The sequence below is a fragment of the Allobosea sp. P2_A10 genome (assembly GCF_056405115.1).
Window position 1 is genome coordinate 1 of the sequence record NZ_JBFUCS010000001.1, and the last position, 446,774, is coordinate 446,774.

The 446,774-nt window shown below is 66.3% G+C and carries 436 protein-coding genes, 5 tRNA genes and 2 pseudogenes (1 of these 443 running past the window's edge); 252 read left to right on the forward strand and 191 right to left on the reverse strand.

The window, feature by feature from the left end:
- Positions 1-317 precede the first annotated feature (317 nt).
- From AC1DZY_RS00005 to AC1DZY_RS00055, 11 genes are all read left to right on the forward strand, one after another.
- On the forward strand, positions 318-950 hold the full coding sequence (locus tag AC1DZY_RS00005; protein WP_476817999.1) for a hypothetical protein: 633 nt from the start codon (positions 318-320) through the stop codon (positions 948-950).
- Between the two features lie 11 nt (positions 951-961).
- Positions 962-1,387, forward strand: a complete 426-nt coding sequence (locus tag AC1DZY_RS00010; protein ID WP_476818000.1) for a tyrosine-type recombinase/integrase — start codon at positions 962-964, stop codon at positions 1,385-1,387.
- A gap of 68 nt (positions 1,388-1,455) precedes the next feature.
- A complete protein-coding gene (locus AC1DZY_RS00015) occupies positions 1,456-1,905 on the forward strand; it encodes a VOC family protein (protein ID WP_476818001.1) in 450 nt (149 codons plus the stop codon).
- Positions 1,906-2,139: 234 nt separating this feature from the next.
- The gene (locus AC1DZY_RS00020; protein WP_476818002.1) at positions 2,140-3,192 is read left to right on the forward strand and encodes an aldose epimerase family protein; all 1,053 of its coding nucleotides are present in this window, start codon (positions 2,140-2,142) and stop codon (positions 3,190-3,192) included.
- A 5-nt stretch (positions 3,193-3,197) separates the two neighbouring features.
- Positions 3,198-4,091 (forward strand): PfkB family carbohydrate kinase, encoded by an 894-nt coding sequence (locus tag AC1DZY_RS00025; RefSeq protein ID WP_476818003.1) that lies wholly within the window; start codon positions 3,198-3,200, stop codon positions 4,089-4,091.
- 116 nt (positions 4,092-4,207) lie between these two features.
- The gene (locus AC1DZY_RS00030) at positions 4,208-5,062 is read left to right on the forward strand and encodes an urease accessory protein UreD (RefSeq protein ID WP_476818004.1); all 855 of its coding nucleotides are present in this window, start codon (positions 4,208-4,210) and stop codon (positions 5,060-5,062) included.
- 10 nt (positions 5,063-5,072) lie between these two features.
- Entirely contained in the window at positions 5,073-5,375 is a 303-nt protein-coding gene (locus AC1DZY_RS00035) for a hypothetical protein (protein WP_476818005.1), read from the forward strand.
- Positions 5,372-5,992, forward strand: a complete 621-nt coding sequence (locus AC1DZY_RS00040) for an urease subunit gamma (RefSeq protein WP_476818006.1) — start codon at positions 5,372-5,374, stop codon at positions 5,990-5,992. Before AC1DZY_RS00035 ends, AC1DZY_RS00040 begins: the two co-directional genes overlap by 4 nt.
- Entirely contained in the window at positions 5,989-6,834 is an 846-nt protein-coding gene (locus AC1DZY_RS00045) for a DUF1003 domain-containing protein (RefSeq protein ID WP_476818007.1), read from the forward strand. Before AC1DZY_RS00040 ends, AC1DZY_RS00045 begins: the two co-directional genes overlap by 4 nt.
- Before the next feature lie 44 nt (positions 6,835-6,878).
- Positions 6,879-8,615, forward strand: a complete 1,737-nt coding sequence (gene ureC, locus AC1DZY_RS00050) for an urease subunit alpha (RefSeq protein WP_476818008.1) — start codon at positions 6,879-6,881, stop codon at positions 8,613-8,615.
- 48 nt (positions 8,616-8,663) lie between these two features.
- Entirely contained in the window at positions 8,664-9,641 is a 978-nt protein-coding gene (locus AC1DZY_RS00055) for a GSU2403 family nucleotidyltransferase fold protein (protein WP_476818009.1), read from the forward strand.
- Positions 9,642-9,666: 25 nt separating this feature from the next.
- Here AC1DZY_RS00055 and AC1DZY_RS00060 read toward each other — a convergent pair whose 3' ends face one another.
- A complete protein-coding gene (locus AC1DZY_RS00060; RefSeq protein ID WP_476818010.1) occupies positions 9,667-10,290 on the reverse strand; it encodes an FMN-dependent NADH-azoreductase in 624 nt (207 codons plus the stop codon).
- Between the two features lie 77 nt (positions 10,291-10,367).
- Here AC1DZY_RS00060 and AC1DZY_RS00065 point away from each other — a divergent pair, with 77 nt between their 5' ends.
- The 27 genes from AC1DZY_RS00065 (at position 10,368) to AC1DZY_RS00195 (ending at position 35,695) form a co-directional block, all read left to right on the forward strand.
- Positions 10,368-10,781: a winged helix-turn-helix transcriptional regulator gene (locus AC1DZY_RS00065; protein ID WP_476818011.1), complete on the forward strand. Its 414-nt coding sequence runs from the start codon at positions 10,368-10,370 to the stop codon at positions 10,779-10,781.
- Positions 10,782-10,867: 86 nt separating this feature from the next.
- Positions 10,868-11,323 (forward strand): hypothetical protein, encoded by a 456-nt coding sequence (locus AC1DZY_RS00070; RefSeq protein ID WP_476818012.1) that lies wholly within the window; start codon positions 10,868-10,870, stop codon positions 11,321-11,323.
- An 82-nt stretch (positions 11,324-11,405) separates the two neighbouring features.
- A complete protein-coding gene (locus tag AC1DZY_RS00075) occupies positions 11,406-11,714 on the forward strand; it encodes a putative quinol monooxygenase (protein WP_476818013.1) in 309 nt (102 codons plus the stop codon).
- Between the two features lie 27 nt (positions 11,715-11,741).
- The gene (locus AC1DZY_RS00080) at positions 11,742-12,425 is read left to right on the forward strand and encodes an urease accessory protein UreE (RefSeq protein ID WP_476818014.1); all 684 of its coding nucleotides are present in this window, start codon (positions 11,742-11,744) and stop codon (positions 12,423-12,425) included.
- A 6-nt stretch (positions 12,426-12,431) separates the two neighbouring features.
- Positions 12,432-13,112, forward strand: coding sequence for an urease accessory protein UreF (locus tag AC1DZY_RS00085; RefSeq protein ID WP_476818015.1), 681 nt, complete (start codon positions 12,432-12,434; stop codon positions 13,110-13,112).
- Positions 13,109-13,741 (forward strand): urease accessory protein UreG, encoded by a 633-nt coding sequence (ureG, locus tag AC1DZY_RS00090; RefSeq protein WP_476818016.1) that lies wholly within the window; start codon positions 13,109-13,111, stop codon positions 13,739-13,741. The genes AC1DZY_RS00085 and ureG overlap by 4 nt, the downstream gene beginning before the upstream one ends.
- 25 nt (positions 13,742-13,766) lie before the next feature.
- Entirely contained in the window at positions 13,767-14,348 is a 582-nt protein-coding gene (locus tag AC1DZY_RS00095) for a HupE/UreJ family protein (RefSeq protein ID WP_476818771.1), read from the forward strand.
- A gap of 26 nt (positions 14,349-14,374) precedes the next feature.
- On the forward strand, positions 14,375-14,959 hold the full coding sequence (locus tag AC1DZY_RS00100) for an ANTAR domain-containing response regulator (protein ID WP_476818017.1): 585 nt from the start codon (positions 14,375-14,377) through the stop codon (positions 14,957-14,959).
- The gene (locus AC1DZY_RS00105) at positions 14,956-16,008 is read left to right on the forward strand and encodes a CmpA/NrtA family ABC transporter substrate-binding protein (RefSeq protein ID WP_476818018.1); all 1,053 of its coding nucleotides are present in this window, start codon (positions 14,956-14,958) and stop codon (positions 16,006-16,008) included. Before AC1DZY_RS00100 ends, AC1DZY_RS00105 begins: the two co-directional genes overlap by 4 nt.
- Positions 16,009-16,312: 304 nt before the next feature.
- A complete protein-coding gene (locus tag AC1DZY_RS00110) occupies positions 16,313-17,635 on the forward strand; it encodes a CmpA/NrtA family ABC transporter substrate-binding protein (RefSeq protein WP_476818019.1) in 1,323 nt (440 codons plus the stop codon).
- Positions 17,636-17,638: 3 nt separating this feature from the next.
- On the forward strand, positions 17,639-18,865 hold the full coding sequence (locus AC1DZY_RS00115; RefSeq protein WP_476818020.1) for an NAD(P)/FAD-dependent oxidoreductase: 1,227 nt from the start codon (positions 17,639-17,641) through the stop codon (positions 18,863-18,865).
- Position 18,866: 1 nt separating this feature from the next.
- A complete protein-coding gene (locus tag AC1DZY_RS00120; RefSeq protein WP_476818021.1) occupies positions 18,867-21,575 on the forward strand; it encodes a molybdopterin-dependent oxidoreductase in 2,709 nt (902 codons plus the stop codon).
- Positions 21,576-21,613: 38 nt separating this feature from the next.
- Positions 21,614-22,522, forward strand: coding sequence for a nitrate ABC transporter permease (gene ntrB / locus AC1DZY_RS00125; RefSeq protein ID WP_476818022.1), 909 nt, complete (start codon positions 21,614-21,616; stop codon positions 22,520-22,522).
- 10 nt (positions 22,523-22,532) lie between these two features.
- Positions 22,533-23,324, forward strand: a complete 792-nt coding sequence (locus AC1DZY_RS00130; protein ID WP_476818023.1) for an ABC transporter ATP-binding protein — start codon at positions 22,533-22,535, stop codon at positions 23,322-23,324.
- A 181-nt stretch (positions 23,325-23,505) separates the two neighbouring features.
- On the forward strand, positions 23,506-25,305 hold the full coding sequence (locus AC1DZY_RS00135) for a NirA family protein (RefSeq protein ID WP_476818024.1): 1,800 nt from the start codon (positions 23,506-23,508) through the stop codon (positions 25,303-25,305).
- A gap of 124 nt (positions 25,306-25,429) precedes the next feature.
- Positions 25,430-27,010, forward strand: a complete 1,581-nt coding sequence (locus AC1DZY_RS00140; RefSeq protein WP_476818025.1) for a sulfite reductase subunit alpha — start codon at positions 25,430-25,432, stop codon at positions 27,008-27,010.
- 87 nt (positions 27,011-27,097) lie between these two features.
- Complete coding sequence (locus tag AC1DZY_RS00145; RefSeq protein WP_476818026.1) at positions 27,098-27,634, forward strand: DNA/RNA non-specific endonuclease; 537 nt, start codon at positions 27,098-27,100, stop codon at positions 27,632-27,634.
- Between the two features lie 106 nt (positions 27,635-27,740).
- Complete coding sequence (locus AC1DZY_RS00150) at positions 27,741-28,883, forward strand: alpha-D-ribose 1-methylphosphonate 5-triphosphate diphosphatase (RefSeq protein WP_476818027.1); 1,143 nt, start codon at positions 27,741-27,743, stop codon at positions 28,881-28,883.
- Positions 28,884-29,001: 118 nt separating this feature from the next.
- Positions 29,002-30,027 carry a DNA topoisomerase IB gene (locus AC1DZY_RS00155; protein ID WP_476818028.1) on the forward strand — a complete coding sequence of 342 codons (1,026 nt, stop codon included), beginning with the start codon at positions 29,002-29,004 and terminating at the stop codon, positions 30,025-30,027.
- A 73-nt stretch (positions 30,028-30,100) separates the two neighbouring features.
- Positions 30,101-31,138: a tRNA dihydrouridine(20/20a) synthase DusA gene (gene dusA / locus AC1DZY_RS00160; RefSeq protein WP_476818029.1), complete on the forward strand. Its 1,038-nt coding sequence runs from the start codon at positions 30,101-30,103 to the stop codon at positions 31,136-31,138.
- A gap of 8 nt (positions 31,139-31,146) precedes the next feature.
- A complete protein-coding gene (locus tag AC1DZY_RS00165) occupies positions 31,147-31,608 on the forward strand; it encodes a PaaI family thioesterase (RefSeq protein ID WP_476818030.1) in 462 nt (153 codons plus the stop codon).
- 61 nt (positions 31,609-31,669) lie between these two features.
- The gene (locus tag AC1DZY_RS00170; protein WP_476818031.1) at positions 31,670-32,035 is read left to right on the forward strand and encodes an ArsR/SmtB family transcription factor; all 366 of its coding nucleotides are present in this window, start codon (positions 31,670-31,672) and stop codon (positions 32,033-32,035) included.
- A gap of 30 nt (positions 32,036-32,065) precedes the next feature.
- A complete protein-coding gene (locus tag AC1DZY_RS00175) occupies positions 32,066-32,506 on the forward strand; it encodes an SRPBCC family protein (protein WP_476818032.1) in 441 nt (146 codons plus the stop codon).
- Positions 32,507-32,579: 73 nt separating this feature from the next.
- Positions 32,580-33,332, forward strand: a complete 753-nt coding sequence (locus AC1DZY_RS00180) for a DUF899 domain-containing protein (protein WP_476818033.1) — start codon at positions 32,580-32,582, stop codon at positions 33,330-33,332.
- Positions 33,333-33,422: 90 nt separating this feature from the next.
- Complete coding sequence (locus tag AC1DZY_RS00185; protein ID WP_476818034.1) at positions 33,423-34,133, forward strand: DUF1428 domain-containing protein; 711 nt, start codon at positions 33,423-33,425, stop codon at positions 34,131-34,133.
- 222 nt (positions 34,134-34,355) lie between these two features.
- On the forward strand, positions 34,356-35,189 hold the full coding sequence (locus tag AC1DZY_RS00190; protein WP_476818035.1) for a sulfite exporter TauE/SafE family protein: 834 nt from the start codon (positions 34,356-34,358) through the stop codon (positions 35,187-35,189).
- Positions 35,190-35,209: 20 nt separating this feature from the next.
- Positions 35,210-35,695 carry an N-acetyltransferase family protein gene (locus AC1DZY_RS00195; RefSeq protein WP_476818036.1) on the forward strand — a complete coding sequence of 162 codons (486 nt, stop codon included), beginning with the start codon at positions 35,210-35,212 and terminating at the stop codon, positions 35,693-35,695.
- A 9-nt stretch (positions 35,696-35,704) separates the two neighbouring features.
- Here AC1DZY_RS00195 and AC1DZY_RS00200 read toward each other — a convergent pair whose 3' ends face one another.
- Positions 35,705-35,884 carry a DUF1289 domain-containing protein gene (locus tag AC1DZY_RS00200; RefSeq protein ID WP_476818037.1) on the reverse strand — a complete coding sequence of 60 codons (180 nt, stop codon included), beginning with the start codon at positions 35,882-35,884 and terminating at the stop codon, positions 35,705-35,707.
- On the reverse strand, positions 35,881-36,732 hold the full coding sequence (locus AC1DZY_RS00205; protein ID WP_476818038.1) for an adenosylcobinamide-GDP ribazoletransferase: 852 nt from the start codon (positions 36,730-36,732) through the stop codon (positions 35,881-35,883). The genes AC1DZY_RS00200 and AC1DZY_RS00205 overlap by 4 nt, the downstream gene beginning before the upstream one ends.
- A 115-nt stretch (positions 36,733-36,847) precedes the next feature.
- Here AC1DZY_RS00205 and cobT point away from each other — a divergent pair, with 115 nt between their 5' ends.
- On the forward strand, positions 36,848-37,870 hold the full coding sequence (cobT, locus tag AC1DZY_RS00210; RefSeq protein WP_476818039.1) for a nicotinate-nucleotide--dimethylbenzimidazole phosphoribosyltransferase: 1,023 nt from the start codon (positions 36,848-36,850) through the stop codon (positions 37,868-37,870).
- 8 nt (positions 37,871-37,878) lie between these two features.
- On the opposite strand, the gene AC1DZY_RS00215 is transcribed toward cobT, so the two are convergent.
- A complete protein-coding gene (locus tag AC1DZY_RS00215) occupies positions 37,879-38,265 on the reverse strand; it encodes a hypothetical protein (protein WP_476818040.1) in 387 nt (128 codons plus the stop codon).
- Between the two features lie 72 nt (positions 38,266-38,337).
- On the opposite strand from AC1DZY_RS00215, the gene AC1DZY_RS00220 reads away from it, so the two are divergent.
- From AC1DZY_RS00220 to brnA, 3 genes are all read left to right on the forward strand, one after another.
- Positions 38,338-38,874, forward strand: a complete 537-nt coding sequence (locus tag AC1DZY_RS00220; RefSeq protein WP_476818041.1) for a TetR/AcrR family transcriptional regulator — start codon at positions 38,338-38,340, stop codon at positions 38,872-38,874.
- A 93-nt stretch (positions 38,875-38,967) separates the two neighbouring features.
- Positions 38,968-39,231 carry a BrnT family toxin gene (locus AC1DZY_RS00225; protein ID WP_476818042.1) on the forward strand — a complete coding sequence of 88 codons (264 nt, stop codon included), beginning with the start codon at positions 38,968-38,970 and terminating at the stop codon, positions 39,229-39,231.
- Positions 39,218-39,433, forward strand: a complete 216-nt coding sequence (gene brnA, locus AC1DZY_RS00230) for a type II toxin-antitoxin system BrnA family antitoxin (protein WP_476818043.1) — start codon at positions 39,218-39,220, stop codon at positions 39,431-39,433. Before AC1DZY_RS00225 ends, brnA begins: the two co-directional genes overlap by 14 nt.
- A gap of 74 nt (positions 39,434-39,507) precedes the next feature.
- Here brnA and AC1DZY_RS00235 read toward each other — a convergent pair whose 3' ends face one another.
- The gene (locus AC1DZY_RS00235) at positions 39,508-41,025 is read right to left on the reverse strand and encodes a sensor histidine kinase (protein WP_476818044.1); all 1,518 of its coding nucleotides are present in this window, start codon (positions 41,023-41,025) and stop codon (positions 39,508-39,510) included.
- Positions 41,026-41,112: 87 nt separating this feature from the next.
- On the opposite strand from AC1DZY_RS00235, the gene AC1DZY_RS00240 reads away from it, so the two are divergent.
- The 5 genes from AC1DZY_RS00240 (at position 41,113) to AC1DZY_RS00260 (ending at position 43,966) form a co-directional block, all read left to right on the forward strand.
- A complete protein-coding gene (locus tag AC1DZY_RS00240) occupies positions 41,113-41,664 on the forward strand; it encodes a thermonuclease family protein (protein ID WP_476818045.1) in 552 nt (183 codons plus the stop codon).
- Between the two features lie 106 nt (positions 41,665-41,770).
- On the forward strand, positions 41,771-42,382 hold the full coding sequence (locus tag AC1DZY_RS00245) for a glutathione S-transferase family protein (RefSeq protein ID WP_476818046.1): 612 nt from the start codon (positions 41,771-41,773) through the stop codon (positions 42,380-42,382).
- Positions 42,382-42,852: a hypothetical protein gene (locus tag AC1DZY_RS00250; protein WP_476818047.1), complete on the forward strand. Its 471-nt coding sequence runs from the start codon at positions 42,382-42,384 to the stop codon at positions 42,850-42,852. The genes AC1DZY_RS00245 and AC1DZY_RS00250 overlap by 1 nt, the downstream gene beginning before the upstream one ends.
- Positions 42,852-43,322: a hypothetical protein gene (locus tag AC1DZY_RS00255; RefSeq protein WP_476818048.1), complete on the forward strand. Its 471-nt coding sequence runs from the start codon at positions 42,852-42,854 to the stop codon at positions 43,320-43,322. Before AC1DZY_RS00250 ends, AC1DZY_RS00255 begins: the two co-directional genes overlap by 1 nt.
- Positions 43,319-43,966: a uracil-DNA glycosylase family protein gene (locus tag AC1DZY_RS00260; RefSeq protein WP_476818049.1), complete on the forward strand. Its 648-nt coding sequence runs from the start codon at positions 43,319-43,321 to the stop codon at positions 43,964-43,966. Before AC1DZY_RS00255 ends, AC1DZY_RS00260 begins: the two co-directional genes overlap by 4 nt.
- Here the strand turns inward: AC1DZY_RS00260 and AC1DZY_RS00265 are convergent.
- The 3 genes from AC1DZY_RS00265 to AC1DZY_RS00275 all read right to left on the reverse strand — a co-directional run bounded on the left by AC1DZY_RS00265 (position 43,957) and on the right by AC1DZY_RS00275 (position 46,964).
- Positions 43,957-44,340, reverse strand: a complete 384-nt coding sequence (locus tag AC1DZY_RS00265; RefSeq protein ID WP_476818050.1) for a hypothetical protein — start codon at positions 44,338-44,340, stop codon at positions 43,957-43,959. The two genes, AC1DZY_RS00260 and AC1DZY_RS00265, sit on opposite strands and share 10 nt — an antisense overlap.
- Positions 44,341-44,485: 145 nt before the next feature.
- On the reverse strand, positions 44,486-45,580 hold the full coding sequence (locus tag AC1DZY_RS00270) for a TRAP transporter substrate-binding protein (protein ID WP_476818051.1): 1,095 nt from the start codon (positions 45,578-45,580) through the stop codon (positions 44,486-44,488).
- 298 nt (positions 45,581-45,878) lie between these two features.
- Positions 45,879-46,964 carry a TRAP transporter substrate-binding protein gene (locus AC1DZY_RS00275; protein ID WP_476818052.1) on the reverse strand — a complete coding sequence of 362 codons (1,086 nt, stop codon included), beginning with the start codon at positions 46,962-46,964 and terminating at the stop codon, positions 45,879-45,881.
- Between the two features lie 207 nt (positions 46,965-47,171).
- Here AC1DZY_RS00275 and AC1DZY_RS00280 point away from each other — a divergent pair, with 207 nt between their 5' ends.
- Genes AC1DZY_RS00280 through AC1DZY_RS00290 form a run of 3 tightly spaced genes read left to right on the forward strand, consistent with a single transcriptional unit; the run spans position 47,172 to position 49,273 of the window.
- The gene (locus tag AC1DZY_RS00280; protein ID WP_476818053.1) at positions 47,172-47,687 is read left to right on the forward strand and encodes a GNAT family N-acetyltransferase; all 516 of its coding nucleotides are present in this window, start codon (positions 47,172-47,174) and stop codon (positions 47,685-47,687) included.
- A 33-nt stretch (positions 47,688-47,720) separates the two neighbouring features.
- Positions 47,721-48,791, forward strand: coding sequence for an agmatinase (speB, locus tag AC1DZY_RS00285; RefSeq protein ID WP_476818054.1), 1,071 nt, complete (start codon positions 47,721-47,723; stop codon positions 48,789-48,791).
- Positions 48,788-49,273, forward strand: a complete 486-nt coding sequence (locus tag AC1DZY_RS00290) for an Lrp/AsnC family transcriptional regulator (protein ID WP_476818055.1) — start codon at positions 48,788-48,790, stop codon at positions 49,271-49,273. The genes speB (AC1DZY_RS00285) and AC1DZY_RS00290 overlap by 4 nt, the downstream gene beginning before the upstream one ends.
- Positions 49,274-49,290: 17 nt before the next feature.
- Here AC1DZY_RS00290 and AC1DZY_RS00295 read toward each other — a convergent pair whose 3' ends face one another.
- Positions 49,291-50,049 carry a transglutaminase-like domain-containing protein gene (locus tag AC1DZY_RS00295; protein WP_476818056.1) on the reverse strand — a complete coding sequence of 253 codons (759 nt, stop codon included), beginning with the start codon at positions 50,047-50,049 and terminating at the stop codon, positions 49,291-49,293.
- A gap of 68 nt (positions 50,050-50,117) precedes the next feature.
- Positions 50,118-50,792 (reverse strand): spermidine synthase, encoded by a 675-nt coding sequence (locus AC1DZY_RS00300; protein ID WP_476818057.1) that lies wholly within the window; start codon positions 50,790-50,792, stop codon positions 50,118-50,120.
- 207 nt (positions 50,793-50,999) lie between these two features.
- Here AC1DZY_RS00300 and rocD point away from each other — a divergent pair, with 207 nt between their 5' ends.
- From rocD to AC1DZY_RS00325, 5 genes and pseudogenes are all read left to right on the forward strand, one after another.
- The gene (gene rocD, locus AC1DZY_RS00305) at positions 51,000-52,220 is read left to right on the forward strand and encodes an ornithine--oxo-acid transaminase (RefSeq protein WP_476818058.1); all 1,221 of its coding nucleotides are present in this window, start codon (positions 51,000-51,002) and stop codon (positions 52,218-52,220) included.
- 219 nt (positions 52,221-52,439) lie between these two features.
- Positions 52,440-53,219, forward strand: a complete 780-nt coding sequence (locus AC1DZY_RS00310) for a transporter substrate-binding domain-containing protein (protein WP_476818059.1) — start codon at positions 52,440-52,442, stop codon at positions 53,217-53,219.
- A gap of 191 nt (positions 53,220-53,410) precedes the next feature.
- Positions 53,411-54,139 carry an ABC transporter permease gene (locus tag AC1DZY_RS00315; RefSeq protein ID WP_476818060.1) on the forward strand — a complete coding sequence of 243 codons (729 nt, stop codon included), beginning with the start codon at positions 53,411-53,413 and terminating at the stop codon, positions 54,137-54,139.
- Positions 54,136-54,852: an ABC transporter permease gene (locus AC1DZY_RS00320; RefSeq protein ID WP_476818061.1), complete on the forward strand. Its 717-nt coding sequence runs from the start codon at positions 54,136-54,138 to the stop codon at positions 54,850-54,852. Before AC1DZY_RS00315 ends, AC1DZY_RS00320 begins: the two co-directional genes overlap by 4 nt.
- An 88-nt stretch (positions 54,853-54,940) precedes the next feature.
- Positions 54,941-55,828: pseudogene (locus tag AC1DZY_RS00325) on the forward strand (NAD(P)-dependent oxidoreductase); the annotation flags it as partial.
- A gap of 102 nt (positions 55,829-55,930) precedes the next feature.
- Here AC1DZY_RS00325 and AC1DZY_RS00330 read toward each other — a convergent pair.
- The 5 genes from AC1DZY_RS00330 to solA form a co-directional block, all read right to left on the reverse strand.
- Complete coding sequence (locus tag AC1DZY_RS00330; protein WP_476818772.1) at positions 55,931-57,595, reverse strand: TRAP transporter large permease; 1,665 nt, start codon at positions 57,593-57,595, stop codon at positions 55,931-55,933.
- A gap of 174 nt (positions 57,596-57,769) precedes the next feature.
- Entirely contained in the window at positions 57,770-58,366 is a 597-nt protein-coding gene (locus AC1DZY_RS00335; RefSeq protein ID WP_476818062.1) for a TRAP transporter small permease subunit, read from the reverse strand.
- A gap of 119 nt (positions 58,367-58,485) precedes the next feature.
- Positions 58,486-59,676 carry a multidrug effflux MFS transporter gene (locus tag AC1DZY_RS00340; protein WP_476818063.1) on the reverse strand — a complete coding sequence of 397 codons (1,191 nt, stop codon included), beginning with the start codon at positions 59,674-59,676 and terminating at the stop codon, positions 58,486-58,488.
- The gene (locus AC1DZY_RS00345) at positions 59,673-60,575 is read right to left on the reverse strand and encodes a DMT family transporter (protein WP_476818064.1); all 903 of its coding nucleotides are present in this window, start codon (positions 60,573-60,575) and stop codon (positions 59,673-59,675) included. The genes AC1DZY_RS00340 and AC1DZY_RS00345 overlap by 4 nt, the downstream gene beginning before the upstream one ends.
- A 27-nt stretch (positions 60,576-60,602) precedes the next feature.
- Positions 60,603-61,742, reverse strand: a complete 1,140-nt coding sequence (solA, locus tag AC1DZY_RS00350; protein WP_476818065.1) for an N-methyl-L-tryptophan oxidase — start codon at positions 61,740-61,742, stop codon at positions 60,603-60,605.
- Positions 61,743-61,992: 250 nt separating this feature from the next.
- On the opposite strand from solA, the gene AC1DZY_RS00355 reads away from it, so the two are divergent.
- Complete coding sequence (locus AC1DZY_RS00355; protein WP_476818066.1) at positions 61,993-63,684, forward strand: methyl-accepting chemotaxis protein; 1,692 nt, start codon at positions 61,993-61,995, stop codon at positions 63,682-63,684.
- A 14-nt stretch (positions 63,685-63,698) separates the two neighbouring features.
- Here the strand turns inward: AC1DZY_RS00355 and AC1DZY_RS00360 are convergent, their stop codons facing one another.
- The 6 genes from AC1DZY_RS00360 to moaA all read right to left on the reverse strand — a co-directional run bounded on the left by AC1DZY_RS00360 (position 63,699) and on the right by moaA (position 68,673).
- Positions 63,699-64,217: an RES family NAD+ phosphorylase gene (locus AC1DZY_RS00360; RefSeq protein WP_476818067.1), complete on the reverse strand. Its 519-nt coding sequence runs from the start codon at positions 64,215-64,217 to the stop codon at positions 63,699-63,701.
- Positions 64,210-64,578 (reverse strand): antitoxin Xre/MbcA/ParS toxin-binding domain-containing protein, encoded by a 369-nt coding sequence (locus tag AC1DZY_RS00365; RefSeq protein ID WP_476818068.1) that lies wholly within the window; start codon positions 64,576-64,578, stop codon positions 64,210-64,212. The genes AC1DZY_RS00360 and AC1DZY_RS00365 overlap by 8 nt, the downstream gene beginning before the upstream one ends.
- A 120-nt stretch (positions 64,579-64,698) precedes the next feature.
- Positions 64,699-65,463 carry a hypothetical protein gene (locus AC1DZY_RS00370; RefSeq protein ID WP_476818069.1) on the reverse strand — a complete coding sequence of 255 codons (765 nt, stop codon included), beginning with the start codon at positions 65,461-65,463 and terminating at the stop codon, positions 64,699-64,701.
- Positions 65,464-65,477: 14 nt separating this feature from the next.
- Positions 65,478-66,953 (reverse strand): hypothetical protein, encoded by a 1,476-nt coding sequence (locus AC1DZY_RS00375; RefSeq protein ID WP_476818070.1) that lies wholly within the window; start codon positions 66,951-66,953, stop codon positions 65,478-65,480.
- Positions 66,943-67,533 (reverse strand): hypothetical protein, encoded by a 591-nt coding sequence (locus AC1DZY_RS00380; RefSeq protein ID WP_476818071.1) that lies wholly within the window; start codon positions 67,531-67,533, stop codon positions 66,943-66,945. Before AC1DZY_RS00380 ends, AC1DZY_RS00375 begins: the two co-directional genes overlap by 11 nt.
- 111 nt (positions 67,534-67,644) lie before the next feature.
- Entirely contained in the window at positions 67,645-68,673 is a 1,029-nt protein-coding gene (gene moaA, locus AC1DZY_RS00385; RefSeq protein WP_476818072.1) for a GTP 3',8-cyclase MoaA, read from the reverse strand.
- Positions 68,674-68,821: 148 nt separating this feature from the next.
- Here moaA and AC1DZY_RS00390 point away from each other — a divergent pair, with 148 nt between their 5' ends.
- On the forward strand, positions 68,822-69,190 hold the full coding sequence (locus tag AC1DZY_RS00390; RefSeq protein ID WP_476818073.1) for a gamma-butyrobetaine hydroxylase family protein: 369 nt from the start codon (positions 68,822-68,824) through the stop codon (positions 69,188-69,190).
- 193 nt (positions 69,191-69,383) lie between these two features.
- Here the strand turns inward: AC1DZY_RS00390 and ilvD are convergent, their stop codons facing one another.
- Together ilvD and AC1DZY_RS00400 are read right to left on the reverse strand one after the other, a co-directional pair.
- The gene (gene ilvD / locus AC1DZY_RS00395; protein WP_476818074.1) at positions 69,384-71,225 is read right to left on the reverse strand and encodes a dihydroxy-acid dehydratase; all 1,842 of its coding nucleotides are present in this window, start codon (positions 71,223-71,225) and stop codon (positions 69,384-69,386) included.
- A 179-nt stretch (positions 71,226-71,404) separates the two neighbouring features.
- A complete protein-coding gene (locus AC1DZY_RS00400) occupies positions 71,405-71,830 on the reverse strand; it encodes a MerR family transcriptional regulator (protein ID WP_476818075.1) in 426 nt (141 codons plus the stop codon).
- A 22-nt stretch (positions 71,831-71,852) separates the two neighbouring features.
- Here AC1DZY_RS00400 and AC1DZY_RS00405 point away from each other — a divergent pair, with 22 nt between their 5' ends.
- On the forward strand, positions 71,853-72,770 hold the full coding sequence (locus AC1DZY_RS00405; protein ID WP_476818076.1) for an aldo/keto reductase: 918 nt from the start codon (positions 71,853-71,855) through the stop codon (positions 72,768-72,770).
- A gap of 169 nt (positions 72,771-72,939) precedes the next feature.
- Here AC1DZY_RS00405 and AC1DZY_RS00410 read toward each other — a convergent pair whose 3' ends face one another.
- From AC1DZY_RS00410 to AC1DZY_RS00420, 3 genes are all read right to left on the reverse strand, one after another.
- Entirely contained in the window at positions 72,940-73,521 is a 582-nt protein-coding gene (locus AC1DZY_RS00410) for a L,D-transpeptidase (protein WP_476818077.1), read from the reverse strand.
- A gap of 178 nt (positions 73,522-73,699) precedes the next feature.
- Positions 73,700-74,575 (reverse strand): transglycosylase SLT domain-containing protein, encoded by an 876-nt coding sequence (locus tag AC1DZY_RS00415; RefSeq protein WP_476818078.1) that lies wholly within the window; start codon positions 74,573-74,575, stop codon positions 73,700-73,702.
- A 7-nt stretch (positions 74,576-74,582) separates the two neighbouring features.
- Positions 74,583-74,942 (reverse strand): RidA family protein, encoded by a 360-nt coding sequence (locus tag AC1DZY_RS00420; protein WP_476818079.1) that lies wholly within the window; start codon positions 74,940-74,942, stop codon positions 74,583-74,585.
- A gap of 12 nt (positions 74,943-74,954) precedes the next feature.
- On the opposite strand from AC1DZY_RS00420, the gene AC1DZY_RS00425 reads away from it, so the two are divergent.
- The gene (locus AC1DZY_RS00425) at positions 74,955-75,494 is read left to right on the forward strand and encodes a hypothetical protein (protein WP_476818080.1); all 540 of its coding nucleotides are present in this window, start codon (positions 74,955-74,957) and stop codon (positions 75,492-75,494) included.
- Between the two features lie 63 nt (positions 75,495-75,557).
- Here the strand turns inward: AC1DZY_RS00425 and AC1DZY_RS00430 are convergent.
- A tRNA-Val gene (locus AC1DZY_RS00430) sits at positions 75,558-75,632 on the reverse strand.
- Between the two features lie 75 nt (positions 75,633-75,707).
- Entirely contained in the window at positions 75,708-76,397 is a 690-nt protein-coding gene (gene gph, locus AC1DZY_RS00435; protein WP_476818081.1) for a phosphoglycolate phosphatase, read from the reverse strand.
- A 176-nt stretch (positions 76,398-76,573) separates the two neighbouring features.
- On the opposite strand from gph, the gene AC1DZY_RS00440 reads away from it, so the two are divergent.
- The 4 genes from AC1DZY_RS00440 (at position 76,574) to AC1DZY_RS00455 (ending at position 79,949) form a co-directional block, all read left to right on the forward strand.
- Positions 76,574-76,930, forward strand: a complete 357-nt coding sequence (locus AC1DZY_RS00440; protein ID WP_476818773.1) for a hypothetical protein — start codon at positions 76,574-76,576, stop codon at positions 76,928-76,930.
- 124 nt (positions 76,931-77,054) lie between these two features.
- On the forward strand, positions 77,055-78,506 hold the full coding sequence (locus AC1DZY_RS00445) for an NAD-dependent succinate-semialdehyde dehydrogenase (protein WP_476818082.1): 1,452 nt from the start codon (positions 77,055-77,057) through the stop codon (positions 78,504-78,506).
- Positions 78,503-79,204 carry a ribose-5-phosphate isomerase RpiA gene (gene rpiA / locus AC1DZY_RS00450; RefSeq protein ID WP_476818083.1) on the forward strand — a complete coding sequence of 234 codons (702 nt, stop codon included), beginning with the start codon at positions 78,503-78,505 and terminating at the stop codon, positions 79,202-79,204. The genes AC1DZY_RS00445 and rpiA overlap by 4 nt, the downstream gene beginning before the upstream one ends.
- 238 nt (positions 79,205-79,442) lie before the next feature.
- Entirely contained in the window at positions 79,443-79,949 is a 507-nt protein-coding gene (locus AC1DZY_RS00455) for a DUF2059 domain-containing protein (RefSeq protein WP_476818084.1), read from the forward strand.
- A gap of 262 nt (positions 79,950-80,211) precedes the next feature.
- On the opposite strand, the gene AC1DZY_RS00460 is transcribed toward AC1DZY_RS00455, so the two are convergent.
- The 3 genes from AC1DZY_RS00460 to AC1DZY_RS00470 form a co-directional block, all read right to left on the reverse strand.
- Positions 80,212-81,711, reverse strand: coding sequence for a tripartite tricarboxylate transporter permease (locus AC1DZY_RS00460; RefSeq protein WP_476818085.1), 1,500 nt, complete (start codon positions 81,709-81,711; stop codon positions 80,212-80,214).
- 13 nt (positions 81,712-81,724) lie between these two features.
- Complete coding sequence (locus AC1DZY_RS00465) at positions 81,725-82,201, reverse strand: tripartite tricarboxylate transporter TctB family protein (RefSeq protein ID WP_476818086.1); 477 nt, start codon at positions 82,199-82,201, stop codon at positions 81,725-81,727.
- 122 nt (positions 82,202-82,323) lie between these two features.
- Entirely contained in the window at positions 82,324-83,289 is a 966-nt protein-coding gene (locus AC1DZY_RS00470) for a Bug family tripartite tricarboxylate transporter substrate binding protein (RefSeq protein ID WP_476818087.1), read from the reverse strand.
- 221 nt (positions 83,290-83,510) lie between these two features.
- Here AC1DZY_RS00470 and AC1DZY_RS00475 point away from each other — a divergent pair, with 221 nt between their 5' ends.
- The 5 genes from AC1DZY_RS00475 to AC1DZY_RS00495 all read left to right on the forward strand — a co-directional run bounded on the left by AC1DZY_RS00475 (position 83,511) and on the right by AC1DZY_RS00495 (position 88,570).
- Positions 83,511-84,809, forward strand: coding sequence for an O-antigen ligase family protein (locus AC1DZY_RS00475; RefSeq protein WP_476818088.1), 1,299 nt, complete (start codon positions 83,511-83,513; stop codon positions 84,807-84,809).
- On the forward strand, positions 84,802-86,169 hold the full coding sequence (gene gor / locus AC1DZY_RS00480; protein WP_476818089.1) for a glutathione-disulfide reductase: 1,368 nt from the start codon (positions 84,802-84,804) through the stop codon (positions 86,167-86,169). The genes AC1DZY_RS00475 and gor overlap by 8 nt, the downstream gene beginning before the upstream one ends.
- 77 nt (positions 86,170-86,246) lie before the next feature.
- Positions 86,247-86,495: a type II toxin-antitoxin system VapB family antitoxin gene (locus AC1DZY_RS00485; protein WP_476818090.1), complete on the forward strand. Its 249-nt coding sequence runs from the start codon at positions 86,247-86,249 to the stop codon at positions 86,493-86,495.
- Positions 86,492-86,905 carry a type II toxin-antitoxin system VapC family toxin gene (locus tag AC1DZY_RS00490; RefSeq protein WP_476818091.1) on the forward strand — a complete coding sequence of 138 codons (414 nt, stop codon included), beginning with the start codon at positions 86,492-86,494 and terminating at the stop codon, positions 86,903-86,905. Before AC1DZY_RS00485 ends, AC1DZY_RS00490 begins: the two co-directional genes overlap by 4 nt.
- Before the next feature lie 282 nt (positions 86,906-87,187).
- Positions 87,188-88,570, forward strand: a complete 1,383-nt coding sequence (locus AC1DZY_RS00495; RefSeq protein ID WP_476818092.1) for a class II 3-deoxy-7-phosphoheptulonate synthase — start codon at positions 87,188-87,190, stop codon at positions 88,568-88,570.
- A 78-nt stretch (positions 88,571-88,648) separates the two neighbouring features.
- Here AC1DZY_RS00495 and AC1DZY_RS00500 read toward each other — a convergent pair whose 3' ends face one another.
- Complete coding sequence (locus tag AC1DZY_RS00500) at positions 88,649-89,485, reverse strand: outer membrane protein (RefSeq protein ID WP_476818093.1); 837 nt, start codon at positions 89,483-89,485, stop codon at positions 88,649-88,651.
- 149 nt (positions 89,486-89,634) lie between these two features.
- Between AC1DZY_RS00500 and AC1DZY_RS00505 the strand changes: the two genes are divergently transcribed.
- Complete coding sequence (locus AC1DZY_RS00505; RefSeq protein ID WP_476818094.1) at positions 89,635-91,374, forward strand: NAD+ synthase; 1,740 nt, start codon at positions 89,635-89,637, stop codon at positions 91,372-91,374.
- A gap of 12 nt (positions 91,375-91,386) precedes the next feature.
- Here AC1DZY_RS00505 and AC1DZY_RS00510 read toward each other — a convergent pair whose 3' ends face one another.
- A complete protein-coding gene (locus AC1DZY_RS00510; RefSeq protein ID WP_476818095.1) occupies positions 91,387-92,166 on the reverse strand; it encodes a hypothetical protein in 780 nt (259 codons plus the stop codon).
- A gap of 158 nt (positions 92,167-92,324) precedes the next feature.
- Here AC1DZY_RS00510 and gltX point away from each other — a divergent pair, with 158 nt between their 5' ends.
- Entirely contained in the window at positions 92,325-93,665 is a 1,341-nt protein-coding gene (gene gltX / locus AC1DZY_RS00515) for a glutamate--tRNA ligase (RefSeq protein WP_476818096.1), read from the forward strand.
- A gap of 112 nt (positions 93,666-93,777) precedes the next feature.
- On the opposite strand, the gene AC1DZY_RS00520 is transcribed toward gltX, so the two are convergent.
- On the reverse strand, positions 93,778-95,103 hold the full coding sequence (locus AC1DZY_RS00520; RefSeq protein WP_476818097.1) for an MFS transporter: 1,326 nt from the start codon (positions 95,101-95,103) through the stop codon (positions 93,778-93,780).
- A gap of 192 nt (positions 95,104-95,295) precedes the next feature.
- A complete protein-coding gene (locus AC1DZY_RS00525) occupies positions 95,296-96,447 on the reverse strand; it encodes a DUF2865 domain-containing protein (protein ID WP_476818098.1) in 1,152 nt (383 codons plus the stop codon).
- A 301-nt stretch (positions 96,448-96,748) separates the two neighbouring features.
- Here AC1DZY_RS00525 and AC1DZY_RS00530 point away from each other — a divergent pair, with 301 nt between their 5' ends.
- Entirely contained in the window at positions 96,749-97,699 is a 951-nt protein-coding gene (locus tag AC1DZY_RS00530) for a phosphoribosylaminoimidazolesuccinocarboxamide synthase (protein WP_476818099.1), read from the forward strand.
- A 172-nt stretch (positions 97,700-97,871) separates the two neighbouring features.
- Here AC1DZY_RS00530 and AC1DZY_RS00535 read toward each other — a convergent pair whose 3' ends face one another.
- Complete coding sequence (locus AC1DZY_RS00535; RefSeq protein ID WP_476818100.1) at positions 97,872-98,366, reverse strand: MarR family winged helix-turn-helix transcriptional regulator; 495 nt, start codon at positions 98,364-98,366, stop codon at positions 97,872-97,874.
- Positions 98,367-98,490: 124 nt separating this feature from the next.
- On the opposite strand from AC1DZY_RS00535, the gene hmgA reads away from it, so the two are divergent.
- On the forward strand, positions 98,491-99,849 hold the full coding sequence (gene hmgA, locus AC1DZY_RS00540) for a homogentisate 1,2-dioxygenase (protein ID WP_476818101.1): 1,359 nt from the start codon (positions 98,491-98,493) through the stop codon (positions 99,847-99,849).
- Between the two features lie 146 nt (positions 99,850-99,995).
- On the opposite strand, the gene AC1DZY_RS00545 is transcribed toward hmgA, so the two are convergent.
- Positions 99,996-101,081, reverse strand: a complete 1,086-nt coding sequence (locus AC1DZY_RS00545) for a TRAP transporter substrate-binding protein (protein WP_476818102.1) — start codon at positions 101,079-101,081, stop codon at positions 99,996-99,998.
- Between the two features lie 63 nt (positions 101,082-101,144).
- Here AC1DZY_RS00545 and AC1DZY_RS00550 point away from each other — a divergent pair, with 63 nt between their 5' ends.
- Together AC1DZY_RS00550 and AC1DZY_RS00555 are read left to right on the forward strand one after the other, a co-directional pair.
- Positions 101,145-102,158, forward strand: a complete 1,014-nt coding sequence (locus tag AC1DZY_RS00550) for a fumarylacetoacetate hydrolase family protein (RefSeq protein WP_476818103.1) — start codon at positions 101,145-101,147, stop codon at positions 102,156-102,158.
- Positions 102,148-103,140: an MBL fold metallo-hydrolase gene (locus AC1DZY_RS00555; RefSeq protein ID WP_476818104.1), complete on the forward strand. Its 993-nt coding sequence runs from the start codon at positions 102,148-102,150 to the stop codon at positions 103,138-103,140. The genes AC1DZY_RS00550 and AC1DZY_RS00555 overlap by 11 nt, the downstream gene beginning before the upstream one ends.
- Positions 103,141-103,145: 5 nt before the next feature.
- On the opposite strand, the gene AC1DZY_RS00560 is transcribed toward AC1DZY_RS00555, so the two are convergent.
- Together AC1DZY_RS00560 and AC1DZY_RS00565 are read right to left on the reverse strand one after the other, a co-directional pair.
- Positions 103,146-103,517, reverse strand: a complete 372-nt coding sequence (locus AC1DZY_RS00560) for a PIN domain-containing protein (RefSeq protein WP_476818105.1) — start codon at positions 103,515-103,517, stop codon at positions 103,146-103,148.
- Positions 103,514-103,933: a hypothetical protein gene (locus AC1DZY_RS00565; RefSeq protein ID WP_476818106.1), complete on the reverse strand. Its 420-nt coding sequence runs from the start codon at positions 103,931-103,933 to the stop codon at positions 103,514-103,516. Before AC1DZY_RS00565 ends, AC1DZY_RS00560 begins: the two co-directional genes overlap by 4 nt.
- Here AC1DZY_RS00565 and AC1DZY_RS00570 point away from each other — a divergent pair.
- The 6 genes from AC1DZY_RS00570 to AC1DZY_RS00595 all read left to right on the forward strand — a co-directional run bounded on the left by AC1DZY_RS00570 (position 103,917) and on the right by AC1DZY_RS00595 (position 107,548).
- Positions 103,917-105,524 (forward strand): FAD-dependent oxidoreductase, encoded by a 1,608-nt coding sequence (locus tag AC1DZY_RS00570; protein WP_476818107.1) that lies wholly within the window; start codon positions 103,917-103,919, stop codon positions 105,522-105,524. The genes AC1DZY_RS00565 and AC1DZY_RS00570 overlap by 17 nt on opposite strands.
- Positions 105,521-105,739: a DUF2783 domain-containing protein gene (locus AC1DZY_RS00575; protein ID WP_476818108.1), complete on the forward strand. Its 219-nt coding sequence runs from the start codon at positions 105,521-105,523 to the stop codon at positions 105,737-105,739. The genes AC1DZY_RS00570 and AC1DZY_RS00575 overlap by 4 nt, the downstream gene beginning before the upstream one ends.
- A 40-nt stretch (positions 105,740-105,779) precedes the next feature.
- Positions 105,780-106,313 (forward strand): hypothetical protein, encoded by a 534-nt coding sequence (locus AC1DZY_RS00580; RefSeq protein ID WP_476818109.1) that lies wholly within the window; start codon positions 105,780-105,782, stop codon positions 106,311-106,313.
- Between the two features lie 81 nt (positions 106,314-106,394).
- Positions 106,395-106,913: a CreA family protein gene (locus AC1DZY_RS00585; protein ID WP_476818110.1), complete on the forward strand. Its 519-nt coding sequence runs from the start codon at positions 106,395-106,397 to the stop codon at positions 106,911-106,913.
- A 109-nt stretch (positions 106,914-107,022) separates the two neighbouring features.
- Positions 107,023-107,298: a BrnT family toxin gene (locus AC1DZY_RS00590; protein ID WP_476818111.1), complete on the forward strand. Its 276-nt coding sequence runs from the start codon at positions 107,023-107,025 to the stop codon at positions 107,296-107,298.
- On the forward strand, positions 107,261-107,548 hold the full coding sequence (locus AC1DZY_RS00595) for a BrnA antitoxin family protein (RefSeq protein WP_476818112.1): 288 nt from the start codon (positions 107,261-107,263) through the stop codon (positions 107,546-107,548). Before AC1DZY_RS00590 ends, AC1DZY_RS00595 begins: the two co-directional genes overlap by 38 nt.
- A gap of 28 nt (positions 107,549-107,576) precedes the next feature.
- Here AC1DZY_RS00595 and AC1DZY_RS00600 read toward each other — a convergent pair whose 3' ends face one another.
- On the reverse strand, positions 107,577-107,903 hold the full coding sequence (locus AC1DZY_RS00600) for a hypothetical protein (protein WP_476818113.1): 327 nt from the start codon (positions 107,901-107,903) through the stop codon (positions 107,577-107,579).
- A gap of 307 nt (positions 107,904-108,210) precedes the next feature.
- On the opposite strand from AC1DZY_RS00600, the gene cysS reads away from it, so the two are divergent.
- From cysS to cimA, 4 genes are all read left to right on the forward strand, one after another.
- On the forward strand, positions 108,211-109,719 hold the full coding sequence (cysS, locus tag AC1DZY_RS00605; RefSeq protein ID WP_476818114.1) for a cysteine--tRNA ligase: 1,509 nt from the start codon (positions 108,211-108,213) through the stop codon (positions 109,717-109,719).
- Complete coding sequence (locus AC1DZY_RS00610; RefSeq protein ID WP_476818115.1) at positions 109,716-110,285, forward strand: endonuclease domain-containing protein; 570 nt, start codon at positions 109,716-109,718, stop codon at positions 110,283-110,285. The genes cysS and AC1DZY_RS00610 overlap by 4 nt, the downstream gene beginning before the upstream one ends.
- Positions 110,282-110,899: a hypothetical protein gene (locus AC1DZY_RS00615; protein ID WP_476818116.1), complete on the forward strand. Its 618-nt coding sequence runs from the start codon at positions 110,282-110,284 to the stop codon at positions 110,897-110,899. The genes AC1DZY_RS00610 and AC1DZY_RS00615 overlap by 4 nt, the downstream gene beginning before the upstream one ends.
- A 103-nt stretch (positions 110,900-111,002) precedes the next feature.
- Positions 111,003-112,601 (forward strand): citramalate synthase, encoded by a 1,599-nt coding sequence (cimA, locus tag AC1DZY_RS00620; protein ID WP_476818117.1) that lies wholly within the window; start codon positions 111,003-111,005, stop codon positions 112,599-112,601.
- Positions 112,602-112,781: 180 nt separating this feature from the next.
- Here the strand turns inward: cimA and AC1DZY_RS00625 are convergent, their stop codons facing one another.
- Positions 112,782-113,177: a hypothetical protein gene (locus AC1DZY_RS00625; RefSeq protein ID WP_476818118.1), complete on the reverse strand. Its 396-nt coding sequence runs from the start codon at positions 113,175-113,177 to the stop codon at positions 112,782-112,784.
- Between the two features lie 121 nt (positions 113,178-113,298).
- Here AC1DZY_RS00625 and AC1DZY_RS00630 point away from each other — a divergent pair, with 121 nt between their 5' ends.
- The 4 genes from AC1DZY_RS00630 to AC1DZY_RS00645 all read left to right on the forward strand — a co-directional run bounded on the left by AC1DZY_RS00630 (position 113,299) and on the right by AC1DZY_RS00645 (position 117,567).
- Positions 113,299-115,212: an ABCB family ABC transporter ATP-binding protein/permease gene (locus AC1DZY_RS00630; protein WP_476818119.1), complete on the forward strand. Its 1,914-nt coding sequence runs from the start codon at positions 113,299-113,301 to the stop codon at positions 115,210-115,212.
- A 128-nt stretch (positions 115,213-115,340) separates the two neighbouring features.
- Positions 115,341-115,835, forward strand: a complete 495-nt coding sequence (locus AC1DZY_RS00635) for a hypothetical protein (RefSeq protein ID WP_476818120.1) — start codon at positions 115,341-115,343, stop codon at positions 115,833-115,835.
- Entirely contained in the window at positions 115,835-116,566 is a 732-nt protein-coding gene (gene pxpB / locus AC1DZY_RS00640; protein WP_476818121.1) for a 5-oxoprolinase subunit PxpB, read from the forward strand. The genes AC1DZY_RS00635 and pxpB overlap by 1 nt, the downstream gene beginning before the upstream one ends.
- Positions 116,563-117,567: a 5-oxoprolinase subunit C family protein gene (locus tag AC1DZY_RS00645; RefSeq protein WP_476818122.1), complete on the forward strand. Its 1,005-nt coding sequence runs from the start codon at positions 116,563-116,565 to the stop codon at positions 117,565-117,567. Before pxpB ends, AC1DZY_RS00645 begins: the two co-directional genes overlap by 4 nt.
- 3 nt (positions 117,568-117,570) lie before the next feature.
- Here AC1DZY_RS00645 and AC1DZY_RS00650 read toward each other — a convergent pair whose 3' ends face one another.
- From AC1DZY_RS00650 to AC1DZY_RS00670, 5 genes are all read right to left on the reverse strand, one after another.
- Positions 117,571-118,335, reverse strand: a complete 765-nt coding sequence (locus AC1DZY_RS00650; RefSeq protein WP_476818123.1) for a LamB/YcsF family protein — start codon at positions 118,333-118,335, stop codon at positions 117,571-117,573.
- A 51-nt stretch (positions 118,336-118,386) separates the two neighbouring features.
- Positions 118,387-119,313, reverse strand: coding sequence for a hypothetical protein (locus tag AC1DZY_RS00655; RefSeq protein WP_476818124.1), 927 nt, complete (start codon positions 119,311-119,313; stop codon positions 118,387-118,389).
- The gene (locus AC1DZY_RS00660; protein WP_476818125.1) at positions 119,301-120,308 is read right to left on the reverse strand and encodes an aspartate carbamoyltransferase; all 1,008 of its coding nucleotides are present in this window, start codon (positions 120,306-120,308) and stop codon (positions 119,301-119,303) included. The genes AC1DZY_RS00655 and AC1DZY_RS00660 overlap by 13 nt, the downstream gene beginning before the upstream one ends.
- Before the next feature lie 43 nt (positions 120,309-120,351).
- The gene (locus AC1DZY_RS00665) at positions 120,352-121,704 is read right to left on the reverse strand and encodes a putative bifunctional diguanylate cyclase/phosphodiesterase (protein WP_476818126.1); all 1,353 of its coding nucleotides are present in this window, start codon (positions 121,702-121,704) and stop codon (positions 120,352-120,354) included.
- A gap of 817 nt (positions 121,705-122,521) precedes the next feature.
- Positions 122,522-123,334 carry a GntR family transcriptional regulator gene (locus AC1DZY_RS00670; protein WP_476818127.1) on the reverse strand — a complete coding sequence of 271 codons (813 nt, stop codon included), beginning with the start codon at positions 123,332-123,334 and terminating at the stop codon, positions 122,522-122,524.
- A 162-nt stretch (positions 123,335-123,496) separates the two neighbouring features.
- Here AC1DZY_RS00670 and AC1DZY_RS00675 point away from each other — a divergent pair, with 162 nt between their 5' ends.
- The 21 genes from AC1DZY_RS00675 to AC1DZY_RS00775 all read left to right on the forward strand — a co-directional run bounded on the left by AC1DZY_RS00675 (position 123,497) and on the right by AC1DZY_RS00775 (position 146,225).
- On the forward strand, positions 123,497-124,786 hold the full coding sequence (locus tag AC1DZY_RS00675; protein ID WP_476818128.1) for a M20 family metallopeptidase: 1,290 nt from the start codon (positions 123,497-123,499) through the stop codon (positions 124,784-124,786).
- Positions 124,787-124,797: 11 nt separating this feature from the next.
- Positions 124,798-126,357: an ABC transporter substrate-binding protein gene (locus tag AC1DZY_RS00680; protein WP_476818129.1), complete on the forward strand. Its 1,560-nt coding sequence runs from the start codon at positions 124,798-124,800 to the stop codon at positions 126,355-126,357.
- Between the two features lie 24 nt (positions 126,358-126,381).
- Positions 126,382-127,329 (forward strand): ABC transporter permease, encoded by a 948-nt coding sequence (locus AC1DZY_RS00685; RefSeq protein WP_476818130.1) that lies wholly within the window; start codon positions 126,382-126,384, stop codon positions 127,327-127,329.
- Between the two features lie 8 nt (positions 127,330-127,337).
- Complete coding sequence (locus AC1DZY_RS00690) at positions 127,338-128,162, forward strand: ABC transporter permease (RefSeq protein ID WP_476818131.1); 825 nt, start codon at positions 127,338-127,340, stop codon at positions 128,160-128,162.
- On the forward strand, positions 128,159-129,793 hold the full coding sequence (locus AC1DZY_RS00695; RefSeq protein ID WP_476818132.1) for a dipeptide ABC transporter ATP-binding protein: 1,635 nt from the start codon (positions 128,159-128,161) through the stop codon (positions 129,791-129,793). The genes AC1DZY_RS00690 and AC1DZY_RS00695 overlap by 4 nt, the downstream gene beginning before the upstream one ends.
- A gap of 46 nt (positions 129,794-129,839) precedes the next feature.
- Positions 129,840-131,057: a M20 family metallopeptidase gene (locus AC1DZY_RS00700; RefSeq protein ID WP_476818133.1), complete on the forward strand. Its 1,218-nt coding sequence runs from the start codon at positions 129,840-129,842 to the stop codon at positions 131,055-131,057.
- A gap of 192 nt (positions 131,058-131,249) precedes the next feature.
- Positions 131,250-132,578 carry an NAD(P)/FAD-dependent oxidoreductase gene (locus AC1DZY_RS00705; protein WP_476818134.1) on the forward strand — a complete coding sequence of 443 codons (1,329 nt, stop codon included), beginning with the start codon at positions 131,250-131,252 and terminating at the stop codon, positions 132,576-132,578.
- A 174-nt stretch (positions 132,579-132,752) separates the two neighbouring features.
- Positions 132,753-133,646 carry a LysR family transcriptional regulator gene (locus AC1DZY_RS00710; RefSeq protein WP_476818135.1) on the forward strand — a complete coding sequence of 298 codons (894 nt, stop codon included), beginning with the start codon at positions 132,753-132,755 and terminating at the stop codon, positions 133,644-133,646.
- A 92-nt stretch (positions 133,647-133,738) separates the two neighbouring features.
- Positions 133,739-134,569, forward strand: a complete 831-nt coding sequence (locus AC1DZY_RS00715) for an NAD(P)-dependent oxidoreductase (protein ID WP_476818136.1) — start codon at positions 133,739-133,741, stop codon at positions 134,567-134,569.
- Entirely contained in the window at positions 134,566-135,555 is a 990-nt protein-coding gene (locus AC1DZY_RS00720) for a Bug family tripartite tricarboxylate transporter substrate binding protein (RefSeq protein ID WP_476818137.1), read from the forward strand. Before AC1DZY_RS00715 ends, AC1DZY_RS00720 begins: the two co-directional genes overlap by 4 nt.
- Positions 135,556-135,559: 4 nt before the next feature.
- Positions 135,560-136,678, forward strand: coding sequence for a 4-oxalomesaconate tautomerase (locus AC1DZY_RS00725; RefSeq protein ID WP_476818138.1), 1,119 nt, complete (start codon positions 135,560-135,562; stop codon positions 136,676-136,678).
- 25 nt (positions 136,679-136,703) lie between these two features.
- Positions 136,704-137,429 (forward strand): PIG-L deacetylase family protein, encoded by a 726-nt coding sequence (locus tag AC1DZY_RS00730; RefSeq protein ID WP_476818139.1) that lies wholly within the window; start codon positions 136,704-136,706, stop codon positions 137,427-137,429.
- A complete protein-coding gene (locus AC1DZY_RS00735) occupies positions 137,426-138,109 on the forward strand; it encodes a 4-carboxy-4-hydroxy-2-oxoadipate aldolase/oxaloacetate decarboxylase (protein WP_476818140.1) in 684 nt (227 codons plus the stop codon). Before AC1DZY_RS00730 ends, AC1DZY_RS00735 begins: the two co-directional genes overlap by 4 nt.
- Positions 138,110-138,257: 148 nt before the next feature.
- Positions 138,258-139,430, forward strand: coding sequence for an ABC transporter substrate-binding protein (locus AC1DZY_RS00740; protein WP_476818774.1), 1,173 nt, complete (start codon positions 138,258-138,260; stop codon positions 139,428-139,430).
- 19 nt (positions 139,431-139,449) lie between these two features.
- On the forward strand, positions 139,450-140,307 hold the full coding sequence (locus AC1DZY_RS00745; protein ID WP_476818141.1) for a branched-chain amino acid ABC transporter permease: 858 nt from the start codon (positions 139,450-139,452) through the stop codon (positions 140,305-140,307).
- Positions 140,304-141,311, forward strand: coding sequence for a branched-chain amino acid ABC transporter permease (locus tag AC1DZY_RS00750; protein WP_476818142.1), 1,008 nt, complete (start codon positions 140,304-140,306; stop codon positions 141,309-141,311). Before AC1DZY_RS00745 ends, AC1DZY_RS00750 begins: the two co-directional genes overlap by 4 nt.
- Positions 141,308-142,060 carry an ABC transporter ATP-binding protein gene (locus AC1DZY_RS00755; RefSeq protein ID WP_476818143.1) on the forward strand — a complete coding sequence of 251 codons (753 nt, stop codon included), beginning with the start codon at positions 141,308-141,310 and terminating at the stop codon, positions 142,058-142,060. Before AC1DZY_RS00750 ends, AC1DZY_RS00755 begins: the two co-directional genes overlap by 4 nt.
- 10 nt (positions 142,061-142,070) lie before the next feature.
- On the forward strand, positions 142,071-142,799 hold the full coding sequence (locus AC1DZY_RS00760) for an ABC transporter ATP-binding protein (protein ID WP_476818144.1): 729 nt from the start codon (positions 142,071-142,073) through the stop codon (positions 142,797-142,799).
- Positions 142,800-142,825: 26 nt separating this feature from the next.
- Positions 142,826-143,935, forward strand: a complete 1,110-nt coding sequence (locus tag AC1DZY_RS00765) for a 5-methyltetrahydropteroyltriglutamate--homocysteine S-methyltransferase (protein ID WP_476818145.1) — start codon at positions 142,826-142,828, stop codon at positions 143,933-143,935.
- On the forward strand, positions 143,932-144,900 hold the full coding sequence (locus AC1DZY_RS00770) for a VOC family protein (RefSeq protein WP_476818146.1): 969 nt from the start codon (positions 143,932-143,934) through the stop codon (positions 144,898-144,900). The genes AC1DZY_RS00765 and AC1DZY_RS00770 overlap by 4 nt, the downstream gene beginning before the upstream one ends.
- 545 nt (positions 144,901-145,445) lie before the next feature.
- Entirely contained in the window at positions 145,446-146,225 is a 780-nt protein-coding gene (locus AC1DZY_RS00775) for a DUF3800 domain-containing protein (RefSeq protein WP_476818147.1), read from the forward strand.
- Between the two features lie 3 nt (positions 146,226-146,228).
- On the opposite strand, the gene AC1DZY_RS00780 is transcribed toward AC1DZY_RS00775, so the two are convergent.
- The 10 genes from AC1DZY_RS00780 to AC1DZY_RS00825 all read right to left on the reverse strand — a co-directional run bounded on the left by AC1DZY_RS00780 (position 146,229) and on the right by AC1DZY_RS00825 (position 154,605).
- Complete coding sequence (locus tag AC1DZY_RS00780; protein WP_476818148.1) at positions 146,229-148,682, reverse strand: hypothetical protein; 2,454 nt, start codon at positions 148,680-148,682, stop codon at positions 146,229-146,231.
- 1 nt (position 148,683) lies between these two features.
- The gene (locus AC1DZY_RS00785; protein ID WP_476818149.1) at positions 148,684-149,295 is read right to left on the reverse strand and encodes a hypothetical protein; all 612 of its coding nucleotides are present in this window, start codon (positions 149,293-149,295) and stop codon (positions 148,684-148,686) included.
- Between the two features lie 4 nt (positions 149,296-149,299).
- Entirely contained in the window at positions 149,300-149,938 is a 639-nt protein-coding gene (locus AC1DZY_RS00790) for a hypothetical protein (RefSeq protein ID WP_476818150.1), read from the reverse strand.
- On the reverse strand, positions 149,935-150,417 hold the full coding sequence (locus tag AC1DZY_RS00795) for a hypothetical protein (RefSeq protein ID WP_476818151.1): 483 nt from the start codon (positions 150,415-150,417) through the stop codon (positions 149,935-149,937). The genes AC1DZY_RS00790 and AC1DZY_RS00795 overlap by 4 nt, the downstream gene beginning before the upstream one ends.
- A gap of 141 nt (positions 150,418-150,558) precedes the next feature.
- Positions 150,559-151,929, reverse strand: coding sequence for an AAA family ATPase (locus tag AC1DZY_RS00800; RefSeq protein WP_476818152.1), 1,371 nt, complete (start codon positions 151,927-151,929; stop codon positions 150,559-150,561).
- Positions 151,929-152,168, reverse strand: coding sequence for a hypothetical protein (locus AC1DZY_RS00805; protein WP_476818153.1), 240 nt, complete (start codon positions 152,166-152,168; stop codon positions 151,929-151,931). Before AC1DZY_RS00805 ends, AC1DZY_RS00800 begins: the two co-directional genes overlap by 1 nt.
- A gap of 32 nt (positions 152,169-152,200) precedes the next feature.
- Positions 152,201-152,518, reverse strand: a complete 318-nt coding sequence (locus tag AC1DZY_RS00810; RefSeq protein ID WP_476818154.1) for a helix-turn-helix domain-containing protein — start codon at positions 152,516-152,518, stop codon at positions 152,201-152,203.
- A gap of 78 nt (positions 152,519-152,596) precedes the next feature.
- Positions 152,597-153,115 (reverse strand): hypothetical protein, encoded by a 519-nt coding sequence (locus tag AC1DZY_RS00815; RefSeq protein ID WP_476818155.1) that lies wholly within the window; start codon positions 153,113-153,115, stop codon positions 152,597-152,599.
- Positions 153,112-154,365 (reverse strand): tyrosine-type recombinase/integrase, encoded by a 1,254-nt coding sequence (locus AC1DZY_RS00820; protein WP_476818156.1) that lies wholly within the window; start codon positions 154,363-154,365, stop codon positions 153,112-153,114. The genes AC1DZY_RS00815 and AC1DZY_RS00820 overlap by 4 nt, the downstream gene beginning before the upstream one ends.
- A gap of 149 nt (positions 154,366-154,514) precedes the next feature.
- A tRNA-Ser gene (locus AC1DZY_RS00825) sits at positions 154,515-154,605 on the reverse strand.
- Between the two features lie 212 nt (positions 154,606-154,817).
- Between AC1DZY_RS00825 and AC1DZY_RS00830 the strand changes: the two genes are divergently transcribed.
- Both AC1DZY_RS00830 and AC1DZY_RS00835 read left to right on the forward strand, forming a co-directional pair.
- Positions 154,818-155,102, forward strand: a complete 285-nt coding sequence (locus AC1DZY_RS00830) for a BrnA antitoxin family protein (RefSeq protein ID WP_476818157.1) — start codon at positions 154,818-154,820, stop codon at positions 155,100-155,102.
- A gap of 52 nt (positions 155,103-155,154) precedes the next feature.
- Positions 155,155-155,439, forward strand: coding sequence for a hypothetical protein (locus tag AC1DZY_RS00835; protein ID WP_476818158.1), 285 nt, complete (start codon positions 155,155-155,157; stop codon positions 155,437-155,439).
- A gap of 102 nt (positions 155,440-155,541) precedes the next feature.
- On the opposite strand, the gene AC1DZY_RS00840 is transcribed toward AC1DZY_RS00835, so the two are convergent.
- The 5 genes from AC1DZY_RS00840 to AC1DZY_RS00860 form a co-directional block, all read right to left on the reverse strand.
- Positions 155,542-155,617 (reverse strand) — tRNA-Phe (locus AC1DZY_RS00840).
- A gap of 92 nt (positions 155,618-155,709) precedes the next feature.
- On the reverse strand, positions 155,710-156,612 hold the full coding sequence (locus tag AC1DZY_RS00845) for a DMT family transporter (RefSeq protein ID WP_476818159.1): 903 nt from the start codon (positions 156,610-156,612) through the stop codon (positions 155,710-155,712).
- Complete coding sequence (yacG, locus tag AC1DZY_RS00850) at positions 156,609-156,833, reverse strand: DNA gyrase inhibitor YacG (protein ID WP_476818160.1); 225 nt, start codon at positions 156,831-156,833, stop codon at positions 156,609-156,611. Before yacG ends, AC1DZY_RS00845 begins: the two co-directional genes overlap by 4 nt.
- Entirely contained in the window at positions 156,826-157,647 is an 822-nt protein-coding gene (locus AC1DZY_RS00855) for an SDR family NAD(P)-dependent oxidoreductase (protein ID WP_476818161.1), read from the reverse strand. The genes yacG and AC1DZY_RS00855 overlap by 8 nt, the downstream gene beginning before the upstream one ends.
- Before the next feature lie 64 nt (positions 157,648-157,711).
- Positions 157,712-158,941, reverse strand: a complete 1,230-nt coding sequence (locus AC1DZY_RS00860; protein ID WP_476818162.1) for an amidohydrolase — start codon at positions 158,939-158,941, stop codon at positions 157,712-157,714.
- Positions 158,942-159,123: 182 nt separating this feature from the next.
- Between AC1DZY_RS00860 and AC1DZY_RS00865 the strand changes: the two genes are divergently transcribed.
- The gene (locus AC1DZY_RS00865; protein WP_476818163.1) at positions 159,124-161,214 is read left to right on the forward strand and encodes a spermidine synthase; all 2,091 of its coding nucleotides are present in this window, start codon (positions 159,124-159,126) and stop codon (positions 161,212-161,214) included.
- A 119-nt stretch (positions 161,215-161,333) separates the two neighbouring features.
- Here AC1DZY_RS00865 and AC1DZY_RS00870 read toward each other — a convergent pair whose 3' ends face one another.
- From AC1DZY_RS00870 to AC1DZY_RS00880, 3 genes are all read right to left on the reverse strand, one after another.
- Positions 161,334-162,845, reverse strand: a complete 1,512-nt coding sequence (locus AC1DZY_RS00870; protein WP_476818164.1) for a tripartite tricarboxylate transporter permease — start codon at positions 162,843-162,845, stop codon at positions 161,334-161,336.
- Entirely contained in the window at positions 162,845-163,267 is a 423-nt protein-coding gene (locus AC1DZY_RS00875) for a tripartite tricarboxylate transporter TctB family protein (protein ID WP_476818165.1), read from the reverse strand. Before AC1DZY_RS00875 ends, AC1DZY_RS00870 begins: the two co-directional genes overlap by 1 nt.
- Before the next feature lie 288 nt (positions 163,268-163,555).
- A complete protein-coding gene (locus AC1DZY_RS00880; RefSeq protein WP_476818166.1) occupies positions 163,556-164,164 on the reverse strand; it encodes a Maf-like protein in 609 nt (202 codons plus the stop codon).
- A 333-nt stretch (positions 164,165-164,497) separates the two neighbouring features.
- Here AC1DZY_RS00880 and AC1DZY_RS00885 point away from each other — a divergent pair, with 333 nt between their 5' ends.
- A complete protein-coding gene (locus tag AC1DZY_RS00885) occupies positions 164,498-164,887 on the forward strand; it encodes a hypothetical protein (protein WP_476818167.1) in 390 nt (129 codons plus the stop codon).
- Between the two features lie 163 nt (positions 164,888-165,050).
- Here AC1DZY_RS00885 and AC1DZY_RS00890 read toward each other — a convergent pair whose 3' ends face one another.
- Both AC1DZY_RS00890 and AC1DZY_RS00895 read right to left on the reverse strand, forming a co-directional pair.
- A complete protein-coding gene (locus tag AC1DZY_RS00890; protein WP_476818168.1) occupies positions 165,051-165,905 on the reverse strand; it encodes a CDP-alcohol phosphatidyltransferase family protein in 855 nt (284 codons plus the stop codon).
- A 137-nt stretch (positions 165,906-166,042) separates the two neighbouring features.
- Positions 166,043-166,744: a phosphatidylserine decarboxylase gene (locus tag AC1DZY_RS00895; protein WP_476818169.1), complete on the reverse strand. Its 702-nt coding sequence runs from the start codon at positions 166,742-166,744 to the stop codon at positions 166,043-166,045.
- Between the two features lie 276 nt (positions 166,745-167,020).
- On the opposite strand from AC1DZY_RS00895, the gene tam reads away from it, so the two are divergent.
- Positions 167,021-167,791, forward strand: a complete 771-nt coding sequence (gene tam, locus AC1DZY_RS00900; protein WP_476818170.1) for a trans-aconitate 2-methyltransferase — start codon at positions 167,021-167,023, stop codon at positions 167,789-167,791.
- A 14-nt stretch (positions 167,792-167,805) separates the two neighbouring features.
- Here tam and AC1DZY_RS00905 read toward each other — a convergent pair whose 3' ends face one another.
- From AC1DZY_RS00905 to AC1DZY_RS00915, 3 genes are all read right to left on the reverse strand, one after another.
- A complete protein-coding gene (locus AC1DZY_RS00905) occupies positions 167,806-169,227 on the reverse strand; it encodes a cytochrome P450 (protein ID WP_476818171.1) in 1,422 nt (473 codons plus the stop codon).
- Between the two features lie 99 nt (positions 169,228-169,326).
- Positions 169,327-170,052: an SDR family NAD(P)-dependent oxidoreductase gene (locus AC1DZY_RS00910; RefSeq protein ID WP_476818172.1), complete on the reverse strand. Its 726-nt coding sequence runs from the start codon at positions 170,050-170,052 to the stop codon at positions 169,327-169,329.
- Positions 170,042-170,995 carry an NAD(P)/FAD-dependent oxidoreductase gene (locus AC1DZY_RS00915; RefSeq protein WP_476818173.1) on the reverse strand — a complete coding sequence of 318 codons (954 nt, stop codon included), beginning with the start codon at positions 170,993-170,995 and terminating at the stop codon, positions 170,042-170,044. Before AC1DZY_RS00915 ends, AC1DZY_RS00910 begins: the two co-directional genes overlap by 11 nt.
- 205 nt (positions 170,996-171,200) lie before the next feature.
- Between AC1DZY_RS00915 and tagH the strand changes: the two genes are divergently transcribed.
- The 3 genes from tagH to AC1DZY_RS00930 all read left to right on the forward strand — a co-directional run bounded on the left by tagH (position 171,201) and on the right by AC1DZY_RS00930 (position 174,704).
- Positions 171,201-172,730, forward strand: coding sequence for a type VI secretion system-associated FHA domain protein TagH (gene tagH / locus AC1DZY_RS00920; protein ID WP_476818174.1), 1,530 nt, complete (start codon positions 171,201-171,203; stop codon positions 172,728-172,730).
- Between the two features lie 64 nt (positions 172,731-172,794).
- Positions 172,795-173,319, forward strand: a complete 525-nt coding sequence (locus tag AC1DZY_RS00925) for a PAAR domain-containing protein (protein WP_476818175.1) — start codon at positions 172,795-172,797, stop codon at positions 173,317-173,319.
- A 119-nt stretch (positions 173,320-173,438) separates the two neighbouring features.
- Positions 173,439-174,704 carry a LysM peptidoglycan-binding domain-containing protein gene (locus AC1DZY_RS00930; protein WP_476818176.1) on the forward strand — a complete coding sequence of 422 codons (1,266 nt, stop codon included), beginning with the start codon at positions 173,439-173,441 and terminating at the stop codon, positions 174,702-174,704.
- Positions 174,705-174,726: 22 nt separating this feature from the next.
- Here AC1DZY_RS00930 and AC1DZY_RS00935 read toward each other — a convergent pair whose 3' ends face one another.
- The 9 genes from AC1DZY_RS00935 to AC1DZY_RS00975 form a co-directional block, all read right to left on the reverse strand.
- On the reverse strand, positions 174,727-175,536 hold the full coding sequence (locus tag AC1DZY_RS00935; protein WP_476818177.1) for a hypothetical protein: 810 nt from the start codon (positions 175,534-175,536) through the stop codon (positions 174,727-174,729).
- 72 nt (positions 175,537-175,608) lie between these two features.
- The gene (gene tssH, locus AC1DZY_RS00940; RefSeq protein ID WP_476818178.1) at positions 175,609-178,320 is read right to left on the reverse strand and encodes a type VI secretion system ATPase TssH; all 2,712 of its coding nucleotides are present in this window, start codon (positions 178,318-178,320) and stop codon (positions 175,609-175,611) included.
- Positions 178,317-179,381, reverse strand: coding sequence for a type VI secretion system baseplate subunit TssG (gene tssG / locus AC1DZY_RS00945; RefSeq protein WP_476818179.1), 1,065 nt, complete (start codon positions 179,379-179,381; stop codon positions 178,317-178,319). Before tssG ends, tssH begins: the two co-directional genes overlap by 4 nt.
- Positions 179,378-181,339 (reverse strand): type VI secretion system baseplate subunit TssF, encoded by a 1,962-nt coding sequence (gene tssF, locus AC1DZY_RS00950; protein ID WP_476818180.1) that lies wholly within the window; start codon positions 181,337-181,339, stop codon positions 179,378-179,380. Before tssF ends, tssG begins: the two co-directional genes overlap by 4 nt.
- A 158-nt stretch (positions 181,340-181,497) precedes the next feature.
- Positions 181,498-182,097 (reverse strand): type VI secretion system baseplate subunit TssE, encoded by a 600-nt coding sequence (gene tssE, locus AC1DZY_RS00955; protein WP_476818181.1) that lies wholly within the window; start codon positions 182,095-182,097, stop codon positions 181,498-181,500.
- An 81-nt stretch (positions 182,098-182,178) separates the two neighbouring features.
- Entirely contained in the window at positions 182,179-182,661 is a 483-nt protein-coding gene (locus AC1DZY_RS00960) for an Hcp family type VI secretion system effector (protein WP_476818182.1), read from the reverse strand.
- A 104-nt stretch (positions 182,662-182,765) separates the two neighbouring features.
- Positions 182,766-184,259 (reverse strand): type VI secretion system contractile sheath large subunit, encoded by a 1,494-nt coding sequence (gene tssC / locus AC1DZY_RS00965; RefSeq protein WP_476818183.1) that lies wholly within the window; start codon positions 184,257-184,259, stop codon positions 182,766-182,768.
- A 43-nt stretch (positions 184,260-184,302) separates the two neighbouring features.
- Entirely contained in the window at positions 184,303-184,824 is a 522-nt protein-coding gene (tssB, locus tag AC1DZY_RS00970) for a type VI secretion system contractile sheath small subunit (RefSeq protein WP_476818184.1), read from the reverse strand.
- A gap of 81 nt (positions 184,825-184,905) precedes the next feature.
- Positions 184,906-186,210, reverse strand: coding sequence for a type VI secretion system protein TssA (locus AC1DZY_RS00975; RefSeq protein ID WP_476818185.1), 1,305 nt, complete (start codon positions 186,208-186,210; stop codon positions 184,906-184,908).
- Positions 186,211-186,521: 311 nt separating this feature from the next.
- On the opposite strand from AC1DZY_RS00975, the gene AC1DZY_RS00980 reads away from it, so the two are divergent.
- The 3 genes from AC1DZY_RS00980 to AC1DZY_RS00990 all read left to right on the forward strand — a co-directional run bounded on the left by AC1DZY_RS00980 (position 186,522) and on the right by AC1DZY_RS00990 (position 189,519).
- Positions 186,522-188,408 (forward strand): type VI secretion system Vgr family protein, encoded by a 1,887-nt coding sequence (locus tag AC1DZY_RS00980; protein ID WP_476818186.1) that lies wholly within the window; start codon positions 186,522-186,524, stop codon positions 188,406-188,408.
- Between the two features lie 22 nt (positions 188,409-188,430).
- On the forward strand, positions 188,431-188,994 hold the full coding sequence (locus AC1DZY_RS00985) for a DUF6931 family protein (protein ID WP_476818187.1): 564 nt from the start codon (positions 188,431-188,433) through the stop codon (positions 188,992-188,994).
- A 183-nt stretch (positions 188,995-189,177) separates the two neighbouring features.
- A complete protein-coding gene (locus AC1DZY_RS00990; RefSeq protein ID WP_476818188.1) occupies positions 189,178-189,519 on the forward strand; it encodes a hypothetical protein in 342 nt (113 codons plus the stop codon).
- A 209-nt stretch (positions 189,520-189,728) separates the two neighbouring features.
- On the opposite strand, the gene AC1DZY_RS00995 is transcribed toward AC1DZY_RS00990, so the two are convergent.
- The 7 genes from AC1DZY_RS00995 to AC1DZY_RS01025 form a co-directional block, all read right to left on the reverse strand.
- The gene (locus tag AC1DZY_RS00995) at positions 189,729-192,755 is read right to left on the reverse strand and encodes a serine/threonine-protein kinase (RefSeq protein ID WP_476818189.1); all 3,027 of its coding nucleotides are present in this window, start codon (positions 192,753-192,755) and stop codon (positions 189,729-189,731) included.
- Between the two features lie 106 nt (positions 192,756-192,861).
- Positions 192,862-193,725, reverse strand: coding sequence for a PP2C family protein-serine/threonine phosphatase (locus AC1DZY_RS01000; RefSeq protein ID WP_476818190.1), 864 nt, complete (start codon positions 193,723-193,725; stop codon positions 192,862-192,864).
- Positions 193,725-194,471 (reverse strand): type VI secretion system-associated protein TagF, encoded by a 747-nt coding sequence (gene tagF, locus AC1DZY_RS01005; protein ID WP_476818191.1) that lies wholly within the window; start codon positions 194,469-194,471, stop codon positions 193,725-193,727. The genes AC1DZY_RS01000 and tagF overlap by 1 nt, the downstream gene beginning before the upstream one ends.
- A 6-nt stretch (positions 194,472-194,477) precedes the next feature.
- Positions 194,478-198,101: a type VI secretion system membrane subunit TssM gene (tssM, locus tag AC1DZY_RS01010; RefSeq protein ID WP_476818192.1), complete on the reverse strand. Its 3,624-nt coding sequence runs from the start codon at positions 198,099-198,101 to the stop codon at positions 194,478-194,480.
- Positions 198,102-198,134: 33 nt separating this feature from the next.
- Positions 198,135-199,727 (reverse strand): type VI secretion system protein TssL, long form, encoded by a 1,593-nt coding sequence (gene tssL, locus AC1DZY_RS01015; RefSeq protein ID WP_476818193.1) that lies wholly within the window; start codon positions 199,725-199,727, stop codon positions 198,135-198,137.
- The gene (gene tssK, locus AC1DZY_RS01020) at positions 199,724-201,061 is read right to left on the reverse strand and encodes a type VI secretion system baseplate subunit TssK (RefSeq protein WP_476818194.1); all 1,338 of its coding nucleotides are present in this window, start codon (positions 201,059-201,061) and stop codon (positions 199,724-199,726) included. Before tssK ends, tssL begins: the two co-directional genes overlap by 4 nt.
- A gap of 211 nt (positions 201,062-201,272) precedes the next feature.
- Positions 201,273-201,626 carry a hypothetical protein gene (locus AC1DZY_RS01025; RefSeq protein WP_476818195.1) on the reverse strand — a complete coding sequence of 118 codons (354 nt, stop codon included), beginning with the start codon at positions 201,624-201,626 and terminating at the stop codon, positions 201,273-201,275.
- A 322-nt stretch (positions 201,627-201,948) separates the two neighbouring features.
- Here AC1DZY_RS01025 and AC1DZY_RS01030 point away from each other — a divergent pair, with 322 nt between their 5' ends.
- Positions 201,949-203,394: a M23 family metallopeptidase gene (locus tag AC1DZY_RS01030; RefSeq protein WP_476818196.1), complete on the forward strand. Its 1,446-nt coding sequence runs from the start codon at positions 201,949-201,951 to the stop codon at positions 203,392-203,394.
- 116 nt (positions 203,395-203,510) lie between these two features.
- Positions 203,511-204,068, forward strand: a complete 558-nt coding sequence (locus tag AC1DZY_RS01035) for an invasion associated locus B family protein (protein ID WP_476818197.1) — start codon at positions 203,511-203,513, stop codon at positions 204,066-204,068.
- A gap of 79 nt (positions 204,069-204,147) precedes the next feature.
- Here AC1DZY_RS01035 and AC1DZY_RS01040 read toward each other — a convergent pair whose 3' ends face one another.
- On the reverse strand, positions 204,148-204,630 hold the full coding sequence (locus AC1DZY_RS01040; RefSeq protein ID WP_476818198.1) for a hypothetical protein: 483 nt from the start codon (positions 204,628-204,630) through the stop codon (positions 204,148-204,150).
- Positions 204,631-204,761: 131 nt separating this feature from the next.
- Here AC1DZY_RS01040 and AC1DZY_RS01045 point away from each other — a divergent pair, with 131 nt between their 5' ends.
- On the forward strand, positions 204,762-206,132 hold the full coding sequence (locus AC1DZY_RS01045) for an amidase (RefSeq protein ID WP_476818199.1): 1,371 nt from the start codon (positions 204,762-204,764) through the stop codon (positions 206,130-206,132).
- A 7-nt stretch (positions 206,133-206,139) separates the two neighbouring features.
- On the opposite strand, the gene AC1DZY_RS01050 is transcribed toward AC1DZY_RS01045, so the two are convergent.
- The gene (locus AC1DZY_RS01050; protein WP_476818200.1) at positions 206,140-207,636 is read right to left on the reverse strand and encodes a carboxypeptidase M32; all 1,497 of its coding nucleotides are present in this window, start codon (positions 207,634-207,636) and stop codon (positions 206,140-206,142) included.
- A gap of 181 nt (positions 207,637-207,817) precedes the next feature.
- Between AC1DZY_RS01050 and AC1DZY_RS01055 the strand changes: the two genes are divergently transcribed.
- Complete coding sequence (locus AC1DZY_RS01055) at positions 207,818-207,994, forward strand: hypothetical protein (RefSeq protein WP_476818201.1); 177 nt, start codon at positions 207,818-207,820, stop codon at positions 207,992-207,994.
- Here the strand turns inward: AC1DZY_RS01055 and AC1DZY_RS01060 are convergent, their stop codons facing one another.
- The 8 genes from AC1DZY_RS01060 to AC1DZY_RS01095 all read right to left on the reverse strand — a co-directional run bounded on the left by AC1DZY_RS01060 (position 207,995) and on the right by AC1DZY_RS01095 (position 221,310).
- On the reverse strand, positions 207,995-209,086 hold the full coding sequence (locus AC1DZY_RS01060) for an NADH:flavin oxidoreductase/NADH oxidase (protein WP_476818202.1): 1,092 nt from the start codon (positions 209,084-209,086) through the stop codon (positions 207,995-207,997).
- 141 nt (positions 209,087-209,227) lie between these two features.
- A complete protein-coding gene (locus AC1DZY_RS01065) occupies positions 209,228-212,509 on the reverse strand; it encodes a hybrid sensor histidine kinase/response regulator (RefSeq protein WP_476818203.1) in 3,282 nt (1,093 codons plus the stop codon).
- A gap of 151 nt (positions 212,510-212,660) precedes the next feature.
- The gene (locus tag AC1DZY_RS01070; RefSeq protein ID WP_476818204.1) at positions 212,661-213,995 is read right to left on the reverse strand and encodes a YncE family protein; all 1,335 of its coding nucleotides are present in this window, start codon (positions 213,993-213,995) and stop codon (positions 212,661-212,663) included.
- A gap of 55 nt (positions 213,996-214,050) precedes the next feature.
- Positions 214,051-216,969, reverse strand: a complete 2,919-nt coding sequence (locus AC1DZY_RS01075; RefSeq protein WP_476818205.1) for an FAD-binding and (Fe-S)-binding domain-containing protein — start codon at positions 216,967-216,969, stop codon at positions 214,051-214,053.
- Between the two features lie 163 nt (positions 216,970-217,132).
- Positions 217,133-218,656 (reverse strand): tripartite tricarboxylate transporter permease, encoded by a 1,524-nt coding sequence (locus AC1DZY_RS01080; protein WP_476818206.1) that lies wholly within the window; start codon positions 218,654-218,656, stop codon positions 217,133-217,135.
- Between the two features lie 9 nt (positions 218,657-218,665).
- Positions 218,666-219,163: a tripartite tricarboxylate transporter TctB family protein gene (locus AC1DZY_RS01085; RefSeq protein WP_476818207.1), complete on the reverse strand. Its 498-nt coding sequence runs from the start codon at positions 219,161-219,163 to the stop codon at positions 218,666-218,668.
- 165 nt (positions 219,164-219,328) lie between these two features.
- Complete coding sequence (locus AC1DZY_RS01090; protein ID WP_476818208.1) at positions 219,329-220,327, reverse strand: Bug family tripartite tricarboxylate transporter substrate binding protein; 999 nt, start codon at positions 220,325-220,327, stop codon at positions 219,329-219,331.
- A 257-nt stretch (positions 220,328-220,584) separates the two neighbouring features.
- Complete coding sequence (locus AC1DZY_RS01095; protein ID WP_476818209.1) at positions 220,585-221,310, reverse strand: GntR family transcriptional regulator; 726 nt, start codon at positions 221,308-221,310, stop codon at positions 220,585-220,587.
- Between the two features lie 151 nt (positions 221,311-221,461).
- Here AC1DZY_RS01095 and AC1DZY_RS01100 point away from each other — a divergent pair, with 151 nt between their 5' ends.
- The 3 genes from AC1DZY_RS01100 (at position 221,462) to AC1DZY_RS01110 (ending at position 224,243) form a co-directional block, all read left to right on the forward strand.
- Complete coding sequence (locus tag AC1DZY_RS01100; protein WP_476818210.1) at positions 221,462-222,658, forward strand: pyridoxal-phosphate-dependent aminotransferase family protein; 1,197 nt, start codon at positions 221,462-221,464, stop codon at positions 222,656-222,658.
- 112 nt (positions 222,659-222,770) lie between these two features.
- Positions 222,771-223,562, forward strand: coding sequence for an enoyl-CoA hydratase/isomerase family protein (locus AC1DZY_RS01105; protein WP_476818211.1), 792 nt, complete (start codon positions 222,771-222,773; stop codon positions 223,560-223,562).
- 12 nt (positions 223,563-223,574) lie between these two features.
- Positions 223,575-224,243: a transglutaminase-like domain-containing protein gene (locus AC1DZY_RS01110; protein WP_476818212.1), complete on the forward strand. Its 669-nt coding sequence runs from the start codon at positions 223,575-223,577 to the stop codon at positions 224,241-224,243.
- Here AC1DZY_RS01110 and AC1DZY_RS01115 read toward each other — a convergent pair.
- Together AC1DZY_RS01115 and AC1DZY_RS01120 are read right to left on the reverse strand one after the other, a co-directional pair.
- Positions 224,240-225,325 carry a hypothetical protein gene (locus AC1DZY_RS01115; protein WP_476818213.1) on the reverse strand — a complete coding sequence of 362 codons (1,086 nt, stop codon included), beginning with the start codon at positions 225,323-225,325 and terminating at the stop codon, positions 224,240-224,242. The genes AC1DZY_RS01110 and AC1DZY_RS01115 overlap by 4 nt on opposite strands.
- 125 nt (positions 225,326-225,450) lie before the next feature.
- Positions 225,451-225,867, reverse strand: coding sequence for a thiol-disulfide oxidoreductase DCC family protein (locus tag AC1DZY_RS01120; RefSeq protein ID WP_476818214.1), 417 nt, complete (start codon positions 225,865-225,867; stop codon positions 225,451-225,453).
- Positions 225,868-226,025: 158 nt separating this feature from the next.
- On the opposite strand from AC1DZY_RS01120, the gene AC1DZY_RS01125 reads away from it, so the two are divergent.
- Genes AC1DZY_RS01125 through AC1DZY_RS01135 form a run of 3 tightly spaced genes read left to right on the forward strand, consistent with a single transcriptional unit; the run spans position 226,026 to position 230,907 of the window.
- Positions 226,026-226,511, forward strand: coding sequence for a MarR family winged helix-turn-helix transcriptional regulator (locus AC1DZY_RS01125; protein ID WP_476818215.1), 486 nt, complete (start codon positions 226,026-226,028; stop codon positions 226,509-226,511).
- 59 nt (positions 226,512-226,570) lie between these two features.
- Positions 226,571-227,785 (forward strand): efflux RND transporter periplasmic adaptor subunit, encoded by a 1,215-nt coding sequence (locus tag AC1DZY_RS01130; protein WP_476818216.1) that lies wholly within the window; start codon positions 226,571-226,573, stop codon positions 227,783-227,785.
- Entirely contained in the window at positions 227,782-230,907 is a 3,126-nt protein-coding gene (locus AC1DZY_RS01135) for an efflux RND transporter permease subunit (protein WP_476818217.1), read from the forward strand. Before AC1DZY_RS01130 ends, AC1DZY_RS01135 begins: the two co-directional genes overlap by 4 nt.
- Here AC1DZY_RS01135 and AC1DZY_RS01140 read toward each other — a convergent pair.
- The 8 genes from AC1DZY_RS01140 to AC1DZY_RS01175 all read right to left on the reverse strand — a co-directional run bounded on the left by AC1DZY_RS01140 (position 230,864) and on the right by AC1DZY_RS01175 (position 240,186).
- Positions 230,864-232,579, reverse strand: a complete 1,716-nt coding sequence (locus AC1DZY_RS01140) for a DUF4166 domain-containing protein (protein ID WP_476818218.1) — start codon at positions 232,577-232,579, stop codon at positions 230,864-230,866. The two genes, AC1DZY_RS01135 and AC1DZY_RS01140, sit on opposite strands and share 44 nt — an antisense overlap.
- Before the next feature lie 32 nt (positions 232,580-232,611).
- Positions 232,612-233,886, reverse strand: coding sequence for an acyl-CoA dehydrogenase family protein (locus AC1DZY_RS01145; RefSeq protein ID WP_476818219.1), 1,275 nt, complete (start codon positions 233,884-233,886; stop codon positions 232,612-232,614).
- 181 nt (positions 233,887-234,067) lie between these two features.
- Complete coding sequence (locus tag AC1DZY_RS01150; protein ID WP_476818220.1) at positions 234,068-235,126, reverse strand: phosphotransferase family protein; 1,059 nt, start codon at positions 235,124-235,126, stop codon at positions 234,068-234,070.
- A gap of 52 nt (positions 235,127-235,178) precedes the next feature.
- Entirely contained in the window at positions 235,179-236,558 is a 1,380-nt protein-coding gene (locus AC1DZY_RS01155; protein ID WP_476818221.1) for a methyl-accepting chemotaxis protein, read from the reverse strand.
- 117 nt (positions 236,559-236,675) lie between these two features.
- Positions 236,676-238,235, reverse strand: coding sequence for a GMC family oxidoreductase (locus tag AC1DZY_RS01160; protein WP_476818222.1), 1,560 nt, complete (start codon positions 238,233-238,235; stop codon positions 236,676-236,678).
- Positions 238,236-238,257: 22 nt separating this feature from the next.
- On the reverse strand, positions 238,258-238,665 hold the full coding sequence (locus AC1DZY_RS01165) for a DUF2442 domain-containing protein (RefSeq protein ID WP_476818223.1): 408 nt from the start codon (positions 238,663-238,665) through the stop codon (positions 238,258-238,260).
- Entirely contained in the window at positions 238,658-238,897 is a 240-nt protein-coding gene (locus AC1DZY_RS01170) for a DUF4160 domain-containing protein (protein ID WP_476818224.1), read from the reverse strand. Before AC1DZY_RS01170 ends, AC1DZY_RS01165 begins: the two co-directional genes overlap by 8 nt.
- 50 nt (positions 238,898-238,947) lie before the next feature.
- A complete protein-coding gene (locus tag AC1DZY_RS01175) occupies positions 238,948-240,186 on the reverse strand; it encodes an aspartate kinase (protein ID WP_476818225.1) in 1,239 nt (412 codons plus the stop codon).
- A 155-nt stretch (positions 240,187-240,341) separates the two neighbouring features.
- Here AC1DZY_RS01175 and ubiG point away from each other — a divergent pair, with 155 nt between their 5' ends.
- On the forward strand, positions 240,342-241,097 hold the full coding sequence (ubiG, locus tag AC1DZY_RS01180; protein WP_476818226.1) for a bifunctional 2-polyprenyl-6-hydroxyphenol methylase/3-demethylubiquinol 3-O-methyltransferase UbiG: 756 nt from the start codon (positions 240,342-240,344) through the stop codon (positions 241,095-241,097).
- 18 nt (positions 241,098-241,115) lie between these two features.
- Here the strand turns inward: ubiG and AC1DZY_RS01185 are convergent, their stop codons facing one another.
- Positions 241,116-241,424, reverse strand: a complete 309-nt coding sequence (locus AC1DZY_RS01185) for a hypothetical protein (protein ID WP_476818227.1) — start codon at positions 241,422-241,424, stop codon at positions 241,116-241,118.
- 231 nt (positions 241,425-241,655) lie between these two features.
- Here AC1DZY_RS01185 and ccrA point away from each other — a divergent pair, with 231 nt between their 5' ends.
- From ccrA to AC1DZY_RS01215, 6 genes are all read left to right on the forward strand, one after another.
- On the forward strand, positions 241,656-242,933 hold the full coding sequence (gene ccrA / locus AC1DZY_RS01190) for a crotonyl-CoA carboxylase/reductase (RefSeq protein WP_476818228.1): 1,278 nt from the start codon (positions 241,656-241,658) through the stop codon (positions 242,931-242,933).
- Between the two features lie 139 nt (positions 242,934-243,072).
- Positions 243,073-243,327 carry a GlsB/YeaQ/YmgE family stress response membrane protein gene (locus tag AC1DZY_RS01195; protein ID WP_476818229.1) on the forward strand — a complete coding sequence of 85 codons (255 nt, stop codon included), beginning with the start codon at positions 243,073-243,075 and terminating at the stop codon, positions 243,325-243,327.
- Positions 243,328-243,392: 65 nt separating this feature from the next.
- Positions 243,393-243,812 (forward strand): YidB family protein, encoded by a 420-nt coding sequence (locus AC1DZY_RS01200; protein ID WP_476818230.1) that lies wholly within the window; start codon positions 243,393-243,395, stop codon positions 243,810-243,812.
- Positions 243,813-243,973: 161 nt separating this feature from the next.
- Positions 243,974-244,633 (forward strand): glutathione S-transferase family protein, encoded by a 660-nt coding sequence (locus AC1DZY_RS01205; RefSeq protein ID WP_476818231.1) that lies wholly within the window; start codon positions 243,974-243,976, stop codon positions 244,631-244,633.
- Between the two features lie 96 nt (positions 244,634-244,729).
- On the forward strand, positions 244,730-245,614 hold the full coding sequence (locus AC1DZY_RS01210; protein WP_476818232.1) for a DMT family transporter: 885 nt from the start codon (positions 244,730-244,732) through the stop codon (positions 245,612-245,614).
- Between the two features lie 89 nt (positions 245,615-245,703).
- Positions 245,704-247,380, forward strand: a complete 1,677-nt coding sequence (locus AC1DZY_RS01215) for an acyl-CoA dehydrogenase family protein (protein WP_476818233.1) — start codon at positions 245,704-245,706, stop codon at positions 247,378-247,380.
- Between the two features lie 6 nt (positions 247,381-247,386).
- Here the strand turns inward: AC1DZY_RS01215 and AC1DZY_RS01220 are convergent, their stop codons facing one another.
- The 3 genes from AC1DZY_RS01220 to AC1DZY_RS01230 all read right to left on the reverse strand — a co-directional run bounded on the left by AC1DZY_RS01220 (position 247,387) and on the right by AC1DZY_RS01230 (position 249,132).
- Positions 247,387-247,758 (reverse strand): DUF2019 domain-containing protein, encoded by a 372-nt coding sequence (locus AC1DZY_RS01220; RefSeq protein WP_476818234.1) that lies wholly within the window; start codon positions 247,756-247,758, stop codon positions 247,387-247,389.
- A 217-nt stretch (positions 247,759-247,975) separates the two neighbouring features.
- Positions 247,976-248,347 (reverse strand): DUF2019 domain-containing protein, encoded by a 372-nt coding sequence (locus AC1DZY_RS01225; RefSeq protein ID WP_476818235.1) that lies wholly within the window; start codon positions 248,345-248,347, stop codon positions 247,976-247,978.
- Positions 248,344-249,132, reverse strand: a complete 789-nt coding sequence (locus tag AC1DZY_RS01230; RefSeq protein ID WP_476818236.1) for a hypothetical protein — start codon at positions 249,130-249,132, stop codon at positions 248,344-248,346. The genes AC1DZY_RS01225 and AC1DZY_RS01230 overlap by 4 nt, the downstream gene beginning before the upstream one ends.
- Positions 249,133-249,206: 74 nt before the next feature.
- Between AC1DZY_RS01230 and AC1DZY_RS01235 the strand changes: the two are divergent.
- Positions 249,207-249,377, forward strand: a pseudogene (locus AC1DZY_RS01235) (acyl-CoA dehydrogenase family protein); the annotation flags it as partial.
- Between the two features lies 1 nt (position 249,378).
- Here the strand turns inward: AC1DZY_RS01235 and AC1DZY_RS01240 are convergent.
- Positions 249,379-249,762 (reverse strand): DUF6968 family protein, encoded by a 384-nt coding sequence (locus AC1DZY_RS01240; RefSeq protein WP_476818237.1) that lies wholly within the window; start codon positions 249,760-249,762, stop codon positions 249,379-249,381.
- Positions 249,723-250,310 carry a hypothetical protein gene (locus tag AC1DZY_RS01245; protein WP_476818238.1) on the reverse strand — a complete coding sequence of 196 codons (588 nt, stop codon included), beginning with the start codon at positions 250,308-250,310 and terminating at the stop codon, positions 249,723-249,725. Before AC1DZY_RS01245 ends, AC1DZY_RS01240 begins: the two co-directional genes overlap by 40 nt.
- Before the next feature lie 43 nt (positions 250,311-250,353).
- On the opposite strand from AC1DZY_RS01245, the gene AC1DZY_RS01250 reads away from it, so the two are divergent.
- Together AC1DZY_RS01250 and AC1DZY_RS01255 are read left to right on the forward strand one after the other, a co-directional pair.
- The gene (locus tag AC1DZY_RS01250) at positions 250,354-250,506 is read left to right on the forward strand and encodes a hypothetical protein (protein ID WP_476818804.1); all 153 of its coding nucleotides are present in this window, start codon (positions 250,354-250,356) and stop codon (positions 250,504-250,506) included.
- A 255-nt stretch (positions 250,507-250,761) separates the two neighbouring features.
- The gene (locus tag AC1DZY_RS01255; protein WP_476818239.1) at positions 250,762-251,316 is read left to right on the forward strand and encodes a PAS domain-containing protein; all 555 of its coding nucleotides are present in this window, start codon (positions 250,762-250,764) and stop codon (positions 251,314-251,316) included.
- A gap of 1,068 nt (positions 251,317-252,384) precedes the next feature.
- Here AC1DZY_RS01255 and AC1DZY_RS01260 read toward each other — a convergent pair.
- Entirely contained in the window at positions 252,385-253,716 is a 1,332-nt protein-coding gene (locus AC1DZY_RS01260) for a GDSL-type esterase/lipase family protein (protein WP_476818240.1), read from the reverse strand.
- Here AC1DZY_RS01260 and AC1DZY_RS01265 point away from each other — a divergent pair.
- Complete coding sequence (locus AC1DZY_RS01265; RefSeq protein WP_476818241.1) at positions 253,691-254,281, forward strand: hypothetical protein; 591 nt, start codon at positions 253,691-253,693, stop codon at positions 254,279-254,281. The genes AC1DZY_RS01260 and AC1DZY_RS01265 overlap by 26 nt on opposite strands.
- 42 nt (positions 254,282-254,323) lie before the next feature.
- Here the strand turns inward: AC1DZY_RS01265 and AC1DZY_RS01270 are convergent, their stop codons facing one another.
- Positions 254,324-256,279, reverse strand: coding sequence for a bifunctional 2',3'-cyclic-nucleotide 2'-phosphodiesterase/3'-nucleotidase (locus AC1DZY_RS01270; RefSeq protein ID WP_476818242.1), 1,956 nt, complete (start codon positions 256,277-256,279; stop codon positions 254,324-254,326).
- Positions 256,280-256,359: 80 nt separating this feature from the next.
- On the opposite strand from AC1DZY_RS01270, the gene AC1DZY_RS01275 reads away from it, so the two are divergent.
- Complete coding sequence (locus AC1DZY_RS01275) at positions 256,360-256,986, forward strand: glutathione S-transferase family protein (RefSeq protein ID WP_476818243.1); 627 nt, start codon at positions 256,360-256,362, stop codon at positions 256,984-256,986.
- Between the two features lie 222 nt (positions 256,987-257,208).
- On the opposite strand, the gene AC1DZY_RS01280 is transcribed toward AC1DZY_RS01275, so the two are convergent.
- The 14 genes from AC1DZY_RS01280 to AC1DZY_RS01345 form a co-directional block, all read right to left on the reverse strand.
- Positions 257,209-258,060 (reverse strand): HTD2 family dehydratase, encoded by an 852-nt coding sequence (locus AC1DZY_RS01280; protein WP_476818244.1) that lies wholly within the window; start codon positions 258,058-258,060, stop codon positions 257,209-257,211.
- Positions 258,061-258,276: 216 nt separating this feature from the next.
- Positions 258,277-259,434 (reverse strand): acyl-CoA dehydrogenase family protein, encoded by a 1,158-nt coding sequence (locus AC1DZY_RS01285; protein WP_476818245.1) that lies wholly within the window; start codon positions 259,432-259,434, stop codon positions 258,277-258,279.
- Between the two features lie 127 nt (positions 259,435-259,561).
- The gene (locus AC1DZY_RS01290) at positions 259,562-260,755 is read right to left on the reverse strand and encodes a CaiB/BaiF CoA transferase family protein (protein WP_476818246.1); all 1,194 of its coding nucleotides are present in this window, start codon (positions 260,753-260,755) and stop codon (positions 259,562-259,564) included.
- 127 nt (positions 260,756-260,882) lie between these two features.
- Positions 260,883-262,007, reverse strand: coding sequence for a zinc-dependent alcohol dehydrogenase family protein (locus AC1DZY_RS01295; protein ID WP_476818247.1), 1,125 nt, complete (start codon positions 262,005-262,007; stop codon positions 260,883-260,885).
- 206 nt (positions 262,008-262,213) lie between these two features.
- A complete protein-coding gene (locus tag AC1DZY_RS01300; RefSeq protein WP_476818248.1) occupies positions 262,214-263,173 on the reverse strand; it encodes a LysR family transcriptional regulator in 960 nt (319 codons plus the stop codon).
- Between the two features lie 242 nt (positions 263,174-263,415).
- Positions 263,416-265,293, reverse strand: coding sequence for a bifunctional sugar phosphate isomerase/epimerase/4-hydroxyphenylpyruvate dioxygenase family protein (locus AC1DZY_RS01305; RefSeq protein WP_476818249.1), 1,878 nt, complete (start codon positions 265,291-265,293; stop codon positions 263,416-263,418).
- Positions 265,290-266,351, reverse strand: a complete 1,062-nt coding sequence (locus AC1DZY_RS01310; protein WP_476818250.1) for a Gfo/Idh/MocA family protein — start codon at positions 266,349-266,351, stop codon at positions 265,290-265,292. The genes AC1DZY_RS01305 and AC1DZY_RS01310 overlap by 4 nt, the downstream gene beginning before the upstream one ends.
- Positions 266,352-266,535: 184 nt before the next feature.
- A complete protein-coding gene (locus AC1DZY_RS01315) occupies positions 266,536-267,273 on the reverse strand; it encodes an ABC transporter ATP-binding protein (protein WP_476818251.1) in 738 nt (245 codons plus the stop codon).
- 10 nt (positions 267,274-267,283) lie between these two features.
- Positions 267,284-268,045: an ABC transporter ATP-binding protein gene (locus AC1DZY_RS01320; RefSeq protein WP_476818252.1), complete on the reverse strand. Its 762-nt coding sequence runs from the start codon at positions 268,043-268,045 to the stop codon at positions 267,284-267,286.
- The gene (locus tag AC1DZY_RS01325; RefSeq protein WP_476818775.1) at positions 268,045-269,007 is read right to left on the reverse strand and encodes a branched-chain amino acid ABC transporter permease; all 963 of its coding nucleotides are present in this window, start codon (positions 269,005-269,007) and stop codon (positions 268,045-268,047) included. The genes AC1DZY_RS01320 and AC1DZY_RS01325 overlap by 1 nt, the downstream gene beginning before the upstream one ends.
- Before the next feature lie 56 nt (positions 269,008-269,063).
- The gene (locus AC1DZY_RS01330; RefSeq protein WP_476818253.1) at positions 269,064-269,942 is read right to left on the reverse strand and encodes a branched-chain amino acid ABC transporter permease; all 879 of its coding nucleotides are present in this window, start codon (positions 269,940-269,942) and stop codon (positions 269,064-269,066) included.
- Between the two features lie 177 nt (positions 269,943-270,119).
- Complete coding sequence (locus AC1DZY_RS01335; RefSeq protein WP_476818254.1) at positions 270,120-271,256, reverse strand: ABC transporter substrate-binding protein; 1,137 nt, start codon at positions 271,254-271,256, stop codon at positions 270,120-270,122.
- A 65-nt stretch (positions 271,257-271,321) separates the two neighbouring features.
- On the reverse strand, positions 271,322-272,206 hold the full coding sequence (locus tag AC1DZY_RS01340; RefSeq protein WP_476818255.1) for a shikimate dehydrogenase: 885 nt from the start codon (positions 272,204-272,206) through the stop codon (positions 271,322-271,324).
- A 102-nt stretch (positions 272,207-272,308) separates the two neighbouring features.
- Positions 272,309-273,250: a LysR family transcriptional regulator gene (locus tag AC1DZY_RS01345; RefSeq protein ID WP_476818256.1), complete on the reverse strand. Its 942-nt coding sequence runs from the start codon at positions 273,248-273,250 to the stop codon at positions 272,309-272,311.
- A gap of 103 nt (positions 273,251-273,353) precedes the next feature.
- Here AC1DZY_RS01345 and AC1DZY_RS01350 point away from each other — a divergent pair, with 103 nt between their 5' ends.
- Entirely contained in the window at positions 273,354-273,788 is a 435-nt protein-coding gene (locus tag AC1DZY_RS01350) for a YybH family protein (RefSeq protein ID WP_476818257.1), read from the forward strand.
- A 10-nt stretch (positions 273,789-273,798) separates the two neighbouring features.
- On the opposite strand, the gene AC1DZY_RS01355 is transcribed toward AC1DZY_RS01350, so the two are convergent.
- Together AC1DZY_RS01355 and AC1DZY_RS01360 are read right to left on the reverse strand one after the other, a co-directional pair.
- Positions 273,799-274,464 carry a GntR family transcriptional regulator gene (locus AC1DZY_RS01355; RefSeq protein ID WP_476818258.1) on the reverse strand — a complete coding sequence of 222 codons (666 nt, stop codon included), beginning with the start codon at positions 274,462-274,464 and terminating at the stop codon, positions 273,799-273,801.
- Positions 274,461-275,918: a flagellar biosynthesis protein FlgA gene (locus tag AC1DZY_RS01360; RefSeq protein ID WP_476818259.1), complete on the reverse strand. Its 1,458-nt coding sequence runs from the start codon at positions 275,916-275,918 to the stop codon at positions 274,461-274,463. Before AC1DZY_RS01360 ends, AC1DZY_RS01355 begins: the two co-directional genes overlap by 4 nt.
- Before the next feature lie 159 nt (positions 275,919-276,077).
- On the opposite strand from AC1DZY_RS01360, the gene AC1DZY_RS01365 reads away from it, so the two are divergent.
- From AC1DZY_RS01365 to AC1DZY_RS01395, 7 genes are all read left to right on the forward strand, one after another.
- Positions 276,078-277,115, forward strand: a complete 1,038-nt coding sequence (locus AC1DZY_RS01365; protein ID WP_476818260.1) for a 4-hydroxythreonine-4-phosphate dehydrogenase PdxA — start codon at positions 276,078-276,080, stop codon at positions 277,113-277,115.
- 73 nt (positions 277,116-277,188) lie between these two features.
- A complete protein-coding gene (locus AC1DZY_RS01370; RefSeq protein ID WP_476818261.1) occupies positions 277,189-278,184 on the forward strand; it encodes a Bug family tripartite tricarboxylate transporter substrate binding protein in 996 nt (331 codons plus the stop codon).
- Between the two features lie 163 nt (positions 278,185-278,347).
- Positions 278,348-278,836: a tripartite tricarboxylate transporter TctB family protein gene (locus AC1DZY_RS01375; protein ID WP_476818262.1), complete on the forward strand. Its 489-nt coding sequence runs from the start codon at positions 278,348-278,350 to the stop codon at positions 278,834-278,836.
- Positions 278,837-278,866: 30 nt separating this feature from the next.
- Positions 278,867-280,384, forward strand: coding sequence for a tripartite tricarboxylate transporter permease (locus tag AC1DZY_RS01380; RefSeq protein WP_476818263.1), 1,518 nt, complete (start codon positions 278,867-278,869; stop codon positions 280,382-280,384).
- Between the two features lie 79 nt (positions 280,385-280,463).
- Positions 280,464-280,685, forward strand: coding sequence for an antitoxin MazE-like protein (locus AC1DZY_RS01385; RefSeq protein WP_476818264.1), 222 nt, complete (start codon positions 280,464-280,466; stop codon positions 280,683-280,685).
- On the forward strand, positions 280,679-281,011 hold the full coding sequence (locus tag AC1DZY_RS01390; protein ID WP_476818265.1) for a type II toxin-antitoxin system PemK/MazF family toxin: 333 nt from the start codon (positions 280,679-280,681) through the stop codon (positions 281,009-281,011). Before AC1DZY_RS01385 ends, AC1DZY_RS01390 begins: the two co-directional genes overlap by 7 nt.
- Positions 281,012-281,041: 30 nt before the next feature.
- The gene (locus AC1DZY_RS01395) at positions 281,042-281,959 is read left to right on the forward strand and encodes a dihydrodipicolinate synthase family protein (protein WP_476818266.1); all 918 of its coding nucleotides are present in this window, start codon (positions 281,042-281,044) and stop codon (positions 281,957-281,959) included.
- Between the two features lie 25 nt (positions 281,960-281,984).
- Here the strand turns inward: AC1DZY_RS01395 and AC1DZY_RS01400 are convergent, their stop codons facing one another.
- Both AC1DZY_RS01400 and AC1DZY_RS01405 read right to left on the reverse strand, forming a co-directional pair.
- Positions 281,985-282,119: a hypothetical protein gene (locus AC1DZY_RS01400; RefSeq protein WP_476818267.1), complete on the reverse strand. Its 135-nt coding sequence runs from the start codon at positions 282,117-282,119 to the stop codon at positions 281,985-281,987.
- A 72-nt stretch (positions 282,120-282,191) separates the two neighbouring features.
- Positions 282,192-282,545 (reverse strand): VOC family protein, encoded by a 354-nt coding sequence (locus AC1DZY_RS01405; protein ID WP_476818268.1) that lies wholly within the window; start codon positions 282,543-282,545, stop codon positions 282,192-282,194.
- A gap of 197 nt (positions 282,546-282,742) precedes the next feature.
- Here AC1DZY_RS01405 and AC1DZY_RS01410 point away from each other — a divergent pair, with 197 nt between their 5' ends.
- The 6 genes from AC1DZY_RS01410 (at position 282,743) to AC1DZY_RS01435 (ending at position 295,498) form a co-directional block, all read left to right on the forward strand.
- Positions 282,743-283,498 (forward strand): fumarylacetoacetate hydrolase family protein, encoded by a 756-nt coding sequence (locus tag AC1DZY_RS01410; protein ID WP_476818269.1) that lies wholly within the window; start codon positions 282,743-282,745, stop codon positions 283,496-283,498.
- 116 nt (positions 283,499-283,614) lie between these two features.
- Positions 283,615-285,627, forward strand: a complete 2,013-nt coding sequence (locus tag AC1DZY_RS01415) for an autotransporter assembly complex protein TamA (RefSeq protein WP_476818270.1) — start codon at positions 283,615-283,617, stop codon at positions 285,625-285,627.
- A gap of 191 nt (positions 285,628-285,818) precedes the next feature.
- Positions 285,819-290,102: a translocation/assembly module TamB domain-containing protein gene (locus tag AC1DZY_RS01420; RefSeq protein WP_476818271.1), complete on the forward strand. Its 4,284-nt coding sequence runs from the start codon at positions 285,819-285,821 to the stop codon at positions 290,100-290,102.
- Positions 290,103-290,508: 406 nt separating this feature from the next.
- The gene (locus tag AC1DZY_RS01425; protein WP_476818272.1) at positions 290,509-291,894 is read left to right on the forward strand and encodes a porin; all 1,386 of its coding nucleotides are present in this window, start codon (positions 290,509-290,511) and stop codon (positions 291,892-291,894) included.
- A 178-nt stretch (positions 291,895-292,072) separates the two neighbouring features.
- Complete coding sequence (locus tag AC1DZY_RS01430; protein ID WP_476818273.1) at positions 292,073-294,403, forward strand: OmpA family protein; 2,331 nt, start codon at positions 292,073-292,075, stop codon at positions 294,401-294,403.
- 9 nt (positions 294,404-294,412) lie between these two features.
- The gene (locus tag AC1DZY_RS01435; RefSeq protein WP_476818274.1) at positions 294,413-295,498 is read left to right on the forward strand and encodes a hypothetical protein; all 1,086 of its coding nucleotides are present in this window, start codon (positions 294,413-294,415) and stop codon (positions 295,496-295,498) included.
- A 3-nt stretch (positions 295,499-295,501) separates the two neighbouring features.
- Here the strand turns inward: AC1DZY_RS01435 and AC1DZY_RS01440 are convergent, their stop codons facing one another.
- The 3 genes from AC1DZY_RS01440 to AC1DZY_RS01450 are packed head-to-tail and all read right to left on the reverse strand — an operon-like array spanning position 295,502 to position 298,872.
- Positions 295,502-296,395: an alpha/beta fold hydrolase gene (locus tag AC1DZY_RS01440; protein ID WP_476818275.1), complete on the reverse strand. Its 894-nt coding sequence runs from the start codon at positions 296,393-296,395 to the stop codon at positions 295,502-295,504.
- A 41-nt stretch (positions 296,396-296,436) separates the two neighbouring features.
- Positions 296,437-296,754 carry a hypothetical protein gene (locus AC1DZY_RS01445; protein ID WP_476818276.1) on the reverse strand — a complete coding sequence of 106 codons (318 nt, stop codon included), beginning with the start codon at positions 296,752-296,754 and terminating at the stop codon, positions 296,437-296,439.
- Positions 296,755-296,790: 36 nt separating this feature from the next.
- Positions 296,791-298,872 (reverse strand): lytic transglycosylase domain-containing protein, encoded by a 2,082-nt coding sequence (locus tag AC1DZY_RS01450; protein ID WP_476818277.1) that lies wholly within the window; start codon positions 298,870-298,872, stop codon positions 296,791-296,793.
- Between the two features lie 170 nt (positions 298,873-299,042).
- Here AC1DZY_RS01450 and dapA point away from each other — a divergent pair, with 170 nt between their 5' ends.
- From dapA to smpB, 3 genes are read left to right on the forward strand one after another with little or no spacing between them, the layout of a single operon-like run.
- The gene (gene dapA, locus AC1DZY_RS01455) at positions 299,043-299,936 is read left to right on the forward strand and encodes a 4-hydroxy-tetrahydrodipicolinate synthase (RefSeq protein ID WP_476818278.1); all 894 of its coding nucleotides are present in this window, start codon (positions 299,043-299,045) and stop codon (positions 299,934-299,936) included.
- 49 nt (positions 299,937-299,985) lie between these two features.
- On the forward strand, positions 299,986-300,633 hold the full coding sequence (locus AC1DZY_RS01460) for an FMN-binding negative transcriptional regulator (protein ID WP_476818279.1): 648 nt from the start codon (positions 299,986-299,988) through the stop codon (positions 300,631-300,633).
- Positions 300,630-301,103, forward strand: a complete 474-nt coding sequence (gene smpB, locus AC1DZY_RS01465) for an SsrA-binding protein SmpB (RefSeq protein ID WP_476818280.1) — start codon at positions 300,630-300,632, stop codon at positions 301,101-301,103. Before AC1DZY_RS01460 ends, smpB begins: the two co-directional genes overlap by 4 nt.
- Before the next feature lie 24 nt (positions 301,104-301,127).
- Here the strand turns inward: smpB and AC1DZY_RS01470 are convergent, their stop codons facing one another.
- From AC1DZY_RS01470 to AC1DZY_RS01480, 3 genes are all read right to left on the reverse strand, one after another.
- Positions 301,128-301,757: a LabA-like NYN domain-containing protein gene (locus tag AC1DZY_RS01470; RefSeq protein ID WP_476818281.1), complete on the reverse strand. Its 630-nt coding sequence runs from the start codon at positions 301,755-301,757 to the stop codon at positions 301,128-301,130.
- Positions 301,758-301,902: 145 nt separating this feature from the next.
- Positions 301,903-302,487 (reverse strand): orotate phosphoribosyltransferase, encoded by a 585-nt coding sequence (pyrE, locus tag AC1DZY_RS01475; protein ID WP_476818282.1) that lies wholly within the window; start codon positions 302,485-302,487, stop codon positions 301,903-301,905.
- Positions 302,488-302,624: 137 nt separating this feature from the next.
- Positions 302,625-303,008, reverse strand: coding sequence for a tautomerase family protein (locus tag AC1DZY_RS01480; RefSeq protein WP_476818283.1), 384 nt, complete (start codon positions 303,006-303,008; stop codon positions 302,625-302,627).
- Between the two features lie 110 nt (positions 303,009-303,118).
- Here AC1DZY_RS01480 and AC1DZY_RS01485 point away from each other — a divergent pair, with 110 nt between their 5' ends.
- Positions 303,119-303,973: a LysR family transcriptional regulator gene (locus AC1DZY_RS01485; RefSeq protein ID WP_476818284.1), complete on the forward strand. Its 855-nt coding sequence runs from the start codon at positions 303,119-303,121 to the stop codon at positions 303,971-303,973.
- Positions 303,974-303,980: 7 nt separating this feature from the next.
- Here the strand turns inward: AC1DZY_RS01485 and era are convergent, their stop codons facing one another.
- The 3 genes from era to lepB are packed head-to-tail and all read right to left on the reverse strand — an operon-like array spanning position 303,981 to position 306,380.
- Positions 303,981-304,892, reverse strand: coding sequence for a GTPase Era (gene era, locus AC1DZY_RS01490; protein WP_476818285.1), 912 nt, complete (start codon positions 304,890-304,892; stop codon positions 303,981-303,983).
- Positions 304,885-305,664 carry a ribonuclease III gene (rnc, locus tag AC1DZY_RS01495; protein WP_476818286.1) on the reverse strand — a complete coding sequence of 260 codons (780 nt, stop codon included), beginning with the start codon at positions 305,662-305,664 and terminating at the stop codon, positions 304,885-304,887. The genes era and rnc overlap by 8 nt, the downstream gene beginning before the upstream one ends.
- On the reverse strand, positions 305,616-306,380 hold the full coding sequence (gene lepB, locus AC1DZY_RS01500) for a signal peptidase I (protein ID WP_476818776.1): 765 nt from the start codon (positions 306,378-306,380) through the stop codon (positions 305,616-305,618). Before lepB ends, rnc begins: the two co-directional genes overlap by 49 nt.
- A 382-nt stretch (positions 306,381-306,762) precedes the next feature.
- Here lepB and aqpZ point away from each other — a divergent pair, with 382 nt between their 5' ends.
- Positions 306,763-307,488: an aquaporin Z gene (gene aqpZ / locus AC1DZY_RS01505; RefSeq protein ID WP_476818287.1), complete on the forward strand. Its 726-nt coding sequence runs from the start codon at positions 306,763-306,765 to the stop codon at positions 307,486-307,488.
- A 52-nt stretch (positions 307,489-307,540) separates the two neighbouring features.
- Here the strand turns inward: aqpZ and acpS are convergent, their stop codons facing one another.
- Positions 307,541-307,945 (reverse strand): holo-ACP synthase, encoded by a 405-nt coding sequence (gene acpS, locus AC1DZY_RS01510; RefSeq protein WP_476818288.1) that lies wholly within the window; start codon positions 307,943-307,945, stop codon positions 307,541-307,543.
- 8 nt (positions 307,946-307,953) lie between these two features.
- Positions 307,954-308,706: a pyridoxine 5'-phosphate synthase gene (locus AC1DZY_RS01515; protein ID WP_476818289.1), complete on the reverse strand. Its 753-nt coding sequence runs from the start codon at positions 308,704-308,706 to the stop codon at positions 307,954-307,956.
- Between the two features lie 237 nt (positions 308,707-308,943).
- Here AC1DZY_RS01515 and AC1DZY_RS01520 point away from each other — a divergent pair, with 237 nt between their 5' ends.
- The 3 genes from AC1DZY_RS01520 (at position 308,944) to AC1DZY_RS01530 (ending at position 313,584) form a co-directional block, all read left to right on the forward strand.
- Entirely contained in the window at positions 308,944-310,650 is a 1,707-nt protein-coding gene (locus tag AC1DZY_RS01520) for an ATP-binding protein (RefSeq protein ID WP_476818290.1), read from the forward strand.
- Positions 310,651-310,759: 109 nt separating this feature from the next.
- Positions 310,760-311,152 carry a DNA-directed RNA polymerase subunit omega gene (gene rpoZ / locus AC1DZY_RS01525; protein WP_476818291.1) on the forward strand — a complete coding sequence of 131 codons (393 nt, stop codon included), beginning with the start codon at positions 310,760-310,762 and terminating at the stop codon, positions 311,150-311,152.
- 209 nt (positions 311,153-311,361) lie between these two features.
- On the forward strand, positions 311,362-313,584 hold the full coding sequence (locus AC1DZY_RS01530; RefSeq protein WP_476818292.1) for a RelA/SpoT family protein: 2,223 nt from the start codon (positions 311,362-311,364) through the stop codon (positions 313,582-313,584).
- A gap of 15 nt (positions 313,585-313,599) precedes the next feature.
- Here the strand turns inward: AC1DZY_RS01530 and AC1DZY_RS01535 are convergent, their stop codons facing one another.
- On the reverse strand, positions 313,600-314,358 hold the full coding sequence (locus AC1DZY_RS01535; RefSeq protein ID WP_476818293.1) for an SDR family NAD(P)-dependent oxidoreductase: 759 nt from the start codon (positions 314,356-314,358) through the stop codon (positions 313,600-313,602).
- A 135-nt stretch (positions 314,359-314,493) separates the two neighbouring features.
- Between AC1DZY_RS01535 and recO the strand changes: the two genes are divergently transcribed.
- Together recO and parC are read left to right on the forward strand one after the other, a co-directional pair.
- Positions 314,494-315,222: a DNA repair protein RecO gene (recO, locus tag AC1DZY_RS01540; RefSeq protein WP_476818777.1), complete on the forward strand. Its 729-nt coding sequence runs from the start codon at positions 314,494-314,496 to the stop codon at positions 315,220-315,222.
- Positions 315,223-315,459: 237 nt separating this feature from the next.
- On the forward strand, positions 315,460-317,706 hold the full coding sequence (gene parC, locus AC1DZY_RS01545) for a DNA topoisomerase IV subunit A (RefSeq protein ID WP_476818294.1): 2,247 nt from the start codon (positions 315,460-315,462) through the stop codon (positions 317,704-317,706).
- 110 nt (positions 317,707-317,816) lie between these two features.
- Here parC and AC1DZY_RS01550 read toward each other — a convergent pair whose 3' ends face one another.
- From AC1DZY_RS01550 to hemB, 9 genes are all read right to left on the reverse strand, one after another.
- Positions 317,817-318,422, reverse strand: a complete 606-nt coding sequence (locus tag AC1DZY_RS01550) for an outer membrane protein (RefSeq protein WP_476818295.1) — start codon at positions 318,420-318,422, stop codon at positions 317,817-317,819.
- 104 nt (positions 318,423-318,526) lie between these two features.
- On the reverse strand, positions 318,527-319,552 hold the full coding sequence (locus tag AC1DZY_RS01555) for a DUF2336 domain-containing protein (RefSeq protein ID WP_476818296.1): 1,026 nt from the start codon (positions 319,550-319,552) through the stop codon (positions 318,527-318,529).
- Positions 319,553-319,893: 341 nt separating this feature from the next.
- A complete protein-coding gene (locus tag AC1DZY_RS01560; protein ID WP_476818297.1) occupies positions 319,894-320,640 on the reverse strand; it encodes an arginyltransferase in 747 nt (248 codons plus the stop codon).
- Between the two features lie 93 nt (positions 320,641-320,733).
- On the reverse strand, positions 320,734-322,188 hold the full coding sequence (locus AC1DZY_RS01565) for a TRAP transporter large permease subunit (protein WP_476818298.1): 1,455 nt from the start codon (positions 322,186-322,188) through the stop codon (positions 320,734-320,736).
- Positions 322,185-322,685 (reverse strand): TRAP transporter small permease subunit, encoded by a 501-nt coding sequence (locus tag AC1DZY_RS01570; RefSeq protein WP_476818299.1) that lies wholly within the window; start codon positions 322,683-322,685, stop codon positions 322,185-322,187. Before AC1DZY_RS01570 ends, AC1DZY_RS01565 begins: the two co-directional genes overlap by 4 nt.
- Positions 322,686-322,822: 137 nt before the next feature.
- Positions 322,823-323,296, reverse strand: a complete 474-nt coding sequence (locus AC1DZY_RS01575; protein WP_476818300.1) for an RDD family protein — start codon at positions 323,294-323,296, stop codon at positions 322,823-322,825.
- A gap of 60 nt (positions 323,297-323,356) precedes the next feature.
- Positions 323,357-324,601, reverse strand: a complete 1,245-nt coding sequence (locus AC1DZY_RS01580) for a threonine ammonia-lyase (RefSeq protein ID WP_476818301.1) — start codon at positions 324,599-324,601, stop codon at positions 323,357-323,359.
- 10 nt (positions 324,602-324,611) lie between these two features.
- On the reverse strand, positions 324,612-325,934 hold the full coding sequence (locus tag AC1DZY_RS01585; RefSeq protein ID WP_476818302.1) for a branched-chain amino acid ABC transporter permease: 1,323 nt from the start codon (positions 325,932-325,934) through the stop codon (positions 324,612-324,614).
- Positions 325,935-326,114: 180 nt separating this feature from the next.
- The gene (gene hemB, locus AC1DZY_RS01590) at positions 326,115-327,179 is read right to left on the reverse strand and encodes a porphobilinogen synthase (protein ID WP_476818303.1); all 1,065 of its coding nucleotides are present in this window, start codon (positions 327,177-327,179) and stop codon (positions 326,115-326,117) included.
- 196 nt (positions 327,180-327,375) lie between these two features.
- On the opposite strand from hemB, the gene AC1DZY_RS01595 reads away from it, so the two are divergent.
- From AC1DZY_RS01595 to AC1DZY_RS01615, 5 genes are all read left to right on the forward strand, one after another.
- Positions 327,376-328,437, forward strand: a complete 1,062-nt coding sequence (locus tag AC1DZY_RS01595; RefSeq protein WP_476818304.1) for an enoyl-CoA hydratase/isomerase family protein — start codon at positions 327,376-327,378, stop codon at positions 328,435-328,437.
- The gene (locus tag AC1DZY_RS01600; RefSeq protein ID WP_476818305.1) at positions 328,434-328,892 is read left to right on the forward strand and encodes a DUF6163 family protein; all 459 of its coding nucleotides are present in this window, start codon (positions 328,434-328,436) and stop codon (positions 328,890-328,892) included. The genes AC1DZY_RS01595 and AC1DZY_RS01600 overlap by 4 nt, the downstream gene beginning before the upstream one ends.
- A 207-nt stretch (positions 328,893-329,099) precedes the next feature.
- Entirely contained in the window at positions 329,100-329,612 is a 513-nt protein-coding gene (gene ldtR / locus AC1DZY_RS01605; protein WP_476818306.1) for a transcriptional regulator LdtR, read from the forward strand.
- 317 nt (positions 329,613-329,929) lie between these two features.
- Complete coding sequence (locus tag AC1DZY_RS01610) at positions 329,930-330,640, forward strand: LuxR family transcriptional regulator (RefSeq protein WP_476818307.1); 711 nt, start codon at positions 329,930-329,932, stop codon at positions 330,638-330,640.
- 261 nt (positions 330,641-330,901) lie between these two features.
- Positions 330,902-332,140 carry a L,D-transpeptidase family protein gene (locus tag AC1DZY_RS01615; RefSeq protein ID WP_476818308.1) on the forward strand — a complete coding sequence of 413 codons (1,239 nt, stop codon included), beginning with the start codon at positions 330,902-330,904 and terminating at the stop codon, positions 332,138-332,140.
- Positions 332,141-332,223: 83 nt separating this feature from the next.
- Here the strand turns inward: AC1DZY_RS01615 and AC1DZY_RS01620 are convergent, their stop codons facing one another.
- Positions 332,224-333,429, reverse strand: coding sequence for an MFS transporter (locus tag AC1DZY_RS01620; RefSeq protein WP_476818309.1), 1,206 nt, complete (start codon positions 333,427-333,429; stop codon positions 332,224-332,226).
- A 68-nt stretch (positions 333,430-333,497) separates the two neighbouring features.
- On the opposite strand from AC1DZY_RS01620, the gene AC1DZY_RS01625 reads away from it, so the two are divergent.
- The 16 genes from AC1DZY_RS01625 to AC1DZY_RS01700 all read left to right on the forward strand — a co-directional run bounded on the left by AC1DZY_RS01625 (position 333,498) and on the right by AC1DZY_RS01700 (position 346,759).
- Positions 333,498-333,953, forward strand: coding sequence for a helix-turn-helix domain-containing protein (locus tag AC1DZY_RS01625; RefSeq protein WP_476818310.1), 456 nt, complete (start codon positions 333,498-333,500; stop codon positions 333,951-333,953).
- Between the two features lie 137 nt (positions 333,954-334,090).
- Entirely contained in the window at positions 334,091-335,389 is a 1,299-nt protein-coding gene (glyA, locus tag AC1DZY_RS01630) for a serine hydroxymethyltransferase (RefSeq protein WP_476818311.1), read from the forward strand.
- Between the two features lie 73 nt (positions 335,390-335,462).
- Positions 335,463-335,705: a hypothetical protein gene (locus tag AC1DZY_RS01635; protein WP_476818312.1), complete on the forward strand. Its 243-nt coding sequence runs from the start codon at positions 335,463-335,465 to the stop codon at positions 335,703-335,705.
- On the forward strand, positions 335,705-336,166 hold the full coding sequence (locus AC1DZY_RS01640) for a PIN domain-containing protein (RefSeq protein WP_476818313.1): 462 nt from the start codon (positions 335,705-335,707) through the stop codon (positions 336,164-336,166). The genes AC1DZY_RS01635 and AC1DZY_RS01640 overlap by 1 nt, the downstream gene beginning before the upstream one ends.
- Before the next feature lie 9 nt (positions 336,167-336,175).
- Positions 336,176-336,673 (forward strand): transcriptional regulator NrdR, encoded by a 498-nt coding sequence (nrdR, locus tag AC1DZY_RS01645; RefSeq protein WP_476818314.1) that lies wholly within the window; start codon positions 336,176-336,178, stop codon positions 336,671-336,673.
- Positions 336,666-337,799, forward strand: coding sequence for a bifunctional diaminohydroxyphosphoribosylaminopyrimidine deaminase/5-amino-6-(5-phosphoribosylamino)uracil reductase RibD (gene ribD / locus AC1DZY_RS01650; protein ID WP_476818315.1), 1,134 nt, complete (start codon positions 336,666-336,668; stop codon positions 337,797-337,799). Before nrdR ends, ribD begins: the two co-directional genes overlap by 8 nt.
- Positions 337,799-338,446 (forward strand): riboflavin synthase, encoded by a 648-nt coding sequence (locus tag AC1DZY_RS01655; RefSeq protein ID WP_476818316.1) that lies wholly within the window; start codon positions 337,799-337,801, stop codon positions 338,444-338,446. The genes ribD and AC1DZY_RS01655 overlap by 1 nt, the downstream gene beginning before the upstream one ends.
- 31 nt (positions 338,447-338,477) lie before the next feature.
- The gene (gene ribH / locus AC1DZY_RS01660) at positions 338,478-338,987 is read left to right on the forward strand and encodes a 6,7-dimethyl-8-ribityllumazine synthase (RefSeq protein ID WP_476818317.1); all 510 of its coding nucleotides are present in this window, start codon (positions 338,478-338,480) and stop codon (positions 338,985-338,987) included.
- A gap of 41 nt (positions 338,988-339,028) precedes the next feature.
- Complete coding sequence (gene nusB / locus AC1DZY_RS01665) at positions 339,029-339,481, forward strand: transcription antitermination factor NusB (protein WP_476818778.1); 453 nt, start codon at positions 339,029-339,031, stop codon at positions 339,479-339,481.
- 7 nt (positions 339,482-339,488) lie between these two features.
- Entirely contained in the window at positions 339,489-340,487 is a 999-nt protein-coding gene (gene thiL / locus AC1DZY_RS01670) for a thiamine-phosphate kinase (RefSeq protein WP_476818318.1), read from the forward strand.
- Between the two features lie 44 nt (positions 340,488-340,531).
- Positions 340,532-341,737 (forward strand): MFS transporter, encoded by a 1,206-nt coding sequence (locus tag AC1DZY_RS01675; protein ID WP_476818319.1) that lies wholly within the window; start codon positions 340,532-340,534, stop codon positions 341,735-341,737.
- Positions 341,738-341,810: 73 nt separating this feature from the next.
- Positions 341,811-342,608, forward strand: coding sequence for a (S)-ureidoglycine aminohydrolase (gene allE, locus AC1DZY_RS01680; protein ID WP_476818320.1), 798 nt, complete (start codon positions 341,811-341,813; stop codon positions 342,606-342,608).
- A gap of 243 nt (positions 342,609-342,851) precedes the next feature.
- Complete coding sequence (locus tag AC1DZY_RS01685; protein WP_476818321.1) at positions 342,852-345,008, forward strand: sodium-translocating pyrophosphatase; 2,157 nt, start codon at positions 342,852-342,854, stop codon at positions 345,006-345,008.
- A gap of 204 nt (positions 345,009-345,212) precedes the next feature.
- Positions 345,213-346,142, forward strand: coding sequence for a DMT family transporter (locus AC1DZY_RS01690; RefSeq protein ID WP_476818322.1), 930 nt, complete (start codon positions 345,213-345,215; stop codon positions 346,140-346,142).
- A 52-nt stretch (positions 346,143-346,194) separates the two neighbouring features.
- Positions 346,195-346,488 (forward strand): type II toxin-antitoxin system Phd/YefM family antitoxin, encoded by a 294-nt coding sequence (locus AC1DZY_RS01695; protein WP_476818323.1) that lies wholly within the window; start codon positions 346,195-346,197, stop codon positions 346,486-346,488.
- The gene (locus AC1DZY_RS01700) at positions 346,478-346,759 is read left to right on the forward strand and encodes a type II toxin-antitoxin system RelE family toxin (protein WP_476818324.1); all 282 of its coding nucleotides are present in this window, start codon (positions 346,478-346,480) and stop codon (positions 346,757-346,759) included. The genes AC1DZY_RS01695 and AC1DZY_RS01700 overlap by 11 nt, the downstream gene beginning before the upstream one ends.
- A gap of 18 nt (positions 346,760-346,777) precedes the next feature.
- Here the strand turns inward: AC1DZY_RS01700 and AC1DZY_RS01705 are convergent, their stop codons facing one another.
- Positions 346,778-347,272 carry an outer membrane protein assembly factor BamE gene (locus AC1DZY_RS01705; protein WP_476818325.1) on the reverse strand — a complete coding sequence of 165 codons (495 nt, stop codon included), beginning with the start codon at positions 347,270-347,272 and terminating at the stop codon, positions 346,778-346,780.
- A 144-nt stretch (positions 347,273-347,416) separates the two neighbouring features.
- Between AC1DZY_RS01705 and AC1DZY_RS01710 the strand changes: the two genes are divergently transcribed.
- The 7 genes from AC1DZY_RS01710 to sugE all read left to right on the forward strand — a co-directional run bounded on the left by AC1DZY_RS01710 (position 347,417) and on the right by sugE (position 352,215).
- Positions 347,417-347,959, forward strand: coding sequence for a ubiquinol-cytochrome C chaperone family protein (locus AC1DZY_RS01710; RefSeq protein ID WP_476818326.1), 543 nt, complete (start codon positions 347,417-347,419; stop codon positions 347,957-347,959).
- Complete coding sequence (locus tag AC1DZY_RS01715) at positions 347,949-348,527, forward strand: YceD family protein (RefSeq protein ID WP_476818327.1); 579 nt, start codon at positions 347,949-347,951, stop codon at positions 348,525-348,527. Before AC1DZY_RS01710 ends, AC1DZY_RS01715 begins: the two co-directional genes overlap by 11 nt.
- 115 nt (positions 348,528-348,642) lie before the next feature.
- Complete coding sequence (gene plsX / locus AC1DZY_RS01720; protein WP_476818328.1) at positions 348,643-349,698, forward strand: phosphate acyltransferase PlsX; 1,056 nt, start codon at positions 348,643-348,645, stop codon at positions 349,696-349,698.
- 12 nt (positions 349,699-349,710) lie between these two features.
- Positions 349,711-350,688: a beta-ketoacyl-ACP synthase III gene (locus AC1DZY_RS01725; RefSeq protein WP_476818329.1), complete on the forward strand. Its 978-nt coding sequence runs from the start codon at positions 349,711-349,713 to the stop codon at positions 350,686-350,688.
- A gap of 192 nt (positions 350,689-350,880) precedes the next feature.
- Entirely contained in the window at positions 350,881-351,195 is a 315-nt protein-coding gene (locus AC1DZY_RS01730) for an integration host factor subunit alpha (RefSeq protein WP_476818330.1), read from the forward strand.
- Positions 351,192-351,728 (forward strand): MerR family transcriptional regulator, encoded by a 537-nt coding sequence (locus AC1DZY_RS01735; protein WP_476818331.1) that lies wholly within the window; start codon positions 351,192-351,194, stop codon positions 351,726-351,728. The genes AC1DZY_RS01730 and AC1DZY_RS01735 overlap by 4 nt, the downstream gene beginning before the upstream one ends.
- Positions 351,729-351,900: 172 nt before the next feature.
- Positions 351,901-352,215 carry a quaternary ammonium compound efflux SMR transporter SugE gene (gene sugE, locus AC1DZY_RS01740; protein WP_476818332.1) on the forward strand — a complete coding sequence of 105 codons (315 nt, stop codon included), beginning with the start codon at positions 351,901-351,903 and terminating at the stop codon, positions 352,213-352,215.
- A gap of 3 nt (positions 352,216-352,218) precedes the next feature.
- Here sugE and AC1DZY_RS01745 read toward each other — a convergent pair whose 3' ends face one another.
- Both AC1DZY_RS01745 and AC1DZY_RS01750 read right to left on the reverse strand, forming a co-directional pair.
- Positions 352,219-354,873, reverse strand: coding sequence for a PAS domain-containing protein (locus AC1DZY_RS01745; protein ID WP_476818333.1), 2,655 nt, complete (start codon positions 354,871-354,873; stop codon positions 352,219-352,221).
- 169 nt (positions 354,874-355,042) lie between these two features.
- Entirely contained in the window at positions 355,043-355,213 is a 171-nt protein-coding gene (locus tag AC1DZY_RS01750; RefSeq protein WP_476818334.1) for a hypothetical protein, read from the reverse strand.
- A 149-nt stretch (positions 355,214-355,362) separates the two neighbouring features.
- Here AC1DZY_RS01750 and AC1DZY_RS01755 point away from each other — a divergent pair, with 149 nt between their 5' ends.
- The gene (locus AC1DZY_RS01755; RefSeq protein WP_476818335.1) at positions 355,363-355,866 is read left to right on the forward strand and encodes a YciE/YciF ferroxidase family protein; all 504 of its coding nucleotides are present in this window, start codon (positions 355,363-355,365) and stop codon (positions 355,864-355,866) included.
- A gap of 216 nt (positions 355,867-356,082) precedes the next feature.
- On the opposite strand, the gene AC1DZY_RS01760 is transcribed toward AC1DZY_RS01755, so the two are convergent.
- Together AC1DZY_RS01760 and AC1DZY_RS01765 are read right to left on the reverse strand one after the other, a co-directional pair.
- Positions 356,083-357,042: a LysR family transcriptional regulator gene (locus AC1DZY_RS01760; protein ID WP_476818336.1), complete on the reverse strand. Its 960-nt coding sequence runs from the start codon at positions 357,040-357,042 to the stop codon at positions 356,083-356,085.
- An 80-nt stretch (positions 357,043-357,122) separates the two neighbouring features.
- Positions 357,123-357,548: a DoxX family protein gene (locus AC1DZY_RS01765; RefSeq protein ID WP_476818337.1), complete on the reverse strand. Its 426-nt coding sequence runs from the start codon at positions 357,546-357,548 to the stop codon at positions 357,123-357,125.
- A 202-nt stretch (positions 357,549-357,750) separates the two neighbouring features.
- On the opposite strand from AC1DZY_RS01765, the gene AC1DZY_RS01770 reads away from it, so the two are divergent.
- Together AC1DZY_RS01770 and AC1DZY_RS01775 are read left to right on the forward strand one after the other, a co-directional pair.
- On the forward strand, positions 357,751-358,683 hold the full coding sequence (locus AC1DZY_RS01770; protein ID WP_476818338.1) for a ring-cleaving dioxygenase: 933 nt from the start codon (positions 357,751-357,753) through the stop codon (positions 358,681-358,683).
- A gap of 68 nt (positions 358,684-358,751) precedes the next feature.
- On the forward strand, positions 358,752-359,390 hold the full coding sequence (locus AC1DZY_RS01775; protein WP_476818339.1) for an alpha/beta hydrolase: 639 nt from the start codon (positions 358,752-358,754) through the stop codon (positions 359,388-359,390).
- Between the two features lie 32 nt (positions 359,391-359,422).
- On the opposite strand, the gene AC1DZY_RS01780 is transcribed toward AC1DZY_RS01775, so the two are convergent.
- Positions 359,423-359,650 (reverse strand): hypothetical protein, encoded by a 228-nt coding sequence (locus AC1DZY_RS01780; protein ID WP_476818340.1) that lies wholly within the window; start codon positions 359,648-359,650, stop codon positions 359,423-359,425.
- A 403-nt stretch (positions 359,651-360,053) separates the two neighbouring features.
- On the opposite strand from AC1DZY_RS01780, the gene recJ reads away from it, so the two are divergent.
- From recJ to AC1DZY_RS01795, 3 genes are all read left to right on the forward strand, one after another.
- The gene (gene recJ / locus AC1DZY_RS01785) at positions 360,054-361,847 is read left to right on the forward strand and encodes a single-stranded-DNA-specific exonuclease RecJ (protein ID WP_476818341.1); all 1,794 of its coding nucleotides are present in this window, start codon (positions 360,054-360,056) and stop codon (positions 361,845-361,847) included.
- 143 nt (positions 361,848-361,990) lie between these two features.
- A tRNA-Glu gene (locus tag AC1DZY_RS01790) sits at positions 361,991-362,065 on the forward strand.
- A gap of 89 nt (positions 362,066-362,154) precedes the next feature.
- Entirely contained in the window at positions 362,155-363,657 is a 1,503-nt protein-coding gene (locus AC1DZY_RS01795) for a M81 family metallopeptidase (protein WP_476818342.1), read from the forward strand.
- A gap of 44 nt (positions 363,658-363,701) precedes the next feature.
- Here AC1DZY_RS01795 and AC1DZY_RS01800 read toward each other — a convergent pair whose 3' ends face one another.
- Positions 363,702-364,604, reverse strand: a complete 903-nt coding sequence (locus AC1DZY_RS01800) for a LysR family transcriptional regulator (protein WP_476818343.1) — start codon at positions 364,602-364,604, stop codon at positions 363,702-363,704.
- 121 nt (positions 364,605-364,725) lie between these two features.
- Here AC1DZY_RS01800 and AC1DZY_RS01805 point away from each other — a divergent pair, with 121 nt between their 5' ends.
- Entirely contained in the window at positions 364,726-365,277 is a 552-nt protein-coding gene (locus AC1DZY_RS01805; protein WP_476818344.1) for a carboxymuconolactone decarboxylase family protein, read from the forward strand.
- A gap of 70 nt (positions 365,278-365,347) precedes the next feature.
- Entirely contained in the window at positions 365,348-365,962 is a 615-nt protein-coding gene (locus AC1DZY_RS01810; protein ID WP_476818345.1) for a pyridoxamine 5'-phosphate oxidase family protein, read from the forward strand.
- Positions 365,963-366,013: 51 nt separating this feature from the next.
- On the opposite strand, the gene AC1DZY_RS01815 is transcribed toward AC1DZY_RS01810, so the two are convergent.
- Entirely contained in the window at positions 366,014-366,814 is an 801-nt protein-coding gene (locus AC1DZY_RS01815; RefSeq protein ID WP_476818346.1) for an anti-sigma factor family protein, read from the reverse strand.
- Positions 366,804-367,364: a sigma-70 family RNA polymerase sigma factor gene (locus AC1DZY_RS01820; protein WP_476818347.1), complete on the reverse strand. Its 561-nt coding sequence runs from the start codon at positions 367,362-367,364 to the stop codon at positions 366,804-366,806. Before AC1DZY_RS01820 ends, AC1DZY_RS01815 begins: the two co-directional genes overlap by 11 nt.
- A gap of 198 nt (positions 367,365-367,562) precedes the next feature.
- On the opposite strand from AC1DZY_RS01820, the gene AC1DZY_RS01825 reads away from it, so the two are divergent.
- From AC1DZY_RS01825 to AC1DZY_RS01835, 3 genes are all read left to right on the forward strand, one after another.
- Positions 367,563-368,534 carry an MBL fold metallo-hydrolase gene (locus tag AC1DZY_RS01825; RefSeq protein WP_476818348.1) on the forward strand — a complete coding sequence of 324 codons (972 nt, stop codon included), beginning with the start codon at positions 367,563-367,565 and terminating at the stop codon, positions 368,532-368,534.
- A gap of 66 nt (positions 368,535-368,600) precedes the next feature.
- Complete coding sequence (locus AC1DZY_RS01830) at positions 368,601-369,050, forward strand: tetratricopeptide repeat protein (protein WP_476818349.1); 450 nt, start codon at positions 368,601-368,603, stop codon at positions 369,048-369,050.
- A 93-nt stretch (positions 369,051-369,143) separates the two neighbouring features.
- Positions 369,144-369,569, forward strand: coding sequence for a DoxX family protein (locus AC1DZY_RS01835; protein WP_476818350.1), 426 nt, complete (start codon positions 369,144-369,146; stop codon positions 369,567-369,569).
- Positions 369,570-369,595: 26 nt separating this feature from the next.
- On the opposite strand, the gene AC1DZY_RS01840 is transcribed toward AC1DZY_RS01835, so the two are convergent.
- Positions 369,596-370,591: a quinone oxidoreductase family protein gene (locus AC1DZY_RS01840; protein ID WP_476818351.1), complete on the reverse strand. Its 996-nt coding sequence runs from the start codon at positions 370,589-370,591 to the stop codon at positions 369,596-369,598.
- 77 nt (positions 370,592-370,668) lie between these two features.
- On the opposite strand from AC1DZY_RS01840, the gene AC1DZY_RS01845 reads away from it, so the two are divergent.
- Entirely contained in the window at positions 370,669-371,109 is a 441-nt protein-coding gene (locus AC1DZY_RS01845) for a winged helix-turn-helix transcriptional regulator (RefSeq protein ID WP_476818352.1), read from the forward strand.
- Here the strand turns inward: AC1DZY_RS01845 and AC1DZY_RS01850 are convergent.
- The gene (locus AC1DZY_RS01850) at positions 371,106-371,702 is read right to left on the reverse strand and encodes a CGNR zinc finger domain-containing protein (RefSeq protein WP_476818353.1); all 597 of its coding nucleotides are present in this window, start codon (positions 371,700-371,702) and stop codon (positions 371,106-371,108) included. The genes AC1DZY_RS01845 and AC1DZY_RS01850 overlap by 4 nt on opposite strands.
- 181 nt (positions 371,703-371,883) lie before the next feature.
- Between AC1DZY_RS01850 and AC1DZY_RS01855 the strand changes: the two genes are divergently transcribed.
- The 8 genes from AC1DZY_RS01855 (at position 371,884) to AC1DZY_RS01890 (ending at position 381,635) form a co-directional block, all read left to right on the forward strand.
- The gene (locus tag AC1DZY_RS01855) at positions 371,884-372,792 is read left to right on the forward strand and encodes an alpha/beta fold hydrolase (RefSeq protein ID WP_476818354.1); all 909 of its coding nucleotides are present in this window, start codon (positions 371,884-371,886) and stop codon (positions 372,790-372,792) included.
- An 80-nt stretch (positions 372,793-372,872) separates the two neighbouring features.
- Complete coding sequence (locus AC1DZY_RS01860; protein ID WP_476818355.1) at positions 372,873-373,424, forward strand: GlcG/HbpS family heme-binding protein; 552 nt, start codon at positions 372,873-372,875, stop codon at positions 373,422-373,424.
- Between the two features lie 365 nt (positions 373,425-373,789).
- Positions 373,790-374,521, forward strand: coding sequence for a GntR family transcriptional regulator (locus AC1DZY_RS01865; RefSeq protein WP_476818356.1), 732 nt, complete (start codon positions 373,790-373,792; stop codon positions 374,519-374,521).
- An 88-nt stretch (positions 374,522-374,609) separates the two neighbouring features.
- Positions 374,610-375,590: a sialic acid TRAP transporter substrate-binding protein SiaP gene (locus AC1DZY_RS01870; protein ID WP_476818357.1), complete on the forward strand. Its 981-nt coding sequence runs from the start codon at positions 374,610-374,612 to the stop codon at positions 375,588-375,590.
- Positions 375,591-375,648: 58 nt separating this feature from the next.
- Positions 375,649-376,215 (forward strand): TRAP transporter small permease, encoded by a 567-nt coding sequence (locus AC1DZY_RS01875; RefSeq protein WP_476818358.1) that lies wholly within the window; start codon positions 375,649-375,651, stop codon positions 376,213-376,215.
- A gap of 5 nt (positions 376,216-376,220) precedes the next feature.
- Entirely contained in the window at positions 376,221-377,501 is a 1,281-nt protein-coding gene (locus tag AC1DZY_RS01880; RefSeq protein WP_476818359.1) for a TRAP transporter large permease, read from the forward strand.
- Positions 377,502-377,700: 199 nt separating this feature from the next.
- The gene (locus tag AC1DZY_RS01885; RefSeq protein WP_476818360.1) at positions 377,701-379,275 is read left to right on the forward strand and encodes an ABC transporter substrate-binding protein; all 1,575 of its coding nucleotides are present in this window, start codon (positions 377,701-377,703) and stop codon (positions 379,273-379,275) included.
- Between the two features lie 41 nt (positions 379,276-379,316).
- Positions 379,317-381,635: a penicillin acylase family protein gene (locus AC1DZY_RS01890; protein WP_476818361.1), complete on the forward strand. Its 2,319-nt coding sequence runs from the start codon at positions 379,317-379,319 to the stop codon at positions 381,633-381,635.
- 23 nt (positions 381,636-381,658) lie between these two features.
- Here AC1DZY_RS01890 and AC1DZY_RS01895 read toward each other — a convergent pair whose 3' ends face one another.
- Positions 381,659-382,333: a class II aldolase/adducin family protein gene (locus tag AC1DZY_RS01895; protein WP_476818362.1), complete on the reverse strand. Its 675-nt coding sequence runs from the start codon at positions 382,331-382,333 to the stop codon at positions 381,659-381,661.
- Complete coding sequence (otnK, locus tag AC1DZY_RS01900; RefSeq protein WP_476818363.1) at positions 382,330-383,592, reverse strand: 3-oxo-tetronate kinase; 1,263 nt, start codon at positions 383,590-383,592, stop codon at positions 382,330-382,332. Before otnK ends, AC1DZY_RS01895 begins: the two co-directional genes overlap by 4 nt.
- A 128-nt stretch (positions 383,593-383,720) precedes the next feature.
- On the opposite strand from otnK, the gene AC1DZY_RS01905 reads away from it, so the two are divergent.
- Together AC1DZY_RS01905 and AC1DZY_RS01910 are read left to right on the forward strand one after the other, a co-directional pair.
- A complete protein-coding gene (locus AC1DZY_RS01905; protein WP_476818364.1) occupies positions 383,721-384,578 on the forward strand; it encodes a transketolase in 858 nt (285 codons plus the stop codon).
- Positions 384,575-385,573 carry a transketolase family protein gene (locus AC1DZY_RS01910; protein ID WP_476818365.1) on the forward strand — a complete coding sequence of 333 codons (999 nt, stop codon included), beginning with the start codon at positions 384,575-384,577 and terminating at the stop codon, positions 385,571-385,573. The genes AC1DZY_RS01905 and AC1DZY_RS01910 overlap by 4 nt, the downstream gene beginning before the upstream one ends.
- On the opposite strand, the gene AC1DZY_RS01915 is transcribed toward AC1DZY_RS01910, so the two are convergent.
- Positions 385,565-386,263, reverse strand: coding sequence for a GntR family transcriptional regulator (locus tag AC1DZY_RS01915; protein ID WP_476818779.1), 699 nt, complete (start codon positions 386,261-386,263; stop codon positions 385,565-385,567). The two genes, AC1DZY_RS01910 and AC1DZY_RS01915, sit on opposite strands and share 9 nt — an antisense overlap.
- A gap of 268 nt (positions 386,264-386,531) precedes the next feature.
- Here AC1DZY_RS01915 and AC1DZY_RS01920 point away from each other — a divergent pair, with 268 nt between their 5' ends.
- The 6 genes from AC1DZY_RS01920 (at position 386,532) to AC1DZY_RS01945 (ending at position 393,081) form a co-directional block, all read left to right on the forward strand.
- Positions 386,532-387,593, forward strand: a complete 1,062-nt coding sequence (locus tag AC1DZY_RS01920) for an ABC transporter ATP-binding protein (RefSeq protein ID WP_476818366.1) — start codon at positions 386,532-386,534, stop codon at positions 387,591-387,593.
- Positions 387,590-388,459, forward strand: coding sequence for an ABC transporter permease (locus AC1DZY_RS01925; RefSeq protein ID WP_476818367.1), 870 nt, complete (start codon positions 387,590-387,592; stop codon positions 388,457-388,459). The genes AC1DZY_RS01920 and AC1DZY_RS01925 overlap by 4 nt, the downstream gene beginning before the upstream one ends.
- Entirely contained in the window at positions 388,456-389,283 is an 828-nt protein-coding gene (locus AC1DZY_RS01930; RefSeq protein WP_476818368.1) for an ABC transporter permease, read from the forward strand. Before AC1DZY_RS01925 ends, AC1DZY_RS01930 begins: the two co-directional genes overlap by 4 nt.
- Before the next feature lie 57 nt (positions 389,284-389,340).
- Positions 389,341-390,423 (forward strand): extracellular solute-binding protein, encoded by a 1,083-nt coding sequence (locus AC1DZY_RS01935; RefSeq protein WP_476818369.1) that lies wholly within the window; start codon positions 389,341-389,343, stop codon positions 390,421-390,423.
- Positions 390,424-390,487: 64 nt separating this feature from the next.
- Complete coding sequence (locus AC1DZY_RS01940) at positions 390,488-390,832, forward strand: N,N-dimethylformamidase alpha subunit family protein (protein ID WP_476818370.1); 345 nt, start codon at positions 390,488-390,490, stop codon at positions 390,830-390,832.
- Positions 390,829-393,081, forward strand: coding sequence for a N,N-dimethylformamidase beta subunit family domain-containing protein (locus AC1DZY_RS01945; RefSeq protein WP_476818371.1), 2,253 nt, complete (start codon positions 390,829-390,831; stop codon positions 393,079-393,081). The genes AC1DZY_RS01940 and AC1DZY_RS01945 overlap by 4 nt, the downstream gene beginning before the upstream one ends.
- A 56-nt stretch (positions 393,082-393,137) precedes the next feature.
- On the opposite strand, the gene AC1DZY_RS01950 is transcribed toward AC1DZY_RS01945, so the two are convergent.
- Positions 393,138-394,379 carry an aminotransferase class III-fold pyridoxal phosphate-dependent enzyme gene (locus tag AC1DZY_RS01950; protein ID WP_476818372.1) on the reverse strand — a complete coding sequence of 414 codons (1,242 nt, stop codon included), beginning with the start codon at positions 394,377-394,379 and terminating at the stop codon, positions 393,138-393,140.
- A gap of 134 nt (positions 394,380-394,513) precedes the next feature.
- Between AC1DZY_RS01950 and AC1DZY_RS01955 the strand changes: the two genes are divergently transcribed.
- Entirely contained in the window at positions 394,514-395,275 is a 762-nt protein-coding gene (locus AC1DZY_RS01955; RefSeq protein ID WP_476818373.1) for an SDR family NAD(P)-dependent oxidoreductase, read from the forward strand.
- Positions 395,276-395,323: 48 nt separating this feature from the next.
- Here the strand turns inward: AC1DZY_RS01955 and AC1DZY_RS01960 are convergent, their stop codons facing one another.
- The 5 genes from AC1DZY_RS01960 to AC1DZY_RS01980 all read right to left on the reverse strand — a co-directional run bounded on the left by AC1DZY_RS01960 (position 395,324) and on the right by AC1DZY_RS01980 (position 397,739).
- Positions 395,324-396,601: an FCSD flavin-binding domain-containing protein gene (locus tag AC1DZY_RS01960; RefSeq protein ID WP_476818374.1), complete on the reverse strand. Its 1,278-nt coding sequence runs from the start codon at positions 396,599-396,601 to the stop codon at positions 395,324-395,326.
- A gap of 72 nt (positions 396,602-396,673) precedes the next feature.
- Positions 396,674-397,000, reverse strand: coding sequence for a c-type cytochrome (locus tag AC1DZY_RS01965; protein WP_476818375.1), 327 nt, complete (start codon positions 396,998-397,000; stop codon positions 396,674-396,676).
- Positions 397,000-397,242: a hypothetical protein gene (locus AC1DZY_RS01970; protein WP_476818376.1), complete on the reverse strand. Its 243-nt coding sequence runs from the start codon at positions 397,240-397,242 to the stop codon at positions 397,000-397,002. Before AC1DZY_RS01970 ends, AC1DZY_RS01965 begins: the two co-directional genes overlap by 1 nt.
- Before the next feature lie 60 nt (positions 397,243-397,302).
- Positions 397,303-397,380, reverse strand: a tRNA-Pro gene (locus AC1DZY_RS01975).
- Positions 397,381-397,457: 77 nt separating this feature from the next.
- Positions 397,458-397,739 (reverse strand): hypothetical protein, encoded by a 282-nt coding sequence (locus AC1DZY_RS01980; RefSeq protein ID WP_476818377.1) that lies wholly within the window; start codon positions 397,737-397,739, stop codon positions 397,458-397,460.
- Positions 397,740-398,010: 271 nt separating this feature from the next.
- Here AC1DZY_RS01980 and AC1DZY_RS01985 point away from each other — a divergent pair, with 271 nt between their 5' ends.
- Positions 398,011-398,829, forward strand: a complete 819-nt coding sequence (locus tag AC1DZY_RS01985; protein WP_476818378.1) for a class I SAM-dependent methyltransferase — start codon at positions 398,011-398,013, stop codon at positions 398,827-398,829.
- Positions 398,830-398,834: 5 nt separating this feature from the next.
- Here the strand turns inward: AC1DZY_RS01985 and AC1DZY_RS01990 are convergent, their stop codons facing one another.
- On the reverse strand, positions 398,835-400,082 hold the full coding sequence (locus AC1DZY_RS01990) for an O-antigen ligase family protein (protein WP_476818379.1): 1,248 nt from the start codon (positions 400,080-400,082) through the stop codon (positions 398,835-398,837).
- Positions 400,079-401,632 (reverse strand): undecaprenyl-phosphate glucose phosphotransferase, encoded by a 1,554-nt coding sequence (locus tag AC1DZY_RS01995; protein ID WP_476818380.1) that lies wholly within the window; start codon positions 401,630-401,632, stop codon positions 400,079-400,081. The genes AC1DZY_RS01990 and AC1DZY_RS01995 overlap by 4 nt, the downstream gene beginning before the upstream one ends.
- Before the next feature lie 543 nt (positions 401,633-402,175).
- Here AC1DZY_RS01995 and AC1DZY_RS02000 point away from each other — a divergent pair.
- Together AC1DZY_RS02000 and mdtI are read left to right on the forward strand one after the other, a co-directional pair.
- Positions 402,176-402,559, forward strand: a complete 384-nt coding sequence (locus tag AC1DZY_RS02000) for a DMT family transporter (protein ID WP_476818381.1) — start codon at positions 402,176-402,178, stop codon at positions 402,557-402,559.
- Complete coding sequence (gene mdtI, locus AC1DZY_RS02005; RefSeq protein WP_476818382.1) at positions 402,556-402,894, forward strand: multidrug/spermidine efflux SMR transporter subunit MdtI; 339 nt, start codon at positions 402,556-402,558, stop codon at positions 402,892-402,894. The genes AC1DZY_RS02000 and mdtI overlap by 4 nt, the downstream gene beginning before the upstream one ends.
- A gap of 8 nt (positions 402,895-402,902) precedes the next feature.
- On the opposite strand, the gene AC1DZY_RS02010 is transcribed toward mdtI, so the two are convergent.
- Positions 402,903-404,069 carry a glycosyltransferase gene (locus tag AC1DZY_RS02010; protein WP_476818383.1) on the reverse strand — a complete coding sequence of 389 codons (1,167 nt, stop codon included), beginning with the start codon at positions 404,067-404,069 and terminating at the stop codon, positions 402,903-402,905.
- A 20-nt stretch (positions 404,070-404,089) separates the two neighbouring features.
- Positions 404,090-404,650 carry a polysaccharide biosynthesis/export family protein gene (locus tag AC1DZY_RS02015; RefSeq protein WP_476818384.1) on the reverse strand — a complete coding sequence of 187 codons (561 nt, stop codon included), beginning with the start codon at positions 404,648-404,650 and terminating at the stop codon, positions 404,090-404,092.
- A gap of 217 nt (positions 404,651-404,867) precedes the next feature.
- On the opposite strand from AC1DZY_RS02015, the gene AC1DZY_RS02020 reads away from it, so the two are divergent.
- On the forward strand, positions 404,868-407,027 hold the full coding sequence (locus AC1DZY_RS02020) for a GumC family protein (RefSeq protein WP_476818385.1): 2,160 nt from the start codon (positions 404,868-404,870) through the stop codon (positions 407,025-407,027).
- A 10-nt stretch (positions 407,028-407,037) separates the two neighbouring features.
- Here the strand turns inward: AC1DZY_RS02020 and AC1DZY_RS02025 are convergent, their stop codons facing one another.
- Positions 407,038-408,267: a GNAT family N-acetyltransferase gene (locus AC1DZY_RS02025; protein WP_476818386.1), complete on the reverse strand. Its 1,230-nt coding sequence runs from the start codon at positions 408,265-408,267 to the stop codon at positions 407,038-407,040.
- A gap of 132 nt (positions 408,268-408,399) precedes the next feature.
- Between AC1DZY_RS02025 and AC1DZY_RS02030 the strand changes: the two genes are divergently transcribed.
- Together AC1DZY_RS02030 and AC1DZY_RS02035 are read left to right on the forward strand one after the other, a co-directional pair.
- Positions 408,400-409,452, forward strand: coding sequence for a polysaccharide deacetylase family protein (locus tag AC1DZY_RS02030; protein ID WP_476818387.1), 1,053 nt, complete (start codon positions 408,400-408,402; stop codon positions 409,450-409,452).
- A 137-nt stretch (positions 409,453-409,589) separates the two neighbouring features.
- Positions 409,590-410,513, forward strand: a complete 924-nt coding sequence (locus AC1DZY_RS02035; protein WP_476818388.1) for an IS5 family transposase — start codon at positions 409,590-409,592, stop codon at positions 410,511-410,513.
- A 151-nt stretch (positions 410,514-410,664) separates the two neighbouring features.
- Here the strand turns inward: AC1DZY_RS02035 and AC1DZY_RS02040 are convergent, their stop codons facing one another.
- On the reverse strand, positions 410,665-410,874 hold the full coding sequence (locus AC1DZY_RS02040) for a DUF2842 domain-containing protein (RefSeq protein ID WP_476818389.1): 210 nt from the start codon (positions 410,872-410,874) through the stop codon (positions 410,665-410,667).
- Positions 410,875-410,993: 119 nt separating this feature from the next.
- Here AC1DZY_RS02040 and AC1DZY_RS02045 point away from each other — a divergent pair, with 119 nt between their 5' ends.
- Positions 410,994-412,070: a COX15/CtaA family protein gene (locus AC1DZY_RS02045; RefSeq protein ID WP_476818390.1), complete on the forward strand. Its 1,077-nt coding sequence runs from the start codon at positions 410,994-410,996 to the stop codon at positions 412,068-412,070.
- A gap of 89 nt (positions 412,071-412,159) precedes the next feature.
- Here AC1DZY_RS02045 and AC1DZY_RS02050 read toward each other — a convergent pair whose 3' ends face one another.
- The 4 genes from AC1DZY_RS02050 to AC1DZY_RS02065 all read right to left on the reverse strand — a co-directional run bounded on the left by AC1DZY_RS02050 (position 412,160) and on the right by AC1DZY_RS02065 (position 416,385).
- Positions 412,160-413,437, reverse strand: a complete 1,278-nt coding sequence (locus AC1DZY_RS02050) for an O-acetylhomoserine aminocarboxypropyltransferase (RefSeq protein ID WP_476818391.1) — start codon at positions 413,435-413,437, stop codon at positions 412,160-412,162.
- A gap of 67 nt (positions 413,438-413,504) precedes the next feature.
- On the reverse strand, positions 413,505-414,743 hold the full coding sequence (locus AC1DZY_RS02055) for an FAD-dependent oxidoreductase (protein WP_476818392.1): 1,239 nt from the start codon (positions 414,741-414,743) through the stop codon (positions 413,505-413,507).
- Between the two features lie 191 nt (positions 414,744-414,934).
- Entirely contained in the window at positions 414,935-415,465 is a 531-nt protein-coding gene (locus tag AC1DZY_RS02060) for a CoA-binding protein (RefSeq protein ID WP_476818393.1), read from the reverse strand.
- Positions 415,466-415,572: 107 nt separating this feature from the next.
- Entirely contained in the window at positions 415,573-416,385 is an 813-nt protein-coding gene (locus AC1DZY_RS02065; RefSeq protein WP_476818394.1) for an enoyl-CoA hydratase, read from the reverse strand.
- Positions 416,386-416,488: 103 nt separating this feature from the next.
- Here AC1DZY_RS02065 and AC1DZY_RS02070 point away from each other — a divergent pair, with 103 nt between their 5' ends.
- The gene (locus tag AC1DZY_RS02070; protein ID WP_476818395.1) at positions 416,489-416,905 is read left to right on the forward strand and encodes a PaaI family thioesterase; all 417 of its coding nucleotides are present in this window, start codon (positions 416,489-416,491) and stop codon (positions 416,903-416,905) included.
- A gap of 55 nt (positions 416,906-416,960) precedes the next feature.
- Here the strand turns inward: AC1DZY_RS02070 and AC1DZY_RS02075 are convergent, their stop codons facing one another.
- Positions 416,961-417,749 carry a substrate-binding domain-containing protein gene (locus AC1DZY_RS02075; protein WP_476818396.1) on the reverse strand — a complete coding sequence of 263 codons (789 nt, stop codon included), beginning with the start codon at positions 417,747-417,749 and terminating at the stop codon, positions 416,961-416,963.
- Between the two features lie 244 nt (positions 417,750-417,993).
- On the opposite strand from AC1DZY_RS02075, the gene rplM reads away from it, so the two are divergent.
- From rplM to AC1DZY_RS02115, 8 genes are all read left to right on the forward strand, one after another.
- Entirely contained in the window at positions 417,994-418,455 is a 462-nt protein-coding gene (gene rplM, locus AC1DZY_RS02080) for a 50S ribosomal protein L13 (RefSeq protein WP_476818397.1), read from the forward strand.
- A gap of 2 nt (positions 418,456-418,457) precedes the next feature.
- Positions 418,458-418,937 carry a 30S ribosomal protein S9 gene (gene rpsI / locus AC1DZY_RS02085; protein ID WP_476818398.1) on the forward strand — a complete coding sequence of 160 codons (480 nt, stop codon included), beginning with the start codon at positions 418,458-418,460 and terminating at the stop codon, positions 418,935-418,937.
- Positions 418,938-419,163: 226 nt separating this feature from the next.
- The gene (locus AC1DZY_RS02090) at positions 419,164-419,916 is read left to right on the forward strand and encodes an SDR family NAD(P)-dependent oxidoreductase (RefSeq protein ID WP_476818399.1); all 753 of its coding nucleotides are present in this window, start codon (positions 419,164-419,166) and stop codon (positions 419,914-419,916) included.
- Between the two features lie 103 nt (positions 419,917-420,019).
- On the forward strand, positions 420,020-420,301 hold the full coding sequence (locus AC1DZY_RS02095; RefSeq protein WP_476818400.1) for a hypothetical protein: 282 nt from the start codon (positions 420,020-420,022) through the stop codon (positions 420,299-420,301).
- Between the two features lie 22 nt (positions 420,302-420,323).
- Positions 420,324-421,280 (forward strand): agmatinase, encoded by a 957-nt coding sequence (gene speB, locus AC1DZY_RS02100; protein WP_476818401.1) that lies wholly within the window; start codon positions 420,324-420,326, stop codon positions 421,278-421,280.
- Positions 421,281-421,606: 326 nt separating this feature from the next.
- Positions 421,607-422,539: an N-acetyl-gamma-glutamyl-phosphate reductase gene (argC, locus tag AC1DZY_RS02105; RefSeq protein ID WP_476818780.1), complete on the forward strand. Its 933-nt coding sequence runs from the start codon at positions 421,607-421,609 to the stop codon at positions 422,537-422,539.
- Between the two features lie 125 nt (positions 422,540-422,664).
- On the forward strand, positions 422,665-423,762 hold the full coding sequence (locus AC1DZY_RS02110; protein WP_476818402.1) for a helix-turn-helix transcriptional regulator: 1,098 nt from the start codon (positions 422,665-422,667) through the stop codon (positions 423,760-423,762).
- Positions 423,763-424,217: 455 nt separating this feature from the next.
- On the forward strand, positions 424,218-424,922 hold the full coding sequence (locus AC1DZY_RS02115) for an alpha/beta hydrolase (RefSeq protein WP_476818403.1): 705 nt from the start codon (positions 424,218-424,220) through the stop codon (positions 424,920-424,922).
- 54 nt (positions 424,923-424,976) lie between these two features.
- On the opposite strand, the gene AC1DZY_RS02120 is transcribed toward AC1DZY_RS02115, so the two are convergent.
- Positions 424,977-425,825: a fumarylacetoacetate hydrolase family protein gene (locus AC1DZY_RS02120; protein WP_476818404.1), complete on the reverse strand. Its 849-nt coding sequence runs from the start codon at positions 425,823-425,825 to the stop codon at positions 424,977-424,979.
- A gap of 434 nt (positions 425,826-426,259) precedes the next feature.
- Here AC1DZY_RS02120 and AC1DZY_RS02125 point away from each other — a divergent pair, with 434 nt between their 5' ends.
- Positions 426,260-427,603 carry an OmpP1/FadL family transporter gene (locus tag AC1DZY_RS02125; RefSeq protein WP_476818405.1) on the forward strand — a complete coding sequence of 448 codons (1,344 nt, stop codon included), beginning with the start codon at positions 426,260-426,262 and terminating at the stop codon, positions 427,601-427,603.
- A gap of 295 nt (positions 427,604-427,898) precedes the next feature.
- Here the strand turns inward: AC1DZY_RS02125 and AC1DZY_RS02130 are convergent, their stop codons facing one another.
- Positions 427,899-429,674 (reverse strand): PHA/PHB synthase family protein, encoded by a 1,776-nt coding sequence (locus AC1DZY_RS02130; protein WP_476818781.1) that lies wholly within the window; start codon positions 429,672-429,674, stop codon positions 427,899-427,901.
- A gap of 175 nt (positions 429,675-429,849) precedes the next feature.
- On the opposite strand from AC1DZY_RS02130, the gene AC1DZY_RS02135 reads away from it, so the two are divergent.
- From AC1DZY_RS02135 to AC1DZY_RS02145, 3 genes are all read left to right on the forward strand, one after another.
- Complete coding sequence (locus tag AC1DZY_RS02135; protein WP_476818406.1) at positions 429,850-430,311, forward strand: hypothetical protein; 462 nt, start codon at positions 429,850-429,852, stop codon at positions 430,309-430,311.
- Positions 430,312-430,470: 159 nt separating this feature from the next.
- On the forward strand, positions 430,471-431,691 hold the full coding sequence (locus AC1DZY_RS02140; protein ID WP_476818407.1) for an LL-diaminopimelate aminotransferase: 1,221 nt from the start codon (positions 430,471-430,473) through the stop codon (positions 431,689-431,691).
- Between the two features lie 98 nt (positions 431,692-431,789).
- Complete coding sequence (locus AC1DZY_RS02145) at positions 431,790-432,221, forward strand: hypothetical protein (protein WP_476818408.1); 432 nt, start codon at positions 431,790-431,792, stop codon at positions 432,219-432,221.
- 17 nt (positions 432,222-432,238) lie between these two features.
- Here the strand turns inward: AC1DZY_RS02145 and AC1DZY_RS02150 are convergent, their stop codons facing one another.
- Positions 432,239-432,628 carry a GNAT family N-acetyltransferase gene (locus AC1DZY_RS02150; protein WP_476818409.1) on the reverse strand — a complete coding sequence of 130 codons (390 nt, stop codon included), beginning with the start codon at positions 432,626-432,628 and terminating at the stop codon, positions 432,239-432,241.
- A gap of 185 nt (positions 432,629-432,813) precedes the next feature.
- Here AC1DZY_RS02150 and AC1DZY_RS02155 point away from each other — a divergent pair, with 185 nt between their 5' ends.
- From AC1DZY_RS02155 to AC1DZY_RS02165, 3 genes are all read left to right on the forward strand, one after another.
- Positions 432,814-434,160, forward strand: a complete 1,347-nt coding sequence (locus tag AC1DZY_RS02155) for a homoserine dehydrogenase (RefSeq protein WP_476818410.1) — start codon at positions 432,814-432,816, stop codon at positions 434,158-434,160.
- A gap of 72 nt (positions 434,161-434,232) precedes the next feature.
- The gene (glpX, locus tag AC1DZY_RS02160; protein WP_476818411.1) at positions 434,233-435,231 is read left to right on the forward strand and encodes a class II fructose-bisphosphatase; all 999 of its coding nucleotides are present in this window, start codon (positions 434,233-434,235) and stop codon (positions 435,229-435,231) included.
- A gap of 86 nt (positions 435,232-435,317) precedes the next feature.
- Positions 435,318-436,499, forward strand: coding sequence for a pyridoxal-phosphate-dependent aminotransferase family protein (locus AC1DZY_RS02165; RefSeq protein ID WP_476818412.1), 1,182 nt, complete (start codon positions 435,318-435,320; stop codon positions 436,497-436,499).
- A gap of 13 nt (positions 436,500-436,512) precedes the next feature.
- On the opposite strand, the gene AC1DZY_RS02170 is transcribed toward AC1DZY_RS02165, so the two are convergent.
- The gene (locus AC1DZY_RS02170; protein ID WP_476818413.1) at positions 436,513-437,658 is read right to left on the reverse strand and encodes a Gfo/Idh/MocA family protein; all 1,146 of its coding nucleotides are present in this window, start codon (positions 437,656-437,658) and stop codon (positions 436,513-436,515) included.
- Positions 437,659-437,851: 193 nt separating this feature from the next.
- Between AC1DZY_RS02170 and AC1DZY_RS02175 the strand changes: the two genes are divergently transcribed.
- Entirely contained in the window at positions 437,852-438,613 is a 762-nt protein-coding gene (locus tag AC1DZY_RS02175) for an SDR family oxidoreductase (protein WP_476818414.1), read from the forward strand.
- Positions 438,614-438,695: 82 nt separating this feature from the next.
- On the opposite strand, the gene AC1DZY_RS02180 is transcribed toward AC1DZY_RS02175, so the two are convergent.
- Positions 438,696-439,622: an IS110 family transposase gene (locus AC1DZY_RS02180; RefSeq protein WP_476818415.1), complete on the reverse strand. Its 927-nt coding sequence runs from the start codon at positions 439,620-439,622 to the stop codon at positions 438,696-438,698.
- Positions 439,623-439,875: 253 nt separating this feature from the next.
- Between AC1DZY_RS02180 and AC1DZY_RS02185 the strand changes: the two genes are divergently transcribed.
- A complete protein-coding gene (locus tag AC1DZY_RS02185) occupies positions 439,876-440,514 on the forward strand; it encodes a cation efflux transmembrane domain-containing protein (protein ID WP_476818416.1) in 639 nt (212 codons plus the stop codon).
- Positions 440,515-440,541: 27 nt separating this feature from the next.
- Complete coding sequence (locus AC1DZY_RS02190) at positions 440,542-442,527, forward strand: acetyl/propionyl/methylcrotonyl-CoA carboxylase subunit alpha (RefSeq protein ID WP_476818417.1); 1,986 nt, start codon at positions 440,542-440,544, stop codon at positions 442,525-442,527.
- A gap of 94 nt (positions 442,528-442,621) precedes the next feature.
- Here the strand turns inward: AC1DZY_RS02190 and AC1DZY_RS02195 are convergent, their stop codons facing one another.
- Positions 442,622-443,404 (reverse strand): SDR family NAD(P)-dependent oxidoreductase, encoded by a 783-nt coding sequence (locus AC1DZY_RS02195; protein WP_476818418.1) that lies wholly within the window; start codon positions 443,402-443,404, stop codon positions 442,622-442,624.
- A 216-nt stretch (positions 443,405-443,620) separates the two neighbouring features.
- On the opposite strand from AC1DZY_RS02195, the gene AC1DZY_RS02200 reads away from it, so the two are divergent.
- The gene (locus tag AC1DZY_RS02200; protein ID WP_476818419.1) at positions 443,621-444,058 is read left to right on the forward strand and encodes a DUF1489 family protein; all 438 of its coding nucleotides are present in this window, start codon (positions 443,621-443,623) and stop codon (positions 444,056-444,058) included.
- Positions 444,059-444,522: 464 nt separating this feature from the next.
- Here AC1DZY_RS02200 and panC read toward each other — a convergent pair whose 3' ends face one another.
- Positions 444,523-445,371: a pantoate--beta-alanine ligase gene (gene panC / locus AC1DZY_RS02205; RefSeq protein ID WP_476818420.1), complete on the reverse strand. Its 849-nt coding sequence runs from the start codon at positions 445,369-445,371 to the stop codon at positions 444,523-444,525.
- A gap of 64 nt (positions 445,372-445,435) precedes the next feature.
- Here panC and AC1DZY_RS02210 point away from each other — a divergent pair, with 64 nt between their 5' ends.
- The gene (locus AC1DZY_RS02210) at positions 445,436-446,182 is read left to right on the forward strand and encodes a VWA domain-containing protein (RefSeq protein ID WP_476818421.1); all 747 of its coding nucleotides are present in this window, start codon (positions 445,436-445,438) and stop codon (positions 446,180-446,182) included.
- Positions 446,179-446,774, forward strand: partial view of a DnaJ domain-containing protein gene (locus AC1DZY_RS02215; protein ID WP_476818422.1) — the 5' portion only. The gene runs 118 nt beyond the window's last position; 596 of the gene's 714 nt are visible here — the first part of the coding sequence; it begins with the start codon at positions 446,179-446,181; its stop codon lies off the right edge, out of view. The genes AC1DZY_RS02210 and AC1DZY_RS02215 overlap by 4 nt, the downstream gene beginning before the upstream one ends.

A 446,774-nucleotide genomic window follows, 5' to 3' on the forward strand; every position in this document is an offset into this window, starting at 1 on the left:
CTTGATCCCCTTGCTGTTCTGGAAATGCTCGAAACGGATCCGCGCAATCGTCTCCACACCCGTCATCCCCGGACCCTTCCGAAAAACCGGAAGGATCAGCCAGAGCCAATAACAGGGGGACTAACCTTCAACGCGATAAGCGCCCCTCACAGGGGCAACATTGCAGGCGATCTCACAGCGATGATACGAGGCCGGGATGACCCTCAGGCTGCTGATGGGCCGGACGCTGGCCCGCCGGGCATCTCCCCGGCTGCAGAATAATCACCAGAACGCCCGCCCATTTGGGCGGGCGTTTCGATTCAACCGGAGAAAGGGCGATGGCAGAAAAACGCTTTCAACTCGGGGATTACTGGGTTGCCCAGCGCCCCGGCAGTGCGACGTGGTTTCGGACGTGGTTCGATAATGCCTCCCGGCAGACCAAACGAGCTTCACTCGGCACTGTCGATGCCGACGAGGCAGAGAAGCTGCTGACCGAATGGTACGTGAAAAACGTGGCCCGGCCGGAACAGCTGGCTTCGGAAATGACGCTGTATGAGTGCGTCACGTCCTACTACCTCAACCACGCGGTCACGGTGCGGGCGGGCACGCGCATCAAATACCAGCTCGGGCATATCGAGCCGTTCTTCAAAGGCATGACGGTGGCGGAGGCTTGCAAGCCGCAAACCATCGAGCGGTTCGTGGATGCGTTGAAGGCCAAGGGCCACAAGCCCAGCTATATCAACAACACCATCTTCATCATCAAAGCCGCCGTAAACCGGGCTTGGAAGCGTGGCGAGATAGAGCGGCAGTATCATATCCAAGCCATCAAGGCGGGTAAGGCCGATGTCATGGGTGAGCCGCTGGAGCCGGGGCAGTGGGCTTCCATGCTCGATGTCGCCAGCCCACATATAGCCCGCATGATAATGCTCGGTTTGGGCACCGGGCGCGTCCTGAGGCTGTTTGCGAGCTGACGTGGGATAGGGTGAACCTGAAAGCCGGGCTGATAACTTTAAACCCGAAAGAGAGGGTTCAGACGAGCAAGCACCGGCCCGTGGTTCGTATTCCTCCTGTCCTGCGCGACTGGCTGGCCGGGGAGGCGAGGGATGGCGAGCATGTCGTCCAGTTCCGTGGCAAGCCGACGCATCGCTATCATGACAGCTGGAAACGCACGCGGGCCAAGGCCCTGATTGATGACCGGGTGACGGCTTACAGCATGCGCCACACCGTTGCCCGCTGGTGCCGTGCCGAGGGCGTTCCTGCGTGGCAGGTGTCAGCCCAGCTCGGCCATTCTGCCGGGTCGTCCGTGTCCATCACAGAACGGTACGCCCCTTACTCGCCGGACTATCTGGCGGAGCCGTGCGCTGCTATTGATAGGCTCCTTCAAGCCGTAGCGGCTGCGCGTTCATAGGGCCTGCGTGCTGATTGCGTGCTTTTCGCTTCGGAAAACCGCAATTCTAGCAACAGGATAACCTCACAATGCGATACCTCCACACCATGGTGCGTGTCACCGATCTCGACGCCGCGCTCGATTTCTACGTGACCAAGTTCGGCATGGTCGAAACCCGCCGGATCGAAAGCGAGAAGGGCCGTTTCACGCTGGTCTTCCTGGCCTCGTCCGACGATGTCGAGGCCGTCAAGAAGACCGGCAGCCGTGGCACTCCGACGCTGGAACTGACCTATAACTGGGATCCGGAGGTTTATACCGGCGGCCGCAATTTCGGCCATCTCGCCTATGAGGTCGACGACATCTACGCCACCTGCGACAAACTGATGAAGGCCGGCGTCACGATCAACCGCCCGCCGCGCGACGGCAACATGGCCTTCGTCCGTTCGCCCGACAACATCTCGATCGAGATCCTGCAGAAGGGCGATCCCAAGCCCCCGGCCGAGCCGTGGGCGAGCATGGCCAACACCGGAGTCTGGTGAGCGGGGCGGCGATCTGGCGTGCCTTGCCGGTTTGTGGGACGATCCTTCGATGCAGGTGGATGAACCGATATATGTGGATCGCCCGGTGGTGCTTGCGTCGATCGCGCAACTTGCCGCGAGATCGAACTGCACGGACGAAGAGGCCATCGGGATTGCGGTTTCCTCCGAATTGGCCGAGAGGCGGCGAACGACAAGCGCCAGTGACTCAGCCTTCAAAGACGAGCCTGCTTCCCGATGACCGCGAAAAACCCGCTCGGCACGCTTGCCGATGGCACGCCGATCCACGCCGCGACCCTGCGTTCGCCTTCCGGCCTTGAGGCGCAGATCGTCGAATGGGGCGCGTCGTTGCGCGATCTCGTCGTGCCGCTGTCCGGCGGGCGACGCCAGCGCGTCGTGCTTGGCCTGCAAGATATCGCCGACTACCCTCTGCACGCCTCCCATATGGGCGCGATCGCCGGCCGCTACGCCAACCGCATCGGCGGCGGCCGCTTCACGCTCGACGGCAAGAGCTACCAACTGCCGTTGAACCAGGACGGCCGGCATTCGCTGCATGGCGGCGGGCAGGGTTTCGGCAAGCGGCCCTGGACCATCGTCCACCATGATGCGGCCAGCGTGACGCTGGCGCTGGTCTCGCCCGACGGCGACGCCGGCTATCCCGGCACGCTGAATGTCTGGTGCCGCTACAGCCTGCAGGGTGAGGCGACCCTGCGCATCGAACTCTCTGCCACGAGCGACACTGCGACCATCGTCAACCTGGCGCATCACTCCTATTTCCGGCTCGATGATGGGCCCGACATCCTCGACCACGACCTTGAAATCCGCAGCCATCTGATCACGCCCGTCGATGCCGACCTGATCCCCGACGGCTCGCTGGTCGATGTCGCCGGGACACCGTTCGACTTCCGCAAGCCCCGCCCGATCCGCCATGCCAGCGCGGACGGATCGCGCTTCTGGTACGACCACAACTTCGTCCTGCGCCGCGACCGGTGCGAGCCAAGCGCCGCCGAAGGGCTCGAACTGGCGCATGCCGCGACGCTGCGCTCGCATCGCAGCGGACTGTCGATGCAGCTCTGGACCACCGAGCCGGCGCTGCAGGCCTATGACGGTTTCAAGCTGAACACCCCTGTCCCGGGTCTCGGCGGCGCGCCCTACGGCGCCTGCGCCGGCGTCGCGCTCGAGCCGCAGCATGTCCCGGACTCGCCCAACCTGCCGCATTTTCCCACGACGGTGCTGCGTCCGGGCGAGGTCTACCGGCAGGTCAGCGAATACCGCTTCGCGAACGGCTGAAGCCCATGGCCGGCGTCTTCTGTCTGGGCATCGCGACGCTCGACTATGTCTACAGCGTCGAGACCATGCCGACGCGTGGCGAGAAATACCGCGCGCGCGATCTCGCCGTGGTCGGCGGCGGCTGCGCCGGCAACGCCTCGGTCGCGATCGCCAGGCTCGGCGGGCGCTGCTGGCTGGCGACACGGCTGTCGGACGATCTGACCGGGGACCGCATCGTCGCCGATCTGACGGCCGACGGCGTCGAAACCGGCTTTGCGCTGCGTGCGCCGGGCTTGCGCTCGCCGGTCTCCGCGATCCTGGTCGACGCCGCCGGCGAGCGCATGGTGATCTCCTATTCGGACCCGGCCATGCCGGTCGGGACCGAGTGGCTGCCGGGCCATCTGCCCACCGGAGCGGGCGCGGTGCTGGCCGATACGCGCTGGGGCGAAGGGGCGCTTGCGGCGCTCCGGCTGGCGCGTGCGGCTGGCGTTCCCGGCGTGCTCGACGCCGACCGCAAGCCGCCTCATCCCGATCTTGTCGGCACGGCGAGCCATGTCGCCTTCAGCCAGCAGGCGCTGCGGGAACTGTCGGAGGAGGACGACCCCCGCGCCGGGCTTGCCAAGGTGGCGCGGAACGGCTCGACCTGGCTTGCCGTTACGCTCGGCAAGCAGGGCGTACTTTTCATCGAGAACGGGACGATTGCGCATATGCCGGCCTTCGTTGTTGAGACGGTGGACACACTTGGCGCTGGCGACGTCTGGCACGGCGCCTTCGCGCTGGCGCTTGCGGAGGGGCAAAGCGAGCGCGCGGCGATCCGCTTCGCCTCGGCGGCAGCTGCGATCAAATGCACCCGCTTCGGCGGGCGAGCCGGTGCGCCGAGCCGCGACGAGGTCGAGCGCTTCCTTGCGTCGGCCGGTTGACATCGCAACGACGAAAGAGCTGCCTCAAATTTAGGCGACTTTTGTGGCCCGCCCCCTTGCCCGACAAGGAGCCGCGCGGAACATTGGCGCTGCCATTTCGTCCTCGGGACAACCGAATGCTCGCGCCGCCCTTGCCACTTGCCGGTGATCCGCTGCTGCCGGCCTATGTGCGGGCGGCCGGCGGCGTCCGCCTGCGTTTCGGTAAGGTCGGGGCGCGCACGCATCGGCTTGAATTGGCCGAATCCGGCGGCTATCGCGCCCGCTTCCCGACGACCTTCGACGCGACCAGCGAAGCGGTGCTGATCAACACCGGTGGCGGCATGGCCGGCGGCGACGCAATGCGCGTCGAGGCGGTGCTCGACGCCGGGAGCGACGCGGTCGTTACCACCCAGGCAGCCGAGAAGATCTATCGCAGCCAGGGGCCCGACACCCGTATCGAAACCAGCCTCGCGGTGGCGGAGCGCGCGAGCCTCGCCTGGCTGCCGCAGGAGAGCATCCTTTTCTCGGGCGCGCGGCTTGCGCGCAGCCTGACGATCGATCTTGCGGCCGATGCCCGGCTGGTCGCCTGCGAATCCGTCTTCTTCGGCCGTAGCGCCATGGGCGAGGAGATCGTGCGCGGCAGCCTGCGCGACCGCTGGCGCATCAGGCGCGAAGGCAGGCTCGTCTTCGCCGACGATGTCCGGCTGGAAGGCGGGATCGCCGGACAGCTTGGCCGCCCTGCGATCGGCGCGGGCGCAAGGGCGGCCGCGACCCTCGTCGCGGCGGGGCCTGCCCATCTGCCGCGGCTGGACGATCTGCGCGATCTCATGGCCGGCGACGCCTTCGCCGGGGTCGAGGCCGGCGCGGGTATCGTCTCCGATCTGCTGCTGATCCGTCTTCTCTCGCCCGATGCGCAGGCGCTTCGTCGCGTCCTCGTCACGCTGCTCGGGCAATTGACCGGCCGTGCGCTGCCGCGCACCTGGTCAACTTGAGGAGAGCATCATGCTGGCGATCCAGGGTCTGAAATGCATTTATGACACCGGCGCTCGGGGCTGGGCGATCGAGCTCTCGCTGGCCGGCGGGGGCGACGAGGCCTTGCGCCGTTTCGATGTCGATGGCCCCGACGACGCAGAGATGCTGATCGAGGCCTTCGACGAATCCACCTCCAGCAGCTTCGATCCCGCCACCGGCGAGATCGTCTTCGCCTATGAATACGCCGACCTCGGCGAAGATGAAGCTGACGACGAAGACGAGGACGCCTCGGACGACGCCTCCGCTGACGAAGACGAGAAGGAACACGCATGAATCTGACGCCGCGCGAGAAGGACAAGCTGCTCATCGCCATGGCCGCCATCGTGGCGCGCAGACGGCTCGAGCGCGGCGTCAAGCTGAACTATCCCGAAGCCGTCGCGCTCATCACCGACTTTGTCGTCGAGGGTGCGCGCGATGGCAGGTCCGTCGCCGACCTGATGGAGGCAGGCGCCCATGTCGTCGCCGCCAGTCAGGTCATGGACGGCATCGCCGCGCTGATCCACGACGTGCAGGTCGAGGCGACCTTTCCCGACGGCACCAAGCTCGTGACGGTGCACGAGCCGATCCGTGGCGCGAGCGACGCAATGAAGCCTGGCGAGGTCACGCCGCTTCCCGGCGATCTGGTCATGAACGAGGGGCGCGAGAGCCTGTCGCTGACAGTCGCCAACACCGGTGACCGGCCGATCCAGATCGGCTCGCATTATCATTTCTACGAGGCGAACTCCGCGCTCGCCTTCGAGCGCGACAGGGCGCGTGGTTTCAGACTCGATATTCCCGCCGGTACGGCGGTGCGATTCGAGCCGGGGCAGACCCGTGAGGTCAGGCTCGTTGCCCTCGCGGGCAAGCGCGAAGTTTACGGCTTCCGCCAAGAGGTGATGGGCAAGCTGTGACTGAAGCGACTGAAGCGGCCGACGCGCCGTTGGCGACAAGCGGCCCGGGCAGCAAGAAAAAGGGCGTTTGCGCGATCACCGGCGTGGAGATGGCGCGCAAGAACCTCGTCTTGCTCGACAGCCTGCGGCCGACGCTGGTCGAGCATATCCGCCGCGACTTCCCCGACCTCGAAGACCACAGTCTCGTCAGCGTCAAGGAACTGGCGCGTTATCGGACACGATATGTCGAGGAGATCCTGCGCGAGGAGCACGGCGAATATTCCGACCTCGACCGCGAGGTCGCCGAGAGCATCGCCCGGCAGGAAACCATCGCCGAGAACATCGAGGACGATTTCGCCGAGCATCGCACGCTGGGCGAGCGGCTCTCCGATGGGCTGGCGAGCTTCGGCGGTTCATGGGCCTTCCTGATCAGCTTCTTCTCGATCCTGATCGTCTGGATGGCGATCAACGCGATCATCGGCGCGGCGAACGCCTTCGATCCCTACCCCTTCATCCTGCTCAACCTGGTTCTGTCCTGCCTCGCCGCCATCCAGGCGCCGATCATCATGATGAGCCAGAAGCGGCAGGAGGAGAAAGACCGGCTGCGCTCGTCCAACGACTATCAGGTCAACCTCAAGGCCGAGCTCGAAATCCGCCATCTCCACGAGAAGATGGACCACCTCATCACCAAGCAGTGGCAGCGCCTGGCCGAAATCCAGCAGGTCCAGCTCGAATTGCTGCAGGACCAGCAGGCGATCAGGCCGAGGCGGCCGAAGGTCGTCGTGGTCAAGAAGACGCGCAAGAAGCCGAAGTCGAAGCCGGATGGCTCTCCCGCGCCGCCGGTTGCGCCGCATTCGGTCTGAGTTTTGCTGATCAGCCTTGAGACAACAGGGGTTCGAGACACGCCATGCCCTTCAACTTCCCGCGCAATGCCTATGCCGCGATGTTTGGCCCCACCACCGGCGATACGGTGCGCCTCGGTGACACCGAACTCGTCATCAAGGTCGAGAAGGACTTCACCACCTATGGCGAGGAGGTGAAGTTCGGCGGCGGCAAGGTCATCCGTGACGGCATGGGCCAGTCACAAGTCCGCAACGCCGACGGCGCCGTCGACACCGTCATCACCAATGCGCTGATCCTCGACCATTGGGGTATCGTCAAAGCCGATATCGGCATCGTTGGCGGGCGCATCGTCGCGATCGGCAAGGCCGGTAATCCCGATATCCAGGCCGGATTCGGCAATTTCGATCCGCATGAGACGATCATCGTCGGCCCGGGCACGGAGGTCATCGCCGGCGAGGGCAAGATCGTCACCGCCGGCGGCTTCGACAGCCACATCCACTATATCTGCCCGCAGCAGATCGAGGAGGCCCTGATGAGCGGCCTCACCACCATGCTCGGCGGTGGCACCGGCCCGGCCCATGGCACGCTGGCGACGACCTGCACGCCCGGCCCCTGGCATCTCGGCCAGATGATCAAGGCCGCCGACGCCTTCCCGATGAACCTCGCCTTCGCCGGCAAGGGCAATGCCGCGCTGCCCGGCGCGCTGATCGAGATGGTCGAGGCCGGCGCCTGCGCGCTGAAGCTGCACGAGGACTGGGGCACGACCCCGGCCGCCATCGACAACTGCCTCTCGGTCGCCGACGATTACGACGTGCAGGTGATGATCCACACCGACACGCTCAACGAGAGCGGCTTCGTCGAGGACACGATCGCGGCGTTCAAGGGTCGCACCATCCACGCCTTCCACACGGAAGGGGCGGGCGGCGGCCATGCGCCCGACATCATGAAGGTGGCGGGTCTGCCCAACGTCCTGCCGTCCTCGACCAATCCGACGCGGCCCTTCACGGTCAATACGCTCGACGAGCATTTGGACATGCTGATGGTCTGTCATCACCTGTCGCCGTCGATCCCGGAGGACCTCGCCTTCGCCGAAAGCCGCATCCGCAAGGAGACGATCGCGGCCGAGGACATCCTGCACGATCTCGGCGCGCTCTCGATGATGTCCTCGGACTCGCAGGCGATGGGCCGTATCGGCGAGGTCATCACCCGGACCTGGCAGACCGCCCACAAGATGAAGGTCCAGCGCGGGGCTCTCGCCCAGGATGTCGGCACCGGCGCGGATAATTTCCGGGCAAAACGCTATGTCGCGAAATACACTATCAACCCGGCGATCTCGCACGGCATATCCCGCCATATCGGCTCGGTCGAGATCGGCAAGCTGGCCGACCTCGTGATCTGGTCGCCGGCTTTCTTCGCCACCAAGCCCGACATGGTGATCAAGGGCGGCATGATCGCGGCCGCCCCGATGGGCGATCCCAACGCCTCGATCCCGACGCCGCAGCCAGTGCATTACCGTCCGATGTTCGGCGCTTTCGGCAAGGCAGTCACCTCGACCTCGCTGGTCTTCGTTTCGCAGGCCGCCATCGCCAACGGCCTGCAAAAGCGGCTGGGCACAGACAAGCAGATGGTCGCGGTCGAGAACACCCGCGGCGGCATCTCCAAGAAGAGCATGATCCACAACGACGCCACGCCCGATATCCAGATCGACCCGGAGACCTATGCTGTGGTGGCGGATGGGGAGTTGCTGGTCTGCGAACCGGCGAAGGAACTGCCGCTGGCGCAGAGGTATTTCCTGTTTTGAGCCGAGGAGACTTAGTAGCACAAACTGCAATCTGTGCTACTAAGCCTCATGCAGCGTATCCCGCTCAATATCCAGACGCTCTATGCCGATCTGCAGCAGCAGGTCGAGACTGCTTCGCAGGACGAGGCGACCGTCGTTGCGACCGTGATCGGTGGTGTCCGCTATCTCAGGCTGCAGCGCTGGATCGGCGCGAGCCGAACGATAGAGCATCTCGGCCGCGCCGATGATCCCGAAGTGATTGCGCGGGCGCAAGCCGCAAAGGCCGAGATGATCCGCAGGCAGGAGCGGCGACGGCTGGTCTCGACTCTGCGACGCCTCATCCCAGGCCCCACGGCAACGCTCGGAAAGGTGCTCGATACGGTTGCCCATGCCGGGCTGTTTCGGCGCGGGGCCGTGCTCGTCGGGACGGCTGCCTATCAATGCTACCCGCCGCTTCTCGGCGTGATCCTGCCCTCGGCGACGATCATGACGCAGGATGCTGATCTCGCCACCGCCGATCTCGCGCTCGACGGCGAAATCGAGGGCGACAGCATGCTCGCCATTTTACGGCGAGCCGATCCCAGTTTTGCGGCCCTACCGGCGCTCGATCCAAAAGCACCACCGGCCCGCTTCCGCAACTCGGAAAGCTTTGTCATCGACCTGCTGACGCCGCAGCGTCGGCGTTCCGACCGCAACCCCATGTCGCTCAAGGCGCTGGGCGCCGGTGCGATTCCGCTGCAGCAACTCGACTGGCTGATCGCCGAGCCGGTGGTCGCGGTTGCGCTCCACGGCGCGGGCGTGGCGGTTGCATTGCCGCGCCCGGCGCGCTTTGCCGTCCACAAGCTCATCCTTGCCCAAAAGCGGGGCGCGCATGAGCTTGCCAAGAGCCGCAAGGATCTCGCGCAGGCCGCCGCCTTGTTGGCGGCTTTGCGGGAGGCGGCCCCGTTTGCGCTTGAAGACGCGCTGGATGAAGCGCGCGCCATGGGGAGGGACGGCTGGGCTCGCCCGATCCAGCGCTCTCTCTCACAGATCGAGGCTCTTGGCTGAGCGGCCGCGAACCTCGAACTGCGGCTTACGCTGCCTTCGCCAGCGGCGCCTTCAACACGGCAGCAGCTTCGCGCGCGCCGCTCAGGGCCGCCTTGCGCTGCTCCGGTCCGAAGGCGATGCCTTCCGCCCGGACGAATTCGATATCGGTGACGCCCAGGAAACTGAAGACCGCGCGCAGATAAGGCTCCTGGAAATCGTTCGGGGCCGCCGGCGCGCCGGGCGAATAGATGTTGCCGCGCGATGTTGCGACGATCAGGCGCTTGCCGCCCGCCAGCCCTTCCGGCCCCTTCTCGGTGTAGCGGAAGGTCTTGCCGGCCACCGCGATGCGGTCGATCCAGGCCTTCAACTGCGTCGGGATCGAGAAATTGTACATTGGCGCGCCGATCACGACGACATCGGCGGCGAGGAATTCGTCCATCACGGCCGCGCTCGTCGCGACTTCGGTCTTGATCGTGTCGCTGACCGGCGCGCCGGCCGCCGCAGCGAGGTGAGAGCCGGACAGATGCGGCAGCGGGTCGGCTGCGAGATCGCGATAGGTGACGGCGAGAGCCGGGTTCTTGGCGCGTAGCTGGGAGACGATCGATGCCGAGATCTCGCGGCTGGCGGAGTTGTCGCCAAGGATGCTGGAATCGAGATGAAGCAGTTTCATGAGGGAGCCTCTGTGGTATACGTTTGATACCGAGGCTATGTACGAGCCTGTCTAAATGCCGACAAGGAGGCACATTTTTGGAACAGGGGCACATTCATGTAACCGAGAGCTGCCGCGTCGTCGCGCCGGTTCTCGCCCGTGTCGGCGACAAGTGGAGCATCCAGATCGTGCGCCTGCTCGGCGATGGGCCGCGACGATTCAACGAAATCAAGCGGCTGGTCGACGGCATCTCGCAGCGCATGCTGACGTTGACCGTGCGCGGGCTGGAGCGCGACGGGCTGGTCAATCGTACGGTGTTCCCGACGATCCCGCCGCGCGTCGACTACGAGTTGACCGATCTTGGCCGCTCGCTCTGGCTCCCGGTGCAGGCGCTGGGGCTATGGGCGTTCGAGCATGCCGGCGAAATCGGTAAGGCGCAGGCCGCCTTCGACAAGCGCGCGGGCGCTGGGCAACCGCGCAAGATCGGGCTGACCGGCGTCAGGGCTGGCTGACCTGAGAGACGCTGCGATTGCTGTGCCGCATGTGTCGTGCAAGTCTCCGGGCGCGCGACGTTTCCCAACTCCGAAAGTATCCTTTTATGGCCACCCTCGCTTCGCCGGACGCCGGCATCGCTCCGCGCAGTCTCGCCGCCGGCTTTATCGCAGGCGCGATCGCGGTTGTGATCTTTCATCAGGGCATGTTCCTGATCCTGAACTTGCTGGGCATGCTGCCGGCGAAACCCTGGTCCTTCGCGCCGATCCCGCCCTGGGGGGTTCCTGCCCTGATGAACCAGATGTTCTGGGGCGGGCTCTGGGGCGCGCTGTTTTCGGTGGTCTGGTCGCATCTGCCTGGAAAGGATTTCTGGCTGAAGGGCATCGTCTTCGGCTGGCTGGGGCCGCTGCTGCTCGGCGGCTGGATCCTGTTGCCGCTGATCAAGGGCGGCGTCTATTTCGCCGGGCTCGTCCCGATGCGCATGCTCGTCGGAGCTTTGATCCAGACGGCTTTCGGTGCCGGACTGGGTCTGATCTACGAGCAGTTGCGCACACGGATCTGACGCGCCCGCGCATCCGCGACTTGCCCGGCCCGGTATCGGAGAGGGGCGCTCGGACGCCTCGCGGCAGGGAGGCGTATTCGCAATGTCCGATCCAGTCATCGTCATCGCACGGGCGCAGGTGCGCCTCGACGCCCGTGCGCAATTTATCGCCGCTGCCCGGGATTGCATCGCAGCGACCCGCCGGGAGAGCGGCTGCCTCGCTTACGACATGCATGAAAGCGTCAGTGCCGCCGGGCATTTCGTCTTCGTCGAGAACTGGGAGACGCGCGCCGACATCGACCGCCATATGCTCGAGCCGCATCTGCAGGCCTTCCTCGCAGTGGCGGGGGCTTGCGTCGAAAGCCCTCCGGTGATCGAAGTGGTCGACCCGCGGTCGATCGACCGCCTCTGACCCATCACCGTTACGGGACGTTCCATCATGCTTCGCGCCACCTCCGTCGTTCGCAAGGCCGCGGTCAAGGCCGACAGGGTCATCGAGACGCTGACGCTCGATCATGAGGACCGCAACCGCCGCCGCCTTGCCCTCAAGGGCGATGGCGGGCTCGATATCCTGCTCGATCTCGACAAGCCGACCGCGCTTGGCGACGGCGACGCTGTCAGGCTCGATGATGGCCGCCTCGTCGTCATCAAGGCCGCCGCGCAGAGCCTGCTCGAGGTGCGCGCGGAGAATCCGCTGCGCCTGATGCGCGTCGCCTGGCATATCGGCAACCGCCATACCCCTGCCGAGATCACGGCCGACGCGATCTATATCGAGAACGACCACGTTCTGGCTGAGATGGTGCGCGGCCAGGGCTGCGCCATGAGCGCCGTTATGCGCCCGTTCCAGCCCGAACGCGGCGCTTATGATCACGATCATGCCGGCCACGACCATCACGTCCATGACGCGACGTGCGGGCACGATCACGGTCATGACCATGCGCATGGCCACGATCACGCCCATCACGACCATGGCGTCGCACCCGCGGCGCACGACCATGCCGGGCATGCTCACGCCGCCCATGACGATGGCTGCGGCTGCGGGCACGATCATGGCCACAAGCACGAGCACGGCCACAAGCATGGCGCCGAGCATGGTCACAAGGGCCATAGCCACGACCACTGACGGCCCATGATGTCGTCTGCCCATCTGCCGCTGATGGTCTGGCTGTCGCCGTCCTTCCCGGTCGGCGCATTCGCCTATTCCCACGGGCTGGAATGGGCTTTCGAGACCGGCGACCTGTACGACCACGCCACTTTGAGCGACTGGCTCGATGCGCTGGTCAATCATGGCTCGCTGCGCAACGACCTGATCCTCTTCGCCGCCGCCTGGCGCGCGACGGGTGGCCATGACGACGTCGCCCTGGCGGAGGTCGCCGAGCTTGCGCTGGCTTTGGCCAACTCCTCGGAACGGCGTCTGGAGACGGTGACGCAGGGCAACGCCTTCGTCGCCGCCTTGCGCGCCGCCTGGCCCTGTGAGGCGATCGTGCGACTGCGACAGGTCTGGGCCGGCGATGTCGCCTATCCCATCGCGGTCGGCGTTGCTGCCTCAGGCCATGACCTGCCGTTGCGGCCCGCGCTCGAAGCCTATGGCCTGGCCTTCGTCGCCAATCTCGTCTCGGCCTCGGTCAGGCTCGGCATCGTCGGCCAGACCGACGGGCAGAAGATCACGGCCGGCCTGGTGCCGGCCTTGCATGCGGCAGCCGCGACTGCGGAGAACGCGACGCTCGACGATCTCGGTGGTTGTACGTTCCGGTCCGATCTCGCTTCCCTGCGACACGAAACCCAGTATTCGAGGCTGTTCCGTTCATGACACGCTCTCCCCACGGCCCGCTCCGCGTCGGCATCGGCGGCCCCGTCGGCTCCGGCAAGACCGCCCTGATGGAGGTGCTCTGCAAGCGCATGCGCGATCGCTATGATCTCTGCGCCATCACCAACGATATCTACACCAAGGAGGATGCTCGCCTTCTGACGGTCGCCGGCGCGCTGCCGCAGGAGCGGATCATGGGCGTCGAGACCGGCGGCTGCCCGCACACCGCCATCCGCGAGGACTGCTCGATCAACCTCGCCGCCGTCGAGGAGATGCGCGGCAAGTTCCCGGACCTCGACATCATCCTGATCGAATCCGGCGGCGACAACCTCGCCGCGACCTTCTCGCCCGAACTCGCCGACCTGACGATCTACGTCATCGACGTCGCCGCCGGCGAGAAGATCCCCCGCAAGGGCGGGCCGGGGATCACGCGCTCCGACCTGCTCGTCATCAACAAGACCGATCTCGCCCCCCATGTCGGCGCGGATCTTGCAGTCATGGACCGGGATTCCCGCCTGATGCGCGGCAGGCGCCCCTTCGTCTTCACCAACACCAAGCTCGGCGAGGGTGTCGATGTGGTGGTGGATTTCATCGAGACGGCAGGGGGCCTGCGGGTCGCTTCCGTGGCTTGACCGGCAACATAGGAAGGTGACGACGATGCGGATGGTCTTCGGACGGGCGATGCTGGCTCTGGTTCTGTCGGCGGCTGTCACGCCGGCCCTGGCCCACACCGGAATTGGCCCGGTGCATGGCTTCACGGCCGGCCTGATGCATCCGCTGTTCGGGCTCGATCATGTGATGGCGATGATCGCGGTCGGTCTGTGGGCCGGCCTGGTCGGCGGCAAGGCGCGGTGGGCCTATCCGCTCGCCTTCGTCGGCATGATGGTCGTGGCCGGCTTGTGGGGCATGTCGGGCCTGCCGCTGCCGGGTGTCGAAATCGGCATCGCGGCATCCGTGATCGCGCTTGGCTTCGCCATCGCGTTCGGCCTCGTGCCGCCGTTGGCCGCCGGAACGGCCGCCTGCGCCGTTTTCGCGATCTTCCATGGCCATGCCCATGGCGCCGAACTGCCGGAGGGCGCGAGCAGCACCGGCTATGCGCTCGGCTTTGTCGTGGCGACGGTGGCGCTGCACGGCGCGGGGCTTGGCCTTGCGGCGGCGCTCGCCGCGCGTGCTCCGCTGCTGGCGCGCATTGCGGGCGGCGGCCTCGTGCTCGCGGGCGCGGCGCTGCTGCCGGGCTGACGGAGGCCCGCATTTCGGGCTCCCCCATGAGACCAGCCCTGAAAATCCTGATCGTCGATGCCAATCCGGTGCGCGCGGCCATCATCGACGAGGGTCTGCGCGAGGCGGGTTTCACCGACCTCGTCCGCATCGGCGCGACCAACGGTCTCGTCGCCGCGATCGAGACGCATGATCCCGACGTCGTCGTGATCGATCTCGAAGACCCCAGCCGCGACGCGCTGGCCGACATGTTCCTGGTCAGCCGCAGCGTGAAACGGCCCATCACCATGTTCGTCGACCAGTCCGATTCCGCCTCGATCGAGGCCGCCGTCGAGGCCGGCGTCTCCGCCTATATCGTCGACGGGCTGAAGAAGGAGCGCATGCAGCCGATCCTCCAGACCTGCATCAGCCGTTTCAACGCCTTCCGCAAACTGCGCGAGGAACTCGATGAGGCCCGCTCGCAGCTGGAGGAGCGCAAGCTGATCGACCGGGCCAAGGGCGTCGTCATGCGCCTGAAGGGCCTGGCCGAAGAGGAGGCTTACGCGCTGCTGCGAAAGACCGCGATGAACGAGAAGCGCAAGCTCGTTGACATCGCGCGCTCCATCATCACAGCCGCCGAGGTGCTGAAATGACCCTGCATCTTCGTGTCGGCTTCATGCCGCTGATCGACTGCTCGCTGGTGATTCTGGCGAAGGACGAGGGCTTCGCCGAGGCGCAGGGGCTCAACCTCGAACTCGTACGCGAAATCTCCTGGTCCAATCTGCGCGACAAGCTCAATGTCCGCCTGTTCGACGCCGCCCACATGCTCGGACCGGCGGCGGTGGCCGCGACACTCGGCATCGGCGGCGTCAAGGCGCCGATGGCGGTCCCGATCGCGCTCAATCTCGACGGCAGCGCGATCACCATCTCCGTGCGTCGCTTCGAGGAGATGACGCGCCTCGGCGACGGCGACATGGCCGATCCCGCGGTGTCCGCGAGTGCGCTCGCCGCCATGGTCGCGCGGCGCAAGGCGTCGGGCCTGCCGCCATTGACGTTTGCGGCCGTCTTCGGCTTTTCAAGCCATACCTATCTGCTCTGCGACTGGCTGGCCAAGGGCGGCCTGAAGCTCGGCGAGGATATCCGTTTCGAAGTCGTGCCGCCGCCGCAGACGGTCGAGGCGCTGACCAGCGGGCGGATCGACGGCTTCTGCGCCGGCGCGCCCTGGAATGCCGCAGCCGTCGCCGCGGGGATCGGCGCGATGGTGCTGTGCGGCACCGATTTGCGCTGCGATTGCCCCGACAAGGTGCTGGCCTGGCGCGCCGACGACGCCGAACGCCGAGTCGAGGCCGTCTCGAAACTCAATGCCGCGATCCTGTGTGCGAGCGAGTGGGCCTGCCAGCCCGAAAATCTCGGCCGTCTTGCGCTGCACCTGTCGAAGCCGGATCGCCTGGCGCTGCCGGTCGAAATCCTCGAGCCCGCGCTGAACGGGGAATTGCGCCAGGGCGCTGGGCGGCCACCGCGGCAGGTCGAGCGCTTCATCCGCTTCGACCGCGAGGCGCTGCGGCCCAATCCCGACCACGCCGCCTGGATTCTTGGCGGGATGGAGCAGGCCGGGCAGGTCGTCGCGATCCCTGATCTCCACGAGCAGGCGCGGGCGATCTTCCGGCCTGCTCTCTTTGCAGGCAATCGCTCTCAATCTTGAGGTGCTGCGCGTTTTTTATGCGAATGCAGGCCAATTGTGCACCGCAATACGACGTCTCCGGCGCGCCTTCTCGCTCGGGAATTTTCGCTAACCTATTGTAATTCCAGAGAAACTGAATCTTTCGAGAGTTGGCACGATCTTTGTAATGTTTGGTGCAGCGCGGCCAACGCTGCCCGCGCCATCCCGATCTTGAATGCACAGCAACGCCGCTGTCGAAAAGTGCCCATTGGGTGCGTTTCGCGCGGCGTTTTCGTTTTCGGGCTGGTTGCGGCGGCACGAGACAAACCGGACAAGAGGCTTTTCGATGATCGAGACTGTCGAGACCAAGGGTGGGACGACCACAGCGTCCGGCGCCAGCCGCCGCCAACTGCTGAAGCTTTCGGGCACAGCCGCGCTCCTGAGCGCCGCACGCCTCGCACTTCCTTCGGGCGCCTTCGCCCAGGCCGCGGGGCCCGAGGTCAAGGGAACGCGCCTCGGCTACATCGCGCTGACCGACGCCGCGCCGCTGATCATCGCCAAGGAGAAGGGCATCTACGCCAAATACGGCTTGCCCGACATGGACATCGCCAAGCAGGCCTCCTGGGGCGCGACGCGCGACAACATGGCGCTCGGCTTCAAGGCGAACGGTATCGACGGCGGTCACATCCTGTCGCCAAAGCCGTATCTCTATTCGACCGGCAAGGTGATGCAGAACAGCCAGCCGCTGCCGATGTACACGCTGCTGCGACTGAACGAGGACTGCCAGGGCCTCTCGGTCTCCAACGAATACAAGGATTTGCCGGTCGGCACCGATTCCTCCGCGTTGAAGGAGGCCTTCGCCAAGAAGAAGGCCGCCGGCAAGGAGGTCAAGGCCGCGATGACCTTCCCGGGCGGCACCCATGATCTCTGGATCCGCTACTGGCTCGCCGCCGGCGGCATCGACCCCGACAGCGACGTCTCGACCATCGTCGTGCCGCCCGCGCAGATGGTGGCGAATATGAAGGTCGGCACCATGGACTGTTTCTGCGTCGGCGAGCCCTGGAACGAGCAGCTCGTCAACCAGAACATCGGCTTCACGGCCTGCACCACCGGGGAGGTCTGGTTCAAGCACCCCGAAAAGGTGCTCGGCATGCGCGCTGACTTCGTCGACCAGAACCCGAAGGCCACGATGGCCCTCATGCTGGCGACCATGGAAGCCCAGATGTGGTGCGAAAAGATGGAGAACAAGCAGGAGATGGCCGAGATCATCGGTCGTCGCCAGTGGTTCAATGTCCCGGTGGCCGACATCATCGGCCGCATCAAGGGCGACATCAATTATGGGCGCGGCAAGACGGCGTCGGGCTCCAACCTGCTGATGAAGTTCTGGGGCGAGGGTGGTTCGGTCTCCTATCCCTGGAAGAGCCTCGACAGCTGGTTCGTCACCGAAAATATCCGCTGGGGCAAATTCGACACCAACACCGACGTCAAGGCGCTCGTCGACAAGGTCAACCGCTCCGACCTCTGGCTCGAGGCGGCCAAGACGCTGGGCGTGGCAAATCCGCCGAAGGGCGATTCGCGTGGCGTCGAGACCTTCTTCGACGGCATGAAGTTCGATCCGGCCGCGCCGATGGACTACCTCAAGGCGCTCAAGATCAAGCGGATCGCCTGATCCATGGCCGAGCCGCTGATCATCGTCGGGAAAGGCATGGCCGCGACGCGGCTGGTCGACGAGCTCAGCCAGCGCGCGCTCGGCCGCTATTCCATCGCGGTGATCGGGGCCGAGGCACGGCTCGCCTATAACCGGGTGCTGCTCTCGCCGCTGCTGGCGGGAGAGATCGGCGAGCCCGATATCGAGCTCAAGCCCGCCGCCTGGTGGAAGGCGCGCGGCGTCTCGACGATCTATGGCCGCAGCGTTGAAGCCATCGATCGCGCGGCCAGAACCGTGACGCTCGCCGATGGCCTGAGTCTGCCCTACGGCAAGCTCGTCCTCGCGACGGGCTCGAAGCCGCTGAAGCCGCCCTTTCCCGGCGGCGAGCTGCCGGGCGTCGCGACCTTCCGCGACACGGCCGATGTCGGTCTGATGCGAGCTTATGCCGAGCGCGGCGCGAACATCGTCGTCATCGGCGGCGGCCTGCTCGGTCTGGAAGCCGCTTACGGCCTCGCGAAAGCCGGTGGCAAGGTTACGCTGCTGCATCTCGTCGACCGGCTGATGGAACGCCAGCTCGATGCCGAGGGTGCGGCGCTGCTCGCCGCGGCCATGGGCGAGCGTGGCATCACGGTCCGGCTCAACAGCGCCACCAAAGGCTTCGTCGGGGTCGACAAGGTCGAGGGCGTCGAACTGCAGGACGGCACGGTCATTCCCGCCGATCTCGTCGTCATCGCCATCGGCGTCCGGCCCAACACCGATCTCGCCAGGGCCGCCGGGCTGAACGTCAAGCGCGGCGTCGTCGTTGATGATCGCCTGGCGAGCGACGACCCCGCGATCTTCGCCATCGGCGAATGCGCCGAGCATCGCGGCAGCGTCTACGGGCTGGTCGAGCCGGCCTATGAGCAGGCGCGCGTGCTCGCGACATGCCTTGCCGGCAGGGCTGCCGCCTATGCCGGCTCGCTGCTCTCGACCAATCTCAAGGTCAGCGGCGTCGGCGTGTTCTCGGCGGGAGAGTTCGAGGCTGGCGCCGGGGCCGAGACGCTGGTGCTGCGCGATGGCGCCGCCGGCATCTACCGCAAATTCGTGCTGCGCGAAGGCCGGCTTTCCGGCTGCGTTCTCGTCGGCGACACCAAGGGCGCGCTGTTCTATCTCGGCCTGATCCGCTCCGGGCAGGACATCTCGGCGATCCGGGCCGATCTGCCCTTCGGAGAACCCTACTGCGCAAATATTCGCATCCCGGAGGCCGCCTGACATGCGTGTCGACGACGCCATGCCCGGTCCCGGCGTTCCCGATGGCGCGGTTCGCACGACCTGCCCCTATTGCGGCGTCGGTTGCGGCGTGCTCGCGACACCCGATGGCAAGGGCGGTGCGGCAATCGCGGGCGACTTAGACCATCCCGCCAATCTCGGCCGGCTCTGCTCGAAGGGCTCGGCGCTCGGCGAGACACTGGGGCTCGGCAAGCGCGTCCTGCATCCGATGAAGCGCAACGCGGCCGGCGGCTACGACCGCGTCACCTGGGATCTCGCGCTCGATGCGGTGGCGGAGGGCCTGCGCTCGATCATCCGTCGGGACGGGCCCGAGGCGGTCGCCTTCTATCTTTCGGGGCAACTGCTGACCGAGGACTATTACGTCGCCAACAAGCTGATGAAGGGCTTCATCGGCTCAGCCCATGTCGACACCAATTCGCGGCTCTGCATGTCGTCGACGGTCGCCGGCCACAAGCGGGTGCTCGGCTCCGACACCGTGCCGGGGAACTACGAGGATCTCGACTGCGCCGATCTCATCGTGCTCGTCGGCTCCAACACCGCCTGGTGCCACCCGGTGCTGTTTCGCCGCATGCAGCAGAACCGCAGCCAGCGTGGCGCCAAAATAGTGGTCATCGATCCTCGCGTCACCGCGACCGCCGAAGACGCCGACATGGTGCTGCCGCTGCGGCCGGGCTCCGACAGCGTCCTCTTCGCCGGGCTGCTGGTCCATCTCGATTCAAACAGGCTTACCGACCAGACCTATCTCGCCCGCCATGTCGCAGACTTCGAGGCGACGCTGGAGAACGCTCGCGCGATCGCTCCGAGCATCGCCGTCGTGGCGGCGCGGACCGGACTGAGCCCGGCCGAGATCTCGGCCTTCTACGCGCTCTGGGCCGGCACGCCCAACGTCGTCACGGCCTGGAGCCAGGGCGTCAACCAGTCGGCGCAGGGCACCGACAAGGTCGCCTCGATCCTGCACTGCCATCTCGCCACCGGCCGCATCGGCCGCCCGGGTGGCGGGCCGTTCTCGCTGACCGGCCAGCCCAACGCCATGGGCGGGCGCGAGGTCGGCGGCCTCGCCAACATGCTGGCCGCCCATATGGGCTATTCGGCGGTTGAGATCGACCGTGTCCGCCGCTTCTGGAATGCGCCTAACATGGCGCAGTCCGAGGGGCTGAAGGCCGTGGCGATGCTCGACGCTGTCGCCGACAAGCGCATCAAGGCGGTCTGGGTGATAGCGACCAACCCGGCCGTCTCGCTGCCGCGCGCCGACCACGTCAAGGCGGCGCTCGCGGGGCTCGATCTCTTCGTCGTCTCCGAGAACGTCATCTCCAACGATACGCTGGCTGCCGGCGCGCATTTCATTCTGCCTGCCGCCGCCTGGGGCGAGAAGGACGGCACGGTCACCAATTCCGAGCGGCGCATCTCGCGCCAGCGCGCCTTCCTGCCCCTGCCGGGAGAGGTCAGGCCGGATTGGTGGATCATCTGCGAGGTCGCCCGGCGTCTCGGCTTCACGCAAGGGTTCGGCTACACGCAGGTCTCGCAGATCTATGCCGAGCACGCTGCGCTCTCGGCCTTCGAGAACGACGGCAGCCGCGATTTCGACATCGGCGCTCATGCCGGGCTGCCGAACCGCGCTTATGACGCGCTGAGGCCGGTGCAGTGGCCGGTCACGGTCGGCCGCCCGCTCGGTACGGCGCGCCTCTTCGCCGATGGCGGGTTCTTCGGACCCGATCGCAAGGCGCAGATGCGGCCGCTGGCCGCACCCGCTCTCGCCGCGCAGACCAGCGAGGCGCTGCCGCTTCTGCTCAACACCGGCCGTGTCCGCGACCACTGGCACACGATGACGCGCACGGGCCTGAGCGCGCGCCTTTCCGCGCATGTCAGCGAGCCCGGCGTCTTCGTGCATCCCGCCGACGCCGCCCGCTTTGGCCTCGTCGATGCAGGATTTGCCCGCATCGCGAACACGCACGGCGCGGTCGTTCTCAAGGTCATCATCGATCCTGGCGCACAGAAAAACGTGCTCTTCGCGCCGATCCACTGGTCGGGCGAGACGGCCTCCGACGGGCGCATCGGCGCCGCCGTGCATCCGGCCGTCGATCCCTATTCCGGCCAGCCCGAGTTGAAGGCGACTCCGGTCTCGATCGAACCTGTCGCTTACGCCGCACAGGGCTTCGTCCTCTCTCGCGACAGCTTCGTCCTGCCGGCCGGCAGCTGGTGGGCGCGGCTCGCCGTCGAGGGCGGCGAAGGCCGGCTCTTTGCCAGCGACGCAAGCGTGGACGAGCTGATGGCGCATATGCGCGCGGCCTTCGACGACGACAGCCTGACCGAGATGATCGATCGCGAAGGCGGTGTCTATCGTTGCGCCGTGACCCGCGAAGGCAGGCTGGAGGCTGCGCTTTTCGTTGCTCCCGCCGGTCGCGCGCCGCTCTGGGACACGGTCAAACTCGCCTTCGCCGATCCGTCTGCCGTGCCCGAGAACCGGCTCGCGCTGCTTGCCGGCCGCCGGCTCGACGGCGCCGCCGATCCCGGCCCGACCGTCTGCGCGTGCTTCGGCGTCGGCCTGAACACCATCCGCGCCGCCTTCGCTAGCGGCGGCGCACTGACGCCCGAGGATATCGGCCGCCAGCTCAAGGCTGGCACGAATTGTGGTTCGTGCCAGCCGGAAATCCGGCGCATCGGCGCGCAATCGCGCGAGACGGTGGCGGCATGAGCAGCGCTTTCGAACGGATCAACCAGAGGAGTCCCGGCATGGGTCAGGCTGTCTTGAAGAACGCGACGGCAGGGGCGAAAGTCGTCGCGCTGCCGGGTATGAAGGCCGAGGTCGTGGCGCTGCCCGTCGTCGCGAGCAAACCGCTGCTGGAGCGGCTGGCGCCCTGGTTCACGGCCGTTGTCGTCAACGTCGTGCCGCCGCTGATCACGGTCGCGCTGATCCTGCTGTTCTGGCAGCTTGCGGCGCATGGCCCGCAATCCTCGCTGCCGACGCCGACCAAGATCTGGAGCGAGGCGAAGGACCTGATCACCGAACCGTTCTTCTGGAACGGATCGCAGGATATCGGGCTGGGCTGGCGCATCCTGGTATCGCTCCAGCGCGTCGCCATCGGCTTCAGCCTCGCGGCGATCGTGGGCGTGCTGCTGGGAGCGCTCGTCGGCCAGTCGGTCTGGGCGATGCGCGGTCTCGATCCGGTTTTCCAGGTGCTGCGCACCGTGCCGCCGCTGGCCTGGCTGCCGCTCTCGCTCGCCGCCTTCCGCGACAGCCAGCCCTCGGCCATCTTCGTGATCTTCATCACCGCGATCTGGCCGGTGATCATCAACACGGCGGTCGGCATCCGCAACATCCCGCAGGATTACCGCAACGTCGCGAAGGTGCTGCGGCTGAACCAGGTCGAGTTCTTCTTCAAGATCATGGTGCCCTCGGCCGCGCCCTACATCTTCACCGGTCTTCGCATCGGCGTCGGCCTGTCCTGGCTCGCGATCGTCGCAGCCGAAATGCTGACCGGCGGCGTCGGCATCGGCTTCTTCATCTGGGATGCGTGGAACTCGTCGCGCCTGTCCGACATCATCGTGGCGCTGGTCTACATCGGCGTGGTCGGCTTCGTGCTCGACCGCCTCGTCGCCTTCGTCGGCTCGATCGTCACCCGCGGCACCCTGACCCAATAAGGAGGCGAAGATGAGCTATCTCAAGATCGATCACGTCGACAAGCGCTTCCAGCACGGCAGCGCCACCACCGAAGTGCTGAAGGACGTCAACCTCGTCATCGACAAGGGCGAATACGTCTCGGTCATCGGCCATTCCGGCTGCGGCAAGTCGACCCTGCTCAACATCATCGCGGGCCTGACGCCGGTCTCGACGGGCGCGGTCCTGCTCGAGGGCAAGGAGGTCAACGCGCCCGGTCCAGAACGCGCCGTGGTTTTCCAGAACCACTCGCTGCTGCCCTGGCTCACTGTCTACGACAACGTCGCGCTCGCCGTGAACAAGGTCTTCGGCTCGACCAGGAGCAGGGCGCAGCGGCATGACTGGATCATGCACAATCTCGACCTTGTCCAGATGGGCCACGCGAAGGACAAGCGCCCCGCCGAGATCTCGGGCGGCATGAAGCAGCGCGTCGGCATCGCGCGCGGGCTGGCGATGGAGCCCAAGATCCTGCTGCTCGACGAGCCTTTCGGCGCGCTCGACGCGCTGACGCGGGCGCATCTGCAGGATTCGATCATGCAGATCCATGCGACGCTGGGAAACACGATGATCATGATCACCCATGACGTCGACGAGGCCGTGCTGCTCTCGGACCGCATCGTGATGATGACGAACGGTCCCTCCGCCCGCATCGGCGAGGTGCTCGACGTGCATCTGGAACGGCCTCGCAAGCGTCTCGAACTGGTCTCCGACCGCACCTACATCGCAGCCCGCGAAGCGGTGCTGAAGTTCCTCTACGAGCGCCACCGCTTCGTCGAGGCGGCGTGATGCTGGGTTTGGTGCAGGGAGCGTCGCTGCGCGTATCCTTCTCCCCTCGGGGGAGAAGGTGGCAGCGCGAAGCGCTGACGGATGAGGGAAGGACGACTGTCCGCTCACCCGGTCTTCCCTCATCCGACCCGGCTGCGCCAGGCCACCTTCTCCCCCGAGGGGAGAAGGGAAAGCGGCAACCATGAGCGACGATTTCACCCCCGAGCAGAAGCGCTATCTCGAAGGCTTCACGAGCGGCATGCAGTCGGCCCGCACGGCGCGGGGCTTAGGTCCGCTTGGCGGTGCTCCGGGCGCTGGCGGCAAGGCCGCGCCGGCAGGCCCCGACCGGGAGCATCAGGAGGCCCAGGCGAAGACCGTCGCGGCCGGCGGCAAGCTCGTCGATCAGGAGAAGTGGAAGGCTGCCGAGCACCCGTTCGACGCCTATTCCCGCTTCAAGACACAGGCCGAAGCCGGCACCTATCCCAAGCCGGAAGACAATTTCCGCTGGCGTTATCACGGCCTGTTCTACGTCGCGCCGGCCCAGAACAGCTATATGTGCCGCCTGCGCATCCCCAATGGCATCCTCAAAGCCTGGCAGTTCGCCGGCGTCGCCGATCTCGCCGAGCGGCTCTGCGGTCCCTACAGCCACGTCACCACCCGCGCCAATCTTCAGGTCCGCGAGATCAGCGCCGAGAACGCACCGCTCCTGATCGAAGGCCTCGCCGATCTTGGCCTGACGGCAAAAGGCTCCGGCGCCGACAACATCCGCAACGTCACCGGCTCCGCGACTGCAGGCGTCGATCCGCTCGAACTGCTCGATACTCGCCCCCATGCCCGCGCCTGGCATCACCACATCCTGAACGACCGCTCGCTTTACGGCCTGCCGCGCAAGTTCAACGTCGCCTTCGACGGCGCCGGCTCGATCGCGACGCTTGAAGACACCAACGACATCGGCTTTCAGGCGATCGAGGTCGGGGAGGGCGCGTCTTTCGACGGCCAGCCGGTCGCGTCCGGCATCTGGTATCGTCTCGCGCTGGGCGGCATCACTGGCCACCACGATCTCGCCCGCGATACCGGCGTCGTCGTCGCACCCTCGGATGCTGTCGCGGTTGCCGATGCGGTTGTGCGCGTCTTCATCGCCAACGGCGACCGCACCGATCGCAACAGGTCGCGGCTGAAATACGTCCTCGATGCCTGGGGCTTCGACAAATTCCTGGCCGCCGTCGAGGAGAAGCTCGGTCGCAGGCTGGTCCGCCTCGACGCCGCCTTCGTCAAGCCGCGCCCGGTCTATGACCGGCTCGCCCATATCGGCGTTCACAAGCAGAGCCAGCCGGGGCTGAACTGGATCGGCGTCGCGCTGCCTGTCGGCAAGCTGACCGTCGCTCAGATGCGCACCATCGCTGCGATCTCGCAAAGCACCGGCGACGGCGATATCCGCCTGACCGTCTGGCAAAACCTGCTGATCTCCGGCGTGCCCGATGCCAAGGTCGACGACGTCGTCGCAAACCTCCAGGCCATCGGCCTCTCCGCCGAGACTTCGATCCTGCGCGCGGGGCTGATCGCCTGCACGGGTGCGACCGGCTGTAAATTCGCCGCAGCCCACACCAAGGAGGACGCACTCGCCATCGCCGCCCATTGCGAGCCGCGCATCGCGCTGGATGCCCCGGTCAACATCCATCTGACCGGCTGCCACCATTCCTGCGCCCAGCATTACATCGGCGATATCGGCCTGATCGGCGCGAAGGTGCCCGTCAACGAGGATGGCGACACCGTGCCGGGTTACGACCTGCTCGTCGGCGGCGGCTACGGCGTCGATGGCGGCATGGCGCGGCCCTTCCGCGAGCAGGTGAAGGCGCAGGACGCGCCCGCTCTGGTCGAGGCGATCCTGCGGACCTGGGCGACGCATCGCGCTGCGCCCGACGAGAGCTTCGTCGCCTTCGCCCGGCGCCACGAGATCGAGGCGCTGCAGGCGCTGGTCGCCCAGACCGGAGAGGCGGCATGAGCGCTGAACCGCATAGCCGTCATGGTCGGCCTTGTGCCGACCATCCACGTCTTCCGTCGTCGCGCTCTACGATCAAGACGTGGATGCTCGCCACAAGGGCGAGCATGACGGAAGGGGTGTCTCGATGACCGTCCAGTCCCCATCCCCCATCGTTCAGGTTTTGCCCGAGACCGCGCCGTTCAGCGAGGAACAGCGTTCCTGGCTGAACGGCTTCTTCGCCGGCCTGCTCTCGCTCGACAATGCCGGCGTCACCGCGCTGTCGCCGGCTGAGAACGCCGCCGTGATGGGCGAGGTCGATGACGGCGCGCCCTGGCACGATCCGGCGATGGAGATGGCGCAGCGCATGGCGCTGGCCGAGGGGAAGCCCTTGCCGCGCAAGCTTTTCGCCGCGATGGCGCAGCAGGATTGCGGCCAGTGCGGCTATGTCTGCGAGACCTATTCGGCCGCGATCGCGCAGGGCAAGGAGCCGCGCCTCAACCTCTGCGCGCCCGGCGGCAAGGACACGCTGCGGATGCTCAAGACGCTGACGGACGAAGCCGGCTCCGCGCCGGCGCCCGCCGCTGAAGCCATGCCGGCCGCTCCCGCCGGTCCGCTCGGCCGTTGCCGCGAGAACCCGGCGCTCGCCACTTTCCTGTCGCGCCGCAAGCTCAATGGCGAGGGCTCCGAAAAGGAGACCTGGCATGTCGAGTTCGATCTCTCGGAATGCGGGCTCGACTACATCGTCGGCGACGCCTTCGGCATCGTCGCGCAAAACGATCCGCGCCTTGCCGACGCCGTCATCGCGCTGCTCGGCGCCCGGCCCGATGCCGATATCGGCGGCAAGAGCCTGCGCGATATCCTCATCGCGGAGCGCGCGCTCGGCCCCGCGCCCGACGCCCTGTTCCAGCTTATCTCCTATGTCACCGGCGGCGAAACCCGCGCCAAGGCAAAGCGGCTGGCGGCGGGCGAGGATCCCGATGGCGATCTCGACCGGCTTGACGTGTTCGGTACGCTGCACAAGTTCTCGCAGGCGAGGCTCTCGGCCGAGGCCTTCGTCGAGGCGCTCGATCCGCTGCAGCCACGGCTCTACTCGATCTCGTCCTCGCATGTCGCGACGCCCGGCAGGATCACGCTGACGGTGGATACGGTGCGTTACAAGATCGGCACGCGTCCGCGCTGGGGCGTCGCCTCTACCTTCCTCGGCGAACGCGTCCAGCCCGGCGAGAAGGTGCCGGCCTATGTCCAGCGCGCCCACGGCTTCGGCCTGCCGGAAAATCCCGAGACGCCGGTCATCATGTGCGGCCCCGGCACCGGCATCGCGCCGTTCCGCGCCTTCCTGCACGACCGCAGGGCGACCAAGGCGCCGGGCAGGAACTGGCTCTTCTTCGGCCACCAGCGCGCAGCGAGCGACTTCTTTTACGAAGACGAGCTCAAGGCGATGAAGGAGGAGGGCGTGCTCGCCAACCTCACTTTGGCCTGGTCGCGCGACGGCAGTGGAAAGATCTACGTCCAGGACCGCATGCGCGAGCGCGGGGCTGAGCTTTTCGCCTGGCTCGAGCAGGGCGCTCACTTCTACGTCTGCGGCGACGCCAAGCGCATGGCCAAGGATGTCGAGCGCGCCATGGTCGATGTCGTCGCCGAGCACGGCAAGCGCTCGCCCGACGAGGCGGTTGCTTATGTAGCGGCGCTAAAAAAGAGCGGGCGCTATCAGGCGGATGTTTACTGAGGGCGTAGCGCGGACGCCAGCTTCGCTTGCCGCAACGCGGGGTGGTCGCTAGCCTGACGGCTGGTCGATCACGAGGGTCTTCTCGCCATGGCGGACTATGCTGGGCTTGCCGCGAAGGCGCACCTCGTCAATCCCTTGCATTCCGACGTCATGTTCGAGCGTTTCGTCGTGCCTTTTCTGGTCGAGCGCTGGACGGATGCCTATTGCGACGGCTCGGTCAGGACCGATCTCGTCGTCGTTGCAGTCGAGGCCTTTTCCTACCTGTTCGACATCGATACGCAGCGGCTCGTCTCGGCCTGGGGCGTGAGCGCCGGTCGTCATGGCGGGGCGCGCGACAAGTCGCGCATGGCCGGCCATCCGCTGAGCGCCGGCCAGCTTTATCACCGTGGCCACGCCATTCCCCATACGCTCGGCGGCCAGACCGACATCAATCTCGTCCCCCAGCTCGGCAGCATCAATATCGGGCCGTTCCGCCCGTTGGAGAAGAAGGCCGTGGCGACACCTGGCGCGTTCTACTTCACGCATTGGGCCTATGGCCCGACCGCGTCGCAGACACCCATTGGGGTCGACCAGGGCCTGCTGGTGCCGGGTTTTCCACCTGAGATTACGGTGCATAGCAATTGATGCCGGCACTCCCGGCCGCCGCATGTCGGCCTTCGTCATGCCGTTGTCACAACCCTGCGCCATCCGGCCTTACGCCGCGCTTCCGCGTCACGGCAGGGAGAATGACGTGACGATCAGGATCAGCGGCGGCCGCGCGCTGCTCGACGATTTCGAGCCTTGCGACATCGTGCTCGACGGTCCGGTGATCGCGGCTCTCGATGCCGCCGCGCCTGCCGATGGGCTGCATCTCGACGCGACCGGCCTGCTCGTCCTGCCCGGCATCGTCGACATCCATGGCGACGCCTTCGAGCGCCACATCATGCCGCGCCCCGGCGTCTCCTTCGATATCGATCTCGCCTTGCGCGATGCCGACCGGGCGATGCTCGCCTGCGGCATCACCACCGCCTTCCATGGCGTGACCTGGTCATGGGAGCCCGGCCTGCGCGGGGCGGACAATGCGCGCGCGCTGGTCGCCGCGATCGTGCGCCTGCAGCCGGAACTCGGGGCCGACACCCGCTTCCATCTGCGCCACGAAATCTTCAACCTCGCGGCAGAGACCGAGATCGCCGACTGGCTCGCTACGGGCCGCATCGGCGCGCTCGCCTTCAACGACCACACGCCGGGCATCTTCAAGGACGCCGTGAGGCCGGGCAAGATCGCCAAGATGGTCGAGCGCACCGGTTTGTCCGAAGCAGCCTTCATGACGCTGGCCCATGATGTCTTCGGCCGCGAGAGCGAGGTGCCGGCCTCGGTCGCGCGCCTTGCGGAGGCAGCGCGCGCCGCCGGCGTGCCGATGCTGTCCCATGACGACATGTCGCCGGTGATGCGCCGCGATTATCGCGCGCTTGGCGTCGGCGTCGCCGAATTCCCGCTCGACGTCGAGACCGCGCGCGAGGCAGGCGACCATGGCGAGGCGATCGTCTTCGGCGCGCCCAATGTCGTGCGCGGCGGCTCGCATCTGGGTTGCCCCGGGGCGGAGGAGATGGTTCGCGCCGGGCTCTGCACCATTCTGGCTTCGGACTACTACTATCCCGCGCTGCCGCTCGCGCCCTTCATCCTGGCGCGCAACGGCTCCGCGAAACTGGCGGACGCATGGCGTCTGGTGTCGCAGTCTCCGGCGCGGGCGTTCGGTCTCGATGACCGGGGCGCCATTGCCGAGGGAAAGCGCGCCGATCTCGTGCTGGTCGAGGATGGCGCGCAGCCGCGTATCGTCGCGACCATCGCAGGTGGCCGGCTGGTGCACCTCGCCGACCAGCGCATTCTGGGCTGACGACATCCTGGCCTGACGACATCCTGGCCTGACGAAAAGTCGCAGCCGGGAACCATGCGCGACCTTGCGGGATTACCGAACCGGAGCAGCCGTCGCCGCTCCGGTTCGGGAGTTGCGCATGTCCAGCACAGTCGTCGCGTCCGCAACGTCCCGGCCGGCACCCCGGCTCAAACGGACCTCCGCCGCATCGCTGACGATCACGCGCCGGCGCAGCGGCAAGGGTTTTTCCTATCGCGACGCCGACGACAAGCCGGTCAGGGACGCCGGGACGCTCGCCCGCATCCGCGCGCTCGCCATTCCGCCGGCCTATCGCGATGTCCGGATCGCGGACGATCCGCGCGCCCATCTGCAGGCCGTCGGCCATGACGAGGCCGGCCGCATCCAGCATCGCTATCATCCCGATTGGGACAGGGTCCGCGAGCGCCGCAAGCTCAAGCGGCTGCAGCGTCTGGTCGAGGCGCTCCCGAAACTGCGTGCGGCCATCGCCCGCGATCTGAAGGATCGCCAGCCGTCGCGCGACAAGGCGCTGGCCTGCGCCGCCGCCATCATCGACCGCTGCCATATCCGCGTCGGCAACGAGACCTATGCGAAGGAGAACGGCAGCCACGGCGCCTCGACGCTGCTGAAGCGCCATGTCGCGATCAAGGGCAGGCGGATCGAACTCGCCTTTCGCGGCAAGAGCGGCAAGGACATCGCCTGCGTCACGGAGGACCCGGTTCTGGCGCGAGCGCTGGCCAGGGTCATGGCACTGCCGGGACGTCGGCTGCTGCACTACCGGCGCGAGGACGGCACGGTCGCGGAGGTCCGCGCCGGCGAGATCAACGCCTATCTCAAGCGCGTCTGCGGTCTGCCGGTCTCGAGCAAGGATCTGCGCATGCTCGCGGCCAACGCCGCCGCCGCCGAATTGCTGCTGGCGGGCGATGTCGTCGCCAGCGAGAGCGGTCGCAAGCGCCAGCTCGCCGACATCATGCGCGCCATCTCCGAACGCCTGGTCAACACGCCGGCCGTGGTCCGCAAAAGCTATGTCCACGCGATCGTGGTAAGTTCCTACGCCTCGGGCAAGCTCCGGCGCTGCTACGAAAAAGCCCGCGCGAAGGCCGGCTGCTCGCGCATCGAGCGCGCGCTCGGCGCGCTGACGGCCTGAAGCAACCAAGGGTCGCAACCAAGGGTCGCAACGGAGGGTCGCGCGCCAGCCGTTTTTGCGCTAGGTGGCGCTGATGAGCCTTCTGTCGCCCCAGGACCAGCGCTTCAGCGTCGCGCCGATGATGGACTGGACCGACCGGCATTGCCGCGTCGTCCATCGCCTGATGTCGCGCCGCGCGCGGCTCTACACCGAAATGGTGACGGCGCAGGCCGTGATCCGGGGCGATCGCGCGCGCCTGATCGGGTTCGATGCCTTCGAGCATTCCGTCGCGCTTCAACTCGGCGGCAACGATCCGGTCAAGCTGGCGGAAGCCGCGCGCATCGGCGCGGATTTCGGCTATGACGAGATCAACCTGAATTGCGGCTGCCCGTCAGACCGGGTTCAGGGCGGCGCTTTTGGCGCCTGCCTGATGCGAGAGCCAAAACTGGTCGGCGACTGCGTCGCGGCGATGAAGGCGGCGGTGTCCATCCCCGTCACGGTGAAATGCCGTATTGGCGTCGACGAGCAGGACCCGGAAGAGGCGCTCGATGCGCTCACAGCGGCGGTGCGCGCGGCCGGCGTCGATGCGCTGATCGTCCATGCGCGAAAAGCCTGGCTCCAGGGCCTCTCGCCCAAGGAGAACCGCGAGGTCCCACCGCTCGACTATGAGCGCGCTTACCGGCTCAAGGACGCCAATCCCGATCTTGTCGTCGCGATCAATGGCGGCATCAAGGCTTCCGCCGAATGGGCCGGCCATCTCGCCCGGCTCGACGGCGTCATGATTGGCCGCGAGGCCTATCAGAATCCGGAAATCCTGCTCCAGGTCGATCCGCTGCTGTTTGGGCAGGACGCGCCTGTTGCGGACGCCTTCGCCATGCTGGAGGCGCTCGAGCCGCATATCGCCGCCCATCTCGAGGGCGGCGGCAGGCTGCACGCCTTCACGCGCCATCTCGTCGGGCTGTTTCCGGGCCGGCGCGGCGCAAGGCAGTTTCGCCGCCATCTCGCCGAGCACTGCGTCGGGCCCGATGCGGGGCTTGCGGATTTGCGGGCGGCGGTCGCTCATGTCGCGCGCCAAGAAGACGCGCGCCAAGAAGACGCGTGCTATGAAGGTCTGCCGCTCGCCGCCGAATAGGATCTCAGATGCCTGAAGCCAGTCTTGCGCCGACGCCGGCCGAGATCACCGCGCGCATCGAGGCGAGCTTTTCCAAACAGGCCTTCATGGCGACGCTCGGCGCAAAGCTGACCCGCGTCTCTCCCGGCGAGGTCGAGATCGAGATGCCGGTTAGCGCGCATCTCACCCAGCAGCACGGTTTCGTCCATGCCGGCGCGGTCGCAACCATTGCCGACTCCGCCTGCGGCTATGCCGCCCTGACGACGATGCCGATGGGCGCGGGCATCCTCACCGCCGAGTTCAAGATCAACCTGCTCGCGCCCGCCGCCGGCGAAAGGCTCGTTGCACGGGGCAGGGTTGTGAAGGCCGGGCGCACCCTCACGCTCGCCATGGCCGAGGTCTTCGCGGTGACGGGCGGCAGCGAGAAGCTCTGCGCCATGATGACCGCGACCTGCATGAGCATCGCCGGTCGCAAGGGCGTCTCCGACTAGGTGCGGGCGGATATCGTCGCGGGGCTTGACGTCGCCTCGCCGGGCGCTTACACTTAACTTAATGGTTAAGTTTCAAGAGACACAGCTCGATCGCACCTTCTCCGCCTTGTCCGACCCGACGAGGCGGGCTTTGCTCGCACGGCTGGAAGGGCAGGACGGCCTGTCGGTCAGCGAGCTGGCGCAGCCCTTCCCGGTCTCGCTGCCGGCGATCATGAAGCATCTCGACGTCCTTTCGGATGCCGGGCTGATCACGCGCTCCAAAGTCGGCCGGACCGTGTCCTGCCGGCTCAGCGCCGAACCGATGGAGGAGGCGATGGCCTGGCTCGCGCGCTATCAGCGGTTCTGGACGGAGCGGCTCGACGCGCTGGAGGCGATGCTGAACGAAAGCCGCGCGAACAGCGCAGGCCGTGACCCGGAGCGGCGCTGAGCGCCTCTCGCCTTCGAGGACGAAGACACCATGAATGCGACGACCCCGGTCAATCCGAGCCTGACGATGAAGCGTCGGCTGAACGCGACGCCGGCCGAAGTATACCGGGCCTGGACCGACCCGACGCTGCTGACGCGCTGGTTTGGCCCCGAGAATGTCGAGACCATCGAGGCCGAGCTCGATCCGCGCGTCGGCGGCGTCTACCGCATCGTCATGCTGGAGAACACCGGCCAGCGCCACCAGATCTCAGGGGCTTACCAGGAGGTTGTCGAGAACGAGCGGCTGGTCTTCAGCTGGTCCTGGATCACGACGCCCGAGCGCGTCTCGCGCGTCACGGTCACACTGAAGCCCGATGGCGACGTCACCATCCTGACGCTGCTGCACGAGCAGCTCTTCGATGAAAAGGCCGTTGTCGGACACACCCATGGCTGGACCGGCTCGATGGTCAAGCTGGAGGCATTTTTCGCCTGACGATGTCGGGCGGAAGACGGGCTGGGGAACAGCCGGGCCAGAAAAAGGTCCGGCTCAACTGGGAGACAGGACGATGCAGCATCAGATCGTATCCCGGCAGGACTGGCTTGCCGCCCGCAAGGCTCATCTTGCCGCCGAAAAGGATTTTACCCGCGCCCGCGACCGGCTGTCCGCCGAACGCCGGGCTCTGCCCTGGGTCAGGATCGACAAGGATTACATCTTCGAGGGACCCGAGGGCCGCCTGACGCTGTCCGAGCTGTTCGGCGCCAACAGCCAGCTCGTGATCTACCACTTCATGTTTGCGCCCGGCTGGGAGGAGGGCTGCCCCGGCTGCTCCTTCCTCTCCGACCATTTCGACGGCGCAAACCTCCACTTGAAGCATCACGACGTCAGCCTCGTCGCGGTCTCGCGCGCGCCCCTCGCCGAGTTCCAGGCGTTCAGGAAGCGCATGGGCTGGGCGTTCGACTGGGTCTCCTCGGCCGGAAGCGACTTCAACCACGACTTCCACGTCTCGCCGAGCCCAGCCGAGCAGGAGGCCGGTCGCTACGAATACAACTACGAGACCCATGACGGGCAGGGCGGCGAGATGCCGGGCCTCTCGGTGTTTTATCGCAACGACGAGGGCGAGATCTTCCACACCTACTCGTCCTATGCCCGCGGCGGCGACCTGCTGATCGGGGCCAACAACTTTCTCGATATGACGCCCAAGGGCCGAAACGAGACGGAGATCATGGACTGGATGCGTCACCATGATCGCTACGACGAGAAGCCCATCGCCAAGGCCGGTGCAGAGCCGGCCATGGCTGGCGCCTGCGGCTGCAGCTGAATCCACCTGTCGTTCCGGCGTCGCATCCATAGCGATCTGGCGTTGGCCTGCCGGTTCCATGTCCGGCCTCAAACGCATGAGAGTGAAGCCATGACCTATGTGCAAGGATTCGTCGTCGCCGTGCCGGCAGCGAACAAGGAAGCCTATCGCAAGCACGCCGCTGACGCGGCTCCGATCTTCAGGGAGTTCGGCGCAACCCGCATCGTCGAGACCTGGGGCGACGATATCCCGGACGGCAAGCTCACCGACTTCAAGGGCGCGGTGAAGGCGACGCCAGACGAGGTCGTCGTGTTCTCCTGGCTCGAATTTCCCGACAAGGCCACCGCGGAGGCCGCCAACACCAGGATGATGAGCGATCCGCGCATGAAGGATATGGGCTCGGCCACGCACTTCGACGGCAAGCGCATGATCTATGGCGGTTTCGCCGCGTTGGTGGACGAGGGTTCGGGCGGGGAGGCGGGTTATATCGACGGCATGGTGGCGGCCGTGCCGACCGGCAACAAGGACGCCTACCGGGATTTCGTCACCCTTCACGGCGCGGTTCTGCGCGAGTGCGGCGCATCGCGCGTCGTCGACGCATGGGCCGAGGATGTCCCCGATGGCAAGGTCACCGACTTCAAGCGCGCGGTTCAGGCGTCGGGCGACGAGAAGGTCGTCTATTCCTGGGTCGAGTGGCCCTCGAAGCAAGCGCGCGACGCGGGCTGGCGGAAGGTCATGTCCGACCCGCGGATGCGGCGCGAGATGCCGTTCGACGGCAAGCGCCTGATCCATGGCGGCTTCAGGCCGATTCTCGACGCGTAGTCCTTGCTTGCCTGATCGGGCGACACGGCGTCATCCCGGACCTTCGCCTCGCGGGCTTGGAATGACGCCGTTCGCGCCAGCGTCGGCCTGGCGGTGGCGGTTGGCGGGCCATTGCGTCCGCGAGGCCTGCTCCCGGCATGCCAGCCCTGCCGCGTGCGGCTTGCCGCCGGCATCGAAATCGCTCACAGCGTGCGGGCCTGCCCGTCACCCGGACGTTTCGCCATGTTTGCTGGAATACCTTTGGGCGATCTCGCCTTCCTCGCGGTTTCGCTGATTGCGGCCGGTGCTTTGACCGGCGTGATGGCGGGGCTGTTCGGCGTCGGCGGCGGCGCGGTCATCGTGCCGATCCTGTACGAAGTGTTTCGCGTCATCGGCGTAGCCGATGAAGTCCGCGCGCCGCTCTGCGTCGGCACCTCGCTCGCCATCATCATCCCGACCTCGATCCGCTCCTTCAACGCCCATCGCGCCAAGGGACTGGTCGATCTCGATATCCTCAAGGTCTGGGCCGTTCCGGTCGTGCTCGGCGTCGTCGGCGGCAGCTTCATTGCGCGCTTCGCCCCGCCCGACCTGTTCAAGATCGTCTTCGTCGTCGTCGCGGTGGCGAGCGCGCTGCGCCTGCTCTTCGCATCCGACAAATGGCAACTCGGGACCGAGATGCCCGGCAAGGGCCTGATGACGGTCTATGGCGGCATCATCGGGGTGCTCTCGGCGCTGATGGGCATCGGCGGCGGCCAGCTCTCCAGCCTGTTCATGACCTTCTATGGCCGGCCGATCCATCAGGCAGTCGCGACCTCTTCTGGGCTGGGCGTGCTGATCTCGATCCCCGGCGCGCTCGGCTTCATCTATGCCGGCTGGCCGAAGATGGACATCCTGCCGCCGCTCTCGCTCGGCTATGTCTCCTTCATCGGCTTCCTGCTCTTCATCCCGACGTCGATCTGGACGGCCCCGATCGGAGCGCGGTTGGCGCACAAGCTTTCCAAGCGCCGGCTCGAAGTGGCGTTCGGGCTTTTTCTGCTGGTGGTGGCCGGCCGTTTCATCTGGTCGCTGATCTTCTGAAGGACAGGGGCGCGTCGACCATGGTGGCGAGTGCGGAACAGCTCGAAATCCGGGCTCTTCTGCCATCGGACCATGACGCGCTCGCGGCCCTGATGCAGGAGATGCAGGCGCATTACGCCGTGCCCTGTCCGCCCTTCGCGGAGATCGTGGCCGGGCTCGCGGCAAGGCCCGCCAATGCCGAACTGCTGGTTGCGGAACGAGACGGCGCGCTGATCGGCTTCGTCGCCTTTGCCGCGATCTATCCAGGCCCCGGCCTGAAGCCCGGTATCTTCATGAAGGAAATCTATGTCGCCGCCGCCGCGCGCGACTCGGGCGCGGGCCGCGCGCTGATGGCAGCGCTTGCCAGACAGGCCAAAGCCCGGGGACTGTCCCGGGTCGACTGGACGGCCGATGCCGACGACCACCGGCTTTGCGCGTTCTACGAGGCGCTGGGCGGCAAGCCGCAGCCGAAGAAGCTGTTCTTCCGTCTGACGGGCGAGGCGCTCGACAAACTCGGCTCCAGCTGACCTGGCAGATCAGCGCCCGGTGTCGAGCTGTTTCAGCCTCTCGCCGAGCGTCGCCATCACCGCCAGCCGCTCCGCCTCGCTCATGCCGGCCCATTGCGCGATCTCGCGCAGCGTCCGTCCGCAGCCTTCGCAGAGGTTGCTGACCGGGTCGATGACGCAGATTTTGATGCAGGGGCTCGACGCGGTCATGGCCGGCCCAGCCCGAGCGCGATCGAAAAACCGAGATAGACGCAGATTTCGCAGAGTTGCTGCGCCGCGCCGATGATGTCGCCGGTCTGGCCGCCGATCAGTCGGCGCGCCTGCCGCGTGACGATCTCGATGGCGCCGGCCGAGAGCGCCAGCCCGGCAAACAGCCCCCAGAGCGGCAACTCGGCCGCAAGCGTCAGCGCGGCCGCAAGGCTGATCGAACCCGCAAGCCCGATCGCGAGGCTGCGCGGGGCCGGGCGTCCGACGCTGGCCGCCCGGCCCTCAGCGCGCGCAGGCGGCAGCGCGGCGAGAATCCGGATGCTCTCGTTGCGGGACCAGATCGCCGCGACCAGCAGCACGGCGCCTGTGGCCCAGACCCCGGCAACCGCCAGGATGCCAGCCAGCGCCGTCACGCGCAGCAGCAGCGACAGGCCAAGCGCCATCGCGCCGTAGGAGCCGATGCGGCTGTCGCGCATGATCTCGAGCCGCCGCTCGGGCGTGCTCCCACCAAACAGCCCGTCCGCCGTGTCGGCGAGGCCGTCCTCATGCAATGCGCCGGTCGTCAGCGCCAGCGCCGCGACCGCCATAGTGGCCGCGAGCGGGCCGGACAGGCCGGCCAGTCCCGCCAGCACGATGACGATGGCGGCGGGCGCGGAGATGACCAGCGCCGCCAGCGGCATCGCGCCCAGCACGAGCCTGAAATCCGGCAACCCATGGATATCGCTTTCGCCGGGCATGCGCGGGGCCGGCAGACGCGAGAAGAAGCGCACGCAGATCGCGGTCGCGACGAGCAGGCCCGGCCATCGCGGCTCTGGCGGGCTCCCGGGTGCGCTCTGCTGCTGCTCGACCATGCCGCGATTTTCGTCCTCGATTGTCTTTGTCGGCCTGAGCCTATAGCAGCACGCGCAAGGCGGTTGCCATCGCGAAGCGTCGGGCAAGCCGCTGTCCAGCTGCAAGAGACGCCCCATGCCTGCCTCCGGTCTGCCCTTTGATGATATCCGCGGCCTCATCGCCAGCATGCCGGGCGCCGACATGGCGGCAGCCAACGCCGTGCGCGCCCGCGACAAGGAACTGACCAAGCCCGCAGGCAGTCTCGGCCGCATGGAGGAGATCGCCGAATGGCTCGCCGCCTGGCAGGCAAAGGCGAAACCCGCCGTCGCCCGGCCGCTGGTCTGCGTTTTTGCCGGCAATCACGGTGTGGTGGCGCAGGGCGTCTCGGCTTATCCCCAGGAGGTGACGCGCCAGATGCTGGAGAATTTCGCCGCCGGCGGCGCGGCGATCAACCAGATCTGCGCGGCTTTCGATCTCGGCTTCAAGGTCTTCGATCTCGCGCTCGATCTGCCGACCGGCGACTTCACCAAGGAAGATGCGCTCGATGAGCGCGCCTGCGTCGCCACCATGGCCTTCGGCATGGAGGCGCTGGCTGGTGGAGCGGACCTGCTCTGCCTCGGCGAGATGGGCATCGGCAACACGACTTCGGCCGCCGCGATCTATGCAGCGCTCTATGGCGGCGGCGCGGCAATGTGGTGCGGTCGCGGCACCGGCGTCGACGATGACGGCCTGAAGCGCAAGATCGCCGCCGTCGAGGCCGGCCTTGCCCATCATGGCGCGCATCTGTCCGATCCGCTCGAAGTGCTGCGCCGCTTCGGCGGGCGCGAGATGGCGGCGATCTGTGGCGCGATCATCGCGGCGCGCCTCCAGCGCATCCCGGTGATCCTCGACGGCTATGTCGTCTGCGCGGCGGCGGCCGTCCTGCACGCGCTCGAACCTTCCGCGATCGACCATTGCCTGGCCGGCCACCTCTCGGCCGAGGGCGCGCATGCGCAGGTGCTGGCGCGGCTCGGAAAGCAGCCGCTGCTGGCGCTCGACATGCGGCTCGGCGAGGGCTCAGGCGCTGCGCTCGCGACCAGCCTCGTCAAGGCTGCAGCCGCGATTCACTCCGGCATGGCGACGTTTGCGCAGGCGGGCGTGGCGGGTAAGGGCGAGTGACTGTCAGCTCAGCCGCTGGCCGGCCGTAGTCCAAACGCGATCAGCGCGAGCGCGACTGACATCAGTATCCAGCCGGGATGCAGACCGCGCGTTCCCCACAGATTGCCAAGCGCGCCATAGAGGTAAAGGCCGCCGACGATCAGGCCGGTCGTCAGTCTGGCGTCCCGCCCGAACCCGTTCGCCGCCGCGATCAGGGCGAGCCCGCCGAGAAACCAGGCCGCCGTGCTGAAATGCAGCAGCAGCGGGACGAGCCGCCGGATCGGCGCGCTTGTCCGCTCATCGGCAAACGCTTCGAACGGCGTCACCATCAGCCTCTGGACCAGGACGCCGTGCACCACGGCGACGGCGCTTCCGATGACGCCGGCCGAGGACAGTGCAACATTTTGCCAGTTCATGTCCATACACCTCTGTATGGACTATGTTCCCGGCGCTGGCGGGAGTCAATACAGTTGTGTATGGTCGCGGCCATGAGGGATCGGCTGACGGCATCCGACTGGATCAGGCATGGCCTGCGGACGCTCGGCGACGAGGGGCAAAACGCCCTGAAGGTCGGCCCGATGGCGACGAAGCTGAATGTCTCGCGCGGCAGCTTCTACTGGCATTTCCGCGACATCGCCGATTTCGAGAATCAGATCCTCCAGAGCTGGCAGGAGCACACGACCGAACAGGTCATCCGGGAACTGGAAGCCGGAAAAGCCGCGCCGGAGCGCCTGACGCATTTGATGCGGCGGGCCTTCGGCGGAACCCGCAATCTCGACCGCGCGATCAGGGCCTGGGCCGCCAGCGACGATGCCGTCGCTGCAGTCGTGGCGTCGGTCGATGCGCGCAGGGTCGACTATATCGCCGATTTGCTGGTTGCGGCCGGCGTCGCGCCCGGCCGGGCCTCGTCCCGGGCCGCGTTCATGTACTGGGCCTATCTCGGGCAGGCGATGGTGATGGAGCCGCGTCATGCTGCAATTCCGGCGGCCGACATGGACGATATCAGCGGCCTGTTCGAAAGCTGATGAGTCTCGACAGGGTCCGTGGGCTGCGTGAGCGTCGCACGGTCGGTGCGGAAAAAGGATTGAAAATATACCGTTTCCATACTAAATCAGCGCATGGAGTTTGAGTTCGATCCTGACAAGAGCGCTCTTAATCGCGTCAAGCACGGGATCGATTTCGAACAGGCGCAGAGCCTCTGGGACGACGCCCGCCTTCTGATCGCGGAGGCTCGCACAAGCGACGAGTCGCGTTTCATGACGGTCGGCATGTTGGGGCACCGTTATTGGTCGGCGATCTTCACGGTGAGATCACGGCGCATACGCCTGATTTCGGTGAGACGCGCCCGAGATGAGGAGATTGATCGCTATGAAGGCGCATGAGTTCGACGAGGCGTTTGATCGTGGCGACAGCGTCGCCGATCAGATCGACTGGAGCCGTGCGCGCCGGCCGAATGTCGAGATGAAACGGGTCAACGTCGATTTTCCGGCTTGGGTGGTCGAAGGGCTCGATCGCCAGGCCGAACGACTCGGTGTTACCCGCCAGGCGCTGATCAAGCTCTGGATCGCCGAGCGACTGGGGTAGCGTCAGCCGCACGGCGGATCAGGATGATCGGGCAATCCGGAGGAAGAAGCGGCGGACTGTGTCGCAGTCTGTTCTCACGCCGCCCGTTCAGCCGGCTGCGGCACCGCTGCCAGCGTATCCATCACCCGCTCGGCCGGCAGCGTGATCGTCACTTCCGTACCAGCGCGCGGCTTGGACTTGAGGTGGAAGCCGCCGCCATGCAGGTCGATCAGGCCCTTGACGATCGGCAGGCCGAGGCCTGAGCCCTGCTCGGCCGTCTTGATCGCCAGCGAGCCGCGCCCGAAGGTCTGCAGCACGATCGGGATCTCGTCTTCCGGGATGCCGGGACCGGTGTCGGTGATAGAAACGTACTGCCCGCCATTGGCGGTCCAGCCGACCTTGATCGAGATGTCGCCGCCCTGCGGCGTGAACTTGATCGCGTTGGAGAGGATGTTCAGCACGACCTGCCGGACGGCGCGCTCATCGGCCCAGATCTTCGGCAGATCGGGCTCGATTGCATCGCGGATCGTCTGGCCCTTGGCCTTGGCGCGCAGGTTCAGCATGTGGCTGCAGTCGTCGACGATGGCGGCGAGCGAGAGCGCCTCCTCGTTCAGCTCGTATTTGCCGGCCTCGATCCGCGAGAGGTCGAGAATTTCGTTGATCAGGTTGAGCAGATGCTGGCCCGAGCCGTGGATGTCGGCGGAGTATTCCTTGTAGGCGGCGTTGGCGTGGCCGCCGAAGACCTCGTTCTTCATCACTTCGGAGAAGCCCAGGATCGCGTTCAGCGGTGTCCGCAGTTCGTGGCTCATCGTCGCGAGGAAACGCGATTTGGCGAGGTTGGCCTCCTCCGCCTTGCGCCGGGCCTCGTCGGAATTGGCGGTCGCGGTTTCGAGCTCGGCGATCAGCGCGTCCTTCTCGGCGCGGAACTCGATGGTCGAGAGCGAGCTGTAATAGAGCCGGTTGGCAAGGAAGATGAAGAAGAGCTGGGCCGCCGCCGCCATCAGCGCCATCGTGACGCTGTCGATATCGGAACGGCCCCAGAAGAACAGCCCGATGCCAAGTGTGATCGGCAGGAAGCCGGAATAGACGGCGATCGGGATCGACGCCGACAGCATCACGGTCAGCGCGCTGACGATCAGCAGCGTCGTGGTGACGAAGACCTTGGCGCCCGGCGCATCGACCGAGGCGAAAAGCAGCAGCAGCAGCGACCAGGAAAAGCCGTGAAACCCTTCCGCCAGGGTGAACAGCCGCCGCCACAGGCTTATCCGGACGTCGCCCGTCGCCTGCGCGAGGAAGCGACGGCACAGGATGACGATGATCCCGGAGCTGAGGATCACGGCGCTGAGCCAGGGCGTGACCTTGTAGACCGGCACCCAAAGGCAGGCCGCCGCCGCGACGCAGATCGCCAGGACCAGCGTCCCGACCGAACCGTTCATGCGATACTGGGCGAACTGCCGCAGCAGTTCATAGTCGAACGCGCGCACCAGACCGCTCGACGAGGTCAGCCTTTCGCGCACGGATTTGACCTCGCGCGTGACGACCTTGCGGCGCGCCAGGGCGTAGGGGTCGGGTCCGCGCCCGCGCTGCACCTGTTCGGCCGTCACTTCCGCCATGATCGGGACGTGTTTCCTTGAACGCCGGCGACGCGGAGTGCGCGACCGGCTCGCCATCATGGTCGGCAAATCGTTAAGCTCTTGCTGATGGCGCTCTTCGGATTCGGACGATCAGGGAACGGACCTTTCGGCTGGCGGCGCGTCGGCCGGCCGGTCGACCTCGTCGTGGCGCTTGGAATCGTCGGGTTGCTGGCGATTGCTGGCGCCGTCCTGCAGTATCGCCTCGGCCCGGCGCGGACATTGACCGGGGCGGTGCAGGTGATCGACGGCGACTCGCTGCGGCTGAATGGCGAAGAGCTGCGTCTCGAAGGCATCGACGCGCCGGAGTATCGGCAAAGCTGCACAGACAAGGCCGGCAGGAGCGTCGATTGCGGCCGCAATGCGCGCCGGGCGCTGCAGGCTCTGGTCGAACGCGGCCTCGTGACCTGCGACATCGGCAAGATCGACCGCTATGGCCGTGGCCTCGCGCGCTGCCGGCAGGGCGAGACCGACATCAACGCGGTGCTGGTCCAGCAGGGCCATGCCGTCGCCTATGGCGGTTACCGCAGCGAGGAGGCTGAAGCGAAGGCGGCCGGCCGTGGCCTTTGGGCGCTGACCTTCGAGCGGCCCGAGACATGGCGGCGACAGCATCCGCGTTGAAGCGGGCGACCGGCCGCCAAACAACGATCATGAAGTTGCGTCAGAGAGTTGACCGGCAAGGCCTCGTCATGGTCGGGTCGGCCCGCGACAGGGGAGAGGTTTTTTCATGAAGCTCTATGATGGTGGGCGGGCGCCCAATCCGCGGCGGGTGCGGATCTTCTTTGCCGAGAAAGGCATCGCCCTGCCGGAGCTCGTCGCAATCGACATCGCGAAGAAGGAGCATAAATCGGAGGCGTTCACCCGCATCAACCCGCTGCAACGCCTGCCTGTGCTCGAACTCGACGATGGCACCGCGCTGGCCGAGACCATCGCGATCTGCCGTTATCTGGAGAGCCTGCATCCGCATCCCCCGCTGTTTGGCGTCGATGCCAGGGAGCAGGCGCTGACGGAAATGTGGAACCGCCGCGTCGAGCTCGGCCTCTTCGCCAGCGTCGCCGCGGTGTTCCGCCATGGCCATCCCTCCATGGCCGAGCTCGAGGAGCAGGTGCCGGAATGGGCCGAGGCCAATCGCGAGCAGATCGATGACCATCTCTGGATTCTCGAACTTCAGCTTGCCGGAAACCGCTACGTCTGCGGCGAGACCCTGACCGTCGCCGACATCACGGCCGGTATCGCGATCGACTTCATGAAGCCGTCGCGCATTCCGCTGCCGGAGGATTTCGTCCATATCCGGCGCTGGCACGGCGATCTCTCGGCGCGGCCGAGCTGGAAGGCCTGATGCGGTCTGTCGCCTTCGTCCTGCTGGCGCTGATGCTGTCGGCCGCGTCGGCCTCTGCCGCCGAGCGCCTGAACGGCGAGGCGATCAAGCGCGATTTCGAGGGCAACACCGTGAGCGGCCGCTACACCAATGGCGGCTTCTTCACCGAGTTCCACGATGCCGACGGCCGTGCGCTCGGCCACAATGGCTGGCAGGCCAATCGCGACGCCTGCTGGATCACCAAGGAGGATCAGGTCTGCTATTATTACGGCCCGCCGGCCGACCGCACGGTGCATTGCTTCACGGTCGAGATCGCCGACAAACTCTATGTCCTGCGCAACACCTCGAACGGCCAGATCAACGCGCTGGCGAGCATCGAGCCGGGCAATCCACGCAACCACGGCGATGGTGGCAAGCCCTGGTATTGCGACGGCCTGATCTCCAAAGCGCCGGAACCGCCGATGTCGAAGCGCAGGCTGGCGTCGCGCTGATGCGTGTCCCGGCCGCGACCTGTCTGGCTCTGTTTCTCGCGGCTTCGGCGGCGACCGCAGGTCACGCCGCCGAGCGCCTCAGCGGCGAGACGATCCGGCGCGCCTTCGAGAACAACACGGTCAGCGGCCGCTATTCCGGCAACAACCTGCCCTTCAGCGAATTCCATCATTCGGACGGGCGCGCCAGCGGCCATAACCGTGACGTTCCCAACAAGGACGCGTGCTGGATCACGACGGAAGACGCCGTCTGCTATTATTACGGTCCGCCCGAAACGCGCCGGACATATTGCTTCACGGTCGAACTCAGCGGCAGGCTCTATGTGCTGCGCAGCCGGCCGAGCGGCCGCATCAACGGTGTCGCCACGGTCGAGCCCGGCGATCCGCACGGCTTCTCCGAGAGCGCTGCGGCCTGGACCTGCGATGGCCTGATTTCGCGGGCGCCGGGCAAGACCGATCTGGCGCGGCGATGACACCCGGCGAGCCGCTCGATGCGGTGCTGGCGAAACTGCGCGCCTGCCGCATCTGCCGCGATGCGCCGCTCTATCCGCCGGCGCTGCCGCATGAACCGCGCCCGGTCATTCAGGCTGGCGAGAATGCACGTCTCTGCATCGCAGGCCAGGCGCCGGGCACCCGTGTCCATGCCAGCGGCAGGCCGTTCACCGATCCGTCGGGCGTGCGGCTGCGCGGCTGGCTTGGGCTCGACGAGGCGGCCTTCTACGATGAGGACAAGGTCGCGATCGTGCCGATGGGCCATTGTTTCCCCGGCCTCGACGCGCAGGGTGGCGACAGGCCTCCGCGCCGCGAATGCGCGCCGACATGGCGCTCGCGCGTCTTTTCGGCGCTGCCTCGCGTCGAACTCGTGCTGGCGATCGGGCTTTATGCGCAGGCTTGGCATCTCGGGCAGGCGCGGGCTGCCTCGCTGTCGCAGACCGTGGCGAACTGGCGCGCCATTCTGGATGCGCCGCGCTATCCGCGCGTGCTGCCGCTGCCACACCCGTCCTGGCGCAACAACGCCTGGCTCAGGCGCAATATCTGGTTTGAGGAAGAGCTGCTGCCGGTGCTGCGCGATGAGGTGGCGCGGCTGGTTCCAACAGGTGAGGTCGCTCAGCGATAGCCGTAGGGCGAGCTCTCGAGACCGCGATCGATCCGCCCGCGTGCCTGAACCACAGTTCGCAGCGGGCCGAAGCTTGTCTCATCGCGGGTTTCGAGCCTGACCGCGCCAGACGCGGCTGAGCCGGTGCGGCCACGCGAGCCCACGCCATATTCGACCGCGACCGAGCCACCGACGCGCACGCAGGCGGTGCCGCTTTGCAGGCGCACGAAGCCGGGGCCGTATTCCGGGCAGGGCCGGGACGACGAGCCGGCATTCCACGGCTTCGCTCTGGCCTTGGCGGTGCTTTGCCCGGGAATCGGCTCGCCGATGACCTGCGCGGCGGCAGGCAAGGCGGCGAAGGCGAGCGGCAGGATGACGAGGGTTTTGATCAGCACGAGCAGGATTCTCGCAAAAAGCAGGATTTGATCATATCCGCGGAATTCCGGCGAAGCCATGGCGGGAAACCAAGGAAAAACCCCGGCCTCGCGACCGGGGTTCGACAGGCATCGAGTTGGCCGAAAAATCGGCCGGTCGCCCTTTTCAGAGCTGGTTGGCCGCGCGCGCGCGGATCATGAAATTGTCGTAGGAATATTCGGCGATCTGGAACCAGAGATATTCGTCGTTCCGGAACGCCGCCATCGAGTCGTAGACCTTCTTGAAATCGGCGTTCTTGGCGGAGGTCTCGGCATAGACCTCCTTGGACGCCTTCAGGCAGGCTTCCATGATCTCCTGCGAGAACGGCCGCAGCTGCGCGCCCGCCCCGACCAGACGCTTCAGCGCGGCTGGATTGCGGGCATCGTATTTCGCCATCATGTCGACGGTGGTGTAGCCGCAGGCTGTCGTCAGGATCGACTTGTAGGCTTTCGGCAGCGAATCCCATTTGGCGTTGTTGATGAAGAGATGCAGGCCCGCCGAACCTTCCCACCAGCCGGGGTAGTAGTAGAACGGCGCAACCTTGTTGAAGCCGAGCTTCTCGTCGTCATAAGGGCCGACCCATTCGGCCGCGTCGACCGTTCCCTTTTCCAGCGCCGGATAGATGTCGCCGCCGGCGATCTGCTGCGGCACGACGCCGAGCTTGGCCATGACCTGTCCGGCGAAGCCGCCGATGCGCATCTTGACGCCCTGTAGATCGGCTACAGTCTTGATTTCCTTGCGGAACCAGCCACCCATCTGGCAGTTCGTGTTGCCGGCCGGGATCGCGTAGATGTTGAACTTCTTGTAGAAGTCGTTCATCAGCTCGTTGCCGCCGCCATACATGAACCAGGCGTTCTGCTGGCGCGCGTTGAACCCGAACGGGACCGCCGTGCCGAAGGCGAAGGTCGGATCCTTGCCGACATAGTAATACGACGCGGTGTGGCACATCTCGACGGTGCCGTTGGTCACGGCGTCGGAAGCCTGCAGGCCGGGCACGATCTCGCCGGCGGCGAAGGGCTGGATCTGGAATTTCCCGTCGGTCGCCTCGGAGACCACCTTCGACAGGACCTCGGACGCCCCATAGAGCGTATCGAGCGATTTCGGGAATGACGAGGTGATGCGCCATTTGAGCTCGGGCATCGCTTGGGCGATCGCGGGACTGGCGATCGCGCCGGCTGCGACTCCGACGCTGGCGGTCTTCAGGAATTGACGGCGCTTCATCTGGACTTGTCCTCCCTCAAGGATATGTGCCGCGCGCCGTTTTTCCGGTCGTCGCATTCCACAAACAAAACAGGTCTTTTCGTCAGTGCAAGAGAAAAAGCATGCCGCCCATGCAAAAATCACATGGAATTGCGACAATTTGCCACCATAGCGCGAGGTGCCCCGCATCCGCGCCGATAATGCTGATTTGTTGGGCGGCTCCGGCATCCGCTCAGGTCCGGCCGAAACGAAAAGAGCCCGGCCAGAGGCCGGGCTCTCAGAGACATGATACCCAGGGCCGCTGCCGCGGCCCGATGGGTCAGCGCGAGCGCGTGCGCACCTGGAAGACGTCGAAGGTCAGTTCCGCGACCTGCCACCAGAGATAGTGATCGCCGCGGAAGGCGGTCATCGACTCGATCGCCTTCTTGAAGTCGGGGTTCTTGGCCGAGATCTCGGTGTAGAGCTCGTTCGACGCCTTCAGGCAGGCTTCGAGGATTTCCTGCGAGAACGGGCGCAGCTGCGTGCCGGCGCCGACGAGGCGCTTCAGCGCCGGCGGGTTCACCACGTCGTACTTCGCCGCCATCCAGTTGTTGGCGTAGGTGCAGGCGGCGGTCAGCGCGGCCTGATAGGCCTTGGGCAGCGCGTTCCACTTCTCCAGATTGACGAAGGCGTGAACCGTCGGTCCACCTTCCCAGAAGCCCGGATAGTAATAGAACGGCGCGACCTTGGCGAAGCCGAGCTTCTCGTCGTCATAGGGGCCGACCCACTCGGCACCGTCGATGGTGCCCTTTTCCAGCGCCGGATAGATGTCGCCGCCGCCGATCTGCTGCGGCACGACGCCGAGCTTCGCCAGCACCTGCCCGGCGATGCCGCCGATGCGCATCTTCACGCCCTGCAGGTCGGCTACGGTCTTGATTTCCTTGCGGAACCAGCCGCCCATCTGGGCGCCGGTGTTGCCGCAGGGCAGGCCGTAGATGTTGAATTTCTTGTAGAATTCGTTGAACAGCTCGTTGCCGCCGCCCTGGAAGAGCCAGGCATTCTGCCCGCGTGCGTTGAGGCCGAACGGCACCGAGGCCGAGATCGCGAAGGTCGGATCCTTGCCGACATAGTAGTACGACACCGTGTGGCACATCTCGACGGTGTTGTTGGTCACGGCGTCGGCCGCCTGCAGCGCGGGGACGATTTCGCCGGCCGCGAAAACCTGGATCTGGAACTTGCCGTCGGTCAGGTCGGAGACCATCTTCGCCATGATCTCGGCACCGCCATAGATCGTGTCGAGCGACTTCGGGAAGCTCGACGCCAGGCGCCATTTCACTTCCGGATTGGACTGGGCGACGGCCGGAGCGGCGACCGCGGCGGCGGCTGCGCCAACGGCGGCGGTCTGGATGAATTGACGACGCTTCATAGGGACATCTCCTCGGATGGGTCTCGGATTTTCGAGCGTTTTGAAAGGCGGGTGGCGGCTTAACCGCACTTGTCTCGCGTTCTAGATGAAGGCTGCACGAATCGCGAGTGCTTTCAGCGAGGAGGCCTTCGACTTTCGACTGAGGCCGAAGATGCGAGCCGGCAGCCTTGGCTTTGTGCGCGCTTTCCGACGAGGCTATATGCAGCCATGATCGAAACCGACCGCCTCCTGCTGCGCCCGCCCACCCTGGAAGATGCCGACGCCGTCTACCGGATGCGCTCCGACCCCGAACTGATGCGGTTTATCGGAGGCAAGGCGCTGTCGCGCGAGGAGGCCTGGCAGCGTCTGCTGCGCAGCGCCGGCCACTGGTCGTTGCTGGGCTACGGGTTTTTCATGGTGGTCGAGCGCGCCGGCGGGCATGTGATCGGCGAAGCCGGCCTGATGGAATCGCGCCGCGGGCTTGGAGAGCTGTTCGATCCGTTTCCGGAAGCCGGCTGGGTCTTCGCCGGCGAGGCGACGGGGCGCGGCTATGCGACGGAAGCCGCGCGCGCGGCGCATGACTGGTTCTCGAGCCGCTCGCCGGCGAGGCGAACCGTCTGCATCATCGATCCCGCAAACGCAGCCTCGCTTCATGTCGCAGCCAAGCTCGGCTACCAGAGTTTCGGCACAGTGAGTTATCGAAAATCGACCATCACGATGCTGGAGCGCCTTGCCGGCGAATGACCCGGCTCGGATGAGCGGAAGAGGGGACCGACCATGGATCAGGACAAACTCGCCAGCCTGCGGGCGCGCTATGCCGGCGCGAGCGGGGCCGACATCCATGATCCGGCTTTCGCCAAGGTCGCAGCCGACCAGTTCAAGGGCGACAAGCGCAAATGGCCCTTCTCCGACGTCGCGACCTTCATCAGCGCGCCCTATCGTCCCGACGCGCTCGGCCTGCCCGATCTCGGCGGGTTGGACGTCGCGATCATCGGCCTGCCGATGGACCTCGGCGTCACCAACCGCGCCGGCACCCGTCTCGGGCCCCGCGCCGTGCGCGCTGTCGAACGGATGGGGCCGATGGACCATGTGCTGGGCACCGCGCCCTTCGGGATGCTGAAGGTCGCCGATATCGGCGACGTACCGTTCCGCTCGCGCTATTCGCTGGAAAGCTGCCATCAGGATATCGAGGCGACCTTCAAAACCATCGTCGCGGCCGGCGTCTCGCCGCTGGCGGTCGGCGGCGATCATTCGATCACCTACCCGATCATGCGCGCCGTCGGCGAGAAGCGCCCGGTCGGCATGGTCCATATCGACGCGCATTGCGACACGTCGGGGCCCTATGAGGGCTCGAAATTCCACCATGGCGGGCCGTTCCGGCAGGCGGTGCTCGACGGCGTGCTCGATCCGCAACGCGTCATCCAGATCGGCATCAGGGGCGGCGCCGAATATCTCTGGGAGTTCTCCTATGAGAGCGGCATGACCGTGATCCACGCCAACGAGGTCGACGATCTCGGCATCGAGGCTGTGATCGCGAAGGCGCTGGCCGTGATCGGCGACGGGCCGACTTATGTCTCCTTCGACGTCGATTCGCTCGATCCCGCCTTTGCGCCCGGCACCGGTACGCCCGAAGTTGGTGGCCTGACGCCGCGCGAGGCGCTCGCCATCCTGCGCGGGCTGAAGGGCGCCAACATCGTGGCAGCCGACGTGGTCGAGGTCGCGCCGCAATATGACGCGACCAGTAACACCGCCCAATGCGCGGCGCAGGTGCTGTTCACCGAACTCTGCCTGATCGCCGAGGCCCGCGCGGCAGGCAAAGGCCGCGTCGCGGATATGGGCCGTCCGTGAAGCGCAAACCCGTCGCGCTCGATGCGATCGACCGCAGGATCGTCGCGATCCTGCGCGACGACGGGCGCATTACCAATCAGGCGCTGTCGGAACAGGTCGGCCTGTCGGCGCGGCCCTGTCTGGAGCGCGTGCGCAAGCTCGAAAGCTCCGGCCTCATCCAGGGCTACGGGGCCCGACTCGCGCCGGAGCTTGCCGGCCATGCCATCGTCGCCTTCGCCCAGGTTTCGCTACGCGATCATTCGGTGGGCCGGCGCGAGCGCGTCGAGAAGGTTCTGAAGGCCTGCCCCGACGTGGTCGAGGTTCAGGTCGTCAGCGGCGAGGCGGACTATCTCGTCCGCATCGTCGCGGGCTCGCTCGCTGATTACGAGGAACTCACCGGGGCCTGGCTTGCCGACGCCCAACTCGGCGTGGCCAGGATCGCGACGACCTTCGCGCTGAAGGCGTTGAAGGAGTTCGGCGGCTATCCGCTGGCGGAGGGGTAACTGCCGCAGACGCGCGTTCAACCCGTCTCCGCGCGCAGGCGGTCGAGGGCGCGGTTGGCGAGGAGCGCCGCCACCGGGAATACGAGGCGCATCGGCGCCGTCAGCCGGTTCCACGCGTCGGGACGCGCCGCATAGAAGGCCGCGACATCGGCATGGACGCCGAAGTGGCGCGTACTCAGCGTCCCGCTGCCGTCGTCGACGAACTGCACGAAGGTGTTGCGGCGCCCGTCCCAGTCAGGGCGTCCGTCCGCATGCACGCCGTATCCCATGATGCGCGCCTCGCGCCGCAGCCGTCGGATCGCCGCGCGATAAAGCGCTGGATCGACGATGTAGGCGTCGGTCGCGACCCAGCGGCCGGCGAGCCAGACCTCGACATAGCTGTGGTCGACGAAGGGCGTGCCGGGGGATGTCACGCCGTGCAGGATATCGGCCTTGATGTCGACGAAGACGATCCGCGCTATCACCCCGGCGGCGTGCAGCAATGCGGCAAACAGCGTCGACTGGTTGTTGCAGAACCCACGCCTTGCGGCGAGCACCTCCGACGCCTTCATGTCGTAGAAGCGGCCGGTGAAGCCGAAGCGGATCTCGTCACGGACGAAGTCGAAGATGGCCTTGGCCCGCTCTGTATCCGAGCGGAGCCCCAGGATAAGCCGCTGCGCCGTCTCGCGGATCGAGACGTCGTGGCTGTCGATCAATGTCGTCTGCGGGTTGGCGGTCGCGTCGCTGGGCGACAACGTCACCGCGGCCAGCGCACCGATCAGTCTGCGGCGGTCCATCTGCTGCTTCCCGTCTTCGTCGCCGTCTTCTACGCAGCGCGACGCGACCGGATGACTGTGCCCAGGATTCAGGAAGGCCGCTTCGCCAGCCAGATCACATGGCGCTTGCCGCGTCCGCCGCGACCGGCCCGCGCCACGATCTCCTCGACTGAAAACCCCGCCTGCTTCAACCGCTGTGTGAAGCTTCGGTCGGGTCCCTGCGACCAGACGGCGAGAATGCCGCCGGGCGTCAGGGCCGACCGTGACGCCGCCAGGCCTGCCGCGTCGTAGAGCGCGTCGTTGGCCGCGACCGTCAGCCCGTCGGGCCCGTTGTCGACATCGAGCAGGATGGCGTCGAAGCGGGCCGGCGTCGCCGCGATGCTCTGGCCGACATCGTCGGTCGTGACCGTGACGCGCGGATCGTCGAGACAGCCTGCAAAGACATCCGCCATCGGCCCGCGCGCCCAGGCGACGACCTCGGGCACGAGTTCGGCGACCTCGATCCGCGCATCGGCCGGCAGGGTCGCCAGCGCCGCGCGCAGCGTGAAACCCATGCCGAGCCCACCGATGAGGAGATGAGGCCTGGGCCGCCCGACCAAGCGCGCGCAGGCGAGTGTCGCCAGCGCCTCCTCGGAACCGCGCAGCCGGCTGTTCATCAGTTCGTTCGCGCCCAGCATGATCGAGAATTCGCCGCCGCGCCGCTTCAGGCGCAGGCTTTCGCCGTCGGGCAGGATGGCGGTGTCGAGCAGGGACCATGGGATCACAAGCGTGGGTCTCTAGCGGGCAGGTCGGTGGCCGGACACGCGCATATAACCCCTGCGCCCAAACCTTGCGAGCCCGGAAGCCTTGCGAGCCCGGCTTGCCCGAATCTGTCGCGCGAACGACAGATTCGGCTGCCTGGAGCTTGCGCCTCGGCCCGCTCCGGCTGTGGTCGAATGCCTATCCTCGGCTTCAGCCAGGGAGAGACGCATATGAACGCCATCATCCGCGAGCAGGCCGTCTGCGCCCGAAACTATGCGCCGCTGCCGATCATGCTCTCCCACGGCGAAGGCGTCTGGCTCACCGATGTCGATGGCGTCAGGCGGCTCGACATGATGAGCGGCTATTCCGCCGTCAGTCTGGGCCATGGCCATCCGCGCATCCTGAAGGTGCTGTCGGATCAGGCGGCGAAGCTCGCCGTCACCAGCCGCGCCTTTCATACCCAGCCCCTCGGCCCTTTTCTTGAAAAGCTCTGCGAGGTCTCCGGCCAGGAGATGGCGCTGCCGATGAACACCGGCGCGGAAGCCGTCGAGACCGCGATCAAGGCGGCGCGGCGCTGGGGCCATCGCATCAAGCGCATCGAGGACGGCAGGGCGCAGATCATCGTCGCCGCCGGCAATTTCCATGGCCGCACCACCACCATCGTCGGTTTTTCCTCGGAGGAAAGCTATCGTGAGGGTTTCGGGCCCTTCGCGCCGGGTTTCGTAACCGTGCCCTTCGGCGACGCAGGCGCGGTCGAAGCCGCGATCACGCCCGGCACCGCCGCGATCCTGATCGAGCCGATCCAGGGCGAGGCCGGCATCGTCGTGCCGCCGGAAGGCTATCTGCGCCGCCTGCGCGAGATCTGCGACCGCGAGAACGTTCTGCTCATCCTCGACGAGGTCCAGTCCGGCCTTGGCCGTACCGGGCGCTGGTTCGCCCATCAGCATGACGGCATCAGGCCCGACGGTCTGATCGTCGGCAAGGCGCTCGGCGGCGGCGTCTATCCCGTCTCCGCCTTCCTGTCGTCGCGCGCGGTGATGGCGCTGTTCGAGCCCGGCTCGCATGGCTCGACCTTCGGCGGCAATGCGCTGGCCGCCGCGATCGGGCTGGAGGCGCTGACCGTGATCGAGGAGGAGGGGCTGGTCGCGCGCTCGGCGCAGCTTGGCGCGCATATGCAGGCGCGGCTGGAGGCGATGACGCGCGGCCTTGCCCGCGATGTCCGGGGCAGGGGGCTCTGGGTTGGCGTCGAGATCGATCCGCTTGCCGCCTCCGCGAAAGCGCTGGTCGGCGAACTCGCGCAGGCGGGCGTGCTCACCAGGGAGACCCATGAAACCGTGATCCGCTTCGCTCCGCCGCTGACGATCACGCGCGCCGAACTCGATTGGGGGCTCGACCGCTGCGAGGCGATTTTCCACAAGGCTGCGGCGTCCGCCGCGATGGCAGCGGCCTGAATCATCGCCGGGACGCCGTCGTCGAATCGCGTCGCGCAGGGTCGGATCGCAGAAAAATCAATAAAAACAGGTATTTGGGCTGCCGGTTCTTTGGGCGACGCCGCTCAGAAAAGCTGCAAGCCCCCACTTGCGGTCATGGCATCGGATCGCCCAATCTGTGAGCACAAGCTGGACCCGGGAACTCGAAACGCCCGGCCGGTCAAACCTGTGGGAGGTACCATGAAAGGTTTCGTTCGATTCATTGCCGCGGCCGCTCTGACGGTCGTCGGCGCCACCGGCGCCCTGGCGCAGGCCAAGGAGTGGAAGGAGGTCCGGATCGGCACCGAAGGCGCCTATCCGCCCTTCAACAACCTGAACGCCAAGAAGGAGCTCGAGGGCTTCGAGATCGATTACGGCAACATGCTCTGCGAGAAGATGAAGGTGAAATGCACCTGGGTCGTGCAGGACTGGGACGGCATCATCCCGGCGCTGCTCGCCAACAAATACGACATCATCATCGCCGGCATGAACGCCACCGACGAACGCAAGAAACGCGTCGACTTCACCTCGACCTACACCAAAACCCCGATCTGGGTGATCGGACCCAAGACCACGACCTCGACCGACGTGTCGCCGGCCGCCCTCAAGGGCAAGTCGATCGGCGTGCAGGGCTCGACCGTGCACTCCAACTTCGTCGAGAAGATCTACAAGGATTCGACCGCGCGTCCCTATCCGACCCAGGAAGAGGCCAACCTCGATCTGCTCAGCGGCCGCCTCGACTACATCATTGCCGACTCGCTCTCGCTCGAGGATTTTCTCAACGCCAAGGGCAAGGATTGCTGCAAGAAGATCGGCGAGATCACGCGCGATCCCGCGATCCATGGCCCCGGCGTCGGCGGCGCGGTCCGCAAGGAAGACACCGCGCTGAAGGCGATGTTCGACAAGGCGATCGCCGAATCGCTCGCCGACGGCTCGCACAAGAAGATCGCCGACAAGTATTTCAAGATCCCGATTATCTGATCGGTTTGGGCTGAGGAGGAGGCTGCGCGGATTGACCGTTCGGCCTTGACCTCAGCCTTCATCCCGAGGAGCAGCCTTCAGGTTGCGTCTCGAAGGATGCTCCAGAGCGTGCTGGATCCATCCTTCGAGACGCCGCTTCGCGGCTCCTCAGGATGAGGGCTCGATAGAACCGCCGCAATTCCAGGAAGCCGATGTTCGACAAGTTCGCTCTGCTCGGCTTTGGCCCCGGCGGCTGGGGTCTTGCCCTGCTTCAGGGCGCCTTCATCACCATCTCGATCGCGCTGGCGACGCTGCCCTTCGGTCTGCTGCTCGGCTTGATCGTTGCGCTCGGCAAGCGCTCGCGGAATGTCGTCCTGCGCTGGTTGGCGACGGTCTACACCACGGTCTTCCGTGGCGTGCCCGAGTTGCTGACGCTCTACATCATCTATTTCGGCATCCAGATCGTGCTGCAGGAGGTCTGGCGGACGCTGGGCCTGCCCGGCAATTTCTCGATGCCGCCTTTCGTCGCGGGCATGGTCGCGCTCGGTGTCGTGCTCTCGGCGTTTTCCAGCGAGGTCTGGGTCGGCGCGCTGAACTCGATCCAGAAGGGCCAGCGCGAGGCTGCCGCCGCGCTGGGGCTGTCGCGCGCCCAGGCCTTTCGCCTGATCGTATTTCCGCAGTTGATCCGCGTCGCGCTGCCGGGTCTCGGCAACAACTGGATGGTGCTGCTGAAGGAGACCTCCCTGGTCTCGGTCATCACCCTGCCCGACATCATGTTCATCACCACGCGCGCCAATGTCACGACCAAGGAGCCGTTTCTGTTCTTCGGCGCGGCGATGGCGCTCTACCTGCTCTTTTCTCTCGTCTCGGCCTGGGGCGTGGCGAGGCTCGAAGCGCGCAGCAATCGCGGCATGGCCGTCTTCGGGGGCGCGACGCGATGAACTGGTGCGAATATCCCGGCTGGCTCGTCGGCAGCGAGGTCTTCCAGAACTATGGCTGCCGCATGGCCACCGGCCTGTGGATCACCTTCGAGATGGTGGCGATCTCGGTTTCCATCGGCTGCGTGCTGGCATGCGGGCTGGCGATCGCGCGGCTTTACGGGCCGAAATGGGCGCAGGTTTCGATCAGCGGCTACACCACCTTCTTTCGCGGCACGCCGCTGCTCTGCCAGCTCTTCCTGGTCTATTACGGGCTTGGTCAGTTCCGGGTCTTCTGGCAGGACATCGGCCTGTGGTGGTTCTTCCGCGAGCCGTTCTATTGCGCGGTCTTCACCTTCACCATCAACACCGCCGCCTATCAGGCCGAGATTTTGCGCGGCGCGATCCAGTCGATTCCGCGAGGCCAGTTCGAGGGCTCGCTCGCGCTGGGTCTCCATCGCTGGGCGACGCTGCGCCACGTCATCATGCCCCAGGCGCTGATCCTGGGCCTGCGCCCGCTCGGCAACGAACTGATCGTGATGATCAAGTCGAGCGCTGTCGCCTCGCTGGTGACGCTCTACGACCTGATGGGCGCAACCAAGCTCGCCTTCTCGCGCTCCTTCGATCTTTCGATCTATCTCTACGCGGCGCTGATCTACCTCGCTCTTGTCGAGGTGATCCGGCGCGTCTGGGATCTCTGGGAAACGCGGCTGACGCGGCACATGGCGCTGCGTTGACGCCACTCTTGCCGATATGGGCAAGCTGCATCGCGCCACCGCATCTTTCCCGCAATGACGGGACGCGCTAAGCCGCTCCGAAGACAAAACGAACGGCTCGGAGCCAAACATGACCAAAGTCGCCTTCATCGGTCTCGGCGTGATGGGTTACCCCATGGCTGGCCACCTCAAAACCAAGGGCCACGAGGTCACGGTTTACAACCGCAACCCGACGAAGGCGCAGGCCTGGGTCTCGCAGCATGCCGGCGTCTCGGCGGCGACCCCCGCCGATGCCGCCAAGGGCCAGGAGATCGTGTTCTGCTGCGTCGGTAATGACGACGATCTGCGCTCGGTGACGCTGGGCGAGACCGGCGCCTTCGCCGGCATGGAAAAGGGCGCGATCTTCGTCGACCACACCACCGCCTCGGCCGGTGTCGCCCGCGAGCTCGATGCTGCGGCGAAGGCCGGCGGCTTCGGCTTCATCGACGCTCCGGTCTCGGGCGGTCAGGCGGGCGCGGAAAACGGCGTACTGACCGTGATGTGCGGCGGCGAGCAGGGCGTCTATGCCCGCGCCGAGCCGGTGATCGCGAGCTTCGCGCGCATGTGCAAGCTGATGGGCCCGGCCGGCTCCGGCCAGCTCACCAAGATGGTCAACCAGATCTGCATCGCCGGTCTCGTCCAGGGCCTGTCGGAGGGCATCCATTTCGCCAAACGCGCCGGCCTCGACGTCGAGACGATGCTGGAGGTGATCTCGAAGGGCGCGGCCGGCTCCTGGCAGATGGAGAACCGCGGCAAGACCATGAATGCCGACAAGTTCGATTTCGGCTTCGCCGTCGACTGGATGCGCAAGGATCTCGGCATCGTGCTGGAGGAGGCCCGCCGCAACGGCGCGCAGCTTCCGGTCACCGCGCTGGTCGACCAGTTCTATGCCGAGGTCCAGAAGATGGGCGGCAAGCGCTGGGACACATCGAGCCTGATCGCGCGGCTGGAAGGCTGAGCGGGACCCTGCCACAGCCCTCGGATGAAGGCTGTGGAGGTAAGGCAAACAACAAAGAGGCCCCGGATCGCTCCGGGGCCTTTTTCGTTCGAGGCTGCAGCCTCAGTTCAGGTTGAGCTTCGGCGGTGCGTTGAGGTCGAGGCCCGGCAGCCCCCCGCCTCCCCCGAGACCCGGAATCTGGATCGAGTCGAACTGCTTGTCGATCGACTTCTGGTCGAGCTGCACGGCGTTCGCTTTGTAGTGCGTCACCATCTTCGGGAAGGAGATCACGAGGCCGACCATGATGCACTGGATCACCACGAACGGCACAGCGCCCCAATAGATCTGCGCGGTGGTGACCGGTTCCATCATCGTCCCCGTGACCTTGTCGCGATAGCGGTCCTTGGGCGCGACCGAGCGCAGGAAGAAGAGCGCGAAGCCGAAGGGCGGATGCATGAACGAGGTCTGCATGTTGACGCCGAGAATGACGCCGAACCAAATCAGGTCGATGCCGAGCTTGTCCGCCGCAGGCCCCAGCAGCGGCACGATGATGAAGGCGAGCTCGAAGAAGTCGAGGAAGAACGCCAGGAAGAAGACCATGATGTTGACGACGATCAGGAAGCCCGTCGCGCCGCCCGGCAGCCCGACCAGCAGATGCTCGACCCAGACATGGCCGTTGACGCCGTAGAAGGTCAGCGAGAACACGCGCGCGCCGACCAGAATGAACAGCACGAAGGCCGAGAGCTTGGCAGTCGATTCCGTGGCCTGCTTGAGCAGGTCGAAGGTCATGCGCTTCTTGCCGTAGGCGAGCAGGATCGCGCCGGCGGCACCCATCGCGCCGCCTTCGGTCGGGGTCGCCAGACCGATGAAGATCGTGCCGAGCACAAGAAAGATCAGCGCCAGCGGCGGCACCATCACGAAGATGACCTGCTCGGCCATACGCGAGAGCAGGTTGAGCTTCAGGTACTTGTTGACGAGCGCCATCACGAAGGATGCGCCGACCGCGATCGACATCGTCAGCACGACAAAGTCGGCGCCGGCCTTCACCGTCGTGAACAGCTTCATATAGGCGTAGGCGATGGCGAAGGAGATGATGGTGATGACCAGCAGCGAGAGCCGGCGCGTCTGCCCATCGGCGTCGCGCAGCGTCTGCGCTTCGGGCGGCAGGCCGGGTGCGCGCGCCGGATAGACGATCGTGACCAGGAAGATGTAGCCGGCATACATCGACGCCAGCACGAGGCCGGGAATGAAGGCGCCCTCATACATGTCACCGACCGAGCGGCCGAGCTGGTCGGCGAGCACGATCAGCACGAGCGATGGCGGAATGATCTGCGCCAGTGTGCCCGAAGCCGCGATCACGCCCGCGGCGAGCCGCCGGTCATAGCCGTAGCGCAGCATGATCGGCAGCGAGATCAGGCCCATGGAAATGACCGAGGCCGCGACCACGCCGGTCGTCGCCGCCAGCAGCGCGCCGACGAAGACGACGGCATAGGCGAGGCCGCCGCGCACCGGTCCAAACAGTTGGCCGATGGTGTCGAGCAGGTCCTCGGCCATGCCGGAACGCTCGAGGATCAGGCCCATGAAGGTGAAGAACGGGATCGCGAGCAACACGTCGTTGTTCATCGTGCCGTAGATGCGCTCGGGCAGCGCCTGCAGGAAGTTCTCCTGGAACAGGCCGAGCTCGATGCCGACGATGGCGAAGAGCAGGCCGTTTGCCGCAAGCGCGAAAGCGACCGGGTAGCCCAGGAGCAGGAACAGCACGAGAGCTGCAAACATCACCGGCGCCATGTTGACGCGCAGGAAGTCGCCGAGACCGGCGGCATGCGCCTCGCCGGTGTGCAGGGTGAAGAAGGCTGTCACGGTCAGCGCGAGCAGCAGGCCGGCGACGCGCGAAAGGCGGGATGCGGTCATGGGGTATGTCCGGGCGAGTGCGGAAATCGGTGAACTACAGAAGCGACGACGTCAGGCGAGACCGTCGGCCCTGGCCTGGTCGAGCAGGCGCTGCGCCTCGGCCTCGGCTGCCGCTGCATGGCCCTTGAGAGTTTCCTCGTCCTCAAGGCGCCCGGTCATGATCGCGATCTGCTTGATGATCTCGGAAATGCCCTGGAACGTCAGCATCACGAAGCCGATGACCACAAGACCTTTGGCCGGCCATTGCGGCAGGCCACCGGCCGAAAGCGACTGTTCGTTGACCGCGAAGGAGCGCGTGAAGAACGGCCAGGAATGGTAGACCATCAACAGGCAGAACGGCATCAGGAACAGCGTGTGACCGACCATGTCGATCCAGCGCTGCGCAGTCTTGGGCAGCGCGCTGTTCACGATATCGATACGGATGTGCTCTTTCACCTGCAGCGTCCAGGAGGCGCACATCAGGAAGACCGCCCCGAACAGCATCCACTGCAGTTCGAGGAACGAGTTGGACGACCAGTTGAAGACTTTGCGGATGATCGCGTTCACCGCCGCAACGATGACTGCGAGGAGGATCAGCCAGGCGATCTTCTTGCCGATCTGGCTATTGATCGCATCGATGACGCGACTGATCTTCAGCATTCCGTCCACGCCAGGCCTCCCTCGGCATCCCTTGATCGGTCGGATGCGCCCCTTGCATAAGGGTCATGTCGCGCTGTTATACGATGCATCATGGCAGCACAAGATTGTGCGGCGCAATCGCTGGGGGATCAGCGATTGCGCGCTGCGCTGCCGAGGCGCAATGAAAGCAGGCCGACCCCCATCATCGCCCACATCATGGCGACGAGCGCTTGCGGCCAGAGCGTCACCAGCCAGCTGACGAGCATCGTGGCCAGCGCGCCGGAGCCGAGCTGGATCGCGCCCATTAGCCCTGCAGCCGAGCCGGCTAGCTCGGGTCGTGCCGAAAGCGCCTCGGCGGTCGAACCGGGAATGGTCAGGCCGTTGCCGAGCGCGTTGAAGGTTAGAGGCAGAAACAGCGCCAGCGGCGTCCAGTTCGGCATCAAAGACAGCGCCAGCGCCACGCTCATCCCGGCAAACGAGATGATCAGGCCGATCCGTATCAGACGCCGCGTGCCGAAGCGGACGGCCAGCCGCGACATCGCGAAGTTGCCGACCATGTAGCCGAATGCGTTCAGCACGAAATAGGCGCCATAGGCGTCGGGCCCGCGTCCCATGGTCTCCACGACGATGAACGGCGCCGCGGCGATGAAGCCGAAGAACGCCGCCGAGGTCATCGACAGCGCGATCACGTTGGAAACGAAGCCGCGATCGCCGATCAGCAGCGGAAAGGCGCGGAAGACGCCCAGCAGCGAGGTGCGCTGGCCACGGTTGGGCGCGGTTTCGGGCAGCCGCGCCAGCGTCATCGCCAGCACGACGATGCCGACGCAGGTCATGAACCAGAAGATCGCGCGCCAGCCCAGCCAGGTCTCGATCTGCCCACCGAGATAGGGCGCCAGCATCGGCGCCACGACCATGACCATGGTGACGGTGGCGATCTGGCTGGCCGCCTGGTCGCGGCTCGCCGTGTCGCGGATGATCGCGCGCGACAGGGCGAAGGCCGCCCCGGCGCCGGCGCCCTCCAGAACGCGGGCCAGCACCAGCATGGCGGTCGAGGTCGAGAACGCGCCCAGACATGAGCCGACCACGAACAGGACGATCCCGAGATTGACGCAGGGCCTGCGGCCAAAACGGTCCGAGAGCGGGCCGATCACCAGTTGCATCAGCGCGACCGCGACGAGGAACAGCGTCAGCGTCAGCTGGATCGTGGCGTAGCTCGCCTGGAAATGCCGGGCGAGCGTCGGCGTCGAGGGCGCGAGAAGGTTGAGCGCGATCGGCTGCAGCGTCGAGATCGCCACGAGGACGACGAGGCCCGGCTTTGCTGGAACGGGGAGTGCGTTCATGTCGAGGCGTCGGTGGTCAGCTTGAGGTTGGAATCGGGCCGCACGCGCTGCCGGTGCATGGTGTAGAGCCCGCTGCCGACGATGAGTGCGATGCCGGCGAAGGCCCAGAAATCGGGTACGTCGCCCCAGATCAGATAGCCCATCAGCGTGGCGAAGAGGATGACCGAGTAGCGGAAGCCGGTGACGACGCCGACATCGGTGTTGCGGTAGGCGCTGATGATGAAGAAGCTGCCGGTGGAGACCAGCACGGCGGCGACCGCGACATAAAGCGTCTCGCGTCGCCAGATCGGCTCCCAGTTCTCGATGACGCCATAGCCGGTGGCGACGATGCCGACGAGAACCGTCGTCGTCACCGAGATCACGGTCGACGGGATTTCCTTGCCGATGCTGCGGGTCAGCAGATCGCGGAAGCCGACGAGGACCGCGCTGAGCAGCGCGATCACGGCGGCCGGGCTGAAGCCCTCGACCGTCGGCCTGACCACCACGAGCACGCCGAGGAAGCCAACGGTGACGGCGGCGCTGCGCCGCCAGCCGACTTTCTCGATGCCCATCAGCACGGCCAGAACGACGATGATCAGCGGCGAGGCCAGCGTGATCGCGGTGATGTTGGCGAGCGGCAGTCGCCCCAGTGCCCAGATGAAGGTCAGCGCCACGCTCGCCTCGATCAGGCCCCGCAGCAGCACGGCGGGACGCAGCGCCATCGTCAATTTGTCGCCCTCGCGGAAGGCGAAGACGAGGACGAGCCCGGCCATCACCGCAAACACGGTGCGCAGCGCGATTGCCTGCCCGGCCGGATAGATCTCGCGCGCGAGCTTCATCAGCCCGTCATTGCAGGTGAACAGGGCCATCGCCGTCAGCATGGCGATGATGCCGCGTCGATTTTCGGCTGCGCTGGCCAAGGCAGGCTTTCGTTGCGCCGTTTGGGCTCAGGCCGCGAAGCGGTCGAGCGAGAACGGCTTGAGGTCGAAGGCCGCTTGGCCGGTTGTCGAAAGGTCGGCCAGGATTTCGCCGATCGCGCTGGCGAATTTGAAGCCGTGCCCGGAGCAGCAGGAGGCAAACAGCGCCTGCGGTACGCCGGGAACCGTGTCGATGATGAAGTCCTCGTCGGGCGTGACGCTGTAGACGCAGCCCTTGACGGTGAGCGGGTCGCCGGCGGCATCGGGGATATAGCGCCGCAGGCATTCGCGGATCAGCGCGACCTGGCGTGGGCTCGGCGTGCGGTCGTCGTCGCGCGGGTCCATCGGCTCGCGGCCGAAATGGGGCCCGCCGAGCTTGAAGCCGGGATGTTCGTAGAGCGGGAAGCCGTAGAAGGCGCCTTCCTCGACGCTCAGAATGAAGACTGGAAAGACGCCCTGCCGAAACAGCTCCGGCCGCCGCGTTGTGAACCAGCCGATCGCCTGCCGCACGGTCGAGACGTTCTTCGCCAAAGCGGGTACCGCGTCCGCGATCCAGCCGCCCGATGTGATGACCAGCCGCCCGGCGGAATAGGTGCCGCGTTCGGTGCGCACGACGACGCCGCCCTCTGCGGTCGGCGTCCAGTCCAGCATCGGTTCGTTGCAGCGGATGTCGGCGCCGCGCGCCTGCGCCAGTCCGACATGGGCGTAGATCGCCTTCTCGGAAGCGACGAAACCGCCATCGGGCTGCCACAGGCCGATATGATCGGCCGGCAGCTGGAAGGCCGGAAAGCGCCGGGCGATCTCCCTGCCATCAAGTTGCTCGTGGACGAGGCCATGCTCGAGGCACGATTGCAGCGAGGATTCGACCGGGCCGAAACCCTCGGGCGCAAGGTCGATCGAGCCGGTGACATGGAGCAACTGCATGCCGGCCTCGTCGCCGGTCTGCTTCCAGAGTTCATGCGCGCGCCGGACGATCGGCACGTAGTGCGAGCCCTCGAAATAGGCCAGCCGGATGATCCGGTTGAGACCGTGCGAGGAGCCCATCGCGTGGCCGAGGTCAAAGCGCTCCAGCCCGAGCACCCTGAGGCCGCGTTTGGCCAACTGCCAGCAGGCGGCCGACCCCATGGCGCCAACGCCTGCGACGATCACATCATAGCTGCTGCTCGTCATGACGTGGGCTCGGCCGGGCATTGAGATGGGGCCAGAGCATTACAGCCCGTCTTGGCAGGGGTCCATGCCCGAAAGCTCAGGCCGGCCCTGCCGCGCACGACGGTACGGCTTTGTTAAGGATGTCGGCGGATAGTTCGGACTCACCTCGTTTTCCCGGGATTGGCTGATGTTCGGCAGAGTTCGGCGCTTGTTTGGCAGTCGGACCTCCGTAGCAGCCGTGGCTGCGGCCGTGGTGGACGACGCAGCCCCGATGCGCGCGGTCAAAGTCGCGCCGGCAACCGATGCCGGCGACGGCGCGCTGCGTGAGGCGGTCGATACGCTTGAGCAGGATGTCGTCGCCGCGATGCGCCGTCTGACCGGCGGCCTCGACCATGCCGAACAGTTTTCGGCGCGCTCGGAGGCGCGCTCCCGGACGATTCACGAGCGCATCGGCGAGGTCCGCGCCGCGACATTTACGGCCAGCACGAACTCCGCCGCGCTGGCGACGGCCACGCAGCAGGTCTCCGACGCTGCCGAGCAGGTCGGCAGTTCGATGAGCAACGCGCGCGACCGTCTCGACGCCGCCGCGACGCGCGCCGACGAGGCGACGCAGATGATGACGGGCCTCGCGCAGGCGACCATGGAGATCCGCGGTATCGTCGACTCCATCGCCGAGATTGCCCGCCAGACCAATCTCCTCGCGCTGAACGCCACGATCGAGGCTGCCCGCGCCGGCGAGGCCGGGCGCGGCTTCGGCGTGGTGGCCCAGGAGGTCAAGTCGCTGTCGATCGAGGTTCGCGACGCCGTCGATCATATCCGCAGGCGCGTCGACAATCTGACGCAGACCGCGCAGGGCTCGGCGGCCATCGTCAATGACGCCCTGCAGATGGTCCGCGAGGTCAATCCCGTTATCGCCGCGATAGGCAGCGCCTCGCAGGAGCAGGCGGCCGCGGCGGTCGAGTTGTCGCGCAGCGCCGGGGAGACCGCGCGCTTCATCGGCACCGTGCTCGATCGCGTCGAGGAAATCGACAGCGTCGCCCTGTCCGCTGCCGACGAGAGCGCCAACGCCCGTAAGGCCCTCTCCGAGGGCGCACGTCAGGCCGACAGCATGCTGCGGCGCTTTATCCCGACGCTGCGGCACGCCGCCTTCGCCGATCGCCGCCACTATGATCGCTTCCCCGCCGAGCATCGCGCGGAGATCACAGTCCAGGGGTGCAGCTTCGTCAGCCAGACCATCGATATCGGGCTCGGCGGCGCGCTGCTGGGCAATGCCGGTGGCGTACCGTCCACGCGGGGAGCAAAGGGCACGATTGTGATCGCCGATCTGCCGGCGCTCGCCTGCACGCTGGTGGCGGTCAGCGAACTCGGCGTGCACATAGCCTTCGAGCCTGCGGCCATCGCCGGCAACACGGCGCTGCGGGCCATGCTGGCCGAGATCGAACAATCCTACCGCCCGCTCATCGAGCGCGCGCAGGCCTTTGCCGAGGCCGTGTCGGGGCTGATGCTCGCGGCCCTGCGCGAGCGGCGGCTGAGCGAGGCCGACCTCTTCGACATCGACTATCAGCCGCTGCCCGACACCGACCCGCAGCAGTTCGGCAACCGCGCCATGGCGGCGCTCGAAGCGATCCTGCCGCCGTTGCTCGCGCGGACGCTTGCCAGCGACCCGCGTCTCGTCTTTGCTTTGCCGATCGACCGCAACGGCTACATCCCGGTTCATAACGAGGCCTTCGCGCAGCCGCAGCGCTCGGGCGATCGGGTCTGGAACGCGGCTCACAGTCGCAACCGCCGCATCTTCGACGACCGCGCCGGCATCATGGCGGCGCGGTCCGTGCGACCCTTCCTGGTCCAGTCCTATCTGCGCGACATGGGCGGCGGCGTCAGCCATCTCATGCGCGAGGTCGACGCACCGCTGCGGATCAATGGCAGGCACTGGGGCGGCGTCCGCATGGCCTACCGCATGTGAGGCCTCGCTGGGGCTCAAGGCCAGGACTGGGAGCCGCGCGGCAGCCGTCCCTCCGGATCGATCGCCTTGACCTCGGGTCCGCCGGTCTCGTTCCAGCGCCACAATGCGACGCAGGACCCGCCCGGCGACATTACTGATGGGTAGATCACGCCGTCGAACATCGCATCCAGCAGGGTCTTGGCGAGAGCATGCGTCGGCGGCTCGAAGCCCTCATCCATGAGTGCGCGCCAGGTGCAGTTCTGGATGCCTTCGTCGATGCTTAGCGCGCCCCGCACCTCCTGCCGCGTCAGATCGGCCAGCCGCACGCCGCTGACCTCCAGTTGGCAGATCAGCGCCGGGTGCTGAACGAAACCCTGATTGTACTCGGCCCAGGCAGTCGAGAGTTCCCGCGCCGCATAGAGGCAGGGCTGGCCGACGGGGTTCCATCGCCCCCCGTAACGGGCCGCGCCTTCGCCAGACAGCGGCGCATATGACCAGCGGGGAACATAAGCGCGCCAGAGAACGAGATTTGAGGCCGGTTCCGGCTCAGGCATAGACGCCGGCGCGGACGGCTTCCAGGTAATCCAGAACCGTGTCGCTCTTGCCGGCCTGGACCAGATCGAGCGCCGTCTTTCCGCCCCAGCCGGGGATGGGCTGATGCTTGAACCAGATCGCGGCCCGGTCGTCGTCGCCCGCCATCTCGGCAGCCATGGCGATGATGCGCACGAGCGGGCTCAAGGCGCTGTCGACGCGGCGTGCGCCCGATTTGGCGGTCAGCGTCGTTCGCGCCACGCCGATCATGATCGCGAGTTCGGACAGGCTCAATCCCAGCCTTTCCGAGACGCGCCGGGCCGAGAGATAGGGCTGCCCGCTCTCGCGAAACGTCGCGGCCGATAGTTCCAGCATCGCGGCCATGTCATATTTCCTGCAATGTCTGATCAATTCATGATCAATATGCGCCCGATCTGCCGCGCATTCAATCTCCGTCGAATGAGCCTTGGTTGCGTCTCACGTTTCCTGCGAGCCGCTGGCCGGTCAAAGCCGCTCCCACGCAAACGGAATCGCCAGAGCCCGCAAGCCCTGCTGCCAGAGCGTGCTCGCCTGTTCGAGGCGCTGCGGCTCGTAGACGCCCTGGACCTGATGCACCTGCAGGCGCCATGACGCCCCGTCGGCGTCCTGCCAGGTCTTGCCGATCAGGCGGCGCAGCCGCTCGGCATCGCGCGCGCCCGCGCCACTGCCGAAGACGGTGAACTGGCTGGAGTTCTGCAGCATGTCGGAAACCAGCACCAGCGCCCGCTCGCCGGTCGGGACGCGGTTCTCGCGGCGCGCCAGCACGTCGCCGATCGCCTCGACGATCGGCGAGAGATTGCCCTTGGCAGGCTGCGCCAGCACCGCCAGCGCCTCGTCGAGCGGGCGGCCGAACTTTTCGACCCAGCGCAGATAGTCGCGGCGCGGATTGCCGATTATCTCGCTCACCGTGCGTCCCGGATTGCAGAGCGCAATCAGCGGCGGGAAATTCGGTTCGAACACGTCCTTGAAGGCGTAGATCGAGAGCAGGCGCTCGGCCGGCAGGGCGTCGCCGATCTCCTTGACCAACCGTTTCAGCCGCTCCGCCTGCACGCCGCTCCACGGATCGCTCTTGTCGACGAGGATCAGCGTATGGCCGATCGGGCCTGTCTTCAGGCACAGCGTCTCCGACTCGCGCGGCGGGCCGGTCAGCAGCCGGGGCGCGGCGAAGAACCCGGCGAGCGTCAGACCCGCCAGCACGGATGCGACGATGGCCCAGTGCTCGCCTTTCATCGCCCGCGCCCGCCTCAGCGCGGCATGGCGGAGAAATCCGCATGGGCCTGCCGGCGTGAGGCTTGCTCGCGCTCATGGGCCTCGCGCCCGGCCTCGATGGCGCGTGTCTTCAGCCGTTCGATCTCGCCGGCGAGGTCGAGCCCACGCACCAGCGCCAACTGGTCCTTGAGCTTGGCCTCGATCAGCGCGGGCATGTTGGCGAGCTGTCGCTCGACATCGTCGATGAGAGCATGCACGCGCTGATAGTCGGGCAGTTCCGCCGGGTGATCGATCTCGGGCAGGTTGGCCGTTTGCGAGAAATAGGCCGGCGGCAGGTCCGTGCGCACCCTGAGATTGGCTTCGCGATATTGCATCAGCGCTGCGTCCCTCGCCGTCCGCAGTTGCGCAATGCGGGTCAAGTAGACGTCACGCACCTGGTCGGCTGCGGCGCGGGCGAGGTGAAGTCGCGCGCTCTCGCGCTGGCAATCCTCGCGAAAACCGTCGACCTGCGCGCGGATCGCCTCCAGTTCCGGCGTCAACGCCGTGTCGAGCCGGCGGCGCTGAGCCTCGACCTCGTCGCGACGGTCCCGCCAGCGCCGATAGGCGAAGGCCTGGCCGGGATAGCTCCCGAACGCCGCATAGCCCTTGGCGGCGGAGATGAAGGCGATCAGGCCGCCGATGATGACGAGCGCGATCGACTTCAGTTCATGAACGGCAAACAGGCCAGCCAGCATGCGCGGCACGACCTGCTGAGAGGCCCCGTCGGGATTGGCGATCAGCAATTCGCGATAGTGCCCGACCGCGAGATTGAACAGGACGATCAGCACGATCATGCCGGCATAGGCCGGCAGCGCCCAGAACAGATGCGAGGCCTTCGCATGCTGGCAATAGCGCGCCGGCCACAGCCCCATGACGAAGCCGAGCGCGATGTTCAGGGCCGAGATGATGACGGCGGTCGCGGCCCCGCCGACCAGCCCGAAATCGCTGGCATCGGCGAAGAAGCTGCCGTTGAGCAGGCTCTCGATCGCCAGCGGCACCGTCAGGAAGGCCAGCGTGAACTGCCACTTCTCCAGTTTCGGGTCGCTGTCGAGTTTGTTGGTGTAGTTGAAATATTCGTATTCGCGTTTCGCCTTCAGCGCCTCGAAGACCTTCTGCTCGAGGTCTCCGCCATCGCGGGCGAGCAGGGCGCGCATGCCGGATTCGATGCCGCGGATGCGCGCCTCGTAGCGCTCCTCGGTCAGGGTCTCGCGCTTGCCGACGATCTCGGCATGGATGGCGCCAAGCCTAGTCGCCGCCTCCTGCCTGATCCTGCCGAAGATTTCCGTGACGCGAGCGAGCAGCGCGAGTTCGGTCTGGGAGGGCATGGTCGAGAGCGGCGGTGGGCTGTTGCTGACCGCGTCGCGCGCGCCCTGCGCGCCCGCCTGCACCGCTTCGGCGAGGTGATAGGCCGAGATCGGCGGGGCCTGCGTCTCCTGCGCAAGGTCGGTGAAATGCGCGGGATCATCGGCCATGGAGCGGCCTCGCCAGCTGTCGGCGCGCTTCGATCAGATCGGCCCGGAAATCGCGGAAGTCGCGCGCCATCGGATGGCGATAGGTCCGGTCGAACCAGAGCGCGAAGGCAAGGAGAGCCAGCACGGGCAGGAAGAGCGCCGGCAATCCCGCGATCGCAAACCCCCCGGTCACGAAAAGGTCCAGCAGCGCGCCGGCAGCCGCGAGACTGGCGAGCAGCGTCAGAATCGCACCAACCCGGTCGCGACCGGTATCATCAGCCAACTGCAGCAGCGCGCGCAGCATCGCCATGATGCTGGCGGCGCAAAGTTCGGCGACGACGGCAAAAGCCAGAGCCGCCGCGATAGCCGGGCCGATCGGCGATGTCGCCGCCGGCTGCAGCAGCCCAAACAGAATCTGCGCGGAAAGCCAGCCCGCCATCAGGCAGGCCGGCAACTGTGCCGCGAGGATCAGCGCCAGAACCGGAGCCTGCCGCCAGAGGCGCCCGCAAACCAAGGTGAGCCGGGCCAGAAACAGGTTCGGGATCAGGCGAAAAGCGCCGCTGCCGGCCGCTCTGATCCGTGACTGGACACCATTCGCCATGAAACGCCTGCAACCGGAACACAACGAAACGTTAACCCAACCGGGTCGCCCGTCAAGTTGTGTCGCGGTGGCTGCTCGCCAAAATGGACGTATCGCGCGCGCAGGCCAGCCTCAGCCGCCGGTGACGCTCATATGCCGCCCGACCGCAGGCTTGGCGCGGCGGCGGTCGATCACGAAATCATGGCCCTTGGGCTTGCGCGAGATCGCTTCCTCCATCGCGCGGTGGAGCAGGGCGTCGTCGGGCGATGCGCGCAACGGCGCGCGCAGATCGGCGGCGTCCTCCTGACCCAGACACATATAGAGCGTGCCGGTGCAGGTCAGGCGGACGCGGTTGCAGCTTTCGCAGAAATTATGCGTCATCGGCGTGATGAAGCCGACGAGACCGCCGGTCTCCTTGACTCGGACGTAGCGCGCCGGCCCGCCGGTACGGTAGGGATCCTCGACGAGGTTGTATCTGTCCATCAGCCGCGCCCGCACCACCGATAGCGGGAGGAACTGGTCGATCCGGCCGGGCTCGATCTCACCCAGCGGCATCACCTCGATCAGCGTAAGATCCATGCCCAGACCATGCGCCCAGGTCATCAGGCCCTCGATCTCGTCCTCGTTGACGCCCTTGAGCGCGACCGCATTGATCTTGACGCGCAGGCCCGCCTTGCGCGCCGCCTCGATACCGCCAAGCACCTTGTCGAGATCGCCCCAGCGCGTGATCTTGCGAAATTTCTCGGGGTCGAGCGTGTCGAGCGAGACATTGATCCGACGCACGCCGTAATCGGCGAGCTGCTGAGCGTAGCGGTCGAGCAGCGAGCCGTTCGTCGTCAGCGTCAGCTCCTCCAGCGCGCCCGAGGCGAGATGGCGCGAGAGCGTGCCGAACAGGTTCATCACGTCCCGGCGCACCAGCGGCTCGCCGCCGGTCAGGCGCAGCTTGCGCGTGCCGCGAGCGACGAAGGCTGTGGCGAGGCGGTCGATCTCCTCCAGCGTCAGCAGATCGCGCTTGGGCAGGAAGGTCATGTCCTCGGACATGCAATAGACGCAGCGGAAATCGCAGCGATCCGTCACCGAGATCCGCAGATAGGAGATGTCGCGGCCGAAGGGGTCGATCAGCGGCGCACGCGTCAGGGGCTTGATGGTATCGAGAAGCACGCTTTGAGACCGTCACTGAGAAATCGCGAGCTTGCGTCCGGCGGGTCCAGGACAGCGAGCGCATTGCTTTAAGACCGAGACATTGGCATTGCCGCCGTCAAGGTCAAGCGCGGCCATCGTCGCAGAGCCTGCCGGAGTCAACACGACCATGTCATCCTGGCCGATCGAGATCCGCCTCGCCAAGGATCGCCGCACCCTCCATGTCGCCTTCGAGGGCGGTGCGGCCTATGCGCTGCCGGCCGAGCTGTTGCGGGTGGAAAGCCCTTCGGCCGAGGTCCAGGGCCATGGCCCCGCGCAGAAAAAGACCATCCCCGGCAAGCGCGACGTCGAGATCCTCAAGGTCGACCCGGTCGGACACTACGCCGTCAAGCTCACCTTCGACGACATGCACGACACCGGCATTTTCGGCTGGGACTACCTGCGCGACCTCGGCGAGCACGGCGAGGCGAAGATGCAGGCCTATCTGGAAGCTCTGGCGGCGCAGGGCCTGTCGCGCGAGCCCGGCGGCCGGCGTTAGGGCCTCTCTTCTTCAGAATGATCCGATGCCGTCATCCCGGGCGCAGCGAAGCGCAGACCCGGGATCCATTCCGGAACGCTGATCGGCGCGGTTCAGGAATGGATCCCGGATCGGCGCCGCTGCGCGGCTTGTCCGGGATGACCTGTGTCGGGGCGAGCAGAAGGCGAGATAGGCTGACCGGCCGCCCGCGCTATCAATCCACCACGCGCACCGCGCCCCGGGCCGCGCTGGTCGTCGTCGCGGCGTAGGCCCTGAGCGCGGTCGTGACCTTGCGCTTGCGTGGGGCGGCCGGCTTCCAGGCGTCCTTGCCCTTCGCTTCCATAGCGGCACGGCGATGCGCCAGCACCTCGTCCGAAACCTGCAGGGTGATGCTGCGCCCGGGAATGTCGATCTTGATGATGTCGCCGTTTTCGACCAGACCGATCGTGCCGCCCTCGGCGGCTTCCGGCGAGACATGGCCGATCGAGAGGCCCGACGAGCCGCCCGAGAAGCGCCCGTCCGTGATCAAAGCGCAGGCTTTGCCCAGCCCCTTCGATTTCAGGTAGCTCGTCGGATAGAGCATCTCCTGCATGCCCGGCCCGCCGCGCGGCCCCTCATAGCGGATCAGCACGATGTCGCCGGCCTTGACCTTGCGGTTGAGGATGCCGTCGACCGCCGCGTCCTGGCTCTCGAAGATCACGGCGGGGCCTGAGAAGGTCAGGATCGAGGCGTCGACACCCGCCGTCTTCACGATGCAGCCGTCGAGCGCGATGTTGCCCGTCAGCACGGCAAGGCCGCCATCCTGCGAATGCGCGTGCTCCCGCGCGCGGATCACACCGCCTTCGCGGTCGAGATCGAGTTCCTCGAAACGTCGCTCCTGGCTGAAGGCGACCTGGGTGGGCACGCCGCCGGGCGCTGCGCTGTAGAAGGAGCGCACGGCCTCGCTCTGGGTCTGCTTGATGTCCCAGCGGGAAAGCGCCTCGGCCATCGTCGCCGAATGGACCGTTGGCAGCGACGTGTCGATCAGCCCGGCGCGGTCGAGTTCGCCGAGGATCGCCATGATGCCGCCGGCGCGGTGCACGTCCTCCATATGAACGTTGGCGACCGAGGGCGCGACCTTGCACAGCACCGGCACACCACGCGAGAGCCGGTCGATATCGGCCATGGTGAACGGCACCTCGGCCTCATGCGCGGCGGCGAGCAGATGCAGCACGGTGTTGGTCGAGCCGCCCATGGCGATGTCGAGCGTCATCGCGTTCTCGAAGGCCTTGAAGCTCGCGACATTGCGCGGCAGCACGCTCTCATCATCCTGCTCGTAATGCCGGCGCGTGATGTCGACGATCAGGTGCCCGGCCTCAACGAAGAGACGCTTGCGGTCGGCATGCGTCGCCAGCACCGAGCCATTGCCGGGCAGTGCGAGGCCCAGCGCCTCGGTCAGGCAATTCATCGAATTGGCGGTGAACATGCCCGAGCACGAACCGCAGGTCGGGCAGGCCGAGCGTTCGATCACCTCGACCTGCTCGTCGGTGTAGGAACTGTCGGCGGCGGCGACCATCGCATCGACGAGATCGACTTTCTTGAGCACGCCATCGGCGATATATTTGCCGGCCTCCATCGGCCCGCCCGAGACGAAGACGGCCGGAATGTTCAGCCGCATCGCCGCCATCAGCATGCCGGGCGTGATCTTGTCGCAATTGGAGATACAGACCATCGCATCGGCGCAATGGCCGTTGACCATGTATTCGACGCTGTCGGCGATGATTTCGCGTGAGGGCAGGCTGTAGAGCATGCCGTCATGGCCCATGGCGATGCCGTCGTCGATCGCGATGGTATTGAACTCCTTGGCGACGCCGCCGGCCTTCTCGATCTCGCGCGCGACCAACTGGCCAAGATCCTTGAGATGGACATGGCCCGGCACGAACTGGGTGAAGGAGTTCACCACGGCGATGATCGGCTTGCCGAAATCAGAATCCTTCATGCCCGTGGCGCGCCAGAGGCCGCGGGCGCCGGCCATGTTGCGGCCATGGGTGGTGGTGCGGGAGCGATAGGCGGGCATGGGCGTTGTCCTCGGGCTTGTTTTGTCTCCTTCTAACCGCTCCATCGGCCCTGTCATCATCTCCAGCCGCTTGGCGGCGGCGCGGACGACGCAGGGGCTATCGCGGGAGAAGGGCGAGCGCGGTTCGGGCCGCACGCAGAAACAGCGATGACGCAGCCGCGTGGGCTTGAGAGCAATGGTTAGCGGGCTGCTGCGCCACGGGCTTGTCGTACTGTCCCGACGAAGGCCGGTTCGGGCTCCGCGCCCATTTCACCGCCGGCCAGCCAATCGCGCTTCCTCCGGAGATAGTCAGCCATGGCCTGGAGGTCGTTCGCCTTGGCTTCAAGCCTGTCGATCTGGACACTGACGACTTCGATCCTGCGATCGGACGTCATTCGCCCGGCCCGGCGCTCTCCGCCCAATTCCGCGATCTCCTTGAGGGATAGTCCTGCCGCTTGGGACAGACGGATGACATTGGCCGTCCTGACGTCGCCTTCGGTGAAGAGCTGATACGCCCGGCGTCCGCCTTTGGCGCCGACGCCGGGTCGGAGAAGTCCCAGGCGGACGTAAAAACGCACCGTATCGGAGGTCAGTCCGGTTGCCCGCGCGAATTCGGCGATCAGCACAAGAAGTCCTTGACCATGGAGTGTGGTCCACACTTACAGGATATGCATCCGCAGATGCAGCATCGAGCACATGACAAATATGATTTTTCGGATCGGCGGCGATCTGCCGGTGCATCGCATGGGGTTTGGCGCGATGCGCCTGACGGGCCCCGGTGTCTGGGGACCATCGGAGCGCCCTGCGGAGGCGGGGGCCGTCCTTCGTCGCGCCGTCGAACTGGGCATCGATTTTATCGACACGGCCGACGTCTATGGCCCGGGTGACAACGAGAGGCTGATCCGGGACACGCTTGGCCCCTACAAGCCCGGCCTGGTGATCGCCACAAAAGGCGGGATGGTCCGCAGCGGGCCGTCGACGCCGGCCAGTCCCGGCGTGTCCACGGACGGAAGTGCGGCCCATATCCGCCGCGCCGTCGAAGGCAGCCTGCGCGATCTGGGCGTCGAGTGCATCGATCTCTACCAACTGCACCGGATCGATCCGGCGATCCCGATCGAGGACACGATGGCTGTGTTCCTGGCCTTGCGCACCGAGGGAAAGATTCGCCACGTCGGATTGTCGGAAGTCGGAACGGAGCAGATCGAACAGGCGCGATCGGTTGTCGAGGTCGCAACGGTCCAGAACCGCTACAACCTCGTCGACCGCCGGCACAACGACGTCCTGATGTATTGCGAACGGCACGGCATCGGCTTCATTCCGTTCTACCCACTTGGAGCCGGCACGCTGGCCAAGTCGGCAGCGGTGGCGCAGATCGCAACCCGTACGGGCGCAACGCCGGGGCAGATCGCGCTGGCATGGCTGTTGCGGAGATCGCATGCGACGATCTTGATCCCCGGCACCTCGTCCCTGACGCATCTCGAAGAAAACATTGCCGCCCGCGACGTGGTCCTGACGGAGCACGAGATGGCGATCCTCGAGCAGATGGATGCCGCATCTGCAGGATAGGTTAGGGCCGGATCCGCAGCCAGCTCAGGCTGCCTTCGCCCGATGAATGTCTGGTAGGCCGAAGTCGCGGATGTCCGTCCAGGGTCGGAAACGATCTCTCACGTAGGGCTTCTCAAAACAAAAAGGGCCGGCGTTTCCGCCGGCCCTTTGAAATTCTCGATAACGTCGCTCAGCGGGCGACGACGACGCGGGTGCCGACCTTGACGCGCTCGTAGAGGTCGATGACGTCCTCGTTCAGCATGCGGATGCAGCCCGAGGAGACCGCCTGGCCGATCGTCTCCGGCTCGTTGGAGCCATGGATGCGGTAGAGCGACGAGCCCAGATACATGGCGCGCGCGCCCATCGGGTTTTCCGGGCCGCCGGGCATGAAGCGCGGCAGGTCGGGGCGGCGCTTCAGCATCTGCGAAGGCGGGGTCCAGGTCGGCCACTCGGCCTTGCGGGTGATGTTCTGCGAACCGGCCCAGTCGAAGCCGGGGCGGCCGACGCCGACGCCGTAGCGCATGGCCTTGCCATCGGGCATCACCAGATAGAGGCGGCGCTCGCTTGTGTTGATGATGATGGTGCCGGGCTTCTGCTTGCTGTCATAGGAGACGACCTCGCGCGGGATCGCGGTGGCCTGCGCCTTGGCCGGGTCGGCGTTCTGCATCAGCGGCTGGCGCGTCAGCGGGTCGATCTCGTAGGCATGGGCGGACGTCGCGGCGGCGAGCAGACCAAGCCCGGCGAGCATGGCCATACGGAAAGAGCGGTTCATCGGGACCTCGGGCAGACGGCGGGGGGAAAGCGTCGATGAAGTTGGCGAAAATTCGTCAACATCGTCTCAATTTTCTGTCAGAGTCGCGCCGTTTCCGCAATTGCGACGCTATCACATCGGTGCGAGGTGGCAGCTTTCACAAGCCGCGTTGCGCGCCAGCAACATAACGCGAGCCGCCTCAGCTCTTCAGCACGACGCAGGCGCCGCGATTGTCCTGGATGCGGCGGCACAGCGCCGTCGCCTGGGCGCGGTTGGCGGCCGGCAACCTGACCCGATAGAAGGCGCGTGTGCCCCGGCTTCTGAGCCGCGTGCCGATGATCATCGGCGAAAGCTCGCCGATCACCGAACGCTGGCGCGCCGCCGCCCGCTGGAAGGCCGAAAGCGCGCGGCCCTTCGAGAAATTCGCGGCAAGCTGTACGCCCCAGGGCGCAAACGGCGCTTCCGCGATGGCGATCGTGCCGCGACCGGCCCGGATCGCCGCGACCATGACCGCGCAGGATGCGGCGCTGTCCGTCGCCGTCGCCGGCCGGGCAGGGCGGTTTTCGCCGGCATTTGCGGCGCGGGCATCGTCGGCCCAGATCTCGGCGGCCGCGCCGGTGACGGACAGCACATAGTTCTCGGTCTCAAACGGAAGACCGCCGCGCCCCGCGAGCCATGTGGCGACGCGTGTCGGCCCGCCATTATAGGCCGCCGCCGCCAGCCCCCAATTGCCGAAGCGTTGGCGCAGATCGGCCAGCAGATGGGCCGCCTTGGGCACGGCCTGCTCAGGGTCGAACGGGTCGAGCAGGCCGCGCTCGCGCGCCGTGCCGGGCATGAACTGGGCGATGCCCTGCGCGCCGACCGGGCTGGTGACATTCGGCCGGAAACTCGATTCCTGGAAAATCAGCCGCGTCAGGAAGCCGGCCGGCACATTTTGCGCCGCCGCAGCATCGTCGATCATCCGGCAGAGCGCGGCGTCGATGCCAGACGAGGCCGGCTCCTGCGCCAAGCTGGCCTGACCGAACAACAGTCCAAGCAGGATCGCTGCTGCGGCAAGCCCGCCTCGTCGCGCCATGGCGCGCCTATGCCGCACGTTTGGCCGCCACCGCCGTGATCTCGATCGCATAGCCCGGCGAGGCCAGCGCGGCCTGCACGGTCGCGCGCGCCGGCGCATGGCCGGGCGCGACCCAGGCGTCCCAGACGGCATTCATCTCGGCGATCTTGCCGATATCGGTCAGGAAGATCTGGACGCTCATCAGGCGCTCCTTGGCGCTGCCGGCAACCTCCAGCGTTTCCTCCAGCAGCGCCAGCACTTCGCGGGTCTGCTCGGCCAGCGATGCTCCGAGCGTCTTTTCGGCGGTGTGGCCGGCCAGGAAGACGATGCCGTTGAAGGCGGCGGCGTCGCACCAGCGCGCGGTAAGGCCGGTTCGTTCGATGGTCATGGCGGGTCCTGCATGCTGGATTCGGGGCTGGCGGCGGTGGTTGCAGAAGCTGTCGCCTCCGCCACGGGAACGCAACCGCCCGTCTCTGGCCGGCGCGACCCCGCCGCCCTCGACTCCCGCAACGATCCGGCCTTAATGGGAAAAGCGTTCAACGAGGCCGGGATGAGACGTGTTTTTGCCGCCGCGCTGGCCTGCTGCTTCGCGCTTGCTGCCTGCGTTCCAGCCGAAACGCCCGCCGTCCAGATTTCTGCGCCAGTGGCGCTGCCGGCCGCGCCGCCGCTGCCGCCCGAACCGCGCCGAACAGCCGGTTCGCCCATCACCGACGCCCGGTTTGCGCGCGCGATGGACCAGTTCGCCGGCGCCTGCGGCGCGCTCCAGGCCTATGTCATCGGCGCAAAACTGTTCGGATCGGAAAAGCGGCGCGGCCTGATGACCAAGGCAGGGATCGCGCTGGACGCGCTCTGCTCGGACCCGCCGAGGGATATCGAGACGGCCGTCGCCCGCGCGGCGGAGGTTTACGCCGCGATCGGGAGCCCGCGCTTCAGGCGGTGATGTCGATGCGAGGATTTTGGCCGGTGCCGGCTCGCCGAGCCGAAGCCGGTGAGGTGCGAAGGCTGGTGGGCGACACAGGGATCGAACCTGTGACCACTCCCGTGTGAAGGGAGTGCTCTACCGCTGAGCTAGTCGCCCGCACCGGCGCTTCTCCTAGTCGGATGCCCCGGCTGCGTCAAGAATGCGCATGGCGTCGAAAGGAAGGGCCTGGCGTCAGGATTCGATCGGCACGAGACCCAGCACCTGCCGCACCGCATCCGGCAGCGCGTCGAAATGCTGGATCACCAGATCAGGTTCCAGCGTCTCGATCGCGACATCGGTATAGCCGAACGGCACGCAGATGCAGGGTATGCCGGCGGCCTTCGCGGTGGCGATGTCGGTGCGCGAATCGCCGATCATCACGGCGCGCGCCGGATCGGCCCCGGCGGCCTCGATCGTCATGGTGAGGTGGCGCGGATCGGGCTTGTGAAAGGGGAAGCTGTCGCGCCCCGCGATCGAGGCGAAGCGGTCGGTGATGCCGAAATGGTCCAGGATCAGCCGGGTGTGCAGGATCGGCTTGTTGGTGCATACCGCGAGCGCGAACCCCTCGCTCGACAAGGCATCCATCGCCGCGAGCACGCCGTCATAGAGATGGCTGTGCGAGGCAACGTCCTCGGCATAGATCAGCAGGAAATCGTCGAACAGCCGCTCCAGCGTCGCCTCATCGAGCGGCCGGCCCGAGACCTTGAAGCCGCGCTCGATCAGCGCCCGCGCGCCGGCCCCGACCAGTTCGCGCGCCCGCTCCAGCGGCAGCACCGGCAGGCCTTCGCGCTCGAGAATGACGTTGAGCACGCGCATGATGTCGGGTGCGGTCTCGGCCAGCGTGCCGTCGAGATCGAACACGACGATGGGGGGCAATGACATGGGGCAGGCCTCTCCTCGGGTGCGGCGGCGCAGCGCCTCTTAGCCTGCTTAAGGTCGCCTCGGAAAGTCCGCGCGGCCGGTCGACATCGCATGATCGGCAAAACTGCCGCCGATGATGATATCTTCTGCCTCGATTCGCTGGAAGGAACGCTGCGGTGTCGAACTCCCCCAAGAAGCTGCCCCGCCTCCTGCTGGCGTTCGGCCTTTGCGCGGCCATTGCAGGGACGGCCCAGGCCGCGCCCTTCGAGTTCGCGCCCGCGCCGCAGACCGACCTCAACCGCATTTACCGGGTCGACAAGGCCACCGGCGAGGTCGGCGCCTGCCAGTTCCAGCTCAAGGAAGGCGGTGTCGGCATGACCGTCTGCTTTGCGGCGGGCGAAGGCGCGACGCCGCAGGCCCCGAGCGACTATTCGCTCGTGCCCTCGCATCACGAGCGCGAGGGTGGCATTTTCCGGGTCAACATCCGCACCGGCGAGATGAGCATCTGCTACGTCTTCGACGACAAGGTCGTCTGCACGCCCCAGGCGAAATAACGCACCGCATACGAAGGATGGCTGCGCAGAAGATGCCGTCGCCATGCCGGATTCGCTGTCGAAATCCGTGTGGCCGCCGTGCTAGAGCCGCTGGCATCAATCCCGCGCCCAGCCGGAGGCCGCCATGCTGAAGCTCAACGATCCCTCACTCCTGAAGTCGCAGTGCTATGTCGACGGGGCCTGGATCGGGTCCGGGGTCGACGTCGTCGACAATCCCGCGACCGGCGATGTGGTGTCGAAGGTGCCGAATTTCGGCGCAGACGAGACGACGGCTGCCGTCGAGGCCGCTTCGCGCGCCTTCAAGCCCTGGGCCAGGAAGTCGGCCAAGGAGCGTTCGGTCCTGCTGCGCAAATGGTTCGACCTGATCATGGCGAACCAGGAAGACCTCGCCCAGATCATGACGGCCGAGCAGGGCAAGCCGCTGGCGGAAGCGCGCGGGGAGGTGGCCTACGCCGCCTCCTTCGTCGAGTTCTATGCGGAGGAAGCCAAGCGCATCTATGGCGAGACCATTCCCTCGCCCTTCCCGAATTCGCGCATCATCATCCAGAAGCAGCCCGTCGGGGTCTGCGCCGCGATCACGCCGTGGAACTTCCCGGCCGCGATGATCACGCGCAAATGCTCGCCCGGCCTCGCCGCCGGCTGCACCTTCGTGGTCAAGCCCGCCCCCGACACCCCGCTGACCGCGCTGGCGCTGGCCGAACTCGCCGAGCGCGCCGGCTTCCCCAAGGGCGTGCTCAACGTCGTCACCGGCGACGCCAAGGCGATCGGCGGCGTCATGACCTCGCATCCCGCCGTGCGCTTCATCGGCTTCACCGGCTCGACCCCGGTCGGCAAGCTCCTGATGCAGCAGGCTGCCTCGACCGTGAAGAAGGTCGGGCTCGAGCTTGGCGGCAACGCGCCCTTCATCGTCTTCGACGATGCCGATATCGATTCAGCCGTCCAGGGCGCGATCGCGGCCAAGTTCCGCAACATGGGTCAGACCTGCGTCTGCACCAATCGCCTCTTCGTGCAGGACGGCGTCCATGACGAGTTCGTCGCCAAATTCGCCGGCGAGGTCGCCAAGATGAAAGTCGGCAACGGCGTCGAAATCGGCGTCGTTCAGGGCCCGCTGATCAACGAGCGCGCCATCGAGAAGGTCGAGCGCCATGTCGCCGATGCCGTGGCGAACGGGGCGAAAGTCGTTGTCGGCGGGCATCGCCACGCGCTCGGCCGGACCTTCTACGAGCCGACGGTGCTCTCGGGCGTCACCACCAAGATGCTGGTGACCAACGAGGAGACCTTCGGCCCCGTCGCGCCGGTCTACCGCTTCAAGACCGAGGACGAGGTCGTGGCGATGGCCAACGACACGCCCTTCGGGTTGGCCGCGTATTTCTACTCGAAGGATCTCGGCCGCGCCTTCCGCGTCGCCGAGGAACTCGAATACGGCATGGTCGGCATCAATTCGGCGATGCTCGGCACCGAGGTCGCGCCCTTCGGCGGCGTCAAGGAATCCGGCCTTGGGCGCGAGGGCTCGCTCCACGGCATGGATGAGTTCGTCGAGATCAAATACATGCTGATGGGCGGTCTGGGAGCGTGACCGCCGACGATCTCAAGAAGCAGGCTGCCGCGCGCGCGCTCGACCTCGTGACGCCCGGCATGCGGCTCGGCCTCGGCACGGGCTCGACGGCGAAGCACTTCGTCGATCTGCTGGGTGCGCGCGTCGCAGCCGGGCTCGACATCATCTGCGTCACCACTTCGGAGGTGACGCAGGCGCAGGCCTTGGCGTTGTCGATCCCGCTCTCGACACTCGACGAGACGCCCGAACTCGACCTGACGGTCGACGGGGCCGACGAACTCGATCCACAACTCAGGCTGATCAAGGGCGGCGGGGCGGCTCTGCTGCGCGAGAAGATCGTCGCGGCGGCATCCGCCCGCATGATCGTGATCGCCGATGACAGCAAGCTCGTGGAGACGCTCGGCCGCTATCCACTGCCGATCGAGGTCGTGCCCTTCGGGCTGGAGGTGACGCGGCGCGCGGTTGCGGCCGTGCTGCGCGATTGCGATGCCGGCGGTGAACTCGTGCTGCGCAAAGGCCGCGACGGTGCCCCGCTGGTGACCGATGGCGGGCATTTCATCCTCGATGCCCACGCGGGCGCGATCCCGCGTCCGGAGGCGCTGGCGCTGGCGCTCAACCAGGTGCCGGGCGTCGTCGAGCACGGCCTGTTCATCGGGCTCGCCACCGGCGCGATCCTGGCCGGCGAGGACGGTCTGCGCCTGATCGGCGCGATCGGATGATGTCCGACCACGGCAAAGCGCGCGGGAGCCGGATGATTTTCAGATGGAATCACGAAGTGATCCCATCTGAAATCTGAATCCGTCTCTTATCAAAAGGTTGGAGCATGATGCCGCCCGAAAACCGGTTTCCACTTTTCGGCATCATGCTCTAAAGATCGCGCGAAACTTGGACACGACCCAAAGAGGTCGATCGCGAGTCGGGCCTGCCTGCCCGGCCGGATGTTGAAGGACCACGCTTATGATCCGTCCCCACCTCGCCGGCGCGGCGCTCGGTCTAGCCCTGATCCTGTCCGTGCCCGCACTCGCGCAGACGCCGGCGCCGGCGCTGAGCCCGAGCCATCTTCAGGTCGCCCGAGAAGTCGCCGAGCTCACCGGCATCTCGTCCTCGCTGGAATCGATCTATACGGAGTTCAGTGATCGCACGAAGCAGCTTGTCGGCGTCACCCGCCCCGAGCTCAAGAAGGACATGGACGAGGTCATCGTGGCCTTGAAGCCGGACGCCGACGCCAAGCGCGCCGAGATCATGGTCACGGCTGCGCAGATCTTCGCCAGGCGGATCAGCGAGGCCGATCTCAAGGAGGTCGCGGCGTTCTTCAAATCGCCGGTGGGCCAGCGCTACAACACGGCCCGCGTGCAGGCGATCGACGAGGTCTATGCGGTCCTGGAGCCCTGGAGCATCAACACCAGCAATTTCCTCTTCGACCGCTTCACCCAGGAAATGCGCAAGCGCGGCCACCAGATGTGAGCTGCGGCTGAGAACCGTCGTCGATCACGAAAAAACCCGCCGGCGTTCATTCGCCGGCGGGTTTTTCGTCTTCCTTGCAGCTTGCTGATTGAGCTCGGAACCACACCCGTCATCCCGGGCGAGCGAAGCTCGACCCGGGATCCATCGTAGAGCAGAGGCGGCGCCTTACGATGCATCCCGGAGCTGCGCCGCTACGCGGCTTGTCCAGGATGAGGACGCCCGGGTTCCGGGAGACAGCAGCACGCTCGAATCGCCGGCGGCGTCAGTCCTCCGACGCCTTGAACCGGTTCAGCCCCTGCATCACGAAGGGCGCGACGAGGCCGATGAAGGCCAAGGCCAGCAGTGTCGCCGAGATCGGGTTCTCCAGCAGGATCATCGGATCGCCGAGGCTGATCTGCAGCGCACGCCTGAGCTGCGCCTCAGCCATCGGTCCCAGGATCAGCCCGACCACCATCGGCGCGACCGGATAGTCGTAGCGCCGCATCAGGAACCCGAGGAACCCGAAGACGAACAGCATCGAGAGCTCGACGACCGAGGCCTTGACTGCGAGCGTGCCCATCGCCGCGAAGACGAGAATGCCGGCATAGAGCCAGGGCTGCGGGATCGCCAGCAGCCGGACCCAGAGCCCGATCAGCGGCAGGTTGATGACCACCAGCATGGTGTTGGCGATGAACAGCGAGGCGATCAGGCCCCAGACCAGGTCCGGTCGTTCGGCGAAGAGCAGAGGGCCGGGGTTGAGGCCGTATTGCTGGAAGCCCGCCAGCATGATCGCCGCCGTCGCCGAGGTCGGCAGGCCGAGCGTCAGCAGCGGCACCAGCGTGCCCGCAGCCGAGGCGTTGTTGGCCGCTTCGGGCCCTGCCACGCCCTCGATCGCGCCATTGCCGAACTCGCCGGGATATTTGCAGAGCTTGCGCTCGGTCGAATAGCTCAGGAAGGTCGGAACCTCCGCGCCGCCGGCCGGCAGCGCGCCGATCGGGAAGCCGAAGGCGGTGCCGCGCAGCCAAGGCGCCCAGGAGCGCTTCCAGTCCTCCTTGGTCATCCAGAGCGAGCCCTTGATCGGCACGATCTCCTCGGGGTCGCGGAAGCGTTTCGACGCGACATAGAGCGCTTCACCGACAGCAAAGAGCCCGACCGCCAGCGTCGTCACCTCGACGCCGTCGAGCAGTTCGGGCACGCCGAAGGTCAGCCGCGCCTGTCCGGTCAGCTTGTCGATGCCGACGAGCCCGAGCGTCACGCCGATCGCGAGCGAGGTCAGGCCGCGCAAGGGCGAATCGCCGAAGGTCGCGGAGACCGTGACGAAGGCGAGGATCATCAGGCCGAAATAGTCCCACGGCCCGAACTTGACCGCAATCTCGACGAGCCAGGGCGCGAGGAACGCAAGCCCCAGCGTCGCGATCGTGCCGGCGACGAAGGAGCCGATCGCCGAGGTCGCGAGAGCCGGCCCGCCGCGCCCGGCCTTGGCCATCTTCGAGCCTTCGAGCGCGGTTGCCAATGATGCGCTTTCACCAGGCGCATTGATCAGGATCGCGGTCGTCGAGCCGCCATACATGCCGCCATAATAGATGCCGGCGAACATGATCATCGAGCCGGCCGGATCGAGCTTGAAGGTCACCGGCAGCAGCAGCGCGACGGTCAGCGCCGGGCCGATGCCGGGCAAGACGCCGACAGCGGTGCCGAGAAACACGCCGATCAGGCAAAACAGCATCTTCGAGGGTTCGAGCGCGACGGTGAAGCCGTGCATCAGGGAGGCGAAGGTATCCATGTCCGCGACTCCTCTAAAGCAGGTTTTCGAGAGGGCCGGACGGCAGCGTGAGCTGCAGCAGCTTCGAGAACATCAGGAAGATCGCGAGGCCCAGCACCGCGCCGATGGCGAAATCGACGGCAAAAGCTTCGCGCCCGAAGGAACGCGCGGTGCAGGAGAAGATCAGCGCTGTCGCGAGAATGAAGCCGCCGCCGAGCCCGATGCAGGCGATCAGGCCGACGAGCCCGCCGCCGAGCCAGAGAATGGTCTTGATATCGACCGTGTCGGGCTTCGGCAGCCCGTCGCGGAAGGCGATGAAGACGTGGCAGAGGCCGAGTACGCCGAGCACGATGGCGACGACATAGGGCATGGCGGTGGGGCCGATGCCGTAGGTCGACGTGATGGTTTGCGAATGTGCGTCATAGGCGACGAATGCGGCCGCGATCAGGAGCAGCGCTGCGACGACGAGGGCAGGCCGGTCTATCCGGCCTGTGGCGATATCCTGGTTCATTCTGGTCTCGGCGCTCCCCATCGCTTCTAAAGGCATCGCGCCGGTTGCTCCGGCGTTGGTTCGTTCAGGACAGAAAGGGCCGCTTGAGCGGCCCTTTCGTCAAGTCGTTTTGTGGTTTGGCCTCACTTCACCAGGCCGACATCCTTGAGCACCTTGGTGACGCGGGTGTCTTCGTCCTTCAGGAAGGTCTCGAAGGCGGCGCCGCCGAGATAGGCGTCGTCCCAGCCGCGTGCCTTCAGCACCTCGGCCCATTCCTTGGTCTTGACCATCTTCTCGATCGCGTCCGAGAGGACCTTGCGCTGGTCGGGTGTGATGCCGGCAGGCGCCATCACCGAGCGCCAGTTCAGCACTTCGAGATTGACGCCGCCCTCCTTCAGGGTCGGGGCGTCCGGCGCATTGGGGAGACGCGCGCCCGAGCTCACGCCGATCACGCGCAGCTTGCCGGCCTTGATCTGGCCCTCGAACTCGCCATAGCCGGAGATGCCGGCCGTGACGCGCCCGCCGAGCATCGCCGCGAGCGCCTCGCCGCCGCCCGAGAACGGGATGTAGTTGACCTTGGTCGCGTCGGCCCCGACCGCGCCGGCAAACAGCGCCGCCATGATGTGGTCGACGCCGCCAGCCGAACCGCCGGCCCAGGTCACCTTGGCCGGGTCGGCCTTGACGCGATCGGCCAGGTCCTTGGCGGTCTTGATCGGCGAATCGGTCGGGACGACGATAACCTCGGCCTCGGCGGTGATGCGCGCGATCGGCGTGATCTGGCTCAGATTGACCGGCGACTTGTTGAGCAGGATGGCGCCGACCATGACGAAGCCGTTGACCATCAATTGTGAGCCGTCGCCCTTCGAGCCGTTGACGAACTGCGCGAGGCCGATCGTGCCGCCGGCGCCATTGACGTTGTTGACCTGAACGCTCTTGGCGATGCCGGACGCCATCAGCACCTGCTGCATCGAGCGCGCCGTGCCGTCCCAGCCGCCGCCGGGGGCCGCAGGGGCCATGATCTTCAGTTCGAGCTGGGCGAAGGCCGCCGTCGTCAGGCCGGCCAGAGCAACCGCCGTCACGGCGCTGCGCTTCAAGATGGATGCGAGCATGAATAGTCCTCCCGTCGCGGCTTTCCGCGAAAATTATGGCGCACGGGGCAAGCTGTCGCATCGTATCGCCGATCTCGTCAATTGCGCCTGATTGAACAATGTTAAGTCGAGCAGATTCATGGAGCGCGCGCTTGGCCTGCGCCGACGCGTCGGCCCGGCACATGGATGTGAACGCTCGCGCCTCTAGGCGAGTGCGGCCCGATCGCGTAAGCGCATGCCGCATGAACACGGTCCCCGCCATGGGCAAAACCCCTTCGCAAACGGCCACTCCGGCTTTGCTGGAGCGAGTCGGGCGCACGCTCGGCGTCGGGTTCGTTGTCGCTCTGCCGCTCGCGATGTGGATCGCGAACCGCTCGTCGCCGCTCATGCTGGGGCTGGCTGCTGCCGGCCTGCTCGCGGCCGCGCTGCTGGGGGAGGGGCTGCATCCGGTTCTCGCCCGTCTGCGCGGCCTGGTCACGAGTCCGATCGGGCTTGCGCTGACTGTGTTCCTGGTCTGGGCGCTGGTCTCGCTGGCCTGGAGCCACCGCCCGGCGGCCGGCCTGGCGGCGTGGGGCGAACTCGCTTTGCCTTTATTTTGCGGCGTCATCGTCGTGGCGAGCCGCCAGATGCGCCCGGATGCGACGCTGTGGCGGGCGCTGGCGCTGACGCTGGTCGCGGCCTGCTGTCTCATTCTGCTCGAACTCGCGACGGGCTTGTCGCAGCGTCTCGCGCTCGGGCTCGGCAAGGGCATCGAACGCACCGACATCTTCAACCGCCCCGTCCTGACCGGCCTGTTCCTGACGGTGGCCGTATTGCCCAATCTCTGGCCGCGCCGGCCGGGCGCGTTTCTGGACCGGGCGTTGTGCCTGCTGCTGGCGCTGGCCGTCTGCTCCGCGATCTGGTTTTCCGAAAGTGGGGCGGCCAAGCTCGGCCTGCTGGTGCTCGCCGCGATCTGGATAGCGACGCGGTTTGCGCCTCGCCTGATGCTTGCCGCAGTCGCGCTCGGCTTCGCCGCGACGATGCTGCTTGCCCCCGTCTTCGGCGAACTCGTCGACCGGGCGATTCCAGCCTCGGTCCATCAGAAGCTCGCCGATACGCATTCTCGCGACCGGGTCGATATCTGGCTGAGCTTCGGCGAGGCCATTCGCGCGCGCCCGCTGATCGGCTCGGGCTTCGGGGCGACTGCTGCGCTGGAAAACCATCCGGTCGCGGCCGCCGTCTCAGCCGAACGTCGCGCAATGCTGGCGGTCGGCCACCCTCACAGCGCCCCGCTCCAGGCCTGGGCCGAGACCGGGCTCGTCGGCGCTGCGCTTCTGGCTTTCGCAGGCCTGGCCTGTCTGGCCCGGCTGCGCGGATTGCCGGCGCGCGATCTGGCGCCGCGGCTTGCGCTCTTCGCCGCCGCCTTCGCTGTCGCCTCCATCGGCCATGGCGCATGGCAGGGCTGGTGGATCGCGGCGCTCGTGCTCGCCGTCGTGCTGCTGCAACCGCGTCGAACCGGCGCGCGCGGCGCGCCTGACGAAGAAGGACATGGACATGGCTGAATTCGACGTCGACCTTTTCGTCATCGGGGCCGGCTCCGGCGGCACGCGGGCCGCCCGCATCGCATCTGGCCATGGCGCCAAAGTGATGATCGCTGAGGAGGACCGCATCGGCGGCACCTGCGTCATCCGCGGCTGCGTGCCCAAGAAGCTCTTCGTCTACGCCAGCCGCTTCGCCGAGGATTTCGAGGACGCTGCCGGCTTCGGCTGGACGCTTTCAAAGCCCAGCTTCGACTGGCCAATCCTTCGAGACGCAGTCGCCAATGAGGTGACACGCCTCTCCGGCCTCTACCGCAAGGGTCTCGAAGGCGCGAAGGTCGCGATCCGCGAGGAACGGGCGGTCGTCGCCGGACCCAATACAGTCCGGTTGCAGAAGAGCGGCGAGACGATCAGCGCCCGGCACATTCTCGTCGCGACCGGTGGCTGGCCGACATTCGACCCGCCGATTCCCGGCGGCGAACTCGGTATCTCCTCGAACGAAATCTTCCATCTGCCGAGCCTGCCGAAGCGCCTGCTTGTCGTCGGCGGCGGCTATATCGCGCTCGAATTCGCCAGCGTGTTCGTGCGGCTGGGCGTCGACGTCACCGTGCTGCATCGCGGCGACAATGTCCTGCGCGGCTTCGACGAGGACATCCGCACCCGCCTGCACGAGGCGCTGGCCCATGCCGGCATCCGTTTCCGCCTCGGCTGCACGATCGACCGCATCGAACGGCTCGCGGATGGAACCCGCCGCGCCCATTGCGCCAAGGGCGAGCCGATCGACGCCGATGTCGTGCTCGTCGCCACGGGCCGCAAGCCGCATACGTCAGGCCTTGGGCTGGAGCAGGCCGGCGTGAAGCTGGGTCGGGTCGGCGAGATCATCGTCGACGAGAATTCCGCGTCCAGCGTGCCCTCGATCCATGCCGTCGGCGACGTCACCAACCGCATCAACCTGACCCCGGTCGCTATCCGCGAGGGGCACGCTTTCGCCGACTCGACCTTTGGCGGCAAGCCCTGGCGCATGAAGCACAACCTCGTCGCCTCCGCTGTCTTCACCACGCCTGAAGTGGGCACGGTCGGCCTGACCGAGCAGCAGGCCATCGCGGCAGGCCATGAGCTGCGCATCTTCGAATCGGGCTTCCGCCCGATGAAGGCGACGATCTCGGGCCGGCAGGAGCGCATCTACATGAAGCTCGTCGTCGACGCGAAAACCGACAAGGTGCTCGGCGTCCACATCCTCGGCCACGATGCCGGCGAAATCATCCAGGCGGTGGCCATCGCCGTGACGATGGGCGCGACCAAGGCCAATTTCGACGCCACCATCGCGCTGCATCCCAGCGCGGCCGAGGAACTCGTGACGATGCGGACGGCTCGGACGGGGTGAGCAAGACCGTTTGCGAAAGCGACAGGTCGGTGCTATTCTAGAATGCAGTAAATCCTTTCTAGAATAGAGATGCAGCAATGGGTCTAAGCATCAAGAACGAGGCCGTGGAGACGCTGGCGCGCGATTTGGCGCGGCGGCACGGCACGGGTGTGACGGAGATCATCCGGCTGGCGCTGGTAGAGAAGGCAGAGCGCGAAGCTGCCGAACCGACGCTGTGGGAAAAGCTGGCTCCGATTCATGAAGAGTTGAAAAAGGCAGGCAAAACGGGATTGGTGGCTGACCGAGCCTTCTATGACGAAATAAACGGCGAGTCGGAGAGGCTGTGATCGTCGTCGATGCCTCGGCGATCGCCGCCATCCTGGGGCGAGAGAGCGATGGCGAGGCGCTCTCGCAACGCTTGGAACGTTTTCCGCGAGGGCCCGGATCGCGCTACGCCTCGACTGTAACGCTTTGGGAAGCCGCAAGCGCTGTCGCCCGTATTCATCGCGTGACGCGTGACCGCGCATTCGAACTGGCGATGGGATTTTGCAAGCTGACGGCAATCGCACCCATTGCGCCTGACGTCGAGATCACCGCGCTCGCGGTGGCCGCCGCTGAGCGCTACGGCATGGGCGCCGGCCGCCCCGGCATCCTCAATCTCGGCGACTGCTTCTCCTATGCGACGGCCAAGCATCTCAAGGCGTCGCTCCTGTTCAAGGGCGATGATTTCGGCCGGACCGATATCGAGCCGGCCTGAGGGCGCGTAGACGCGCGCCAGTTTCGGATGATTCAAAATCCGAACGCCTTGAATCGCCGGTCGATGATCTTGAATCGCGATCTCAACAACCGGAATCGATACCGCAGCGAATGCCCGCAGCGCCTTGAAATGATTAAGCTTTCGCCAACCATGATGCGTGCCGAGCGCCGCCTCGGGGTCCGCGCTTGGCGGTGGCCATCGCGCCGCCATGGGTGTATAGGCCCGCCTTCGCGCTGAGATGAGGTTAATGGCCGCGCGATTTCGAAGCAGGAGCAAGACGCAATGTCCGAGCGGTGGACGCCCGAGAGCTGGAGGGCAAAGCCTGTCCAGCAGATGCCGGAATATCCGGATCAGGCAGCCTTGAAGGCGGTCGAGCAGCAGCTCGCCGGCTTTCCGCCGCTGGTTTTTGCGGGTGAGGCGCGCAAACTGAAGAAGGCTCTCGCGAAAGTCGCAAGCGGCGAGGCCTTCCTGCTCCAGGGCGGGGACTGTGCCGAAAGCTTCGCCGAGCATTCGGCCGACAACATCCGCGATTTCTTCCGGCTGTTCCTGCAGATGGCGGTGGTGCTGACTTTCGCCGGCGGTTCGCCGGTGGTGAAGGTCGGGCGCATCGCCGGCCAGTTCGCCAAGCCGCGTTCGACGCCCACCGAGACGATCGGTGGCGTCGAGTTGCCGAGCTATCGCGGCGACATCGTCAACGACAACGAGTTCACGGCCGCGTCGCGCATCCCCGATCCGCGCCGGCAGCTCGAAGCCTACAGGCAGTCGGCGGCGACGCTGAACCTGATCCGCGCCTTCGCGACCGGCGGCTACGCCAATCTCGAGAATGCGCATCGCTGGATGCTCGGCTTCGTCAAGGATGCGCCCGCCTCGTCGCGCTACAACGAGGTCGCAGAGCGGATCACCGAGACGCTCGACTTCATGCGTGCCATCGGCCTCGATCCGGAGACGCATCCGGAGATGCGGACCACGGATTTCTACACCAGCCACGAGGCGCTGCTGCTCGGCTACGAGCAGGCGATGACCCGCGTCGATTCGACCAGCGGCGACTGGTACGACACCTCCGGCCACATGGTCTGGATCGGCGACCGCACGCGCCAGCTCGACCACGCCCATGTCGAGTTCTTCCGCGGCATCCGCAATCCGATCGGCCTGAAATGTGGGCCGTCGATGACGGCCGATGGGCTGATGAAGCTGATCGAGGTGCTCGATCCGCAAAACCAGCCCGGTCGCCTGACGCTGATCGCGCGCTTTGGCGCCGACAAGGTCTTCGACAACCTCCCCGCGCTGGTGCGCGCCACCAAGCGGGAAGGCCGCAACGTCGTCTGGTCCTGCGATCCGATGCACGGCAACACGGTCAAGGCCGGCAACTACAAGACCCGGCCCTTCGACCTGATCCTGACCGAGGTGAAGAACTTCTTCGCCGTTCACCAGGCGGAAGGGACGCATGCCGGCGGCCTGCATCTGGAGATGACCGGCAAGAACGTCACCGAATGCACCGGCGGCGCGCGCGGCATGACCGATGCGGATCTCAACGACCGCTACCACACCTTCTGCGACCCGCGCCTCAACGCTGAGCAGGCGCTGGAGCTGGCGTTCCTTGTGGCCGAACTGGTCAAGCGCGAGCGGTCAGGGCGGGCGCGGCCCGAGGTCGAGGCGGCTGAATAGCCTCGCGGCCGCGGATTGAAAACGAAGAAGGCCGGGCTTGCGCCCGGCCTTCTTCATGCTGGCGCGACGTGCGGTCGATCAGAATTTCAGCGCCGCCGCGACACGGGCGGTGTTCACGTTCACCGTGACGCCCTCGACGTTGTTGAAGCGCGTGAAGAGATACTCGCCGCGCAGGACGATGTTGTCGGCCAGAGCAGCTTCGACGCCGCCGCCGATGCTCATGCCATAGCCCCAGACGTCGGTCTTGGGTCCGCCGATCGTCCGCGGATAGCCGAAATAGCTGGTTCGGGTCGTGCCCGCGATGCTGAAATAGTCGGCGCTGGCGGAGATGTTGGTGTCGAAGCGCCCGGCCGCCGCGCCGACCGTGAAATACGGCATGATCCGGCCATAGGCGTAACCGAAGCGCAGCCGCGCATTGACGTAGTCGTTGAGCTTGGCGTTTTGCTGCGACGAAACGATCAGGCCGCCGCCCGACACCGTGCGCCCTTCGATCGTCGACGCAGTGGTCTCCTGATCGATGCGCGAATACTCGCCCTCGATGMCGATGACCGCGTCGCCGAATGCCATATTGTAGCCGAGGAAACCGCCGAAGGTCGTGCCTCTGTCGTCGCGCGGGGAGGTCCGCACGAGTTCGCCCGGAGTCAGCTGATTCAGGATCGCGTTGGCGTTGAACAGTCCGTTGGCGATGTCGATGACGCCCCTGTCCGTCCGGAATCGGGTCTGCGTCTGGCCGGCGAACCCACCGACATAGAACCCGGTCCAGCTGAAGCTGCTTTCGAAATCACGCGGCGGCGGCGCATCCTCGACCTGCGATCCACGCAGGACGGGATAGTCGGCGGCTCGCGCCGGGCCGTCCGCGAGCGGAACGAAGCTGGTCATCGCGACGGCGGCGAGCATGAACGAGCGGATACGCATGAGGTGCCTCCAAGGCGGTCGGTCATCGTCACCGTCCGACACGAGGCTATTCATGCGCGATTAACCCTAACGACTGGTTAAACGCCGCATGGCCAGCGCGCGCTTGACGTGCATTGCTGGCCCCGGCTGCCCGCGCTACAGGCGACGCCATGACCGCGACCTCTCTCTGCCTCGCGCTTGCGCAGCTGAACCCGACACTCGGCGACATCGCCGGCAATGCCGACAGGATCCGCGCGGCGCGCGGATCGGCAGGGCAGGCCGGCGCCGAACTCGTGATGTTTCCTGAACTCGTCCTCTGCGGCTACCCGCCGGAAGATCTGGTGCTGAAGCCGGCGTTCCAGGATGCCTGCCGCAGGGCCTGTGAGGAACTGGCGCGCGAAACCGGCGATGGCGGCCCCGCTTTGCTGATCGGCCTGCCCTGGCGGGAGGGCGAAAAGCTCTACAACGCCTATGCGCTGCTTGATGGCGGCGTCATTCAGTCGGTCCGCTTCAAGGTGGCGCTGCCCGACTATGGCGTCTTCGACGAAGCCCGGGTGTTCTCGCCCGGCCCGTTGCCCGGCCCCGTGGTGTTTCGCGACAAGGTCAGGCTCGGCCTGCCGATCTGCGAGGACATTTGGAGCGAGGAGGTGGCGGAATGCCTGGCCGAGACCGGCGGGGAGCTGCTACTGGTTCCCAATGGCTCGCCGTTTCGCCGTGGCGTCGGCGACGAGCGCATGAATGTCGCCGTTGCCCGCGTGGTCGAGACGGGCCTGCCACTGGTTTATCTCAACCAGATCGGCGGTCAGGACGAACTCGTCTTCGACGGCGCCTCTTTCGTGCTGAACGCCGACCGCACGCTGGGCCTCCAACTGCCGGCCTTTCGCGAAGCGCTCGTCGTCACGCAGTGGCAGCGTGAAGCCGGGCAATGGCGCTGCCGCCCGGGCGAGGCGGCCATGGTCGAGACCGGCGACGAGGCCGACTATGCCGCCATCGTGCTGGGCCTGCGCGACTATGTCGGCAAGACCGGCTTTCCCGGCGTCGTGCTCGGCCTGTCGGGCGGGATCGATTCCGCGCTCTGCGCCGCGATCGCGGTCGATGCGCTCGGTCCGGATCGAGTCACCTGCGTGATGATGCCGTCGCGCTTCACGGCGCAGCAGAGCCTCGACGATGCCGCTGCCTGCGCCCGCGCGCTTGGCGTGCGTTATGAAACGATCCCCATCTCCGGGCCGGTCGATGGCTTCGAGGCGGCGCTGTCTCGGATGTTCGCGGGTGGCAAACCCGGCATCACCGAGGAAAACCTGCAGAGCCGGACACGCGGCACACTGCTGATGGCGCTCTCCAACCGCTTCGGCTGGATGCTGGTCACCACCGGCAACAAGTCCGAGATGTCCTGCGGCTACGCCACGCTCTATGGCGACATGAACGGCGGCTTCAACCCGATCAAGGACCTGTACAAGACTGCCGTCTTCCGCCTTTCGGCCTTGCGCAACCGCTGGAAGCCGGAAGGCGCGCTTGGGCCCGATGGTGTCGTCATCCCCGCGAGTATTCTGGCAAAGCCGCCCAGCGCCGAACTGCGCGAAGGTCAGACCGATCAGGACACGTTGCCGGCCTATGAGGTGCTCGACGATATCCTGACCTGCCTGATCGAGCTGGAATTGCGTGTCGCGGACATCGTCGCGCGCGGGCATGCGCTGGAGACGGTCGTCGCGGTCGAGCGCCTGCTGCATCGCGCCGAATACAAGCGCCGGCAGGCCGCGCCGGGGGTGAAGGTCACCGGGCGCAATCTCGGCCGCGACCGGCGCTACCCGATCGTCAACCGCTTCGGCGACGCAGGCGACCCCGCGCACGAGCCCGACGCGGCTCTGGTCAAGGGCGTGGGCAAGGCCGGCGGCGAAAGCTTCGACTTCTGAGAACCGGCAGCCCTACAACCAAAACCCGCCGATCTGGTTCGATGCCGGATTGGCGAGGCAGGCGGTCATCCGGTCGAGCCAGATGCGCTGGTACATGGCGTTGAGGCCGTGCTGGGTGTCGACGTCGTAGCGGCGCTGGATCAGCTTGACGCGCTTTTTTATGTGCAGGTTGACGAGGCTGTTGAGCTGCGTCACCAGCCCGCCGATCGTCGGCGCACGGGCTATGGTGAGCTGATGCGCCAGGGCCCGGCAGACGACGAAGCCGACATCGTAATGGAATTGCTCATGCGCGAGCAGGGTCGGGGTCAGCGTCACGCCGATCCGCACCTGGGCATTCGGCCAGACTTCGATCTCGTTGGGCACGCCGAAGGCATAGTCGGTCCCGACCATGCGGGCGCCCTTGTCGAATATTTCGTATTCGAAGGCGGTGTAGGCGTCCTGCGCCGTCCCGTCCGCCGGATCCACCACAACCGGCGCCTGCAGGAAGTCACTGGCTTTGAGCGTCACCGGCAGGCGCGTCGCGCTCACCACGACGCCGGCCGGGGCCGGGTTGTTGGCCATATGCTGGAAGGTCTTGCCGCCGGGATCGACCCGGGAATCCGGACTCGGCATGTTCAGGAAGAACTGCTGGTAGCGCTTGATGCCACCTCTGGTCAGCGGCCCGCAATCGCCGTCGACATCGAGCAGGGCGATGCCAAGTGTGGCGGCCTGCGGGTTGATCATCGCCTGGACCAGACGCGTATCGGGAACGGTGTTCTTGCCGCCGAACCCGACTGAAGCCGTGATGCTCATCCTCGCCTCCGCCCGCGGACAGCCCGCCGCCTTCGTCCGCTAACCTTGCGTCAATCTGGGTGCTTGTCGATTCTTTCTTCGGAAAAGCCGGCCCGCGCCGCTCTCCCGGCGGTCGCCGCCCTTGCCCTCGCGCCTGTCCCGCGCCACAAGCGCCGGCCATGGCATCCCCGCTCGTCCGCTTTGCGCCGTCCCCGACCGGCTATCTCCATATCGGCAACGCCCGCTCGGCGCTGTTCAACGCGCTCTTCGCGCGCCGCCATGGCGGGCGCTTCCTGCTGCGCTATGACGACACCGATCTGGCGCGCTCGACGCCGGAATTCGCCCAGGCCATTGCGGAGGATCTGGCATGGCTCGGCATCGTGCCCGATCTCACGGCGCGCCAGTCCGACAGGCTGGCGGTCTATGACGCAGCTGCCGCAGCCCTGCGCGCCTCTGACCGGCTCTATCCCTGCTACGAGACAGCCGACGAACTCGACCGCCGCCGCAAGCGGCAGCTCGCGCGCGGCCTGCCGCCGGTCTATGACCGCGCCGCGTTGAAGCTGACCGCGCAGGACAGGGCGAGGCTCGAAGCCGAGGGCCGCAAGGCCCATTGGCGCTTCCTGCTGGACGCGCGCAGCGTCGGCTGGACCGATCTCGTGCGTGGCGAGGCCCATGTCGATTGCGCCTCTTTGTCGGACCCTGTGTTGGTCCGCGAGGATGGCAGCTATCTCTACACGCTGCCCTCCGTCGTCGACGACGCCGACACCGGCGTGACCCATGTCATCCGCGGCGAGGACCATGTCACCAACACCGCGGTGCAGATTCAGATCTTCGAGGCGCTGGGCGCAGATGTTCCCGTGTTCGGCCACCACAACCTGCTGACCACTGCGAGCGGGGAGGGGCTCTCGAAGCGGCTTGGCCATCTCTCGCTGCGCGGCCTGCGCGAGGCCGGCATCGAGGCATTGGCGGTCGCGGCGCTCGCTGTCCTCGTCGGATCGTCCGATGCGGTTCGGCCGGTCGCGAGCCTCGACGAACTGGCCGGCCTGGTCGAGCTCTCCCACGTCTCGCGCGCGCCGGCGAAGTTCGACGAGCACGAGCTGGAGACGCTGAGCGCTCGCACCCTGCATCATCTGCCCTATGCGGCGGTCGGCGAGCGGCTTTCCGCGCTCGGCATCTCCGTGGACGAGCCGTTCTGGCTGGCGGTGCGCGGCAATCTCGGCAGGTTGGACGACGCCGCCATATGGGCGGGGGTCGTCGAGGGGCCGCTCGAACCCGTCTTGACCGACGCGGCCTTCGCTACGGCTGCGGCCGCCGTCCTGCCGCCGGAGCCCTTCGACGCCACCACCTGGAAAAGCTGGACGCAGGCCGTCGCGGCCGCGACCGGGGCCAAGGGCAAGGCCTTGTTCATGCCGCTGCGCCTTGCGCTGACCGGGCTGGAGCATGGCCCGGAGCTCTCGGCGCTGCTGCCGCTGATCGGGCGCGACAAGGCGCTGAAGCGGCTGGCGGGCGAGGCGGCCTGACGCAGCCCGTCATTCTCGGGCGGCGCGTAGCGACGACCCGAGAATCTCAGGAGAGAAGACACTGGTTTCCGAGATGGTCGGGTCAAGCCCGACCATGACGTGACCGCGCCCCTCAATCGTGCCGGTCCATCGCCGTCGCATGCTTGGTGTCGCGCATCGTCGAATAGACCAGCAGCGACAAGAAGATCACGCCGGCGAGGTAGTAGTAGAACCACTGCTCGTGGCCCTGCTGCTTGAACCAGAGCGCGATCGCCGGCGCGGTGCCGCCGAAGATCGACACCGTGAAGGCGTAGGGGACGGCGATGCCGGTGGCGCGGATCGAGGTCGGGAACAGCTCCGCCTTCACCACGGCGTTGATCGAGGTGTAGGCCGCCACGAACACCCAGGCGCCCGAGATCAGCAGGAACGTGATCCAGGGCGATTTCGTGCCCGCCAGCGTGGTCAGGATCGGCACGGTCAGGAGCGTGCCGGCGACGCCGAAGAAGATCAGCAGCGGCTTGCGGCCGATGCGGTCGGAGATCGCACCATAGATCGGCTGGAGGACCGCCGCGAAGATCAGCGAGCCGGCGATGACATAGGTCGTGGTCAGGTCGGACAGGCCGACGGTCTGCTTCACGAAGGTCTGCATATAGGTGGTGAAGGTGTAGAACGCCGCCGTGCCGCCGGCCGTCAGCCCGACCACGATCGCGACCTCGCGGGGATATTTCAGCAGGCCCCGGATCGAGCTTTCGCGTTTCACCGGGTTCTTGTTGGCCGTGGTGAAGGCATCGGTCTCCTGCATGTGCCGGCGCATGAACATCGCGATGATCGCCAGCGCCGCGCCGATCACGAAGGGGATGCGCCAGCCCCAGGCGACAAGCTGATCATGCGTCAGAAAGACGTTCTGCAGGAGCAGCAGCACGAGGATCGCGGTGAGCTGGCCGCCGATCAGCGTGACGTACTGGAAGCTCGAATAGAAGCCGCGATGCTCGGGGTCGGCGACTTCCGAAAGATAGGTCGCGCTCGCCCCGTATTCGCCGCCCAGGCTCAGCCCCTCGATGACGCGCGCCAGCGCCAGCAGGGCAGGGGCGGCAAAGCCGATCGAGGCATAGGTCGGCGTCACCGCGATGATCAGCGAGCCGAAGCACATCATCACCACCGACACCGTCAGCGACAGCCGCCGGCCGTAGCGGTCAGCCAGATGTCCGAAGAGCCAGCCGCCGAGCGGACGCACGATGAAGCCCGCCGCAAACAGCGTCGCCGCATTGAGCTGCTGCACCACCGGATCGCTGGAGGGGAAGAAGGCCGGCGCGAAATACAGCGCAAACGCCGTGTAGGCGTAGAAATCGTACCACTCGACCAGATTGCCGACCGAGCCGACGAAAATCGCCTTGATCCGGCGCTTGGCGTCGTCGAATTCGATCGGGTGGGGGTGCGCGGGCGCAATCGTCTCTGACATGGCGGCCTCTGGGGCTTGGGGTCGTCAGAGAGATATTCGTCGAGCCGGGCAAACGCGGCAGGCACGATCTTTCGGCGTCCCCGATCGGCGGGATAAGCCTTTATGCGCGCGCCAGTCTCATGCGTCCAGCGACGGCCTGCCCGGTTTTCATGGGGTAGGCATGGCCAGGGCGCATGGAGCGCTCGCCAGGTCTTACGGCCTGAGAATCGACGGCGCGAGGTTGGGCGCGAGATTGGGGGCGACGATCCTGACCGTGCGCTTCTCGCCGGTGACGCTGCGGGTTTCGCGCCGAAGGCCGTCGCCCTTGTCGAGAACCTTCTCGCCGACCGAACTGGGGCCGACACCGGCCGATTCGGTGCCCGAGGTCGGCGAGTTCTCCGAGGGCAGCGGCTTTTCGTCGGGGATATCCGGCACGGCGGCCGGCTGCACCGTGGCGGCCGGAGCGGGCGCGCCGCGACGCTTGGGGTCGACCTTGGCTTCGCGCGGACGAGACAGTTCGGCTGCGCGCTGCTCGCTGACGATGACGTCGCCCTTGCGCTTGTCGAGCAGGTATTCGGCCTCCTTCAGCGCCTGCGACCAGCTCTGGCCCTGGCCCCGGCAGGTGCAGGCGGCGTCGAAGCTGCGCTGGAATTTCCCGGCATTGGGCAGCGACTGATAGGGCTGGCCGGTGCTGCGCGAGACGGCGTTCTGGACATCGCCGCCATTGGTCATGCCGAAGGCGCTGGTTTCCGAGCCTGGGCAAAGCGCCTGGCACATCTCGTCGGCGTTGCCGGCATTGTTGGCGAGCGGGAAGAAGAAGCCGTCGCAGCTGCGCACGCAGACCGTCTGCGGCCCGCCCTGACGCGGCTTTTCCGGCTCCAGCGGCTGCTCGGGCTGGAGTTCGGGCAAGGTGGTGTCGATCTCGCCGCGACGCGGCTCGAGCCCGAAGATGGTCTCGAAGAAGCCGCGCTGCTGCGGCCGGCAGTTGTTCTCGATCGCAGCCTGAAGCTGGGCGCGCCGCTGCGGATCGCCGCCGCCCTGCGCCTGTCGCTGCAGTGCGCCGTATTGCGCCTGCAACTGCCCAATCTGCTGACGCAGGAAGCCGCATTGCGGCGGCGCCCCTTCGCCGAAGAACGAGAAGCCACGCTCGCAGCCCATGCCGCGATACTGGGCGGTGGCCTGGGCGAGCTGGCTGCCGGCGCGCTGCGCGGCCTGCGCCGAACGCGCATCGCCGCCCTGACCCTGCAGGCTGGCAAGCTCGGAGCGCCAGGCGCTGCATGCCGGCGACTGCGCGAACGCCGCGCCGCCAAGGCCGGCCAGCGCGAGCAGCACCGCTGCGAAGCGTCGGGAGAGGGAAGAGATCATCGCGTAACGGGCCACATCACCTGCTTGCCGGATTACGGCGCATCGAATCCGGCTCTTGCCGTATCGAGTGCCGTTCGCCCGTTATATCGCCGACCAAACGCGACGGAACTATGGAGGCCCCTGCAGCAGGGCGACACAGATTCGCGATCACCGCAGTCTCATCCGCATGCCATATTTGCCGAAAGGCGGCAATTGGCCGTTGGCCATGCGGCACGGTGGTGCACGCCTAATCTTGTCGCTAGAACGGCGGATGCGGCCAGCCGCGCCGCGCGCTCCTCCCGTTTTTCATGAAGTGACGTCCATGTCCGATTTTCCAGCCCTCGAAGAGGCCGTCATTCCCGAGCTGCCGAGCTATTATCGCGGCAAGGTCCGCGAGAACTATGATCTGCCCGATGGCCGCCGCATCCTGATCTCGACCGACCGGCTGAGCGCCTTCGATCGCGCCATCGCCGCGATCCCCCTGAAGGGCCAGGTCCTGACGCAGGTCGCGCGCTATTGGTTCGAGCACACCGCCGACATCTGTCCCAATCATGTGCTGGAATATCCCGATCCCAACGTCGTCGTCGGCCGCCTGCTCGACATCCTGCCCGTCGAGATCATCGTGCGCGGTTATCTCGCCGGCACCACCGGCACCTCGATCCTGACCATGTACAAGCAGGGCGCGCGCGAGATGTACGGCCTGCGCTTCCCCGATGGCTTAAGCGACAACGAGGCGCTGCCGCAGGCCGTCATCACCCCGACCAGCAAGGCCTTCGACGGCGGCCATGACGAGCCGCTGACGGCGAAGGGCATCGTCGAGAGCGGTCTGTTGACGCAGGCGCAATGGGACACCGTCTCCGGCTATGCGCTGGCGCTGTTTAAGCGCGGCCAGGCCATGGCGCGTGAGCGCGGGCTCATCCTCGCCGACACGAAATACGAATTCGGCACCGACAAGAACGGCACGATCATGCTGGCCGACGAGATCCATACCCCCGATTCGAGCCGCTACTGGTTCGCCGGCAGTTACGACGAGCGCTTCGCCTCGGGCGGCAAGCCTGAATCCTTCGACAAGGACTTCGTCCGCAACTGGGTTGTCGCCCGCTGCGATCCCTACAACGACGAGCTGCCGCCGATCCCGCCGGAGCTGATCGCGCAGACGTCGGGCGTCTATGTCAGGGCCTTCGAGATGATCACGGGCACGGCCTTCGCGCCGCCGCCGAAGGGCGAACCGCCGCTGGAGCGGATCAGGCGCAATCTGGCGCGGTATTTCTAAAGGCTGTCCTGCCTTTCCCCTCAGCCCTCATCCTGAAGAGCAGCCAGAGGCTGCGTCTCGAAGGATGCTCCAGCTCGTGATGGCGGGGCATTCTGGATCATCCTTCGAGACGCCGCTGCGCGGCTCCTCGGAATGAGGCTGTGGGAGGGTAGGGAAGAGGCAGCCCGTTCCCTCACCCCTCCTCGTCGCGATACCCACCCGCGAGGTGCCGCCCGCGCTCGGTCAGCGTCGAGAGCACGCGCTCGAACACCTTGATCTCGTCGGGCGCGATACCTTCGGTCCAGCGCGCCTCGAACGCGAGCGCCAGCGGCACGATCTCGGCATAGATGCGCCTGCCGGCTGCTGTGAGCGCGACGAAGGATTCGCGCCGGTCCTTGCGGTTGGCGCTGCGCGAGACCAGCCCGCGTCCCTCGAGTTCGGTGACGGCCCGCGAAACCTTGGTCTTGTGCATCTGGGCGAGCTCACCGATGTCGCGCGCCGTCAGCGTGCCGAATTCGCCGAGCTGCGCGATCACCCGCCATTGCGCGATATCGATGCCGAAATGCGCGCCATAGATGCGCCCGAGCGCGCGGCTGGCGAAAAAGCCGACCACGTTCAGCCTATAGGGCAGGAAGCGCTCCAGCCGCAAAGCGGAGTCGGGCTCGGGAGCAGGAGCTTTCGTTGACATTAGTTTCACTTGCAACTAATCGGGAGGCAGGGAAGCGAGACGTCGCACGCGATCATTCCGCAACCGTCGCGCTTGTCAAAGCCGGCTGGCGAACGGGGCAAGCGGGCGAGGCAGGAGAGAGCCGATGAACATCCAGACCAGACCCGCCGAAACGACGACCGAGGCGATGCGGACGAAACCGCGCTACATGTCCGGCTTCGGCAACTCCTTCGAGACCGAGAACCTGCCGGGCGCGCTGCCGGTCGGGCGCAACTCGCCGCAGAAGCCGGCCTACGGGCTCTATGCGGAGCAGTTGTCCGGCTCGCCCTTCACTGCGCCGCGCTCCTCCAACGAACGCTCCTGGCTTTATCGCATCCGCCCCAGCGTCAAGCATGGCGGGCGCTGGACGAAGGTCGACAAGGGTCTGATCCGCACCGCGCCCTGCCGCGACGAGACCGATCCTGCGCTCGGCCAGATGCGCTGGAGCCCCATCCCGCTTCCTGCCGAACCGACGACCTTCCTCAAAGGACTCGCGACCCTGACCACGGCCGGCGATGCCGACACGCAAGGCGGCATGGCCGCGCATATGCTGTTCGTCACCGCCTCGATGCAGCGCGAATACGTCTTCAACGCCGACGGCGAATATCTCGTCGTGGCGCAGGAGGGGCGGCTTCGTTTCTTCACCGAGTTCGGCGTCATAGAGATCGAGCCCGGCGAGATCGCGATCATCCCGCGCGGCGTCGTCTTCCGCTGCGAGCTGATCGACGGCTTGGCCCGCGCCTATGTCTGCGAGAACTATGGCGGCTCGTTCACGCTGCCCGATCGCGGCCCGATCGGCGCCAACTGCCTCGCCAATCCGCGCGATTTCCTCACCCCCGTCGCGGCCTATGAGGACATCGAGGAAGCGTCCACGCTCTACGCCAAATGGGGCGGCGAGATCTTCTCGACGCCGATCGGCCAGTCGCCGCTCGACGTCGTCGCCTGGCACGGCAACTACGCGCCCTACAAATACGATCTGCGGACCTATTCGCCGGTCGGCGCGATCGGCTTCGACCATCCCGATCCGTCGATCTTCACGGTTCTGACCGCGCCGTCCGAGACGCCCGGCACCGCAAATATCGACTTCGTCATCTTCCCCGAGCGCTGGATGGTGGCCGAAAACACGTTCCGGCCGCCCTGGTACCACCGCAACATCATGTCGGAGTTCATGGGGCTGATCTACGGCGTCTACGACGCCAAGCCCGAGGGCTTCACGCCCGGCGGCTTCAGCCTGCACAACATGATGCTGCCGCATGGCCCCGACGCGCAGGCTTACGGTCACGCCGCGACCGTCGAGCTGAAGCCGGTCAAGCTCACCGGCACCATGGCCTTCATGTTCGAGACGCGCTTTCCCCAGCGCGTCACCGGTTACGCCGCCGGCCTGCCGCAGCTCCAGCCCGATTACGCCGCCTGCTGGGACGGGCTGAAAAAGCGCTTCGATCCGACGAAACGCGAAGCTTGGTGAAACCGCCCCAAATCACCGCCTTCATTCCGGGCGCAGCGAAGCAGAGACCCGGAATCCATCGTAGAGGACCGAAACGCCTTACGATGGATTCCGGATCGGCGCCGCTGCGCGGCTTGTCCGGAATGACGTCGAGGGCGAAATTAGGGTCAGCGCGCCTTCAGCCGGTTCATGAACGAGTCGTAGGACAGCTCCGCGACCTGCCACCAGAGCAGGTTCTCGCCGCGGAAGGCGACCATCGACTCATAGCCCTTCTTGAACAGCTCGCTCTTGGCCGAGGTCTCGGCGTAGTACTCTTCCGCCGCCTTCAGCGCCGCTTCCATGACCGGCAGCGGGAAGGCCTTAAGTTGCGCGCCCTGGGCGACGAGCCGGCGCAGGCCGCCCGGGTTCACGAAATCGTACTTCGCCAGCATCCAGTTATTGGCCGCCTCGCAGGCATGGGCGACGATCGCCTGGTAGTGCTTGGGCAGCTTCTTCCACTGGTCCTGGTTGATGACGAGGTGCAGCATCGCGCCGCCCTCCCACCAGCCGGGATAATAGTAGTTGCGCGCGACCTTCACGAAGCCGAGCTTCTCGTCGTCATAGGGGCCGACGAACTCGGCCGCGTCGATCGTGCCGCGCTCCAGCGCCGGGTAGACGTCGCCCGCCGCGATCTGCGTCGGCACCACGCCGAGCTTGGCCAGAACCGCGCCGCCCATGCCGCCGATGCGGAATTTCAGGCCCTTGAGATCATCGAGCGTGTTGATCTCCTTGCGGAAGAACCCGCCCATCTGGCAGCCGGAATTGCCGCAGGGAATCGAGTAGGCGTTGAACTTGGCGAGCGCCTCGTTGACGATCTGCTCGCCGCCGCCGAAGAACCACCAGCTATGCTGCTGCCGGGCGTTCAACCCGAACGGGATGCCTGTGCCCAGCCCCAGCGCCGGCTCCTTGCCGATGTAGAAATAGGTCGGCGTATGCGCGCACTCGACGGTGCCCGACGTCACGGCGTCGAGCGCCTGCAGGCCGGGCACGATCTCGCCTGCCGAAAAGGTCTGGACCTGGAACTTGCCGTCGGTCGCGTCCGACATGAACTTCGCGAAGATCTGGGCGGTGCCGTAGATCGTGTCGAGCTGCTTGGGGAAGCTCGACGTCAGCCGCCACTTCACCTCCGGCATCGACTGCGCGATCGCGGGCATCGCGACCGGGGTCGTGGCGGCGACGAGCGCGCCTGTTTTCAAAAAGTCGCGACGTTTCATAAGGTCACCTCCCAAAAGAATTCTTGCGTCCTTTGTGGCGTGTCGGGGAAGGAATGAAAAGACATGAAACTCGCGTCGCTTATGCATGGTCGCGATGGCCGACTCGTCGTGGTGTCGAGGGACCTGACCCGCGCCACGGACGCCTTTCCCGTGGTGCCGACGCTGCAGGCCGCGCTCGATGACTGGGACCGCCTGGCCCCACGCCTGGCCGATCTCGCGGAGAGCCTGGAGCATGGCGCGGTGCCCTCCTTCCGCTTCCACGAGCATGATTGCGCAGCCCCGCTGCCGCGCGCCTTCCAGTGGCTCGATGCCTCCGCTTACGTGAACCATGTCGATCTCGTCCGGAAGGCGCGGGGCGCGGAGATGCCCGAGAGCTTCTGGACCGACCCGCTGATGTATCAGGGCGGCTCGGATTCGAGTCTCGGCCCGCGTCAGCCGGTGCGCGCCCGCAGCGAGGTCGACGGCATCGATTTCGAGGCCGAGATCGCGGTCGTGACCGGCGATGTTCCGATGGGCGCGACGGCGGCGCAGGGGCTCGGCGCGATCAGGCTGGTGATGCTGGCAAACGACGTGAGCCTGCGGAATCTGATTGCGAGCGAACTGGCGAAAGGCTTTGGATTTGTTCAGTCAAAGCCCCCGACCGCGTTCTCGCCGGTAGCCGTGACGCCCGACGAACTCGGCGCGAGCTGGAGCGGCGGCAAGCTGCACCTGCCGCTGCACACCCAGCTCAACGGCAAGCCCTTTGGCCGGCCCGAGGCCGGGGCCGACATGACTTTCGACTTCGGCACGCTGATCGCCCATGCCGCGAAAACCCGTCCGCTGGGCGCAGGCACCATCATCGGCTCCGGCACGGTCTCCAACCGCGACGCCGGCGGCGGACCCGGCCGTCCGCTGGCGCAAGGCGGGCTCGGCTATGCCTGCATCGCCGAGCAGCGCATGGTCGAGACGATCACAAGCGGTGCGGCGGTGACGCCGTTCCTGCGCTTCGGCGACAGCGTCCGCATCGAGATGAAGGACGCCGCCGGGCACTCCATCTTCGGCGCGATCGAACAGGACATCCTGCCCCATGCCGAATGACAGCCTGCAGAGCGAGACCATGACGACACAAAAGCCCGCCTTCGCCTCCAGCGCCGATCTCGGCGAGAAGACCATTTGCTTCGATGAGATCGGCAAAGGCGTCTACGCCTATACCGCCGAGGGCGACCCCAACACCGGCGTCGTCGTCGGCGACAACAGCGTGCTCGTCTTCGACGCGCAGGCGACGCCGAAGATGGCGCGGACCGTGATCGACCGCGTCCGCGCGGTCACCGACAAGCCGATCAGCCATGTGGTGCTCTCGCACTACCATGCCGTGCGCGTGCTCGGCGCGCCGGCCTATGGCGCAGGCCAGATTGTCTGTTCGCAGGCCGCGCGTGACATGATCGTCGAGCGCGGCGAGCAGGACAAGGCGAGCGAGATCGGCCGCTTTCCACGCCTGTTCCAGGGCGCGGAATCGATTCGGCCAGGCCTGACCTGGCCGACCACGACATTCGCCGGAACGGCGTCGATCTGGCTCGGCTCGCGCGAGGTCAGGCTGATGCAGATCGGGCGGGGCCACACCGCCGGCGACATCGTCGCCTGGATTCCCGATGCCGGCGTCTCCTTCGCCGGCGACCTCGTGGAATATGGCGCGACGCCCTATTGCGGCGATGCCCATTTCACCGATTGGCCGGGCACGCTCGACGCTCTCGGCAAGCTCGGCTCCGTCGCGATGGTGCCGGGCCGCGGCGCGGCGCTGACCAGCGCGGCGATGGTGGCCGATGGCGTCGCCGGCACGCGGGCCTTCCTCAGCGACCTGTTCAACGCCGTGAAGAGCAACGTTTCAGCCGGCCGCTCGCTGCGCGAAACCTTCGAACGCGTCCACGCGGTGCTGAAGCCGTCCTATGGCGACTGGGTCATCTTCGAGCACTGCCTGCCCTTCAACGTCAGCCGCGCCTACGACGAGGCGGGCGGGCTCGACCACCCCCGCATCTGGACCGACGAACGCGATCGGCAGATGTGGGTGGAGCTGCGGGGGTAGAGCTGTCAGTAGGGGCGCTTAAGATCCGGGAACATTGGGAAATGCTTGAGGTTCAGCGTGACGAGTTGGAGGCTGTGATGAACCGCGGTCGCGGCGATCAGCGCGTCGGCCGTCGTCAGGCCATGGCTTTTTCGAAAGCGCTGCATCAGCCCGCCGCTCATTTCGGCGATGTCGCGGGTGACGTCGTACAAGATCGCGGTCGCGAGGAATGCGTCGATCCGTGCAATTTCTGCCGCGCCTTTCTGGCCGTCACGCAATTCGCTGACACTGATGACGGAGATCCGGGGCCGCTGCGCCAAGTTCTTTGCGAAGGCGACAGCGCTATCAGCGCCACGCAGCGCGTCTATGATGATCGACGTATCCAGCAACCTCGTCACTTGGCGCGCCATTGCCTTTGCAGTTCGGCGTCGCGATGCTGGTTCTCCGTCCGCAATTGCGCGCGTCTCTCATCGATGTCGTCGCGATCRGCCCAAAGCCCGACGATGCCGAGCCAGGCTTTCTTCCAATCGTCGCTTTCAGCTTTGGTGTCGGCGGCCTTTTCGGATGGGCTCGTCTTTTCCACGTCCGCGATGGCGAGATCGACGCCATGACGCACGAGTTCGCTCTGGCTGCGGCCCGTGCGGCGGCTGAGCCGCTGCAACGCCGCCTTCTGGTCCTCTCGCAGCAACACCTGCGCCTTGCGCATGGCCTGATCCTCGTGAAAGCCTCGCACGGAATGTATGACGGATCGCGGGTCCAAACCAGCCGCCATCGTTTGGCGTGAGTTCCATAACACGATGACCGTTTCACGCACTTTCGCCTATCGCCGCTCGCCCGATCAGGACGCCGCTATGCCGGCGCAGCGCCCGGTCGCCGTCATCGGCGCCGGCCCGGTCGGCCTGACGCTGGCGCTCGATCTGGCGCGTCGCGGCGTTCCCGTCGTTCTGCTCGACGATTCCGATCGTATCGGCGAGGGCTCGCGGGCGATCTGCTTTTCCAAGCGCACGCTGGAAATCTTCGACAGGCTGGGCTTGGCCGCGCCGATGGTCGCCAAAGGGGTGACCTGGCAGGCCGGCAAGGTCTTCCATGGCGAGGACCTGCTCTACGCCTTCGATCTGCTGCCGCAAGCCGGCCACAAGCAGCCAGCCTTCATCAATCTCCAGCAATATCATGTCGAGGCCGCCCTCGTCGAAGCGGCGCTGGCGGAGCCGCTGATCGACCTGCGCTGGTCGAACCGGGTCTGCGGCCTTCAATCCCGCAATGACGGCGTACTGCTGACCGTCGCGACGCCCGATGGCGACTATCTGCTGGAGGCGGGCTGGGTCGTCGCCTGCGACGGGGCGCGCTCGCAGACGCGCGGGCTGCTGGGTCTCGACTTCGCAGGCGAGGCCTTCGAGGACAAGTTCCTCATCGCCGACGTCAGGATGCAGGCCGATTTCCCGGTCGAGCGCTGGTTCTGGTTCGCGCCGCCGTTTCATTCCGGCCAGTCGGCGCTGCTGCACAAGCAGCCCGACGACATCTGGCGCATCGACCTGCAACTCGGCTCCGATGCCGATCCCGAGCACGAGAAGCGTCCCGAGATCGTGCGCCCGCGCATCGCGCAGATGCTGGGGCATGACAGGTTCGAGCTCGAATGGGTCTCGGTGTACCGCTTCCAGTGCCGCAGGCTGCAGCGCTTCGTCCATGGTCGCGTCGTCTTCGCCGGAGATGCCGCCCATCAGGTCTCGCCCTTCGGCGCGCGCGGAGCCAATTCCGGAATCCAGGACGCCGACAATCTCGGCTGGAAGCTCGCGCTCGTGCTGCAGGGCAAAAGCCCGGTCTCGTTGATCGACAGCTATGACAGCGAGCGTGTCGAGGCCGCCGACGACAACATCCTGAACTCGACCCGCGCCACCGATTTCATCGCGCCGCGTTCGCCCGGCGAGCGCATCCTGCGCGATGCGGCGCTGGCGCTTGCGGCCAAGGCCCCCTTCGCCCGCCGCTTCGTCAATTCCGGCCGGCTCTCGCTGCCGACGCATTATGCCGACTCAAAGCTCTCGACGCCCGATCGCGGCTGGCAGGGCGGGCTTGAGCCCGGATCAGCCTTCCTCGATGCGCCGCTCGAAGCGGGCGAGGGGGCTTCCGCCTGGCTCAGCGAGGCCTTCGCCGCCGGTCGCCCGGTCGTGGTGGCACATGGCGAGGGAGGCGCGGGCCTCGTGCCCGACGGCGCCCATTGGGCGAACCCGCCCTGCGCCCTGTGGGGCGAACCGCCGGAAAGCGCCCGTCTCTACGCCGAGCGCTATCGCAGCGAGCCCGGCGACGCCTATGTGCTGCGGCCGGACGGACATGTCGCCGCCCGCTTCCGGCAGGCCCGCCGCATCGATGTCGAGCAGGCGATCGAGCGCCTGGAGGGCAGGTCGCCATGACGCAAGGCAGCGAGAACGACGCCACGGTGCTCGATTATGAGGCGCGCTTCGCCGACCCCGACGCGGCCTTTGCGCTGATCGCCCGCGCGCATCGAAACCTGAGCGAGTTGGAAAGCGCGGCCCTCAACGCCCGCCTCGTCCTGATCCTCGCCAATCAGGTCGGCGATCTCGCGGTGCTGCGGGAAGCCTTGGCCTTGGCAGGGCAGGCGCGCTAGGTTCAATCCGCAACCGCCGCCGCGAGAACAGACCTTCGCCATGATCGAATCCGTGCCGCTCTACCCCGCCACCATCCCGCTCGCATTCTTCGTCTGGGGGCCGGCACTGGTGATGCTGCTGTTCTGGCTGGTCGGTCTCTGGTCGAGCCGGCAGGGCGTGGGGCGCTTTCTCGAGAACGACTGGAACGGCTACACCGTCGCGGATGTCGAGAAGCTGTTCGTCCATTATGGCGACGATCTGCGTGCGAAATACCGCAGGCGGATCCTGCCGGCCGACGCCGCCTTCGCCTTCTTCTACGCGATCGTCGGCGCGGTCATCGTCGCCGGGCTCTTGATGCGCGGCCAGCCATGGTGGATCGCTGCGCTCTGCGGCGGCGGCTGGCTGCTCGGCGGCCTCTGCGATGTCGCCGAGAACCTCGCCGTGGCGAAACTGCTCGACAATTATCCGAAGATCGAGCCCGGCAACGTCGTCTTCGCCAGTCGTGTCACGCAATTCAAGCTGGTGCTGTTCACGGCCGGCACCGTCGGCGCGCTCGCTGCGGCTTATCTCGCCTTCAAGCCGCTGGCGGCGTGAGCCTTCAGGCTCTGGCGCGGCGGGCCTGTCGGAACCATATGCTGGCCGACGGGTTCAGCCGCGTCGCCGCAGGAGATCGAGATGCCGTTCAAACCCGCTCTTTTCGTAGCCTTTGCCGGGCTTCTCGGCGTGGCTGCGATGTCCGCGCCCGCAGCGGCGCAGGAAGACGTGATCTTCAAGAAGTCGACCGTCTGGAAGTTCCTGACGCCTGACGACAAGCTCGCAGTCTACGGCGTCGACGATCCCGTCGTCGAGGGCGTGGCCTGCCACTATACGGTGCCCGAGAAGGGCGGCATCGCCGGCGCCTTCGGCGTCGCCGAGCAATTATCCGACATTTCGCTCGCCTGCCGGCAGATTGGCCCGATCAAGTTCCGCGAGAAATTCGAGCAGGGCGACGTCGTCTTCCGCGAGCGCCGTTCGCTGATCTGGAAGAAGATGCAGATCGTGCGTGGCTGCGACGCCAAGCGCAACGTACTGATCTACATGGTCTATACCGACAAGCTGATCGACGGTTCGCCGAAGAACTCGACCTCCAGCGTCCCGATCATGCCCTGGGGCGGCGTCGGCGAGCCGGCCAAATGCGGGGAATGGGTGAGGTAGGCGAGGCGGATTTGCACGGCTGAGGTTTTAGTGTACATTTTATGCGTACGCTAATTGCTGCCTGCCGGCTTGATGAGGATGTGCACGGTTTTCGTCGGCGGGACGCTGGATGGAATTCGAATGGGACGAGGCCAAGCGTCAGGAAACGATCGCCAAGCGGGATGTCGATATTATCTACGCGGCGGGCATTTTCGAAGGACACGTACTGACGAGAGTGGACCAGCGCGACTATGGCGGCGAAGTGCGTCTGATCTCGATCGGGCTGGTCGAGGGTGAATGTTTCGTCGTGATTCATACGCAGCGCGAACAAGCGACCCGCCTGATTACGGCATGGCGAGGAGGCCAGGATGAGCGAAGAAAATATCAGGCGAGCGTCGCTGGCTGAGATTCGCGCCATGCGTCTGGCCGGTGAGCTCTACCACAACCCCGACGCTGCCCCCGGCCCCAGCCTTGGTCCCGATTTCTGGGCGAATGCAGTGCTGGTCGAACCGCGGGTCGAGCCCACTTCGGTTCATCTGAAGCTCGATCCGGCCGTGTTCGATTTCTTCAAGCAAGGCGGCAAGGGACATCTGACGCGGATGCAGAACGTCCTGAAGGCCTATGTGCAGGCCCAGAAGGACCGGAAGGCCGGCTGACCGCCGCAAAGAACGGTCACATCGATCGTCAGCCGCCGCAGGTGATCACCAGCGGCTGCTCGGGTGCGGCGGTGGCGATCTTCGACAGCGAGCCGGTGAAATCCTCGCGGGCGGCGATGCCGAAATTCGTCGCCATCTTGAAGCCCTTGGCCTCGCACCAGGCATTGGCGACGATCTTGCCGCATTCAGACTTGCTGGAGATGCAGTCGGCGACGCCGTAGCCGTCGCTGGCCGGGATCAGGAAGGTGCGCTGGTCGTTGGGGGCGGCGACCGTGTCGGAGGTCGGCAGGACCGACAGTGACATCCCCGCGCCGATGATTCCGAACAGGCCGACAAGAGCGATGGCGCGGCGCATCTGAACTTCAATCCTCGTGACCGATCGGGCGCTCAACCCTCGAATCGAGAGGATGGTTCCTGCCGGTTAAATTTGAATGAACCGTGGCCACGATCATGGTGCGGCGCAGCAAGTTGGGGCGCCCTCTTGACGCAAAGCCCGCGCACAGGCAATCAGTTTTTCATGACGCGAGCCGCCACCCTGATTTGTCGGATTTGCCGCTAGCTTTCGCTGGCCGGCTGCTCACGTCCTCGTCTCGGAAAAGACCTGACAAAAGCGCCCCGGCCAGCGGCCGTGATATGCTTTGCCGTTTTCCAGGACGTTTCCGATGTCGCCCACCCTCAGGCTCTACAACACGCTGACCCGGACGAAGGAGGTTTTCACCCCCGTCGATCCGCAGCATGTTCGCATGTATGTCTGCGGCCCGACGGTCTACGACTACGCCCATATCGGCAACGCCCGTCCGGTCATCGTCTTCGACGTGCTCTACCGGCTGCTGCGGCATCTCTACGGTGCCGAACGCGTCACCTATGCGCGCAACCTCACCGACGTCGACGACAAGATCAACGCGCGTGCCGCCCGCGATTTCCCCGGCCTGCCGCTGAACCAGGCGATCGGCGAGGTCACGCGGGCCACGACCGCGCAGTTCCACAAGGACATCGCGGCGCTGGGCAACCTGCCGCCGACGAGTGAGCCGCGCGCCACCGCGCATATCGCGGAGATGCAGGCGATCATCCATCGCCTGATCGCGCGGGGCGTCGCTTACGTCGCCGAGGAGCATGTGCTGTTCCATGTCCCGGCCGCCGCGCATCTGAAAAACGCGCCGGGTTACGGCACGCTGGCCCGCCGCCCGCTCGACGAGATGATAGCCGGCGCGCGCGTCGACGTCGCGCCCTACAAGCGCGACCCGATGGATTTCGTGCTCTGGAAGCCGAGCCGCAATGGCGTCGATCCCGGCTGGCTCTGGCCTGAGGGAGCGCCCGAGGGGATCACGCGGCCCGGCCGCCCCGGCTGGCATATCGAGTGCTCGGCGATGTCGATGGCGACTTTGCTCGCGCCATTCGGCGGCGGGCTCGCCTGCGACGATCCGGAGAAGAACCTCTTCGACATCCATGGCGGCGGCATCGACCTCGTCTTCCCGCATCATGAGAACGAGATCGCCCAGAGCTGCTGCGCGTTTGGCGGCGCGGACGGCTCGGCGCGCATGGCGAACTACTGGATGCACAACGGCTTCCTGCAGGTCGAGGGCGAGAAGATGTCGAAATCGCTCGGCAACTTCGTGACGATCAACGAGCTGCTGGAGACGGAGGTGTTCGGCGGGCGCAAATGGCCAGGCGAAGTGCTGCGCCTTGCCATGCTGAAGACGCATTATCGCCAGCCGATCGATTGGACTGTGAACAGCCTTATCGAGGCAAAAAGGACGCTCGCGTCGTGGGCTCGTTTTTGGGTCGGTGACGCTCCGGCATATTTGAGCGACGGAGCAGTAGCGGCGTTGTCGGATGATCTTAATACGCCGGCATTGATGGCATATCTCCACCAGCTTTACCGGCAGGCAGAGACTGAGGGGCGCGCTGATCTAAAGCGAGAACTCATCAGCAATCTCAACGCGCTTGGGTTCGCTGACATCAATCGGGCGACGAGCGATATATTCGGAACATCTCCCGCTGACGAGGCCCTGATTGAAAGCCTGGTCGCAGCGCGTCTCGACGCTCGGCGCGCGAAGAATTTCGCCGAGTCGGATCGCATTCGTGGACATTTGGCGGGGATGAGTATCACGCTCAAGGATGGCAAGGACGCGAACGGCGAGCCGACCACGACCTGGGAGGTGAAGCGATGAACCGCCGACCTGCCCCCTCTCCCCTTGCGGGAGAGGGTTGGGGTGAGGGGTCGCGCTGCGTCCGAGAGATTTCGGGCAGTCATGACCTGACCGGAAATGGCGGTGCGACCCCTCATCCGTCCGCTGCGCGGCCACCTTCTCCCGCAAGGGGAGAAGAGGAGCCCGTGCCGACGCTTCAGCTGATCTTGAAAGGTCACGCTCGCGCCATGCGCAGGGAGCCGACCGAGGCCGAGCGCAAGCTTTGGTATCTGATGCGAGACCGTCGCTTCAGCGGTTTCAAGTTTCGCCGGCAGGTCGCGATAGGGCGCTATGTCGTCGATTTTGTCTGTCTTGAACGTCGGCTGATCGTCGAGGCCGATGGCGGGCAGCACGCCGAGAACATTTATGACGCGAAGCGCGACGCATGGATCGTTGCGCAAGGCTTTCGTATGCGCCGCTTCTGGAACGCGGACATCCTGCAAAGGCCTGACGAAATCGTTGATACGCTGTGGGCTGATCTGAATTCAGGACTCGTGAAGCGCCCGTTGCGCAACGTCGCGCAGATGCCGGACGACCCCTCGCCATGATGCCCCCCGCCTCCCGCGAACCCATTATCGTCGCCGATGCCGGGCCTATCCTGCGGCTCGCCGCCGCCGGCCTTTTGCCGATGCTGGCCCGGCTCAACCGCCGGATCGTGCTGGTCGATCGTGTCGAGGACGAACTCGTCGGCGACCCGAGCAAGCCTTATGCGGATGAGATTGCACGCTGGATCGCGGCCGAAGGCGAGGCACTGCTGCGCGTCACGACGATCATCGGCGAGGGCATTGCATCGCTTAAGGCGCGCGTCCGCACGCCCGAGGAAGACGCACGCTTGAAATCCGGCCTGCGCAACTCCGGCGAACTGGCGTTGCGCGAGTTCGTCGATCAATGGCGGCCTGACGCGGTGTCATCGGCCGTCGTGCTCTACGAGGACCGCAAGGTCCCGAACCTGTTCCTCGAAGTCGACTACCCGGTGACGCTGATGACGACGCGTGCCTTTGTGCGCGCCATCGCGTCCTGGGGCGTCAACCTCGACGCCCCCGCCGCGCTGGAGGCCGTCGCCGCCATATACGATCTCAAGCCGGCCATGATCGGCGAGATCGACCCTGAAACTCCCGTCGATCTCCGGCGGCTTCCGACCGCGCTGGACGAAAACCCATGACCCCCAAAATCCGCCCCGCCGGTTCGCTCTCCGTCGCCATCAAGCTCATCATGCTGGCCATGGTGATGCCGCGCCTGCTGCGCTTCAAGCTCGGGCGAAAGCCATGACGCCTGCACGCATCCACCTCTTCGACACGACGCTGCGCGACGGCGCGCAGACCACCGGCGTCGATTTCTCGCTCGACGACAAGCGCAGCGTGGCCGCGATGCTGGACGGACTCGGCATCGACTATGTCGAGGGCGGCTATCCCGGCGCGAACCCGCTCGACACGGCTTTTTTTGCGGAGAAGCCGACGAAGCATGCGAAATTCGCCGCTTTCGGCATGACCAAGCGGGCAGGGCGCTCGGCCGCCAACGATCCAGGCCTCGTCGGCCTGCTGGAGGCGAAGGCCGACGCCATCGTCTTCGTCGCCAAGGCCTGGGATTACCACGTCCATGTCGCGCTAGAGATCCCGCTCGAGGACAACATCGCCGGCATCCGCGAGAGCGTCGAGGCGGCGAAGGCCGCCGGCCGCGAGGTCATGCTCGATTGCGAGCACTTCTTCGACGGCTACAAGGCCAATCCCGATTATGCGCTCGCCTGCGCCCGCGCCGCTTATGAGGCTGGCGCGCGTTGGGTCGTGCTCTGCGACACCAATGGCGGCACGCTGCCCGACGAGGTTTCGGCGATCGTCGCCGAGGTCGCCAAGACTATTCCCGGCGAAAGCCTCGGCATCCACGCCCATGACGATTGCGGCTGCGCCGTCGCCAATTCGCTGGCCGCGGTCGAGGCCGGCGTGCGCCAGATCCAGGGCACGCTGAACGGTCTCGGCGAGCGTTGCGGCAACGCCAATCTGGTCACGCTGATCGGCGCACTGAAACTCAAGGACCGCTACAACCGGCGCTTTTCCATCGGCGTCGACGACAAACAGCTTGGCGAGCTCACCCATGTCTCGCGCGCGCTCGACGAGATGCTGAACCGCGCGCCCAATCGCCATGCGCCCTTCGTCGGCGCGTCCGCTTTCGCCACCAAGGCCGGCATCCATGCCTCGGCCGTGCTGAAGGATCCGCGCACTTACGAGCATGTCCCGCCCGAGGCGACGGGCAATCTGCGCAAGGTTCTGATCTCCGATCAGGGCGGCAAGTCCAACCTCGTCGCCGAACTGGAGCGCATCGGCGTGACCGTCGGCCGCGACGACCCGCGCCTCGGGCGCGTGCTGCAGGAGGTCAAGGACAAGGAGGCGCAGGGCTATGCTTTCGAGGGCGCCGACGCCTCGTTCTATCTGCTGGCCAAGCGCATCCTGCATGAGCTGCCGGCCTATTTCGAGGTCGAGCGCTTCACCGCCAATGTCGAGCGCCGCTTCAATGCACTGGGCGAACTCGTCACCTTCTCCGAGGCGATCGTGAAGGTGAAGGTCGGCGAGGAGAGCCTAATCTCGGTTGCCGAAAGCGCGCTCGGCCCGGTCAATGCGCTCGATCTGGCGCTGCGCAAGGATCTCGGCCGCTACCAGTCGCTGATCGAGGGCCTGCGCCTCGTCGACTACAAGGTCCGCGTCTTCCAGGGCGGCACCGACGCGGTGACACGAGTGCTGATCGAATCCGCCGACGAGCGAGGGGCGCGCTGGACCACGGTGGGCGTCAGCGCCAACATCATCGACGCCTCCTTCCAGGCGCTGGTGGATTCGATCACCTACAAGCTGATGCGCGAGGGCGCGACGACGTAGGGCTGTAGCGCTCGATCTCACAAGACGCCCGTCATTCCGGACAAGCGGCGCAAGCCGCGCCGGTCCGTAATCCATCATCGAGCGCTGTCGTCGCCCTACGATGGATTTCGGGTCTCCGCTGCGCTGCGCCCGGAATGACGATGGTGTTGGGTTCACCCCGTATGAAGCGCGACCAGCGCCTCAATCCGTCAGGCGGATCACCTTGTCGCGGCACAGATCCATCCCCTCCGAGTCGGTCTCGACCGCGTCGTCGAAGCGCGCCAGCACGTAGTAGCTGCAGCCCGAGGCCTTGTTCAGCTTCAGCGCGATGCTCTTGCCCGGCGCAAGCGGCTTGGCAAGCTTGGCGACGAGGCGCGGCTGGTCTCCGGTGGTGGCGATTTCGAACGTCGTCAGCGGCGTGGTGCGCATGTTGTGGATGGTGATCTGCGCCGGCGGCTTGGCGCGTTGCGCGGCGGCAGGCCCCGCCGGGAGCAGGGCGCCGGCAAGGATCCCGATCGCGGCGGTGGCGATAACCCGTTGAATGATCATGGCTGTTCCCGTCCCTGTCGATAAGCTGTCGTCGCTTTCAGCTGCCATCTGACACCGGCTCTTGGACAAGAACAAGGCGTCTCTCCGCGTCAGCGGCGGCATCCGCGAACTGCATGCAATCATCCGCGAATGCGCCTATATCAGCGGCCCAACCTGGAATCGTTTCAAGATGTCTCCGCCTGCCGCGCCCGCTCCCGCGCCAATCCTCCCGCCATCCTTCGTGCTGAAGCCCGGTTCCGGCTTCGTCGCGACCTTCCGCGCGCTCTGGCCCTATCTCTGGCCGCGGGACCGCGCCGATCTGCGCAAGCGCGTCGTGCTCGCCTTCGTGCTGCTTGTGATGGGGCGCATCGTGCTGATGGGCGTGCCCTTCACCTTCAAATGGGCGACCGACGCGCTCGCCAACACGCCGTCCAGTCTCGAACGCTGGGTGCCCTGGCTCGTCGGCGCGCCCCTGGTGCTGACGGTGCTGTACGGGCTGGCGCGGATCGGCTCGTCGGCCTTCATCCAGCTTCGCGACGCGCTGTTTGCGCCGGTCTTCATGCATGCCGTGCGGACGCTGGCGCTGCAGACCTTCGGCCATCTGCATCACCTTTCGTTGCGCTTCCATCTCGAACGCAAGACCGGCGGCCTGACCCGCGTACTCGAACGCGGCCGCAGCGGCATCGAGGAGATGGTGCGTCTCGGCCTCAACCAGCTCGTGCCCGTCATCGTCGAGGTCGCGCTGATCATCGGCGTGCTGCTGGCGATGTTCGACTGGCTTTATGTCGTCGTACTCGTCGCCATGGTCGTCATCTACATGACCTACACCATCCAGGCGACGGAGTGGCGCATCGCCATTCGCGGCGCGATGAACGAGAGCGACACCGACGCCAACTCGAAGGCGATCGACTCGCTGCTGAACTACGAGACGGTGAAATATTTCGGCGCCGAGACCCGCGAGACCGCGCGCTACGACGTCTCGATGGCGCGCTATGAGCGCAACTCGGTGAAGGCCTACACCTCGCTGGCATGGCTGAACTTCGGGCAGGCGGCGATCTTCGCTGCTGGCCTGACCATCTCGATGGTGATGGCGGTGCGCGGCTTTCGCGCCGGCACCCACACGGTCGGCGATTTCGTGCTGATCAACGCCATGCTGATCCAGCTCTACCAGCCGCTGAATTTCATGGGCACCGTCTATCGCGAGATCAAGCAGGCGACGCTCGACATCGGGCAGATGTTCGAGCTGATCGGCCGCGACCCCGAAATCCAGGACAAGCCGGGTGCGCTACCCCTGCAGGTCCATGCCGGCGAGGTCGTCTTCGAGAACGTCCACTTCGCCTACATCCCTGAACGGCCGATCCTGAAGGGCATCTCCTTCACCGTGCCGCCGGGCAGGACCATCGCCATCGTCGGCCCGTCAGGCGCCGGCAAGTCGACGATCTCGCGGCTGCTGTTTCGCTTCTACGAGCCCAATGCCGGCCGCATCCTGATCGATGGGCAGCCGATCGCCGATATCCAGCAGGTCAGCCTGCGCGCCGCGATCGGCATGGTTCCTCAGGACACGGTGCTGTTCAACGACACCATCGAATACAATATCCGCTATGGCCGGCCCGAGGCGTCGGAGGCCGAGGTCGAGGAGGCGGCGCGGCTCGCCCAGATCGACCGCTTCATCAAATCGCTGCCGGAAGGCTACGCCACCTCCGTCGGCGAGCGCGGGCTGAAGCTCTCCGGCGGCGAGAAGCAGCGCGTCGCCATCGCGCGCACCATCCTGAAAGGCCCGCCGGTGCTGGTGCTGGACGAGGCGACCTCGGCGCTCGACTCCTTCACCGAGAAGGAAATCCAGGACGCGCTCGACCGGGTCAGCGAGGGCCGCACCACGCTGGTCATCGCCCACCGGCTCTCGACCGTGATCAACGCCGACGAGATCATCGTGCTCGACAAGGGTCTGATCGTCGAACGCGGCAACCATCCGCAACTGCTCGCCGCCGATGGCGTCTACGCGGCGCTGTGGAACCGCCAGCGCCAGGTCGACGAGGCCAAGGCGACGCTGCAACGCGCCACCGAGGAGGAAGCGCCGAGCGTCAGGGTGAGTCTGACGCGGTAGAGCGGTCCCTTCTCCCGCAAGGGGAGAAGGGAGGCTTTGGCCCTGAAATCGCTCGCGATGATGGCCGGCTTCCTGCATTCTGCGGCACGACGATGCGCGAGGCATCAGACAGAAGCGGGGGCTTCCAAATGTTCGATCCGACAAGCTTTGTGGGTTTCCACACCTGGCTCAGCATCATCGCCATCATTGCGGGCTTTCCGGTCGCGTCGGGATTGCTCAGGGGCCACACCTCGCCGCGCTGGACCGGGGTCTATCTCGCCACCGCCTTCGCCACGAGCGCGACCGGGTTCGGCTTCCCGGTCAGCGGCGTGCTGCCCTCGCATATCGTCGGCGCGATCTCGCTCCTGCTGCTGGTCGTGGCGGGCTTTGCGCTATACGGCCGGGGCCTCGCGGGGATCTGGCGGCGCAGCTACGCGATCGCGGCGATGCTGGCGCTCTATCTTCTCGTCTTCGTCGCGGTGGCCCAGGCCTTCATGAAGGTGCCGGCCCTGCGCGCCATGGCGCCGACGCAGGCCGAGCCGCCCTTCGCCATCGCGCAGGGCATTTTGCTGGCGTTGTTCGTCGTGTTGACCGTGCTGGCTGCCCGCCGTTTCGCCAGCAACCGGCCACTGCATCTGGTGTGATGCAGCACGCCTTCGCCCGTCCCCGCCTGCTGCGCTGCGGCGATGCGGCGCTCTCGGTCGAGTTCGGAGCCGTCATCGACGCGGCCTCCAGCGCCCGCGTTCTGGCGCTGGACGCAGCGCTGGCCGCTAATCCGCCGACGGGACTGGTCGAGACGGTGCCGACCTATCGCTCCCTGCTCGTCCATCTCGATCCGCTCGGCGTCGATCTGCCGGCGCTGGAGGCGCGGATCTTCTCGCTTTGCGAGCAGCCGGTCGCGGCGCAGGGCATGGCCCGGCGCTGGCGCGTGCCGATCGTCTATGGTGGCGAGTTCGGCATGGATCTCGACGATCTCGCGGCCCGGCACGGCATCAGCGCGGAGGCGCTCGTCACGCGCCACGCGGCCGCGATTTATGTCGTGGCGATGATCGGGTTCATGCCGGGCTTTGCCTATCTCAGCGGCCTCGACCCAGCGCTCGCGACGCCGCGCCGCCCGGAGCCGCGCGCGCTGGTGCCGGCACAGTCGGTCTCGATCGGCGGCGGCCAGAGCGCGATTTCCAGCGTGGCGGGGCCGAGCGGCTGGCATATGGTCGGCCGCACGCCGGCGCGCGGCTTCATGCCCGGCCGCGAGCCGGTCTTCACCTATGCGCCGGGCGACGAGATCAGCTTCGAGCGTATCGGGGCTGGAGAATGGGCCGGGCTCGATGCGCTGGCGGCGGAAGGCGCGCCCGTCGCCCGGCTCGAAGCGCGATGAGCGCGCTCGTCATCAGGGCCTGCGGACCGGCGACCTCGATCCAGGATCGCGGACGGCTCGGCTGGCAGCGCTTCGGCGTTTCGCCGGCGGGCGCGATGGACCCGCTGTTTCTGGCCGCCGCCAATCTGCTGGTCGGCGCGGCGGGCGATGCAGCGGCGCTCGAACTCGGCATTGGGACGGCCCGCCTCGTCGCCGAGGGCGAGATCACGATCGCGCTCGCCGGCCCTGCCTGCAGCCTGGAGGTCGACGGCCGCAAGGTCGCGCCGTTCACGGCGGTGCGCGTTCCCGATGGCGGCGTGATCGTCGCGAGGCTGACGGCGGGCGGCGCCTACGCCTATCTCGGCGTCGAGGGCGGCGTCGCGACCTTGCCCGACATGGGCAGCCGCTCGATGCATCGCCGCTCCGGCATCGGTGGCCCGCCGCTGGCTGCGGGCTCTCGCTTGCCGGCGGCCGGCACGGGTCATGAAGGCCTGTTCTGCCTGCCCGAACCTCCCCGGCATGAGGAGGGGCCGATCCGCATCCTGCCCGGCCCGCAGGACGATCATTTCCCGACCGAAGCCTTCACGATCCTGACCGGGCAGGGCTATCGCCTCAGCGCCCAGGCTGATCGCATGGGCGTCAGGCTGGAAGGCCCCACGCTCAGCCATAGCGCCGGCTACAACATCGTCTCGGACGGCATCGTCGACGGTTCGATCCAGGTACCCGGCGACGGCCGGCCGATCGTATTGCTGCGCGATCGTCAGACCACCGGCGGCTACCCCAAGATCGCGACGATCATCAGCGCCGACATCGCCCGCTTCGCCCAGATTCCGCCGGGCGGCCCGGTGCGCTTTTCGGTTGTGACGCTGGATCAGGCGATCGAGGCGGCGCGTCGCGCGCGGGCCGCGATCGAGGCGCTGTCGGGGAGCCTTGCGCCTGTCACGGCGGCGCTGACCAGCGAGCGCCTGCTCTCGCTCAACCTGATCGGCGGAGTCACCAGCGCGACGCCGTCCGTCGGCTGAACCTCATCCGTTGCCGTAGCGCGCCACCTTCGCGCCCGCCGCCTCCAGCCGCGCCCGCAGCGTGCGCGCGAGCGCAACGGCATGGGGGTTGTCGCCATGCAGGCAGATCGAGTCGATGCCGACTTTCAGCACCTTTCCGCTCGTCGAGACGACCGCGCCGGCGTCGAGCATGCGCATCACATGCGCCGTCGCCTGCTCGGGATCGTGGATCACGGCGCCGGGTTTCGCGCGGTCGGTCAGGTTGAACGTGTCGTCATAGGTACGGTCGGCGTAGATCTCGCGAAAATGCCTCAGGCCCAGCTTCTCGGCCGCCCGCTCGGTCGGCATGCCCGGCATGACGAGGTAGAGTGCGTCGGGAGCGGCCGCCTTGATGCCGCGCCCGACGGCGAGCGCCAGCGCCTCGTCGTCATTGCACATGTTGCCGAGCGCGCCATGCGTCTTCACATGCGTCATCCGGTGACCGGCGAGCTCGGCGACGGCCTGGAACGCCCCGACCTGATAGGCGACGAGGTTCTCGACCTCACGTTCGGTCAGGCCCGGCACGCGTCGCCGCCCGAAGCCGATCAGGTCGGCGAAGCCGGGATGAGCTCCCACCGCGACGCCCTTCGACAGCGCGAGCTCGGAGGTCTTGCGCATGATCTCGGGGTCGCCGGCGTGGAAACCGCAGGCGACGTTGGCCGTCGTGACGATGTCGAACATCGCCGCGTCGTTGCCCATGGTCCAGGGGCCGAAGCTTTCGCCGACATCCGCGTTGAGGTCGATCTGCATGGGGCCTCCCGCTCCGGCGGACATGCCGGCATCGCCCGAGGGCCTGTCGTCTCAGACTTCCCGGCGGCGGGCAAGGTCGCGGGGCAGGCTGGCGACGATCGCGCCGGTTACGACGAGCAGGCCCGGTAGCAGCACGCGCCCGTCCAGAACCTCGCCGAAGGCGAGGTAGCCGACCATGGCCAGGAACGGGATCCGCAGCGTATCGGCGGCGCAGAGCTGCAACGGCGTGCTGTGGCGCGAGGCGTTTGCCAGCGCGGTCTGCGTGACGAAACCCGACACCACCAGGACGAGGACCGCCAGCAGCGTGCAAAGGATATCGACCATATGACCTTCGCTGGCGCCCACCCTCGCGGGCGTTCCGAGAAAATCGAGATTGAGCGCGATCAGCATGATGAAGATCGGCAGTTGCACCGAATGCATCACGAAGATGATCAGCGTGATGCTGCGCTTCTCGGCGAGCCGCGCCAGCATCAGGTTCGTGGTTGTCAGCAGGGCGACCGCGCCGACGGGGATGAGCAGGCTCGCATCCTGCGAAAGCCCTTGCGAAAGCAGGAGATAGCTTGCGCCGACCGCGATGAAAGCGAGGCCGATGGAGGCGGTCGGTCCCGGCACGCGGCCGGCCACCGCGACGCCGATCAGCGCTGCGAAAAGCGGCCCGGAGAATTCGACGGTTGCGATGAAGCCGAGCGGCAGGTTGGCCACGCTCCAGATCAGGGCCAGCGAACCGACGAGATGGATCAGGCTGCGCTGGACATGGCTGCCGACCTTCAGGCCGATCATTTCCGGATGGATCGTCTTGTTGCGCCAGATCACCCACATCGCGATGGCCAGCGAGCCGGCGGAGCGGATCGCGGCGATCTCGACGATACGGACGCTGTAGGACAAATATCGGATCGACACCGCGACGGCGACATAGGCCATCAGGTGCAGCGCCATCCAGGCCGCGAATTTCGTGAAGGGCCGGTTCAGCCGGTCCATGGGATACCCAGCAGCATGCGCTCCAGGACAGCCATCCTGACCGGGGTGGAGAGCTTCACCTGCTTGAAATAGCCGGCGTTGGGCAGGCTGTCGCAGGAGACGTCGAGTTCGGAAAAACGCGGCAGCGGGTTGAGGATCAGCGTATCCGAGCGGGCATCGAGGATCTTCTTGGCCGTGATCGTGAAGGGCTCGGTCTCGGCCTCCTTGTCGACGGCCTCGGTGCCGAGCGTCGCGTGGGCGAAGCGGCTCATGTCCTGCATCTGGATGCTCAGGATGTCGTGGTCGAGCGTGTCGCGGACATCGTGGACGATCGAGACCTTGCAGCCCAGGCTCGCCAGCATGGCGATGGCCTCGCGCATCGGCGGGTTGATCGGCACGTCGGGCAGCACGCACAGCGTGAAGCGCTGCGGCGGCGCCAGGCGCAGCATCTTGACGAAGGAGAGCGCGAAACGCGCGCGGGTGTCGCTCGACAGCGCGATCGACTGCTGTGAGACCGGCCCGCGCAGCTTGTGGATCGCAAACAGGTCGATCAATGCCTGGGTCGGATGCTCGTCGGCGCCATTGCCGGCGTTGACCACGGGCAGGTAGCTCAACCGTCCGATCTGGTAGGGCAGGCTCTCCATATGGGACCGCACGACGATGAGGTCGCTATAGGCCTCGATGGTGCGGATATGGTCCTCGATGGATTCGCCCGTCGCGCTGCCCATGCGGCTGCGCTCGGTGTCGTAGACATCGAGCGACTGGTGTCCGAGTTGCAGCGCCGCGGCCTGGAAGCCCAGCCGCGTGCGCGTGCTGCGCTGGTCGAACAGCGTCGCGACCACTTTGGGCCGCCTGCGCGCGATCGACGACAGCGGGACCGTGTCGCCAGCCGAGCCGTCGTCGTTCTCCTCGGCCAGATGACGTTCGGCGCGCGCAAAGATGTCGTCGAGATCGACCCGCGAGACGGAATCGGCGCCAAGCAGGTCTTTGCCGCTGGGGTAGTTCGGCCTCTGCATGCTGCACTCGTCTCCGTTTTCGGTTCGACTACCGTGGAGACGGTCAGGCCACTTTCGGACGTTTTGGAGCAGGAAGCGCCGGCAGTGACGCGCTCTCGCGGCGGGCGGCATCCCTTTCGGAATGAACCCGGTCCTTGATGATCGCGAGCAGGGCGTCGCCCGTCATCGGCCGGGCGAAGATGTAACCCTGGATGCCGTGCAGGCTGAAGCGGCGCATCACCGCAAGCTGCGCCTCGGTCTCGATGCCTTCGACGATGATCAGCAGCTTGAGCTTGTGCGCGAGATCGGTGATCGCCGTCATGAGCGCGTTCGCCTTCGGCGAGAACTCGATTTCGCGGCTGAAGGTCTTGTCGATCTTGATGATGTCGATTGGCAGGTCGGCGAGATAGCTCAGCGAGGAATAGCCCGTACCGAAATCGTCGAGCGCAATCCGCACGCCGAGCGCGCGCAGCCGCTTCAGGCTATCGACGATGGCTGGCGTATCCTCGATCAGGGTCGACTCGGTGATCTCGAGCGTCAGGCGGCGGGGCTGGAGGCCGGAGGTGCGCAGGATCGCCTCGACCACGGCGACGAGGTCGTGGTCGCTCTCGAACTGCCGGGCCGACACATTGACACTGACGCCGACATTGCGAGGCCAGGTCAGGGCCGCCCGTACCGCGGTCTCGATCGTCCATGCACCGAGCACCTTGATCAGGCCGGCGCGTTCCGCGACCGGAATGAAGGTCATCGGGCTGACATGGCCGCGCACCGGATGCTCCCAGCGCAGCAGCGCTTCGACCAGCGTGACGCTGCCGGAGCGCGGATTGTAGATCGGCTGGTAGGCCAGCTTGAACTGGCCGCTGCGGATCGCCTCGCGGACATCGACCTCGAAGGCGAGGTGCTCGTCATGCTCGACGCTGAGTTCGGGCGTGTAGACGACGAAATGGTTGCGACCGTCGGATTTGGCCTTGTAGAGCGCGATGTCGGCGCGCTTGAGCACCTCCTCGACGCTCAGGCAGCCATCGGCGACGACGATCCCGACGCTGACGGTGGCGGCGAGGCTGCGCCCCTTGATCCGGCGCTGCGCGCCGATCTGCGCCAGCAGGCGGGCGGCGAACTCGGCGGATTCGGCGCGTCCGCGCGAGGTCACGATCATGAATTCGTCGCCGCCCATCCGGGCTGCGCTCTCGCCCTGGACCAGACGCGACGCCAGCGTCTCGCTGATGGACAACAGCAGCGCGTCGCCAACGTCATGACCATATGTGTCGTTGATCGCCTTGAAATTATCGACGTCGATCGAAAGTAGCGTCAGAGACTTGTCTTCATTCAGTTTTTTCTCGAGTTTAGCCAGTAGTGAACGGCGGTTGTCGAGATTGGTCAGGGTGTCAAGATTCGCGAGACTTTCCAGTTCACGCATGGAATCATGGCGAGAGACGAACATCTCGTGGATGATCTGTGTACTTGAGAACGTCAGGAGCGTCGTCAGGATAACCGTCAATGCAATCAGTATATAGGCCGGTTCGAGCGTCGCGATAAGTGCGTATATGAAAGGAACTGCCGAGACCAGGACCTGCACTTTGGTAATCAGAGGACGCGATGTATTGCGCCCGGATATTCCGGCAAGGTAACCGATCGTCTGTGCGATCGTCAGGACCGTAACCGGCTCGTAGGGATAATATCGCAGCGAATAGCAGCTGAATGCCGAGATGAGCGCGGCCGTCGCCCAGGCGCCGGCCATGGCCAGCTTCTCGAAATGAGCTGCGTCAAAAATCGAATCGCGGGCGTCTTTTGCCTTTTCATACATCCGATGCGATTCGAGTCTCAGTAAGCCGACGATCGACATCAGGAGAGCGAGAGAAAAGAATACCTGGTCGTTGCCCGTCAGCAGGCCGGCGCCGGTCATCACGGCGGTGACCGTAATTGATCCGATCAGAATAGGTCCACGGGTTGCATACAAAGCCGCAACCAGCTCTGCGGCCATCGCAGTCTGATCTTTCTGAGCCCGCGCGACCTCAACGACATGATTGTCTTTTAGGGGCATAAGACATACTCGATCTGAAAGGTGGATCCGGTCCGCCCTGGATAAATATGGCTCTCGAAAGAGTTATGGCGAGCATCAATCGCTTAGGTTGAATAACTGCTAAGATGCCGGCGTAAAATTCAAAAAGCATAATTGTGATCGTGGCGGCCGCCCGGTCTGCCTCGATGCGCGGGTTCATCGACGACGTCGGGCTTTACCGGACTTCGTTGATATAGGCGTGAGCCTGCGTCGTGGCGCGGTGACGCGCCAGGATGGTAGGCGTGCCGGCCTGATCATAGGCGACCTCGTCGATGGTCAGCACGGCCTCGCGCCCGGACAGGGCGAGCAGCGCGATATCCTCGTCGTCGGCGAGGTCGGCCGTGATCTGCTCGCGCACGGTCGAGATGCGGATGCCGTAGCGCTCCAGCAGATACAGATACAGCAGCGGCGGCAGCGCGGCGGGGTCGCGCGGCAGGCCGGGCAGGCGCTCCTCGGCGAAAACCAGATGGTCATGCATCACCGGCTTGTCGTCGACGAGGCGGATGCGCCGCACCTTGATGACGCCGCCCGATCTGATCTGCAGCAGGGCGGCCTGCTCGGGCGTTGCCGGCACGACATCGACGCCCAGCATCTGGCTGGTCGATCGCACCAGGCTGCCATCGGCCCGGTGCAGCCGGAAATACTGGAAGAAGAAGCGCATGCTGTGATGCGGGCTGCGCCCGGTCACCACGGTGCCGGTCTTGCGCCGGCGCGACAGCAGGCCCTCGGCGACGAGGTCGCTCATGGCCCGCCGGACCGTGCCGACGGCGATGCCGAAACCTTGGGCAAGCGCGGTCTCGTTGGGCAGCACCATTCCCGGCTGCCATTCTCCGACGAGGATCGCCTCCGACATGTGCCGCTTCACTTTTTCGTAAAGCGGCGCGGAATCGCCCCCCGTCAGGTTCGGAATCGTCGATTGGACCGCCGCCTGCGAGGTGAGCGGTTCGAGGGCAGGCACCGTCGTTTTTTTGGCGTTGACAGCCGGCATGCGATCCAGTCCTATTTCTATATAGTTTATAGAAAAGCGAGGTGCTAGCAAATGTCGATGCCGCCCCTGGCCATCCGCCTTCTGCATCGCAGATCGCCGCGGTGCGCGACAAGCGCGACTGTGGAGCGCTGAACGATCGTGGCATCTCCCGCGCCAAAGCCGATGCCCGCCCTCGAGCAGGCCATGGCGCTGATCGCGGCGGAGGCGCAGCGCGCCGTCGACGATCTCGGTGCGATGGTCGCCGTCGACACATCGTTTCCGCCGGGGCGGGGCTATGACGCCTTCGCCACTTTGATGGAGACGATGGTCGCGCCGCTCGGCTTTGCGCATGAGCGCATCGTGGTGCCCGACGAGCTCTGGCATGTGCCCGGCGGTCCGGCTCAGGGACCACGGACGAATCTCATCGCGACGCGGCGCAGCGGCAAGCCGGTGCTGGGGCTCTATTTTCACGTCGACACGGTTCCCGCTGCACCGGGCTGGCAAAGTGACCCCCTGACGTTGCTGCGCGATGGCGAGCGCCTGACCGGGCTTGGAGCGGCCGACATGAAGGGATGCATCGCCGCCGTCCTGCTGGCGCTGCGCGCCGCCGATGCCTGCAATGTCGCGCTCGCCTACGACCCGATGCTGCTGTTCTGCACCGACGAGGAGGGGGGGCTCTATCCCGGCATCCGCTATCTGGCCGAGCAGCGCCGCCTCGAAGGCCATGTCCTGAATTTTAACGGCAGTGCGGACGCCCGGATCTGGGCCGGCTGCTTTGGCCTGTTCAATCTGCTGGTGCGTGTGCGCGGTCAGGCGGTTCATGCCGGCGAAGGCAACCGGACGGGGACGGGCCTCAACGCGATCGAAGCCGCGCTGCCGCTGCTGCAGGCGCTGACCGATCTCAAGCCGAAAATCGCGGCCCGCGTCTCGGCCCTGCCGCCTCCACCCCATGCGAAGGGGCCGCTCGCGCCACAACTCGCCATCGCCGCCGTCCATGGCGGAACCTGCGGCGGGCAGGTGCCGGCCCTGCTCGAGATCACGATCAACCGGCGCTATGCGCCCGAGGAGCATTTCGAGGCGGCGCTGGCGGAGATCGAGGCGGTGATCCGCAATGCAGTCGCGGCAACGCCCGGCCTGTCCGTCGAGATCGATCTGATCGGCCACCTGATCCCGACCGCCGATCCGACAGGGCCGCACTGGCCGCGCTGGCAGCATGCGATGGGGCAGGGCTTCGGCTATGCTCAGGAGGATTTTCGGAAATGGGGCGCCGCGAGTTGCTCCGATTTCGGCTGGGTCCAGCGGACCGGCATGCAGGAAGTCCTGCTCGGCGGCCTTGGCCGTCCGGACCGCAACATCCATGCTCCCGGCGAGTACACCACGACCGCCGACATCGTCGCGCTGGCCCGCAGCGTGCTCGCCTACCTCGCCGCCGATTTCATGCCTGACCTGATCCCGCACTCCCCCCAGATCTGAAGGAGCGATCCATGCATAATCTCGATCGTCGCCGTTTCCTCGCCACCTCGGCCGCGCTGAGCGGTTTCGCCATGACCGGCTTCGACGCCGTGGCCCAAGCGCAAAGCCCCAGCCGGGGCGGCACGCTGCGCGTCAGCGTCGATCAGGCGGTGTCGAAGCTGAACCCGCTCCAGACCCGCGTGAACCCGGAATATCTGGTCTCCGAACTGCTCTATTCGGCCCTGACCCGTCTCAAGGTCGACATGAGCGCCGAGCCGGATCTGGCCGAGTCCTGGTCGAGCTCCAGCGACCTGACCGAGTGGACCTTCCTGCTGCGCAAGGGCGTCAGCTTCCATGACGGCAGCCCGCTCACCTCAGCCGATGTGGTTGCGACCTTCGAGGCGATCCTCGACCCCAAGACCGCCTCGCCGGCGCGCCAGAATGTCGGCCCGATCAGCAAGGTCACGGCTGCAGGCGACCACAGCGTCGTCTTCAAGCTGTCGACGCCCTTCGCCGACCTTCCGGTGACGCTGGCCTACACCAACGCCAAGATCGTGCCCGCCGCGGTGTTGGCATCGGGGCTCGGTCGTCTCGACCGCGAGGCGATCGGAAGCGGCCCGTTCAAGCTGGTCTCCTTCGAGCCTGAGCGGCAGATCGTCGTCACGCGCAACGATGCCTATTACGACAAGGCGAGACCCTATCTCGATCGCGTCGTCGTCGTGGTCTATCCCGACAGCACGGCGGAAGGTTCCGCGCTGATCTCCGGCGATACCGACCTGATCTCGACCGTGCCGCCGACCGAATTCGCGCGCCTGTCGAAGTCTGCCGGCGTCAAGGGCATGCGCGTCGCCTCCGGCCAGTTCTGCAACGTCAATTTCGGCTGCGACACCAAGCCATTCAACGATGTCCGGGTGCGCCAGGCGTTGGCCCTGACGGTCGATCGCGCCGCCATGGTCGATTTCGTCACCGAAGGTCTCGGCACCGCCGGCAACGATACCCCGCTCAACATGGCCTATCGCTTCCATGCCGACCAGGCGCGCAAGCAGCCCGACATCGCCAAAGCCAAGGCCCTGCTCGCGGCGGCCGGCTATCCCAACGGCCTCGACGCCACGCTGATCGCATCGGACCGCCCGTCGCTGCGCACGCAGATGGCGGTCGCCCTGCGGGAGATGGCCAAGCCCGCCGGCTTCCGCATCAATGTCGAGACGATGCCGCACGCGACCTATCTCGACCAGGTCTGGAAGAAGGGCTCGTTTTATGTCGGCTTCTACAACATGCAGGCGACCGCCGACGCCATCTTCGCGCTGCTCTATACCTCCAACGCCGCCTGGAACGAGACGCGCTGGAACAACGCGACCTTCGACAAATTCGTCAACGAAGCCCGCGCCACGGTCGACGACGCCAAGCGCGCCGCGCTTTATGCGCAGGCGCAGAAGCTGATGTATGAGGAGGTGCCCTCGATCATCCCGTGCTTCTTCGACCTGCTCGCCGCCCAGCGCGAGTGGGTCCAGGGCTATCAACTCCACCCGCGCGGCGCGGTCTTCCGGCTCGATCATGTCTCGCTTGGCGCCAACGCGCCCAAGCGCGGCTGACGCGAACGGCAGGGGAGTTCAAAGGTGTCGCCGGCCTATGTCCTGAAGCGGATCGCGCTGGTCGGCTACACGCTGCTCGTCGTGTCGCTGCTCGTCTTCGCGATCACGCAGGTGCTGCCGGCGGATGCGGCCGTGATGATGCTCGGCGAGAACGCGACGCCCGACGCTCTGGCGGCGATCCGCGCCCGGATGGGCCTGAACGAGCCGATCTGGGCGCAGTACCTGCATTGGCTCGGCGGGGTGCTGCACGGCGATTTCGGCGTGTCGATGCGTACCGGCCAGCCGGTCGCTCCGGTGATGCTCGAGGCGCTCGGCCGCTCGCTCCTGCTCGCGCTGTTCTCGATCGTGCTGATGCTGGCGCTCGCCTTGCCGCTGGGCATCATTGCCGCCGTCAGGCGCGGCCGGCTGCCTGATCTCATGGTCAGCATGATCTCCTATGTCGGCGTCTCCTTGCCGGAGTTCGTCACCGCGACGCTGTTCGTGCTGGTGCTGGCCGACTGGCTGCAATGGTTGCCGGCGACGGGCTATGTCCCGCTCACCGAAAACCTGACGCAGGGCCTCCGTCATCTCGTCCTGCCGGTGCTGACCGTCTCGGTTATCCTGATCGCCCATGTCTCGCGCATGGTCCGCTCCGAACTCGTCGATGTCCTGCACAGCGACTACATCCGCGCCGCCCGGCTGAAGGGGCTTTCGGGTCGCGCCGTGCTGTTCAAGCACGCGCTGCGCAACGCGCTCCTGCCGACGATCACGATCGTGGCGCTTGATGTCGGCTATCTGCTCGGCGGCGTCATCGTGGTCGAGGAAATCTTCGCGCTGCCGGGCATCGGCCGCCAGCTCATCGTCGCGATCCAGGCGCGCGACCTGCCCTCGATCCAGGCTGGAGCCTTGATCATGGCGGCGACCTATGCGCTCGCCAATTTTCTCGCCGACATCGCCTATGCCCGGCTCGACCGGAGGATCCAGTATGATTGAGGTCCTCCATGCGTGACGTCTTTCTGCGCACGCTGCGCTCGCCGCAGGGCGCGCTCGGCCTCGTCTTCGTCGCGCTGATCCTGTTCGTGGTCGTGCTCGGGCCGTGGCTTGCGCCCTATAATCCCGAAAGCCTCGCACCCCTGCAGCGCTACAAGCCGCCGAGCGCGCAGTTCTGGCTCGGCACCGACCAGTATGGCCGCGATATCCTGAGCCGCCTGCTGCATGGCGCGCGCGCCACCGTCGTGCTGGCGGTGGCTGCAACCGTGCTCGGCACCAGCGTCGGCGCGCTGATCGGCACGATCTCGGCTTTCCTGGGCGGCCGCGCCGACGAGGCGATCATGCGGACGGTCGACGCGGTCATGTCGATCCCGAGCCTGCTGATGGCGCTGCTGATCGTCAATCTGCTCGGCAAGAGCAGCATCAACGCGCTGCTGGCGATCGCGCTCGCCTTCACGCCCGGCATGGCGCGGGTGACGCGTTCCGTGGCGCTGTCGGTGCGCAAGCAGGACTATGTCAACGCCGCCATCGCGCGCGGCGAAAGCGCCGGTTTCATCGTCTGGCGCGAGATGCTGCCCAATGTCGTCGCTCCGATCATCGTCGAGATGACGATCCGCGTCGCCTTCGCCGTGATGCTGTTTGCGACGCTGAGCTTCCTTGGTCTGGGCGCACAGCCGCCGGCCTCCGAATGGGGGCTGATGGTGGCCGAGGCCCGGCGCTTCATGCATCTCAGCCACTGGATGATCCTGTGGCCGAGCCTTGCGGTGGCCTTCGTCGCGATCGGCTTCAACCTGCTCGGCGACGGCCTGCGCGATGCGCTGAACCCGCGCACATGAGCCAAGTCGTGAGCAAAGTCCTCGACATCGCCGGCTACGGCCTCGATTACGCCACGCCCGCCGGATTCACCCGCGCGCTCGACGACGTGACGCTTCAGGTCGCGCGCGGCGAGGTGCTCGGGCTCGTCGGCGAGTCCGGCTCGGGCAAGACCTCGCTCGCCTGGGCGATCATGCGCCACCTCCCGCACAGCGCCCGCGAGCAGGGCGTGATCCGCCTCGGCGACAAGCCGCTGACCGGCGCGAGCGAGGCCGAAATCGACGCCATTCGCGGCGCGCGCATCGGCATGGTCTTCCAGGACCCGAGCACCTCGCTCAACCCGACCCTGCCGCTGGGCGAGCAACTGGCGGAGGTGCTGGTGCGCCATCGCGGCCTGACGCGCCGGCAGGCCTGGGCGGAAGGGGAGGCGATGCTCGCCCGCGTCGGCCTGAAGATTCCAGCCGAAATGATGCGGCGCTATCCCCATGAGGCGTCGGGCGGCGAGAAGCAGCGCGTCGTCATCGCCACCGCCTTCGCCTGCCAGCCGGAATGCATCATCTTCGACGAGCCGACGACCGCGCTTGATGTCATCACCTCCAGCCAGATCCTCGATCTCTTCGCCGAACTCCAGGCCGAGACCGGCGTCGCCTCGCTCTACATCTCGCATGATCTGGCGCTGGTCTCGCGCGTCGCCAACCGCGTCGCGGTGATTCATCGCGGCCGCATCGTCGAGCAGGGCAGGGTGGGTGAGGTCTTCTCCACCCCCCGCGACGCCTACACGCAAAAGCTGCTCGCAGCCGTCCCCCGGCCCGACCATCGCCTCGTCGGCGTCGGGCCGGGCGTCGAGGCGAAGGCGCTGGTCGAGGTCGACAAGGTCAGCGTGCGCTATGGCCGCAAGCCGTTCCTGGCAGGCCTTCTGGGCCGCGCCAACACGCAGTTCACCGGCAATCGCGAGGTCAGCCTGTCGGTGCGAGAGGGCGAGATCTTGGGCATCGTCGGCGAGTCCGGATCCGGCAAATCGACGCTCGCCCGGGCTCTGACCGGCCTGAACCCTTTCGAGGGACAGATACGCTTTTCCGGTCGGGCGATCGGCGGCCTGAAGGACATGGACCGGGCCTATCGCCGCGATGTCCAGATCATCTTCCAGCACCCCGATTCCTCGCTCAATCCGCGCCATCGCATCCGCGAAATCCTGTCGCGGCCGCTGGCGCTCTATGGGACGGCCGACCAGCGCGCCGATACGGCTGCGATCGGTGCGCTGCTGGAGCAGGTCCGGCTGCCGGCGGCTTACGCCGAGCGCTATCCCCACCAGCTTTCGGGTGGCGAGAAGCAGCGCGTCGCCATTGCGCGCGCCTTCGCGTCTCGACCGAAACTGGTGATCTGCGACGAGATCACCTCGGCGCTCGACGTCTCCGTGCAGGCCTCCGTCGTCGAATTGTTGGTCGATCTCCAGAAGCGCTTCGGCACCGCCTATCTCTTCATCACCCACGACATCAATCTGGTGCGCCAGATCGCCCACCGCATCGCGGTGATGTATCGCGGCGACCTCGTCGACCTCGTCGACGTCGGCGCGCTCGCGGGCGACACCATCCACCCCTACACCCGCTCGCTGATCGAGGCCGTGCCGGCTCCCGCCGCCGCGACCCCTGCCTGACCCCCAAAGCCTGATCCCTAAAAGCCTGACCCCAAGGACTAGAACGATGGACCGCGCCGCCCTCCTGGCTCGTCTCGACGAGAAAGCCGCCCTCGATTTCCTCAGCGCGATGGCGCGCCACAAGAGCTATTCGGAGACGGAAGGAGAACGTGTCCTCGCCGGCTGGATGGCCGACCGCATGCGCGAGATCGGCGTCGAGGCGGAGTTGCAGCCGGTCGTCGGCGAGCGCGTCAACGCGATCGGGCGCTGGAAGGGGCAGGGCGGGGGCAAAAGCCTGCTCTTCAACGGCCATCTCGACACCAACCCGGCGACCGAGGGCTGGACCGTCGATCCCTGGGGCGGCCTCGTCGACGACAGGTTCATCTACGGTATCGGCGTCTCCAACATGAAGGCGGGCGATGCGGCCTATTTCTGCGCGGTCAAGACGCTGATCGAAGCCGGTGTCGTGCTGAAGGGCGATGTCGTGCTGACCTTCGTGGTCGGCGAACTCCAGGGCGGCGTCGGCACGGTCGCGGCGATCCGGCAGGGCGTGAAGGCCGACTACTTCATCAATTCCGAGCCGACCGATCTGCAGGCGATCACCATGCACGCCTGCGCCTTCACCTATGTCATCGAGCTCACCGGCAACACCCGCCACCTCTCCAAGCGCGAGCAGGCGGTCGACGCCATCATGGCGGCCTGCGATCTCGTTCCGCGCCTCAACGCGATGACCTTTTCCGGCGCGCGCAGTGAGGAGCATCGCTCGATCAACCGCGTCCATGTCGGCGTCGTACATGGCGCGCTCGGCAAGGAACTGCACGAATGGCGCGCGCCGCAGGTCTCGGACTTCGCCAGGATCAAGGGCTCGGGCCGCTACGCACCGGGTCAGACCGAGGCCGGCGCCGTCGCCGACATGCGGCTCGAACTCGATGCGCTGGAGGCGCGTTTTCCCGGCCTCAAGGCGACGATCCGTACGGAGAAGGCCGAAGGCCATCGCTCGATGCCGGCCTTCGAGGTCGCCAAGGACGCCCGCATCGTCAAGACGATCAACGCGGCTTATCAGGAGGTGCGCGGCGAGAAGCAGCCGATGGGCGCGATCGCGCCGCCCTGCTTCTTCGGAACCGATGCCGGCCATCTCTATGGGGAGCTCGGCATGGAGGGCATCGTCTGCGGCCCCGGCGGGCGCTACAACACCATGCCCGACGAGCGCGTCGACATCGCCGATTATCTCGACATGATCCGCATCTACATGCTCTGCATTCTCGATATCTGCGAGGTCGCCTGACGGCCGCCAGGCCGGCGTGCCGGCAAGACCATCCGCAGGTGCCGGCGAGGCAGCAGGATCAGGCAGAATCTGCGGTTTCAACGGCCGTCCTTGGCTTCGTTTTCCAGACAGGATCGGCTTTTATCGGGGTGCGCATGCAATCGTCGCCGCGCATGCAAGCCGCCGGTTTCGGCGATTGAGGGATTTCCAGCCATGTCGCCTCCGGTCACGCGCATTCGCAGCGACGAGACACTGCCGAGTTCAGCCGATGTCGTGGTCATCGGCGGCGGTATCGCCGGCATCACCGCCGCCTATCATCTCGCTCGCAAGGGCCATTCGGTCGCTGTGGTCGAGAAGGGTTATGTCGCGGGCGAGCAGTCGAGCCGGAACTGGGGCTGGTGCCGGCAGCAGAATCGCGATCTGCGCGAATTGCCGCTGGCGATGCGTGCCGTCGAGATGTGGAACGGCCTGAACGAGGAACTCGGTGCCGACACCGGCTTCCGCAAGACCGGGCTGATCTACGTCACGACCAGGCAATCGGACCTGGATGCCTGGTCGCGCTGGTGCGAAAGCGCCAGCGAGATGCAGATGCATAGCCGTATCCTGTCGGCCGCCGAGGCGAGGGCGATGACGCCGGGCTCGACCGGGGAGTGGATCGGCGGCGTGCATTCGCCGAGCGACGGCCGCGCCGAGCCGGGCCTTGCCGTTCCAGCCATCGCCGAAGGCGCGCGCAAGCTCGGCGTCACGATCCATCAGGACTGCGCCGCACGCGGACTCGAAACGTCGGCTGGCCGGGTGTCCGCCGTGGTGACGGAGAAGGGTACGATCGCGACCAGCGCGGTTCTGGTGGCCGGCGGCGTCTGGACCTCGATGTTCTGCCGCCATCACGGCATCGACATGCCGCTGGCGGGCGTGCGCTCGACCTCGTTCTTCACCGCGCCCGCGCCCGAGATCACCGATGCCGGCATCTCGACGCCGGACATTACGTTCAGGCGCCGGCTCGACGGCGGCTATACGATCGGCATCAGCGGTCGCGGCCTGCTCGAACTCAGCCCCCAGGGGATGATGTATGCAAAGCCGTTCTGGCGGACCTTCCGGAAGCGCCACAAGCTCCTGACGATCCGCGCCGGCCGCTCGTTCTTCTCCGGGCCGGAGGCGCTGATGCGCTGGAGCAACGACAGCGTATCGCCCTTCGAGAGGATGCGGACCTATGATCCGCCGCCGCAGGAAAAGCTGATCGACTTCGCCATCAAACGGATCGGCGAACTCTATCCGCAACTCGCCGACGTCAAGATCATGCACAAATATGGTGGCCTGATCGATTTCACGCCCGATTGGGTGCCGGTGATCTCGCCCATCGACAAGCTGCCCGGCCTGTATGTCTCGGCCGGCTTCAGCGGACACGGCTTTGGCGTCGGACCGGCGGCCGGCCGTCTCGCCGCGGACCTGATCGCCGGCGACGCCCCCATCGTCGATCCCCATCCTTACCGTTACAGCCGGCTGGTCGACGGCAGCGATCTCGGCGAACCCGGCCTGATGTGACGGCGCGCCGGATATCCAGTGTCGGCTCCAATAGCTCGCGCGCAGCAGCCCCATGTCGCAATAGAGCGCACGGCCTCCCTGTATGCGGCATGGTTGCGCCGATTGCCCTCCCGCTGATCTCGCATTCGGCCCTGCGAGCCGTTATCGTGCGGGATGCGCGCAGACGTCCTCGGCTTGCAAGCCTTTGTCAGCATAGCGGAACGCGGCAGTTTCCGGGCCGCTGCCTCGCATCTCAACCTGTCGCAGACGGCGCTCAGCCATCGTGTCCGCAAGCTCGAGGAATCGCTCGGAACGCCGCTTTTCCTGCGAACGACCCGGCAGGTCTCGCTGACGGCCGCCGGCACGACGCTGTTGCCCCGGGCGCGCCGCATCTTCGAGGACCTTGGATCGGCGATCGACGAGGTCAGGGTCGATGTGCGCGCCGGCGAGGAGCAGGTTTCGGTCGGATGCTTGCCGACGATTGCCGTGCATTGCATGCCGTCGGTGGTCGCGGCCTTCGCGAAGCGTCACCCGGGCGTCGGCGTCCGGATCCATGACAATTCGGCCTCCGAGATCGCCGACAAGGTCCAGTCTGGAGAAGCCGAATTCGGCGTCACCATCGTCGCGGCGAACCGCTGGGATCTCGAGCTCAAGCCGGTCGTCAAGGAGCCCTTCGTGCTGGTCAGCCATCGCGGCATGCCGCTCGCGCAGGCGACCTCTCTGACCTGGGCGCAGTTGCAGGGCGAACCGCTCGTACGGATCAGCGCCGAAACCGGCAACCGCATCCTGATCGACGATGCGCTGGGCGCCCGGCGCGAGGCTTTGACGTGGCGCTATGAGGTTCAGCGCGTGGTCACCGCCGTCAGCCTGGTGCGCTCGCGCATCGGCTACGCCATCGTGCCCCAACTCGCGCTGGATGTCGTCGATGCGGGCGATCTGGTCTGCGTTCCCCTGCGGTCACCCGCGGTTTCGCGCACGCTCGGCATCATTGCCCGCAAGACCGTGCCGCTGCGCCCGGTGGCGCAGGATCTGCTGGCGCTGCTGAGCCAGGCCCTGAAGCGCAGTGTCTCGCCACGGCGAGATGAATGAAACTAATCAATCGCTGCATTCTTATCATTTGATGAGAGAATGAGCCTGCCCCACCCTTGCTGCGGGAAGAAACGCAAAAGGGAGTGGCGACGATGGCTGGTTCAGAACCGGCGACGATCGCATTCATCGGATTCGGCGAGGTCGGTCAGACCTTCTCGCGCGGGCTTCTGGCCAATGGCGCGGCGGGCATCCGCGCCTACGACCTGCTGTTCGGCAGCCATGCGGGGCATGGGCTGGAGGAGGCTGCGCGGCAGATCGGCGTGGATTGCGCTGCGTCGCCGGAAGCGGTCGGCGCGGAGGCGCGGTTCGTGTTCTCCGCCGTCACGGCCGACCGTGCCGAGGCGGTGGCGAGTGAGGCGGCCGCCTGGCTGAAGCCTGGGCAGATCTTCGTCGACGTCAATTCAGCCGCGCCTTCGACGAAGCAGAGAGCCGCAAAAGCGGTCGAGGCGAGCGGCGCCGACTATGTCGAGGCCGCCGTGATGGCGGCTGTCAGGCAGCCCGGCATCAGGGTCTCGATCCTGACCGGCGGTCCGAAGGCGCAAGCGGCGGCAGTCGCGCTGAACGGGCTCGGCATGAACCTGACGCCGGTCTCCGAAATCTTCGGCCGCGCTTCGGCGATGAAGCTCTGCCGCAGCATCGTCATCAAGGGGCTGGAGGCGCTGATGGTCGATTGCGCCGCCGCCTGCGAAGCCTGGGATGTGAAGGACCCGGTCTTCGCCAGTCTCCACGCGACCTTTCCGTCGATCGATTTCCACGCACTCGCCGCCGACATGCGCGAGCGCGTCGCGACCCATGGCGTGCGCCGGGCGGCCGAGATGCGCGAAGCAGCCGAGATGCTCGCCGCGGCCGGCCTCGATGCCGGTCTCGCCACGGCGGTGGCCGACAGCCAGCAACGCGGCGCCCGCCGCCGGGGAGGCGCATGATGGCGCTCGACCGCCGCTCCATTCTCGCCGGTCTCGGACTCGCCGGCCTGTCCGGCCTTGCGCCGGCACGCGCGCAGGCGGGCTGGCCCAGCCAGATCATCCGGATCGTCGTGCCCTTCACCCCAGGCGGCAGCACCGACGTGCTTGCGCGGCTGATCGCCAGCAAGCTGGAGCAGGCGATACCCGGCAAGGGTTTCGTCATCGAGAACGGGCCCGGCGCGGGCGGTATGACGGCGTCGGGCCAGGTCGCGAAAGCGGAGCCCGACGGCCACACGCTGATGATGGGCCATATCGGCACGCTCGCTTTCGCGCCCTCGCTCTATGCCAATGTGCCCTATGATCCGGTCAGGGATTTCCAGCCGGTTGCGCTCGTCGCCATGGTGCCGAACATCCTGGCGATCAATCCGAAGCTGCCGGCCAGAAATCTCGGCGAATTCATCGCCTACGCCAAGGCCAACCCCGGCAAGCTGAACTACAGCTCGGGCGGGCAGGGCAGCGCCGCCCATATCGCCACGGCGTATCTCACCTATCGCGCCGGCATCGAGGCCGTGCATGTGCCCTATCGCGGGACCGCGCCCTCGGTGACCGACCTCGTCGCCGGCAACGTCCAGTTCACGCTGACGGGAGGGCCAGCCGTGCTGCCGCTGGCGGAGGGCGGGCAGCTCAGGGCGCTCGGCGTCGCCAGCCGCGAGCGCGTCGGGTTCGCGCCTGACCTGCCGACCCTGGCCGAGAGCGGCCTGCCGGGTTTCGAGGCGGTGCAGTGGTACGGGATGGTCGCGCCCGCCCGCACGCCGGCGCCGATCGTCGACCGGCTCAACCGCGAGATCAACGCGCTGCTCGGCCAGCCGGATTTCGCAGCGGCGCTCGCCCGCGACGGCGCCATCGCCCGTCCCGAAACGCCCGACGGCTTCGGCAAGCTGATCGCCTCCGAACTGGCGCTCTGGCGCGATGTCATCCACCGCGCCGGCATCAAGGCGGGGGAGTGAGACGATGGCCCAGATCGCCATTCCCTGCATGCTGATCCGCGGCGGCACCTCCAAGGGCGCCTATTTCCTCCGCGACGATCTCCCGGTCGATATCGCCGCGCGCGACGCGCTCCTGCTCGCGGTGATGGGATCGCCGGACAAGCGGCAGGTCGATGGGCTTGGCGGCGCCCATCCCCTGACCAGCAAGGTCGCGATCGTCTCAGTCTCCAGCGAACCCGGCTGCGACATCGACTTCCTGTTCGCGCAGGTCGGCGTCGAGACGGCGAGCGTCGATACGACGCCGAACTGCGGCAACATCCTCGCCGGCATCGGCCCTTTTGCGCTGGCGCGCGGCCTCGTCAGGGCGAATGGCGCTCGCACCACGGTCAGGGTGCGCACCGTCAACACCGGCACCATCGCCGATCTGACGATGGACACGGCCGGCGGCGAGGCGAGCGTCGAGGGCAGCGCGCGGATCGACGGCGTGCCGGGCACCTCCGCCCCGATCGACATCGGCTTTCTCGATGCCGAGGGCTCGGTCTGCGGGGCGCTGCTGCCGACCGGCAATGTCGTCGACATGATCGAGGGCGTGCCCTGCACGCTGATCGACAACGGCATGCCGGTGATCGTGATGCGCGCCGCCGATCTCGGCCGCACCGGCTATGAGTCGCGCGAGCAGCTCGACAAGGACACCGAGCTCAAGGCGCGGATCGAGGCCATTCGTCTGGCTGCGGGGCCGCTGATGAATCTTGGCGATGTCGCGAAGAAGGTCGTGCCGAAGATCGCGCTGGTCGCGCCGCCGCGGGCCGGAGGCGCCATCTGCACCCGCAGCTTCATCCCGCATGAATGCCACGCCTCGATCGGCGTCTTCGCCGCGGTGACGGTGGCGACTGCGGCCGCGCTGCCCGGTTCGTCGGCCGCTTCCGTCGCCATGATGCCTGATGGTCGCGAGCGCACGCTGTCCGTCGAACATCCGACGGGGGAATTCACCGTGACGCTGACGGTCGGCGGAACGGCGGAGCGCCCGATTGTCGAGCGGGCGGGGCTTTTACGCACGGCGCGCATCCTGATGGAGGGCCGAGCCTTCGTGCCGGCCGGCATCATGGCAGCCCATGCCGGCAATCTCCGCCATGCAGCCGAATGACATGACGAGAGGGGACTGAGCGACCATGGCGAACCTGCCGAAGACAGGTCTGGTGATCACGGCGCATCCGGGCGATTTCGTCTGGCGCGCCGGCGGCGCGATCGCGCTCCATGCCAAACGCGGCATGCGCGTCAAGATACTGTGCCTGTCCTATGGCGAGCGCGGCGAGAGCCAGTTCGCCTGGAAGAAGGCCGGCGTCGAAATGGCGGACGTCAAGGCGCAACGCCGCGAGGAGGCTGAAGCCGCAGCCGAGATGCTCGGCGCCGAGATCGAGTTCATGGACGCCGGCGACTATCCGCTGCGCACGACGCCCGAGATGCTCGACCGCGCGATCGACATCTTCCACGAACTGGGTCCGGGCTTCGTGCTGACGCATGCGCTCGAAGACCCCTATAATGTCGACCATCCCGAGGCGGCGCGCTTCGCCCAGGAAGCCCGCATCATCGCCCAGGCTGCCGGTCACAAGCCCGATCCGGACCGCGTCTATGCCGCCCCGCCGGTCTTCCTGTTCGAGCCGCACCAGCCCGAGCAGTGCAACTTCAAGCCCAACGTCATCCTCGACATCGACGAGGTCTGGGAGGTCAAGCGCAAGGCCTTCGAGATCCTCGCAGCGCAGAAGCACCTCTGGGAATACTACACCCGCGTCGCGCTCAACCGCGGCATGCAGGGTGGCCGGAACTCCGGCAAGGCGATGACCTATGGCGAGGCCTATCAGCGCCTCTTCCCGGAAGCACTGGAGGCGCTGGCATGACCCCCGTCGTCATCCGCACGAAGAAGCGAGCTCCGGTCACCGCGATGGCGGCGCTGAACGAATTCGGCGTCTCGACCACGCATGAGGCGATGGGCCGGAGCGGGCTGATGAAGCCCTATATGCGGCCGATCTGGTCTGGCGCACGGATCGCAGGCGGCGCGGTCACGGTGCTCGCCCAGCCCGGCGACAACTGGATGATCCATGTCGCGATCGAGCAGGTGCAGCCGGGCGACGTGCTCGTCGTCGCCTGCACAACCGACAACACCGACGGCATGTTCGGCGACCTGCTCGCGACCTCGCTCAGGGCGCGCGGCGGCGTCGGCCTCGTCATCGACGCCGGCGTGCGCGACGTCCGCATCCTCACCGAAATGGGCTTTCCGGTCTGGTCGCGGGCGATCTCGGCCAAGGGCACGGTCAAGGCGACGCTCGGCTGCGTCAACGTGCCGGTGGTCTGCGCCGGCGCGCTCGTCCATCCAGGCGATGTCATCGTCGCCGATGACGACGGTGTCGTGGTCGTGCCGCGCCTCGACGCCGAGACCGTGGCCGCCGCCGGCTTCAAGCGCGAGGACAACGAGGAGGAGAAGCGCCAGCGCCTCGCCTCTGGTGAACTTGGGCTGGACATGTACGCTATGCGCGAAGGCCTCGCCAAAGCGGGGCTCGTGYATCGCGACGACGACTAGAGCATTTTCGAGCGAAGCGGACACCGGTTCGCGTGAAGAAAATGCGATAAAACAAGAAGATAGAGCAGTTGCGTGTTTCGGAGAAACGCGCGACTGCTCTAGAACCAAAGCTTCAAAAACAAGAACCAATTCAGGGAAGGGAACGATGATGACGATCCGCAGGACTGTTCTGAAAACCATCATGGGCGGCGCACTCGCCGCGACGCTGGCCTCGGCCGCTCAGGCTCAGGAGGCGGTCAAGATCGGTCTGATCCTGCCCATGACCGGGCCCTTCGCCTCGACCGGACGCCAGATCGAGGCGGCCGCCAAACTCTACATGCAGCAGAACGGAGCGACCGTTGGCGGCAAGAAGGTCGAGCTGATCATCAAGGATGACACCGGCACCGCCGACGTCACGAAGCGCATTGCTCAGGAACTGATCGTCAACGACAAGGTCGCGGCGATCGCCGGCTTCGGGCTGACGCCGCTGGCGCTGGCGACCGCGCCGCTCGCGACGCAAGGCAAGACCCCGATGGTGGTGATGGCCGCCGCCACGGGGATCATCACCGAGCGCTCGCCCTTCGTCGTCCGTACCAGCCAGGTCGTGCCGCAGATCGGCGCGCCCTTCGGTACCTGGATCGCCAAGCAGGGCATCAAGCGCGTCATGACCATCGTCTCGGATTACGGGCCGGGGCAGGACGTCGAGACCTCGTTCTCGGAAACCTTCAAGGCGGCCGGCGGCACGGTCGAGAACATCCGTGTACCCTTGCAGAACCCCGATTTCTCGCCGTTTCTGCAACGCGTCGCCGACGCCAAGCCGGAGGCGCTGCTCGTCTTCGTGCCCTCTGGCGTCGGCGCCCAGTTCATGAAGCAGTTCGTCGAGCGCGGTCTCGACAAGAGCGGCGTCAAGCTGATCGGCACCGGCGATCTGACCGATGACGACATCCTCAACGGCCTGGGCGACGTCGCGCTCGGCGTGGTCACGGCCCAGCACTATTCCGCCTCGCACGACAGCCCGGAGAACAAGGCCTTCGTCGAGGGCTTCAAGAAGGCCAATAACGGCCTGCGCCCGAACTTCATGGCGGTCGGCGGCTATGATGGCATGCACCTGCTCTACGAGGGCCTCAAGAAGACCGGCGGGCAGGGCGGCGAGGCCCTTGTCAACGCGATGAAGGGGATGAGCTGGACGAGCCCGCGCGGGCCGATCTCGATCGATCCGGAAACCCGCGACATCATCCAGAACGTCTATATCCGCAAGGTCGAGCGGGTCGGCGGCGAACTCTGGAACCAGGAGTTCGAGACGATCCCGAACGTCAAGGATCCGTCCAAGGCCAAGAAGTAAGCCAAAGGCGGCCCCGCGCGTGCTCACCATCCTGTTCGACGGCGTCGCCTACGGCATGATCCTGTTCGTGCTGGCCTGCGGGCTCTCCGTGACGATGGGGTTGATGAACTTCGTCAACCTCGCTCACGGCGCCTTCGCCATGCTCGGCGGCTATGTCGCCGTGCTGGCGATGCAGCGGCTCGGCATGCCGTTCCTGTGGACGCTGCCGACGGCGTTTCTCGCAGCCATGACTGCCGGGCTGGTGCTTGAGCGCGTGGCCTATCGGCCGATGTACGCAAAATCCCATCTCGACCAGGTCATGTTTTCGATCGGTCTGGTTTTCATGGCGGTCGCGGGCGTCGACTATCTGATGGGCTCGACCCAGCAGTTCGTGCAGTTGCCCGAATGGCTGCGCGGCCGCTTCGACGTGGCCGGGATCGGCATCGGCCGCTATCGCCTCTTCGTGATCTTGCTCTGCGGCGTGCTCGCGGTGGCGATGCACTGGGGCTTCACGCGCACCCGTTTCGGCAGCCGGCTGAGGGCTGCGGTGGACGATGCCCGGGTCGCGCGCGGCCTCGGCATCCCGGTCAACCGGCTCTTCGCCGTAACCTTCGCCATCGGCTCCGGCCTTGCCGGCCTTGGCGGCGCGCTCGGCGTCGAACTGATGGGTCTCGACCCGACCTTTCCGCTGAAGTTCATGATCTACTTCCTGATCGTGGTGACGGTCGGCGGCACCTCGACCATTACGGGCCCGTTCTTCGCGGCCATGCTGCTCGGCGTCGCTGATGTCGGCGGCAAGTATCTGATCCCGCAGGCCGGGGCCTTCATCATCTATGCGCTGATGGTCGTCCTGCTGCTGATCCGGCTGCAGGGACTGTTTTCGAGGGCGCGCGCATGAGCGAAACCACGCTCGAGCAGCGCGTCCGGCAATCCCTGCTGCGCTCGCGCCGCTGGCAGCCGGCGGAGCTCGCTTTCTGGCTCCTGGCCGCGGCGTCCTTTCTGCTGTTTCCAAGGCAGCTGCTGATCCTGAACGAGATTGCCATCCTCGGGCTGTTTGCACTCTCGCTCGACCTGATCCTCGGCTATGCCGGCATCGTCTCGCTCGGCCACGCCGCCTTCCTCGGCATGGGAGCGTATGCCGCCGGGCTGCTCGCCAGGCATGTCACGCCCGATCCGCTCGCCGGTTTGGCCTTCGCCATGGCGGTGTCGGGGCTTCTGGGGCTTTTGACCAGCCCGCTCGTCTTGCGCGGAACGGACCTGACCCGGTTGATGATCACGCTCGGCGTGGCGCTCGTCCTCTACGAAGTCGCGAACTCGCTCTCGCGGCTCACCGGCGGCGCCGACGGGCTGCAGGGCATCACCATGGGGCCCGTGCTGGGCCTGTTCGAGTTCGATATCTTCGGTCAGACCGCCTATCTCTATTCGCTCTGCGTGCTGTTCATCCTGTTCGTCATCGCGCGGCGCCTCGTGCACTCGCCTTTCGGCCTGTCGCTGCGCGGCGTTCGCGACAACCCGCTGCGGGCAGCCGCCTCCGGCGTGCCGCTGTCGCGCCGCCTCGCCATCGTCTACGCGCTGTCGGGGGCCTATGCCGGCGCTGCCGGCGCGCTGATCGCCCAGACCACGCAGTTCGTCTCGCTCGACGTCTTCGCATTCCATCGTTCCGCCGATCTGATGCTCGTCCTCATCATCGGCGGTGCGGGCTATCTCTATGGCGGGCTCGTCGGCGCGATCGTCTTCAAGTTCCTGCAGGACGCGATCGCGACCTTCACGCCGCAATACTGGATGTTCTGGATCGGGCTCTTCCTGGTGCTGTTCGTGCTCGGCGGGCGCGAGCTGATCCATGGCGCCGTCAAGGCCGTCGCAGTGCGCTTCGCCGGGCTCGGCCGGGACGCGCGGCGATGAGCGCGGTGCTGCAGACCTTCGACCTGTTCAAGAGCTTCGGCGGCATCACCGCGACCGACCATGTCGACTTCACCCTGGCGCGTGGCGCGCGCCATGCGCTGATCGGCCCCAATGGAGCGGGCAAGACGACCTTCGTCAACCAGCTCACCGGCGTGCTGCAGCCGACCTCCGGGCGGATCGCACTGATGGGGGAAGACATCACGACGCTGTCGCGCGAGACGCGGGTGAAGCGCGGGCTGGCGCGCACCTTCCAGATCAACCAGCTCTTTGCGACGATGACGCCGCTCGAAATGATCGCGCTCGTCACCTCCGAGCGCCTCGGCCGTGGCGCAAATCCCGTTGCGATGCTCGACCGCGACGACGAACTCGTGGCGCAGACCGCCGTGATCCTGGCGCGCTTCAAGCTCGACGACATCATGGACCGCCGCATCGCGACGCTGCCCTATGGCAAGCAGCGCCAGATCGAGATCGCCGCCGCCTTCGCCGCCAATCCCTCCGTTCTCCTGCTCGACGAGCCGGCGGCGGGTGTCCCGGAGGCCGAACGCCGCGAGTTGATGGAGACGGTCGCCTCGTTGCCCGACGACGTTTCCGTCCTGCTGATCGAGCACGACATGGACCTCGTCTTCCGTTTCGCCACGCGCATCACCGTGCTGGTCAACGGCGCAATCCTGGCGGAGGGGACGCCCGACGACATGGCGCGCGATCCGGTCGTCCGGCAGGCCTATCTCGGCGAGGCCGCCCATGTCTGAAACGGCGTGCATGCCTGAACAGCCACCAGGATCTGAACTGCTGACGATCGAAAAGCTGAGCGCCGGTTATGGCGAGGCGCAGGTGCTGTTCGACATCGACCTGACGCTCGCTGAGGGGCGTTCGCTCGCGCTGCTCGGGCGCAACGGCGTCGGCAAGACGACGCTTGTCAACAGCATCATCGGCGTCACGCGCCGTCGCGGCGGGCGGATCACGCTGGCCGGGCGCGATCTCTCGACCGCCTCTCCGGAGCAGCGGGCGCATGCCGGCATCGGCTGGGTGCCGCAGGAGCGCAACATCTTCAAATCGCTGACGGTTCTGGAGAATTTGACGGCCGTCGCACTGCCGGGGCCGTGGAATGTCGAACGTGTCTTCCGCATGTTTCCGCGCCTCGCGGAGCGGAAGGGCAATCTCGGCAACCAGCTCTCCGGCGGCGAGCAGCAGATGCTGGCGATCGGCCGCGCGCTGATGCTCAATCCCAGGCTCCTGCTTCTCGACGAGCCGACCGAAGGGCTGGCCCCGATCATCGTCGAGGAATTGCTCAGGGCGCTGAAGGCCCTGTTTCGCGACGAAGGTCTCGCCGCCATCGTCATCGAGCAGCACGCCCGCAAGATCCTCGAACTGACCGACGATGCGATCGTGCTCGAACGTGGTCGCGTGTTGCTGGCGGAACGCAGCGCCACGCTGCTCGCGCAGCCCCAGCGGCTCGAACATCATCTCGGCCTCGCAGCCGCAGCCTGACAACCCAAAACCAAGGAGGACAACGCATGACCCAGAGACAGAAGCCGCCGTTCCGGGCCGACATGGTGGGCAGCCTGCTACGCAGCTCAGCCGTGAAGGACGCCCGCGCCAAGGTCGCAGCCGGCGAGATGAGCCAGGCCGAGCTGACCGCGATCGAGGACGAGGAGATCCGCAAGCTCGTCCGCAAGCAGGAGGAGGTCGGTCTCCAGGCCGTCACCGACGGCGAGTTTCGCCGCGCCTTCTGGCATTTCGACTTTCTCGAGAACCTGACCGGCGTGCAGGGCTACGATTCCGATTCAGGCATCCAGTTCAAGGGCGTGACCACCAAGGCGCGCGGCCTGCGCGTCGTCGGCAAGCTCGATTTCCCCGACGATCACCCCCATCTCGCCCATTTCAAGTTCCTGGCCTCGACCACCGGCCGCGTCGCCAAGATGACGATCCCGAGCCCGAGCATGCTGCATTATCGCGGCGGCCGGAAAGCCGTCGATATCTCCGCCTATTTCAGGATGGAGGATTACTACGCCGATCTCGGGAAGGCCTACGCCAAGGCGATCAAGGCCTTCTACGACGCCGGCTGCCGCTATCTGCAGCTCGACGACACCAGCCTGTCCTATTTCTGCGATCCCGAGCAGCGCAAGATGCTCAGCGAGCGCGGCGACGACCCCGACACGCTGATCTTCATCTATCGCGACATCCTGAACACCGCGCTTGCGGCCAAGCCCGCCGACATGGCGATCACCACCCACACCTGCCGCGGCAATTTCAAATCGACCTTCATCGCCTCCGGCGGCTACGAGCCGGTCGCCGATCTCGTCTTCAACCAGATCGATGTCGACGGCTACTTCATGGAATGGGACGACGACCGCTCGGGCGGCTTCGAGCCGCTGCGCTTCCTGCCCAAGGGCGGCAAGCAGGTCGTGCTCGGGCTGGTGACCTCGAAATTCGGCTCGGTCGAGAGCAAGGACAATCTCAAGCGCCGGATCGAGGAAGCCGCGAAGTTCGCGCCGCTCGACCAGCTCTGCCTGTCGCCGCAATGCGGCTTCGCCTCGACCGAGGAAGGCAACGTCCTGGCCGAGGACGAGCAATGGGCCAAGCTTTCGCGCATCATCGATGTCGCGAAGGAGGTCTGGGGATGAGCCAGTATCCGGCGTCGCCCGAGCCCTGCTTCGACATCGCCCATCTCGGCCATGTCGAGCTTTTCACCGACAAACCCGAAGCGAGCCTCGACTTCTTCGTCAACATCTTCGGCCTGACCGAAAGCGGGCGCGAGGGCGACAGCGTTTATCTTCGCGCCTGGGACGATTACGAGTTCCACACGCTGAAACTGACCGCCTCGAACAAAACCGGCGTCGGTCATGTCGGCTATCGCGCCACGAGCGAGGCGGCGCTGATGCGCCGCGTCGCTGCGATCGAGGCGATGGGCGCGGGCATCGGCTGGAGCGAGGGCGATCTCGGCCATGGCCGCGCTTTTCGCTTCCGCGATCCTGACGACCATGTCATCGAGATCTATTTCGACACCACCAAATACGTCGCCCCGGTGCATGAGCGTCCGGCGCTGAAGAACCAGGCCCAGCGCAACCATGGTCGCGGCTGCGCGGTCCGCCGCATCGACCATCTCAACCTGCTGGCGCAGGATGTCGCGGTGATCCGCGACTTCATGCCCAGGGCGCTCGGCAGCCGCGTCACCGAGCAGATCGTGCTCGATTCGGGCGAGGTCGGCGGCTGCTGGTTCACCGTCAACAACAAGAGCTACGACATCGCCTACACGCGCGACCACACGCCGGCGCGCGGCCGTTTCCACCATGTCACCTACGCCGTCGACCAGCGCGAGCACGTCCTGGAGGCAGCCGATCTCTTCCTGGAGCATGGCGTCCACATCGAGACCGGGCCGCACAAGCACGCAGTCCAGCAGACCTTCTTCCTCTATGTCTACGAGCCGGCCGGCAACCGCGTCGAGATCGCCAATGCCGGGGCGCGGCTGATCCTCGATCCGGACTGGCAGACCGTGACCTGGACCGAAACCGAGCGGAAGAAGGGGCAGGCCTGGGGGCTGAAGACGATCGAGAGCTTCCACACGCACGGAACACCGCCGCATGTGTAACTGACGCCGTCGCTTTCCGAGACGGAGTGCCCCATGCGCGCGACGCGATCGCGGGCAGCCGGACTGCCGAAATCATCGATCGAACCGCGTTTGGTGAGTCGGGATATCGACGGCACCGAAAGCGGCGCTGCTGTTCAACGCGCTGCTCGACGGCCGCTGGAGCGGCCACGGCAAGGGTATCGCCTTTTATCTGCCGACCATCTGGCGTACTGCCCGAATGAAGAGTTTCGAACCCCACAAGTCACCTTGCCGTTCAAGGTGTTAGAGAGGTTTCGCAGTGATAAGAAAATGATGGCGGAGACGGAGGGAGCCTAGAAATCCTCCCAACTCATTGATTTTGCTGCGATCAATGGACCTTCGCAGCAAACGACCCCAACACCGCCCCCAACATCGATCGACGCGATGCTCTTTTCGGTTCGGAGAGCCGGGCGATATGTCGCACCGCTACTCCTGCGCCGTGCGGTCCCAATCGACACATTGAGACAGCGTGGATAACGTCGGATCGCCCACGCTTTTCGCGGATCGTCGGCTGAGAATGGTGAGCAATGTTTGTCTGCTATCTCGATGACAGCGGCACCAGCGGCCTCCCTGTAACGACATTGGCAGGGTTCGTCGCCACGCAGGCGCAGTGGACGGTATTGGAGCCGCAGCTTGACGCGATCATGAACGCTTACGGCGTTCCCGTATTTCACGCCAAACAGTTCCACGATACGAAGCCACCCTTCAAGGGATGGAGCAAAGTCAAGAAACTCAGCTTCGCAGAAGAGATTTTCTCGACGACGAGCCGAAGAATTTTCGGCGTGAGCGTTACGATGCGGCGATCCGACTATCTCGACTTTCAACGAAAGTCGGGTGATCTACAGAATATGTCTGTGATGGGCGTGTGCTTCGCGACGATCGTAACCTGCCTTATGACTGATCCGGCGTTTAAGGCGGGCACCTTCCATCACGGCGTCTCCTTTGTCATTGAGGCGGGCAACGCAAATGAAGGCGAGTTGGCCTCCTATTTTCAGAAGATGCAGGTTAATCCGGGGTTTGAAGGGAAGCTGATTTCACTTGATTTCGTCGCTAAAGATCATGGTCGAGCGATACAGCTTGCCGATTACTTTGCCTTCTACAGCCGTCGTTACATGCGCGATCAAGATCGGTTCTCAGGCCGATTAGCGCTTCCAGAACCGCCTTTCCTGAATGTCATCAGGAAACATGGTCCAATGTATCAGTCCGGCCTGCACGGCGAAGTCAGCACGGTCAGCACGGTCGGAAAGGTCGCGGAAGCCGGAGACTTCGACCGCGTCATAGCTTCAATGGCGAAGGACAGGCGTTAGCTGCTACGGCGACGCGCTTCCCGTTGAGGGCGCGCCGGCTTCCGGCATAGACCTGCCCGTTGAGCCGGGGCCGTTGACGGGGGCCAGGTTGCCCGTCGCCGTGATCCGCTGCTCGATCTTGGCGAGGAATTCCGGCGACGGGGAGACGGTGATATTTCCGCTGATCTCCGCCTTGCCCTCGATCTTGGCCGTGACCTCGCTTGGCATGGCGGCTTCGATGCGCGGGCCGGTCGTCGGCGCGCCAAGCTCCCCGGCCTTTCCGAAGACCCGATCGCCCGCATCGTAGAGCGAAAGGCGGTTTCGCATGTCCGCGATCTGACCGCGAAGCGTATCGATCTCGATGTTGAATTCGCCGCGCCGGGAGGGGTGGAGCCGCGACGTGATGCCCTCGATCTTGGCCTGCGCCGCCGCGATCTCGGCGCGCATAGCCTCGGCCTGATCCGCGCTCGGGATGTAGTGCTTGCCTCCTGCGATGCCGCCCGCGCCCTGCACGCCGTCACCGACGATCTTGACCATGAGCGGGGCGGCGACGCCGCCCGCAAGGCCGCCACCCACGCCGCCCGCAAGGGCCGCAGCGCCCCGCAACAGGATGCCGCTGCCCTGACTGGCCAGAAGCGCCGCAAGGCCGCCCCCGAGCCCGCCAAGGGCCGCGCCGGTGCCGGTCGAGGCAGGGTCGGCGCGAGCGATGTCCGCGCCCCCGCTGAGGGCGATGGCGGCCTTGTCGGCGACATACTTGATCGCCCCCATGAACGGATCGGAGACGGCCGAGCCGACCTGCGCCAAGCCGCCCGCGACGCGCTTGCCAGCGAGGTAAGGATCATCCCGCAACGCCTGTTGAGCGCCGGGCAGGCCGAGTGCTTTCTCGACCGTGCCGCGATCCTTTTCGAGCCGGGCCATCTGCGTGACCAAGAGGTTGATCAGGTATTCGGCGTTCCGATCCGAAAAGAGGGTCGAGAGCATCGCGGGCCGGTCCTCGGCCTTGACGCCCTTTTGATCCATCGCCGGGACCAAGACCGTCTTGACCCATTCGAGCGGGTTGGTTTCGAGCAACTTGACGCCCTTGATGCCGGACGCCTTCACGCCCTTCACGTCGTCGTCGTCGGTCTTGATCATGGTCTTGGGATCGATGATGCCGAGTTCGGCAAGGTTCTCGGCGGCCCGTTTCTTCATCTTGCCGCCGACCAGCGCCTGCCTGAGCGTCATCGATGCGGTGCCGAGCCGATCGCCGCCAAGTTCGGGCAACATCGTCGGGAAAATAGACGAGAGATATTCAAACGACGCCGCCGATGCGGCGCTCTTGCCAGACTTGGCAAAGTTGAGGACTTCTTCGCCACGCAGCGCCGAGCCGTGAACCTGCGTCATCTTGGCCATGAAATCGGCGAACTGCTTCAAGCGGGCCGGGTCGGACGAATAGCCCATGATCTCGCCAGCCTTGATCATCGATCCAAGCTGCCGATTGTGCTCTTCGGCCGGGGCGTTCGGGCTCTTCTGCCGCATCGCGGTCAGGACATCGAAGAACGGCTCGATATTGTTGAGCGTGGTCGCCAGATCGCCGCCGAACGTCGGCCGCGCCTCGCGCAAGATGTTGAAGGCCGAACCGGGCGCGACGCCGTAGCGCGACGCCAGAGCGTTGGCGCGTGCTTCTGTCCGCTCGATCTCCGATGCGGTCCAGCCGGCCTGCCGGGCCTGACTGCGTTCCGTATCGACATCAGCGCCAGCGGTAAGCGCGCGGCGGCCGGCCTCGATCATGCCGAGCCCCGCGCCGGCCTCGGCGATGGGCGGGACGCCAGAATACGGGCGCGACGCGGCGGGTGCGCCATGCGCCACAACCGGCACGCCGGGCGGCACGACGCCGCCGGGCGCGACACGCTGGATCAAGGGCACGCCAGAACCGCTACGGCGGCCCGTGGCGGCCCCGCCCCATGGCCCGGCCCCCATAGCCCTACCGGCGGCGACCTGCCGCGTCATGGCCGCCGTGGTGCTATCGAGGGCGCTCCGAAGCCGGGCCTGCGTCGCCGCGATCTGCCTGACCGGGATGCCTGCCTGTTCAAGAGAGGACCGGGCATCGCGCACCGCAGCGCCCTGATTTTTGAACGCCGCCGTGGCGCGCTCAACAGCGAGCGCCGCGCGAGCGTATTCGCCCCGCATCGCCTTGGTCGGCATCTCTGCGGCGTCGATCGCGGCTTTCAGCCGCCCGGCCTCCTGCCGCGCCTTGTTCATCGCGACAGACGCGGCATCGAGGCCGCGCGACATGGTGCGGAAATTGTCGATCGAATTGAGCTTGCCGCTGATCTCGCTGACCCGCTTGGAAAGGTCGGCGCTCGCGCCGGCCATGGCGGTCTTCACCGACGCGCCCGCCTTGCTGACGCTCAGCAGCTTCGCCGCCATCTTGTCGATGCCGGAAAGGTCGCCGGCACGGGCCGAGATGACGGCGCTAGCCTCAATGATTTTCGCCATCTCAGACCTCCAGCCCAAGCATCTGCGCCGTCTGCCGACCCGCTCCCCACCCGGGGCACGCACCGACCGGCCTCAACGATGTCAACGCGCGGACGCTCACGAGGTCGGCAAGATTGCTGCCCGCCCGGAGCGCGCGCGTCTCGATTGCGTCAAGAGCGTCGTCGCGGCCGGCCTCGGCCAACTTCCGGTTCACGGCCTTGACCTGATCTTCGACGCTCGCGAGATCGCCGAGGAGGCTGACCAGCGCGGCGGCGTGTTTCTCATACTCGGGCCGCAACCGGCTCGCCAATTTCGCAGCACGGGCCTCGACCATGGCGCGCTCGGCATCGATCGCCGCCGTCGCCTCGCTGGCCTCGGCCTCGGCAAGACGGCGGCCAAGTTCGGCCCGGGCGGCATACAAGCGATCGAGGCTGATCCGCGCACGGCTGGCGCTGGCCTCGATGCGTTCAACCTCGGCATCGGACCCCATGAGGAGCAACCGGCCCCGTGTCGCTTCGGCCTGCGCCAGCGCATCAGCAGCACCCGGCGTCGCCGCTTCGACCTCGGCAAGCGCCTCGCGGATCGCCGCCGACGTTTCCGGGCCAGCGCGCAGTTTCTTCATCAAGTTCAGCATGTATTTACTCCTCGTTTTCGATAACAAAGCCCGCATCGAAGTGACGCGCGCAGATTTCATGAACATCTTCTCCAATCAAAAAGCCACGTTTCATGAGCGCGTCGGCGATCTCTTCGATCGCAGCCCAAACATCGGGATGCCGAACGATTGCGCCGGCCATGTTTTCGAGGATGCGGAATGCGGACATGACTTCATGGTCATTGCCGTCGCCGTCGTGGCAGAGCGCCCGGAACGCGCTGCATGTGTCGCACGGCCCGCCACAGCCGGCGCGGATCGCCGAAAGATAGGCGGCGGCATCGTCGCCGGATTTGCGTTCAATCCGGCACTGATCTGCCCACGATGTCGCGGCATCGGCCGCGAGCATGACGACCACGCTGGACGCGCGCGAAATCGAGCCGGCGCGCTGCACGAACATGCTCGGCTCGATTTCGATCCGGCGGATGTCGTCGCCAAGCGCACGAGCGACGGCGGCGTGGCTGCCCTCATGAATGGCGATCGGCCGGTTGCGCACCCGCTCCGGCATCGGCTCGGCGATCCGATCGCCGACGCCGTAGCTTGCGATCGGATCGTCGGGCGAAGCGACGAAGACCTGTTTCGAGGCCATGGGGCCGGCCCGGCAGCATGCAAAGGCGACCGTGCTCACGACCGCGCCCCGAACCGGGCCGAGCGCATCTTTTCGGTGACCTCGCGCGCGATCCTGTCGATTGCAGCCTGCGTCCTGAGCGCATCGCCCTCGGCCATGCCGAGGCGGCTGGGCAACTCGCGGATGCGGTCGATCAGGGTGCCGCAAAACCAATGCGTATAGGCCAGCAGTTCGTCGCGCGGGATCAATTGTGCGGCCTCGCGGGCGATCTGCGCCTCGATCTGGCGCAGGCGCGCCATGGCCAACGCCCGATCGGCTTCACGCGCCTGAGGCGCGCGCTGGGGGGCGCTCTTGAGCCAGTCGGCGTAACCCCGCACCGTGTCGGCGACGGCGTAGCGGCCCCCTGTAGGGGCCGGCACGATGCCTTCGCTGGCAAGCTGTTGCAGCCGGCGGGGCGACAGCAGGAGCATGTCCGCCATCTCCCGCGCGCCCATCGTCGCGGGCGTGATCGGGGGGATGTTTTTGGTCTTCATCGTCATGTCGGTCTCCTCGTTATTGGGAAGCGAAATTGAAATGCGGATTGGCCAGTCAGGGTGGAATGCGGCGATTTCCGCATCGTGGCGTGGGGCGATGCGGCAAAGGACCCGCAGCCCCGGGGGGGGTCGGCGGGTCAGGGCCGGTCATGCTGCCGCCTCGCGCCAGTCCCGATCGGGCTCGATATCCGGGCCGGGCCACGCGTCGCGGAAGTCCGTGCCATCATGATCGTCATCAGCGCCCGCACCGGTGGCGGTGGTGGTGGCGGTGTCGGCATCCGGCCGACCGCCGCCAGCGGGCGTGCCGGTGCCGCCACCGCCGGGGGGATTACTAAGGGGGGTGGTGGCGGAAGCGGTGGAGGCCGGTGCGGGTGCGGTGGCGGGCCGGTGGCGGGGGGCGGTGGCGACATCATCATCGGAGGCGGTGGCGGGCGATGGCGGGGCGGTGGCGACAGCGGTGGCGGGGCCTTCGTCGGTGCCCTTTTCGACCAGCCTTTTCCTGTCCTTGCCGTTGTCGCGGCGCGTCTCGATGGCCAGCCGGTCGGCGCGGAACAGCGCCGACATCGCGTCGCGCAGCGCGTCTTTCGAGATGCCTTTCGCCTCGGGTTCGCGGGCGAAGACCACGGGCGCGAAGTTCGTCCCGGTCGCATCGGACACGTTGCGGCCCTCGGCGTTGAAGCGCCGCAAGAGATCAATGAAGACGGCCTCGGCGCGAGCACGGCTGGCCATCGGGTCAGCGCGATCCGTGGCGACGAAGCGGCCCTCGACCATCCTCAAATCGATGCCGGCCGCCTTCCGGCTATAGTTCGACTTGGCATGGATCAGCAGGCGGCGGTCGGGGTCATCCTTGTCGGGAGCCGTCAGGTAGAGCCGGGACCGCACCGCACCGTTCCAAGCCGTCGAGCCGGACAAGCCGGAGCCGGTCGAGAGGCCGGTCAACGACGGGTGCGAGATCAGCACGATCGCCGCGCCGGACTTGGCCGCGAGGTTGGACAGGAGCCGGACGAAAGGCGCGACATCCGCCCGCCGGTTCTCGTCGCCGCCGAAAAGCTCGGCGACGGGGTCCAGGACGATCAGCGCCGGCCGGCTCGTCATGACGATGCGCTCGATCTCGGCGAAGGCGGCGGTCGCACGAATGCCGCCATCGGCGACGTTGGCGAGCATGGCCCCATCAGTCAGGTCATTGAGCGCGACGTATTCGAGGGCGGCCGCAGTGGAGAGATCGATCGCATTCGCCGTCGCGACCGCACGCAAGCGGCGACCGATCTCGTCGGTGTCGTCCTCGGCGAAGACCGCGAAGACCGCGCCCTCGGCGACCGGACGGCCGATCCAGTATGTCCCGGTCGAGACCGCCAGCGCCAGCGCGACCATGATCGCCGACTTGCCGACGCCGCCCTCGCCGGACAGGAGCGTGACCGCCCCAGAGGGGATAAGGCCTTCCACAAGCCAACGACGCGGCGGCGGCGCGACAGTGGCCCAGAACGCGGCCGAGCGGGGATTGAGGCGGGGCGCGGCCATCAGCGCCGCCCCTTCGCAAGGTCGGGATCGTAGTCGCCGAGTTCGGCGGCCACGTCGTTCAACGCGGCATCCAGAACCTCGCGCGCCGCACGGGCAGCGCCGAGCGCCATTTCGAGGTGGAGGTGCCGCCCGCCGCCCGCCGGAATTTTCAGGCGGACGATTGGCCGGCCGCACGGCAAGGTCGTGAACCTCGCCTCAGCGGCCCGGGTTTCGCTCTTATGGGTCTGATAGGTCTTCATGGTGTTTCTCCCCGCTGGGGGCTGCGGGAAGGCTACGCCGCGAGCAGGGCCTCGACCTGCTCGACCGGCACGAGAACGCGCCGGCCGATGCGGACCGGGCGAAGAGCGCCGGAATTGAAAAGCTCATGGAGCTTGGTTTCGCCGCACCGGATGACCTCGCAGGTTTCGGCGCGGGTCAGGTAGCGCGCAGCGACCTGCCGCGCAGCGTCGCTGATCTCGGCCTCGGCCTTCCGCTTGGCCGAGGCCGGCAGCATCGTGCGGATCGCATCGCCCTTGGTCGGGCGGCCATCCTTGCGGGCCGACGTCGCAGCGGCCGGCCCCGCATGGGCAATCTTGGCGTTGTTGATCATTGGACATCTCCGAAGAGCCCGGTCGTCGGGCTTCAGAGACGTTCGGAGAAAACCGCTCGCTACAGGTGGGACAATAAATCAGAGCGCAGAGAATGCGGCGGCGATACGTTCGATCGCCGCCCGGTCGAACCCGAGCCGGATCAGGTTGAAGGCGCAGAAATCAAAGACGGTTTGGTCTTTCGCTTCGATGGCGCGGATTACCCAACGAGCACATTTATCTCGCCAAACATCGGCATTCGGAGTTGCCGCGATCTCGGCAAGGACGCGACGGATCGCGCGGGCCTCGCTCTCGACCTTGATCGATTTGCGGCCGGTCGTTCCCGACACGTTGAAGCGCTTTAGGGGAAGCTGCCGGCCGGTATCCGTGCCAGCGACCGGAACCCACTTGCCTGCAACAATACAGTCCTCGACCCTGCCAAGTGTCCCTTCGGGCGCAAAAACAACGGCCGCGAATAGTGTCGCCTGCCGCTCAGATTTAACCCCGCTCATTATGAGGGCGTGAGCAAATGCGGCGGCAAATCGCCGGGGATTGGCGATCAGCGCTTTCCGAGGCGCACCCCGACCGGGAGCGCCCCTATAGGTGATCTCCGCGATCACCCCGCCTTTGCCTTCTTGATCGGCAGCGGCAAAACGTTGCCCGCGCGGGGCTCGATGAACGCCCCCCATGCCGCGACGATCTCGCGGCGCGCGTCGAGCGCGGTTGACCGGAGATACGCGCGTTCGGTCGCATCGCCGACGATATGCGACAAGCATTGCTCGATGATCTCGCGGCGAAAGCTGGTCTTCTCGTGCGCCCAATCACGGAAGGAGCTTCGGAAGCCGTGGGTGGTCTCCTCGCGGCCCATGCGCCTCAACAGCATATCGAACGCCATTACGCTGAGAGGCCGGCCCTTGCGCTCGCCCTGAAAGATGTAGTCGCCCGGCTCCGTTGAACGGCAGAACGTCCGCGCCCGCTCGATGATCTCGATGCCGCGATCGGTCAACGGAATGTCGAACGCACGCCCGCCCTTGGTCCGCTCGGGAGGAAGTCGTAGGAGCCGCGCGTCGGCATCGTATTCGCCCCATGTCGCGAGGCGGATTTCGCCGCTCCTGCAAGCCGTCAGGATGACGAGTTCAAGCGCCATCGCCGCAATGGCGGTCCGCTGGCGAAGGTCGGCGACGAAGGCAGGAACGTCGGCGAACGGGATCGAGGCGTGATGCCTGACCCGCTTCGGTCCAGAACGCTTCGGCAGGAGGTTTTCAAGGTTGTCTTTCAGGCGAGCGGGATTGAGGCCGTCGAAGCTCCCGGCGGCGATGGCCGCCGAGAACACCTTTTCGAGGCGCTGCCGAACACGCATCCCCGTCTCGGCCTTGGTCAGCCAGATCGGCCCGACGCACGCGACAACGTCCACCGGGCGGATCGAGTTGATCGGCTTGCACCGAAGGGGTGCCGCATAGGTCGCGAGCGTCGATTTCCATTGGGCCGCATGCTTGGCGTTCCGAAGCCCGGCCGTCGCCTGAACCAAAAAGCGGTCCGCGAAAGCGCCGAACGTTTCGGCCTTGGCGGCCTCGATCACCTTGCCCGCGCGATCGTCATTCCGTGCCGTGATCGGATCGACCCCAACAGCGAGGAGCCCCCTCGCCTCCTCGGCAATCTTGCGTGCAGCCGCGAGCGAGACGGCCGGATAAGCGCCCGCGCCCATCTCGCGCAATCTGCCCTGAGAACGAAAAATCATGGCCCAGCGCTTTGCGCCTGTCGGCGACACGATCAGCCAGAGGCCGCCGCCATCGCCGAACTTGCCCGGGATCGTCGCGGAAGCGACCGCTTTTGCGCTGAGTTTGTGGAGTGTCCGCCGTCCGCTCGCCATGATCCGACCCCAACATCGCCCCCAACAATGAAGCCGGATCATAGCGAAGGACGCCGAAGCGCGAAATAGCTGAGCGACGTAAAAGCCCTTATTTCATGGGGCTTTCGCGGCACTTGGCGGGGCTACGCGATGCTGAGAAAAGGGGTAGGTGGCGGAGACGGAGGGATTCGAACCCTCGATACCCTTTTGGGGTATGCTCATTTAGCAAACGAGTGCCTTCAGCCTCTCGGCCACGTCTCCGTTGGAAGCTCTATGCCCGATCGTCGCGCGCTTTGACAAGCCGTAAGCGGACGCGGCGCGCAATCTTCCGGGAAATCTCTCCCAGGACCGCAAACCATCCCGCCGGCGCGTTGTCGCTTTGCGTCGCTGGACGTACATGTGGCTCGCGCAGAGAATAGGCGCAGGTTGCCGCGGCCTTGAGCCGATGCAACGAGCCCATGAGGACATCCCAGATGAGTTCCGACAGACCCCGCCGACCGGTCGATCCCTGGAAGAACGCCCAGGCCCTGTTCAAGCCGGCCGCGCCGAAGCCGGCCGCGCCAAGCGAAAGGCGCACCGTGATCCCCGGCGCCAAGGAGACGGTCTCGCTGCGGATCGACAGCGCGGTGCTCGAATATTTCCAGAGCGGCGGGCCCGGCTGGCAGGATCGCATCAACGAGGCGCTGCGGCAGGCCGCCGGCGTGCCGGCCGATGAAGGTTTGGCGCCGGGCGAACTCAACTCGTCGAACGACGGCTGACGCGGCAGCGGCGCTGCGTGCAGGCTCCGCAACTCCGTGCCATGAGTGGTCGATGAGATACACCGATGAACTCGAGCCGCTGCTCGAGCGCGAGCAGGCGCTGCGCAGGGAGATCGCGCTTCGCATCGCTCTGGAAACCGGTCAGCCGGAGCGCGAATCGCCCTCCGAGGCCGATATGCACGCCGCCGACGAGGCGATCGAGGCCTGGCAGCAGGACGGCGAAGACGATCAGGACATGCGGGCCTTCCGGCCGATCGGCCCGCTGCAGCACCTGCTGATCGAGCATCTCGCCATCTGCGAGCGCATCATGGATATCCGGGACCGCCGGCTGTCATGAGCGCCGGCCGCTTGCTTTGGCACGCCCAATCCGGCTCTGGGATCGGCAATTTAGCCGCTCGGTTCTCGGATGCAGCTGAAAACATGTGGAGTGCGAGAAAAGTGGTGCCCAGAGCTGGAATCGAACCAGCGACACTGCGATTTTCAGTCGCATGCTCTACCAACTGAGCTATCTGGGCATCCTTGCGAAGCGCGGGCGCTTGCGGTTGGTGGAGGCGATATAGAGGCAGCAGCGGGGGCTGTCCAGTCGGTTTGCGCAAGGCCGCGCCCGCTATGCGCGCCTGCGCCGGTCGGCGGCGAGGATCGTCAGCGCGACGCCGCCCAGAATGACGGCGGAGGCCACGACCAGCCGCGGCGTCAGCGCCTCGCCGATGAAGACGACACCGCCCAGCGCGGCGATCGTGGGAACCGTCAGCTGCACGATCGCCGCGCGCGCCCGCGACAAGAGCGGCAGGGCGGCATACCAGATCGCATAGCCAAGCCCCGAGGCGAGCGCGCCCGAAAGCACGGCGCAGCCAAGCCCGAGCGTGGACGCCTTCTGCGACCAGAGTCCCGCGACGGCGAAAGCCAGTGCGATGGGCGCGCAGCGGATGAAATTGCCGGCGGTATCGACGAGCGGCGCCGACGAGCCCCGGCCGATCAGCGAATAGGCTGCCCAGCACAGCCCGGCGACCACCATCAGGCCGGCACCGATGGCGTCGGGCGCAACGAGACCGGGCGAGGTCAGATAGGCGAAGCCGCCCAGCGCCAGCACGAGGCCAAGCCATTCGAGCGGGCCGTGGCGCTCGCCCTTGATCAGCGCCCAGCCGAGCATGCCGATCTGCACGGCGCTGAACAGGATCAGCGCGCCCATACCGGCGCCCAGCCTGAGATAGGCGAAGGAGAACGCCGCCGCATAGCCAAACAGCGCCGCCGCCATGCGCCAGCTCCCGCCAATGTCGCCGCTGGCGGGCCGGAAGCGCTGGTCGCGCAGCAGGGCCAGTGCAAACAGCACGACCGCGCCCGAAAGCAGCCGCACGCCGGTGAAGCCTGCCGCATTGATCTCGCCGGCCGCCAGTGCGAGCCGGGTCAGGATCGAATTGGCGGCAAACGCGATCATCGCCAGTAAGGTCAGCGCCGCGACCCCAGGCAGGCCGGCGTAGGGGGGAGGGGCCTTGCGGCTGGAATCCGTCAATCCTCGTCGTGCTCCATGCCAGGCTTGCCGCTCTCGGCCTCGTCGATGGCCGCGCCTGGAATGACATAGGAGCCCTTGAGCCAGCGCCCGAGATCGATGTCGGCGCAGCGGGCGCAGCAGAACGGCTTGTAGCGCAGCAAAGCGGGCTTGCCGCAGATCGCGCAGGGCTTGCCGGTCGCGGCTGCGGCCAGATCGGGCGTCAGGTTCTCATTGTCAGCCATATTTGAGCGTGATGCCTCCGTCGACGACGAGTTCGAGGCCGGTGACATAGCGCGCTTCGTCGCTGGCGAGAAACAGCGCGGCGTAGGCGACGTCCCAGGCCTCGCCCATATGGCCCATCGGCACCTGCGCGTCGCGGGCGGTCCACATCGCCTCGACGCCACCATCGCCATAGAGCGCGGCGAGCCCGCCCGACAGGGCGACGCGCGGCGTCTTGATCAGACCGGGCAGGACAGCGTTCACCCGGATGTTCTGGCCTGCGAATTCGACGGCGGTGTTGCGGGTAAGCTGGTTCAGTGCCGCCTTGGTCGCCGACAGGCTGGCATAGGGCACGCCGGAATGGCGCAGCGAGATCGTCGAGGAGATGTTGATGATCGAGCCGCCCGCGCCGGTCTCGGCGAACTGGCGCTGCATCACCGGGATGACGTGCTTCATCGCCAGCACCGCGCCCGAGAGATTGACCCGGAAGGCGCGCTCCCAGGCCTCCTCGGACAGGTCGAGCACGCTGCCGATCTCGGCGAGACCGACATTGTTGTCGAGGATGTCGATGCGGCCATAGCGGCCAAGCGTGCGCCCGACGAGATCGGCGACGGCGTCGTTGTTGGTGACGTCGGTCTCGACGGCGAAGGCCTGTCCGCCCTCGTTCTGGATGATGGCGGCGGTTTCCTCGGCCGCGTCGCGGTTGATGTCGGCGCAGATCACCTTCGCGCCTTCGCGGGCGAAGACCGTGGCGGTCGCCTTGCCGTTGCCCCAGCCCGGCCCGACCGAGCCCGCGCCGGCAACGATCGCGACCTTGCCCCTGAGTCGTCCCGGCATGCGTAGTCCTCCTGCTGGCGCGCCTTTTTGAGGCCGGCGCGTTTCGTTGGGACAGGATCGGGGGTTATCGGGCCGTCTGCAAGTGCGCCGGCGACACGCAGGCCACGTCGCCTGGGCTGCCGGCGATTCCGGCCAGCGCGACCCAGTAGGCGATGCCATAGGGGATCGCCGCGTCGTTGAAGTCGAACAGCGGCGTGTGGAGCGGTGCGCGCGTCGCCGCCACCTCGCCGCCATTGCCCATGAACATGAAGGCGCCGGGCTTCTCCAGCATCATGTCGGCGAAATCCTCCGCTCCCATCGTGACCGGGAAATTCGTCTCGACCCCGGCCGTGCCGACGATCTGCCGCGCCGCCGCCACGATGATCTCGGTCTGATCGGCCGGGTTGACCAGCGGTCTCGCCTCCCAGTCGAGCGCGACCTCGACCTCGCAGCCATGCAGCGCGGCGATGTGCTGCCCGAACGCCTCCAGCCGCTGCGTCAGCAGGGTGCAGGTCGCCATGTCGAAGCAGCGTGCGGTGCCGGCCAGATGCATCTCGCTCGGCATCACATTGGGCGCATCGGGGCTGCCGCCGCCGACATGGCCGATGGTGAGGACGATCGCCTGCGTCGGCGGCAGGCCCCGGCGCACCACCGCTTGCAGCCCGATCACGAATTCCGCCTGAGCCATGGTGAGGTCCGCGGCCATGTGGGGTTCGGCCCCGCCATGGCCGCCGGCCCCGCGCATGACGATGCGAAACATGCCGGCCGCCGCCATCATCGGCCCGCTGCAGGTCGAGAACCGGCCGAGAGCCATGCCGGATTCGATGTGGAGGCCATAGATCGCCTCGCAGGGGAAGCGCGCGAACAGGCCATCCTCGATCATGCGCCGCGCGCCGCCATGCTGCTCCTCGGCCGGCTGGAAGATGAAGTGGATGTCCTGCGGAACGTCGCTTCGGCCCGCCAGCGCGCGCGCGGCGCCCAGCAGCATCGCCGTGTGGCCGTCATGCCCGCAGGCATGCATGACACCGGCATGGCGCGAGGCATGGGGCAGGCCGGTGCCCTCCGCGATCGCCAGTGCATCCATGTCGGCGCGGAAGGCGATGGCGCGGTTCGAGGCGCGGCCGCGCAGGGTCCCGACGACGCCCCAGCCGCCGACGCGCTCGGTCACCTCAAGCCCGCAGTCGCGCAGATAGGCGGCGACGACGCCGGCGGTGCGCTCCTCCCGCAGCGACAATTCGGGATGCGCATGCAGATCGCGCCTGATCGCGACGATGCGTTCAAGGTCGGGACCGGCCAGCGGGAGATCGGGTGTCATGGCGGGCTCCGTTCGCGCCGGGCGGGATTCGGCGTTCATGGCGCGCCGGCCTGTCGTCGCATTCCGTATCCTGCGATCGGCGCAGGCCTCGTCACGAGGATCGACGGACGCGAAGCGATCCGTCAAGCTCTGGCACGCCCTTCGCACCGCCCCTCCGACAGTGAAAATCCAGGATCGTCAGCATGGCTTCTAGACGGCGGACGACGGTGCTTTTCGCCGCAACCATGGGGCTTGCCGGCTTCCTGCTCTTTCAGGTGCAGCCGGTCATGGCGAAATACATCCTGCCCTGGTTCGGCGGCAGCGCGACGACATGGATCGTCTGCATGCTGTTCTTCCAGTTCGCGCTGCTCGGGGGCTACGCCTATGCCTACGCCGTGACCCGGCCGCTGCCGATGCGCCTCCAGGCCGTCCTGCAGGTCATCCTGCTGGCGCTCGTGCTGATCCTGCTTCCGATCACGCCGTCGGACGCCTGGAAGCCGGTCGAGGCCGGAGACCCGACCTGGCGGATCATCGCGCTGCTCGCGATCAGCGTCGGCGGGCCCTATCTCGTTCTCGCCACGACCTCGCCGCTGCTGCAGCGCTGGCTGACGCAGGTCGACCCCGCCATCAACGTCTCGCGCCTGTTCGCCGTCTCCAATTTCGGCTCGTTTCTCGGTCTGCTGAGCTATCCCTTCGTCTTCGAGCGCTATATGTCGAGCCTCGAGCAGACGCGGCTCTGGTCGGTCGCCTTTCTTGCTTATGCCGCCCTGTTTGGTCTCTGTGCCGTTCTCGTCTGGCGTCCGCAGGCAACACGGGCGGACGTCGCGGGGGCTGAGGCTCCGGCATCGGGCGAGCGCAAGGGCGGCCCCGGCTCGCTCTGGCTCCTCTATTCGGGGCTCGGCTCGGTGCTGCTGCTGGCGACCACGAACCAGATCACGCAATGGTCGGCGGTTGTGCCCTTCCTCTGGATCGCGCCGCTCAGCCTCTATCTGCTGAGTTTCGTGATCGCCTTCGGCAACCAGCGGCTTTATCGCCGCGTGCCCTTCACCGTCGCCTTCCTGCTCCTCTCGGCTCTGTCATACGCGCTGCCGGCGCCCGAAAACGCGACGACGCTGCTGCTCGGCATCACCCTGCAATGCGCGGTGCTGTTTGCCGGGTGCATGATCTGCCATGCCGAAATGGTCGCGATCCAGCCCGAACCGGCGCGTCTGCCGAGCTTCTATCTCGCCAGTGCGGTTGGCGGCGCATTCGGGGGGCTCGTCGTTGCGCTGCTCGCCCCCATGCTGCTGAACGATTATTGGGAACAGCCCGTCGCCATCGTCATCGTCGCCATGATCGCCATCTATCTGAGCGCGCGGGGCGGCTCTGGCCCGCTGCCGCGCTTGCCGGGCTTCGCGCTGGCCGTAAGCGCCGCAGTCTTCGTGGCCGCGATGGCAGCGCAGCTCGCGCATGAGATCTCGGTATCGGCCGACGTGGTCGAGCGCATCCGCAACTTCTACGGCGTCGTCAAAGTGGTCCGCGAGAACCATGACGATCCCAGCGAATCCTCTCTCGTCATGCAGCAGGCCGGGATCGACCAGGGCTCGCAGTTCGTGTCGCCGGCGCGCCGGCGCGAGCCCGCCTGCGCCTTCACCGCCGGCAGCGGCGTCGGCCATGCGATCTTTCTCAACGCGAAACGTCGCGTCGATCCCGCCGCACCGATCAGGATCGGAATCGTCGGCCTGGGCGCGGGCATGATTGCCGCCCACGGCCGCAAGGGCGACCTCATCCGCTATTACGAGCTCAACCCGGCCGTCGGCGCGCTGGTCGACCGGCATTTCACCTTCGTGAAGGACACGCCGGGCAAGGCAGAGATCGTCTATGGCGACGGCCGCCTCGTGCTGGAGCGGGAGGCGGTGGGCGGTGCGTCGCAGCGCTACGACGTCATAGTAATGAACGCCTTCAGGGGCGCCTCGCCGCCGATGCATCTGATGACGAAGGAGGCCTTCGACGTCTATCTCAGCCATCTCGAACCCGATGGCGTCCTCGCCATCAATTTCGAGCTCGACACCTTCGAGATCGCCCCGCTCCATCGCGGGCTGGCGGCGGCGTCCGGCCTCGATGTGAGATGGGTCGAGACCGCGGGCGACGAGGAATGCGACGACCCGATCAGCTGGGCGCTCTACACGCGCGACAAGCCCTTCTGGGAGACCCCGCAGGTCAAGGCCGCTCTGTCGCCATGGCGCGACCGCTCGGATTCAAAGCTGCTCTGGACCGATCGCAACAGCAACCTGATGAGCATCATCCCGTGGTGACGGCAGCGGTCGTCGCGCCAGATCGAATTCCGGTCAACCCATATCCATCCAGCCGACGCCGATCGGGAAACGCTCTGGTATCGGCCCCTCCGAAAAGCCTCTCTCTATCCCAGGTGCGCTTAGCCGGGTGCGGAGTGAGGTGCTTCGACGGTGGCGCTTCGCCTGGCGCGCACCGCGCTGACGATCTGAAAGACGAAGAACAGGGCGATGATGCTCAGCAGCGTCGCGCTGATCGGATGTTGGAAGAACGCCAGGAAGCTGCCCCGGCTGATGATCATCGAGCGGCGGAAATACTCCTCCAGCATCGGGCCGAGGATGAAACCCAGCATGAGCGGGGCCGGGTCCAGGGACAGGCGCATCAGACAGTATCCGACCAGACCGAACGTTGCCGTCGTGAAGATATCGTCGAGGCTGTTGTTCACGCTGAAGGTGCCGATACAGCAGAAGAACAGGATCGATGGAAACAGCACGTTGTAGGGAATCTTGAAGACCGACAGCCAGAACCGCACCAGCGGCACGTTCAGGATCAGCAGGAAGCAGTTGCCTATCCACATGCTGGCGACAAGGCCCCAGAACAGGTCCGGATGCTTGGCGATCATGTTCGGGCCGGGCTGGACGCCCTTGATGATGAAGGCCGCCATCATCAGCGCCATGACGGCGTTCTCGGGAATGCCGATGCTCATCAGCGGGATGAAGCTGGTGCGGGCGGCCGCTTCGTCGGCCGCCGCCTGGCCTGCGACCCCCTCGATCGCGCCGGAGCCGATCTCGTCTCGGTACTTGCTGACCTTCTTGTCCAGTCCATAGGCCGCAAACTGCGCGATGACCGGGCCACCGCCGGGCAGAATGCCGAGGATGGAGCCAACGACGCTACCACGTAGAGCACTCGGGATGATCCGTTTGAACTCCGGCCAGGTCGGCATCAGGTGGATTTTGCCGTTGAACGGCGTGCGTTCCTCCCGCGAATCGAGGTTCTTGGTGATCTCGGCGATGCCGAAGCAGCCCAGAGCCAGACTCACGAGACTGACACCGTCGGTCAACGAGGGCAGGCCGAAGGTGAAGCGCTCGAACCCCGTCTCCAGATCGGTGCCGATTTGCCCCATCAGAACGCCGAGAAGGCACATCGCCAGCCCGTTCAGCAGGCTGCCGGTGGTGATGAAGCTGACGCAGACGAAGCCGAACAGCATCAATGCGCAGTAGTCCGTGGGACCGAACAGCAGTGCGACCTGACCGAGCGTCGGGGCAAGGGAGGCCAGCACGACGATGGCCACAGTGCCGCCGATGAAGCTGGAGACGCCAGCGGTGAAGAGCGCCAGGCCGGTCTGCCCCTTCAGCGTCATCTGGTAGCCATCGATGCAGGCCACGATGCTGCTCGCATGGGGAATTTTCATGGTGATGGCGCTGACGCTGTCGCCATACTGGGCGCCGTAATAGATGCCCGCGAGCATGATCAGAGCGCCGCCTGCGGGAATCGAATAGGTCAGTGGCAGGAGCAGGCTGATTGTCGCCAATGGGCCCAGGCCCGGCAGCAGGCCGATCAGCGTGCCGACGACGCAGCCGATGGCGCAATAGAGCAGGTTCGCAGGCGTCAGAGCATGCTCGAAGCCGAAGGCCAGATTGTGCAGGATTTCCATCAGAACAGCCTGAGATTGAGGCTGAGAAACCGCTCGAAGGCATAGGCCACGACGATCAGTCCGAGCGCGATCTTGATGTTGCGCACCACGGAGTAAGTCGTCGCCGCGAAGCCCGCGATGAAGACCATCGCGACGATGCCGACGGCTCCGTTGATGAATTTGGACCCGAGCACAAAACTCGTGAGAGCGAGCATGATCAGCGCGATATTGCGGGCGTTGAAGCTCATCGGCACGGGGGCGACGAAGCGCGACTGCACGATCATCAGGAACGCAATGACTAGGAGAGGCGTGCTCACCAGGAGCGGGAAGAGGCCGGGGCCGGCATGCGACAAATTGCCGATCGGATAACGCAGCGCATTGCCCGCGAAAAAAAGCCCAAGCGCCGCCAGCACGACGCCGCGCGCTGAATTCTGATTGGTCACGCCCGCGCCCCTTTATCAATCGTCTATTATTTTATTTAACTGTTTATTTATTCGTCATTGACGTCAAGCGGACGCGGTGGTGCTCAACAGCAATTCGCACAAGCGATTTTCGGCGTGTGGGCGCAGGCGACCGCCCCGTCCCGATCGACGCCGTCAGCGCGATTGATCCATGCGGACCAGCGCTGCTTTCAGACTGTCACGGCAGAAGAAATAACCCACGGGAACGCTGCCCCGGCGTCATCGGCATGGAGTTGCTGGGCGAGGTGTTGAAACCGAGGTTTCCGCCGCTCAACCCACATTCATCCAGCCGAAGCGGATCGGGAAGCCTTCGCCGCCGAGCAGGTTGACCGTTTCGTAGAGCGGCAGGCCGACGACGCCGGTGTAGGAGCCGACGAGCTTGACCACGAAGGAACCGGCGATGCCCTGGATGGCGTAGCCGCCGGCCTTGCCGCGCCATTCGCCCGAGGCGAGATACATTTCGAGGTCTTCGCTGGAGAGCCGCTTGAAGCGCAGCCGCGTCTCCACGATGCGGTCGCGGATCGTGCCCGAGGGCGTCACCACCGCCACCGAGGTATAGACCCTGTGCGCACGGCCAGACAGCAGTCGCAGGCAGGCGGCGGCCTCGTCGACGATCTCGGCCTTGGGCAGGATGCGCCGGCCAACCGCGACCACCGTGTCGGCTGCGACGATGTAGCAGCCTTCGAGATCGGGCCGGGACTTTGCGCCGGCGCGCGCCGCTTCCGCCTTCTCGCGGGCGAGGCGACGCGACAGATCGCGCGGGCGCTCGCCCTTGAGCGGCGTCTCGTCGAGGTCAGCCGGCAGCATCGCGTCGGGCCTGAGGCCGGCCTGCTCCAGCAGCGCCAGCCGGCGCGGCGAGGCCGAGGCCAGCACCAGCATGGGCCGCCAGCCCGGATGTTTGGGTGAGGAGAAGAAACTCAAAGGGGGCGCTCGGCGGGTGTTCGGCGCGCTAAGGACGCGCTGGAGAGACAACGCTCTAGAGCATTTTTCGCAGCGGATAAATCCTCGGCTTTCGTCATGCAAGGAATGCAGGGGGGGGCGACGATTCCTTGGGCGTCATTCGCCATGTGCATAAAATTTGTCGTGCTTATGCGGCATATCGCATTGCACAACGCCCCGTGAAGGCTCACATTCAGCTGGCAGGCGTTGCGGCCGCCATGCAGGATTGCGCTTGAGCGCGACCCTGTCCCTACCATCGGAGCGACCACGCGCATGGCGATATCGAGCAAGGCTCTTCGCTCCGTCACCGGGGCGGGCGTCGAGGCGCAGGCCTTGGCGACCCGGATGCTGACGATGCAGGCCGATGCCGGCCTGACCATCGCGATGCGGATGCCCATGCTGATGAAGGGCGCGCTCGGCGACAGCGGCGGCCAGCGCGAGGCGGCCAAGGCCGTCAGCGAGAAGATGTCTGCCGTCATGGAAAGCGGTTTTGCCGCAGGTCAGGCGGCGGCGATGTTCTGGTGGGGCATGGCGCTCAACCCGCTCGCCCGCGTCGATCTCTCGGAGGCCGCGGCCAAGGTCGCAAACAGCACGCTGGAGCCGTTCTCCAAGCGCACCAGGGCCAATGCGGCCCGGCTGACCGGGCGTAGCCGCAAGGGCTGAGCGAATTCCTTTTTGAACGCGAATTGAAATAGGCCGTCATTCCAGACAAGCCGCGCCAGCGGCGCCGATCCGGAATCTGTCGCAGAGAGCGACAGCGCTCCATGACGGATTCCGGGCCTGCGCTTCGCTGCGCCCGGAATGACGTTGCGCGATTGTCGCGATATTAAGCCGGGTTCGCCGGCTTTTCCGCCTCGACCACGACCACCGCTGGTCCGGCCAGCGCCGCGTCATGCTCGCGTTCGAGCTTGCGGTAGCGCGCCGCGCTGAGCGGGATCAGCGCCAGATAGGTCACCACGACCAACGCCAGCATCTCGAACGGGTAGGCGAAGAGCAGCCCCGCGACGACCACGACGGCGGCGAAGATCGGCAGCACCTTGTCGCGCGGCACCCGCGTGCCCAGCGTCTTGCCGGCATAGCAGGGGATGCGCGAGATCGTCAGGAAAGCGATGAACAGGATATAGATGCCCACGAACGGCGCGCCGTACTCGGCGACCGGCAGCCCGATGAACTGCAGATAGAGCGGCAGCATCGCGGTGATCGCGCCCGCCGGCGCGGGCATGCCGACGAAGAAGTTCTTCTGCCAGTCGGGCCGGTTGGGATCGTCGATCATGACGTTGAAGCGCGCGAGCCTGAGCGCCATCGCGCAGGCCAGCGTCAGCACGATGATCCAGCCGAACGATTTCAGGTCGTGCAGCACGAAGATCCACAGCACATAGCCGGTGGCGACGCCGAAATTGACGAAATCGGAGAGCGAATCGAGCTCGGCCCCGAAGCGCGAGGTGCCCTTCAGCATCCGCGCCAGCCGCCCGTCGACGCCGTCGAGCGCGGCCGCGATCAGGATGCAGATCGTGGCCGTCTCGAGCTTGCCCTCGACCACGAGGCGCATCGCGGTGAGGCCCAGGCACAGCGCCAGCAGCGTCACGAGATTGGGCGCCAGCAGGCGAAACGGGATCGGCTTGAAGCGCTGGCGCTTCGATTCGACGCGCTCGGGCTCGAAGGGTGGGAAAAGATCGCTCATGCAAGCCGGGATACGCGGTTTTGCGGCAGGAGGCTAGGCGGAGGGCAGCACGTCATGCTCGGGCTTGACCCGAGCATCTCCGGCAAGGGATTCTAGGGTCTGCGCTTCGCTTCGCCCGAGAATGACATCCGGCTATCTCAAATCCCGCGATACGCCCGCTGCGCCAGCTCCGTCCCGGCAAAATCCGCCAGCACGGTTTCGCCGGCGATCGCGGTCTGGCCTTCGCCGACGAGCGGGATCACCGAGGTCGGCAGATAGACATCGACGCGCGAGCCGAAGCGGATCAGGCCGAAGCGCTCGCCGGTGGCGAGCACCTCGCCCTCCTTGACGAAGGGCACGATCCGGCGCGCGATCAGGCCGGCGATCTGGACGACGCCGACGATGCCGCCGGGCGTCTCGATCGCCAGCGCGTTGCGCTCGTTGTCGTCGCTCGCCTTGTCGAGTTCGGCGTTGAGGAACAGGCCCGGCGTATAGGCCATCTTGACGATGCGGCCGGGCACGGGCGCGCGGTTCACATGGCAGTCGAACACGTTCATGAAGATCGAGATCCGCATCATCGGCTCGGGCGGCAGGTTCAGTTCCGGCGGGGGCAGGGCGGTGGCGACCTGGCTGACGCGGCCATCGGCCGGGGAGATCACCAGCCCCTCGCGCTGCGGCGTGATCCTGACGGGATCGCGGAAGAAATAGCAGACCCACAGCGTGATGATCGCGCCGATCCAGCCGAACGGCGTCCACAGATGCCCGAGCACCAGCGAGGCGACGAGCGCGATGGCGATGAAGACATAGCCCTCCTTGTGGATGGGCACGATCACCTTGCGGACGGAATCGACGAGCGACATGAAGGGGCTTCCGTTGATCTTGCTGGCGCGGGCAGGCGCGGATGTGACGTCGCTATGCGGCGAGGGTGTGGCCGCAAGCCATGGCGGCTGCTTTAGGAGGTTCGGCGCGCCGGGGGAAGAGGCAAGCCCTTGCCGCTCCGGCGCCCGCAAAGGGTTTCGCTACCCTGGCAGGGCAGGGCTGCGTCATCAGGACTGGAAAAGCCCCATGCCGCAGGGATAGATCGCCTTCGCCGCAACCGATGCAGAGGCGCCGGGACTGGCGGCGAGGAGAGTTCGATGAGCTGGTCGCCCACGCAGTACACCAAGTTCGAGAACGAGCGGAACCGCCCGGTCCACGATCTGCTCGCCCATATCGCGACGCCCGATCCTAAAACGGCCGCCGATATCGGCTGCGGCCCCGGCAACTCGACAGAGTTGCTCCAGGCGCGCTTTCCCCACGCTCGCGTCACGGGCATGGATTCCTCGCAAAACATGATCGACGCCGCCCGCAAGCGCCTGCCCGAGATCGCCTTCGAGGTCGGCGACATCGCAGGCTGGGCGAGCCGCGAGCGCTTCGACGTCATCCTCGCCAATGCCGCCCTGCAATGGGTGCCCGATCACGCCGCCCTGCTGCCGGCGCTCCTCGACCGGCTCGCCGGTGGCGGCAGCCTCGCCGTGCAGATGCCCGACAATCTCGACGAGCCCGCCCATGTCCTGATGCGCGAGACGGCGGCGCAGGGCCCGTGGGCCGCAACGCTGGCAGGGGCCGCGAAGGCCCGCGAGCCGCGCCGCAGCGTCGACTGGTATTATCGCGTGCTGCGCGAAGCCGGTGCGACCGTCGATATCTGGCGCTCGATCTATCACCATCCGCTGGCGGACGGGGCTCCGGCCATCGTCGAATGGTTCAAAGGCACGGGCCTGCGCCCCTTCATCGACCCGCTCGACGAGGCCGATCGCGCCGGATATCTCGAGCGCTATACGTCCGCCGTCGCGAAAGCCTATCCGGCCCAGCCCGATCGCAGCGTGCTGTTGCCATTCCCGAGGCTGTTCTTCGTCGCGACGCGATAGGTCCGCCGCATAGCTCACCCGCGCGGCGTCACCCGCATCGGCATGCCGCCCTGCGGCCGCAGCGTGATCTGGTGGACCGGCACGGGCGGGGCCTCGCCGGCATGCTCGAAGCGCAAGTTGCGCACGAGCGTCGACAGCGTCAGGACGGCCTCGACCATGGCGAATTGCAGGCCGATGCAGATGCGCGGTCCCGCGCCGAAGGGCAGATAGGCGTAGCGATCGATCCTTTCGCGCGCGCCGGGCAGGAAGCGCTCCGGCCGGAACTGCCCAGGCTCGCTCCACAGGCTCTCGTGCCTATGCAGCACATAAGGTGCGACGATGACGAGCGCGCCTTTGGGGATCTCGACGCCGCCGGCCTCGTCGGCGGCGATCGCGGTGCGCGACAGCGAGGGCACCGGCGGATAGAGCCGCATCGCCTCCTCGATCACCGCCCTGGTCATGGCGAGTCGGCCGCCCGAGAGCGCGGCTGCGACGACATCGCCCGCCGCCGCATCGGCCTCCGCCTCGACCGCGCTGCGGATATCGGGCGCAAGCGCCAGCAGATAGAGCGCCCAGGTCAGCGCATTGGCCGTCGTCTCGTGGCCCGCACCGATGAAGGTGATGATGTTGGCGCCGATTTCGGCGTCGCTGAGTCCTGCGCCGGTCTCGGGATCGCGCGCGTCGAGCAGGGCGCAGAGCAGGTCGGGCGGCAGGCCGTTTTCGGTCTCCTCGGCCTGCTGGCGCAGCGCCGTCCGCTCGCTGATGATCGTCTGGACGCTGCTCTCGAAGAAGTCGACCGCCGAGCGCGCCCGAAAGCGGCCGATGCGCGGCAGCCATTTTGGCGCACCGAGAACGTCGAGCGGGTCGATCTTGCCTTGCGTCTCGAAATAGCGCGTCAGCGCTGCTCCGAAGGCCTCGGCCCCGCCGGCGATGCTGTTTGAAAACAGCGTCTCCGCCAGAACGTCATAGGTGATCCGCGTCATATCCTGGCTGATATCGACGATACGGCCCCGGCGGCGCGCCGCCATGCGCGCGACCTGCGCCTCCACCGGCGCGAGCATCCTGTGCGCCAGCGCCTCGACCCGGCGCGGCGTGAACAGCGGCGCGAGCGTGCGCCGCGCCCGCTTCCAGGCCTCGCCCTCGACCGTCAGCAGCCCTTCGCCGAGGCCCGGCGCGAGGATCGCGCGCTGCAGGTCGTCCTTGCGGTAGTTGGCGACATTCTCGACCAGGACATGGCGGATCGCGGCGGGATCGGACACCACGACGCCATAGCCGAGCAGGCTCTTGCCGGCGACGATGGGCTCGCGAAAATGCCGCTGCCGCCAGATCGTCAGCGGGTTGCGGCGCAAACGCAGCAGCAGTTCGAGCTTGCCGAACTCATGCTCGGCCGGGACGGGGGCGGGCGGCAGGCGGCGCCGCGGCAAAAAATCCGGCGCGGATATCGCGATCGTCGTCATGCTGGCCGGTCCCTTCGCGCTGAGGCGGGTTTCCGTGATGCAGCATGATTATGGTGCCGCTATGGGCGAAAGTCGCCGGTCCGCGACGTCGCAGCCGCTTCACCAGGGGATCGACTCGCCGCGATAGCTCAGGAAGGCGCCGTTCTCGGCCGGTCCGACGCCGTCGACCACCGCGAGCAGCCGCGCCGCGCATTCGTCGGGATTTTGGACGTCGAGGCCCGTCCGGGCGAATGGTGCGGAAAGCCCGGTCTCGACCGTGCCGGGATGCAGCGCGACGCAGATCGCGTCTGGCCGGGTGCGCCGGCATTCGATCGCGGCGGTGCGCAGGAGTTGGTTCAGTGCGGCCTTGGAGGCGCGGTAGCTGTACCAGCCGCCGAGCTTGTTGTCGGCAATGCTGCCGACCCTGGCCGAGAGCGTCGCAAACACCGCCTTGCCCGTGCGCGGCAGCAGCGGCAAGGCGTGCTTTATGATCAGGGCCGGGCCGATCGCGTTCAGTGCGAAGGCGCGCGCCATTGCCTGGGCATCGAGTTCGCGCCAGCTCTTCTCCGGCCGCTGATCTTTGTCATGCAGGAAGCCGGTGGCGTCGATCACGAGCCGAATCTCACCCTTGGCAGCCGCGTATTCGACGGCCGCCTTCAGGCTCGGCTCCGAAAGAAGATCGGCCGCCGGTTGGGAGCCGCGGCTGAAGCCGACTACCTCGTCGAAAGCGCCAGCGCCGGTGAGCTTGCGAACCAATGCGCCGCCGATGCCTCCGCTTGCGCCGAAGACGATGGCGACGCCGCCCGGCTTCCAGACGCAGGGTGGGGTAGGGGGCTCAGCCGCCATGACGTCCGTCCTTGCCCAGCACAGCCTGCGCCACCGCCTCGCCGCTGTCGAACGCGGCCTCGATGCGCGGCCCGAGGCACCAGTCGCCGCAGGCTCCAAGCCCGACATCCTCGTGCCAGATGCAGGCTTCGCCCAGCGGCTGCTCGACCAGCGCATAGCGCCAGCGATGGGCCGCGACGAAGCCCGGCTGACGGCTCACGCCGGTGGTCGCCTCGAAGCGCGCCAGCAATGCGGCGGCCGCGATCTCGGGGGGCACCTCGAGATGCGCGCGCGACCATGCCGGTGTCGCATGGACCACCACGGTCTCATGTCCGGCGTCCCGCCCCGGCTTGCTTGCGTTGCGCGCGATCCAGGCGACCGCGTCATCGGAAGGCCGGAGATGCGTGTCCGCCAGAACCGGGCCGTCATAGCCAAGCATCAGCGCCCAGCACGGGGCGTAGCGCACGCGCTCGACGCCCGGCAGCGCGACGCCTGCCGAGGCCGCGAGCGGGATCGCCTGCGGCGCGGGCACGGCCAGGATCACGACGTCGAAACCGTCTGCGTCGGGCGTTGCCACTGAGCCCTCGGCCGCATGGAGCCTCCAGCCCCGCCCGCCGCGCGCCAGCGTGGCGATCTGGCAGCCGGTGACGGTCGCCAGCCCCGCCGCCATCATCCGGGCCGGCGCAGTCATGCCGGGCGTCCCGACGAACGCGCCCTCGAACCACTCCGCCACCTGGCCTTGCGCCAGCCATGTCGCAACCTGCTCGCGAAACCGCGCACCCCTGGCGGTGAAATACTGTGCCCCATGGTCGAAGCGCAGCGCGTCCACGCGCCGCGTCGCCATTCGTCCGCCAAGACCACGGCTTTTGTCGAACAGGGTGACGGAATGGCCGGCCGCCGCCAGCCTTCGAGCGGCGGCGAGCCCCGCCATGCCAGCGCCGATGATCGCGATATGCGTCGTCATAAGGTCGTTCTCCCCGGCGTCGATACGCCGAGGCAGGCGCTCTGGACCAGTCTCCGGCGGCATCGCGCCCTGCGATTGGGCGTTGACGGTTGCGCAACCAAGGACTGCTTTGATCTTTTCCGGGGCCGCACTATGCTTTCCCTGCCGGGTTCGCCGCGAGGTTTCGCGTGTCCCGGCCTCGTCTTGTCCGACCGGGAAACTGCGCGTGCCTTCGTTGACGCTTTCGATCCAGAACATGGACAGGCTGCCTGATGGCGGCCCCCTCCAGATCGCCATCAAGGGTCAGCGCGGGCTCGATATCGGACGCGACCAATATCTCGACTGGACCCTGCCCGATCCCGGCCGGATCGTCTCCAGCCGTCACTGCGAGGTGCGCTTCCGCGACGGCTTCTACTGGCTGCACGACGTTTCCAGCAACGGGACGTTCGTCAATGGCAACGAACAGCGCATCGCCGGACCGCATCGCCTCAACGATGGCGACAGCATCGAGATCGGCCACTACATCATCGGCGCGAAGGTCGAACTCGACGCCGCCGCCCAGCAGGCCCCCGAAGCACCGGCCCAGGGCTTCACGCGGGCCGAGGAGATGTGGGATTCGACCTCGACCGCGCCGCCGATCTCGGCTGCCGAGCTGCGTCCGCCGCGCCCGGCTGCCGAACAGAACGACCTGATGAACTGGTATGTCGACATTCCCGAGGTCGACGCACCGCCGCCGCAGCGCGCCGTGCCGGCCTGGCTGCCTCCGACGCGCCCCACCGATCTGCCACCTGCCGCCGCTACACCGTTGGCGCCGCCTGCCTTCCCGAGCGAGGCGTTCGCTGCCAAGCCCGACCCGTTCGAGGAGCGGCCTGCCGCAGCCCCCACCGCTTTCGAACAGCCGGGTTTCGAGGCGCTGCCGCCGCTGGTCGCGCCGTCGTCGGCGTCAAGCTCCGACTGGTCGATCAATCCGCTTCCCCCGGCTGCGCCGGTGCGTCCGGCAGGCGAGGGGGCGACGAGCCCGCCCGGCGGTTATATGACCGCGCCGCCCGCCGCGATTGCGGCCGAGATGCCGCGCGCTGCGCCGCCGTTCATGCCACCAGAGCCACCGCCGGCACCGGTGGCACCCCCGCCGCCGCCTCCTCAGGCGCAGGCACCGTCGCAGCCGCTCGGCAAAAATCTGGCTGCCCGGATGGCCAAGGGCGCCGGTGTCGGCGAGGAGGTTTTCAGCCACCGTTCGCCGGAGGAACTCGCGGAACTGACCGGTCTGCTGCTCCGCATCACCTGCGACAACGTCAAGCAGATGCTGCAGGCCCGCGCCGAGACCAAGGGGCTGGTGCGCAGCACCAACCAGACCATGATCCAGGCGCTGGAGAACAATCCGCTGAAATTCTCGCCCACGGTCGAGGATGCGCTGCGGACCATGTTCGGCCCGACGACGACGAGCTATCTCGACGCGAGGCGGGCGCTGGAGGAAAGCTTTCGCGACCTCAAGACGCACCAGATGAACACCTATTCCGCCATGCAGCAGGCGCTGAAGATGGTGGTCGAGGATCTCGATCCCAACTCCGTCGAGACGGCGACGGAGAAGGAAGGCGGTCTCGGCGGCCTGATGGGCTCGCGCAAGGCCAAGCTCTGGGACACCTATGTGACGCGCTGGAAGGCCAAGACCGAGCGCCATGACAACGGCCTCGTCGATGCCTTCATGCTGTATTTTTCCGAATGCTACGATCGGCTCGCGAGCCGGCTGCGCTCCTGAGCGGCTTGCGGGTCGATTTGGCTCGATCTAGTCTCGCGTAGCGTCATCTGACCGGGATTGGCCCATGCCGACAGGACCTGCTGCCCGCACCGGAGATCCGGTGCTCCATCCGCTGCCTCCGGTTCTCCAGCCGGGACCGGGCAGCTCCAATGTGCTGATCGGCAGCATGCCGGCCTGGCGCGGTATCGGCGGCGCCGGGGCTGCCGCCCTGCAATCGGCCAAGGCGACATCGGACGCCACGCTGAAGGCTGCCGAGGCTGCCAAGATCGCGGCCGCACCGACACCCGGCGCGGCTGCAGCGGTGACGGCCGAGGAGACGGCAAAGACGGCCGCTTCGACGGCGATGAGCGCGACGATCAACAGCGCTGCGGCCAGCGGCGGCTCGCCGAGCGGCGGCATGGTCGACATCCATATCTGCGCCACGCCGCTGCCGGTGCCGCCGCACGGTCCCGGCGTCGTCGTCGACGGCTCGACCACCGTGATGATCAACGGCCTGCCGGCCTGCCGCATGGGCGACACCATCGTCGAGGCGCTCGGGCCGCCCAACAAGATCGCGGGCGGCTGCACGACCGTCATCATCGGCGGCTGAGCGGCCGGCGCTCGCCGCCACCCTTCAGGACGTCCCTGGAGCGTTGACTGTTCCCGCCTGAACAGCAGCGTCTCCCTGCCGCGCACTACCGTTCTCCCAGCGAACCAGGGGAGAGCGTCATGTCCATCAAATGCGCGGCCGATTTTGCGGACTGGTACGACACCACCGCGCGCAACTACACCGACGAGGTTTTGACGGAATTCGTCGATCGGAACCCCAACCTGATCGGCGTCTGGGCGGCTGCGGGCGCGGCCAACGCCTTCGAGATCGGCTCCATCGTATTCGTCGATCTCGGCCGCTTCGGCAGCGGTTTCGGTTCGGGGACGACCGGCGGCGTGTTCCAGGATCTGTTGCGCGCGCTGAGCGTCATTCCGGTCGGTAAGGTCGCCTCGACGGTCGGAGCGATCGCGCGGCCGGCGCTGGGCCGGTTCCTGAACACGGCGGCGCAGTTCTATTGGGCCGCCAAGCGCGGCAAGCTCTGCGTTCCGATCTCGATCGGCCAGGCGCTGGAGCGCACCGGCCAGTCGCTGGTGATGACGCTGGACGACGTGCTCAAGGCGGCGGGCCGCTCGATCGAATCCTTCGACAGCAAGCTCGGCCGCGGCATGTTGCCGGCGGAGGTGCGCGAGACGCTGGAGGCGATGCAGGCGAAGTTCAGCGAACTGCCTGCCCGTATCGCGACCTCCTGGAGCGACATCGTCGGCTATGCGCAGGGCACGGAGGGTCTGCTCATGGTGTCCATCAAGCGGACGGTGACGAAGGGCGGCAAGCTGGCCGACACCTTCCACACCATCCTTGTCTCGAATTCACCGCAAGGGGTGGTCATCGTCGATCGCTACGGCCTGTTCAAGTCTCTGGAGGAGCTTTCCGTCAGATACGGCTCGCGGGCGCCGTCGGAATTCTACAGGATCAACGTCGACAAGCCGATATTCGCGATCGCCAACTGGGTCATGGACTCGGCTCTCGTCTCACGGCTGAACGCGATGGGGCCGCTCGGCGCGATTGCGGTGCGCGCCGCGATGATGATCGGCTTCAACCCGGCCGTGCCGCGCGCGCAGGTCGACGAGATGTTCACGAAGTTCACCGCCGGAAAATCGCCCGAGGAGCTCTACTCCGCGCCAGTCAGGCCGCCCGAGATGGCGGCGACCATGTTCACCCACGAGATCGGCGCCAGGATCGAGCGCAAGGACTGGCTCTCGGTGATCTCCGAGAAATGGTATGGCGACCTGCTGCTCTGGCCGATCATCTTCGACTTCAACCGGAGCGCCGAGTTCCCCCATCCCAAGCAGATGAAGCCGTATATGCGCATCAAGGTGCCGTTCCTGCCCGAAATGACGAAGGAGCAGCGCATCGCCGTCCGCCAGCGCGGCCTCAACTGGAAGTGAGGGCGGCGCGCCGGGCGAGGCTTCAGGTCACGCGGTGGAACAGGCCATAGGCAGGTTCCGTCGCGACGCCCTTCCCGGCGGTTTTGCGGCCTTTGAGTTCCGTTGCGTAGTAGGCCTCGATGTCCGCCTTGCCGTTCAGCATGCGCCTGCGGCCGTCCGGCAGGAAGGCGTAGACGACCTCGTCGGAATGCGTCGCGTATTTCTCCTGGTCGCCGTGCAGGATCATCGGACGCCCGATCCGGCTGTTGACGTAGTTCTGCACGTCCAGCAGTTCCTTCGAGCGCGCGTGGACCTGACCCTGCCGCGTTTCCTTGACGAAAAGCGTTTCGGTCGGGTTGTCCGCCGGTACGATGGCGTAGAGGTCATAGTCGCCGTGGACATAGCTGGCGGCGGTCGCCAGCGACATCGAGGAAAACATCACGCAGCCATAATGCTTGTGTTCGGGGTCCAGCTGAACGGCGTAGAGGGTGAGGCCGGGAAAATAGAGTGCGAGCCGTTTTCCGGAAGCATCGAACAGGTTCTGCGCCACCAGCCCCCTGAATTTGTCCCATTCTTCCAACGCCTTGCCGTATTTCGCACCGTCATAGGCGGTTGCCCCGACCACGGTCGGGTCCACGACGAGGCCTGCGGTCTGGTACGCCCGGCCATTTAGCGTGACGTTGCGGTCGGCCGTCTTGGCCTTGCAGTCCAGACGCTTGGCCGAATAGTCGGGCAGGCTCATATACGGCAGCGAGGCCGGGTTTGTCGCCCGCACCAGGATGTGGACGCGGTAGTTGACCGCAGCCTTCGAGAAGATGTCCGCGTCGAGCGGGCGGATTCCGGCCTCGAGCATCGTCGGTCTCCTTTTATGTCCAGTTTCTGGCGCGCGTCGCCGGAAGCGCCGCGCGCCATGAGGCCTCGTGCCTCAGAGCACCTCATAGGCGAACTGGCCGTCCTCGATGGAGACCTTGGCGCTCTTCACCTCGGTCTTCTCGATCGCCTTGTTGAGGAAGGCGCGCGAGAGCGACGGCAGCAGCGTGTTGGTGACGATGTTGTCTATCATGCGGCCGCCGGAATCGGGATCGTTGCAGCGCTCCACGATATGGTCGACCACTGCCTGATCGTACAGGAAGGCGGCGTTGTGGTTCTCGCGGATGCGCTTGCCGATGCGGTCGAGCTGCAGCCGGACGATTCCACCGAGCATGTCGGGCGACAGCGGGTAATAGGGAATCGTGACGATGCGGCCGATCAGCGCCGGCGGGAAGACGCTGAGCAGATAGGGCCGCAGCGCCGTCGACAGGGTCTCGGCGTCGGGCCTCGTTTCGGGGTCGCGCGCCATCTCCATGATGACCTCGGTGCCGACATTCGAGGTCAGGATGATCAGCGTATTCTTGAAGTCGATCCGCCGGCCGGTGCCGTCCTCCATCTGGCCCTTGTCGAAGACCTGGAAGAACAGTTCGTGGACGTCGGCATGCGCCTTCTCGACCTCGTCCAGCAGCACCACCGAATAGGGCTTGCGGCGCACGGCCTCGGTCAGGCGGCCGCCTTCGCCATAGCCGACATAGCCGGGAGGCGCGCCTTTCAGCGTCGAGACGGTGTGGGCCTCCTGGAACTCGCTCATGTTGATGGTGATGATGTTCTGTTCGCCGCCATAGAGCGCTTCCGCCAGCGCCAGCGCCGTCTCGGTCTTGCCGACGCCCGATGGGCCGCAAAGCATGAACACGCCGATCGGCTTGTTGGGGTTGTCGAGCTTGGCGCGGTTGGTCTCGATGCGCTTGGCGATCATGGCCAGGCCGTGCTGCTGCCCGACGACGCGCTTGTTCAGCGTTTCCGCGAGGTTGAGGATGGTCTCGATCTCGTCCTTGACCATCCGGCCGACCGGAATGCCGGTCCAGTCGGAGACGATCGCGGCGACCGCCTGCTCGTCGACATGGGCGTAGATCTTGCGCTCGTCGGGATTGAGCGCCTCAAGCGAGGCGTTCCGGTCCTTGAGCGCGCTGAAATCGGCCTCCGCGTCTTCCGGCGGCGTCTCGGTCCCTTCGCCGATCGGAGCGTCGCCGGCGGTGCCGGCCTCGCCTGCGGCAGCCTTCGCCTTTGCGGCGGCGGCCTTGGCGATCTTCTCGCGCAGCGCCTTGATCTCCTCGACGATCGCCTTTTCCGAATCCCACTCGCCTTCGAGCTTGGCGAGTTTCTCCTGCAGCGTCGCGGTTTCGGTGGCGATCTCGGCGAGGCGCTCGCCGGCGTCGGTGCCGATGTCGCGGTCGGTCTCCAGCGCGAGCTTTTCCTTGTCGAGCGCCGTGATGGCGATGCGGGTGTCCTCGATCGAGGCCGGCGTCGTCGTCTGGCTGATCGCGACGCGGGCGCAGGCCGTGTCGAGCAGGCTTACCGCCTTGTCGGGCAACTGCCGGGCGGGGATGTAGCGATGCGACAGGGTCACGGCCGCGACGATCGCCGCATCCGAGATGCGCACGCCGTGATGCTTCTCCATCGGGCCGAGAATGCCGCGCAGCATGGTGCAGCAGCGCGCCACGTCGGGCTCGTCGATCTGCACCGGCTGGAAGCGCCGGGTCAGCGCCGGATCCTTCTCGAAATAGAGCCGGTACTCGGCCCAGGTCGTCGCCGCGATGGTGCGCAGCGTGCCGCGCGCCAGCGCGGGCTTGAGCAGGTTTGCCGCATCGCCGGTCCCTGCCGCGCCGCCTGCGCCGATCAGGGTATGGGCCTCGTCGATGAACAGGATCACCGGCGTCGGCGAGGACTGGACCTCGTCGATGACCGAGCGCAAGCGCTGCTCGAACTCGCCCTTCATCGAAGCGCCGGCCTGCATCAGGCCGATGTCGAGCGAGCAGAGCCGGACATTGCGCAGCGGCGGCGGCACGTCGCCCGATGCGATGCGCTGGGCGAAGCCCTCGACCACGGCCGTCTTGCCGACGCCGGCCTCGCCGGTCAGGATCGGGTTGTTCTGGCGGCGGCGCATCAGCACGTCGATGATCTGGCGGATCTCGTCGTCGCGGCCAGTGATCGGGTCCATCGTGCCCGATGCCGCCTTGGCGGTGAGGTCGATCGAGAAGCGATCGAGCGCGGTCGAGCCCTTGGCGCCGGGCGCGGTCTCGCTGCCGCTGCCGCTGCTGAGGCCGGAGCCGTCCATCGGCTGCAGCGTTTCCTCGTCCGAGTCCGCCCACAGCGTGCGGTGTTCGCTCGCCAGCGCATCGACGGGGATTTTGCCGAATTCCTTGGATGCGTCGAACATCGCACGGCGCAGCTCGACCGACTTCAGCGCGGCGATGAGGAGATGGCCGGAGCGGATCTGCGCTTCGCCGAAGAACAGCGTCGCATAGTGCCAGCCGCGGTCGAGCACGTCGGAAATCTGGTTCGAGACGCCGGGCATCTCGGTCTCGTTGCGCTTGAAGCCGTTCACCACGGCGCCGACTTCGGTCAGCATCCGCGCCCGGTCGAGCTTGTAGTGATCGACCGTGATGGCGAGGTCGGATTTGTCGTTCTGGAGCAACTGCAGCAGCCAGTGCGCCAGTTCGACATTGCGGTTGCCGCTGCGCTTGGCCCCGCGCAGCGCCTGGATGAAAGCGTCATAGCCCAGGCGGTTGAGCTTTCCGGTGATGGCTTCGAGACTGATCTCGCTCATTTTGGCCCCCTGGCTTTGCTTGTTTTAAGTTGTGATTTGGCAGGCTTGCTGCTGGCCTGTCCGGGCTGGAAGCGCGCGTCGCAGCGGATCTCGTCGGCGGCCGCGTCGCTTCTGGGCGCAAGCCAGGAGGTCCAGCCGAGCTGGGCCGAGCGCGCGCGCGTCAGGCTCATCGGCTCGACCTTGCGGGCGGGAATCGCGAGTTCGACATCCCAGGTGATCTCATGGCCGAGCACGAAGAAGATCGCGTCGTTGACAGCCCGGCAGACATCGCCGCTGGGCAGGAACCGGCGATACTCGTCGAGATCGGCCGTATGCAGCCTTACCGTAATCTTGTCCTCGACGCTGAACACGCCCGAACCGACCAGCATGTCGACGCCGAGCCTGGCATGCTTGCCGCCGAGGCTCGAACGGTCGCTCTCCTCGAACTCGATCCGCATGCCGACGAACTCGTCGATCTCGACCTTGAGCTTGAACATGCCCTCGAGGAAGCCGCGCAGGCGCGCCGCCGATTTCGCCTGCGCGCCGAGCAGGCCCGAATAGGCGAGCTTGGCGGCGTCGGGCGTGGCGTCGAGGCCGCGATAGGGCGCGCTGCCGAGCCCGATCCCCGCGCCGACGAAATCGAAAAAGCGGTCCCTCGTCGCGCTGTCATGCTGTGCGATCGGGCGCGCATCGGCCCAACTGCGGAAGAACAGTTGCAGGAAGCGGTTGTGGAACAGATCGAGAAAGCGCGGAAACGAATCGTCCTTGGCGAGAAGCCAGGCATGGGCTTCCTCGGTCGTGGCATAGGGCAGGGCGCCCTGCGGCCCGAGCAGGCCGAGGAACTTGACCAGGATGCGCATGCGCCCGGAGGCGTCGTCATCGGCCTTCGCCAGCGTCGAGGCTGGAAAATCCATGTAGGGGTCCTGCCCCAGCGCGACATATTCCTCGCGGGTGGAGCTGGAATCGCCGATGCGCGGCTTGTCCGGGTTGGCGCGCTCGAACCGGCGCAGCGTTTCGTAGAAGTCGAAGCGCCAGGGCTCCAGCTTCAGATCGTCGCGCAACTGCTCGAGGGAATGGCTCACAGCACCCTCCGCGAACCGGCGCGCGGCGGCCAGCGTGCGATTTCGCCGCGCTCGACCGTGCGGATAACCGTCTGGGTGAAGTGGTTCACGCCGGAATATTCGGCGAAGAAGCGGTCCAGGATCGCGCCGAGCAGAAAAGCGCCCGAACCTTCGAAGGCCTTCTCGTCGAGCAGGACGGTGACCTCGGTGCCGCGCGCCGCGCCCAGCCCCGCCCGGTGGCGCACCCTGCGCACGACCGGCCGGCTCTCGACCGAGCGCGTGCCGCGAATGCGCCGTTCCGTGGCGTTGTCGGCGAGGTCGGCGAACAGCGCCAGCGTCTCGCGCAGCGCCCCGCCATCCTTGCCGCCGCCGCGTTCGAGCAGGCCGAGATGGTTCAGGCTGAGCATGTTGATCAGCCGCCAGGTCACGGTGCCGGTATGGGCGGTCTCGCCGCGGCTACGCAGATAGGAGGCGACGGGCTCGCGCGGCGGCGTCGGCCCGGCCATGCAGACGATGTCGAGCGTCTGGTCCTCGGGCAGCCGGAAATCGGCGCCGCTCGTCCCGACCGGCAACTGCTCGGCGAGATGGCGGTTGCTGCAGAAAGCGCGCACGCTGATCTCGACGACCTTCGAGATCAGGTCCAGGCCCGGCTTTTCGGTCAGCGAGATGAACATGTCGGTGCCGATATAGTCCGACGCCGCGCCGCGCTGTTTCTCCTCGATCGAGCGTCGGCGCGGTAGCCGGCGGATGGTGTAGAACAACCCGGACTCGTCGCTGTTTTCGAGCGAGGCCGAATAGAGCGGCCGGACCGGCACCTTCTCGCGCCCGCCTGCGAAATGCGCGAAGACGTCGACGATCCGGTGCGGCTCGAATTCGAGATAGCGGCTGCGATCAGGTACGATCTGGTGCTCGTGCACATTGGTCTTCAGCGCGACACGGTCGGTGCCCATCTCGAACAGGTTGACCGCGGCGCTGGTGTAGAGCGAGAAGGAATTGCCATCGACGACGCTGCCCAGCCGCGCGCTCGCCTCGTCGAAGACCATGATGATCTCGATATTGCGCGAGGTCAGCGCCTGCCGGATCGCCTTCAGCCCGCCGAGCGTGAATCCAAGAAATTTGCGCGGAAACATGAAGTATTCGCGCAGCAGGTCGAACCCGCTGAAGATGCGCGAATCATGGGGCATCAGCGCGTCCAGCCCCTCCATGCCGATCTGGCTGATGCAGTCCTCGGGCAGCGGAACCGTGACGGGATCGCCGAACGTGTCGAGGAAACGAATATAGACGCCGATGCGGCGCGCGATGATGTGCTCGTAGATCACGTGCGCGTCGGGCTCGGCGCCGGTGAGGTAGAACGGCAGCGTCTCGACCTTGGTGCCGGCAAACCAGCAATCGGGCTTGATCTTGGCTTCGGCGTCGGACGGCTCGTCGTCGCGCTTGGGCGCGGCGCGATGGGTCAGCCCGATGCGCAGGCCAGCCATCGCACGCCGGTCGATCGGGATGCCGAGTCCTTGAAGCGCGGCGGGCGTCGCGAAATAGTCGGCGCCCGTGATCTCGAACGGCCACAAGGTCACGTCGGAGGCAAGACGGTAGCGGCAGGCGACGCGGCGGCCGCGCTGCTGGTAGGTCGCGTCGAGATAGCTGCCGCGCGGGATCGTCTTGCCTTCGCGCATGGCGGTGTCGCCATAGCCGGGGACGAAGCGCGCGAGGATGCAGGACGGCGTCGGCGCCAGATAGTTCGGCACCAGCTGCTCGAGCAGATTGGAGGTGAATTCGGGAAACTCGTGCTTGAGCTTGAGCTGCACCCGCGCGGCCAGGAACGCCTGCCCCTCCAGCAGCCCCGACACCATCGGGTCGATCCGGTCGCGCACGAGCCCGCCGAGCCGGTCGGCGATGCCGGGATACTCGTCGCCGAACTCCTTCGCCTGCTGAAAAAGCAGCTCCAGTTCGCGGTTGTAGAGATCGAGGAATTCGCGATCCATGGCTGCTAGGGCAGAATGCCGGCGCGTGCGGAATGGACGACGGGCGGGTGCATGCTTGCCACCATGAAGCCGATGACGGCGACAGCGCGAGCGTCGGCCGTTCCCATGCGCCGGCGGGGCGCTTCACCATTCCGTTGATCGGGCGCTCGCATCATGGCCTAGATCCGGCTCACGACGACTTTGCCGGAGCCGGCCTGCATCTCGGCGAAGAACTCGACCGGAACATTGACGGGGTCGGCGACCATGTCAGCCCGCACGATGAACCGCACCGCCAGCTCATGCACCTCTATCGACTTGTCGCGCTCGACATGGAGCGATTCTCGGACGAGCCGCGGCTCGTAAAGCAGCAGCGCGTCCCGGATCTCCTGGTCGATATCGGCAATGCCGGACTCGTCGATCGTGCGGTGGGCGATGTCGGGCAGTCCGTAATTGATGATCGACCGACGGGCCGCGTCGTGCGGTCCGAAGTCGAACGATGATTCCAGATTGACGGTGTTCAGCAACAGCGCCAGGTCGCGAGACAATTCGCTGCGCAGGCGATTTTCCGAGATGCCTGCGCGCCCGGTCATGACGCGCCCGGCAACCACGCGCTCTCCGCCGTCGTCGCGCAGATCGACAGTCTTCTTGCCGTCGCGTGCTTCCGCTGCCGAGCGGAAGGCGAACATCAGCGGAAACCGCAGATTGACGGCCTTTTTTCGACTCATCCAGCCTGCCCCGCAACGCAATAACAACCGCCACGCCTTGCGCGAAAACCCCACTGGTCGCGTCTGACATTGTCAGAGCGACCAGCAGCGCAGCGTGGCTTTGGGCCGGCGTGACGCCGGCCCAAAGGCGGGAGCTTACTTGGATTCGGCCTTGGCGATGTCGTACTTGTCCGACTTCTCGACGCCCTTCGCGCCCTTTTCGGTCTGAGCGGCGAACTTGTATTCGTAGCGGGCGAAATTGAGCGAGAAGTTCAGCATCACATCCTCGCCCGAGCCGCTCATGCTGACCGAGGAGACGATGATGTCTTCCATGATGAGCGTGAGGAAATCGAGCGGCTTGTCGCCGGCCTTGCGCTGGATCAGCGTGGCCTTGCCGCCATGCGTGCCCTTGGCGCACCACTGCAGCAGGGTCGCCGAAGCGGTGTCCATCTTCATCGTGCAGGAGAGGTCCTGGAACGACGACTTGCCCTTGCCGCCGCCGGGGCCGTCATGCGTCGTGCCCGACTGGCTCGCGCCCCAGCTCCAGGCGAGGAGGGCGAGTTCCTTCTCGTGACCCTTGACGACGCTGTCGCCTTCGAGGGACGGCGATTCGAACTTGAGGTAGATGTCTTCAGCCATGGTGGTTGCTCCCGTTGGATTGTTTCGACGACTTCATACTGGCCGCTGGCCCTCAGCACCGCTGTTCCACCGGGAACAGCGGTGCAAAATTCGCAGAGGCGCGATCAGGATTTCTGCGGCAGCCGCGACACGAGGCTGAGGCTGACATCCATGCCTTCGAGCTGGTAATGGGGCCGCAACAGGAAACGCGCCGAGTAGTAGCCGGGGTTTTCCTCGTCGGGGCGGATCTGGACGCTCGCTGCCGCCAGCGGCTTGCGAGCCTTGGTCTGTTCGGTCGATGTCGCCGGCGCGCCGTCGACATACTGGTTGATCCACTCCTGCAGCCAGACTGTGAGCTGCTCCTCCTCCATCGTCGAGCCGACCTTGTCGCGGACCATGCATTTCAGGTAGTGCGCGAAACGCGAGACGGCGAACATGTATGGCAGGCGTGAGCGAAGGTTCGACGACGCTGTCGCATCGACGTTGTTGTCGTATTTCTTGGGCTTGTAGAGCGACTGCGCGCCGATGAAGGCCGCCTTGTCCGAATTCTTGCGATGGATCAGCGGGATCAGGCCGGCCTTGGCGAGTTCGGCCTCGCGCCGGTCGCTGATCGCGATCTCCGTCGGGCATTTCAGGTCGACGCCGCCATCGTCGCTCGGGAAGGTGTGCGTCGGCAGATTGACGACCTCGCCGCCGGACTGAACGCCGCGGATGCGCGTGCACCAGCCCCATTCCTTGAAGGCGCGGTTGATGTTCACCGCCATCGCATAGGACGCGTTCATCCAGGCATAGCTCGAGCCGGTGTGGCCGTCGGTCTCCTCCTCGAAGCCGAACTCCTCGACCGGCTCCGACTTCGCGCCATAGGGCAGCCGCGACAGCACGCGTGGCATGCACAGGCCCGCATAGCAGGAATCGTCGGAGTCCCGCAGCGAACGCCAGGCGGCATAGTCGGGCGTGTCGAAGATCTTGCCGAGATCGCGCGGATTGGCGAGCTCGTTCCAGGAGTCCATGCCCATCAGGGTCGGGCCGGCCGCCGCGAAGAAGGGAGCGTGGGCGGATGCCGCGACCTTGCTGATGTCGCGCAGGAGCTGGACGTCCTGCGGCAAGTGGCTGAAATAGTAATCGCCGATCAGGCAGCCATAGGGCTCGCCGCCGAGCTGGCCGAACTCGTGCTCATACACCTTCTTGAACAGCGGGCTCTGGTCCCATTTGGCGCCGGGATAGAGCTTCAGCGTCTTGGACAGCTCGTTCTTCGAGACGTTCATGACGCGAATCTTGAGCTGCGAATCCGTCTCCGAATTCATGATCAGGTAGTTCAGGCCGCGCCAGGCGCTTTCGATCTGCTGGAACTCGGGCGCGTGAATGATCGCGTTGACCTGATCGGACAGTCTCTTGTCGAGCTGGGCGATCATCTCCTCGATCGTGTCGAGGACGTCGTCCTTGACCAGCGACTGATCGGCCAACGCCTGCTTGACCAGGGTCGAGACCGCGTTCTCGACCTCCGTCGCGGCCCGCTCCGTGCGCGGTTTGAAGCTCTGCTTCAGCAGCGAGGCGAACTCGTCGACGTCGCGCGTCTCGGTCTGCCCGGTCTGGTCTTGGGTTTTGAGTTCGGCAGCCATGATCACCATTCCACTATGCAGGGCAACGCTCGCGGAGCGCTCGTCAGGACTTGTCGTCTTCCGCGGCGGGTTTCGAGCGTTCACTCAGCGCCGCCATCAATTTCGGGTCGCTCAGCAATTCCCGCAGCTTGGACTCGGCGCCGGCCTTGCCGTCCATGTAGCTCTTCAGATTGGCGAGCTGCTCGCGGGCCTCGAGCAGCTTGGCCACGGCCGGGACCTGGCGGGCCACGGCGGCGGGGCTGAAATCGGACATCTTGTTGAAGCGCAGGCCGACCTGCAGCTTTTCGCCGGTGGGACCGTCGCCAAGCTTGTTTTCGACGCGGAAAGCGACGCCGGGCTGGATCGCCGACATGCGGTTCTCGAAATTGTCCATGTCGATGTCGAGGAAGCTGCGATCGGCCATGTCCGCCTTTTCGGCGCCGGCAAAGTTGCCCGACAGATCCGACATCACACCCATCACGAACGGAATTTCGATTTTCCGGTTCGCATCATAGGGGTCGTCGTAGCTGATGTGGACGCGCGGCGCCCGGTTCCGCCGGATGAATTTCTGACCGCTATCAGACATCGTCGTCCCCCAAAGGCTGCTTCGCTCCGAGAGGAAGCAACCGCACTACATTTCAAATCCGTCCTTGGGTCAACAGCAAGATCAGTTTTCGTCTAGATTTCGGAAAGCCCGATCCGGCAGCATTTCTCTCAAAAGCGACATGAAATCGCGTTCCGCAAGGGAACGGGCCCTTTCGCACAGCAACGGAATGGCGCTTGACGGCTCGCGTACGCGCAAATGGTTGGCGACTTGCTGGAGAATATCGAGCGCCTCGCGCCGGCTTCCCGGGATCGCCGGCGGTTCTGCATCGGAGCCGTCGCCGTCACCCTCCTCGCCGGGGTCGACGAGCGTCGCCAGCCGTTCGATCGGCAGTTCGAAGGCCATGCGGCCGCCGACATTGATGACTGCGTCGCTGGCGTGGCTGGGCATCAGGAACATCACGGCCTCGGCCAGCCCCTTGCCGACGAGCTGGCGCGCCTGCGCCACCAGCAGCAGGGCGGGGCTGGAGGGCTCGTTGATCTGGAAATAGAGTTCGGCCCTGGTCAATGCGCGGCGGATCTCGGCCAGGGAGCCCAGCGCGGTCGCGGCGGACGGACCCTCGGACTTGCTGGCGACGCTTTCGCCGGCCTCGCCGCCTGCCGAGGCTGGCTGCGAAGCCTGCGCCGCGGTGGGATCGCGCTTGGCGACGAAGCCGTCGAGCACACCCTTCATCTTCCCGAGAACGTCTTTCAGCCGGTCGAGGCTGAGGCTGCCCGCATCGTGCTCCAGCACGCACATCTGCATGTCGGAAAGGGCGGCGCTGGCGGTCGCGATCTGGTCCCGGCTGGCGACGAGGCCGGTCATTTCGGCATCCATGAAGGCGGCGTCGACCGAATGCGTGTCGGGCGTGGGTTCGCCTTCGCGGGCGGTGACCTCGCCATTGGCGATCTGTACCATCCGGTAGTTCACCGCGCCGAGCCGGCGGCTCATCACCAGCGGAGCATGCTGCAGCGGCATGATCACGCTGGTCATGTCGTCGAGCGATTCGACAACGACGATGCGCAGGCCGAAATCGTCGTCTTCGGCGGCCGGATGGACCTGCTCCCAGCGTTCGCGCATCAGCGCCGCCATGGCCGCGAGCGCGTCGCAGAAGCCGGCGAGCTCGCGGTTCAGGATGCGGAACTTGGCGAGCAGCACGAGCAGGCGCAGATCGCGCGTGCGCTTCAGCAGCGCCTCGACGGTGCGGCTCTCCTTGGCCAGATCGTTCTGCGTGCGGTCGAACTGAAAATACGAACCCGCCGGCAGCAGGCCCTCGGAACTGGCGACGAAGAGGCTGTATTCCGGATCATAGGCGAGATCGAGATCGGGACCGCAGGGCGCCTCGTCGTCGATCGGCTCGCACAAGGCGGCGGCGAGGCTCGCTGTCATGGTCATCTTCCCTGCTTACGCCTGGCGCCGTGGCGTTCGCCTGTGGCGCGGCGTTGTCGGCGCTTTGTTTCCCATGCGTCGGGCGATCTGACAACGATCGTCATGGTGACGGGAGTACGGTCGTTGCCGCGGGTCTCGCGCGAAGATCGGCGTCGGCATCGATATCGCTGCGCTTGCTTATCATGCCACGGATCGATTTAAGTGTTTCGGCAGGTTGCTCTTGGTCAGGTTGCCTCTGTGCTGGACCTGGCCGCGGACAGACTATAGTTTTCGTCTGGTCAGCGACCGTCATATTGGGCATATGGGCCGACATGAGCCGTAAACTGAGTCAGGCTAACCGCCCCGGAATCCTGAAAACGCCGTTTGGCGAGGACGAACTCCTGTTCCGTCGGCTCGACGCCAACGAGGGCATGAGCGAGCTGTTCGAGTACCGGATCGAGGCGCTGAGCGAGAAGGACAATCTGAATTTCGACGAGGCGCTCGGCCAACAGTGCCATCTCGAGATCAACGTCACCGAATATGAAAACGCGGTCGTCAAGCGCAGGAAGAAGCGCTATTTCAGCGGCGTCCTGGTCGAGGCGCAGTGGCTCGGCAAGGAAGAGGATCTCTACCTCTACCGGCTTGTCCTGCGGCCCTGGCTCTGGCTGCACGGCCAGGTCGCCAATTGCAAGATTTTCCACAACAAGACGGTCGACAAGATCATCGAGACCGTCTTGCGCGACGGGCAGCTCGGCGATCTCAAGCTCGACATCAAGACCTATCCGAAGCTCGAATTTTGCGTCCAGTATCGCGAGACCAACCTCGCCTTCGTCAGCCGGCTGATGGAGGAATACGGCATCTGCTACTATTTCGAGCATGAGGCGGCGACGCATCGGCTCGTGCTTGCCGATCAGGTTTCGTCCCACAAGCCGATCGCGGGCACCGAAAAGCTGCCTTATCTGCCGCATGAGGCCAGTCACCGGCGCGAGGCCGAGAGTATCGAGCACTGGATGGTCGAGCGGCGGTTCCGCACCGGCAAGATCACGTTTCGCGACTACAACTACGAAAAGCCCGACGCCAACATGCTGGTCGACGACCAGACGTCGGAAAGCTACCAGCATTCCAAGCTCGAGGTTTACGATTATCCCGGGCGCTATCTCGAAAACGGCGACGGCACCCAGCTTGCCAAGGTCAAGCTGCAGTCCGAGCAGGCGCAGGATCGCCGCAGGATCGCCTCGGGCAACGCGGTGACGCTTTATCCCGGCGGTTTGACGACGCTGGAGCGCCATACCGTACCCGCCGAGAACAAGCAGTACCTCGTCGTCAGGGCGACGCATGCGTTCTCGGCGCTGCAATCCTACCGTTCGGGGTCGAGCGCAGCCGGCGAGAGCGACTATCAGGGCCAGTATGAATTCCAGTTGGCCGACCGGCCGTTCAAGCCGCCGCAGCAGACGCCCAAGCCGACGATCTTCGGCCCGCAGACCGCGCGCGTCGTTGGCGAGAAGGGTGAGGAGATCGACGTCGATGACGAGGGCCGGATCCTCGTCAAGTTCCACTGGGACCGCGACAAGGAGCACCTGTACCGGATTCGCGTAGCGCAGGTCTGGGCCGGCGATTCCTGGGGCGGCGCCTTCATTCCGCGCATCGACCAGGAGGTGATCGTCGAGTTCCTCGAAGGCGATATCGACCGTCCGCTCGTCGTCGGCACTGTCTATAACGGCAAGCACAAGATGCCGTTCGGCACCAAGTCGAACAAGAACATCAACGGCATCAAGTCGGACACGACGACCGGGAGCGGCGGCTTCAACCAGTTCACCTTCGACGACACGAAGAAGGCGCAGAAGGTCGAATTCCGCGCCGAGAAATTTCTCGAATCGAAAATTCGCGACACGGAAATCCGCAAGATCGGCGAGGATTTCTCCAGCGAGAAGGGCGAAGCCTCGCGCAATATCGAGCTCGAGAAAGGCGACGACAATCTCAAGGTCTCCACCGGAAACCAGAAGGTCGATGTCGCGAAGGAAATCCACATCAAGGCCGGGAGCAAGATCACGCTGGAGGTCGGTGGCTCGACGATCGTGATGGACGGCAAGAGCATCACCCTGAAATCGGTCAACATCACTGTCGAGGCTTCCGGCGACCTGACTGAATCCGGGACGATGACGACGCTCAAGGGCAGTTCGATCACGACGATCCAGGGTGGCATGGTGAAGATCAATTGATGCCATGCGCCAAGGTTCTCCCATGCGCCAAGATCGGTTTCTGACCGCGCGTGACGTCTTCGAGGCCTTTCCGACTGCCGGAGAGGACATCGAGGCGATCCCAAGCGACATTAAACCTCTCGATTTCCTCGTCGCCCTGATCGACAGCAAGACGCCGGAGGACGCGATTGCCTTCTGCGCCTACCTGCTGCCGAAGCGGGAGGCGGTCTGGTGGGGCTGTTCCTGCGTGCGCGGGCTCGCCGACGAGCACGAGCGCAGGTCAATTGAGCAGAGCCGCGCCTTTGTCGCCGCCGAAACCTGGGTCAAGGACCCACAGCACCAGCGCCGGGTCGAGGCCATGCGGATCGGCCTGTCGACGTCACGCAATGATGCCTCGACCTGGCTGGCGCTGGGCGCGGCGTGGTCGGGCGGCGACATGGCCGACAATCCGCAGGCGCCGGTGCCGGCCCCGCCGCATCTCACCGCGAAAGCGATTCGCGCTGCGGTTTTGATCGCTCTCGCGCGCAATCCGACGCGCGAGCGCCGCGGCAAACTGTCGATCTGCGTCGATCACGGCGTCAAGCTGCTGCAGCGTCAAACGACCTGAGATCGAGCGGTTTCCCCGCCCGAATGGGCGCTGAATCATGGCAACCGCGAATGAGACTTGCCGATAGCCCGGAAACGAAGGGAAAATATTGGCATATTCTTCATCTCTTTCGCGGAACCTTCTCGGCATTGGCGGATTGAGTGGGGTATGGTATCCTCCACGGATCAAGAGCGGAKCAGGGACATGACCCTCGTTACCTCGAATGTACGTCTACTCGTCGTTGGCGCTGCCTTCGGCATGTTTTTTGCGGGCTCGGCGAGCGCGCAGACGGCCATCGTCCCGACGGATTTCGCCGTGGCCGATGTCCAGGCCGAGCCGCAGCCCGTCGTTGCGCCGTTGCCTCCCAGCCGCACCACGCTGACCGCCAYGCCGCGCGCGACCAGGGCTGCTCCTGTCGTGGCTGCCCGTCCGGCTCCTCAGCGCGAGCAGTTGGCCTTTGCCGATCAGCCCCGCCCGCGCCGCACCGAGGTGTCGTGGCCCGTGGCGAACCGGCCCAACTTCATGTGGCTCGGCGTCGTCTACTGACGCAGGCGTCGAACGGCTGAAGCAGCATCGGTTTCGCCGTCGGCGGAGCGCTGGAAAATTGGGAAGGCATCGGCTGTAACCGGTGCCTTTTTTCTTTGTGCGTGCCCGGCTCGATGACGTTGCTTTGCCCGGAACCACTGCGTCATCCGGGGTCGCCGCCTCGCTACGCCCGGGATGACGGCGTCAGGTCAACCTGAGTGCGAAAGGCTCTAGAATCCCAAGCCTAGACCCGGGCTGACGCGCCGCGTCGGAGCGGCTGCCGGAGCAGCAGCGGCTGCGGGTGCCGCGGCGGGCCGTGCCGGCCGGCTTTCCGCCTCGCGCTGACGCGACGGATGCTGCGCGCGCCGCACCGGCTCCTCACGCTGCGGCCTGCGGACGATTGCAGGAGCGGGCTTGCTCGGTGCGACCCTGGAGGGTCCGCACAGGCCATCGGGCCGCTCGCGCAGGTCGAGCAACTGCTCTTTCGAGACCGATGCCGGCTCGGGAGCAAGTTTGACGCGCTGCCTGAACACCTTCAGCGCCTCGCGCGTGGCGGTGTTGAGATTTCCGCTGAGAGGCCCGGCATAACAGCCGATACGCGTCAATTCACCCTGCGTTTCCTTGGTCAGCGCAATGGGATCCGTCGGAACCGGCCGCTGCGGCGGAGGCTCCAATCCCTTCGGCGACTGCAGCAGCGTCGGGTCCAGCAACGCGACCTGTGTGCCTGAATCGGTGGAGCGCGCGTCCAGCCCATCGACCTGGGGGCGCAGCGGCACGACGCCCGCCCGGCGCAGCGCCTCGGCAGCCTCCGTGTCGAAGCGGGCCTGCGCCTGATCCATGGCGAGACGCTGGCGCTCGGTCAGTGTGGATTCGTCTGCCGCAGTGCGGCCTTCGGCCGTCGTGGCGTCGATCTTCCGTTTCGCTTCCTGTTCGGTCTGCAATGCGGCAAAGCGGCTGCGCTGCTCGGCTTCGGCTGCCTGTGCTCTCTGCGTCTCGGCGAACTTGCGCGCCTCCTCGGCCTGAGCCTCGGCCTGCTTGCGAGCGTCGTCCGCGGCCTTGGCGTCGGCGACCTTGCGGGCTTCTTCGGAGGCCTTGGCCTCAGCCGCCAGACGGCGATCGTCCGCGGCCTTGGCGATGGCCTGCTTGCGAGCATCTTCCGCCGCTTTGGCGTCCGCGATCTTGCGGGCTTCCTCGGCGGCTTTGGCCTCAGCCACCAGGCGACGCTCTTCGGCCGCTTTGGCGATGGCCTCCTTGCGCGCATCCTCGGCCGCTTTCGCGTCGGCGATCTTGCGAGCGTCTTCGGCGGCTTTTGCTTCCGCCGCGATCCTGCGATCTTCGGCGGCCTTTGCGGCCAGCGCCTGCTTGCGCGCCTCCTCGGCGGCTTTGGCTTCAGCCAGCTTGCGGGTGTCATCGGCAGCCTTGGCTTCGGCGGCGATGCGGCGCGCCTCTTCCGCCGCGCGCGCTTCCGCGACCTTGCGGGCCTCTTCTGCCGCCTTCGCTTCGGCCGCGACGCGGCGCTCCTCGGTAGCCTTGGCCTCAGCGACCCGACGGGCTTCCTCGGCCGCCCGGGCCTCGGCGGCCTTCCGCGCGTCCTCGATCGCCCTGGCCTCGGCAACCCGTCGTGCGTCCGCTTCCGCCGCGAGTCTGCGGTCTTCGACAAGCTTTGCCTCGTTCAGGCGGCGGATGTCTTCCGCGGTCTTTGCCTCGGCGAGCTGGCGTGCGTCCTCTGCCGCCCTGACCTCGGCTGCGATCCGGCGCTCCTCGGCAGCCTTCGCTTCCGCGACCTTGCGGGCGTCCTCGGCGGCCTTTGCCTCCGCGACCCGGCGCGCATCTTCCGCGGCGCGGGCTTCGGCGACCTTGCGGGCCTCGTCGGCCGCCCTGGCCTCGGCGGCGCGGCGTGCATCTTCGGCCGTTTTCGCTTCCGCGAGCTTGCGCGCGTCTTCGGCCGCCCTGGCGTCGGCGACCCGGCGTGCGTCCTCGGCTGCGCGCCGCTCCGTGGCGAGGCGGGCTTCTTCCTCGGTCCTTGCCTGCGCAGCCTTGCGGCTTTCGTCTTCGACCCGGCGCGCCTCGGCGACACGGCTCGCCTCGTTCTGCGCCGTCTTTTCCTGTGCAGCTTTCTCAACGGCAAGCTGCGCGGCTGCGCGGTCCTGCGCTTGCCGCAAGCGGGCTTCGTCGGCGGCGCGGCGTCCCGCCTGCACCGCAAAGGCCTCCTCTTCGGCCAGGCGCGATTGCGCGGTGCCGGCGCCGGGCGCCGAAGAACCGCCCTTGAACAGGTCGGTGCCGAAAAACAGCCCGCCGCCGATCAGCGCGACGGCTCCGAGCCCGGCCGCGATCGCCATGCCCGACTTGCTGCCGCCGCTGCTGCCTTCGCTCTTCGTTGCCGCCGTCGCCCGCTTCTGCTTGCCGACGGCCGGGAGCCAGGCTGCGACCTCCGCCATCGTCGCCGGGCGATTCTCCGGCAGGGGCTGGAGCATCTTCTCCAGCAGCGGCCGGAAGCGCGGATCGATCTTCGACAGATCGGGTACGACGCGGCGCTTGTCGATGACCTCGACCTGCGAGCCGTTCATGTCGATCGGCCGGCCCAGCAGGCATTCCGCCAGCACGAGGCCGAAGCTGTAGATGTCGGATTTCGGCGTGACGTCGCCGCCGAACAGGCCGAGCTGCTCGGGCGAGACGTAGTTGTACTTGCCGGCAAAACCGCTGCCGATGATGGTCTGCTCGCCGGCGCGCGTCGAACGGGCGATGCCGAAATCGAGAATCTTGGCCAGGGCGACGTCGCCGCCCGGCAGGATGACGTTGTCGGGCGCGACGTCGCGATGGATGATGCTGAGCTTGTGGGCTGCGTGCAGTCCCGCCGCGATCCGCTGCTGCAGCAGCTGCGTATCCTCGAACGACAGCGGCCCGCGCACCAGATGGTCCTTGAGCGAAATCCCGTCGACGAACTCCATCGCCAGATAGGCGCGGTTGAGCTGCGGATCGATCTCGAACAGGTAATAGCGGACGATCGCCTCGTGCTGCAGATCGTCGAGCGAGGAGGCTTCCTTGCGGAAGAGGTTGAGCGCGCTCTCGTTCTCGGCGAGATCCGAGCGGATCATCTTGATCGCGACCGGCTTGCCGGTGCGCACCGCATAGCCCTTGTAAATCTCGCCCATGCCGCCGGCGGCGATCGGATGGTCGATGCGGTAGATGCCGTTCAGCGTCGTCCCGGGCGAAACCCTGGACCGAGGAATGATGACTGTGGCGCCGCCGTCATTCATGGCGTAACGCGCTCATTCGGCCGTGCGGACGGCATGGCCCGGCGCTCACGACGGACGAACCGTCGCGCTTCCAGCCGCCATGCCTTGTCACGCCGCATCGTGTCTCTCAGGCCTCGCGTCGATCCGCATCGGTCATCGCCGGCACCGGAGTCGCGGGGGAATCCGCATCCCGGGGTTCACATGCCACCACGATGACCGTGACATTGTCGCTTGCCCCGCGTGCAAGCGTGAGTTCGACCAGATGGTCACAGGCTGCTTGCGGTGCATGCTCGCAAACCGCGGCGCGGATTTCTGAATCCGCGACGTGGCCGGTCAATCCATCACTGCATAGCACGAAAACGTCACCATTTTCCACCACGCCCTGAACCAGATCGAGGTCGGGAAGCTCGGTGACGCCGATCGCGCGGGTGATGATGTTGCGCCCCGGCCAGCGTTTGGCCTCGTCGGGCGTCAGCTGGCCGGCGTCGACGAGGTCCTGCACCTCGGTATGGTCGCGCGAAATCTGCGACAATTCGCCGTTCCGAACCCGGTAGGTCCTGCTGTCGCCGGCCCATGAGCAGGCGAAGAAACGCTCATAGACCAGCAGCGCCACGATCGTGGTGCCAAAGGTGTCGAGCCCGCGCTCGTAACCAGCCCGGCGCAGCGCGGTGTTGGCCTGCATCACCCGGTCCTGAAAGCGCGCCAGCAGATCGGCCGGTGAGGCGGCCTGGCCGATGGTGCGCAGTCCCTCCACGATGGTCGAGGAGGCGAGTTTTCCGGCCTCGTAGCCGCCCATGCCGTCGGCGACGCACCACAGCCCGGCATCGGGATGCGTGATGAAGCTGTCCTCGTTCTCTTTCCGGACGCGCCCGACATTGGTCGTGGCCCCCGTCTCGAACCGAAAGCTCGCATGCTGCTCCAGAGCAGCCAGTACGGCGAGCGGATCCTTGAACGGGCGGATGCCCGGAGGGGGGAGGGTGCTTCCATCCATCACGGTTCGGCTCCGATGCTGGCCCGTTGCTCGCTCTCGCTGTCTTCGGTCGTGGTCTGCTCGGTCGTCGTTCTGGCCGGGCCCGTCAGCATCAGCGCAAAATCCTGCGCCTCTGGCAGTTTCGCGGCGCGTAGCGCCAGCGCCGGAAAGGTCTCGCCGCCGATGCTCCACCAATACGATCCCGACGACTGTCGCGCCAGCCGGTCGGACTCCTCCAGCCTTTGTAGCAGGGAAGGCACGTCGACGCTTCCCGTATCGTCGCTGACCCCGACGAGCCCGTTATTGGGAGCAACAGCAGTTTCCGCCTTGCGTGCGATGGTTTCGGGCATGGTCAGGCCTTCCAGCGCGCCCAGCGTCAGCTCATAATTGGCGTCGGGCTCCAGCGTGTCGAGAAGGAAGGCTTCCGCGGCGTCAAACCAGGCGCCCTGATCGTTTTCAGTTGGCGCGGCGAAGGCCTGGCCCTCCGGCGCGACGACCATCACCGCGAGCGGGAAATAGCGGCCGACGCCGTCGAGCGATGGCATGAAGGCGCCCATCACCTCGCTGCCGACATGCTCGCGGCCGAGCCAGAATCGCCAGATCGGCGCGCTCAGAAACGCGTCCTTCCATGACGGTCCCAGAGCCTGGATGCTCGCGGCCATGCTGCCCTGCAGCCAGACCTCCCAGAACCGCATCAGGTCTCGCGGCATGTTCACCGCGATGAAGTCGCGCTTGGCCGGCAGCTTTCCGAAGAGGGAACAGGACATCCCGGCTCAGGCTCCCGGACATTTGAATTCGCGGAGCGCCGGCAGTGTCAGCGGGTTCTTCAGCGAGGACACGTTGATCTGGTAGGAGATCGACTGGCCGTTGACCGAGTAGTTGGCGATCAGCGCCTCGCCGCGCTTGGAGACCGAGCCGAGGTCGAGGAAGCGGAAGAAGGCCCAGGGGCCGCGCTTTTCCTGGCCGAACACCGGCGGGCTCGAGGTGACCCCGCCAAACAGTCCGGTGCTCGTCGTCTGGCTCGATATCACCGTCCGGTCGAGCCCGGCGGGACCCGGCCAGACCACCGGCGTCGGCGCGCCGCCGGCCTGCGGCACCACGGCGACGCCGCTGATGTCGAGCTTGATCGTCGGTCCCGAGCCCGTCGTCGTCGCCGGAATCGGCGTGATCGCCATGGTGAAGGACGGCATGTTGCCGCCCGTTCCGAAGAAGGCGTCCTTGATGTCGGCTGCGCGCTGGAACTCCCGGAGCGCCGCGGGCGGCAGTGAGCGGGCGACGCTGATGTTCTGCTTGAAGGCCCAGTCGGCCTTGGATGTATCGACCAGCGCCGCGAGGTTGGTGGTGTAGAACTTGTCCATGATGCCGCCCGTGCCGAAGAGGCGGCCGAAATCGGGCAGCGGTACGTCGCGGTCGCTGCCGCGGGCGAAGGGATAGCGGTTGGTGATGATCAGGTTGCAGGTCGCTGTGACCTGCGAGCGCAGATCCTGTAGCAATTGCGAAACCGAGCTGCCGGTCAGTTCGTTCTCGAAGCTGGTCGCGGCCCCCTGGACCAGCCCGGAGAAGGGCTGCGGGATCAGGTTGGAGCTGTTGCGCAGCGTCTGGATCTGCGCGGGAAGGGTGGCGTTGACCTGCGGCGCCAGCGCCGGATTGGTCGCGAGCAGGCGCAGGTTCTGGTTCACCTCGGAAAAGGCGACCAGCACCTGATCGATCGGCCGGCGGCCGGCCTCGCCCTCGAAGAGCTGGTGGAAAGGCTTGAAGGCGGCCTCGATCGTCGCGCCGGGAGCCTGTTCGCCGCTGGCGGTGTCGGGCTTCTCCATCGCCTTGAGGGCGATATCCATCCGCGACAGCGTCTGCGAAGCGTTGCCGGTCGATGCCCCCAGTTGCTGCAGCGTCGCCTGGGCCCGCTGCGCCTGGCCGAGCGCGCCTGCCGCCTGCTGCCCCGCCGCCGCTGCGGGCGGCGCTGGTCGCTCGCGCGTCAGCCGGGTTTCGTCGCGGATCGATTCGAGCACCTGTTTCAGCGGCGAGGTGACGGCAGAGGCCGCGCTCAAGGCCGGGTACTGCGGCTTGTTGGCGAGAAGCGGCTTGAAGCGCAGCGCAGCCATCGCGTTCTGCCAGGACGCGATGAAATCCTTGGCGTAAAGCGCCAGAAGCGCCTTGGGCAGCGCCTCGTACTGGTCGGAGACGGCGGTCTGGTCGCCCGCTGTGCCGAGCACCCAGCGCTCCTCCTCGATCTGCTTGGCGACATCGCGCAGCCGCCCGATGAAGCCCTCGTGGAAGCCGTTATAGGTGTAGAAGAACGGAACCCGCACCGTTTCGAGTTCGCCGCCGCGCGGACCCTCGAAGACGAGCTTGGCGTCCGCGCCGCCTTTCGTGGCGGCCGTCCAGTCGGGCTTGCCCGGCGTCGCGCGCGCCTGCACCCGCAGCAGCTGATAGGCCCGCTCGGCGAGGCTGAGTCGCGCCAGCGTCTTCTGTGCCTCTTCGATCAGCGGCTCGTTCAGCGTCAATGTGCCCGCCGCGCCGGAATCGGGCAGTCGCAGCATCGCCGTCAGGTGCTCGCCGAGCTGCTCGCGCAGGCGCACATTGGCCGCGCCCTGATAGAGGTTCTCCGACCAGTCGCGCCGCATCCAGAGCAGGATCAGGTCCTCGTCCATCTTCTGGCGGCCGCCCAAAATGAGATAGACCTTGAGCGCCTCGTAGATGAAGTCGGGCCGCGCCCGGTTGGCCTCGATCAGTTCTTCCATCCGGAAGATCAGGCGCGAGCGCAAAAGCCGCTCCAGCCCGGTCTTGTAGACGGCTTCCGAGGACGAGCCGAGCCGGTCCCACTGGCTGAGGCCGAAGGTCGCCTGGATCGGCGGCGAGACGTTGTCCTTCGCGTATCCGGCCGGCAGCGAACGCAGCGCGTCGAGCAGCGGCACGATCTTTTCCAGGTCGCGGTCGCCGACCGTGGGTTCCTGAATGATCGGGGCGGCCGTCGCGACGAAGGTCTTGGTCTGGTCGTTGGTCTCGGCGATCAGCGAGACGTTGCGGCTATAGCTCGTCCACCACGCCGCCGCCCCGCCCAGCGTCACGCAGGCGAGGATGGTATAGGCCGCGGCCTTCAGCGCGAAAGCGCGGCGCACCGCCTTGCGGTCGGTCGAGACCCAGGCGGCCTCGCCGATCACGACCTTGTTGATCAGGTCGGTCAGGAAGAAGCTCTTGCCGGAGCCCGACATCGCCGGCGCGGCCGTCTGGCTCGCGCCGAAATTGCGCGCCATCGCGCCGATCAACTGGTCGATCGGCGTGCCCTGCTGGGTGCCCGAAGTGAAGTAGAAGCCGCGCAGGGTCGCGCGCGAATGATAGCGCGTCGGCTCGAAGATGCGGTTGAGGAACTCGACGACCGGGGCCTTCACCGCCGCCATCTGCGTCGGGAAGCCGAACAGCATGACGCGCGCGTTGGGTGTCGCTTCTTCCTGCATCCGGTCGGGCATCTCGGCGCTGAGGCGTTCCAGCAGCGCGTCGAACTCGTCGGGCACCTCGCTGACCATATTCAGCGTCTTGTCGTCGGTCTGGAAGGTATGGCCCCAGACCGGCCGGCGCGCGGCCTCGTTCAGATGCTGGAAATACTCCATGAACCCGGCGACGAGGTCCATCTTGGTGAACAGCGCATAGACCGGGAAATCGACCTTGAGATTGTCGTGAAGCTCGGTCAGGCGGGCGCGGATCGCATCGGAATGTGCGTTGAGCTCGGCCGGCGAGGCGGTCAGCACGTCCTCGATCGAGATCGCCAGCATGACACCGTTGATCGGCTGGTTCGGCCGGTTCTTCTTCAGCAGGTCGAGGAACGAAAGCCAGCTCTTGCGGTCGGCGGAGGCGTCGGAATCCTGCGTCGTGTAGCGGCCGGCGGTGTCGATCAGCACGGCGTCGTCGGTGAACCACCAGTCGCAATAGCGCGTGCCGCCGACGCCGGCGACCGCCGAGGGCGCGCCGCCCTTGGCGAGCGGAAACTTCAACCCCGAATTGACCAGCGCTGTCGTCTTGCCCGAGCCCGGCGGACCGATCAGCACATACCAGGGCAGTTCATAGAGATAGCTCGCGCTCGATCCCGACGATTTCTTGAGCGTCAGCAGCGCATCGGACATGCGTTCGCCTAGGACGTCGGCGTCGCCTTCGTCGGAGGCGGCTTCCGCCAGCCCCTGCTCCAGCGCCTTGGCCTCGCGCCTGCGCCGGATGATGCCCCAGATCAGCAATCCGAGCACGATGATCGAAACCACCGCGATGATCGCGGCCCGCACCCATTCGGAATCGAACGGATAGGCCCCCGCGATCGAGATCAGCGGGCTGGCGAACCAGACCAGCGCGCCGAAGGCGGCAAGCCCGATCAGGCTGATGATGATGCGCAACCAGATTGCGAGCGTCACGAGCGCCTCCGTCGATCGTCAGCGTTCATGTCATCAGCGCTCATGCGGAATCTGCACGTCGACGCGCCGGTTGCGGGCCCGGCCCTCGACCGTGTCGTTGGACGCCAGCGGCGCGGTGTCGCCACGGCCGTCCGCGAGGATGCGGGTCTTGTCGGTCAGGCTCTCGTTCAACAGCGCGCCGACGGCCTTGGCGCGCTCGACCGAGAGCTCGTGGTTGTTGGCGAAGCGCACGGTCCGGATCGGCGTGTTGTCGGAATGGCCGGTGACGCGAATCTGGCCGGGCTCCTTGTTCAGCGTCTCGGCGATGCGCTTGGCGAGCGGCTTGAACGCCTCGATCACGGTCGCCTTGCCGGGATCGAACGAGACGAAGCTGTTGACGCGCACGACGATGCCGGTCGGCACGCTGTCGACGGCGAGCTTCTGTTCGCCGATTTCGGTCGCGAGCGCGGCGCGGATGCGGTCGAGCTGCGTCGTCTTGATCGGCGGCGGCGGAGCGACCTTCACCGGCTGCACGACGCGCCGCTCGATCGAGACGTCGGTGGTCGGAAAGATCCGGCCGACATCGTCGATCACGGCATCCGAGCCGGCGCTGAGCAGCGAGCGCAGCGTCAGGAACATCGCCAGCAGCAGCACGCCGGCCAGGCACCCCATCGCCCAGAACGGGATGCGCACGGTCGAGACGCGCGACGCCATGTCCTGGCCCTGCCAGCGCGGCGAAAGCTCCGCATCAACACGCTGGCGCACGCGCCGCAGTGTCTCGTAGAGATTGCGCTGGATCGTCTGCAGCGTGGCCGGCCCGCCCGACGAGGTCCGATGCACGCCCTGGAAGCCGATCGCCAGGCAGGCGTGCTGCAGCTCCAGCACGTTATAGTTCAGCAACGGGTCCTGCTTGGCCCGGTCCAGCTCCTCGAAGAAGCGGATGCCGCCGGTGCGCTCGCCGAAGAAGCGGCTCAGCATGCTGTACTGCGTCCAGAGCTGCCGGTCCTGCGCCGGGATGTTCTGGACGATATCGTCGGCGGTGGCGCAGAGCGTGTACTTGGCCTGCCGCGCCTGCTCCTGGCCGACGCCCGCGCCCATCATGTCGGCGTCGAAGCGCTGGATGGCGCCGGCGATCTGGTCCATCAGCTGGCTGAACGAGGCGTAGGCCAGCGCCACGCGCAACCGGCCTAGGATCGACAGAATCGGCGCCGCCGCGCTCATGATCGGGTTGGCGTTAGGGGCCACCGGCATCTCGCGCGGCGCGACCTGCGGCACCGACCCTGGCGGCGGCATGGGAGGCGGTGGCGCGTAGCCCTGGGGCGGAGGCGGCGGCTGATAGGCCGGCATGGGCTGAAAGGCGGGCGGCGGCGCGGGCGCATAGGGTTGTGCGGGGGCATCCGCCCACGCGTCCTGCGCTGCGGCGTTGGGATTGGACTGCGGATAGCTCGGCGGCGGCGTGTAGCCCGAAGCCGGATGATAGGAGGGTGGCGGCGCGGGATAGGCCGAGGGCGTGAACGGCCCAGGCTGTTCGGGCGTGGCTTGCGGCGGCGTCGGCTGCTGCGGGCGGCGGCCGCCCGGATTGGGTCTGATGACAGTGCGTTCGCCGGCCGGATAGGCAGGTTCGAACGGATCCTTGGGATCGCTCATCGCCGGTCTCCCAGAATGGCCCAGAGATCGAGTTGCAGTTCCGGCCAGTCGCCCGAGAAGTGCAGGCCGATCGCATTCGCCGTGCTGAATTCAGGCCAGAGCGGCGAGTTCTTGTCCAGCAGGAAGTAGACATGGTCGGCGACCGCCCTGATCTGCGGTGGCGGCGTCGGGATATGGTTCAGCCCCACGCCCGGCAGGTGGGCGTTGACGATATCGTTCATCTTGGTGTTGGGGCCGATCTTGAAGAGCTGCGGAAACTGCAGCTGGATCTCGATCAGCGGCCGGCGCGCCGCCACCTCCAGCACGAAATTGGCGTTGCGGAACAGGCTGCGGTCGCGGATCGTCGAGACGAAGGCGTTTGGCGCGCGCTCGATCAGTTCCAGCCTGAGCGCGCGGCGGCCGAGCCTGGCGCTGAGGAAATCCTGCAGGTCGCGCAGGATCGGCTCGAAGACCAGTTCGAGATTGTCGTGGTCGTAKCGCGGATAGGTTCGGGCCCGGCGCTCCTGCGTCGCGAAGGTCGCGAGCTCCCCGGTCATCCGCACGAACTCCTCATAGAGCCGTTCGGGGTGGATATAGCGCGACTGCCGGAAATGCTGCAGCACCGGCAAATGCCGGTTCAGCAACTGCAGCACGAAGAAGTCTGAGCTCTGCAGTCCGCCGCCCGCCGTCGGGTCGGCGGCGTAGCGCGCCAGTTCCTCGAGCTTGGCCTCCATCCAGCCGATGGCGCGGTCGATCCAGCCATCGATCGCCGGATAGGCCGAGGCGATCAGCACCGGCGGCACGAATTTCTCGTCGAAGACGATGGTCTTGTCGCGGACCTCGACGATGCGCGCGATCGGCAGGCCGACATAGCCGGGCTTGGCGGTCTTGCGCAGATCGAAGCCGAGACGCGGATAGGCGACCTCGATCTCCTCCTCGACGCGCATGGCGGCTGTCGAATCGATCAGCGTCTCGCTGGCGGTGAGATAGCGGCTGGCGGTCGCGCTCGACGGTTCATCGACTTCGCGGGTATTGGCGGCGGCGACCGGCATGGTCAGCCAGAGCATCTGCTTGGCGGCCGAATCGGGCACGTCGATCGGCGCGGGAAGGGGGCTGTGGGCGGGAATGTCGAAGGGCGTGCCGTCCGGCAGCATGCCGGCGGCGCGGCGCAGGCCGAAGCGGCTCTGCTGGGCGAGATCGCGGTCGATCTCCAGCGTCGAAAAGCCCCACGGGTAAGGCGTTATGAAGCGCGTGCGCGCCTCGACGAGGTTTTCGAGATAGCGGTCCGACTGCTGCAGATGATGCGGCCGCAGAAAAAGGCCTTCGCCCCAGACGACTTTACTATGCCAAGACATCGTCGAGCTTCCAGCACATCGTCACGCTTCCAGACAAGATCGCATCTTCCGGCCGAAGCTTGGGCGCGACACCCCGCTTCGTCACGCCGCGCCTGGATTTTGCCAGGTCGCGACGCTCACGCATCGTAACGTGGCCGGCGCATGGGGAACAAGCACGAAAGCGCTGCGGCGGCATCCATGGACGCGCCGTCGCGCCGGCTTGCGGCCCCGCTCAGGCGGCCGGCGGGGCCGATGGGGCCGGCGGCGGCAGCGGCGCGGTGATCTTGACGCGCCAGGTTCCGGCCTCGTCGGCGAAGGCGGCGTAGGTCAGCCGTTCCCAGCTGCGCTTCTCGCGGCCGAAAAAGGCGACGAGCCTGGCGACCTGGCCGCGAAGCGTCGCCGTGACCGGGACTGTCGCGCCGGCGACGTCGGGATTGACGAGGGTGACGACCTGTCCGCCGCCATCGACCTTGCGGGGCTCGACCGAGAGCAGGAAGGCGTCCCATTCGTCGGGCACGATCTCGAACAGTTCGTCGAGGATTTTCCGGTCGATTTCGGATTGTTCGGGTGGCAGGGTGGAGGTCATCGCGCGCCCTTTGCACTGGCAGTCGGACAACCCTAACAAAGACATCTCCAAAGGTGTATCCCTGTCTTGCCGTGATTGACGACAAAGATTGTCGTTGCTGTTCATGAGGCAGGGCGTAACGACAGGGAGCGATCGGCGGCGCGTCGCGCGCCGCTTTTGTCGCCGCCAAAGCAATCGCGAGATCGTCAATGATGCCGTCCGCCCGCTGCAGGCTCTGCGACACCGAAAGCACCCGATCAATTCTTTCGCGCATTGACTTTCGCCCGGCGCGGCGGAGAATCCGGCGCGCTTCGCTCTCGGGAATGCTTGGAGGAGCCAGGTCTTGAGTTCCGCCCCGCCCAAACCGCAGACGGCTGCGCAGCGCGTCGCGGCGCGCATCAAGGCCGCCAAGGAGGCCGAAGCGCAGGCCGCCGCCGAGGCCAAGAAATCGGCCGCCGCCGAGGCCAGGAAACCCGTCGCCGAGCCGAAGGCGGCGACCACGCCTCCCGGTGCCTTGTCACAGCAGAAAACCCCGACAACCGCGCCGGCTGGCGGCGCGAAATTGGGCAAGCTCGCCGGCCGCGACAAGACGACGATTCGCGGCAAGGCGTCGCGCCAGCGCTGGACGATGACGATCGGCCCGGCGACGATCGTGCTCGTCCTCGTCGCCTTCGCTTTACTCTCTGGTTGGGCGGCAGTCGCCACCAGCGCGTTGATATTCGGCGACAAGCTCTCCGCGCAACTCGTCGCGCAGCAGAGCGACATGCAGTTCGCTTATGAACAGAAGCTTGTCGTCTTCCGCACCCAGCTCGACCGTTTCGCCCGGCAGACGCGGCTGGAGCGCGACGGCGTCGAGGGCCGCATCGCCGATCTGATGCTGCGCCAGGCGGCGCTCGAGGCGCGCTCGGCGATGCTGACGGCGCTGGCCGACCAGACCCGCGCGCCCGACGGCGCAGGACCGGTCAAATTTGGTGAGGCGGGTCCCGGCGCGGGTGGCCCGATCAAACCTGCATCCGTGCAGCGCGCGGGCGCGGAACCGCCTTTCACCATCCTCGATCCGAGCGTGCCCACGCCCGAGCGCGTCGAATATCTCGAACGCGCCATCAACCGCGTCGAGCGAATCCAGCTCGGCTCGCTCGATGGGCTGACCCGGCGCTCGCAGTCGACGCTGCTGCATTTGCGCTCGGCGTTCAGCGAGATCGGTCTCGACGCCGAGAAGCTGGTGCCGGCCGCCGCGCTGGTGCGCGGCCAGGTCGCCAACCTCATCCCGCAAAGTGCCGATTTCGGCGGCGGCCCTTTCGAGAGCAACGTCGCGCAGATAAGGCGGACGCTGTCGGTCCTGGGGCGGCTGCGCACGGCCGCCAATTCCGTGCCCTTCATTCGGCCCATTCCGGCCAGCGGCGGCCTGATGACCAGCTCATACGGAACGCGCTCGGACCCGTTCACGGGAGAAGGGCGCTTCCATGCCGGGATGGATTTCCGCTCGCCGATCGGCGTCCCGATCCATGCGGCGGGCTCGGGCGTGGTCCATTCGGCGGGCGTCGGCGGCGGCTACGGCAATCTCGTCATTGTCGACCATGGCAACGGCCTGATGACGCGCTACGCCCACATGTCGGAGATCAAGGTCGTCGCCGGCCAGCCGGTCGCCACCGGCACCATCCTGGGTCTGGTCGGCTCGACCGGCCGCTCGACGGGGCCGCATCTGCACTACGAGACTCGGGTGAATGGCGAACCCAACGACCCGGCCAAATTCATCCGCGCCGGCGAGCGCATCTACCTGACCCAGTAGACATCCCGGCGGAAGCGGGGCTTGCGTCGGCGGGGCATCTGCCCTCCTGCTGCCGCTCAAGACAAAACGCGACACCAAAACGCGACACCTTGAAACGCGATGGAAGGAACGCCTCGATGATCGCCAGAACCAGCCTGCTGGCCCTGTTTTCTCTTGCTCTGGGCGCTTCGGGCGCGCTGGCGCAGGCTCAGCGGCCCGGCAGCGCGCCTGCAGCCCCCGCGCCGAATCGCGTCGCCCAGCCCGATAACACCACCGCGACATATGGCGACTGGACCCATCGCTGCCAACAGGGCGTCGGCACCCGCATCTGCGAGATCGTGCAGACGCTTCAGGTCCAGGGTCAGCAGGGGCCGGCTGCGCTCGTCGCGCTCGGCCGCCCGGTCAGGACCGAGCCTTACAAGCTCGTGGTGCAGCTTCCGCCGAATGTGACGCTGGCCACCGGCGTGAGGATGGCGCTGGGCGAGAAGGACGAGGGATTGCTCGCGGTCTATCAGCGCTGCGCGCCGGGCGGTTGCTTCGCCGATGTGACGATGACCGACGATGCGATGAAGCGTTGGCGCGCTTCCACGGAATCCGGCCATATCCGCTATCAGGATGCGGCCCGCCGCGACATCGCGCTGCCGTTCTCGCTGAAGGGTTTTCCGGCCGCGACCGAAGCGTTGATGAAGGAATGATGCGACGCGTTCAGGCGTCGCCATATAGCAGGCGAAGAAACGAACCGGCCGGGCAGGGCCCGGCCGGTTCAGACCGTCATCAGGCCTTGAGCTTGGTGTTGCACTGGCTCCAGTAGCCGCCGCCCTTCTCGATCCACTTCAGCGGACCGTTGGAATTCGTCGCCTTGTTGGCGTTGTACTGGTCGGCGCAGGTCTTCAGGCGGGCCTTGCCGGGCGATTCATCGGCATATTTCGGCGCGATCGCCTTTGGGAAGACGGCGGCCTTGACGCGACCGGGCGCTGGCGCGGCGGCGGGCTTCTGGCCGGGAGCGGCAGGCGCGGGAGCTGCGGCAGGAGCCGGTTCGGGCGCGACGGCGCCTGCGGCGTCGTTCTCGGAGGCGTCGTCATCGCCGCATTGCGCCTTGCGGAAATCGTTCCACTTCTGGCCCTTCAGCGTATTCGCCTTCTTGGCGTCCTGGTATTTGGAGCTGCATTCCTTCATCGTCAGCGCCTGTGCCGACGTCATCGAGAAGGAAGCGATCGCGATCGCTGAGGCGGATGCAACAATCAGGGTCCTGAGCATGGTGTTCTCCTTCGCTGGCCCGTTGCCGGTAGCTGATCCAAATCCCATTTCCGCGCAGTTTCAAGTGCTGTTGTCGGCGTAGGCTGCATGGCTTAGCTGTCGATGACGCCGCCGATGGAGCGCAGGGCAGGATGACCAGACGACCGCTTTGGGCCGCAACCGCGAGCGAACTCGCGCAGGCCTTTGCCGAAGGCGCGGCGACGCCCTCGCAGGCGCTCGACGCCGTGCTGGCCCGGCACGACGCCGTCAATCCCCACCTTAACGCCATCATCACGCTCGACCGCGATGGAGCGCGCGCCGCCGCCGCCGCGAGCGATGCGCGCTGGGCGTCGGGGGCGCCGCTCGGCCCGCTCGACGGTATCCCGCTGACGATCAAGGACAGCATTCTCGCGGCAGGCCTGCGCGCCACCTGGGGCAGCGCACTCTTCTCCGGTTTCATGCCCGAGCGTGACGAGACACCCGTGGCGCGGCTGCGCGCGGCCGGGGCGGTCATTCTCGGCAAGACCAATGTACCGGAATTCACCGTGCATGGCCTCACCGACAACGCGCTGTTTGGCCCGACGCGCAATCCCTGGAATCCTGGGCTGACCCCGGGCGGCTCCAGCGGCGGAGCCGTCGCGGCGGTCGCTGCCGGATTGGGACCGCTTGCGCTTTGTACCGATGGCGGCGGCTCGATCCGCCGTCCTTGCGCCCATGCCGGCCTCGTCGGACTTAAGCCTTCGCGCGGCCTCGTGCCGCGCCGCGACGGCTTCCCGGCCATCCTGCATAATTTCGAGGTCGCAGGCCCGATCGGGCGTTGCGTCGCCGACGTCGCCTCGATGCTGGCGGTCATCGCAGGCGAGGGCGCGGTCTCAGCCGCGCGGCCCGGCCGGCTGCGCATCGCCCATATCCCGCGCTTCGCGGACCACCCGGTCGATCCCGAGATTGCGCGAAGCGTCACAGAGGCCGCAGCGACCTTCGCCGGGCTCGGTCATAGCGTCGAGCGACTCGATGATTTCGATCTGGCCGAACCGCTCGGCGCGCTCTGGCCGATCGTCGCCGAGACCGGCGTCGCCTGGCTGCTCGACATGCATCCCGGCAGCGACGCGATCGTCGGAGCGGCGGTTGCCGGCATGGCGCAGAAGGGCCGACTCCATAGCGCGGCTACCTATCTCGGCATGCTGCGGGCGGTCATCGACATGGGCCAGCGTTTCGACGATCTCTTCGCCCGCTTCGACCTGCTGCTGACGCCGACGACGGCGGCCCAGCCCTGGCCGATAGGCCAGAGCCATCCTCCCATGATCGACGGTCGCGAGGTCGGCCCGCGCGGCCATGCCGCTTTCACGCCATTCGCCAACGCGCTCGGACTGCCGGCGCTAAGCCTGCCGGCGCGGCCAGACAGCGCCGGCATGCCGGTCGGCGTCCAGCTCTGCGGCCCGAAGGGCGCCGACGGCGCCTTGCTCGGGCTGGGCGAAGCCTATGAGCGCGCGTTCGGTCGCTTCCCGATGCCCGTGCTGGAGTAAGCTTGGCTTACGCAACCCCGGCGTAGCGTCGCTTGAGATGCGCCTTGAACACGGCTGCGTCGAGCGGCCGGCCGGTCGCGCGCGTCAAAAGCTCGTTGGTCTGGTAGCGGCTGCCCTGGCTGTGGATATGGGTCCGCAGCCAGCCGACCAGCGGGGAGAAATCGCCGCGCCCGATGCCCGGCAGGATGTCGGGTTCGGCCTTGCACGCTGCCTCGAAGATCTGCGCCGCCGTCATCGCGCCCAGCGTATAGGTCGGGAAATAGCCCCAGCCGCCGCTCGGCCAGTGGATGTCCTGCAGGCAGCCGAGCCGGTCGTCGGCGGGCGGGGTCACGCCGAGCAGGTTCTTCATGCCCGCATTCCAGGCCGTCGGGAGTTCGGAGAGCGGCATCGTGTCGGCAATCAGCGCCTTCTCGAGCCGGTAACGCAGGATGACATGGGCGGGGTAGGTGACCTCGTCGGCGTCGACGCGGATGAAGCCGGGCTCAACTTTCGTGTAGCGGGCGAGCAGAGCGTCTTTCTCCCATGCCGGCCCGCTGCCGCCGAAGGCCTCGCGCATCAGCGGCGCTGCGAAGCCGATGAACTGCGCCGAGCGGCAGGCCTGCATCTCGACCAGCAGCGACTGGCTCTCATGCAGGCTCATGCCGCGCGCATGCCCGACTGGCTGGCTCATATAGGCCTGTGGCCGGCCCTGCTCATACAGCGCATGGCCGGTCTCGTGCAGCACGCCCATCAGCGCCTTGGCGAAATCGGCCTCGTCATAGCGCGTGGTGATGCGGACATCATTGTCGGAGCCGCCGCAGAACGGGTGCGTCGAGACGTCGAGCCGCCCGCATTCGAAGTCGAAGCCGAGCGCCGCCATCATCTTGAGGCCGAGCTGGCGCTGGTTCTCGACCGGGAACGGTCCCTGCGGTTCCGGCGTAGCCGGTCGCCTTGCCTGAATCGCCAAAACCTCCTGTGTAAAGCCGGGCAGGAAATCGGCGAGATCGTCGAACAGCACATCGATTTTGGCGGAACTGCCGCCCGGCTCGTAGTCGTTCAGCAGCGCATCGTAAGCGCTCAGGCCGAGCTTCTCGCCCTTGGCGATACCAATCTGGCGCTGCAGGTTAAGGACTTCGCCGAGCGAGGGCAGAAGCCCGGCGAAATCGGCTTCGGCCCGCGCCTGCCGCCAGCGCATCTCGCAGGCCGAGATCGCCTTGCTCGACGCCTCGACGAGATCGGACGGCAGAGCGGTCTCGACCGTCCAGACCCGCCTGATCTCGCGCAGATTGGCGCGTTCCCAGTCGCCGAGGTCATTGTCGGCGTCGGCATTGGCGAGCCAATCGCCGATGCGCGGCTCGACGAACAGGCCGTGCCGCATCACCTCCAGCAGCGCCATGCTCTCGGCCCGCGTCCCGGCTGCGCCCGTCGGCATCATCGCGGCATTGTCCCAGCTCAGGATGCCGATGGCGTTGGAGAGCGCGGAGATGCGGCCAAAATGATGGGCAAGCTCGGAATAGGCGGTCATGGGGTGTCCTTGGCGGCGATTGCGGGTCACGGAGGTCGCGACTAGCGTTACGCATCTTAGGTGCGGGAGAGCGGTCGAGATGGCGGTCAGGGCTTTGGTATGCGCGTGTGTCCTGTTCCTCTGCGCCTGCCAGGGCACGGTTCCAAGCTATGGCTACCAGCCATTGGCGGGACCGCCGGCTGTGTCGTCAAGGGAAGCCGATTCGGCCTGCCTCGCCCGCGCCTCGGCTGCAAAAAGCGCAGCCGCCAGCGACATCTGGGCGCAAGGCGGAGAGCCGGCCTATCACCAGACCTACGCCTCCTGCATGGCGTCCCATGGCTGGAAGCGCGTCGTCGTCAGCTCCCATCGCTATGGCTGATCAGCCGAACAGGCTTTTGAACTGGCGCGGCTGCGAGCGCAGATACTGGTTGGGCGGCTTGACCGTCGCGCCGATCTGGGCCGCGGCATGCCAGGGCCAGCGCGGATCGTAGAGCATGCCGCGCGCCAGCGCGACGAGATCGGCGTCGCCCGTACCCACGATCGCCTCGGCCTGGTCGGCCTCGGTGATGAGCCCGACAGCGATCGTCGGCAGTCCGGTCGCCTGCTTGACGGCGCGCGCCATCGGCACCTGATAACTCGGCCCGAGCGGGATCTTCTGAGCCGCCGAGATGCCGCCGCCGGAAACGTCGATGAAGCTCGCGCCGCGCGCCTTCAGGGCGTTGGCGAAGGCAATGGTCTGTTCCAGATCCCAGCCGCCCTCGACCCAGTCCGTGCCCGAGACCCTGAAGCCGACGGGGATGGCGGCCGGCACCACCGCCCGCACCGCATCATAAATCTCCAGGGGCAGCCGCATGCGGTTCTCCAGCGAGCCGCCATAGGCGTCCTCGCGCCGGTTCGACAGCGGCGACAGGAACTGGTGCAGCAGATAGCCATGGGCGGCGTGGAGCTCGATCGCGGCGAAGCCGAGCCGGACTGCCCGCTCGGCGGAGGCGGCGAAGCTCTTCACCAGCGCGGCGATTTCATCGGTGCTGAGGGGGGACGGCGCGCGGGCATGACCGTCGAAGGGCACGGCCGAGGGCGCGACCGTCTGCCAGCCGCCGGCGTCGATCGCAAGCTGGCCGCCGCCATGCCAGGGCTGGGCGCAGGACGCCTTGCGGCCGGCATGGGCAAGCTGGATGCCGATCGCCATGTCGGACTGGCCGCGTATGGCGATCAGCGTCCGGGCGAGCGCGGCTTCCGTCTCGTCCGACCAGAGGCCGACATCGAAGGGCGTGATCATGCCCCTGGCCTCGACCGCCGTGGCCTCGATGAACATCAGTCCGGCGCCCGACAGTGCGAGATGGCCGAGATGGATCAGGTGCCAGTCGGTGGCGCAGCCGCGCTCGGCCGAATACTGGCACATCGGCGCGATGACGATGCGGTTTGGCAGGGTCAGGCCACCGAGCTGGAAGGGGCTGAAGAGCTGGCTCATGATGCTGGATAGCCTCGTTGCGAACGGCTTGTGCGCTGCGGCGACACTAGCCGCAACGCGTCATGGCTGGCCATGGGCGCGGGCGCACAGGCTGGCCGCTTCCGGCGCAAGGGCCGGCGTGGATATCGCGGCAGCGCCGGTTCAGCCGAGAATCGTGCCGAGGATCTTCTCCAGCGAGTGCAGCCGGTAGGGCTTCTTCAGCAGCGCCGTGCGCGGCGCATTCTCGAAACCTTCGACCTGGTCGCGCCCGGTGGCGAAGACGATGGCGAGGTCGGGCTTCAGCGCGCGCAGACGCTGCGCCAGTTCGCCGCCCGAGATGTCGGGCAGGCCGACATCGGTCAGCAGGATGTCGATCTCGCGGCTGCTGGCGATTTCCAGCGCCTTCAGCCCGTTCTCGGCTTCGATGGCGACATGGCCGAGGTCCTGGACCATGTCGGCGGTATCCATCCGGATGATCGCGTCGTCCTCGCAAACCAGCACGGTCAGGCCAGTCCGGGCTGCGGGCTTGGGCGCAGGCGTTTGCGTCGCGGCGAGCAGCGCCGCCTTGTGTTCGGCGCTGCGCTTCTGTGGCTGCACCGTCTGCAAGGACGGCGTCTTGCCGTCCTGCACCAGAACCTGCCGGATTTTCCGCGCGAGCGCCTCGCGGGTGTAGGGCTTGGACAAAAGGTTGACGCCCTCGTCGAGCCTGCCGCCATGGACGATCGAGTTCTCGGTGTAGCCGGAGGTGAAGAGCACGCTCAGACCCGGCAGCCGCTCCTTGGCCTTGCGCGCCAGCTCCGGGCTTTTCAGCTGGCCTGGCATGACGACATCGGTGAAGAGCAGGTCGATCGGCACGCCGCTTTCGATCACGGCAAGCGCGCTCTGGGCGTCGTGCGATTTCAGGACGCGGTAGCCGAGCTCGCTCAGCAGCGCCAGCACGGTTTCGCGCACCGCCTCGTCATCCTCGACGACGAGGATCGTCTCGCTGCCCCCGGTGACCGGGCCACTGTCCTGCTCGACCAGCATGTCCTCGGCCTGCATCGAACGTGGCAGATAGATCTTCACCGTCGTGCCCTGGCCGGGCTCGCTATAGAGCTTCACATGCCCGCCCGACTGCTTGACGAAGCCGTAGACCATCGACAGGCCCAGGCCGGTGCCCTTGCCCTGCGGCTTGGTCGAGAAGAACGGCTCGAAGACCTGCTCCATCACCTCCCGGCTCATGCCCGAGCCGGTGTCCGTCACCGAGATCTGCACGTATTGGCCCGGCGTGACGTCGCTATGGGCGGCGGCATAGGCGTCGTCGAGGAAGGCGTTCCCGGCCTCGATCGTCAGACGGCCCTGCGTATCCATGGCGTCGCGCGAATTGATCGCGAGATTGAGGATCGCGTTCTCGACATTGGTCGGGTCGGCCAGCGTGTTCCACAGGCCACCGGCCAGGATCGTCTCGACCTCGATCGCCTCGCCGAGCGTGCGCCGCAGCAGGTCGTCCATGCCGCGGATCAGCCGGGCGACATTGACGACCTTGGGCTCGAGCGGCTGGCGTCGCCCGAAGGCCAGCAGCTGCGCGGCCAGCTTGGAGCCGCGCCCGACGCCGGCCATGGCGTTCTCGACGCGCTTTTCGGCCTTCTCGTTGCCGGTGACCTCGCGCGACAGCAGCTGCAGATTGCCGCTGATCACCTGCAGCAGATTGTTGAAGTCGTGGGCGACGCCGCCGGTGAGATTGCCGATGGCCTCCATCTTCTGGCTGTGGCGCAGCGCATCCTGCGCCTTGGCGAGTTCGGCCGTGCGCGTCGCGACGCGCTCCTCCAGCGTGATCGCGAGATCGGCGAGCGCGGCCTCCGCCGTCTTCTGGTCGTCGATGTCGGTGTTGGTGCCGATCCAGCGCACGATCAGGCCGGTGTCGTCGAGGGCCGGCACGGCGCGCGCGATGTGCCAGCGGAAGATTCCGTCACCGCGACGCAGGCGAAATTCGGTCTCGTAGGGGGCGCCGTCGCGCAGGGCGTTTTCCCACGCGGCGCCGGCGCTCGCCAGGTCCTCCGGGTGGACTATCGCAGCCCATCCTTCGCCATCGAGTGTGCCTGACGCCGCGCCGCTATAGGCGTAGACCTGCTCGTTGAACCAGTCGAGCATACCGTCGGGGCGCGCGGTCCAGACGTGATTGGGCATCGACTGCGAAAGCGTCCGAAAGCGGGTTTCGCTCTCCCGAAGCGATGCTTCCGCCTTCTTGCGGCCGGTTATGTCGAGAAACAGCACGGAAAAGCGCTCCGCATCGATCCGCCGGGCCCGCGCCTCGAACCACTTGGATTTCAGCGAGGGCACATTGACTTCGTAGCGCGCCGGCTCGCCGGTCTCGACGACGCGGGCATACGTCGCGAGCAGCTCCGGCGGGAAGCCCGGGATGACCTCGCTGACGAGGCGGCCGAGCGCATCCTCCATGCGGACATCGGTGCGCGCCTCGAAAGCCGGGTTCATCTCGACGAAGCGGAAATCGACCATCGCGCCATCATCGTCGCGCACCGCCTCGGCGATGAAGAAGCCCTCCTGCATCTGCTCGAACAGGTTGCGCCAGCGCGCCTCGCTGGTGCGCAGCGCGGCCTCCGCCGTTTTCCGGGGCGTGATGTCGAAGGCGACGCCGATGAAGCGTTGCTGGCCGCTTTCGGGCGTGGCGACAGCCTCGCCCTGGCGCGCGATCCAGCGAATCTCGCCCGTCTCGGGGTCCAGCCGGCGATATTCGGTGTAGGCCAGCGGGTTGTCCTCGACCATCCGGTTTGGCCCCGACAGGCTGCGGTCGTCGGGATGGAGCAGGCTGACCAGGAGCTTGTCGGTGACCTGGGTTTCGGGCGCTATGCCCCAGATCCGGCGATATTCATCGGAGACGTCGAGCAGGCCGCTTTCCGGATACCATTCGAAGACCCCGACGCCGCCCGCCTCCTGCGCGATCTTGAGGCGCTGCTCGGCGCGGATCCGTTCGGTGATCTCGATCACCACGGCGTAGACGCCTGCCGGCTTCCCCGCTTCGTCGAGGATGGGCATGTAATCGAGGTCGAGCCAGCAATCCTCCATCGTGCCGCGGCGATTGAGCGCGAGGCGCTGCTCGCGCAGCGACAGCACGCCGCCACCGAGGCAGACATCGAGCACGCGGCGGTTGAGGTCGGCGGCCTCGGGCCAGCCCTCCAGCACCTTGGCGCCGAGCAGGGACGGATGGCGCGCGCCGGCAAAGCCGGCATAGGCGTCGTTGTAGAGCAGGATGCCGTCCTCGCCCCACAGCATCACGATCGGCAGCGGGGTCCGCAGCGCCAGCGCCAGCGTCGTGCGCAGCGGCTGCGGCCAGCTTTCCAGCGGCCCGAGCGCGGTCGCCGACCAGTCGAAATCGCGGATCAGCGCGGCCGTTTCGCTTCCGTCGGCAAGGAAACTGAAGGCATCTTTCGCGTGCGCGGCCGGCATGAAATCTCGATGAAAAAGCGTCAAGGGCGATGAGGTTTGACCAATATTGTCGGTCGCCGCAAGCGCAATTGACACTTCCGCATCGGGCCGGGAGCAGTGATCGCGCGTCACGCGCGCCAGGGTCATCGGGCCCGATGCTTTGCGAGCGCTGTCAGGGCCCCTGGAACGCTCCGATCATATAGCTCTCATTGCCGATCTCGGTGACGCGTCCCTTCACCTCATAGCTGGCGAGATCGACGATCCAGACCACGCTGGAGTTCGGCTTGCCCTTTGGCGCGCCGGTGATGGCGGCGTATTTGCCGTCGGGCGTGATCGCGATGCCGCGCGGCCGCGAGGGTTCGCCGCCCGGCGTCTTCAGCTCGATCCGCTTGATCGTCGCAGGTCCGCCCGCGAGCGCCTTCTCGACATCGATGATGTCGATGTTGTTGGAGCGGAAATGCGTCGAGAGGATGCGCTTGCCGTCCGGCAGGAACGCGGCGACGAAGGGCCGCGTCGGCGTCGCCTTGTCGTCAGTTCCAACCAGCACGCGCGCGACCTCACCCTTGCCCGGTTCAGCCAGGGCCTTGGCCACGTCGATGATCGAGACGGTGTTGCCGGCGATGTCGGTCTGGGCGCTCTCGCGCGAGGCATGCGCGACGAGCTTGCCGTCCGGGCTGGTCGAGATGCCGAATCCGCCGGCCTGGACCGGAATGCGCGCCAGCTCTGCTCCCGACTCGCCGGCGATCGCCCTGGCCAGGCTCATCACCGTGATGTCGTCGGTGCCGCCATTGGCGCCGAAGATCGTGCCGCCGCCGAGCGGGCTGATGGTGACGCCGTTAGTGTCGGGGAAGCAGCCGAATTTCGGATCGGGCGCGCGATGCGGCACCGGATCGGGCGGGCAGGGGAAGCCGGGCTTGCCGAAGGCCTGCTCGACCTTACGGACGACTTTGTTCGTCGTCAGGTCGACGATGCTCAGATGCCGGCCGCCATCCTCGTCGCCCTCGCGCTCGGCATGGGCGAGCACGGCGTGCCTGCCGTCGGCTGCGATGGCGAAGCCGGTCGGCCCAAAGCCTCCGGTCTCGATATAGGTTTCGACCGCGCCGAGCGTTTCGTTGTTCTTCGGGTCGAGCGCCCTGCTCAGATCGACCACGGTCACCGTGCCGGCATGGCCGTGCTGAAAGGCGGCGGCGGCCGCCGGCGTCGAGCGCCCGGAATGATTGACCACATAGGCGCGCTTGTTGTCGGGCGAAATCGCAATCGAGATCGGCTGCCCGCTCGAGATCACGGTCTTGCCGTCGACCTGAATGTCGGGCGTCACACGCAGGCGATTCACGACCGCTTTCGGCGTGCCGTCATTGGCCGGATCGATCGCCTTGGCGAGGTCGATCACCAGCACGACATTGTCCCAGCGCCCGCTGGCGAGGAAATAGTCCTTGGCCATGGCCTGCCGTCCGTATCCGAAGGCGGCGAGCATCATCGTCCCGCCGAGAAGCGTCATCCGTAGCATGGGTCGTTCCTCCTGTTTTAATCGCCCGTTTGCCGGGTCGTTGGATCGGTCTGGCTCAGCCCTCCAGCGCGTCGTCGAGCACACGCACGACATGCACGGCCTGCCGGCTCGCCCCGTCATGGATCTGGTGGCGGCAGCTGGTGCCGTCGGCGACGATGAGATCGTCCGCTCCCGCCTTTCGCACGGCCGGAAGCAGCGAAAGCTCGCCCATCGCCAGCGAGACATCGATCGTCGCCGCGCCGTAGCCGAACGCCCCGGACATGCCGCAGCAGCTCGACTCGATCGGCCGGACATCGAGGCCGGGAACAGCGCGCAGCGTCGCCTCGACCGCGCCCATCGCGTCGAAAGCCTTCTGGTGGCAATGGCCATGAAGATGGGCGACGCGGCCGGCCTGATCCCTGAGCGGAAGCGTCGTCGCGCCAGCCTTGATGTCGGCGGCAAGCAACTCCTCCAGCAGGAGCGCGGCCTTCGCCATCGGCTCGACCTCGGCTTTCGGCAGCATCGCCGAAAACTCGTCGCGGAAGGTCATCAGGCAGGACGGCTCCAGCCCGACGATGCGCGCGCCCTTGGCGACGAAGGGGCCGAGCGCATCGAGCGTGCGACGCGCTTCCGCCCGCGCCTCGTCGACAAGCCCGGCCGACAGGAAGGTGCGGCCGCAACACAAGGGCCGGCCGCCATCTCTAGGCTCGATCTTGTGCAGCCTGTAACCGCCTGCCGCCAGCACGCGCTCGGCAGCCTCAAGATTCTCGCGCTCGAAATAGCGGTTGAAGGTATCGCCGAAGAGCACGACGTCGCGGCCGTCGCCGAGCACATCGGCGGGCGTCGCAGGTCTGCCGTTCTGCGCCCATGGTTTGCGCCAGACGGGCAGCGACCGCTTGGCGCTGAAGCCGAGCCAACGTTCGCTCAGCCGCGCCAAAAATGGAATTTTGTCCCGCAGGTTCATCAGCAGCGCGAGCCTGGCTGCGAGCGACGCATAGCGTGGCAGATACGCGATCAGCCGCTCCCTCACGGGCAGACCGTGCCTGGCGTGATAGTGATGCAGGAACTCGATCTTCATCCGCGCCATGTCGACGCCGGTCGGGCAGTCGCGCTTGCAGCCCTTGCAGGAGACGCACAGATCGAGCGTCTCTTTCATCTGCGGCGAGGTGAAGGCGTCTGGGCCGAGCTGCCCGGAGATCGCGAGGCGCAAGCTGTTGGCCCGACCCCGCGTCACATGTGTCTCGTCCTGCGTGGCGCGCCAGGACGGGCACATCGTCCCGCCCGACATCTTCCGGCAGGTGCCGTTGTTGTTGCACATCTCGACCGCGCCGCCGAGCCCGCCCCAGTCGGACCAGTCCAGTACCGTTTCAGCCGGCACCGGCGTCGCATAGCCCGGCGCAAACCGCATCAGCGCGCGGTCGTCCATGTGGTAGGGCCGCACGATCTTGCCGGGATTGAGCACGTTGTCCGGGTCGAACCCGTCCTTGACCTGCTCGAAAGCGCGGGTGAGGGGGTCGCCGAACATCGGTTCGACGAAGTCCGAGCGCGAAATGCCGTCGCCATGCTCGCCCGAGAACGAACCCTTGAAGCTGCGGACGAGTTCGCAGGCCTCTTCCGCGATGCCGCGCATCGCCTTAACGCCCGCCTCGCCCTTCATGTTCAGGATCGGGCGGACATGCAGGCAGCCGACGGAGGCATGGGCATACCAGGTGCCGCGCGTGCCGTGTCGCTCGAACAGCGCGGTGACGGCGTCGGTGTAATCGGCGAGATGTTCGAGCGGGACGGCGCAGTCCTCGATGAAGGAGACCGGTTTCCCGTCGCCCTTCATCGACATCATGATGTTGAGGCAGGCCTCGCGCACCTCCCAGACGGGCTTCTGCCGGGCGGGCTCGATGACTTCGACGACGGCGTCCGAAAAGCCGTGATCGGCCATGCACTGGTCGAGGCGTTTGAGCTCATGCTTCAGCGCGCCGAGATCGTCGCCGGCGAATTCCACCAGCAGCAGGCAGTTCGGCTGGCCCCTCGTGATGTCGGCGAGCGTGCGCACGAAAAGCGGGATGTCGGCGCCCAGCTCCAGCACGTTGCTGTCGACGAGTTCGACCGCGACCGGCCCGAGCGCCACGATATGGCGCGTCGTCTCCATCGCCGAGCGGAAGCTCGGGAAGTGGCAGACGCCCATGACGCGATGTCCGGGCAGTGGCGAGAGCTTGAGCGTCGCTTCCGTGGTGATCGCAAGCGTCCCCTCCGAGCCGACCAAGAGATGCGACAGGTTCGGATTTGCCGGGAGCAATTCGTCGAGATTATAGCCGCCGACGCGGCGCTGCACTTTTGGAAAGATCGCCTCGATCTCGGCGCGTTGGCCGTCGGCGAGCGCCAGCATCCGGGTCATCAGGTCGCGCGCCCGGGTCGACTGGTTGTCACTGAGCGGCCCGTCGCCGAGCGCAAAGGGCTCGCCGTCATGGAACATCGCCTTCATCGCGATGACGTTGTCGACGGTCTTGCCGTAGCGCAGCGAGCGCGCGCCCGACGAGTTGTTGCCGGTCATGCCGCCGATGGTGCAGCGGCTGGCCGTCGAGGGCTCCACGGGGAAGAACAGCCCGTCTTTCTTCACATGTGCGTTCAGCGCCTCCAGCACGAGGCCGGGCGCGACCGAGATCGTTTTCGCCGCCGGGTCGTAGTCGCGGATGGCGCGAAAATGCCGGCTCATGTCGAGGATCAGCGCATCGCCGATCGGCTGGCCGTTCTGCGAGGTGCCCCCACCGCGCGCGATCACCGGCACGCCATGTTCGGCTGCGATCGTCAGGGCGGCTGCGATGTCGGCCTCGCTCTTCGGGAAGACCACGCCCTGCGGGATGATCTGGTAGATCGAGGCGTCGGTGGCGTAGCGCCCGCGCGTAAAGGCGTCGAAACGCACCTCGCCCTCGAGCGCCTGGCCGAGCCGCCGTTCGAGCCCGAGATTGCGGGCGTGGGATTTGGGCAGGGTCGTCTGGTTCATCGTCCTGTCGACCCGCCCCGTATCCGCGCCGTCATCCCGGACAAGCGGCGCAGCCGCGCCGATCCGGGATCCATTCCAGAACGCAACCGATGAAGGTTCAGGAATGGATCCCGGGTCTCCGCTTCGCTCCGCCCGGGATGACGGCGCGTCTTGCCCTGCGAAATCATCGAACCTGACCGGCCGCCGCTGACCGCCTGCGCCCGCGCAGCGCGCCGATCGCGTCCATCACGGGTCCCCATGACAGCAGCAGCAGCGCCAGAACGACCAGCGTCCCGACCAATCCGTTGGCGGCGAAGACCTTGAGCGACCCGCCGGAACCCAGCAGCGCCTGCCGGAACGAATCCTCCGCCCGGTCGCCGAGCACCAGCGCGAGCACCAGCGGCGCCAACGGATAGTCGAGCTTCTTGAAGACGTAGCCGACGAGGCCGAAGCCGAGCATCAGCCAGATGTCGAAGATCGAATTCGAGATCGTGTAGGCGCCGATGGCGCAGACGATCAGGATCACCGGCGCGACATAGGAGAACGGGATCCGCATGATCGCGGCAAACAGCGGCACCGTCGCCAGCACGATGACGAGACCTGCGAGATTGCCGAGATACATCGAGGCGATCAGCCCCCAGACGAATTCCTTCTGCTCGATGAAGAGCAGCGGCCCGGGCTGCAGGCCCCAGACCAGCAGGCCGCCAAGCAGCACGGCCGCCGTCGCGGAGCCGGGAATGCCGAGCGCCAGCATCGGCAGGAGCGCGCTGGTGCCGGCCGCATGCGCCGCGGTCTCCGGCGCAAGCACGCCCTCGATGTTGCCCTTGCCGAAGCTCTCAGGGTTTCGTGAGAAGCGCTTGGCCAGCCCATAGCCCATGAAGGAGGCGGCGATCGCGCCGCCCGGCGTCACGCCCATCCACATGCCGACGATCGAGGAGCGCAGAAGCGTCGCCCAGTAGCGCGGCAGGCCCGCCCAGGTCTTCAGCACCACCTTGAGGTCGATCTTGGCCTGCTTGCCCTTGAAGACCAGGCCTTCCTCGACCGTCAGCAGGATTTCGCTGACGCCGAACAGCCCGATCACCACGACGAGGAAATCGAAGCCGCGCATCAGCTCGGTCGAGCCGAAGGTCATGCGCAGATCGCCCGAGATCGAGTCGAGGCCCACCGCCGCGAGCAGGAAGCCGAGGCACAGCGAGGCCAGGATCTTGGCCCGGTTCTCCCGGCCCATGCCGATGAAGGAGCAGAAGGTCAAAAGGAACACGGCGAAGAACTCGGCCGGCCCGAATCTGAGCGCAAACGACGCGACCAGCGGGGCCACAAACGTGATCAGGATCACGCCCGAGAGCGCTCCGATGAAGGAGGCGGTGAATGCGGCCGTGAGCGCTTCCGCTGCCTTGCCCTGCACCGCCATCGGATAGCCGTCGAAGGTGGTCGCGACTGACCAGGCTTCGCCTGGAATGTTGAACAGGATCGAGGTGATAGCCCCGCCAAACAGCGCCCCCCAGTAGATCGAGGAGAGCAGGATGATCGCCGAGGTCGGGTCCATGCCGAAGGTCAGCGGCAGCAGGATCGCGACGCCGTTGGGGCCGCCAAGGCCCGGCAGCACGCCGACGATGATGCCGAGGATAACCCCGATCATCATGAAGCCGACATTGTGCCAGGACAGAGCGAGCTGGAAGCCCGCCATCAGGGAGGAGAAGTCTTCCATCACTTCACCTCAGTAGCCGAGCATGGTTTCGAGTGGACCCTTGGGCAAAGGCACGCGGAACTGCAGTTCGAAGATCCAGAAACAGGCGATCGGCACGAGCACGGCTGTCAGCAGGATCGCGTACCAGCGCGAGGTCGCGACCACGCCCATGAAGACGATGATGAAGATGCCGGCGGCGACATAGAGCCCGAGCGGCTGGACCAGCGCCACGAACAGCACCAGCGGCCCGAACACCCGGGCGACCTGGCCAAGCTGCTCATAGGTCACGAACACGCTGTTTTCGGCGCGGAAGGACTGCCAGAGGATGAAGAGCGAGGCGGCAAGGAAGATCCAGCCGACGCGCGCCGGGAAGAAGCCGTTCTGCGGACCGTTGTCCCAGCCCGCGCCGCGCCCGTAGGAATCGTAGAGCACCAGCAGGCCAAGCCCGATCAGGAGCAGCGCGGTGACGATCTCGACCGGGCGGCGAGAGAGGCCGCGCGGCGGCGGAGCGTCTTCAGCACTCGACATCTGGCATCCCCGGTATCGTCACTCCGGACAAGCGGCGCAGCCGCGCCGATCCGGAACCCATCATCGAGCTCGACAGCGCCTTACGATGGATTCCGGGTCTCCGCTGCGCTGCGCCCGGAATGACGTGGCGTGTCTGGCGAATGGAGCAGAGCATGCGCCGCCCGCTCACTTCGCCATGAAGCCGGCGTCGCTCATCAGCTTTTCGTGCTTGGCTTCGTCCGCTTTGAGGAAGGTCACGAAGGCCTCGCCATCGCGGTAGTCGGGCACCAGCGCGTTGCGGGCGAGGTACTCCTTCCACTCCGCCGTCTCGGAGACCTTCTTGAAGAGCGAGACGTAGAAGGCCTGTTGGTCCTTGGTGACCTTGCCGGGCATGAACATGCCGCGCAGCATCTGGTAGCTGACCGGCAGCCCCTGCGAGGCGCAGGTCGGGATGTCGGCCCAGGACATGCCGTCGGCGACCTTCTCGGTATAGGCCATGTTCTTGTCGGCGAAGACGCAGAGCGGGCGCGTCGCGCCGCCGCGCCAGTTGGCCAGATCCTCGGCCGGGTTGTTGGTGTTGGCGTCGACATGGTTGCCCGAGAGCTGGGTCGAAGCCTGGCCGCCGGAGGTGTAGGGGATGTAGGCGAATTTGGTGCTGCCCTGCTTCTCCATCGCGTAGACGAGCAGATTGTCCTCGCGCTTCGACGAGGTGCCGCCGACCTTGAGCGGGGCGCTCGCGGCCTTGGCCGCGTCCATGAAGTCCTTGGCCGTCTTGTAGGGCGCCTTGGCGTTGACCCAGAGCAGGAAGGAATCCTGCGCCATCATCGCGACCGGCGTGTACTCGGTCCAGTTCAGCGGCAGCTTCGTCGCCATCGGCGTCATGAAGATGCCCGATGAGGTGGTGATCAGCTTGTGCGGATCGCCCGCCGCCTTCTGGATGTCGAGCATGCCCTCGGCTCCGCCGGCGGCGGGCTTGTTGACGACGATGATCGGCTGCGTCGTGAACTGGTTCTTCTGGATGATGCCCTGGATGGTGCGCGCCATCTGGTCTGACGCGCCGCCCGCCGAGAACGGCACGACGATCTCGATCGCCTTGGTGGGCTCCCAGGCGAAGGCCGGCGCGACGCCGGCGAGCAGGGCGGATGCGGCAAGCCAGTGCTGTTTCGTGATCCTCGGCTGTTTCATGATCCTCGATCTCCCTGAAGTCGCGCTCTGACGGCGTCGTGGGGAGAGCGTAGAATCAAAAAATTTTGCATTCAATCTGAAATTTAACCTGGACGAAGATGAGCGCGATATTGGGCAAAGAACCTCCGCGTCATCCCGGACAAGCGGCGAAGCCGCGCCGATCCGGGATCCATCATAGGGCGCCGTCCTGTCTTATGATGGATCCCGGGTCTGCGCTTCGCTGCCCGGGATGACGATGGCGGTTCGGTCAGGAGCCTTCACACGTCGGCGGCGACCTGCGACTGCGCCGCCTTGCGCTTGTTGCGCAGGTGCAGGAACAGGATGTCGCTGAGCTCGCTGCCGGCGCGCCGGCGCAGCGCGTCGAGGATCGCCTCGTGCTCGCGCATCGCCTCGCCCCAGCGGTCGCGATCCTTGGCGAGATTGGCCGAATAGCGCACGCGACGGATGCGGCCGGCGAAGCTGGCATAGGTTGCGCTCAGCGCCGCATTGCCGGCGGCTTCCACGATCATGCGGTGGATCGCCTGATTGCACTGGAAATAGCCGTGCATCTCCCGCCGAAGGTAGAATCGATACATCTCGTGATGCATCTGCTCGATTTCGGCGACCTCGGCATCGGAAATCCGCTCGCAGGCGAGCCGGCCGGCAAGAGCCTCGAGCCCGCCCATGACGTCGAACAGCTCGTGCAGATCCGCCGGGCTGAGTTCGCGGACGCGGGCGCCCCGGTTCGGCAGCAGGTCGATCAGGCCTTCGGCAGCCAGCACCTTCAGCGCCTCGCGCAGCGGCGTGCGTGAGATGCCGAAGCGCTCGCACAGAGCCCGCTCGGGCACGCGTGCGCCGTCGGCGAGATTGCCCTCGACGATATAGTCGCGCAACGCCGCCAGCAGCCCGTCATGCAACGATGCGGCCGGACGCAGCGGCTCGCCACTGCTGCCGGCCTCGGTCGCGTCATCTGCCGTCTGGACGTCGAAAGCCATGCTTGCCATGCTCAATCGCTAAGCCTCCAATATCCGCCTGTCGAGCGATCGCATCGTATAATTGCACTCTATCATGATATTGCATTCCCAAAAAATGAATGCAAAAAAGCGAATTCGGAAGCGCGCGCCTGAAACTGCGTCGCTCTAGGGAGGACTAGCCATGGCAGCGCAACAGGGCCGTCATTTTCTGCATATCCCCGGCCCGAGCCCGATTCCGGACCGCATCCTGCGCGCCATCGCGATGCCGATCATCGACCATCGCAGCGCCGAATTCGCGGTGCTCGGCAGGGAGGTGCTGGAAGGCTGCAAGACCGTTTTCAAGACGAAGCAGCCGGTGGTGATCTATCCGGCTTCCGGCACCGGCGCGTGGGAGGCGGCGATCGTCAACACGCTCTCGCCCGGCGACACCGTGCTGATGGCCGAGACCGGCCATTTCGCCACGCTGTGGAAGCAGATCGCCACCCGCTTCGGCATAGAGGTCGAGTTCATCCCCGGCGACTGGCGGCGCGGCGCCGACCCCGCCGCAATCGAGGCCAGGCTCGCCGACGACAAAGCGCGCAGGATCAGGGCGGTGATGGTCGTCCATAACGAGACTTCGACGGGGTCGACCAGCCGCATCGCCGAAATCCGCAAGGCGATCGACGCCGCCGGTCATCCCGCCCTGTTCATGGTCGACACGATCTCCTCGCTCGCCTCGGTCGACTACCGCCATGACGAATGGCAGGTCGACGTCACCGTGTCGGGCTCGCAGAAGGGCCTGATGCTGCCGCCCGGCCTGAGCTTCAACGCCATTTCCGAGAAGGCGATGGCGGCCTCGAAAGCCAACACGCTGCCGCGCTCCTATTGGGACTGGCAGGAGATGGTGAAGATCAATGCCGGCGGCTTCTTCCCCTACACGCCGGCGACGAACCTGCTCTACGGGCTGAAGGAGGCCATCGCGATGCTGCAGGAGGAGGGGCTGGACGCCGTCTTCGCCCGTCACCAGCGCCTCGCCGCCGCCTGCCGCGCCGCCGTCAAGGCGTGGGGGCTGGAGGTGCTTTGCGAGAACCCGGCCGAGCAGTCGCCGGTGCTGACGGCCGTGATGATGCCGCCGAGCCACAGCGCCGACCGCTACCGCAGGATCGCACTGGAGAAATACAACATCTCGCTAGGTTCCGGCCTCGGCAAGGTCGCCGACAAGGTCTTCCGCATCGGCCATCTCGGCGAGTGCAATGAGCTGATGCTGCTCGGCGCATTGTCGGGCGTCGAGATGGGGCTGGCGGCGGCTGGCGTGCCCCATCGCAGCGGCGGCGTCGCGGCGGCGATGGCGGCTTTCGAGCAGCCCGACCAGGGCAACAGGGCGCCGGTCGCAGCCTGAACGGTCGTGTGGCCGCGCCCATCGGGCTCGCCATCGCATGCCGTCGCAAGGTTGCCGCGACTGGTGCTAGAACGGCTCCAGCCCCGCAACCGGGGCTGATCCGGAGCGCGTGATGTTCACCTCGTCAGACCCGATCCTGCTGGACATCGCCGCCGGCGTCGCGACGGTGACGCTCAACCGGCCAAGCGTGCTCAACGCCCTGGACGTGCCGATGGCGCAGGCGTTTCTGGCTGCGATCGAGCGGATCTCTGTCCGTGACGATGTCCGCTCCATCCTGATCAAGGGAGCGGGCAGGGGCTTTTGCGCCGGTGGCGATGTCTCGCAATTCAGCGCCGGTGGCGATTCGGGAGCTGCCATCGATGCCATCATCCAGCCCTTTCACGCCGGGCTTCGGCTGCTCGACAGTCTGAAACAGCCGAGCGTCGCCTGCCTCCATGGCGCTGTCGCCGGTGGCGGCTTCAGTCTCGGTATCGCGTGCGACATGGTCATCGCCGCCGAGAACGCGAAGTTCACCCTCGCCTATACCCGGATCGGCGCGACGCCCGACGGCTCGGCAAGCTATCACCTGCCGCGCATCGTCGGCGCCCGAAAGGCGCTGGAGATCGCCCTGCTGGCGGAGACGCTGGACGCCGGCGAGGCGCTGCGTCTGGGGTTGGTCAACCGCGTTGTGCCCAATGATCGTGTCGAGGCCGAATCCATGGCGCTGGCGGCGCGTCTCGCCGCGGGACCAACGCAGTCCTATGGCGCGATCAAGCAAATGCTGAAAGCATCGGGTGGCAACACGCTGGCGCGGCAGCTCGAGGTCGAGCGCGAAGCCTTTGGCGCTTCGACCCGGACGGAGGACTTCCGCGAGGGCGTAACGGCGTTCCTCGAAAAGCGCGCCCCGCRCTTCAGCGGACGCTGAAAGACGCAAGCCATGCAGGACAGCCACCGCACGCTTTTCACCAGCCCGGCCGAATACGTCGACAGCGACCTTCCCATCGTCGCGGCCGAAGCACGCCTTCTGACCGACGGCATCGCCGATCCCGTCGAGAAGGCGTCGATCCTCTATGAGGCCGTTCGCGACGGCATCCGCTACGATCCCTATCGCGATTTCACCGATCCCGACACGTTTCGTGCCAGCGCTGTGCTGGCGGCAGGGACGGGCTTTTGCGTCGGCAAGGCCGCGCTCTACGCCGCCTTTTGCCGGGTCGTCGGCATTCCAGCCCGGGTCGGGCTCGCCGACGTCAAGAATCACCTCGCCACGCCGCGCCTGATCGAGGCGATCGGGACCAACGTGTTCCACTATCATGGCTTCACCGAGGTCTATCTGGGCGGGCGCTGGCTCAAGGCTTCACCGACCTTCAATGCGACGTTGTGTGAAAAGCTCGGCGTCGCGCCCTTGCCGTTCGATGGCCGGCATGACGCATTGCTGCAGAGCTTCGACGGGCAGGGCCGCGAGTTCATGGCTTACCTTGCCGAGCATGGCGCGTTCTTCGATGTCCCGACCAAGTTCCTGATCGCGGAGATGGCGCGGATCTATCCCAGGCTCTGTGTGCCCGGCGGCCTCCATGGCGCGACGATGGAGCAGGAGGCGAGGAGCTAGCCAAGCAGAGTCGCGACGACGGTGCTGGCCTGAGGGTGCCATGCGAAGGTCACGATCGAGTTGGGCCAGTCGCTGACACGCAGTGCGTTGCGCGAGCGGATCAGCCCCTCCGCCAGCTCGTCGCCGGCGATGTAGAAGCCCATCAGGAACTTGCCCTTCGGAAACGCCTGATAGGCGCGCTTGAGTACGGAGAGACCGAGATACGAGGCTGCGCCGTCTTCATCCGCCTTGGCGGAACCCTCCAGATAGTAGGTAACATCGCGGTTTTCGACGAGCCGCATCGTCGCGGCGACCTGATCGCGGCCGCGCACGCTGGCGATGACACCTTGCGCCGGGCACAGGACGAGGTTTGCAAGGTGCCCGACGATCGCGCCCAGTGCGTTGAAGGCCATGCCCTTGCGCGCGTACATCTCGCCGCGAATCTTCACCAGCGTGAAGATGTCGAGAATGGAAGCAAGTCTGCTGCGCCTGACGACGGGGGCATCGGCAAACCGCGCGGTGAACTTCTTGACGTTGCGTTTGGTGTTCTGGCTGATCTTCGCCCGATAGAGATCCCATGTCGGCCAGCGCGCGAAATCGATGCCCTGAACGACGGCGTTGATCGTCGTTTCGACGGCGACGCCAGGCAGGGCCCGCAGATCGTCCTCGCGCGACGCTTCCAGGCTCCAGTTCCAGCCATAGCGATAGGTTCCTGGTCCACACGCGGTCAGCGCCGCTGTCATCGCGGCGGGCCATCGTTCGGCGTGGCCGGGGTCGAGCAGGATTCCGTCGTAGAATTCGCGCACGTCGCGCCGGAAACGGATGGTGAAATAGCCGATCGGCTTCGGCGTCCCGGGCAGTATCACGGCGAAGATGAGCGGACGGCGCCAGGGCTGCTTGAAGGACAGGGCGCGCAAGTGTCCAAAGGCCGAGCGCATCGAGCCGCCGACCTGCGCCATGGCGGCGTCCCATTCGGCCGCGCCGATGTCCCCCAGCGCGACTTCCCGAACGGTCAATGCAGGCTCGGCGATCGTCGCCGATGCGTCGGCAGGCGCCCACGCCAGCGCGACGTTTTGCCGGTCAAGAGATGGAACGATGCTCACGTCTGCCCCGGCTCGCTAGCGAGTCCTTGTTTAGAACGGCTATAGCTAGCAAACGCTGAAAATGCACTGCAACATGCGCGCGATATCTGTCGGTATCCTAAAGATTTGCGAGTGTCGCCAGTCCGTCACGGCCCGCCCGGCAGAGTGAAGCGGTGGCGCTGGCCCGGGTCGGGCAAATCGCAGGACGCCTTCTGGCCAAACAGGCGATAGCGGTTGCGCGCCACGCGGTCGTAGAGCCAGTCTCGCAGCTGGCGCGGCAGCATGCGACCGCCCAGCAGCAGCCGCGCTGGCCCGTCGAGATGCGCGATCAGGGCAAGGACACCGTCCGATTTCGTCAGCGCCCGGCCGCCTTCGATGAACAGGAAGCTGTCGGGCTCGTCGGGATCGATGCCATGCGCCAGCGCAAGCTGGCGCCCTTCCGGCGACTGGATCGCGACGAAACGCATCTTGTCGTCGCGCTCGCGGCGGAGCGTGTAGCGGACGCCGCCTGAGCAGAGGACGCAAACGCCGTCGTAAAGCCAGATCGGCGTGTCCGTGCTCATCTCGCCTCCCGCGATCCGGCCAATGCCATGTCGCGCGGACGGCGTCGCGTGGCAAGCCCCGACGGCGCTCGCGATCTGGTGATTGTGCACCTGCGAAGACGATCCCGAAATCGCCGCAATCGCACGCCATCTCCTAAGTAGGCTTATCATATGGAGGCATGGCAAATATGCGCCCGCTCAAGCGCGAACTGGTGTTCCAGCTCGTCGAGACCGCAAGGCTGTTGCGCACCCATGTCGACCAGCGTGCGCGCCAGCATGGCACGACGCGGGCGCAATGGGGCGTGCTGGCCCGGCTGCGCCGGCAGGAGGGCTTGAACCAGGCCGCGCTGGCCGAGCAGCTCGAGCTTCAGCCGATCTCGCTGGCGCGGTTGATCGACAGGCTGGAGCAGCAGGGTTTCGTCGAGCGCAGGCCAGACCCGGGCGACCGCCGGGCCCATCTGCTGCACCTCACGGCGGGTGGCCGCGCATTGGTCGATGATCTCGATGCGGTCCGCAGCGAGATCGCCGATGAACTGCTCGATCGCGTCGAGTGGACGGCGATCGAGACATCGCTTGCAACGCTGAGCGCCATTCGCGATCGCATCAGACCGGCGCGCGCGGAGCGCGTCGCTGGCCACGCCCGTACCGCGGACACCGCCGCCTGACCGCGAAGCCGGGCCAAGCCACGACACGACCAGAGCCACGACACGAGCAGAGCCGAGACATGAACCGAAGCACCATCCTGATCAGCGCCATCATCGCGACAGCCGCCATCGCCACGGGAGCCTGGCTGACCACCTCGCGTGGAGCGGTCGATACGGGTGACGCCGCGCGCTCGGCGCGCGCCGGCCGCAATGGCGAGGGCTCGGCCGTCGCGGTGGTCACGGCAGCGGCCGTTCAGGGCGACATGCCCGTGCGCAAGCGCGCCATCGGCTTCGTCGAGACGCCGGCCAGCGTCGTGGTGAAGTCGCGGCTTGATAGCCAGATCATGACGCAGGACATCAGGGACGGTCAGTTCGTCAATGCTGGCGACCTGCTCTTCACCCTCGACGATCGCGACATCAAGGCGCAGATCGCCAAGGATGAAGCGGCGATCGCTCGCGACGAAGCGGTGCACAAGCGCACTGAAGCGGACCTCGCGCGCTATCAGCAACTGCTCCTGAAGAACGCCGGCACGCAGCAATCGGTCGATCAGGCGACGGCCGACGAGCGCTCGGCGGCTGCGACCATCCTCTCCGACAAGGCGACGCTCGACGCCGACAAGCTGAAACTGAGCTACACCCGCATTCTCGCGCCGATCGCCGGCCGCATCGGCGCCGTCCTGGTGACGCCGGGCAATCTGATCGGCGCCAACAGCACCGGCACGGGTCTGCTGACCATCACGCAGATGAAGCCGCTGCGCGTCACCTTCACCTTGCCTGAGCGCGACCTGCCGGTTCTGCAGGGTGCGCTCGGCCGGGGGACGCCGGTGCCGGTGACGGCCAGCGTGCCCGACACCGGCAAGCCGGCGGCGCAGGGCGTGCTCAATTTCGTCGATTCCAGCGTCGACATGACCTCTGGCACGATCACGGCCAAGGCCGCCTTCGCCAATGACGACCTCGCTCTGTGGCCGGGGCAATATGTCGATGTCGAGATCGCCGCCGACACGCTGCTCGGCACGACGATCGTCCCGACGGTCGCCGTCCAGACCGGCCAGAAGGGGCCCTATGTCTACGTCGCGAAGGCCGACCAGACGGTCGAGTTGCGCCAGGTCAAGCTCGCGCTCAGCGACGGCGATCGCACCGCCCTGTCGGAGGGCGTCGCGGCCGGAGAGCGCGTCGTCACCGATGGTCAGATGCGGCTGAAGACGGGAACGAAGGTGCGCGAGCGCGACGACAAGGGCGCGGCCCCGCCAGCAAAGCCGGAGGGAACGCCGGTCGCCGAGGGAGCGAAGTCATGAACCTGTCGGGTTTCTGCATACGCCACCCGGTCGCGACCATCCTGATGTCGCTCTCGCTCGTGCTGGCGGGCCTGTTCGCCTATCGCTTCCTGCCCGTCGCGGCGCTGCCGCGCGCCGAATTTCCGGTCGTCAACGTCTCCGCGCAGCTTCCCGGCGCGTCGCCCGATACGATGGCGACCTCGGTCGCGACGCCGCTGGTCAAGCAGTTCGCCACCATCGCCGGCATCGACTCGATCGCGACGACGAACGCGCAGGGCTCGACCTCGATCGCAATCCAGTTCGTGCTCAGCCGCAACATCGACGCCGCCGCGGCCGATGTGCAGGCCGCCATCGCCCGCGCGCAAAAGCAGCTCCCGCTGGAGATGACGACGCCGCCGAGCTACCGGAAGGTCAATCCGGCCGATGCGCCGATCATCCTGCTGGCGCTCAAGAGCGATGTCGTGCCGCTTTCGCAGCTCGACGCCTTCGCCCAGCAGGTCATCTCGCCCGCCCTCTCGACGGTGGACGGCGTCGCGCAGGTGCTGATCTTCGGCAGCCAGAAATACGCGGTCCGCATCCAGATCGACCCGGTCGCGCTCGCCGCGCGCGGCATCGGGGTCGACGAGTTGCAGACCGCCATCACCGCGACCAACGCCAACACCCCGGTCGGCACGCTGCAGAACACCAGCCAGCAGCTGACCATCCAGGCCCGCACCCAGATCGCCAACGCCGCCCAGTTCGCCAACGTCATCATCGCGACGCGCAACGGCCGCCCGGTGCGGCTCGGCGACATCGCCAAGGTGATCGATTCCGTCGAGAACGCGCAGACCGCGAGCGCCTATGACGGCATGCCCGCCGTGGTGCTGGCCGTGCAGCGCCAGCCCGACGCCAACACCGTCGAGGTCGTCGACCGGGTCAAGGCGATGCTGCCGGCCTTCTCCGAGCAGCTGCCGGCCGCGGCCTCGCTCGCGCTCCTGAACGATCGCTCGCGCTCGATCCGCATGGCGGTCGACGACGTCCAGTTCACGTTGATGCTGACGGTCGTGCTCGTCGTCATGGTGATCTTCGTCTTCCTGCGCCGGTTCGCCGCGACCTTCATCCCGGCGGTCGCGGTGCCGATTTCGATCGTCGCGACGCTTGCCGCGATGTACGCCTTCGGCTTCTCGATCGACAACATCTCGCTGCTCGGCCTCACCCTCTCGGTCGGCCTCGTCGTCGACGACGCCATCGTCATGCTGGAGAACATCGTCCGCCATATGGAGGAGGACGGTCTCTCGGCCTATGACGCGGCGCTGAAAGGCTCGGGCGAGATCGGCTTCACCATCATCTCGATCTCGCTGTCGCTGGTCGCGGTCTTCATCCCCGTTTTGCTGATGGGCGGCGTCATCGGCCGCATCTTCAACGAGTTCGCGGTGGTGGTGACGGTCGCGATCCTGGCCTCGGCCTTCGTCTCGCTGACGCTGACGCCGATGCTGTGCTCGCGGCTGCTGAGCGGTTACGGCCATGAGCACAAGGAGAACGCCTTCGGCCGTGTGCTGGAAGCCGGTTTCGACGCCATCCTGCGCGGCTACGACCGCGCGCTCGGCTGGGTCCTGCGCTTCAAGCCGCTCATGCTGCTGACCTTCTTCGGCACGCTGGCGCTGAGCGTCTGGTTGCTCCAGAGCGCCCCCAAGGGCTTCTTCCCGCAGGAGGACATCGGTCAGCTCCAGGTTTCGACCGAGGCGCGGCAGGACATCTCCTTCCCGGCGATGAAGGAACTGCAGGCCAAGGTGGCCGAGGTCTTCCGCAAATCGCCTTACGTCGCCCATGTCGCCTCGACGGTCGGAGGCAGCGCCGGCAGCGCCGGCGCGCTCAACGCCGGCAGGCTCTTCGTCGAGCTGAAGCCGCAGGCCGAGCGCCCGGCCTTGCAGGTCGTGCTGGCGGGGTTGCGCCGCGATCTCGCGCAGATCGCCGGCATCAACGCCTACATGACCCCCGTGCAGAACCTCAACATCGGCGCGCGCGCCTCCAAGAGCCAGTACCAGCTCGTCGTGCAGGGGCTCGATCAGGCCGTGATGAACGACTGGGCGGTGAAGCTAGCCGACGCCATGACGGCTAACCGCGCGACCTTCGCCGACGTGACCACGGACCTCCAGAACAGCGCCGCCGAGGCGACGCTCGTGGTCGATCGCGACAAGGCAAACCAGTTGAAGATCGGCGCGGATGTGCTTCGTTCGACTCTGTATTCCGGTTTCGGCGTGCGCCAGGTTTCGACCATCTACACCACCGGCGACAGCTATCAGGTCGTGGTCGAATTCGACCCGAAGGGCGGCTGGTCGGCCGACAAGCTCGACCAGATCCGCATTCGCGCCGGCAATGGCGTGCTGATCCCGCTCAGCGCGTTTGCCCATGTCGAGCGCACGGCGGGCCAGCTCACCGTCAACCAGCTCGGCCAGCTCCCCGCGGTGACGATCTCCTACAATTTGCCGGCGGGCGTCGCGCTCGGCGCGAGCGTCAACCGGATCGAGGCGCTGAAAGCCGAGATCAACCTGCCGAAATCGCTCTCGACCACGCTGGCGGGCACCGCCAAGACCTTCCAGGATTCGCTCGCCAATCAGGGCCTGCTGATCATGGGCGCGATCCTGACGATCTACATCGTGCTCGGCATCCTCTATGAGAGCTTCATCCACCCCCTGACGATCCTGACCGGGCTGCCTTCGGCCGCGATCGGGGCGCTCGGCGCGCTCAGGCTGTTCAATCTCGACCTGTCGGTCATCGCCATCATCGGCCTTCTGATGCTGATCGGCATCGTCAAGAAGAACGCGATCATGATGATCGACGTGGCGCTGGTGCTGAAGCGCGAGGGCAAGAGCCCGCGGGACGCGATCCATCAGGCCTGCGTGCTGCGCTTCAGGCCGATCCTGATGACGACGCTGGCGGCGCTGATGGGCACGCTGCCGATCGCGCTGGGGGCCGGCTCCAGCGCCGAGCTGCGCCAGCCGCTCGGCATCGCGGTGGTCGGCGGGCTGATGATCTCGCAGGTGCTGACCCTGTTCATCACGCCGGTGCTGTTTCTCTACATGGAGAAGCTCGAGGCCCTGTTCACGCGCAAGCCCGCTCCTATCGCGGGAGCGTTGGAGCCTCATCCGGCTCCGGCGGAGTGAGAGCTTCGCCGGCCGGCACGAGCCAGCCCCTGTAATGCGTCAACAGGCTCACGAGCGGCAGAGTCAGCTTCACGTCGAACCGGAAGCGGCCCTCGTCATCGACAAACTCCCGCGATTCCGAGCGCGGCCATAGCGCTCGCGGCAGGGGCAGGCCGAGACAGCGCAGGCCCGTGACCGGCAGCGCCAGCCCGCCATCGGCCGGTGTGAGCCCGAGCTTGAAGGACAGCGGGCCGAAACGTTCAGTCAGCGCACCGTCCGGACTGGTCGAGAGCCGCGATGCAAAGCGTCGTCCGCCGAAATTCCGTGTCCAGATTTCCACCGGGCCGGTCGTCGCATCGATCCGGTCGATCGTGACGGCGAGCGGGATGTCGCGGCTCGCGGGCGGCAGGCCGATGATATGGTGCAGCAGCCGCGCTGCCAGACTGCCGCCGACCGCGACTTCGGCGAACCCATGCCAGACCGGTGGTCCGTCGAGCCCGTGCAACAGGCGCAGCGGCGCGGGCAGGGCAGCGTATGCGACCTCGCCCAGCGCGGCCTTGAACACGCAATCGCGGTGCGCTCCTGCGTCGGTTTGGGTGCTGATGGCATAAGGCGCCATCTCCGCTTCGATCGCGCCGAGCGACAAGGCCCCAGCGGCGGAGCGTGCGCCGGGCGCGAGCGCGCCGTCGAGCAGTGCTCTCGTCGCGGCGGCCGCCGGCAGCGTCGGAACATGGGGGCCGTCGCCGCGCGCCGCCAACAGTGACCAGCGCGCCGTGCGCAAGCGGCCTTCGCCGTCGAGCCCGGTCGCCTCGACCAGCATGCCGCCGCGATCTGAGGTCGGCAGCCGCGTCAGCCTCCGCGCCGCGAGCAGCCACGGGATGAGCGGTGCGAGGCCGTCGATCGAGCCGGCGCGCCGCAGCCTGGCCAGCAGCGCGACGCCCGCCTGTTCGATCCACGATTCCAGCCCGGCATGAAAGGCGACGCGGGACGTTACGCGCAAGCGAGGCCCCAGCGACTGCGCATCGGCGGTCTCGACCACGGCGACGCGGCGCGATCCCAGGCCCGGGATCGCAATCCTCCTGCCGTCGATCCAGCCATCGGCCTCCTGCAACTCGCCTTCACGCCAGACCGGGACCGGGCGGCCGGCATAGCTCAGGATCGCGGCGATGACCGCTTCGCCGACCTCGCTGCGGCCGCCGGGCGTGATCGCGATGTCAATGGCGTCGATCCGTCGCCAGCCCCGGGTCAGTTCGGCCACGACCGCGGCTGACAGCGCCGGCGTCGAACTCGCTCCCGCCAACGCACAAAGCCCGCGCGTCTTCGCCAGATCGTCCAGCGCCGCGCCATAGCCTGTAATGTATTCGCGCGCATCAGCAAGATCGACGACATGCGCGCCGGCCGAGAGCGCCGCGCGCGGCAGGTCGTAGCCAGCGCCCTGGAACGGGCCGGACGCGTCGATCACCAGCCAGGGCGCGAGTTCCGCGAGCCGTCCGAGATCGCGGCGATGATCGAAGCCCATTCCCGAGACGGATGTGCCGTCCACCGGTGCGAGTTGCCCGGCCAGCGCCAGCGCCTTCGCGGCATTGCGAGAGGTCAAAACGAGGTCGAGCCCGGCGATGCCAGCCAGATGCATCGCCAGCCGCCGCCCGAAAACACCGGTCGCACCGACGAGCAGCACGCGTTTTGCGGTCACGGTTCTCTGTCTCGCCGGAACCCTCGCCGCGCCTAATGCGCCGCCGGCTTGATGTAGGGCCGCAATACGCCCTGCTCGGCGAAAGTCGAGCGGTTGCTTTCGCGGTGCTTCTTCACCTCGGCGCGCGCGACGGTGCGTAAGTGCACCTCGTCGGGTCCGTCGATGAAGCGCAGCGCCCGGCCCCATGAATAGATGAAGGCCAGCGGCGTGTCGTTTGAGAGCCCGCCGGCGCCAAAAACCTGCATGGCGCGATCGGCGATCTTGGTCTGCAGCCGCGTCGCCACGACCTTGATCGCCGAGACCTCGGTGCGCGCGGCCTTGTTGCCGTGCTTGTCCATCATCCAGGCGGCGCGCAGGCAAAGCAGCCGCGCCTGGTCGATCTCCATGCGGCCCTCGGCGATCCAGTCCTGGATGTTGGCGTAGTCGGCGAGGTTGCGGCCGAAGGCTTTTCGCTCCAGCGCTCGCTCGACCATCAGTTCGAGCGCGACCTCGCATTGGCCGATCGAGCGCATGCAGTGATGGATGCGACCGGGCCCGAGCCGCGCCTGCGCCAGCGCGAAACCGGCGCCTTCCTCGCCGAGGATATTGGCGGCGGGAACGCGGACCCCGGCGAAATCGGTCTCGGTATGGCCTTCCGGCGAATGGTGGTTCAGCAGCGGCAGATTGCGCATCACCGTCAGACCGGGGGAATCCATCGGCACGATCACCATGGAATGGCGCTTGTGCGGATCGGCGTCGGGGCGTGTGTCCGACAGCCCCATCACGATGCAGAACTTGACGTTGGGGTGCAGCGCCCCGGTCGTCCACCATTTGCGGCCGGTGACGACGTAGTCGTCGCCGTCGCGGATGATCGTGGTCTGGAGATTGGTCGGGTCCGAGGAGGCGACGCCGGGTTCGGTGATGCCGACGCAGGACCGGATCTCGCCGTTCATCAGCGGCACGAGCCAGCGCTGCCGCTGCTCGGGCGTGGCGAACATGTGCAGAATTTCCATGTTGCCGGTGTCGGGCGCGTTGCAGTTGAACACCTCCGAGGACCAGTAGAGCCGGCCCATGATCTCGGCGAGCGGGGCGTATTCGAGATTGCTCAGCCGCGTGCCGGGCTCGTCGGGCTTCAACGCGGGAATGAACAGGTTCCACAGGCCCTGCGCCTTGGCCCGCGCTTTAAGCCCGTCGATCAGCGCGATCGGATAACGCCCGGCTTCGGTCTCGGCTTTGTAGGTCGCGTCGGCCGGCTGGACATGGGCGTCCATGAAGTCCTGCAGCTTGGCCCGCAGGGCCTCGACCTTGTCGGAATAGGCGAAATCCATGGCGTTCCTCGTTCAGTCTTACTTGTATTCGTCGTAACGCGCCGTCATTCCGGGCGCAGCGCAGCGGAGACCCGGAATCCATCTTAGAGCAACGACAGCGCCTTACGATGGATTCCGGATCTGCGCCGCTGCGCGGCTTGTCCGGAATGACGCGATGTCTAGTCTTGGCGTCATCGATCCCTCACTCCGCTCCCTCGATCACCGCCTGCGCCCGCAGCGCAAAACTCTCCGCCATCGCGCCGACCGCGACCGCGTTCTCGGCGGCTGCGTTGCCGGATTTCGCCCGCGCCGCGATGCCGTCGAGGATGACCGCGAAACGAAACAGCGAGAAGGCGAGATGGAATCGCCCCGGTCCTTCGCTGCGACCGGCAGCGGCGATATAGCGGTCGAGATACTCGCCTTGCGTCGGGATGCCGAGCGCCTCGCGGTCGAGCCCGACGATGCCGGCATACATCGCCGGCGTCGAGTGCCAAGGCAGGCAGGAGAAGGCGACGTCGGACAAAGGATGGCCGAGCGTGGAGAGCTCCCAGTCGAGCACCGCGACGATGCGCGGCTTCCCCGGTGCAAACATCAAATTGCCCAGCCGGAAATCGCCATGGACGATGGCGGTCTCCGCGCTTTCGTCGAGGTTCTCCGTCAGCCAGGCGATGGCGCGATCCACGGCGGGAATCTCGCGCGTCTTCGTCTCCTGCCATTGGCCGCCCCAGCGGCGGAGCTGCCTTGCGTAGTAGTTGCCGGGCTTGCCGAAATCGGAAAGCCCGGCCGCCTGCCAGTCGAAGCCGTGTAACGCGGCCAGCGTCTGCGCCATCGCGAAATACATCGCCCGCCGCTCGTCCGGCGTCACGCCGGGTAGCGCCGTGTCGTGGAAGACGCGTCCGTCCAGCCGCTCCATCAGGTAGAACGGCGTGCCGACGACATCGTCCTGCTCATGCAGCAGCAAGACGGGCGGCACCGGCACGGGCGAGCCGCCGAGCGCTTTCAGGATGCGGTATTCGCGCTCGACTGCATGCGCCGAGGGCAGCAGAGGGCCGGGCGGCTTCTTGCGCAGGACGAGCCGGGTGCCGGCGTCGGGATAGGACAAAAAGAAGGTCGGATTGGATTGCCCGCCACTGATCCGCTCCAGCGTCATCGCGCCCGCCGCACGGCGCGGCAGGGCCCCGCGCATGAAGGCGTCGAGCCGGGTGGCGTCGAATTCGGGAGCGGAGGCTGGTTCTGGTGGGGAGGCGGCGCCGGCTGACATCGCCGGCATCATCGTGATTGCGGGCGACGCGGTCAACGCGTGAGGAGGCGCGTCAGGCTGCCCGCAGGGTCGAGAGGAAATGCGCGACGAGATCGCTGATCATCCCCGACGAGGCCTCGACCTGAACGGCCGCGATGTCGAGTTCTGCCGACATCCGCGTCACGTCGGCGATCGATTCGCGCGCTGCCTGCGCCGCCGACAGGCCTTCCTGCGTGCGCGTCGCGGCCTCCTGCGTGCCGGCGACCATGGCGCGGGTCGCAACCGATTGCTGTTCCACGGTCTGGTCGATCAGCGCGGCCGACTGTTCGAGCCGCGCGATCGTGCCGCCGATCGAACCGACATGGCTGACGCAGGATTGCGTCGCGGCCTGGACCTGCGCGATCTGCATCGAGATCTCGTCGGTCGCCTTCGCCGTCTGGTGCGCCAGCGACTTCACCTCGCCGGCGACGACCGCAAAGCCCTTTCCGGCCTCGCCGGCGCGGGCGGCCTCGATCGTGGCATTGAGTGCGAGCAGGTTGGTCTTGGTCGCGATCTGCTGGATCAGCGTGACGATCGAGCCGATCCGCCCCGTCGCCTCGGCGAGGATGCCGATCGCGGCCGTGACCTCGCGGGTGTCGGAGACCGCCTGGCCGGTGATCGAGAAGGTCTGCTGCGCCTCTCCGCTGACATGGTCGAGCGCCAGCACCAGTCCTTGCGTCGCAGAGACCGCGTCGCCGATACGCTTCGTGCAGTCGCGGGCGGCGTCCTCGGCGTAGGTCGCCTGCCGGTCGGCCTGTTCGCTGCCGGCCAGGCTGTTGGCGGCGTATTGGCGAAGCGTGCCGGCCGCGACCTTCAGGCTGCCCGACAGCGACGCGACATCGGCCTGGAACGCCGAGGACGCGGCGCGCAGATCGTTCTCGCGCTGGGTCAGCCCGATCCGGCTGGCGCGCTGATGGCACGAGGTCGCCGCCAGCACGTCGCACAGCAGCAGCTTGGTCAGCGCGGCGCATTCGGCGACCGCCTTCTTGCTGCTGAACCGGCGGCGGCGCTGGATTTCCGCAAAGAGCGGCTCGATCATGCGTATCGTCGTGCCCAGCCGGGTGCGCACGCCCATCGCATCGCCGAATTCGCTCTGGGCGGCGTCCGTCAGCGAGGCGACGTAGTCTTCGCCGAATTCAGCCGCGAACAGGATGCGGAAATGGTTCTCTTCGGTCGCGACGATCTTTTCGCGATGAAGCGCGACATGCGCCTTCATGTCGGCGACCGAGCGGTCGAGATGATCGCAATAGGCGTTGCTGGCGGTGGTGATGTGCGCGGTCGCGACCGGCAACAGGGCGCGTGCCACCGCTTTCGATGGCGCGGCGACGCCCGATGCCTGCAGCAGCTTTTCGACCGCCGCAGCGGTGATCGATACCGGCCTGGGCCCGGCTGCGCTTTGGAGTTTCTTGGTCACAAGGGCAAAATCACCTGGATTCTGCCGCAAACGCTTGCACGAATATGTTAACGATTTTCGATGCCCTATCTTTGGGCAGAGTTCCTGCCGTTGCATATTCGCGGTGAGGTCGCCGGATCAGCCCCGCGCGATCTCGGCGGCAAGCTTCTCGGCGATCATCACCGTCGTCAGATGTGTGTTGGCGCGCACCACTTCGGGCATGATCGAGGCGTCGATGACGCGCAAGGCGGTGCAGCCGATGACCCGGCCGGATGGATCGACGACTGAGCGGGGATCGTCAGCTGCGCCCATGCGGCAGGTGCCGGTGGCGTGCTGGGCGTCCGAGCACTCGTCGAAGAGCCAGTCGTCGAGTTCGGCATCGTCGAGCCGCTGCGTGATCGGCCGGCCCGACATGCCGTATTCGATCTGCGATGCGATCGCCTGGAAAGCCTCGGTCGCCGCTAGCGCCTCCAGCCGGCGCACGCCGTCGCGCATACGGACGAGATCGCTTTCGTCAGACAGCATGCACTCGTCGACGCGCGGATCGACCGCCGGATCACGCGTGGTGATCGCGACGCGGCCCTGGCTGAAGGCCTGGTAGACCGAGACGGCGAGGCGGCCGATGGTCAGATCGCCTTTGCCGAGCGCGGTCAGGTTGCCGGCGATCACGATCATGTCGTTCTCGCCGGCACCAGCCAGTCCCGAGCCGTAGCGTAGGCAGCAATTGGTGTGACGGTGCATCGGCGTGTCGACGACGGCATTCTCGCGCAGCCGCAGGACGAACGACATGATCGGATGGTCGAGCAGATTCTCGCCGACCGGAAGCGCGGCCACGGCGGGGATGCCAAGCGCGGCCAGCAGCGCGGCCGGGCCGATGCCGGAGCGTTGCAGGATCGCGGGTGAATGGATCGCACCCGCGCTGACGATGACCTCGCGCGTCGCGCGCGGCGAAAAGCTTTTGCCCCCGGCCATGACCTCGACGCCGTTGGCGTGGGGCCGGTTGCCCTCGAAGGTCAGCCTCGAGACCAGCGCGTTGCCGACGATAGTCAGGTTCGCCCGCCCGCGCGCCGGCTCAAGATAGCCGTCATTGGTCGAGACGCGCACGCCGGCCGCGCTGTTGATCGCATAGGGCGAGGCGCCGGTGCCGGTCGGAGCATTGTGGTCGGCGCACCAGCCATAGCCGAGCGCGAGCGCCGCATCTTTCAGCGCGAGATCGACCCGGCCCCAATCGGCTTCCGGTGCGCGGTAGACCGGGATCGGCCCGTCGACGCCATGCCACGGCTCGTGGCCGAAATTCACGTCGGTTTCGAGCCGGTTGAAGAAGGGCCGGACGTCGTCGAATCCCCAGCCGATGCAGCCCAGCGACTTCCAGCGCTCGAAATCATCCGGCACGCCCCGGATCGCGATCTGCCCGTTGATGGTGGAAGAGCCGCCGACCGCGCGCCCGCGCCAGAGCAGCTTCGGCTCCTGCCTCTCGGTGCGGCGCGCCAGCAGCTTCGGCCAGCGATAATCGTCGTCGCCGATCGCCCGCATCGGGTTGGGAATCTTGATGTGCTCGGGCGTCTCTGCCGAACGGAAATCGCGGCCGGCCTCGAGCAGCAGCACGCGGATGGCCGGGTTCTCGCTCAGGCGGGCGGCAAGCACCGCGCCGGCCGAACCCGCGCCGATGATGATGTAATCGTAGTCGGGTGCGAGCATGGCGGGTCTGGATGAGGAGGATTCAGCGTATCGCGGATTTGCGCGGTCGTCCGCCTTTGGCGCCATTCTCGCGTGCGGCTGCAGCCTTGGCCGCCGAAGTGACCTGTCCGGCGTGTCGCGCCATATGCGCTCGTGTTCCGAAAAGCCCGGCCAGCAATCCCGGCAGGGAAAGGTCGACGTCCTGTGCATCCCAGCGCAGCCCGTAGCCAGAGCCCAATACTTCGACCGTGGCGAGTTCCTCGTCGGTTGCGCTCTCCAGTCCCTGTGCCAGCCGTGGCGGGAAAGCGAAGGTGCAACCATTGGTCAGATCGACAATGACGCGGCCGATATGCCTGTCATAGCGGGCCGATGCCGCACGTGGTTCCGTACTCTGGGCCAGTGCGCCGCGCCGGAGCGCGGCATCGATCTCGGCATCGCTCAAGTCAGCCATGGATGTCTCTCCACCGGGCCAGGAAGTCATCGCGCCGCTCGACAGCAAGCCGCATCGCGCGTCTCACCTCTGTCCGCGTCATGCCGGCGGCCCATACCAGTTCTGGCTCGCCGTCAGGGCCGGTCAAGTTGATTTTGGCCTGCCCGTCTCCGAAAATATGGACGTGAGCAGGTTCGTGATCGTCGACGAAGATAACGACGCGCAGGCCATGCTCGCGATGGATCACGACCATAGGAAAATAACCTATCCGGATGGGTTATTCAAGAAGGCCTGGCGCTGCCGCTACGCCGCATCCAGCCCATAAAGCGAGTGCAGCGTCCGCACCGCCAGCTCCGTATAGGCCGCGTCGATCAGCACCGAGAACTTGATTTCCGACGTCGTGATCGCGCGGATGTTGATGCCTTTCTCGGCCAGCGCCCGGAAAGCGCGCGCCGCGACGCCCGCATGCGAGCGCATGCCGACGCCGATGGCCGAGACCTTCACCACATCGGTCGCGCCCTGCAGCGCCTGATAGGAGATTTCGTTGTGGCGCTCCTCCAGCAGCTTGCGGGCGCGCTCGTAGTCGGCGGTCGGCACGGTGAAGGTGATGTCGGTCGTCGCCTGATCGTCCGACACGACCTGGATGATCATGTCGACATTGATGTTGGCGTCGGCGAGCGGGCCGAAGATGGCGGCGGCCACGCCCGGCTTGTCGGCGACGCGCCGGAGCGTGATCTGGGCTTCGTCGCGCGAAAACGCGATGCCGGTGACGATCTGCTGTTCCACGATGTCGTCCTCGTCGCAGATGAGAGTGCCGGATTTGGGATTGTCGGGGTCGTCGAAGGAGGAGCGCACATAGGTCGGCACGCGCTGGGTCATCGCGATCTCGACCGAGCGCACCTGCAGCACCTTGGAGCCGAGTGAGGCCATCTCCAGCATCTCCTCGAAGGAGACCCGGTCCATGCGGCGCGCCTTCTGCACCACGCGCGGATCGGTGGTGTAGACGCCGTCGATATCGGTGTAGATATCGCAGCGATCGGCCTTGAGGCCGGCGGCCAGCGCGACCGCGCTGGTGTCTGAGCCGCCGCGCCCGAGCGTGACGATGCGGTTGCTCTCGCGGTGTACGCCCTGGAAGCCGGAGCAGACCGCGATCTCGCGATTTTTCGCAAAGCCGGCGATGATCGCCGTGCCGTCGACATCCTCGATGCGCGAGGAACCATGCGCGTCCGAGCCGTAGAGCGGGATCTGCCACCCCTGCCAGGAGCGCGCCGGCAGGCCGGCCTCCTGCAGCGCGATCGCCATCAGGCCCGACGTCACCTGTTCGCCTGACGCAACGACCACGTCGTATTCGGCGCGGTCATAAAGGGGGGAGGCCTCCTTGGCCCAGGCCACCAGCTCGTTGGTCTTGCCCGACATGGCCGAGACCACCACCGCGACCTCGTGGCCGGCATCGAACTCGCGCTTGACGTGGCGGGCGGCGTTCTTGATGCGCTCGACGGTTGCGACGGAGGTTCCGCCGAATTTCATCACCAGACGGGCCATGACAGTCCAGAGGCTTTCTGCGATCGCAAATCCCGGCGCGGAGGCCGGGACGAAAGGTCACCCTCGCGCTGGTCGAAGGGCCGGTGTAGATGACGGGCGAAGGCGCGACTGTCAATGCGATCAGCGCCGGCGGCGTATCAACGGGAAATCGAACCATGGCGGCGACGGCCCAGAGCGAGAGCGCCACGATCGACCCCGCCGAGGTCGCCCGCTTCGATGCGATCGCCGCGACCTGGTGGGACCAGAAAGGACCGATGGCGGTCCTGCACAAGTTTAACCCCGTGCGCCTGTCTTTCATCCGCGATCTCGCCTGCGACCTTTTCAGGCGCGATGCCCGAACGCTCGGCTGTCTTGAGGGGCTGACGCTGGTCGATATCGGCTGCGGCGGCGGTGTGCTGTCGGAACCGTTGGCGCGGCTGGGCTGCGAGGTCACGGGGCTCGATCCCGCGCCGACTAATATCGCCGTCGCGCGCGCCCATGCCGAAGGCGGCGGCCTCGCCATCGACTACCGGCAGGAGACGATCGAGGCGCTGGTGGCGGAAGGGCGAACCTTCGACATCGTGCTGGCGATGGAGGTGGTCGAGCATGTCGCCGATGTCGACGCCTTCGTCGCGGCCTGCTGTGCGGCGGTGAAGCCCGGCGGCCTGCTTGTGATGGCTACGCTGAACCGCACGCTGAAATCCTATGCGCTGGCCATCGTCGGCGCGGAATATGTCCTGCGCTGGCTGCCGCGCGGCACCCACGACTGGAACAAATTCGTGACGCCCGACGAACTCTGGCAGGCGATCGAGGCTTGCGGCCTCGAAACCGGCGAGAGCACCGGCGTCGTCTACAATCCGCTTTCGGGGCGCTGGTCGCAGTCGCGCGACATGGACGTCAACTACATGCTGGCKGCGTATCGGCCTGCCTGACTTTGGCTTGACCGGCCGTCAGATCCAGCGTCGCAGCACGCCGCAAACCAGCAGCATCATCACGCCCGATCCGGTCGCGACTAGCGCCTTCATTGCCTGGACGTTCATCCTGACGGCGAAGCCGAACTTGCGCCAGAGCAGCAGGCCGATGATCGCGCCGACCAGCAGCCACAAGGTGTTGAGCATGACGCCGAAGGCGCCGTCGCCGAGGATCAGGTCCGCGATCCAGCCGATCGCGGCTGCCGCGACGACGGCTATGGCCACGATGACCCACAGGTAGTCCATCGACATGTCCGGCAAGCCGAGCATCAGCAGCGCGTTGCGCATCGGACAGGACCCCCGTTTCCCTGATTCTGGTGATAGCATGGACGCAGGGCCCGGTGGCGATCCTCTTTCCGGCCCCGTCGTCGCGCAGGCGCATGATTGTTTTGCGCTGCGGTATAATTCCTTAGGGGGATAGCGCAGCGCAGCATGAGGCTGCATCATCGGAACTGAACGGGACTGAAGGCCGCAGAGCGCGCGACAAGCCGCCGGCGGAAACGAGCAGGGGAGACGACGATGTCCAAGGCCGCGAACTCCGAGGCGAAGCAGCCGCTCAAGGATCTCTACGAGCTGAACGAACTCCCTCCGCTCGGCCATGTGCCGGCGACGATGTACGCATGGGCGATCCGGCGCGAGCGCCACGGCCCGCCGATGGAGAGTTTCAAGGTCGAAATCGTGCCGACCTGGTCGATCGGCGAGGAGGAGGTACTGCTGCTCGTGATGGCCGGCGGCGTCAACTACAACGGCATCTGGGCCGGGCTGGGCCAACCGATCTCGCCCTTCGACGTCCACAAGGGCGCGCTGCATGTCGCGGGCTCCGACTGCTCGGGCATCGTCTGGGCGGTCGGCTCCAAGGTGAAGCGCTGGAAGGTCGGCGACGAGGTCATCGTCCACTGCAACCAGGACGATGGCGACGACGAGGAGTGCAATGGCGGCGACCCGATGTTCTCGTCCTCCCAGCGCATCTGGGGCTACGAGACGGGGGACGGCTCCTTCGCGCAGTTCTGCCGCGTCCAGTCGCGCCAGCTCATGCCCAAGCCGAAGCATCTGACCTGGGAGGAGGCCGCCTGCTACACGCTGACACTGGCAACCGCCTACCGCATGCTGTTTGGCCATAGCCCCCACACCATCAAGCCCGGCGACAACGTTCTGATCTGGGGCGCTTCGGGCGGCCTTGGCGTCTTCGGCGTCCAGCTCTGCGCGGCTTCGGGCGCCAACGCGATCGGCGTGATCTCCGACGAGAGCAAGCGCGACTACGTGCTGGGCCTGGGCGCCAAGGGCGTGATCAACCGCAAGGACTTCAACTGCTGGGGCCAGATGCCCACGGTCAATTCGCCGGAATACAACGACTGGACCAAGGAGGCCCGCAAGTTCGGCAAGGCGATCTGGGACATCACGGGCAAGAAGGATGTCGACATCGTCTTCGAGCATCCAGGCGAGGCGACCTTCCCGGTCTCCTGCCTCGTCGCCAAGCGCGGCGGCATGGTCGTGTTCTGCGCCGGAACCTCCGGCTTCAACATCACCTTCGACGCTCGCTATGTCTGGATGCGGCAGAAGCGCGTCCAGGGCTCGCACTTCGCCCATCTCAAGCAGGCGAGCGCCGCCAACCAGTTCGTCATCGACCGGCGCGTCGACCCTTGCATGTCGGAGGTCTTCCCCTGGGACAAGATCCCGCTCGCCCACCACAAGATGTGGAAGAACGAGCACGCGCCGGGCAACATGTCGGTGCTGGTCTACGCCCCGCGCACGGGCCTGCGGAATTACGAGGATGTCGCCGAGGCATTAGGGGGCTAGGCATCAGGCTTGTCGTTCCGGCATTGGCGTCGGGTCGTCGAGACAGAGAGGGAACTTTCCGGTTTCGTCCCGGTTCGAAGTCTGAGCAGCATGGGGCAGGCCGTTCGGCCGCCGGCTGCTCGACATCGAGGGGGCGGATATGGGTATCATCGGTACGATCGTGATCGGTTTTCTGGCGGGTATCGTCGCGAAGTTTTTGCATCCCGGTCCCAACGAGCCATCCGGGTTCATCCTGACGACGATCCTGGGCATCATCGGCGCGGTCGTGGCCACCTATCTCGGTCAGGCGATGGGCTGGTATGGCCCCGGCCAGGGCGCTGGCTTCATCGGCGCCGTTGTCGGCGCGGTCATAGTCCTCATCGCCTGGTCGATGCTGAGCCGCCGCAACGCCTGAGCCAACCGCAAAATGCTGGCATTCGGAAGGAATTTTCGATGAGCGAAAACAGTGGATTTCCGTCCATGACGGCGCTTCTCGGCCTGTTGGCCGTGGCCGGATACCAGAACCGCGACAAGCTCGCGGAGTGGTTCTCCGGCTCTCAGGGGCAGGCGCAGCCGCAAAGCGCGCCCTGGGGATCTGCGCCGCCACCAGCGCAGAATACCGGCGCGGGCGGCGTCGGAGGTTTTCTCGGCAGCGGCCTGCAGGAGTTGATCGATCGCTTCCGCCAGGGTGGAAAGAGCGAGGCGGCCGATTCCTGGGTCGGGCCCGGCGCCAATCAAGCGATCTCGCCACCGGATCTCGAACATGCCCTGGGGCCGGATGTCCTGATCGAGCTCGAAAAGAAGACGGGTCTCTCGCGCGCCGAACTGCTCGCGCGGCTGTCGCGCGAACTTCCCGACGCCGTCGATCGCTACACGCCGGAAGGGCGCATCGCCGGCTGATTGGCGATCGCAGACCGAAAAAGACCGGCGGAGAGCTGCAGCGATTAACGTCGCTGCGGCTCTCTTGCGTTTGACGCGCGCTGTGCCGACGGGCGCGCGGGGTTGCATTCGCGATGGCTAACACTTAAACAATCGGTAAAGTAACAACTGCCGAGGCGACCATGCCGCTGGTTCTCTACGCCCACCCGTTCTCGTCCTACTGCCAGAAGGTTCTGATCGCGCTCTACGAGAACGGCACGCCCTTCACCTATCGCGCGCTGGGGCCGGACGACCCCAAGGCCGGCGAGGAACTCGCGGCGCTGTGGCCGCTGAAGAAATTCCCTGTCCTCGTCGACGACGGCGCGACCGTCGTCGAATCCAGCGTCGTCATCGAGCATCTCGGCCTGTACCATCCCGGGCCGGTCGCGCTGGTCCCAGCCGATCCGAAGGCGGCGCTCTCGGTGCGGACCATGGACCGCTTCTTCGACAATTACGTCATGACGCCGATGCAGGCGATCGTGTTCGACCATATGCGGCCCCCCGAGGAGCGGGATCGCAATGGCGTCGCCAAGGCGCGCGAAAATCTGGACGACGCCTATCGTTGGCTCGATGGCGTGATGGCGGATCGCGAATGGGCCTGCGGCCCCGACTTCACCCTGGCCGATTGCGCCGCCGCGCCGTCCCTGTTCTACGCCGACTGGGTGCACGAGATCGACACGGCCTTTCCGCATGCGCGCGCCTATCGGGCGCGGCTGCTGGCGCGGCCGTCATTCGCCCGCGCGGTCGACGAGGCGCGGCCCTATCGGCACTTCTTCCCGCCGGGCGCGCCCGACCGCGATTGACGGCCGATACAGGTCTGGCGGACATGGCGGCAGGGCGTTGCCGCTCTGTCGGCACGGTCCATAGGTGGGTAAAGCATCGCCTCCCACAGGCGAACCATGTTCGATTCTCCGCTCTTCCTGCGCGCCACGCCGCTGATCTTCACCTTCCTCTGGTCGACCGGCTGGATCGTGGCGGGCTATTCGGCGCGCTATGCCGACCCGCTGACCTTCCTGCTGGTGCGCTATGCCTCCGCCGGCGTGCTGATCGCGGGGATCGCGATCGCGCTGCGTGCGCCCTGGCCCAAAGGCCGGCGCGCCATCCTCGACTGCGTCGTCACCGGCATCCTGCTCCACGCGGCCTATCTCGGCGGCGTCTGGTGGGCGGTGCGCCATGGCCTGCCGGCGGGTATCTCCGGCCTGATCGCCGGCCTGCAGCCGATCCTGACCGCGCTGTTTGCGCCGATGCTGGTGGGCGAGCGTATTTCGCCGGTGCGCTGGGCCGGCATCCTCTGCGGCTTTCTCGGCATCGCGCTGGTGCTCGAGCCCAAGATCGTCGGCGTCGACCCGGCCGCGCTCTGGGCCGTGCTGCTGCCGGTCGCGATCAATGTCGTCGGCATGTTCGCGGTGACCTTCGGCTCGTTCTACCAGAAGGCGCGCATCGTCTCCGGCGACCTGCGCACGGTGACCGCCGTGCAATACGCCGCGGCCTTCCTGGTGACGCTGCCCTTCGYCTGGGCGCTCGAACCGATGCGGATCGAGTGGAACCTGACCATGGCGCTGGTCCTGGCCTGGTCGGTGCTGGCGCTGTCGCTGGGCGGCATCGGGCTTTATCTGCTGATGATCCGGCGCGGCGAGGTCTCGCGCACCGCGACCTTCCTCTATCTCGTCCCGGCGACCGTGGCGGTCGAGGCCTGGATCCTGTTCGGCGAGGCGCTGAGCCCCGTTCAGATCGCGGGCATGCTGGTGGTCGTCATCGGCGTCGTGCTGGCGAGCCGGAAATAGCGCCGCGGCGGCGGCCCATGCGCCGAAAGAGGCATTTCTGATTTCCGAAAACTCGCCCTATGCTGCGTCGCAACACGGGGAGAGAAATCATGAGCGCGAACGCCGCCCTGAAGTCGCAGACGCCGCCGACGGCCATCGAGCTGATCGGCGCGGCGCTGCCGGGTTTCGAGACACTGCTGGAGCAGGCCATCGCGGCCGTCCGGCACAAGGTCACCGTCGACGGCAAGATCTCCTCGCAGAAGCTCGAAGCCGAGCAGCACGCCGCCCACGGCCTGTCCTGGCTTGCGACCTATGTCATGGCGCTGCGCGAGATGAAGGCCTATGGCGAGCGCCTGCAGGCTGAGGATCGCTATGGCGCGACCGAGGACTACGCCATCCGGATCGGCGCCGGCGAATACGCCGCCCAGATCTTCGGCGGCATCCCGATGAGCCAGGGCGAGATGGTCCGGCTGGGCGCGCTCGGCCTGCCCGCGAAAGCGATCGCCGCCGCCTGCTCGGATGCGGCCGACACGCTGATCGCGCAGGGCAATACGCCCGAGAACCGCGCCCGCCTCGTCTCGCTCTTCAGCCAGGACCACGGCCTTATCAGCGTCGGCGATCCCGGCCTCGACGAGACGCTGGAAGCGATCCGTTCGGAAATGGCTCGCTTCTGCGCCGCCGAAGTGACGCCCCACGCCCATGAATGGCACCTCAAGAACGACTACATCCCAATGCCCGTCGTCGAGAAGATGGCCGAGCTCGGCGTCTTCGGCCTGACCATCCCCGAGGAATTCGGCGGCATGGGCCTGAGCAAGGTCTCGATGTGCGTCGTCTCCGAGGAACTCTCGCGCGGCTATATCGGCGTCGGCTCGCTCGGCACGCGCTCCGAGATCGCAGCCGAACTGATCCTCTGCGGCGGCACCGACGAACAGAAGGCGAAATGGCTGCCGAAACTCGCCGCCGGCGAGGTGCTGCCGACCGCCGTCTTCACCGAGCCCAACACCGGCTCCGACCTCGCATCCTTGCGCACGAAGGCGGTCAGGGATGGTGATGTCTGGAAAATCTCCGGCAACAAGACCTGGATCACCCATCCCGTCCGCGCCGACATCATGACGCTGCTGGTCCGCACCGATCCCGACGCGGCCGGTTATCGCGGCCTCTCGATGATGATCGCCGAGAAGCCGCGCGGCACCGACGAGGACCCGTTCCCGGTCGAAGGCCTCACCGGCGGCGAAATCGAGGTGCTCGGCTATCGCGGCATGAAGGAATACGAGCTCGCCTTCGACGGTTTCGAGGTCAAGGCCGAGAACCTGCTCGGCGGCGTCGAGGGCCAGGGCTTCAAGCAGCTGATGCAGACCTTCGAGGCCGCCCGCATCCAGACGGCGGCGCGGGCCGTGGGCGTCGCGCAATCGGCCTTCGACCTCGGCCTGCAATACGCCCGCGACCGCATCCAGTTCGGCAAGCCGCTGATCGCCTTCCCGCGCGTCGCCGACAAGCTCGCCATGATGGCGGTCGAAATCTTGATCGCCCGCCAGCTCACTTACTTTGCCGCCCGCGAAAAGGACGCCGAACGCCGCTGCGATCTCGAAGCCGGTATGGCGAAGCTGCTGGGCGCCCGCGTCGCCTGGGCGGCGGCCGACAACGCGCTCCAGATCCATGGCGGCAACGGCTTCGCGCTGGAATACAAGATCAGCCGCGTCCTCTGCGACGCGCGGATTTTGAACATTTTTGAAGGCGCTGCGGAGATTCAGGCGCAGGTGATTGCGCGGAGGTTGGTGGAGGGGTGAGGAGCGTTAAGTTGGACGGTAAATGCCACGGTCAAGATTGATCAGGCTCATGCCAGCGTCGCCCGCTTGCGGTTGCCATTTCGATTCAGCGATCAGCTCCATCTCGCGGCGGGCTTCCTTGTAGTCAACCGCGAGCACTGCATGAGCTGCTGTCAGGCGAACCTGAAAATTGCCTTGGCCGAAGAATTTCTTGAGCATGCGGCGGCGATCGCCACTGCGCGATTTGAGTTCGTCCGTGATTGCCTGGATAACTTTGTATCTGCGGCTACACGCGGCGATTTCTTCCCTCTCCAGCGCTACATACTGGGAAAGACACAAGCGCTCGAATTCGTTGATAAGCTCAAGATCGGTCATTTCTTGGAACTGTGCAGCGGTCATGGCTTTAAAATCCCGAATTGTCTTAGCGCGCTTTGACCGACCCGGGCATGCCGCGAGTGTGATCAGCGACACGCATCACGTCGGCGGCAACGGGTTCGCGTTGAATATCCGATCAGCCGGGTCGTCTGCGACGCATGGATTTTTAAACATCTTCGAGAGGGTTGCGGAGATTCAGGCGCAGGTGATTGCGCGGCGGTTGGTGGAGGGGTGAGTGGCGTCAGGTAGGCCGATAGATGCCACGATCCAAGCTGTCGAGCGCCATGCCGGCAGCACCTGCCTGTGGGTTCCATTTGGACGATGCGACCAACTCAAGCTCGCGTCGAGCTTCCATATAGTTGACTGCGAGCGTTGCGTGGGCTGCAGTTAGCCGAAGCTGTAGATTGCCGTGCCCAAAGAACTTCTTGAGCAGGTGCCGGCGATCACCATCACGCGCTTTAAGCTCGTTCTCGATAGCTTTGATGATTTTATATCGACGATTGTAGACGGAAATCTCTTCGCGCTCGAGTGCGACATATTGATCCAGACACAACTGTTCGAATTTGTCGACGAGCTCCGAATCAGTCATTTTTTTATAGTGCGTCGTGTTCATGGCTTTAAAACTCCGAAGCGTCTCAGCGCGCTTTGGCCGACCCGGGCACGTTCGGACCAGTCTTTGCCGCGAAGATACTCGCGTGGCGAGAGGCCGCCGAGTTCAGGGGTTACTGTTTGATACCAAGCTGAAATCTCCCGGTGCTTATAAATCGGCACGCTGACGACATTGTCCACGCCGTCGATCATCGAGCGCGGGAAGCCGTCCCGTTGCGCTGGAGTCTGCTCGACGATGTGATGGCGATGATAGCCTGATCTCGCCTCCCGCGCCCCGCCGATCAACTCGTCCATCGGCTTGGGTGAATCGAGATTCGATCGGATCGACGGCCATTCCGTCCGCAGCCAGTCGGCGGCTTCGATCGCCGCCAGCGCGACCGCAACTTGCGGAACGCGCCGCGCGCCAAACAGCGCAAGCCACTTCGCGACTTCCTTGGCCTGTTGCAGCCTGGACTTCGGATCGCCAGGATCCTGCTTCGGAATCTGTCGCGGCTCGTCGAGCGATGGACCTTTGTTGTGCCCAATGCCGGGCGAGTTGGCTAAGATGATCGACCGCTCGGACTCACGCTCCCGCGCATAGCCCTCGACATAGATCCATTGGCCGGCGCCGGGCCCTGGTCCTGGCGCTCGCGGCTGGGCGGGATTGAAGTTCGCCTTCGCGATCAGCGCGCCCAGCCGGTCGAGCGCGGCGATCATCCGGTCGCCGGCAAGCTTGCATGTGAGGGCGTTGTAGCGCTGCCGGTAGGCGCGCCGGTTTTCGATCAGTCTTTGATGTGTGAGATGTTGCATCCGGCGCTTGGTCTCCGCGACGGATACGGAGATTAAGCGCGAAAACGACACCGGGGATAAGTCGAGGCGCGACCCGCCTTGCGTCGCGGTTCGCCGACAACGCCCTGCAGATCCATGGCGGCAACGGCTTCGCGCTGGAATACAAGATCAGCCGCGTCCTCTGCGACGCGCGGATTTTGAACATTTTCGAGGGCGCGGCGGAGATTCAGGCGCAGGTGATCGCGCGGCGGCTGGTGGAGGGGTAGATCATCCGAATACGAACGCATCGTCTCCGACAAGGAGATGTTTTATCGTTCTCGGCACGGGATAGCCGTAACCCTTGCCCGAGATCTCCCAGCGCAGCCGTCCGGAGAGATGATAGTCGCTGGTGTAGATGTCGGTTCCTATTGCCTGCATCGTCAAGAGCATGGCTTGCGTCGAATCAATGCCGTAGCCGAATCCACGTCTCGGATGGTCCGGCCACCCAATTTCATACGCGCAACTCCAATCCCGTTCACCCTGAATAGGCTCGGAGACAACAATCGCTATCTCGACATCGCCGGACAGCGTCGCGTAAGTGAGTGAACGTCTTATGATTTCCATAAAAAATCTCAATAGTTGAACGGCGGTATCGGCTGCTTCGCCAAGCACGATGCATAACGCTGGTAGGCTTGATCGTAACAAGACCTCATCCCAACCATTCGACATTGGAAGATGTCGCGTTCGAGTTGTGCTTCGCACGCGTTGCGCAGGGCGCGTCCTCCACTGGATGCAATCGATCCGATCGGCAAATCCCCTAGAAGGCTGCCGTTTTGGCTTGCCCATTGACCACCGTCCGGGCTGCCGGCAGGGACTCGCGGCTGATCGGCGTTGTATCCCGCGTGGGCGCCGACGGACACCTCTGGCTGATCAGCGTCGTCGCTCTTCTCGCCTAGTATCTCGCCCAATCGGTCCAGCGCGGCGATCATCCGATCGCCTGCAAGCTTGGTCAGCAACGCGTTGCGGCGCGCTCGGACAGCGTAAAATTCATCCGCGATATGGAGGTATGAGGGGTGCATCCGGCGCTGATCTCCTACGGCGGATACGGAGATTAAGCGCGAATTCGCGACCCGGGGATAAGTCGAGCCGCTCAGGCGGGTATAAAGCGGCAGGCTGCTGACAAGCGCGCCGGCGACCACCAGTGACACTGGCAGCAGCATCGTCTGCAACGGCGCCTGGCCGAGTACCAGGCACGCCGCGATCGTGATCAGCGACGGGCATCACGTCGGCGACAACAGGTTCGCGCTGGAATATCCGATCGGCCGCGTGTTGTGTACGCATGGATTTTTAAACATCTTCGAGAGGGTTGCGGAGATTCAGGCGCAGGTGATTGCGCGGCGGCTGGTGGAGGGGTGAGAGGGGGGCGTCTGAGATATTAGACGATGATTGCTGGCCACAGGCGCGCGAGCCAGGATCAGTTCTGCTGACGACATATAGCCAGGAGTGTGCCGGCCAGATTAGGACCCCTCAAAAGTGCAGGCGCGTCATGTCCGATTGGCGCTTCCATTGTGCAATGCAGCATGGTTAACGGGGCGCGCTTGAGATCGCGCCATGAGTGGCCGAGTGCCTGCCGCCTAGCAACCATTTCTGAAGAAAGTAAAGCACGTCGTCATGGGCATGAAGCTCCCGCATGCAGTTCAGAGTCCAAATATGGGCATGTGGACGTTCGATGTAAAAGAGGATTTGGTCTATGGCGACCCTGTTCTCGCGCTTTATTTCGGAGTTGCTGTGGAGGAAGCTTCGAAAGGATTGCCTTTGGATGTATTCTTTGATGCGGTACACCCAGACGATCTTGCGCGAGTTCAGGACGAAATTGCGAGAACATGCGCTGGGCAAAGCGCATTTCGTTCTGAGTACCGAGTTTTCGGGAGCGACCGGAAATGGCGCAGAATTCTTGCGACTGGGCGCTGCTTTTACCAGAACGGCGAGCCTATTCGGTATCCTGGCTTCGTCACCGAGATCGAGCCCGTTTCTGCAAAAACCAAAGAGCCTCTTGACGAGTTGTCAGATTTAACAATAGCCGCAAAGAATTCTGCCGTTGCCGATAAGCGAAATTTTATCGCATATTTATTGGATATGGTTTTGCTTGAGATCGGCAGAGCACTAGCTTCCAGACAAGTCAGCCGATTGATGCCGGACAATATTCAAAAAGACCGCCTCGCTTAGTCTAGGGGCGGTCTTTAGTAGCGCAGCATGTCAGGAATGACGGCTCCAACTTTGTTCAGCTAGTCATTATTTCGATCTGTGCAGTTAATGTCACCAGCCAACGTCCTCACAAAATCCATTACTTTTGTTCGATCTGGTGTAGACAAAGCTAAAAATAATCTGACCAGATCCAAACTCTCGTTTGGGTCTGCATAAACTGCCGCTTGATGCGGGTTGTCGCACTTGGGTTGATGCTGCATATCGCTCATGACAACTGGCTCGAAATACACACTAAGGACACGAGTCATACGCGCGCCACGCCGTTTGGTTTCGCGCTGCACCATAAATAAGGCTTTTGAGTTCTGGTATGATGCTGGAGCGTGGCTGCCTGCATGATATGGCATTAAGACTGAGGCTTTTAGCGTCGCTAATGCTGATTTCCACGCCAGTGAACGTTTGCGGAGAGGCGACGTTTTGGCGGCCGTGGCCGCAGACCCGGCACTGGGAAGGTCAGCGATGAGGGCCAGCCGCTGATCGTCAAGGGCGCGACGAAGCCGTAGAGCCTTGCACGGAGACGGCAGGCGCTCATCCGGCGCTCCGCGCCACCTTCTCCCATCCGGGAGAAGGGAAGAGGACGGCGGCGCCCCCACACAAAACTTATCCCCGGCCCCTCCGCCCCATGCCTATTCTCCCCCCGTTCCACCCGACCAAGGGGGCTGTCGCGAGGCGTCGTGCGGCCGGGTGGGATTGCGGTGTTCATGGCTCTCGGCCGTCGCTGGCTCGGGCCATGAAGGGGTCGATCGTCGTCCGGACCGAGGCGGGTCCGGTCTCGTGCCGAGACATCAAAGCACGGCGGGGACACCGAAAGACAACCGCGCGCGGGGCGGGGTGGCGGCTTTTGGCGCTGCTTCGACAGACATCTCGACATCGACATCGGCACGCAGCCGTCGACTGCGACGCCACCTCTCCCCGCGCATCCCCTTTTGGATACGCAATCGGAAGACCCGAAAACCTCGCGGCGCAAGCCGGCCGAGGTTTTCGGTGCGATCCACGTCGCGGACCGGCGGCGCGCGCCTCGCCGGCGCAAACCTACCGCTTCAGCCCCGGCACCACGGCCGCCGGATCGACCGCATACCCCATTGCCTGATAGCCGGTGCGGTTGGGGTGGAGCTTGTCGCCCGCGCCGCCCGTGGTCGATTCCGGCACGAACTCGGCCTTGAGCCCGCCGGTCGAAGCGTCGAGCGTCGCCGCGTCGAAATCCACCACTGCGTCAAAACTGCCGGGGCTGCGGATGAAGGCGTTCAGCGCCTTGCGCTTCCCGTCCTGCTCTGGCGAGCCATGGGCAGCGCTCGAACTGCCCAGCGCGGTCGCGACCGTTGCGCCGACCGCGCGGATGCCGCGCGCCCGCAATCTGGCGACGCCGTCGCGCATCGCGGCTTGGGCTGCCTCGACGCTGGCGTTGCCGTTCTTGCTGAAATCGTTGATGCCTTCCAGCCAGACCAGGCTGGTGACGCCCGAAAGCGAGAGCACGTCGCGCTCCAGCCTCTGGCCCGAGGCCGGCCCGCCGGGAAAGGGCTTTGCCGGCGAATACTCGGCAGGCCCCGCAATCTGGTTGCCGCCGATCCCGGCATTGACCACGGCGACGCGGTTGACGCCGAAGGCCTGCGCGAGCCTGCGCGCCAGCACGTCGGGCCAGCGGTCGTCGCCATTCATCACCGAGGCCGTACCGTCCGTGATCGAATCGCCGAAGGCGACGACGACGGGTGTCTCAGTGGGAGCCTGCATGTCCACCGCATCGAGGAAGAACCAGGAGGCGGTCGCGTGGGGGAAGGCGGCCTCGGTCTCCTCGGCTCCCTTGGCGCCGGCGCGCGGGGCGCTGACATAGGAGGTCTGCAGCGCCTTGGCGTGCCAGGTCATCGGCCCGCTCTCGCCCGCGACATGGAAGGAGACCGCGAGCTTGCGGCCCTGCAGCAAAGGCGAAGCGGGATCGCCGGCGAAGGGCAGCTCGACCGGGTCGCTCCACGCCGATGCTCCCGGCTCCAGCGTCAGCGAGGCCTTGCCGGCGAAGCTGACGGGCCTGTTGCTGCCAGGCATGAGCGCGGCCGAGCCGAGCTGCAGCCCGACATGGACGCCGTCGAACGTCACCGGCTTTGTCCCGAACGCGTTGCTCAGGCGCATGCGCGCCTGCCGGCCCCACAGGCTCGGACGCAGGATCAGCCGAAAGCTCTGGTCGACGGCCCCGGCCGCTGGCTCGGGAAAGGCGAAGCGCTGGTCCGGCTGGGCCGAAGGGTTTCCGACGGGGTAGGGGCCCTGCGCCGAGGCGGCCCAACTCGTTTTCCAGGCGAGGCTGCCCGATTGCGCAAAAGCCTCGCCCGTCATTCCAGAGAATAGCGTCATGATGACCAGGATCGTCCGCAGCATTCTGTCCTCCCGTTTTTTTGCCGAGGATGGCCACCGGCGCAGCCGCTTGCAAGCCGAAATCGGCCTCTTGACATCAAACGATGCCAGAACAAAAAATGAACATGCAAGCGTTGAGTGGAGGTTGCCGATGTCGATGGAGCTTTGGGTCGCGCTGCCTGTCGGGGAGGTAGTGACGGCCGCGGCTGTCGTCGCCGAAGCGCGCCATCTGGGTTTCGATCTCGCTCTGCCCGACGCCATGGTGTTCGATGAGCTCGCCGGCTTCCAGCCCGGCAGCCTGGACGGCGAGACGGCAGGCGTCGAAGTCGAGGTTTTCGATCGCTACGACGTCGCCGACATGGCGGAAGCCTTTGGCGAAAGAGCCTCGACGATGGGGCGCATCGCGGCCTTTCGCTGGAGTGGCAGCTTCATCGAAGGCGCGTTCGCCTATGTTTTCGCCGCGGCTTTGGTCGCGGCCAACGACGCGGTCTGCTTCGATCCGGAAGAGGACGCGCTTTTGCCCGTCGAACGGATCGTCGAGGTAGCGCGCAGCCTTCTGACGGAAGCGAACAGGGCGTCGGCCGGCTAGGGACGGCTGAGTTGATGGGTAACGACGCGCTGCGTCAGCCTGTCAGCCTGTCAGCCGATACTTCGCAAAGCCTTCGCCGCCATCGCCGGCCGGTTCGGCTTTCAGCCCCTCCGGCAGCTTGCCGGCTGCCGCGGGCGAGGTCACGAAGGTCGCGTTCACGCCTGCCGGCAATGGCTTGAGCGCCCAGTTGCCGTCGGCCTTGGGCTCGATCGTCCCCTTCGCGAGAATGTAGCGCACCACGACATCGCGGTTGAGATCGGGCGCTTCCAATACGATCGTCGTCTTCGTGCCCGGGAAATTGCCGCCGCCCGAGGCGCGGTAATTGTTGGTCACGACGAGGAACTGGGCGCTCTCGCCGATCGGCTTGCCCTCGAAGGCGAGATCGACGATGCGATGGGCGTCCGGCGCGACGAGCTTGCCGTCGCCATCGTAGCGCGAGGCCTGCGTGACATCGATCCGGTAGCTGACACCGTCGATCACATCGAAATTGAACGGCGGAAAGCCCTGATTGATCAGCGGCTGCTCCTCCGTTTTGCCTGCGTCGATGCGGTTGAAGATGCCCGCCGAGCGTTCCAGCCACTCTCGCACCTGCGCGCCGGTCACTTTCACGATCTGCACGGTGTTGGGGTAGAGATAGATGTCGGCGACGTTCTTCAGCGCCAGCGGCCCGGCCGGGATATCGGTGTAGAAGGACGGCCCCGCGCGCCCACCGGATTTGAACGGCGCCGCCGCCGACAGGATAGGCAGGCCCTTCAGCGGCGTCTGCGCCATCAGCGTTCTGGCGTAGGCGGTCTGCGCCTCGTTGACGATCTGGATCGACGGGTCGTCGGCGACGAGCGCGAAGAAGCTGTTGATCGGCGAGGCCGTCGCGCCGACCGGCTCGCGCATATAGGCCAGCGTCGCCTCGTGGTCGGCCTTCACCGTGGCAAGCACGGAGGCCTCGACAGCCGCCCTGGGCACGATCTTGCGGTCGGGCGTGCGTTCGTAGATCGGCCTGGGCTCGACCATGAAGCCCGCGACGCGCCAGCTCTCGCCGAGCTTCTCCAGGTCGAGATCGACGATCCCGAGATGCGAACCCCAGAAGCCGGGCTGGCAGGCGGGCTTGCCATGCAACGAGCCCTTGACGTTGTCGACGCCGGCAATGCCGTCGAAGGCCTTCCCGCCGGGGAAGACGAGATGCTGGTGCCCGGTCAGGATCACGTCGATGCCGTCGAGCTTGGCCAGATGCAGCGCCGCATTCTCTTCCATGCCCTTGCGCTCGCCGCCCGCGATGCCGGAATGGCAGAGCGCGATGACGATGTCGGGCGTGGCCTTGAGCAGTTCGGGCAGGTGCTTGAGCGCCGCGTTGACGATGTCGCCGGCGACGATCCTGCCGTCGAGATTGCCCTTGTCCCATTGCATGATCTGCGGCGGCACGAAGCCGATGACGCCGATCTTGATGATCTGCTGGCCGCCGGCCTCGTCCTCGAAGCTCTGCTCGAACAGACGCCACGGATCGACCAGCGGATAGCCGCCGATCTTCTCGACATTGGCGCAGACGAGCGGAAACTCGGCCTTGGCCAGACCATTGTCGAGAAAGTCGAGGCCGTAGTTGAACTCGTGGTTGCCGAGCGTGCCGCAGGCATAGGGCAGGGCGTTCATCGCGGCCAGCATCGGGTGCGTGTCGCCGGCCTTGAGCCCTTTCTTGTAGGCGATGTAGTCGCCCAGCGACGAGCCCTGCAGGAAGTCGCCATTGTCGAACAGCATGCTGTTCTTGACCTCGGCCTGGGCTGCCTTGATCAGGCTCGCTGTCCTGGCGAGCCCCACCGTGTCGTCGGCGGCGTCGCGGAAATAGTCGTAAGGCACGACATTGACGTGGAGATCGGCGGTCTCTAGCAGGCGCAGTTTCAGCCGCGCCGGCGTCTGCGCGGCGGCAATCGAGGGCAGGGCGGCGACAGCCGCGATGGCGCTGCCGGCCTTCAGCGTGTCACGGCGGTTGAACTGGATTTCGCCTGACATGGCCGGCTCCTGATCGCTTCTGCGGCGAAGGGAAGCTAGCATTGCGGCGGCGGCGTGACACGCCGAAGCTGGGGGCTTCGATGATCCTGATCGGGCAGTATGATTCACCCTTCGTGCGCCGTGTCGCGATCGCGTTGCGGCTTTATGGGCTGGCCTTCGAGCACCGGCCCTGGTCGGTCTTCGGCGACGCAGACAAGGTCCGCGCCGTGAACCCGCTGACGCGCGTGCCGACGCTGGTGCTCGACGATGGCGAAGTGCTGGTCGACAGCGCCAGCATGATCGACTTCATCGACAGCCTCGTGCCGCCGGAGCGCGCCATGTTCCCGCGCGAGGAACCGGCGCGGCGGCGCGCCGTGAGGATCGCCGCGCTGGCGACGGGGCTCGCCGACAAGGCGGTCAGCCTGTTCTACGAGCAGCGGCTGCACAGCGAGATCTCCGATGTCTGGGCCGGTCGCTGCCGCGACCAGATCCTCGCCACGCTCGCCGTGCTGGAGACCGATCGTGCCGGACGGCCGGGCGGATACTGGTTCGGCGGCGGCATCGGCCATGCCGACATCGCGGTGGCCGTCGCGCTGCGCTTTCTCAGTGAGGCGCATCCGGGGCTGGTGGCCTGGGCGGACTATCCCGCACTCGCCGCCCATGCCGCAAGGCTGGAGGCGACGCCGGCCTTCGTCGAGATCGCCCAGCCCTTCGTCGCGCCGGCGTAGACCATCTCGCGGGCAGATTGACCTCACGCCGTCATCCCGGGCGCAGCGAAGCGGAGACCCGGGATCCATTCCGGAACGGTGGTCTTGAGAGGTTCAGGTTTTGTGGGACTTTACTTTTGCAAGGGTCAGGAATGGATCCCGGATCGGCGCCGCTGCGCGGCTTGTCCGGGATGACCCGCGCAGCGATTCCAGCGGAACATGAGGTGATGCAGTGGCTCGCCGTCATTCCGGCCGGCTGACGCCTTCCATCCGCACGCGCCCGTCCGCGCCCTCGGTCCAGGCCCGGATCGCGCCATCGGGCAGGCGGCGGGCCTTCACCGAGAAGGCTGCGCCGGCGATCAGCGGTTCGAGCCCGCGATAGGACAGCCGGATCGGCTCGCCGGGAGCCAGTGTCGCGATCAGGTTCAGCATCAGCGTCGCCTGGATCGGTCCGTGCACGACGAGGCCGGCATAGCCTTCGACCTGCGTGACATAGGGCAGGTCGTAATGGATGCGATGGCTGTTGAAGGTGATCGCCGAATAGCGGAACAGCAGCACCGGATCGGCCTCGACCTGCCAGGCGATATCGGCCGCCTGCGGCTCGACGGCAGCGGGCACAGGGTTTGCCGGCGCGCCCGGCGCGGCTGCGTCGCGATAGACGATGTCGTGGCGCTCGCGCAGGGCGACGCCGCGCGGGCTGACAATGTCATGGTGGACCGCAACGAAGCACAGCGCGCCGCTGCGCCCCTCCTTGGCCGAGACATCGCCGATGCGGGAGCCGCGTGTCACGGTGTCGCCTGTGCGCAAGGGCGCGACGGTTTCGATCAGGCCGCCAGCCCACATCCGGCGCGGCAGCGGCACCGGCGGCAGGAAATCGCCCTTGGCCGGGTGCCCGTCCACGCCGATCGCATTCATCGCGGCGATGCGCGGCGACAGGCACCAGTGCAGCGCGAGCGGCGCGTCGCCGGCCGGGCAGGGCGCGAGATGCGGCGCGAAGGTGGCGTGAAAGCTCTCGACCAGTCGAGGCGTGACGATGTCGGAGGCCTCTTCGGTGCGTCCGATCCAGGTTTTGAGGTGATCGATGTCGAGCAGCATTTGAATTCCCCACGCTTTGAATGAAGGGCGCGAGGAACCCCTCTCCCGGAGGGAGAGGGGCAGGGGTGAGGGGAAGGACGTTCTCCGCATCGAGCGCGACCTGACCGAAGCATCGGGCAGCATCGATGCTCGACTGGTCTGCGGGCCGCCACCTCACCCCTGCCCCTCTCCTTACAGGAGAGGGGTTCCTCGCGCTCGATTCTGAAAAACCGGCGTCTAATAGGATCTGGGCATGCCCAGCACATGCTCGGCCAGATACGACAGGATCAGATTCGTCGAGATCGGCGCGACCTGGTAGAGCCGCGTCTCCCTGAACTTGCGCTCGATGTCGTATTCCTCGGCGAAGCCGAAGCCGCCATGGGTCTGGATGCAGGCGTTGCCGGCCTCGAACGACGCATCCGCCGCGAGCATCTTGGCCATGTTGGCTTCGGCGCCGGGGTTCTCGCCCGCCTCGTAGAGCGCGATCGCCTCGCGCACCATCAGCTCGGCGGCGCGCATGTTGGCGTAAGACTTGGCGATCGGGAACTGGATGCCCTGGTTCTGGCCGATCGGCCGGCCGAAGACGTTGCGCTCCTTCGCGTAGGCGGAGGCCTTGTCGATGAACCATTTCGCGTCGCCGACGCATTCGGCCGCGATCAGGATGCGTTCGGCGTTCATGCCCGACAGAATGTAGCGAAAGCCCTTGCCCTCCTCGCCGACCAGGTTTTCCGCCGGCACCCGGACATTGTCGAAGAACACCTCGGTGGTGGCGTGGTTCATCATCGTGCGGATCGGCCGGATGGTGAGCCCGGCCTTTAGCGCCTCGCGCATGTCGAGGATGAAGACGGACAGCCCGTCGGTGCGCTTGGCGGTCTCCTCGCGCGGCGTGGTCCGGGCGAGCAGCAGCATCAGGTCCGACTGCGCCGCCCGGCTCGTCCAGATCTTCTGGCCGTTGACGACGTAATGGTCGCCGTCGCGCCTTGCGGTTGTCCTGAGCGCGGTCGTATCGGTGCCGCTGGTCGGCTCGGTGACGCCGAAGGCCTGCAGCCGCAATTCGCCCGAGGCGATCTTCGGCAGGTATTGCTGCTTCTGCGCAGGCGAGCCGTGCCGCAGCAGCGTGCCCATGATGTACATCTGCGCATGGCAGGCTGCGCCATTGCAGCCCTGGCGCTGGATTTCCTCCATGATCGCCGCCGCCGCCGAGAGCGTCAGGCCTGCGCCGCCAAATTCCTCCGGAATCAGCGCCGAAAGAAAGCCGCTCTCAGTCAGCGCGCCGACGAACTCGGCCGGATAGGCCATCTCGCGGTCGAGCTTGCGCCAGTACTCGCCGGGAAAGCCGGCGCAGAGTTTGGCGACGGCGTCGCGGATGTCGGCATGGTCAGAAGCGTGCATCATGACTCGTCTTGGCTTTCCGGCACTGAATAAAAGCTGTTCGTTCAAGCAAAACGCACTCATCTCCACCGTCGTCATCCCGGGCAAGCGAAGCGCAGACCCGGGATCCATCGTAGGGCGCCGTGGTGCTTTATGATGGATCCCGGATCGGCGCGGTAAAGCCGCTTGTCCGGGATGACGGAGAGGGTGATCGAACGGCCTTGCGGCCGAATTCGGCGCGCAAGGCCGCGTCGTGCTGGCCCAGAGCCGGCACCGGCCGCATCCGCGCGCGCTTGCCGTCGACGATCGCGGGCGGCGCCAGCATCTCGACATCGCCCGCCGGCGTCGCGACGGGCAGGACCGTCGCCGCCGGATGGCTCATCAGGTCGCTGATGCTGGAGACCGTGCCATAGGCGATGCCGTGGCGGTCGAGCGCCGCGGCGACCTCGGCGAAGGAGCGCGTGCCCAGGATCGCCTGAATTTCCGCATCGAGCGCCTCGCGCTCGCGGACGCGCAGCATGTTGGTGGCGTAGCGCGCATCGCTGGCGAGTGCCTCGCTGCCCAGCACGTCACGAGCGAGAATCTGCCATTCGCGCTCGCTCTGGATCGAGATCAGGACGTTGCCGTCAGCGGTGGCGAAGACGCCATAGGGCGCGATCGAGGGATGGGCCAGGCCGACGCGCGGCGGCTCGATGCCGCCATAACGGCGCATGAGATATGGCACGTTCATCATGTCACCGAGGGTGTCGAACAGCGAGAGCTGGATCGCCGAGCCCTCGCTGGTCCTGGCGCGCCGAAGCAGCGCCTCGAGGATCGCGGCATAGGCAGCCTGCCCGGTTGCGATATCGGCGATCGAGATGCCGATCCGGGACGGACCCGATTCCCTGGTGCCGGTAATGCCCGCGAGACCGGATTCGGCCTGGACCAGAAGATCATAGGATTTGCGCGTGTATTGCGGCGTGCCGGGCGCATAGCCCGAAATGTCGCAGGTGATCAGGCGCGGATAGCGCGCGCGCAATTCGGCCGCGCCCATGCCGAGCCTCGCGGTCGCGCTTGGAGCGAGGTTCTGGATGAAGACATCAGCCTGCGACAGCATCGTCTCCACCATGGCGCGGTCGCCGGCGTCCTTGAGATCGACCCGGCAGGATTCCTTGCCGCGGTTGAGCCAGACGAAATAGGACGACTGCCCCCGGGCGTAGCCGTCGTAGCCGCGCGCGAAATCACCCTCGGCCCGCTCCAGCTTGATGACGCGCGCGCCGGCGTCGGCCAGTTTGCAACTCGCAGTCGGCGCAGCGACGGCCTGCTCAAGCGCCACCACCAGAATTCCGTCAAGAGCATTCGTCATCGCCACGCCGTGCCAGCCTTGCAGTCGGCGCAGAACAGGCGTCCGCGACCAGCCGAGGTCAAATAGTCTTTTGCGATGGGCGCCATAGCGAAAACCGCGCGCCGGTCCAGCGGCTTCCCGGCGGCGATCACATCACCAGCACATGCCGGATCGTGCGGCCTTCGTTCAGGGCGTCGAACCCCTCATTGATCCCTTCGAGGCCGCTCGAACTGGTCCAGAGCTTGTCGACCGGCAGCTTGCCGCGCTGGTAGAGATCGACGAAGCGCGGAATGTCGCGCACCGGGATGCAGGAGCCGACATAAGACCCCTTCAGCGTGCGTTCCTCGCCGACCAGCCTKACCGGCGCGAGCGAGAGCGTATGCGCGGGGTTGGCGAGGCCCGCCGTCGTGGTCGTGCCGCCGCGCCGCGTGATCTGGTAGGCGAGGTCGAGCGCCTTGACCGAGCCCGCCATCTCCAGCCCGTGATCGACACCGCCTTTCGTCGCGGCGCGGATTGCCTCGACCACATCAGCGTCGCCGGCGTTGAACGTGTCGGTTGCGCCAAGCGTCCGCGCGACTGCGAGCTTGTCGTCGGAGAGATCGACCGCAATGACGCGCGCGGCTCCACACGCCGCCGCGCCCATCAAAGCGCTGAGGCCCACTCCGCCGAGGCCGACGACGGCAACCGTCTCGCCGGCGCGCACCTTGGCGGTGTTCACAGCCGCGCCGACCCCGGTCAGCACCGCGCAACCAAACAGCGCCGCGATCTCATGGGGAATGTCGGCTTCGATCTTCACCAGCGAATGGCGCGAGATCACCGCGTATTCGGCGAAGGCTGAGACCCCGACATGGTGATGCACCGGCTTGCCGTTGATCGACAGCCTGCGTCCGCCGCCAATCAGTTCGCCGACGCCGTTGGCCGCATTGCCCGGCTCGCACAACGCCGGGCGGCCTTCGCTGCAGGGCGAGCAATGCCCGCAGGACGGTACGAACACCATGATGACGCGGTCGCCCGCCTTGAGGTCGTGGACGCCTGCGCCCGTCTCGACGACCTCGCCGGCGGCCTCGTGGCCCAGCACCATCGGGACGGGGCGGGGGCGGTTGCCGTCGATCACTGACAGGTCGGAGTGGCACAGGCCCGCCGCGCGTACGCGCACCAGCACTTCGCCGGGGCCGGGAGGAGCCAGTTCGATCTCCTCGATCGACATCGGGCGGCTCACGGCATAGGGCGCGGAGACGGGGCTGGCGTTCAGGACGGCGGCGCGGATTTTCAAAGGCGTTCCTCGATTTTTTAGGAGTCTATCTCACAGCCCTCATCCTGAGGAGCGCCTGCAAGGCGCGTCTCGAAGGATGCTCCAGTCCGCACTGTCTGGAGCATCCTTCGAGACGCAAGCTTCGCTTGCTCCTCAGGATGAGGGCTGAGGATATAGCCTTTGAAAGGTCCGACGCTCGCGGCTCCCTGTCAAAGCCCAAACCGCGATCAGCGATACAAGGCCGGCGGATCACCGTCTTCCCCCAGCGTCGCGGTCCAGGTCTCGTCGATCACCAGCCCGCGCAGGATGTCCCAGGAGAGCTGGCCGACGGCGCGCGCCGCGGTCGGGATCGGGCGTTCCTTGGAATAGGCGAGATAGACCTTGCGGTAGAGCGCCGGCTTCTCGATCCTCCAGGTGTTGAACAGGCCGGCTTTTTCCTGCGCGCTGACCGCCATGCGCGGCAGGATGCCGTAGCCGAGCCCGCGTTCGACCAGGCGCTTGATCTGGCCGTAGGATTCGATCTCGATCGCCGGCTGGATCGTGGTCTGCACGCCTGCCGCCTCGTCGATCTGGTCGCGCAGGCCGTGGCCGGGACCGGGCAGGATCAGGTCGAGCGCGGCGGCCTGCGTCAGCCCGATCCTGCCGCCGGGCGGGATCGTGACGGCGTCGAGCGTCGGCGCGCCGAACAGGCAGAGTTCCTCGGTCAGGACATGATGGATGCTCAGGCCCTTGGGATCGGAGGTCGAATAGATCACCGCGAGATCGACCTCTCCGCGCCGCAGCCAATCCAGCACGAAGCCGCTCATCGCTTCGGCGATCCGGATGCGGATCGCCGGATAGCGCTCGCGCGCGGCCTGGATCAGCGCCACGCTGAACTGCTCGCTGACGGTGCCGGGAAGCCCGATGCGGACCTCGCCGCCGGGCGGCGCCGTCTCGCCGCGCACGCCGTCGCGGAGTTCCGCGAATTCGGCGAGGATCGCGCGGGCGCGCATCAGCAGGCGCTCGCCGGCTTCCGTCGGCTGCACGCCGCGCGCGCCGCGATGCAGCAGCGTGACGCCGAGCTCGTCCTCCATATGGCGCAGATGCTGGCTTAGCGCCGGCTGCGCTACGCGCAGCTTCGTTGCGGCTTTCGAGAACGAGCCCTGTTCGACGATCGCGGTGAAATAGCGGAGCTGGCGCAGATCCATCGCGGTTCAAGGCCTCCGGTCGAGCGTCTCGATCCCATCACCGGCGGTAACGCCAGGGGTCCGGGAAGGCCAGCGGCCGGGTAACAGAATGCGTGAAAGCCAGACGTTGCGCCAGCCGAGCGAAACGATCGAGAAATCCGATGTACGGCAGTGCTTTGCGCCGGCGGCTTGAATCGTTTTCTCCGACGATGTCGGGCGCAGCAACTCCAGTTCTCGTTGATCCCAGACGGCGCGAAGGGACTTCAGCCGTCTCTGAGCGGACGCGGCACCGTCACGGGCCGCGCCTCGCGCGCCTGTGCCGCGAGCCTGACCGGCGCGTTCACCGCCCCGAAGCCGGCATAGCCGCCGCGCCGCTCGATGATCTCGAAGAAGAAGCGCTGCGCGAAGACATGGGTGTAGACCTGCAGGAACTCGGTCTCGCCGTCGCGGTCGTAGAGGATGTGGTGCTCGCGCAGCGCGTCGATCAGCTCCGGATCGAGCCCGTGGCGCGCTTCCAGATCCTCATAATAATTCTCGGGGATGTCGAGGAAGGAGAGACCGGCCTCGCGCATCGCCTTGACGGCCGCGAAGATGTCGGGCGCTGCAAACGCGATATGCTGCACGCCCGAGCCGAAATGCTCCGAGACGAAGCGCGAGGACAGTGTGCGCTGCGCCTGCGAGCCGTTCAGCACGAAGCGCAGGCGTCCGTCGGCGCTGACGATCGGCCGGCTCTCGACCAGCCCGCCGGGGTCGGCGACGGCCGTCTGCGGAATCCGCTCGAGATGGAAGAGCGAGGTGTAGAACAGCAGCCAGGACAGCATCTCCTCATAGTCCATCGACTGGGAGATATGGTCGACGCTCTGGAGGAGTGGCGCGGCAGGCGCGGCCCCGGCGCTGCTGGCGATGAACTCGCGCTCCCAGACATGGCCGAATTCGCCCTGGTCCTGCGTGAAGTAGATCAGCGAGCCGCCGACGCCGCGAATGGCGGGGATATGCATCTCGCCCGGCGCCACAGGCTGCTCGAAGGCGGGGATTTTCAGCGCCCGCGCCCGCTCCATCGCCTGCGCGACGTCGCCGACCTTGAGCCCGATCGCGCAGACGCCGGGCCCGTGCATGATCGCATGAGACTGGGCAAAGCCGTCCTTCTCGGTGTTGAGCACGAGGTTGATCGCGCCCTGACTCCAGCGCGTCACCGATTTGCTGAGATGGGCCCCGGTCTGGCGGAAACCCAGCGCCGAAAACAGCGCGGCGAGATCGGCCGCCGTATCTTCGTCGAGCGCGAACTCGATGAACTCGACGCCCTGCACATCGGCGCGTGGCGGCAGTGTCGGCTTCGTCTGGTCCGCGAGCGCGATCAGCGAGCGCATGCCGTCGGTTGCGAGCCGGCGCGCCGAACCCGCCCGGAACTGGTCGTTGAAGATCTCGTGCGAAAGCGGGCCGGAATAGCCGGTGGCCTCGACCGCCCTGACGAAATCGGCGACCGCCAGATCGCCCTGGCCGGGGAAGCAGCGGAAATGCCGGCTCCAGCTCAGCACATCCATGTCGAGCTTGGGCGCATCGGCGAGCTGGACCAGGAAAATGCGGTCGCCGGGGATCGACGCGATCGGCTCCAGCGGTGATTTTCGCGCCAGCGTGTGGAAGGAATCGAGGATCAGGCCGATCCGCTCATCCCCGGCCCGGCGCACGATCTCCCAGGCGTCGCGATAGTCGTTGACGTGTCGTCCCCAGGCCAGCGCCTCATAGCCGACGCGCACGCCGAAACGGGCGGCCAGTTCGCCGAGTTCGCGCAGATCGGCCGCCGCCCGGTCGATGCCGCCGAGCGATTGCGGCGAAACGTTCGAGCAGATCAGCATCAACTCGGCGCCGAGCTCGTTCATGATCGCGAATTTGCGCTCGGCCCGGGCGAAGGTCCGCGAGCGCAGCGGCTCCGGCATGCCCTCGAAATCGCGGAAAGGCTGGAAGGCGCAGATCGTCAGGCCGAGATCGGCGATCATCCTGCCGACATCGCGCGGACTGCCGTCGAAAGTCAGGAAATCGTTCTCGAAGACTTCGACCGCGTCGTAGCCGGCGGCCGCGATCGCCTGCAGCTTCTCCGAGAGGTCGCCGCTGAGCGAGACGGTCGCAATCGAGGTTTGATTCATGCGGCTCTGGCCCTTGCCTCGGGATCGACGGATACGAGGCCGCCATGCCGCGCAGCTTCGGCTACGGCTTCGACAACGGCAAGGGTGCGGGTCGCATCGGCGGCGCTGGTGATCGGCGTCTCGTCGCCGAGGATCACCGCGCAGAAATGGCGCAGCTGTTCGGCCAGCGGTTCGACTGGTGTCACGTCCAAGGTTTCCCGCAGCAGCGGCTCCCACCAGCCCGGTCGTCCCTCGTAGCGCCAGAGTTCCAGCTTCGGCAGCGACAGCGAGCCTTCGCTGCCGGCGATCAGGTAGCAATCACTCTGCTGCGGTGGGTACGCCTTGTTTTCACCGGAAGACAGCTCCCAGCTCCAGGGCGCGGGCGTCGCATCGGAGACGGTCGCGGTGCCGAGCGCGCCATTGGCGAAGCGGAAGGTCAGCGCCGCCGTGTCCTCGACGGGAAAGCCGCGCGTCGCATTCGACATCATCGCCTGCACGCTCTCGATCTCGCCGCAGATGAAGCGAAGATTGTCGATGTCGTGGATCAGGTTGATCAGCACCGGGCCGCCCCCAGTCTCGCGCCGCCAGGCCACGTCGAAATAATCGTCCGGCTTGCGGATCAGGAACAGCGAGTTGACCGCGACGAGCCGGCCGATGCCGCCTTCCTGCACGAGCTTGCGGGCCGCCTTGACGATCGGGTTGTGGCGGCGGTGGTGGCCTGCCAGCACGGCCAGACCGGTGCGCGCCTGCGCTTCGATCAGGCTTTGCGCCGCGGCGACGCTTTCGGCCAGCGGCTTCTCGACCAGCACGGGAACGCCGGCATCGAGGCAGTCGATCGCATTGGGCACATGCAGCGCATTGGGTGTCGCGATGATCGCGCCATCGGGCTTCAGCGCCGCCAGCATCTCGCGCGGCGAAGCGAACCAGGGCAGGTTCCGCTCGGCCGCGAGCGCCTTTGCGACCTCGGTCGGGTCGCAGATCGCGGCGCAATCGCACTCGGCCGAAGCGTCCAGGCGGTCGAGATGGGCGCGCCCGATCAGACCTGCGCCGACGAGGGCTATTTTCAGGGCCGCACTCACGTCGAGAAGCTTGGGCTGGAAGCGCGACGCACCCCCTCTCCCCTTGCGGGAGAGGGCTGGGGTGAGGGGTCGGGCTGCGCTTTCCGACAACAGCGGAGAGGGCGGCGCGACCCCTCATCCGTCACGGCTTCGCCGTGCCACCTTCTCCCGCAAGGGGGGAAGGGAAGAGGCGTCGCGCCACTCATCACGCCGCCTCCGTCAGCGCGCCGCCCAAAAAGAGCTGCGCAACGCGCGGGTCGTTGAGGATGGTCGCCGCCGGGCCCTGCATCCGGGTCTGTCCGAGTTCGAGCACGAGGCCCTCGTCGGAAATCTCCAGCGCCGAGCGCGCGTTCTGCTCGATCATCAGGATCGTCACGCCCTTCGAACGAAGCTCCATCAATATGCCGAACGTCTCCTGCACCAGCATCGGCGACAGGCCGATCGAGGGCTCGTCGATCAGCACGAGCTTGGGGTCGAGCAGCAGCCCGCGCACGATTTCGAGCTGCTTCTGCTGGCCGCCCGAGAGCGTGGACGCCTGCACATCGGCCTTCGCCCGCAGCGCCGGAAAACGGTCGAGCGCCGCCTCCAGCCGCCTGGGCATGTCGGTGATGTGGCTTCCTGCCGCGACCGCTCCGAGCTCGATGTTGTGGCGCACCGAGAGCTCGGGGAAGATGTTGCGGCCCTGCGGCACATAGCAGATGCCGGCCTCCAGCAGCTTGCGCTGCGACCAGTTGGTGATGTCCTGGCCTTCGAGCCGGATATGGCCCTCTCGGACCTTGAGCAGGCCGAAGATCGCCTTGAAGACCGTCGATTTGCCCGCGCCGTTGGGGCCGATGACGGTCGTGATCGCGGCGCGCGGCACTTTGAACGTGGTGCCGTTCAGGATGGTCATGGCGCCGTAGCCGCCGACCACGCCGTCGAGTTCGAGGATGGGGGTTGTCATCGCCGGCTCCTCAATGCCCCAGATAAGCTTCGATCACGGCCGGGTTGGCCCTGACTTCTGCAGGCGTGCCCTGCGCCAGCACCTTGCCTTCGGCGAGCACCACGACCCGCGAGCACAGGCTCATCACGAAATCCATGTTATGCTCGATCACGACGAAGGTCGCGCCCTGTTCGGCGTTGATGGCGCGAAGCCGCTCCTTCAGGTCGCCGAGCATGGTCAGGTTCACTCCGCCGGCCGGCTCGTCGAGCAGAACGAGGCGTGGCCCGGCCATGAAGGCCATCGCGGCATCGAGCAGCTTCTGCTGGCCGTAGGAGAGGCCGCCCGCCTTGGCCTCGATCAGATGGCCGAGCTTGAAGAAGGCGATCATCTGGTCGGCCTTCTCCGACAGGCCGGCATCGCGCGCACCGAAGAAGCGCGACAGCATCGTCCCCTCGTGCTCCTGGCCCGCGAGGATCAGGTTCTCGCGCACGGTCAGCTCCGGGAAGACCTGCAGGAGCTGGAAGGTACGGCTGACGCCGCGCCGGTTGAGCTCGGACGGGCGCAGGTTCGTGACATCCTGCCCGTCTAGCTTGACCGAGCCCTCGGTCGGTTCGAGCTGGCCTAGGATGCAGTTGAACAGGGTGGACTTGCCGCAGCCATTGGGGCCGATGATGCCCAAAATCTCGCCCTCGTTGACCGAGAAGGAGACGCCGTTCACGGCCTTGATGCCCCCAAAAGCCTTATGGAGATTGGTGACTTCCAGAACCTTGCCGCCTTGCGAGGGATTGCCCATCAGCGCGAGACCTTCTTCCCGGTGAGCCTGGCGTAAGCCCGCTCCAGAAGCCCGCTCACCCCCTGCGGACAGGCGATCAGCAGCAGCATGACGATCGCGGCGAAGATGATCAGGTAGAGCGAGCCGGCAAAGCGCAGCCATTCCGGCAGCACGACGCCGAGCAGCGCGCCGACAAAGGGGCCGAGCAGGTAGCCCGAGCCGCCCGCCACCACCATCAGCAGCAGGAAGAAGCTCTGCGACAGCGAGAAGGGGGAGGGGTCGATGAACTCGACCAGCGGCGCGTAGAGAGCGCCGGCAAAGCCTGCATAGGCCGAGCCGATCGCGAAGGCCAGCAGCGTGTACATCCGCGTGTCGATGCCGAGACTCGCGGCCCGGATCGGGTTTTCGCGCAACGCCGTGAAGGCGCGGCCCCATGGGCTACGGATCATCCACCACAGGATGACGGCGAGGATGAAGGTGATGACGACGACGAAGCGATGGAATTCGAGCGCGCCGAACAGCTTGATGCCGAGGAAATCCGGCCGGTTGATGTTGGAGATGCCGAAGACGCCACCCGTCAGCCATTGCTCGTTGCGGAAGATCAGCCAGATCAGGGTCGAGAAGGCGAGCGTCACGAAGGCGAGGTAATGCGCCTTCACACGCAGCGCCGGGAAGCCGAGCACGAGCCCGACCGCGAAGGCCAGAAGCCCCGACAGCGCAAAGGCGGCATACCAGGAGACGCCGTATTTCGTCGTCAGGATCGCGGTCGTGTAGGCGCCGATCCCCATGAAGGCGGCCTGGGCCAGCGACTTCAGCCCGGCATAGCCCAGCGTCAGGTTCAGCCCCATCACGGCGACGCTCATGACGAGCCAGAGCGAGAGCACATAGGTGCCGTAGCGGCCCATGCCAGCCGGCGCGAACCAGAGGATGACGGCGCCGAGCACGAGTGTGACAAGGATGCCGTCGACGGTGCCCCCGAGCATGGGCAGCTTCGCGAGGCGTGCCTGCTCGGGCAGCGAGCCGCGGGTTGCTGGCGCGGTCATACGCGGCGCTCCTCTTTGCGGCCCATCAGGCCCTCGGGCTTGACGAGGATGATGATGACAAGCAGCACCAGCGGCACCGCCAGCCGGTATTGCGACGAGATGTAGGCAGCGGCCATGCTGTCGACGATGCCGACGACCAGCCCGCCGACGAGCGCGCCGCGAACCTGATTGAAGCCGCCGACGATCGCCGCGATGAAGGCGAACAGGCCGATGACTTCGCCATTCGAGAACTTCGCCAGATAGATCGGCGAGATCAGCACGGACGCGACGATGGCCAGCCCCGCGTTGATGACGAAGGTCAGCAGCACCATGCGTTCGACCGGGATGCCGAGAATCCGCGCGACCGTCGGGTTCTGCGCCGTCGCCTGCATCTGACGGCCGAGGCGGGTGCCGCCGACGAACCATTGCAGCAGGAAGATCACCGCAAACGCGACCGCGATGATCGCCAGATGCTGCAGCGAGACCGAGGCGCCGAAGACGGAGATCGTCTGCGACGGCACGAAGGACGGGAAATTCTGCGCCTCGGCCGAGAAGCCGTCCTTGGCGCCTTCCTTCATGATGATCGACAGCGCCATGGTGGCGATGGCGAGCGGCAGGACGCCGTGCCGGATCATCGGATCGACCACGGCCAGCTTGAAGCCGACGCCGAAGATCAGGATGAAGGCGGCGATGCCGACGAGCGCTCCCAGCCAGATCGGCGCGCCCAGCAGCTTGATCGCGAGCAGGACGAGCACGGCCGGCAGCATCACGAACTCGCCCTGGGCGAAGTTGATCGTCTGCGAGGTCTGCCAGACCAGCGTGAAGCCGATGGCGGCGACCGCATAGATCGCGCCCGTGGCGATGCCGGCGATGAGATAGGCGACGAATTCGGCCATGGCTTTGTCTCGCTCGGTTGGAGAGCGCCGTTGTCAATTTTGCCGTGTCATCCCGGCCGTAGCGGCCTTTGGCCGCGCAGAGCCGGGATCCATTCCGGAACAGTTCAGGAATGGATCCCGGGTCTCCCTTCGGTCGCCCGGGATGACGGCGCTTCCTTTTGTCGAAAGCCTAGAAACCTACGGCTTGATCTTCGGCAGGGTCGCGGTGATCACCTGCTTGCCGTCCTTGACCTCGGCCAGAAAGCTCTCGCGGTCGAGGTCGCCGTTCTGCTCGATCGTGGTGTCCATCAGGATCCCCGGCTCGTCGGAGACCTTGATCGTCGCGCCGCGCAGCGTGTCGGCGAGGCCCTTCTTGTCGAACTTCTTCTGCTTCTCGGTCGCCCACTTCACCATATAGACGGCCATGTAGCCCTTCAGGCCGTTATGGTCGGACGCGTAGTTGAACTTCGCCTGGAACTTCTTGCCGAACTCCTGGAAGGCCGGGATCGGCGCGTCGATCGACAGGCCGACATGGCCCTTGACTCCGTTGGCGGCGTCGCCCGCGAGCGAGATCACCTTGGCGCCGAGCAGCGTCGTCTCGCCGACCATCGGCTTGGTGACGCCCTGCTGCTTGGCTGCGGTCAGGAAGCGCGCGCTCTCCTCCTCGTTCAGATAGACGAAGACGGCGTCTGCATTGGCGTTCTTGACCTTGATCGCGTCTGCCGCGAAATCGGCCTGGCCCTGCTCGGTTGCGACATCGGCGACGACCTTGATGCCGGCCTTCTGCAGTTCGGGCAGGATCGCGTCGCGGCCGCCCTTGCCGAAGTCGTTGTTGACCCAGACGACCGCGACCGAGCCGGCCTTGACGGTGTCCTTGAGGTATTTCGCGATCTTGGGCATCGCCGCCGTCTGGCTGAGCGAGGTGCGGAAGATGTAGTTGTTGCCCTGCAGGGTGAAGCCGGCCGCCTCGCCGCCGACGATCTGGGCGATCTCGGCGCGCTGGGCGATCTGCATCGAAGCCGCGATCGGGCCGGAGAAGACCGGGCCGAGCACGGCATAGGTGCCCTCGTCGATGGCGCGCTGCACTGCGGCGCGGGTGTTTCCCGGGTTGGTCTGCGTGTCGTAGTGGACGATCTCGATCTGCTTGCCGAGAATGCCGCCCTTGGCGTTGATGTCGGCGACGGCGAGGTCGATGCCGTTCTTGAAGTTGGTGCCGGCGGTCGCGCCCGCGCCCGACAACTCGACGACGTCGATGAGCTTGACCTTGTCCTGCGCCAGTGCGGGCAGGCTGAAGGCCGCCGTGACGGCGGCTGCGATGATCCATTGGGTCTTCATGATGTCGTCTCCTCCAGAGAGCGGGTTTCTGTTTTGTGGTGCGCCCGGTTTCGCCGGGTCGTTGGTCAGGCGGCTCGGTGGCTATGCTCCTGCGCCGCCAGAGTCTGGTCGAAGGCCTCCGCGATCGCGCTGTGCGACGGCGCAACGCCGGTGAAAAGCGCAAAGGCGTCGATGGCCTGGTGGATCGAAAGTTCGCGCCCGGTCATCACGGTCGCGCCGGCCTTCTGCGCGTCTTTCAGCAGCGGTGTCCAGAGCGGGTGATAGACGGCGTCGGCGACCCATTGCGACGCCCTGATCAGGCCGGCGGGAACAGGCGTGTCGCGGTTGGGCAGCATGCCGACCGGGCTGCCGTTGACGATGCCGGCGACGTCCGCGACCGCTGCCGCCACTGTTGTGGCGATCTCGACCGTGGCGCGGTCTCGAAGCTGGGCCGCCAGGGCCTCGCATCTCGCCCTGTCAGGGTCGAACAGCCTGAGTTTGGTCACGCCGCAGGAGGCGAGCGCAAAGCCGATCGCCTTGCCGACGCCGCCCGCGCCGATGATCGCGACCGGCGCATCGCCATCGGTGCGTTTGAGCGCGCGGTAGGCGGTGGCGAAGCCGGTCGCATCGGTGTTGTGGCCGGTGAGGACGCCGTCGCGCACGACCACGGTGTTGACCGCGCCCATCGCGGCCGCATCGGGCGACAGCGCGTCGAGCAGCGCGACGACGGCTTCCTTGTAGGGAAAGGTGACGTTGACGCCGGAAAACCCGAGCCGGCGGATGCCGTCGAGCATCGCGGCGAGGTCGTCGCGCCTGGCGCTCGCGATCTCGATCAGATGGTAATGGAGAGCAAGGCCGGCAGCCCGTGCCGCCGCCTCATGCATCGCCGGGGCTGCGGAATGGGCGATCGGCGAGCCGATCAGGCCCAGCAGCACCCGTTTCGTCCGGTTGGCTATGGCAAAAGCCGGCATATCCATCCCCGTTTCGGCTCGCCTGTCATGTCAGCAGGCGTTGCCGGGCGTCACCTAAGCCGATTTGGCGGCCTAACGCGATAACCAATCTGTCGTGATTACCTAACCTGATGTTATTTTCTGGCGCAGCCTTGCGGCCGCCGTCGCGCGCGGCGTCACCACCGCATGCATCTCCTCGCGCAGCAGGCCGACAAAGGCTTCGGCATAAAGCGAGAGCGCTTTGTCGTTCTTGATCGCGACATAGGTCTGGAACTGCGTCGGCTCGGCGATCGGGATCGCGACGATGCCCTGCATCGAGCCATGCGCCACGGTGAACTGGTCGATGATCGCAATACCGAGATTGGCGCGCACCAGCGAGCACACTGTGGTGCCGAAGCGCGCCTTGATGATCAGATCGTAGCCCAGCTTCTGCTGGCTGAAGATCTCGGCCATGACCCGGCCATAAGGGTCGTTGGGGTCGATCCCGATCAGCGGGTGGCGCACGATCTCGGCTGCCGAGATCCTCTGCCGGCTCGCGAGCTCATGCCCTTCCGGCACGATGCAGAGCAGTTCTCCCATGCATAGCGGCAGGAAATCGATGCCCGGATGGTCGAGCTTGTAGCTCATCGCGGCGATCTCCCCCTTGCCGAGCAGGAGATAGTCGAGCGCCTCCTCGATCTTGAGGATGTTGATGTCGAGCCGGAGGTCGGGATGCTTGCGCCGGAGCTTCTCGATCGCGCGCGGCACCATCACATGGCAGATGCTGGGCACCGAGCCGATGCGCAGTTCGATGCCGCCGCCGCGCTCGATGCGGGCCAGCGTATAGTGCAGATCGTCGACCTTTTTGTAGACGCCGTTGATCTGCTCGAAGATGTCGTTGGCCTCAGGCGTCGGCACATAGCGGCCGTGCCGGCGCTCGAACAGCTTGAGCCTGAGCGTCCGCTCGGTGTGCTTCATCAGCCGGCTGATGCCGGGCGCCGAAACATTGAGAAGCTTCGCCGCGCCGCTGATCGTTCCGGTGATCATGATGGCGCGGATCACCTCGATCTGGCGCAGCGTCAGCATGATCGGCGGGTTCCTCGGGGCGTTCTTTTGCTGGCAGCGGAGGCGAGGCGCGCTAGGCTGTCAAGCCAGCGACAGAATGAACATGCGTCCGATGGAGATGACGATGGTACCCGACGAAGCCTTCCCGGCCGCGCTGGCGCAGCTGCGCACCGCGCTCGTCCATGTCGCCAATGGCGATATCGGCCCGATCAAGGCGCTCTATTCCCATAGCGGCGACGCGACCAGCTTCTATGGCTGGGGCGGCTACGAGAAGGGCTGGGACGAGGTCTCGCGGCGCTGGGACTGGGCCGGCGAGCAGTTCAAGGGCGGCACCGTCAGCCATGAGAACGTCACGACGGTGGTCGGGGCCGACCTCGCCTACACTACGGACATCGAGACATTCGACGTCAAAATGGCCGGCATGGATTCAGCCACGCAATGGTCGAACCGCGTGACGCATGTCTTTCGCTTCGAGGAGGGCGGCTGGCGCCTGATCCACCGCCACGCCAACCGGCTCGAAGGTCAGTACGAGCCTGCCAAGCGGCTGGCCGCGCGCTAGAGCGACGGTCTCAGAGCACGTCGTGGACGCGCAGCCTGGTCGAATCCATATGCCGGCCGATGACCTCCTGCAGCGCCTCTGAATCGCGCTTCAGCAGGGCCGCAATCATTTCCTCATGCTCGGCGACCGCGCCGGCCCATTTCACCGGCCCCTCATTGCCGATGAAGCGCAGCCGCTTGATCCGGGCCTGCAGCGTCTCGTGCATCTCCGTCAGCACGGCGTTGCCGGATGCGGCGACGATGGCTGAGTGGATCGCCTGGTTGAGCTTGAAATATTCGAGCCGGTTCTTCGTCGCGTAGAGCGCCATCATCTGCTTGTGCAGGCCGTGGATCGCCGCGATCGTTGCGTCGCTCGCGAGTTCGCAGGCCATGCGGCCGCCGAGCTGCTCAAGCGTCTTCAGCACCTGCAGGATCTGGCCGAGGTCGCCGGCGCTGAACTTGCGCACGATCGCGCCCTTGGCCGGCAGAATCTCGACCAGCCCCTCGCTCGCCAGCGTCTTGATCGCTTCGCGCAGCGGCGTGCGGGAGACGCCGAGCTGGCCGCCGACGAGACCCTCGTTGATACGCTGGCCGGGCTGCAGCCTGCCCTCGATGATCATGTCGCGCAGGCGCTCCAGCACCTCGTCATGCAGGGTGCGGCGCAGGATGCGCGGATACTCGGCCAAAGCCTCGCTCATGATGTCGCCAGCGCTCCCCGATGCAGGCCGTTTACGGCATGGGCTCCCGACGCTGTCAAATGGGTCTCGCCGGCAAAAAGCGCGTCCTGACGCCCTCTCATCGCCAGCAGGCCGGAGCCCTGATCGATCGCGATATCGCCCAGGCGGATCGCCTCGCCGGCCTTGACCGGGCGGACCAGCTTGTGGTCGGCGACGAGATAGAACGGGGCAGGGCGGTCGTCCGCCAGCGCGGCGGCAGGTCGAATTTCCGCGCCGACGCCGGCGATGCTGTGGTGATGCCCGCCCATGGTCAGCACCGTGCCGGCAGCAAGGTCGCGCCCGGCGACGGCGACGAGGTCCTGACGCGGCCTGTAATCCTCGCCATAGCCGGAGCGCCCAAGTCCCGCCGCATCGAGAATCGAGGTCGCGACTTCGACGCCGAGCAGGTGGCGCGGCAGATACATCATCGCGGTCTTGGCCGAACGGCTGACGACATGGCCCTTGCCGGCCAGCATCTCCCAGGTCTCGGCGTTCTCGCATGGGATCACGATGAAAACGCCGCCGGCGAAACTCGCTTCCTCGGCCAACCGCAAATGGTGGAATACGTCGATCCGGCGCGTGCCCGAAAGCAGTCCGCCCTGTGACTTCTGCGAGAACAGGTCGGCGATTTCGGGGATGCGCGCCGGCGGTGCATGGAAGCCCGCGGTATCGGCGGCGAGGTCGGTCGCGTTGGCGACGAGCGTCATCTCGCAGAGGTCGGGCACTGCACGCAACGGGAAAGCCTGGCCCAGAATGCGCGCCCGCTCGGCGGCGGTCGCGACGATGGAGCGGCTGCCCGGCAGCCAGTGGTCGCGCAACTCCGGCAGCGATTTCGTCACGCCGTTGCAGGCGACCGAGCCGGTCGCGGCGTCCAGGACGAAATCATACTCGCTCGATTTTCCCGCCGCGATGATCTCCAGTCCGAGCACCTCGGCCCATGTCACGAGCCCGATCAGGAGGCTCGGCTGGTCGCCATCGACCGGCGTGACCACGACGCCCTTCTGCTGCGCGAGGAGCGCAAGGCCTGGCCCGACGACGCTGTCGGCCTCCTTCGAGACCAGCGCGACGTGGCGGCCGGCCTCGATCGCCATCAGGGCGTGGCGCGTCGCGGCCTCCGGTCCGCCGGTGGCCTCGACGAGCATGTCGAAGGGCAGGTCGATCACGCTTTCCAGCCGGCCTGCCGCGACATGGCGCCCAGTGGCCCACGCGGCGCGCGCCTCGGCCGCCGTTTCGCACAAGGCGATCTCACGCCGGTCGATTCCGGCCGCCGCGAAGGCCCGCCCTGCGGCGTCCGCCGTCATGTCGACGGCGATGCGGGCATTCACCAGCGCGATGCGGCGAGCCTGATCGAGATAGCTGCGGCCGAAGCCGCCGCTGCCGACGAGGCAAGTTTCGACCGGCTTGGCGATGCTGGCGTAATGCGCGTGAAAGTTCATGGGCAGCCTCCCTGGCGCGGCGCTGTCGCCCGGCAAGCCGGCGCGCGCCTTTCGACGGCAAGACTACAGCAATCGAATTATGCTGCATACAGCATACTTGATGGCGAGAGAGCGCCGTGCTAGCGAAGGCAGCAACAAGACAAGACTGGAGGATGTCCGATGACCAGCCCTGCGAACGGCCCGCTGCCGGTGATCGCGGTCGCGATGGGCGACCCCTCGGGCATCAGCCCCGAGTTGCTGGCCCGCCTCCTGATCGAAGCCGATCTGCGCCACGCCGCGCGCTATGTCGTCTTCGGCGACAAGCGCCTGCTCGACATGGGCGCGGCCGACGGCAAGGCCGATCCCGATGTCCGCGTTGTCAGCGAGCGCGACGCGGTTCCCTCGGATGGCGACAAGCCGGTCTTCGTCGATCTCGCCAACCATGATCCAGCCGATCTGCAGCGCGGCGTCGCGACGCTGGCCGGCGGCAAGGCCGCGACCGACAATTTCCGCCGCGCCCTGCGTTTTGCCGCCTCCGGCAAGGCCGATGCGGTGTTCTTCACGCCCTTCAACAAGGCGGCGATGCGCTTTGCCTATCCGGGCTATGACGACGAGATCCGCTTCGTCCGCGACGCGATCTCCTTCGAGGGGCCAGCCAGCGAGTTCAACGTTCTCGACAGGCTGTGGAACTGCCGGGTGACCTCGCACATCCCGCTTTCGGAAGTGGCGCGGAACATCACGCAGGAGCGCATCCTGCGGGCCCTGACGCTGGCCGACGCCAATCTGCGCGCCGCCGGTTTCGCGCCGCCGCGCATCGCGGTCGCCGGGATCAATCCCCATGCCGGCGACGGCGGCAATTTCGGCCGCGACGAGATCGAGACGATCGAGCCGGCGGTGAAGGCCGCCAAGGCGCAGGGCTTTACGGTCGAGGGGCCGTTTCCGTCCGACACGGTGTTCCTGCGCGCGAAAAACGGCGACTTCGACGCGGTGCTGACGATGTATCACGATCAGGGTCAGATCGCGATGAAGCTGATCGGCTTCGATCGCGGCGTGACCCTGATCGGCGGCTTCCCGTTCCCGATCTGCACGCCGGCCCATGGCACGGCCTATGAGATCGCCGGCAAGGGCATCGCCAATCTCGGCGCCAGCCGCGCCGCGCTCCAGCTCGCCATCAAGATGGCGCAGGACGGAAAGGTGAGGGCGAAAGCCGCAGCCTGACCTCACGACCCTTCACGAGGGCCGCCGCTATAGAGTGGCCTCGCAACAACACAGCATCAGGGAGAAACACAAAATGAAGACCTTCAGCATTTCTGCCGCGCTCGCAGGGGCTTTCGCGCTCACCGGCATCAGTGCAGCGCAGGCCTGGGAGCCAACCAAGCCGATCGAGTTCGTGGTCACGTCAGGCGCCGGCGGCGGCACCGACAATTTCGCCCGCGTCGTCCAGTCGATCATCACGAAGTACAAGCTGACCGAACAGCCGATCGTCGTCGTCAACAAGGGCGGCGGCTCGGGCGCCGAAGGCTATGTCTACGGCAAGGGCGGCAAGGGCGATCCCAACCGCGTCATCTTCGGCACCAACAACGCCTATCTGCTGCCTTACGTCGCCAAGCTCGGTTACAAATTCTCCGACCTGACCCCGGTCGCTTCGCTGGCGCTCGACGAGTTCCTGCTCTGGGTCAACGGCGATTCCCCCTACAAGGATGCCAAGAGCTATCTCGACGCCGTCAAGGCCAAGCCGATGGGCTTCAAGATGGGCGGCAGCCAGTCCAAGGACACCGACCAGACGCTGACCGCGATGATCCAGGACGCGGCCGGCGTGAAATGGATCTACGTGCCGTTCCAGGGCGGCGCGGCGGCGGCGGTGCAGCTTGCCGGCGGCCACATCGACTCCAACGTCAACAACCCCAACGAGAATATCGGCCAGTGGAAGGCCGGTCAGGTCAGGCCGCTGTGCGTGTTCTCGCCGGTGCGCCTGCCCAAGAGCGAGCCGGTCTTCGAGGGCAAGGGCTGGGGCGACATCCCGACCTGCAAGGAGGCCGGCGTTCCGCTCGAGACCTTCCAGATGCCGCGCACCGTCTGGCTGCCCTCCGAGGTGCCGGCCGACGCCGTGAGCTATTACGAAGGCCTTCTGGAAAAGGTGAGCAAGACGCCGGAATGGCAGGACTTCGTCGTGCGTACGGCACAGACCGGCCGCTTCCTGAAGGGCAAGGACCTCGCCGATTTCGTCGCCAAGGACGATGCCGCCAGCAAGAAGGTCTTCGAGAACGAAGGCTGGGTCGCGAAGTAATCCCCGAAACACCGCCGTCATTCCGGACAAGCCGCGCAGCGGCGCCGATCCGGAATCCATCGTAACGCACAACAGCGCCTTATGATGGATTCCGGGTCTCCGCTGCGCTACGCCCGGAATGACGGCGCGTTATGCAACGTTACATGAGCGAGGACACCGCCTCATGATCAACCGCTTCTGGGCCGAGATAGCGACTGCGTTGGCGACGCTCGTTTTCGGGCTCGTCATCGTCAAGGGCGCGCTCGAATTCGGCATAGGCTGGGATTCGTCGGGGCCGCAGCCCGGCGCCTTCCCGTTCTATATCGGCGCGCTTGTCGCGCTGGCGAGCTGCGGGACGATTGTCCAGACGCTCGGTCGGAAGGTCGCCGGCAGCGCGGCGCTGAGCGAGGATTTCCTCGACGGCGAGCGGGCGAAACGCGTCGCCTCCTTCCTGTTGCCGATGGTCGTTTTCGTCGTGCTGAGCGTGACGCTCGGCATGTACCTGGCGACGATCCTCTATCTCGTCTTCACGATGCGCTTCCAGGGCCACTATGGCTGGTTCCAGACGTTGGTGACCGCCTTCGCCACGGCTGCGTTCTTCTACTTTTCGCTCGAGAAATTCTTCCAGATCGGCCTGCTCAAGGGGCCGGTCGAAGCCTTCATCGGCCTTTGATCGGCGCGACGAAGAAAATGGTGCGCCTGCATGGATAACGTCGCCAACCTGATGCATGGTTTTTCGGTCGCGCTGACCACGCATCATCTCCTGCTGATGATGGCGGGCGTGCTGCTCGGCGTGCTCGTCGGCGTGCTGCCGGGGCTGGGCGCGCCCAACGGCGTCTCGCTGCTGTTGCCGCTGACCTTCTCGATGGACCCGGTCTCGGCGATCATCCTTTTGACCTCGCTCTATTGGGGCGCGCTCTTCGGCGGCTCGACCACCTCGATCCTGTTCAACATTCCCGGCGAACCGTCTTCCGTCGCCACGACCTTCGACGGTCACCCCATGGCCAAACAGGGCAAGGCGACCGAGGCGCTCTCCTTCGCCTTCCTCTCGGCCGGATTCGGCGCGCTGGCGGGCGTCATTCTGATCACGCTGCTCTCGGGCTGGGTCGCGAAATTCGCGCTGAAATTCTCGTCGCCCGAGTATTTCGCGGTCTATTTCATGACCTTCGCCAGTTTCATCGGGCTTGGCGGCTCGTCGCCGCTGAAGACGGTCGTCTCGATGGGCATCGGCTTCACGCTCGCTGCCGTGGGCATGGATTCGATCTCCGGCAATGTCCGGCTGACCTATGATTTCGACGTGCTGCTCGCCGGCGTCAGCTTCCTGATCGCGGTGATCGGCCTGTTCGGCATCGGCGAACTGCTCCTGACCATGGAGGAGGGGCTGAAGTTCGAGGGCGTCGCCGCCAAGGTGCGCATCCGCGACGTGCTGACGACCGCCGCCAAGCTGCCGCGCTATTGGGTCGCGCTGCTGCGCTCCTCGCTGATCGGCATCTGGATGGGCATCACGCCCGGCGGGCCGACGGCTGCCTCCTTCATGAGCTACGCCATGGCCAAGCGCTCCTCGCGCAACCCCGACAAGTTCGGCAAGGGCGAGCCGGAGGGCGTGATCGCGCCAGAGACCGCCGACCACGCCGCAGGGTCGGCCGCAATGCTGCCGATGCTGGCGCTGGGTATTCCGGGCTCCGCGACGGCTGCCGTGATGATGGGCGGCCTGATGATCTGGGGCCTGAACCCCGGCCCGACACTGTTCACCGACCGGCCGGATTTCGTCTGGGGCCTGATCGCCTCGATGTATCTCGGCAATGTCGTCGCCGTCGTCGTCGTGCTGGCGACGGTTCCCCTGTTCGCCTCGATCCTGCGCATACCCTTCTCGATCATCGGGCCGATCATCGTGGTGATCTGCTTCATCGGCGCCTACACCGCCGCGAGCAAGGAATTCGACATCTGGCTCGCGCTGGTCTTCGGTCTCGTCGGCTACGTCTTCAAGAAGCTCGACTACCCGATCGCGCCGCTGGTGCTCGCCATGGTCATCGGCGACAAGGCCGAGGACGCCTTCCGCCAGTCGATGATCTTCAGCCAGGGCTCGCTCAGGATCTTCTGGTCCAACGCGCTCGTCGCGACGCTGATGACGATCGGCCTCGTGCTGCTCTTCATGCCGCTCGTCGGCGGTACGATCCGTCGGCTGCGGGGCCGTTCCGTCGCAGGATCGGCCGAGAGTTGAGACCTCGCATCATGACGCCGCGCCTTGCTCCGGAAATCGTAACGCGTTACGCTGAGATGACGAATTCGGAGACGATGTCATGGCGGCGGTTGCAGACCGGATGCGCGATATGCGCCGGCGACGGCGCGAGCAGGGCCTGCGCGAGGTGCGGTTGCTCGTGCCGGACATGCGCTCTGCCGAGGTCCGGGAGCGCATCGCCCGCCAATCCGCCGCGCTCGATCCTGCCGACGAAGCCGAAGCACTGGCCTGGATCGAATCCGTTTCCGAATTCGACAATCCCGATCCTTCTCAAGAATGGTGAAACGCGGCGATGTCGTCATCGTCGCCGCGTCCGGCGACTACAGCAAACCGAGGCCTGCCGTCGTCATTCAGTCCGATGGCATGCCGCAGAGTCATCCATCAGTCGTCGTTTGCCAGATGACCACGACGTTGAGCGCAGCACCGGACTTCCGCATCACGCTCGAACCGACTCTCGCAAATGGGCTGCGCGCGAGGTGTCAGATCATGGCTGACAAGCCGATTACCGTGAAGGCCGAACGCATTGCGCGCTCGGTCGGTCGGGTGACGGCGGACGAGATGTCGCGGCTCGACCGCATGCTCGCTGCAGTTCTCGGCTTCGCCGACTGATCGCTCCGGTTCCACGAAGGACGTAATCCCATGACCGAACCCTACGAGGGCATCCTGCCGATCGCGCCGACGATCTTCCACGAGAACGGCGACCTCGACATCGCGGGCAACCGGCGCGTCATGGACCTGATGGTCGATCAGGGCGTCGACGGCATCTGCATCCTGGCGAATTTCTCCGAGCAGTTCCTGCTCACCGACGCCGAGCGCAACCAGGTGATGCGGCTCTCGCTGGAGCAGGTCGCTGGCCGCGTGCCGGTCATCGTCACGACCTCGCATTTCTCGACCCGCATCGCCTCGCAGCGCGCCAAGGCCGCAGCCGATGCGGGCGCGAAGATGCTGATGATGATGCCGCCCTATCACGGTGCGCTGCTCAAGGCCGATGAGCAGGGCATGATCGAGCATTTCAAGGCCGTCACCGAAGCCTGCGGCTTGCCCGTCATCCTGCAGGATGCGCCGCTTTCGGGCGTGACGCTGACCGTGCCCTTCATGGTGCGCCTCGCGAAAGAGGTGCCGCTCGTCTCCTATTTCAAGATCGAGGTGCCGGGCACGGCAAACAAGCTGCGCGCGCTGATCGAAGCTGGCGGCAGTGCGGTCGCCGGTCCGTTCGACGGCGAGGAGGCGATCACGCTGATGGCAGACCTCGATGCGGGTGCGACCGGAACGATGACATCGGCGATGATCCCGGACCTGATCAAGCCGATCCTGACCGCGCATGCCGCCGGCGATCGCAAGATGGCCGCCGCGCTCTACCGCGACGTGCTGCCGATCATCAATTTCGAGAACCGCCAATGCGGCCTGCGTTCGGCCAAGGCGGTGATGAAGGAAGGCGGTGTGATCAAATCGGAGGCCGTGCGCCATCCGCTGACGCCGCTGCACCCTGAGACCCGCAAGGGCCTGATCGAACTGGCGCGCGAGCTGGACCCGCTGGCGCTGCGCTGGGGGAAGTGAGGCAGGGCCGCTGCTGACGAGGCGGTCAGTACGACCCGATACCGCCCGACGGTGGCGGCAGGTTGCCGCGCCGGCCCTTGGTGAGTTCATCCGGGCTCACGCGAAACGCTTCGCAGAGCCAGGTGAGGTAGGCCATCATGAACTCCGCGATGACACGCATCGGTAGCCTCCATGTCCAAGGCTGAAATCCTATCACGAAAACCCCGGTCTTGCTGGTCTTTGAACGCGCGGTTCAGCCCTTCGACCATACCGCCAGCTCATAGCCGTCGGGGTCGGCGAAATGGAATCGCCGGCCGCCCGGGAAGTCGAAGACCGGCTTGACGATCCGCCCGCCCGCCGCCTCGATCGCGGCCTGCGTAGCGGCGAGATCGTCGGCATAGAGGATCACCAGCGGCCCGCCGGGATTGGGTTTGCCTTGCGTGGTGAAGCCGCCTTCGAGCCGGCCGTCGGCGAAGGCGCAATACTCCGGGCCATAATCGGTCATCGTCCAGCCGAAGGCGGCGGCATAGAAATCCCGTGCCCGGCCGAGCTCGGCGACGTTGAACTCGATATAGTCGATGCGCTGGTCATTGGCTGACGCGCTCATGGGCTTTTCCTCCTGTTGGCCTGCTTATGGCGGTATGTCTGAAAACGCTGTCAGGGCGTGGCAGGACGCCGATGCCGCGATGCGGGTTGTCGCAAACCCTCCGGCTGCTGTAGCAACTTGGCAAGCGCATCCGCCTCGCAGCAAGGGCAGGGGCGCTTCGACGGGCCAGGCTGACACGCCGACAGGGATGAAACGCAATGCCGACGACCACCGAGACCCTGCGCGACGCACTCAGCGCCGCCCGCCGCGACAAGAGCCTGCTGCCGCTCGCGGACCAGCCCGTGCCGGCGTCGCTTGCCGATGGATTTGCCGCGCAGGCCGCTGTCGCAAAGTTGGCGGGGCTGGCGGAAGCCGGCTGGAAGGTCGCCATCGCCGAGGACGGCACGCCGGTCGCAGGGCTGATGCCCGGGCCATGGCTGGCATCCGGCGATGTCTATGAAGGCGCGATCGGTGCGGAACTGCGCGTCGAGATCGAGCTCGCGCTCAGGCTCGGCAGCGATGTGCCGCTGCGGCCGGAGCAGCCCTATACCCGCGCCGAACTGCTCGGCCATTGCGACAAGGCCTGGCTCGGCATCGAGATCGTCGAGAGCCGGCTGGCCGACTGGGCCGGCAATGTCGCCTTTCCGCTCTGGCTTGCCGACGCCATGGGCCATGGCGGCTATGTCCTCGGGCCGGAACTCGACATCAGGACGCTCGACGATGTCAGCGGCCTCGGCTGCTTCATCTCGCTCAACGGCGTGACGATTTACGACAAGCCGGCCGTGCACGCCAACGGCGATCCGATGACGCCATTCCTCGCCTGGGCGAACCGCAAGAACGAGTTCATGGGCGGGCTGCGCGCCGGTCAGGTCGTCACCACGGGCAGCCTTTGTGGCGGCGTTCTCTCGCCTGGCAAGGGCGAGATCGTGACGAAGCTGACGCCGCTGGGCACAGTATCTCTGACGCTGCGTTAGGTATTGCGCGGGCGGTTCGCTCGATCTTTCCAAGATCATCTGGAAATATCCGATCATCTTGGGAACACAGTCTGGACTTATTCGTTCGCGTTCCGGTGGCGTCGTTTGGAGGGTGGATGCGGTTGTGGCGGAGGGTGACCCGCAGGCTTGCGGGCGGAGGCGTCTGCGCTTTCGCCGCGATGCTTGGTGGGCAAACCGTGCCGGCCGAGGCCTTCGATCTGTCGTCGCTCGACGTCTTCGGCCTGTTCGGATCGAAGGAGCAGCCGCCGGCTGCAAGCGCCTCCGCCTTGCCCTACCAGCTCAGCTTCGACCTTGGTGACGCCGCCGACGCCAAGGCGCTGACGCGGACGCTGCAGGACGCCTCGCTGCTGTATCGCCTGCGCCAGGACGCGCCGCCGGATGGCGAGACGCTGGCGCGCCGCATGGCGGCGGATCTCAACCCGCTGGTCGACGCGCTCTGGTCGCAGGGTTATTTCAACGCCGAGGTCGTAGTCGCTGTCGATGAGGTCTCGCTCAAGCTGGGCGTCGAACCCGGCGCTGCCCTGGTGCGCGCGGCCGAATCCCATCGCAACCGCGAGCCGGTTCCCATCACGGTGCGCGTCCAGCCCGGTCCGGTCTTCGGCCTGCGCGGCGTCGCGGTCGTCGAGCGCGGGGCGGGCGCCGGCGGAGCGATCGTCGATCCCGCCCGGGTCTCGCGGCTGAAGCCCGGCGATCCCGCGACCTCCGCCTCGCTGCGCGCCGCGCAGGCCGCCTTGGTCGACCATCTGCGCAATCAGTCGCGGCCGCTCGCCAAGGTCGTCGAACTGCGCCCGGTCGTCGATCACGCGGCGCAGACCATGGATGTGACCTATGTCGTCGAACCCGGCCCCCATGCGGGCTTCGGCGATGTCACGATCGGCGACAGCGGCGATGTTCCGCAAGCCGTGGTGCGCTCCTTCATCTACCTCGAGCCGGGCGACCCCTATTCGCCCAAGGCGCTGGCCGATACGCGCAAGTCGATCGCCACGATCCCTGCCATCGGTTCGGTCCGAATCCGCGAGGGCGACAGGCTCGATGCCGCCGGAAACCTGCCGATCTTCCTCGATGTGACCGAACGTCCGAAGCGGTTGATCGGCTTTTCCGCCCGCTATTCGACCATCGATGGCCCGGCGGTGAAGACCTATTGGGAGCACCGCAACCTGTTTGGCGGGGCCGAGCGCCTGCGGCTGGAAGGCGATGTCTTCCTCGCGCCGCGCATCGACGGCACCAAGATCACGACCTTCGACGATTTCGAGCGCTCCGATCTCGGCGGGCGCTTCGCCGTGAGCTTTCTCAAGCCAGCCTTGTGGGGCACGCGCTATGACTGGCTGGTCGATGGAACCGGCGCCCGCGAGCGCGTCGGCACGAACCGTTATGGCGGCTACACCGCGCGCTACGCCAACGTCACCACGGCGCTGCGCCGGCGCTTCACCGACACCTTCTCGGTTCAGGCCGGCATCGAGGTCGAGCGCGGCCAGACCAGCGATGTTCTCGGCCAGGTCGACTACACGCTTGTCGGCATTCCGCTCTCGGTGAAATACGATTCGACCGACAGCCTGCTCGACGCGACGCGCGGCATCCGCGCCACCGCTTCGGTCACGCCCTATCCGAGCTTGCTCGGTTCGACCGTCAACATCGTGCAGTCCAAGGCGGCGCTCTCGGCCTATTACGCGCTCGACGAGGATGCGCGCTATGTGCTGGCGGGGCGCCTCGGCCTGGGCTCGATCGCCGGCGAGAGCCTGGCCGACATCCCGGCGACGCGGCGCTTCTATGCCGGTGGCGGCGGTTCGGTGCGCGGCTATGCCTATCGATCGCTGTCGCCGCTCGGCCCGCTCGGACGTCTGACCGGCGGCCGCAGCCTGTTCGAGGGCTCGGTCGAGGCCCGTATCAAGGTCACCGACACGATCGGCGTCGTGCCTTTCTTCGATGCCGGCACGGCTTTCGAATCGAGCCTGCCGAACTTCAAGGAGACGCTGCAGATGTCGGCCGGGCTCGGCCTGCGCTATTATACGCCGATCGGCCCGATCCGGCTCGATGTCGCCGCGCCTCTCAACCCGCGCAAGGGCGACAAGCCGGTCGCGGTCTATATCAGCATCGGGCAGGCCTTCTGATGCGGCGTGTTTTCAAAGTCTTCGGCCTCCAAATATCAGCCCTCATCCTGAGGAGCGCTTCGCAGAAGCGCGTCTCGAAGGATGCTCCAGTGCGCTCTGGAGCCTCCTTCGAGACGCAGCCTGCGGCTGCTCCTCAGGATGAGGGCTGTGGTGTAGGCCGCCGTTTCCATCTCGCCCGGTTGGCGTTGACAATGGCCGTGCTCGTCGCCGGGCTGCTGGTTTCCGCCCATTTCGGCGGCTTCGCCCAGAATGCCCAGACCGATCGCGGCATCGTCGCCGACCTGATCTCGCGGGCGCTCTCCAGCGACACCAGCCAGGTCTCGATCGGCGCGGTCGACGGCGCGCTGTCCTCCGACGTGACGATCCGCGACATCGTCCTGTCCGACCGTGACGGCCCCTGGCTCAGGCTCGATCGTGCCCGGCTGGTCTGGACGCGCAGCGCGCTGCTGCTGCGTCGTCTCGCCGTGGACCGGCTCGAGATCGGCAAGCTCGAGATCCTGCGCAAGCCGGCGGCGCAGCCCTCGACCGCCGTAGCTGCCGCGACGGATCAGCCGATCCTGCCGGAACTGCCGCTGAAAGTCGTCGTCACGGCCTTCCAGCTCGGCGAATTGTCGCTCGGTGAGCCGCTGCTCGGGACGGCCGCGCGGCTGGGAGCGACCGGCTCGGCGACGCTCGGGCCACCGGCCGAAGGGCTCGACCTGAAGCTCGACGCCCGCAGGCTCGACAGGCCGGGCGAGTTCACGGTCCGGCTCGGCTTCGTGCCGCAGACCACGCGGTTGCAGGTCTCGGCCAAGGTCGACGAGCCGCAAGGCGGCCTGATCGCCAGCGTCGCCGATCTGCCGGGCCGGCCGCCGGTCAAGCTCGACCTGAACGGCGACGGCCCGCTCGACGCCTTCCGTTCGAACCTGACCTTCACCGCAGGAGAGACCATCGGCGCACAGGGGTCGGCCAATCTTTCGCGTGCCGGCGCTGGGCGCGAACTCGCTTTGGCGCTCGACGCGCGGATCGAGGGACTGATGCCCGCTCCAGCCGCGCCGGTCTTTGCCGGCTCAACCCGTCTCGACGGCGCGGTCGGCATTCGCGACGATGGCGGCGTCGATATCCGCAATCTTGCTCTGGTCTCGGCGCTGGCGCGGCTCGATGTGCTCGGACGCTACGGCGCGGACAAAACCGTCGATCTGCGGGTCACCGCCGCCGCCCGTCCCAATGCCGCCGGCAAGACCGTCGCCAGCGGGACCGAGATCGCGAAACTCGCTTTCGACGCGACCATCAAGGGAGCCGTCGCGGCCCCGGCCATCGTCGCGACGCTCGATGCCGAAGATGCGCGGCTATCGACCGGCACGCTGGGCAAGCTCGTGGCCCGCTTTACGGCAACGCCGAGCGGCCTGATCGGCGAGCCCGGCACCAGGATCGCGCTTGTCGCCGATGGAGAGGCGACCGGCGTCGCGCTGGCGGATGCGAAACTTGCCCGGATCGTCGGCGACCGCGTCGTCTTCACGCTGCGCGGCGCGAGCAATGACGACGCGACCGCCGATTTCGAGACGCTGCGGCTTGCGATGTCCGGGGTCGAGCTCGACTACAAGGGCAAGCTCGGCAACGCCCGGATCCTCGGACAGGCCAAGGCCGTCCTGCCAGATCTGTCGCGGCTGAGCGCTCTCGCCGAACGGACGCTCGCCGGCCGCGCCGAGTTCACGGCCAATCTCGACGCGACGCCCAAGACCAACGCATTTGGCGCGACGCTCGACGGCCGTATCGCCAACCTCGTTACCGGCGACGCTGTGCTCGACCGCCTGCTGGCAGGCAATCTGACGCTCGCAGGTCAGGTCGGCGTGCTGGCTGGCAACGCGACCGTGACCGGGCTCAAGATCGTGGGAGGCCATGCGACGATTGCGGCTGATGGCGGGATCGGTCGCGAGCGCTCGGATCTGCGCCTCGCGCTTGCGCTGCCCGATCTGAAGCGTGCCGATGCCCGTTTGTCGGGACGAGGCGACATCACCGCCCGGGTCACCGGCCCGCAGGATCATCTCGACGCCACGGCGAAAATCGCGGTCGCGAACGCCACGGCGCTCGGTCGTCCCATCCCGCGCCTCGCCATCGACGCCGTCATCCGCGATCTACAGGGCGCGCTCGACACCAATCTCACGCTCGCCGGCGAGATCGACTCCAAGCCGGCGACGGGCCGCATGGCGCTCGCCCGCGCCGCCGACGATGGCTGGAACCTGTCAGCGCTCGATCTCGCAATCGGCTCGGTGAGATTGAACGGCGCGCTGACGGTCGATGCGCTGAACCGCGCCGCTGGCCGCGTCACGCTGGCGGCCCGCAATCTCGACGATCTCTCCGCGCTGGCGCTGACCAGGCTCGGCGGCGAGCTCAATGCCGATGTCGCGCTCGCCGTCGTGGATGGCCGCCAGAACGCCAGCCTGACGGCGCGTGCGGCGCGGCTGAGCCTGCCGTCGCTGACGGTCGATCGGCTCGACGCGACGATCGGCGCGGCCGACATCCTCGGGCGTCCGTCGCTGGACGCGATCGTCGCGATCGACCGAGCCGTCGTGTCGGGCGAGCCGATCAGCACGATCCGTTTCAATTCCAGGGGAGCAGCCGACGCCAGCGCCCTCACGCTCAGCGCGTCGGCGCGCGGCTTTGCCCTGAACGGCGCCGGGCGGCTGGTTCCGGCCGAACCGCTGAGGCTCGAACTCGCCTCGTTCGAAGCGCGTCGCGACGGACGGCGCATCGCGCTCGCGCAGCCGACGACGCTGAGCTTTCCGACGGGTGGCGTCGCGATCGCCAATCTTGCGCTGGCGGTCGATGCCGGCCGCCTGACGCTCGATGGCCGGGCCGGCGAAACGCTGGATCTGCGCCTGACCGCCCGCGACGTACCGCTCTCGGCAGCGCGCATCGCTGTGCCGAAACTCGATCTGGCTGGCACGCTCAACGCCGAAGTGCAGGTCAAAGGCACACCGGCCGCCCTGACCGGCCCATGGTCGCTGCGTGTCGCCGGGCTGGCGACGCCGGAAACGCGACGGGCCGGATTGCCTCCTGTCTCGATCACCGGTGACGGGAAGTTCGACGGCAACCGCACCAGCGTGAACGCGGCCTTGAACGCCGGCCAGTTCGTCAATCTGACGGTGCGCGGCTCGGCTCCGCTCAACGCGACCGGCTCGCTTGATCTCGCAGCGCAGGGCCGTATCGACGCCGCGCTCGCCAATGCGTCGATCGCCGCGCAGGGCCAGAGGCTCGCCGGCGCGCTTGCGCTCGATCTGCGCGCCGCCGGCACCGCCACGGCTCCGCGCCTGAGCGGAAACGCGACCTTCGCGAAAGGCAGCTTCACCGATGCGCTGCAGGGCGTCCGCCTGACCGAAATCGAGGCGCGCATCGCGGCCACCGGCGAGAATCTGACGATCGAGCGCGCCTCGGCCCGCGCGCCCAATGGCGGCACGCTTTCGGCGAGCGGGCAGGTCAGGCTCGATCCCGCCGCCGGCTTCCCGGGAAATTTGCGCATTCAGGGCGCCCGCGCCCAACTCGTCTCGAACGGCATCGTCAACGCTGTCGCCGATCTCGCGCTCGAGATCGGCGGCCCGCTGGCTCAACGCCCACGCATCGGTGGCCGCGTCGATGTCGTTTCGCTCGATGTCGCGGTGCCAGATCGCCTGCCGGCCTCGCTGCGTCCGGTCGACGGCATCAGGCATGTCAAGGCCAAGGGCACTGCCGCCGCCCGGCTGGCAGCCGCCAGAAAGGCCCAGCCGGCGGGCAAGGGCAGGGGGCGTCCGCAACCCGCTTTCGACGCAGCCCTGGCGCTTGTCGTCTCCGCGCCGAACCGCGTCTTCATCCGCGGCCGGGGCATCGATGCCGAACTCGGCGGCGAGATTCGCGTCGGCGGGACGCTGGCTTCGCCGGCGCTGGACGGCGGTTTCGACTTGCGGCGCGGTCGCCTGAGCGTGCTCAGCCAGCGGCTGGACTTTTCACGAGGCCGCCTGAGCTTCACTGGCGGTACGATTCCCGAGCTCGATTTCGTCGCCGAGACGCGCGCATCTGACGTCACGGCGAAGATCCTGATCAGCGGCGCGGCCGACCAACCTGCTTTCGCTTTCACCTCGCAGCCCGAATTGCCGCAGGACGAGGTGCTCTCGCGCATCCTGTTCGCCCGGGCCTCGGGCTCGCTCTCGCCCTTCCAGGCGCTGCAACTCGCGCAGACGGCGGCGCAGTTCGCCGGCGGAGGCGGCGACGATTCGTTCGAACGGCTGCGCAAATCGCTTGGCGTCGACAATCTCGACATCCAGGTCGGAGCGGGCGGGCCGACCATCGGCGTCTCCCGGTATATCGGCGACAACGTCTCGATCGGCGTCAAAGCAGGTGCGAAGCCCGAAGATAGCGGCGTCTCGATCGGCATCGACGTCACCCGCCGACTCAAGATCCAGGCCGAGACCGGCGCCGATGGCAGCGCCGCCGTCGGCGTGGGAGCGGAGTGGGAGTACTGAAGAGGCCGGGGCCGGGCGGGAATCGCTCCTGCCCGAACCATCGGGACAGGCGCTGCGATCCATCGCGATTCTCGGACTTTCGCAGTTGATTGGGCCGCGTCCGGGCGATCTTGGTTAAGCGCCTGTAAATTTTGGCTCTCAAAGCGTGGCGCGCCTGCAACACCGGGTTCCAAAGCACCCCGGGGACCCTCTCGACGGCGTGATGGTGGTTGATCGGCAATCCTGCATTCGTATGGTGAACCTGCGTCGGGACATTCCCGGTCGCTGTTTTTCGTCTTCGCCTCTGAATGGTTCAGGGACGCGGGCGAAAGGCCGGGAATAGGCGAGTGCGGCGGTTGGTCTCCTGGGGCCTTCGCCGAAACAAACCGAAGCCCGAGGGTCTCGAAACTCATTTTGGAGGTTACCAATGAAGCTCGTTAAGAGCCTCCTCCTCGGTTCTGCCGCCGGTATCGCCGCGGTTGCCGGGGCTCAGGCCGCCGACCTTCCTTCGCGGAAGGCCGCTCCGGTCGAATACGTTCGTGTCTGCTCCACCTACGGCGCGGGCTTCTTCTACATCCCCGGCACCGAAACCTGCCTTCGCGTCGGCGGTCGTATCCGCGCTGAGTACGGCGTTGGCGAGCGTTGGACCCGCGCGCAGGATGGCTACGGCTTCCGTGCTCGTGGCCGTCTGAACATCGACGCCCGCACCGCGACTGCCTATGGCACGCTGCGCACCTTCATCCGCTTCGAGATGACCAACTCGAACGGCGTCTACGGCCAGTCCTTCAACGGCACCGGCCTGCATGCCGGCGCCGCTCGTGGCGGTCCGGCCAGCCAGGGCGACGGCCCGACGGCCAACGGCCAGTCGAACTTCCAGCTCGACAAGGGCTTCATCCAGTTCGGCCCGATCACCGCTGGTCGCGCTCAGTCGTTCTTCGACTTCTACGCCGACGACCTGAACTACGGCGTCATCCGCGGTTCGGACCTTGCCGGCAACCTGTTGGCCTACACCGCGACCTTCGGCTCGGGCATTTCGGCGACGGTGTCGTTGGAAGACCGTTCGGAGCGTGAGCAGGTCGGTGGCATCACCACCAACGTTGCTGGCGTCACGACGGCGACCCTCGGCGGCCAGACCATCCCTGACGTTGTTGGTAACATCAACATCACGCAGGGCTGGGGTTCGGCTCAGCTGTCGGGCGCGCTCATTCAGCGCAACACGATCGGCCCGATCGGCTCCTTCGCCGGTGGCGCTGTCGCCAACGCCCAGAACAACGACGACTACGGCTTCGCCGTTCAGGCCGGCGTCAAGATCAACCTGCCGATGCTCGCCGCTGGCGACTATCTCTGGTTGCAGGCTGCCTACTCGCAGGGTGGCATCTCCTACCTCGGCTACGGCGGCGCTTCGACGCAGTCGACCTGGGCCGCCGCCAGCCGTATCGGTCGCATCAACGTCTCCAACTCTGACGTTGCCATCGACGCGCTCGGCAACTCGCACCTGACCAAGGGCTACGCCATCACGGCCGGCCTGCTGCACTACTGGACCCCGACGATCCGCCAGGGCGTCTATGGTTCGTACTCCAAGCTGGACTACAGCTCGGCTGTCTCGACCCTCGACCCGTCCGAAATCCGCGCCGGCACCAACCTGATCTGGTCGCCCGTCGCTGGTCTCGACATCGGCGTCGAAGTTCTCTACGCCCGCGTCGAAGCCCGCCGCCGCATCGCCGCCACTGGCGCCGACGTGACGCCGTTCGGCCGCACGATCAAGACCGACGACTCCTTCCAGGGCCGTCTGCGCATCCAGCGCGACTTCTGATCGGTTTACCGGTCTCAAGTTGGAAAGCCTCGGGGAAACCCGGGGCTTTTTCGTTTGTACAGCGTGGCTTACCGTTCCCTGCCGCTTGACATGACGCGGCGATCCGGGGTGACTTGGCTGTGTCTGGGAGAGGCCGGCTAAGCGGCTGCTGTTCTAGACGGGCCTGCGAGGGATGGGGATGGCGCAACCGCTGGGTTGGCTTTGGGGGCTGGCGCCACTTGCCCTGCTCTGGGGCGTCGGCAATCTCGTTCTTGGCGATACGATCCAGCAGGATGTCGGCCGTCGTGCGTTGGCGGTCGCCAACGCCGCTGCGGGAAAGGCCCCGGGCGCCAAGCCGATCGTCGCGCGCGTCGTTGGTCGCGACGTCCTGCTCGGCGGCGAGGCGTTGTCGACGGATGGCGCGGCCGCCACGATGGCGCAGCTACGCTCCGAATTCGGGGTCCGGCGCGCTCTTGGCGGCCTGTCTCAGGTCATTGCGCAGCGGCCCTATAGCTGGGCGGCGATCCGCCAGAACAATGTCGTGACGCTGGACGGCTTCGTGCCGGACGAAACCGTCGCAACGAGCAATGTCGCCACAGCCGTCGCCGCGCTGCCCGGCCTGCGCATCGATGACCGCCAGACGCTCGCATTTGGCGCGCCGGCCGGTTTCGAGGCGATGACGAAATCCGTGCTGGCGGAGTTGCCGAAGCTCTCTTCCGGCAAGGTCGCGCTCGACGATGGCCGGTTCTGCGTCGAGGGTCGGGCCGATACGCCTGACGCCTTCCTGGCGCTGAAGGGCGCTGCGTCGCGTCTGGCCCAGAGCGGTTTCCAGCCGGTCGATTGTGCTCTCGAGCCGCCGGTCGTGACGCCCTATCGCTGGAGCGTCGAGCGCCGCCCTGATGGCGGCGTCGATATCAGCGGCTTTTATCCCAGCGATGACCTGCGTGGCCAGATGCTGAGGCTGCTGCGCGGCAGCTTTCCGGAACCGGCCCGGATCGAGGATCTGATGAAGCCCGCTTTGGGCGCGCCAAGCGCGTTTCTGGCAAAGGCGACCCGCGCGATCTCCGATCTTGCCCGGTTGCGCAGCGGCAAGGCCGAACTGACCGATGACGTCTATGCCCTGTCGGGCGACGGGCCCGAGGGCTATGACGCCTGCCAGGCCTTGCGCCTGTTGGTCGCGCAACTGGATGGGCCCGATTCCGTCGCGCAGGCGACGATCGCCTGTCCGGCAGCGCCGCCACCCTTGCCCCCGATGCCGGCCTTGCCGGATATTCCGCCGCTTTCCATTCCAGCCGAGCCGGCGCTCGTACCGACGCCGGTCCCCGCGACGCCGGCCATCGAAGCTCCTGCGACACCGCCGCCGGTCGTTGCCGTTGCTCCACCGCCACCACCGCCGCCACCTCCGACACCATTGCGCTGGCGGGCGCAAAAGAGCGATCAGGGCCTGTTGCTGAGCGGGCTCGTGCGTGAMGAGGCGGCGTTAGCGGCCCTGCGCGCGGCAGCCTCCGAGCTTGGCAGTTCCGGCCAGATCGATGATCGGCTGACGCGCGACGCCAAGCTCGCCGCCGAGCCTGACTATGCGGCGGCAACGCGCTTCGCCTTGCAGCTTCTCGGCAGCATGCGGCAGGGCGCGGTCTCGCTCGATGGGCGGGAACTGGCTTTCTCCGGCGAAGTCGCGGGCGAAGCAGGCTGGCGCGCGCTCGAGGCGGCGCTGGCGCAAAAGCCCCTGCCGGCTGGTCTCGAAGCCCGGACCGCAATCGCGGCCATGTCGGTGCGGCCTTACTCCATGTCCGTCGCGGTCGACAAATCCGGCGTCACGTTCGGCGGCTATCTGCCTGACCAACAGTCGCGCCAGACCCTGGCGGCGCTCGTTGACGCGTCGCCCTTGCGCGGCAAGCTCAGCGACGAGACCACCATCTTGCCCGGGGCGCCGGCCGGTTTTGCTGTCGCGGCGCGTTCTGCGCTGGTCAACCTGCTTCGGCTCGACCTCGGCTCGGCCAGCATTGGCGATAGCGGCGTGACGATCCAGGGCCTGACCTGCCGTGACCTGATCAAGAGCGAGGTCGAGACCAGCGCGGCCTCGGGCGATGCGTCCGGGCTAAGGGTCGAGGCAACGATTGGATTGCGCCAGACCGGCTGCGTCATCGATCCGCCCAACACCTGCCAGAACGATCTCGACGCGCTGACCAAGCGAAACACCGTGATGTTCGGGCAGGGAACCTCGGTCGTGACGCTCGATCCCACGACGGAGCGGGTCATCGGCGAGGCGTTTGCGATCCTCAAGCAGTGCCCGGCGGCACGCATCAGCATCGAGGGCCACGCCAATCGCGACGGCGATGCCCGCGGCTTCAACAATCTCGATTTGTCTCAGCGCCGGGCGTTGCGGGTCCGCGACGAGCTGGTCCGGCGCGGTCTCGACGCCGGGCAGCTTTCGATTGCCGCCTTCGGTACGGAGCGGCCGCTCGTGCCCCATGATGCGGCGGACGCGAAGGTGATGAACCGCCGCGTCCAGTTCACCGTGGCGAAGTAGGAGGCGGCCATGCTCTATCTCGCCTCGCAATTCGCCTGGTTCCTGCTTGCGGCCTTCGCGCTCGGCTTCGTCATGGGCTGGATCAGCCATGATGGTGGCAAGTTACGGCTCCTCGGCCAGGTGGTGCTCTATGGCGCCGGGATCTGGATGCTTGCTGGCTGCTTGAGTTGGTTCCAGTTTCTGAACGGCGCCCCGGCGCTATGGCTGGAATCCGGATTGCTCTTTGTCGCGGCTTATTTCGGCGGCTGCGCATTGGCTGCGGCTATACGTGCGACGCAGGAGCCGGCACAGGCGATGCCTGGCCTCGTCAGCGTCGCGCTTTCGTCGGCGGCCTCTGTCGCTGCGCCCGCCAACGTGGCCGAAGCGCTCGTCGACGATGGTAAAACGGTTATTCAGGCGCTGAGGCCCGGCCGCGAGAGTGCGTCCGGTCTGGCGAAAGTGGAAGGCGAGGACGCCATTCCCGGTCAGCGCCCCTCGGGGACAATCGCCGCCCGCGCCGACAAGCCCGATGACCTGAAGCTGATCAAGGGCATCGGCCGACAGAACGAGGGTCGGCTGCACGGGCTCGGTATCTGGCATTTCGACCAGGTATCGGCATGGAATGCCCGGAATATCGAATGGATCGGCAGCTATCTCGCTTTTCCAGGCCGGATCGAGCGCGAGGACTGGGTCGGACAGGCCAAGGCTCTCGCTGCCGGCGTCGAGACCGACTTTGCCAGGCGCGCGAAGGCAGGCGAAGTCGCGTCCTCGCGTGACGACGGTTCGGAAGGGCAGGCCAACGTCGCCAGCGTCACCGATGACGAGTTCGACGGCGAGAAGCCGAAGAACCTGCTCACGGCCGCGCGCGACGGAAAGCCGGACGATCTGACACTGATCAAGGGCATCGGCCCGGCGATCGCGGCCGATCTCAATCGCCTTGGCCTCTGGCATTTCGACCAGATCGCGGCGCTGCATGAGGCCGAGTTGCGCTATCTCTGCGCCTTCGCCGATGTTCCTGCGAAAGGCTCGGCAAGCTGGGCGGAGGACGCCGATATTCTCGCCAATGGCGGCGACACCGCGCATTCGCGCGCGATAAAGGCACAGCGCCAGGGTTGAGGTTCAGGCCGCGAGCCGCTCGGCCCGGGCGATCAGCTTGCCGATCCGCCGCACCATGTCCCTGGGGCCGAGCAGAGGTGCATGCCCCTGGCCCGGCGCGACGAATATCTGGCAGTCGGGATGGCGCTGCGCCATTTCGACCAGCGTCTTCTCGGCCAGAAGGTCGGAATTCGCACCGCGGATCGCCAGCACCGGGACGGCGTTGAGGCCGGCGAAGTAGTTCCACAGCACCGGCAGCGGCGCCTCCAGATCGAGTGCCTCCAGCACCTTCATCAGATTGGGATCGTAATCGGGCGCCAGCCGGCCATTGCGCTCGGTCCAGGTCCGGCGCGCCATCATTTCCCATTCCGCATCGCCGAACAGCGGAAACTGCTGGTCCGACAGGCGCTTCAGGATCTCCGCGCCCTCAGCGAAGCTGCGCGGCGCCGGCAATTTGCCGACATAGCCCCGGATCCGCAGCAATCCCCTTGCGTCGATCACCGGCCCGACATCGTTCAGCACCGCGCCCTTGATCATGGCCGGCCGCGCCGCCGCGAGCGCCATCGTCAGCAGACCGCCGCGCGAAGTGCCGACGAAGACGGCTTCCGAGATGCCCGCCGCCGTCAGCACCTGCATCATATCGTCGAGCTCGACGCGAATGTCGTAATTGGCCCAGTCCGCGTCGTAGTCCGAACGCCCGCGGCCGCGATAGTCCAGCGCCAGCACGCGGCGCGGCGCGGCCTCGTCCTGCGAGAGCGCCAGCGCCAGCTCGTGGAAATCAGCCGCGGTGCGGGCAAAGCCCGCCAGGCAGATCACGGGCAGCGCGTGCGCGGCGAGCGGCCCGTAGTCGCGGGCGTGAAGCTTCAGCCCGTCGCGGGCGCTGGCGAAGAGGGAGGTGAAGCCGGTGTCTGGGGTCATGCTGTCATCCGCCTACAAACCTTCAGGGCACCCTCCCTTCCCTAACCCGGTCGGATTGCAAGACTCAAGACGAGCACGCCGGCTGGCCCAACGCTCGCGAGGATGATCCAAAAAAGCAAAACGCGATGACGCGTGATCGTTTGCCAATCACTTTCGGTAAATGTTGCAAACGGCCAGTCATTGCGGCTCGCAACACTCCGATCAGCGAGATAGGCCCGTGCGTCCCAGACCAACAAGGTGAGAAGAACGGTTGAAAATCGCAATGTGACGCTCAAACGCCGGCGACAAAACCAAGTGACGGCTGCGATGCCGACAATCACGCAGGTTACAAAGATCAGAAAGGGCACGGCGACGACCATAGATTAGAACCTAAGCCAATGCTCGACGGCGGTCACTCACTCCCGCCGGCCGCCGCGCTTCAAGTCCTGGTCGATCAGATAGGCAGTGCGCTGGTCGAGCCGTTGCCGATAGACCTGCAGGTTCTCCATGACGCGCTGGACATAGTTGCGCGTCTCGGAAAACGGGATGCGTTCGACCCAGTCGACGGCATCGACATCGGGTGAACGCGGATCGCCATAGGCTGCGATCCATTTCTTCACATTGCCGGAGCCGGCGTTATAGGCGGCGAAGGTCAGGATGTAGGAGCCGCGCCAGTCCTTCAGAAGGTCGTTGAGATGGGCTGCGCCCATCTGGGCCGAATAGAGCGCGTCGCGGCCGAGCCTTGGCCAGTCGAAGGGCAGGTTCGCCCGCCTTGCCGTCTCGCGCGCGGTCGCCGGCATCATCTGCATCAGGCCGCGCGCGCCTGCATGCGATTCCGCCGTCGGGTCGAACGCGCTTTCCTGCCGGGCGATGGCGTGGACGATGGCGCGCTCCATCGGATCGCCGAGCACAGGAAAGTCTGGCACCCCGAAGGTCGGAAACGCGGCGGAATCCAGCGGAAAGCCACGCTGGACCGCCAGTTTCCCGATCGAAAGCAGCGTCTTGACGTCGCCCTGGCGTTTGGCGATGGCCGCAACCGCCTCCAGCGCCGGGGTCGTGTGCAGCCTCTGGGCGAGATCGCCCAGCATCACGCCGGCGAGGTCGCTGGCGCCGATCCTGTAGAGCAGGCGCACGCCCTGATGGCCCGGCAAGGGGCCGAGCGCCGCGCTGGCGGAACGCCGCAACGGCAGGTCCGGCAGGCCGAGGCGGGCGCGGGCGAGCTGGCCGTAATAGGCGATCGGGTGCTCGCCGGCGCGCTCATAGGCTGCCTTGGCCAATTCTTCCTTGCCCAGAGCCTCGGCGGCGCGGCCTTCCCAATAGCCGGCGCGGGCGACGGAGATCGGCGTTTCCGCGAGCTTGGCGGCCTCGCCGAAATGCTTCAACGCTGCCGCCGGATCGTTGCGGAAGCGCAGCGCGATGAAGCCGGCATGCCATTCGGCGTCGATACGCTCGGCATTCGTTTCCGCGCCATGGCCGGCCGCGACCTCATAGGCGCGAGCAGTGTCGCCGGCGTCGAGCAGTTTGCGCGCGATCAGCCGGCGCTCGGCCCACCATGCGTCGCCATTGCCGAGCAGGTCGGGATCGCGCGGTACGTTCGCCAGCGCCTTGACGGCGTCGGCGAGCTTGTCGGCGCGTCGCGCCTGCTGCGCCAGCACGAAGGCAAAGGAGATGTCGGTCTTCAGCGCGGCAGGCACGGCGGCGATCGTGGCGGGCGCGAGCGGGCGTCGCGAATCGGCGCTGGCAAGGCGAACTTTGGCGAGCGCGACATAGTCGGCCGAGACGCGCGCGGCGTTGCGCAGCGCAGCCGTTGCATTCTCGCGGAAGAGATAGCGCTCCGTGCGCAGCCGGTGGTCGTCGCGTGTCAGCACATCCCCGAATTCGGCAAGCGCCATCGTCTCCAGCGGCAGGCCGAGATGGTCCTGCCGCCAGACCTGCCGGACCAGCGCGGTCGCTCCTTCGATGTCGCCTTCCGCCTTGAGCGCCAAAGCCAGCGCGACGCGGCCGGCGGGGCTGACCGGGCGCTGCGCATAGAAGAAGGCTCGGATCACGACCGGGCTTTTCTTCTCCGCAAGCAGCATTTCTTCGGCTCGCCTGCGAAACAGCGTCGTCGCCGGATAGTTCGGATAGGTCTGCAGGAAGGCGTTCAGACGCGCGAAGGGGATGATATTCGCGCCCGAACGGATCGCGACCCATTCCAGCAGCGGACGCGCGACGCGGTCGTCGGCTGCGCCCGTAGCGAGGGCGTCGCCCTCGGCAAGCGCCCCCCGGCGATAGGCCGCCACGGCGGACTTTACGACGTCGGGATTGGCGCTCCCGTTCTGGCGCAGCAATTCATCGGGGAAGGGTGGCAGCGAGGCCGTCGTCTCGACATCGACCGCAAGCCCACGCGGCTGCTGCATCGCGTGGTCGCCATCGTCGGCCGCCCGCGCGGAGAGCCCGGCGAGCAAGGCGGGAACGATGAGGCAGGCCAGGCGCATGCAGGCGAGGGGCGAGGCCATCGCAGGCTCCTTGAAGGGGCACTCGATCTGCGATGGTGGGCGATGGCGGTTTATGAAGCCTTAACCATGAGGCCACGCTTTTTGATGGGTTGCCGGCTTTGCCTCGGCACGCCAAGGGTTTATGTGTGACGGCCCTCGGATTGGACACCTCGCGTCAGGACGCCGCGCACATGACCAAGCACACAGCCTTCACCGGATCGCTTCCCGCGCTGGTCACGCCGTTCAAAGGCGGCAAGATCGACGAGGCGGCGTTGCGGGCGCTGGTCGAATGGCAGATCGAGAGCGGCTCGACCGGGCTCGTGCCCGTCGGCACCACCGGCGAAAGCCCGACGCTCAGCCATGACGAGCACAAGCGCGTGGTCGAGATCGTGGTCGCGCAGGCCGCGCGCCGGGTGCCGGTGATCGCGGGCGCGGGCTCCAACAACACGGCCGAGGCGATCGACCTCGCCGTCCATGCCGAGAAGGCCGGCGCCGACGCCGTGCTCGTGGTGACGCCCTATTACAACAAGCCGACCCAGGAAGGCATGTATCAGCACTTCAAGGCGGTGAACGACGCGATCGGCATTCCGATCATCATCTACAACATCCCGCCGCGCTCGGTCGTCGATATGTCCGTCGAGACCATGGCGCGGCTCTACGAACTCAAGAACATCGCCGGCGTGAAGGACGCGACCGCCAATCTCGCCCGCGTCTCGCAGCAGCGCCACGCCATGGGGGCCGATTTCATCCAGCTCTCGGGCGAGGACATGACGGCGCTGGCCTATATGGCCGCCGGTGGCCATGGCTGCATCTCGGTCGTGGCGAATGTCGCGCCGCAACTCTGCGCCGAGCTGATGTCGGCGGTGCTGAAGGGCGACTATGCTGGGGCGCTGAAGGTTCAGGACCGCCTCGTGCCGCTGCATGATGCCGTCTTCAAGGAGCCGGGTCTCGCCGGAGCCAAGCACGGGCTGAGCCTGCTCGGCCGCATCGAGGAGGAGCTGCGCCTGCCGCTGCTGCCGGTGACGGCGCCGACCGGAAAGGCCATTCGCGATGCGATGGTTTTCGCCGGGCTCCTGAATGCCTAGATAAAGGGATCGCGTTCGTCCGGCTTCGGGTGAGCGCCTGGAGGTTGCCATGTACGAGCCGAGCCATTTCAAGGTCGAGGACCGCGCCGCCCTGCACGGCGTGATGCGCGCGCATCCGCTGGCGACGTTGGTGACGATGGGCGAGGGCGGCCTCATCGCCAATCTCGTGCCGTTCGTGCTCCATGCCGACGAGGGCGAGCAGGGAATCTTGCGCGCCCATCTCGCCCGGCCGAATGCGCAGTGGAAGGCGATCGCCGCCGGGGCCGAGACGCTGGTCGTCTTCGCCGGCGTCGAGCGCTACGTCACGCCGGCCTGGTATGCCTCCAAGCAGGAGCACGGCAAGGTCGTGCCGACCTGGAATTATGTCACCGTACAGGCGCGCGGACCGGCGCATACCGTCGAGGACCCCGCTTGGCTGCATGCCCATCTCGAAGCGCTGACCGCCCAGCAGGAGCGGCCACGCGAGGAACCCTGGGCCGTGACCGACGCGCCCGAGCCGTTCATCGCCGGGCAAATGCGCGGCATCGTCGGCATCGAGATCGAGATCGCGTCGCTGCTCGGCAAGTTCAAGCTCAGCCAGAACCGGCAGGAGGCCGACAAGCTCGGCGTTCTCAATGGCTTGAGCGCCGATCCTGAATCGGAATCGCAGGCGATGGCGGGTCTGGTCAAGACCTATGGCTTTCGTGAACGCGCATGAACAAGCCCGATCCGGACCGTTACAAACTCGCCGCCGACAACCGCAAGGCCCGCTACAACTACGAGATCACAGAGACCCTGGAAGCGGGCATCGCACTGCAGGGCACGGAGATCAAGTCGCTGCGCGGCGGCCGTGCGACCATCGGAGAGAGCTATGCCGGGCCGATGGGCACCGAGCTCTTCCTGTTCAACGCCCATATCCCGGAATATCTCGAAGCCAACCGCTTCAACCATGACGTCAAGCGGCCGCGCAAGCTGCTGCTGCATCGCCGCCAGATCAACAAGCTGATGGGGGCGATCCAGCGCGACGGCTACACCATCATCCCGTTGAAGGTCTATTTCAACGAGAAGGGCCGGGCCAAGGTCGAGCTCGGCCTCGGACGCGGCAAGAAGCTGCACGACAAGCGCGAGACCGAGAAGAACCGCGACTGGAATCGCGACAAGGCCCGCATCTTGAAGGCGGGCGCCTGAACCCTCTCCCTCGGGCGAGAAGGATCAGCCCTCGACGACCGGCTCGTCGCCCTGGCGGATGCCATAGCGCCGCTCCAGCCCCGGATTGCCGGGCGTGCCGGCGGGGCCGGGTCCGCGCGACGAGCGCTCGGAGGGGTCGCGCCCGATCTTCTGCATCAGATGCGCGAGATCGAGGAAATCGTCGCATTGCCGGCGCAAATCGTCCGAGACCATCTGCGGATTAGTGGCGATGGTGGAGACCACCGAGACCTTGACGCCCTTGCGCTGCACGGCCTCGACCAGGGGCCGGAAGTCGCCATCGCCTGAAAACAGGTAGATCTGGTCGAGATGCGGGGCGAGTTCGAGCATCTCGATCGCAAGCTCGATGTCCATGTTGCCCTTTACGCGCCGGCGGCCAGTGGCGTCGGTGAATTCCTTCGCTGCCTTGGTGATGACGCGGTAGCCGTTGTAGTCGAGCCAGTCGACCAGCGGCCGGATCGATGAGTATTCCTCGCTCTCGATCAGGGTGGTGAAGTAGAACGCCCGGATCAGGTTGCCCCGGCCCTGGAACTCCTTCAGCAGGCGGCGATAGTCCATGTCGAAGCCAAGCTGCTTGGACGTGGCGTAGAGGTTGGCGCCGTCGATGAAAAGCGCGATGCGCGGTTCGGTGGCCATGGCAATGAACTCCTGATTCAAATCAGCTCGAATAAATAAAGTCGGCAAAGATGACGGTCTAACAATGTCGAATGACGGCCATTTTTCCAGCAACCCGGGGTAGATGACGCGGCGTCTCGCCGCATCGTGGCCCTGTCCGGGCTGCTCAGGCGCTGAGGCCGCGGCTGCCGGGTTTGATTGCCGGAATGGCGGCGAGCTCCGGGGGCAGGGCGTCTGGCGCGTAATCGGGAATATCGAGCGTCACGAGACTGACGAGGCGCATGCCGACATCGGCGCGCCCGGCGGAGCGGTCGATCAGGCATGCCGCGCCGAGCACGGTGCCGGGTTCGCCGAGGATCGAGTCGCGGCATTCACGCAGCGACAGGCCCGTCGTGATGATGTCCTCGACGATCACGGCCCTCGCGCCGGCAGGCAGCGTGAAGCCGCGCCGCAGCCGGAAGACGCCACCCTCGCGCTCGACGAAGATGGCCTTGGCCTTCAGGTGCCGGGCCGTCTCGTAGCCCGGCACGATGCCGCCGATCGCCGGCGACACGACATAGTCGATCAGCCCGAACGCGGCCTCGATCTTGGCGGCGAGCGCCTTGCACAACCGCGATGTCCGCTCCGGGTCCTGGAAGACGAACATCTTCTGCAGGAAGACCGAACTGCGCCGGCCCGAGGACAGGATGAAATGCCCTTCGAGGAGCGCGCCGGCATCGCGGAATTCGGCCAGAACGTCGTCGTCGGTCATCGGGGCATCTCTCGCATCGAAGGCTGCGCGCGTCTTAGAGCAGCTTGCGAAAAGGGGAAACCCGTTTTCGCGCAGCCCCGCCCGGACCTGTTGACGGGCGGGAAGGGCGGTTGTCGTCGTTGCCCGCCCCGCAGCTCTCACGCCACATATTGCGCGATGCCGCCGCCGAAGGACCAGTCCTCGCGCTTGGTCTCGACGAGGTTGATGAAGATGTCGTCCGGCTTGAGGCCGGGGCTGCGCTGCAGGTTCTCGGCGATCGCGGCGTAGAGCTTCTTCTTCTGGGTCACGCCGCGCGTATTGGAGATGGTGAGCTGGATGATCACCAGACCGGCGCCGCGCTCGAAGCCGAAAAAATGGGGATTGAAGATGAACTCGTCTGCGTCAAGCTGGTGCACGACGGCGAAGAGGTCGTTCTCCGGCACCTCGAAGGTGTCGCGCAGCGCCTTGTAGATGCCATCGACAATGGCAGCGCGCTCCGGGGCCGGGCGGCCGCGCCTCATGGAAATGCGGATCAGGGGCATGACGATCACCTTTGGATGACGGGACGGCGTCCCGCTTGCAAAGCCAACCTAGCCGTCACCAATAAATTCTGATATCCTATCTTACGCGATATCATAGATATGGAAATAAAATGATTGGTGTAGCTTCGCTCGATATCGATGCGATCGCGGCGTTCCTGAACGCGTCCGAACTCAGGAGCTTCACCCGCGCCGCCGAGGCGCTCGGCACGACGCAATCGCTCGTCAGCACGCGGATCAAGAAGCTCGAGGGCGCGCTCGGCCATATGCTGCTGCAACGTCATCCCCGGCTGGTGCGGCTGACAGCGGACGGAGAGCGTTTTTTGCCTGCCGCTCGCGACCTGCTGGCGGCGCATGGCAAGGCGCTTTCGGCCTTTACGTCAGCGCCCGAGCGGATCGCCGTCGGCATCAGCGAACAGGCGGTCGGCGCTGAAATCCCGGCAGTGCTGGCGCGGCTCGCGGCTCATGATCCCGGACTGGTGATCAATCTCAGGATCGAGCCGTCGCGGGCGCTTGAAGAGGCCTTCGAGCGCGGCGAACTCGACGTTGCGATCATCCGCCGGCTTGGAGCGGGGCGGACGGGAGAGGTGCTGTGCGAGGATGTCGTCGGATGGTTTGCCGCCGATGGCCTGGTGCGCAGGCCCTCCGACCCCCTGCCTTTTGTCAGTCTCATCGCCGATTGCTGGCTGAGGCGATACGGGATGGATGCGCTGGACCGCGCCGGCATCGCCTGGCGCGAGGCCTTCATCGGCGGCGGCATGGCGGCGGTGATGGCGGCCGTTCAGGGTGGCCTCGGGGTCTCGCCGCTGGCGGCGCGCATCGCGCCCCGCGGCGCCGTCGATGTCGGGCCGGAATGGGGGCTGCCGGTGCTGGGCGCATCGCAGGTCGTGTTGCGCAGCAATGTCGCGACGCCCCGCGCCGGCGCCTTCGTCCGGGAACTGGCGGCAGCGTTTCGCGCCGCTTTCTGAGGCCGCCTCAGCCCTTGGGAAATTCCAGCCCCATCTCGCGATAGCGCTCGGGATCGTCGCTCCAGTTCTCGCGCACTTTCACGAACAGGAAGAGATGCACCTTGGCCTCGGCCGCCTCCGCGATCTCGATGCGCGCCTTCTGACCGATCGACTTGATCGTCTGGCCGCCTTCGCCGAGCACGATCTTCCGCTGGCCCTCGCGCTCGACATAGATCGTCTGCTCGATCCGGACCGAGCCGTCGGGCCGCTCCTGCCACTGTTCGGTCTCGACGGTCGAGCGATAGGGCAACTCGTCATGCAGGCGCTCGAAGATCTTTTCGCGCGTGATCTCGGCGGCGAGGAAGCGCAGCGGCGCATCCGAGATCTGGTCCTCCGGATAGAGCCAGGGGCCGAACGGCAGCCGCGTCTCCAGCCAGGTCAGGATGTCCTTGACGCCATATCCGGAGAGCGCCGCGATCATGAAGGTCGTCTCGAACGTGCCGAGTTCGTTCACCTTGGTCGTGATCTCGAGCAGTTTTTCCTTCGCGACGAGATCGACCTTGTTGAGGATCAGGAATTTCTGCTGTTTCAGCTCGGCGAGCTTTTCCAGCAGGCGGGTATTCTCCTCATTGTCGAAGCGCTCGACATCGATCAGCACGCCGATCAGGTCGGCGTCGGTCGCGCCGCCCCAGGCGCTCGTCACCATCGCGCGGTCGAGCCGGCGCTTGGGCGCGAAAATGCCGGGCGTATCGACGAAGATCACCTGCGCCGCGCCCGACAAAGCGATGCCGCGCACCTGCGTGCGCGTCGTCTGCACCTTGCGCGAGACGATCGAGACCTTGGCCCCGACGAGCTTGTTCAAAAGCGTCGATTTGCCGGCATTTGGCGCACCGATCAGGGCCACGAAGCCGCAGCGCGTCGGCATTTTAGCCTCAGCCATTGTCGTTCTCCATGGTCTCGCTCCAGAGCCCTTCGCGGCGAAGGAAAGCCTCGGCCGCGGCCTGTTCGGCCAGCCGCTTCGAGGGGCCCTGCGCCTCGGCGTCGACGAGCCCGGTGATGCGCGCGGCAACCCTGAAGAGCGGCGCGTGATCGGGCCCCGATCGGCCGCGCTCGCTATAGGTCGGCGTCAGGAAGCCCTTGCCCTGCGCCCATTCCTGCAGCGCCGTCTTCGCGTCTCGCAGCGGCTTGACCGGCTTCAGCAGCCGCTCGCCGAAGGCGCGCTCGACCAGGCCGCGCGCCGCTGCATAGCCGCCATCGATGAAGACGGCGCCGATGATCGCCTCGCAGGCATCGGCCAGGATCGCCTTGTTCTTGCGTGCCCCGCCGAGGATCTCGCCTTCGCCCAACCGCATGAACTGTCCGAGATCCCAGGCCAGAGCCACTTCGGCGCAGGTTTCCTTGCGGACGAGATCGGCAAGCCGGCGCGACATGTCGCCTTCTTCGGCCTGGGGATAGCGCACGAACAGCATGTCGGCGACGCTGAGGCCGAGAACCCGGTCACCGAGGAATTCCAGGCGCTGGTAGCTGCCGAGACGAGTGCCGCCTTCCGCGCTCATATGGGTCAGCGCCGTCGTCAGCAGCGCGCGGTCGGAAAAGGCATAGCCGAGCGTCGTCTCCAGCCGCCCGAGGTTCGGGCTCTTTCGCCCCTGTTCGCCAGCCTTGCTCACTTGATCGGGTTGAACAGGCGGTTCCACCGCACCGTCCAGGGCCATTCCCACACCCGCCAGGCCGAAGCGCCATCCTCGATCGAGAAGAAGATGATCTCGGCGCGGCCGACGAAGTTCTCGAATGGGACATAGCCGACGCTGCGGTCGCGCGAATCGAGCGAATTGTCGCGGTTGTCGCCCATCATGAAGAAATGACCCGGCGGCACGGTGAAGACGACCGTGTTGTCGAAGGTGCCGGTATCACCCTCGCGCTCGATGATCTCGTGGCTGACGCCGTTGGGCAGCGTCTCTCGGTAGTGAATCACCGGCGCGCTGCGGCCCCAGCTGTCGGTGGAGACGTAGTCGGCGATCCGCTCGCGTTTCACCGGCACGTTGTTGATGTGCAGGATGCCGTCGATCATCTGGATGCGGTCGCCCGGCAGGCCGATGACGCGCTTGATGTAGTCGGTGACGTTGTCGGTCGGCAGCTTGAACACGGCGATATCGCCGCGCTTGGGCTCGGCCGCCCAGACGCGCCCCGAAAACAGCGGCGGGCTGAAGGGAACCGAGTGCTTGGAATAGCCGTAAGTGTATTTGGAGACGAACAGGTAATCGCCGATCAGCAGGGTCGGGATCAGAGAGCCGGAGGGAATGTTGAACGGCTGGAACAGCAGTGTGCGGATGACGAGCGCGATCAGCAGCGCCTGGACGACGACCTTGACCGTCTCGAGGAAGCCGCCTTCGTCTCTCGCAGCCTTGTCGCGTGCAGGCTTGCTCTTGATCTCGGCGTCGTTGGCCACGCGGGCGCTCCTGTGTCGTCTTGCAGCGCGCGGTCTAGCCGACTATTGCGCGGGCGACAACGCCGCCTTGGCGAACTCGTGAGCCGCATGGCCGGCATCATCTGGGGACCGCATTCGAATCGCGGTCGCACCGGCTTCGCGTTTCCGGCTGAAAATGCGCTTCGCCGCCAGGTCAGCCCGCGCCTGACTCGTTGCGTCCGGGCGCCGTCACAGCTTCCCGGGCAGCGTTGCCGCGCATTTCTGCCGCCGCGGAACGGGGGGTACTGCAACGCAGCATTGAAAACGCGCCGGAGTGCGCCTGACGCGATTGACCGCTTCTTGTGCAGGGTGCAGCATTTACCCCAGCTAAATCCGGGGGGATGCCATGAACACGAAAAAATATGTCGCGGAACTCATCGGCACGTTCTGGCTGACTTTCGCCGGCTGCGGCAGCGCCGTCATCGCCGCGGGCTTTCCCGGTGTCGGGATCGGTTTGCTCGGCGTGTCGCTGGCATTCGGCTTGACGGTCGTCACGATGGCCTATGCGATCGGTCACATTTCCGGCTGCCATCTCAATCCCGCCGTCACGGTCGGACTTGCGGCAGGCGGCCGTTTCCCGAGCGGGCAGATCGCGCCCTATATCGCGGCGCAGGTCGCGGGCGGCGTTCTCGGCGCTCTCGTTTTGTATCTGATCGCCAGCGGCGCACCTGGCTTCGATCTCGCCAAGGGCTTCGCTTCGAATGGCTATGGCGATTTCTCGCCGGGCAAATACAGCATGTTCGCCGCTTTTCTGACCGAAGTGGTGATGACGGCGATGTTCCTCTTCATCATCATGGGGGCGACCCATGGCAAGGCTCCGGCCGGCTTCGCGCCGCTCGCCATCGGGCTGGGGCTGTGTCTGATCCATCTCGTCAGCATTCCCGTCACCAACACCTCCGTGAACCCCGCTCGCAGCACCGGGGTCGCCCTGTTTGCCGGCGGTGCGGCGCTGACGCAGCTTTGGCTGTTCTGGGTCGCGCCGCTGATCGGCGGTGCGCTGGGCGGCATCGCCTATCGCTGGCTCAGTGAAGAGCCGCGCGGACAGGTTGTCGGCACGGCCCCGGCGGAATAACGGGTTCCGCGGCTGCCGCTCTGGCGCCGGCCGCGTTGCCCGCGCGTCAGGTTCAGCTGGTGACCGGGCGCGCCTCGATCACGATGAAGGCCTGGGCCAGAGGCGGCTCGTCGGTCAGCGAGACGTGGATGAAGGCCTCGAAGCCGGGCGGTGTCATCGCCTGCAACCTTGCGGCCGCGCCGCCCGTCAACCGCATCGTCGGCTTGCCGCCCGGCAGGTTGACCACCTCCATGTCGCGCCAGAACACGCCGGCGCGCATGCCGGTGCCGAGCGCCTTGGAGCAGGCCTCCTTTGCCGCGAAGCGTCGAGCGTAGGACTCGGCGCGTGTCGCGCGCCGGTCCGATTTCATGCGCTCGCCTTGCGTGAAGACGCGGTGGGTGAAGCGCTCGCCGAAGCGCTCAAGCGAATTCGCGATACGGCGGATGTCGCAGAGGTCGGAGCCGATACCGAGGATCATGCCCCGATTTAGCGCTGGACCCGTCCGTCGTCCATGGCCTGGCGCATTGCCGCCAGCGCCTGCGCCAACCCGACGAAGATCGCCTCGCCGATCAGGAAATGGCCGATGTTGAACTCGACGAACTCCGGCACGGCCGCAAGCGTCCGCGCCGTGTCGTAGTCGAGCCCGTGACCGGCATGGACTTCGAGTCCGAGCGAGGCCGCGAACGCAGCCCCCGTTGCCAGACGCTGGAACTCGGCTTTCGCCTTTTCGGCATGGCCGTCGGCGACGGCATGGCACCAGGTGCCGGTGTGCAGTTCGACCACCGGCGCGCCGAGCCTGGCCGCCATGGCGATGGGCGCCTCGTCGGCCTCGATGAACAGCGAGACGCGACAGCCGACGTTGCGTAGTCGCTCGATCTGCGGAGCGAGCATGTTGTGCTGGCCGACGACGTCGAGCCCGCCTTCGGTGGTGCGTTCCTCGCGCTTCTCGGGAACGAGGCAAGCGGCATGGGGGCGCAGGCGCTCGGCCAAGGCAACCATTTCCTGCGTCGCCGCCATCTCGAAGTTGAGCGGCTTGGTCAGTTCCGCCATCAGCCGCTCGATGTCGGCGTCGCGGATATGGCGGCGGTCCTCGCGCAGATGGGCGGTGATGCCGTCGGCGCCGGCCGCGATGGCCTGATGCGCGGCGCGCACCGGATCGGGCAGCGCGCCGCCGCGCGCGTTCCGCACCGTCGCGACGTGATCGATATTCACGCCAAGTCGCAAACGGCTGATCGTCATGGCCATCCCCTGAGTGACCCGCCGTGCATAGACGCCGCGGCGGCACGGCTCAAGGCAAGGAATGTGATCGACGTCGCCAATTCCGCTGATGAATCGATCGCGAGGCGGCGGATCGTTGGTGATTTGGTAACCGCGTCGACAGGCGCGGCTCGCCTGCGTCCGCCAATATAGGCAATCGTAAAGAGCTGGGCGTTACCGTCATCTTTCGGCGAGATCAGCGAAAAGGCAGGCGAGATCGTGCAGCTTGCAGTAAAGACCGGACTATTCGAGAACGACATCGCGGCGGATCGGCGCGACCCTGGCCAACTGGCCGAGCGGGCGCTCGGCCGTGTCATCGCCTGCGACGGGGCGCGGGCGACCATCGCCGGGACGGTCGCGAGCGCGAGCCGGCTGGGTCCCGACACCTGGACCATCGGCAAGATGATCTCGATGAACCTCGGCGCGACCCGCGTCGTCGGACTGGTCTACGACATCCGCACCGTCAAGACGGTGTGGGACGAGGCCGCCGACAACGCCATCCACGTCCTTGTCGAATTGCTCGGTGAGATCGCAGACGGCGAAGGCGAGCCCGCGCGTTTCCGCGGCGGCATATCGACATATCCGCCAGTCGGCACGATCGCCCATCGCATCCGCAGCAGCGATCTCGCGCTGGTGCATGATCTCGGCCATCGGTCGGGCGCCTCCGTCGGGCACCTGACGCAGGATTCGAGCGTCGCCGCGACGGTCTGCATCGAGGATATGCTGTCGCGCCATTTCGCTATTCTGGGCACGACCGGCGTCGGCAAGTCGAGCGCGGTCTCCCTGCTGCTGCGCCGGGCGGTTGCCGCGCGGCCACGTCTGCGCGTCCTGATCCTCGACCCCCACAATGAATATGCCTGCGCCTTTCCCGACAAGGCTCTGACCATCGACGGGGAGAGCCTCGACCTGCCGTTCTGGATGTTCCGGCTGGACGAGTTGGGCGACGTCGTTTTCCGCGGCCGTCCGCCGCTCGACGACGAGACCGACATTCTGCGGGAGGTGGTCGCGGCGGCGCGCGTCCGCTATCGCACGCCGAAGGCCAGCGATGCCGCGCGCGATCTGGGTACGTCGCTGCTCAGGCGTCCGCTCGACGCCGCCGCTCCGCGCGACACGTCCGAGGTGGCGAGCTCGCTCGATGCGCCGACGCCCTATCGCATGAAGGACGCCTTCACGATCATCGACGAACTGATCGGCCTGCACGAACTGCGCTATCCCCGCGCCTCGCTGCGTTCACTGAAGGTGCGTCTGGAAGCGCTCCATGGCGATCCGCGCTATCGCTTCATGTTCGCCCGCGCCAACCTGATCGAGACGATGGCTCCGGTCATCGGCCAGATCTTCCGCGTGCCGCATTATGGCCGCCCGATCACGGCCTTCCAGCTCGCCGGGCTTCCCTCCGAGGTGGTCAACGCCGTCGCCTCCGTGCTGTCGCGGCTGGCTTTCGATCTTGCGGTCGCCAGCAACGGCGCCTGCGAAATCCTCGTCCTCTGCGAGGAAGCGCATCGTTATGTGCCGTCCGACCCCAAGCTCGGTTTCGCCCCGACGCGGCAGGCCATCGCCCGCATCGCCAAGGAAGGCCGCAAATACGGCGCCTATCTCGGCGTCGTGACGCAGCGCCCCGGTGAACTCGACGCGACCATCCTGTCGCAGTGTTCGACGGTCTTTGCGATGCGGCTGGCCAATGAAAGCGACCAGCAGATCATCCGCTCGGCCATCGGCGATGCGTCGGCGAGCACGATCAGCTTCCTGTCCTCGATCGGAAATCGCGAGGCGATCGCGTTCGGCGAGGGCGTCGCCACGACGATGCGGATGCGTTTCGCCCAGCTGGAGCCGCACGAACTGCCGGCGATGGCGGGCGGCCGGGCGCCGCCCGAGGAGATGCGTCTGGAGCCGACGCTCGACGACATGGTCAGGCGCATGCGCGGCTGAGGGTGAGAGCCCGCTATGCGCGAGCGGAATCTTGCAATCCGCGCGCGTTGGCTGTAAGGCCGGGCCACATCATCTTCCCTGCATCGCCAAGATCGGAAGGAGCCGCGCCATGGCTCGCGTCACCGTTGAAGACTGCATCGACAAGGTCGACAACCGCTTCGAGCTGGTCCTGCTCGCCAGCCACCGCGCCCGGATGATCCAGTCCGGCTCGTCGATCCTGGTCGCCCGCGACAACGACAAGAACCCGGTCGTCGCCCTGCGCGAGATCGCCGACGAGAAGCTGAAGCCCGAGGATCTGAAGGAAGACCTGATCCACTCGTTGCAGAAGCATGTCGAGGTCGATGAGCCGGAGGCCGAGACCGTGCCGCTGCTGACGACGTCCGTGCCGAATTCGTCGACGCCCGATTCGGAGGTCCAGTTCGACCGCATGAGCGAGGACGACCTGCTGCGCGGCCTCGACGGCCTCGTGCCGCCGACCGAGAGCGCCGACGACGAGGATTGAGCCGCTGGCCGCCGTCGGCGCCTGGTCCGCTTTTGGGCCGTGCCGGCCGCCGCTCCTGAATCAATTTGTTCACGGCATTTGCTAAAGCCCGGCCGCGCCGGGCTTTTTCATGTCTGCCCTGTCCATATTCGCCTTGCCGCTGCAGGCGTCGCCGCCGATATTGAAATCCGGCAGAGTCGGTGACAAGCGAGGCAAGAGCCCGAATGGGCATGATGCGGCAATACGAGCTCGTTGACAGGGTCAGGAGCTATAATCCGAATACCGACGAAGACCTGCTCAACCGGGCCTATGTCTACGCCATGCGGGCTCATGGCACGCAGAAGCGCGCCTCCGGCGACCCGTTCTTCGCCCACCCGCTCGAAGTCGCGGCGCTGCTGACCGATCTCAAGCTCGACGATGCCACGATCGTAGCGGCCGTCCTGCACGACACCGTCGAGGATACCGCCGCCACGCTCGAAGAGATCGAGAGCATGTTCGGCCCCGAGATCCGCCGGCTGGTCGACGGGCTGACCAAGATCAAGAAGCTCGATCTCGTCTCCAAGAAGGCCGCGCAGGGCGAGAACTTCCGCAAGCTGCTGCTGGCTATCGTCGACGATGTCCGCGTGCTGCTGGTGAAGCTCGCCGACCGGCTGCACAACATGCGCACGCTGCACTACATGGCGGCCGATAAGCGGCTGCGCATCGCCGAGGAAACGGCCGAAATCTACGCGCCGCTCGCCGGCCGCATGGGCATGCAGGAGCTGCGCGAGGAGCTGGAGGAGCTCGCCTTCCGCCATATCAAGCCCGAGGCGCACGCCACCGTCACGCGGCGTCTGGAGGAGGTGACCGAGCGCGAGGGCAAGGTCATCGGCGTCATCGAGAAGGACCTGAAGGAGAAGCTCGCGGCGCGCGGCATCCAGGCGCAGGTCTCCGGACGGCGCAAGAGGCCCTATTCGATCTGGAAGAAGATGGAGCGCAAATCGGTCTCCTTCGAGCAGCTCTCCGACATCTTCGGCTTTCGCGTCATCGTCGACTCCGCCGAGGATTGCTACCGCGTGCTCGGCATCGTCCACATGACCTGGCCGATGGTGCCCGGCCGCTACAAGGACTACATCTCGACGCCCAAGCAGAACGACTACCGCTCGATCCATACCACCGTGGTCGGGCCGGGCCACAGCCGCGTCGAACTGCAGATCCGCACCGACACGATGGATCGCATCGCCGAGTTCGGCATCGCCGCCCACGCCCATTACAAGGAAGGCAAGACCGCCGAACTCGGCCAGTTCGCCGATGAGAGCCGGGCCTATCAGTGGCTGCGGCGCACGGTCGACATGCTCGCTGAAGGCGACAGCCCGGAAGAATTCCTCGAGCACACCAAGCTCGAACTCTTCCACGATCAGGTCTTCTGCTTCACGCCGAAGGGCCGGCTGATCGCGCTGCCGCGCGGGGCGACGCCAATCGATTTCGCCTATGCGATCCACACCAATGTCGGCAACACGGCGGTGGGGGCCAAGATCAACGGCCGCATCGCGCCGCTGCTGACCGAACTCCAGAACGGCGACGAGGTCGAGATCACCCGCGCCGAGGGGCAATCTCCGCCGGCGGCCTGGGAATCGCTCGTCGTCACCGGCAAGGCCCGCGCCGCGATCCGCCGCGCCACCCGCGCCGCCGTGCGCCGGCAATATGCCGGTCTCGGCCGCCAGATCCTCGAACGTGCCTTCCAGCGCGCCGAGCGCCCCTTCACTGACGACAAGCTCAAGGCCTCGCTGAAACGGCTCGCCCGCACGGCCGTGGACGACGTTCTCGCTGCAGTGGGGCGCGGCGAGATGTATTCCGGCGACGTGGTCAAGGCGGTCTACCCCGATCTCGAACTGGAGAAGCGCGGCACGCCCGAGGCGAAGTCGGCGGGCCTGAGCGCCGGCAGTGGCAAGGGCTGGTTCGAGCTGCCCAAGGGCGACAATCTCAAGTTCAAGCTGCCCGACGAGCCGCGCGAGGAGGCCAACGCCATTCCGATCCGGGGCCTTGGCGGCGATCTGCCGGTGCGTTTCGCGCCCGATGGCGGCGCGGTGCCGGGAGACCGCATCGTCGGCATCCTGACGCCGGGAGAGGGCGTCACGATCTATCCGATCCAGTCGACGGCGCTCGCCGCCTTCGACAACGAGCCCGATCGCTGGCTCGATGTGCGCTGGGATCTCGACGACAAGGCGCCGCAGCGCTTCCCGGCCCGGATCGCGCTGAAGTCGATCAACGAGCCCGGCTCGCTGGCGCAGATCACCACGACCATCGCCGAGCATGACGGCAATATCGATGCGGTGGCGATGGAACGGCCCAACCCCGACTTCACCGACATCACCATCGACCTGACGGTGTGGGACCTGAAGCACCTCAGCGCAATCATCAGCGAACTGCGCCAGAAGCGCGCGATCAGCCGGATCGAGCGGGTGGTGGGGTAGATATGCGCTCCCGCCTCAATGCGCCGAAAAGCGCATCCCGCCATCGACCGGGATGACCGCGCCGGTGATGTAGCGCGCCAGCGGCGAGGCGAGGAAGGCGACGAGGTTGCCGATATCCTCCGGCTCGCCGAAATAGCCGATCGGGATGTTTCTTGCGATGAAAGCGCTGCGCGCCTCCTCGGTGGGGTGCAGCCGGTTCAGTATCTGCTCGCTGTTGATCCGGCCGGGCGGGATCGTGTTGATGGTGACGCCGTCCGCCGCCACGTCGCAGGCCAGACCCTTGGCCCAGAGGTGCAGTGCGGCCTTGGCGGGGCCCGCCGCGTTCAGGCTGCGTGGTTCCATCGAGCCGCTGATGCTGACGACCCGGCCCCATTTCCGCGCCCGCATCGCCGGCAGGACCGCCTCGGTCAGGCGTCGCGCCGCCGTGAAGTTCAGTGCGAAAGCCTCGTCCCAGGCCTCGTCGGCGGCGTCCGTCGACAGGGGTCGCGAGCCGCCGGCGTTGTTGACGAGAATATCGACCCGTCCGAGCGCCGCCGTCGCTTCCGCCGCGATCCGGGCGACGTCGGCGGCATCGGTTATGTCGCCGGTGATGATGACCGGCGGACGTCCTCCCGCAGCTGCGATCGCCTGCACAAGGCTTTTCAGCTTGTCGGCGCGGCGGGCCGTTACAGCGACATGCGCGCCTTCCTTGGCGAGAACACGCGCGATGCCGGTGCCGATGCCCGAGCTTGCCCCGGTAACGAGCGCAGTGCGTGAAGCGAGATCGAGATCCATGGCGTCATCCTGCAGGGTGCCGGCACAGGCCGGAGGAACCTCGGCAATGCCGCAGGCGAGCGCACGGCGCAATCGGCTGGCCATGCGCTAAGGGAGGGGCTGGAAACTCCAGCGCGCTTGGCTCTAATGGCCACGATGGAATGGACCGACGAGGGCACGATCATCGGCGTTCGCCAGCACGGCGAAGCCTCGGTGATCCTGGAGGTGATGACGGCTCTTCACGGCCGCCATCTCGGCCTCGTGCGCGGCGGGCGGTCGTCGAAATCTCAGGCCGCGCTCCAGCCCGGAAATGCCGTTTCGGTGACATGGCGGGCTCGGCTCGACGAACATCTTGGCGAATACCGGGTCGAACTGCTGACATCCCATGCCGCCAGGCTGATCGAAGCGCCCGTCGCGCTCTACGGGTTGGCGACGATTGCGGCCCTGCTGCGCCTGCTGCCGGAGCGTGATCCGCATCCGGCGCTGCATGAGGGGCTGTCGGTGCTGGTCCAGCATCTCGACGAGCTTCGTCTTGCGCCGGCCCTCATCGTGCGCTTCGAGATCGCGATGCTGGCAGAGCTCGGCTTCGGGCTCGACCTGACGCGTTGTGCGGTGACGGGTTCGCCCGATGATCTCAGCCATGTCTCGCCAAAATCGGGAAAGGCCGTCAGCCGCAGGGAGGCGCAGCCCTATGCCGACCGCCTGCTGGCGCTGCCGGCCTTCCTCAGCCAGGGACAGGGCGCGCGCGCACCGTCCGCCGCCGACATCCTGGCCGGCTTTGCGCTGACCGGTTATTTCCTGCGCCGCCACCTCTACGAGCCGCGTGGATTGGCCGAGCCGCCCGAGCGGGCGCGACTGGTCGAGCTTGCGGCGAGAATCCACTGATTTTTCCCTGTTTTCGGGCCGGTGCGCTTGGCGAAAGCTGTACGCAGCCGGCATCGTTATGCGAAGTGATTCGCGCCGTCTCCCTCAGCCCTCATCCTGAGGAGCGCTCCGCCGGAGCGCGTCTCGAAGGATGCTCCAGCCAGCGCTTTCTGGACCATCCTTCGAGACGCCGCTTGCGCGGCTCCTCAGGATGAGGGCTGTGAAGTGGACAGTGCCGAGAGTTGGTAAGGTGTTCCCATGGGCAAACCCGTCGAGCCGCCGCCGGAGGACGAATCCGAGCGCATCGATCTGAAGACGGCGCTGGAAGAGCGCTACCTCGCCTATGCGCTCTCGACCATCATGCACCGAGCTTTGCCGGATGCTCGCGACGGACTGAAGCCGGTCCATCGCCGCATACTGCACGCCATGCGGCTGCTGCGGCTCGATCCCGGGCAGGTCCACAAGAAATGCGCCCGCATCGTCGGCGACGTCATCGGCAAGTTCCACCCCCATGGCGACCAGTCGGTCTATGACGCGCTGGTCAGGCTCGCGCAGGATTTCGCCCAGCGCTATCCGCTCGTCGATGGCCAGGGCAATTTCGGCAATATCGACGGCGATAACGCCGCCGCCTATCGCTACACCGAAGCCCGCATGACCGAGGTCGCGCGTCTTCTGCTCGACGGCATCGAGGAGGACGCGGTCGATTTCCGCGAGACCTATAATGGCGAGGACGAGGAGCCGATCGTGCTCCCCGCCGCCTTCCCGAACCTGCTCGCCAACGGCTCGCAGGGGATCGCGGTCGGCATGGCGACCTCTATCCCTCCCCACAACGCCGCCGAACTCTGCGACGCCGCGCTCTATCTGATCCAGCATCCGGAGACGACGTCGGAACAGCTGATGACCTTCGTGCAGGGGCCGGATTTTCCCACCGGCGGCATCATCGTCGAGACGCGGGCCTCGATGGCCGAAACCTACAGGACGGGGCGGGGCGCCTTCCGCACCCGCGCCCGCTGGCATGTCGAGGACCTCGGACGCGGCACCTGGAACGTGGTCGTCACCGAAATCCCCTACATGGTCCAGAAGGGCCGGCTGATCGAGAAGATCGCCGAGCTTCTGAACGACAAGAAACTGCCTCTGGTCGCCGATCTGCGCGACGAGTCGGCGGAGGACATCCGCGTCGTCATCGAGCCGCGCGCCCGCAATGTCGACGCCAATCTGATGATGGAATCGCTGTTCCGGCTCTCCGAGCTGGAGGCGCGCATTTCGATGAACATGAACGTGCTGACCGGCGGGCTGGTGCCTCGTGTACTGGGCTTGAACGAGGCCCTGCGCGCCTGGCTCGACCATCGACGCGAGGTGCTGCTGCGGCGCTCGCGTTTCCGGCTCGGCCAGATCGACCGGCGGCTCGAAATCCTGCGCGGACTGCTGATCGTCTATCTCGACCTCGACCGGGTGATCAAGATCATCCGCGAGGAGGACGAGCCGAAGATCGAGCTGATGCGCTTTTTCGATCTCACGGAAATCCAGGCCAACGCCATCCTCGACACCCGCCTGCGCGCGCTGCGCAAGCTGGAGGAAATGCAGCTCAAGACCGAGCTCGATGAACTGACCACGGAAAAAGGCCAGATCGAGGAACTGCTCGGCTCCGAGCCGATCCAGTGGAAGCTGATCCAGCACGACATCCGCCAGGTGAAGAAGCTCTTCGGGCCGGAAACCGCGATCGGCAAGCGCCGCACCACCTTCGCCGACATGCCAGACACCACCGATGTCGACCTGACGCAGGCAATGGTCGAGCGCGAGCCGGTGACGGTCGTGATCTCGAAGAAAGGCTGGATCCGGGCGCTGAAGGGTCACGTTCAGGATCTCTCGACGCTCACCTTCAAGGGCGATGACGGCCTGCGCACGGCGTTCTTCACCGAGACGACGGCGAAGCTGCTGGTGCTGGCCTCGAATGGCAAGGTCTTCACGCTGGAAGCGGCTAAGCTCCCGGGCGGGCGCGGTTTTGGCGATCCGGTCCGCCTGATGATCGAGCTTGAGGAGACGGCCGAAATCGTCTCCGCCTTCCCCTATCGCCCGGGCCTGAAGCTGCTGATGGTGACGACCGACGGGCGCGGCTTCGTCGCACCGACCGACGATGTCGTCGCCAACACCCGAAAAGGGAGGCAGGTGCTGAACGTCGATGCGCCGGTCGTGGCGCTGCTCGCCGCGCCGGCCGAAGGAGACCACGTCGCGATCATCGGCGAGAACCGCAAGCTGATCTGCTTCCCGCTCTCGGAGGTGGCAGAAATGGCGCGCGGCAAGGGCGTACGCCTGCAGCGCTACAAGGACGGCGGGGTCTCCGACGCGAAGGTGTTCAGCCTCGCCGATGGCCTGACCTGGCGCGACACGTCCGGCCGGACATGGACGGTGCCGCAAAGCGAGCTGACCGAATGGCTCGGGCATCGCGGCGAAGCGGGGAGGCTGCCGCCGAAGGGGTTTGCGAAGAACAACAGGTTCGGATGGTAGGGCTCTCCCTTCTCCCGCAAGGGGAGAAGGGAAGAACCGTGCGACTGCAATGTTGTCAAAGCCTTGGCGGCGTCGCTTGAATCAGCCCCGCAGCCACTTGAATCGGCCCCTCAGCGGATCGCCTGGCCGACGACGCCGACTTCCAGCCCGAGCGTCAGGTTGTTCGTCACCGCCCATTCGACGCCGGCATAGGCCTCGGGCCGCACCGCGATGTCGGAGCGCGAGAAAGGCGCCGAGAACGGCGAGGCCCCGAAACGCAGGGTCTCGTTTGCGGCGGATGCACCGACCTTGGTGTAGAGCAGCACCTCGGGCGTCAGCAGCACGCCGGTCTTGATCTGGAAAGCGCCGGCGAAATCCCGCGTCAGCGCGACACTGCCGAAGCTCGGCGTGCCATAGCCGCCGATCGCGGGTTGGTAGTTGAGTGCGCCGACGATGCCGTAGACGAAATTGCCCTCGCGCCGCATCGTGCCTGCTTCAAGCCCTAAGGTCGGACCCGCCGTGGTCCCGAGGCGCTTCGAGCTGGTGACCTGGAAGCCGCTGGAGATGCGGGCATAGTTGCCCTCCCAGGTGACGCCGCCGGGCTTGAGCGTCGGCTCCGACCAGGCGAAAGACGGCAGCGCGCCGAAAGCCGAATAGGGCAGGGCTATCTGCGCTTGCGCGGCGCCGGAACCCAGAACCAGTGCGCAAACTGCGCCGGAGACAAGCGAAAATCTCACGTCCAAGGCTTCCTTGCGCCAAACCAATCGCAAGGTAGCAGAAGGGCGGGCGATTGTCGCGGATTTGTGGCAGGCCGGACCGGCGGCCGCCGCCCCGGCCTCGGTCAGTTCAGCTTGGACTTGATCTTGAGGAAGCGCAGCGTCCGGTCGGCGGTGGCGGCGTCGAGCTTGCCGTAGTCATGGACGGCGTCGTCGAGGTCCTGCTGCGAGAAATAGAGCCGGCGGCCGCGAAGGGTCATCATCGCGCGAAAGGCGGTCGAGCCGACGCCGAGCGATCTGCAGGTCACCGCGATGCCGCTCGGGTCCTTCTGCATCAGCACGCGCAGCGCCTGTTCGGTGCTGAGGTCCGAGACATGCGCCATAACCTGGGCGAGATGATAGGCCCGGTCCTCGTCGGCCAGCATGATCAGCACGTCGTCGAGTTCACGGGTCTTGGCCGCAAGGTCGGAGATCAGCAGCTTGACCTCGAGGCGTTGCTGCCTGGCCTGGCGCGCCAGCGACTGTGCGTCGCTGATCTGCGAATTGGGCGCGACCGGATCTTCGCTCATCTGTTCGACGATTCGCAGCACGCGCTGGGCGCGATTGGGCGAAAGGTCCGAACGCAGCGACAAGGCGCGTGTTACGGCCGCATCCTCGGCGCTGCGCGTCAGCAGTCGGTCGAAGCCGTTTTCGGAGAATTGGGCGCCCTCATTCGAGCTGACGGTTTGCAGCACGTTGCTGTCGCCGCGCTCGACCAGAATGTCGGTCAGGCCTTCCGAAAGCCGGACACGTTCCGCGATCGCCACGAGATGGCGCTGCGACTGGCTGATGGCAATTGCGGCGAGGTCTGTATCGGTCAACACCGGCGAGAGTTTGAGCACGAGGCGCGCGACATCGGCGTCGGCATCGCCGGCGAGCGTCATGGCGACGGCGCGCGGCAGAGTCGGCACGGCGGCAACCTGGTCGGCGTAGCCCTTGCGGTCGTCGCTCCCCAGATGCGGCAGCGAGTGGACTGCGATCTCGCCATAATGCTCCTTGGCCTGCTCGCTCGGGTCATGGTCGAGCAGGAACAGATCGGTGACCGCATTCAGCAGCTGCCGGCGCGAATCCGACGACATGTCGGCGGGCATCCGGGTCAAGGAACGAAGCATGCAGCCCCCCAAAGGCCTGATTTCAAAGGGAGCTTAGAATCCGGCTGCTTGCCGTAAGCTTAAGATCGATGGCGAAAACCGGATATTGCAACGTATTCGCGCACCAGGTGACCGGCTTCGGTAAGTATAATGCAATCTATGGTTGTATTTTATAGATAAACATCGCAACGGTACGCTTCGCGGGACGTCATGCCGATCCAACCGAGCAGCGTCTCATGCGCCTCGAATGCGCCGGTCCTGCCTTTGGCCGGCCAGTCGAGTCCGGAGCGACGGCAAGGCATGCAGCGGAGCCATTGCCTGAACCGCGCAGCCCCAACGCGCTTCAAGCGGTTCAGTCCGACTTATCCGACGCGATCCCAGCCTTGGGGAGACAACCGTTCCTGCGGCAGAAAGCGGGATTTGTAGGCCATCTTGGGCGAACCATCGACCCAGTAGCCGAGATAGAGGTAAGGCAGGCCGAGCTTGCGGGCGCGGGCGATGTGATCGAGCACCATGAAGGTGCCCAGCGAACGCGCCTCCAGCCCGGGGTCGAACACCGAATAGACCATCGAGAGCCCGTCGCTCAGCGTGTCCGTCAGCGCCATCGCGAAGAGGTCGCCCTGGCCGCGGCCGGTGAAGCCGGAATCGGGGCCGCGCCGGCGGTATTCGATCAGCGAGGTCTCGACATGGCTGTCCTCGACCATCATCGCGAAATCGAGCGCCGACATCGTCGCCATGCCGCCCTCGGGATGGCGTTCGTCGAGATAGGACCGGAACAGCGAGTAGTGCTCCGAGCGCGGCTGCGGCGGCAACGTCTCGCCGATCAGGTCGGTGTTGCGCGAGAGCACCTTGCGAAACCCGCGCGAGGGCCGGAAGTCGTCGACGCAGACGCGCACGGAGACGCAGGCCCGGCAGGTCTCGCAGGCCGGGCGGTAGGCGATGCTCTGCGAGCGCCGGAAGCCGCCCTGCGACAGCACGTCGTTCAGGTCGCGGGCGCGGGCGCCGACGAGGTGGGTGAACACCTTGCGCTCCTCGCGGCCCGGCAGATAGGGGCACGTGGTCGGCGAGGTCAGATAGAATTGCGGGGCATCCCGCAACGGGCGCGTCACGTCTCTAACCTTCGATCCGGCGGCTGCCGGCAAACTCTAGATCATGTTTCCGTTCCGTGGAAACGGGAACGTCACATGAACGGCCGTGCTGGCTCAGGGCTTTGGCGCGCCGAGGTCCGGCAGGTCGAGCGGCGGCGGCATCATCTGCTCGAAGCGCTTCTGGATATCGGCTTCGGAGGCGGCTGGAGGCGACGCGGTCGCCAGCGTTGATCCCGAGGGATGCGTCAATGCCGGCCAGGCGATGACTGCCGCAACGATCAGCACCTGCGCGATCAGGTAGGGCGCGAGGCTTCTCGCGATGACGGAGAGGGGCGCACGCTCGCGGGCTGAACTGCGCGTCATCGCCAGCGCATAGCCCAAGGGCGGCAGCAGGAAGCTGGTCTGCAGCACGAGCAGCGCCAGCACTGCGACCCAGACAGCGTCCTCGGCGCGCATCAGTACGGGCGGCATGATGATCGGAATCAGTACGAAGATGATCTCGAATGCGTCGAGCACGAAAGCCGCGACCGCAACGATGCCGAGCCCGATCAGCACGATTCCCAGCGTCCCGCCCGGTGCCGCCGCCATCCAGGACGCGATCAGCCGGTCGCTCCCGAGAATGCGGAAGACGAGAGTGAATGTCGTGGCGGCTATCAGAAGCGCCAGCAGAGCGCCGGTCATGGCGATGGTGTCGTCGAGCGCGCCACGCAGGCGCACGCCGTCGAGCCCGCCGCCGAGCCAGCCTGCCAGACAGAGCCCGACCGCGCCCATCGCAGCGGCCTCGACCGCATAGAACGCACCGATCGTCACGCCTGCGAGAAGGGTCGCGATGAAGCACAGCGTCGCGGCGGCAGTGATCCAGTCGCGCAGGCTCAGCGGATCGCGTGGTGGCGCGACCTCGCGCCGCCGCAGGCTGCGGACCGTCGCGATCGCGAGACAGGCGATCAGAAACAGCGCCGCCGGCAGCAATGCGCCGCGAAACAGATCCTGCGTGTTGATGATCCGCGCCATCCGGCCGGTACTGTTCAGGGCGATGGTGTGGGCCGCCATCATCGCGTCGCCCAGCAGGATCAGCACGAGCGATGGCGGGACGAGGACGCCAAGCGTGCTGGCGACCGAGATCAACGCGATCCTGTCCGCCGCCTTGACCTGCGCACGCACCAGCCCCGGTTCGACGGCCCGCGTCAGCGCAATCGCATTGGCGCTGACCGAACCGTTCATCGGTCCCAGCACCGCGCCCAGCACGAGTGCCGAGGCCGGCGCACCGGCTGCGCTGCCGCCCGAAAGCCCGAGCCCGGCGCGAAACAGCGTGTCGGCGAGCGGCAGACGGTTCAAGAGCGCCCCCATCGCTGCAAAGAGCGGCAAGGCCTGAAGGAGATCGGATTCGAGCAGGCCGACGACGCGGTTTGGAAGCGCAAAGAAGATGCCAGGCTCGATCGCGCCGGTCAGGACGGCGAGCCCGGCTCCAATATTGGCGACGCCGATCAGGATGCTCCAGACCGGCAGGCCGGTGGCGACCGCGCCGATTGCGACGCCCAGAAGCATGAGCAGACCAAGGACCGGGGTCACGGCGCGGGTGTCTCCGGCCGCGTGTCGCCCCGCAGCGTGTCGACGACGGCCTGAAGCAGGACCAGCAGCGCCAGCAGCGAGGCCGACGCCTTGACGATGAAATAGCCGGGATTGCTGGTGTCGGGGAACGCCTCCCATTGCGAAAGCGTGCTGCGCAGCGCCGAAAACCCCGTCACCAGCAGGAAGATCGCCCACGGCGCGAGCGCCGCCAGGCAGATCGCGCGGCGCAGCACAATGCGCGTCCGCGGCGTGAAATGATGCGCCAGCGTGTCGGCGGCGAGATGCCGGCCGGCACGGGTGGCGGCCGTCACCGCGACGGCGACGTAGAGCGCAAACAGGCATTGCCCGAGATCATTGGCCTCGCGCGACCAGCCCTTGACGAGATCGCGAAGCGGCCATTGCAGGAACAGGATCGCGACCAGCGGCAGGGCAAGCCAGCGCGCGGCTCGGACAGCCAATTCGATGACGCGGTCGATCGCGGCGGCGAACTGCACCATATCGACGAAAGGCTCCCGTGCCGAGGATCGGCACGAGAGCACGCTGCGTCATGGCCGCGAAGCGATTTCGCTTCGCGGGCGTCACTGTCCACAGGTCAGGCGCGCAAGATTGGGCGCGCAAGATTGGGCCCACAGGATCAGGCGCGGACGACGACCAGCCCGGTCAGCAGGTCGTGGCCGAGCCGCCGGTCCGCTCGCACGAAGCCGCAGGCGATGTCGAGAACCCAGAGGCCGACCGTGCCCGCCGCGACGTAAAACAGCAATGCGTGCACGGCTGCTGCGAGCCCGTCCGGCCGGCCGCCATTGGCGGTCTCGACCCGGAGCCCGGCCATGCGCATGCCCCATGTCGCCTGCTTCGGTCCTCCGATCGTCAGCGCGGCATAGGCGAAGGCCGTCAGGGCCATGGCGGCGGGTATGAGCAGCCAGGTCGCGCCGAAGGTGAAGACGCCGAGCACGACGAGCGCCATCGCGATCAGCGAGCTCAGCACGAAGACCGCGACGATATCGCCGAGCCAGGCGAAGATGCGCGATCCAAGCACACCGCTGACATCCTGCAGGGCGCGCTGCTCGATCGGCGTGATCGGGCTCTGGGCGTAGCGGACATTGCTCATCGGCGGTGGAGATCCTGTATTGGCGCGGGCGAAAATCGGCCCGTGCAACACAATGTTTGATCAGCGTCCGTGTTCCGCAAGACCTCGCGGAAAAATCCGGCGCGGCGCGAAGCCGTTCTCGCGAAGGCTCGCCTCGATCGCCTGCGAATGCGCCCCTCCGCGCGTCTCGACCGTGACGTCGAGCGTCACGCCCTTGGCGGGAACGTCGAGGAAGAGCCGGCCATGGCTGACCTCGAGGATGTTGGCTCCTTCAGCGCCGAGCAGGCTCGCGACCTTGCCGAGGAGGCCCGGCCGGTCGGAGGTCGTCAGGCGGAAGGCGACGATGCGGTCCTCGCGTTCGAGTTCGCGCACCATGATCGCCGCCAGCAGGCGCGTGTCGATATTGCCGCCGCAGAGCACGAGCCCGACCTTGCGACCGTGATAGCGCTTGGGGTCCTTCAGCATGGCCGCGAGCCCGGCTGCTCCCGCGCCCTCGGCCAGCGTGTGCTGCAGGCAGGCATAGGCGTTGACGGCGCGCTCGATCAGGTCTTCGCCGACGAGCACGATGTCGGCGATCAGGCTGGAGACGATCGGCAGCGTCTGGACGCCGACGGTCTTGACCGCGATGCCCTCGGCCAGCGTCGCGCCGCCGATGGCCAGGTCCTCCGCGTTCACAGCGTTGAAGAAGGAGGGGTAGAGCGCGGCCTCGACGCCGATCAGCTCGATCTCGGGCTTCAGCGCCTTGGCCGCGACCGCATTGCCCGCCATCAGGCCGCCGCCGCCGAGCGGGATGATCAGCATGTCGAGATCGGGCTCGTCGTCCAGCATTTCGCGGGCGATCGTGCCCTGGCCGGCCATCACCGCGGCGTCGTCATAGGGATGGACGAAGACCAGCCCCTCCGCCTGCGCGAGTTCGCGCGCCTTCTCGGCCGATTCGTAGAGTGTCTCGCCATGGAGGACGACCCGCGCGCCATGCGAGCGCGTGTTCTCGACCTTCACCAGCGGCGTCGTCTCCGGCATCACGATCGTGGCCGGGATGCCGAAACGGCGGGCATGATAGGCCACCGCCTGGGCGTGGTTGCCGGCCGACATTGCGATGACGCCGCGCGAGGTCTCGTCTTCGTCGAGGCCGAGCAGCTTGTTGACCGCGCCGCGTTCCTTGAACGAGGCGGTCGCCTGCATGTTCTCGTGCTTGACCAGCACTGTCGCCCCGGTGAGTTCCGAGAGGCGCGGGGCCACCACAAGCGGCGTGCGCAGCACATGGCCTTCGATGCGCCGCGCGGCGGCCTCGATATCGGCGAAGCTGATGGCGAAGGGCTCGCTCATGACATCCCTTTCAGACCGGACGCGGCGCAAGTTCGCCATCGCCGAAGAATCCGCCCGGCCGCACGATCAGCACGACCGCGAGCAGGGTATAGACGGCGATGTCGCGCTGATCGAGCGGCATGGTCGAGGACCAGACCACCTCGAACAGCGCAATGCAAAGGCCGCCGAGCGCAGCGCCTGAAACCGAACCGATGCCGCCGAGAATCGCCGCCACCAGCGCCTTCAGTCCCAGCGTGAATCCACCGGCAAATCCCATGCCGCCATAAACCGCCGTGACGATCACGCCGGCCATGCCGCAGGCGGCGCAGGCGAGGATCAGCGCCTTGTCGTGGACGGCGCGCTCATCGACGCCAAACAGTGCGGCGGTGCGCGCATCATCGGAGACCGCGCGCCAGTTCCGTCCATAGGCCGAGCGCCTGATCAGCAGCACGAGCCCGAGTGTTGTCGCAAGGCCAAGTCCCGACAACACGAGGCCAAGCGGCGTCACCGTGACGACGAAATTCCCGGCGCGCGCCAGCGACCACGGCTCGTTGAAGACCGGCGGCAACCAGCGCAGCTCCGGCCCCTGCGCCAGCCGCAGATATTCCGACATCGCGATGGCAAGCCCGATCGTGGTGATCAGGATCTGCTGGCCGTTGGCGCGCGACAGCGGGCGCAGCACGAAGCGACCCATGGCGAAGCCGTGAAAGGCGCAGACCAGGATCGCGACGACGAAGGCGACGATGAGGCCCGACGCCGGGGTGGATACCGCCAGCGACAGGACGAGTGCGACGCCGACGACCGAGGCGAGCGCGCCCAGCGCCGCGAATTCGCCGAAGGCCAGCAGGATGCGCCCGGTCAGCCCGTAGATCAGGGCGTAGGACGAGGCGAGCAGCGCGTAGATCGCGGCCGAGGGCAGGGCGCTCAGGCCCTGCTGCAGGCCGTAGGCCAGACCCGGCGGCAGCTCCGTCAGATCTTCCTTGCGCGCCGCTCCCGGGTCGGGGGGTGGCTCGTCGCGGTTCTCCAGATAGAAACGCCGCATCAGGTAGAAGCTCGCATCGGGCATCGGGCGCCCGTCCGAGGCGACGCCGATCAGTTCGCCGCGCTGGATGCTCTGGCCTGCGCCGGCGAAGAGACAGTCGATGCTGCGCTGGCGCTGGCCGCCCTCGACCCGGTAGAGGATGCGCAGGAGGTTGGGGCGCGAGCCGCTCTCGGCCCGCTCGACCGAAATCCGCACTCCCGGTGGGTTGAACGGCGGGATCGCCTGTCGGCAAAGCCGCTGCTGGTCGGTGTCGAAACTCGTCCCGCAGGAGGCGAGCAGGAGAACCAGCAGAATCGGCGGAAGGAGACGCATGTCGGCAGACGCTAGCGCTGCCGATGAAGCATGGAAACACCACGTCATCCCGGACGCAGCGAAGCGGAGATCCCGGATCCATCGCAGATGACCGTCGCGCCTTATGATGGATCCCGGATCTGCGCCGCGACGCGGCTTGTCCGTGATGACAGCGCGATGATCTGGAGCAGCGTGGAGGACTCAGCCGCCCGATTTCAGCATCCGCGCCACACGCGGTGCGAAATAGGTCAGCACCCCGTCGGCTCCGGCGCGCTTGAAGGCCATCAGGCTCTCCAGCATCGCCTTGTCGCCGTCGAGCCAGCCATTGCCGGCCGCCGCCATGATCATCGCGTACTCGCCGGAGACCTGGTAGGCGAAGGTCGGCACGCGGAACTGGTCCTTCACCCGGGCGACGATGTCGAGATAGGGCAGGCCGGGCTTGATCATCACCATATCGGCGCCTTCCTCGAGATCGAGCGCGACCTCGGCGATGGCCTCGTCGGAATTGCCCGGGTCCATCTGGTAGGTGCGCTTGTCGCCGATCAGGGTGGCGTTGGTGCCGATGGCGTCGCGGAACGGACCGTAGAAGGCCGAGGCGTATTTGGCCGCATAGGCCATGATCTGCGTGTCCTCGAAGCCTGTTGCGTCGAGCGCGGCCCGGATCGCGCCGACGCGCCCGTCCATCATATCGGACGGCGCGATCACATCGGCCCCCGCATCGGCGAGCGCCAGCGCCTGCTGCGTCAGAATGTGGACGCTGGCGTCGTTGAGGATGCGTTCGCCCGCCATCACGCCGTCATGGCCATGCGAGGTGTAGGGGTCGAGCGCGGCGTCGCAGATGATGCCGATCTGCGGCACCTGCGCCTTGATCGCCCTGACCGCCCGGCACATCAGATTGCGCTCGTTCAGGGCTTCTGAACCGGTCGCATCCCGCAGGCCCTTCTCGACGAACGGGAACGGCGCGATCGCCGGGATGCCGAGTTCGGCTGCGTGCGCTGCCTGGCGAACCGCTTCCTCGATATTGAGCCGGTCGACGCCGGGCATCCAGGCAATGGGCGTGCGCGCCTCCCGCGAATCCATCAGGAAGAGCGGCCAGATCAGGTCGTTCGTGGTCAGGACGTTCTCGCGGACCAGCCGTCGCGACCAGTCGGCCTTGCGATTGCGGCGCATCCGCCGGGTCAGTCCTAGCGTGTCCGCGCTCGCGACGGCCGCGTCGTCCTTGCGTGCCTGCGGCGCCGGAAACGGCCGCACAACCCGAGATGCCATGGATTCCTCCGCCCCGAGAACACGGGATTGGTCTGCTTTTGCAGCAATGCTAGCACATCGGAACCATTCCAAAACAAGCTCTATGGTCGCAAGTCCAGTCTGCGTCCCGCGCGTCCTGGGTCGACAAGGCTCGGCGTTGACAACGCCCTGTGCCGCAGCCCAGAACCGCCGCGAAACCGAGAGGGATGCCAGCCGCATGTCGCAGCCGGACGCCGAGATCATCTGCGAAACGCGCGGCGCGGCCGGCGTCGTGATTCTCAATCGGCCGAAGGCGCTGAATGCGCTGTCCTTCGGCATGGTGCGCGAACTCGCGCGCGCGCTCGACGCATGGGAGCATGATCCGAAGGTCGCCCGCGTCGTCGTGAGCAGCATCAGCGAAAAGGCTTTCTCTGCTGGCGGCGACATCCGGCAACTGCATGATCTCGGTCGGGAAGGCCGCTTTGCCGAGATGCTCGCCTTCTGGCGCGAGGAGTACATCCTCAACGCTCGGATCAAGAGCTATCCCAAGCCATATGTCGCGCTGATCGACGGCATCGTCATGGGCGGCGGGGTCGGCATTTCGCTGCATGGCAGCCACAGGATCGCCGGCGAGCGCTATCTCTTCGCGATGCCCGAAGTCGGCATCGGCTTCTTTCCCGATGTCGGCGCGACCTTCGCGTTGCCCCGACTGCCCGATGCATCCGGCATCTATCTCGCCTTGACCGGGGATCGTGTCGGGGCCGCCGATGCGCTGGCGTTGGGGCTTGCGACCCATGCCGCGCCGAGCGCGTGCATGGCGGAGCTGGCCGACGCCCTGACCGGACGCGGCGAACTCGACGCCATCATCGCGGAGTTTTCCAGCGATCCGGGTCAGGACCGGCTCGGCCCGGCGCGCGCCACGATCGCCGAATGCTTCGGCCAGCCGAGCCTGCCGGCGATCCGCGCGACGCTGGCCCGGCATGTCGAGGCCGGCGACACCTTCGCCGCCAAGGTCCAGCAGACGCTGGCCGGAAAATCGCCGACCAGCGTCGCTCTCGCCTTCGAGCAGATGCGGCGTGGTGCGCGGCTCGATTTCGCCGAAGCCATGCGCACCGAGTTCCGCATCGTCTCGCGCATCGTCCATGCCCATGACTTCTATGAGGGCGTGCGCGCCGTGGTGGTCGACAAGGACCATGCCCCGGTCTGGCGGCCCGATACGATCGAAGCGGTGACGCCTGATGCTATCGCGGCCTATTTCGATACGCTCGGAGCTGACGAACTCGTGCTGGGCGGCCAATGATGGGGCTTGGCGTCGACGGCGAGCCGATTCAGGGCGGGCAGGGTTCGGCGGCGGACGGACCCGGCGGCGCGCGTCGCCGCACGAAGCGCTGGCGGCTGATCCTCGTCTGGCTGCTGCGGCTGCTTTCGATCGGCTGGATGGTCAAGGGCCTGTTCGCCTGGGCGGCGATCTTCGGCATCGGCGTCGAGGCGCAGCCGCCCTTCGAGGGCCGCCTGCTGAGTTCGCAGGCGATCACGGTCTATTTCGCGGTGATCGATCTCGTCGCCGCCGTCGGACTCTGGCTGACCTCGACCTGGGGCGGCGTGCTCTGGCTGCTGGCGGCGATCAGCCAACTCCTGCTCGGCTTCTTCTTTCCGCGCCTGCTGCCGATGACCCTGCCGATGATCGGCGGCGTCGTGGCGCTGATGCTGGCCTATTTCCTCGCGACCTGGCTAGCCGAGAACGAGAACTCCTGACGCCTCGGCATCGGCACGAATGCTGCGCGCGCTGGTAACTAATGCTTCAGCTTAAGCCTTTCTGACTTCACTTTGCATTCACCGAAACGGCTAAATCTCTGATTCATCCTGATATTTAAACTCGTTTTCATCCGGCCCGCCTATGGTGTTTCTCAGAAGCGGACCGGGAGAAAAATCCTGGCCGATATTCAACAGGCGGGATATACCATGAAAGCCAGCGTAAAGACTGCGGCTGTTGCCGTTTCGGACGATGTTAATCTCAAGGTGAAGCCTCTCTACCTTGAGTCGCTCACTCTGGTGGAGCGGCTTCACCGTCGCCTGCTCGACGTCATCAAGGATGAGTTCGAGCGGCGCAATCGCGATGACGTCAACAGCGTGCAGGCGCTACTGCTTTACAACATCGGCGATGCCGAGCTCTCGGCGAGCGAGCTGCGGACCCGGGGTTACTATCTCGGCTCCAACGTCTCCTACAACGTCAAGAAGCTGGTCGAACTGGGCTATCTCCATCATGCCCGTTCGCGCATCGACCGTCGCTCGGTCCGCATCAGCCTGACCGAGAAGGGCAACGAGGTGCATAATCTCGTGAAGGCCGTCTACGACAAGCATGTCCAGACGGTCGAGCAGATCGGCGGCATCGCCTCGGACGATTTCGAGCGCATGAACAACGCGCTGCTGCGCCTGGAGCGCTTCTGGACCGACCAGATCCGCTACAAGCTCTGAGCGAGACCTGACGATTGGCGCACAGGCGGGCCGAAACGCGCCCGCCCGTGGTCAGGACACGGCGACGCAAATAGTTTGCTGATCACCGACCCGCCGGTTTCCCTTGGGGGCCGCTGCGGCATTGAACGCGCTTCCGGCCAAGCGAGCGAGAATGCGCCTGCGCTCTTGCCGGAAGGCAGGGGGCTGGATCGCCGCGCCCCGATGAGCAATACTGCCTTTGCCAGCCTGCCAGCCCTTGTCGTCTGACTGACCCGGCCCAACCCAGATCAGCGACGTGCCTATGGTCTGCCGGGACGGCCAGCGAGGCTTGACGCGGGATGCTCGACGAATTCGCAGACGCGCTTCTGTCCGCCGCCGATCCAGGCGAGGTCGGCCGGCTTTTTCAGCGCCAGGCGGCGGCTTGCGGCTTCTCGTCCTCTGCCTATCGCGCGGTCGCTCCCGGAGATCCGGGAACCCCTTCGGTCTTCGTGTTTCGCGACTGGCCTGACGACTGGGCCCGGGTCAGCGATCAGGAAGATCTTTCCGCCAACAGTTTCACTGCGATCGAGGCCCGCCAGCGCTCCGCTGGCTTCAGTTGGCGTGACGTGAAAGCCGGGCGCGAGCTCTCCGAGGGCGAGCAGCGTGTCTGGAACGTCGCTTATGAATGGGGTTGGCGGGACGGCTTCGTCATCCCTATCCGTGGCCCGCTCGGCTCGCTGTCGCTCGTCAGCATGGCCAGCACCGAGACCGATCTCGACTTGAGCCTCAGGCAACGCGCCAGCCTGCAGATGATGGCGCTGCTCGTCGACGAGCGCTATCGCGCATTTTCTGCCGCGCTCACGGCGGAACAGGTGATGGAGACCCTGACCAGACGGGAGCTCGAATGCCTCCGCTGGGTCGCGGCCGGAAAGACGGACTGGGAGATCGGCGTGATCCTGACGATCTCCGCGACGACCGTGAAATCCCATGTCGACCGGGCTCGCGAGAAGTTCGGGGCCCGCACCCGCGCCCAGGCGGTAGCCCGGCTCGTCCTCTGCGGCCTCTACTGACGCGCCCGACGGCTGCGGCATGGCCGGAATGTCCGCCCGTCTGTCGTCATGCGGCCCGCCAGGATGTAGGAGAGGGCGCAAGAGAAGCGAAATGATCGTCGATGGTGTCACATCGGCGTGATCCGCCGCAAATTTGCCTTGCCGTCACTGCACGTTAACTCCGATAGCCGATTTTGGCGCATGGCGTGCCAGGCGGCGGTCGATCCGGGCAGGGCGCGACCGTGTTGCGCCAGACTTTCTGATGGAATGGAAGAGAACGTGATGTCGAAATTCAGCCTGACCCGCCGCGACACCGTTCTCGGTTTGCTGTCCGGCGCTGCCACCGCAGCCATCAGCCCCGCTTTTGCCCAGCAGGCGGAGTGGCGTCAAAGCTATGATGCCGGCGCACGTAACGCGGTCGCCCGCTCGCACACGCCGATGCTGTCGCCTGAATCGCTTGCCGCCACCGAGCAGGCGATCGCAGCTTATCGCGATCTTGCGGCGCGCGGCGGCTGGCCGATGGTCCAGATCAGCGACAAGCTGGGCGTCGGCGCGCGCGGCCCCGGCGTCGTCGCCCTGCGCCAGCGCCTGATCATCACCGGCGATCTCGACGCCAGCGCCGGCAACAGCAACGTCTACGATTCCTATGTCGAGGCAGGCGTGCGCAACTTCCAGGCCCGCGTCGGCCTCTCGACCACGGGCGCGATCAACCGCGCCACCGTCGCCGCGCTGAATGTGCCGATCGACCGCCGCATCCGCCAGCTCGAGACCAATGTCGTGCGCCTGCGCACCTGGTCGGGCAATCTCGGCAACCGCTATGTCGTGGCCAACATTCCCGCCGCCGCCGTCGAGACCGTCGAGAACGGCGTCGTCGCGACGCGCCACGCCGCCGGCGTCGGCAAGATCGACCGGCAGTCGCCGCTGCTGCAGACCAAGATTCCCGAGATCAACTTCAACCCGACCTGGACGGTGCCCGCCTCGATCATCCGCAAGGACCTGATCCCGAAGATGCGCAAGGAGCCGGGCTACCTGACCGAGAGCCGGATCCGCATCATCGGCCCCAGCGGCGAAATCCCGCCCGAGCGCGTCAACTGGAATTCCGACGAGGCGACCCGCTACACTTTCCGGCAGGATCCCGGCGGCGATTTCAACTCGCTCGGCGTCGTCCGCATCAACATCCCCAGTCCGCATGGCGTCTACATGCACGACACCCCGGCCAAGGGTGTCTTTGGCGATGATTTCCGCTTCGTCTCCTCGGGCTGCATGCGCGTCCAGAACGTCAAGGACTACGTCGCCTGGCTGCTCAAGGATACGCCCGGCTGGGACCGCGCCAAGATCGATCAGGTGATCGCCTCGGGCGAGCGCATCAACGCTCGCATCAGCACACCGGTGCCGTGCTACTGGGTCTATGTCACCGCCTGGGCCACGCCCGATGGCGGCGTGCAGTTCCGGGACGACATCTACAACAAGGACGGTCTCGGACCGGCCCCGGTCGCCGCGCTGCAGGGCGAGGATATCTGAGCTTCAAGGTCGCGCGACTATCGAAAAGCCCGCCGGTCCGCCGGCGGGCTTTTTCGTTTTTGAGCACCGAGGGCCGTGTGCGTTCACCGGCGCGGGCGAGAGAGAACAGCGGCCGACATGGCGGCAACGGCCAGGATCGCGAGCACCGTGCCGGCTCCGCGAAACAGGCCGGCATAGCCATGTCCCGCGATCATGGGCATGCTCACGAATGGCGAGCAGAACTGGCCGATGAAGATCGAGGTGGTCAGGATGCCGCCGCCCAGACCCCTGGACCTGCTCGGCGTGAGGCCCAGGGCAAGAGCGACGAATGTCGGCGAGACCAGGGCATAACCCGTGCCGATCGCGACGGCTGCCGGCAGCAAAAGCGTGGTCGATGTCACGAGCGTCAGCAGCAAAAAGCCGAGCGCCATGGCTCCATACCCCAGAGCGAAAATTCCGGCATACCCGGTCGCCCGCTGGATCCGCGGATAGAGCAGAGCGACACAGCCACCCGACAGCATCAGGACGCCGAGGCCTGTCCCGGTCATCACCGCGCTGTCGCGGCCGCCAGCCTCGAGGAAGAACGACAGTTGGGTCGGCATGATGAAGAAGATCAGGTTGGTTGCGGCCTGGAGCAGCCCCAGCAATGCGACTGGCGCCAACCAGGACGCGTTGCTCGCCGGATTGCCGTCTGCCGGGCCGCCAGAGGTGTGCGCGGCGCGCGGGGAATCGAGGAGAACCCGCCACATCAGGGGCAGGAAAGCAGCCGCCAGGCCATATATCGCAAAGGGCAGGCGTGGCGCGATAGCCGCGACCCAGCCCGCTAGCAGAATGCAGACCAGACCTCCAAAATTCCGGGCCGAGATCTGCAAGCCTGTCAGCGCGTTCCGCTGGCTGCCGGTGAAGTAGTCGCCGACGAGTGCTGTCTGGGCCGTCATGATCAGTGCGACCGCGACGCCGAGAACGATTCGGCTGAGAAAGATCGTCGGCAGATCGGGCAGATAAAGCCCGGCGCAACCGGAGATCACAAACAGGACGATCCCGCTCAACAGCAGCGGTCGTCGTCCGATCCGATCAGCAGCCAGTCCGACGAATGGGGCGCAGAGTGCGACGCTGAGCGAGGGCGCCGGAACCAGGAGGCGCGTCAGCATGGCCGCATTCGGGTCTCCGGCGAAGAGGCGTTCCAGTCCGGGCAGCGCCGGGCTGATCGTGGCGTTGGCCATCGTGGTCAGCGATGCCGCCATCAGCAGCGCGATAGCGCGCTTGTCCCTCCAGATGGGGTCGGCGTTCGTCATATTGGTGCTCTGCATGGTTTTCCCTCTTGCCGGAATGGCTGGTTAGGAAGACCGTACGAATTCAAGTGAACTTGAGGTCAAGCATGAAAATTCTCGATATCGCGGAGGTGGCGCAACGCTCCGGCGTCGCGCCGTCGACCTTGCGCTACTACGAGGAGATCGGGCTGATAGCCTCCATCGGAAGGCACGGCCTGCGACGCCAGTTCGGTCCTGACGTCATGGTGAGGCTGTCGCTGATCGGACTGGGCAAGACCGCCGGTTTTTCACTGACGGAGATCGCCGGGATGTTCGGCCGGGACGGTCAGCCCGACATTCCCCGTGCCCAGCTTCATGCCAAGGCGGCGGATTTGCAGAAGCAGATCCTGGATCTTCGGGTGCTGCGAGACGCTCTTCGCCACGTTGCCGATTGCCGGGCCCCATCGCATCTGGAATGCCCGGCTTTTCTGGGACTCATGAAGGCGGCGACGCGCAAGCGTCGCTCGGATCAGGCATCCGGCGGTCAACCAAGCGCGCGACGCAAACCGACCCGCAGCGCGTAGGCCGCGACGAGCGTAAGCCCGGAGGTCTGTCGACCAGGTCCCGCCCCATCTATTCCTTGGACAGCCCATCGCCCCATGATAGGGACGCCGCGACCGAACCGGGCCGTGCCCGGCCGCCGAATCGTCAGGAGCCGGACATGACTCAAGCCGCCACTGAAAAGCATCTCTCGAACTCGTTCTTCGCCGCCTCGCTGGCCGATGCCGACCCCGAGATCGCCCGCGCCATCGACCTTGAACTCGGTCGCCAGCGCGACGAGATCGAGCTGATCGCGTCGGAGAACATCGTCTCGCGCGCCGTGCTCGAAGCGCAGGGCTCGGTGATGACCAACAAATACGCGGAAGGTTATCCCGGCCGGCGCTACTATGCCGGCTGCCAGTTCGTCGATATCGCCGAGAAGCTGGCGATCGAGCGCGCCTGCCGGCTGTTCGGCTGCTCCTTCGCCAATGTCCAGCCCAACTCCGGCAGCCAGGCGAACCAGGGCGTGTTCATGGCGCTGATGCAGCCGGGCGACACTTTCATGGGGCTCGATCTCGCCGCGGGCGGCCATCTGACCCATGGCGCGCCCGTCAACCAGTCCGGCAAATGGTTCGACGTCGTCTCCTACGGCGTCTGCGTCGTCGACCAGACCATCGACTATGACGCGCTGGAGCGTCTCGCGGTCGAGCACAAGCCCAAGGTCATCGTCGCCGGCGGTTCAGCCTATGCCCGCCACTGGGATTTCGCCCGCTTCCGCGAGGTCGCCGACAAGGTCGGGGCGTATTTCATGGTCGACATCGCCCATTTCGCCGGGCTCGTCGCCGGTGGCGCGCACCCGTCGCCGTTCCCGCATGCCCATGTCGTCACCACCACGACGCACAAGACGCTGCGCGGCCCGCGCGGCGGCATGATCCTGACCAATGACGAGGCCCTGGCCAAGAAGTTCAATTCGGCGATCTTCCCCGGCATCCAGGGTGGGCCGCTGATGCATGTGATCGCCGCCAAGGCGGTGTCCTTCCAGGAGGCGCTCCAGCCCGAGTTCAAGATCTACGCCCGGGCTGTCGTGGAGAACGCCAAGGCTCTGGCCGAAACCCTCAAGACCAGGGGCTTCGATCTCGTCACCGGCGGCACCGACAACCATCTCATGCTGGTCGACCTGCGCTCCAAGAAGCTTACCGGCAAGGCCGCCGAGGCGGCGCTGACCCGCGCCCACATCACCTGCAACAAGAACGGCATCCCCTTCGATCCCGAAAAGCCGATGGTCACCTCCGGCATCCGGCTGGGCACGCCGGCGGCGACCTCGCGCGGCTTCGGCGTCGCCGAATTCAAGAAGGTCGGCGAACTGGTCGCCGAGGTCCTCGACGGGCTGGCCGCTCACGGCGAAGAGGGCAACGCGGCCGTCGAACAGGCGGTCAAGGTCAAGGTGCACGAACTGACGGCGCGGTTCCCGATCTATTGAGGGACGGGACCGGCGGGCGGCTTGTGAGAGCTGCCCTACAGGGTTACATACATATCGAGCGATGGAGGTCGATATGGTACGCCAAAGCGTCACAATGCGTGAGTTGCAGAAGATGTCGGCGGGCGTGATCGAAGCGCTGCCCCATCCCGTGCCCATCACCAACGGCAAGGCGGTCATCGGCCTGCTGTCTCCTGTCAGGAAAACCGATTCCGCAGCCATTGCGAAGGTGGTCGCAGACGCGCAAGCCGAATTCGAACAGCTTTCACCTGAAATGCAGGCCCGGATCGAGCGATTCCTGGCCGATGCGGGCGGCTGATGCGCCTGTTCTCGCCCAGCCCGTCGCTCGTCCTCGACACCAACATTCTCGTCGGCGCGATCCTGGGCGTCCGTTACGCGACGGTATTGACGCAGGTCAGTCGCCAGCGGGCGCTGATCGCCTCGGCGGATATGGCGCGAGAGTTCCGTCTCGTGGTCGCGCGGATCGATGAACGCAAAACACAACGGGCGGAGACGCTCCTGACCGCGATCGAAGTCATTGACCGGGAGACATATTCGGCGAATCTCGATCCGGCGCGCTCGGCCTTGCGCAACGGCCCGGCCTCTCGAAACGGCAGCACCAAGGACGCTCACATCCTGGCGCTCGCCTGGACTTATGACGCCGACATCTGGTCCCACGATCGTGATTTTGCGGGTACCGGCTGGCCGTCATGGTCGAGCGCCAATCTCGCCGCTGTCCTGAGCGAGGAGGCGGCAGCCTCCGAAGCCACCCCGTCCTGAAAGTCCGCCATGCGCTGTCCCTATTGCGGCTCCCTCGACACGCAGGTGAAGGATTCGCGCCCGACCGACGATCACGCCTCGATCCGCCGCCGCCGCGTCTGCCCCGATTGCGGCGGCCGCTTCACCACCTTCGAGCGGGTGCAGTTGCGCGATCTCGTCGTGGTCAAGCGCTCGGGGCGGCGCACGGCCTTCGACCGCGACAAGCTGCAGACCTCGATCGAGGTCGCCCTGCGCAAGCGTCCGGTCGCACCCGAGCGCATCGAGCGCATGGTCAACGGCATCGTGCGCCAGCTCGAAAGCGCGGGCGAGGGCGAGGTCGCGAGCTCGGCTGTCGGCGAACTGGTGATGGAAGGGCTGAAATCGCTCGACGACGTCGCCTATGTCCGCTTCGCCTCGGTCTACAAGAATTTCCGCGAGGCGCGCGATTTCGAGGAAATCCTTGGCCAGCTCAGCGCCGATGACGAGGATGGCGCGGCCGCCGCTCCGGCCGCCCGCAAAGATGACTGATCAGGCGGCGATCGACCGCGCCTTCATGCGGCAGGCGCTCGCTTTCGGCGCGCGCGGGCAGGGCACGACCTGGCCTAACCCCTGCGTCGGCGCGATCGTGACGCAAGGCACGCCCGACGGGCCGGTGGTCGTTGCACGCGGCCATACCCAGCCCGGCGGCAGACCCCATGGCGAGGCGGACGCCTTCGACCGGGCAGGCGCCAATGCGGCGGCCGGCGGCACGCTCTATGTCACGCTGGAACCTTGCTCGCATCGCACCATCCGGGCCGCGACGCCTTGCGTCGAGCGCGCCATCCTGGCGGGCGTGAAGCGCGTCGTCGCCGCGATGGCCGATCCCAACCCGCTGTTTCGCGGTCTGGGCTTCGCATTGTTGCGAACAGCCGGGCTCAGCGTCACCACGGGCGTGCTGCAGGACGAAGCGCAGCGCGTCCATCGCGGCCATGTCCTGCGGGTCACCCATGGCAGGCCGATGGTGACCTTCAAGGTCGCCCGCACCGCCGACGGCTATGCCGGCGGGGCTAGGGGAGCGCGGCTTGCGGTGTCCTGTCCGGCGGCCTCCGCTTTCGTCCATCTCCAGCGCGCCCATCACGATGCGATCATGCTCGGCATCGGCTCGGTGCTGGCCGATGACCCGCTGCTGACCGTGCGCCTGCCCGGCATGGCCGGGCGCTCGCCGATCCGGATCATCCTCGATTCGCATCTGCGCCTGCCACTGGCCTCGCAACTCGTGAGGACGGCCGCGGTCGTGCCGGTCTGGGTGATGGCTGCCGAAACCGCTCCTGTCGAAGCCGAGACCGCACTGGTCGCGGCCGGGGTCGAGGTCATGCGCGTTTCGGCCGGCGCCGACGGCCATCTCGATCTCGACGAGGCGCTGCGCCTGCTCGGCACGCGCGGCATCACCCGCATCTTCTCCGAAGGTGGCCCGAACATCGGCGAAAAGCTGGCGCAGGCCGGGCTCGCCGACGAGGTCATCGTATCGACCTCGCCGAACGCGCTGGGTCACCCCGGCGTCGTTGCCGTGCGTCCGGGCCTTGCAGCGCTGCTGGCCGATCCCGATCTGTATCGCCTTGCCGAGGACGGCCTGATCGGCCACGACCATTTCGAGCATTATCTGAGGATCGCCTGATGTTCACCGGCATCGTCACCGCCATCGGCACCGTCCTGGAGGCGCAGAGCAAGGGCCCAAGCCTGAAGCGCTTCGCCATAGCCTGCCCCTATGAGGCCGATGGCATCGAGATCGGCGCGTCGATCGCCTGCGCCGGCGTCTGTCTGACGGTGACCGCGCTGCGGCCGCGCGGCGATGGAGCGCCCGGCTGCATCTTTCTGGTCGAGGCCGCGGCGGAGACGCTGTCGAAGACGCTGGTCGGCGGCTGGCAGCCGGGTACCGCGATCAATCTCGAACGCTCGCTCAAGGTCGGCGACGAACTCGGTGGCCATCTCGTCACCGGCCATGTCGACGGCGTCGCCACCATTGAGACGATCGACCCGATCGCGGCAGATCCCGACGAACCCTGGGGCGCGACGGCCCGTTTCCATATCCGGGCGCCCAAAATCCTGTCGGCCTTCATCGCGGGCAAGGGTTCGATCTGCCTCGATGGCACCTCGCTCACCGTCAACAGCGTCGAGGGCGATGTCTTCACGGTGCTGCTGATCCCGCATTCCTTCACCGTGACCACCTGGGGGCAGCGCAAGGCGGGCGATTCCATTCATCTCGAGGTCGATTTGATGGCGCGCTACGCCGCGCGGCTTGCGGAGGCGCGCGGCTCGGTCTAGTCAGCGCCCTCAACTCCAAAGGACAAGAACCATGGCCGGACCCCGGCAAATCTCGGCTGACCATGCCGCAACTTCCGCTGTCGCGCTCGACGGCGCCCGCGTGCTCGTGATCGAGGCGCGATTCTACGACAAGCTTGCCAACGAATTGCTCAACGGCGCGCTCGCCGTGCTCGACAAGGCCGGTTGCCGCGTCGATGTCGTCACCGTTCCCGGCGCGCTCGAAATCCCCTCGGCCATCGTCATCGGCATGCGCGCCGCCGACGAAGCGGTCGATCCCTATGAGGCGGTCGTCGCTCTGGGCACCGTCATCCGCGGCGAGACTGGCCACTACGACATCGTCGCCGGCGAGAGCTCGCGCGCTCTGATGGATCTCTCCGTCGCCTTCGCTTTGCCGCTCGGCAACGGCATCCTCACCGTCGAGAACGAGGCGCAGGCCTGGGCCCGGGCCAATCGATCCGACATGGACAAGGGCGGCGGCGCCGCCGAAGCCGCGCTTGCCGTACTGCGTTACAAGCGCTCGCTCGGGGAGCAATCCAAGTGAGCCGGCAAGAGTCTGGCCGGCAACAATCGAACCGGGCCGAAATGCGTCGCGGTGCGCGGCTGTCGGTCGTGCAGGCGCTCTACGAGATGGAGATCGGCGGGCGCGGCGTCATCGAGGCGATGGCGGAGTTCGAGGCGTTCTGGATCGGCAAGGCGGTCGAGGATATCGAGCTCCCCAAGGCCGAGATCGCCTTCTTCCGCGATCTGCTCGGCGGCGTCGTGCGTGAGCAGCGTCTGGTCGATCGCTCGGTCGACGACACGCTTGCTTCTGGCTGGCCACTGAAGCGGGTCGAGGCCGTCGTGCGCGCGATTTTGCGGGCGGGCGCCTATGAGCTTGCCTTCCGCAAGGACGTGCCGGGTCGCGCCGTCATCTCCGAATACGTCGCGGTGGCGCGCGCCTTCTACGAGGGCGAGGAGATCGGCATGGTCAACGCCGTGCTCGACAAGATGGCCCGTGATTTCCGCGCCGACGAATTCGACCAGCCTGCGGCGTGACGCCAGAATGGCCGGCGACAGCGCAAGGCCCGGCGAGTTCGACCTGATCGCCCGTCATTTTGCGCCGATCGCCGGTCCCGGCGGTCTCGGCCTTGTCGACGATGCAGGCCTCATCCGCCCCGCGAGAGGCTACGAGATCGTCGTCACCACCGACGCGCTCGTTGCCGGCGTGCATTTCTTTCCCGACGATCCTCCGGCTTCGATCGCCCGCAAGGCGCTCGCCGTGAACCTGTCCGACCTTGCCGCCAAGGGGGCTAGCCCTGGGGGGTTCGTGCTGTCGCTGGTACTTCCCAAAGACTGGACGGAAGACTGGCTTGCGGGCTTCGCACAGGGGTTGGCGCGGATTGCGGGCGAGGGCGCCTGTCCGCTGATCGGCGGCGACACGGTGTCCACGTCAGGCGTCCTGACCCTCTCCATCACCGCCTTTGGCAGCGTTCCGGCCGGACGCATGGTGCCGCGCTCGGGCGCGAAGCCCGGCGATGTCGTGCTGGTTTCAGGCACGATCGGAGACGGTGCGCTCGGCCTGAAGGTCCATGGCCCCGACAAGCCGGGCTGGGTGGCGCTGCTGGGCGAGGCTGAGCGCGCTCATCTCATCGACCGCTATCTCCATCCGCGCCCGCGCCTGGCGCTTGCAGCCGCCTTGCAGGCTCATGCCTCGGCCGCGATGGATGTGTCCGACGGTCTCGTCGGCGATCTCGCCAAGCTGCTCGCCGCCTCGCGGGTCGGAGCTGGCGTCGATCTCGACGCTGTCCCGCTCTCGCTGGCGGTCCGCGCCGCGATCATGGCCGATCCCGCGCTCGCGGAACTGGCGTGGACCGGCGGAGACGACTACGAAATTCTCTGCACGGCCTCGGAAAGGGAATATCCTGCTCTGATCGCTGCAGCCGACACGGTCGGGGTTCCATTGACGGCGATCGGCCGCGTGACCGAAGACCGGGGCGTGGTGAACTATCGCGAAAAGGGCAGGGCGCGGATTTTCGCGCGCGGCTCCTTCGCTCATTTTTGAAGACGGCAGTCTCAAGCGTCGTCTCTGGCTAGGGCGGCGCAGGTATGAACCAGCATTTTTCCGCAAGCGACGGCGACGCGCTCGCCAAACGCAATTCGCTGGTTCTCGCCTGCGCGCAGGCGCTGGGCGGCGCGAGTCCGTCGATCGTGATTTCGCTCGGCGGTATCGTCGGATCGGGCCTCGTCGCCGACCAGACCTTCGCGACCGTGCCCGTCAGCCTGATGCAGCTCGGCATCGCTGCCGGCGTTATTCCCGCCGCCATGCTGATGCGGCGTTTCGGGCGGCGCAGCGGCTATCTGATCGGCGCGCTGGTTGGTGCGACCGCCGCCAGCATCGCTGCTGCAGGCACCGGCATGCGGATGTTCTGGCTGTTCTGCCTGGGCACCTTCATGTGCGGGCTCTACGGCGCCTTCGTACAGAGCTACCGCTTTGCGGCCGCCGACACCGCGACCGAGAGTTTCAAACCGCGCGCCATCTCCTGGGTCATGATCGGCGGCATCGCGGCCGGCGTCATCGGCCCGCAATCAGTCTACTGGACGCGCGACCTCACTCCCGATGCGCCGTTCGCGGCGAGCTTCCTCGCGCAGGGCTGCCTGGCGCTGATCGCCGTGCTCGTTGTCATGCGGCTGCGCGCCCCGCCGGTCGCGGTCGTCAAGTCGGGCGGCGGCCGGCCGCTCGGCGAAATCATGCGTCAGCCCAAATTCATCGCCTCGGTCATCGCGGCCCTCGTCGCGTACGGGCTGATGAGCTTCGTGATGACGGCTGCCCCGCTCGCCATGGTCGGCTGCGGCCATTCGGTCGGCGATGCCGCGCTCGGCATCCAGTGGCATGTGCTCTCCATGTTCGGTCCGAGCTTCTTCACCGGCCGGCTGATCGCGCGTTTCGGCAAGGAGAGGATTACGGCGGTCGGTTTGCTGCTGACCGCTGCGGCGGCGGTGGTCGGGCTGTCGGGCCTCAGCGTCGCCCATTTCTGGATCGCGCTCGTCCTGCTCGGCGTCGGCTGGAATTTCGGCTTCATCGGCGCGACCGCGCTCGTCACCGACTGCTACCGCCCCGAGGAGCGGGTCAAGGTCCAGGCCGCTAACGACTTCCTCGTCTTTGGCTCGGTCGCCATCGCCTCGTTCTCGTCAGGCGGCCTGCTCCATGCCGGCGGCTGGGACAGCGTGAACTGGCTGGTCTTCCCGCCGGTCGCGGTCGCGCTGACGCTGGTCGCCTGGCAGGGCTGGCGGAACCGGGCCGTTCCAGCCTGACGGCCGCCCTGTCTCTCACAACGGCCGGTCTGATCCTTGCTACGCCGGCCGCACCGCAAGCGGAGGCCAGATCATGCACCCCCATCGGTTTCCGGTTCCTGCGGGGCGCCTGCCTCCCGGCGCGATCGGCCACAACCGCGGCGTCGTCAGGCATAACTACGCCTTCATGCCGCCCGAAGGCGTGCTGGTCAGTCGGCTGCCGCAATACGAACTGACGATCGCGCGGATTCTCGCTGCGCCGGTGCTGGGCGCGCGCTTCGCGCAATATGTTCTGGAGACCGAGCCGTCCGGGGGCACGCGCCAGCCGGTGCGGGAAGAGGCGATCCAGCATTTTTGCTATGTGCTGTCCGGCACGGCAGCTTTTTCGGTCGATGGCGCGCCGCCTGCCGAACTCACGCCGGGCGGATTCGCCTATGTGCCGCCGGGCACGCCGTTCTCGCTGCGCAATGCCGGTTCCGAAAAACTGCGCGTGCTCGCCCTGCGCAAGCGCTACGAGGCGATCGACCTCCCGGTACCCAAGCCGATCGTCTCGCATCGCGACCGGGTGCCCGTCGCCAATCCATCGGGACTGGAGGGGCGCGGCTTCCAGTATCTGCTGCCTTATGGCGACATGCGCTTTGATTTCGAGATGAACCTGATGGGGTTCAAGCCGGGCGCCTATTTCCCCGATGTCGAGACCCATGTGATGGAGCACGGCCTCTACATGCTGGAAGGGCAGGGGCTCTACTTCCTAGGCGCGGACTGGCACGAGATCTGGGCGCACGACTTCATCTGGATGGGCGGTTTCTGCCCGCAGCAATTCTACCCGACCGGCTTCAACGACGCGTCCTACCTGCTCTACAAGAATGTCAATCGCGAGATCGCGCTCTAAGACGATACGGCTGGCGACAGTCTGCCTGCTGAGACGCGCGACGGCCTTCCTGCGAACCCTTCGAAAGTCCAATCACCGCGTTTGCGATTTTGTTCGAAACTTGGCACAAATCCGGCCGACACTGACGATGCGCATGCGGGCGCGAATCCTTCGGGCCCGCATTCTCATGAGTCGGTGGTCCAAGAACGCTAAGGGGCGCGCAAAGTCGCCCCGCGGGTCGAAAGCTCAAGGTCAGGAAATCGAATGTCAGCCCTGCTTATCATCATCCTCTTAAGTGCATTGTCGATCGCATATGGCGTCTGGGCCTATGGCGACGTGATGAAACGCGACGCCGGCAACCAGCGCATGCAGGAGATTTCCGCTGCGGTCGCGGAAGGCGCGCAGGCCTATCTCAAGCGCCAGTATGTCACGATCGCCATGGTCGGTGTCGTGCTCTTCGTCGTCCTGGCCTATCTGCTCGGGCAGTGGGTCGCGATCGGCTTCCTGATTGGCGCGGTGCTGTCGGGCCTTGCGGGCTTCATCGGCATGAACGTCTCGGTCAGGGCCAATGTCCGCACCGCCCAGGCCGCGATGCAGTCGCTGGGAGATGGCCTCGACGTCGCCTTCAAGGCGGGCGCGGTCACCGGCATGCTTGTGGCGGGCCTGGCTCTGCTCGGCGTCGCCGTCTATTACGGCGTTCTGACCTCGATCCTCGGCTTCACTCCGTCGAGCCGCGTCGTCATCGACTCGCTCGTCGCGCTCGGCTTCGGCGCATCGCTGATCTCGATCTTTGCCCGTCTCGGCGGCGGCATCTTCACGAAAGGAGCCGATGTCGGCGCCGACCTCGTCGGTAAGGTCGAGGCCGGCATTCCCGAGGACGATCCGCGCAACCCCGCCACCATCGCCGACAATGTCGGCGACAATGTCGGCGACTGCGCCGGCATGGCCGCCGACCTGTTCGAGACCTATGCGGTGACGCTGGTCGCGACCATGGTTCTGGCGGCGATCTTCTTCGCCGGCCAGGCGACGCTTGGCACGATGATGCTCTACCCGATGGCGATCGGCGCATCCTGCATCGTCACTTCGATCATCGGCTGCTTCTTCGTGAAGCTCGGCTCCAACCAGTCGATCATGGGCGCGCTCTACAAGGGCTTCATCGCGGCGGGCGTGCTTTCGGTCGGCGCTATAGCGGCCGTGAACTACCTGATGTTCGGCGGCTTCAAGGCCTCCTTCACCACGGTACAGGGCGTCACCTTTACCTCGGGCGGACTTTTCGCCTGCGCGCTGGTCGGCCTCGCGGTGACGCTGCTGATCGTGGTCATCACCGAATACTACACCGGCACGGGCAAGCGCCCGGTCGTCTCGATCGCCCAGGCCTCCGTCACCGGCCACGGCACCAACGTCATCCAGGGCCTCGCGGTCTCGCTTGAATCGACCGCGTTGCCGACGATCGTCATCATCGCCGGCATCATAGTCTCCTATGGCTTTGCCGGCCTGTTCGGCATCGCCATCGCCACCACCGCCATGCTGGCGCTGGCCGGCGTGGTCGTGGCGCTCGACGCATTTGGGCCCGTCACCGACAATGCCGGCGGTATCGCCGAGATGGCCGGCCTGCCCAAGGAAGTCCGCCACTCGACCGACGCGCTCGACGCCGTCGGCAACACCACCAAGGCTATCACCAAGGGCTACGCCATCGGGTCGGCGGGTCTCGGCGCGCTTGTGCTCTTCGCCGCCTACACCTCGGACCTCAACTTCTTTATCGCCGAGGCCAACAAGCCGAGCTCGACCGCGTTCCAGTACTTCAAGGGCGTGGTCGTCGATTTCTCGCTGTCGAACCCCTATGTCGTCGTCGGTCTGCTGCTCGGCGGTCTCATCCCATTCCTGTTCGCGGGCATGGGCATGACCGCCGTCGGCCGCGCCGCCGGTTCGGTGGTCGAGGAAGTCCGCCGTCAGTTCAAGGAGAAGCCCGGCATCATGGACGGCACCGAGCGGCCCGATTATGCGCGGGCCGTCGATCTGCTGACCAAGGCCGCGATCAAGGAGATGATCGTGCCATCGCTCCTGCCCGTGCTCGCGCCGATCGTGACCTTCTTCGCGATCAACGCGATCGCCGGCAAGAACCAGGCCTTTGCCGCGGTCGGCGCGATGCTGATGGGCGTCATCGTCACCGGCATCTTCGTCGCGATCTCGATGACCTCGGGCGGCGGCGCCTGGGATAACGCCAAGAAGAGCTTCGAGGACGGCTTCGTCGACAAGGACGGCGTGCGTCACATGAAGGGCTCGGAGGCGCACAAGGCCTCCGTCACCGGCGACACCGTCGGCGACCCCTACAAGGATACGGCGGGCCCCGCCGTGAACCCCGCGATCAAGATCACCAACATCATCGCGCTCCTGCTGCTGGCGATCCTGGCGCATAGCTGAGATCGCTGCGCGCCCGCTGAAATGCACCAACCCCGCGGAGCGATCCGCGGGGTTTTTCATTGCATGGCAAGGCCTTCCGACCAGTTCTTGAATCAGCTTCCAACGACGTTGAATCAACCCGCGAAGCTACGACCGGGACCGTAGCGTTCCGGCAAGCCACAGCCGCCGGCGGCTGGCATGGTCTCCCCAGCCAAGGAGAGAGACATGACAACGCATGTGCTGAAGACCCTGTCGACGACCCCCGCCGCGGGCTCGAACCGCGCCACCGAACTCGGCTTGCTGCTGGCGCTCGCGACACTCTGGGGCGGGTCCTACACCTTCATCAAGATCGGCGTGGAGACGATCCCGCCACTGACGCTGATCGCGGCCCGCACCCTGATCGCCGGCACGATCCTCTTGGCGATCCTGCGCCTGCGCGGCGTGAGCCTGCCGCGCGATCGCGCCGTCTGGCGGCGGTTTCTGACGCAGGCCTGCCTCAACAGCGTCGTGCCGTTCACGCTGATCGCCTGGGCCGAACGCAGCGTCGATGCCGGGCTCGCATCGATCCTGAACGGGGCGACGCCGGTGTTCGTCTTCCTGATCACGCTCGCGCTGGCTCCGCGCAAGCGCCCCGATGGCCGCAAGGCCTTCGGCGTCGCGGCAGGCCTTGCAGGGATTACGCTCATCGTCGGCATGCAGGCCTTCGCCGGCCTCGGCGATCAACTCCTGCCGCAGATCGCGATCGTGCTGGCGACGGTGGCCTATGCCTGCGCGGCGCTGTTCGGGCGCAATTTCGGCGGCATGGATCCGCTGCTGCCAGCCGCCGGCTCGATGCTGACGGGTGCGGTCGTCCTGCTGCCGCTGGCGCTCGTGATCGACCGGCCCTGGACGCTTTCGCCCTCGCAGGACTCGCTGCTTGCCCTGCTGGCGCTGTCGGTGTTCTCGACCGCGCTCGCCTTCGCGATCTATTTCCGCCTGATCCGCACGCTCGGTGCGGTCGGCACCACTGCGGTATCCTATCTGCGCGTGCCAGTCGGCGTCGCCATCGGCATTCTGTTCCTCGGCGAGAGCCTCAGCGCCACGGCCTGGGCTGGCCTCGGGCTCGTCGTGATCGGCGTCGCGGCGATGACGCTGCCGGAGAAGAAGCCGGCATGAGGACCGCGCCGCTCGCTTCGCGCCATGTCGCCAGCTGTTGTCGAGACCTCTTGTGAGTGCTATTGATCGTACCTTGGATCGATCGAAAGGCGAGATGATGACCGCACTCATTCTGGCGGAGATGACGGCGAGCGTATCGGAACTGAAGCGAAATCCGATGGGCACGGTGGCGGCCGGAGAGGGTGCGCCGGTCGCGATCCTGAATCGCAACGAGCCGGCATTCTATTGCGTGCCGGCGCGTGCATACGAGGCCATGGTCGAGCGGCTCGACGATATCGAGCTCAACGCGATCGCCGAAGCGCGAAAAAGCCAACCTGTCGTCAAGGTGACATTGGATGAGCTATGAGCTCGGCTTTCGCGAGGAAGCCCTGAAGGAGTGGAAGCGGCTCGACAACGCCATTCGCGAGCAGTTCAAGAGGAAGCTTTCGGAGCGCATCGTTCAGCCGCGCATACCAGCGGCGAAGCTGTCGGGACACAAGGATCGCTACAAGATCAAGCTGCGCAGCGCCGGCTATCGGCTGGTCTACGAAGTGCAGGATGGGCTGCTCTTGGTTGTGGTCGTCGCCGTCGGCCGCAGAGATCGCGGCGCGGTCTATCGGGCCGCGAGCAATCGCTGAAGCCGACGGGCGGCCCTTTCACGCCCCGAACGGCGTGAACTTCGTCACGCCGCGGAAGAGGTTCTTCAGGAAGCTCTGCTCCTCGCCGCCGGTCGGCGTTGTCCGGCTGATGAAGTCGAAGATCACGCCGTCCTGCAGGCCGTAATTGGCGATACGCTCGACTTTGAAGCTCTTGTTGAAATAGACAACCAGCACCTTCTGGTCGATGACGCTGAGTTCCTGGAACTGGAAGCGGCGGCGCACGGTCTGGCTGATATAGTAGAAGGTCCGGTTTCCGACGGTCGAGGTCGTCGAGGGCGTTCCCAGCGTGGTCAGGACGGTCTGCACGTCCGTGCCGATCTTGACCTGAGCGAGGAGCCCGTCATCCATGATGAAGCCGCGGGTGTATTCCTCGTTCAGCCCGGCCGATGTCGGCAGCATGAAGCCGCCTGCATCGGGGCCGCAGCCGGCCAGCGCCAGGGACGAAGTCGCGAGGATGCCGAGAAGGGCCGTGCGGCGGGTGGTGACAGTCATCAAAGGCTCTCAGATCCAGGGCCGTCGGACGAGGGCGAAAACCCAAGCCGCTTGTCAAATGGGTGAGGGTTGGCGTAACGCCCGAGCATGGCTTTGGCAAGGCAAGCGCGCCTGCGAGGGAGCGGCATTGGAGACGGTCGCGTGATGTTCGGCTTGTTTGGCAGGGGTGAGGACCGGCTTGCGCCGGTGAAGGCCTTGTTCGCACGTGTTGCCGAGGCATCGCGGCAGCCGGCGCTCTATCTCGCCGGCGGCATCCCCGACACCTTCGAGGGCCGCTTCGAATCGCTGACGCTGCACGTCTTTCTCGTGCTGCGCCGCTTGCGCGAACTGCCCGCGCCGGCAGCCGAGCTGGCGCAGGAGTTCACCGACGCCAGCTTCGCCTATCTCGAACTCGGCTTCCGCAATGGCGGGATCAGCGACATCGCCGTGCCCAAGCGCATGAAGAAGATCGCACAGAGCTTCTACGGCCGCATCCAGGCCTATGAGAACGCGCTCGACGCCGCCGAGCCTGCGACGCTGATCGAGGCGCTGCGTCGTAACGCCAGCCCTGGCGAGGGCGCGGCGGTTCTGGCTGCTTACATGAAGCAGGCGCAATCGGCACTGGCGGCCCGCGATCTCGATCGCCTTCTGAACGACGCTGAGCTGTTTCCGGCGCCTACTTTGGTGGAGACCGGTCATGACGCCTGAGCCGGAAAACACCGTCGAACCCGACAAGAGCCTGCCGATGAGCCGTCCGGTTCGTGTCGAGGGCATCAAGTTGCGCGGCACCAGAATCGTCGTGCAGGCGCAGGCCGACGAGTTGCCGCGCATCGCGACCGAGCTTGGCCTCGCTTCGCTGGAGTCGCTGGCGGCGCGCTATCAGCTTTTCCGCAATGGCGAGGCCGTCAAGCTCGAGGGCGAGATTTCGGCCAGGATGCATCAAGTCTGCGTTGTTACGCTCGATGCCTTTCCGGTTGCGCTCGACATGCCTCTCAACCTCGATTTCGCACCGCCGGAGCAGGAGAGGGCGGTCGCCCGTCGCGCCGAGGCGCAGAAGGACGACAGGATCGATATCGAGGTGAAGCTCAATGAAGCCGATCCGCCAGAGCCCATCGTCGACGGCGTGATCGACCTCGGCGCGGTGACGCTCGAATTCCTGGCGCTGGCGCTCGATCCCTATCCGCGCAAGCCCGGCGTCAGCTTCGACGAGGCTCCGGCTCCGGTCGAACGGGAATCCCCCTTCGCCGCGCTCGCCAAACTGAAACGCGGCGAATGAGGCGCATGAACCCCTTAGCTTCGGCTTGCGGCGGCCATCCAACTCGCTATTGTCCGGCCGGCATCGAACCGCCCCCATTCGAAGGGCGGTCGCTACCGGGACCAGCCATCACCCCATGACACGACCGGTTACAATCGCGCTCGATGCGATGGGCGGAGACCATGGCCCGTCCGTGGTCATCCCCGGCGCCGCGTTGACGCTGGAGCGTCGGCCCGATGCGCGGTTCGTGATCTTCGGCAACGAGGCCGAGGTCATGCCTCTCCTCGACGCCCATCCCAGGCTCAAGGCGGTGACGACGTTCCATCACACCGAGGTCTCGGTGAAGATGGACGACAAGCCGAGCCAGGCCCTGCGCTATGGCCGCTACAAGTCGTCGATGTGGCGCGCGATCGATGCGACCAAGACCGGCGAGGCCGATGTGACGATCTCCGCCGGCAACACCGGCGCGCTGATGGCGATGTCGAAATTCTGCCTGAAGTCGATGCCGCAGGTCGACCGGCCGGCGATCGCCTGCCTGTGGCCGACCGTGCGCGGCGAGAGCATCGTGCTCGATGTCGGGGCGACGATTGGCGCCGACGCCCGCCATCTCGTCGATCTCGCGGTCATGGGCGCGGCGATGGCCCGCGTCGTCTTCGATCTCGACCGTCCGACGGTCGGCCTGCTCAATGTCGGCGTCGAGGAGATCAAGGGCGTCGAGGCGGTCAAGGAAGCCGGCCGCATCCTGCGCGAGAGCAACCTGCCGCATCTGAATTATCACGGCTTCGTCGAGGGCGACGATCTCGGCAAGGGCACGGTCGATGTCGTCGTCACCGAGGGCTTCACCGGCAATATCGCGCTGAAGACGGCTGAAGGCACGGCGCGCCAGATCGGCGAATATCTGCGCGCCGCCATGAGCCGCTCGCTGATGGCCAAGATCGGATATCTGTTCGCGCGTGGCGCCTTCGCGGCGCTGAAGGACAAGATGGATCCGCGCAAGGTCAATGGCGGCGTCTTCCTCGGGCTCGAGGGCATCGTGATCAAGAGCCATGGCGGCACCGACGCCGAGGGCTTCGCCAGCGCGACCGAACTCGGCTATGAGATGGCCCGTGAGAACCTGATGGCGAAGGTCCGCGAGATGGTGTCCGCCACGGCGCGGCCGGAGGCGGCTCGGCAGGCCGTCGTGGCCGAGTAGGGAACGGTTTTATTGTCGATTCTACGCTCCATTCTCTGCGGCTGCGGCTCCTATCTGCCGGAACGCATCGTCACGAATGCCGAGATGGCGACCCGTGTCGACACGACCGACGAGTGGATCGTCCAGCGCACCGGCATCCACCAGCGCCATGTCGCGGCCGATGACGAGGCGACCTCGACGCTCGGCCTCAAGGCTGCGCAGGCCGCGCTCGCTGACGCCGGCATGGACGCCTCCGAGATCGACCTGATCATCGTCGCGACCGCGACGCCCGACCACACTTTTCCCGCGACCGCGACGCAGATCCAGGCCGCGCTCGGTATCACGCAGGGCGCGGCCTTCGACCTCCAGGCTGTCTGCTCGGGCTTCGTCTTCGCACTCGCCACCGCCGACAAGTTTCTGATCACCGGCGCGGCGAAGGCTGCGCTCGTCATCGGCGCGGAGACCTTCTCGCGCATCCTCGACTGGGAAGACCGCACGACCTGCGTGCTCTTCGGCGACGGCGCCGGCGCCGTCGTGCTCAAGGCTGGGCCGGGCGAGGGCACGCTGGCCGATCGCGGCGTGCTGACGACCCATATCCGTTCGGACGGTCGTCACAAGACCAAGCTCTATGTCGACGGCGGGCCGGGTTCGACCAAGACGGTCGGCTTGCTGCGCATGGAGGGCAAGGAGGTGTTCCGCCATGCCGTCGTCAATCTCGCGGAGACGGTGCGCCACACCTTTGCGGAAACCGGGCTGAGCGGGTCCGACATCGACTGGTTCGTGCCCCACCAGGCCAACCGTCGCATCATCGACGCCACCGCCGACAAACTCGGCATCGGCACGGAGCGCGTCGTCGTCACCGTCGACCGCCACGGCAACACCTCCGCCGCCTCGATTCCGCTGGCGCTGGCGGAAGCCCACAAGGACGGGCGCATCAAGCGCGGGCAGCTCGTGCTGATCGAGGCGATGGGCGGCGGTTTTACCTGGGGCTCGGCGCTGATCCGCTGGTAGGCGACGTCTCCGAAAATCCTGCCGATTTGTGACGGTTTCGCGCTGTTTTTCTTTCGTTGCTGCAAATCCGGGCCTTCTGGCGACGGTTCGAGGATTGACCCGCGCAACCGGTACGCCTAGCGTCCGCCGTCCATAACGGCGAAGGGCAGGGGGTTAAGCCCGCCTGACGAGATAACGCCTTGGAGGATATGTATGGCGGGGCAAACGGTCACTCGCGCCGATCTGTGCGAGGCTGTCTATCAGAAGATCGGTCTGTCGCGGACGGAGTCGTCGAAGCTCGTCGAGACCGTGCTGGACGAGATCTGCGATGCGGTCGCGCGCGGCGAGAACGTCAAGCTGTCCTCGTTCGGTTCGTTTGTTGTGCGAGACAAAGGCGAGCGAATCGGGCGTAATCCCAAGACGGGTGTCGAAGTCCCGATCGAGCCGCGTCGCGTCATGGTGTTCAAGCCTTCCAATGTGATGAAGGCCCGCATCAACGGACAGTTGGGTGAGGGTGAAGACGAGTGAGCCTGGAGATCCATAACGCCGACTACGAGGCCGAATTGGACACCAAGAGCGCAGATGCCTTCCGGACAATCAGCGAGGTCGCAGACGACCTCGACATACCCCAGCATGTCCTGCGTTTCTGGGAAACGCGCTTTGCCCAGATCAAACCGCTCAAGCGCGGCGGTGGACGCCGCTACTATCGCCCCGACGATGTCGCGCTGCTGAAAGGCATCCGCCGGCTGCTCTACGGCGAGGGCTACACCATCAAGGGGCTGCAGCGCATCCTCAAGGAGCAGGGGCCGCGCCACGTCCAGGCGATCGGCCGTGGCGGCCCGCTCGGCCCGCAAATCGCAGCCGGCGCTCCGCAATCCGCCAGACCGGATCCTGCCGCTCCTCCCGTCGAAGCCGATGCGCCGCGCATTCCGCCGCGCGAGCCCGTGCCCGAGGGGCTCGACGATCTGACATTGCTTTCAGCCGTCCTGGCCGAACTGGGCGAGTGCCAGCGCATCCTGCGCGGCGCGCTGGCGCCACAGGCGATGCCCGACGGCGCCTGAGACAAGTCTCCCCAGTTGTCATGCCGCTCCGTTCTGGCGGGCATTCAGTATCGCCTGCTTGCGGCGCGTCATCTGGCTGACTAGCTCCACTGCCGAGGACGACCTCGGGCTTAAGGCCTTTTCCGATCATCCGGCGTGGACGGCCCCGCCCTTTCTTCACAGGAGGGCCGTCATGGCCTGGCTCTATCTCTTCGTCGCGGGCCTGTTCGAGGTCGGCTGGGCGATTGGCCTGAAATACACGCAAGGCTTCACCCGGCTCGTGCCCACCATGCTGACGCTCGCCAGCATGGTGGTCAGCCTGGGGCTGCTCGGCATCGTGCTGAAAAGCCTGCCGGTCGGTACGGCCTACGCGGTCTGGACCGGCATCGGCACGATCGGCACCGCAACTCTGGGCATTGTGCTGCTGAACGAGCCGGCAAGCGCATTGCGGCTGGCCTGCATCGGCCTGATCGTGGCGGGCATCGTCGGCCTCAAGCTCGCCGCCTGAGCGTCAGCTTTTCGGCGGTGCAATCGCCGAAAGCGGAATCGAGACCTTCACGCGCAGCCCGTCCGGCTCCCAGACACGCGAAATCGCGCCCTTGAGTTGGGATTCGACGCTCAGCCGCGACAGCCGCGTGCCGAAGCCCTCATGCGTGGCGGCAGCCAGAATGGCGGGGCCGCCGCGCTCTTTCCAGTCGACCTCGAACTGTTCGCCCACCCGCGTCCCCCGCAGCACGACCGAGCCTTCGGGACGCGACAGCGCGCCATATTTCGTCGCATTGGTCGCAAGCTCGTGGAACAGCAGCGAGAGCGGCGTCGCGGCGCGCGCATCGATCGTCAGGTCGTCGCCCTCGATCTGGACCTGGGGAATTTCGCGCTGCACATAGGGCGCGAACAATTCGCGCATCAGGTCCTGGAACCGGCTTTCGCCGCCCGGTGCGCCACTATCCGTGCTGTGGGGCCGCACGAAATCATGTGCGCGGCCCAGCGCGGCCAGCCGCTCGCGCAACTGCATCGCGAAATCCTTCGCCTCCGGGAAGGAGCGCACGCTGAGGCCGATGATGCCGGAGATGACGGCGAAGATGTTCTTGATCCGGTGGCTGAGTTCCTGGGCGACGAGCGCCCGCTCTTCGGCGAAGCGCTTCCGCTCATCGATGTCCAGAGCGGTGCCGATGAGATGGATCGAACCGTCCTGTCTCACGACCCTCTGGCCCTGGATCAGGATCCACAGGTTTGCGCCATCGATGCTCGACGCCAGCCGGAACTCCTCCTCGATCTCGCCTGAGCCGGCGATGGCCTCCTGAATTGCGGCGTCGATCCGAGCCCGGTCCTCGGGGTGGATGATCGGCAGGAAGTCGCCGGAATAAACCGGTGCGCGCTCGTCCTGGAAACCGGCGATCGTTCGGATCCGGCCATCCCATGTCAGTGCGCCGGTGCCGGCGTCGAGCTCCCAAATCCCGATCTGCGAAGCCGACAGGGCGAGCTGCAGCCGCGTCTGAGCTGCGTTCAGCGCTTCGGCCGCCTCCTTGGTCGCGTGGATGTCGGTGCAGGTGCCGAACCAGCGCGTGATCCTGCCCTCGTCGTCGCGGATCGGCAGCGCCAGGCCAAGCGTCCAGCGATACTGGCCGCTGTGGTGTCGCAGCCGGTACTCGATGTCGTAGGGCTCGCCGGTCGCCAGAGAATGGCTCCACCGCGTCCAGGCATTCTGCTGATCGTCGGGATGGAACATGTCGTTCCAGCCTTCGCCGTCGGTCGAACCCACGGGCACGCCGGTAAACTCGTACCAGCGCGCATTGTAGTAGTCGTGGAAGCCGTCGGGCAGGGTCGACCAGACCATCTGCGGCATGGCGTCGGCAATGGCGCGGAACTTCGCTTCGCTCTCGCGCAGCGCCGCCTCCACCTCGAACTGGCCGGTGACGTCGGTATTGGTGCCGAACCAGCGCATGATCGCCCCGCTCTCGTCGCGGATCGGCAGGGCGCGCGACAAAAACCAGCGGTAGCTGCCGTCCTTGCCGCGGATCGGGAAGGTGTCCTCCCAGGGCGTGCCCGCGGCGAAGCATTCCGAAATCCGGGCGACGACGCGCTCGACATGGTCGGGGTGGTGCACGTCGCGCCAGCCCCAGCCCTGCATCGTCTCGAGCGTCGTGCCGGTATAGTCGTACCAGCGCTGGTTGTACCAGAAGATCCAGCCTTCGCGATCGGTCATCCAGGCGAGCTGGGGAATGGCGTCGGCCATCGTGCGCCAGATCGATTCGCTTTGGCCCAACGCGGTTTCGGCGCTCTTGCGCGCGGTGATGTCGACAACCACGCCCGGCAGGCGCACCGGCTTGCCCGCGCCGTCGCGCTCGACCTGTCCGCTCGCCTTGACCCAGTGGACCGCGCCGTCGCCGCGCCTGACGCGGTATTCCGAGCGGAAGGCGCCATCGCCGGCGAGCGCCTGTCCGATCTCGCGCTCCACGCGCGCGCGGTCGTCGGGGTGAATGCCTGCGACAAAGCCAGCGATCGGCAGGCCGATGGCGGCTTCCTCTGGCGCGACCGAGTACATCCGGGCGAAGGCCGCGTCAGCGGTCACCGTATCCTTGGCAATGTCCCAGTCCCACTTGCCGACGAACTCGGCCGCGGCGAGCATGGTCTCGACCTCGGCCTCGCGAATGGCCTGGAGCCGGCGCAGGCGGCGCAGTTCGAGCTGCGCCATCACCTGCCTGGCCAGCAGGGTCAGCCCGGCAAGCTGCTCCTCGCTCAGTCCCTCGCGTGGGACGGAGTCGATGATGCAGAGCGAGCCCAGCGGTGCGCCCTCGGGCGAGCGCAGCGGTGCGCCGGCATAAAACCGGATATGCGGCGGCCCTGTCACCAGCGGGTTGTCGGCGAAGTGCGGGTCTTTCGTGGCGTCGGGCACGATCAGGACAGCGTCGCCCAGCATCGCGAAGGCGCAGAAGGACTGGCTGCGCGGCGTCTCCTCGGCATCCAGTCCGACACGGGCGGCAAACCATTGCCGGTCCTGCTCGACCAGGCTGACGAGGCCGATCGGCGCCCGGCACAGGTTCGCGGCGAAGCCGACGATGTCCTGGATCGCAGGATCGCGCGCCGCATCGACGATGTCGTAGTCGCGCAGCACTCGTGCCCGCGCATCCTCGGTCCAGGCCGGGTCCTGACCAGCTTCAGCCATGCTTATGAATTCGTGCTCGAAATGCCGCTATCCCCGCGCGTCTGTAGCGCGCCCCTGCATCCGGCGACAATGTGAAAAGACATGGTGGCGACGTGGTCTTTCGGCTGCGCGCGTTTGCTGCCCGGCATTGTCGCGGACCAACTTGCGTCTGCCCGTTCCAGACCAGTCACTAGCGGCGTCGCAAGACGTCAGGCCAGTAGCCGCCGCGCTCCAGCAGGACGATCAGCACGATCACGCCCAGCGTCGCCGCCAGCGTGATGAGTTTGGCGTTCCACGGCACGCCGCGCCCGATGAGCCAGATCAGGGTCATGCCGACGAGGAGAGGGATGATCAGTTCCATCGCGCGACCCTATCAAATCACGGGCCGCGACGCACGCAGGGGATGCGGCCCGGAACCAACCGGCCGCGCACACGTTGAAATCCTGGGGAAGCGCGGCACTCACACACCGTCGGCCTGTCACAGACCAGCACCAGCGACAGGAGTATGCAATGGGTTTGTTTTCCAAGGATATCAAGACGATGGACGATCTGTTCGTCCATACTCTGCAGGACATCTACTACGCGGAGAAGCAGATCTTCAAATCGCTTCCCAAGATGATCGAGAAGGCCAGCGACGCGAAGCTCAAGCAGGGGCTGGAGATGCATCGCGGCGAGACCGAGGGTCACATCGCCAGGCTCGAGCAGGTGTTCAGGCAGCACGGCGCCGAGGCAAAGGGCGTCACCTGCCCCGCGATCGACGGCATTCTGAAGGAAGCCGATGAACTCGCCGGCGACGTCGCCGACAAGCAGGTTCTCGATGCGGCGATCATCGCCGCGGCGCAGGCGGTCGAGCATTACGAAATCACCCGCTACGGCACGCTGACCGCCTGGGCCAAGCAGCTCGGTCGCAACGATTGCGCCGCGCTCCTGCAGCAGAACCTCGACGAGGAGTTCGCCGCGGACGGCAAGCTCACCGAGCTCGCCGAGGGCGGGGTCAACCGCAAGGCGGCCTGAGCCGGCTCGAAAGATTCGATTCAAAACGTGCACCCCCGCGACGGACATCGTCCACCGCGGGGGTGTCATGCGGATATCAAGCCGGATTTCCGGGGTCGCCAGGCGGGACCTTCGGCGCCTTTTGACGGCGCAGTCCTCGCGCCCAATAGCCCGCGAGAACGAGGCCCGGCGGGATCGACAGGAACAGCAGCCAGCCGAGCCACCCGACATCGCCACTCATGAACGCGGCGACATCGCATTCGCCCCCTCGATCAGCGGCTTCATCCGGCCGATCTCCGCGGCGATGAAATCGAGGAACAGCCGCACGCGCGGCGAGTGCCTGAGATCGGGATGGGTCAGGAGCCACAGGTCAGCCGAAAAGCCGGGATCGGGCGCGGCGAGACGGGTCAGGCCGGGTTTGGTGTCGGCGATGAAGCAGGGCAGGAATCCGATGCCTATGCCGGCTTCCACGGCCTCCGACAGTCCAAGCACGGTGTTGACCTTGTAGACGATGCGCTCGGCCGCGACGTGTCGCGCGAGGTAGCGGACAGCCTTCAGCCCGGTGAACTGGTCGCCGAGCGAAACCCAGTTGCGCGTCCAGAGCTGCTCGATACCGATATCGCCGGCATCGGGAAAATCGGAGGCGCGGCCGTACAGCGCCCAGGCGATCCGCGCGGCGCGGCGGCCGATCAACGTCTCCGGCGGATTGTCGGTGGCGCGGATGGCGACATCGGCATCGCGCTTGGAGAGGTTCAGCGACTGGTTGCTCAAAAGGATATCGAGCCGGATGTCCGGGCATTGCCGGATGAAAGCCGCAAAGACCGGCGTCAGCAGGTCGACCAGCAGCGTGTCGTTGGTGGTGACGCGCAACTCTCCGGCGGGCTGGATCTCCTGGCCGGCGAGGCGGCGTGCAAAGGCGCTGATGTCGTCGTCGACGCGCTCCGCCAGCTGCGCCATCTCGTCGCCGGCCGGCGTCGCGACATAGCCGCTGCGGTGGCGCTCGAACAGTTTCAGTCCCAGCGCCTCCTCGATCTGGCCGAGCCGCCGGAACACGGTGGAATGGTTGAGGCCAAGCGAGGTCGCCGCCGCCGGCAGGGCGCGCTGGTCGGCGATCGCCTTGATCAGTCGAAAATCATCCCAGGCCAGCGCCTTGCCGAGGCTCGGTCTGGTCGGGTTGGGCTTGGCGGGAATCGTCATGCCGCACTCTCAGACATGGCTTCGCCGTCATCAAGGCGTGATGCCAAGATGACGGCGAGAAGGGCAGGCGGGTGATCCCCTCAGGCGGATACGGGAGCGCCGGTCCAGACGAGACGGGCAGGCTTCAGGGCGAGCGCGCCATCGCCGATCAGACCATGGGCAAGCGCGGTCAGGGCGAGAAAGGCGGGATACTCCCAGCCGCCATTGGGAGCGTTGAAGACCCAGCCATTGCCGGCATGGACCATCAGCGCGCCGAGCAGGACAGGCAGCAGCGCGATCGAGACATAGCGGCCGTAGAAGCCGGTCAGTATGGCGAGGCCGCCGACGAGTTCGGCCAGCATGATCGGCCAGGCGAGAACGCCGGGCAGGCCGACCTGGCCGAGGAAGCCGGTGAAGCCGGCCGGGGTGAACACGACGAGCTTGAGATAGGCATGGGCGATGAACATCAGGCCAAGCGCGACGCGCAAGGTCAGGGCGCCATAGGGGGCGAGGCGATTATCGATCATGATGGCAGTCTCCAGAAGGGACCGGGTTGGTCTCGGAGCCAGAGATTGATCCGATTTCTTCGCAATACAAATTGGGATATGCCAACATTGATATTGCAAATGCGCAATGAGCGAGATCTGGCGCTTTAACTCCATCGGACCAATCTTCGGCCTCAACGGGGCAGCGGCCCTTTCTCGAGTCCGGTTTGGAGGAGCAGTCACCATGCAGATCAACGGCATCCACCACGTCACCGCGATTGCCGGCCCGGCCCGTCGCAATCTCGATTTCCATGGCCGCGTTCTCGGCCTGCGTCTGGTCAAGAAGACCGTCAATTTCGACGATCCCGGCACCTATCACCTGTATTATGGCGACGCCGCCGGCGCGCCCGGCACGATCCTAACCTTTTTTCCCTGGGAGCATGCGGCTCCCGGCAGGCTCGGCGTCGGCGAGACGCAGGAGACGGTGTTCCGGGTGCCCGAAGGCGCGATCGGCTACTGGACGCATCGCTTCGTCGAGAACGGCGTGCCCCATGATGCGCCGGTCAAGCGCTTCGGCGAAACCGTGCTGGCCTTTCGTGATCCCGACGGGATGCGGCTGGCGCTGGTCGGGCTGCCGGGCATCGACGGCGAGGTCGCCTGGAACGGCAGCGACGTGCCGGCGGAACATGCGATCCGCGGCTTCCACAGCGTCAGCCTGCTGCTCGACGATGCGGCGCCCACCGGTGCGATCCTGAGCGATGTCTTCGGCTTCCGCGAGGTTGCTCGCGAGGGCGCGCTAACCCGCTACAGGGCGGAGGGCGCGGCGCTCGGCAATGTCGTCGATCTCAGGACGGCAGGCGGCTTCCTGCCGGCCAGGCAGGGCGCGGGCTCGGTCCACCATGTCGCCTTCCGCGCGGCCGACGACGCCGCGCAGGAGGAGATGGTCCGCAAGCTCGCGGAGAACCACGGCATCCGGACCACGGAACAGCGGGACCGGAACTATTTCCGCTCGGTCTACTTCCGCGAGCCGGGCCGCGTACTCTTCGAGATCGCGACCGACGTGCCCGGCTTTGCCGTCGACGAGCCCGCCGCGACGCTGGGCGAGGCGTTGAAGCTGCCGGCGGGGCTGGAAACCCAGCGCGCCCGCATCGAGGCGCTGCTGCCCGAACTCGCCTGATCTCGGGCCGCCGCCTGGCGCAAGCCAGGCGGCGGATCTTGCTTCGATCATCAAACAGGAGAGCCGTGATGGACGCCGTCGCGACCACCGATTTCATTCATGTCTTCGAGCCGGGAACCGATCCGGGCCGCCCGCCGATCCTGCTGCTGCATGGAACCGGCGGCGACGAACGCGATCTGCTGCCGATCGGGCGCATGGTCGCGCCCGGCGCAAGCCTGCTCTCGCCGCGTGGCAAAGTACTGGAAGGCGCGATGCCGCGCTTCTTCCGGCGGCTGGCCGAGGGCGTCTTCGACGAGGCCGATCTCGTCGCCCGCACGCATGAACTCGCCGATTCCATCGCCGAGGCGCGCGAGCGCTACGACCTGCCGGCACCGATTGCGCTCGGCTTCTCCAACGGCGCCAATATCGCCGCCAGCCTGCTTCTGATCAGGCCGGATGTGCTCGCCGGTGCGGCCCTGCTGCGAGCGATGTCGCCTTATGCCAAGCCGCCGCAGGCATATCCGCCGCCGAAGGCGGATCTTTCCGGCAAGCCCGTGCTGGTCCTCTCGGGGGCGCTCGATCCGATCATCCCGACCGAGGATGCACAGCGTCTGGTTGCGACGCTGTCGGCCAGCGGCGCTGCGGTCGATCACCGCATCCTGCCGACAGGCCATGGCCTGTCGCAGGCGGATATCGGTCTGCTGCGCGGCTGGTTCGAGCAGAACTGAACCCGCCGCGCGCAAATCGGGGTCGTCGCCGCTCAGCTCGCGGCGGCGGCCTTGCGCTTGGCGGCCGGCTTGGCCTTTGGCGGCGTGGGCGGCTCGGCTGCCTGCTTTGCCAGCCTGAGCGCCCTCAGCGCCTCGATCTTCTTGCGCGCCGCAGCTTCGTCCGCGGCGATCTTGCCGCTCGACTTCTGTTTTTCGCGCGGCGCTTCCTGAATCGTGTGCACATCGTGCCAGGCGCGCGGTCCGCGTTCGTCCCCTGCCATCTGTCTCTCCCTCATGTCACGCAACGTCGAGCAATCAGCTTACGCGCGAATTTGGGCGGATACGAGCCGGGATTACGCAGTGCGCCCGACTCAATCGACCAGCGGCAGGATGATCGCCATGGCGACGCCAAGCACGACGAGCGCGCGCAGCAGAATGGCTCTCTGGCTCGATATCTGGTTTTCAAGCGAACGCGACACGGCACGCATGGGCTACTCCCTTGCAACGCGACCCGCTGACGTTGGGACAGATGCGAGCGCACCGCAAGGGAACCCGCCGCAGCCTGTGGACAAGTTGAGCCGGCCTTCCGTGCGCAATGCGGATAAACCGCCGCCGTGACCGGCGTGGCGAGCTTTGGGTTGACGAAATCCCGCGCCTGCGCAACGCCGTTCATCCATGAGTCTCATGTCTCCGCGTGCTTTTCTCGGCGTCACCCGCTCCGCGTTGGGGCGTCCCTGGCGCGACAGGCTCGACCCTGTCGGGCTTGGCCGGGCGCAGGCGCTCTCGCAGCTCGAAGACATTCCCGACATCCTGGCGCGGCTTCTGGCGGGTCGCGGCGTCGAGCCGAGCGAGGCGGCGGGCTTTCTCGAGCCGAAGCTGCGCGATCTCATGCCCGATCCTGCGACTCTGGTCGGCATGGACGCCGCCGCGTCGCGCCTGGCCCGCGCCGTGATCGCACAGGAGCGCGTCGCGATCTTCGGCGACTACGATGTCGACGGCGCCTGCTCGGCGGCGCTGCTGGCGGGCTTCCTGGCGGACGCCGGCGCACGACCCCGGATCCATATTCCCGACCGCCTGATCGAGGGCTACGGCCCCAATTCCGAGGCGATCCGCATGCTCGCGGGCGAGGGCGCGACGCTGCTGGTCACGGTCGATTGCGGCACGACCAGCCACGAGCCGCTGGCCGAGGCGGTGAGGCTCGGTCTCGACGTCGTCGTGCTCGACCACCATCAGGCTCCCGAGCGGCTCCCCGACGTCGAGGCGCTGGTCAATCCGAACCGGCAGGATGATCTCTCCGGGCTCGGGCATCTCTGCGCGGCGGGCGTCGTCTTCCTGACGCTGGTCGCGGCGCGCGGCGCGTTGCGTCGGCAGGGTTTCTGGGCGCGTCGCGGCAGCGAGCCGGACCTGCTGGCGGCGCTCGATCTGGTGGCGCTGGCAACCGTCGCCGATGTCGTGCCGTTGCGCGGGCTCAACCGCGCCTTCGTCCGGCAGGGGCTGGCAATGCTGCGCGGCCGTACGCGCCCGGGGCTCGCGGCCCTGATGGATGTCGCCGGGCTCGATGGGCCGGTGCAGCCTTGGCATCTCGGCTTCCTGCTCGGCCCCCGCATCAATGCCGGAGGACGAATCGGCGATGCCGGGCTGGGGGCGAGGCTGCTGATGACCGAAGACGAGGTCGAGGCGAAGACGATCGCCGCCGAGCTCAACCGCCTGAATCAGGAACGTCAGGAGATCGAGAAACAGGCCGTGCTGGAAGCGACGTCACAGGCCGATCATGCGCTGATGCTGAATGCCGATCTGCCTGTGCTGCTGGCAGGCTCGGCCGACTGGCATCCCGGCATCGTCGGTCTCGTCGCGGCGCGCCTCAAGGAGCGCTTCCGGCGGCCGGCTTTCGCGCTGGCGCTGAACGGGGAGGGCGGCGCGACCGGCTCGGGCCGTTCGGTCGCCGGCGTCGATCTCGGCCGGGCCGTGCGCGAGGCGGTCAAGGCTGGGCTTGCGATCAAGGGTGGAGGCCACGCCATGGCGGCGGGCGTAACGCTGGGCGCGGGCCAGAGCGCCGGATTCCATGCCTTTCTGTCTGAAAAGCTGTCAGCGCAGGTCGCCGCCGCCAGCGAATCGGAAGCTCTTCTGGTCGATGCCGCGCTCAGCGCCGGCGGCGCCAATCCGCGCCTGCTGGCCGAGATCGACAAGGCCGGGCCTTTCGGCGCGGGCAGCCCGGAACCGGTCTTCGTCTTTCCGGCGCATCGTCTGGTCGAGGCCGCCGAGATCGGCAGCGGCGGTCATGTCCGCATCAAGCTCAGGAGCGGCGACGGCGCGAGCGTCGGCGGCATCGCCTTCCGTGTCGCGCAGGAGCCGCTGGGGCGCGCTCTGCTGGCGGCGCGGGGCAACAGTGTCCATCTCGCCGCTACGCTGACCCTGAACCGATGGGGCGGCAATGAGACCGCCGAACTGCGCGTCCTCGACATGGCGCTGCCGAATTGAGCCGGCAACCGTAGCGAGGTCTCGGCGGGCAGACTGGTAAATCCGGCTGCGGGAAAGCGTCAAACTGGCGCTTGCGGTGGCCGGTCCCTGCCACTATACCTCGGCCCGCTTCGCAACGGGCCGCCCGCGGTTCGCAAAGCCACGCGACCTTCGTCTATCGGTTAGGACACCAGCCTTTCACGCTGGGGAGACGGGTTCGACTCCCGTAGGTCGCGCCACTCATTTCGATGTGCAGGCCGACCATGGACGCGAGCGGGTCTGGCCTGGGGCCGCGCCCGCAGCGTCCGACGAAATCGAGATCCGATCGATGCCGCTTCGCCTTGCCGTCGGTGGTTTTCAGCACGAAACTCACTCCTTTGCGCCCAGGCCAACGGTTTTCGCCGATTTTCAGCAGCCAGCTGGCTTCCCACCTCTGACGCGGGGGGCAGCGTTGCTGGCGGCGATCAACGGCACGGTGACGTCGCTCGCTGGCGCCATTCCAACTCTCGAGGCGGCGGGCGCCGCGCTCGTGCCGTTGCTCTGGTGCCTGGGGATGCCTGCGGGGCCGATCGAGGATTCGGCCTTCGAGCGGATTGCAGCGATGCTGTGCGCCGATATTTCGGACGCATTGCTGACCGGCCCGCTCGATGGCGTCTATCTCGACCTCCATGGCGCGGCACTGACCGACAGCATCCCCGATGCCGAAGGCGAGTTGCTGCTGAGGCTCAGGCGCATTCTCGGGCCCGATGTTCCGGTGGTGATCAGTCTCGACCCGCATGCCAATCTGACGGCGCGGATGGTCGAATTCAGCGATGGTATCGCGCCCTATCTGACCTATCCTCATATCGACAAGCGCGAGACCGGCGCCCGTGCGGCCAAGCTCCTGCTGGGGCGGATTGCGCGCGGAAAACCCTTTGCAAAAGCGTTCCGGCAGCTCGACTACTGGTTCACGCTGAGCACCCAATGCACGATCATCGAGCCGATGCGCGGCGTGATGGCGCAGTGCGCGGCGATCGGTGCGCGTCCGGGCATCGCCGAACTCGGCTTCTGCTTCGGCTTCCCTTACGCGGATTTCGCCGATTGCGGCGCGGCGATCTCCTGTCACGCCGACACGCAGGCTGAAGCCGACGCAGCCGTCGATGAATTCCTGGCCTATCTGAATGCGCGCGAGGCCGATTTCCGCCTCGACGCCGTCCCCGGAGCCGAGGCTGTGTCGGAGGCTCTGACCATCGCCAGGAGCGCTCGCCGACCGGTGATCCTGGCCGATACGCAGGACAATCCCGGCGGTGGCGGCCATTGCGATACGACCGGACTCCTGGCCGAGCTGGTGGCGCAGGGCGCGGAAGGGGCGGTGCTGTGTCTGATCAATGACGCGGAATCCGCCAGTGCATGCCATGCCGCGGGCGAAGGCGCGGTGCTGACGCTCGCTCTCGGCGGCAAATCCGACGGCGTTCCGTTCCACGGCGAGGCGCGTGTTCTCAAGCTCGGCGATGGCGACTTCATGCTGACCGGCCCGATGGGCAAGGGCAACCGGGCGACGCTGGGGCCAACCGCGCTTGTCGCGTTCGCTCCTGGCATCAAGGTGATGATCGCGAGCCGCAAGACGCAGGCCTATGACCAGGCGATCCTGCGGCATCTGGGCGTCGAGCCGGCGGACTGTCCGATCATCGTCCTGAAATCATCGGTGCATTTCCGGGCAGACTACGAGCCCATCGCCGAGCGCATCATCATCGCCGTCTCGCCCGGCCCGGTGATAGCAGATCCATCGACCCTGCCATTCCGCCATGTCCGGGCCGGGGTGCGCAGGCGCGCCGGCGAGCCGACAGTCTGACGGCCCCGGCAGGAACGATCCTGCCTCGTCTGGCAAGCGCCGCATCACCCCATATCGGTGAAAGACCAGTCCGCTTCCTTCACCACCATGTCGATGAAGGTCCTGACCTTGGCCGAGAGCAGGCGCGACGTCGGGTACACGATCTGGATCGGCAGCGGTGGCGTTTCGTGGTCCGAAAGCACGATGCGCAGCGCGCCGGAGCGGATGGCTTCGGCGGCCTGGTAGGCCAGCACCATCGTCAGTCCGCCTCCCCGCAGTGCGTGCTGGATGGCCATGTCGGCGCTGTTGGTCACGAAGGATGGCTGGATCGCGACGTGGGCGGTTGCCCCGCCTTGCTCGAACGCCCACTCGCTTCCGGGGCGGAAGCCCGAGAAATGGATGCAGCGATGCCGCGCGATCTCGGCCGGATCACGGGGAATGCCGGTGCGCGCGAGGTAATCGGGCGCCGCGACGACGACCCGCCGCGTCTCGCCGATCCGTCGCGCTCTCAGACTCGAATCCGCGAGATGGCCGATCCTGATCGCGGCATCGACGCCGTCATCGACCAGATTGATCATCCGGTCGGAGAGGATGAGCTCACCGTGAACCGCCGGGTACCGCGAGAGATAGGTCGAGAACAGCGGGCCGACATGCAGGCGGCCGAAGACAAGCGGCGCCGAAACCGTCAGCCGGCCCGACGGCTCGGCCTGCGTGGCCTGCAGCGAGGCATCGGCTTCTTCCAGTTCGCCAAGGATGCGGCGGGCCAGCAGCAGATAGCGCTCGCCTTCATCGGTCGGTGTCACCAGCCGCGTGGTGCGCTGGAGCAGGCGTACGCCGAGATGCTCTTCGAGCGCCGCGACGAGCCGGGTCACGGCCGATGGCGACAGGCCGAGCTTGCGCGCCGCCGGCGCAAAGCCACGCAATTCGGCGACCTTGACGAAGGCGGCCAGCGTCGCGAACCGGTCCATGGAGATTACTCCGCTGTGCGCAACAGTGAGATGAGAATTGAGCAGATTATAGTTTTTCAGCGTGAGTGTCATCTCTTTGGTCGTGAAGCCCCGTTTTCCCCTGCCATTCTGGAGATGAGCCATGACCCAAATTCACACGCCCGCTTCGATCGCCGAAGCACCTGAAGCGTCCCGCGCGGCCCTGTCGGCCGTCGAAAAGCAGCTCGGCTCGGTGCCGAACCTCTTTCGCGTCGTCGCGAATTCGCCTGCCGCCCTCGAAGGTTATCTCGGCCTGAACGGCGCGCTCTCGAAGGGCAGGCTCGATGCCCGCACCCGCGAGCGGATCGCGCTTGCCGTCGCGCAGGTCAATGGCTGCGGCTATTGCCTGGCGGCGCACAGCTATCTCGGCAAGAACCTCGCCAGGCTTGATGACGTCGAGATCCTCGCCAATCGCAACGGTCATTCCAGTGACGCCAAGGCCGAGGCCGCCATCGTCTTCGCCGTCGGCATGGTGCGCGAGCGTGGCCATGTTGGCGCAGCGGCTGTCGCGGCCGTCAGGGCGGCCGGCTACGACGATGGGCAGATCATCGAGATCGTGGCCCATGTCGCGCTGAACACGTTGACGAATTACGTCAACGAGGTAGCTGGCACCGTAATCGACTTCCCCGCGGTGGATTTGCGCCTCGCGTCCTGAAGCGCAGGCCGACGGGTCTTTGTTGCAACGGCCGGCGACGCTGAAGCGTCGCCGGTTTGGGAGCATTCCGATGTCAGACACTGAATTTGCCAGCGATATCGCCTTCACCCCGGCGGTGAAGGCGATCCAGAGCCGCAAGGGTTCGCGCGGCGGCTATCGCAAGATGGAGGAGCGTGGCGGCTGGCAGACGAGCGTGACGCCGGATCTCGCCGCCTTCATCGCCGCGCGCGACAGTTTTTTCCTCGCGACCGCAAGCGCCGATGGCCAGCCTTATATCCAGCATCGCGGCGGGCCGGCCGGCTTCCTGCGCGTGCTTGACGAGCACACGCTAGGGTTCGCCGATTTTCGCGGCAACCGGCAATATGTCACGCTCGGCAACCTGTCCGAGAACCCGAAGGCCTATCTCTTCCTGATCGACCATGCGCGCCGGCAGCGCATCAAGATCTGGGGTACGGCGCGGGTCGTGGAGAATGACCACGCGCTGATCGACCGGCTGCGCGTTGAAGGCTACGCCGGCGTGCCGGAGCAGGCGATCCTGTTCGACATCGCCGCCTGGGACGCCAACTGCCCGCAGCACATCCCTCAGCTTCTGCCGGCCGACAAGGTTGCGGCGGCGCTGGACGAACGCGATCTGCGGATCGCGGCGCTGGAAAACGAGATCGCGCGGCTGAAGGCCGCCGGGTGAATCGGGCGGCCTTGCTTTCAGGTGTCGAGGCTGGTCTGGCTCGATCGGGGCTCAGAGCAGATCGGGCAATCGTCCAAGCTCTGTCGCCTCGAGATCGGACACGGCGGCATAGGTGACGCCATTGCGGGACCAGCTCAGCAGATTGTAGCCCTTGCGCACGGTCAGCGTTGCTGCTGCGTCCGGCGTGTCCGCCGCACCCCAGGCGAAGACATTGATGAGATGCCGCTGCCGCTTGTACACGAGCACGCCGACGCGCCGGCCGGCGATGTTGTCGAGCCGGCCGCCGAGCAGGGGATAGCCTTCCGCAGTCAGATCGCGCACCTCGGGCGAAAAATCGACCTTGCCGGCAAACCAGGGCTTGACCGTATGCGTGTCCGAGGAGGCGACCTGGATCGGGCTGTCCTGCGTCAACGAGCGCAGATGGGCCGAGAGCAGGTCGCGCGTCAGTAGGCTCGCGCGGTCGGCTCCGGTCACGAACCACCAGGTCGCCAGCGAGGACAGCAGGCAAGCCAGCAGAAGCACGGCAGCCTGCTGCAGGAAGCGAGGCGTCGCCAATCGCCGCAGCTGCGGCTTGATCGCCAGCGGCTCCGGTATGGTCGGTCGCGGCATCATGGCGGTATTGGCGTCCTCCGTTGCCTGCGACAGCGTCCGTTGCAGGCGCAGCGACAATCCGGCCGGCATCGGCTCGCGGCCAAGTCCGGCCACCATGACGCTGGCCTCCCGCAATTCGCCGGCGAGCGCCGCGCAGTCGGAGCACTCGGCGATATGGCGCGCGACCGTCTCGCGCTCTCCCTCGGAGAGTTCTCCGTCGAGATAGGCGCCGAGCCGGTGAGAGGGCAGGTCACAGGGCATGGGAGCGGTCCTTCCCGATCTTGCGGGCGAGAGACTGGCGCAGCAGGTCGCGGCCGCGCGAAAGCCGCGACATCACCGTTCCAACCACCGTGCCGGTGATTTCGGCGATCTCGCGGTAGCCGAGGCCTTCGATCTCGCGCAGCACCATGACTTCCCGAAAGGCGGCCGGCAGTTCCGCCAGCGCCATGCGGACGAGATCGCGCTCGGCCTCGCCGATCATGATGTCCTCGGCCGAGGGAGAGTCCGCGGCGATCTCGATCTGGAGCCCGTCCTCATGATCGAGCCCGGGAAGGCTGGCATCGAGCGAGATCACGTTGACGGCGCGCTGGCGCGTATTGAGCATGCGATAGGCCGTGTTGCGCAGGATGGCGAAGAGCCAGGGCCGGATGTCTTCGCCGCGAAAACTTTCGAAGGCGCGAAAGGCGCGGAGATAGGCCTCCTGCACGGCGTCTTCGGCGTCCGGGCGCGAACGCAGGAGCCAGAAGGCGAGGTTGTAGGCCGCCTCCTGATGGGGCAGCGCCAGCTGTTCAAAACTCCTGGCGGAGGACATGGCGCGGGATGGTCCGGTTGGAGAGGTCGCGGCGGAGCAAATTCGCGACAGGGTAGCGGCTGCCTTTGCATGATCCCGATCACGTCCGGTTTATTCCCGCGTTCTTTTCCGTGATCGCCGGAATAAATCGTCCCGTTCACGCATCCCGGACTGTGCGAGGCCGCAGCGGCCTCGCTGTCAGAAACCCGGGAGTTCTCGATGATCCACCTTTCACGCCGCGACGCCCTCGTCGCGGGCTCGCTCGCCGCGGCCTTCGGGCTGGCGAAGCCGCTGCATTGGGTTGGGCCGGCGCAGGCGCAGGTCATCCCCGATCCGGCCGTCGGTTTCCGCCGCTACAAGGTCGGCACGATCGAGGTGACGGCGCTCTATGACGGCATCTGGGAGAAGCCGCACGATCCCTCCTTTATCAAGAACGCCTCGATCGAGGAGACCAAGGAGGCGCTGGCCAAGGCCGGTCAGACCACGGCGTTCATGCCGATTCCGCTGACGGTCGTCGTGCTCAAGATCGGCGAGCGCTATGTGATGATCGATTCCGGCTCGGGCGCCGGCCAATGGCAGCCGACCGCCACGAAGCTGACGAGCAACATGGCTGCCGCGGGCATCGACCCCGCCAGGATCGACACCATCCTGATCTCGCATTTCCATCCGGACCACATCTTCGGGCTGATGAATCGCGGCACCAACGCGCCGGTCTTTCCCCATGCCGAGATCGTCGTGACCTCGACCGAATACAAATGGTGGACCGAGCCCGGCCGCGTCGAGAAGCTGCCGGATGCGCGCAAGGCGCTGGGGCAGCGCATCAACGCCGTGTTCCCGGGCTGGAAGAACTTCAAGCTCGTCGATGGCGAACCGGAGGTTGCGCCGGGCGTGCGCCTCGTCAAGGCGCCGGGCCATACGCCGGGCCACGCCGCCTTCCATGTCAGCTCGGGAAACCAGCAGCTCATGATCTCCAACGACGTCGCCTACGTCCCCGCGCTGCTCGCGCCCCATCCCGACTGGCAGGGCAGCTACGATCAGGACAGCGTCACCGCGGTCGACACGCGCCGCAAGATGATCGACCGGGTCATCGCCGAGAAGATGGCGATATGCGGCGCTCATTTCCCGTTCCCGGGCACCGGCGTCTTCGTCAAGGACGGCGCTGGGTACGGTTTCACCCCCACCACGGCCTGATCCCGGACGGGCTGCCGCACGCTGCGGCAGCCCCATGCTCAGCCATCTTTCGTCAAGGAAACAGTCATGACCCTCAAGCTCGCCCTCACTGCCTTTGCCGCTGCGTTTGTGCTTTCGACCGCTGCTTTTGCGGTGGATACCACGCCGACGAAGGGCGCCCCCGATCTCACCGCCGTCAGGGCGGCGATCAAGGCCAAGGACTTCAAGGTCGCCATCGTCGATCTCAACCGTATGGTCGACGCCGGCATCCAGCATGCCGATGTCTACAGCCTGCTCGGCTTTTCGCTGCGCAAGAGCGGCGACCAGAAGACCGCGCTGACCTACTACCGCAAGGCGCTCGACTTCGATCCCGGCCACAAGGGCGCGCTCGAATATCAGGGCGAGCTTTATGTCGAGATGGGAGAGACCGCCAAGGCCCGGGTCAATCTCGTCGCGCTCGAAAAGCTCTGCCCGACCGGCTGCGAGGAGCGCGAGGATCTCGAAAAAGCGGTCGCATCGGCGCCCAAGACCAACTGATCAGGACCAACTGATCAGGACCAGTTCACCCCGCAGTCGCACCGGGCTGGCGCCGGCTCGCCGGCCCCAGCCCTCGTGTCGAGGACAAAGACCATGATGATCGCGAAATTGTCTGACGCCGCCGCTCTGTTCGGGCGCCTGCTGATTGCGCTGCTGTTCGTCCACGAAGGCTGGATCAAGCTCACCCATATCGAGGCATCGATGGCCTATATGAGCAGCTTCGGCGTTCCGGGCTGGCTTCTGCTCCCGGCTACAGTCGTCGAAATCGGCGGTGGGATTCTGCTGCTGGCGGGATGGGGGAGTCGTTATGCGGCGCTGGCGCTGGCCGCCTTCTGCATCCTGGCGGCCGCGATCTTTCACAACGTCCTGTCGAACGGCAACCAGTTGCTGCATTTCGAAAAGGACCTGGCGATCGCCGGCGGGTTGCTCATCCTTTTCGCGAGGGGCCCCGGCGGCTTTGCGCTTCCGGTTGGGCGGTGGATCGGCCTTGCCGGCAAGCCGGCGGACCGCGTGGCTTGAACGGTCACGCGGTCGACAGGGATCTCTCAGGGAACAAGGATGACCTTGCCCATGCTCCTGCGGCTTTCGAGACGCCGATGCGCTTCCGACGCATCGGCGAGCGGGAAGACGGAATCGATCGTCACCGCGAGTTTGCCGTCAACCGCAAGCGTGAACAGGTCCATCAGATCTCGCTTCAGGCTGTCAGGCGTCAGCAGCGGCGCCAGGGCAAAGCCGGTCAGCGACTGGTTCATGAAGATCATGCGCCTGAGTTCGTCGTCGCCGAACTGGAAGCCGCGGATGTTCAGCGCGCCGTAGATGGCGATCTGTCCGCCCGGAGCCAGCATCGCCAGGCTGTCCTGCACGATCGCGCCGCCGACCGATTCATAGATCACATCGGGCCCGCGACCATCGGAGGCGCTCTTCACGACGTCGGCCCAGTCCGCCTGGCTGTAGTTCACCAGTTCGTCGGCGCCGATCCGTCCGGCGAAGGCGAGCTTTTCAGGGGAACTTGCCGCGGCGATGATGCGAGCGGCGCCCTGGCGGCGGGCGAGTTGCACCAGAAAGGAGCCGACCCCGCCGGCCGCGGCGTTGATCAGGACGGTCTTTCCAGCCGCGGGCGCCTGTCGAAGCAGGTAGTGCGCCGACAGGCCCTGGACCATCAGCGCGTCGGCGGCCTCGAACGAGACGCCGTCGGGGATCGCCGTCGCGAAGCCTGCGTCGATCACGACATACTCGGCATAGCCGCCGAAATGCATGCCAGCCGCGAACATCGAGGCGGCGACGCGCCCGTCCTGCGGCCAGGCGGTGCGATCGACGCCTTCGCCATGCGCTTCGACGACGCCCGCGACTTCGAGGCCGAGTATGCTCGGAAGCGGCGGCGTCATCGCATAACGGTCGGCCCGCATCAGCGTGTCGGCGAAGTTCACGCCCGCGGCGCGGACGCGGACGAGAAGCTGGCCTGGCCCGGGCGTCGGCCTGGGTGCATCGACGGTCTCGAGGACTTCGGGCCCGCCGAAGCGGCTGATCTGGATGGCTTTCATGGGTGATACCTCGCAGGCATGTGTGTTGCTGCGCAGGCTTGTCCCGTGTCCTGAGTTTTCGCTCTACGAACTCTTTTGTGTCCTACACACCGGAAGGTGGCGCCGTGGGTGCGACCAAACGATTGCCGGTCTATCCCGCCGAACGGGCTCTCAAGGTCATATCGGGACGCTGGAAGGCGCTGCTGCTTTACCGCCTCTATGAAGGCCCCAGGCGCCTCACCGAGTTGAACCGGCTTTTCCCCGGGCTCAGCCAGAAGGTGCTCATACAACAGCTGCGCGAGATGGAGGAGCATGGTCTCGTCTCTCGCGAGGTCCATGCCCAGGTGCCGCCACGCGTCGACTACGGCGCGACCCCGATGGGGCGAAGCCTCGAGCCGGTTCTGCTCGCCCTGTGCGACTGGGGCAGGCTGCATGCGCGCGTGCTCGACCGGATCGACGCGATTCCGGGCTGCCCGGAGGCTGGTCGCGTCCTGGGTCCGTCAAAGAGCAGGGCGGGCGACTGCGCGCCGTCGATCTAGCTTTTCAAGCTCTGGCGCTGTCTGGCGCGATAGCGCGCGACCTTGTCGCGGTTGCCGCAGACGCTCATCGAGCACCAGCGCCGCGTGTTGTTCTTGCCCTGATCGTAGAACACCAGCGAGCAATCCGGGTTGGCGCAGTGCCTGAGGCGCTCGGGCTCGGCTTCGCAGACGAAGCGGGCGAAGTCCTCCGCGACCACCCCGAGCGGCCCGGCCGCGCCCCAGTCGAGCCGCGTGCGCAATATCGGCCGCCCGTCGACCATATCGAGATGCAGACGGACCGCGACCTGCGCCAGCAGGGCATTGACCGCCGCCGTCATGGCCGCGGGAAGCGGCTCGCCGGCGCGCACGAGATCGAAGGCCGGGCGCAATGTCTCGCGCAGCGCGGCCAGCTCGTCTGACATCGCAAGGCTATGTGCGGATGCGGCGATCTCCGCCGCGGCAAGCCATGCCGAAGCCGCATCCGGCGTCGCGATCACGTCGGCGCGCGTCACGCCATCGGTCATGACCGTGTTCAGCAGATCGAGCCAGAGCCGCCCGCCGAGAAAGGGCATGCCATCGCGAAACTCGCTCGTTGCATCAGAAGCTCCCGGCATGGCGCAGGTCCTTGGTCGCGATCACAAATTCGTAACCTGTAAAATAAGGCTTGAAAGGTGTCGATGCAAATGACACCATTCAAATATCAAATGAATGGTTACGGAGATCGCCTTGAACGCCATAGCTCGCCTCACACGCCGCACTGCCTTCGCAGCAGCGGCTCTCGCCGGAGTATCCACCATGACCGCCCATGCCGCCGCGCCGAAGGCTTTTGCCGCATCGCCTGTCCAGTTCCGCACCGTCACGGTGCAGGGCCTCGACATTTTCTATCGGGAAGCCGGTCCGAAGGACGCGCCGGTGCTGCTTCTGCTGCACGGCTTCCCGTCATCCTCTCACATGTTCCGCGACCTGATCCCGCTGCTCGCGACGCAGTACCGCGTCATCGCGCCGGACTATCCCGGTTTCGGCAACAGCGCGGCGCCCGGCATCGACGCGTTCCCCTACACCTTTGCCGCGCTGGCGGACGTCGTCGATGCCTTCACCGATGCTGTCGGCGCCACCAGCTACGTCATCTACATGCAGGATTATGGTGGACCGATCGGCTTCAGGCTGGCGCTGAAACGCCCGGAGCGCGTGCGCGGCTTCATCGTCCAGAACGCCGTCGCCAATGTCGAAGGCTGGAATCCCGACGTCGTCAAGGCGTTGTCGCCCTTCTGGCAGGGTCGCAACGCCCAGACCGAGCAGCCCGTCCGCGCGTTGCTGACCGCCGAGACGACCCGTTTCCAGTACACGCATGGCGCCTCCCGCAAGGAGCGGCTCTCTCCCGACGCCTGGATCCATGATCAGGCCGGGCTCGACCGTCCCGGCAACGACGCGCTGCAGGTCCAGATGCTGTGGAACTATCAGGACAATGTCGCCCAATATCCGAAATGGCAGGACTACCTGAAAACCAGGCAGCCGCCGATGCTGATCGCCTGGGGCGACAATGACCCTTATTTCACGTTGAAGGGCGCCGGCCTGTTCAAGACGCTCGTGCCCTCGGCGGAGCTGCACCACTACGACGCCGGGCATTTCGCCCTCGAAACCCATGTCGACGAGATCGCAGCGGTGTCTCTGGCCTTCCTCGCCCGCCTTCCGAAGGTGAAGTGAGGATCGCGCCGTAGGCATGCCTCCAGCCGACGGCGTTGCGCGCGGCCGGGCGTTTGCCCCTTTTGCCCGACCGCGTTGACTTGACCATTCCCGTCTTCCCCTCTTCGGAGATCGCAATGAAATCCCTTTTTGTGTGGACCGCTCTGGCGGTCTTCACCCATGCCGCCTGCGCTGGCGCTCAGGTTCGCAACAGCGGTTATGAGTTACCCCTGGCTCTTGCGCTCGACGCGGCGACCCAGGCGCTGAAGTCCTGCGAGGCGTCCGGTTACAAGGTCTCCGTCGCGGTCGTGGACCCGTCGGGTGAACTGCGTGCGTTCGTCAAAGGCGATCACGCGACCGTCCATACGAAGGAGACCAGTTTCCGCAAGGCCTATACGACCGTGACGCTCGGCCCGGTTTTCGGTTTTGATGCGCTGGGCGCGTTCGTCGAGAAGGCAAAGAGCAATCCGGCCACCCCGTCTTTCCTGACGGTGCCGAATATCATCCTGCTGCCTGGCGCGGTCGCAATTCGGGCCAGGGGCGAGATCGTTGCGGCGATCGGCGTGGGCGGCGCGCCCGGCGGCGACAAGGACGAGATCTGCGCCGCAGCCGGCGCGGCGGCGATCAGGCAAAAGCTGCCCGCCACGAACTGATCCGGGGGGAGGGCGGGCCTGCGGCAGGATCGGCTCGAAGCGCGAGTCGCGTTCCTGCCCCGGTGTCCTGATGACGTCGCCGCTGCCTTCGTGACAGTTGTGCGGCCTCATCTTGGCTGCGATCGGATGGCCATGCCGGCCTCTGACATGGCCGGTCTCGCCGAATGTCGGCCGAGGTCCCAAGCCCCTCCCGCCCAACGCCACCATTGCGGTTGCCGCCCTCGCGGCGCGTAAAATTGCCGATGGCATCGACGCTCTCATCCTGGGCGGCGACGCTGTCCGGGCAAGAAAGCATCTTGCATACAAGGTATATTTCAGCTCATAATTTCGGGTGAGAGCGGCACAAGCCGCCGGATGGGGAAACGATGTCGGGGAGCGCGGCGCGAATTCTGGCTGGTGATGGAACGGCGCAGCTCTGGCGCGCCAGCCGTCCGCGCAGTGCGTCGCAGGACGTCTATGTCGCGATCAAGGCGCGTATTCTCCAGCTCGATCTGCATCCCGGCCAGTCATTGTCCGAGCCTGAACTCGCGGCCGCCTATGGCGTCAGCCGCACGCCGGTGCGCGAGGCCCTGATCCGGCTCTCCGACGAGGGGCTGGTCGACGTCGTGCCCAAATCAGGCACGACCGTCTCGCGGATCCCGCTCGCTTTGCTGCCGGAAGCGATCCTGGTGCGCAAGGCGCTGGAGGACATCACCACCCGTCATGCCGTCGAGCGCGCCAGCGGCTCGGCGCTGCTGCAGCTCGAGGCCTGCCTGATGCGCCAGCAGGAGATCGTCGTCCAGGCGGATTTCGAGGCTTTCCATCTGGCCGACGAGGCCTTTCACGCCACGATCGCCAGGATCGCCGGCCTCTCGGGCATCTGGACGCTGGTCGAGCGCGCCAAGATGCATGTCGATCGCTATCGCCGCCTGACCCTGCCGCAAGAGGGGCGGATGGCGCAGGTCGTGGCCGAGCACAGGCTCGTGCTCGACGCGATCGCTAAGCGCGACGCCGACGCCGCCAGCCGCGCCATGACCGCCCATATCGCCGGCCTCGAGATCAGCATCGACAAGGTACGGCTGAGCAATCCCGCTTTCTTCGAGGAGAGTTTCGACTGAACCACCGACGGGGGCGATGCCTTCCGGCCGGCAAATCCGACGACGGCAGGTCCACTGCCGCGACATAACCCCAGGGGAGGACTTCATCATGAGACCGACGATCAGGACGCTGCTGCTTGCCTCGCTTCTCGCCGCCGCGAGCAGCCTGCCCGCTTTCGCGCAGACCAAGCTGCGCTGGGCCCATGTCTACGAGACCAGCGAGCCCTATCACACCGAGGCGCTCTGGGCCGCCGAGGAGATCAAGAAGCGTACCGGCGGCAAGGTCGAGATTTCCGTGCATCCGGCCTCGCAGCTCGGCAACGAGAACCAGATCAACGAAGGTCTCGGCCTCGGCACGGTCGACATGATCTACACCGGCGTCGCCTTTGCCGGCTCGATCCACAAGCCGCTCGCGATCACCAACGCGCCCTTCATCCTGCGCGATTTCGACCACTGGAAGGCCTATCGCGGGTCCAAGCTCTTCCGTGACATTGCCAAGGGCTATGAGGACAAGACCAAGCACAAGGTCGTGGCCCTGACCTATTACGGCCAGCGCCATGTCACCGCCAACAAGGCGATCACCAAGCCGGAGGACATGAAGGGCATGAAGCTGCGCGTGCCGCCGGCGCCGCTCTTCCTGATGTTCACCAAATCGGTCGGCGCCAACGCGACGCCGATCGCCTTCGCCGAGGTCTATCTGGCGCTGCAGCAGGGCACGGTCGACGGCCAGGAGAATCCGCTGCCGACGATCATGGCCAAGAAGTTCTACGAGGTGCAGAGCCACATCGTGCTGACCGGCCACATCACGGAATCGCTGCTGACGATCGTCGGCGCGACGAGCTGGGCCAAGCTCGACGACGGGCAGAAGAAGGTCGTCGACGAGGTTCTGCTCGAAGCCGCCTCCAAGGCGACCGACGCCATCCGCGCGTCCGAGCAGAAGCTCGCCGAGGAGTTCCGCAAGCTCGGCAAGACGGTGATCGAGGTCGACCGCAAGCCCTTCATCGCGGCGGCCGTCCCGCTTCACAATGACGCCGCTGCCGGCGCCGGCTGGAGCAAGGCCGAATACGACGCGCTGCAGGCGCTGAAATAGGCGACAGACGCGTCCCGCCGGCGCGTTCGCGCGCCGGCCTTTCCCAACTGACAGGTGCATGATGGCAGCGGCGCAGCAAACCGGGCAGGACGATCTCGCGGGCGCCCAACTCATCGTGGTCGAGGACGAAGAGGCCGTCGTCTCGCTCCATCTCGACGATATGATCGCCTTCGCCGTGTTCTGGGCGATGGGTATCGTCGTCTTCCTGCAGTTCTTCAGTCGCTATGTCCTGAACGATTCTGCCGCCTGGACCGAGGAGATCGCCCGCTACCTTCTGATGTGGGTGACTTTCATCGGCGCCGCCACCGTGATGCGCCGACGCACCAACATCGCCGTCGAGGTGCTCATGCACATGCTGCCGGAGGGGCCGCAGCGGCTGCTGCGCTTCCTGATCGATCTCGCGATGGTCTTCTTCGTCGCGCTGCTGTGCTGGTTCTCGGTGCTGATCACCGACCGCATGGGCATCCAGCGCATGACGGTGATCGATGTGTCGATGAGCGTCGTCTATGGCGGCATCAGCTTCGGCTGTTTCCTGATGTTCTGGCGCGCGGTGCAGGGCTTCGTCGCCAATGCCCGCCGCGGCTGGCGGCCCGATCCCAACGCCGTAACGCTTATCCTGGATTGACCGGCATGGCCCTGCTCTTCGTCGTCTTTTTCGTATCACTGCTGGTTGGCGTGCCGATCTTCATCGCGCTGGGCGGGGCCTCGCTGGTCTACACCCATTTCGTCGCCGGCATCCCGGACTTCGTCGTGCTGCACCGGATGGCCGGCGGCGTCGATTCCTTTCCGCTGATCGCGGTGCCGTTCTTCATCCTGGCCGGCAATCTGATGAACTCGGCCGGCATCACCAACCGGATCTATGATTTCGCCACCGCCGGCGTCGGCTGGCTGCGCGGCGGGCTTGGCCACGTCAACGTCGTCGGCTCGGTGATCTTCGCCGGCATGTCGGGCACGGCCGTCGCCGATGCCGGTGGCCTCGGCACCATCGAGATCAAGGCGATGCGCGACCATGGCTATCCGGCCGATTTCTCGGTCGGCATCACCGCGGCGTCCTCGACCATCGGGCCGATCATCCCGCCCTCGCTGCCGATGGTGATCTTCGGCGTGATGGCGAACGTCTCGATCGGCCAGCTCTTCGCGGCGGGCTTCCTGCCCGGGCTGCTGATGGCCTTCGCCATGATGATCTACGTCACCTGGTATGCGCACACCCACGGCATCGGCCGCGATGCGGCCTTCCGCTGGCGCGTCCTCGGCAAGACCTTCATCCGCGCGATTCCCGCGCTTCTGACGCCGATCATCATCATCGGCGGCATGTCGTCGGGCGCCTTCACCCCGACGGAAGCCGCGATCGCCGCCTGCGCATGGGCCCTGATCCTCGGCGTCCTGTTCTATCGTACGCTCGACCTCAAGCGCTTCTACCTGATCTCGGTACAGACCATCGAGACCACGGCGAGCGTGCTGATCATCGTCGGCGCCGCCTCGCTTTTCGGCTGGGTGCTGACCGTCACGCAGATCACCGAGCAGGTCACCGCCGGCCTGCTCGGCATCACCACCAACCCGCTGCTGCTGCTCCTGATCATCAACCTGATCCTGCTCGTCGTCGGCTGCTTCATGGAGACGATCGCGGCGATCTCGATCCTCGTGCCGGTGTTCATGCCGGCCGTGCTCAAGGTCGGCATCGATCCCGTGCAGTTCGGCATCATCATGGTGCTGAACCTTATGATCGGGCTTCTGACGCCGCCGGTCGGGATGGTGCTGTTCGTGCTCTCGCGCGTCGCCAACATGTCGTTCGACCGTACGGTCAGGGCTGTCCTGCCGTTCCTGGTCCCGCTGCTGGTCGTGCTGGTGCTGATCACGGTCTTCCCGCAGATCACGCTCTATCTACCGACGCTGTGGTATCGCAGCGGCTGAGCGCTCGCCCGCGCGTCAGCCGACGCTCGCCCTGGTTTAAGAGGGCGAGCATCCGAAGTGCTTGCGGATGCTACGGTTGAAAGAGATCGCGTCGCTCCAGCTTCGGCCGGCCCATCCGCCATTGACAATCGAAAAATCGATATATCATATAATCAGATAACTCCCGATGCCCGTCTGAAGACGACGAAGGAGAGGCCCGATGCCGTTCCCCAAGCTTAGCAAGCGCCAGCTTTTGCAGGGTGGCGCCGCCGCGCTGGCCGGAGTCGCCGTCCCGCAGATCGCGCGATCGGCGCCCGCGCCGCTGACGATCGTGCTGGAGTCGGAAATCGTCATCCTCGACCCGCACGCGACCACGGCGGCGATCACGCGTACCTTCGCCTACCAGGTCTTCGACACGCTGTTTGCGATGGATACGAAAGGCGTGATCCACCCGCAGATGGTCGAGCGCTTCGAGACCTCTGCCGATGGCCTGTCCTGGCAGTTCAAGCTGCGCGACGGCCTGTTCTGGCACGATGGTGCGCCGGTCAAGGCGTCCGACTGCGCGGCGTCGCTGAAGCGTTGGGCGCGCGGCGACGCGCTCGGCAAGATGCTGGCGGCGCAGGCGACCGCGATCGAGGCGATCGACGACAGCACCTTCAAGATCGTGCTGAAGCAGCCGTTCCCGCTGATGCTCGATGTGCTCGGCAAGCCGAATGCGCCCGTGCCGGCGATGATGCCGGAGCGGATCATTCCGCCGGCCGATCAGCGCATCAAGGAGATCATCGGGTCGGGTCCGTTCAAGTTCCGTGCGGACGCCTGGCGTCCGGGCGACAAGATCGTGCTGGAGCGCTTCGAGCGCTACAAGCCCCGGGCCGAGAAGTCCGATTTCCTGGCCGGCGGCAAGGTCGTCAATATCGACCAGATCGTGATCAAGGCGATTCCCGACGATGCGACGGCGGCGACGGCGCTGATCGCGGGCGAAATCGACTACATGCAGTACCTTCCCTTCGACTGGCTTTCCAAGCTGGAGGCGACGAAGAGCGTCAGCGTCATGGCGCTGACCGGCGTCGACATGTTCCAGGGCAATTTCCGGCTGAACCACGCCACCGGTCCATTCGTCGATCCCGAGATCCGTGCCGTGTTGTGGAAGTGCGTCGGGCAGGCCGAGACGCTGCAGGCGATCGGAATCCCCGAGCGTTACGCCGCCAAGAGCTGCCCGTCCTATTTCATGTGCGACGCGCCGTTGAGTTCGACCGAGGGAGCAGGAGTTGCCAGGCTTGCCATCGACGAGGCGCGCGAGGCGCTGAAGAAGACCAGCTACAAGGGCGAGCCGGTCGTCTTCCTGACGGTCGCCGGCTCGATCTCGCAGACGGCGGGAAGCGTCCTTGCCGACAACATGCGCAAGGCGGGCTTCACCGTCGACGAGCAGGTCATGGACTGGGGGACGGTGCTGGCGCGCCGCGCCAAGAAGGACGGCTGGAGCATCTTTCCGGTCTACGCCAACGGCATCGACATGATCTCGCCCCTGACCCATTTCTACATCGGCAACAACTGCACCGACTATGCCGGATGGAGCTGCAGCACGGTGATCAGCGAGAAGCTGCTGGCCTTCGCCAAGACCTCCGATGCAGCCGAGCGCAAGCGGATCGCCGCCGAGATTCAGGTCGAGGCCTACAAGAACACACCGTCTGTCATGTGGGGGCAGTTCTGCCGCCCGGCCGGATACCGCTCGCGGGTCAAGAACCTCGTCCAGTCGAGTTTCCCGATGTTCTGGCAACTCACGCTCGACGCCTGAGGGAAAGCCCGACCCAGTTCCACGCCTTGTAAGGAAGTCCGATGGCAACCGACGCCGATCGCAGCGCCGTGACGGCGGCTGTGCCGCCGCTGTCTGGCGCGCTCACGCTGCTGGGCCTAGCTGGGGAGGTCACGGTTTCGCGCGACGCATGGGGCGTTCCCCATATCCGGGCCGGCAGCGAGGCCGATGCCTACAGGGCGCTCGGCTTCGTGCATGCGCAGGACCGGCTCTTCCAGATGGACCTGACCCGGCGCAAGGCGCTCGGCCGTTCCGCCGAATGGCTGGGCGCGGAGGCGGCTGAAGCCGACATTCTGGTCCGGCGTCTCGGCATGGAGAGCGCCTGCCGGCGCGACTATGATGCGCTCAGCGCACAGGCGAAGGGCATGCTGGAAGCCTATGCGGCCGGCGTGAACGGCTTCCTCGCTTCCGGCGCGCCGCTGCCGATCGAATACACGCTGCTGCAGGCGCGGGCCGAGCCATGGCAGCCCTGGCACAGCATCGCCGTGATGCGGCGGCTGGGCCTTCTCATGGGTTCGATCTGGTTCAAGCTCTGGCGCATGCTGGCCTTGCCGATCGTCGGCGCGGAAAACGCGCTCAAGCTGCGCTACGATGACGGCGGCGGCGATGTGCTCTGCATTCCGCCAGGCGTCGGCGCCACCCGCGTCGAGGCCGATATCGTCAAACTCGCGCCGGCAGTCCAGGCCCTGCTGGCGGCGATGGGTGGCGACGCGGCAGATGGCACCGGCGGTGGCAGCAACAACTGGGCGGTCGGCCCGACGAAGACCGCGACCGGGCGGCCGGTTCTGGCTGGTGATCCCCACCGCGTCTTCGAGATCCCAGGCATGTATGCGCAGCATCATGTCGCCTGCGACGCCTTCGACATGATCGGCCTGACGGTGCCGGGCGTACCGGGGTTCCCCCATTTCGCCCATAACGGCACGGTCGCCTACTGCGTGACCCACGCGTTCATGGATATCCATGATCTCTTCATCGAACAGTTCGAGGAGGAGGGCGCACGCGCCCGGTTCGGAGATGGCTTCGAGCCGACGCGCCGCCGCACCGAGCGCATCTCGGTCCGTGGCGCAGGCGATCGCGAATTCGAGATCGTCGAGACGCGGCATGGTCCCGTCATCGCCGGCGATCCGCGCAAGGGTTTTGGCCTCGCGTTGCGCTCCGTCCAGTTTGCCGAAACCGACCTGTCCTTCGATTGCCTGACGCGTATGCCGCAGGCGACCAGCGTAGCCGAACTCTACGACGCGACGCGGGGCTGGGGCCTGATCGACCACAACCTCGTCGCGGGCGACACGGCCGGCTCGATCGGCCACCTCGTGCGCGCCCGCGTGCCGCGCCGCCCGCGCGAGAACGGCTGGTTGCCCGTGCCGGGCTGGACGGGCGAGCATGAATGGCGCGACTGGATCGCCCATGCCGACATGCCCTGCGTGATCGACCCGCCAGGCGATGTGATCGTCACGGCCAACAACCGCGTCGTGGCCGACAGCCACCCGGACTATCTCTGCACCGACTGCCATCCGCCCTATCGCGCCGAGCGTATATTCGCCTGCCTGCGGGAGGGCGCGCCTTTTAGGGTCGAGGACGCTGCGGCGATCCACGCCGACACGGTTTCTCCTCATGCGGAACTGTTCCAGAAGCGGCTGGCCACACTGGGTACGGCCGCCAGCGCAAAGGCTGAAGAGTTCAGAAAGCTCCTGCTTGGCTGGGACGGGCGCATGGACGCGGGCTCGCGCGCGGCTGCCGCCTACAACGAATTTCGCCGCGCCCTGACGAAGATCGTCACTGTGCGCAGCGGGCTGGCGCAGGCGACGTCGCACGCCTTCGCCAATGTCGCGCCCGGCGTGTCGCCCGAGGGGCAGGTATGGTGGGCGCTGCCGACGCTGCTGCGGAACGACGATACCGGGATCCTGCGCGGCTGGAGTTGGGACGAGGCGTTTGCGCAGGCCCTGGCGACAGCGGCCGAGCGCTTTACCGGGGCGACATGGGGAGTGGCCCATCAGCCGCGCTTCGTCCATCCGCTATCGGCGCATTTTCCGACGTTCGCCGAGCTGCTCGACCCGCCTTCGCGACCGATCAGCGGCGACGGTGATACGGTGTTGGCGACCGGGATCGTGCCCTCAGTCGGTCCGGTCTCGACCTATGGCGCGCTCTCCCGCTACGTTTTCGATGTCGGCGCCTGGGAGAACTGCCGCTGGGTCGTCTTCCACGGGACCTCTGGACATCCCGGCAGCAGCCATTATGCCGACCAGAACGAGCCCTGGAGCGCCTGCGAGATGGTGCCGATGCTCTACGATTGGGACCGCATCGCCGCGGAGGCGAAAACGGTTCAGACGCTCAATCCGGGCTGAGTCCGGGACGGCCGCGCCTTCCCTTAGGACGCGAGGCGAGCGCGTCCGTAATCGGCGTAGCGCGCGATGACGGTGTCCATCTCGGCGTCGTCGAGCATCACGATATCGCCGGTCCGCTTGGCGATGCAGTATTGCCGAGCCAGCATTTCGAGCTTGATCGCTCGGGCGAGCGCCTGCTGCAGGGTGTCGGCGCGGCAGACCATGCCGTGATTGGCCATCAGGCAGGCTGTGTGCGTCCGCAGCGCTTCGATGACGCCCTCCGCCAAAGCCATGGTGCCGAATGGCTCATAGGGCGCGCAGGGCACCTCCTTGCCGCCGAACGAGGCGACCATGTAGTGGAATGCCGGAATCGGCCTACGCAAACAGGACAGCGCGACGCAATGGTCGGGATGGGCGTGGATGACCGCCTGGCCGAGCCCGGCCCGGTAGATCGCGCCGTGGATCGCCCATTCGCTCGATGGTACGCCCGGCGACAATGCCGTCCCGTCGAACCGCGCCAGCACGAAGTCCTCGGGCCGGATCGTGGCCCCGTCGGCACCAGTCGGGCTGATGAGCATATGCTCGCCCCGGCGGACACTGATGTTGCCGGCATTGCCGATGCTGAGGCCGGCCTGCTCGATACGGCGATAGACGTCCCGCAATTCGAGCCGGGCAGCATCTTCGCCGAGCCCGGCCTGACCGCCATCCGCCATCGTCATTCTCCGCGTTCCATGGTTTCGAGCATCGGGAGAAACATGTCGTCGGGCCCGAGCTTTCCGGATTTCAGGCAGAATGCGAGCGGCTCGTCGCGCTGCGCCACCGCATGCGAAATGCCGGGTGCACGATAGGGTCCGACGCTCAGCCGCGTGATCCCGAGCCGTTCGACGATCGCGCCCGAGGTCTCGCCCCCGGCGATCAGGAAGCGCCGGACCCCGGCTTCGTGCAGGGATCGGGCGGTGAGCGACAGGATGGTTTCGGCCAGCGCAGCCGCCTCGCGACGACCGATGCGGGCCTGCAACGCGGCCACCTGTTCCGGTCCGGCGGAGGTTGCAATCGCGACCGGGCCGGCGGCGAGACGGGGCAGGGCCCACGCCGTTGCATGCGCGCATGCGGCTTCAGCGCTGTCGAACGCGCCTGGATCGATCGTCAGTACCGGCCGCGACCGTCCGAAGACCTCCAGCTGTTTCAGCGTCTTCTCGGCGCAGCTTCCAGCCAGCACCACGCCGGGACCTGCGACAGCCGGCAGGGACGTCGTCCGGGCGTCGCCGAGCAACCCCATCCGCCGCCAGAGCGCCGGATAATAGGCGGCGACGGAGGAATTTCCCGTCATCAGCGGCCACCTTACGGTCAGCTCGGCAATGGCTGCGAGATCCGCCGGGGTCGCGGCATCGGCCAATGCGAAACCGATTCCGCGCTGAACGAGGCCGTCGCAATGGCGGGTCATGGCTTCGATGCCGTCCCGGACGATCTGGTGCGGGATCAGGCCGACCGGCGTCGCCGTCTGCTGTTGCAGCACGCGCACCAGATCGGGGTCGGTCATCGGCGTCAGCGGGTCGTGGCGCTTGGGCGACTCCGAGATCAGCCGGTCGTCGGCGAAGAGATGGCCCTGGAACACGCGCCGCCCCGCTTCCGGAAAGGACGGGCAGAAGGCGGCAAGCCGGCTCCCGGTCAGTTCGCGCAGCGCATCGGCGCAAGGGCCGATATTGCCTGAAGGCGTCGAATCGAAGGTCGCGCAGTATTTGAAGAAGATCTGTCGGGCCGACTGGCTTTGCAGCCATGCCCCGACACGGGCAAAGTCGGCGCGCGCGAGCGCGGGATCGGTGACGCGCGTGCGCCGCGCCACGACGATGGCAGGCGACTGCACCGGAGCTGTAACATCGGTCACGAACTCGCAGGCGACGCCGGCGGCGCAGAGCATCGCCGCCAGTTCCAGCCCGCCAGTCAGATCGTCGGCGATGGCGCCAAAAACCAGACTCATAAGGTTTGCTCCCCAGATGGCATTTGAATATATCATATACGGAAGAGCGTCCACTGATCGGGAGGTCACGCCATGACGGGCAGCGCCACATCACCGCGCCGCGACGCAAACGCTCCGGGCGAGACTCGATGACCGGCGCGGCCGGGCGGCAGCCGGCGCCACGCATCGCCGAGCCCGCCGAGCTTGCGGCGATCGCGGCACGGCTGCGCCGGCGCGTGGTCGAGCTCGTCGCGCCGACAGGGCAGGGCTATGTCCAGCAGGGGCTGGGCGCGGCCGATCTCTTCGCCGTGCTGTATTTCTCCGAGTTGCGGCTCGACCCCGCCGATCCGGACTGGCCGGAGCGCGACCGTTTCCTGCTCTCGACCGCCCACAATACCGCGATCTTCTATGCGACGCTGGCCGAGCGCGGGCTGGTCGATGCCACAGCTGTCTCCGACTATTGCCGTGACGGCTCGCCCTTCGAGGTCAACGCCTCCGAACGTGTCGGCACCGTCATCGAGGCGACCTGCGGCTCGCTCGGGCAGGGTCTTTCGGTCGGGATCGGCATGGCGCTGAGCGCCCGCCGGCGCGGCTACGCCACCCGCGTCTATGTCGTGCTGGGCGACGGCGAATTGCAGGAAGGACAGGTCTGGGAGGCGGCGCTCCTGGCTGGAAGCCTCGGCCTCGACAATCTCTGCCTGCTGATCGACGACAACCGGATGCAGGTCGAAGGCCATGTCGACACGGTCGTGAAGCTCGAACCGATCGATCGCAAATGGGCCTCGTTCGGCTGGGCGGAGCAGGTTGTCGACGGCCATGACATTTCGGCGCTGCAGGCCGCGCTCGGCCGCGCCCGGCAGGCGAGGGGGCAGCCGAGCTGCCTCGTGGTCCGTACGTTGCCGGGCAAGGGCGTGCCCTCGCTCGAAGGCGTGCTCGCGCATAATCTCAAGCTGCCGCCCGATGTCGCGGCCATGGCGCTCGCCAGCCTCGCGGAGACGAAATCATGACGTCCACCGCAGCTGACGACCTGACCGTCCAGGACTTCAACCAGCGTGGAGCGGCGGCCGCGCCGGTACGCAAGTTCTACGGCGAGACGCTGCTCGAACTGGCCCGCGCCGACAGCCGTATCGTCTGCCTCACCGCCGACCTGACCTTGCCGACCGAGACCGATCTGTTCCGCGATGCATTGCCGCAGCGTTTCCTGCAGGTCGGCATCGCCGAGGCCAACATGATCGGCATCGCCGGCGGAATGGCGCGCAGCGGAGACATCCCCTTCGTCCATTCGTTTTGCGTTTTCGCGACGCGGCGCTGCTACGACCAGATCGCGATGCAGGTCGCCTATCCCAATGCCAATGTGAAGATCGTCGGCGTCATTCCGGGCCTGACCACCCTGCTCGGCGTCTCCCATCAGGCGATCGACGATATCGCGCTGATGCGCGCGCTACCGAATATGACGATCATCGAGCCAAGCGATCCAGGCCAGGTGCCGGGTGCGGTGCGCGCGGCTGCCGCTCATCCCGGTCCGGTCTATCTCAGGCTGAAGCGCGCCGACGGTACGGAGCATTTCGGGCAGCCCGAGCATGATGTGATGCCGCTGGGGCGCGTCCGCATGCTGCGCGAGCCCGGCGAGGGTCTGCTGCTGGCCTGCGGCATGATGGTCGAGGTGGCCCGCGAGGCGGCGGAACTGCTGGCGCAAGACGGCATCGCGGTCGGCGTCTTCGACGTGCCGACGCTGAAGCCGCTCGATCCCGGCATTGTCGCTTTGGCGCGTGGCGCACGCGCGGTCGTGACGGCCGAGAACCACTCGATCATTGGTGGGCTCGGCAGCGCGGTGGCGGAGCTGCTGATGGAGGCCGGCGTCCGGACCGGCTTCGCCAGGATCGGCGTGCGCGACGTTTTTGCCGAGGGCGGCACGACGCCGTATCTGTTCGCGCGCTACGGGCTGACGGCAGAGGCGATCGCTGCGGCCTATCGTACCGCGCGCGAGCAGCGATCAGGCTGAGGCGCGTGCGCCGTCGCGCGACAGGTTGCGCGTATCGCCGCCGGTTTCGAGCAGCATGACCAGGTTGACGCCGCCCTGCCGCATATCGGTCTGGATGGCCTCGCGCACGCCCGCCGCGTCGCGGCGGCGCAGGTTCTCGAGAACCCGCTCATGCTCGTGCGGTCCCGGATAGGTCGGCGGCGCATAGGGATAGTGGTAGTTGAGCAGGGGGCCGTTGCGCATCCAGATGTCGTCGAGGATCGCGAGCAGTTCTGGCATGCCGGACGCCTCGTAGAGCCGGTGGTGGAAGCGCCAGTTGGCGCGCACGGCGTCGGACCAGCGGCCCTCGGTTTCCGCTGCGATCAGTTCGCCGTGGAAGGCCGCCATCTGGGCGATGCCATCGTCGTCGATGCGCGGCGTCGCGCTTTCCGCCGCCAGCCCTTCGAGAAAGAGGCGGATGGTGCGCAGCTCCAGATACTGCGCCAGCGACATATGGGCGACGATGATCGAGCGGCCGTCCAGCAGTTCGAGCGCCCGGGCGCGGACGAGCTGCATCAGGGCTTCGCGGATCGGCGTCTCCGACACCTGCATGGAGGCTGCGAGATCGCGGATCTTGAACCGATGGCCCGGCCAGAAGCGCCCTTCCATCAGGGCGAGACGCAGGTTGTTGTAGACGATGCGGGTCAGGCTGTCGCGCGCGACAGGCTCCATCGGGCCGGACTGCAACTGTGTCCCATCCGTCGTCGTCACGCTTCGCCAACTCTCTTCAATCGGTGCCGTTGCGCTGGCTGTACATGATATTTCCGATATCCAGAAGCGCTCTGGGGCAGCCATTTTGCGTCTCTTTTCAGCAGCTCCGTGCCCGATCGCCGAGCGGAATCCGCCTTGCCAATTCGGATATATCAAATATTCTGTTGCTGGATAAGAGGGGTTGATGTTGCAGTCGGGTGAAGCGTCCAGCAGGTCCGTGGGCATCGACGTGAGGTCGATCGTCAAGCGCTTCGGCGCCGTGACCGCCGTGGACGATGTTTCGCTCGATGTCAGGCCGGGCGAGTTTCTCGCCCTTCTCGGTCCCTCCGGCTCCGGCAAGACCACGATCCTGATGGCGATCGCGGGCTTCGAATATCCCGACGCCGGCAGCATCGTGGTCGGCGGCGAGGACGTCACCTGGATGCCGCCCAACAAGCGCAATCTCGGGATGGTCTTCCAGAAATACACGCTGTTCCCGCATATGTCGGTGCTGGAGAACATCGCTTTTCCGCTCAAGATGCGCGGCGTCGGCCGGGCCGAGCGGGAGGAGAGGGCGCGTGCGGCGCTGAACACCGTCAGGCTCGATACCCTGGGGGATCGCAAGCCCTCGCAGCTCTCGGGCGGCCAGCAGCAGCGCGTCGCGATCGCACGCGCGATCGTCTACAAGCCGCGCGTCCTGCTGATGGACGAGCCGCTTTCGGCCCTCGACAAGAATCTGCGCGAGGAGATGCAGATCGAGACCAAGCATCTCCAGCGCGAGATCGGGGTCACGGTCGTCTTCGTGACGCATGACCAGACCGAGGCCCTGACCATGGCCGATCGCGTCGCCGTTCTCGACCATGGCCGTCTCCAGCAGATCGGCACGCCCCATGACCTTTACGAGACGCCGCAGACGGCCTTCGTCGCAGGCTTCATCGGCGAAACCAATTTCTGCCGGGCGGTTGCGCGCGACAGCGCGGCTCCGGGCGGGCGGGCCGCCGTGACGCTGCCGGGCGGAGCGGTCGTCGAGGCGACGGCCGTCGCTGCGGTCGCGGCGGGCAGCCCGGTCAGGCTGGCGATCCGGCCCGAACGGCTCAGCCTGACTGATGTCGGTGGCGCCGCGCTGACGGCGCGCGTGGCGGAGGCGATCTATGCCGGCAACGCGACGACGCTGATCCTGGCGACGCCCGATGGCCTGCAACTGCGCTTGCGGCTGCCGGCCGGCGGAGAGGCGGCGCTGCCTCGCCTCGGCGACATCGTCGGTCTGCGCTGGAAGGCAGCCGATGCGCGGATTTTTGGGGACGCGGCATGAACGGCCGGCCGAGCAACTGGCTTCTCGGCGGGCGGCAATACAGCCCGGCCGTCAGCCTCCTGCTCGCAAGCCCGTTCCTGCTGCTGGCTTTCGTCACCTTCCTGCTACCGCTCGGCTCGCTTCTGCATGAGAGCCTGTTCCTACCCGTGCCGACGTTCGCCCACTATCAGCGCGCGCTCGGCGAGCCGGTCTATCTGCGGGTGATGCTGCGCACGCTGCGCATCGCCGCCACGGTGACGGTGGTGAGTTTGCTGCTCGCCTGGCCGCTGGCCTGGGCTATGTCGCGCGCCAGCGGAGCAAAGCTCGCCATTCTGGTCGCCGCCGTCCTGCTGCCGCTCTGGACCTCCGTCCTGGTGCGGACCTACGCCTGGATGGTGCTGCTCCAGAAGAACGGCGTCATCAACCAGACGCTGGTCTCGCTTGGCGTGATCGATGAGCCGCTCAAGCTGCTTTACACAGAGGCTGCGGTGATCGTCGCCATGAGCCATGTCCTGCTGCCCTTCATGGTGCTGCCGATCTACTCGGCCCTGCGCGGCATTCCCGACGATTACGGGCGGGCGGCCCAGATGCTCGGCGCCTCCGAATGGGCGACCTTTCGGGAGGTGATCTTCCCGCTCTCCCTTCCGGGCGTCACTTCGGGCTGCCTGATGGTCTTCCTGCTCGCGCTGGGCTTCTTCGTCACCCCGTCGCTGATCGGCGGGCCGCAGCAGATGATGATCGCGACGCTGGTCTCGCAGCAGGTCCGCGAGATGCTCGACTGGTCCTTTGCCGGCGCGCTGGTCGGCGTCATGCTCGCCTTCGTCCTGCTCATCGCCCTCATCTTCAAGCGCGCCGTGCGGCTTGACCGTTTCGTGGGTGCCTCGTGAGCGCGCCGCTGAAGAATGGCCGGCCGGTCCGGCGCGCGGGGCAGATGGCGCTGGGCGCGACGGCCTATGCGGTCACCATCTTCCTGCTGCTGCCGACACTGGTGATCGCGCCGATGTCGATCGGTCCGGAGCGCTACATGCGCTTCCCGCCCAACGGCTTCTCGTTGCGCTGGTATGCCGCGTATTTCGGAGACCGGGACTGGATCGACGCGACCCTATTCAGTCTCGAAGCCGGTGTCATCGCGACGATCTGCGCGACCGTGATCGGCACCATGCTGGCGCTTGCGCTGGTGCGCGGCAGATTGCCGGGCAAGGGTCTGGTCGAGCTTCTGGTCATCGGGCCGGTGATCGTTCCCCATATCGCGCTCGCGGTCGCGATGTTCCTCGTCTTCGAGCAGTTGCGGCTGACGGGGACGCTGCTCGGCTTCGCCATGGCGCATACCATCCTGGCGCTGCCCTTCGTCGTCTTCACCGTGCTGGCGGCGCTCTATCGTTTCGATGCCGATCTGGAACGTGCGGCGCTGTCCTGCGGCGCTGGACCGCTCCAGACCTTCCGCCATGTCACGCTGCCGATGATCGCGCCAGGCGTGATCTCGGCGGCGCTGTTTGCCTTCATCATCTCCTTCGACGAGGCGGTGGTCTCGTTCTTCATCTCGAACCTCGACCGCAAGACGCTGCCCCGGAAGATGTTCGAGGACATCGACTACAACATCTCGCCGACACTGGCCGCCGTCGCCACCATGCTGACGCTGCTGACCGTCGTCGCGCTGGTCGGCAGCCATCTGGTCAAGGCCCGGACCGAGCGGGGGGCCGCCGGCTCATGAGCGAGCGGACCACGGCATGAATTCATTTTCCGCAGGCAGCAACAGGGGAGCTTCACGATGAAACTCGATCACACCGGACGACGCCTTGAAACAAACCGCCGTCGCTTCCTGGGAGGCGCGATCGGCGCGGCAACCCTGGCGGCGGGCGGCCGCGCTATGGCCCAGTCCAAGGAGGTCATCATCGCGACCACCGGCGGGCTGATGGAACGCAGCCTGCAGGAGCATTTCTACAAGCGCTTCGAAACCGAGACCGGCATCAGGGTTCGCGCCGTGCCGATCGAACTGCCCGACCAATGGGCGCGCGCCCGCGCCGGCCAGCGCAGCGGCAACGTGCCGTTCGATGTCGTGACTTCGACGCCGCCTGACCTGATCCAGCACGCCGACCTGATCCAGCCGCTCGACTGCGCCGGCATGCCCGGCATCGTCGCCAACGCCTTGCCCAATGGCTGCTTTCCGCAAGGCATCATCCGCACCGCCGGCGGCATGACGCTGGTCTGGAGCAAGAAGGCCTTCCCCAATGGCGGGCCGCAGTCCTGGGCCGATTTCTTCGACGTCGCGAAGTTCCCCGGGCCGCGCTCGCTGCCCGACACAGGCGACCGCGAATGGTGGGTGCCGCTCGCGGCGCTGCTCGCCGATGGGGTTGCGCCAGACAAGGCGTTCCCGATGGATGTCGACCGTGCCTACAAGAAGCTCGATGCGCTGAAGCCCCATGTCGCCGCGTGGTGGAAGAGCGGCGACAACGCCATGCAGATCATGCGCGGCGGCGACGCTGTGATGATGATGGTCTATTCGAGCCGCTCGGTCCCGCTCGCCAAGAGCGGCGAGTTCGACTTCACCTGGAACCAGGCGATCCGCGACGTCGGCAACTGGTCCGTACTCAAGGGCGGTCCCAACACCCAGAACGGTATCAAGTTCCTCGACTTCTTCGTCCAGAACGCCAGGGAGCATCTCGGCTTCAGCGAGAAGGTTTCCTTCGATTCCAACAACCGCGAAGCCCCCAATCTCGTCCCGGTCGAGGAGCGCCGCTATCGCGCCTCGTGGCCCGACAACTGGTCGAAGCTCGTCATCGCCGACTACGAATGGGTCGCGGCGAACCGCAACGCGCTGCGCGAACGCTGGGTGAGCTGGCTGACGAAGTGAGCCTGTCGTCGCCTTCCCGCCGGCGCGCGTCCGTCGCGCCGGCCGCTTCGCCGAGGTGTCCTGAATGCTGGTGAATTATCCCGAAGCGGCGCACTGGCCGGTCGACCCGACACGCCAGGATCTCGTCGCCGAAATGCGCGCCAAACCGCGCGGTCCCCACAGCGACGACCTGCTCAAGCTGCTTCACCGCATGCGCTGGACCGGCGTCGGCAAGCGCTTCGTCCTGATCGTGCTCGAACCCAACCGGCGCTGGATGCTGGGGCGCCTGCCGGGCCGGCGTGGCGCGCCGGTCGAGACATTCCCCAACCGCATCTTCACCAGCCTCGCCGAGGCCGAATGGGCCGTGTTCACCATGCGCTGGGAAGCGCTGACCGGACAGCGGCTCGACGATGGAACGCCTGCACCATGAAAGATACGAACTCCGTTCTCGGCTATGCTTGGCCGCTCGTCGTCTCGCCGGGCGAGGCGATCGCTTTCCGTCTCTCCAGCGCCACGCTCGCGCAGGCCGATGCGCGGGTCGTGCGCGTCCGCTGCGGCGATCCCGACCCGGCCGGCCCCGGACTGCAGGTGACGCCGCCGGGTACGCCGATCGACGGCCCCGTCGCGCTGCGCAACCAGCCGATCCATCCGGGCTCGTCGGCGATCGTCGGCGATAGGCCTGCCCTCCGGCCGGCAAGCTTTTCCGCGGGCTGTTTCCTCTATCCGACGGCGCCGCTCGCCGGCCCGCAGACGATCCTGTCGCGCTGGCGCGGGGATCTCGCGCAGGGCTGGCGGGTCGGTCTCGATGCCGAGGGCCATCTCGTTTTCGACGTCGCGGGAGGCGCCGGATCGCAAACCGCGCGGAGCGAGCGCCCGCTGATCGAGCGCGAATGGGTCTTCATCGCCGCCAGCTATGACGGCGCGACGGGCGCGCTCAAGCTGACCCAGCGCAGTCTCGATCCGCAGGCCGGTCGCGACACCTCCGGCTCTTGCGATGCGGCCGGCCCCGCCGGCCTCGGCTGGCCGGCGGACACGGCTCTGGTCTTTGCAGCCCATGCCTGCGAAGCCGGTCCCGATCCGCTGACGGCTGCGCATTTCGACGGCAAGATCGACCGGCCGCGGCTGTTCGGGGCCGTTCTTGCAGAAGACGCGCTGCGCCGCGCCTGCGAGGCGGTCGCTCCGTCGCCGGCCGATCCGGCGCTCATCGGAGCCTGGGATTTTTCGCTGGAAATGTCCGGCGAAATCGCCCGCGATGTCTCGACCAACCGGCTCGACGCCCGCTTGCGCCACATGCCGATGCGCGCTGTCGCCGGAGCGAACTGGGACGGCTCTGTCGTCCAGTGGACCGAGCGCCCCGATCTCTATGGCGCGATCCATTTCCACAGCGACGACATGGCCGATTGCGGCTGGTCGCCGGACCTGACGCTGACGATTCCCGCCGACTGGCGCAGCGGCTTCTATGCGCTGCGCCTGACCGCGCGCGATGACAGCGACGATCCTGTCGAAAGCTACGTCTCTTTCTTCGTCCGCGCGCCGCTCGGCCAGGCGAAGGCGCGGCTCGCCCTCGTCGCCTCGACGGCGACCTTCCTGGCCTATGCCAACAGCGCGCTCAGGCTCGATCAGGTCCACGCCGAGGCGATGCTCGAAGGGCTGATCGCGCTGTCGCGGGACGATGTCTATCTGCAGGAGCATCGCGAACTCGGGCTGTCGACCTACGACACCCATAGCGACGGCAGCGGCTGGTGCTACTCGACCGCCAAGCGGCCGATCCTCAACATGCGCCCGCTCGGAAACACCTTCAACTACGTCAACGACACCCACATCATCGACTGGCTGGAGCAGGGTGGTTTCGACTATGACGTCATCACCGATTGCGACATCGACCGTCATGGCGCGCAGCTGCTGAAATCCTATGCCTGCGTCATCAACGGCTCGCATCCGGAGTATTTCAGCCGCAACATGCTCGAGGCCTTCGACGCCTATCAGCGCGGTGGCGGGCGGCACATCTATCTCGGCGGCAACGGCTTCTACTGGCGGATCGGCTTCCATCCGGACCAGCCGCACCAGATGGAAATCCGGCGTGGCATGAACGGCTTGCGGACCTGGGAAGGCGAGCCCGGTGAGAACGGGCTCTCTTTCACCGGCGAGCCGTCGGGCCTCTGGCGCACGCATGGACGCCCGCCGCAGCGGCTTGTCGGCGTCGGCTTCGACGCGCAGGTCTTCACCCGGTCCTATCCTTACGAATGGCTCGACGATGCGCGCGACCCGCGCGTCGGCTGGCTGGTCGAGGGCGTCGATCTCGGCCAGCCTCTCGGCGATTTCGGCCTGCGCGGCGGCGGCGCGGCGGGTCTGGAGGTCGATCGTGTCGAGCCGACCTTGGGCTCGCCGCCGCATCTGTTGCGCCTCGCCACGGCAGACAAGCTCGACTATGGCGGCGTGCCGACGCTGGAAGAGCTCAGGACGCTTCATCGCGGGACCATGGGCGACCAGAACGCGCTGGTGCGCGCCGACCTCGCTTTCTTCCCGACTTCGGCTGGTGGCGCGGTGTTCTCGACCGGCTCGATCGCCTGGGCCTGCGCGCTGTCTTGTTCCGGCTATGAGAACTCGGTCAGCCGGGTCACCGGCAACGTTCTGCGCCGCTTCCTCGACCCTGCGCCGTTCTCAGGCTTCGACGAATGATGAAAGCCTTTGCCGGAATCGTGAAAACGAGACCGGTCGATATCTTTCGGAGCGTGTCAGGCCGCTGCGCGCATATATTCGGCGACGGCGGCAAGGCCGATATCGGCCGCCCCCAGCGCCTCCTCGATCTCGGCTTCGCCATGGGCGGCGCAGAGGAACATGTTGTGGCGCGGGTGGAAATAGACGCCCTGGGCCAGCGCCGACCGGCAGAACAGCTCTCCCTTGCGGAAATCGGCATCGTCCTCGAACAGGATCAACGGCATCTGCACGGGGCCGCTTTGCCGCAGGCCGACGCCATGGCGTCGGGCCAGACGATCGATGCCGTCGCGCAGTTTCTGGCCCATCGCGGACAGATGCGCGACCACGCCGTCGCGCCGCAGCACGGTCAGGGTCGCGACCGCCGCGGCCATCGGCACGGCGCCGCACCAGAACGAGCCGGTGACGAAGACCTGCGCCGCGGCCTGCCTCAGCCAGTCGCGGCCGGTGACGGCGGCGAGCGGGTGCCCGTTCGCGATCGCCTTGCTCCAGGCCGCGAGATCCGGGCGGACGCCGAGCGGCTCCCAGCTTCCGGCGAGGTTCAGCCGGAAGCCGGCGCGCACCTCGTCGAGGATCAGGGCTGCGCCCCTGGCGTCGCAGATCGCGCGCGCGGCCTGCGCGAAGGCTTGCGTCGGCAACTCCTGATCGCGCCCCAGATCATGGCGGTAGGCCGAGACCATGACGGCGGCAAGATCGTCTCCCGCCTGTTCGGCCGCCGCGCGCAGGCTTTCGATGTCGTTGAACTCGAAGAGCAGGACATGCGCCCGGTCCTCGGCGGTGACGCCGATCAAAGAGGGCGAGCACCACGGCACCGCGCCATGATAGGCCCCGCGCGCCGCCAGCACTTTGCGGCGGCCGGTCGCGGCCCGCGCAACGGTGACGCAGGTCGTCGTCGCATCCGATCCGTTCTTCTGGAACTGGGCCCAGTCCGCATGGGCGACGGTGTCGACCAGCAGCTCGGCAAGCTCGACCATGACCTCGGCGGGGCCGTTCATGCAGTCGCCGAGCCGGGCCTGGCGCTCGACCGCCGCTTCGACCTCGGCGTGATGATGGCCGAGCATGTTCGGCCCCCAACTGCACATGAAATCCAGATAGGAACGACCGTCGACGTCCCAGAGCCGGCATCCGTCGGCACGCGCGAAGAACTGCGGATAGCCTTCCGGCAGCCGGTTGGCGTGGAGATGGCCCCACATCCCGCCGGGCACGACCCGGTTCGCGCGCTCCCGCAGCGCCGCATCGAACGAGTTTGCAAGCGTGGCCATATCCACCTCCAAAGCTGCTTCGATATATCATATAGTAAGATCAGCTTGGCAAGGACCATCGATCGCCCGCGGCCGGAATCTCCTGCTGCGACGCTGCGATCGGCTCCTATGGCAGTCGGCAACGGAGAATGACGATGGCGTTCACAGGCAAGACCTTCATCGTGACCGGCGGCACGCGCGGCATTGGCGCGGCCTGTGTCGCAAGGCTGGTGGAGGAGGGCGCGCGCGTCGTCTTCACCGGCCGCTCGGCCGAGCGCGATAGCGCCATCGAAAGCGCTGACGCCGTCTTCGTTCAGGGCGATGCCAGCGTGGAGGCCGACTGCCTGCGCGCGGTCGAGGCCGCGCTCGATCTTGGCGGCGGCAGGATCGACGGTCTCGTCAACAATGCCGGCATCGGCCGGCGTCAGAGTTTCGCATCGTCGACCCTGGCCGATTTCGACCAGACCATGAGCGTCAATGTCCGTTCGGCATTCCTCTTTACCCGCCATGCTCTGGCCGGGCTGGTCAGGGCGCGCGGCTCCGTCGTGATGATCTCCTCGATCGCCGGCGCACTCGGCGAGGAGGGGCTGGCGATCTACACGGCATCGAAAGCGGCGCTGATCGGTATGACGAAGGCGCTTGCGCTCGAAATCGGCGCCGAAGTCCGCGTCAACGCGATCTGTCCGGGCCAGATCGAAACCGAGATGATGGCCGCGACGCTGAAGCTGCCGGGCCGGCGCGAAATGCTGACCTCCCGCATCCCGGGCGCCCGGCTCGGCACCAGCGGGGATGTCGCCGAAGCGGTGACTTGGTTGCTGTCCCCGGCTTCGAGCTTCGTCAACGGCGCGGTGCTGGCGGTCGATGGCGGCGAGGCGGCAGGCATCCGGAACCCGGTCGCGAAGCCCGCTACTCCCTGAAGCCGGGCCGGCATCGATCCGTGAGTCGTCGGTGCCGGCCAGTTCTGTTCAGGTGAACATGTCGGCGGTGATGCCGGCATACCAGCCGATGTTCTCGGCCTGGTTCTGCCTGCGCAGATCGTCGCTCTCTCCGGGCTTGGAGATGAAGGTATCGGTCGCGGCGATTCTGCCGTCCTTCGCCTCATAGCTGCCGCCGACCTTGATCGCGTCGTCGGTGTCGACCAGCGACCAGCAGGTGTTGAGGTAGCGGGCCGGGAAGGTTCGGGCATTGATCAGTTCGCCCCGGATCACCATCGCCGCGACCTTGGCCTGGCTATTGGCCGCGAAGGCGGATTTGGGCATGTCGCCGGCGATGCAGGCGTCGCCCAGCACGAAGATATTGGCGTCAACGCTCGATTTCATTGTGGCGGGGTCGATCGTACAATAGCCGCCGGCCGGCGCGAGACCCGACACGCGCGCGATCTCACCGGCCATCTGGGCGGGAATCACGTTGACGAAGGCGCAGTCCTTGTAGGTCTCGAAGCCGGTGACGACGGTGTTGCTGGCCGGCTCGACCGACTTGATCCCGTCATGCACCTTCGGGCCGAGCCATTCGATCATCGCGCCATAGCGCTTCTCCCAATCGGCCTGGAACACGCCCTGCTTGGAAAAGGCGTCCTTGGGATCGAGGATGATGATCTTCGCGTCGACCTTTCCCGCCGTCTTCAGCACATGGGCGAACATCGAGGCGCGTTCATAAGGGCCGGGCGGACAGCGATAGGGATTGGGCGGAGCAATCATCACGATGGTGCCGCCATTGGGCACCGCGTCGAGGCGCTGCTTGACAAGCTGCGTCTGGCGGCCGGGCTTCCAGCCATGGGGCATCCGCTCCTCCGCCTCCTTCGACCAGCCCGGGACGGAATCATATTTGAGGTCGATGCCCGGCGAGACCACGAGGCGGTCGTAGGGCAGGCGCTCGCCGGTCGAGAGCACGACCTCCTTCCTGTCGCGATCGATCATGCTGGCTCGGGCGCGCACGAGCGCGATGCCGTGGTTTGCCGTCAGGGCCTCGTAGCGATGCAGGATCTCGTCATAAGCCTTGAAGCCGCCGACATAGAGATTGGAGTGGAAGCAGGTCTGGTAGGTCTGGTTCTCCTCGACCAGCGTCACGGCGATCGCGCCTTGGCTGTCCTTCGCGATGTATTTCGCGGCGGTCGCTCCGCCGGCACCGCCGCCGATGACGACGACGCGCGGCTTCGCCTGGCCCAGCACGGCAGGCGCGCCCAGTCCGAACGTTGCGGTCCCGGCGAGGCTCGTCAGCATGAAGGAGCGGCGGTCGATCTGCATGGCTGGGGCCTCCGTGCTAACTTGTCTGGTCGTCGTGTCGGCCTGTGCCGCGCGCTGCGGCGCGGTCGGGTCCTAGGGTGGTTTCAGACCTTCGTAATACGCCGCCAGCGCCTCGATCTCGTCCGGCGTCAGCCGGGCTACAATCGTTTGCATGATCTCGTTGTCACGCTCCTTTGCTTTGTAGGAGCGCATCAGGGCGGAAAACTGGTCGGCCCGGTAGCCGATGATGACTGGAATGCCTCCGACCCGCAGGCCGCTGGACTGATGGCAGGTGCTGCATTGCGAGGAGAGATACTCTCCCAGAGATTTGTCGCCGGCCGCCTCAGCAGGGCCTGTCGATAGCGCGACGGCGATCAGGACGAAACCGAGCCAGCCGGACGTGGAGGCTGCATTCGGCATCAGCCGGCCTGCGGCAAGAGTTTCGAATCGAGCGCGACGCTCGGACCGGCAGCGCTTCCCTTGATCCCGACTTCCGCCTTGCAGTCCGTCATGCGGCACAGCATCACCGGGGCGGTGTTCTTGTCCAATGTTTCGAACCCTGCCTCCTTCACGATCTCGTTGAGGGACGCCGTGAACGCAATCCCGCATCCCTCGCAAACCTCAATGATTGCGGATGTGGCCGCTGCCAGGCCGGAGCGCAAAAAAGCGCCGCGGACCCATGTGTCGCGGCGCTTCGGACGAACTGAAATTATTGGGATTTATGGTCGGAGCGAGAGGATTCGAACCTCCGACCCCTTGTCCCCCAGACAAGTGCGCTAACCGGGCTGCGCTACGCTCCGACGGCTCGGCTTATAGTGTCGCGTTCGCGCGGATGCAATCCGCAATGCGTGCCGGCGAACGGTCTCGTCCACGCATGTCAGCCGTTCGGCGTTCCCGGCGGCAGGATCGCGTTGCCGAGGTGCTTCGTCGGGCTTCGCGCCTGATGGCGGTGGCCGGCTTTCTGTTGCCCGATAACGAGCGCATAGCTCGCGGCGATGACGCAGGCGAGGATGAGATAGGCCAGAACCGGGAGCCAGACCGGCGATGAGACCAGCCACCAGGAACCGGCGAAGCGGCCCTCGACCTTGAGCACGGCCATGCCGTAGGCGGAAAGCGGAAAGAGCGAAGCGATAACGGGCCAGAAAAACCGATCGAGCATGTGTGCCCCCGACAGCAAGCAGATTGAAACCGGTCCTGTCCGCCAGACTGTCGAGGCGCTGCCTCGGCAATCTTGCGGGTTGGTTCAGAGTTGGCCTGGCGGCTTGGCCGCATGGCTCCATCCTCCTACACGCGGCGCCGTCGGCCGGATGCAGCATGTGATGCGCGGCCTTTAACCATCGCCCTTTACCCTCGATTAAGGCTTTGATTGCGCGCGCCCGGCGATACCCGCATCGTCGCCTGGGGACGGGAGGATATTGGCGGAGAGCACCATGTCATTGGCGACTGCGACGGTTGAACGGCAAGCGCCGGCGGCGCTGGCTGCGGGCAGGCCTGCAGGCTCGGTCGAGGGCTTCTTTCGCGGCGTCGCGCCCGATTGGCATTCGGATTGGGCCTGGGACCATTACGAGCCGACAATTCTGGGCCTCGCCCATCAGTTCGGCCTGCGCCGCGTCTGCGAGATCGGTGGCGGGCGCGATCCGATGTTTTCGGCCGGGCAGGCCGCGCTTCACGGCATCGACCTTATCGTCAACGATATCGATGCAGGCGAACTCGCGCTGACACCGGCTGGCCTGAAGACCGCGCGTTTCGACATTGCCGGCGATCTCTCGGAGCCCGATGTCGCGCGCGGCGGCTATGATCTCATGGTCTCGCGCATGGTCTTCGAGCATGTCCATGACGTCGAGCGGGCCTGGAGCAATATCCACGATCTGCTGGCGCCCGGCGGCGTCGCGCTCGCCTTCATCCCGACGCTCTGGGCGCCGGTCTTCGCGCTGAACCATGTTCTGCCGGAGAAAGCCTCGCGCGCCATCGTGCATGCTCTCTTTCCCGCGCGTCGCGACGATGGCGGCGATCCGAAGTTCCCCGCTTTCTACGACTGGTGCCGCGGCAGCCGCGGCCAGCTCGAGCCGATGCTCAACCGCGCCGGCTTCCGGGATGTTCATATCCAGCGCTTCTGGGGCCACGGCTATTTCAAGCGCATGCCCGGACTGAAGCAGGTCGACCACGCCTTCAACGCACTCAGCGCGAGAATCGGCTGGGATTTCGTCACGACCTACGCATATGTCGTGGTCCGCAAGGACAAGGCCTGAGGTCGCTACTCTCTGGCGGGCGAGGGCGCTGTCCTGTTCGGCAGCGCCGCCAGCCCCCATACGAGCCCGATCAACAGGTAGACGTGCCGCCAGTGGTCGGTGTCGATCTGCAGGCCCTGCACGATGGTGATGAACAGCACCGACCACATCACGATGGCGTGGTTTTGCGTGGGCGAGCGCCGGAAGACGAGCGCCCAGCCGACATAGCAGGTCGCCGCGACCAGCCCGAGATAGGATACGCCGCCAAGCCAGCCATAGGAGGCGAAGGCGTTGATGTAGACGTTGTGCGGATCCTCCGGGAAGAACCAGCGGAAGCGTAGCGGCCCAAACCCGTTGGGCTCGCCGAGCAACAGCGGGATCGAGCGCAACTGGTTGCCAAAGCGCCCGGTGACGCCCTGATCGTAGCTCTGGTCGAGGCTGGCGCGAACCTCGAAGACGCTGCGAATGTTCTCGAAGGAGAGCGCCACCAGCAGCGCCAGCACCACCAGAACCAGCGCCGTCAGCGTCAGGAAGACGATGCGCGCCCGCTTGCCCGCGCTTGGCGATGTCAGGAAGGTCAGCGCCACCATCAGCAGCGCCGAGCCCGCGAGATTGCCCCAGGCGCCGCGCGAGAAGGTCAGGAACAGCGCCATCAGCGGCAGGCTCATCAGCACGAAGCCTTTGATCAGGCCGAGCCGCCCGAGCAGGATGAACTGCAAAACGAACACGATCGGCAGCACCAGGAAGGGGCCGAGCACGTTGGGGTCCTTGAAGGTGCCCGATGCCCTGCCGTAGAGCGCCAGGGTGTCGCCGAGTCCCGCGACGTCGAAATAGCCCAGGATGCCGGCAAGGCCGGCGCACCATGCCGCGAAGAGATAGCCCTTGCGCAGGGTCTCCAACCGGCCAAGCGCATCGTCGGCCATGATCGCGGCAAAGAAGATCGCGGTGATCATCAGATAGACCGAGACCGCCGTGAAGCGCACCGACGGCCCCTCGTCCATCCATGGGATCAGCGAGAAGGCGCCACCGATATTGTAGAGCAGCAGCAGCGCGAGCAGCGGCACGAGCTTCTGCGAAAAGCGGATCCCCGTCAGCGCGAAGATAAACGCGGCGAGCAGGAAGACGAGCTCATAGGGCGAGGGCTCGATCAATGCGAAGCCCGACGACGCCGTCAGCAGCCAGAGCACGCCGCGCTTGATCGCGGCAAAGGAAATCCGCAGGCCGCCGCCGGCGTGCCCCTGTTCAACTCCGGCCCGGTCGGCGAGCGCGCTCAATAGGCGTTCTCGTTCTTGGTCAGCAGCGAGAACGGGGTCTTGATCAGGATGTAGAGGTCGAGCAGCACCGACCAGTTCTCGATGTAGTAGAGGTCGTGCTCGACGCGGCGCTGGATCTTGTCCTCGGTGTCCGTCTCGCCGCGCCAGCCATTGACCTGGGCCCAGCCGGTGATGCCCGGCTTGACCTTGTGGCGGGCGAAATAGCCATCGACGACCTGCTCATAGGCGCGGTTCTCGGCCTTGGCGTGGATCGCATGGGGGCGCGGACCGACAAGCGAGAGGTCGCTTTTCAGGATCACGTTGAAGAGCTGCGGCAATTCGTCGATCGAGGTCTTGCGGATGAAGCGGCCGACCCTGGTGACGCGGGGATCGTCCTTGGTCACCTGCTTGGCGGCGGTGAAATCGGTCATCTCGTGATAGAGCGAGCGGAACTTGAAGACCTCGATCAACTCGTTGTTGAAGCCGTAGCGCTTCTGCCGGAACAGCACCGGACCCTTCGAATCGAGCTTGATGGCGATCGCGGCGACCAGCATCACGGGCGAGAGCGCGATCAGGGCGAGCACGCCGACGACCTTGTCGAACAGGAACTTGACGACGATGTCCCAGTCGGCGATCGGCCGGTCGAAGACGTCGAGCACCGGCACCGCGCCGATATAGGAATAGGAGCGCGGCCGGAACCGGAGCTTCGACATGTGGGCGGAGAGCCGGATGTCGATCGGCAGCACCCAGAGCTTGCGCAGCATGGTGAGCAGCCGCGCCTCGGCCGAGATCGGCAGCGTGAAGATCACGAGGTCGAGCTTGGTGCGGCGGGCGAACTCGACGAGGTCGTCGATCGTGCCGAGCTTGGGGTAGCCGGCGACGAGATCGGGCGAGCGGTCGTCGTTGCGGTCGTCGAAGACGCCGCAGACGCGAAGGCCCGTGTCGCGCTGGGCTTCCAGAGCCCTGATCAGCGCCTCGCCTGCCTCGCCGCCGCCGACGATGGCCGTGCGGCGTTCGAGGCGGCCCGACCGCGTCAGCGCGCGCACGCCCAGCGTCACCGCAAGCCGCTCGGTCAGCAGCGCCGCGAGGCCGCCGGCATAGAAGCCCGCCAGCCAGACGCGCGACACCTGGTCGCCGATCTTGAGGAAGAAGAAGGCCGCCAGCGCGATCAGGAACAGCGTGGTCCAGCCGGCCGTGAGCCTGACCGACATGGTGATGAAATGGCGCAGCGCACCGATGTGGTAGAGTTGCAGCGCCTGGAATGTCGCCAGCGCGCCGATGGCGAGCAGCGGAATGGTGACCTGATAGGGCAGGGCGCTGTCGACGACGCCAGCCACATAGAGCCAGTAGACCAGCCCGCCGGCAACTGCGACGGCGAGCATGTCGAACAGCCGCACGAAGCCTTCGATCATCACCGGGGAAAGCGTCGGCTTGACCGGCATCGCCGCGATGCGTTCCGCAAGCGGGTGGAAACTGCGTGTCACGCCGGTTGCGCCGGAGCCGAACACTTCGGACGTTGCAGCCGCGGCCGCATCGACCTTGATCAGATCGCGTACATCGAAAGCGCCCATGACATGCCATCCCTGGTCCGGCCGGAGCGCCAGAGCGTGCCGGTCTTGGCTTTCGTCTAGCTGAAAATGCTCACGGAAGGCTTAATCGGACGCGTCGCTGTTTCCGCTGATTCCCGCGCGCGCGGCGGGCAGGGCAACTGTGCGGAGGCGGGGTTTTCCGCCCGTCCTAGACCATCTTTCGGCGCTTCCGGCGAAGTCGGATTTTCGCCAGCACCGCCAGTGCATTATCGCCGTTTCGGTGGCGTCTTTCGATGCTTTGTGACAGTCTCCGATCGCGCTGAAAAGTCTTTGGCGATTGACAAAAAGCATTCCGACAGGCATATCGGTCCACGATGAGTGTCTGAGAAGCATATTTTTGAGCGTGACCTGCGCATGACCTTCGAGGTCACTGCGTCGTCGTCATGCTCATTCCGCGAAAGCGCCTGCAGCGGCCTTTTCGCCTGATTGCTATCTCAAGACCTGCATCCTTTTCAAACCCAAGATCGCCCTGCGGCCCGAGCTCGCCCCCGCGTGTTCGGCATCGGCTTTCGGCCTGTGTGTCCTATGTCCTTCCATTGGTTGGTTCTGCTCGCGGCCATCGCCGTCGAGATCGTCGCGACGGCTGCGCTCAAATCCGTCGTATCCGCGCCCATGCTCGTGGCGCTCCTGCCGCTGATCCTGATCGGATTGTCCTTCGCTTTGCTCAGCGTCGCCTTGCGCGTCATTCCGATGGCGGTGGCCTATGCTGTCTGGGAGGGGCTCGGCATCGTCGGCATCGCCGCGATCGGCCATCTCCTTTTCGGCGAGCACCTCTCGCCCGGTCGCATCCTGGCGCTCGGCGCGATCGTCGCCGGCATCGTCCTGCTCGAACGGGGCGTGTCCATGGAGACCGACGAGGTTGGCGACGCGTCTCTCGCAATGGCATCCATGACGGGGAGGCCGGCATGACCGCGTCGCTGTTGCCGCAAGGCTTTGCGATCGGCTGGCTCGTCCTGGCCGTCGCGCTCGAGGTCTCCGGCACGTTTCTGCTCAAGCTCTCGGACGGCATGAAGCGCCGTCTCGCCGGCGGGCTTGGCATCCTGCTGGTGGTCGGCGCTTTCGCCGCGCTGGCGCAGGCGATCCGCGGCATGGACCTTTCGGTCGCCTATGCCGTCTGGGGCGGAGCGGGGTTGGTGATCACCGCGATCATCGGCGCGCTCGCCTTCGGCCAGCGCATCAGGCCCGCCGGCTGGGCCGGGATGGCGCTGGTGATCTTCGGCGTCGTCGCGCTCAAGCTGGTCTGAATCAGGGCTCAGCGGACGGCGCGGGTCGCCATTGCGTCGCGATAGGCGGTCAGCACGCCGTCGATCATCGAGGCCAGGCGGAAATGCTGCCGGACATGGGCGGCGAGATCGGCGGCCTCCTTCTCGCGGCTCACCTCGGGCGTCGCGAGCATGGCCGCGATCGCATCGGCCAGGATGACCGGATCATTGGGCTTGATCAGCCTGTGCCGATGGCCGGGCCCGTAGATCTCGTTGATGCCGCCGACATCGGTCGAGATCAGCGGCTGCGCCGCCGCCGCCGCTTCCAGCACGACATAGGGCAGGGATTCCGCGCGTGACGGCACGACCATGATACGGCCCTTGGACAGCGCCGGACGAATCGGCCCCGGCGGCTCGAAGACGCACTGCTCGGCGATAGCGCGCGACACTGTCATCGCCTTGAGTTCGGCGTCGTCGGGGCCCGAGCCGACGAGCAGGAGGCGTGGTGTCAGCCCGTCGCGCGTCTTGAGCAGCGCCACGGCTTCGATCAGCGTGTCGATGCCCTTGGCGGAGCGCAATTCGCCGAGATAGACCAGATCGAACGCAGCGCCGGCGTGGTCGATCGGCTCGAACTCGGCCTCGGAGATGCCGTTCAGCACGATCCGGTAGGCGCTGCGCGGCATATGCCCGACATAGGCCTCGAAGCGGCCCGCGATGAACTGACTCTCGAACAGGAAAACGTCGGTCGCGCCTTCGAGCAGGCGCTCGACGGTCATGTAGACCTTGTGCTCGGTTCCGCCGGGTTTGTAGTTGAAGCTGCCGCCATGAGGCGTGTAGGCCGTAACGTAGCCGCGGCCGAACGAGGCCAACGCCGGCAGCCGGCCGTAGACACCGCCTTTCGAGCCATGGCAATGCACCACGTCTGGCTTGAGTCGGCCCCTCAGCGAGATTTCGCTGAGCTGCGCTTTCGCATCCGTCAGGCTCGGATAGCGCGACATCGGCACGCGCGTGATGCCGAGCGAAAGCAGGTTGGCGAGTTCGGCGAAGACCGTGTCGGCACGGGTCCCACCCGTGGTCGAATCGCAGAAGATGCCGACATCGTGGCCACGCTGCGCCTGTCCGCGGGCGAGATCGAGTACGTGGCGGAAGAGCCCGCCGAGCGGCGCGCGGAAGACATGCAGAATGCGCAGGGGCTGCGCAGCGGCGGCGTCGGTCATCGCGAAATCTCCGACGGCCGTTAAAACCAGCGTTCCTTGATGACGATCGTGTCCCCGGGCTGGACTGGATAGGTGATCGGCACGGACGCCGTCACGAGCTGACCATCGACCTGGCGCGTCAGTTCGGCGAAGGCGCGCTGGCCGCGCGGGGTGAAGCCGCCGGCGATCGCGACCGCGGTCTGCACGGTCATGCCGTTCACATAGGGAAACTGGCCGGAATTGGTGACTTCGCCGAGCATGAAGAACGGACGGTAGGTGTCGACCTCGACCGAGACCTTCGGCTCGCGCAGGTAGCCCGAGCGCAGCCGGCCCTCGATGGCCTTCTCCAGCTGCTGCGTCGTGCGGCCCTGCGCCTCGATGGTGTCGATCAGCGGCATCGAGATGCGGCCAGCCCCATCGACGGCGTAGATGTTGGACAGGTTGTCCTGGCCGAAGACGATGATCCGGAGCCGATCGCCACTGGCCAGCCGATAGGGGCCGCTTGGCTGCGCGATCGTGTACTCCGCATCAGCGTAGCGCGGCGTGCAGGCGCTCGCCGCCAGTGCGACGGCCAGAGCAAGAGAGGTGAGACGGGAACTCATCACTAGCGATACCCATGCGGAACCTGTCTCAAGGGTTAGGTCCATATGGTTAACAATCCATGAGGTCATGGCGTCGGGAGCGCTGCAAATTCGCAAAAGAATCTGAACCGAAAAAATACACGCAAGACGAGCATTAACCCCGCAATAACCTTAATCGGGTTTGCTCTGCCTCGCGCCGTGCATGGCGCGCCAGTTTTGCGTTCAACGGATGGGTCAGATGACCGCTCAAACCGACACTCAGATGCGCGATGGCGGCGAAAGCCGCGGCGATATGCTCGATCTGGCGGCTCTTTGGGCCGCGATCAAGCGGCGCAAGCTCTGGATCATCGGGCCGAGTCTTGCGGCTCTGGGGCTGTCCTTCGTCGCGGTCAACCTGATTCCCGCTCGCTACACCGGCGAGGCGCGCATCCTTCTGGAGAATCGCGACAGCTTCTACACCCGGCCCGGACAGAACGCAGGTGAGGGCACGGCGCAGCAATTCGACAGCGAGGCCGTGCAGAGCCAGGTTCAGGTCATCATGTCGCGCGATCTCGCTCGTGAGGCGATCAAGCGCATCGGCCTCGTCGGCAACTCCGAATTCGATTCGGGCGCGGGCGCGCTCAATGCCCTGAAGAAGATCGGCGTGCTGATCGGGCTCGGCGGCCACCCGGCCGACCGCTCGCCAGAAGAGCGTGTGCTGGAGAAGTACTACGACCGGCTGCTCGTCTTTCCCGTCGGGCGCTCGCGCATCGTCTCGGTCGAGTTCACCTCGCAGGATCCAGCTCTCGCCGCCAAGGGCGCCAACACCATCGCCGCGACCTATCTGGAAGCACAGGAAGCCGCCAAGCAGGACACTGCCCGCAGCGCCTCCTCCTGGCTCTCGACCACCATCGAGCCGTTGCGCAAGCGTCTCGGCGAGGCGGAAGGCAAGGTCGAGGAGTTCCGCTCCCGCAACGGCCTGCTGGTCGGAGCCAACAACACCACGATCACCGCCCAGCAACTCGGCGATCTCTCGACGCAGCTTTCGGCCGCGCGCAGCCAGCAGGCCGAGGCGCAGGCCAAGGCCGGCCTGATTCGCGATGCGATCAGGCAGGGCCGCACCTTCGAGATTCCCGACGTCGCCAACAATGAACTCGTCCGCAAGCTGATCGAGCAGCGCGTCAACCTGCGCGCCCAGATCGCGCTTGAGTCGCGCAACCTCCTCTCCGAGCATCCGCGCATCAAGGAGCTCAACGCCCAGCTCAGCGATCTCGAAGGCCAGCTGCGCGCCGCCGCCGAGCGCACTGTGCGCACGCTGGAGAACGAGGCCAAGATCGCCACGCAGCGCATCGAGAGCTTCACCGCCGCCCTCGACGGCCAGAAGAAGAACGTCTCGACCGCCAATGACAGCGAAGTGCAGCTGCGCGCCCTCGAGCGCGAGGCCAGGACGCTGCGCGACCAGCTTGAGCAGTACATGCTGCGCTACCGCGAGGCGGTCGCCCGCGACACGCTGAACGCGACGCCAGCCGACGCCCGCATCATCTCGCGCGCGATCGAGCCGACCGAACCGTCCTTCCCCAAGAAGATCCCGACCATGGTGGTCGCGACGCTCGCGACCTTCCTCGTGGCGCTCGCCACGGTCGCTTCGCGCGAATTGCTCAACGGCCAGGCGGGCGCGCCGCTGCGCAAGCCTACCCGCGCGCCGGGCTGGGTCGGCGGCGGTGCTCAGGCTGCCGCGCCGACGCGTTCTGACCCGCGCCGCGAACGCGTCGCCGGCCTCCTGACCCATACTGGCCGGCTCGGCCAGATCACGCTCGATCTCGACCGGCCGGAAGACACCCTGGCCGATCTCGCCGAGCGCATCGACGAGCCGGCGCGCGGCATGGCCCCCATGGTCGTTGTTCTCGACGGCGGCGGAAACGGCGCAGCGAACGCCCGCGATCTCGCAGAGCTTTTGTCGCAGCGCTGCCGCTGCATCATCGTCGATCTCGCCGCCGACGGTGACCGCCGCCAGCCGGGCTTCTCCGAACTGCTCGCCGGGGAAGCGCTGTTCTCCGACATCATCACCCGCGCCGAGGGCTCGCGGCTGCATCATATCGGCCCAGGCAGGGCCGGGCGCGACGCCGTTCTGGCCGCGTCCGATCTGGTCGAGGTTGCGCTCGATGCACTGTGCGAGACTTATGACTGGGTTCTGGTCGCGGCGGCCTCGAACGACGACAGCGCCGTGCTGGCGCCGATCGCGGGCCGCGCGCAGGGCGGCCTCGTCATGGCCGGGCAGGTCGGCAACGGCCATGCGGTCGAGGCGGCCTACCGGCTCGCCGAGATGATGAAGGCGCCGGTGTCGCTGGTGCTGGACGAGCCGGCCGCCATGCCCGCCGGCATGGTCCAGACGCGTCTGCGCGACGAGGAGCCGGCCTGACCGGCAGCCTCTACTCCTCGGCCGCGCTGCGGCCGCGGTTCATCCAGCCCGAGGCGCGCTGCGCCAGCTTCAGCAGCGTCGGCGAGGCCTTGATCCTGCGCTTGGCGACGCGTTTCGCCTTGGCGACGGCCGCGAAGGCCTGGCCCTTGACGGTCAGCGGCAGAAAGCTGTCGACGAGGTCGTCCTTGTCGTCGCAGATCGTGGTCTTGTAACGGGCTTCGCCGACGCCGAGGTCGAAGACAGCGATCCCGGCGTGGCACTTCTGCTTGATCAGATCGACCAGCAGAATTTCACCGGGGCTCGTCTTGGCGATCTCGCCTTCCATATCGAAGGACGTCGCCATGCCCGAAAAGCGCGTGCCCTGCACCGCGCCGACATAGGTCGCGACCGAGCCGCCCTCGATGTCGAGCGAATAGAGTTCGAGCGCGGGCGGAGTCTCGCCCTGCGGACGGGCCGCCTGATGCAGAAAAGCCCGGACCGCGGGGTCGGCGAAGGGGTCGGGCACGCCCATCAGTTTGAAGCGCGCGGCCTTCTGGGTCAGGAACGCGCCGATGATCCGGGCGATGTCCTCCTCGCTTGCAGCCTTGACCAGGCGCGACGGGCCAAAGCCGGCGAAGCGGTTGCGTTTGTTCTTGAGCTTCTTGTGGGCGTGGCTGCTCATCGCGCGCCGCAGCGTGCCGTCGCAATCTCCGGCGTTCAGCGCAAGCTTGTAGGCCCCGCTCGGGCTCGGGCCGGCGGCGAGGCTGGCGAGCGGATTGGCCACGCCCTGCCACAATGTCGGCTGGTTGACGAAGACGAAGGCGTCGAGCCCCCCGATCGCGGCCGCGACCTCGTCGAGCATGGAGCGTGCGTTCTCGGCGTCCAGCGTCGCGGCGAATTCGGGCGCGAACAGCCCCATATGGTAATTGGCGTGCTTGCCGCCGACGAATTCGGCGAAGCGAATGCCGTTGCGGCGCGTGATCACCAGCGGCAGGATCGCGACCGGCTGCTGGCGCTGATCGCGCAGCACGACATGGCGGAAGATCATCCCGTGTGCGCGGCCGACCGTCTCGACGAAGGGCTGCACCCAGCCATAGGCCTGATAGGGCGTCACCAGCGCCTTGGCTTCGAGCGCACGCCAGTCCGCCTCGATCGAAGCGATCTCGGTCGCGACCGAAATCGAGCGCCATGGGCGCGCGGCGGCCGTGTTGCGGCTTTCGGTCAAGGCGAGAGCCGAAGGGCGTTCGGCGAGAGCAGACATCGGGCAGCGAGCCTTTCCAGCAGGTAGCGGCTCCCTCCTTAACCCGCCATTGTGAACAGAGCGGTCAAGATCGAAGCGCCTGCCTCAAGGATCGGCGAACAGCGTGAACGAGCGGTTGCTGCGGACATCCCGATGAACCTGCGCCACAAAGCCTTCGCCGCCGTCTTCAGGGCGATCGCGCTGACCCGCGCCGATCGCTGGGGCCGTGGCTTGGCGCAGGGCAAGGGCGTGATCCTGACGCTGCATCATGTCCGCCCGGCGCGGCGCGAAGGCTTCCAGCCCAACCGCCTGCTCGAGATCACGCCGGAGTTCCTCGACGCGACGCTGACCCTGATCCGGGCGCAAGGCTACGATCTCGTATCGCTGGACGAAGCCGTCTCTCGCGTGTGCGATCCGAAGCCCGGCCGCTTCTTCGTCGCGCTGACCTTCGACGACGGCTATCGCGACAATATCGAACACGCCTGGCCGGTAATGGCGCGGCACGATGCGCCCTGGACGCTGTTCGTCACAACGGGTTTCGTCGACCGCACGGCGCGGCTCTGGTGGCTCGAACTGGAAGAGGCGATCCGGGCTCTGCCGCGCTTCTCGGTCGACTTGCCCGATGGCGGCTTCTCGGCTCGCACCGGCAGCGACGCGGAAAAGCAGATAGCCTTCGATACGCTCTACTGGCGTCTGCGCAACCAGCCCGAAGCGATTCTGCTGTCAGCGATTTCCGATCTTGCGAAACAGGCGGGCGTCGACGCCGGCGGGCTGGTCGAGCGCGAATGCCTGCCCTGGGAAACCTTGCGCGCGCTCTCGGGCGCGCCGGGCGTGACCATCGGGGCGCACACGCTGAGCCACCCCATGCTGGCGAAACACGAGGCCGGCTTCGCGCGCCGGGAGATCGTCGACAGCAAGACGCGGCTGGAGGCCGAGCTTGCAATCCCGGTCCGCCATTTCTCCTATCCCGTCGGCGACCCGACCTCGGCGGGGCCACGCGAGTTTGCCATGGCGGCGGAAGCGGGCTTTAGCAGCGCCGTGACGACGCGGCCGGGGCATCTGTTTGCTTCGCATGCAGGCCATCTGCAGGCGCTGCCGCGGGTCTCGCTCAATGGTTATCACCAGAGTGAGGATGCGGTGCGCGGATTACTGTCGGGCCTGCCATTCATGCTGTGGAACAAGGGACGGCGGGTCAATCTGGAGTAGCGGGTGAAACGGGGTACTGGGAACCCCTCTCCCCTTGCGGAGACCTTTGCATAACTCCTTCGTCCGTGATTCCCTTTGATTGGGATGGAGGTCGAGCGATGCATCGCGTGTCTGGTCAGCGGAGTTTTCTGGATGCGATGATCGAGACGGAGAGTCTCGGGCGGAACGCGGAGCTGGAGGCGATCGACGGCGCGATCGTCTGGGACGATCTGGCGGCTGTGGTGGCGTCGGTCTACGCGTCGCCGGAAGGTCGGCCGAGCTATCCTCCGCTGGTGATGGTGAAGGTGCTTCTGGTCCAGCAATGGTATGGGCTGTCGGACCCGCGTCTGGAGTTTCTGCTGCGGGATTCGCTCTCGATGCGCCGGTTTGTCGGCCTCTCGGCGAGCGCGGGCACGCCGGACCATTCGACGGTGAGCCGGTTCCGGAGCGGCTTGCGCGAGGCGGGTCTGGACGCGGCACTGTTTGAGGCGCTGAACCGGCAGTTCGAGGCGCGCGGCCTGATGGTCAAGGCGGGCACGATCCTCGACGCGACGCTGGTGAAGGCGGCCGTGGCGCGGCCTCGCAAGGAGACGACCGGCGCCAAGAACCCGCGCGAGCCCGACGCGGACTGGACGATCAAGAACGGCCGCTCGCATTTCGGCTACAAGGCCCATATCGGCGTGGATCAGGGCTCCGGCCTGATCCGCAAGGCGAAGCTGACGCCGGCCAAGACGGCCGAGAGCCTGGTCGCCGACGGGCTGATCTGCGGCGACGAGGCCGCCGTCTACGCCGACAAGGCCTATGAGCACAAAGGCCGGCGCGCACGGCTGAAGGCAGCCGGCGTCAAGGACCGCATCATGCACCGCAGCCACAAGAACCAGAGCGCGCTGCCACTCTGGCAGGCGCGCCGCAACCGCCTGATCGCGCCGATCCGGGCCGGCGTCGAGCGCGTCTTCGCCGTCTGGAAGCGATGGTGGGGCTACGACCGCGTCCGCTATGTCGGCCTCGACCGCAACCAGACCCAGCTCGCCCTGATCTGCCTCGCCTACAACATCAAGCGAACCGCAAAACTCGTCGCCTGACCCGGTCAGGCCAGCATCGACGGACCGCGCTTCGTGCCCGCCCCTCCCACGGCGAGCCCAAAACGCCCGCCGACACAAAACGCAAGCACATCGCGCAGCAAAATGATGGTTACGCAAAGGTCTCTGTAAGGAGAGGGGTTCTTCCAGCGCCTCACATCTCGTCCTTCCGCTCCATCCATTTGATCAGCGGCAGCAGCGGCAAGACCCAGGCGAGCCCGAGCGCCACATAAGCCACGGTCTGCACCAGCTTGGGCGCCTCGGTGATGCGGCCCTGCGCCAGCGCCATCGCGACGAGCGCGTAGACGCAGACGAAGACCAGGATCGCGACCGTTCCGATCAGCTTGCGGTGGCTCTGGCTCATGACGGTCTTCACTCGGGCTGCGGCAATGCGGGCGTTGTCGGGCTTTTGTCCGGGGTCTATCTGTCACCGGCGCGCGTTCTTGTGAAGCTCGCACCCTGCGACCGAAGGCCCCGCATCCCGTGACGCTTGCCCTGAACAGCCCTGTCGAAAGAGCACCCGCCGCAGCAAGCCATGCCGGCATCCGCCGCTGGCTCTGGATCGTCGCAGCTCTCGTCTTCGCGATGGTCGTGGTCGGAGGCGCAACGCGGCTGACCGGCTCGGGGCTTTCGATCACCGAATGGAAGCCGATCACCGGGGCGTTGCCGCCGCTCTCGGGCGAAGCTTGGGCGCTGGAGTTCGGCAAGTACCGCGAAAGCCCGCAATACAAGCTGCTGAACGAGGGCATGAGCCTCGGTGAGTTCCAGTTCATTTACTGGTGGGAATGGGGCCATCGCCAACTCGGCCGCTTCATCGGTCTGGTCTATCTCGCCGGCTTCCTCGTCGTCGCGTTGCGACGCCTGCTCCCGGCGCGCCAGACGCTGGTGCTTTTCGGTATGGGCCTGCTGCTGGGCCTTCAGGGCGCGATCGGTTGGATCATGGTGGCGTCGGGCTTGCAGCCCGGCATGGTCGCGGTCGCGCCGGTCAAACTCACCTTGCATCTCAGCTTCGCCGGCCTGTTCTTCGCCTCGGTCGTCGCCTTCGCAACGACGCTGACGCCGCCAAGACGCGTCGAACGCGCGGAAGGGAAGGGCATGGCCTGGGCGCTGCTGGCGCTGGTCTTCGCGCAGATCGCGCTCGGCGGCCTCGTCGCCGGCTCGAAGGCGGGCTTCACCTTCAACACCTGGCCACTGATGGATGGAGCGCTGGTGCCGGCAGGCTCGACCCTTTTCGCGCAATCGCCGTTCTGGGAGAACTTCGTCGACAATGTCGCGCTCGTGCAGTTCAACCACCGTATCGGGGCCTATCTGCTGCTGGCGTTGGCGCTCTGGAACGTCGTCGCGATGCGCCGCGTCGCACCGGGCTCAGGCGGCGCCAGGCGCGCCACCGCTATCGCCGGGATCACCGTGAGCCAGGCGGCGCTCGGCATCGTCACGCTCGTGCTGGTCGTGCCGCTCTGGGCGGGGCTGGCGCATCAGGCGCTGGCGTTCATGCTGCTGGCGATGGTGGTCGTGCATGTCGCGCGCATGGAAGGTATGGCGCGTCATGCTCGGGCTTGACCCGAGCATCTCCTGAAGGAGTAGCTCCTTGTCCGGCCTGAGGTTCTCGGGTCTGCGCTTCGCTTCGCCCGAGAATGACGGCCGAAACCTCAACCCAGCGCCTGATCCAGATCGTCGATCAGGTCAGCCACGTCCTCCAGCCCGATCGACAGCCGCACCACCTCGGGGCCCGCTCCCGACGCCGTCTTCTGCGCGTCCGAGAGCTGGCGATGCGTCGTCGAGGTCGGGTGGATCACCAGCGACCGCGTATCGCCGATATTGGCCAGATGCGAAAACAGCTTGAGATTGGTCGCCAGCCGGACGCCGGCGTCATAGCCGCCCTTGAGCCCGAAGGTGAACACCGCGCCCGCGCCCTTGGGGCAATAACGCTTGGCCAACTCATGGTACTTGTTGCCCGGCAGATCGGCGTAGCTCACCCATTCCACAGCCGGATGCTTGGCGAGATGCGTGGCGACGGCCAGCGTGCTCTCGCAATGGCGCGCCATGCGCAAAGGCAGCGTCTCGATTCCGGTCAGGATCATGAACGCGTTGAAGGGCGCGAGCGCCGGCCCCATGTCGCGCAGGCCGAGCACGCGGCAGGCGATGGCGAAGGCAAAATTGCCGAAGGTCTCGCCCAGCACCATGCCGTTATACTCCGGCCGGGGTTTTGACAGCATCGGGTAGCGATCGTCGCCGACCCAGTTGAACGAGCCGCCATCGACGATGATGCCGCCGATCGAATTGCCATGACCACCGAGGAACTTCGTCATCGAATGCACGACGATGTCGGCCCCGTGCTCGAAGGGGCGGATCAGGTAGGGGCTCGCCATCGTGTTGTCGACGATCAGCGGAATGTTGTGCTTCTTCGCGATGGCCGAAATGCCGGCGATGTCGACGATGACGCCGCCGGGATTGGCGATGGATTCGATGAAGATCGCCTTGGTCTTGGGCGTGACGGCCGCCGCGAAGGCGTCGAGATCGTCGGAATCGGCCCAGATCACGTTCCAGCCGAAGTTCTTGTAGGAATGGTTGAACTGGTTGATCGAGCCGCCATAGAGCTTCTTGGCCGCAACGAACTCGTCGCCGGGCTGCATCAGCGCATGAAAGCAGAGGAATTCTGCCGCATGGCCCGACGCAACGGCCAACGCTGCCGTGCCGCCCTCAAGCGCAGCGACGCGCTCCTCCAGCACGGCGTTCGTCGGGTTGCCGATGCGCGTATAGATATTGCCAAAGGCCTGCAGCCCGAACAGCGAGGCGGCGTGGTCGACATCGTCGAAGACGAAGCTCGTCGTCTGGTAGATCGGCGTGGCGCGCGCGCCGGTCGCTGCGTCGGGAGCAGCGCCGGCATGGATGGCGAGCGTATGGAAACCCGGTGCGCGGTCGGTCATGGCGTGCTCCTTCAAGACTTCTGAATTCGAGACGTTGCGTTCGTTTTAAAGAACGCTCTTCGAGGCGTCAATTCTGCGGCCTTGGCGCAAGCTCCGGCCCGATATGCTCGGGCCTGATACCGAGCCCGACGATGCGCGCGGGAATCCGGCGCAGCAGCGGGATCCAGTCGAACAGCCTGACCAGAAAGGGTGGCCCCAGCGGCGCGTCGTTTTCGGCGCGCGCCAGCAGCGGCGTGATGATCCGGTTCTGCGCGATGACCTGAATGCGCTGCGTGAATTTGGTCGGAAATTCGCGGCGCTCCTGGACGGCGGCCAGATCGGCGTCGTTGAGCCGTTTCTCGCGCAAGGGCGCCGCAAGGCGGTTGGCTGTCGCGACCGCGTCCTGCACCGCGAGGTTCACGCCGACGCCACCGATCGGCGACATCGCATGGGCTGCGTCGCCGATGCAGAGCAGGCCGGGCCGCCACCATTTTTCCAGCCGGTCGACGGCGACAGTGAGCAGCTTGATCTGCTCCCAATCGTCGATCCCCCCGATCCGATCCGAGAACCACGGCGCGAGCGCGACGATCGTGTCGCGAAACGCCGGAAGCCCGGCCGCGCGCAACCCATCGAACTTGCCCTTCGGAATGACGAAAGCACATTGCCAGTAATCGCCGCGATCCAGCGTCACCAGCAGCCGGCCATTCGCGACCTGTCCGCCCGTCTGGCCAGGGTCGCTTTCGTGGCGCGGCAGCCTGAACCAGAGCACATCCATCGGCGCGCCGATGTCGATGGATTTCAGCCCGGACGCGGCGCGGATGTCCGAGCGGCGTCCATCGGCGGCGACGACGAGGTCGGCGCGGATCGAAACGGGCCCGTCCTCGGCTGTGCTGGTCAAGCCGACGACCTTGCCGCCTTCCTCGATCAGGCCGTCCGCCTTGGCATTCATCATCAGCTTGAAGCGCGGCTGCTCGCGGCCTCGATCCGCCAAAAAATCCAGGAAATCCCATTGCGGCATCAGCGCGATGTAGGGCGCGACGACCGGGAGATGGGTGAAATCGACGAACTGGATCGTCTCGTCGCCAAAGCGCATGGCGAGGTCGCGCATCTTGGTGTGCGGCAGCTTGAGGAAATCGTCGAGCAGGCCGAGCTCGTGCATCAGCTGCAGTGTCGAGGGATGGATCGTATCGCCACGGAAATCGCGGAGGAAGTCGGCGTGCTTTTCCAGAACGACGACATCGACCCCGGCCCGCGCCAGCAGGAAGCCGAGCATCATCCCGGCCGGACCGCCGCCGGCGATGCAACAGGTGGTGGTGAGCTTGCGCATCGCTTTACTCCTCCTGTTCCGGCTTTCGTCATCCCATTGGTTTAATCGCGACGTCATTCCGGGCGTAGCGTAGCGGAGACCCGGAATCCATGACAGGGCACGACAGCGCCTTACGATGAATCCCGGATCGGCGCGGCTCTCGCCGCTTGTCCGGGATGACGGCGTTGGTTATCTGCCCGGACAACGACGCGTCACGTCCCCGGCCGGTGGATCGTCAGCTTCTGAAAACCCTTGCCGGCCAGCACCGGCTTCTTCGACGACAGCAAGCGCGAATTGATGCCCTGCCAGCCAATCTCGCCCGAGAAGCGGCCATATTCGATCTTGGGGCAGCGGTTCATGATGACGGTCAGGCCTTTCGCCTCGGCCCGGGCCGCTGCCTCGTCATTACGCACGGAAAGCTGCATCCAGATGACCTTCGGCAGCGGATCGAGACTCAGCGCTTCGTCGGTGATCGGGCCGGCTGCTTCGGAATTGCGGAAGATTTCGACCATGTCGATCGGGCCGGGGATCTCCTTCAGCGAGCCATAGACGGTCTTGCCCAGCAGCGTCTGGCCGGCGAGCCCGGGGTTGACCGGAATGACGTCGTAATCCCGGTCGAGCAGATATTTCGTCACGATCCAGCTCGGCCGCGACTCGTTGCTGGAGGCGCCGACCATGGCGATGCGCTTGACGCTTTTCAGCACGTCGCGGATCAGGCTGTCGGGGTAGGCGTCGTGGTTCATGTCTTTGTCCAATACGGGATGCCGAATTCGCCTGCGTCATGCTCGGGCTCGACCCGGGCATCTCTTGCCGGAGATTCTCGGGTCGAGCCCGAGAATGACGATGTTTGCTAGTCCTCCCACACCGGCTGGCGTTTCTCCACGAACGCGCCGATGCCTTCTTCCGCGTCGCGCGCCAGCATATTCTCGACCATCACCGCGGACGCATGATCGTAGGCCGCAGCCAGCCCCATTTCGCGCTGCTCGTAGAAGGCGCGCTTGCCGATCTTGATCGTGGCCGGGGATTTCGAGGCGATGATCGCCGCCAGCCGCTGCGCCTCCGCCAGGGCTTGGCCGGCCGGCACGACGCGGTTGACGAGACCCATGCGTGCGGCCTCGCCAGCCGGAACCATCTCGCCGAGCAGCAGCATTTCGAGCGCATGCTTGGCGGCGAGGTTGCGCGAGAGCGCCACCATCGGCGTCGAGCAGAACAGCCCGATATGGACGCCGGGCGTGCAGAACCGGGCCTGCTCGCCCGCGACGGCGAGATCGCAGCTCGCCACGAGCTGGCAGCCGGCCGCCGTCGCCGTGCCCTCCACCGCCGCGATCACGGGCTGGGGCAGGGCGGTGATCTGCTGCATCACGGCCGAGCAGCGGCCGAGCACCTCGGTGAAATAGGCGCGGCCCCTGTCGGGGTCGGCGCGGCGGGCGCTCATTTCCTTGAGGTCGTGCCCGGCGGAAAACACCGGCCCGGCCGCGCTCAGGATCACGACCTTCACCGAACGGTCGACGGCGATCGCGGCAAACGTGGCGGCGAGCGCTGACAGCATCGCCTCGCTCAGCGGGTTGCGCGCTTGCGGCCGGTTCAGCGTCAGCGTCGCGACGCCGCCTTCGTCGCCGCGCAGCAGCACGGCTTCGCTGCCGAGGTTGGTATGGGCATTCATGGTCGGGCCTTTCGCGTCCGCGCCTATTGTCGGAGCAGGACTGCCATGCTGCAAGGGGAGGGATGTCCGACCTGCCCCCGGTTTCCCGCACATGACGACCGCCATGACCGTCTCCGAGCTGGAGGCCTTTCTCGACCGCACCTTTCCGCAGCTGCATTACGGCGGCCGGACCTATTTCATCGAGGATGTCGGGCCGATGAGCGCCCGGATGCGCTGCGACTATCACGAGCGGCATCTGCGCCCCGGCGGTACGATCTCAGGCCCGACCATGATGGCGCTGGCGGATTTGGCGCTTTACGTCGCCATCCTCGCCCAGATCGGCCCGGTCGCCCTCGCGGTGACGACGAGCCTGAACTACAATTTCCTGCGCAAACCCGGCCAGGCCGCGCTGATCGCGGAGGCGAAGCTGCTCAAGCTCGGCAAGCGACTGGCGATCGGCGAGGTCGCGCTGTTCTCGCAAGGCGACAGCGAGATGGTCTGCCACGCGACCGGAACCTATTCGATCCCGGCGGAGCGTTGAAGTGGCCCGCGATGTCATTCCGGCGCTGCGCGTCGCCCCGGAATGACAGGTTCACTCACTTCTGCGGCAGCGGCTCCAGCCCGCTCTTCCTGATCACCGGCGCGGCCTCGGGCGAGCCGAGGCAGGCGATCAGTTTCTTCGCCGCTTCGGGTTCCCTGGAGCCCGCCGCCAGCCCTGCCGAAAACACCGTGACGCGCTGGACCTCGTCGGGCAGCGTGCCGACGAAATCGAGGCCCTCGATCGTGACGAGCTCGCTGACCTGCTGGAAGCCGAGCTCGGCCTCGCCGCGCGCCACGATGGTGCCGACGCGCTCGCTGAAGATCTTCTTGGCCTTGGCCATGACCGCGCCGCTCGGGTCGAGCTTGGGGAACAGCTCCTCCGAGAGATAGGTGCCGCTGGCGCTGGCCGAATAGGCGATCGATTTCGCCTCCATCAGCGTCTTCTTCAGCGCCGCGACGGTCGAGATGTCGGGCTTCGGCGCACCTGCCTTGACCGAGAGCCCGATCGCCGAGCGAACGAGGTCGACCCGGCTTCCGGGCATGCCCTTGCCGTCCTGGACCAGCTTGTCGAAAGCGTCCGAAGCGAGGATGACGATGTCGGCGGGCTCGCCACGAGAGAGCCGGTTGGGAATGGCGTCGGGTGCCGCGCCCATCGACGCCCCATAGGCGCTGACGACCTTCTGGCCGATCTTGATCTCACATCCTGCGACAAGCTCCTTATAGGCGGCGGTGAAACCGCCCGAACTCATCACATGGACGTCGGCCAGCGCCGGCGCGGCGGTGGCGAGTGGGGCGGCGATGGCGCAAAGCCGAAGCAGGCGCGCGTTACGCGCTGTCTTTTTCATGGGCGTCTCCTCCTGCCGCATGATCGCGCAGCTGGCGGAGACGCCGCAAGGCCGATTTCGCAAGCTAATGTGGTATCCAGATACCTTTATTGGCATGTCATTTGAAAATATGGGTTTTCCGGGCTTTCAGCTTCAGTGAGGCGGCTTGACATGCCCATCGCGCACCCCTATCCCCGCCTCACATCGCCGCCGGCCTCCGGCGGCTTGTCCTTTTTTCTCGTCAACCAACCGAAGGGGTGCTGCGATGAAGACCATGTCGCTGAAGCCCGCCGATGTCGAAAAGAAGTGGGTTGTGATCGATGCCTCCGGGCTCGTCGTCGGCCGTCTCGCCACCCTGGTGGCGTTGCGCCTGCGCGGCAAGCACAAGGCCAATTACACGCCCCACGTCGACTGCGGCGACAATATCGTGATCGTCAACGCCGATAAGGTGGTTCTGACCGGCCGCAAGCGCGACCAGAAGGTCTATTACCACCACACCGGCTATATCGGCGGCATCAAGGAGCGTTCGGCCAAGTTCATTCTTGAAGGCCGCTTCCCGGAGCGCATCGTCGAGAAGGCTGTCGAGCGCATGCTGCCGCGCGGCCCGCTGTTCCGCCAGATTCTTGGCAATCTGCGCGTCTACAAGGGCGCCGAGCATCCCCATGCCGCCCAGTCGCCGGAGGCGCTCGACGTCGCCGCGCTCAACCGCAAGAACGCGAGGGTCTGATCATGGCAGAGGTTCTCCAGTCTCTCGAGCAGCTCGGCCAGGTCGCCAAGTCGACGCAGCCGGATGCTCCCGTCCACGTCAAGAAGGTCGACGCCCAGGGCCGCGCCTACGCCACCGGCAAGCGCAAGAACGCGATCGCTCGCGTCTGGATCAAGCCCGGCTCCGGCAAGATCACGGTCAACACCCGTGACCAGGAGGTCTACTTCGCCCGCCCGGTGCTGCGCATGGTCCTGCAGCAGCCGCTGCAGCTGGTTGAGCGCATGACCCAGTACGACGTCGTCGTCACGGTCAAGGGCGGCGGACTTTCGGGTCAGGCAGGCGCTGTCCGTCACGGCATCTCCAAGGCGCTGACCTTCTTCGAGCCCGAGCTTCGCGGCCCGCTCAAGAAGGGCGGCTTCCTGACCCGCGACTCGCGCGTCGTCGAGCGCAAGAAGTTCGGCCGCGCCAAGGCCCGCCGCAGCTTCCAGTTCTCGAAGCGCTGATCGTTTCACGCTTTCTCGTTATGCATCAGGGCGGCTCGCAAGAGCCGCCCTTTTCGTATTGTCTCTTGCCTGATCCCCTCCGTCATTCCGGGCGGAGCGCAGCGCAGACCCGGAATCCATCGTAGAGCGGAGCGCCTTTCGATGGATTCCGGATCGGCGCAGCTTCGCTGCTTGTCCGGAATGACGGATGGCGTGAACAAACCTTAGAGCTGAACTGGAGCCTTGCATGACCCGTCCCGTCCTTCTCGTCACCGGCGGCAGCCGCGGCATCGGCGCGGCCACCTGCATCATGGCGGCAAAGCGCGGCTACGATGTCGCGGTGAACTTCCAGAACAATGCGGAAGCCGCCGCGAGCGTGGTGTCGGCATGCGAGGCCGCCGGCGCAAAGGCGATCGCGATCAAGGGCGACATGGCGAGCGCGACCGACATCATCCGCGTTTTCGCCGAGACCAGGGCCGCGCTCGGGCCACTGACCCACGTCGTCAACAATGCCGGCATCACCGGGCCGGCGAGCACGCTGGCCGAGGCCGATACGCAGACGATCCGCGCCTGCATCGACGTCAACGTCACCGGCGCGATCCTGGTCGCGCGGGAGGCCACCCGGGCACTGCTCGCCAACAGCGAGGCGAAGGACCGGGCCATCGTCAACATCTCGTCGATCGCGTCGGGTCTCGGTTCGCCCGACGAATTCGTCTGGTATGCCGCCTCGAAAGGCGCGATCGATTCCTTCACCATCGGCCTCGCCAAGGAGCTCGCGCCGCGCGGCATCCGGGTCAATGCGGTCGCACCGGGAATGACCGAGACCGACATCCACGCCTTGTCGTCGGGCGAACCCGGCCGTGTCGCGCGGATTGCGCCGACGATCCCGATCAAGCGGGCGGCGCAGCCCGAGGAGATCGCCGAGGTCGTGCTGTTCGCACTGTCGGAGGCGGCGTCCTACATGGTCGGCTCGATCCTGCGCGTCGGCGGCGGGCGCTAGGCTGAGGTCAACGACAGATTCGGCTGCCGGCGCAGCCGATCACGGCTGGAGACGGGCGCGCTCCATGCTAAATCCTCAAGGCCAACTCGCCGGCCGGAACCCCATGCGCGTCCTTCTCACCCTGATCGCCTTCGGCATGATCGCCGTGCCCGCGCTGCTGGCGCTGTCGCGCGGCGCGCACGGGCGCGGCCGGCGCATCGTCAATGCGCTCATCGTCTTCCTGGCGCCGGCCTTTGCGCTCGGGCTGATCCATGGCGTGCCCGAACTCGATGGCCGGGCGCTGCAGCATCCCGTGGCCTGGACCACATTCCGGCTCGTGCTGTCGGCGCTCGCGCTGATCCTGCCCTGGTGCCTTTACGTCTGGCTCGCAGGCGCACGCCGCTGACCCTCTTCTGGACTTAACCGATATGACCGAACCCGCCGACACCCCGACGATCGACCACGCCTTCACCGGCGACAGGCGCGGCCCTGCCCATGACCCGACCTACGCCGGCGCGCTCTCCTTCATGCGCCGGCGCTACAGCAAGGATGTCGCGGGCTGCGATCTCGTGATCTGGGGCGTGCCGTTCGATCTCGCCGTCTCCAACAGGCCGGGCACGCGCTTTGGCCCGCAGGCCCTGCGCCGTGTCAGCGCGATCTTCGACGGCGACGCGCAGTTCCCCTCACGCATCGACCCGTTCGAGACCTTGTCCGCCGTCGATTATGGCGATTGCCTGCTGCCCCGCAGTGACCTTCAGGGCTGCGCCAGGGCGATCGAACAGGGTGCGGCCAGGATCATCGCGGGCGGCGCGCATCTGGTCACGCTCGGCGGCGACCATTTCATCACGCTGCCGCTGCTGCGCGCCCATGTCGCCCGTCATGGCCGGCTCGCGCTGGTGCAGTTCGACGCCCATCAGGACACCTGGGACGATGGCGTCGGCGCGATCAGCCACGGCACCTTCGTGCTCGAGGCCGTGCGCGAGGGCTTGATCGACACGGATCGCTCGATCCAGATCGGCATCCGCACCGTCGCGCCGCGCGATTGCGGCATCGTGGTGATCGACGGCTACGAGATGCAGGCGCTGGACGTCGACGGCGTCGTCGCCCGCATCAGGGAACGGGTGGGGCAGGGGCCGGCCTATCTGACCTTCGACATCGACGCGCTCGACCCCGCGTTTGCGCCAGGCACGGGGACGCCGGTCGCGGGCGGTCTGACCTCGGCGCAGGCGCTGCGCATGGTCTGGGGCATCCGGGACCTCGATTTCCGGGGCATGGACATCGTCGAGGTCTCGCCGCCCTACGACCACGCGGACGCGACCGCGATCGCCGGGGCTGCGGTGGCGCAGCACTATATTCAGGCGCTGGCGTTGAGGACGCGCGGTTGAATCGTGATGCGAGGGGGGAAGCGGGTTGGCGGCAACCGCCGCTAAGGGATTCAAACCACTCGTCAGTGACAGGCGCGGCGAACCCTCTCCCGGTGGGAGAGGGGTTCTTCCAGTCCCTCTTCACCATTGACAGCGTATGAATGCGCGATCATATCCACTGCCATGACCACGAACCTGTCCCGACGTCGCCCGAACCCGGCCGCCCTTGCGCGACCGCGATGACGCTCGGCTGTTTTTAGTCCGAACGCCCGCGACCGCGCCACGAGCGCGGTTTTTTTATGCCTGAAGCCGACGAAGCATTCGCGCTTTCGCACCCATCGGGGGCCATGATGAGCCAGAACCTGAAATCCATCTTCATCGACGGCGAAGCCGGCACCACCGGCCTCGGCATCCGCGACAGGCTGGCCGCCGTGCCGGAAGTCGTAGTGAAGAGCATCGCCACCGACCTGCGCAAGGATCCCGCCGCCCGCAAGAACATGATGGCCGGCGTCGATCTCGTCGTGCTCTGCCTGCCCGACGATGCGGCCAGGGAATCGGTCGCGCTCGCCGACGAACTCGGCAGCGCCGCGCCCAAGATCGTCGATGCCGCGACCGCCCACCGCATCGCGCCCGGCTGGGTATATGGCTTTGCCGAGATGGCGAAAGGCCATGCCGACAAGATCGCCAACGCCAACCGCGTCGCCAATCCCGGCTGCTACCCGACGGGTGCTATCGCGCTGCTGCGGCCGCTGATCGATGCCGGACTGCTGGCGCAGGATCACCCCGTCACGGTCAACGCCGTCTCCGGCTATTCCGGCGGCGGCAAGGCCATGATCGAGGAGCACGAGGCGGGCAAAGCCCCGGCTTTCGAGCTCTATGGTCTCGGCATGAAGCACAAGCATCTGCCGGAACTGCAGGAATATGCCCGCCTGACGCGGCGGCCGATCTTCGTGCCCTCCGTCGGCAGTTTCCGGCAGGGCATGCTGGTCAGCGTGCCGCTGCATCTCGACACGCTGCCGGGCAAGCCGAAACTCGCCGATCTGAAGGCAGCCCTTGCTTCGCATTATGCCGGCTCGACCTATGTCAGCGTGCTCGATGCCGATGGCGGCAAGCTCGAGCCCGAGGCGCTGAACGATACCAACAGGCTCGAACTGCGGGTGTTCGGCGACGATGCGCTGGGACAGGCCGTGTTGGTCGCCAGGCTCGATAATCTCGGCAAGGGCGCGTCGGGCGCGGCGGTGCAGAACATCAGGCTGATGCTCGGCTTGGCCGAAAGTTGAGATCGTCGATCACGATTATGTGAAAACCATCTCATTCAAATGCAGGCTTTCTCCGCCGAGGGCAGCATGCTCTCACGATAGCTGGCGCACCAGAAGGTGCGTCTCCGAAGGGCGATGCCTTGCTGATGGCCGACGATACCGAGACTGAGCTGATCGACCGCATCTATGAGGCCGCGATCATCCCCGAGGGTTGGCCGGATGTCCTGAAAGCGACTGCGCGGGTCGCGGAGTGTCGTGAGGCGCTGTTCGGGACGATCCTGAACGACGAGGCCAGGCTGACGGCGTCGACGACGGAATTCGGCGATTTCTACGACAACATCCTCGAGCGCCTGCCCATATCCGTCAACGAACGTGCGTCCCGGCTGATCGCCAGCAACCATGCCGGCTTCATCACCGACAAGGACGTCTTCACGCCCGAGGAAATCTCCGCCGAGCCTCTCTATCAGCAGATGCTGATCCCATCGGGGTACGGCTCGGGCGTCGCGACAACGATTGCCGCGCCGTCCGGAGACCTGATCGTCGTGCATTGCGAGCGCAGCTTCGCCGAGGGCACGGTGGGAGACGCCGCAATCGCCGCGCTCGACCGGCTGAGACCTCATTTCGCGCGCGCCGGACTGCTCGCCCGCCGTCTTGGCCTGGAGCGCGCGCGCGCGGCGGCTCAGGCGCTGGAAATGATGGGCCTGCCCGGCGCCGTGCTCGGGCCGGGCGGCCGCGTGATCAGCGCGAACTCCCTGCTGGAAGGGCTGACGCCGCTGGTTTTCCGGGATCGGCCGGCGCGGCTTGGCATCGTCGACGCCGCCGCCGACCGCATGTTCGAGACCGCTCTCGTCAGGCTGGCGCATGACGCCTGCGCGGCTGGCGTGTGCTCGATCCCGATTCCCGCCGGTGAGGGCCATCCTCCGATCATCGTCCATCTCTCGCCCGTGAAGGGCAGGGCCCGCGACGTGTTCTCCTCGGCCTCCGCGATCCTGGTCGCCACGCCGGTTACGGCTCATCGCGGGCCGAAGGCCGACATCATCGGCGGTCTGTTCGACCTGACGCCTTCCGAGGCCAAACTCGCCGCGATGATCGCGGCCGGGCACGCGCCGCGCGAGGCGGCGATACGCCTGGGTGTAACCGAGGGAACCGCGCGCACGACGCTGAAGCGCGTGCTGGCCAAGACCGGGGCGCGCCGCCAATCCGATCTCGTCGGCATGCTCCAGGGCGCGGTTCGGCTCGGTTAGAGCCGCTGCTCCCGGCGAAGCCAGTCCGCGGCCGCGACGCCACCATAGGCTCAACCGGATTGGCGCGATGCCTATTAAGATGCGCGAGCGTTTGGTGCACTGCACGCTGCGATGCCCCCCAAATGGGAGGTGACACCAACGTCACCCATCTGAAATATCAGATAACGCTGCGGGATCTGGTCCCCCAGCCAGGGCTGTCGTCACTCCGACAATCCGCCTCCGGCTGGATGCTCTGTTGGCAGACATGAGCGCAGCCACCGGTTGGAATTCCTTATCGCCGTCGTGACCGGGTCAAGCGGTCATGACGGCGCTTTTTTGTTTGAGGCCGTCGCATTCGGCCGGTGACCGCTCATCGGCGTGCGGCCAGCAGAAATCGCATTCAATCATGGCGCGCACGGGTCTATGCTAGCCCTCGAACCGGCCGAAAAATGAGCCGGAACGCGGGAGAGGCGACGATGAATCGAAGCGTGATCAGAATACTGGCTGCTGCAGCCGCATTGTTTTTCGCGGCGCCGCCTGCGCATGCCGACGAGGCCGTCACGGTCGGCGGCGTCTCGGCGGTTCTGATCAGGCCGGCCAAGCCGCGCGGCAGTGTCATCCTGATGGCCGGCGGCAATGGCTATCTCGGTATCGCCGGCGACGGCACGATCACGCAGTCGCGCGGCAACAGCCTCGTGCGCACCCGTGCCTTGTTCGCCGGACGGGGCCTCGCGGTGCTCCTCCCCGACCCGGGCGTCGATCTCGCGGCGGCTGTCGACTACATGGCTGCGATCAAGCGACCGGTCACGCTGATCGGCACCAGCCGCGGCACGCAGCGCATCGCGCGCGGACTCGCTGCCGGCGCAAGGCCCGACAAGGTCGTGCTGACCTCCGGCTTCCTGTCGGACGCCTCCGGCTCCAGCCAGAACGTGGTCTCGATCCTGGGCTCGCCTGCCGCGCTGCCGCCGACGCTGGTCGTGCATCATCGCCGCGACGGCTGCCGGCTGACCAACCCCGAGGGCGTTGCGTCGTTTCTCGCCTGGGCCGGCCGCAAGGCGCGGGTGACCTGGGTCGATGGCGGCATCGAGGAGGGCGACCCGTGCGAGGCGCGCGGCCATCACGGCTTCGCCGGCGTCGAGGGCCAGATGGTCTCGGCTGCCGCGGGCTTCGCGGGACGCTGAACAAAAAAGGCGCCGGCTTGCGCCGGCGCCCTCCAAAATCGCCAGAGCGGGCTATCAGCCCTTGTACGGCACGAAATTCTGCTTCTGCGTGCCCAGCCCCTCGATGCCGAGCGTGACGACTTCGCCACCTTTCAGGAAGCGCGGCGGCTTGAAGCCGAGACCCACGCCAGGAGGCGTGCCGGTGGTGATCACATCGCCGGGGTCGAGCCGCATGAACTGGCTGATGTAGTGCACCAGATAGGCCGCGCCGAAGATCATCGTCTTGGTCGAGCCGTTCTGGACGCGCTCGCCATCGACGTCGAGCCACATGGCGAGGTTCTGGATGTCGGCGATCTCGTCGGGTGTCACCAGCCAGGGCCCGAGCGGGCCGAAGGTGGGGCAGCCCTTGCCCTTGGCCCATTGTCCGCCGCGCTCGGCCTGGAACTCGCGCTCCGAGACGTCGTTGCAGACGCAGAAACCGGCGATCGCGGCCATGGCGTCCTTTTCGTCGATATAGGAGCCGCCATCGCCGATGACGATCGCGAGTTCGACCTCCCAGTCCGTCTTGACCGAGGCCCTCGGGATCTGGACATCGTCATTGGGGCCGACGATGCAGTTGGGCGCCTTGTTGAAGAGGATCGGCTCCTTGGGAATCGCCGCCCCGGTCTCGGCTGCGTGGTCGGCGAAGTTGAGACCGACCGCGATGAAATTGCGCACGTCGCCGACGCAGGCGCCGATGCGCGGCGAACCCGGCACTGCCGGCAGCGATTCGGGGTTGAGTGCCTTGAGTTTGGCCAGCGACGCTGAGGTCAGGGCTTTGCCTGCAAAATCGGGTATCGTCGCGGAAACGTCGCGCAGCACGCCCGTGGAATCCAGAAGCGCCGGCTTTTCCTGTCCGAACGCACCATAACGAACCAGTTTCACGTCATTTCCCCCGTTTCAATCGATGTAATTTGGTGGCGCGATCCTGATCGGATGGCGCGGTCGAAGACAAGTCCATTCACGCGCATGGCGCGGCTGCGTAGCCATGGTCACGAAATTGTTGCGCGAATGCAACGTAGCCGACGAAACGGCCCTGCCTGCCGATTGGGCGGGAGTGGTCAAGCCGCAGTCAGGATCGCGGAAAACCGGGATAGTTCTTATGTAAACGATCGATTTCCCGGAGCGGCTGGAGGACGCGGCCTCGTTTTCGCCGGTTTTCGACCGATTTTCAGAGTTTCCGGTAGGGAAACGACAGCGGCTATGGCCTTTTCAAGGCGATGAAGGCGGGATTGCGGCAGGAAACGGCCCGCTGCATGGTGAGTCATGCAGCGAGGCGGTTCGACCTCGGGACATCAAAACGCCAAGGGATGAAAGCGATGAAGAGCGTCGTTCGTTTGACTGCCGCCGCCACTGTTTCGGCAGTTGCTCTTCTTGCCGCGGGCGCCGCTTCTGCCGGCTCCTTCGCCATCCGCAGCGGCCAGGGCGCCGAGGGTCTCGGCATGGCCTATGCCGGCGCGGCCTCGGGCGGCATCGGGCTCTCCTCGATGGCCTGGAACCCGGCGACCATCACCATGTTCCCCGGCCGCAACAGCAACTGGAACGCCACCTATATCGGCGCGAACGCCTCCTACGAGCCGACCTCGCAGACGCGGGTCCGCCTGCCCAACGGCGCGATCGTGCCGAACACGACGCCCGGCGTCGGCGGCAGCCCGCTCGGCACCGGCAATATCGGCGGCGACGGCGCCTTCGTCCCGGCGTCCTATTCGGCCTGGCAGCTGACCGATCGGCTCTGGATCGGCGTGACCTCGACGGCTCCCTTCGGCCTGCGCTCCAAGGCCGAGAATCGGTTCAATGCGTCGCAGAGCTATGGCGAATCCGCCAAGGTCCGCACGATCAACATCGCCCCGACCATCGGCTATCAGGTCAATGACTGGCTGGCGGTCGGCGCCGCGGTGCAGGGCCAGTACATCAAGACCAATCTCAAGCAGGCGGCCGGAATCACCGCGACCTCGCCCAATGCGATCCTCGACGGCGATTCGATCGATTTCGGCTACCGCGTCGGCTTCACCCTGACCCCGACCAAGAGCACCACGATCGGCGTCGCCTATCGTTCGTCGATCCGCCAGACGCTCGAAGGCGACTTCAGCCTGCCGACCGGCATCATCCCGATCAAGGCCAACCTGAACCTGCCCGATTCGGTCGTCGCCGGCCTTTCGCACCAGATCAACGAGCAGTGGCAGGTCCATCTCGGCGTCGAGTGGACCAACTGGAGCCGCTTCCGCAACATCCCGATCGTCAGCCAGCTGAACGGCGTTCCGGTCACCAGCCTTAATTTCCAATATGACGACAGTTGGTATTTCGCCGGCGGTGTCGAATACAAGTGGAACCGTGACCTGACCCTGCGCGCCGGTGTCGGTTACGAACTCTCTCCGGTCAACGACACCAACCGCACTGTCTTCATCTCGGATAATGATCGCCTCTGGCTCTCGACCGGTCTCAGCTACCAGCTCACCGAGAAGCTCAAGCTCGATGTCGGGTACACCTATATCCACGTCAACAAGGCGGCCGTGAACTATAGCGGCACGCACCCGCAGCAGGGTGCGGTGTTCTACACCGCCGAGGCCAAGCCCTACATCCACATCGTCTCCGCCGGCCTGACCTATCGCTGGGACAACCCCACCGAAACGATCCCGGCCCGCCCGGTCGTCCGCAAGAACTGAGCGAACGCGCTTCGCAGACGAGAAAGCCGGCCTTCGGGCCGGCTTTTTTGTTTTGCCTTGGGGGACGTCGAGCCGCGAAACTCGGGGCATCGGAAAGCAGAGGCCGCCAGAGAAACCAACCTGGGCGATGGGCCTCTCCGGCGGCCGGCCCCTCGGGGGCGAACCTCGGGGATGACCCGTGTTAAAGCGATGCACCGGAAGATACGATCCCTCGTTTGGGGGAGTGCGTCAGCCGCGGTGCCGGCAGGCCTTGCCTGCCGTCGGTCATGATGGGCCATGACCCTTGGTCTGGCCGTCAGGCCTTGATCTTCACATAGCTGCCCGGAGCATCCTCGATCGCCTTGAGCTTGCCGCTGCCGGGTTCGCGCGCCGGCACGCGTTTGGGCGCCTGGGCCTCGATCCAGGACAGCCAGTGCGGCCACCACGAGCCCGGATGCTCGCTTGCTTTGGCGATCCAGTCCTCATAGGCGCCCGCCGCCTTGTCGCCGGTCCAGTACTGATACTTGACCTTGGCGGGCGGGTTGACGACGCCTGCGATATGGCCGGAGCCTGCGACGACATAGTCGACCGGGCCGCCGAAGCATTGCGAGCCGAGGAAGACCGAGGCCGCCGGGGCGATATGGTCTTCCCTGGCCGCGAGATTGTAGATCGGCAGGGTCACCTTTTTCAGATCGAGCGTCTTGCCGCCGATCGTCATCTCGCCCTTGGAGAGCTTGTTCTCGAGATAGCAGTTGCGCAGGTAGAAGGAATGGTTCGCCGCCGGCATCCGGGTCGAATCCGAATTCCAGTAGAGCAGGTCGAAGGCGGTCGGGGCCTTGCCCTTGAGGTAGTTGTTGATCGCATAGGACCAGATCAGGTCGTTGGGCCGCAGCATGTTGAACGCGCCGGCCATCCTGGAGCCGTCGAGATAACCGTGCTCCGCCATCTGCTGCTCGACCGAGCGGATCTGCTCCTCGTCGACGAAGACCGAGAGTTCGCCCGCCTTCGAGAAATCGACCTGCGTCGTGAAGAAGGTCGCGCTGTCGATGCGCTCATCCTTCATCGCCGCCATATAGGCGAGCGTGACGCCGAGCAGCGTGCCGCCGACGCAGTAGCCGATCGCGGTGATCTTCTTTTCACCTGTCGCGTCCTTTATCGCATCGAGAGCCGCGAAAATGCCCTCGCGCATGTAGCTCTCGAAGTCCTTGGCGGCGTGGCGCTCGTCGGGATTGACCCAGGAGATGCAGAACACGGTCAGCCCCTGAGCGACGCACCAGCGGATGAAGCTCTTCTCGGCGTTGAGATCGAGGATGTAGAACTTGTTGATCCATGGCGGCACGATCAGCAGGGGGCGCTTGAGCACGTCGGGCGTCGCCGGCGCGTACTGGATCAACTCCATGATCTCGTTGCGAAAGATCACTTTGCCCGGCGTCGTCGCGATGTTGACGCCGACCTGGAAGGCGCCTGCGTCGGACTGGCGGATTTTGAGCTCGCCCTTGCCGGCCTCGATGTCCTCGGCCAGCATCTTCATGCCGCGCACGAGGTTCTCGCCGTTCTGCGCCAGCGTCTCGCGCAGCAACTCCGGGTTGGTTGCGACGAAGTTGGATGGCGAGAGCGCGCCCGTGATCTGCTTGACGTAGAAGCGGGCTTTTTCGCGGGTATGCGGGTCGAGGTCGTCGGCGCGGTCGACCATGCTCTCGGCCCAGCGCGAGCCGATCAGATAGGCCTGCTTGACGAAGTCGAACATCGGATGGGCCGACCAGTCTGGATCGGAGAAGCGGCCGTCGCGCTTTTCGGGCTCGGCCACGGGCTTGGTGGCTTCGCCGCTGGCGCGCTTCAGCGTCTCGCTCCACAGGCTCAGGAAATCGGTCGTGAGCGAGGCCTGCGCCTCCATGATCTTGCGTGGGTCGGCAATCCAGCGCTCGGCGACGCGGCCGAGCGTCTTGACCATTTCGCTGACTTCCTCGGCCTGGCCGCTTTTCGCCTCGCCGCGCTCGATCGGCTTGAGATAGGCGGCTGTGACCTTGCCGTATTCCTCGACAAGCTTGCCCATGTTCTGCGTGAACTGGTCGAAATCAGGTGCGCCGGGCATCGCCGACGAATCAGGCGAAGCGGTGCGATCGCTCGGCTTGTCGTCCGTTGGCCGGTTCATGGCGCGTCTCCCGTGGCATTTTCTGCGGGGTTGCCTGAGGCTCCCCATTTTGGTCCCATTAAGGACGTAGCCGATATGGTCTACAAAGAAAATTCTGGAACGCGCCGGATTGCCCATGCCGCCTGATCAGTCTTCGAGCCGCTTCCTGTCGGTGTCGGCAGCCTTCGTGCTGCTGGCCGTGGGCTTGTCGGCCTGCGCGGGCGACGGCCCGGTCAAGACGATCGCCGAAGTGGCTGGGATGGCCACGACGGCGCAGGAGAGCAAGGCCTTCGTCCAGGCGACGCGGCCGAGCGACCCCGCCTATCTTCCGGTGAACACCACGATCCCGGTCAATCCTCTTTGCGCCGGTCCCAACCCGCCGCCGCCCTTCGTGGCGACCGGCCCAAATGCCCGCTTCGGCGCCGGGTCGCCCGCGCCAAAGCCGACCGACCCATGCAAGACGCGGGCGGAATTCAAGAAGATCGAGGCCGAGCTCGACGCGAGGCGAATCTCCAACGACGCTGCCGGTACGCAGGCGCAAGCGCTCGGCAAGGCATTGCCGCCGCCCGCTCCGGCCAAGGTGCTGCCGACCAACTAGGTCGGGTCAGCCAGTGGCGTTGCGTCGCAATTCTGCCGCGCCTGAACGATTCTTGCGTTTTCTGGGCTGCCAAGACCGAAGATGCGGTGCTAAGGACCCGCTACGCAACGATTTGACCAACGCCCGTTCAGCTCCGCCTTTCGGCGAAGGATTTTCGACATGGCCGATTTCCACCGCATCAAGCGCCTGCCGCCCTACGTCTTCGAGCAGGTCAACAAGATCAAGGCGGCCGAGCGCGCCAAGGGCGTCGATATCATCGATCTCGGCATGGGCAATCCCGATCTGGCGGCCCCCAAACACGTTATCGAGAAGCTGATCGAGACCGCCGGCAAGCCACGCACCGATCGCTACTCCGCCTCCAAGGGCATTGGCGGCCTGCGCCGCGCCCAGGCCGGCTACTACGAGCGCCGCTTCGGTGTGAAGCTCAACCCCGACACCCAGGTCGTCGCGACGCTCGGATCGAAGGAGGGCTTCGCCAATATGGCGCAGGCCATCACCGGGCCGGGCGACGTCGTACTGGTGCCCAATCCGAGCTACCCGATCCACGCCTTCGGCTTCCTGATGGCCGGCGGCGTCATCCGCTCGGTCCCGGCCGAGCCGACGCCGGCGTTCTTCCCGGCTCTCGAGCGGGCGATGATCCATTCGGTACCGAAGCCGATCGCGCTCGTCACCTGCTATCCGGCCAACCCGACGGCCTACACCGCCTCGCTCGATTTTTATCGCGATCTCGTCGCGTTCGCCAAGAAGCACGACCTGATCCTGCTCTCTGACCTCGCCTATGCCGAAGTCTATTTCGACGAGAACGACCCGCCGCCCTCGATGTTGCAGGTTCCCGGCGCGATCGATGTGACGGTCGAATTCACGTCGATGTCGAAGACCTTCTCGATGGCCGGCTGGCGCATGGGCTTCGCGGTCGGCAACGAGAAGCTGCTGGCTGCGCTGGCGCGGGTGAAGTCCTATCTCGACTATGGCGCCTATACGCCGATCCAGGTCGCGGCGGCCGCAGCCCTGAATGGTCCCGACGACTGCATCCGCGAGATGCGCGACACCTATCGCAAGCGCCGCGACGCGCTGGTCGAGAGTTTTGGCAAGTCGGGCTGGGAGTTTCCGGCGCCCAATGCCTCGATGTTCGCCTGGGTGCCGATCCCGGAAAAATTCCGCCATCTCGGCTCGCTCGAATTCTCCAAGCTGCTGATCGAGAAGGCCGAGGTCGCGGTAGCGCCCGGTATCGGCTTTGGCGAGCATGGCGACGACTATGTCCGGATCGCGATCGTCGAGAACGAGCAGCGCATCCGCCAGGCGGCGCGCAATGTCGGCCGCTTCCTCAAGACCGCCGACCAGACCCTGCACAACGTCATCCAGATGCCGAAGGCGGGGTGAGGGCAGGGCTGCGCCGCTGGGGCTGGACCGCATCTGCAAAACATGGGAACCCCTTTCGCGCGGGCATCGTCGTCCGCACCAGGGGTTGAAGGCGCGAGATGTTCAGCAAGGGCCGTCTGATCGGCATCGGCTTTGGCCTGTTCGCGCTGCTTTGCCTTGTCTTCACCTATGATTATTCACGCGGCCGGACGCCCGAAACCAACTCTCCGCTCGTCGCGGAGGTGCTGACGGCCACCACAGCGCGCGAATGCGGCCGTGACGCCACCGAGATCGCCGCGCGCTATCTGCCGGTCGGCATGGAGCAGGCCGAGGCCGAGCGCATTCTTGCCACGATCGAGATCACCCCGCCGAAGCCCTGGTTCTGGAAGCCTCTGGTCGAGAATGCCACGACCTGGACCGGCACCTCGCTGGAAGCGCTGCGCACCATCAAGACGACCGCCTTCGGCAACAACCTGCTGCGGCTGCACCTGACCTTCGCCGACGGCAGGCTGAGGCGGCTCGCCGCCGAAGTGGTGTGTCGGTTCGACTGAGGAGCGCTCGCTGCCGTTCAGCCCGCTTCACCCGGCAACAGCAGCATCGCCATGCCAATCGAAGCCGGCGCCGTCGGCTTGAAGCCGAACTGCGCGTAAAGCCGATGCGCCTGTCCATCGGCGATGAGGCTGACATAGGAGCCGGGCAGGGCGCGGGCGCGCAGATGTGCGACCAGCGCGCCGACGATCAGCTTTCCGAGGCCGCGGACCTGATGCTCCGGATCGACGGCGATATCGACGATCTGGAAGAACAGGGCACCGTCTCCGACGATGCGGCCCATCCCGACGATGTCGCTCTCGTGTTTCACGACGACGGCATGGACCGAGTGCGGCAGGCCTGCCTGCGCCGCCGCCTCGCTTTTTTGGCCCAGCCCGGCAACGCGGCGAAGCCGGAGGTAGTCCGGCACTGACGGAGTTTCTACGGCGATCTGATAATCTGGGTTCAAGGCCGGGGCACTCTGTCGAGCCAGGGAAAGCACGGCAGCATAGACTTTGCGCAACGTCTGTCAGGAGTGCTCAAGCGGCGTCCGTTTGCCGCATTTGGCTGGGTAGCGCCGTTGACTCCCATGCCGCCTCATGCGACCCCGCGCCCATGACGACCGCGAACGGGCAAGCTTCCTCAAAACCCCTCCGCATCGGCCTTGCCGGGCTCGGCACGGTCGGCGCCTCGGTGTTGCGCATTCTGCACCGGCAGGAGAACGCGCTGGCCGCCCGCTGCGGCCGCGCCATCCGCGTCACTGCCGTCTCGGCGCGCGACCGCAACCGTGATCGCGGCGTCGATCTCTCCGGCCTGACCTGGTTCGACGATCCCGTCGCGCTGGCCAACTCGCCCGAGATCGACTGTCTGGTCGAACTGGTCGGCGGCTCGGACGGAGTTGCGAAAGACGCCGTCGAAGCGGCGCTGAATGCCGGCAAATCGGTCGTCACCGCCAACAAGGCGCTGCTCGCCCAGCATGGCGTCGCGCTGGCGACGTTGGCCGAGGAGAGAGGCGTCGCGCTCGCCTTCGAGGCCTCGTCGGCCGGCGGCATCCCCGTCGTCAAGACCTTGCGCGAGGCGCTCTCGGGCAACAACGTCACGCGGCTCTATGGCATCCTGAACGGCACCTGCAACTACATCCTCTCGCGCATGGAACTGGAGGGGCTGACCTTCGAGGAATGCCTCAAGGATGCGCAGCGTCTCGGCTATGCCGAGGCCGATCCGACCTTCGACGTCGAGGGCTTCGACACCGCCCACAAGCTCGCCATCCTGACCAGCCTCGCCTTCGGCACGAAGATCGACTCCGAAGCGATTCATGTCGAAGGCATTTCCTCGATCGCGCCGCTCGACCTCAAGATGGCCGCCGAGCTTGGCTATCGCATCAAGCTGCTCGGCGTCGCCGAGCGCACGAAGACCGGCATCGAGCAGCGCGTGCATCCGACGATGGTGCCGCGTTCCTCGGCGATCGCGCAGGTCATGGGCGTCACCAATGCGGTCACGATCGACGCCGACGCGGTGCGCGAGATCACGCTGGTCGGCCCCGGCGCGGGCGGTGATCCAACTGCATCCGCCGTCGTCGCCGACATCGCCGATGTCGCGCGCGGCACGGCGGGGCTTCCGTTTGGCCTGCCCGTCGCCCGTCTCGAAGTGCCCACCCGCGCGCCGATGCAGCGCCATGAGGGCGGCTATTACATCCGCCTCGCCGTCGCCGACCGTCCGGGCGCGGCCGCCGCGATCGCGACCCGGATGGCCGAGGCCGACATCTCGCTCGAAAGCATCGTGCAGCGCCGCTCGGAAGCCGCCATCGCGAAGGACCCCTCTGGCCGCTCGGGCGCGCCGGTGCCGGTCGTGCTGATCACCTACGCCACCAGTGAGGCCGCCATCCGCGCCGCGCTGGAGAAGGTCTCGGCCGACGGCCACATCGCCGAGCCGCCGCAAGTCATCCGGATCGAACGGGAGTAGGGTCGAGGCGGCTGGCCTCCAGCTTGCCTGCCGCCCGAACCAGCGACTGCCGAAACCAAAGGAAACCCGCCTATGTCCGACGATCTCCGCATCTCACCCTCACAGATCATCGAGCGCTATCTCTCGATGGAGCTGGTGCGCGTCACCGAGCGTGCGGCCGTGTCGGCGGCGCGCCTGCGCGGCCATGGCGATGAGAAGGGTGCGGACCAGGCGGCGGTCGACGCCATGCGCCGCGAGCTCAATCGCCTGCCGATCGATGGTGAGATCGTCATCGGCGAGGGCGAGCGCGACGAGGCCCCGATGCTGTTCATCGGCGAGAAGGTCGGTACGCGCCAGGGCCCGAAGGTCCATATCGCTGTCGATCCGCTCGAGGGTACGACGCTCTGCGCCAAGGATATGCCGGGCTCGATCGCGGTCATGGCGATGGCGGAAGCCGGCAAGCTGCTTTATGCGCCCGACGTCTACATGGACAAGATCGCCTGCGGCCCCGGCTATGCCCATGGCGTGATCGATCTCGACGCCTCGCCGACCGACAACATCCATGCGCTCGCCAAGGCCAAGGGCTGCAAGCCGCACGAGATATCGACGCTGATCATGGACCGCCCGCGCCATGCCAAGCTGATCGAGGAGGTCCGCAAAACCGGCTGCTCGATCCGCCTGATCACCGATGGCGACGTCGCCGGCGTGATCTTCTGCACCGAGCCGGAGAAGACCGGTATCGACCTTTATCTCGGCATCGGCGGCGCGCCCGAAGGCGTGCTCGCAGCCGCAGCGCTGCGCTGCGTCGGCGGCCAGATGCAGGGCCGCCTGATCCTCGACACCGAGGAGAAGCGCATCCGCGCCTACGGCATGGGCGTGCTCGACCCCAACAAGAAATACGACATGTCGGAGATGGCCTCGGGCGACGTCATCGTCTGCGCCACCGGCGTCACCGATGGCGGCATGCTCTCGGGCGTGAAGTTCGGCAAGGACGTGATCGAGACCGAAACCATCGTCTACCGCTCGATCACCGGCACCACCCGCCGCATCTTCGGCGAACACCGCCAGTTCGAGAAATTCAAGCTCGATTGAGGGGGCGGCCGCAACCAGCCGCTTCCGTGTAGAAATGTCGTGCTGCGGCCGGGCTCGTCCCGGCCGTCATCTTTCAGGAGTGCTTCATGACTGTCGCCAACGGCCGGGCTTTGCTGGCCACGCCCGGCCCGACCAACATCCCCGACCGCGTGATGCAGGCGATGATGCGTCCGGCCGAGGAGCTCAGCTCGACCACGATCATAGGCCTGACCGAGACCGTGCTGGCCGATCTCAAGCGGATATTCCAGACCAAGGGCGAAACCTTCGTCTACGCGGCGAACGGTCACGGTGGCTGGGAGGCGGCGCTGACGAATGTGCTGTCGCGCGGCGATAAGGTCCTGGTGCTGGCGAGCGGCCGCTTTGCGGTCGGCTGGGGCGAGATGGCCCGGTTCATGGGCGCGGACGTCGAGGTCATGACCGGCTCCTGGCGCGCGTCGGTCGATCCGGCTGCTGTCGAGGAGCGGCTGCGGCAGGATAGCGAACATGCGATCAAGGCCGTCCTGATGGTGCAGATCGACACGGCGTCGGGCGTCGCCAACGACGTGCCGGCGGTGCGCAGGGCGATCGACGCCGCCGGCCATCCCGCCCTCTATATGGTCGACGGCGTCGCCTCTATCGGCTGCATGCCGTTCGAGATGGATGCATGGGGCGTCGATGTCGCCATGTCGGCGTCGCAGAAGGGCCTGATGACCTCGCCGGGCCTCGCTTTCGTCGCCGCCAATGAAAAGGCGCTCGCCGCCCACAAGACCGCGACGATGAAGACGCCGTATTGGGACTGGACGTCTCGCATGAACCCGATCGCCTATATGAAGCATTGCGGCACCGCGCCGGAGCATCTTTTGTTTGGCCTGCGCGCCGCGCTCGACATGATCTTCGAGGAGGGGCTTGAGGCCGTCTGGCGGCGTCACGCTCTGCTGGCGGGCGCGACCCATGCCGCCGTGGCGAAATGGGCCGAGGGCCAGGTTCTGTCCTGCAATGTGCTCGACCCGGCCCAGCGCTCGCCTTCGGTGACGCCGATTCTGGTTCAGGGCGCCGATCCCGCCGCGATCGGGGCCTTCACCCGCGATATCTGCGGAGTCACGCTGGGCTCCGGGCTGGGCGATCTCAACGGCAAGGCGTTCCGCATCGCCCATATGGGCCATGTCAACGCGCCGATGGTGCTGGGGACGCTGGCCTCGGTCGAGACCGCCCTGCAGGCGCTGAACGTGCCCCACGGCGCGGGCGGTGTTGCAGCGGCCATCGCGCATCTCGCCCAGGGCGTCGCCTGACAGGCCCGGGCCTTCAGGCTTCCAGCGTAACCCAGACGCCGCCGGCCGTGCTGGAACGTAGCGCGGCGTCCACCATGGCGACGCCGGCAAAGCCGTCCTCGATCGTCGGAAAACTGGTTGCGCGGTCGGGCTGCGTTCCATTGCGCCGGGCGATGATCGCGTCGGCCACCTCGCTGTAGATCGTCGCAAAGGCCTCCAGATAGCCTTCCGGGTGTCCGGCCGGAACCCGGCTGACGCGCTGGCCGGCAGCGTTCATCGCCGCCGTACCGCGCTTGATGACACGCGGCGCTTCGCCCAGCGGCGACCAGAGCAGGCGGTCGGGCTCCTCCTGGCTCCAGTCGATGCCACCCTTGTCGCCGAAGACGCGCAAGCGGAGGCCGTTGTTGTGGCCGATGGCGACCTGGCTGGCCCAAAGCGCGCCGCGCGCGCCGTCGGGATAGCGCAGCAGGATTTGCACGTTGTCGTCGACGCGGCGGCCCGGCACGAAGCGCGTGAGTTCGGCCAGAATCTGCTCCGGCATCAGGCCGGTGACGAAATGCGCCAGTTGGAAAGCATGCGTGCCGATGTCGCCGACGCAACCGCCAGCCCCCGAACGCGCCGGATCGGTGCGCCATTCCGCCTGCTTCTGCCCCGAGGTCTCGACCGGCGCTGCCAGCCATTCCTGCGGATACTCGACCTGCAAGACGCGGATGGCGCCGATCTCGCCGGCCTGCACCATGGCGCGCGCATGCCTGATCAGCGCATGGCCGGAATAATTATAGGTCACGGCGAAGATCAACCCGCTGTCTCGCGCCTTGTCGCGCAGGTGGCGCGCCTCCGCCAGCGTCGCGGTCAGCGGCTTATCGCAGATCACATGAATGCCGGCCTCGATGAAGGCCTCGGCCACCTCCGCATGGAGATGATTTGGGGTTACGATCGCCACGGCTTCGATGCCGTCATCGCGCGCGGCTTCGGCCTGGGCCATGCTGCGGTAGTCCGGGTACGATCGCGCAAGCCCGATCGCCTCGGCCGAGCGCGCAGCCTTGTCCAGCGAGGCCGAGAGCGTGCCCGCGAGCAGTTCGTAGCGGTCGTCGAGACGGGCGGCGATGCGGTGCACGGCGCCGATGAACGCGCCTTCGCCGCCGCCCACCATACCCAGTCGAATACGAGGCCCGGCCATTGCATCTCCTGCCTGCTGCGATGCGACACCTAGCACGCCGGCCATGTCGTGGTGAGGCCAGTTGGCATCTCGCCGCGGAAGCGCGCCGGGCAGGGCGGTGCAGCGCGAAAGCCTGTTCCGCGCGCGGCATGCGCTGCTATGGTCCTGGCTCCATCTGAAACGGTTGAACCGGCAAGAAACGACGAGGATCGCCATGTCTGCGCATAACAAGGTCGCCATCATCACCGGCGCGGGGTCGGGCGTCGGCCGCGCCGTCGCGCTCGCCTTTCTGAAGGACGGCTATCGCACCGTGCTCGCAGGGCGGCGCACTGACGCGCTCGACGAGACGATCAGACTGTCGGGCGCGCCGGCCGCGCAGGCTCTGGCCGTGCCGACCGACGTCACCGACCAGGCTTCTGTCCAGAACCTGTTCGCCAAGGCGAAGGCCGCGTTCGGCCGGCTCGACGTGCTGTTCAACAATGCCGGCGTCAATGCGCCCGGCGGCATCCTGCTTGAGGATCTGTCGCTGGCGCAGTGGCAGGCGGTGGTCGACACCAATCTGACCGGCCCGTTCCTGTGCACGCAGGAGGCCTTCAAGCTGATGAAGAGCCAGTCGCCGATGGGTGGCCGCATCATCAATAACGGTTCGATCTCGGCCTATGCGCCGCGCCCGAACTCGATCGCCTATACGGCGACCAAGCACGCCATCACCGGCCTGACCCGGACCTCCTCGCTCGACGGGCGCAAATACGACATCGCCGTCGGCCAAGTCGACATCGGCAATGCGCTGACCGAAATGGCGCAGCGCATGACGCAAGGCGTGCCGCAGGCGGACGGCTCGATCAAGATCGAGCAGGTCATGGACGTGAACCACGTCGCGACCTCCGTGCTGCACATGGCGAGCCTGCCGATCGAGGCCAATGTCCAGTTCATGACGATCATGGCCTCGAAGATGCCGTTCGTCGGGCGCGGGTGAAGGCGGCTGTCTGTGACCTCAATCCCGCCGTCATTCCGGGCGCAGCGAAGCGGAGACCCGGCAACTGTGTTGTGGGGGTTTGTCATGATTGGAACGCTGTGCTGGTTTTGGCCATTGCGTTGAGGATTGTGAGGAGTTTTCTGGCGACGGCTATGATGGCGACTTTGGTTGCGGCGGATCGTGCCTTGACGGCTTCGTAGAAGGCCTTGAAGCGCGGCGCGGTGCGGATGGCGGCGAGCGCGGCCATGTAGAGGGCGCGCCGGACGCGCCGTCTGCCGCCCCTGATGCTGCGTTTGCCGCGGTGGCGGCCGCTGTCGTTGTTGAAGGGCGCCAGGCCGGCCAGCGCCGCGATGGCCTTGGGCGAGCAGTGGCCGAGCTCGGGCATCAGGGCGATCAGGGTGGTCGCGGTGACCGGACCGACGCCTGGAGCCGAGCGCAGCAGGTCCTGCATCGCGGCCAGTTCGTCATCGGCGCGCAGAGCCTGCGCGATCAGGCGCTCGAGGGTCGCGATGTCCTCGTCGAGCCAGGCGAGATGACGTGCGAGGCTTCCCGTGGGATCGTCGGTCTCCTTGAAGCGGACCTTCTCGGCGGCCCGCATCTCGACCAGCTGGTCGCGGCGCTTGTGCAAGGACAACAAAGCGTCGCGGGCAGGATCGGAGGCTGTGTCGGGGGCGAACGCCAGCATCCGCGCCATCGCGGCGAGCATCCGTGCGTCGATCGCGTCGGTCTTGGCGAGGCGGCCGGTGGCGCGGGCGAAGTCGCGGGCCCGGGCCGGGTTGATGCGGGCGAAGCGGCAGCCCGCTTCTTCCAGCGCGCGCTGCAGCCTGCGGTCATAGGGCCCGGTCGCCTCGAAGGCGACGAAGGCCGCGGCCGTGTCCAGGGACGACAGCCAGGCCGCGATCGCAGCCGCCGTATTGTCGATCCGAAAGCCCTCGCCGCGGCTCTCGTCGAACAGGTCGAGATGATGCTTGGCGATATCGCAACCGATGAAGCAGGGGTGTATGGTCATGGGGCCTGTCCCTGTGCTGCGAGGTCCGGTGCAAGCGGCCTCGGTCAACTGTTCAGGATGGGGTATCGAAGCGGGCGGGAGCCGCGCCGGGTCACGGTGTTCGCCACCAGGAATCCAACGGCTTCCCGCCCGCGCCAATCATGACACAAACCCAACACACAGGAATCCATCATAGGGTGCTGTCGCGCTTCATGATGGATTCCGGATCGGCGCGGCTTTGCCGCTTGTCCGGAATGACGGCAAGGTTGGGGGCATGACAGAGCAAACCGAAGCCGCCGTCTCCCGCGCCTACACCTTCACCATCTGGGGCATCGCGCTCGGCATCCTCGTCTTCGCCGCTTGCGTCGTCGCTGTCGCGCTCTGGCTCGGCAACGACCAACTTTTCAAGGACGGCGTCGACTGGGTCTATGACGTTGCGCTCTATGGCATCGCGGCGCTGATCTTCGGCCGCGATGCGCGTGCCGAGAAGCTCGCCGCGCTGGCCATCGGCGCTGTCATGGCGGTGGCGGGCCTGCATACGCTTTACGATCTCTGGAGCAAGATCGTCAGCCCGCGCCCGATCGAGATCTGGGCGCTGGGCTTTTCGGCCGCGAGCGCGATCGTCATTGCCGTGCTGATCGTCGGCCTGCTCTGGCGATTCCGGCGCGAGACAAATCCGGTGATCAAGGCGACCTGGCTGTCGAGCCGCAACGATGTGATCTCGACGACCGGCTTTGCCCTGATGGGTCTCTTCGCCCGGCTCGCGCCGGTGCGCTGGCCCGAATATCTGTTCGACGTTCTGGTCGCGTGCCTCTGCTTTCAGGCGACATGGGCGATCTGGCGCTCGGTACGGGGCAAGAGCGAACCCGATTTGCACAAACATGCGCAGACAGATGCAGCGGTGCCGCTATAAAGGCGGCACCTGTCGAGGATGCCTCCGATGTCGATCGCCGCAAAGCTGCCCTCCATCCTGATCGCCAATCGCGGCGAGATCGCCTGCCGTGTCATCCGCACGGCCAGGCGGCTGGGCCTGCGCACCATCGCGGTCTATTCCGACGCGGATGCCGAGGCGCTGTTCGTCCAGATGGCCGATGAGGCCTGGCATATCGGGCCGTCGCCGGCGCGCGAAAGCTATCTCGACGCCGAAAAAATACTGGCGGTGGCCAGGGAGGCCGGCGCGGCCTGCATCCACCCCGGCTACGGCTTCCTCTCCGAGAACGCCGATTTCGCCGATGCCTGCAAAGCGGCCGGCATCGTCTTCGTCGGCCCGCCGGCCTCCGCGATCCGCGCGATGGGCCTGAAGGACGCCGCCAAGGCGCTGGTCGAGAAGGCGTCCGTTCCGGTCGTGCCGGGTTATCACGGCGCCGAGCAGGGCGTCGATTTCCTGGCGAAGGAGGCCGACCGGATCGGCTATCCCGTCCTGATCAAGGCGGTCGCCGGCGGCGGCGGCAAGGGCATGAAGAAGGTCGATCGTCCCGAAGATTTCGCGGACGCGCTCGCCAGCGCCCAGCGCGAGGGCAAAAACGCCTTCGGCGACGCCCGCGTGCTGGTCGAGAAATACGTGCTCTCGCCGCGCCATGTCGAAATTCAGGTTTTCGGCGACAGCCACGGCAACGTCGTCCACCTCTATGAGCGCGACTGCTCGCTCCAGCGCCGCCATCAGAAGGTCATCGAGGAGGCGCCCGCGCCCGGTATGACGCAGGAGGTCCGCGCCGCCATGGGCAAGGCCGCGACAGAAGCCGCGAAAGCCGTCGGCTATGTCGGGGCCGGCACCGTCGAGTTCATCGCCGATGGCCGCGAGGGACTGCGCGCGGATCGATTCTATTTCATGGAGATGAACACGCGTCTTCAGGTGGAGCATCCGGTCACCGAGGCGATCACCGGGCTCGATCTCGTCGAGCTCCAGCTCAAGGTCGCAGCCGGCGAGCCGCTTGGCTTCAGCCAAGCCGATGTGACCGCGACGGGCCATGCCGTCGAGGCACGGCTCTATGCCGAAGACCCCGAAAAGGGCTTCCTGCCCTCGACCGGAAAGCTCTGGGCGCTACAGTTTCCGACGGCCGACGGCATCCGCATCGATACCGGCGTGGAGGCTGGCGACACCGTGACGCCGTTCTACGATCCGATGATCGCCAAGGTGATCGCTCATGCCGCGACCCGCAACGAAGCGCTCGACAAGCTCGCCGCCGCGCTGGGAGAGACCATCGTCGCTGGCCCGCGCACCAATCTCGCCTTCCTGAAGAAGCTCGCGGAGTCGCAAGGATTTCGCGATGGCCCCTTCGATACCGGCTTCATCGAGCGCAACATCACGGCGCTGGGAGCCGAGCCGCAGCCGCTCGATGCCGCTGCGGTCGCGGCCGCCGCTCTGCTGCTGGAGGAGGAGCGGCAGCTTTCGGGCCTGATGCAGGCTGCCGAGCGGGCCGAAGGCGAGCATCGTTCGCCGTGGCTCGTCGCGGACAATTTCTCGCTGATGCCGAAGCCGGTGTTGGGACTCGCGCTGCTGGTCGATGGAGAACGTGTCGAGGCCCGGATCGAGTGGGACGAAAACAGTGCCCGCGTCAGCCTGCCCGACCATGAGATCGGTGAGGGCGAACATGAGGTCATGCTGGCGCAAGGCGAACGCGGAACCTATCTCGCCTTGCATCGCGGCCGACAGACGGCGGTGTCGCTGTTCGATCCCTACACGGTCGATCTCGACGCGGCGGCCGGTTCGGGCGGCGTCATCAAGGCGCCGATGCACGGCAAGCTGATCGCGCTTTTCGTCACGGCCGGGGAGGCGGTGGTCAAGGGCCAGCGTCTCGCTATCGTCGAGGCGATGAAGATGGAGCACGTGCTGACTGCTCCGCGCGACGGCACCGTCACCGAGGTCGCCGGCGAGCCTGGCGGGCAGGTGGCCGAGGGTGCGAAGGTCGTCGTGCTGGGGGAGTGATCCTCTTGGCGCCGTTCTCGGGCTCGGTCCGAGCATCTCGGGCCGAAAGGTCACCGGACGATTCGCCGGTCAAGCCCGACAATGACGTTGGACGTCAGGTGTCGGTGGACCGGTTCCGCCCGACCAGCGGGAACTGCTCGACCTCGTAGATCTGCCCCGACACCGGCGCTGAATCGTCCGACAGCCAGAACGCCGTATGCGCGGCGATCTCGTCTGGCTGCATGATCTGGCCGGTCGGCGCGAAAACCGGCGAAACCACTTTCTCCCAGCCCGGCTGGCGGCCCTCGCGCTGCTGCGTCGCGTCTTCGTTGGCGGTGAAGGTCCAGCCGACATTGAGGCAGTTGACCCTGATTTTCTCAGGTCCCAGCGCATCGGCGAGATTGCGCGTCATCGTTGTCAGCGCGCCCTTCGACATCGAATAGACAGTGAGGTCGGACTGGCCGCAGAGCGCGTTGATCGAGCCGATCGTGACGATCGCGCCGCCCGATTTCTGCAGGCGGAAGGCCCGGATCGCGGCTTCCGCGCAGAGCAGCGGCGCGCGCGCGTTGATCGAAAAAACATGGTCGAAGAACTCCGCCGTCGTCTGGCCGATGACGCCGCGCGGATAAATGCCGGCATTGTTGACCAGCCCGTCGATCCGGCCGAACGCCTGAACCGTGGCGTCGACCAGCGCCTGCGCCGTGGCCGGCTCTGCGAGGTCTCCTGTCGCGCCATGCGCGGCGGCGCCGAGATGGCGGCAGGCGGCGTCGACCTCGGCCTGCTCGCGGCCATGCACCAGCACTTTTGCCCCTTCGGAGACCAGCCGCTGCGCCATGGCATAGCCGATGCCGGTCGAGGAGCCGGTGACGAGGATGGCCTTGCCAGCAAGTCCGCGCATGGTCTGTCTCCGTTTCGATCGGCGCTTTATTAGCCTGCCAGCCTCGCTCCGTCATGCTCGGCCTTGTGCCGAGCATCCACGTCTCGGGCGTAGAACCCGACAACGGGAGACGTGGATGGTCGGGACAAGCCCGACCATGACGGAAATGGCTCAGCCGCTGTGGAGAAACGCCGCAAGTGCTGGTCGGGTTGCCTTGCTCGCACTAGGTTGCCCGTCATGCCGCTTCACATGCTCAAGCTCTGCGTCGGAGCCGAATCGATCAGCGACCTCGAGGATTGGGTCGCGGAGCGCATGAGCCAGCGCCGCGGCCTGCGCCAGGCCGAAGAACACATCCACACGACCCGGATGGTGCCCAAGCGGATCGAGGAGATCATCAGCGGAGGCTCGCTTTACTGGGTCATCAAGGGGCAGGTCTCGGCCCGCCAGCGCCTGACCGACATCCGCCCGTTCAAGGACGCCGACGGCATCGGCCGCTGCCATCTCGTGATGGAGCCCACGGTGGTCGCAGTGGAGCCGCGCCCATGCTGGCCGTTCCAGGGCTGGCGCTATCTGCAGGACAAGGACATCCCCCGCGACATCGACGGCCGCAGCGGCGATCTCGGCATCATGCCCGAGGCGATGCGGCGGGAACTGGCGGAGCTGGGGTTGTTGTAGGCGATGCGCAGCGCTGCTTGGTCTGCGCGCATGCGTGCGGGGTGATGGCGGCCCTGGTTTTTAGGCGATAGCGATCGAACAGATGTGTCCGCTCAACTGGAAAGGCAGGGGCGGGAGCAGACGACCACTCGGAGCCGTCGCGACACCTGTGCAGAAGATCGCGTAGGCCCAGATGCCCATGATGATGATGAAACGCCCGTCGTTCCACCAAAGCTCGATTCCGCGTGTCTTCGTTATGAGTCCGGCTGCTCCCAGGTAAATCGCGACGTGGACCCAAAAAGTCAGAAGCCAACCCAATGTCATGGTCAATAGAATGCCAATTGGAGCCGCTATAGCAGGTAATGCGACAGCCAGAGCAATCAAGCAGACGTTGAATAACCACGCGAAAAACGGCATTATGACGCTCAGCTTTTGTGTTCTAGCGATCTAGAATGCCAATACTAAAAATATGCGCTCAACGAGCCTCACACGCCGATATTGTCGATCAAGCGCGTCCCCCCCAGTCTTGCCGCCACCAGCAATCGGATCGGCCCGTCCGCTAGCGACGTGACTTGCGCCAGCGAGTCGGCGTGCCGCGCCTCCAGATAATCCAGCTCGAACCCCGCACTGATGATCTCGTTCTGCGCCTCGCGCAGGGCCTCGAAGAGCGGATCCTCGTTCCGGATTCGCACCGCCAGCACCTGCATCACCTTGTGCAGCAATGGCGCGAGCGCGCGGTGCTCGGGCGAGAGGTAGCGGTTGCGCGAGGACATGGCGAGACCATCGGGCTCGCGGAAGGTTGGCAGCGGCACGATCTCGATGCCGAGATCGAGATCTTCAGCCATCCGCGTCACCACCTTGAGCTGCTGGTAGTCCTTCTCGCCGAAGACCGCGAAGTCGGCGCGCGACTGCGTGAACAGCTTGCAGCAAACCGTTGCCACGCCTTCGAAATGCGTCGGGCGGAAGCGATCGTCCAATCCCACGGCCGCCGGCCCCAGCAGCAGCACGCGGCTGGCGAAGCCGGGCGGATACATCTCCTCGACGGCGGGGAAGAAGATGGCGTCGGCATTGGCGTCCGCCAGCATGGCGCGGTCGTTGTCGAAGGTGCGTGGATATTTCTTGAAATCCTCGTGCGGCGCGAACTGCGTCGGATTGACGAAGATCGAGACGATGACGCGCCGCGCATGGCGTTGCGCTTCCTTGACCAGCGCGATGTGGCCGTCGTGCAGCGCGCCCATCGTCGGCACGAGCGCGACCTTGTCGCCGGCCGCGTGCCAACCGGCGACCGCGGTCCGCATCGCGGCAACCGTCTCGAAAATTGCAACCTGCGTCATTGCGCATGCTCTCCCGTGGAGCGGACGGGTAGCAAATGCGCGGGGAACCGCCAATATCAGAGGCATGAGCGAAAAGACCGACAAGGCTTTGGGGCGAGCGACCGGAGCAGGCGTGGCAAGGCCCGGCGCCTCCGCTTCGGCTGAGATCGACCGATTCCTCGGCGCGGCCAAGCAGCTTGCGCCGCTGGCGACGGGGCAGGCGGGCCGGCTGGTCTTTGCGCTCGACGCCACGATGAGCCGCCAGCCGACCTGGGACCTCGCCTGCTCGCTGCAGGCAAAAATGTTCGAGGTCGCGGCCGGCAGCGGCGGGCTCGCCGTGCAACTGGTGTATTTCCGTGGGCTGATGGAATGCCGCTCTTCCGGCTGGGTCGGCGAGCCGCAGCGCCTGACCGGGTTGATGAGCAAGATCGCCTGCGAAGGTGGCCAGACCCAGATCCACCGCGTGCTCAAGCATGTCCGCGACGAAGCCAAGGCTGTTCCGATCCGCGCTTTCGTTTTCGTCGGCGACGCGATGGAGGAAGACGCCGACGCGCTTGCCGCCCTTGCCGGCGAGCTCGGATTGCGCGGCATTCGCGGCTTCCTCTTTCAGGAAGGGCACGATTCCGCCGCGAGTTCCACCTTCGCCATGATGGCGCGCCTGACCGGTGGCGCGCATGCGCGCTTCGACATCAATGCGCCTGGCTCGCTACTCGATCTGCTGCGCGGGGCAGCAGCCTATGCCAGTGGCGGGCGCGAGGCGCTGCTCCGGCTTGCCGGCGGCAGCCCGGCTGTGAAGGGTCTGCTTGGCGCCATGGACGGAGGCCGCCGGTGACGCTGCTCTACGGTGTCGCCGTTCTCATCCTGGTCTGGTGGGTGTCGAAGCTTTTTGCCGGCGCCAACCCGAAATTCCTCGCCAAGGCGGTGAAGACCGGCGGTGGCGTGCTTTCGCTCGGCGTCGCGGCCCTGCTGATGCTGCGGGGCCGGCTCGACATGGCGGTCTTTGTCGGCGGCGTTGGGGCCTGGCTGCTCGGCTGGAGCGCCTATGGCCCGGGCGGCATGCGCTTTCCATGGGGCGCGAGCCAGACAGCGACGCCGGGCGCCCGCTCGAAGGTCGAGTCGGGCCTGCTCGAAATGGAACTCGACTATGACAGCGGCGGCATGACCGGCAAGGTCAGGGCCGGCGCCTTTGTCGGCCGGGAGCTTGATGCGTTGAGCCTGCCCGAGATCGGCGTGCTGATGCGTGAATGCCTGGCGCAGGATCCCGAGGGCGCGCGCCTGCTAGAGGCATATCTCGACCGCAGGACGCCCGGCTGGCGTGAAGACGCAGACCGTGATCGCGACGCGGGGCAGGGTCGCCCGGCGGGCGCGGGCGCGATGTCGCAGCAGGAGGCCTACGAGATCCTGGGGCTTCAGCCGGGGGCGGG

Bases quoted from the DNA above. Each gene is read 5' to 3' on its own strand.
- AC1DZY_RS00425 (WP_476818080.1), top strand. From the start codon at position 74,955: ATGCTGGATTCGGGGCTGGCGGCGGTGGTTGCAGAAGCTGTCGCCTCC.
- AC1DZY_RS01330 (WP_476818253.1), bottom strand. From the start codon at position 269,942: ATGGCCGAATTCGTCGCCTATCTCATCGCCGGCATCGCCACGGGCGCG.
- AC1DZY_RS01925 (WP_476818367.1), top strand. From the start codon at position 387,590: ATGAACGGCCGGCCGAGCAACTGGCTTCTCGGCGGGCGGCAATACAGC.
- AC1DZY_RS00585 (WP_476818110.1), top strand. From the start codon at position 106,395: ATGCCGTTCAAACCCGCTCTTTTCGTAGCCTTTGCCGGGCTTCTCGGC.
- AC1DZY_RS00310 (WP_476818059.1), top strand. From the start codon at position 52,440: ATGAAAGGTTTCGTTCGATTCATTGCCGCGGCCGCTCTGACGGTCGTC.
- AC1DZY_RS01530 (WP_476818292.1), top strand. From the start codon at position 311,362: ATGATGCGGCAATACGAGCTCGTTGACAGGGTCAGGAGCTATAATCCG.
- AC1DZY_RS00625 (WP_476818118.1), bottom strand. From the start codon at position 113,177: ATGGCAGCTGAAAGCGACGACAGCTTATCGACAGGGACGGGAACAGCC.
- AC1DZY_RS01085 (WP_476818207.1), bottom strand. From the start codon at position 219,163: ATGTCGAGTGCTGAAGACGCTCCGCCGCCGCGCGGCCTCTCTCGCCGC.
- AC1DZY_RS01750 (WP_476818334.1), bottom strand. From the start codon at position 355,213: ATGGAACTGATCATCCCTCTCCTCGTCGGCATGACCCTGATCTGGCTC.
- AC1DZY_RS01985 (WP_476818378.1), top strand. From the start codon at position 398,011: ATGTCATTGGCGACTGCGACGGTTGAACGGCAAGCGCCGGCGGCGCTG.
- AC1DZY_RS01485 (WP_476818284.1), top strand. From the start codon at position 303,119: ATGATTGGTGTAGCTTCGCTCGATATCGATGCGATCGCGGCGTTCCTG.
- AC1DZY_RS01690 (WP_476818322.1), top strand. From the start codon at position 345,213: ATGACAACGCATGTGCTGAAGACCCTGTCGACGACCCCCGCCGCGGGC.
- AC1DZY_RS00575 (WP_476818108.1), top strand. From the start codon at position 105,521: ATGACGCAAGGCAGCGAGAACGACGCCACGGTGCTCGATTATGAGGCG.
- AC1DZY_RS00095 (WP_476818771.1), top strand. From the start codon at position 13,767: ATGCGGATGGTCTTCGGACGGGCGATGCTGGCTCTGGTTCTGTCGGCG.
- AC1DZY_RS01130 (WP_476818216.1), top strand. From the start codon at position 226,571: ATGAACCGAAGCACCATCCTGATCAGCGCCATCATCGCGACAGCCGCC.
- AC1DZY_RS00650 (WP_476818123.1), bottom strand. From the start codon at position 118,335: ATGCAGATCGACCTCAACGCGGATGTCGGCGAAAGCTTCGGCCCCTGG.
- AC1DZY_RS01335 (WP_476818254.1), bottom strand. From the start codon at position 271,256: ATGAAGACCCAATGGATCATCGCAGCCGCCGTCACGGCGGCCTTCAGC.
- otnK (WP_476818363.1), bottom strand. From the start codon at position 383,592: ATGAGTCTGGTTTTTGGCGCCATCGCCGACGATCTGACTGGCGGGCTG.
- AC1DZY_RS02165 (WP_476818412.1), top strand. From the start codon at position 435,318: ATGACTGTCGCCAACGGCCGGGCTTTGCTGGCCACGCCCGGCCCGACC.
- AC1DZY_RS01855 (WP_476818354.1), top strand. From the start codon at position 371,884: ATGACCGCCCATGCCGCCGCGCCGAAGGCTTTTGCCGCATCGCCTGTC.
- tagF (WP_476818191.1), bottom strand. From the start codon at position 194,471: ATGTCCTGTTCCCTCTTCGGAAAGCTGCCGGCCAAGCGCGACTTCATC.
- AC1DZY_RS00195 (WP_476818036.1), top strand. From the start codon at position 35,210: ATGGTGGCGAGTGCGGAACAGCTCGAAATCCGGGCTCTTCTGCCATCG.
- pyrE (WP_476818282.1), bottom strand. From the start codon at position 302,487: ATGACCGACGACGACGTTCTGGCCGAATTCCGCGATGCCGGCGCGCTC.
- AC1DZY_RS01380 (WP_476818263.1), top strand. From the start codon at position 278,867: ATGGATAACGTCGCCAACCTGATGCATGGTTTTTCGGTCGCGCTGACC.
- AC1DZY_RS00730 (WP_476818139.1), top strand. From the start codon at position 136,704: ATGGCGAACCTGCCGAAGACAGGTCTGGTGATCACGGCGCATCCGGGC.
- dapA (WP_476818278.1), top strand. From the start codon at position 299,043: ATGACCAAGCACACAGCCTTCACCGGATCGCTTCCCGCGCTGGTCACG.
- AC1DZY_RS00235 (WP_476818044.1), bottom strand. From the start codon at position 41,025: ATGGCGGAAGTGACGGCCGAACAGGTGCAGCGCGGGCGCGGACCCGAC.
- AC1DZY_RS00420 (WP_476818079.1), bottom strand. From the start codon at position 74,942: ATGACCATCGAACGAACCGGCCTTACCGCGCGCTGGTGCGACGCCGCC.
- AC1DZY_RS00060 (WP_476818010.1), bottom strand. From the start codon at position 10,290: ATGAAACTGCTTCATCTCGATTCCAGCATCCTTGGCGACAACTCCGCC.
- AC1DZY_RS00725 (WP_476818138.1), top strand. From the start codon at position 135,560: ATGGCCCAGATCGCCATTCCCTGCATGCTGATCCGCGGCGGCACCTCC.
- AC1DZY_RS01730 (WP_476818330.1), top strand. From the start codon at position 350,881: ATGGCGGGGCAAACGGTCACTCGCGCCGATCTGTGCGAGGCTGTCTAT.
- AC1DZY_RS00365 (WP_476818068.1), bottom strand. From the start codon at position 64,578: ATGGCCGCGATGCTGGAACTATCGGCCGCGACGTTTCGCGAGAGCGGG.
- AC1DZY_RS00720 (WP_476818137.1), top strand. From the start codon at position 134,566: ATGATGGCGCTCGACCGCCGCTCCATTCTCGCCGGTCTCGGACTCGCC.
- AC1DZY_RS01395 (WP_476818266.1), top strand. From the start codon at position 281,042: ATGACCGAACCCTACGAGGGCATCCTGCCGATCGCGCCGACGATCTTC.
- AC1DZY_RS01220 (WP_476818234.1), bottom strand. From the start codon at position 247,758: ATGACCGCTGCACAGTTCCAAGAAATGACCGATCTTGAGCTTATCAAC.
- AC1DZY_RS00520 (WP_476818097.1), bottom strand. From the start codon at position 95,103: ATGTCAGAGACGATTGCGCCCGCGCACCCCCACCCGATCGAATTCGAC.
- AC1DZY_RS01800 (WP_476818343.1), bottom strand. From the start codon at position 364,604: ATGGACCGGTTCGCGACGCTGGCCGCCTTCGTCAAGGTCGCCGAATTG.
- AC1DZY_RS00885 (WP_476818167.1), top strand. From the start codon at position 164,498: ATGGCGATATCGAGCAAGGCTCTTCGCTCCGTCACCGGGGCGGGCGTC.
- AC1DZY_RS01910 (WP_476818365.1), top strand. From the start codon at position 384,575: ATGACGTCCACCGCAGCTGACGACCTGACCGTCCAGGACTTCAACCAG.
- AC1DZY_RS00280 (WP_476818053.1), top strand. From the start codon at position 47,172: ATGATCGAAACCGACCGCCTCCTGCTGCGCCCGCCCACCCTGGAAGAT.
- AC1DZY_RS00130 (WP_476818023.1), top strand. From the start codon at position 22,533: ATGAGCTATCTCAAGATCGATCACGTCGACAAGCGCTTCCAGCACGGC.
- AC1DZY_RS00870 (WP_476818164.1), bottom strand. From the start codon at position 162,845: ATGGAAATCCTGCACAATCTGGCCTTCGGCTTCGAGCATGCTCTGACG.
- AC1DZY_RS01795 (WP_476818342.1), top strand. From the start codon at position 362,155: ATGCCGCTTCGCCTTGCCGTCGGTGGTTTTCAGCACGAAACTCACTCC.
- gor (WP_476818089.1), top strand. From the start codon at position 84,802: ATGGCTGAATTCGACGTCGACCTTTTCGTCATCGGGGCCGGCTCCGGC.
- cysS (WP_476818114.1), top strand. From the start codon at position 108,211: ATGTCGCCCACCCTCAGGCTCTACAACACGCTGACCCGGACGAAGGAG.
- AC1DZY_RS00175 (WP_476818032.1), top strand. From the start codon at position 32,066: ATGAATGCGACGACCCCGGTCAATCCGAGCCTGACGATGAAGCGTCGG.
- AC1DZY_RS00025 (WP_476818003.1), top strand. From the start codon at position 3,198: ATGGCCGGCGTCTTCTGTCTGGGCATCGCGACGCTCGACTATGTCTAC.
- aqpZ (WP_476818287.1), top strand. From the start codon at position 306,763: ATGAACACGAAAAAATATGTCGCGGAACTCATCGGCACGTTCTGGCTG.
- AC1DZY_RS01440 (WP_476818275.1), bottom strand. From the start codon at position 296,395: ATGACCCCAGACACCGGCTTCACCTCCCTCTTCGCCAGCGCCCGCGAC.
- AC1DZY_RS00835 (WP_476818158.1), top strand. From the start codon at position 155,155: ATGAGATACACCGATGAACTCGAGCCGCTGCTCGAGCGCGAGCAGGCG.
- AC1DZY_RS01025 (WP_476818195.1), bottom strand. From the start codon at position 201,626: ATGACCTCCACCCTGCCACCCGAACAATCCGAAATCGACCGGAAAATC.
- mdtI (WP_476818382.1), top strand. From the start codon at position 402,556: ATGACCGCGTCGCTGTTGCCGCAAGGCTTTGCGATCGGCTGGCTCGTC.
- AC1DZY_RS00580 (WP_476818109.1), top strand. From the start codon at position 105,780: ATGATCGAATCCGTGCCGCTCTACCCCGCCACCATCCCGCTCGCATTC.
- AC1DZY_RS00410 (WP_476818077.1), bottom strand. From the start codon at position 73,521: ATGAACCGCTCTTTCCGTATGGCCATGCTCGCCGGGCTTGGTCTGCTC.
- AC1DZY_RS01410 (WP_476818269.1), top strand. From the start codon at position 282,743: ATGCCGACGACCACCGAGACCCTGCGCGACGCACTCAGCGCCGCCCGC.
- AC1DZY_RS00820 (WP_476818156.1), bottom strand. From the start codon at position 154,365: ATGGCGAGCGGACGGCGGACACTCCACAAACTCAGCGCAAAAGCGGTC.
- AC1DZY_RS00205 (WP_476818038.1), bottom strand. From the start codon at position 36,732: ATGGTCGAGCAGCAGCAGAGCGCACCCGGGAGCCCGCCAGAGCCGCGA.
- AC1DZY_RS01820 (WP_476818347.1), bottom strand. From the start codon at position 367,364: ATGTCCTCCGCCAGGAGTTTTGAACAGCTGGCGCTGCCCCATCAGGAG.
- AC1DZY_RS01935 (WP_476818369.1), top strand. From the start codon at position 389,341: ATGAAACTCGATCACACCGGACGACGCCTTGAAACAAACCGCCGTCGC.
- nusB (WP_476818778.1), top strand. From the start codon at position 339,029: ATGCGTCGCGGTGCGCGGCTGTCGGTCGTGCAGGCGCTCTACGAGATG.
- AC1DZY_RS01675 (WP_476818319.1), top strand. From the start codon at position 340,532: ATGAACCAGCATTTTTCCGCAAGCGACGGCGACGCGCTCGCCAAACGC.
- AC1DZY_RS02090 (WP_476818399.1), top strand. From the start codon at position 419,164: ATGACCCGTCCCGTCCTTCTCGTCACCGGCGGCAGCCGCGGCATCGGC.
- AC1DZY_RS00485 (WP_476818090.1), top strand. From the start codon at position 86,247: ATGGGTCTAAGCATCAAGAACGAGGCCGTGGAGACGCTGGCGCGCGAT.
- AC1DZY_RS01160 (WP_476818222.1), bottom strand. From the start codon at position 238,235: ATGCTCGCACCCGACTACGATTACATCATCATCGGCGCGGGTTCGGCC.
- AC1DZY_RS00550 (WP_476818103.1), top strand. From the start codon at position 101,145: ATGAAACTCGCGTCGCTTATGCATGGTCGCGATGGCCGACTCGTCGTG.
- AC1DZY_RS02145 (WP_476818408.1), top strand. From the start codon at position 431,790: ATGTTCAGCAAGGGCCGTCTGATCGGCATCGGCTTTGGCCTGTTCGCG.
- AC1DZY_RS01285 (WP_476818245.1), bottom strand. From the start codon at position 259,434: ATGATGCACGCTTCTGACCATGCCGACATCCGCGACGCCGTCGCCAAA.
- AC1DZY_RS01870 (WP_476818357.1), top strand. From the start codon at position 374,610: ATGAGACCGACGATCAGGACGCTGCTGCTTGCCTCGCTTCTCGCCGCC.
- AC1DZY_RS00360 (WP_476818067.1), bottom strand. From the start codon at position 64,217: ATGCCTGAGCCGGAACCGGCCTCAAATCTCGTTCTCTGGCGCGCTTAT.
- AC1DZY_RS02030 (WP_476818387.1), top strand. From the start codon at position 408,400: ATGAACCTGCGCCACAAAGCCTTCGCCGCCGTCTTCAGGGCGATCGCG.
- AC1DZY_RS00800 (WP_476818152.1), bottom strand. From the start codon at position 151,929: ATGGCCGCGCCCCGCCTCAATCCCCGCTCGGCCGCGTTCTGGGCCACT.
- tssB (WP_476818184.1), bottom strand. From the start codon at position 184,824: ATGTCTGATAGCGGTCAGAAATTCATCCGGCGGAACCGGGCGCCGCGC.
- AC1DZY_RS01620 (WP_476818309.1), bottom strand. From the start codon at position 333,429: ATGCAGAGCACCAATATGACGAACGCCGACCCCATCTGGAGGGACAAG.
- AC1DZY_RS00070 (WP_476818012.1), top strand. From the start codon at position 10,868: ATGGCCACCCTCGCTTCGCCGGACGCCGGCATCGCTCCGCGCAGTCTC.
- AC1DZY_RS01375 (WP_476818262.1), top strand. From the start codon at position 278,348: ATGATCAACCGCTTCTGGGCCGAGATAGCGACTGCGTTGGCGACGCTC.
- AC1DZY_RS01640 (WP_476818313.1), top strand. From the start codon at position 335,705: ATGCGCCTGTTCTCGCCCAGCCCGTCGCTCGTCCTCGACACCAACATT.
- AC1DZY_RS02185 (WP_476818416.1), top strand. From the start codon at position 439,876: ATGACAGAGCAAACCGAAGCCGCCGTCTCCCGCGCCTACACCTTCACC.
- AC1DZY_RS02110 (WP_476818402.1), top strand. From the start codon at position 422,665: ATGGCCGACGATACCGAGACTGAGCTGATCGACCGCATCTATGAGGCC.
- AC1DZY_RS00415 (WP_476818078.1), bottom strand. From the start codon at position 74,575: ATGGCGCGACGAGGCGGGCTTGCCGCAGCAGCGATCCTGCTTGGACTG.
- AC1DZY_RS00695 (WP_476818132.1), top strand. From the start codon at position 128,159: ATGAGCCAAGTCGTGAGCAAAGTCCTCGACATCGCCGGCTACGGCCTC.
- AC1DZY_RS01305 (WP_476818249.1), bottom strand. From the start codon at position 265,293: ATGAATCAAACCTCGATTGCGACCGTCTCGCTCAGCGGCGACCTCTCG.
- AC1DZY_RS01110 (WP_476818212.1), top strand. From the start codon at position 223,575: ATGCAGGACAGCCACCGCACGCTTTTCACCAGCCCGGCCGAATACGTC.
- AC1DZY_RS02130 (WP_476818781.1), bottom strand. From the start codon at position 429,674: ATGCCCGGCGCACCTGATTTCGACCAGTTCACGCAGAACATGGGCAAG.
- AC1DZY_RS01400 (WP_476818267.1), bottom strand. From the start codon at position 282,119: ATGCGTGTCATCGCGGAGTTCATGATGGCCTACCTCACCTGGCTCTGC.
- AC1DZY_RS00120 (WP_476818021.1), top strand. From the start codon at position 18,867: ATGCGTGTCGACGACGCCATGCCCGGTCCCGGCGTTCCCGATGGCGCG.
- AC1DZY_RS00250 (WP_476818047.1), top strand. From the start codon at position 42,382: ATGCGGTCTGTCGCCTTCGTCCTGCTGGCGCTGATGCTGTCGGCCGCG.
- smpB (WP_476818280.1), top strand. From the start codon at position 300,630: ATGAACAAGCCCGATCCGGACCGTTACAAACTCGCCGCCGACAACCGC.
- panC (WP_476818420.1), bottom strand. From the start codon at position 445,371: ATGACGCAGGTTGCAATTTTCGAGACGGTTGCCGCGATGCGGACCGCG.
- AC1DZY_RS00865 (WP_476818163.1), top strand. From the start codon at position 159,124: ATGGCTTCTAGACGGCGGACGACGGTGCTTTTCGCCGCAACCATGGGG.
- dusA (WP_476818029.1), top strand. From the start codon at position 30,101: ATGAGCCTTCTGTCGCCCCAGGACCAGCGCTTCAGCGTCGCGCCGATG.
- AC1DZY_RS00505 (WP_476818094.1), top strand. From the start codon at position 89,635: ATGACCGCGACCTCTCTCTGCCTCGCGCTTGCGCAGCTGAACCCGACA.
- AC1DZY_RS01000 (WP_476818190.1), bottom strand. From the start codon at position 193,725: ATGGATGGAAGCACCCTCCCCCCTCCGGGCATCCGCCCGTTCAAGGAT.
- AC1DZY_RS01635 (WP_476818312.1), top strand. From the start codon at position 335,463: ATGGTACGCCAAAGCGTCACAATGCGTGAGTTGCAGAAGATGTCGGCG.
- AC1DZY_RS00935 (WP_476818177.1), bottom strand. From the start codon at position 175,536: ATGCTCGAGGCCGGAATCCGCCCGCTCGACGCGGACATCTTCTCGAAG.
- AC1DZY_RS01345 (WP_476818256.1), bottom strand. From the start codon at position 273,250: ATGCTGACGCTGCGCCAGATCGAGGTGATCCGCGCCATCATGATCACC.
- AC1DZY_RS00320 (WP_476818061.1), top strand. From the start codon at position 54,136: ATGAACTGGTGCGAATATCCCGGCTGGCTCGTCGGCAGCGAGGTCTTC.
- AC1DZY_RS01815 (WP_476818346.1), bottom strand. From the start codon at position 366,814: ATGCCCTGTGACCTGCCCTCTCACCGGCTCGGCGCCTATCTCGACGGA.
- cimA (WP_476818117.1), top strand. From the start codon at position 111,003: ATGACGCCTGCACGCATCCACCTCTTCGACACGACGCTGCGCGACGGC.
- AC1DZY_RS01355 (WP_476818258.1), bottom strand. From the start codon at position 274,464: ATGAGCGAGGCTTTGGCCGAGTATCCGCGCATCCTGCGCCGCACCCTG.
- ilvD (WP_476818074.1), bottom strand. From the start codon at position 71,225: ATGCCCGCCTATCGCTCCCGCACCACCACCCATGGCCGCAACATGGCC.
- AC1DZY_RS00390 (WP_476818073.1), top strand. From the start codon at position 68,822: ATGTCATCCTGGCCGATCGAGATCCGCCTCGCCAAGGATCGCCGCACC.
- AC1DZY_RS01945 (WP_476818371.1), top strand. From the start codon at position 390,829: ATGAAAGATACGAACTCCGTTCTCGGCTATGCTTGGCCGCTCGTCGTC.
- argC (WP_476818780.1), top strand. From the start codon at position 421,607: ATGATGAGCCAGAACCTGAAATCCATCTTCATCGACGGCGAAGCCGGC.
- sugE (WP_476818332.1), top strand. From the start codon at position 351,901: ATGGCCTGGCTCTATCTCTTCGTCGCGGGCCTGTTCGAGGTCGGCTGG.
- AC1DZY_RS00775 (WP_476818147.1), top strand. From the start codon at position 145,446: ATGTTTGTCTGCTATCTCGATGACAGCGGCACCAGCGGCCTCCCTGTA.
- AC1DZY_RS00535 (WP_476818100.1), bottom strand. From the start codon at position 98,366: ATGTCAACGAAAGCTCCTGCTCCCGAGCCCGACTCCGCTTTGCGGCTG.
- AC1DZY_RS00270 (WP_476818051.1), bottom strand. From the start codon at position 45,580: ATGAAGCGCCGTCAATTCCTGAAGACCGCCAGCGTCGGAGTCGCAGCC.
- AC1DZY_RS02180 (WP_476818415.1), bottom strand. From the start codon at position 439,622: ATGACCATACACCCCTGCTTCATCGGTTGCGATATCGCCAAGCATCAT.
- AC1DZY_RS01075 (WP_476818205.1), bottom strand. From the start codon at position 216,969: ATGAACCAGACGACCCTGCCCAAATCCCACGCCCGCAATCTCGGGCTC.
- AC1DZY_RS01715 (WP_476818327.1), top strand. From the start codon at position 347,949: ATGACGCCTGAGCCGGAAAACACCGTCGAACCCGACAAGAGCCTGCCG.
- AC1DZY_RS01450 (WP_476818277.1), bottom strand. From the start codon at position 298,872: ATGGCCTCGCCCCTCGCCTGCATGCGCCTGGCCTGCCTCATCGTTCCC.
- AC1DZY_RS00690 (WP_476818131.1), top strand. From the start codon at position 127,338: ATGCGTGACGTCTTTCTGCGCACGCTGCGCTCGCCGCAGGGCGCGCTC.
- gph (WP_476818081.1), bottom strand. From the start codon at position 76,397: ATGTCATTGCCCCCCATCGTCGTGTTCGATCTCGACGGCACGCTGGCC.
- AC1DZY_RS01255 (WP_476818239.1), top strand. From the start codon at position 250,762: ATGGGCATGAAGCTCCCGCATGCAGTTCAGAGTCCAAATATGGGCATG.
- AC1DZY_RS00765 (WP_476818145.1), top strand. From the start codon at position 142,826: ATGACCCAGAGACAGAAGCCGCCGTTCCGGGCCGACATGGTGGGCAGC.
- AC1DZY_RS00600 (WP_476818113.1), bottom strand. From the start codon at position 107,903: ATGCGCCGCGCCATCGCTCTTGTCGGCCTGTTCGGAATCATCGGCGCG.
- AC1DZY_RS00020 (WP_476818002.1), top strand. From the start codon at position 2,140: ATGACCGCGAAAAACCCGCTCGGCACGCTTGCCGATGGCACGCCGATC.
- AC1DZY_RS01685 (WP_476818321.1), top strand. From the start codon at position 342,852: ATGTCAGCCCTGCTTATCATCATCCTCTTAAGTGCATTGTCGATCGCA.
- rocD (WP_476818058.1), top strand. From the start codon at position 51,000: ATGAACGCCATCATCCGCGAGCAGGCCGTCTGCGCCCGAAACTATGCG.
- AC1DZY_RS01760 (WP_476818336.1), bottom strand. From the start codon at position 357,042: ATGACGATTCCCGCCAAGCCCAACCCGACCAGACCGAGCCTCGGCAAG.
- AC1DZY_RS00930 (WP_476818176.1), top strand. From the start codon at position 173,439: ATGTCCATCAAATGCGCGGCCGATTTTGCGGACTGGTACGACACCACC.
- AC1DZY_RS00455 (WP_476818084.1), top strand. From the start codon at position 79,443: ATGATCCGTCCCCACCTCGCCGGCGCGGCGCTCGGTCTAGCCCTGATC.
- AC1DZY_RS01360 (WP_476818259.1), bottom strand. From the start codon at position 275,918: ATGAACTTTCACGCGCATTACGCCAGCATCGCCAAGCCGGTCGAAACT.
- AC1DZY_RS00145 (WP_476818026.1), top strand. From the start codon at position 27,098: ATGGCGGACTATGCTGGGCTTGCCGCGAAGGCGCACCTCGTCAATCCC.
- AC1DZY_RS02070 (WP_476818395.1), top strand. From the start codon at position 416,489: ATGACCGTCTCCGAGCTGGAGGCCTTTCTCGACCGCACCTTTCCGCAG.
- AC1DZY_RS00170 (WP_476818031.1), top strand. From the start codon at position 31,670: ATGGTTAAGTTTCAAGAGACACAGCTCGATCGCACCTTCTCCGCCTTG.
- AC1DZY_RS00200 (WP_476818037.1), bottom strand. From the start codon at position 35,884: ATGACCGCGTCGAGCCCCTGCATCAAAATCTGCGTCATCGACCCGGTC.
- AC1DZY_RS00740 (WP_476818774.1), top strand. From the start codon at position 138,258: ATGACGATCCGCAGGACTGTTCTGAAAACCATCATGGGCGGCGCACTC.
- AC1DZY_RS02035 (WP_476818388.1), top strand. From the start codon at position 409,590: ATGATCGAGACGGAGAGTCTCGGGCGGAACGCGGAGCTGGAGGCGATC.
- AC1DZY_RS01745 (WP_476818333.1), bottom strand. From the start codon at position 354,873: ATGGCTGAAGCTGGTCAGGACCCGGCCTGGACCGAGGATGCGCGGGCA.
- AC1DZY_RS01850 (WP_476818353.1), bottom strand. From the start codon at position 371,702: ATGCCGGGAGCTTCTGATGCAACGAGCGAGTTTCGCGATGGCATGCCC.
- AC1DZY_RS00135 (WP_476818024.1), top strand. From the start codon at position 23,506: ATGAGCGACGATTTCACCCCCGAGCAGAAGCGCTATCTCGAAGGCTTC.
- AC1DZY_RS01325 (WP_476818775.1), bottom strand. From the start codon at position 269,007: ATGCTCGGGGGCACCGTCGACGGCATCCTTGTCACACTCGTGCTCGGC.
- AC1DZY_RS00975 (WP_476818185.1), bottom strand. From the start codon at position 186,210: ATGACAGCGAGCCTCGCCGCCGCCTTGTGCGAGCCGATCGACGACGAG.
- AC1DZY_RS00030 (WP_476818004.1), top strand. From the start codon at position 4,208: ATGCTCGCGCCGCCCTTGCCACTTGCCGGTGATCCGCTGCTGCCGGCC.
- AC1DZY_RS02210 (WP_476818421.1), top strand. From the start codon at position 445,436: ATGAGCGAAAAGACCGACAAGGCTTTGGGGCGAGCGACCGGAGCAGGC.
- AC1DZY_RS01290 (WP_476818246.1), bottom strand. From the start codon at position 260,755: ATGACGAATGCTCTTGACGGAATTCTGGTGGTGGCGCTTGAGCAGGCC.
- AC1DZY_RS00105 (WP_476818018.1), top strand. From the start codon at position 14,956: ATGACCCTGCATCTTCGTGTCGGCTTCATGCCGCTGATCGACTGCTCG.
- AC1DZY_RS01280 (WP_476818244.1), bottom strand. From the start codon at position 258,060: ATGCTGCTCGACATCGATCACCTCAAAACCTGGATCGGACGCACCGAA.
- AC1DZY_RS00660 (WP_476818125.1), bottom strand. From the start codon at position 120,308: ATGCAGAGGCCGAACTACCCCAGCGGCAAAGACCTGCTTGGCGCCGAT.
- speB (WP_476818054.1), top strand. From the start codon at position 47,721: ATGGATCAGGACAAACTCGCCAGCCTGCGGGCGCGCTATGCCGGCGCG.
- AC1DZY_RS01340 (WP_476818255.1), bottom strand. From the start codon at position 272,206: ATGCCGGCTTTTGCCATAGCCAACCGGACGAAACGGGTGCTGCTGGGC.
- AC1DZY_RS00860 (WP_476818162.1), bottom strand. From the start codon at position 158,941: ATGACACCCGATCTCCCGCTGGCCGGTCCCGACCTTGAACGCATCGTC.
- AC1DZY_RS00760 (WP_476818144.1), top strand. From the start codon at position 142,071: ATGCCTGAACAGCCACCAGGATCTGAACTGCTGACGATCGAAAAGCTG.
- AC1DZY_RS00855 (WP_476818161.1), bottom strand. From the start codon at position 157,647: ATGCCGGGACGACTCAGGGGCAAGGTCGCGATCGTTGCCGGCGCGGGC.
- AC1DZY_RS00530 (WP_476818099.1), top strand. From the start codon at position 96,749: ATGTCCGATTTTCCAGCCCTCGAAGAGGCCGTCATTCCCGAGCTGCCG.
- AC1DZY_RS01595 (WP_476818304.1), top strand. From the start codon at position 327,376: ATGTCGCAGCCGGACGCCGAGATCATCTGCGAAACGCGCGGCGCGGCC.
- AC1DZY_RS00085 (WP_476818015.1), top strand. From the start codon at position 12,432: ATGATGTCGTCTGCCCATCTGCCGCTGATGGTCTGGCTGTCGCCGTCC.
- AC1DZY_RS00630 (WP_476818119.1), top strand. From the start codon at position 113,299: ATGTCTCCGCCTGCCGCGCCCGCTCCCGCGCCAATCCTCCCGCCATCC.
- AC1DZY_RS01350 (WP_476818257.1), top strand. From the start codon at position 273,354: ATGGTACCCGACGAAGCCTTCCCGGCCGCGCTGGCGCAGCTGCGCACC.
- tssC (WP_476818183.1), bottom strand. From the start codon at position 184,259: ATGGCTGCCGAACTCAAAACCCAAGACCAGACCGGGCAGACCGAGACG.
- AC1DZY_RS00005 (WP_476817999.1), top strand. From the start codon at position 318: ATGGCAGAAAAACGCTTTCAACTCGGGGATTACTGGGTTGCCCAGCGC.
- AC1DZY_RS02060 (WP_476818393.1), bottom strand. From the start codon at position 415,465: ATGAACCACGACGCCTACCCCGACAGCCTGATCCGCGACGTGCTGAAA.
- AC1DZY_RS01435 (WP_476818274.1), top strand. From the start codon at position 294,413: ATGCTCTATCTCGCCTCGCAATTCGCCTGGTTCCTGCTTGCGGCCTTC.
- ntrB (WP_476818022.1), top strand. From the start codon at position 21,614: ATGGGTCAGGCTGTCTTGAAGAACGCGACGGCAGGGGCGAAAGTCGTC.
- AC1DZY_RS01035 (WP_476818197.1), top strand. From the start codon at position 203,511: ATGATCGCCAGAACCAGCCTGCTGGCCCTGTTTTCTCTTGCTCTGGGC.
- AC1DZY_RS02050 (WP_476818391.1), bottom strand. From the start codon at position 413,437: ATGACCGACCGCGCACCGGGTTTCCATACGCTCGCCATCCATGCCGGC.
- tssH (WP_476818178.1), bottom strand. From the start codon at position 178,320: ATGAGCGAGATCAGTCTCGAAGCCATCACCGGAAAGCTCAACCGCCTG.
- AC1DZY_RS00035 (WP_476818005.1), top strand. From the start codon at position 5,073: ATGCTGGCGATCCAGGGTCTGAAATGCATTTATGACACCGGCGCTCGG.
- AC1DZY_RS02125 (WP_476818405.1), top strand. From the start codon at position 426,260: ATGAAGAGCGTCGTTCGTTTGACTGCCGCCGCCACTGTTTCGGCAGTT.
- AC1DZY_RS01825 (WP_476818348.1), top strand. From the start codon at position 367,563: ATGATCCACCTTTCACGCCGCGACGCCCTCGTCGCGGGCTCGCTCGCC.
- tam (WP_476818170.1), top strand. From the start codon at position 167,021: ATGAGCTGGTCGCCCACGCAGTACACCAAGTTCGAGAACGAGCGGAAC.
- AC1DZY_RS01315 (WP_476818251.1), bottom strand. From the start codon at position 267,273: ATGACAACCCCCATCCTCGAACTCGACGGCGTGGTCGGCGGCTACGGC.
- AC1DZY_RS01050 (WP_476818200.1), bottom strand. From the start codon at position 207,636: ATGACCGCCTATTCCGAGCTTGCCCATCATTTTGGCCGCATCTCCGCG.
- AC1DZY_RS00700 (WP_476818133.1), top strand. From the start codon at position 129,840: ATGGACCGCGCCGCCCTCCTGGCTCGTCTCGACGAGAAAGCCGCCCTC.
- AC1DZY_RS00460 (WP_476818085.1), bottom strand. From the start codon at position 81,711: ATGGATACCTTCGCCTCCCTGATGCACGGCTTCACCGTCGCGCTCGAA.
- AC1DZY_RS01040 (WP_476818198.1), bottom strand. From the start codon at position 204,630: ATGCTCAGGACCCTGATTGTTGCATCCGCCTCAGCGATCGCGATCGCT.
- ureG (WP_476818016.1), top strand. From the start codon at position 13,109: ATGACACGCTCTCCCCACGGCCCGCTCCGCGTCGGCATCGGCGGCCCC.
- AC1DZY_RS00075 (WP_476818013.1), top strand. From the start codon at position 11,406: ATGTCCGATCCAGTCATCGTCATCGCACGGGCGCAGGTGCGCCTCGAC.
- speB (WP_476818401.1), top strand. From the start codon at position 420,324: ATGACCGAACCCGCCGACACCCCGACGATCGACCACGCCTTCACCGGC.
- AC1DZY_RS00980 (WP_476818186.1), top strand. From the start codon at position 186,522: ATGAGCCGTAAACTGAGTCAGGCTAACCGCCCCGGAATCCTGAAAACG.
- AC1DZY_RS00590 (WP_476818111.1), top strand. From the start codon at position 107,023: ATGGAATTCGAATGGGACGAGGCCAAGCGTCAGGAAACGATCGCCAAG.
- AC1DZY_RS00545 (WP_476818102.1), bottom strand. From the start codon at position 101,081: ATGAAACGTCGCGACTTTTTGAAAACAGGCGCGCTCGTCGCCGCCACG.
- AC1DZY_RS00925 (WP_476818175.1), top strand. From the start codon at position 172,795: ATGCCGACAGGACCTGCTGCCCGCACCGGAGATCCGGTGCTCCATCCG.
- AC1DZY_RS00220 (WP_476818041.1), top strand. From the start codon at position 38,338: ATGAGGGATCGGCTGACGGCATCCGACTGGATCAGGCATGGCCTGCGG.
- glyA (WP_476818311.1), top strand. From the start codon at position 334,091: ATGACTCAAGCCGCCACTGAAAAGCATCTCTCGAACTCGTTCTTCGCC.
- AC1DZY_RS01950 (WP_476818372.1), bottom strand. From the start codon at position 394,379: ATGGCCACGCTTGCAAACTCGTTCGATGCGGCGCTGCGGGAGCGCGCG.
- AC1DZY_RS02115 (WP_476818403.1), top strand. From the start codon at position 424,218: ATGAATCGAAGCGTGATCAGAATACTGGCTGCTGCAGCCGCATTGTTT.
- AC1DZY_RS01070 (WP_476818204.1), bottom strand. From the start codon at position 213,995: ATGCTACGGATGACGCTTCTCGGCGGGACGATGATGCTCGCCGCCTTC.
- AC1DZY_RS01655 (WP_476818316.1), top strand. From the start codon at position 337,799: ATGTTCACCGGCATCGTCACCGCCATCGGCACCGTCCTGGAGGCGCAG.
- AC1DZY_RS00140 (WP_476818025.1), top strand. From the start codon at position 25,430: ATGACCGTCCAGTCCCCATCCCCCATCGTTCAGGTTTTGCCCGAGACC.
- AC1DZY_RS01835 (WP_476818350.1), top strand. From the start codon at position 369,144: ATGATGATCGCGAAATTGTCTGACGCCGCCGCTCTGTTCGGGCGCCTG.
- AC1DZY_RS01770 (WP_476818338.1), top strand. From the start codon at position 357,751: ATGCAGATCAACGGCATCCACCACGTCACCGCGATTGCCGGCCCGGCC.
- AC1DZY_RS02025 (WP_476818386.1), bottom strand. From the start codon at position 408,267: ATGTCTGCTCTCGCCGAACGCCCTTCGGCTCTCGCCTTGACCGAAAGC.
- AC1DZY_RS02000 (WP_476818381.1), top strand. From the start codon at position 402,176: ATGTCCTTCCATTGGTTGGTTCTGCTCGCGGCCATCGCCGTCGAGATC.
- AC1DZY_RS00915 (WP_476818173.1), bottom strand. From the start codon at position 170,995: ATGACGACGCATATCGCGATCATCGGCGCTGGCATGGCGGGGCTCGCC.
- AC1DZY_RS00610 (WP_476818115.1), top strand. From the start codon at position 109,716: ATGAACCGCCGACCTGCCCCCTCTCCCCTTGCGGGAGAGGGTTGGGGT.
- AC1DZY_RS01895 (WP_476818362.1), bottom strand. From the start codon at position 382,333: ATGACGATGGCGGATGGCGGTCAGGCCGGGCTCGGCGAAGATGCTGCC.
- AC1DZY_RS01135 (WP_476818217.1), top strand. From the start codon at position 227,782: ATGAACCTGTCGGGTTTCTGCATACGCCACCCGGTCGCGACCATCCTG.
- rpoZ (WP_476818291.1), top strand. From the start codon at position 310,760: ATGGCTCGCGTCACCGTTGAAGACTGCATCGACAAGGTCGACAACCGC.
- AC1DZY_RS01080 (WP_476818206.1), bottom strand. From the start codon at position 218,656: ATGGAAGACTTCTCCTCCCTGATGGCGGGCTTCCAGCTCGCTCTGTCC.
- tssF (WP_476818180.1), bottom strand. From the start codon at position 181,339: ATGGATCGCGAATTCCTCGATCTCTACAACCGCGAACTGGAGCTGCTT.
- pxpB (WP_476818121.1), top strand. From the start codon at position 115,835: ATGCAGCACGCCTTCGCCCGTCCCCGCCTGCTGCGCTGCGGCGATGCG.
- AC1DZY_RS01515 (WP_476818289.1), bottom strand. From the start codon at position 308,706: ATGACGATCAGCCGTTTGCGACTTGGCGTGAATATCGATCACGTCGCG.
- AC1DZY_RS00880 (WP_476818166.1), bottom strand. From the start codon at position 164,164: ATGCTGGTGCTGGCCTCGGCCTCGCCGCGCCGGCTGGCGCTGCTGGAG.
- AC1DZY_RS00675 (WP_476818128.1), top strand. From the start codon at position 123,497: ATGCCCGCCCTCGAGCAGGCCATGGCGCTGATCGCGGCGGAGGCGCAG.
- AC1DZY_RS00275 (WP_476818052.1), bottom strand. From the start codon at position 46,964: ATGAAGCGTCGTCAATTCATCCAGACCGCCGCCGTTGGCGCAGCCGCC.
- AC1DZY_RS01215 (WP_476818233.1), top strand. From the start codon at position 245,704: ATGAGCGCGAACGCCGCCCTGAAGTCGCAGACGCCGCCGACGGCCATC.
- AC1DZY_RS00315 (WP_476818060.1), top strand. From the start codon at position 53,411: ATGTTCGACAAGTTCGCTCTGCTCGGCTTTGGCCCCGGCGGCTGGGGT.
- AC1DZY_RS00785 (WP_476818149.1), bottom strand. From the start codon at position 149,295: ATGCTGAACTTGATGAAGAAACTGCGCGCTGGCCCGGAAACGTCGGCG.
- AC1DZY_RS00215 (WP_476818040.1), bottom strand. From the start codon at position 38,265: ATGAACTGGCAAAATGTTGCACTGTCCTCGGCCGGCGTCATCGGAAGC.
- ccrA (WP_476818228.1), top strand. From the start codon at position 241,656: ATGTCCAAGGCCGCGAACTCCGAGGCGAAGCAGCCGCTCAAGGATCTC.
- AC1DZY_RS00645 (WP_476818122.1), top strand. From the start codon at position 116,563: ATGAGCGCGCTCGTCATCAGGGCCTGCGGACCGGCGACCTCGATCCAG.
- AC1DZY_RS01805 (WP_476818344.1), top strand. From the start codon at position 364,726: ATGACCCAAATTCACACGCCCGCTTCGATCGCCGAAGCACCTGAAGCG.
- AC1DZY_RS02015 (WP_476818384.1), bottom strand. From the start codon at position 404,650: ATGAGTTCCCGTCTCACCTCTCTTGCTCTGGCCGTCGCACTGGCGGCG.
- AC1DZY_RS00245 (WP_476818046.1), top strand. From the start codon at position 41,771: ATGAAGCTCTATGATGGTGGGCGGGCGCCCAATCCGCGGCGGGTGCGG.
- AC1DZY_RS02135 (WP_476818406.1), top strand. From the start codon at position 429,850: ATGCCGCCTGATCAGTCTTCGAGCCGCTTCCTGTCGGTGTCGGCAGCC.
- AC1DZY_RS00830 (WP_476818157.1), top strand. From the start codon at position 154,818: ATGAGTTCCGACAGACCCCGCCGACCGGTCGATCCCTGGAAGAACGCC.
- AC1DZY_RS01755 (WP_476818335.1), top strand. From the start codon at position 355,363: ATGGGTTTGTTTTCCAAGGATATCAAGACGATGGACGATCTGTTCGTC.
- AC1DZY_RS01170 (WP_476818224.1), bottom strand. From the start codon at position 238,897: ATGGTCGTGATCCATCGCGAGCATGGCCTGCGCGTCGTTATCTTCGTC.
- AC1DZY_RS00890 (WP_476818168.1), bottom strand. From the start codon at position 165,905: ATGAGCGATCTTTTCCCACCCTTCGAGCCCGAGCGCGTCGAATCGAAG.
- AC1DZY_RS01905 (WP_476818364.1), top strand. From the start codon at position 383,721: ATGACCGGCGCGGCCGGGCGGCAGCCGGCGCCACGCATCGCCGAGCCC.
- AC1DZY_RS00475 (WP_476818088.1), top strand. From the start codon at position 83,511: ATGAACACGGTCCCCGCCATGGGCAAAACCCCTTCGCAAACGGCCACT.
- AC1DZY_RS01625 (WP_476818310.1), top strand. From the start codon at position 333,498: ATGAAAATTCTCGATATCGCGGAGGTGGCGCAACGCTCCGGCGTCGCG.
- AC1DZY_RS00510 (WP_476818095.1), bottom strand. From the start codon at position 92,166: ATGAGCATCACGGCTTCAGTCGGGTTCGGCGGCAAGAACACCGTTCCC.
- AC1DZY_RS01995 (WP_476818380.1), bottom strand. From the start codon at position 401,632: ATGGGCGCTTTCGATGTACGCGATCTGATCAAGGTCGATGCGGCCGCG.
- AC1DZY_RS01445 (WP_476818276.1), bottom strand. From the start codon at position 296,754: ATGGTCGTCGCCGTGCCCTTTCTGATCTTTGTAACCTGCGTGATTGTC.
- AC1DZY_RS01940 (WP_476818370.1), top strand. From the start codon at position 390,488: ATGCTGGTGAATTATCCCGAAGCGGCGCACTGGCCGGTCGACCCGACA.
- AC1DZY_RS01065 (WP_476818203.1), bottom strand. From the start codon at position 212,509: ATGCCGGCCGCGCACGCGAAAGATGCCTTCAGTTTCCTTGCCGACGGA.
- AC1DZY_RS01205 (WP_476818231.1), top strand. From the start codon at position 243,974: ATGCCGCTGGTTCTCTACGCCCACCCGTTCTCGTCCTACTGCCAGAAG.
- AC1DZY_RS00015 (WP_476818001.1), top strand. From the start codon at position 1,456: ATGCGATACCTCCACACCATGGTGCGTGTCACCGATCTCGACGCCGCG.
- AC1DZY_RS01885 (WP_476818360.1), top strand. From the start codon at position 377,701: ATGCCGTTCCCCAAGCTTAGCAAGCGCCAGCTTTTGCAGGGTGGCGCC.
- AC1DZY_RS01890 (WP_476818361.1), top strand. From the start codon at position 379,317: ATGGCAACCGACGCCGATCGCAGCGCCGTGACGGCGGCTGTGCCGCCG.
- ribD (WP_476818315.1), top strand. From the start codon at position 336,666: ATGACTGATCAGGCGGCGATCGACCGCGCCTTCATGCGGCAGGCGCTC.
- AC1DZY_RS02175 (WP_476818414.1), top strand. From the start codon at position 437,852: ATGTCTGCGCATAACAAGGTCGCCATCATCACCGGCGCGGGGTCGGGC.
- thiL (WP_476818318.1), top strand. From the start codon at position 339,489: ATGGCCGGCGACAGCGCAAGGCCCGGCGAGTTCGACCTGATCGCCCGT.
- AC1DZY_RS01060 (WP_476818202.1), bottom strand. From the start codon at position 209,086: ATGAGCCAGCTCTTCAGCCCCTTCCAGCTCGGTGGCCTGACCCTGCCA.
- AC1DZY_RS01150 (WP_476818220.1), bottom strand. From the start codon at position 235,126: ATGTCAGCCGGCGCCGCCTCCCCACCAGAACCAGCCTCCGCTCCCGAA.
- AC1DZY_RS00470 (WP_476818087.1), bottom strand. From the start codon at position 83,289: ATGCTCGCATCCATCTTGAAGCGCAGCGCCGTGACGGCGGTTGCTCTG.
- AC1DZY_RS01145 (WP_476818219.1), bottom strand. From the start codon at position 233,886: ATGGATTTCGCCTATTCCGACAAGGTCGAGGCCCTGCGGGCCAAGCTG.
- AC1DZY_RS02155 (WP_476818410.1), top strand. From the start codon at position 432,814: ATGACGACCGCGAACGGGCAAGCTTCCTCAAAACCCCTCCGCATCGGC.
- AC1DZY_RS00680 (WP_476818129.1), top strand. From the start codon at position 124,798: ATGCATAATCTCGATCGTCGCCGTTTCCTCGCCACCTCGGCCGCGCTG.
- AC1DZY_RS01415 (WP_476818270.1), top strand. From the start codon at position 283,615: ATGCGGTTGTGGCGGAGGGTGACCCGCAGGCTTGCGGGCGGAGGCGTC.
- AC1DZY_RS00555 (WP_476818104.1), top strand. From the start codon at position 102,148: ATGCCGAATGACAGCCTGCAGAGCGAGACCATGACGACACAAAAGCCC.
- AC1DZY_RS00240 (WP_476818045.1), top strand. From the start codon at position 41,113: ATGGCGCTCTTCGGATTCGGACGATCAGGGAACGGACCTTTCGGCTGG.
- AC1DZY_RS01245 (WP_476818238.1), bottom strand. From the start codon at position 250,310: ATGCTGCTGCCAGTGTCACTGGTGGTCGCCGGCGCGCTTGTCAGCAGC.
- AC1DZY_RS00655 (WP_476818124.1), bottom strand. From the start codon at position 119,313: ATGGACCGGCTGAACCGGCCCTTCACGAAATTCGCGGCCTGGATGGCG.
- AC1DZY_RS00375 (WP_476818070.1), bottom strand. From the start codon at position 66,953: ATGGCCGATGATCCCGCGCATTTCACCGACCTTGCGCAGGAGACGCAG.
- AC1DZY_RS01200 (WP_476818230.1), top strand. From the start codon at position 243,393: ATGACGGCGCTTCTCGGCCTGTTGGCCGTGGCCGGATACCAGAACCGC.
- AC1DZY_RS00445 (WP_476818082.1), top strand. From the start codon at position 77,055: ATGCTGAAGCTCAACGATCCCTCACTCCTGAAGTCGCAGTGCTATGTC.
- AC1DZY_RS01420 (WP_476818271.1), top strand. From the start codon at position 285,819: ATGGCCGTGCTCGTCGCCGGGCTGCTGGTTTCCGCCCATTTCGGCGGC.
- AC1DZY_RS02010 (WP_476818383.1), bottom strand. From the start codon at position 404,069: ATGACCGACGCCGCCGCTGCGCAGCCCCTGCGCATTCTGCATGTCTTC.
- AC1DZY_RS02020 (WP_476818385.1), top strand. From the start codon at position 404,868: ATGACCGCTCAAACCGACACTCAGATGCGCGATGGCGGCGAAAGCCGC.
- AC1DZY_RS01195 (WP_476818229.1), top strand. From the start codon at position 243,073: ATGGGTATCATCGGTACGATCGTGATCGGTTTTCTGGCGGGTATCGTC.
- AC1DZY_RS01100 (WP_476818210.1), top strand. From the start codon at position 221,462: ATGGCAGCGCAACAGGGCCGTCATTTTCTGCATATCCCCGGCCCGAGC.
- AC1DZY_RS00780 (WP_476818148.1), bottom strand. From the start codon at position 148,682: ATGGCGAAAATCATTGAGGCTAGCGCCGTCATCTCGGCCCGTGCCGGC.
- AC1DZY_RS00985 (WP_476818187.1), top strand. From the start codon at position 188,431: ATGCGCCAAGATCGGTTTCTGACCGCGCGTGACGTCTTCGAGGCCTTT.
- AC1DZY_RS01390 (WP_476818265.1), top strand. From the start codon at position 280,679: ATGGTGAAACGCGGCGATGTCGTCATCGTCGCCGCGTCCGGCGACTAC.
- AC1DZY_RS00715 (WP_476818136.1), top strand. From the start codon at position 133,739: ATGGCTGGTTCAGAACCGGCGACGATCGCATTCATCGGATTCGGCGAG.
- AC1DZY_RS01830 (WP_476818349.1), top strand. From the start codon at position 368,601: ATGACCCTCAAGCTCGCCCTCACTGCCTTTGCCGCTGCGTTTGTGCTT.
- AC1DZY_RS00905 (WP_476818171.1), bottom strand. From the start codon at position 169,227: ATGACGACGATCGCGATATCCGCGCCGGATTTTTTGCCGCGGCGCCGC.
- AC1DZY_RS01880 (WP_476818359.1), top strand. From the start codon at position 376,221: ATGGCCCTGCTCTTCGTCGTCTTTTTCGTATCACTGCTGGTTGGCGTG.
- AC1DZY_RS00370 (WP_476818069.1), bottom strand. From the start codon at position 65,463: ATGAAAGGCGAGCACTGGGCCATCGTCGCATCCGTGCTGGCGGGTCTG.
- AC1DZY_RS00635 (WP_476818120.1), top strand. From the start codon at position 115,341: ATGTTCGATCCGACAAGCTTTGTGGGTTTCCACACCTGGCTCAGCATC.
- AC1DZY_RS01610 (WP_476818307.1), top strand. From the start codon at position 329,930: ATGCTCGACGAATTCGCAGACGCGCTTCTGTCCGCCGCCGATCCAGGC.
- parC (WP_476818294.1), top strand. From the start codon at position 315,460: ATGGGCAAACCCGTCGAGCCGCCGCCGGAGGACGAATCCGAGCGCATC.
- AC1DZY_RS01265 (WP_476818241.1), top strand. From the start codon at position 253,691: ATGATGACCAGGATCGTCCGCAGCATTCTGTCCTCCCGTTTTTTTGCC.
- AC1DZY_RS01580 (WP_476818301.1), bottom strand. From the start codon at position 324,601: ATGAGCGAGCCCTTCGCCATCAGCTTCGCCGATATCGAGGCCGCCGCG.
- nrdR (WP_476818314.1), top strand. From the start codon at position 336,176: ATGCGCTGTCCCTATTGCGGCTCCCTCGACACGCAGGTGAAGGATTCG.
- hmgA (WP_476818101.1), top strand. From the start codon at position 98,491: ATGAACATCCAGACCAGACCCGCCGAAACGACGACCGAGGCGATGCGG.
- AC1DZY_RS00180 (WP_476818033.1), top strand. From the start codon at position 32,580: ATGCAGCATCAGATCGTATCCCGGCAGGACTGGCTTGCCGCCCGCAAG.
- AC1DZY_RS01300 (WP_476818248.1), bottom strand. From the start codon at position 263,173: ATGGATCTGCGCCAGCTCCGCTATTTCACCGCGATCGTCGAACAGGGC.
- AC1DZY_RS00260 (WP_476818049.1), top strand. From the start codon at position 43,319: ATGACACCCGGCGAGCCGCTCGATGCGGTGCTGGCGAAACTGCGCGCC.
- AC1DZY_RS02065 (WP_476818394.1), bottom strand. From the start codon at position 416,385: ATGAATGCCCATACCAACCTCGGCAGCGAAGCCGTGCTGCTGCGCGGC.
- AC1DZY_RS00255 (WP_476818048.1), top strand. From the start codon at position 42,852: ATGCGTGTCCCGGCCGCGACCTGTCTGGCTCTGTTTCTCGCGGCTTCG.
- AC1DZY_RS02140 (WP_476818407.1), top strand. From the start codon at position 430,471: ATGGCCGATTTCCACCGCATCAAGCGCCTGCCGCCCTACGTCTTCGAG.
- rplM (WP_476818397.1), top strand. From the start codon at position 417,994: ATGAAGACCATGTCGCTGAAGCCCGCCGATGTCGAAAAGAAGTGGGTT.
- yacG (WP_476818160.1), bottom strand. From the start codon at position 156,833: ATGGCTGACAATGAGAACCTGACGCCCGATCTGGCCGCAGCCGCGACC.
- AC1DZY_RS01225 (WP_476818235.1), bottom strand. From the start codon at position 248,347: ATGAACACGACGCACTATAAAAAAATGACTGATTCGGAGCTCGTCGAC.
- AC1DZY_RS00185 (WP_476818034.1), top strand. From the start codon at position 33,423: ATGACCTATGTGCAAGGATTCGTCGTCGCCGTGCCGGCAGCGAACAAG.
- AC1DZY_RS00165 (WP_476818030.1), top strand. From the start codon at position 31,147: ATGCCTGAAGCCAGTCTTGCGCCGACGCCGGCCGAGATCACCGCGCGC.
- AC1DZY_RS00040 (WP_476818006.1), top strand. From the start codon at position 5,372: ATGAATCTGACGCCGCGCGAGAAGGACAAGCTGCTCATCGCCATGGCC.
- AC1DZY_RS01095 (WP_476818209.1), bottom strand. From the start codon at position 221,310: ATGGCAAGCATGGCTTTCGACGTCCAGACGGCAGATGACGCGACCGAG.
- AC1DZY_RS01365 (WP_476818260.1), top strand. From the start codon at position 276,078: ATGACCAGCCCTGCGAACGGCCCGCTGCCGGTGATCGCGGTCGCGATG.
- AC1DZY_RS01915 (WP_476818779.1), bottom strand. From the start codon at position 386,263: ATGGAGCCTGTCGCGCGCGACAGCCTGACCCGCATCGTCTACAACAAC.
- AC1DZY_RS00080 (WP_476818014.1), top strand. From the start codon at position 11,742: ATGCTTCGCGCCACCTCCGTCGTTCGCAAGGCCGCGGTCAAGGCCGAC.
- AC1DZY_RS00570 (WP_476818107.1), top strand. From the start codon at position 103,917: ATGACCGTTTCACGCACTTTCGCCTATCGCCGCTCGCCCGATCAGGAC.
- AC1DZY_RS00355 (WP_476818066.1), top strand. From the start codon at position 61,993: ATGCGCGCGGTCAAAGTCGCGCCGGCAACCGATGCCGGCGACGGCGCG.
- AC1DZY_RS00340 (WP_476818063.1), bottom strand. From the start codon at position 59,676: ATGAACGCACTCCCCGTTCCAGCAAAGCCGGGCCTCGTCGTCCTCGTG.
- AC1DZY_RS01185 (WP_476818227.1), bottom strand. From the start codon at position 241,424: ATGCGCAACGCGCTGCTGATGCTCGGCTTGCCGGACATGTCGATGGAC.
- AC1DZY_RS00705 (WP_476818134.1), top strand. From the start codon at position 131,250: ATGTCGCCTCCGGTCACGCGCATTCGCAGCGACGAGACACTGCCGAGT.
- AC1DZY_RS01175 (WP_476818225.1), bottom strand. From the start codon at position 240,186: ATGGCCCGTCTGGTGATGAAATTCGGCGGAACCTCCGTCGCAACCGTC.
- AC1DZY_RS00805 (WP_476818153.1), bottom strand. From the start codon at position 152,168: ATGAAGACCTATCAGACCCATAAGAGCGAAACCCGGGCCGCTGAGGCG.
- solA (WP_476818065.1), bottom strand. From the start codon at position 61,742: ATGACGAGCAGCAGCTATGATGTGATCGTCGCAGGCGTTGGCGCCATG.
- AC1DZY_RS01535 (WP_476818293.1), bottom strand. From the start codon at position 314,358: ATGGATCTCGATCTCGCTTCACGCACTGCGCTCGTTACCGGGGCAAGC.
- AC1DZY_RS02190 (WP_476818417.1), top strand. From the start codon at position 440,542: ATGTCGATCGCCGCAAAGCTGCCCTCCATCCTGATCGCCAATCGCGGC.
- AC1DZY_RS01270 (WP_476818242.1), bottom strand. From the start codon at position 256,279: ATGTCAGGCGAAATCCAGTTCAACCGCCGTGACACGCTGAAGGCCGGC.
- AC1DZY_RS00895 (WP_476818169.1), bottom strand. From the start codon at position 166,744: ATGTCGCTCGTCGATTCCGTCCGCAAGGTGATCGTGCCCATCCACAAG.
- AC1DZY_RS00465 (WP_476818086.1), bottom strand. From the start codon at position 82,201: ATGAACCAGGATATCGCCACAGGCCGGATAGACCGGCCTGCCCTCGTC.
- AC1DZY_RS00910 (WP_476818172.1), bottom strand. From the start codon at position 170,052: ATGGCGGCTGAGCCCCCTACCCCACCCTGCGTCTGGAAGCCGGGCGGC.
- AC1DZY_RS02075 (WP_476818396.1), bottom strand. From the start codon at position 417,749: ATGAAAAAGACAGCGCGTAACGCGCGCCTGCTTCGGCTTTGCGCCATC.
- AC1DZY_RS01780 (WP_476818340.1), bottom strand. From the start codon at position 359,650: ATGGCAGGGGACGAACGCGGACCGCGCGCCTGGCACGATGTGCACACG.
- ldtR (WP_476818306.1), top strand. From the start codon at position 329,100: ATGAAAGCCAGCGTAAAGACTGCGGCTGTTGCCGTTTCGGACGATGTT.
- AC1DZY_RS01260 (WP_476818240.1), bottom strand. From the start codon at position 253,716: ATGCTGCGGACGATCCTGGTCATCATGACGCTATTCTCTGGAATGACG.
- AC1DZY_RS00770 (WP_476818146.1), top strand. From the start codon at position 143,932: ATGAGCCAGTATCCGGCGTCGCCCGAGCCCTGCTTCGACATCGCCCAT.
- recO (WP_476818777.1), top strand. From the start codon at position 314,494: ATGGAATGGACCGACGAGGGCACGATCATCGGCGTTCGCCAGCACGGC.
- AC1DZY_RS01955 (WP_476818373.1), top strand. From the start codon at position 394,514: ATGGCGTTCACAGGCAAGACCTTCATCGTGACCGGCGGCACGCGCGGC.
- AC1DZY_RS00525 (WP_476818098.1), bottom strand. From the start codon at position 96,447: ATGATCTCTTCCCTCTCCCGACGCTTCGCAGCGGTGCTGCTCGCGCTG.
- AC1DZY_RS01405 (WP_476818268.1), bottom strand. From the start codon at position 282,545: ATGAGCGCGTCAGCCAATGACCAGCGCATCGACTATATCGAGTTCAAC.
- AC1DZY_RS01090 (WP_476818208.1), bottom strand. From the start codon at position 220,327: ATGAAACAGCCGAGGATCACGAAACAGCACTGGCTTGCCGCATCCGCC.
- AC1DZY_RS00995 (WP_476818189.1), bottom strand. From the start codon at position 192,755: ATGAATGACGGCGGCGCCACAGTCATCATTCCTCGGTCCAGGGTTTCG.
- AC1DZY_RS01875 (WP_476818358.1), top strand. From the start codon at position 375,649: ATGATGGCAGCGGCGCAGCAAACCGGGCAGGACGATCTCGCGGGCGCC.
- AC1DZY_RS00330 (WP_476818772.1), bottom strand. From the start codon at position 57,595: ATGGCGCCGGTGATGTTTGCAGCTCTCGTGCTGTTCCTGCTCCTGGGC.
- tssL (WP_476818193.1), bottom strand. From the start codon at position 199,727: ATGAGCGATCCCAAGGATCCGTTCGAACCTGCCTATCCGGCCGGCGAA.
- AC1DZY_RS00960 (WP_476818182.1), bottom strand. From the start codon at position 182,661: ATGGCTGAAGACATCTACCTCAAGTTCGAATCGCCGTCCCTCGAAGGC.
- ribH (WP_476818317.1), top strand. From the start codon at position 338,478: ATGGCCGGACCCCGGCAAATCTCGGCTGACCATGCCGCAACTTCCGCT.
- plsX (WP_476818328.1), top strand. From the start codon at position 348,643: ATGACACGACCGGTTACAATCGCGCTCGATGCGATGGGCGGAGACCAT.
- AC1DZY_RS01600 (WP_476818305.1), top strand. From the start codon at position 328,434: ATGATGGGGCTTGGCGTCGACGGCGAGCCGATTCAGGGCGGGCAGGGT.
- AC1DZY_RS01045 (WP_476818199.1), top strand. From the start codon at position 204,762: ATGACCAGACGACCGCTTTGGGCCGCAACCGCGAGCGAACTCGCGCAG.
- AC1DZY_RS02055 (WP_476818392.1), bottom strand. From the start codon at position 414,743: ATGCGCAAGCTCACCACCACCTGTTGCATCGCCGGCGGCGGTCCGGCC.
- AC1DZY_RS00495 (WP_476818092.1), top strand. From the start codon at position 87,188: ATGTCCGAGCGGTGGACGCCCGAGAGCTGGAGGGCAAAGCCTGTCCAG.
- AC1DZY_RS01460 (WP_476818279.1), top strand. From the start codon at position 299,986: ATGTACGAGCCGAGCCATTTCAAGGTCGAGGACCGCGCCGCCCTGCAC.
- AC1DZY_RS01965 (WP_476818375.1), bottom strand. From the start codon at position 397,000: ATGCCGAATGCAGCCTCCACGTCCGGCTGGCTCGGTTTCGTCCTGATC.
- AC1DZY_RS00100 (WP_476818017.1), top strand. From the start codon at position 14,375: ATGAGACCAGCCCTGAAAATCCTGATCGTCGATGCCAATCCGGTGCGC.
- rnc (WP_476818286.1), bottom strand. From the start codon at position 305,664: ATGGCCCTGGACGGTGCGGTGGAACCGCCTGTTCAACCCGATCAAGTG.
- AC1DZY_RS02170 (WP_476818413.1), bottom strand. From the start codon at position 437,658: ATGGCCGGGCCTCGTATTCGACTGGGTATGGTGGGCGGCGGCGAAGGC.
- AC1DZY_RS00110 (WP_476818019.1), top strand. From the start codon at position 16,313: ATGATCGAGACTGTCGAGACCAAGGGTGGGACGACCACAGCGTCCGGC.
- cobT (WP_476818039.1), top strand. From the start codon at position 36,848: ATGCCTGCCTCCGGTCTGCCCTTTGATGATATCCGCGGCCTCATCGCC.
- AC1DZY_RS02200 (WP_476818419.1), top strand. From the start codon at position 443,621: ATGCCGCTTCACATGCTCAAGCTCTGCGTCGGAGCCGAATCGATCAGC.
- AC1DZY_RS02040 (WP_476818389.1), bottom strand. From the start codon at position 410,874: ATGAGCCAGAGCCACCGCAAGCTGATCGGAACGGTCGCGATCCTGGTC.
- glpX (WP_476818411.1), top strand. From the start codon at position 434,233: ATGTCCGACGATCTCCGCATCTCACCCTCACAGATCATCGAGCGCTAT.
- AC1DZY_RS01615 (WP_476818308.1), top strand. From the start codon at position 330,902: ATGTCGAAATTCAGCCTGACCCGCCGCGACACCGTTCTCGGTTTGCTG.
- AC1DZY_RS01810 (WP_476818345.1), top strand. From the start codon at position 365,348: ATGTCAGACACTGAATTTGCCAGCGATATCGCCTTCACCCCGGCGGTG.
- AC1DZY_RS00295 (WP_476818056.1), bottom strand. From the start codon at position 50,049: ATGGACCGCCGCAGACTGATCGGTGCGCTGGCCGCGGTGACGTTGTCG.
- recJ (WP_476818341.1), top strand. From the start codon at position 360,054: ATGTCTCCGCGTGCTTTTCTCGGCGTCACCCGCTCCGCGTTGGGGCGT.
- AC1DZY_RS00810 (WP_476818154.1), bottom strand. From the start codon at position 152,518: ATGATCAACAACGCCAAGATTGCCCATGCGGGGCCGGCCGCTGCGACG.
- AC1DZY_RS00225 (WP_476818042.1), top strand. From the start codon at position 38,968: ATGGAGTTTGAGTTCGATCCTGACAAGAGCGCTCTTAATCGCGTCAAG.
- allE (WP_476818320.1), top strand. From the start codon at position 341,811: ATGCACCCCCATCGGTTTCCGGTTCCTGCGGGGCGCCTGCCTCCCGGC.
- brnA (WP_476818043.1), top strand. From the start codon at position 39,218: ATGAAGGCGCATGAGTTCGACGAGGCGTTTGATCGTGGCGACAGCGTC.
- AC1DZY_RS01840 (WP_476818351.1), bottom strand. From the start codon at position 370,591: ATGAAAGCCATCCAGATCAGCCGCTTCGGCGGGCCCGAAGTCCTCGAG.
- gltX (WP_476818096.1), top strand. From the start codon at position 92,325: ATGGCATCCCCGCTCGTCCGCTTTGCGCCGTCCCCGACCGGCTATCTC.
- era (WP_476818285.1), bottom strand. From the start codon at position 304,892: ATGGCTGAGGCTAAAATGCCGACGCGCTGCGGCTTCGTGGCCCTGATC.
- AC1DZY_RS00595 (WP_476818112.1), top strand. From the start codon at position 107,261: ATGAGCGAAGAAAATATCAGGCGAGCGTCGCTGGCTGAGATTCGCGCC.
- AC1DZY_RS01120 (WP_476818214.1), bottom strand. From the start codon at position 225,867: ATGAGCACGGACACGCCGATCTGGCTTTACGACGGCGTTTGCGTCCTC.
- hemB (WP_476818303.1), bottom strand. From the start codon at position 327,179: ATGGCATCTCGGGTTGTGCGGCCGTTTCCGGCGCCGCAGGCACGCAAG.
- AC1DZY_RS01275 (WP_476818243.1), top strand. From the start codon at position 256,360: ATGATCCTGATCGGGCAGTATGATTCACCCTTCGTGCGCCGTGTCGCG.
- AC1DZY_RS01980 (WP_476818377.1), bottom strand. From the start codon at position 397,739: ATGCTCGATCGGTTTTTCTGGCCCGTTATCGCTTCGCTCTTTCCGCTT.
- AC1DZY_RS00155 (WP_476818028.1), top strand. From the start codon at position 29,002: ATGTCCAGCACAGTCGTCGCGTCCGCAACGTCCCGGCCGGCACCCCGG.
- AC1DZY_RS00615 (WP_476818116.1), top strand. From the start codon at position 110,282: ATGATGCCCCCCGCCTCCCGCGAACCCATTATCGTCGCCGATGCCGGG.
- AC1DZY_RS01705 (WP_476818325.1), bottom strand. From the start codon at position 347,272: ATGACTGTCACCACCCGCCGCACGGCCCTTCTCGGCATCCTCGCGACT.
- AC1DZY_RS00055 (WP_476818009.1), top strand. From the start codon at position 8,664: ATGCAGCGTATCCCGCTCAATATCCAGACGCTCTATGCCGATCTGCAG.
- AC1DZY_RS01960 (WP_476818374.1), bottom strand. From the start codon at position 396,601: ATGCAGATCGACCGCCGCTCCTTCATGCTGACGAGCCTCGCCGGGACC.
- AC1DZY_RS01575 (WP_476818300.1), bottom strand. From the start codon at position 323,296: ATGAGCAATGTCCGCTACGCCCAGAGCCCGATCACGCCGATCGAGCAG.
- AC1DZY_RS02095 (WP_476818400.1), top strand. From the start codon at position 420,020: ATGCGCGTCCTTCTCACCCTGATCGCCTTCGGCATGATCGCCGTGCCC.
- AC1DZY_RS01775 (WP_476818339.1), top strand. From the start codon at position 358,752: ATGGACGCCGTCGCGACCACCGATTTCATTCATGTCTTCGAGCCGGGA.
- AC1DZY_RS01470 (WP_476818281.1), bottom strand. From the start codon at position 301,757: ATGGCCACCGAACCGCGCATCGCGCTTTTCATCGACGGCGCCAACCTC.
- AC1DZY_RS01700 (WP_476818324.1), top strand. From the start codon at position 346,478: ATGAGCTATGAGCTCGGCTTTCGCGAGGAAGCCCTGAAGGAGTGGAAG.
- AC1DZY_RS00670 (WP_476818127.1), bottom strand. From the start codon at position 123,334: ATGCCGGCTGTCAACGCCAAAAAAACGACGGTGCCTGCCCTCGAACCG.
- AC1DZY_RS01165 (WP_476818223.1), bottom strand. From the start codon at position 238,665: ATGGCTGACTTGAGCGATGCCGAGATCGATGCCGCGCTCCGGCGCGGC.
- AC1DZY_RS01585 (WP_476818302.1), bottom strand. From the start codon at position 325,934: ATGCGTCTCCTTCCGCCGATTCTGCTGGTTCTCCTGCTCGCCTCCTGC.
- AC1DZY_RS00665 (WP_476818126.1), bottom strand. From the start codon at position 121,704: ATGCGTGAACTGGAAAGTCTCGCGAATCTTGACACCCTGACCAATCTC.
- AC1DZY_RS00190 (WP_476818035.1), top strand. From the start codon at position 34,356: ATGTTTGCTGGAATACCTTTGGGCGATCTCGCCTTCCTCGCGGTTTCG.
- AC1DZY_RS00795 (WP_476818151.1), bottom strand. From the start codon at position 150,417: ATGACGATGAAGACCAAAAACATCCCCCCGATCACGCCCGCGACGATG.
- AC1DZY_RS00755 (WP_476818143.1), top strand. From the start codon at position 141,308: ATGAGCGCGGTGCTGCAGACCTTCGACCTGTTCAAGAGCTTCGGCGGC.
- AC1DZY_RS00115 (WP_476818020.1), top strand. From the start codon at position 17,639: ATGGCCGAGCCGCTGATCATCGTCGGGAAAGGCATGGCCGCGACGCGG.
- rpsI (WP_476818398.1), top strand. From the start codon at position 418,458: ATGGCAGAGGTTCTCCAGTCTCTCGAGCAGCTCGGCCAGGTCGCCAAG.
- AC1DZY_RS01865 (WP_476818356.1), top strand. From the start codon at position 373,790: ATGTCGGGGAGCGCGGCGCGAATTCTGGCTGGTGATGGAACGGCGCAG.
- AC1DZY_RS01230 (WP_476818236.1), bottom strand. From the start codon at position 249,132: ATGCAACATCTCACACATCAAAGACTGATCGAAAACCGGCGCGCCTAC.
- AC1DZY_RS01320 (WP_476818252.1), bottom strand. From the start codon at position 268,045: ATGGGCAATCCCTCGCAAGGCGGCAAGGTTCTGGAAGTCACCAATCTC.
- AC1DZY_RS01555 (WP_476818296.1), bottom strand. From the start codon at position 319,552: ATGCTTCGTTCCTTGACCCGGATGCCCGCCGACATGTCGTCGGATTCG.
- AC1DZY_RS01370 (WP_476818261.1), top strand. From the start codon at position 277,189: ATGAAGACCTTCAGCATTTCTGCCGCGCTCGCAGGGGCTTTCGCGCTC.
- AC1DZY_RS01570 (WP_476818299.1), bottom strand. From the start codon at position 322,685: ATGGTGCAGTTCGCCGCCGCGATCGACCGCGTCATCGAATTGGCTGTC.
- AC1DZY_RS01125 (WP_476818215.1), top strand. From the start codon at position 226,026: ATGGCAAATATGCGCCCGCTCAAGCGCGAACTGGTGTTCCAGCTCGTC.
- ureC (WP_476818008.1), top strand. From the start codon at position 6,879: ATGCCCTTCAACTTCCCGCGCAATGCCTATGCCGCGATGTTTGGCCCC.
- AC1DZY_RS01425 (WP_476818272.1), top strand. From the start codon at position 290,509: ATGAAGCTCGTTAAGAGCCTCCTCCTCGGTTCTGCCGCCGGTATCGCC.
- AC1DZY_RS00380 (WP_476818071.1), bottom strand. From the start codon at position 67,533: ATGGCGAATGGTGTCCAGTCACGGATCAGAGCGGCCGGCAGCGGCGCT.
- AC1DZY_RS01385 (WP_476818264.1), top strand. From the start codon at position 280,464: ATGGCGGCGGTTGCAGACCGGATGCGCGATATGCGCCGGCGACGGCGC.
- AC1DZY_RS01480 (WP_476818283.1), bottom strand. From the start codon at position 303,008: ATGCCCCTGATCCGCATTTCCATGAGGCGCGGCCGCCCGGCCCCGGAG.
- AC1DZY_RS02195 (WP_476818418.1), bottom strand. From the start codon at position 443,404: ATGCGCGGACTTGCTGGCAAGGCCATCCTCGTCACCGGCTCCTCGACC.
- acpS (WP_476818288.1), bottom strand. From the start codon at position 307,945: ATGATCCTCGGTATCGGCTCCGACCTCTGCGACATCCGCCGTATCGCG.
- AC1DZY_RS01765 (WP_476818337.1), bottom strand. From the start codon at position 357,548: ATGATCGATAATCGCCTCGCCCCCTATGGCGCCCTGACCTTGCGCGTC.
- AC1DZY_RS01710 (WP_476818326.1), top strand. From the start codon at position 347,417: ATGTTCGGCTTGTTTGGCAGGGGTGAGGACCGGCTTGCGCCGGTGAAG.
- AC1DZY_RS00750 (WP_476818142.1), top strand. From the start codon at position 140,304: ATGAGCGAAACCACGCTCGAGCAGCGCGTCCGGCAATCCCTGCTGCGC.